The organism is Bordetella genomosp. 8, from assembly GCF_002119685.1.
Taxonomy (GTDB): Bacteria; Pseudomonadota; Gammaproteobacteria; order Burkholderiales; family Burkholderiaceae_B; genus Bordetella_C.
Window position 1 is genome coordinate 1 of the sequence record NZ_CP021108.1, and the last position, 457324, is coordinate 457324.

The window sequence follows — 457324 nt, forward strand, 5'->3', positions numbered from 1 at the left end:
ATGAAAGAATTCTGGCAGACCTGCGTCAGTCGTCTTGAGCAGGAGCTCCCCCCTCAGCAGATCAGTGCGTGGATTCGTCCGCTGGTGCCTCTCTCGTACGACGAGGCACAGGCGGTGCTGCGCATTTCCGCGCCCAATCGCTTCAAGCTCGACTGGGTGCGCAAGAACTTTGCCCACCAGATAGAGTCCCTGGCCGCCGAGTGGTTCGAACGGCCGGTGCAAGTCCAGTTCGAGCTGCCGGCTGGCGCCGCGGCGCCGCGCATGCCCGTCGCGCCGCGGCCGGGCGCGCCTGGCGCCGGCATGACCGGCACGGTGGCCGCCAACGGCGCCGGCGCACCCATGGCCGCGCCAGGTTCGGGCGCGGCGGCCCCGGGCCATGCCGCATCGGGTCCCGCCGCCGACATGCTGGCGCCGTCCGGCATGTCGGTGCCCCCGGCGACTACCGCTGCCGCCGCTGCCGCGGTGGCCGCGGCCGTCAACGCGGATGCCGCCAATGTCGTCTACGAACGCTCCCGGCTGAACACCGACCTGACGTTCGAAAACTTCGTCACCGGCAAGGCCAACCAGCTGGCGCGGGCGGCCGCGCTGCAGGTCGCGGAAAACCCCGGCATTTCGTACAACCCGCTGTTCCTTTATGGCGGGGTGGGCCTGGGCAAGACGCACCTGATACACGCCATCGGCAACGCCATGGTCGCGGCCGGCACCGGCGTGCGCGTGCGCTACGTGCACGCCGACCAGTACGTCTCGGACGTGGTCAAGGCCTACCAGCGCAAGGCGTTCGACGACTTCAAGCGCTACTACCATTCGCTGGACCTGCTGCTGATCGACGATATCCAGTTCTTCTCCGGCAAGAACCGCACGCAGGAAGAATTCTTCTACGCGTTCGAGGCGATGGTCGCGCAGCGCAAGCAGATCATCATCACCAGCGATACCTATCCCAAGGAACTGGCCGGCATCGACAGCCGGCTGATCTCCCGGTTCGATTCCGGCCTGACCGTGGCCATCGAGCCGCCCGAGCTGGAAATGCGCGTGGCCATCCTGCTGCGCAAGGCGGAATCGGAAGGCGTGCCCATGCCGGAAGAAGTCGCCTTCTTCATCGCCAAGCATCTGCGCAGCAATGTGCGCGAGCTGGAAGGCGCCCTGCGCAAGGTGCTGGCATATGCGCGCTTCCATGGCCGCGACGTCGTCACCGTGGACGTCTGCAAGGACGCCTTGAAGGATCTGCTGTCGGTGTCGAACGGGCAGATCACGGTGGAAAACATCCAGAAGACGGTGGCCGATTTCTACAAGATCAAGGTCGCCGACATGTATTCGAAACGGCGTCCCGCCAATATCGCCCTGCCTCGCCAAGTGGCCATGTACCTGGCCAAGGAGCTCACCCAAAAAAGCCTGCCTGAAATCGGCGATCTGTTCGGTGGCCGCGACCACACCACCGTACTTCATGCGGTTCGCAAGATTTCAGACGCGCGCGGCAAGCTCGCCGAGCTCAACCATACCCTGCACGTGTTGGAACAAACTCTAAAAGGATGAACATGCAACTCGTACAAACCACACGCGATGCATTGCTGAAACCGCTATCGACTGTGGCGGGCATCGTCGAAAGACGCCATACCCTGCCCATCCTGGCGAACATCCTGATGCGCAAAGAGGCCAACAAGGTGTCGTTCATCGCGACCGACCTCGAAGTGCAGATCACCACGCATGCGGATTTCGGCGTGGGTTCCGACAACGAATCGACCACCGTCGCCGCGCGCAAGCTGCTGGACATCCTGCGCGCCCTGCCGGATACCGGCGACGTCAAGATGGCGCTGGCCAGCAACAAGCTTTCCGTGCAGACGGGCAAGAGCCGTTTCGCGCTGCAGACGCTGGCGGCCAGCGAATTCCCCACCGTGGCCCAGCCCGAGCAATGGGACGTATCGCTGACGCTCACGCAGAAGAACCTGCGGCATCTGTTGAACATGGTGTATTTCGCCATGGCGCAGCAGGACATCCGTTATTACCTGAACGGCATGCTGATGGTGTTCGAACCGGGCCGCGTGCGCGCCGTGGCAACCGACGGCCACCGCCTGGCGCACTGCGCCACCGACGCCGAGGGCATCACCGAGAAGCATGAGGTCATCGTGCCGCGCAAGACGGTGCTGGAAATGCAGCGCCTGCTGGAAGATTCCGACCAGCCCGTGTCCGTGGACGTGGCGCCCGGCCAGATCCGTTTCCGCTTCGGCGACGTCGAGCTGGTCTCCAAGCTGGTGGAAGGCAAGTTCCCCGACTTCACGCGCGTGATCCCGACCAACTACACGCGCCATTTCGTCGTCAGCCGCGAAGCCCTGCAGGGCAGCCTGCAGCGCGCCGCGATCCTGACCACCGACAAGTTCAAGGGTGTGCGCCTGCAACTGGCGCAGAACGTGATGAAGATTTCTTCTTCCAACGCCGAGCAGGAAGAGGCGCAGGAAGAACTCGATATCGATTACGGCCATGAGCCGCTCGACGTCGGCTTCAACGTGAGCTATCTGCTGGACGTCCTTAGCAACGTCAAGGTGGACGAAATCAAATGGTCGGTGATGCCGGACCAGAACGCGTCCGCCCTGATCACCCTACCCGATGACGACAACTTCAAGTACGTCGTGATGCCGATGCGCATCTGACCCCACCTGTCCGTCATTCCTGGCCACGGCGTCCGGACGGGCAACCGATCCGGCGCGGCCAGGCCGCAAGCCGGCCGCTTTATACGTGCAATCACAGAGATTTATGTCCGACACTCCGAATACCAATCCCGAGAATACCGGCTATGGCGCCGATTCGATCAAGATGCTCAAGGGGCTGGAGGCCGTGCGCAAGCGCCCCGGCATGTACATCGGCGATACATCCGATGGCACGGGCCTGCATCACATGGTGTTCGAAGTGGTCGACAACGCCATCGACGAAGCGCTGGCGGGCTATTGCGACGACATCATCGTCACCATCCACACGGACAACTCCATTTCGGTATCGGATAACGGCCGCGGTATACCCACCGATATCCACAAGGACGACGAATTCGGCCGCAGCGCGGCGGAAATCGTCATGACCGAACTGCATGCGGGCGGCAAGTTCGACCAGAACTCGTACAAGGTGTCCGGCGGCCTGCACGGCGTGGGCGTGTCCTGCGTGAACGCGCTGTCCGAATGGCTGCGGCTGACCATCCGCCGCAACGGCGAAGTGCACGAAATGGAGTTCCGCCAGGGCCAGCGCGTGAACCCGCTGGCCGTGACCGGCAAGACCGAAAAGCGCGGCACCGAGGTGCGCTTCCTGGCCGACCCGCTGATCTTCAATCACATCGAATACCACTACGACATCCTGTCCAAGCGCCTGCGCGAGCTGTCGTTCCTGAACAATGGCGTGAAGATCCGCCTGATCGACCAGCGCCAGGGCAAGGAAGAAAACTTCGCCTTCTCCGGCGGGGTGAAGGGTTTCGTCGAATACATCAATCGCAGCAAGACGGTGCTGCATCCGAACGTGTTTTCGGTCAGCGCGGAATCCAGCGCGGGTGGCGTGCCGGTGACGGTGGACGTCGCCATGCAGTGGAACGACAGCTATTCGGAAAGCGTGCTGTGCTTCACCAATAACATCCCGCAGCGCGACGGCGGTACCCACATGACGGGCCTGCGCGCGGCGATGACGCGCGTCATCAACAAGTACATCGCCGACAACGAAATGGCCAAGAAGGCCAAGGTCGAAACGTCCGGCGACGATATGCGCGAAGGCCTGACCTGCGTGCTGTCGGTCAAGGTGCCCGAGCCCAAGTTCAGCAGCCAGACCAAGGACAAGCTGGTTTCCAGCGAAGTGCGCCCGGCGGTGGAAGACGCCGTGGCCCGCACGCTGGAAAGCTGGCTGCTGGAACATCCGGCCGACGCCAAGGCGCTGTGCGCCAAGATCGTCGAAGCCGCCCGCGCCCGTGAAGCCGCGCGCAAGGCGCGCGAGATGACGCGCCGCAAGAGCGTGCTGGAAGGCGCCGGCCTGCCCGGCAAGCTGGCGGACTGCCAGGAAAAGGATCCGGCGCTGTGCGAGCTGTACATCGTGGAAGGGGACTCGGCCGGCGGCTCCGCCAAGCAGGGCCGCGACCGCAAGTTCCAGGCCGTGCTGCCGCTGCGCGGCAAGGTGCTGAACGTCGAGAAGGCGCGCTTCGACCGCCTGATCGCCAGCGAACAGATCGCCACCCTGATCACCGCGCTGGGCACCAGCATCGGCCCTGATTTCAACGTCGACAAGCTGCGCTATCACCGCCTGATCATCATGACCGACGCCGACGTCGACGGCGCGCACATCCGCACGCTGTTGCTGACGCTGCTGTACCGCCAGATGCCGGAACTGGTGGCGCGCGGCTACGTCTACATCGCGCAGCCGCCGCTGTACAAGGTCAAGGTCGGCCGCGACGAACGCTATCTGAAGGACGACGCGGAAGAAGCGGTCTTCATGCTGCAGCTGGCCCTGAAGGAAGCCGTGCTGATCCCGGCCGAAGGCGCCGAGCCCATCACGGGCGATGCGCTGGCCGCGCTGGCGCGACAGTACACGCTGGCCGACGCCGTGATCGCGCGGGCCTCACGCATGATCGACGAAGCCGCGCTGTCGGCCATGGCCGAAGGCGTGGAGATCAACCTCGATACGGCGGAAGCCGCCGCCGCCTCGGCCGAACGGCTGGAAAAGGCGCTGTTCGATCCGCTGCATCCGCATGCGGTGAAGGCCTACGCCGAAGTGGATCCCGCCACCGAGAAGCAGCGCGTGGTGGTGCAGCGCATGCGCCATGGCAATGCCCGCATCAGCCTGATCGACGCCACCTTCATCGAAGGCGCCGACTACGGCGTGCTGTCGACGGCGGCCCGGACCTTCCTGGGCCTGATCGGCACGGGCGCGGTGATCGCGCGCGGCGAAGGTGAGAAGCGCAAGGAAGCCCCGGTTTCCGACTTCCGCGAAGCCATGCGCTGGCTGCGCAATGAAGCCGAACGCAGCGTCTCCAAGCAGCGCTACAAGGGCCTGGGCGAAATGAACCCCGAGCAGCTGTGGGAAACCACCATGGACCCCAAGGTGCGGCGCCTGCTGCGCGTGCAGATCGAGGACGCCATCGCGGCGGACGAAGTCTTCACGACCCTGATGGGCGACGAAGTCGAACCGCGCCGCGCGTTCATCGAGACGCACGCGTTGACGGCGAGCAATATCGATATCTGAGGCCGTCGATATCTGAAACCGGGGATACATCCCTGTCTTGGAGGCGGGTCGGCTTATCGGCAAGGCCGGTGCAAGGGTCGCGTTAATGCGACCCTTTTTTCAGCACTGTAGTTGCGTATCGCAACCTTTTGGGGTTATGTTGTAGCCGGCGCTGTGCCACGGACCGGAGGCTCCCCAAAATGGCGACGATTCCATCCTTGTACGAGCTCGCGGGGCCGGCTCCGGCTCCGCCATCCGGCCAGCGCCTGCAGGGCCGGATTTGCCTGGTCGTGGGGGGCACCAGCGGCATCGGGCGCGCTGCGGCCCTGCGCATGGCGGGCGAAGGCGCCACGGCGGTGATCGTGACGGGGCGGCGCGCGTTGCTCGGGCAGGATCTGGCCGAGGAAATCGGCCGCGCGGGAGCGGAAGCGCTGTTCATCGCGGCCGATGCGACGGTGGAGGCGGAACTCGCCGCCGCGATAGCGCAGGTGATACAGCGCTTCGGGCGCCTGGATGCGGTGTTCAACAATGCCGGCTATCAGGAACGGCGCGCGCCGTTGGCCGAGCAGACCGACGACGTCTACAGCCGGGTGTTCGACACGAACGTCCGCGGCGTCTTCAATGCCATGCGCTATGAGATCCCGGCGCTGCTGGCCTCGGGCGGAGGCAGCATCGTCAACAACACGAGCGTCAGCGGGATACGCAACCCCAATCCCGGCCTGTCGCTCTACGGCGCCTCCAAGGCCGCCGCGAACGCACTGACGCGCGCGGCGGCGATGGAGTATGCGCCGCAGGGTATACGCATCAACGGCGTGGCGCCCGGTCGCGTGGTGACGGACATGATGCTCGGGTCCGGCATTGCCGATATGAATGCCGTGAAGGCCGGGCTGCCATTGCGACGCATGGGCCATCCGGAAGAAGTCGCCGCCGCCGTGGTGTGGCTCATGTCGGCGGAGGCGGCTTATGTGGTTGGCCATATCCTGGCCGCGGATGGGGGATTCCTGGCCAGCTAGCCCTGCACGTGGGACGCCCAGGGCTGCGCATTCAGCCGTTCGGCAAGGAAATCCATGAGCGCCTGCACGCGCGCGGGGCGCCTGCGCCCTGGAGGCGTGACGATGTGCAGCGCGATGCTGTCCACCTGCCAGTCGTCCATGGCCGTTTCCAGTGCGCCGGACCGCAGGTCATCCCACACCAGGAACTCCGGTTGCAGTGCCAGTCCCAGGCCCGCGCGCAACGCAGGCGTGAGCGCCTCCGCGTTGTTCACGTTCAGGAGCACGGGCAGCGTCTGGGAGAATTCGCCGTGCTCGTCATGCCGGAAACGCCAGCTGGCGCCGTTGCGGGCGTACATGTATTGCAAGGCGGTGTGGCGCGCCAGGTCGCGCGGATGCGCGGGCCGCCCCGCGCGCTTGAAGTATGCCGGCGCGCCCACCAGCAAAATGCGCACGGAACACAGGCGCCGCGCCAACAGGCTGGAGTCCACCAGGTTGGAGATACGCAGCGCCAGGTCGAAGCGCTCGGAAACCAGATCCACCTGCTTGTCGTTGAACTCGATTTCCAGGCCGACATCGGGATGCGCCTGCATGAACGGCGGCAGCATGGGCGCCAGGTGCGTGATGCCGAAGGACATGGGGCAGGTGAAGCGGATCTTGCCGTGCAGGCTGCTGGATTTCTCCGTGACCTCGGCTTCCACCGATTCGCCTTCTTCCAGGATGCGCGCGGCACGTTCCAGTGCCGCATAGCCCGCGTCGGTCAGCGACATGCTGCGCGAGGTGCGGTGGAACAAGGTCGTCTTCATGCGCGTTTCCAGGCGCGTGATGGTCTTGGAAATCGTGGCCTGCGACAGCGAGAACTCCGCCGCCGCCTTGGCGAACGAACCTGTTTCGGCGACCTTGGCGAAGATCGCCCAGCCTTCCAGGTCTGGCAACTTATTCATCTGTTTTCCCCGCGGAATTTGCGATCGATGATAGCGGCCGTCCATGGCAGGGACAAGCAGGGTTCCGGCGATCATGCACAAAATGGAAAGGATGGAATTCGGTTCCTTGGATTCTCAGGGCAGGTGCCCTTCCCTAATATGCACATACCGACAGACGACGTGTACGGCGCAACGCAAACGCAGATGCGAACGCAGATGCAAATGCAGACGCAAACAGCGCTTCACGTACGACTGATCGGTGCAGGCCCGGACCGCCTGCCACCCGTGTCGAATTCATCTTCCAACGCACCATTCCAAAGAGAGCCTAGCCATGTCGAACAAATACCTCGAAGTCCTGACCCCGCAGAACAGCCAGATCATCTTCATCGACCAGCAACCGCAGATGGCCTTCGGCGTGCAGTCGATCGATCGCCAGACACTGAAGAACAACGTGGTGGGCCTGGCGAAGGCGGCGCGCACGTTCAATATTCCGGCCACCATCACGACGGTGGAGACCGATGGTTTTTCAGGGAACACCTATCCTGAACTGCTGGCGGTGTTTCCGGAGAACAAGATCCTGGAACGCACGTCGATGAACTCCTGGGACGACCAGAACGTGCGTGACGCGCTGGCCGCCAACGGCCGCAAGAAGATCGTCGTCGCGGGCCTGTGGACCGAGGTGTGCAACACGACTTTCGCGCTGTGCGCCATGCTGGAAGGCGACTACGAAATCTACATGGTGGCCGATGCTTCGGGCGGCACGTCGATGGATGCCCACAAGTACGCGATGGACCGCATGGTGCAGGCTGGCGTCGTGCCCGTGACCTGGCAGCAGGTGATGCTGGAATGGCAGCGCGATTGGGCGCGCCAGGAAACCTATGACGCCGTGACCTCCATCGCGAAGGAACATTCGGGCGCCTATGGCATGGGCATCGACTACGCGGTGACGCACGTTCACAAGCTGGCCGAGCGGGTCCAGCATGGCGAGCGTATCGGCCCCAATCCCGCCAAGTGATGACGGCGCATCGATAACGGGAACTGCCATGATCGAACGCCGAGCCCTTGCCAACCTGGATCCCGCGGCACGTGGGAAGCCCGGCGCGGGATATGGGTTGGCGCCGGCGGGGACTCGGTCCCGCGCCCGGCCGGGCTGGGGCGTGCTGCGCGGCTGGCGCGACGAGACGATCGCGCCGGGCGCGGGCTATCCCGCCGTCATGCACGCGGATGTGGAGATCATTACCTGCGTCCGCGAAGGCGTCCTGACGCACGAGGACGATCTTGGCAACCGCGACCGCGCCCGCGCCGGCGATGTACAGGTGATGAGCGCGGGCAGCGGCCTGACGTACGCCGAGTTCAACATGGAGCGCGAGCCGGCTCGGGTGCAGCAGATCTGGATCGAGCCGGATCGCCGGGGGGCCTTGCCCAGTTGGGGCAGGAAGTCCTTCGGATCCGGCACGGACACGGGGCGTTTCGTGACACTTGCCAGCGGCATGGAGGGCGACCGCGACGCCTTGCCGATACGCAGCGGCGTGCGCGTGGTCGCGCTCGCCTTGAAGGCCGGAGAGGCGGCGGAGTACCGATTTTCGCCGGGCGGGCGGCAGGGCTTCCTGGTGGCGTCCCGCGGGCGCTTGCAGGTCAACGAGTTGGCGATCGAACCCGGGACGGGCGCCGCCATCCGGGGCGAGTCCAGCGTGCGCATCGTATCCCCGGATGGCGCCGACGCCCTGTTGGTGGACATGCCCGCCTGAGGGGATGGGTCTCCATAGATTGCATTTATGGATTCCATAGGTAACGGCCTCCAATAAAGGAGGATTGCTCTTGAAAATGGAAAGGTGATTTTCGGGAATCAGGGTTTATCCCTAGGCCTTGGAAGCACAGAATACGTTTCATCGGGAACAGCAACGGACATCGCGAAGTTCTCACAGCAGATCGCGATGCACGGCCCGGATCACTTAACCAGGACTAGGAGTACTGCCATGAATGCCAAGACCATCGTTTCCGCTTTTGTTCTTTCCTTTGCCGCCATCGGCGCCGCGCAAGCCGCGACCCCCCGTGGCGATTCGGACAACACGCCGTTCCAGGGCGTCTACGGCCAGCAAGCCAGCAGCGCGAGCCGCGACCAGGTCGTCGCGCAACTGGAACAAGCGCGCGCCGCCGGCCTGACCGCCAACGCCGACAACGACAACGCGCCTTTCACCGCGCAAGCTGACACGCCGTCGATCCCGGCCGCGGTTGCGCAAAGCGGCGACTCGAATACCGACCTCGCCTTCGGCGACATCGACAACCAGCCCTTCGAAGGCTGACCGCCGAGGCTGATCGCCAACGTTGATCACGAACCAGCGGTGATCCGACTGAAGCCGGTCGGGTCACCAGGAAGTCCGGCCGTTCATGCCCGCACGGATGAACGGTTTCCCCGGCGAGAGGCGGGGATGCTGTAGTGGCAGTCCTCTCGGTGTGGTGCGTAGTACGGTCGGCCCCCTGCAGTTCAGGGGGCCGATTGCTTTGTGCGGACCGCCGTTGTGCCCGCCTCGTTTGCCTCGTTCGTGCCGATGTCGTTCAGCCGCCGGGGCGTTTCGCTATCCGCTCGCGTACCTCGGGCGGTGCCAGGCATGTCGCAACGGCTTCGTAGCCCGGCGCGCCGGGGTAAGGCGCTACGCGACTTGGGGGGCTGTGATTCGCGGGGCAAAGCAGGATGGCCTCGTCAGGTCCGACCGCCGCGAGATCGAGGATGGCTGAAGAGCGCGTCATCAGGAACAGTGAGCGTCCCCCTGGGACCTTCGCACGCTGACGAAGGTAGGACATCAAGGCTTGCTGTGAGGACTGGTCCAGGTTCTGCTCGACCATATCCACCACCAGGACCGCGGGGCCGTCCGCTTCCAGCGCGACGAGCAATGCGATCAGCGCGTCGGATCCTGTTGCCCCTTCTTCCACGAGCCATGCCAGCACCTGGGTGACGCGCGAATCGAGCGCATGGTTGTTTGCCAGCAGTGTCTTCGCCGCGGCGCATCCATTTTCGAGCCGATCCAGGCCAAGGAAACTCGCGCTTGGCAGCGTCTCGGCGAGACGACGGGCCAGTATGGTCTTCCCGCTGCCTAGCGAGCCGATGATGTAGTTCAAAGGACGAACATCGCGAACTTCGAACCACTCGCCGCCCCAAGGCCAGGGGAGCGCGAACGCCGTCTCGATGTTCGGCGATCGATCTAGCAGTCCCGTCAGTTCGCCATCGGACGGCATCCTTCCGCGAGCGAGGCCGGCAAGCACACGTCGAAGCTTGTCCAATTTATGAACGAGCGCATGAATGTCGTCGTCGAGTGCCTTTTCGTGGGCGGCTAGCGCGGTCTTGAGGCTTTCCGAGTCGCCATCCAATACGCGCGCAACCTGGGCCAGGCTGAGTCCCACCGTGCGGAGGGCAACGATCCTCGTTGCCCGAGCCATATCGTCAGGGCGATATGCACGGTATCCCGGCGCCGTGCGGCCAGGTTTCATCAGGCCATGTTGCTCGTATAGGCGCAGCGCCTTGATCGATACCCCGAGCCGTCTGGCTGCTTCCGAAGCGTTGAGTGACGCGTCAACAGAGCGCATAAGTTCACCATCTTTATGTTGAGCAGGTTCACCCAGCATGGGGCCGGCCCCGAGGGCCGGGTCAACACATTTTGCCGCTTCGAGGGCGGGGAACGTGCATGGATCGCGCGAACGAACGCAAAGGTGATTCTGGTGAATACGGGTTTATCCCTAGTCGCTTCCGCTCTGATTCTTTTCTGTCACCGCCATCGGTGCCGCGCAAGCCGACACGCCGTCGATACCGGCCGCTCTGCTTAACCCGCCCCTAACCCCGGCTTAAGCAAAAGCGACTTCGCGAAAGCGGCTGGCGGGCGCATAGTTGAGGGCATTGCCACGCGAGGAGCCCCGCGCATGCCCGACGATCATGCACCGCTTGAAGACTGGCTGGACAAGACCGAGACGGTCCAGGATCTGATCACGCCTTTCCCCTTGGCCGCGCTGGCCGCGACGCTGGGACGGGACGATCCCCGCGGCGTGGTGCCACCCTTGTGGCATTGGCTGTACTTCCTGCCGATTACGCCCATGGATGACGTCGGGCCCGATGGGCATGCGAAGCGTGGCGGCTTCCTGCCGCCGGTGCCCCTGCCGCGGCGGATGTGGGCGGGCGGCCGATTGACCTTCCGGGCGCCGCTGCGCGTGGGCGAGCGCGCGACACGTGAGTCCACGATCACGCACATCGAGGACAAGACGGGGCGCAGCGGCCGGTTGGTCTTCGTGACCGTGCAGCATCGTTATTCGGTGGACGATGAAATCCGTATCGATGAAGAACACGACATCGTCTATCGCGATGCGTCGCCTGCGGCCGGCGGGTCCGCCGGCGCGGCAATGCGCCCGGCCGGCAGCCAGACCGCCGCCGCGCCGGATGGCGAAGCGTGGTTTCGGACCTTGCGACCGGACCCTGTGCTGTTGTTCCGCTACTCCGCGTTGACCTTCAACAGCCACCGCATCCATTACGATCATCCGTATGTCACGGGTGAGGAAGGCTACCCCGGCCTGATCGTGCATGGTCCCTTGATCGCCACGCTGCTGGTCGACCTGCTGCATCGGGAGCTGCCGGACGCGAAGCTGCGCAGCTTCGCGTTCCGCGCCATGCGGCCGTGCTTCGCGGACAACGCCTTGACCGTATGCGGCAGGCCGCAGGGCAAGGGCGAAGTCGGCCTGTGGACCAAGGACCACGAAGGCAAGCTCGGCATGCAGGCTACCGCCACGATAGATTGATGGGGCCAACAAGGGGTCAACAAGAGCCAACAAGGGGCCGACGATGCCAGCCATGAATCCGCAGGAGTCTTTCCAGGACATACGCGAAGCGGTGCGCGACCTGTGCGCACAGTTTCCGCCCGAGTATTTTCGCGAGATCGACGAGGCGCGGGGCTATCCCGAGGCTTTCGTCGACGCGTTGACGAAAGCCGGATGGCTGGCGGCGCTGATCCCGCAGGCGTACGGGGGTTCCGGCCTGGGCCTGACCGAAGCGTCGGTCATCATGGAAGAGATCAACCGCTCGGGCGGCAATGCCGGCGTGTGCCATGGACAGATGTACAACATGGGCACGCTGCTGCGCCATGGCTCCGATGAGCAGAAGCGCGCCTATCTGCCGAGGATCGCCAGCGGCCAGCTGCGCCTGCAGTCGATGGGCGTGACCGAGCCCACGACCGGCACCGACACCACCAGGATCAAGACCACCGCGGAACGCCGTGGCGATCGCTACGTCGTGAATGGACAGAAGGTCTGGATCTCCCGCGTCCAGCATTCCGACCTGATGATCCTGCTGGCGCGCACCACGCCACTGGCCGACGTGGCGCGCAAGTCCGAAGGCATGTCCATCTTCCTGGTCGACCTGCGCGACGCGGTGGGCAAGGGGCTGACGGTGCGGCCCATACGCAATATGGTGAACCACGAAACCAACGAACTGTTCTTCGAGAACCTGGAGATCCCCGTCGAGAACCGCATCGGCGAAGAGGGCCAGGGCTTCAGGTACATCCTGGACGGATTGAACGCCGAGCGCACACTGATCGCGGCCGAGTGCATAGGCGACGGCCATTGGTTCGTCGACAAGGTCAGCGCCTATGCCAGGGAACGCGTGGTGTTCGGCCGGCCAATCGGACAGAACCAGGGCGTGCAGTTCCCGATCGCGCGTGCCTATGTCAATGTCGAGGCCGCCAGCCTGATGCGGTTCGATGCGGCGCGGCGCTTCGATGCGCACGAACCCTGCGGGGCGCAGGCGAACATGGCCAAGCTGCTGGCCGCCGATGCTTCCTGGGAAGCGGCCAATGCCTGCCTGCAATTCCACGGCGGCTTCGGTTTCGCCAGCGAGTACGACGTCGAGCGCAAGTTCCGCGAGACGCGCCTGTACCAGGTGGCGCCCATATCGACCAACCTGATCCTGTCGTACGTCGCCGAACACGTCCTGGGCTTGCCCAGGTCTTTCTAGCATCGTGAAGGAGCCGATCATCAGACCGCTGGATGGCATCAAGGTAATCGCGCTGGAGCATGCGATCGCGGCGCCTTTCTGCACGCGGCAACTGGCCGACCAGGGCGCGCGCGTCATCAAGATCGAGCGGCCTGGCGTGGGCGACTTCGCGCGCCGTTACGACGAGCGCGTGCACGGGCAGGCGTCCCATTTCGTCTGGACCAACCGTTCGAAGGAAAGCCTGACGCTGGACCTCAAGCAGGAGGAGGCGCGCCGCATCCTGCGCGCGCTGGTGGCCGATGCGGATGTGCTGGTGCAGAACCTCGCGCCAGGCGCGGCCGAACGCATGGGAATGAGCTACGACGCCTTGTCCGCGAGCCACCCGCGCCTGATCGTCTGCGACATCTCGGGCTATGGCGCGGACGGCCCTTACCGCGATCGCAAGGCCTACGACCTGCTGATACAGAGCGAATCGGGCTTCCTGTCCGTCACCGGCACCGCCGACGAACCGGCCAAGGCCGGTTGCTCCATCGCCGATATCGCGGCCGGCATGTATGCCTACAGCAATATCCTGAACGCGCTGCTGCTACGCGGCCGCACCGGCCAAGGTTGCCGCATCGATGTGTCCATGCTGGAGAGCATGGTGGAGTGGATGGGATACCCGCTGTACTACGCGATGGATGGCCAGCCCGCGCCACCGCGCGCGGGTGCGTCGCACGCGACCATCTATCCCTATGGGCCATTCCCCACGGGCGATGGCAAGGCCGTCATGCTCGGGTTGCAGAACGAGCGTGAGTGGAAGGTCTTCTGCGCGGAAGTGCTGCTGCGGCCCGCGCTGGCGGACGATGCGCGCTTCGGCACGAATTCCGCGCGATCGGCCGCCCGTGACGACTTGCGCGCGCTGATCGTCGAGGCCTTCGGCGCACTGACGGCGGAACAGGTCGTGCAGCGGTTGGACGGCGCCGGTATCGCGAACGCCAGGATGAACACCATGCACGATGTGTGGGCGCATCCGCAACTGCGCGCGCGCGACCGCTGGCGCCAGGTGGATGCGCCGGGCGGTGCCATCGCCGCCCTGCTGCCGCCGGGGATGCCGGCGCGCATGGACGCCGTGCCCGCGCTGGGCCAGCACACGGACGCCATCCTGGACGAGCTGGGCTATGACGCGGCAGCCATCGCGCGACTGCGAGCCGCGGACGTCATCTGACGCGCGGGCGATCCAGCCTTGCGCGTGGCCGGGCACCGGCGACCAGGCACGCGCGGCGACCTGCTCGGTTACCATGCGGGTATCCATACTGCCCGGCCGCGCGGATATGCATTTCGATTTCGTCGACCTGCGCCTACTCGTACACCTTGCCGATACCCACAACCTGGCGCGCGCGGCCGAACGATCGCATCTGTCGGCGCCCGCGGCCAGCGCGCGCATCCGCAACCTGGAGCGCGACCTGGGATTTCCCCTGCTGTATCGCAGCAGCCAGGGCATGACGCCCACGCCGGCGGGAGAGTCCTTCGTGCACCATGCCCGCCTGGTGCTGGAGCGTGTCCAGCATCTGGCCGGCGACATGCAGGAATACGGCGAGGGCATCAAGGGCCACGTGCGCATCTGGGCCAACACCACCGCCATCAGCGAATTCCTGCCCGACGGGCTGAGCACGTTCCTGCGCGACCATCCCGACATCAATGTGGACCTGCGGGAGGTGCTGAGCGCCGAGATCGTCAAGGGCGTGGCGGACGGCGCGACCGATATCGGCATCGTCGCGGGCAACGTGCATGCGGGCGCGCTGGAGATGCTGCCCTATCGCGACGACCGCCTGGTGCTGGCGACCGCCATGCAGCATCCGATGGCGCGGCTGGCTTCGGTGGATTTCGCGCAGACCCTGCGCGATGACTACGTCAGCCTGACCACGTCCAGCGCGATCCACATGTTCATCGACAACGCCGCACAGGCCCTGGGTAGCCGCATCAAGCTGCGCATCCAGGTCGGGAACTTCGAAGCGGTGTGCCGGATGATAGAGGCCGGGGTCGGCATCGGCGTGGTGCCGGAATCCGTGGCGCGGCGACATGCGCGCGCCATGAGCCTCGCCATCATTCCCTTGAACGATCCCTGGGCCGAGCGCAAGCTGAAGATCTGCGTGCGCGCGCTCGCCGATCTGCCGCCGTTCGCGCGCGCCCTGGTGGAAAGGCTGATGGCGGACGCGCCGGCGCAGGCCGCTGATCCTACTGCTTCCACTCCGCATCCTTGAACCAGCGCCGCAGGTGTTCGACGAACAACCTGACCTTGTAAGGCAGGTGCCGTTTGCTTTGCACGATGGCATAGATGTCCAGGCCTTCCGGCCGGTACTCCGGCATGACCACCTGCAGCGTGCCGGCCTTGAGCGCGCTTTCCACCATGTAGCGCGGGTGCATGGAAATGCCGTGACCCAGCTTGGCCAGGTGCATGATGGATTCGCCCAGGTTGGAATTGAAGGTGCCCGACACGTGCACCACCTGGGTGTTGTTGCCGGCATCGGTGAAGGTCCACATATTCGTCGGCGCCTTCAGGCTGTGCACCAGGCAGTTGTGCTGCTCAAGGTCCTTGGGCGTGCTTGGCGTGCCGTTCGTCTGCAGATAGGCGCGCGTGGCGACGATGACCTGTGGCACCACGGTGATCAGGTAGGCGATCTGGTTGGTGTCCTTGAGCCGCGGGGCGATGCGCACGGACAGGTCCATGTTTTCCGCGATCAGGTCGCTGCGGCCGTCATCCAGCAGCAGCGATAGCTTGATGGCGGGATAGCGGCGCAGGAATTCGTCGATGGCGGGCGCCAGATGCACCGCGCCGAAAGACGGCGGCGTGCCCAATCGGATGCGTCCGCTCGGGGTGCGCACCGGACCCTGCACCAGTTCCTTCAGGTTGCGCGTGGCCAGCGCCAGGGTATCGGCGTTTTCCAGCAGCAGCCGGCCGCTTTCGGTCAGGCTGACGTGCTTGGTGTTGCGGTTGAACAGCTGCACGCCGAAATAGCTTTCCAGCCACGCGATCTTCTTGGTGACCGACGAACGGCTGGATGCCCTGCTTTCGGCCGCCTTCGAAAAGCTGAGGCTCCTGCCGACCTCCTGGAAGACCTCCATGCATTCGATCAGGTCCATCGACTGTTTCCAATATGGAAAAAATGATTTCGTTCGCCGGCCCTTATGCGGGACCGGGGCGCTCACTAAACTGGCCCATCCCGACCCGAGAACCGTAACCGCACCGGCACGCATCGCATGATTCCAGGCGACTTCGACTACCACCTGTTCGGCACGCATGTACGCTTCGGCGACGGTGCCGCGCAAGCCTTGGGAGACGAGCTGCGCGCGCGAGGCCTGCAACGCCCTGTGGTGCTGACGCAGGACCGGATTGCCGGCACGCCGCGCTACGCGGCCTTGCTGCGCTCGCTTGACGGCATGGCCGTGCTGGCACGCGGCGGCATCCCGGCGCATTCCAGTGTCAGTTTAATAGAAACAATGGCGCCGGAAGTCGCGGCCTTCGGCGCCGATTGCCTGGTCGCCGTTGGCGGCGGCAGCGTGGCCGACACGGCGAAGGCCTTGGCCTTGCTGTTGGCGGAAGGTGGACGCCTGGCGGATCACGTGACGGTGTTCCAGCCGCCGTCGACCGTGCACATACCGCGCCGCATCGAAGCCAAGCTGCCCATCATCGCGGTCCCCACCACCGCGTCCGGCGCGGAGACGACGTCTTCCTTCGGCGTGCGGGACGATGGCCACGACAAGCTGATGTTCTGGAATCGCCAGGTATCGGCCGCGGCGATCCTGATCGACCCTTTGCTGAGCCAGGACGTGCCGCTCGCCACCATGCGCTACACGGCGATGAATGGCGTCGCGCATTGCCTGGAGAGCCTGTACTCGAAAGGCCGGTCGGTCGTGTCCGACGGCATGGCGATACAGGGTGTGGCGCTGTTCGCCCAGGCCCTGGGCTTGCCCTTGCCTGAAGAGACCGGCCAACGCCGCCTGATCCTGGCCGCTGCCCACGTCTCCGGCATGGCGTTGGCGATGGCGCGCAGCTGCCTGCATCACGCCATCTGCCACGTGGTGGGCGCGCGCCTCGATCTGCCGCACGGCCTGGTCAATACCGTCATCCTGCCGCATGCCCTGCGTTTCAACGAAGCCGTGGCCGGGCCGTTGCTGGCGCCCGCGCTGGACTGCGTCAATCGTAGCGCCGCGCGGTCCGCGCGCCGCTACGACAGCCTGTCGGATTGGCTGGCGCGGACGGCCGACGACCTGGACCTGCCGCGCCGCCTGCGCGACCTGGGTGTCCCGGCGGACGTGCTGCCGGATATTGCCGGGCATGTGATGACGGAGCGAGGCCTGGCGCTCAACCCCCGTCCTGTCGCCGCCGCGAGCGACGTGCTCGCGATCCTGCGGCAGGCATTCTAGACACAGCAGGAGACAACATGGAAATCGTCGAAAGCGGCGCCACGCTGGGCGTACGCATCGAAGGCCTGGACCTGGACCAGCCGCTGTCGCCAGAGGCGTACCGCGCGATAGAACAGGCGCTGGGCCGCTACGGGGTCGTGTGCTTTCCGCGCCAGCGGCTGGAGGCCGCGTCGCTGAAGCGGTTCGCGCAGAATTTCGGGACACTGGAGGTGAACGTCGCCAATCTGTACCACGAGCCGGATATTCCCGAGGTGATGATCCTGTCCAACATCGTCGAGAACGGCAAACCGATAGGCTTGAGCGACGCCGGCCAGGATTGGCATACGGATATGTCGTACAGCCGCACCATCGCGTTCAGCAATGTGCTGTACGGCATACGCATCCCCGTGCGCGACGGCAAGTCGCTCGGCAACACCGAATTCTGCAATATGCATGCGGCCTACGAAGGACTGCCGCAGGCCTTGAAGGACGAACTGGACGGCATGACCATCACCCATGACTTCAACAAGTTCTGGGAGATGATGCGGCGCGAAAAAGGCAGCACGCGGCCGCCGCTGACGGAGGCGCAGCGCCGGCGCAAGCCGCCGGTCTCCCATCCGGTATTCCTGACGCATCCCATCACCGGCCGCAAGGTGCTGTATGCGAACCCCGGCTATTCGATGCGCATCAACGAAATGACGGAAGCGCGCAGTGCCGAGGTCCTGGACTTCCTGTTTCGGCATCAGCTGCAGGAGAAGTACCGCTACCGCCACAACTGGTCGGAAGGCGACGTGCTGATGTGGGACAACATGGGCACCATCCACAACGCGGTGGCCGATTACCGGCCCGACGAGCCGCGGTTGATCAAGCGCTGCCAGGTCATGGCGGACAAGTACTTTCCGGAGGCGTTCGCAGGACAGACATGATCGCGTGCTCGGCACAACGAGCGGCGCCATATGAGCGGCCCATGCCGCCACAACGAGGAGACAGACATGAAGCTACGAGACATGGCCAGGCGGGCACTGGCAGGAGGCGGCGTGCCGAAGTTGGCCATCGCGGCCATCCTCGGCATCGCCGCGACGGCCGCGATGAGCACGGCCGCGCGCGCCGACGACTATCCATCGCGGCCGATACGCATGGTGGTGGGATATGCCGCCGGCGGCCCCACCGACGTGATCGCACGCGTCATGGCCAAGGAGATGACGGAAAGCCTGGGCGCTTCCGTCGTGGTGGAGAACAAGCCCGGGGCCAGCGCGTCCATCGCCGCCACCGACGTGATGCGCGCGCCGCCCGATGGCTACAAGCTGCTGGTCACGTCGCTGACGTTGAACGTGAATCCGCTGCTGTATCCCAAACGCTATGACTACGATCCGGTGAAGGCTTTCGAGCCCATCACCAACTTCGCCAACAACCCGATGTTGCTGGTCACCAACTACGACTCGCCGTACAAGGACCTGCCCAGCCTGATCGCCGATGCCAAGGCACATCCCGGCAAGCTGACCTTCGGCTCGTCCGGGGTGGGCGGCTCGGCCCACCTGGCCGCCGAAATGCTGGCGACCGAAGCTGGCATCAAGATGGTCCACGTTCCTTTCAAGGGCAACGGTCCGGCATTGCAGGAGATGGTGGCGGGGCGCATCAGCTTCATGTTCTACCCCAGCGTGGGCATCGCCAACTACGTTGCCGCCAAGCAGCTACGCGTCCTGGCCGTGGGCACGGACAAGCCGGAGAAGGACTTCCCCGGCGTGCCCACCATGGACAGCCTGGGCTACAAGGGCTTCGAGCAGGGCGCGCCCTGGGTGGGCATGCTGGCGCCCGCCGGTACGCCCAAGGCCATCGTCGACAAACTGAACAAGGCGGCGGTGGACGCGCTGGCCAAGCCTGCCGTGCGTGCGCAACTGGCGCAACTGGGCGCGGTGGTGGTCGCCGACAGCCCGGCGCGCTTCCGCCAGTTCCTGATCGAAGACAAGGCGCGTTGGGCCGACGTCATCAAGAAGGGCAACGTGACCGCCGACGATTCGGGGAATTGACGATGCGACCCGGGTCTCCTCGCCCCGAGGACGGCGCACCATGAGCGGCATCGCGCTGGACGATTGCTATTCCGTGGACCGGCTGCGGGCGGCCGCGCGGGCGCGCCTGCCCGCGCCCGTGTTCGATTTCTTCGAAGGCGGCGCCGAAGACGAGATCACCTTGCGCGACAACGTGGACGCGTTCCGCCGCGTGCGTCTGCTGCCGCGGGTGCTGCGCGACGTGTCCCGCGTCGACCTGGCCGCCACGCTGCTGGGCCGCGCCGCCCGGCTGCCGCTGGCCATCGGTCCCACCGGCGCCGTGGGCTTCGGCTGGCGCGGCGGCGATGTGGCGCTGGCACGCGCCGCCGCGCGGCTGGGGCTGCCTTATGCGCTATCGACCTCGGCGACGGCATCCATCGAAGAGATCGCCGAGCAGGCCCCGGGCCGGCTCTGGTTCCAGGCCTATATCCTGCAGGACAAGGCCAGGCTGGACGAACTGATAGGCCGCGCCCACGCGGCGGGCTATGAAGGCCTGGTCATCACCGTCGATCTGCCCGTGGGCGGTAAACGCGAACGCGACCTGGCCAACGGCCTGGGCTTTCCGATGAAGATCACGCCGCGCAATTTCTGGCAGTTCGCGTGCCGTCCCGCGTGGTCGCTGGACATGCTGATACGCCGGCCGCCTGTCATGCCCAGCCTGGCGGGCCTGAAGAAAGTCGAAAGCGACCGCAAGGCGATGCAGTCCGTGGCGGGGCGCAATTACGACCCTGCATTCGACCTGGCCGCGTTGGCGCGCATCCGCGATCGCTGGCCGCGCAAGCTCATCGTCAAGGGCGTGGTGCATCCCGCCGACGTCGACGCCATCGTCGCATTGGGCGCGGACGCCCTGGTGGTGTCCAACCATGGCGGACGCCAGCTCGATACCGGCATCGCCACGCTGGACGCCCTGCCCGCCATCGTGGCGGCGGCGCGCGGCCGGGTGCCGGTGCTGCTGGATGGCGGCGTGCGGCGCGGCAGCGACGTCTACAAGGCCCTGGCGCTGGGCGCGGCGGGCGTATTGACGGGACGCGCGACGCTGTATGGCGTGCTGGCCGGCGGCGAGGAGGGCGTACAGCGCGCGTTGCAGATCCTGGCCGACGAACTGGCGCGCACCATGCAGCTGTGCGGCACGCCCACGTTGGCGGATATTTCGAGCGATGTCCTGCGCATGCCCGACGCCCGGGCCATGCCCTGGGCCGAGTCCGTCCCGGCATGTGCCGAAGCACCGCGGCAGCCGCCGCACGCCGCGTACCGTTACGCAAAGGAGCTGGAATGAACGACACGATCAGCCTGTGCCGCAACCAGGTCATGGGCTTCTTCCGCGACCTGGACGACAAGTCCTACGACAGCCTGGTGGGCCGCATGACGCCGGATGGCATATGGCATCGCCAGGGAAAGGTGCTGAACGGCCGCGAGGACGTGATGCGTGCGATGTCGGCGCGATCGCCGACCATGCGTATCCATCACCTGATCAGCAACCTGTACGCCGACCGCGCGGACGAGCGGCGCTGCGTCATGCGCGGCTATATGCTGGTAGTGCGCCACGAGGCCGGCCGCCCGCTGCAAGGCCCCGCGCCGCTGGACGGAATCGAGAACATCCGCACGACGCATATCGAACTCGTCCGCGTCGACGGCGCCTGGCTGATTGCCGTCATGCGCAATGACGAGCCCAGTTTCGCCATCCAGGCATAGACCATCACGAGGAACACGCCATGAAATGGATACGCTATACGCAGGCGGGTCGCACCAGCTACGGCATCCTGGAGGGCGATCGCATTACCGCCGTGCGCGGCGATCCCTTTCGAGGACACGAGACAACCGGCGAGACGCTCCGCCTGGACGACGTGCGGCTGGAAGTGCCGGTCGTGCCTCCCACCTTCTATTGCGTGGGCCTGAACTACGTCACCCACATCGGCACCGAGGGCCTGAAGATACCCACGCAGCCGGACGTCGGGTATCGCGCCAACAACGCGTTGCAGGCGCATGGACAGGACGTGATGATGCCCGCCGATGCCACCAAGGTTCATTACGAAGGCGAGCTGGTGGTGGTGATCGGCAGGAAAACGCGCAACGTCAGCGAGGCGGAAGCACGAGGCTGCGTGCTCGGCTACACCATCGGCAATGACGTGAGCGAACGGGTCTGGCAGGGTTCGGACCGCACATTCTGGCGTGCCAAGAACAGCGATACCTTCAAGCCCATGGGGCCCTGGATAGAAACACAGGCCGATGTGGACACGATGGAAACCGTGGTGCGGCTGAACGGCGAGGAACGCACGCGGTTTCGCACCAACGACATGCTGTTCGGCATCGACCGCTTCATCAGCACGATGAGCCGCTACCTGACCTTGCATCCCGGCGACATCCTGTGGATGGGAACCGACGGGCATTCACCGGATCTGCGCGACGGCGACGTGGTCGATATCTCCATCACGGGACTGGGTACGTTGACGAATCGCTTCGTACGGGCAAAATAGAAAATTCCCTTTCCGGAGACCGCCATGCGCGCAGCCCTCTATTCCAGGAACGGACCCGCGCGGGACGTCCTGCAGGTGACCGATCTTCCGACGCCGGAGCCCGCACCGGGCGAAGTCCGCGTCAAGCTCGCCGTCTCCGGCGTGAATCCCTCGGATGTGAAATCCCGTGCCGGCAGCCGTCCGGTGACGCAAGGCTTTGTGGTGCCGCACAGCGATGGCGCGGGCGTGATAGACCGCGTGGGCAGCGGCGTGGCGCAGGGTCGGGTGGGCGAACGCGTGTGGATATGGAACGGGCAGTGGCAACGTCCCATGGGCACGGCCGCCGGGTACATCGTCCTGCCGGCGGCCCAGGCGGTGCCCTTGCCCGGGGGCGTGAGCTTCGAGGCCGGCGCATGCATGGGCATCCCGGGGCTGACCGCGATGCGTGGCGTGATGCTGCTGGGCGACCTGGCGGGAAAGACCGTGCTGGTGACCGGCGGCGCGTCGGGCGTGGGCTACTACGCGGCGCAGATGGCGCGGCTGCGTGGCGCCCGGGTCATCACCACGGTCGGGTCCGTGGAAAAGGCGGGCGTGCTGGAAAAGGCCGGTATCGCGGACAACATCCTGTACAAGCAGGAATCCGTGCCGGACCGTCTGCTGGAGATGACCGGCGGCCGGGGCGTGGACGCCATCGTCGATATGGATTTTTCCACCACCGCGGCCCTGGTGCCGGCGGGCGCGGTGGCGCCGCATGGCGTGATCGCGGTGTACGGATCGAATCAGCGCGGCGATATCCCCTTGAACTTCGGTGCGTGGCTGCCGCGCTCGCTGAGCCTGCATTTCTACCTGGTCTACGACCTGCTGCCGGAACAGCGCCGGCAGACGGTGGATGCGCTGGATGCGCTACTGCGTGGGAACGAGCTATCGCACCTGGTGGCGCCTGCGTATCCGCTGGACGACATCGCCGGCGCGCACGAAGCGGTGGAGTCCGGACGCATCGTTGGCAATGTGGTCGTGGCCCTGCCCGCGTAGCACCGGTTCAATCGTCATCCGGCCACATCAGCTTGCCGGCCAGTCCGGAGAACGTCGTGGCGGAGAACTTGGCCATCAGGCGCGAGCGGTACATCTCGACCGTGCGTGGGCTCAGGTTGAGTTGCCGTGCGACCATCTTGCTGGTCTTGCCCTCGGCGATCAGCAGCGCGATTTCGCGTTCGCGGTCGCTGAGGTCCGGCGTCACGGGATGCCGCGTGCTCAAGTCCTCGAAGGTCCAGATGCACAGCGCCAGGGGATCGGCCGGCGTCAACGACCGGCCGATCAGACGGCACCAGAACAGGTCGCCGTCCAGGCGTTTCATGATGCGCTCGCAGGCATAGATGCCGTGGGCGTTCATCGCCGTCCTGGCGCCGTCCGTGGCGCGCACCGCGTCGCGCCGGGCCGGATACAGCGCATCGAAGCTGGTCTCGTTCAGTGTCCCGGGGGGGTATCGGAAGATGGCCTCCAACCGCGAGTTGGCCTGCTGGATGATGCGCCAGCGCGCCACGCACAAGCCGGCCGGAGCCTGCATGAAGGCCTGTCGATAATCGAGCTGCGGCTGCACATCCATGCGGCCTCCCGGAATCGCGCCGGCGCGGCGCGTAAGCCGAAATCTACGCCACTAGTCGCCGGTCGTGATATGCGCCTTCTGTATGATTTCTCGCGCCGTATCGATCTCCCGGTCCAGGAATTTGGCGTAGTCGTCCGCCGTTCCGCCGGCGGGTTCGAAGCCCAGGTCGACGATATGGCGGGCGGCGTCGGGCGTCTTCAGGCGGGCGTCGAAGCCGGCGGCGAGTTTGCGCGCCACCGCGTCGGGCACCCCCTTGGGCGCGATCACGCCATAGGAGATCACGCCGGCGACCTCGGGCACGCCCGCTTCCGCGAAAGTCGGGACATCGGGCAGCGAGGCCAGGCGGTGCGCGCCGGTCACCGCCAGGGCGCGCAGGCGGCCGGATTGGATGTGCGGCAGCACGGTGGAAGGCGCGGAAAAATTGACCTGGGTCTCGCCGGCCACCACCGCCATGACCGAAGGCGCGCCGCCGCGGTAAGGCACGTGGACCAGGCCCGCGCCCGTCACCATGTTGAACTGTTCGCCCGCCAGGTGCAGCGCCGTGCCGTTGCCGGCGGAGCTGAAATTGAAGCGCCCGGGATGGGCCTTGGCCATCGCGACCAGCTCGGCGACGCTATGCGCCGGCACGTCCTTGTTCACCGACAGGACGATGGGGGACGTGGCCGCGAGGATCACCGCGCGAAAATCCTTGCGCGTGTCATAGGGCAGCTTGCTGCCCAGCAAGGTCGCGTTGATGGGAAATGCGCTGTCCACCACCCCCAGGGTGTAGCCGTTGGGCTGCGCCGTCGCCACGACGTTGGTACCGGCGACCGATGCGCCGCCGGCGCGGTTTTCCACGATGATGCGATCGCCCAGGCCGCCGCCCGGCGTGCTGGCCAGCAGGCGGGCGATGACGTCGGAAGCGCCACCCGGCGCATAGGGGACGACGATGCGTATCGGCTGGGCCGGGAAATCGTCGGTGGCATGCGCGGGCGCGCCGGCGGCGGATAGCGCCAGCGCGGCGCCGAGCAGAGCGGTACGCGGATTCATTGCGGGTCTCCAGGTGGGATGCGGGCTATTCCGTCGCCGCGTATTTGCGCAGGACTTCGGGGTCCGGTTCGAAGCCCAGGCCGGGCACGTCCGGCACCTGGACCATGCCGTCGCGCGGCAGCGTGATGCCGCCGGACAATTCGACCGGCATGTCGCAATAGAAGCGTTCGAGTATCGGTGAGGTCGGCAAGGTGGCCAGCACATGCATCGTCGCCAGCAGGCCGGGACCGAAGTACGCGCTGTGCGGCATCAGGCGGATGTCGCGCGCGGCGGCATCGCGCGCGATTTCCAGCATCGCGGTGATGCCGCCGGTCTTGATGGCGCTGGGCTGCGCGTAGGCGATGCCCGTACTGTCCAGCACGCGCCGGAACTCGACGGGATTGCCGACGTTTTCGCCCATCGCCAGCGGGATATCGATGCGGCGGGACAGCGCCGCCATGGCGCTGAAGTCGTCGACCGGGAACAGGGGCTCTTCCAGCCACATGGGCGCGAAGGCGGCGACCTCGCGCGCGAACCGTTCGGCCGTGGGCAGGTCGAACGGGCAGTTCAGGTCCACCATGAGGCCGACGTCCGCGCCGATCGCGGCGCGCGATTCGCGTACGGACGGGACGTCGCGTTCGTGCAGCTTCACGTACCGGTAGCCTTGGTCCACCGCACGGGCGGCGTGGCGCGCGGCCAGATTGGGGTCGCGGTAAGGCAACAGGCTGGCGTAGACGGGCATCCGCGCGTGGCGCAGGGGGCCGATCAGCCCATGCACCGGGCGTCGGGCGGCCTTGCCGGCGATGTCCCAGAGCGCGATGTCGATGGCGGATATCGCATATTGCAGCGGGCCGGCGCGGCCGAAGTGGTAAAGGGTGCGATCGAGCTTGTCGATGACGTCCTCGCGCCGCAGCGCGTCCTCTCCCACGCATAGCGGGGCGACCAGCCGATCGATCAGCAGGCGGGTGACGGGCCAGATGCGTACGCCGAACGCGTCGCCCCAGCCGACGATGCCGTCGTCGGTGGTGACCTTGACCAGCAGGCTTTCCATGCGGGTGCGCGGTTTGCCTCCCAGCGGCAGGGGCGCGGCGCCGCTGTCGTAAGGAATGGCGATCGGCAGCGTTTCTATGGATGCGATTTTCATGGCTACGCCTTCAGGACGTGACGACCGCATGGTGTCCGTCGTAGTTTTCCAATGCGTCGGGATTGGCGTCGATGCCGATGCCCGGCGTGTCGTCGAGCGCGATGCGGCCTTGCGCCGGCGCGGGAAAGCCGGGTGCGCCCAGGGTGCGCAAGGGATTCGGATTGGCGTCCAATTCCAGCACGCCGTCGCCACCGGCGGCGCACAGTACGTGGGCGGCCAGCGCCGCGCCGATATGCGTGCCGAACGCATGCGGGCAGTAGCGCTTGCCGCGCGCCAGCGTCTCGCGCGCCAGGGGCAACACCTGGCTGACGCCGCCCCATTTGCCCAGGTCGGGCTGGACTACGTCCAGCCATTCGAAGGCGGCGCGGAAGGCATCCACGCCCAGCAGGTTCTCGCCGCCTGCCAGAGGGTGCCCGGCGGCGTGCAGGGTGTGCCATTCATGCGCCGGCCGCTCGGGGCCGATGGGTTCTTCCACCCATTGCAGCGGCAAGTCGCGGATGCGCTCCAGCGCGCGGCTGGCGCTGTCGACGTTCCATCCGCAGTTCGCGTCGATCATGGCGCTTTCATCGGCGCACAGGCCCTGCACCGTCCGCCGCAGGTCGTCCAACGCGCCATCATCCTGGAAGCCCGCCTTGAACTTGAAAGCGCGAAAGCCGCGCTCGCGCAGATCGTCCAGCGCCTGCCGCGACAATGACGGCGACACGCCGCTGGCGTACACCGGCAGCGGGCGCGGCTGTCCGCCCAGCAGCCGATACAGCGGCACGCCGCGCATGCGCGCCGCCAGGTCCCACAGCGCGCAGTCCAGGCCCGCCAGCACATGCGCGATGGGTCCGGGCTCGCCGGCAAGCCGCAGCATGGGAATCATCGCGGCCTGGAGCTCGTCCTGCAGCGCGGGGATGTCGGCGATCTTCCTGCCGACGACGCGGGGCGCCACCAGCTTTTCCAGGATGGTGGCGCGGTGGTAGGCGCCGAAGGGCGGATGGCCGCTCCAGATCTCGCCCCAGCCATGGTGGCCGGATGCGTCCCGCACCCTGAGCAGCGCCGAGGTGCGCTGCGTCGACGTGCCGAAAGAGGATTTCACCGCGGGTGGCGCGTTGTCCTGGAAGACGTAGACGTCGATACGGTCGACCTGGAGAAAGTCGCCTTCCGGCAGAGCGGCGAGGGCGGCCGGAGCGGCCGCGGACATGGCGTGGGAACGGGAGTCGGAAGACATCTGTGATCCTGCGGTGCTATGTGATCCTGCGGTGCTAAGTGATGCTGTGCTGTGCGATGCCATGTGGTCCCATGTGGCGCCATGGCCGGCGCGGGCTCAGCGATTGGTCAGGCCCGGGGAGCGCGCCACCACATCGGCCCATAGTCGCGATTGCGCCTGCCATTCCTTCTGGAAGTCGGCACTGGAACCGCCGCCCGGTTGCAGGCCGCCGCCACGCAGCGCGGCCTGGATGTCGGGCATGGCCAGCGCGCGGTTCATCGCGGCATTCAGCCGGTCGACGCGATCGGCCGGCACGCCGACGCGGGTGAACATGCCGGCCCAGGACGATATTTCCATGCCGGGCACGCCGGCCTGCGCCATGGTCGGCACGTCGGGAAAGGCCGCCGAGCGCGCGCGCCCCGTGGTGGCCAGGCGCTTGACGCGCCCGGAACTGACGAAGGGTTCGGTGACCGCCTGGGTTTCGATCAGCATGTCGGCGTTGCCGGACGCCACGCCCAGCGCCGCCGCCGGGCTGCCGTTGAAGGGCACCTGGTAGATGTCCGCGCCGGTCTGCTGCTTCAGGACTTCGGTGGCCAGCTGCGCGGCGCTGCCCGGGCCGCTGTTGGCCGCGACCAGCGCACCGGGTTTCTGGCGTGCGCGGGCGATCAGGGCCGCCATGGAATCGATGCCGCTATCGCTGCGCACGACCAGGAAGAAGTCCGTCGAGTACATCTTGCCGACGGCCTTCAGGTCCTTGAGGACGTCGACGGCCTGGCGCGGATAGACATGGGGATTGATGGCCATGGTGCTGCCGGCCGCCACCAGCACGGTGTAGCCGTCGGCGGGATTCTTCAACACTTCCTGTGCCGCGATCTGGCCGTTGGCGCCCGGCCTGTTCTCGATCACGACGGGCTGGCCCAGGGCCTGGGCCATCGACTGGGCGATCGCGCGGGCGCCGGTGTCCGGGGTGGAACCGGCGGGCGAGGCGATCACGAGCGTGATCGGACGTGTGGGGAAGTCCTGTCCCGCGGCGTGGACGCTGGCCACGCACGCCGGCAGACAGGCCAGGACCAAAAGCAGTCGGCGCATGGTTGTCTCCTGTGCCGGGACGTCGCGTGCCTGGGATAAGCGCGTCGCGTTCCGGTCGACTATCGATCGATCGTAGGCCGACCGGGCATGGATGGTCTAATACCAAAATGATCCTGCGCGATACGTGCGGCGTTTCACCCCACCGGCACGCGGGACGGCATGCATTGCAATCTTGGAAGGATGATCGGAACGCCATGTCGACGCGCGCATCCAGCCTGGACCTGAGGATGGTCCGGCAATTCCTGGCGGTGGCCGAGACGCTGAGCTTTCGCAAGGCGGCGGAACAGATGCATATGGCGCAGCCGCCGTTGAGCCAGGCCATCATGCGCCTGGAATCCCTGGTCCAGGCCAGGTTGTTCGAGCGGTCGCCGCGCGGCGTGCGGCTGACGCCCGCCGGCGAGGTCTTCAAGCTGGAGGCCGCACGGTTGCTGAACCAGGCCGACCGCGCGCTGGATCGGACGCGGCGCGCGGGACGCGGCGAACTGGGTACGGTGCACGTGGGCTTCATCGGGCCGGCGATGATCGCGCTGCTGCCCAAGGTGATCCGCGCCTTCCGCGAACGCTACGCGGGGGTCGAGCTGGCGCTGCACGAAGGAAGCTCGATGCAGGTCGCCGGGATGATCCATTCGGATACCGTCGACATCGGATTCCTGGTGACGCCGGCGGAGCTGGAGCCGGACGTGATGACCGAGGTCATCGCCGTGGATACGTTGATGGCGATGCTGCCGGCCGGCCATCGCCTGGGCGGCGCGGCGAGCGTCAGGCTGGAGGACCTGGCGGACGATGCCTTCGTGATGTTCTCCGCGCAGGGCGTGCCGACCCTGTCCTCGCGCATTGCCGTCCTGTGCCGGCAGTCGGGCTTCGAGCCGCGCATCGTGCAGGAGGCCGTGCAGATATCGACGGTGCTGGGCCTGGTGGCGGGAGGCCTGGGCGTGGCTATCCTGCCCGGGTCGATAGGAGGCCTGGCCGCCACTGGCGCGGTGGTCTGCAAACCGCTGGCCGCGGATGCGGAGTCGCTGCGCGTGCAGATATGCGCCGCCTACCGCGCCGAACGGCTGAGCGAAGCCGCGCGGACGTTCCTGGTGACGGCGCGGTCCTGCGCGGGCAGCGCCTGAGCGGATCAGCGCGCCGCGGTTGCCGGCACCAGCACCAGCCGGCCCTGCGCCGTGCGTGATTCCAGCTGGCGCAGCGCGTCCTGCACCTGCGACAGCGGCATCACCGTCGCGCGTGGCGTGGCCAGTTGGCCCGCTTCGTACAGGCGGAAGATCTCCTGGATGCAGTGGCGCATCTCGTCGGGCGCCTTCTTGCGGTAGTCGCTGACCTGCACGCCGCTGACTTCCATGTTCTTCAGCATGACGTAGTTGATCTTCAGCGTCGGGATGCGGCCCGCGGCGAAGCCGATGACCACATAGCGGCCGCGCCATGCCACCGCGCGGATGGCGGCGTCGAAGATGTCGCCGCCCAGCGGGTCCAGTACGATGTCCGCGCCCGCGCCGCCGGTCGCGGCGTGGACCTGGGCGCGCAGGCCGTCGCGCAGGTCGGCAACCGAAAGGTCGATCACGGCGTCGGCGCCCGCGCGCAGCACGGTGTCGGCCTTGGCGGGGCTGCTGACGGCGGCCAGCACGCGCACTCCGTACGCCTTGGCCAACTGGACCGCGGCCATGCCGACGGCGCCGGTGGCGCCCAGTATCAGCGCGGTGTCGCCCCGCTTGGCGCGGCCGCGTTCGCACAGGGCAAACCACGCGGTGTCGAAACCCAGCGACATCGCCGCGGCGTCGATGAAGGACAAGCCATCCGGCAGGCGGAAGCAGCTGGTCGCCGCGACGGCGATTTTTTCCGCATAGCCACCATGTTCGGCCAGCGTCAGGACACGATCGCCGGGCCGCAGTCCCGTCACGCCGGCGCCGATGGCGCTGACGATGCCGGTGGGCAGCTTGCCCGGCGAAAACGGCCTGGGCGGCAGGAACTGGTATTTTCCGGCGACGACCAGCGTATCGACGAAGTTCGCCGCGATGGCCTGGATATCGACAACGACCTGGCCGGCCTGTGGAACGGGATCGGCGACGGTTTCCATGCGCAATTGATCGATCGCGCCGAATTCCCTGAGGATAGCTGCCTGCATGGTGCGGGTCCTTTAAGATGCGGCGCGCATTCAGGCGCCGCCGCGCGGGTCCAGGGTGCTGAAGGTGCCGCGCCCCACCGCGCAAGGCGCGGCGCCGGGCGCGTGCGCGACTTCGACGTCGGCGCGGGCGATGGCGCGTCCCAGCCGCAGGACTTTGGCGGTGGCGTACAGGTCGGCGCCGGGGGCCGGCTTCAGGTAGTCGATGCGCAGGTCCACCGTGGGCGCCATGCGGCTGATCTGCACCGCGACGGCGGCGTGCGCGGCCATGTCGATCAGGGCCGCGAGCACGCCGCCATGGATGTTGTCGGATCCCGCCGCGCGGCGCAGCGACGGGCTGTACGGCAGGCGGATCACGACCACACCGGTGTCGGCGTCGGCCGACACGGCTTCGGGATTGAGCAGCGCGTGGAAAGGCGGGTGCGCCAGTTCATGGCGCAGCCGCTCCAGGACGGTGTCGGCGTGCGCGTTCACGGCGTCGTTCATCGTCACACTCACTTGGCGGGCGCCGCGCTGGCGCCTTCCTTCGCCTGCCAGCGGACGGGGTTGGGCGCCAGCCGACCGGACTTGACGTCTTCCACCAGGTCGCGCTTGAAGATCTTGCCGCTGGCGGTCAGCGGGATTTCGGGCAGCTCCATGTAGTACTCGGGCATGTCGTAGCGCGACAGGCCGGACGCATCCAGATGCGCGAGCATGTCCTCGCCCGTCAGGCTGGCGCCCGGTTTCAGCATGACCGCCAGGCAGACCTTTTCTCCCAGTCGCGTGTCGGGTACCGGCAATACCGCGGCGCGCGCGACCGCGGCATGCTGCATGGCCAGGTTTTCGATACGCGCGGGATAGATGTTGTGGCCGCCGCGGATGATCAGGTCCTTCTTGCGGCCGGTGATGACCAGGTAGCCATCCGCGTCCAGCCGGCCGACGTCGCCGGTCATGAACCAGCCGTGCGAGTTGAAGGCGTTTTCCGTGGCTTTCTGGTTATCGAAGTAGCCGAGCATCAGGCTGGCGCCGCGGCCGCCGATCTGGCCGGTTTCGCCGATCGGGACCTCCTTGTCGGGGTCGTCGGTGGACCAGATCCTGATTTCGTAGCTGGCGCAGGCGCGGCCGGAAGTTTCGATGATGCGGCGCGGGTCGTCGTTCGGCAGCGTGTAGTGATGGGAGCACGCTTCCGTCATGCCGTAGCCGCTTTGCGGCATGACGCCGTAGCGCATCAGTTCGGCGACCACATCCTTCGGCGCGGAGGCGCCTGAAATGCGGAAGCCTTGCAGCGCGCCGACGCGCGACAGGCCGCGGGCCTTGAGTTCGGCGAGCAGGTCGACGGCATGGGTGGGCACGCCGAACAGGAAGGTGGCGCCGGTATCGAGCAGGCGATCGAGCACGCTGGCGCCGCGCGGCAGGTCGTGCACGACCAGTTCGCCGCCGGTGGCCAATGCGCTGATCAAGGCGCCCAGGCCCAGGTTGTGGCTGAGCGGGCTCATGGTGTAGATGACGGAGCGGGGGCCGAAGGACCAGTCCTTGGCGATCTCGCGGGCGTTGGCCAGCAGCGTGTTGTCGCTGTGCATCACGCCCTTGGGGGCGCCGGTCGTGCCGGAGGTGAAGGCCAGGTAGACCAGCCGGTTCGGTTCGGTGGACCAGGCGTCGGCCGATGTGGAATCGGCCGGTGCCTGGACGGCGCGCGTGGGGGCGCCCGGTGTGGCGTCGGCGAACGGCATGACGTCGGCCGGCCTGTCCTTGACCGGCGGCAGGCCGATCACATGGCGCAGCGTCGGCAGGCGCTCCAGCATGGCGAAGATGTCGTTGCGGCCGGCATCGGCGCCGTAGCCCTTTTCGCCAATGAAGGCGGCCGCGCTGACGCTTTCCATCAGGGCCAGGACGTCGGCGGCGGTATGGTCGCGATGCAGCGAGGGGCAGCAGGCGTAGGCGTTGCGCGAGCACGCCAGCAGCGCGATCGCGGTTTCGACGCGGCTGGACATCCAGACGCCGACGCGTTGGCCGGCGCGCACGCCGGCGGCCTGCAACGCGGCCGCCAGGCGGTCCGCCGCGGCGATCAGTTCGGCATAGGTCAGACGCAAGCCCTGATCGCGCACTGCGCAGGCATCCGGCGTGGACAAGGCGTGGCGCCTGGTTGCCATGTATATCGTCTCGTCCCGCCAGAAACCTGCTTCATAGAACGCCGCCATCCGCTCGGCGCTCAGCAGGGTCAGTACGGTGTTGATGGAAGGCTTGGTCAAGGATCGCTCCGTGCAACGCAGGCGCCGTGGACGGTTACGCATGCGCTACGTGAAAATCGGGAAAAGTTTCTTTTTTTGTATTGCCCGGACGCGGCATGCGGCCGGCTCGCGCCGGTCGTTGGCCGCGCCGGTCTCGTCAGCGCGAAGAGCCGCCGAACCACCCGCGGATCATGCTCCACAGGGACGACATGATCAGCGAGAAGCCGCTGATGGGTTTGGCGGGCTTGGCCGGCGGCCGGGGCGTGCGCGGGCCGGTCGCCGGCGCCTGGCCCGGCGGCATGCCGCCGATGCCGCCTGCTGGCGGCGTCGCCGCCGGGGCTTGTGCGCCACCGGCGATGGTGGTGGCACCGGCCGCACCGGCGGCCGCGATGCCGCCATCGGCGACGATGGGGCCATCGCCCAGGCCCGCGCTGGCGGCGCCCGCCGCGCCATGCAATTCACCGGCCTGGCGGCTTTGGGATATCTGCGCTTCCAGGTTCTTGGAGAACTGCGAAATGATCTGGTTGGCCACCGTCTGGATCATGCCCACGCCGCGGCCGTATTGCGCCACCGCGCCCGACAGCGTCAGGTCCGTATCGATGATCACCTTGGACCCCTTGGCGCTGGGCTGCAGCCCGAAGCGGATGGTGGTGTTGGCATTGCCGCGGCCCTTGGCGTCGGCGCCGCTGGCCTTGATGCGCGCCGTGTGCGCGGTGTTGTCGACTTCCTCGAACACCGCGTTGCACAGGAAGGACAGCGCCACGGGCCCCAGCTTGACGGCAACCTTGCCCTTGAAGGTTTTGTCGTCGATGATTTCCACCAGCTCGGCGCCGGGCATGCACGGCACGATGCTTTCGATGTCCATCAGGATCGGCCATGCCTGATCGGGAGGCAGCGACACTTCGAAGTTGTTGGTGAATTGCATGGCGGTTGTCCTCCCCGGGGCGCCGTGCGGCGCTGGTCAAATTTGAGCCAGTTTAGCAGGTCTATGCCAAATTAGGCACAAGTACCAAAAATAATACAAGGCGAATCAGGTCGGCGGATGCTCGGACTGCGCCATGCGTGCCGCGTCGCGCGCCGCGATATGACGGCGCACGTCCAGCGGCTTGATCGGCAGGCGCGTTACGAAGCCCGGCGCGCCCAGGGCGTCGTCCACCGCCGCGGCGATGGCGGCCCCGGCCGCGTTGGTGCCGCCTTCCCCCGCGCCCTTCAAGCCCATGGGATTGAGCGGGCTGGGCGCGTCTTCCGTGATCAGTACGTCGACCGGCGGCATTTCGTGCGCGGTGACCATGACGTAATCCGCGAAGGTGGTCGACAAGGGCTGGCCGTCCGCGTCATAAGTGAATTCCTCGAACAGCGCACCGCCTATGCCTTGCGCCAAGCCGCCGACGATCTGGCCTTCGATCAGCATGGGATTGACCGCGCGGCCCACGTCGTAGGCCACCAGGTATTTCTCCAGGCGCACCTGCCCGGTGTCGGCGTCGACGCACACCTGCGCGGCATGCACGCCGTAGGGATAGTTCATGTGGTCGCTGTAGAACCAGCCTTCGGCGGACAGGCCGGGCTCGTGGCCGTCGCTGGTGCGCGAGCCGGGATGCAGATAACGCGCGACTTCTTCCAGGCCGATGTCGCGGCCTTGCGCGTCGTCGGCGCGGCGGATGCGGCCATCGGCCATCGTCAGGTCGGCCGGCGTGGCGTCCAGCAGCTTGGCGGCGACATCCAGGGCCTTGGCGCGCACCTTGCGCGCGGCGATCTGCGTGGCCGAGCCGGACATCACGGTGACCCGGGACGCGTGCGCGCCGTTGCCGAACTCGATCAGGTCGGTGCGCCCATGGATCACGCGCACGCGGCGATAGTCCACGCCGAGTTCTTGCGCGCAGATCTGCGCCAGCGCGGTCTCCATGCCCTGGCCGACCGAACCAGCGCCGGTGACCAGCTCGATCGCGCCGCTGACGTCCACCGTCAAGCGCACCATGTCGGAAGGACCCAGGCCGGATTTCTCGACGAACATCGCCAGGCCGAGACCCACGCATTCGCCCTTCGCACGGCGACGCGCCAGGTCTTCGCGCAGGCGGGGCCAATCCAGCCGTGCCAGCGTCTTGTCAATCAGGCCGTCGTAGTCGCCGGAATCCAGCACGACATCCGTACCCAGCGCGTCCAGCGGCCGCGCGTAAGGCATTTCGTGGGTCTTGATCAGGTTGCGGCGGCGCGCTTCGATGGGATCGATGCCGGCGCGTTGCGCGATCGCGTCCATCAGGCGTTCGCGCACGAAGGTGGTTTCATAGCGGCCCGGCGAGCGGTAGGTGGCGGCGGGCGTCTTGTTGACCAGGCGATAGTGGCCCGCGACTTCATACGCGGGCACGCGGTAGGGGCCGAGCAGCAGGCCGGCCGACATATCGGCGACGCGCGCGCCGTGCGTGCGCGTGTAGGCGCCCTGCGCGTGGAAGAAGGTGTTGCGTATGCCGAGTATGCGGCCGTCCGCGTCGATGGCGGCCTCGACCTGGTGGCGCTGCTCGCGCGAGTGGTTGGTCGCCATCAGGTTTTCGCGGCGGTCCTCGATCCATTTCACCGGCCGGCGCAGGCGCAGCGCGGCCAGGCAGACCAGCACGTCTTCGGGATAGATTTCGCCACGCACGCCGAAGCCGCCGCCCACATGGCCTTCGTACAGATGGAAGCTGCTGGGGCTGCGGCCCAGCATCTTGGCCATTTCGTCGCGATTCCAGTGCGACTTCTTGGCGGCCCCGTACATTTCCAGGATGTCGCGCGCGGCATCGTAGCGCGCCACGGCGCCGCGGCATTCCAGCGGCACGCCGGAGTGCCGGCCCACGGAAAGATCCAGCGCCACGACCGCATGCGCGGCGGCGAAGGCGGCGGCGATGTCACCGTAGCCCTTGCGGATGACGGTGGGCTCCGTGTTCAGGCCCGGCAGGAATTCACCGGGTTCGTCATGCGCGGACAGGATGGGCGGCAGCGGATCGATCTGGACGTCCACCAGGTCGGCCGCGTCTTCCGCGACGTAAGGGCTGTCGGCGAAGACGACGGCCACGGGTTCGCCCACGTAGCGCACGCGTTGCTGCGCCAGGATGGGCTGGCAGTAGGGCTCCAGGCCGGTGACCTTGGTGGCGCGAAAGGGAATCGGCGGGATCTCCGCCACGTCGGCGCCCGTCCAGGCGGCGACCACGCCGCGCAACGCCAGGGCGGCCGTGGTGTCGACGGCGACGATGCGGCCATGCGCGGTCTGGGCGCGCACCACGCGCATATGCAGTTGGCGCGGAAAGTTGACGTCGGCCGCGAAGCAGGCTTCGCCGCGCACGAGCGGCGGGTCTTCCAGGCGCGAGACCGAACGGCCGACGATGCGTTCCCCGGTCACGGGCGCGTCGACGCGGGGTTCATCGTATACGTGGGCACTCATGGCTCAGTCTCCGGAGGACGCGCCGTGCGCCGCGATGGCGGTGCGCGCCGACTGCAGGTGCCTGGCGTCCCTGACGGCCCTGACGGCGGCCAGGATGTTCTGGTAGCCGGTGCAGCGGCACAAGTTCGACGACAGCACGTCCAACAGCTCCTCGTCGCTGATGTCGGGATTGCGCTCCAGCGCGCCCGTCGCCAGCATCAGGAAGCCGGGCGTGCAGAAACCGCACTGCAGCGCGTGATGATCCATGAAGGCCTGCTGCATGGGATGGAAATCCGTCGCCTGGGCCAGGCCTTCCACCGTCCGGATGCAGCTGCCTTGCGCCTGGACAGCGAACATCAGGCAGGAGCGCACGGGCTCGCCGTCGATCAGCACGGTACAGGCGCCGCATACGCCATGCTCGCAGCCGATGTGCGTGCCCGTCTGGCCGCAGTCCTCGCGGATGGCGTCCACCAGGGTCTTGCGGGACTCCACCCGCACAGGATATTCGGCGCCATTGATGTTCAGCACCACGTCGTGCCGAGAGTCGCCGGTCTCGTCCCATTCTTTCATCGATATCCCCTGCTATGCGTGCGATACGTGCGATGCGGGCGTTGCGTCGTGGGCTTGCGCCAGCGCGCGGCGCACGACCGCGCGCACCAGGTCGCGGCGATAGGCGCGTTCGTCGTCGCCGGCGTCGGTGGGCTCGCACTCCACCGCCGCTGCTTCGGCGGCGCGGGCGAAGGTGTCCTTGTCCGGTGCTTCGCCTTCCAGGCAGGCCTGCGCCGCCGGCATGCGCCGCGGCCGGTCTTCCACGCCGCCCAGGCCGATGCGCACATTGCGCATCACGCCATCACGGATTTCAAAGGCGGCCAGCGCCATGGCCTGCGCGAAGTCGCCGGCGCGCCGGCTGTATTCGTGGAAACCGAAACGCGTGTCCGCGGGCAGCACCGGCAGGCTGGCGCTGACGAGCAATTCGTCAGGCGCCAGCGCCGTCGCCATATAGCCATGGAAGAAGTCGACCGCGTCGATGTGCCGCGTGCCGCGCAGGCTGCGGGCTTCGAGCACCGCATCCAGCGTGGCCGCCACCAGGCACCATTCGGACGCGGGATCGGCATTGGCGATGCTGCCGCAGAACGTGCCGCGTGTGCGTATCGGCAGGTGGGCGATGTGGCGCACGACCGTGGCCAGCAAGCGGCCCAGCGGCCCGGGCTCCGGCGCGTGGTGGAAATCCGCATGCCGCACGCAGGCGCCGATGCGCAGCCGCCCATCGTCGATTTCCAGGCTGCGCAGTTCTTCTATGCGGTTGATGTCCACCAGATAGGCGGGACGCGCCAGGCGCAGCGCCATGGCGGGGACCAGGGTCTGGCCGCCGGCCAGCACCCGCCCGTCCTGCTCGCAGACGTCGGCCAGGATCATCACCGCCTGGTCCACGGAGGTCGGCTCGTAATGCACGAATCTGCTCGGTTTCATGGCCGGTTTACCCCTGTGGCTGGTGTCCGGTTGAGGACGCGCGGTGTTATATTTATGGAATTATAACTATTTTTGGTACGGTCGGCCGCGTGGCCGCCCCGGCGCGGGCGCGCGGGTCCGCATCCCCTGGCTACGGCCGCCCGAACAGAACCGGAGTAAACGCCATGCTGCTGCCTTCCCATGATCGCTATCCCTATCGCGCAATCGGCGCACGCAAAGACTACAGCTGGCCCGAAGGCAAGCGCATCGCGATGCACATCGGCCTGAACATCGAGATCTTCGCATTCGGCACCGGGCTCAGCCACAACCTGACCGTGCCGCTGCCCGCGCCCGACCAGCGCGCCTTTGCCTGGACCGATTATGGCAACCGTATCGGCGTGTGGCGCATCCTGGACATGCTGGACGAGCTGGGACTGCCCGCCTCGCACCTGTGCAATACCGAGATCTTCAAATACTGCCCGGAACTCATCGCGCCCATCAAGGCACGCGGCGACGAATTCATCGGTCATGGCCGCACCAACGCCGAACGCCACGGCACCATGTGGGAGCCGGATGAAGCCCGCTTCCTGGCCGAAGTCCGCGACGCGATCCTCGAGCATACCGGCCAGGAAGTGCGCGGCTGGATGGCGCCCTGGATGTCGCACAGCCGCCATACGCCCGATCTGCTGCAGGAAGCCGGCTATAAATTCCTGATGGACTGGCCGGCCGACGACCAGCCCATCTGGATGAAGACGCGCGGCGGCCGCATCATGTCGGTGCCCTATCCGCTGGAGCTCAACGACTCCCCGCAGATGCTGGTGCGGCATCACACGCCTGACCAGTTCAGCCAGATGATCATCGACCAGTTCGAAGAGATGCTGGACCAGAGCGCCAAGCAGCCGCTGGTCTTCGGCGTGGCGCTGCACACCATGGTCACCGGCCAGCCCTATCGCCTGCGCGCCATGCGGCGCGCGCTGAAGTACATCGCCGAGCATCCGCGCCGCAACGAGGTCTGGTTCACCCGGCCGGGCGCGATCTACGACCATTGCCTGAACCTGCCCGAAGGAACGATGTAGGCGGGAGCGGGCCATCGCTGCCCGCCCCGCGGACCTTTGTGGCGTCCCATGCGACGTCATGTGGCATGGGCGGGTAGCCTAGTCGAGAGACACGTTCGCCTTCTTCACGATCGCGTCGAAGTTGGCGAAGTTCTTCACGGTGCGATCGGTGAATTCGGCGGGCGTCGTGTACTGCACTTCCAGGCCCTGCGATTCCAGCATCGTCTTCAGGTCGGGACGTTGCAGCGCCGACTCGATCGCCTTGGAAAGCGTACTCACCACGTCCGGCGGCGTATTCTTCGGCGCGTAGAAGCCGAACAGGTTTTCCGCGCTGAAATTCTTCACGCCGGCCTCGGTGATGGTGGGCACGTCCGGCAGCATGGGCAGGCGATGATCGCCGGCCACCGCCAGCACGCGCACGGCGCCGCTCTTCATATGCGGCACCGCCGCCGGCGCGCTCAGGAACATCATGCTGGAGTTCCCGGAGATGAGGTCCATCAAGGCCTGCGAACCGCCGCGGTAGGGCACGTGCGTGATCTGCACACCGGTGGTGATCATCAGCAGTTCGCCTTCCAGGTGCGACAAGGTGCCGATGCCTATCGATGCGAAGTTGTGCTTGCCCGGCTCGCGCTTGAACAGCTCGATCAGCTGCTGCAGGTTCTGCGGCGCGGACTTGGCCGGCACCACCAGGATGTGCGGCGCCAGCGCCACGCCCGCCACGGCGGCGAAGTCGTCGCGCAGGTTCACCGATGGCGGCGCCTTGGACGCGGCCTTGAAGATGGCGGAATCGGTGGTGCAGCCGAACAGTATGGTGTAGCCGTCAGCCGGCGCGTGCGACACGACGGACATCCCGATGAGTCCGCTGCCGCCCGTGCGGTTCTCCACCACGACGGACTGCTTGAGCGTTTCCGAGATCCGCTGCCCGATGCTGCGCGCCAGGGTATCGGTCGCGCCGCCGACCGGATAGGGCACGACGATGGTGATCGGACGCTCCGGGAAGGCGGCATGCGCCGGCGCGGCCGGCGCCACGGCGGCGACCGCGCCAGCCAGGACCAATGAACTCAACGACAGCATGCGGCGGGCGCGGCCGGCAAGGCGTCGCGCTTTGGCGATGCTATTCGGAAGGGTGATGGCGCCGGCAGCGGGCCGGCGATGGGGCGTGGCGGACATGGGGTACCTGACGGGAGGAGGAGGCTATCGAAGCCCGGCCGCTCGGCGGTCGCCGAAACCGGTATCAGTTCAACTGTTGGAATTTTTCCCGATTTTGGTACGTTGCGGTACGTGGGAATACCCTAGCCGGGCCTGGGCCCGGCGATCGGGGTCAGCGTTCCAAGGCGTCGGCGTTCCGAGGGCGCATCGTTCTGACGGCGTCAGCGTCCTAGCGCGCTTCCAGGGCTTGCAGCAGGTCGACCGGCGATATCGGGACTCGCGTGATGTGCACGCCCGTGCCTTCCAGCGCGTTGTCGACGGCGGACGCCACGGCGGCCGTGATCGGCAACACCCCTGCTTCGCCGACTCCCTTGATGCCCAGCTCGTTCAGCGGCGTGGGGGATTCGAGATGCGCCAGCGAAATGGATGGCATCTCCGTGGCGGTCACCAGCAGGTATTCGGCGAGATTCGTCGTGACGGGTTGCGCGTTCTCGTCATAGCCCATCTGTTCGAACAGCGCATTGCCCACGCCGTGCGCGATCCCGCCTAGCAGCTGCCCTTCGACGATCTTCGGATGGATCACCCGGCCGCAGTCGTGCGCGAACACGATCTGGCGCAGCGTGACCTCGCCGGTCTCGACGTCGACGTCGACTTCGGCGACCGCGGTCGCGTTGCCATAGGCCATATCGTTGATGATCACCTGCTCGGTGGCTTCCAGGCCCGGCGTCGCCCCCGGCATCATGAAGCCCGGCAAGCCCGCCGCCGCGCGCGCCAGGTCGCCCAGGCTGGCGGTGGCGCCGGTATCCCGCGCCACGACCTGCCGGCCTTCGATGTCCAGGGCTTGCACTGGCAGCCGCATCACCGACGCGGCGACCTCGAGCACCTGCTGGCGCACCGCGAGCGCCGCCTTGTGCGCCGAACTGCCCGCCATCACCGCCTGCCGGCTGTTGAAGCCGCCGAAACCCTGCACGGATGTGCGGCTGTCTCCGGCCGTCACCCGCACATTGTCCATGTCGCCGCCCAGCTGTTCCGCGACGATCTGCGTGAGCATGGTGCGCGTGCTCTGGCCCATCGCCGCCGCCGCGGATTCGACCTGCACCGTGCCTTGCGTCGTGATCCTGACGCGGATCTGCTCGTATGGCCCGCGGCCTGTCCCTTCCACGGAATTGGCCAGGCCCATGCCCAGCCGCTTGCCCTGTCCTCGTGCGATGGCCTGGCGCGCCGGAAAGCCGTCCCAGTCGGCCCGCTCCAGCGCCATCGCCTGGCAGCGCGGAAAGTCGCCGCTATCCAAAACTACCTGCATGCCGCCGCGCGTTTTCATGGGCGTGGCATAAGGCATGAGCGCCGCCGGCACCAGGTTGCGGCGGCGCACTTCGGCGCGATCCAGGTTCAGCTCGCGCGCCACGCGGTCCAGCAAGCGTTCCATGGCGAACACGCCCTGGGGCTGGCCCGCGCCACGCACCGGCGTCACCGGCACGCGATTGGTCGCGACGCATTTGATGTCCAGCCTGTAGGCCGGCACGCGATACGCGAGCGTCATGGCCGCGCCCGCGCCGTACGGCACGTTGGTGCCGCGCACGTTGTAGGCGCCGTGGTCATGCAGCAGGGTGCCGCGCACGCCGAGTATGCGGGCTTCGTCGTCGACCGCGATTTCCACGTCCCAGACCTGGTCGCGTTCCTGCGTGGTCGAGATGAAGTGCTCGCGGCGGTCTTCGATCCATTTGACGGGACGCCGCAGCATCAGCGCCGCGACGGCGACGACGGCTTCCTCCGGATAGAACACCAGCTTGGGGCCGAATCCGCCACCCACCTCCGGCGTGATCACGCGCACCTGATCCGGGCCGCGGCCCAGCAGGTCGCACAGGATCTGCCTGGCGGGCAGGGGCGTCTGCGTGGAGCTCCACACCGTCAGGACGTCGTCCAGCGCGTCGTAACGCGCCACCACGCCGCGGCATTCGATGGAATGGCTGCCGCCGCGATGCTGCAGCAGCGATTCGCCGTAAATGTGCGGCGCGCTGGCGAAGACGGCGTCGACGTCGCCATAGGCGAGGTCGAATTCGGCAACCAGGTTGTGTGGCGCACTGGTGTGCACCGTAGGGGCGCCTTCCTGCAGCGCTGCGCGGCAATCGGCCACGGCGGGCAAGGGTTCGTAGTCGATCTCGACGAGCGCGGCGGCATCTTCCGCCAGATAGCGGTCTTCGGCGATGACGACGGCGATGGCTTCGCCGACATAGGCGGCTTCGGTCGACGCCAGCACCGGACGATGCAAATTCATGCGGAAGCTGGGGCTGGGCAGCGCCGTCACCAGCTCGGCGCTGGTCAGATAAGGCATCAGGTCGGCCAGCGTCAGCACGGCATGGACGCCGGGCGCCGCAGCGGCGGCCGCCGTGCCGATGGCGCGTATCGCCGCGTGCGCGTTGTCGCTGCGCACGAAGGCGGCGTGCAGCATGCCGGGCGCGCCGATGTCGTCGACGAAGCGCGCGGTGCCGGTCAGCAGCGCCTGGTCTTCCACGCGCGGCACGTTGACGCCGAAGGTCCTGCCGGCGGGCCGGGCGCCATGCGGGTCGGGCGTCGCGCCCGGGGCGGGTTGCGTGGCGGGCGTGACCGCCGGCGGTGTTTCGACGGGCGTTTCGACGGCCGCTTCAGCGGGCGCGGCAACCGGCGTATCGACGGGCGTATCGACGGCGCTGCTGTGGTCGCGTGGGCTCATGCCTGCGCTCCTTCGCCGCGCAGGCGGGCGGCGGCGGCCAGCGTTGCCTTGACGATGCCGTCGTAGCCGGTGCAGCGGCACAGGTTGCCGGAAATCGCCACGCGGATTTCGGCTTCCGTCGGGTGGGGATTGCTGTTCAGCAGTTCGGTCAGCGTGGTCAGCATGCCGGGCGTACAGAAGCCGCACTGCAAGCCGTGTTCGTCCTTGAAGGCCTGCTGGATGGGATGCAGGCTGCCTTCGCAAGCCAGGCCTTCGATGGTGGTGATGTCGTGCCCGTCCGCCTGCACGGCCAGCGTCAGACAGGAGCGGACGGACAGGCCGTCCATCAGCACCGTGCAGGCGCCGCACACGCCGTGCTCGCAGCCGACGTGGGTACCGGTCAGTCCCAGCTGGTGGCGCAGGAAATCCGCGAGCGTGAGGCGGACGCGTACATCTTCCGCGTATTCCTTGCCATTGACGCGCACGGCGATCTGGCGGATTTGTTCGTTGACGGCAGTAGTCATGGCGATACCTTGCTGCGACGGTGCGGCATGGCGCGCCCGGCGGGCGTCGCCGTGCCGGCGTTCATGCGGGAATGCGGGCTTCGGCGATGGGCGCGCCGGCACGCGTACAGGCGGTGAGGAGCGCGCGGCGCGCCATGACCACGGCCAGGCTCTGGCGGTAGGTGGCCGGCACCAGCGCGTCGTCCAGGGCCTCGACCGCGCGGCATTGCTCGGATGCCTGGCGCAGCAGTTCCAGGGATGGCACGTTGCCGGCCAGGACGTTTTCCACATCGGCCATGCGCAAGGGCACGGTGCCGACGCCGCCCAATACCAGCGCGCTGCGGGCGATGCGGCCATTGCCATCCAGCGCCACCAGCGCGGCGGCCGACACGATGGCGAAGTCGCCGTGCCGGCGCGAGAATTCGAAGAACGCGGCGCCGTGTCCGCGCGGCCACAGCGGAAAGCGCGCGCCGACGACGAGTTCGTCGGCTTCCACCGACGGCATCATGAAGCCCAGCGGGAAGGCATCGAAGGGAATATCGCGGCGGCCATTGGGCCCGGCCACTTCGACCACCGCGTCGCAGGCCGCGGCCACGGCGACCAGTTCGGCCGCCGGGTCCAGGTGGCACAGCGAGCCGCCCAGCGTGCCGCGGTTGCGCGTCTGCCGGTGCCCGACGTGCAGCAGCGCTTCGCTCATCAGCGGGATGCGCGCGCCGATCAGCGCGGAGAATTCAAGGTCGCGCTGGCGCGTCATGGCGCCGATGCGGATTTCGTCGGGAGATTCGTGGATGCCGGCCAGTTCGTCGACCTTGTTCAGGTCCACCAGATGGTCCGGCTGCACGAAACGCATATTGATCATCGCCATCAGCGACTGGCCGCCGGCCAGCGGCCGCGCATTATCCAGTCGCCCGAGCAGGCCGACAGCGTCGTCGACGGTGCGGGGATCGTGATAGGTGAAAACCGATGGCTTCATACCGCCTGCGACTGGGGAGGATGGCGGCGGGAAGCCACCATGCCCCCTGACCGCAATGTATTTTTATTGGAATGCTATACAAATTTTGGTACGACCGCAACGCGCGTCCCGGGCGGGTTGCGCCAGCGGGTGTGCATTCAGTCGACCTTGATATTGGCGTCCTTGACGACGGTCGCCCACATCTTGCTTTCCCCCTGGACGAAGTCCTGGCTTTGCGCCGAGGTCATCACGGGAGCGGGCGTTTCGCCTATCTTCTTCAAGGCTTCCTGCGCTTCCTCGCCCTGCCAGACCTTGGCGACGGCGGCGTTCAGTTTGGCCACGACGTCGGCAGGCGTCTGCGCGGGCACGAACAGGCCGGTCCAGAATAGCACCTTGAATCCAGGCACGGTTTCGGCCACCGTGGGCAGCTGCGGCCAGTCCGGGCTGCGCTTGTCGCCCGTGGTCGCCAGCGCGCGGATCTTGCCCGTGGTCACGAAGGGCGAAGCCGCCGCGATGGTGGAGAAGGAAAACTGCACCTGGCCGGAGATCAGGTCCGTCATGGCCGGGCCTGAACCTTTATAGGGCACGTGGATGAAGTTGCCCTGGGTCTTGAGCTTGAACAGTTCGCCCGCCATGTGCGGCGTGGTGCCGATGCCGGCGGACGCAAAGCTCAATCCCTGGCCACCCGATTTCGCCAGGCCTTGCAGGTCGGCGACGCTCTTGGCGGGCAGGCTGTTGGTGACCGACAGCATCAAGGGGGAGACCGTCAGCATGGACACCGCCTTGAAGTCCCGCAGGGGCTCGTAAGGCAGGTTGGGCATCAGGCTGGGATTGATGATCAGCGCGGGGTCGACCACCATGACCGTGTAGCCGTCGGCGGCGGCGCGCTTGACGTAGCCGGCGCCGACCGTGGCCCCCGCCCCAGGACGGTTTTCCACCACCACGGATTGGTTCAATTCCTTGGCCAGTCCACGGCTGAGGATGCGGCCGACGGAATCCACGCCGCCGCCGGGGGCGTACGGCACGACCAGCGTGATCTGGTGGTCGGGATAGGCGGCTGCCGCGGCGCCGGAGTCCAGTGCGAGGGCCGCGCAGAGCGCGGCGGCCAATACCGGTGCGGCGCGCCGGGAGGCGCGGATGTGGTGTCGTTGCATCATGGTGGAAATCCCCTTGTTCCCCCGGAACGCGGGGTTGTGCGCACAAGATACCATTTTTGGTTTGTGTACCATATTTGGGACTTACCCCTAGCGGTCTCCATGGGGGGGACGGCCGCCGGCGGCGGGTGCGGTTTTTGCGCCAGCGGGAGCATGGAATCGCGGCATTGGCGCCGCGCCATGGCGACTTGCGTGGGACCGTCATGACAACCCGAACGACCCGGACAACCCGAACGACTGCTTCCGACAACCAGGCGCGGCCGGACGAGCGCGGCGATGCTCCGTTGATCGTGCCCGACCAGCACCCCAGGACCCTGCGGGACTGCCGGCGCTGCGGCTTGTGGCACGACGCCACCCAGCCGGTGCCCGGCCAAGGGCCGCGCCGCGCTTCCATCCTGCTGGTGGGGGAGCAGCCCGGCGACCAGGAGGACAAGGCCGGCTTGCCCTTCGTCGGGCCGGCGGGCGGCTTGCTGGACCGCGCGCTGGCGGATGCCGGTGTGCGGCGCGACGACGTCTTCGTCACCAACGCCGTGAAGCACTTCAAGTGGTTCCCGCGCGGCAAGCGCCGCATGCACAAGACGCCGGCGCAGCGGGAAGTGATGGCCTGCCATTACTGGCTGGAAAAGGAGCTGGCGTCGGTACGCCCGTCAGTGGCCGTCAGCCTGGGCGCGACCGCCTTGCGTTCGCTGATGCAGCGCGCCGACGTGCGCCTGGGCGCCATGCTCGGGGAGCCGGTCAAGGTGGGCGATCTGGTGGTCGTCCCCACCTATCACCCTTCCTTCATATTGCGCGCGCCCGATCCGCAGGCCCGTGAGGCCGCTTACTCGGCCCTGGTGCAGGCACTGGGAACCGCGGGCAGGATCGCCGCGGGCGATGCGCAGACGGAAAAGACATCGGCCCCGTGAGGGCGGGGCCGATGGTACTGCACGAGAGGAGCACCGGAAGACGCCCCGCCTCTCTTCGGGGCTGCCGCGTGGCCTTGTGGGCTGGCGGCCGGTCTGGTCAACCGGCGTGTCCGCCGGCGCCTCGCCGTTCCGGGCCTTAGACGCCTTGGAACGGCTGGTTGTCGATGTCGCCGAAGGCGACGTCACCGTGCACGCCGCCGCTTTGCGCGATGGCGGGTGCCGAAGGGGCATCCGCCTGGGCGGTGAACGGCGCGTTGTCCACGTCGTCATTACCGGTCAGGCCGGCCGCGCGCGCTTGCTGCAGCTGGGCAACCACCTGGTCACGGCTGGTGGCGCCGTTGTCGACCTGGCCGTAGACGCCTTGGAACGGGACGTTGTCCGTATCGCCACGCGGCGTGCCGGCTTGGGCGCCAGCCACCAGGGCCAGGGACAGGGACAGGGCAACGGAGGAAACAATGGTTTGGATCTTCATGGCACTTCTCCAATAGTCGATTTGGGGAACAGGGGGCTGTTCTTCTGCTCTTGTTCCCGACACATGGATATTGTGCATCCGGGAATCATAGGGATAAACCCGTGCTCGACGAATACACTTTCCCAAATACCGGACTAATCCGTGATTTTTGACTCGTAAAAAAGTATAAATCGATAGTGTCGATCTATGTAGGCGGAGATGTCGTTCGTAGGACTTGTCCGGGGCCATCGTGCGGCACATCGTCGGGGCGCGCTCGGGTCACGGTCGCGCCATCCGGGCGGCTGAAAAGCAATCGGCCCCCTGGGCTACAGGGGGCCGACCGTACTACGCACCACACCGAGAGGACTGCCACTACAGCATCCCCGCCTCTCGCCGGGGAAACCGTTCATCCGTGCGGGCATGAACGGCCGGACTTCCTGGCGATCCGACCGGCGTCGGTCGGATCACCGATTGGCGCACCACACCGAGAGGACTGCCACTACAGCATCCCCGCCTCTCGCCGGGGAAACCGTTCATCCGTGCGGGCATGAACGGCCGGACTTCCTGGCGATCCGACCGGCGTCGGTCGGATCACCGATTGGTCTTGGATCAGCCTTCGAAGGGCTGGTTGTCGATGTCGCCGAAAGCGAGGTCGCCATGCACGCCGCCGCCTTGGGCAACCGCCGGGACCGAAGCCACGTCAGCTTGCGCGGTGAAAGGCGCGTTGTCGCTGTCGGCATTGGCGGTCAGGCCGGCGGCGCGCGCTTGTTCCAGTTGCGCGACGACCTGGTCGCGGCTGGTGCTGCTGGCTTGCTGGCCGTAGACGCCTTGGAACGGCGCGTTGTCCGAATCGCCACGGGGGGTCGCGGCTTGCGCGGCACCGATGGCGGCGAACGAAAGAACAAAAGCGGAAACGATGGTCTTGGCATTCATGGCAGTACTCCTAGTCCTGGTTAAGTGATCCGGGCCGTGCATCGCGATCTGCTGTGAGAACTTCGCGATGTCCGTTGCTGTTCCCGATGAAACGTATTCTGTGCTTCCAGGGACTAGGGATAAACCCGCATAAGCGGAAATCATCTTTCCATTTTGACAAGCAATTCCCGATCGGTGATCGTAGCGGTGGGTTTCGGGGTCGAGGTCCGCGGGTAAGAAAGCGTGAAGCGGATATGCCCGTCGGGCGACGATTCCGCCCATGCCTTGCCGCCATGCAAGGCCATGATCGCGCGCACGATGGCCAGGCCCAGGCCGCTGGCGTCCGAGCCGGCGCTGCGCGACAGGTCGGCACGATAGAAGCGATCGAAAAGCTTGTGCAGCCTGTCCGGGGGAATGGGCATGCCGCGATTGCCGACCTGGACCAGCACCGCATCGCCGTCGGCGCGCGCCGACAGGCTGATCTCGGTGTCCGCGTCCGCGTAGCGCACCGCATTGGCCACCAGATTGCCCAGCGCGCGACGGAACAGCATGGCGTCGGCCCGGACGACGCCGCTGCCGGCGCACCGCAGCCGCAAGCCGCGCTCTTCGGCCAGCCCTTCGAAATACTCCGCGATGCGGCGCAGTTCCGTATCCAGGTCCAGCTGGACGTAGTCCAGCGCCGATTGCGCGTTTTCGGCGCGCGCCAGGAACAGGATGTTTTCCACCAGCCGCGACAGGCGTTCCAGCTCTTCCAGGCTGGAGGCCAGCACGCTTTCATACTCCGCCGGGCTGCGGCGCTGGTACAAGGCGACCTGGCAGTTGCCCATCAAGGCGCCGATGGGCGTCCGGATCTCGTGCGCCAGGTCGGCGGAAAACTGCGTCAACCGTTCATAGCCGTCGGCGAGCCTGTCCAGCATGGCATTGAAGGACGCGGTCAGCTCGCGCAGTTCGTGCGGCGTGTCGGCCAGGTTCAGGCGCTGGTCCAGGCTGGCCGGCGTTATGCGCGCCGCCTGCCGCGCCATCGCTCGCAATGGCCGCAAGCCGCGCCTCAGCGCCACATAGCCCAGCACCGCGATGGAAAGGAAGGCCGCGGCGACGGCCAGCGCGATCTGGTCGCGATACAGCGCCAGCATGCGCGTTTCGTTCACCAGCAGATGCGCGGCCTGTACTTCCACCGGCATGCCGTCCATGGTGCGCGCCATGGCCGAGACCACCCGCATGCCGCCGCCCGCCGTGGTCGTGCCGTCGCGGATGTTTTCGCGGCTCAGCGGCTGGTCTTCCGCCACCGGGGCGACGGGAGGCAGCGTCTGGTGGCCGGGATTGACGTCCATGACCGGTTCGGCGCCGGGAATGCGGAATACCAGCACGTCCTGTTCGTTGCCCAGCATGTTTTCGAACAGGCCGGGCCGCGCGCGGATTTCATCCAGGGTGAGCGTGTCGCGCAGCAGCGCGCGGAAACGGTCGACGCGGCCGATCAGGCCGACGTCGCTGCGCGCCATCATGCTGGATTCCATCGCCTTGTACAGGTACATGCCGGCGATGCTGACGACCAGGGCCGAGAGCAGCGCGAACGACAGCGCCGTGCGCAGCGTCAGGGAGCGTCGCCATCGTCGGCGCATGCGCGCACCTCGCAGACGTAGCCTATGCCACGTACCGTGTGGATCAATTTGGGTTCGAAGGGCTTGTCGATCTTGGCGCGCAGGCGCTTGATGGCGACGTCGACCACATTGGTATCGCTGTCGAAATTCATGTCCCACACTTCCGACGCGATGATGGCGCGCGACAGGACTTCACCTTCGCGCCGCACCAGCAGGTGCAGCAGCGTGAATTCCTTGGTGGTGAGCGCGATGGCGGTGTGCATGCGCGTGACGCGCCTGCGCAGGACGTCGATGTGCATGTCGGCCAGGCGCAGGTGGTCGGCCTCGCGCACGACGCCACGGCGTAGCAGCGTGCGTACGCGCAGCACCAGCTCGGTAAAGGAAAACGGCTTGACCAGGTAGTCGTCGGCGCCCAGCTCGAGGCCGCGGATGCGGTCCTGCAGCTGATCGCGCGCGGTCAGGAACAGCACGGGCACGTCCTGCTGCTTGCGCAGCGCTTCCATGATCTGCCAGCCGTTCATACCGGGCAGCATGACGTCCAGCACGATCAGGTCGTAGCGCTGTTCGAGCGCCATGTGCAGGCCGTCGGCGCCGTGGCGCGCCAGATCCACCGCGTAGCCCGATTCGCCGAGGCCCTTCTTCAGGTATTCGCCGGTTTTGAGGTCGTCTTCGACCACCAGTATGCGCACGCAGCACCTCGCTTGCCAGCCGTCGATTTTATCGGGGTGTGCCGGACCGTTCATGACATTATTGTCATCCGCGCGTCATGCTGCCGTCCCCGCGCCGCCGTCACGATAGCGGCGCGAGCTTTCTTGAACGTATCGAGAACCGCGTCGCCGCGCTGCTCCCGCGGCCGGCGATGCCTGACGGAGAAACGGATGAACAAGCATTATCGGATCGGCGCGTGGTGCGCCGGCGTCCTGCTGGCGGCTGGCATGGCCGCCGCGCAGGCACAACAGGCCGGGCAGGCGCCGGCCAATCGCCTGGCGGTGCGCGGCACGATCGAGCAGATCACCGACACCACGCTGAAGGTCAAGGCGCGCAACGGCAAGGACGTCACCCTGGCGCTGCCCTCCAACGTGGCGGTGCGCGCGGTTTCGCTGGCCAAGCTCGGCGATATCAAGCCGGACAGCTTCATCGGCACGGCCGCCACGCCACAACCCGACGGCACGCTGAAGGCGCTGGAAGTGCACGTGTTCGCGGCGTCGCTGCGCGGTTCGGGTGAAGGCAACCGACCCTGGATGGGGTCGGACGGCAAGACCGGCCAGATGACCAACGGCACGGTCGGCAGCCTGGTCGGCACCAACGGCACGACCATGAAGGTGAAGTACAAGGACGGCGAGAAAACCGTGGTGGTGCCGCCCGACGTGCCCATCGTCTACATGGAACCGGGCGATCGCAGCCTGCTCAAGACCGGCGCGCCGGTGCTGGTGTTCCCGACCAAGAACGCCGACGGCGGCCTGACGGCCGCCACGGTCATCGCCGGCAAGGACGGCACGATCCCGCCGATGTAAGCCAGGCCTGTCGCAAAGCAGGCATCCGGCGCAGGAGACCAGTCTTGTCCTCATTTTCGGTAAACGACGATGGCACGGTCGCGCCGGTACGCCGCCGCCCCGTTCATCCGCGCTATGTACGCGTCACGCATTGGCTCAACGTCTATGCGATGGCCTGCATGTTCATGAGCGGATGGGGCATCTACAACGCCTCGCCCATCTTCCCCTTCAGCTTCCCGCAGTGGGCGACGCTGGGCGGCTGGCTGGGCGCGGCGACGATCTGGCATTTCGCCGTCATGTGGCTGCTGGTCGGCAACGGCCTGGTGTATCTGCTGGCGGGCATCGCGTCGGGGCATCTGCGCCGCGACCTGATGGACGTGACGCCGCGCGCCGTGCTGCGCGATGCCGCGGCCGCGTTGCGCCTGCGGCTGCGCCATGCGCCCGGCCGCTACAACGCGGTGCAGAAGGTGCTGTACCTGGGCGTCCTGCTGCTGGGGATACTGATCGTGCTGTCGGGCCTGGCGATATGGAAGCCGGTGCAACTGGATTGGCTGACCAATCTGTTCGGCGGCTTTGCCGCCGCGCGGGTGGTGCATTTCTGCGCCATGGCCGGCATCGGCCTGTTCGTCGTCGTCCACCTCCTGCTGGTCATCCTGGTGCCGCGCACCCTGCCGCCCATGATCACCGGCCGAACCCATGGAGCCCACGATGCCTGAGCGCAATGATCGTCCGCGCGGCCAGCGCCTGATCCTGGAGCCGGCGCAGCGCAGCCAGCTGCATCGCGCGCAACGCCGCCTGTTGCTGCGCGGCGGATTGTCGCTGGGCGCGCTGGCGATGATCAGCGGCTGCAACATGCAGGACGGCGATACTTTCGACAAGGTGCTGTGGGCAATGTCGCGCTGGAACGACCGCGTGCAGGGCTGGTTGTTCAATCAGAACAAGCTGGCGGCCACCTACCAGGCCAGCCAGATCACGGACCCCTTCCCCTTCAACGCGTACTACCCCGAGTACAGCGTGCCGGACATCGATCTTGCCGCCTGGAAGCTGGAAGTGTCCGGCATGGTGGCGGACAAGCGCGCCTGGACGCTCGAAGACCTGCGCGGCTTGCCGCAGGCCAGCCAGATCACGCGGCTGATCTGCATCGAAGGCTGGAGCGCGATCGGCCAGTGGAGCGGCATACCGCTGAAGACCTTCCTGCAGCGCATCGGCGCCGACCTGAGCGCGCGCTATGTCGGTTTCAAATGCGCCGACCGCTACTACGGCAGCATCGATATGCCCACGGCCCTGCATCCGCAAACCATTCTGGCGCTGGATTTCGGCGGCGCGGCTTTGCCGGCGGACTACGGGCAGCCGCTGCGGCTGCGCGTGCCGACCAAGCTGGGCTTCAAGAATCCCAAACATATCGTGGCGATGTTCGTCACGAACACCTATCCCGGCGGATATTGGGAGGACCAGGGCTACAACTGGTTCAGCGGAATATAGCGCCCACACTGAATTTCCAATGATTGATGCGAAAAATGGAAAGATGATTTCCGCTTATGCGGGTTTATCCCTAGTCCCTGGAAGCACAGAATACGTTTCATCGGGAACAGCAACGGACATCGCGAAGTTCTCACAGCAGATCGCGATGGACGGCCCGGATCACTTAACCAGGACTAGGAGTACTGCCATGAATGCCAAGACCATCGTTTCCGCTTTTGTTCTTTCCTTTGCCGCCATCGGCGCCGCGCAAGCCGCGACCCCCCGTGGCGATTCGGACAACACGCCGTTCCAAGGCGTCTACGGCCAACAAGCCAGCAGCGTGAGCCGCGACCAGGTCCTCGCGCAACTGGAACAAGCCCGCGCCGCCGGCCTGACCGCCAATGCCGACAACGACAACGCGCCGTTCACCGCGCAAGCTGACGTGGCTTCGGTCCCGGCGGTTGCCCAAGGCGGCGGCGTGCACGGCGACCTTGCCTTCGGCGACATCGACAACCAGCCCTTCCAAGGCTGATCTCCGCAAGTGCTGGATCGCGGGCCGGCCCCCAAATGGGGGCCGGCCTTTTTCATGCCGCCGGGAATCGCGCGGTATCCAAATTTGGAAAAGCGTCAAAAGTGGGGCAAACTCATCGGGCGCCCGCGAACGATGGACACGGGCGCGTCCGTTACTTCGCCGGCAGCGCCGGCAGGCCGACAGTCCCGTGTGCAGGGACTTTCAGGATGAACGCTCGATGAACTCCCTGGATATCGATGTACTGCAACATGCACGCGACTGGGTTGCCGAAGGCCATCGCGTCCATCTGATCACGGTGGTGCAGACCTGGGGCTCGGCCCCGCGGCAGGCGGGCGCGCTGGCGGCCTTGCGCGGCGACGGCCGGCTGGTCGGCTCGGTGTCCGGCGGGTGCGTCGAAGACGACCTGATGGCGCGCGCCGTGGCCGGTACGCTGCCGACGGCGGCCGACCGCGTCACCTATGGCATTACCAGCGAAGAGGCCGCCCGCTTCGGCCTGCCTTGCGGCGGCACGCTGCGGCTGGTGGTGGAGCCCTTGCGCGACACCGAGTGGCTGGATCCCGTACTGGCGGACGTGCGCGCGCATCGCCTCGTCATGCGCACGGTGGACCTGCAGACGGGCGGCTGCACGCTGGCGCCCGCCAGCCCTATCGACGGCCCTGACTTCGACGGCCGCACCTTCCGCTCGGTCTACGGTCCGCACTGGCGGCTGCTCATCATTGGTGCCAACCAGACGGCGCGCGTGTTGTGCGAAATCGCCACGGCGCTGGATTTCCACGTCATGGTGTGCGACCCGCGCGAAGAGTTCTTCGCCGATTGGAATATGCCCAACGTCACGCTGCTGACGTCCATGCCGGACGACACGGTGACCGAGATCGGCACCGACGAGCGCACCGCCATCGTGGCCGTGACGCACGATCCCAAGCTGGACGATATGGCTTTGCTGGAAGCGCTGAAATCACCGGCCTTCTACGTGGGCGCGCTGGGCTCCGCGCCCAACCAGGCCAAGCGGCGCGAGCGCCTGCGGATGTTCGACCTGACCGAAGAAGAAATCGGCCGCCTGCACGGGCCGGTGGGGCTGCGTATCGCCAGCCGTACGCCCGCCGAGATCGCCGTGGCGATCGCCGCCGAGCTGGTGTGGGTACGCAATACGCTGGGTGGCGCGGATGCCTGCGCGCCCAATCCTGCCGCCGCCTCGCGCGAAGATTCCTAGCGTTCCGCGGCCGGGCGGCGCGGTACGTACCGCTTTGGGGGGCCAGGGCTCGCCGAGCCTGGCCAGGGCTGACTTGGGCTGGCTCGGGCCGGCTACGGCCGGTCAAGCGCGATCGTGTCGCCGTTGCGCGGGGCTTCGATCACCCGTTCCGGTATTTCCCAGATCAACAGCTTCGGCGGCGTCTGCCTGAAGGCCGGGCTGCCGAAGTACGCGTTCGCGGCGCCGGCGAAATCGCCGCCATCGCGGGCGAAGTCGGGAATGCGTGCGTGCAGCGCGTTTTCCAGGAAAGGCACGAAGTTGCTGTTGCGCGAGAACGACGTGCCGATCAGCGCCGCATTGGGCAGATTGTCGTCGCCGAAGAGATCGTCGGCGCCGGACCCGGCGGCAGCCGCGGGCTTCTGCGTGAAGACGGAAACGGGGGTCGTGTCGGGCGGTGGCTGCAGGCGCGCGGGCAGCCAATCCAGGCCCGCGAGCCGGATCAGGTCGCCGGGCCGGCTCTCGGCCTGCGTGCGTACCGTCCAGTCGGTGCGCGGCGTCACCGTGATCCCGGCGCCGCGTATCGCCTGGGCCACCGCATCGGCGGCGGCCTGCGCGCCCGTTTCGTTCCAGTGCGTGTCGGTGCGCAGATAGGCGCCGGCGCCGCTAGGACCGCCGTCGCCGATGGCGGCCAGCACGGGCGCCAGGTCGACGGCGTCGACGCCTTCGGCGCGCAGCGTGGCGACCCAGTCGTCCAGGCGCCGCGCGGATGCGGCGGGCCGCTGCAAGCCGCACAAATGCGCGGCGGCGATGCGGCTCTTGTCCGGCACCACCGCCACCACCAGGGCGATATGCCGCCGCGCCAGCGCGTCCTTGATGCGCAGGACCTCGCGCGCGCGGGACTGCGCGTTATCCGCCGCATGCGGGTAGCGCATGAATTCATCGCTCAGGAACAGCCAGCCGGGGCAGCCCTCGCGCACGCGCGGGCCCAGGTCGCCCGCGGCCAGCCAGCTCAGGCCGCGTTCCAGCCTTGCGGATTCCGCCGGCAGGGGCGCGTTCGATAGCGCATGGGCCAGTTCGCGGGTGGTGTCGCCGTCCAGGAAGGCGCGCCAGCCCACGCCCTGCGGAAACAGGTCCAGGTCGCCACGCGCCACCTGGTATGCGGTCGTGGCCAGTCCGGCCATCAGGAACGCGATCAGCGCCACACCGGCCAGGCGGCTGGTCCAGCGGGCGATGCGGCCGGGATGGTCCACGGGCGGGATGGCGCTTCTCATGGCTCAGAACTGGAAATAGAGGAAAGGCACGGCGCCGCGGCTGGCGATCAGCGCGAAGGAAAACAGGAAACCCAAGACCGGCCACAGCGCGCCTGCCGCAAGGATCAGCGGATTGCGATGGCGTTCGGCCCAGGGCGCCAGGGCCGGTGCGAACGCGCAGCATACGCCCAGCACCAGGGTCATGACGTGTACCGGGCGCAGCGCCAACCGCATTTCATCGCCCAGCGCGACGCCATGCAGGCCGAACTGGCCGGCATACATGGTCAGGGCGCCATCGAAGGTGTGCGCGCGGAAGATGGTCCAGGCCAGCATCACGAAAAGCAGCGTCAGCACGCGCGCGGGCAGGCCCGGCAGCGGCGGCAGGCCGCTGTTCAGCCACAGGCGTTCCGCGCACAGGGCAAGGCCATGCGCGATGCCCCACAGCAGGAAGTTCCAGCTGTCGCCGCCGTGCCACAGGCCGGCGATGGCCATGGTGAGCAGCAGGTTGCGGTAGGTGCGCCACACGCCGCCGCGGTTGCCGCCCAGCGGGATATACAGGTAGTCGCGCAGCCAGGTGGAAAGCGAGATGTGCCAGCGCCGCCAGAAGTCCTGGATGCTGCGCGCCAGGTAGGGATGCAGGAAGTTTTCCGGAAAGTGGAAGCCCAGCATCAGCCCCAGGCCGATGGCCATGGCGCTATAGCCCGCGAAATCGAAGAACAGTTGCAGCGTATAGCCCAGGCAACCCAGCCAGGCATCGGCCAGCGTGGGGCGCGGCAGCGCGAAAGCCGTGTCCACCAGCGGCGCCAGCGTATCGGCGATCAGCACCTTCATGCTCATGCCTATCATGAAGCGCCGCGCGCCCAGCGCGAACTGCGGCCAGTCCACCGTGCGGGCGACCAGTTCGCGCTTGACCCAGTCATAGCGGATGATGGGTCCGGCGATCAGGTGCACGAACATGGCCTGGTAGGCGCCGAAGGTGATGAAGCTGTGGTCCGCCGGTACCGTGCGGCGGTACACGTCGATCAGGTACGAGATGGATTGCAGGACGATGAAGGACAGGCCGATGGGCAGGATCACCCGTTGCCAGCCGATGGGATGGCCGCCGGCGGCGCCGATGGCGGTATTGAGCGTGTCGACCAGGATATTGGCGTACTTGTACCAGCACAGCGTACCGAGCGCGATGGCGATCAGCACGGCCAGCGTCCAGCCGCGTCGCGCGCCGTCGCCGGCCCTGTCGATCAGGATGCCGCCCAGCCAGCCCAGCAGCGTGAGCGCGATGAACAGCAGCAGGAAGACAGGACTCCACCAGCCATAGAACACCCAGCTGCTGAAGAGCAGCACGGCGTTGCGGCGATGAACGGCCCGGCCGCCCCCCAGTCCCGCGAGGACATACAGGATCAGGAACGCCGGCAGGAACAGCGTCAGGAACTCCAGCGACGCGAAGACCATGGAAGCCGCTTACCTCGCCAGGGTGTCGTCGGCGCGGATCAGTCGCGGTCCGGCGGACGCCGTGGCGCCGCCTGCGTTGCCCGGCACCAGCAGCACGCTGTAGCGCTTGCCGGCCTGCAGCTGGCCCAGGTCCAGGGGCGCGCCGGCCGCTTGCCCACCGCATGCGCCCTGCACGGCCAGGGCGACGGCATTGATGTCGCGCCGCTTCAACGACCCCGGAGCGACGTCCTGCGCGATGGCCACGTTGCGTCCCGCCGCCATCAGGGATGCCTGCGTGCACGAGGGGTCCAGGTTGTAGAAGGCCAGCGATGCTTTCAGGCCGTTGAAGTCGTCCGGCTTTTCAGCGATGGTCACCGTCTTCAGGCCGCCCGCGGCGTCCGCGAGCACGACCACCGTGGCGAAGGCGCCGGCGTCCACGCGCACGGACACGGCCGCGCGCGCCGCGGCCTGCTCCACGGTGCCGGCGATGGCGGTGCGGGCCTTCACGGGCAGGAAGTCGGTGGCCGGTTTGGCGTTGTCCAGGACGATGCGCGCCTGCCGGTTCTCGGGGACGACCGTGACGGGCGCGCCGGTACCGTTGACGAACCGCAGGAACGAGGCGTCGTCGGATGGGCCGGTTTCGTAGAGCTGCGTCTCGGCCGCGTTGGCGGCATGCGGCGCGTAGCCGCACAGGACTAGGGCGGCGAGCGCCAGCGCCGCGCCGTGCGTCGCGATGGATTTCATTTCTTCTCCATGCCCTTGATCACGGGCAGGTCGAGTACGGCCTTGGTGATGGCGTCGCCCCACTGCTTGTAGCCGGGCGCGGTGAAATGCTGACCATCGACGGTGCCCCACTGGCCCGGCTTGGAGAAATTGAGCGAATCGACATACGCGCAAGGCGCGACGTTCGCCGCCAGGAAGCTGGACATGAGCTTGACGCGCGCGAAGGTCTTGCCGAACTTGCCGCCTTCGCTGCCCCATGCCGGTCCGATCCAGACGCAGGCGGTATTGGTGGACGCGATATCGCCGGTCAGCGCGGTGACCTGCTGCCATACCCAGGTCTTCGGAAAATCGGGCTTGTCGTAGGCCGCCATGGTGTCGCCCATGACGATCAGGACGACGTTCGGCTTGTCGGTGGCGATCAGTTGCTTGATCGGCGTGGTCTGCGGATTCGCGCCCAGCACCTTGATCGGGCCCTTGTCGACGCGCTCGGCGCCGCCGCAGGTGCCGGTGGTGACCTTGGTCCAGTCGCCGGCATTGGCGCCGCAGATGCCCAGGGAATGCACGCGTGCGCCCTGCTGCACGAGATCGTCGTGCAGCGTGGTGATCAGGTGCGTGGGAACGGTCATGTGGCTGTCGCCGATGATCAGGATGGACAGGCCGGCGAGTACGGCAGGTAGCATGTGTTTCTCTCTTCGGTAAACGATCGGGGACGCAGTGTCCAGGTTGGCGTGAGGCGCGTGGTGCTCACTGCGCGTAAGGCGATTTGAACGAGGTGGGGGGCAGGCTCACCCCGCCTGGCATGGGATCGAAGGTGTAGCGCGCGTACAGGCCGCCCACCCATTGGCGGTAGTCGCGCGAGTTGTCGATGGACGCCATGCCGCCCAGGAACAGCTGCGGACCCACCTGATATTCCGCGCTGGTCGCCAGGCTGTAGCCCACGCCGGTCTTGCTCTGGCCGTCGTAGCGTGCGTCCGGAGAACCGGTCAGCCCCTGGGCGTAGGCCTGGGCCGCCGCCGTGTTGGCGGCGTTCTGCAGGCTGCCGTTGTTGGGGAAGTAAGGCGAGGAGTCGGTGCGGAAGTACTGCAGGCCCAGGGAACCCTGCACCTGGTAGCTGAAGTTGCCGCGGCGCTGTGCCCAGTTCAGCGGCACGCTCAGCGCGTAGTACTCCTGCGGGCTGAAGTAGCCGCCCTGTCCGTAGGTGAAGAAACTGAGGTTCTTGTCATAGGACATGGCCGTCACGTTCACGCCGCTGGACAGCTGGTAGCTGGTGTCGCGCAGCAGATATTTGTAGAGGCCGACGCCGCCTTCCAGGCGCGTATTCGATTCGACGTTGCGGCCGTCCAGCGATTGCCAGGAGCCGTATCCGTAGACGCCGTAGTCGCCGTAGTCCTGCGTCAGCTGCAAGCGCACGCCGGTGGCCGCCACCGCGCCCCAGGACTGCCCGGTGCGCGCGTCGCGCGCGCCGGCGAAGGACAGCAGGCTGTCCGTTACCGGGCGGCGCGAAAGCTCGGCCGTGTAGGACAGGCCGCTGTCGTCCAGCGGACGGTTCAGTTTCACGCCGCCTATCACGTTGGTGTAGCGGAAGCCGATGGGCGTGCTGCCGAGGTCGGCGGAAAGCCCTTCCGTTTCGTAGGCCACGGATACGCCTACGCCATGATCGCTTTGCGATCCCGCCGAGCCGACCGTGCCGTTCTGCTGCGCCAGCGCCGCGGCGGGGCCGCCGCCGAAGCGGCTGCCCGAGCCGTAGCCCTTGCCCACCGAGCCGGCTTGCAGGGTCGTCGGCGTGACCTTCAGGAACAGGTTGCCGTCGCCGACGGGCAGGCGGGCCTGTGCCGGCGCTTCGATATCGCTGAGCTTGCCCATGCCGGATTCGCCGTTGCGGCTGCGTCCCAGCAGGCCGACCTGCGCGTAGGGCGTGCCGGTCCGCATCAGCTGGTCCAGCTCCTGCTGGATGGAAGGCGGCGCCGCGTCCTGTGCGGACGACGTGGGTGCGGGCGGTGCGGGCTGCGCATAGCCGTTGGCCGGCGCGTAGCCTGAAGGGGGCGGATAGCCGGCCTGGGCCGCATAGACGGGTGGCGCGGCATAGCCTGGCGCGGGAGCGTACCCCGGAGGCGCCGTGTAGCCGGGCGCGGGGGCGTATCCCGGGGGGGCCGGGTAGCCGGGTGCGGGGGCGTATCCCTGTGGCGCAGGGGTGTATCCCGGCGGTGGCGCCGCGTAGCCCGGCGCCGCGCCGCCCGCGTAGGCATACTGCACCGATCCCGCCGCGGCGGGATAGGGCTGCGGCGGACGCATCGTCGAAGCGGGCGCGGGGATGTACGCGCCGCCGCTGTCGCCACTGCCGCCGCCGGCGCTGGCCAGGGACTGCGGCAGCGGCAGGGGCGCCATGCCCAGCGTCGACTGGCTGCGCTGGCCCGGCATGCCGACGAAGGGATTGGCGGCCGTGGGCGTAGCGGCGGCGACCTGGGTGCCCGCGCCGCCGGACTGTTGCGCGGCGAGCGCCGCCTTCAGCAACTGCGCCGCCTTCGACGTCTTGCCCTGTTCACGATAGATGCGCGCGGCCGAAGCCAATACGTCGGCATTGTCGGGCGCGAGCGATATCGCCTTCTGCGCCGACTTGTCGGCGAAGTCGTAGTCCTTGACGCGATTGGCCATCTGCGCCGCGCCGAGCTGCACGTCGACGTTGTCGGGATCGGTGCGCTGCAGCCGCTTGTAGATATCCAGCGCCTTGGCGTATTCCTGCGCCGACGCATACATGCGGGCCAGTGTGCCGGCCACCAGCGGATCGTCGGGACGTTCCTGCAGCACGGGCGCCAGGATGTCGTAGGCCGCCACCAGGTCGTCGCGCTGGCGCAAGGCTTCGGCCTGGCGGACGATGTAGAGCACGCGCAGATTGTCGAAGCTGTCCTGGTCGGCCTGCGACAGGCGCTGGCGTTGCAGCGACCGCAATACATCGACCAGTTCGGCGTCGCGTCCGGTCTTCAGGAGCAGCGACGCGTATTGCAGCGATAGCGACGGCGGCGGCGGATTGCGTCCCGCCAGCGCGTCGCGCAGCATGGCCGTGCCGGTCGCCGGGTCGCCGGCGTCCACATAGGCCAGGGCCAGCGCGCCCAGCATGTCGGGATCCTGGCCGGCATAGGGCGTCGCTTGCGCAAGCAGGTTCAACGACTCCTTGCGCCGGCCGCTCTGGGCCATGCGCGTGGCCAGCGCCGCCTGCGATTGCACCCAGGTACGCCGCTCCAGCAGCGTCATGTCGGTGGTGCGCGCCGATTCGGGTATGCGGCGCAGCGTGGCCAGCGCGCCGGAATAGTCCTTGGCTTGCGAGGAAACCAGCGCGCTGGCGTACAGCGCTTCGTTGTCGCCGGGCCGCGCCGCGACCAGATCGTCCATCAGTTTCGATGCGCTGGCCTTGTCCCCGGCCTTCAGGTACAGGCGGGCCAGCGATACCCGCATCCATGGATCGCCGGGCGCTTCCTTCACGGCCTGCTGCCAGGCCGCCTGCGCCGCGGCCGTGTCGCCGCGCGCCAGCGCGGCCTGGGCCCGGCCGTCGTCCAGCGCGGCGCGCAGCGTATCCGCGCCGCCGACCGCGCTGCGTTGCGCCGGCGTCAGGCCGTCGACGATGCGTTTCGCCTCGGCGTCCCGGCCATTGCGCGCCAGCACGGAGACCAGGCCGCGCAGCGCATCCGCGTCGTTCGGCGTATTGGCGACCGCGCTGCGATACAGGCGCTCCGCGTCGTCCAGGCGCCCTTCGCCGGCGGCGATCGCGGCCAGCTGGTTGGCGGCCGCGGGATCGCGCGGAGACAGGCTCATGGCCTGGCGCAGCAGGCGGTCGGCGTCGGCGGTATCGCCGGCCTGGCGCGCCGCGTTGGCGCGCGTGACCAGTGCCCAGTACGAGGCGCTTTCCTGCGCGCTTTTCCAACGCGTACCGCCATTGCGGACCGCGCGATCCAGCAGATTCCTGGCATCGTCATAGCGTTGCTGGCGCAGGCGCACCACGCCCAGGCCGCCCAGCGCATCGGCGTAATCGGCGCGGGACTTGAGCACCGCGTTGAAGCCTGTTTCCGCCGCCGCCAGGTCGCCCTGCTCCAGCGCGCGCAGGCTGGCGTCCGTGCGGACGCGCAGCGGGTCCAGCGGCGCGGCGGCCGACGCCGCGGGCGCCTTGCCGATGTTGGCGTACTGCTGGCGGATTTCGTCGTCTTCCGGGTGCGCCTTCAGATAGGACTCGAACAGGGGGGCGTCGGCCTTGCGCGGCGGATTGCCTAGGAATCCCAGCGCCTCGCGCCAGCTTTCGGTGGCCGCGCCGCCCACGTCGGGCAGCGTCGACAGCTTTTCGAGGGCGCGTATGCCATCGGCGCGGGTGGTTTCGTCCAGCGCCGTGATCTGCGCGATGTTCAGCCGGATCTCGTTGTTGCCGGGCTCTTCGCGCGACAACCGCTGCAGGTTGCGCAGGGCCTCGGCGCGTCCGGCCGCCGTATAGCCCAGCCGGCTGTAGTACTCCAGCGCGATATCGCCGGTGGGCTGCGGCACGTTCTTGAAGGCGGCGCGGTAGTTGTCCAGCGCGCCGTTCAGGTCATTGGATTGCACGGCCAGGCGGGCCTGCTCCAGCCGCCGCTTGCCCTCGCCGCTGCCCAGCTCGATGGCCTGTGTCAGCCGGGCGACGCGCAGGCTGTTCGGATCCTGCGCGCGCAAGCGGTCGAGATATTTGCGCGCGTCGGCCGGCTTGCCGGCCTTGACCGCGTCGATGCCCAGGCCATACAGCGCGTCGGGCTGGTTGGGATCGATGCGCAGCAGCTTCTGCCAGGCTTCGTTGGACCGCTCCGCGTTGTTGCGCTGTTGCCAGTACTGGCCTTGTTTCACCAGTACGTCGATGGCGCTGTCCTGCGCCCAGGCCGCCAGGGGCAGGGACGCGGCGAGCAGACCGGCGGCTAGGGAGCTGAGGCGCGGCGGCATGATGTTTCCCAGGATGGTTGGACGGTACCGGTGGGGAGGAAGCGATAACGTCCTTCGCTCCAGCCCAGGCCGAACAGCGTCAGGACGTAGTCGTAGTAAGGCGCTTGCGTGTGCGTGGCGTCGGCGTGCGCGCGGGCTTGCTCGAGCAGGGCCTGGACACGTGCGCGTTGCGTTTCGAGCAGATCGGTGCGGTGGGTCGCCTGCAGGTAGGGCAGCAAGGCGGCGGAAAAGCCGAAGGGGCCGGTGCCGGTGGCGACACCCGTGGCCGTGCGCACGGATTCCGGCGGGTAGCCCAGCGTGGCGGTGGCGGCCGCCAGGCCGCGCGTCGCGGCACGCAGGGGCGTCGCCAGCGGATCGTCGTCGGGGGTCAAGCCGGCCCACATGTACGCGCGTATGGCGTCGTAGCTGCCGACGTCGCCCTTGACCGGGTCGGTGGCGAAGCGGCCGGCGGGCCTGGCGGCGTGCGCCGTGCTTGCCGTCGGCGCCGTCGGCGACACGTAGGCCGTCCAGTCGGCCACGTAGCCGGTGTCCACGCCGGCGGCGTAGACGGCCGGGGTGTTGCGCGCGATTTCCTGCCACAACGCGCGATTGCCGGCGCCGGCCAATCTGCGCAGCACCGGTGGCGGCAGATAGCTGGCGTTCAAGCGCCAGATGCCGCCAGGCAGCTCGAAGCCCATGGGGCCCGGCAGCAGCATGTGGCCCAGCCCCGGCAACTGTGCGGTTTCCTCGGCTTCGATGCGGCCCAGCAGGGCCTGGGCGCTGGTCGTGTAGTCCTTGCGGTTCCATAGCCTGCCGGCTTCCAGCAGGTCATAGGCCAGCCACAGGTCGGCATCGGCGGCGGCGTTGGCGTCCAGTACGCGCCACGTGCCATCCGGCGCCTGGCCCCAGAACCAGGCTGGCAGGCGCTTGCCGATATCGCCGCCGGCCAGGTTGGCCTCGGTCCATTTCCAGAGCCGGTCGAAGACGGTCTCATCGCCCGCCACCAGGGCGAAGAACATGCCGTATGACTGGCCTTCCGAAGAGGTGTGGCGCTGCGGGGTGCTGGCGTCCAGCACGCGGCCGTCCGGCTGGATGAAGCGGGCCTGGAAGTCCTGCCACAACGGCCAGGCCGGCGCGGCGCAGCTTGCCGGCGCCGCCATGGCGGCGGCGCATGGCAGGCACAGCGCCAGCAGCGCGAGCGCGCGCGGCCATGCGGCCGGCGCGCTCAGGCGGGATCGAAGCGCCGGCGCCATGCGCATTACTGCTTCAGGCGCCGCTGCGCTCGCGCATGCAGCGACCAGTACAGCACCGCGGCCAGCAGCAGGGCGCCCAGCAGGCAGCAGGCCAGGAACACGAACAGGTGGCGGCTGAAGAACCATTCCGCGTATTCCACCGGTCCCAGCTCGCCGACGTAGTAGTTTTCCTGCGCCAGCAGGCTTTCGACCTGCTTGCCGCGCACCATCGCCAGCGAGCCCTTGATGCCGTGGTCGCTGCTGCTGTCGTCCAGCAGGACGTCCAGCGCGTCGGCCAGCCCTTGCGGCTTGTTGCCTGAGACGACCACCACGCTGCGGCCCGCCGTAAGCGGCGATTCGAAACCCGCCAGCATCGCGTCGGCGCTATCGCTGCTGAATGCGACCAGGTCGCGCGGCTGTTCCGGCGTGCCCAGCCAGGCGGATGTTTTATAGACCAGGTCCGACAGGCTGAAGCGCTTGTCCTTGCCATCCACCGAAGCCGGCATGTATTGCGCCCACTGCTTCAGCAAGGGCTGGTTGTCGCCCGAAGCGATCACCAGCAGGTCCTTGTCGGCCAGCTTGCCCGACTGCCCGGGCTGGCTCACCGTCACGCCGGTGGCGGGATAGCCGGTCGATGCGCCCAGGCGCCCCAACAGCGTCAGATAGGCGCTGTAGTCGGACACGGCGGGCTGATCAGGCAGCACCACGGTGGTCTGCGACAGGTCGGCCATCCGGGTGAAGGGGAAGCCGGCCTTGTCGAAGGCGGCCAGGTCCGGCATGGCGATGAAATGCGGCAGCTGCGAGATATCGATCGTCGAATCCGGATCGATGGCGCCACGAACGTTGTCCAGCAGCGCGTCCTTGCAATCGCCCTGCTTCAGCACGTCATAGGAGTAATACAGCTGCAACTGCGAGCGCGGCGGCAGCAGGAACAGCGGCAGCTCCAGGCGCTTTTCCGCCGGCAGCGTGGTGTCGGAGACCAGCTTGTCCGCCAGCGACGGCGCCTTGGCGGCAGGCAGCGGAATGCCCTGCACGAACTGGTCGTTCAGGCTGACGCTGAGCACGGACTTGTCGCTCGTCGGCCGGGGCGTATAGCGGTACTTCAGGTCCACCGGCACGCGCTTGTCGCGCCACGCGAACAGGTCCGGCGGCAGCCGCAGGTTCACGCGTATCAGGTCCGGCCGATAGCCCGCCACGTTCAGCGCGCGGCCTTCGGCCAGTTCGCCGAACTTGACCGCACGGTCGCTGGGCAGCCAATTGGGCGCGTCGTAAGGCTTGCGCGGCTCCAGCGGTTGCAGCTTGGTAATGGTCGCCGTGGCGCCGGACATCGTCTGGCTGCCCAGGGCAAGCGCGTTCGCGGCGGTCTTCAGGTCGGCGCTGTCGCGTCCCTGGATCACCAGCAGCTTGCCGTTGGGATCGTTGGGATTGGTCACGACGGAGATCGTCGGTCCGTTGACGGCGGCCGGCGCGGCGCCGGCGGACTGCAGGCCCGGCACGGTCGTGCCGCCGGCGATCAACACCACCGCATTGCCTTCCTTGGGCAACTGGCCTATCGACGCCGGAAAACGCGCGCCGCGATAGTCCGCCAGCGCGCCGAACCACGACGACAAGGCCCCGGCGGCTTCCAGCGTGCCCGAGTCGGGATTGCCCGCGAACACCATGGGCAGCACCAGCCGGCGCACGTCACGGCGGTCGAAGAACGGCAGCGGCAGGGTCGACAGATCGTTGCGCATGCGCAGCGGCGCCACCGTCAGCTCCAGCACGCTCTGGTTGCCGATATTGGCCCACAGGCTCGAATGCAGCGGGTCTTCGCACTGCATGGTGTAGTGGCCGATCAACTGCAGGTTCAGGCGGTTGAAATCGGTGATCAGGCGGGGCGGTATGTCGACCGTGCGTTGCAGGCTCTTGCCGCCGTCTTCCTTGGGCACCGGAATGCTGTACGCCACTTCACCGTTGACCATGACGTTGATGTGCGACAGATCCGGCAGCAGCGCCGGCGAATACGCATAGTCCAGCTTCAGTTTTGCCCCGGTCACCACTTCGTCCGCGCGCACGCTGAAAGGCACGCCATTGCTGCCATCGATGCCGGTGATGTTCAGTGGATACTGCGCGCCCAGCTGGCGCAGCGTCAGCGCATAGGTCCGGGAACCGTCCGCCGCGGGGGCGGACGCGCCGCCGGCGGTGTTGCCGGGCTGCGCCCCGCTCGACGCGGCGCTCATCGCCGCGTCGGGTGGCGCGCCGACAGGCGCCGCGCCGGCGGTATGGAACGCGCTGGCCAGCAGCGTGCCGGCAAGCGTGCCGCACAGGCCGCGGCGTGCGCGGTGGATGCGATGGAGGAACACGGTCATCTATCTCTCGCAGTGCCGGTGGGACTTTGCGCCGCGGCCGCGGCGGCGCTCATGGCCGCCGGCGCACGGCGGCGCTGGCGGAAGGGTTCGTAGAACGTATGGCGCAGCAGCAGCGCGAAGCCGTGCATGCCTATCCGGGTGACCTCGCGCAGCGCCGCCAGCGGCGCGTCGGGTTTGCGGTTGCCCCAACCCGATGCCCAGGTGTCGGCGCGGGCGAAGGTCAGTTGGGAAAGCTGCACCTGCTGGGCGACGCTCAAGGCATCGAAGCGCACGCCCACCCGCTCGGCGTGGCTGAATACCGCGGTGGCGGGAAAAACGCCTTCCTCGTTGCCGCGAAAGATCGATACGCGCACTTTCTCGTGCAGTGGCACGTTGGTGCCGGTCGGCAGCACCAGGCCGAGTCCCGTCTGCGAAAAATCGCTGGTCTCGCAGACGATGGTCTTGCCGGTATCCAGCTTGATGGTCGCGGGCAGGCGTGCCGCCACGCGCGGGTCGTTGCGCAGCTGGCGGCTTTCGGCGGCCACCGCCACGCTGGCGCTGGTGATGATGATGTTGTAGACCGTCCAGGCCAGGTTGATGCACACGGTGGTCCTGACGTCGGCGTCGCCATGGCCCAGGGCCAGCACCGCCAGGCCGGCGATCATGCCGGCAATATTCAGGACGAGCAGCACGATGTAAGGCCGCGCCATCGTCCAGTCGAAATAGGATTGCTCGATGACGCCGCCCTTGGAGGTGACGTTGAACTTTCCCAGCTTGGGATTCACCAGCGCCAGCATCACGGGCCGCATGATGTACCAGGCCAGCACCGATTCGTAGACCTCGTTCCAGAAGGAATGGCGGAAGCGTCCCTGGATGCGCGAGTTGGTGATGCTGGCGTGCAGCAGGTGGGGCAGCGCATAGACGGTGATCATCAACGCCGAGGCCTGGAACACGTGGGCGCCGAAGAACAGGTAGGCCAGCGGCGCCGTCAGGAACACGATGCGCGGCAGCCCATAGAAGAAGTGCAGCATCGCGTTCAGGTAGCACAGCCGCTGGCCGAACTTCAGGCCCTTGCCCACCAGCGGGTTGTCCACGCGGAATATCTGCGCCATGCCGCGCGCCCAGCGTATGCGCTGGCCGATGTGCGCGGCCAGGCTTTCGGTGGCCAGCCCCGCCGCCTGCGGAATGCCCAGGAAGGCGGTGTTGTAGCCGGCGCGGCTCAGCTTGAGCGCGGTGTGCGCGTCTTCCGTGACGGTCTCCACCGCGACGCCGCCCACCTCTTCCAGCGGCGCGCGGCGCAGGATCGCGCAGGACCCGCAGAAGAACGCCGCGTTCCACAGATCGTTGCCGTCCTGCACCAGGCCGTAGAACAGCTCGCCTTCGTTGGGAACGGCGCGTCCCGTACGCAGGTTCTTTTCGAAGGGATCGGCCGAAAAGAAGAAGTGCGGCGTCTGGAGCATCGCCAGCTTGCGGTCCTTCAGGAACCAGCCCATGCAAAGCTGCAGGAAAGAACGCGTGGGCACGTGGTCGCAATCGAAGATCGCGACGAACTCGCCCTGGGTCTGCTTCAATGCCCAGTTCAGGTTGCCGGCCTTGGCGTGGCGATTGTCTTCGCGGGTGATGTAGCCCGCGCCGACTTCCTGGCAGAAATCGCGGAATTCGGCGCGGCGGCCGTCGTCCAGCACATAGACGCGCAGCTTGTCCGCGGGCCAGTCCATGGTGAGTGCCGTATAGACCGTCTGCCGCACTACGTTCAAAGGCTCGTTGTAGGTCGGGATGAAGATATCCACCGACGGCCACATTGCCATATCGGCTGGCAGCGGCGTGGGCTTGCGGCGCAGCGGCCAGGCGGTCTGCAGATAGCCCAGCAGCAGCACGGCCAGCGCATAGCATTCCGCCAGCACCAGGCCCCAGCCGAACAGCGTATCCGTCAGGTTGTCGAAGTCCAGCGTTGCCGTCACGCGCCAGTACATGTAGCGCAGGGAGGCCGTGCAGGACAGCACGATCAGCGTCAGCACAGCCATCTGTCCGCGTATGCGGCGCACGCATAGCGCGAACAGGAAGGTGACCACGCAGAACACCAGCTGCTGCTCCAGCGTCAACGGAATGATCACCGTCAACCAGACCAGCAGGACGGCCACGATGGCGATCGCCACGCGCAGCGGCAGGCTGGTCCAGACGCCGCGCTGCAGCAGCCGGTCCCCGGGCGCCGGTCCGGCCGGCGGATAGTGGAACGACTGCGCGTCGCGCTTCATGGCGTGGGTCTCCCCGCATCGCTCAGGCGCGCCAGCACGTGCCGCGCGCATTGCTGAAGATCGTGCGCGGCGCGGCCGTGCGGATCGTAGTCAAGCACGTTCATGTTGCAGGCCAGCGCCTCGCGTACCGATTCGTCGTCGTGGATGACGCCGACGGTGCGTTCGCCCAGGCTGTGCCGCATGACTTCGACGACGTCCTGTGCCAGGCGGCGCGAACGGTCCACCTGATTGATGGCATAGACGCAGGGCGTGTCGCCGCGCGGCTTGGCGCCGCCGTAGGCCTCCACCATCGACGCGGTGGCGGGCAGGGTCGCGTACGAAGCGGCGTCGGCCAGCGTGACCGCCACGACCAGGTCCGCGGCGGCGATCGCCTGCCGCGTATAGACCGACGGACCGGGCGGCGTGTCGATCAGTACGATGGCGTCGTCGGAGAGGTGCATGGCGCGCAGGCGCTCCGCCAGCAGGCCCGGCTCGTCGCGCAGGCGGCGCTCCAGTCGGTCGCGATCGCTTTCCGGCAGCTGGCCGTGCGGCACCACGTCAACGCCGTCCTTGCCGGTCAGGCGCGCATCGTCCCATGGCCGGTCGGACAGGGTCGCGCGCGCCAGTCCGTCCATGCCTCGCTGGCCGGCATCGGCGTGCAGGCGCAGCGCGTTCTGCGGGTCCAGGTCGACCGCTACCACGGCGCGCCCCATGCGGGCGAACGCCGCACCTATGTTGGCGCTGATCGTGGTTTTACCGACTCCGCCCTTGGCGGATATCACTGCGATGGTCTTCACGATGAAAGCAGCCGTTTGAACAGGTCGGGCAGGCCTGGCGAGGCCGGCCCGGAGGCGCTGTTCGCCACCAGGCGGCGCAAGGGATCCGGCTGCGCGCCGGTAGCCGGTGCCGGCATGGCGTCGCTCGCGGAAGGCAGCGGCGGCAGCGCCGCTGGCGCGGAGGCGGCCGCGGCGGCAGGCGCGGCCACATGCTCGTTGGCGGCCGGTTCGCCGGTGGACAGGCCGGCGGCAGGCTCGGGGGCCTGCGGGATCACGAAAGCGCGCGGTACTTCGCGGCTGAAGGGCTTGGGGCTGGGCGGTATGAACTGCGGCCGCGGCCTGACCGGTACTACTTCGGCGCCGTCGGCGGCTTCGGCCGCGGGCCGCGCGGCTTGCGCCAGCACCGCCGCGTCGTCCGCGCCCACCGCCGGCGCCGCGACGGGCCGCAGCGGGTCGATGGCCGTCAGCATGGGCCAGCGCGCCCGGGCCTGGCTGGCCGCTGCCAACGTGGCGATTTCCTGATAGCCCGCGGGCTCGCCGCCAAACTGCGCGTATAGCCGCGCGATATCGTTGTCTTCATCGGGATGCATGCGCCGGGCCCCTCATTTGGAAAATACGAAACGCAGGCTGCCCGTCGTGGGGTCGGCATGTTGCAGCCGTACCTGCAGCGTGTCGCCGGCCCCCGCGGCCGACATCCATCCCTGGTACACGCCTTCCAGGAAGGCGGGCGTCCAGTCCAGCTCGCCGGGGCCGAACGCGGCCGACAGCGGCGAGCAAAGGTGTTCGATCAGCAGGGCCGCATCGTCCTGGTCGGCCAGCTCGACCAGCCCCCAGTCCAGTGGTTTCCATGCCGCGTTCATGGCGTCGCGCAGCTCGGCAATGCTGCCGCAGGCGGGCAGGGGATACAGGGCGGCGAAGCGCGCGCCGATACGATGCATCAGGCCGCGCAGTTCGTCCGTCGACAGATGCGCGCGAAACTCCTCGGCCTGGGCCCGGAGGAAATCCCGCCACTGCGGGGTGCAAAGGCGGCCGTGCAAATACTCCAATTCGGCACCTTGCATACAAGATCCCTCAACCAGTTGCATTGCATGCGGATTAGGCCGTAATGCTGCAGGCGGGCGCATGTGCGACTGATTGTGAGTTAACGGACTTTCTTTAACAAGATGCCGCGCGCGGTAACTCCACAACTTCCTAGGTTTTATCGATTTATTTCTGGCGCCTAGGGGCATTGTTGCGTTGCGGCGCGGCGATTTTCACGGAAGATGCTATTCGTAGCCGGTTTATTGCTGAATATTGCAGATACAGTTTGTGGCGTCCGGCCAACGAAAAATCAAAAAAAGCCGCACCGGCATGAGCCGGCGCGGCGTCCCTCCCGCTACATCAAGCTGTCAAGGGCGGACCATCACGCCATCCTTCAGCCCCGCGCAGTGGTCGTAGATCTCCCCCGGACGGGTGAACCACACCTTGTCGCGCTGGGGATGTTCGACGATGTATTTCAAGGCCCGGCGCAGCGAGCGCAGGCGGTACGGCTGGCCGACGATCATGGTGTGCAGGGCGATGCCGCATACCAGCGGCTGCTTTTCCGACTGGGCCAGCATTTCCTCGAACTGCTCGATGATCATCTGCTCGAAGTCCTGCGCGGTGTGGCGGCGCACCAGCATCTGCGGCGAATCGTTGATTTCCAGCGGATACGGCACCGACATCAGCGGGCCGGAGCGGGTCTTCATCCACACCGGCTGGTCGTCGGCGGGCCAGTCCATCACGAACTTGTAGCCGGTATCCACCAGCAGTTCGGGCGTCTGCGCGCTTTGCGACATCCACGGCCCCATCCAGCCGCGCACGTCCTGCCCCGCGTGCTTCTTGATGGCGTCGCGCACTTCGGTCAGCAGGCGCGCTTCGTCGGCGGGCCACAGGTGGCCCTGCGCTTCGGCGTTGGTGCGGCCGTGGCCGATGAGCTCGTCGCCGCGCCTGAGGATGGGCTCGAGCACGTCGGGCGCGTATTCGAACAGCACTGTGTTCATCAGGTGCGCGGCCGGCAGGCCCAGTTCGTCGAACAGTTCCAGCAGGCGCCAGACGCCCACGCGGTTGCCGTAGTCGCGCCAGGCGAAGCCGCGCGCGTCGGGCTGCGGCAGCTCGGCGCCCAGGTTATGGCCTTTGCCGGTGCCGAAGGCGAAGTGCTCGATGTTCAGGCCCAGGTAGACGGCCAGCCGCTTGCCGCCTGGCCAGCTGTAGTCGGGGCGTTTGGTGATGGCGCTGTACGGATACCGGTCGTGGTAGGGAAGTAGCATGGGATCGATCCGAATGTGTGAGTCGACGTCAGAGTTGATGGTTGGAGCGCGGCGCGCATCGGACGGCCGCAGGATGCCGCAACGCGCACCCCGGCGTGCCATCCGCGGCTATACGCCCAGGAAAGCGGTCTGTACCTTGGGATCCTCCAGCAGCGCGGCGGATTCGTCGTCGAAAACCTTCTCGCCCAGTTGCAGGATGGCGGTGCGCTGCGCCACGCGCATCGCCCAGTTCGCATTCTGTTCCGCCAGCACGAAGGCCAGGCCTTCGCGCTGCTGGATGTCCAGCAGGATGTCGCCGATGCGTTCGACGATGATGGGCGCCAGCCCCAGCGAAGGTTCGTCCAGCAGGAACAGTTTGGGCCCGCTCATCAGTGCGCGGCCGATGGCCAGCATCTGCTGCTCGCCGCCGGACAGGCTGCCCGCCGCCTGCCGCGCCCGTTCCTTCAGGCGCGGAAAATAGCCGAACATCTGCTCCATGCGTTCCGCCAGGCGATCGCCGCCGCGGCCGAAGGCGCCCATCTTCAGGTTTTCCTGCACCGACAGCGACGGAAACACGCGGCGGCCTTCCGGCGAAAAGCCGATGCCCAGCTTCACCACTTCCGACGCGGCCATGCCCTTGATGCTCTTGCCTTGCCACAGGATGTCGCCGCCGTAGCCGTTGACGAGTCCCGTGATGGCTTTCAGCGTGCTGCTTTTGCCGGCGCCGTTGGAGCCGATCAGCGCCACGGTTTCGGCTTCGCCTATGCTCAGGTTCAGCGCGCGCGTGCCGGCCACGCGGCCGTAGCGCACGTCCAGGTTACGCAATTCCAGCAGTGACATTCCTAGTTCCCAAGTAAGCCTCGACGACGCGGCGGTCGCGCAGGACTTCATCCGGCTTGCCGCGCGTCAGTTCCTGGCCGGAGGCCACCACCAGCAGGCGGTCGCACAGGCCGGCGATGAAGCGCATGTTGTGGTCGATGACCATGACCGTGACGCCCGACTCGCGCACGCGCAGGATGGCGTCGCGCACCTGGTCGGTTTCCTCGGCGCTGAGGCCCGCCACGGGTTCGTCCAGCATCAGCAGCGTGGGCCGCGCGGCCAGCGCGATGGCGATGCCCAGGATCTTCTGCATGCCGTAGGGCAGGCTGCCGGCGGCATCGTCGGCCACCGCGGCCAGGCCCATGCGATGCAGCAGCTCTTCGACCTGGCCGTCCGATTCGGCGCGCTTGCGCCTGGCCCGCGGCGTATCGAACAGCGTCGCCAGGGCACCGGGATAGCGCGTCAGGTAGGAGCCGCGCACGATGTTCTCGCGCACGCTGCGCTGCGCATAGACCGCGGTCGATTGGAAGGTGCGCACCAGGCCGCGTTCGGTCAGGCGCGAAGGCGCCATGCCGGTGACGGTTTCATCGCGGAACACCACGGTGCCGCGCGACGGCTTGATGACGCCGCTGATCAGGTTGACCAGCGTGGTCTTGCCGGCCCCGTTGGGACCGATGACGCCCAGGATCTCGCCTTCGTAGACTTCGAAGGTGACGCCGTCGACGGCCTTCAGGCCGCCGAAGCTGATGCCGATGCCGTCCACATTGAGCAGCTTTTTCATGCGCGTGCCTCCTTGCGTCCGCGCCGCGCGCCGCGCAGCATGGCGGCCAGCCCGACCAGTCCGGACGAGAACGAGGCCATCACGAGGATCAGCGCTACGCCGAACAGGATGCGCTGGACTTCGACATAGCCGCGCAGCAGTTCGGGAAGCGCCACCAGGAAGACCGCGCCGACGATGGGGCCGACGACGTTGTACATCCCGCCCAGCACGTTCATCACGACCAGGTTCAGCGAATCGGTCATGCCGAAGGTGGTCGGATCGATGTAGTGCATGAAGAAGGCCAGCAGGCCGCCCTGCAGGCCGACCAGGCCGCAGCCCAGCACGAAGATGCCGACCTTCAGCCGGATGACTGGCACGCCGGCGCACTCGGTGACGCGTTCGGCTTCGCGCGCGGCGTCCATGGCGCGTCCGACCTCGGACATCAGCAGGCGGATGCACAGGGCGGCCACCAGCACGGCCGCGACCAGGGCGATGTAGTACTGCGCCAGCGGCGAGCTCCAGCCGGCATGCAGGTCCGGCAGGTTGGACAGGCCGTTGGAGCCGCCCGTGACGCTCTCCCATTCCACCAGCACCAGGCGGATGATCTCACCGAGCAGGAAAGTGACCAGCACGAAATACTTGCCGGTCAGGCGCAGCACGATGGGGCCGACCAGCAGGGCCAGCAACGCCGAGGCGCCGACGCCTATCGCCAGGCCGACGAAGGGAGACACGCCCAGCTTCAGCACCGACAGCGCGCAGGCATAGGCCCCCACGCCCATGAAGCCGGCATGCGAAAACGAGATGTGGCCGGTGCGGATGATCAGGTGCAGGCTGAGCGCGCCGATGACGTTCAGCAGGATCAGCGCGCCGATGGCCAGGATGAAGGCGTTGTCCGCCACGTGCGGCAGCACGGCCAGCACCACGACGGCCAGCACGCCCATCGCCAGCACTCTCGTGCCGCGCGGCGCGCCTTCGGTGTGGCGCGCGATGGGAGGATACAAGGAAGTATTCGACATGGCGGCCTCAGCGTTCCGGTTTTCCAAGCAGGCCCCACGGGCGCACCACCAGCAGCGCGATCACCACGCCGAAGGATACGAAGGTGGACGTGGCCGAGCCATAGAAGGTGGACAGGAAACTTTCGCCAAAGCCGAACAGCACGCCGCCCAGCGCCGCACCCGGGATGCTGCCCATGCCGCCCAGGATGACGACGATGAAGGCAACCATCAGCGGGCGTTCGCCCATGAATGGCGACAAGGCATAGGTCTGCGCATAGATGGCGCCGGCGATGGCGGTCATGAAGGCGGCCAGGAAAAACGCCAGCTGGTAGATGCGGCGCGTGTTCACGCCCTGCGCTTCGGCGATCTCGATGTCTTCGGAAGCGGCGCGCACGGCCAGGCCGTAGCGGCTCAGGCTCATGAAGCCCCAGAACGCCAGCAGCACCACCACGGCGATGCCGATGATCATCAGCTTGTCGGCCGGGATCGACACCGCGCCGATGGAGACCATGCTGTCCAGCGCGGCGGGAATCGAACGTTCGTAGACGTCGAAGATCAGCACGCAGCTGTAGACGATGGCGATATCCAGGCCCAGCAGGCCTATCATGCTCTGGAACATCTTCTGGTAGAAGCGGCGGTACACCAGCCATTCCAGAATCATGCTGCCGGCGGCGACGGTCAGCCCGGCCAGCAGGATGGCCACCACGTAGGGCAGCTTGAATTCGCCGAAGTAATAATGCAGCGCATAGCCGCCCAGCATGGCCAGGCTGCCGTGCGCGAAGTTGACCACTTTCATGATGCCGAACAACAGCGTGAACCCCAGGGCGATCAGGACGTAGATCGCGCTGAGGCTCAGGCCGTTTATCAGCACCTGGGTCAGGACCGGTGCGGAAAACATGCAATCCCCTGAAAGGCGGAACGTCCCGCGCGACGGCCGCGTACCGGCCGTCGCGCGGGACGGATAAGGCTTATTCCTTGACGGGCGTCAGGGAGGTGATCGTCTGCGGCTTGCCGTCCTTGATCTGCGTGATCCAGAACTTGTTCAGCAACTGGCGGTTCACGCCGTAGGCCTTCTGGCCGCCCCAGACCACCGGCCCGTAGATGCCGGCGTCGTAGCCGCTGATATTCTCCAGCGCGGTGCGGACCTTGTCCGTGTCGGTGACCGTGCCGGCATTTTCAAGCGCCTTGAAGAGGATCTTCGCGGAGTTGTACCAGCCCGGGGTCTGCGCGTTGATCACGCCGCTCCAGCGCTTCTTGTAGGCGTCGATGAACTTCTGCGCGCCGGGTTCGCGGAAGTCGAACACGTCATAGGACATGAAGCCTTCGGCGTTGGGGCCGGCGATGTCGTTGATCTCGTCGATGCCGGGGCCGCCGACCTGCCAGATCAGGCCCTTGTAGCCGATCTGCCGCGCCTGCTTGACCAGCAGGCCCGCTTCGCCGGGCGCGTTCAGGTTCAGGTCCAGGATGTCGACGCCCTGCGCCATCATGCGCGTGAGCAGCGGCGTGAATTCCTTGGAGCCGCGCTCATAGCTTTCCGACCATACGGTGTAGCCGTTGTCCTTGTAGGTCTGGCCCAGCGTGGGCAGCACGACCTGGCCGGTGGCGTCGTTGGGAACGATCAGCGCGACCTTCTTCACCTGGGGATGCGTTTCCTTCAGCCACTTGACCATCGCGGGGCCGAATTCGATGTTGCTGTTCATCGAACGGAAGTTGTAGCCGTTGGCGCCGCCCTGCTTCAGGATGTCCGGCGCGTAGCCGTTGGACAGCACGATGACCTTGCCCTGGTTGGTGATGGGTACCACCGCCATGGCGGACGGCGTGCCGATCGGCCCGATGACGAACTTGACCTTGTCGTAGTTCACCAGGCGCTCGGCCGCGGTGCGGCCGCCGGTGGCGGTGTACTTGTCGTCGTACATCACCAGTTCGGGCTTGTAGGTCTGGCCGCCGACCTTGAGTCCGCCCTGGGCGTTCACTTCGTCGATGGCCATCTGCACGCCGCGCTGCACGGCCAGGCCCCAGGCGGTGCCGCCGCCGGACAGCGGCCCGATGCCGCCGATCTTCAGTGCTTCCTGCGCGTGCGCGGACAGCGCGGCGCCGGTGCCCAGTGCGGCCAATATCAGGCTACCAAGCAGTTTCTTCGCATGCATGAGGCATTCCCCTTGTTCTGGAAACAGTGCGGTTGAAAACAGTCAGTTGACCGGCCTGGGCAGGGTGCCCAGTACCGATGTGGCGAAACGCGCGGCGGCCAGCAGGCGGTTGTCCTGGCCGTATGCGCCTATCAGTTGCGCGCCCAGCGGCAGGCCGCCGGGCCCGATTTCGAGCGGGAAGGACACGCAGGGCATGTGCAGCAGCGTCCAGATGGCGCCGTAGCGCGGCGATCCCGAATTGGCGTGGCCGGCTTCCGCTTCGCCGTCGGCGGCGGGATAGAGCAGCACGTCATGGTCGGCGAACAGCGTGCTGGCCCGCGCGCGCATCTGCGCCACGTGCTGCAGCAGCCCGGTGTACTCATCCAGGCCGATGTCCGCCCCGCCGCGCAGGCGGGCCTGCAGGCGCGGGCTGAGCTGGTTTTCGTTCCGCAGGCGTTCCTGCGCCAGCGTCTGGCGTGCCTCGAAGGCGAACAGGCGAAGCTGCATGGCTTCCAGCGCTTCGAATTCTGGCGGCAGCCAGAAGCGCGTGACCTGTGCGCCGGCCTTTTCCAGCGTGTCGGCGGCGCGCTCGATGGCGGCGATGGTGGACGGATGCGCGTAGTCCCATTGGCGCGACAGGCACAGGCCGATGCGCGGGCGCAGCACGCTGCCGGACATGACGTCGCGCGCGCCGTGCAGGCCCATCGTGAAGAAGGCGGCGTCGGCGACGTCGCGCGTGATCACGCCCACCGTGTCCTGCGAGGGGCTGAGCGGTTTCATGCCGCCGGTGGCGATCAGCCCGAAGCTGGGCTTGTAGCCGACCGCGCCGCAGTAGATGGCCGGCCGCACGATGGAGCCGGTGGTTTGCGTGCCGAAGGCCACGGGCACCATGTAGTCGCCGACGGCGGCGCCCGATCCGCTGGACGATCCGCCCGGCGTGTGGGTGACACGCAGCGGATTGACGGTCTTGCTGGGGGTCTGGGTGGCGAATTCGCCGGTCGCGACCTTGCCGATGAGCACGGCGCCGCGATGCTTGGCCAGGGCCACGCAGCCGGCGTCGGCGACCGGACGGTGGCCGCGGTAGATGGGCGAGCCGTACTCGGTGGGATAGTCGACGGTGTCGAAGATGTCCTTGGCGGCGAAGGGGATGCCGCGCAGCGGCCGGCCGCCCGGCGCATCCGCCGCCATGGCTTCGGCCTGCCGGGCGCCGGCCAGGGCGAGTTCCGGATCGCAGGCGACGAAGGCGCGGATCTCGTCATTGCGTTCGGCGATGCGTTCCAGGCAGGCCTGGACGACGGCGGTGGGCGTGGCCTCGCCGCGCTCGATGGCGGCGGCCGCTTGCCACGCGGTCAGCTGATTCAAAGGTTTCACTGCAACGTTCCGTGGAGTATTCGTGGCGACCCTGCTCGCGGTCGCCCGGTCGCGTCGATACAGCGGCGGCGGCTGGCGCGCGCGCTGTCGGCACAGGCCGGCTGTCTGGCTTGGGTACTTTATGGAGCGTCGATTGATATGTCTAATACAATCTACGGCCATCATTAAGATGGATTCGGACTTAATTATTCGGGAAAACGATGCCTCTGCTTTCGCGCGCGTTGCGGGCTTTCGTGGTGGTGGCCGAGGAGCTGCACTTCGGCCGGGCGGCGATACGGCTGAACATCAGCCAACCGCCGCTGAGCCAGCTGATACGCCAGTTCGAGGCCGAGGTCGGCACCGAGTTGTTCGTGCGTTCGACGCGTTCGGTGCGGCTGACCCAGGCGGGTGAAGTGCTGCTGGCGCGGGCGCGGCGGCTGGTCGACGAAAACGATACGATCCTGCGCGCGGTGCGGCGAGCCGGCAGCGGCGACGCCGGACGGCTGGCGGTGGGCTTCGTCAGCACCGCGGCCTATCGTGTGCTGCCGGGCGCCATCGCGCGCTACCGGGCCAAGTATCCGGACGTCGAGCTGATGCTGTTCGAAGAGTTGACCGGCACGATCACCGATCGTCTGCTGTCCGGTACGCTGGATATCGCGATCTTTCGCCGCCTGCCGCGCGCGACGGAGCCGGATCTGGTCTTCGAACGCGTGCATCGCGAGAAAATGGTGCTCGCCATGCCGGCGGATCACCCGTTCCGCGAACTCAACAGGGTGCCCATGCGCAAGCTGGACGGGCAGGCGATGGTGGGCTTCCAGCGCGAGGCATCCTCGTACTTCAATGCGGTGCAGACGCGCCTGTGCCGCGAACACAATGTGCGGCCGCGCATCGTCTACGAGAGCGTGCTGCCTACGCTGCTGGCGCTGGTGGAAGGCGGCATGGGAATGGCGCTGGTGCCGGAGTCGGCGGCGGGGCTGCGCAATTCGGTGGTGTATCGGCCCTTGTCGGGCTTGCCGGATGCGTTCGACGTCGACCTGTATTGCGCGCGGCGGCCGGATAACCTGAATCCCACGGCCCAGGCATTTGCGCGGATCCTGCAACAGGGCTAGTGTGTCGCCCATGACAATCAACACTACTCTTCCGCGCGTGGCGATCATCGGCTGCGGCGGCACGATCACGTCGCGCGGCACCGGTCCGCTGGACACGATGGATTACCCCGAGTTCGGCACGAAACTCAGCGTGGCGGACGTGCTGGAAGCGATTCCGGAGACAGGTTTCGTCGCGCGGACGGTGCTGGTGCCGTTCCGTGAAGTGAGCAGTTCGGCGATCACCACGCAGGATTGGTTCGCGCTGCGCGCGACGATACGGCGGATGGCGGCGGAACAGCCGGACCTGGCGGGTTTCGTCATCCTGCACGGTACGGCGTCGCTGGAAGAAACGGCCTTTTTCCTGGACCTGACCTTGTCGCTGGAGCAGCCGGTCGTCATGGTGGGCGCGCAGCGGCCGCTCAGCGCGGTCGGATCGGACGCGCCGATGAACGTGATCGCGGCCCTGCGCACGGCGGCGGCGCCGCAGTCGCGCGGGCGGGGCGTGCTGGTAGTCATGAACGACGAGATATGTTCCGCGCGCGATGTGGTGAAGACGCATACGCTGCGGGTGCAGACTTTCCGCTCTGCGGATTTCGGCGTGCTGGGGGTGGTGGATCCGGACGGGGTTTTCTACTACCGGCGCAACGATGACGCGCGTGCTGCCGCCGCGGATTTGCCGCTGCCTGATTTCACGGCATTGGCGGATGACGTTGCATTGCCTCGGGTGGATATTCTTTATTCACACATCGGCGCGGATGGCGCACTGGTGCAGGCCTGCGTGGCGGCGGGCGCGCGCGGGATCATCTGCGCGGGAATGGCGCCGGGGATGCCGGCGAAGGCCGAACGCGATGCCTATGAATCCGCGCGTCGTGGTGGCGTGGCATTGGTCCAGTGTTCACGGGCGGGCAGCGGGCGTGTCGCGAATCGGCGGGCGTTGCGGGAGAACGGCTGGATCGCCGGGAGTTCCCTGAGCCCGCAGAAGGCCAGGATACTGCTGGCCCTGACGCTTTCGTGTACGGATGATCTTGAGGTTATGCGAGGCGTGTTCGCGCGGTTCTAAAGGCGGGTTGCCGATTCGTTGATGGTATTACGGATGCCGCGACCGTCTGGGTGCTTGGCCCTTCGTGGCGTTGTCGGTTGAGTCAAGAAGGATCTGCCCTTGCCCGGCGCCGCGCGGCCGCCCAGCGCGGCCACGCAGCGCCTACGCAATGTGGAATGGCCTGGAGCGCCTTCCCGCGTTGATTTGAGATCGGAATGAGGTCAGTGATCCGCGGCGGTTCAGCCGTGGCCGTCCACCGTGTCCAGCCATGGCGAGGCCGGTACCCAGTTACTGCATCCACACTTAATGCATCCACAGACAGTTTCAACATACCCCCTTACCGCGTCCACAGACAGTTTGAACACACGGCCTGCGCAGTCAACCATTCCACTTGCGGTGACGACCACACGCGAAGGAGCATCCGACACAGACCAGAATCGCGTAGGCGCCGCGTGGCCGCGCAGGGCGGCCGCGTGGCGCCGGGCACCGCAAGATGTTTCTAGGCCAACCACCCTTGCCGACGAAGGGCCAAGCACACAGTCCCCCGCGGCATCCGTGAGTAAGGCACATCAGAGTCTGGTGGGGTGGTCACCCTGTCGGGGCCAGCCCGTTGAGGCCGCGCGAGGGCTGACGAAGGGAGGACGGCCGGGCAAAACAAACGCAAGAACGCCGACGACGTTCGGCCGCCGGACGAGGCAGACGAAGCGGGAGTCCGGCGCCCGCGCGCCGGACCGGCCGATCGGGATGGACACGATAGGGTGACCGCCCCGCCGGACGGCACCAGCACTCCGGCCGACACCCGCGCACCAGTACTCGCAAACAACACCAGCAGCCCAACGACGACCCACAACGCTCAGCGCAGAACCGTGGCGCCCTGCGTGTTGACGTACACCGAATACAGCGACTTGCCCGCCGCCATGAACAGGCGGTTTCTTTGCGGCCCGCCGAAGCACAGATTCGCGCAGCGTTCGGGCAGATGGATGTGCCCTATCCGTACCCCATCGGGCGCGAACACCGCCACGCCGTCGAGTTCTTCAGACCCCATCCCCCAGCCGCACCACAGACTGCCGTCCACATCGCACCGTATGCCGTCGGACGTCCCCGGCCCGCAGTCGATATGGACGCGCCCCGCGCCCACGCCGCGGCCGTCCGTGGAAACGTCGTGCGCCGTGATCAGCCGGTGTGGCGTGGCGCGTGACTGGACCAGGTACAGCACGCTTTCGTCCGGCGAGAAGCACAGCCCGTTGGGCCCGTCGGCGCCTTCGATCACCACGGTGAGCTCGCCCGTCTCCGCATCCCACCGGTACACCTGCGCCGGCAGTTCCTGCCTGCCCGGCAGCCCTTCGTACCAGCCGCCGATGCCGAACGGCGGGTCGGTGAACCAGACCGAGCCGTCCGACTTCACCACCACGTCATTGGGCGAGTTCAAGCGCTTGCCCTCGTAACGGTCGGCCAGCACCGTGATGGACCCGTCATGCTCGGTGCGCGTCACCCGGCGCCCTTCGTGTTCGCAGGTGATCAGCCGGCCCTGCAGGTCGCGCGTGTTGCCGTTGGCGTTGCGCGACGGTTGGCGGAATACGCTGAAGGCGCCTGTGGGTTCGTCCCATCGCATGATGCGATTGTTGGGAATATCGCTCACCAGCAGATAGCGGCCGTCGCCGAACCAGACCGGCCCTTCCGCCCAGCGCATGCCTGTACCCAGCTGTTCGACCGCGGCGGAGAAGATCACATAACGGGAGAAGCGCGGATCGATGACTTCGATGCGCGGATCGGGATAGCGTTCACTGGGTTGCCACACGGCCATGGTCTCCAAAATAGGCCCGCTCCAGGCGCGCGGCCAGGTCGGCTTCGCGCGTGCCGGCCTGCATGGCGATGCGGCCTTGCGCCAGGGCATATACGCGATCGGCCAGGGCCAGCGCCTTTTCCACCAGCTGTTCCACGAGCACGATGGCCGTGCCCTGCTTGCGCAGCTGTCCGGCAACGGTCAGGACGCGGTCGACCAGGACCGGCGACAAGCCCGCGGACGGTTCGTCGAGGATAAGCAGGCGGGGCCGCTTGACCAGGCCCTGCGCGACGACCAGCATCTGTTGCTGGCCCCCGCTCAGCGCGCCGGCGCGGTCGTGGCGCTTGGCCGCGATCTCCGGGAAATAGTCCAGGGCTTCTTCCACGCGCGTCCTGCGTTCCGTTCGCGGCGCGTCGTAGCCGGCCAGCATCAGGTTGTCGAGCACGCTCTGCTGCGTGAAGACGCGGTGGCCTTCGATGACGTGGACCAGCCCCACGCGCGCCGCTTCGCGCGGCGTGGCACGGCTCAGGTCGGCGCCGCCGAAGGATATGCTGCCGGCCGTGAGCGGCAGCAGGCCGGAGACGGCGCGCATCAGCGTGCTCTTGCCCGCGCCATTGGGCCCCAGGATGGCCACGATCTCGCCGGCGGCGACGTCCAGGTCTATGCCGCGCAGGATGCCGATCTTGCCGTAGCCGGCCGCCAGGCCGCGTACCGACAGTAGTGGCGTGTCGCCAGCGGGCGCGCCGTTTTCGGCGACCTGCCTATCCTCCGAGATATGCACTGACCACCTCCTTGTGTTCGCGCACCTGCGCCGGCGTGCCGTCGGCCAGCACGCGGCCCAGGTTCAGCACCGTGACGTGATCGCAGATATCGAAGATCAGGTCGGCGTGATGCTCCACCAGCAGCACGCCCGTGCCGTGCCGCGCGATGTGACGGATAAGCTCGCCCAGCCTGCGGATTTCCTCGGCGGCCAGCCCCGCGGCGGGCTCGTCGAGCAGCAGGAAGGACGGACGCAGCATCAGCGCGCGGGCGATTTCCAGGAAGCGCAGCTCGCTGTGTTGCAGGCGGTCCGCGCGTACCTCGGCCACCGCCCCCAGCCCGACGACGCGCAACGCGGTGCGCGCGGCGTCGTGCAGCACCCGTTCGTCGCGGCGATGGCGCGGCAGGTGCAGCATCGATTCGACGAAGGACGCATGGCCTTGCAGCGTGCCTCCTATCATCACGTTCTGCAGGACGGACGCCTCGCCGATGATGCGCGGCGTTTGGTAGGTCCGGGCGATCCCGCGCGGCGCGCGCAGCAGCGGCTGGCCGAGCGCCAGCGCCGCGCCGTTCAGGCTGAGCGTGCCGGCTTCCGGCGTGCAATAACCGGAGATGACATTCAGCGTGGTGGTCTTGCCGCTGCCGTTGGGACCGATAAGGCCGTGTATCTGCCCCGGCTCGATCTTCAGGCTCAGCCCGTCGATGGCCCGCACCCCGCCAAAGCTCAGCACGATATTCTGCAGCGCGATGCCACCGCTCGCGGGTGTCGTCGTCAGCAGCTGGGCCAGCGGCGCGGGTTCGGGCGCGATGCTGCGATTGGCCGGCAGCGGTCTCCTGTTGCGGAAGTCCAGCAGCGCCGCGATGCCCCCGGGGGCGACCAGCACGATCACCAGCAGCATCAGGGCATACAGGAAGTTCGACCACGCCGCCAGCGGCGCGGCGATCTCCGGCAATACCGTCAGGATCACCGTGCCCAGCAGCGGGCCCAGGATGGAGCCGCGTCCGCCGATCAGGATGGAAATAAAGAACAGCACCGACAGTTCGAAGGTGAAGGCATCGGGCGTGATGTAGGTCTGCAGCGAAGCGAACAGGCCCCCGGCCACCGCCGCCAGTACGCCGGCCAGGATGAAGACCAGCGCCAGCAACCTGACCTTGGAAATGCCGCTGGCTTCCGCCGCGACTTCGGCGTCGCGCACGGCGATCAGGCCGCGGCCGTAGCGGCTGCGCGCCACATTGGACGTCAGCAGCGTGCCGACGCCGGCGATCGCCAGGCACAGGTAGTACAAGCCCATCTCGCTGTCGAAGGGCGCCGGCAGCGCCGGTCCCGACAGCCCGATGCCGCCGCCGGTCACGTCCTGCCACGCCAGCGCGATCTGCGTGACGATGGTGGCGAAGCCCAGCGTGGTCATGGCGAAGTAGAAGGTGCGCAAGCGCAGCGCGGGCAATCCCACGATCAGCCCGAAGATGCCGCCGCCCACGCCGGCGCAGGCCAGCGCGACGAAGGGCGGCACGGCCGGCAGTACGTTGCCCGCAGCCAGGACGCTGGTGATGTAGGCGCCCAGCGTCAGCAGCGCCACGTAGCCGATGGCGAGCTGCCCGGCGAAACCCACCACCAGGTTCAGCCCGGACACCAGGATCCAATAGATGGCCGCGCGCGTGGCGATGACGGTCCAATACGTGTTGCCGCTGAAGGGCAGCAGCGCCGCGATCAGGAAGATCGCCAGGAAGGGCCACAGCGCATGCAGCCGGGCCGAGGCGTCGCGATGCCCTTGTCCCGCGCCGCCGTTGGCGGCCGGCGCGGGCTGGCTCGCCGGGTCATGGCCCGTGCCGCCGCGCCGTACGATGCTGTCGCCACCGCCCGCCGCCAGCCCCTGCAACCCGCTCTTCGCTCCCATCACACCCTCCGCGCCGTCGAGCTGCCGAACAGGCCCTGCGGCACTGCCAGCAGCACGACGATGAACAGCACGAACACCGCGATGGATGCGAAGACGCCGCCCACGGTGAAGTTGGCGGCCTGCTGGAACAGGCCCAATGCGAGGCCGCCGACCAGGGCGCCGCGGTTATTGCCCAAGCCACCCAGCGCCACCGGAACGAAACCATAGAAGTTCAGCAGCGTGCCATTGGCGAAGAAGGCCAACATCAGCTGGCCGCTGGCGAAGCCGGCGATGCCGCCGATGACCGCGGCCAGCACATAGCTCCATACGCGCAGTTGACGTTCCGGCAGGCCCAGCGCGCGTGCCGCGAAATTGTCTTCCGCCACGGCCAGGAAGGCCATGCCGACCAGCGTGCGGCGGTACAGGTATTCCAGTCCCAACACGACGAGCGCGCAGGCGACGACCGGCAACCAGAACTTTTCGTCGGCGACGCCCGAGCCCCAGCCGAACAGGCGCGGGAATGGCTGCGGCTCGGTGCCCCACTCGATGGCGGTCACCTGCTGGATCATCAGCGCCAGCGCCAGCGTGGACAGCACGTAAAGATGCTGGTCCAGGCTCTTCAGCACGGGCCGCACCGCCACCAGCTCCGTGGCCACGCCCATCAGCGCGCAACCGGCCAGCGTCGCGATGAATCCCAGCCAGGGCGGCAGCCCCAGCTTCAGGATGAACAGCGAGCCCAGCACGCCGCCCAGCATGCCCAGCTGCCCCGCGGTGAAGCTCATGACGCGCGAGGTCGCGAACATGGTGTTGTAGGTGATGCCGATGAGCGCGTAGACCGCGCCCATCGCCAGGCCGGATGCGATGATGGAGCCGAGCATGGTGCGTCCTCCGCGTCAGGCGTAGCCCGGCGCCAGCGCGAAGGTGCCATGCTTGGCGGAGTTGGCCGCCGACATGACGACGTCCGCCGTCGGGTAGCCATTGTGCTGTTCGGGCGTATAGGTGTAGTTGCCGAAATAGCCCTGATAGGGGTTCAGCGTATTCCAGTAGGCGATGATGTCCTTCGACGTCGCGCCGCTTTCCTGCACGGCCTTCGCCACCATCTGCACCGCGTCATAGCCTGCCGTGACCCACCAGAACAGGGTGTCGTCCAGGTTGACCTTGCCCTTCACCTTGTCGACGAATTCCTGCGAGCGCGGCGGTAGTTTGCCGCCGGCGTCGTAGCTGCAGCTGCGGTAGCCCACCGCATAGACCTTGTCCCAGTTCTGCGGCTTGCTGAGCAGGCCACGGATTTCCCCCGATGCCATGGAAGGATGGCCGGCGAAGACCACATCCCAGCCCATCTCGCCGCGCGCGTTGAACAGGCGCGCCTCCATGCCGGTGGAGACGCTCCAGATCACGATCACTTCCGCGCCGGCATTGCGCGCCCGCGTCATGTCGGGCGTCATGTCCGGCTGCGTGGCATCGATGTTGTTGCTGTAGACCACGTCGGCGCCATCGCGCTTGAAGTTCGCCACGCTGGCCTTCAGGGCGCTGACGCCGTAGCCGGTGGTGTCGCCGATCACGGCGATCTTCTTTACCTTCAGCACCTTCAGGCAGTAGTTGCGCGTGGCGTCGTCCCATTGCTCATTGGACGGCGCGATGCGAAAGGCATTGGGGAATTTCTTCGGATCGATCAGGCTGTCGATCACGCAGGGATGGATGTTCGGGATGCGGGCGCGCGCCATGATGGGTGTCACGGCCAGCGATTCGCCGGAATTGGTCGGCCCCCAGATGGCGTCCACCTTGACGGAGTTGATCATCTCCTGCGTGGCGTTAACCGCCTTGGTGGGATCGCCTTGCGTGTCGCGGGTGATGATCTCGATCTTGCGGCCCTTGACGCCACCCGCGGCATTCAGCGTTTCCGCCGCGAACTTCACGCCGCGGTCGAAGCCGACGCCCGGCGCGGAGCTGGGACCCGTCAGCGCGGCCAGCCAGCCTATGCGCAGCGGCTCGTCCGCCGCTCTGGCGAAACGCGGGGCACCGATGGCCGACGCTCCCAATATCCCGGTCGTGCCCAGGACGAAATTCCGACGCGATAGAGGCATGGTCTTTTCCTTGCAAAGAGAACCGGACAGCGAAAAGGGACGGCGTGGGGATGCGGTTGCCTGGCGCGCGGGCCGTTCAGCGTCGCGCGTTTTCCAGTTCGGCGATGCGCCGCGGGTCCAGCGTGAAGCCCCAGCCGGGACGTTCGGGTACCCGCGCGTCGCCGTCGACGAATTCCAGCCGCTCGCGATACAGCGTCGAAAACCACGGCATGTATTCGAGATAGATGGCGTTGTTCAGCGCGCACAGCACCTGGATGCTGGTCTCGGGAAACAGGTGGCTGGACACCGGCACGTCGTGGCTTTCCGCCATATGCCCCACCCGCATGAATTCGCTGACGCCGCCCACGCGTTGCAGGTCGGGCATCAGCACATCGGCGCTGCGCAGGGTCAACATGCCGCGAAAGCCGTAGCGCGTGTATTCGGTTTCGCCACTGGCGATGGGGGTGTCCAGCGCCGCGGCCACGCGGGCCACGCCTTCCAGGTCCCAGGCGGGCAGCGGTTCTTCGAACCACGTCAGGTCGTACGCTTCGAGCATGCGGCCCAGGCGTATGGCCTGGGCTTCGTTCAGGCCCTGGTTGGCGTCGGCCATCAGCCGCACGTCCGGGCCGATGGCCTCGCGCACGGCGCGCACGCGTTCGGCGTCCTGGCGCGGGTCCGGCATGCCCAGGCGCATCTTTACCGCCTTGAAGCCCTGGCGCACCATGTCCTGCGCTTCGCGTGCCAGCCCATCGATGTCCCGGTCCAGCCACAGGCCGCCGCTGTGATAGGCCGGCAGCCGGTCGCGCGCGCCGCCCAGCAGGCGGTAGAGCGGCATGCCGGCGGCCTTGCCGGCGATGTCCCACAGCGCGCCGTCGATGGCGGATATGCCCATCACCGGTATGCCCTTGTGGCCGAAGAAATTGATGTCCTTCCAGGCGCGCGCCCAGAAGCCGGCGATATGGCCCGCGTCGCGGCCCACCACCAGGTCGGCCAGTTCGTCCACCATCTGGCGCAGCACGCCGGTACGGCGGTCGTTCAGCGTGAAGACCAGGTTTTCGCCGACGATGCCGCTATCGGTATAGGCGTACACCAGCACCACGCCGCAACTGTCTATCGAACCCAGCGCGCTTTGGATGGGGCGGTCCAGCGGCAGCGACAACGCGCGCGTTTCCAGGCGTTCCAGCTTCATGTGTGCTTCTCCCGGATGACATGGCGTTCGCCGACGCGGTAACGCGCCAGGACGTCGGGGTCGGGGTCGCAGCCCAGGCCCGGGCCCTGCGGCACGGCGACGCGGCCGTCGCGCGCGCGCACCCAGGGATCGAAGGGATTGGCTTCCATGTCCAGCCACAGGACTTCGATCAGCGGCTTGTTGGGAAGCGCCGCCGCGATGTGCAACGTGGCGATGAAGCCCGGGCCGAAGTACGGCGAGTGCGGCACCGTCTGGACGCCATGCATCTGGCACAGCGTCGCCACGCGCATGGATTCGCCGATGCCGCCGATCTTGGTGACGCTGGGCTGCGCGATATCCAGCGCGCCCGCTTCCAGCAGGCGCAGGAAGCCATGCGGGCCGGCCACATTCTCGCCGGCGGCGATGGGGATGCCGCGCTGGCGCACGCGCGCCAGGCCCAGCGTGTCCTCGGGCGGCCAGACGGGCTCCTCGAGCCAGTACATGCCATCGTCGCGCAGTGTGTCGGCCATGGCGAGCGCGGTGGGCACGTCCCAGGCGCAATTGGTGTCCAGCATGATTGCGGCGGTGCCGCCGGCGGCTTGCGCGGCGCGCACCGAACTGGCGGTGACTTCATGCAGCTTGACGTGGCGATAGCCCTGCTCGACCGCCGCCGCGGTATTGCGCGCGACGAGTGCATCGTCGCTGTAGTTCAACAGGCTGGCGTAGGCGGGGAGGTCCGCGCAGGCGCCGCCGCCCAGCAGGCGATGCACGGGCAGGCCGCTGCGCTTGCCCAGCAGGTCCCACAGGGCGATCTCTACGCCCGACCAGGCGTAGACGTAGGCGCCGTTGCGGCCCAGCAGATGCGTGGCATGCAGCACCGCGCGCGTCATGCCGGCGATGTCGCCGGCATCGCGGCCGATGACCAGCGGCGCGACGATGGTGTCCAGCGCGGCGCGCGTGGCGGGGATGGCCGCGTGCCCGAAGGCCTCGCCCCATCCGACCAGGCCGTCTTCGGTTTCCACGCGCACCAGCAGGATGTCGAGCCGGTCCCACAGGGCGCCGGCGAAGCGTTGGTATGGCCCGCCCATGTCGAAGGGCACGGATACGACCTCGGAAGCGACGGACACGATGTTCATGTGCCGCTCCCGGTGGGCTGCACGCCGCCGTTGACGGTTGCCGCGCCAGGGCCTGCCGCCCCGGTGGTCCCTATGCGAATTGCCATGTTGTCTCCGTGGCGGCCGGCTCTTTTTTTACCGGCGCCTGGTTTTGCGGACCAGAATAGGGAGGCGGGTAGATAAAATCAATTGGGGCGAACTAATTTCCACATAAGCCCGCCTTATGCAGGAGGAGACACGATGTCGCTTACCGTCCGGCAGTTGGAGATCATTCGCGCCGTCAGTGTGCACGGGTCGGTTACCGAGGCGGCCGCCGCGCTCGGCATTTCGCAGCCGGCCATCAGCCTGATGCTGCGCGATTGCGCGACGCAGGCCGGTTTTCCTTTCTTCGTGCGCAAGCACGGACGCCTGCAGGCGACGCGGGAAACGCAGGTCATCCTGGCCGAACTGAACCGGATCTTCGACAGCATCGAACGGGTCAACCGTTTGATGGACGATATGCGCGAGATGACGGTGGGCACGGTGCAGGTGGCGTCGGTGCCGACGCTGGCGGACAACCTGCTGTCGCCCACCATCGCCGAATTCCAGAAATCCTGGCCACACATCCAGATTTCCGTCTTCACCGTCGACAACCTGGGTGTGTTCGAAAACGTGGTGCAGGAACGCGTCGATTTCGGCCTGGGGCTGTCGCCGTTGCATCATCGCGACGGCCGCATGGTGAAAGGCCGCATCACGGATGTGTGCGCCGCCGAACTGGTCTGCGTGGTGCACCCGGACAGCCCGCTGGCCGTGCGCGAGTCCGTGTCGCCGGCCGACCTGGCGGCCTATCCGCTGATTTCCTTCGGCAAGACGCAGCCGCTGGGGGCGCTGATCGAAGACAGTTTCCAGCGCGCGGGCGTGGCGCGGCGCATTTCCATGGAAGTCACGCTGACGTCCGTGGCGTGTTCCCTGGCGCGGTCGGGCGCGGGCGCGGCCATCGTCGACCCCTTCCATCTGTGGGCGCCGCGCGACCATGGCGTGGTGACCTTGCGCTACCGCCCGCGCACCGAGGTCAAGGCGCAGATGCTGCTGCCGAACAATACACCCTTGTCACGCTCGGCCCAGCTCTTCGTGTCGGCCTTGCGCCGCACGGTGCGCGACCGCGGCGCGGCCCTGCTGTCCTAGCCCTCCTACAGCTGCTGGAAGCTGCGGTAGCGCTTGTCGATGTATTCGCGCCGTGATTGCACGTCCCTGACCACCGCGCCGGGCGGGCCGCGGCCCAGCCATTCCAGCATCTGGTCGATCTGTTCAGGCGTGCCCTGCACCAGGGCTTCGACCGTACCGTCCTCGCGGTTCTGCACCCATCCGGTCGCGCCCACCATGTGCGCGCGCCGCACGGTGGCCATGCGGTAGCCCACGCCCTGGACCTTGCCATGGACTTGGACGAATAAGGTTTCGATGTGAGGGTCGACCATGATGAGCGGGGGATTGCGTAATGGATCCCTTATTTTTCCATACCCCGTGCGGGTGCGCGGGCGCGCATTAGTCGTGGGGGGTAACTTATTAAGTCAATCCGGCGTGGTTTATCCGGGCGTGGGCATTTCTTATGCTTGCATCATCCTCGAATACGCCCTGCCCGACGCAGGGCACCGGTTGATCGTCATGTCCTGTGATCCTGATATCGCTGCTGGCCGCCCAGGGCGCACGGCCGCCTCCTCCTCCAATGCGGGGTCGTCCAGTCCGGCATCCTCCGTGGCGCCACCCCATCCTGTGCGCTTCTACGGGCGCCGCGCCAGCGGGGCGGTGGCGCCCGTGGTCGTGCATTTCCACGGTGGCGCCTTCGTTTCCGGGTCGGTGGACGATTCCTCCACCGTGGCCCGGCTGCTGGCGGACGCCGGGGCCGTGGTCCTTTCGGTCGATTACCCGCTCGCGCCGCTGCATCCCTTCCCGTCCGCCGTGGAAGCGGCCTATGCCACGTTGCGTTGGGCCCATGAGCATCGACGGCAGCTCGGCGGCAAGGGCGCGGCGCTGTTCGTCGCCGGCGAGGAGGCCGGCGGTTGTATCGCCGCCGCCGTGGCGCTGATGGCGCGCGACCGCCTGGGACCGCCGGTGGATGGCCAGATCCTGTTTTCCCCGATGCTGGATGCCAGCATGGGGACGGCGTCCGTGCGTTGCGCGCAGGGCACCGACGAAGGCGCGGAATGGGCCGGGGGTTGGCGCGGCTATTTGCCATGCGCCTGCGACGCCAGCCATCCGTATGCATCTCCCCTGGCGGGAACGCGCCTGGCCGGCCTGCCCCCCCTGCTGCTGCTCAGCGGTTCGGACGATCCCTTGCGCGATGAGGGCCGCGCCTATGCCAGCCGCCTGCGGGCGGCCGGCGTGCCCGTGATCCGGGAGGCCCGCGAACGCGCGCACGCCTGGCAGGGCGCGGATGCCGGCGATGAGCCGCCGGACAGCGCCGAACTGGACGCGCTGCGGGCGCGCCTGTTCAGCTTCCTGCTGACGCACCCCGGTGGCGTTGCGCCAGCGGCTCCGCTTTAGCGTTTAGACCGAAAGCGCAAGGGTTGCGCCCGCGGTTGGCGGGCGCGGCCGCGGCTCATCGGCACTATGCATGAGGCGCCCGTCGTTTCCGTCCTAGGAAGGACGAGCGATAGTTGCTCCGCGTTTGAAAAGATACCTTACGCCGTACATAGCCGCTAACCACTTGAGTCCCCGGGCGGGGACGTGCGGCGAGGTGTCTGACCAGTGCGGAGCGCGATGTGAACCAGGAATACCTTCTTCCGGAAGAAACCACCACAGAATACAAATCGCGAGGCTACATCTCGCTGGAGGAGATCTGCCCGCCCGATGAAGTGGCCCAGATACGCCAGACCCTCATGCGCATGTTCGAGAACAAGGTTGGCTACGAAGAAGGCGCGCAATACGACTTCGCCAGCCGCGACGATCCCAACAAGCCGCAGACCTTCCCCAGCCTGCACGACCCTTCGCATTACGCCCCCGAACTGTTGAAGACCACATATCACCGTCGCGCGCTCGCCATCGCCCGCCAGCTGCTGGGGCCGGACGCCGCGCTGTACGGCGAGCATGCGCTCCTCAAGCCGGCGCGCGTCGGTCCGGAAACGCCCTGGCACCAGGATGAAGCCTTCCGCTCTCCCGATTTCGAGTATCGCGAACTGAGCATCTGGCTGGCCCTGCAACCGGTGGGCGAAGTGAACGGCTGCATGCAGTTCATTCCCGGATCGAACCTCTACGATGTGCTCCAACATCGTTCGCCCGGCAACGACAAGTCGCTGCATCCCCTGGAATGCTGCGACGATTTCAAGCGGACCGACGCGGTACCCGTGCCGCTGCCCGCCGGCGGCTGCACCGTGCACGACATGCGGACGCTGCACTACACAGGCCCTAATACTTCGGACGCCCCGCGTCTGGCCTACATCCTTATCTTCAATGTGCCGCCGGTGTACAAGCCGAACCAGCGCAAATTCGACTGGCTGGAAGGGCGCCGCACGGACAGCCAGGTGCGCAAGCGCGAATGGCATCGGCGCGGTGGCATCGCCGTGGAAGTCATGCGGCGGCTGCCGCGGGCGCGGCTGACCAACGGCAGGTGGGTAGCCTGGGCCGCCATCCGGGCCGTCAGCAAGGTGTTGCACCGGCCGCGCGGCTAGGGTCGGCTGGTGGGAGGCAGGGATATCGGGAGGGGCGGCGCGGGAACCATCGCGCTGCCCCTCGGTCTACTTCGTTCAGGAAAACGTAAGGAGATCGATATGAAATGCCCCAGCTGCAACGAGCCCGACCTGGTGATGTCTTCCCGGCAGAACATCGAGATCGACTATTGTCCGCAGTGCCGCGGTGTATGGCTGGACCGCGGCGAACTCGACAAGCTGATCGAACGCAGCATCCAGGAAAGCGGTGCCGTCGCCCAGGCCGCGCCGCCCCCGCAGCCCCAGGGCCGGCCCTACCGGGACGACGGCGGCGACCGGCATTATCGCGACCATGACTATGACCGCGATCGCGGCCGGGGCCATGACCGTGGCTACCGCAAGAAATCCTTCTGGCACGAGATCTTCGACTGAGCGCCATCCGTCCCGCGCGAGCGCATAATGCGGGCCTGGGCGGGCGCGCTTGGTCCCCGCCCCGGATGGAGAAAACGATGCGGATGTTGTTTCTGGGCGCGGGTGGCACCGGCGGCTATTTCGGCGGTCGTGCCGCGCAGGCGGGCGTGGACGTAACCTTCCTGGTGCGCGACGCGCGTGCCGCGGCCCTGCGCGAAAAAGGGCTGCGGCTGCGCAGCCCGCGCGGCGATGCGACGATCCATCCCGGGATAGTGACGGCCGGCGACCTGGGCGGCGATTACGACGTCGTCGTGCTCAGCTGCAAGGCCTACGACCTGGGCAGCGCCATCGCGGCCATCGCGCCGGCGGTCGGCCCCGGCACGGTCGTGCTGCCCATCATGAACGGCATGGCGCATTACGACGTGCTGGACGGCAAGTTCGGCGCGCAACGCGTGTTGGGCGGCCTGTGCCAGATCAGCGCCACGCTGGGGCCGGAAGGCGAAGTCGTCCATATGGGCGAGCATGCCAGCTTCGTGTTCGGCGAGCGCGCCGGCGAGCCGCGCAGCGAGCGCTGCGTGGCTCTGGAAGGCGCCCTGGCCCAGGCCGACTTTTCGTCCCGCCTCAGCACATCCATCCATCAGGATTGCTGGGAAAAGTACGTTTTCCTGTGCAGCCTGGCGGCCGGGACCTGCCTGATGCGCGGCTCGGTGGGAGAAATCGCGTCGACGGCGGACGGCCAGGGCGTCCTGCTCGGCCTGCTGGACGAAGCCCAGGCCGTGTCCGCGGCGGCCGGGTATCCCGTGCGGCCTCCGGCCGACGCGGCGGCGCGCAAGCTGTTCACCGATACCGGCTCGCCGGTGACGGCGTCGATGTTCCGCGACCTGCGCCAGGGCCTGCGTGTCGAAGGCGACCATATCGTCGGCGACATGATCGCCCGTGGCGCCGCCACCGGCGTCGCCACGCCCTATCTGCGTGTGGCGTATTCGCATCTGCAGGTCTATCAGAACCAGCGCGACGCCTGAAGGGTCTGAAGTTTTGTTTACACTGGCACGCCGCGGGCGCGCGTGCCGGCCAGCCCGTCTATCCATCAGTCCGGAATCCGCATGAAGCTCAAACCCCTAGCCGCCACCTTCCTGCTCTGTGCGGCCGCCAGCCTGTGCGCCGCCGCGCACGCAGCGCCGGCGGACAACAAGGCGGTGGTGACGGCATTCTTCCGCATGCTCTTCCAGGACAAGAACGTCGACAAGGCGCTGCAGACCTACGTCGCCAAGGACCTGATCCAGCACGATCCCTATCTGCCCGACGGGGCGTCGGCGATGGCGGACTTCTATGGGCCGTACCTGGAACAGCACCCCATGGCCAGCGCCGACATCAAGCGCATGATCGCCGAAGACGATCTGGTGGTCGTGCATACGCTGTGGAAGGAATCGCCCGAGGATACCGGGCAGGCCGTGGTGGACATCTTCCGGCTGCGCGACGGCAAGATCGTCGAGCACTGGGATGTCAGCCAGGACATTCCGGAAAACCCGGCGAACCGCAACACGATGTTCTAGCCCGCGCACGCGGATATCCGGACACGCAATGAACCAGCCCTTCACGGTCTATCTGGCGGGATTCGACGTCTTCCGGCCGGATGCCGTGGCGTACGGCGCCAGCCTGAAGGCGCTGTGCGAGCGGTATGGGCTGCGCGGCCTGTACCCGCTGGACCAGGCCGGCCCCGCCGGTTTGGACGGTCGCGAACTGGCGGACTTGATCTGCCGCGCCAACGTCGGGCTGATACGCCAGGCCGACGGCATCATCGCCAATCTGAATCCCTTTCGCGGACACGAGCCGGATTCCGGCACCGCCTTCGAAGTCGGCTACGCCGCCGCGTTGGGCAAACCGGTCTGGGCGTATACGTCCGTGGCGGGCACCATCGTGGAGCAGGTGGCGGTGGGCAAGTCGGCGCAGGGCGATGCGCACCTCGACGCGCAAGGCTACGTCGTCGAGGATTTCGGCATGAGCCTGAACCTGATGCTGGCCTGCAGCGCAACCGTCGTGGTCGGCGATGCGGAGGCATGTCTGGTCCGCGTGGCGCGCGACGTCGGCGCGGCCAGCCCGCGCCCCTGAGCGCACGGCCGGCCAGCGTCCCTGACGCGGTCAGGCTGCCTGCGATTCCAGTTCCGGCTCGGCCACGCCCTGGGGTGCCAGGCCGCGGCGATGGTCGGCCAGTTCCGCGATGGTCAGCGCCACCAGCCCATGCCTGGCGGCATAGCGGTCGATCGCGTCGCCGCGCGTCATGGTGCCGTCGTCGTTCATCAATTCGCACAGCACGGCGGCCGGGCGCAGGCCGGCCATGACGGCCAGATCGACCGAGCCTTCCGTGTGGCCGCGCCGCGTCAGTACGCCGCCCGGCTGCGCGCGCAAAGGGAACACATGGCCCGGGCTGACGACATCGCCGGCCTGGGCATTCGGCGCGATCGCGGCGCGGATGGTGGTGACGCGGTCCTTGGCGGAAACGCCGGTGCTGACGCCTTCGCGGGCTTCGATCGAGACGGTGAAGGCGGTGCCATGGCGGCTTTCGTTGCGCGCCGTCATGGGCGGCAGCGACAGGCGGTCCAGGGTGTCGTCCTCCAGGCACAGGCAGACGATGCCGCTGCAGTCGCGGATCAATTGGGCCATGACCGGCACCGTGATCTTGTCGGCGGCGACGATCAGGTCAGCCTCGTTTTCGCGGTCGTAGTCGTCCAGCAGGATGACGGGGCGGCCCAGGCGCATGTGATGCAGCGCGCGCGCCAGGCGCATGGGAAAAGGTTGCGCGAAAATCGCCGGCGTGCGGGACTCGGCACTGAAGGTATACGAAGTTGCTTGTGACATTGAAACGCTCTCGCGGAAAGTTGGGCGAAAAACGTTTCAGGGCTATAGGGACAGCCAAACGCAAAACCGCGGACGCGCCGGGAGGCGCGCGGGGTACGGATTGTGCCGGCACATCTTCTCTCATCCGGACTATGACCGTCGGCTCTGGAATCTGACCAGATCTGCTGACCCCGCCGTCCGTTGTCGGACCGCGGGCGCTCGCGGGCTTGCCACATTGCATGGCCTACCGCCGGTGGGGAATCTCACCCCGCCCTGAAGACGCACTGCATGCCGCTGGTTGGACGGCATGACGGGATTGTATGCCAGTCCGGGCGGGAGGCCGGGGATGCCCACTGGCGCTGTAGGGCCGCGCCGCGGAACTGAACCTCGACTTCAGTCCTTTTTCTTCTTTTTCTTCTTGGGCAAGGCCAGCATGGTGCCGCGGCAGTCCGCCGCGCCGCACAGGCATTTGTAGCCTTCCTTCAGGGCCTTGGTGATCTTGCCATCCAGCACCAGGCCGTAGTCGTAGAAGAGCTCTTCGCCGCGCTTGATGTCGCGCAGGGAATAGATATAGACGCGCTTGCCCGCGCTGCCTTCCTGCGATTCGCAGTTGGGCGCGCAGCTGTGGTTGATCCAGCGCGCGTCGTTGCCGCCGTCGCCGCCGTCGATGACCTTGCCGGACGACAACGAAAAGAAAAAGGTGTGGAAAGGGTCGTCCGGATTGGTGGGATGGCGCCGGTCCGCTTCCTTGGCGCTGATGCGCGCGCCGCCGTATTCCAGGATGCGCGTGCCCGCGGGGATTTTGCGCGCGGCGAAGACGCCGTTGCCGTGCAGCTTGGAGCGCCGCACGACGTGCCAGGGTTTGGAGCTTGCTTCGGTCATGACCAGCCAGGATCCACGCGCATCGCGCGGTAAGGGGACCACCGATCACGCCGGGCGCAATCGGACGAATTGACGGGGGATTATATCGGCGCGTTATGTCGGCGTGGGGGCGGGCGGCATCAGGGGCAGCATGGATTCCTTCAGCCGGCGCAACACGAAACTGGACTTGCTGTGCCTGATGCCCGGAATGCGGTACAGCTGCTCGCGCAGCAGGCGTTCGTAGTCGCGCGTATCGCGCACCGCGATACGGATGTAGTAGTCGTAATCGCCCGACACCAGGAAGGCTTCCAGTACCTCCGGGACCTGGGCCAGCGCGCGGCCGAACTCGTAGAGCGTTTCTTCGCTATGGCTTTCCAGGGTGACGTGCACGATGACCGTATCCATGAAGCCCAGCGCGGCCGGATCGATATTGACGGTGTACCCGCGGATCACCCCTTCGCTTTCCATGCGCTTGATCCGGTTCCAGCAGGGCGTGGACGACAGCCCTACCGCCGCGCCGATCTCGTTCAGGCTGGCGCGGGCGTTCTCCTGCAGCACGCCCAAAATGGCCAAATCGAATTTGTCGAGACGCATTTTCTGGATTCCCCGTGTTTTTCAGACAGATTTACCAATGTTATGCCGATTCGACAGAAAAACAGGATAAAAATTCCGGCGCGGGCGGCCTAAGATGACGTTTATGAACGATCGTCTTCACTCCCAGGCTTTGAATGGCGCCGACGCCGGCGGCGCGCCCCCTGCCCTCAACGGCGCCCGCATCCTGCTGGAAACGTTGATTTCCCATGGCGTGGATACCATCTTCGGCTATCCGGGAGGCGCCTTGCTGCCCCTGTACGACGCGCTCTACGCGGAACCGCGGCTGCGTCATGTCCTGGTGCGCCATGAGCAGGCCGCCGTCCACGCCGCGGAAGGCTATGCACGCACCACCGGCCGCACGGGCGTGGTGCTCGTCACGTCGGGTCCGGGGATGGCGAATACGACATCCGGCCTGCTGGACGCGATGTGCGACTCCATTCCGGTGCTGTGCATCAGCGGCCAGGTCGCCACCGCCGCCATCGGGACGGACGCCTTCCAGGAGTGCGATGCCATCGGCATCTCCCGGCCCGTCACGAAATGGAATACCCAGATCATGCGGGTGGACGCGGTCGCCGATACCGTGTCGCGCGCCTTGGCGCTGACGCGCAACGGCCGCCCCGGTCCGGTGCTGGTCGATTTTCCCAAGGATATACAGCTGGCCCTGCCGGCGGACCAGGACGACGCCCTGCCGGCGGCGGAACGCCATGGCGTGGCGGCGCTGCGGGCGCGGCGGCAGGCGGCCAAGTCCGCCTTCAAGGTGCCGCAGAGCGCGGTGCGGCGCGCGGCCGACCTGATCGCGCAGGCGCGCCGGCCGGTGTTCTACGGCGGCGGCGGGCTGATCAATGCCGGCCCCGCCGCCTGCGAGGCCTTCACCGATCTGGTCCGCCACGTCAATGCGCCCTGCACGCTGACGCTCATGGGCCTGGGCGCCTTTCCCGCTTCCGACCCGCGTTTCCTGGGGATGCTGGGCATGCATGGCACCCTGGAGGCCAACCTGGCCATGCACCATGCCGACCTGATCGTGTGCGTGGGCGCGCGGTTCGACGATCGCATCACCGGCCGGCTGGCGGACTTCTGCCCGCATGCGCGCAAGATCCATATCGACATCGATCCCGCATCGATCAACAAGGTGGTGCGAGTGGATGTCGCCATGGTGGGCGATTGCCAGCCCCTGGTCACCGCCCTGCGCCAGGCGGTGGGCGACCATGCGCCGCCGGCGGCGCAGCTGGAAACCTGGTGGCACCGCATCGAACGCTGGCGCGGCAAGGATTGCCTGGGCTTCGAGCCCCGCGCCGACGCCATCCTGCCGCAGCAGTTGATGAGCCGCCTGGACGCCGCGTTGGCGGGCCGCGACGCGATCGTGTCGACGGACGTCGGCCAGCACCAGATGTGGGCCGCGCAGTACCTGCGTTTCGACGGGCCCAACCGCTGGCTGACCTCGGGCGGCGCGGGCACGATGGGCTATGGCCTGCCGGCGGCCATCGGCGCGCAGATCGCCCACCCCGGCCGCACGGTGGTGTGCGTCAGCGGCGATGCATCGGTGCTGATGAACATCCAGGAGCTATCGACGGCTGTGCAGCACGGGGTGCCGGTCAAGGTGGTGTTGTGCAACAACGGCTACATGGGCATGGTGCGCCAGTGGCAGGAGCTGATCCACGGCGGGCGCTACAGCCACAGCTATAACGCGTCGCTGCCGGATTTCGTGGCGGTGGCGAAGGCCTTCGGCTGGAATGCCGGGCGGGTGACCGATCCGGCGGGGCTGGACGATGCGCTGGCCGAGTGCCTGGACAGCCCGGGGCCCTATTTCCTGGACGTCTGCGTGGCCGAACAGGAAAACTGCTATCCCATGATGCCCGCCGGCCATGGCCACCATCGCATGATGCTGGCCAATGGCGTGTGGTACGAAGAGGACGCCTGACTCAATCGTGCTTGATCGATATCGTCTTCAGCACGGTGAATCCGTACAGTGCTTCGAAGCCCTTTTCGCGGCCATGGCCGCTGGCCTTGACGCCGCCGAAGGGCAGTTCGATGCCGCCGCCCGCGCCGTAGTTGTTGATGAAGACCTGGCCCGCGCGCACCTTGCGGGCCATGCGCAGCTGTCGTCCGCCGTCGCGCGTCCAGACGCTGGCCACCAGGCCGTAGTCGGTGGCGTTGGCGATGCGCACGGCGTCCGCCTCGTCCTCGAAGGGCATCGCCGCCAGGACGGGACCGAAGACTTCGTCGCGGGCCAGCCTGTGCGCCAGCGGTACGTCGCGCAATAGCGTCGGCACCTGGTAGAAGCCCGCCGAAGGCGCGCTGTCGCTGAGCTTGCCCTGCGCGACGGTGGCGATGCCGTCGCCGCGCGCCTGCGCCAGGAAGTCGGCCACGCGGGCCTGCTGGGTCTTGCGGATCAGGGGCCCGCAATCCAGGTCCTGGTCGGCGGGGCCGGTGCGCAGGGCGGCGAAAGCCGCCCCGACTTTTTCCAGGACTTCTTCATAGGCGCTGCGCTGGATCAGCAGGCGGCTGCCGGCCGAGCAGGTCTGCCCGGCGTTCTGCACGATGGCATTGATGACCACTGGCAGCATGGCGTCGAAATCGGCGTCGGCGAAGACGATCTGCGGCGATTTGCCCCCCAGTTCGGTCGTGACGGGCGTGTGGTTCGCCGCGGCGGTCTGCGTGACCAGGATCCCGATGGCGGGCGAACCGGTGAACGAAATATGGTCGATGCCGGGATGGCGCGCCAGGGCGTCGCCGGCCTCGTGCCCGTAGCCGGTCACCACATTGATCGCGCCCGGCGGAAAGCCGGCTTCGGCCGCCAGTTCGGCGATGCGCAGCACCGACAGGCAGGCGTCTTCCGCGGGCTTGACCACGCAGGCGTTGCCGGCGGCCAGCGCGCCGCCGACGCTGCGGCCGAAGATCTGCAGCGGGTAGTTCCAGGGCACGATGTGGCCCGTGACGCCGTGCGGCTCGCGCAAGGTCAGGACGGTATAGCCGTTCTGGTAAGGCAGGGTTTCGCCGTGCAGTTTGTCGGCCGCGCCGCCGTAGAACTCGAAGTAGCGGGAAATGGCCGTGACGTCGGCGCGCGCCTGCCTGGTCGGCTTGCCGCAATCGCGCGATTCGAGGGCGGCCAGTTCGTCGAAGTGGTCCAGCACCAGCCGTGACAACTTGAGCATCAGGCGTCCGCGTTCCGCCGCGGTCAGCGCGCCCCAGGGGCCTTCGTAGGCCTTGCGCGCCGCGCTGACCGCCCGGTCGATGTCGGCCGCGTTGCCGCGCGGAATGGCGTCGAACTCCTGCCCCGTCGACGGATCGATCACCGGAATGAATTCGCCGGTGGACGAGGGCACGGGACGGTTGTCGATGAAATGCTGCTGCATGGCGGTAGTCTCCTTTGTGCCGCGCGGCCCGGCCGCCGGGTCAGGCCGCGGTCTTGGCCGGCGCTTTCCTGGCGGCCGCCTTCTTGGCGGGTGCTTTCTTCGCCGCGGTCTTCGCGGCAGTCTTGCCGGCGCTCTTCGTAGCTGTCTTGGTGGCTGTCTTCGTGGCTGTCTTCGTGGCTGTCTTCGTGGCTGTCTTCGTGGCCGTCTTGGCCGCCGTCTTCCCCGCGCCGCCCGCCGTCTTGCCGGCCGCCTTCTCCGCGCGCGGCTCGAACTCGAAGCCTATCTTGCCGTCGGGCTGGCGCACCAGGTAAGCCTTGAACTTGCGGTTGGTGCGGCTGGACACGAAGCCGTCCAGCAGATCCGTGCGGCCCTCGGTCAGCAGCTTTTCCATCTGCGCGCGCGAGATCTCCTGCTGCAGGATGACCTTGCCGGAACGGAAGGTGCAGGTCTTTTCGGGACCGACCGACTTTTCGCACACATAGCTCATGCCGTACTCGAATACCCGCGAGTGGCATTTCGGGCAGGGACCGACCGGCGTCTGGCCGGAAAAATCCACCGGCTCGTTGTCTTCGTCGTTGCTCTGGCCGAAGTCGAACTCCAGCTTGTATTCGTCGGTGATGCGCAGGATGGCGGCGAACGGCCGGCCCATCTTGCTGATGAAGCCCTGCAAGGGACCGATCTCGCGCTTGGCCAGCAATTCCTCGACTTCGGGCAGTTCGAAGGTACGGCCGCCCGGATGCTTGCCGATCGAGAAGTCGCAGTTGGTGCAGGCGTAGCGGCGGTAGTTTTCCTTGACCACGCCGCCGCATTTGGGACACGGCGTCTTCAGGGTCGCATAGTCGCCCGGCACGGTGTCGCGCTCGTACTCCTTGGCCCGCTTGACGATGATCTGCGTCATCTGCGCGATTTCGCGCATGAAGGCATCGCGCTGCAGCCCGCCCTGTTCGATCTGCTTGAGCTTGTGTTCCCATTCGCCCGTGAGTTCGGGCGACGTCAGTTCGGTCACGTCCAGGCCCGACAGCAGCGTCATGAGCTGGCGCGCCTTGGCGGTGGGGACCAGGTCGCGGCCTTCGCGGCGCAGATAGCCTTCGTTCAGCAGCCCTTCGATGATGGCGGCGCGCGTGGCCGGCGTGCCGAGCCCGCGTTCGGACATGGCTTCGCGCAGTTCTTCGTCCTCGACCAGCTTGCCGGCGCCTTCCATCGCGGAAAGCAGCGTGGCTTCGTTGTAGCGTGGCGGCGGCTTGGTGGCCAGGCCGACGGCTTCGACGTCTTCGGTGCGGACTTTTTCGCCATCCGCGACCGGCACTAGGTTGGCGTCCTCGTCCTGCGCTTCCTTGCCGTAGACGGCCAGCCAACCGGGGGCGACCAGCACCTTGCCGTCGGTGCGGAAGCGATGGCCTTGCACGTCCGTCATGCGCGTCGTGACGCGGTACTCGGCCGCGGGGAAGAACACCGCCAGGAAGCGCTTGAGTACCAGGTCGTACAGCTTGGCCTCGGCCTCGCTCAGGTCGCGCGGCACCTGCAGCGTCGGGATGATCGCGAAGTGATCCGAGACCTTCTTGTTGTCGAAGATGCGGCGATTCGGCTTGACCCAGTTTTCCGACACGATCTTTGCCGCATGGCGCGCGCTGGCACCGGCGGGACCGCCCTGGGCGTCGGACAGGGTGCGCATGGTGTCGCGCACCGTGTTGATGTAGTCCTCGGGCAGGTAGCGCGAATCGGTACGCGGATAGGTCAGCGCCTTGTGGCGTTCATACAGCGTCTGCGCCAGGGCCAGCGTGGTCTTGGCGGAAAAACCGAAGCGGCCGTTCGCTTCGCGCTGCAGGGACGTCAGGTCGTACAGGGCGGGCGACAGTTGCGTCGACGGCTTGGATTCTTCCGTGACCGTACCGCTTTGTTCGCGGCAGGCCGCGACGACGCTCTGCGCGGCCGCCAGCGACCACAGGCGCGATTCGCGCTTTTCCGGATCGCGGTCGTCCTTCTTGAAATCCGGATCGATCCAGCGTCCTTCGTACAGGCCGGCGGCGGCGACGAAGGTGGCGCGCACTTCCCAGTAATCGCGCGACACGAAGGCGCGGATGCGGTTCTCGCGTTCGTGCACGATGGCCAGCGTCGGCGTCTGCACGCGACCGACCGGGGTCTTGAAGAAGCCGCCGTCCTTGCTGTTGAAGGCGGTCATGGCGCGCGTGCCGTTGATCCCCACCAGCCAATCGGCTTCGGCGCGCGAACGCGCGGCGGCTTCCAGCGGCTTCATGATGCCGTCGTCGCGCAGGTTGGCGAAGGCGTCGCGGATGGCGGCCTGCGTCATGGACTGCAGCCAAAGCCGTTGGATCGGCTTGTTCACCCCGGCGTACTGGATGATGTAACGAAAGATCAGTTCACCTTCGCGGCCCGCGTCACAGGCGTTGATGATGCTGTCGACGTCCTTGCGCTTGGCCAGGCGCACCAGCAGCTTGAGGCGTTCGCTGGAACGTTTGTCGGTGGGATCCAGCTCGAACTTCGGCGGGATGACGGGCAGGTGCGTGAAGCTCCATTTACCCTTCACCGGATCGTTGGGGGCGACGAGGCTCAGCAGATGGCCGACACTGGACGCCAAGACGTAACGTTCGCTTTCAAAGTATTCCCCTTCACGCGCGAAGCCTCCCAGGGCGCGTGATATATCCAGGGCGACCGAGGGCTTCTCGGCAATAATCAACGTTTTGCTCATGAGTATCCAATGGCGGCTGGCCGCCGCAATAGCGCGGATGATAAGAGGGGAGAATCGCCAGATGCAAGTCGACGCCCGTATGCCGGCAGGATCGGAATTGCACGCTTGGCGCGCGTTTCTGGCGCGCGCGACGCTGGCGCTCGGGTTATTGCTGCTGGCCAGCGCGGCGGTTTGCTGGGTCGCCGCCAACTGGGCGGCGATGAGCAAGGTACAGCGTTTGGCCGGAACCCAGGCCCTGCTGGTAGCAAGCGCCTTGCTCGCCGCCGTCCTGTACGTGCGGCCCGCGCGCACCGCCATTGCCGCGCATGGACGGGCCTGCGTGGTCGGACTGGCCGGGGTACTGCTGGGCGCGCTCCTGGCCCTGGTCGGCCAGACCTACCAGACCGGTGCAGATACCTGGGAGCTGTTCGGGCTGTGGGCGGCCTTGATGCTGCCCTGGGCCCTGGCGGCGCGCAGCCAGGGAGTATGGCTGTTCTGGATCGTCCTGGCCAATATCGCGTTGGCCTTGTTGCTGGGCGAGCGGGTGCTGTCCTGGTGGGTGGTCTTCGGTGGTCCCGGTTTTGCCAGCCTGGTGGTCGCCGCCTTCAATATAGTGATGCTGGCGGCCTGGGAATTCTGCGCCTGGCGCGGCCACGCCCGTACCGGCGTCGGGCCGCGCGTGCTGGTGCTCCTGGCGGTCGGCGTGCTGGCGCTGGCGCTCATGTTCGGCGAGTCCATCGTCGAAGGGTTGGGGACCTATACGGGCGTGGCCTGGGTGGGCGTCACCCTGGTGCTGGGTTTCTTCTACACACGCGTCCGGCGCGACCTGGTCGTGCTGGCCTTGCTGGCGGCCGGCGTCATCTGCGTGTCCCTGCGCGTGGTCGGCGAATGGCTGTTGAGCATCGACCCGGGCGTTTGGGTGGCATTGCCGCTGGCGGCCCTGCTGATGGGCGAAGCCGTGATCGCCGCGCGCTGGTTGCGGCGCCTGGCCGCCAGCCAGCCCGAGGCGGCCGTGGCGCCCGATGCCGCGTACCTGCAGCCGGCGGACGCAGTCGAGGTCCCCGCCGCCGCGCCGGCCGGCCTGCCGGCGGCCGTGGCCGCGCACGTCCCGCCCGCGGCGGATCCGGCTGCCGGCGTTACGGCCCCGGCTGTCGCGGCCGCATCGACGCCGACCGCGCCCGAAGCCGTGCCCTCCGCCGGCGCGGATGTCGAGCCCGTTCCGGTGATCCAGCTGGGTCCGCAGACCACACACCGCACCCACACGCCGTGGTACGTGCAGGGCCTCCTGGCCCTGAGCGCCTGGTTCGCCACGACCCTGCTGCTGGTTTTCCTGCTCGCGTCCGGCATCGTCCCGTCCACGTCGGCCGCCCTGGTGCTGGGCCTGGTGCTTTGCGTGGCCGGGGTGGCGGTGGCGCGCAATGCCCAGCAGTTGTTCTGGCGCCAGTGCGCGACCGCGCTGGCGTTCTCGGGCCTGATCCTGGTGGCCGTGGGCCTGTCGATCACCAATTCGCCCACCGGCTCGGCCCTGCTCATCCTGGTGCTGGCCGCGGTGGTCTACGTGCTGGCGCCGGACGTCATCCTGCGTTTCCTGAGCGCGCTGATGATGGCCATGGCGCTGTTCATCCTGACCACGTTCTCGGCGGACACCCAGGACCTGTATGACCATGTGCTGACCTGGATGGGTTTCGACGTGGTGCGCGGGCTGACCATCTGGCTGCCCGCCTGCGTATGCGCCGCGTGGCTGGCGGCGGCGGCCTTCCTGACGCGCGAGCGCATGGCCGTGGCCCGTCGCGACCTGCTGCAGCCCTTGGCGTGGGCGTTTTCGCTGGCGGCGCAGGCAGGCGCCCTGCAGGCGGCCGGCGCGCCGGTATGGGAGCTGCCGGCCCTGTGGGCCTTGCATCCTCCCGCCGCCATCTTCCTGGTGCTGGCGGCCCTGCTGCCGGTCGCCGTGGGCTGGGCCTTGATCCGCCGCCGCCGCGCGGTACTGCCGCGCAGCCTGCGCATCGGCGTACCGGTGGGGCTTTTGATCCTGGGCATCTGCTGGCTGCCGGCCCCGGGTATCGCTTTCGCGCTGGCGTGGATCCTGCTGGGCTTCGGCCTGGGGCGGACGCGTTTGCTGCGCTGGGGCCAGATCGTGTTGCTGGCCTACCTGGTTCTCTATTATTACCAGCTGACGGTGCCGCTGCTGCAGAAGTCCGTGTGGCTGGCCGGCGCGGGCGTGCTGCTGTTGCTCATGCGGCTGGTCGCCTGGCGCCTGCCGCGCCTGCTGGAAGGCCGTCCGGCCGTGGCGGCCCTGGCGCCCGCTTCGCCGCGCCGTCCTCTCTGGGCAGCAGTCATGGTGGCCGGGCTGGCCGCGGTGCTGATCGTCGTCAACACGGGCATCTGGCAGCGCGAAAAACTGCTGGCCGGCGGCCATGTCGTACGGCTGGCCCTGGCGCCCGTCGATCCCCGCTCGCTGATGCAGGGCGACTACATGGCCCTGCGCTTCGCCGCCGCGCGCGACATCGTGCGCCTGGAGGACGGCCGCGATCCTGGCGTGGCCAGCCTGTGGGGCGGCCCGCGCACCGATGGATACGTCGTGCTGGCCCCCGATGGCCAGGGCGTGGCCCAGCCCGTGCGCGTGCAGCCGGCGCCGCAGCCCCACGACGGCGGCGAAGTCGTGCTGCGCTATCGCCTGCGCGCCGACGGCGTGCGCCTGGTCACCAATGCCTATTTCTTTCCGGAGGGCGAGGCGGAACGCTACCAGGATGCCCGCTATGGCGAGTTCCGGGTCGGCGACGACGGCACCGGCCTGCTGGTGCGCCTGTTGAACGCCGACCTTCAGCCCTTATAGCGGCGCGCCCACTGGCGGGTGGCCTCGGCCAGGAAGGACGCGGGCCGGTCGGCCGCGATGGGGCCGAAGCCCAGGGCGCGCCAGGCCAGCGCCAGGGCCTCCAGCGGCCGCGTAAGGTCCAGCGCCGGGGCGTGGTTCTGCTTGGACAGCTTCAGGCCCGTGGCGGGGTCGAGGACGAGCGGCACGTGCATCACCCGCGGGGGATGTGCGCCGAGCATCCGCGCCAGCACGCGCTGACGCGCGGTCGAACTGAGCAGGTCGGCGCCGCGCACCACGTCGGTCACGCCCTGCGCGGCGTCGTCGACCACCACCGCCAATTGATAGGCCCACATCCCGTCGGCCCGCTTCAGGACGAAGTCGCCCACCGCATGCGCGACGTCCTGCCGCTGCGGCCCCAGCCAGCGGTCGGCGAAAGTTTCTTCGCCGGGGGGTACGCGCAGGCGCCAGGCCCGCGCCAGCCTGCCTGGCGGCAGGCCGTCGCGGCAGGTGCCGGCATAGGGCCGTTCGCCGTCCAGCAGGGCCAGGGGAGCGCCGCGCGCGCGTTCCAGCGCCGCGTGGCTTTCCATGATCTCGCGCCGCGTGCAGGCGCAGCCGTAGACCAGGCCGCGCGCCGTCAGGTCGTCCAGCGCATGCCGGTAAGCCGCGTCGCGCTGCGATTGCCATATGACTTCGCCATCCCATTGCAGTCCCAGGCTGCGTAGCTGGCGCATGATGACGCGATCGGCGCCCGGTACCGTGCGCGGCGCGTCGATGTCTTCGATGCGCAGCAGCCAGGTGCCGCCGTGCGCGCGCGCATCCACGTAGCTGGCCAGGGCGGCCACCAGCGAACCCGCGTGCAGCGGACCGCTGGGGCTGGGAGCGAAACGGCCGATATAGGTCATGGGAAAGCACGGGCCCGAGGAGTGGGATGCGCCGTCGGTCGGGCCAAGGTCAACACGGAGTGGACACCAAAGCAAAACCGGCCCGAAGGCCGGCGGTGTGGCGGGAAGCCGACGGTTTCAGTGCAGGCAGCGCACGTCGCCTTCGTCGTCCAGCAATTCTTCCAGCACCAGATTGTCGATGTCCGCTTCCTGGCTCCACAGCACCATCAGCGCCGTGATCTTCAGCTTGGACAGGGGGACGGGCGATTCGGGCGCGGCCAGGGCGCGGTCGATGACGATCTCGCGCAGCGGCGCGGGCAGGACACCGGCGGATTCCAGGAAGGTGATGAAGCCGATGGCTTCGCTACCCAGCTGGCGGTATTCGCTATCGGTGTAGATGCGCGTGCCCGTGGCGGGCTGCTGTGCCAGGTCGACGCAGCGTTCGGTGGTCTCGGCCAGGCCATACAGCCAGCCTAGTGCGTCGTCGATGTCTTCGTGTTCGAAGCCCGCCGCTGCCAGGCGTTTAGCCAATACGTCAGCCGCGGGACAGGCTTGCGGCGTGTAGTAATTTTCAAAAAGATAGACCAGGATATCGAACATAGGGCGCAGCATTTAGGCCAGTTTGCCCAGTCGGCCCGCTTATCGGCAAACCAGCAAACATGAATTCACTTTACGCTTATTCAAGTCCCGGGGCAACCGGCCGGCGCCGGCGTTATGGACAGGCGGCGGACGTAGCGCGGGGATCGCGGGAATAGGCACGAAATTCAGTCAATATTCAGGTTTTATCGCCCACTGTCGCGGGGCTTGCCGGGCACCAACCGGGCGCCTGCGGGCATGCATGAGGAGAACCGTTTGGACAATACCGAGTTGGATATGAGCGGCGCGGCGACGCCCGTTCCGGAGCTGGCGCCGCCCGCGAGTATCGGCGATACGCTTGAGCAGGTGGACACCCCCAGCCTGGTGGTGGACCTGGATGCCTTCGAGCACAACCTGCGCGCCATGCAGGACTGGGCCGACCGCTGGAAGGTCACGCTTCGCCCGCATGCCAAGGCGCACAAATGCCCGGAAGTCGCCTTGCGCCAGGCCGCGCTGGGCGCGCGCGGCGTGTGCGTGCAGAAGGTCAGCGAAGCCCTGCCGTTCGTGGCCGCCGGCATCCGCGATATCCACGTCAGCAATGAAGTCGTCGGCGCCGCAAAGCTCGAGCTCCTGGCGACGCTGGCCAGGCAGGCAAGGATCAGCGTGTGCGTCGACAACGCCGGCAATGTCGCCGACCTGTCGCGCGCGGCGGCGCGCCACGATGCGCGTATCGACGTGCTGGTCGAACTGGACGTCGGCCAGGGCCGCTGCGGCGTGCCGTCGGCCACCGCCGCGCTGGAACTGGCGCGCCGGATCGAAAGCCTGCCGGGACTGCGTTTCGCCGGGCTGCAGGCCTATCACGGTACGCTGCAACATCGCCGCGGCCACGCCGAACGCGCGGCGGCCTGCCGCGAAGCCGCCGCCCGCGCCAAGGAATGCGCCCGCATCCTGGCCGAACACGATTACGCCTGCCCGATCATCACGGGCTCCGGGACCGGCACAGCGGAATTCGACGCGCCGGGCCGCGTTTACACGGAATTGCAGGCGGGAACCTATCCCTTCATGGACGTGGACTACGGCGACAACGAATGGGCGGGCGAGCTGCGCCTGCGCAACAGCCTGTTCCTGCTCACTACGGTGATGAGCACGCCCACCGCCGACCGCATCGTGCTGGATGCCGGGCTGAAATCGACCACCATCGAATGCGGGTTGCCGCGCCTGCATGAGCAGCCCGGGCTGACCTATGTGGCGGCCAACGACGAGCATGGCGTGGTGCGCGTGGCGGCCGGCGCCGTCGCGCCGGCGCTGGGCGCCAAGCTGTTGCTGGTGCCGTCGCATTGCGATCCCACTTTCAATCTGCACGACACGCTGGTGGCGACGCGCGGCGGCGTCGTGGAAGGCCTGTGGCCGATCGCGGCGCGCGGGCTCAGCCGTTGATATCGGCCGGGTGCCCGCGCCGTACGGGCCGCGCTAGCTTCCCAGCCCCAGGAAGTGGCGCAGCTCCGGCGTCTGGGGATTACCGAACACCGTTTCGGGGTCTCCGGTTTCATGCACGCGGCCTTCGTGCATGAAGACCACCCGGTCGCAGACTTCGCGCGCGAAGCGCATCTCGTGCGTCACCATGATGAGCGTCATGCCTTCGGCTGCCAGCGCGCGCACGACGGACAGCACCTCGTTCACCAGTTCGGGGTCCAGCGCGGAGGTGATCTCATCGCACAGCAGCGCGATCGGCTGCATGGCCAATGCGCGCGCGATGGCGACGCGCTGCTGCTGGCCGCCCGACAACTGGTCGGGCCAGGCGTCGAACTTGTGACCCAGCCCCACGCGCTCCAGCATCTGCCGCGCCAGCACGGCGGCCTCGGCTTCCGGCATTTTGCGCGTGACCATGGGCGAGAGCATGACGTTGCGGCCGGCGCTCAGGTGCGGGAACAGGTTGAACTGCTGGAAGATCATGCCGACCTTCAGGCGCAATGCGCGCAGGTGCAGGTCGTCGTTCACCAACTGCGCGTCGGCCACCATGATGGAGCCCTCATCGATCGTCTCCAGGCCGTTGATGCAGCGTAGCAGCGTGCTCTTGCCCGATCCGCTCTTGCCGATGATGGCGATGACTTCGCCCGGTTCCACGCGTAGCGTCACGCCCTTCAGGACTTCATTGGATCCGAAGCGCTTGCGTATTTCTTCAAGTGCGATGAGCGGCATGCAGCTTCCTTTCCAGCGCCTTGCTGGCGCGCGACAACGGCCAGCAGAGGACGAAATAAATGAGCGCGGCCACCGCATAGACCGTGAAGGGATTGAAGGTGGCGTTGGTGATGATGGTGCTGGCCTTGGACAGTTCCGTGAATCCGATGATGGAAGTCAGTGCCGTGCTCTTGACGATCTGCACGGTAAAGCCCACCGTCGGCGCCACCGCGATGCGCAGGGCTTGCGGCAGGATCACGTGGCGCATCTGCTGCGCGTACCCCATCGCCAGGCTGGATGAGGCTTCCCATTGCCCGCGCGGAATGGCGTCGACGCAGCCGCGCCAGATTTCCGCCAGGTAGGCGGCCGACCACAACACCAGGGCGGTGCCCGCTGCCAGCCAGGCCGGCACGTCCACGCCGGCCAGCGACAGGCCGAAGAAAGCCAGGAACAGCTGCATCAACAGCGGCGTGCCCTGGAACAGTTCGATGAAGGCCCATGCGGCCCGGCGCGGCCAGGGCGCGCGCGCCGTGCGCATCATCAACACGCACAGGCCCAGCACGGCGCCGCCGGCGAAGGCGACCGTCGCCAGCACCACGGTCCAGCGCGCCGCCAGCAGCAGATTGCGCACGATGTCCCACAGCGAAAACTCGATCATCGCGCGCTCCCGCCGAACATGCGCCTGCCCGCGTAGCGCAGCAACTGCCGCAACACGATCGCCAGTATCAGGTAGATCACCGTGGTCACGATGTAGACCTCGAACGGCCTGAAGTTGCGCGACTGGATGAAGTTCGCGGCGAAGGACAGGTCTTCCGCGGCGATCTGCGAGCACACGGCCGAACCCAGCATCACGATGACGATCTGCGACGACAGCGCGGGCCAGATGCGTGACAGCGCCGGCCGCAGCACGACGTGGCGGAAGACCTGGATACGGCTCATCGCCAGGCTGAACCCCGCCTCGTACTGGCCGCGCGGGGTGGCGTCGATGCCGGCACGTATGATTTCGGTGCTGTAGGCGCCCAGGTTGATCGCCATCGCCAGGCAGGCGGCCTGCATCTCGCCCATCTGCACGCCCAGCGAGGGCAGGCCGAAGAAGATGAAGAACAGCTGGATCAGGAAGGGCGTGTTGCGGATCAGTTCGACATAGGCCGTGACCGGCGGACGGGTCCAGCGCGGGCCCTGGGTGCTGGCCCATGCGCCGGCGATGCCGATGGCCACGCCCGCCACCGCGCCGACGGCGATCAATTCCACCGTCACGCCCAGGCCCTTCACCAGGACCGGGGTGTAATCGGCGATCGCCAGGAAATCGAAGCGGTAGGCCATGGGGTGCCTACAGTCCCGCCGGCAGGTCGGCGCCCAGCCACTTGCGCGAGATGGCGTTCAGCGAGCCGTCCTTCTTGGCTTCCACCAGTATCGCGTCGAGCTTGGCCTGCAGCGCCGGTTCGTTCTTGTTCAGGCCGATGAAGCACGGCGAGTTCTTGATCAGGAACTTGGTTTCGGGTTTCTTGGGCGGGTTCTTCGCCAGGATGGCGGCGGCGACGACGTTGCCCGTGGCGATCAGCTGCACCTGGCCCGACAGGAAGGCGGAGATGGTGCCGTTGTTGTCTTCGTAGCGCTTGATGGTCGCGCCTTCGGGTGCGATCTTGCTCAGCTCGATATCCTCCACCGCGCCGCGCGTGACGCCGACGGTCTTGCCGACCAGGTCTTCCGGCTTGCTGGCCTTGATATTGGCGGGGCCGAACACGCCGTTGAAGAAGGGCGCGTACGCGGCGGAGAAGTCGATCACTTTTTCGCGCTCGGCATTCTTGCCCATGCTGGAGATGACCAGGTCGACCTTGCCGGTCTGCAGGTAGGCGATGCGATTGGCGCTGGTGACGGGGACCAGTTCCACCGTGACATTCAGCCGGCTGGCGATCAGCTTGGCGGTGTCGATGTCGTAGCCCACGGGCTTGAGGTCCGGGCCGACCGAGCCGAAGGGCGGGAAGTCCTGAGGTACCGCGACGCGGATGGTTCCGGCCTTCTGGATATTCTGCAGGGCGTCGGCGCTGGCGGTGCCGGCGGCCAGGACGGTGGCGGCGGCACACGCTGCCAGCAGAAGGTGTCTACGGTTCATGGGCTTCTCCGGTATTCGTGCCGATGGGCACGGCTTGTTTGCACACTAAAACGGTATACAAAACCGAACGCAAAATGCGTGCCATCTGCTCGACTGGAGGGATCGCGGGGCACGGGCGCGCGTAGAATGCGCGGGCAGCCCGCGATGCGCACCCTTGTGGTGCGCGGACGCACCAGGACGATGCGCATCGGCCGCGTCCGGGCGTGCCGCGCGAGTGTTGGAAAATTGCGTCAGCGCTACGCCGGCTTGTCCACCACGACGCCGTGCCACCCCATGCCAGGGTAGGTTTCGTAGCCCGGCGTGCGCGCATAGCCGCACAGGGTCGCGCCATCCGCGTAGTAGCCGCTGGCCTCGTCCATGCCGGCGCGCAGTTCGAAGCGGTCGCTCAGCAGGCCCTTGCCGTCGGTGCTGGCGATGATGCGCTGGCGCGCATCGACGATCATGCAGCGTACCGCTCTGCCCGGTTCCGGCGCCAGCCGCACGTTGGCCAGTACGCCCGCCGCCTGTTTGCGCCAGTCGAAGAAAACGGCCAGTACGCCGACCGGGCCGTTGTTCGACTCGCCTTCGTAGACGCCGGCGGCATAGATCGCGGCCTGTGACCCGCCCAGCGCCGGTACGCACTCGATGTCGCAGCTGGCGTATTCCTCCGGCCCGCCGCTGGCCATGGCCTGCCGGAACCACTCCGTGGACGCGACGTTCCTGTTCGCGGCGTCCGGATAGACGTCGGGCCGTCCGTTGCACAGCACGCGGCCGGCGGGATCGACGATCCAAATGTCCAGGTAGACGGTATAGGTATCGAGGATGATGCCGAGTCGCTGGGCCGCATGGCGCGCGGTGTCGGCGCCCGGCTCGCACAGCGCCGCCGTGACGGCGGTGTCGGCGGCCCACCAGCGCACGTCGCAGGTGCGTTCGTACAGATTGCGGTCTATGGTTTCGATGGCGTTGAGCGCCAGGTCGGCCAGGCGCTGGCCGCGGCTGCGGCGCAGTTCGTTGTTGACGCTTTCGCCCAGCTGGCGCAATTCGGCCTGCAGCGAATTGGCCAGGGCCTCGACCCGCTCGGAAACCTCCCGCACGCGGCCCGCGACGATGGCGAAGCCGCGTCCCGCCTCACCCACGTGCGATGCCTCGATGGCCGCGTTCAATCCCAACAGGCGGGTTTCCAGCGTGATTTCCTTGATGTCGCGGATCTTGCCGCTGGTGATCTTGCCGATCCACTGCGACAGATCCGCGATGGTCTGGGCTTCTTCCATGATATTTCCGAGCGTGGTCAGGCCGGCGGCCGCCGGATATGTCGTTCGATGACTACGTTTGGAAATACTATGAAATATCGTTGTGACAGAACAGCTTTTTTTGCGATTCGAACGGTACAAACCCGGCTTTCGGCATAGGCAGGAGTGCAAACGCGTCGCGACGGTGCGTGGGGACGGGCTCAATGCACGAAACCGTGCGTCGATCGCGGCCGTTCAGGTGAGCAACGCAGCCACCAGGCCGCTGTCGCCGCTTGCGTCGGACTCGAAGTCCAGCCCTTGTTCCACGTGGTCCAAGTGCTCGATCATCAGCTGGCAGGCGCGCTCGACGTCGCCCTCGCGGGCGGCCTCCAGGAAGGCGTGGTGTTCGTCGGACGAGCAGGCGGCGTCCACCGTGGACTGGTACAGCACCGTGATGATGGCGCTGCGCGCGGAGAGTTCGCGCAGCATTTCGGTCAGCACGGCGTTGCCGGCGACCTCGGCCAGCAGGGTATGGAAATCGGCCAGGAGCCGGTTGCGCAGCTGGACGTCGCCGCCCGCCACCGCCTTGCGTTCCTGCTTCAGGTGCTGCTCGATGCGCTTGTAGTCCGCCGGCCTGGCGCGGGCGATGAACTCGCGGGCCATGGCGGTTTCCAGGATGCGGCGCACCGCGAAGATTTCCCGCGCCTCCGCCGCGCTGGGTTTGCTGACGAAGGCCCCCTTGTCCGGCACGGTGCGGATGAGCTTGTCCTTGGACAGCATCAGCAGCGCGGCGCGGATCTTGGTGCGGCTGACGCCATAGGCGCGCGCCAGCGCTTCTTCCCGCAGCCGGGTACCCGGGGGCAGGCGATGGGCGACGATGGCCGCCGCGATATCGCGGGCGATGTGCTCGGTGCTGGTGTCGGCGGCTGTCGATGCGGGCATGGGAATGTTGCGTAACGGACCGGCGCGTGCGCCGGCGATCGTCAAGTCTAACCAATTTCAGGCCACATAGATTGCATACAAAATTTACATGCATTAGAGTGGTCGGCATGACTTCCCACACCGCATCGCTGATTTCCTTCATCGACGGCCAGCACGAGCGCCAGACGGCCTTCCTGCGCGAGCTGGTTCGCGTGCCTTCCGACAATCCCCCCGGCGACTGCGCGCCCATCGCGCGCCGTGCCGCCGCCTTGCTGGGCGAGCTGGGCATGCAGGTCGAAGCCTACGAGGTGCCGCAGGAACTGGTGCAGGGCAATGGCATGAAGTCGGCGGTCAACCTGATCGTGCGTCATCGCTTCGGCCCGGGCGGTCCGGTGATCGCCTTGAACGCGCATGGCGACGTGGTGCCGCCGGGCGAGGGGTGGCAACGCGACCCTTATGGCGGGCAGATCGAACAGGATGCGCGGCATGGTCCGGTGATGTACGGCCGCGGCGTCGCGGTATCCAAGTCCGATTTCGCCACGTATACCTGGGCCCTGCTGGCGCTCAGGCACGCGCAGCAGGCGGGCGCCGCCCTGCGCGGCTCGGTCGAGTTGCATTTCACGTTCGACGAGGAAGTCGGCGGGGAGATCGGTCCGCGCTGGTTGCTCGACCAGGGATACAGCCGGCCGGACTATGCCTTGTCGGCGGGCTTCGGTTATGCGATCACGTCGGCGCATAACGGCTGCCTTCATGTGGAGGTTTCCATCCAGGGCCGCCAGGCGCATGCCGCCATGCCGGAGACCGGCGTCGATGCGCTGGAGGCCGCCACGCACGTGCTGCAGGCGCTGTACGCCTTTCGCGCCGAACTGGCTGGCCGGCGTTCCGCCACGCCGGGCATAGGCGCGCCCACCTTGAACGTCGGCCTGATACAAGGCGGCATCAATACCAACGTGGTGCCCGACCGCGTCAGCTTCCGCATCGACCGCCGCATGATTCCGGAGGAAGCGGGCCATGACGCGGAAGGCGAGCTGCGCCGCATCGTCGATGGCGCGATCGCGCAACGGCCCGGCTGTGCCGCGACCGTCCGGCGCATCATGCTGGCGCAGCCGCTGACGCGGCTGCCTGGGGCGGAACACCTGATCGAGCCGCTGCGGCGGCACGCCGAGGCCATCACGGGCGCGGAGATTCCCGTGCATGGGGTGCCGCTATACACCGACGCGCGGCACTACACGCAGCGCGGGATACCCACCGTGCTGTATGGCGCCGGGCCGCGCACCCTGGTCGAGGCGGGTGGCCATAACGCCGACGAGAACCTGCGGTTGGAAGACCTGCGCAAGGCGACGCAGGTGGTGGCGCTGACGCTGGCGGATCTGCTGGACGCCGGCAGCTAGTTTCCCGCCAGGGTCGCGTCCAGGCCCAGCAGGAAAGTCTCGGTCACCTGCGCGGCCAATTGCACATCCTGCTCCGTCACGGTCTCCAGCGGATTGTGGCTGATCCCGCCATTGCCGCAGCGCACGAACAGCATGCTCACCGGCGCCGCCTTGGCGACCATCATGGCGTCGTGCCCGGCGCCCGACGACAGCTCATGCACCGGCACGCCGTGGGCGGCGATCGCCGCCGACCATAGCGAACGCTGCGCGCCCTCGCAGGGCGTCGCCGGCACGCGCATGATCTCTTCCATCGCATGGCGCACACCCCGGCGCGCGCAGATGGCGGCGATCTCCGCGTCCAGGTCGGCCAGCGCGGCGTCGCGCGCGGCATCGTCGGGCGCGCGCACGTCCAGGGACAGCCGGCAGCAGCCGGGGATGACGTTGACCGAGCCGTCCGGTACCTCCAGCCGGCCCACGGTTCCCACCAGCCCGTCGCCCCGCCCGCAGCGCCGCTCCACGGCCAGGACGATTTCGGCGGCGGCGCAGGCAGCGTCGCGGCGCATATCCATGGGCGTGGTGCCCGCGTGGCCGGCCTGGCCTTCCAGCGTCAGCAGCCGCCGCACGCCACCCGCGATCGCACTGACCACGCCCACCGCGAGACCGCGTTGCAGCAGCACCGGGCCTTGCTCGATGTGTACCTCGAAGTAATGCGCCAGCGCGCCGGGTTCGCCCGCGGACGCGCCGGTCTCGCTGGCCTGGCTGGACGCGACCATCGACGGCGTATCCGCGCCGGCGCCGGCGTGATGCAGGGATCGATCGCGCAATGCATCCGGGTCGAAGCCGGCGTCGCGCATCGCGTCGCGCATCGCGATCCCCTGCGCATCGCGGCGGTCCAGCGCGGACAGATCGAAACGCCCGACGTAGGCGGACGAGCCCAGGAAGGTGCTGCCGAAGCGCAGGCCTTCTTCCTCGGCGAAACCGACGACCTCGAAATCGTAGGGCAGGCGGCGCCCCTGTGCGTGCAGGTCGGCCACGATGGCGATGGGCAGCAGGATGCCCAGGCGTCCGTCGTAGCGGCCCCCGTTGCGCACGGTGTCGTAATGGCTGCCGGTCGATACCAGCCGCGCCGGCTGCCGTTCAGGGGCGGCGCGATAGCGGCCGATCACATTGCCCACCGCGTCGTGCCGCACGTCGTCGAAGCCCGCCTCGCGCATCAAGGTCTCCAGCGCGGCGGCCACCGCGCGGTGCGCGGGGGTCATGTAGGCGCAGGTCAGGTGATCCGGGTGATCGGAATGCCGGGCCAGGGCGTCGGCCCAGCGCAGGATGCGTTCGCCGCGGGGGCGCAAGGCGGTGGAGGACATGGAGAATTCCGCGCTGTGGGGAGCCTGCATTTAACGCCAATACACAAACTTTGTATACAGGACTCGGGGCGGTCGGGTGGTGGACGCCGTCGTGTCCGCCCCATCGGTCCGGCGGCCGCCGCCCGCTACGCCGCGGCTTCGATCGCCTGCGGCGGCCTTCAATGATGCTTTTTTACCGCGCGCCGCAAATTCCTGGCGGCCCGACACCTGTCTCGCCGCATCAGGGTGATAAATTTAGCCTCTTGCCCGCCGATATCCACGGCGGCGCAGGGTTTCTTCTTCCTTCAACCAGGAACAGCCATGGAATTCAGCCAGTACAACGTCAACACCCTCATGGAGATCACTTCCCGCCCGGACCTCGTGTTCGTGCGAGGACAGGGATCCTGGCTGGAGGACAACGCGGGCAAGCGATACCTGGACTTCATCCAGGGCTGGGCGGTGAACTGCCTGGGCCATGGCGCGCCTGAAATGCTGCGGGCGCTGAACGAGCAGGGCGCCAAGCTGATCAACCCCTCGCCGGCGTACTTCAACGAACCCTCGCTGAATCTGGCCCAGCGCCTGACCCAGGCTTCGGTGTTCGATCGCGTCTTCTTCGCGAACAGCGGCGCCGAAGCCAACGAAGGCGCCATCAAGCTGGCGCGCAAGTGGGGCAAGGTCAACCGCAACGGCGCCTACAAGATCATCACCATGGACCACAGTTTCCATGGCCGGACGCTGGCGACCATGTCGGCGTCGGGCAAGCCGGGCTGGGGCACCATGTTCGCGCCGCAGGTGGACGGCTTCCCCAAGGCCAACCTGAACGACCTGGATTCGGTGCACAAGCTGATCGACGCGCAGACCGTCGCCATCATGCTGGAACCGGTGCAGGGCGAAGGCGGCGTGATCCCCGCCACGGCGGAATTCATGCAGGGCCTGCGCAAGCTGGCGGACGAGCACGGACTGCTGCTGATCGTCGACGAAGTGCAGACCGGCATGGGCCGCTGCGGCACCATGTTCGCCTATCAGCAGTTCGGCATCACGCCGGACATCATGACGCTGGGCAAGGGCATCGGCGGCGGCGTTCCGCTGGCCGCCTTGCTGGCGCGCCAGGACGTCAGCGTGTTTTCGCACGGCGAACAGGGCGGCACCTATAACGGCAACCCGCTGATGACGGCCGTGGGCGTGGCGGTGTTCGACGTGCTGAACGCGCCGGGCTTCATGGAAACCGTGCAGGCGCGTGGCCGCCAGTTGTCCGAAGGCCTGCTGAAGCTGTCGGCCAAGTGGGGCATGCACGGCGAACGCGGCGCCGGCCTGCTGCGCGCGCTGGTCATGGACCGCGACGATGGCCCGGCCATCGTCGACGCCGCGCGCAAGCTGGAGCCGCAGGGCATGCTGCTGAACGCCCCGCGCGCCAACCTGCTGCGCTTCATGCCGGCGCTGAACGTGACCGAGCAGGAGGTCGACCTGATGCTCGACACCCTGGACGGCATCATCGCCAGGATGCGCGGCTAGGCGCTCGCCCTTCGGGCGCGGTGCTTCACTTGAGTGATATGAGCACCGCGCCTTCGGGCACCTGGTCGCCGACCGCGTAGAACAGTTCCGCCACTTCGCCATCCGCGGCCGCGGCGATGGTGTGTTCCATCTTCATGGCTTCCATGACCAGCAAGGGCTGGCCCTTGCTGACGGTATCGCCGGCGCTGACGCCGATGGAAATGATCTTGCCCGGCATGGGCGCGCTCATGTCGCCGCCGTGTTCGCCGTGGTCCTGCCCCGCGCGTGCCAGCGGATCGTCCAGCAGCAGCTGGCGCGCCTCGCCGTCGTGGAAGACGTGCACGCCATCGCCCGACCACACCGCCGTGCCCCGGACTTCGCGCTCGCCCATGACGACGCGCAGCTCCCAGGCCTGGCCAAGGTCGTCGCCCGGCGTCGATTCGATATGCAAGCTTGCTTCGCCATCGATATCGATGGTCCAGGCGCCATGTCCGCGCTCGGGTTCGCGCTTGAGCAGGACCTTGCGCGGCCCGTCGGCGGTGCCGGCGGGCTGGTCCAGCCACTGCACGGTACGTTCGTAGCGGGCATCCACGCGCCAACCATCGCGGACGTCCCAGGGATCCGCCGCGCGGCCCGCGGCACCCGACATCGATGCCGTCGCGCATGCGGATGCCGACACGCCCTCGCGCGCTAGCAGCGCCGCCGTCGCCAGCGCCAGCATCTCGCGTGACGCGGGGTGAGCGGCAGGCAGCAGCGTTTCGTGCCGGCGCTCGATCAGCCCGGTGTCCAGGTCCGCCGCCGCGAAGGCGTCGTCCCGCATCAGGCGGCCGAGAAACGCCGTGTTGGTGTGCACGCCCACCACGCGCACCTGTTCCAGCGCCTGCGCCATGCGCACCCGCGCGACGTCGCGGTCTTCGCCGTGCACGATCAGCTTGGCGATCATGGGATCGTAGTAAGGCGTGATCGCATCGCCGGTGCGCACGCCGCCGTCCACCCGCACCGCACCGCGCGTGAAAGCGCTATGCGGCGGCAAGGCCAGGTACCGCAGCGTGCCGATCGAGGGCAGGAAGCCGGTATCCGGATTTTCCGCGTAGATCCGCGCTTCGATGGCGTGGCCGCGCAACCGCAGATCCTGCTGTCTGGCCGGCAAGGGTTCGCCGGCGGCCACGCGCAACTGCCACTCGACCAGGTCCACGCCCGTGATCATTTCCGTCACCGGATGCTCGACCTGCAGCCGCGTATTCATCTCCATGAAGTAGAAGCGGCCATCCGGCTCGGCAATGAATTCGACGGTACCGGCGCCCACGTAACCCACCGCGCGCGCGGCGGCCACCGCGGCTTCGCCCATGGCCTGGCGGCGCTCTTCCGTCATGCCGGGCGCGGGGGCTTCCTCGATCACCTTCTGATGGCGCCGTTGCACCGAGCAGTCGCGTTCGAACAGATAGATGCAGTTGCCCTGTGTGTCCGCGAACACCTGGATTTCGATGTGGCGCGGCTTCTGCAGATAGCGTTCGATCAGCACCCGGTCGTCGCCGAAGCTGGAGGCGGCCTCGCGCCGGCACGAAGCCAGCGCGTCGGCGAAATCCGCGCCGTCGCGCACGATGCGCATGCCCTTGCCGCCGCCGCCCGCGCTGGCCTTGATCAGCACCGGGTAGCCGATGGCGTCGGCCTGGCGCCGCAGGAAATCGGCATCCTGGTTGTCGCCGTGGTAGCCCGGCACCAGCGGCACGCCGGCTTTTTCCATGAGTTGCTTGGCGGCCGACTTGCTGCCCATGGCGGCGATGGCTTCGGCGGGCGGACCCACGAACACCAGCCCCGCCGTCGCGACGCTTTGCGCGAAGCCGGCGTTTTCCGACAGGAAACCATAGCCAGGATGGATGGCCTGCGCGCCCGTCGCCTGCGCGGCCGCCAGGATAAGGTCGCCGCGCAGATAGCTGGCCGCCGGCTCGGCGGGCCCCAGGCGCACGGCCGTGTCGCAAGCGGCCACGTGGGCGGCTCCCGCATCGGCGTCGGAATATACGGCTACCGTCCGTATGCCCAGGCGGCGCGCGGTCGCGGCGACCCGGCAGGCGATTTCACCGCGATTGGCGATAAGCAGAGTTGAAAACACGCGGGCTCCCGATCACAGACAACTACATGCGGAACACGCCGAAGCGGGTTTCCGGTATGGGCGCATTCAAGGCGGCCGACAGGCCCAGCGCCAGCACGCGCCGCGTATCCGCGGGCGCGATGATGCCGTCGTCCCAGAGCCGCGCCGTGGCATGGTAGGGATGGCCTTCGCGTTCGTACTGCTCGCGGATGGGCGCCTTGAAGGCTTCTTCCTGTTCGGCCGACCACGTGCCGCCCTTGGCCTGGACGCCATCGCGCCGCACCGTCGCCAGCACGCTGGCGGCCTGTTCGCCGCCCATGACGGAGATGCGCGCGTTGGGCCACATGAACAGCAGGCGCGGCGAATACGCGCGTCCGCACATGCCGTAATTGCCGGCGCCGAACGACCCGCCGATCAGCACGGTGAACTTGGGCACCGCGGCGGTTGCGACGGCGGTGACCATCTTCGCGCCATGGCGCGCGATGCCTTCGTTCTCGTACTTGCGGCCGACCATGAAGCCGGTGATGTTCTGCAGGAACACCAGCGGAATACGCCGTTGCGCGCATAGTTCGATGAAGTGCGCGCCCTTCTGCGCCGACTCGGAAAACAGGATGCCGTTGTTGGCGACGATGCCCACCGGCATGCCGTACACGTGCGCGAAGCCCGTGACCAGCGTCTGTCCGAAGCGCGCCTTGAATTCGTCGAAGGCGGAATCGTCGACGATGCGCGCGATGACCTCGCGCACGTCGTAGGGCTTGCGCGTATCCGCCGGGATGATGCCGTTCAATTCCTGCGGGTCGTAGCGCGGCTCGCGCACCGGCTGCAGCGCCAGCGGCCGCGGCTTGTTGAGGTTCAGCCGGGCCACCGCGTCGCGCGCCAGCCGCAGCGCGTGATGATCGTCCGCCGCCAGGTGGTCGGCCACGCCGGACAGCCGCGTATGCACGTCGCCGCCGCCCAGGTCTTCCGCGCTGACTTCTTCGCCGGTGGCGGCCTTCACCAGCGGCGGGCCGCCCAGGAAGATGGTCCCCTGGTCGCGCACGATGATGGACTCGTCGCTCATGGCGGGCACGTAGGCGCCGCCCGCCGTGCACGATCCCATCACCACCGCGATCTGCGCGATGCCGTCGGCCGACATGACGGCCTGGTTGTAGAAGATGCGGCCGAAATGGTCGCGATCGGGAAAGACGTCTTCCTGGCGCGGCAGGTTGGCGCCGCCCGAGTCCACCAGGTAGATGCAGGGCAAGCGGTTCTGCGCGGCGATCTCCTGCGCGCGCAGGTGCTTCTTGACGGTCATCGGGTAATAGGTGCCGCCCTTCACGGTCGCGTCATTGCACACGATGACGCATTCCGTGCCGGACACGCGGCCGATCCCGGTGATCAGGCCGGCCGCCGGCGCTTCGCCGTCGTACATGCCATGCGCGGCCAGCGGCGACAGCTCCAGGAACGGCGAGCCCGGGTCCAGCAGGTGTTCGACTCGCTGGCGCGGCAGCAGCTTGCCGCGAGAGACGTGCTTGGCGCGGGCGGCTTCGCCGCCGCCCTGCGCGGCGGCCGCCATCTGCGCGCGCAGATCTTCCAGCAAGCCTGTCATCACGCGGGCGTTGTCCTGAAAGTCCTGCCCGCGCGGGTTGATGCGCGATTCGATGATGGCCATCGCCGCGCGCGCCTTACAGCATCTCGATGGCCATGGCCACGGCTTCGCCGCCGCCGATGCACAGCGTGGCGACGCCGCGCTTGCGCTCGTTCTTGCGCAGCGCGCCGACCAGCGTGGCCATCAGCCGCGCGCCGGAGGCGCCGATGGGATGGCCCAGCGCGGTGGCGCCGCCGTGCACGTTCACCTTGCTGTGCGGGATATTGAATTCTTTCATCACGCCCATCGTGACCACCGCGAACGCCTCGTTCACTTCATAGAGGTCGACGTCTTCCGCGCGCCAGCCGGTCTTCTGGAACAGGTTCTTCAGCGCGCCGATGGGCGCCGTGGTGAACCATTGCGGTTCCTGGGAATGCTGGGCATGGCCGACGATGCGCGCCAGCGGCTTCACGCCGAGCTTGTCGGCGGTGGACTGGCGCATCAGCACCATGGCGGCGGCGCCGTCGGAAATCGACGCGGAGGTCGCGGCGGTCACCGTGCCGTCCTTCTTGAAGGCGGGCTTCAGGGTAGGGATTTTTTCCGGCATGGCCTTGGTCGGGGCTTCGTCGGTGTCGATGACGGTATCGCCCTTGCGCCCGGCCACCGTCACCGGCGTGATTTCCCATTTGAAGCTGCCGTCTTCCGTGGCCGTGCGGGCGCGCCGCAGCGATTCCGTGGAAAACGCATCCTGTTCTTCGCGCGTGAACTCGAAGCGCTTGGCGCAGTCCTCGGCGAACACGCCCATGGCGGTGCCGCGCTGGTAGGCGTCTTCGAGGCCGTCCAGGGCCATATGGTCATAGACGGTGGAATGGCCGTAGCGATAGCCCTGGCGGCCCTTCATCAGCAGATAGGGCGCATTGCTCATGCTTTCCTGGCCGCCGGCCACCACGACTTGCGCCGAACCGGCCGCCAGCAGGTCGTGGCCCAGCATGGCCGCCTTCAGGCCGGACCCGCAGACCTTGTGCACGGTGGTGCAGGCCACGCCTTGCGGCAGGCCCGCGCCCAGCGCGGCCTGGCGGGCCGGCGCCTGGCCCTGGCCGGCCTGCAGCACGTTGCCCATCAGGACTTCGTCCACCTGCTCGGGCTTGAGTCCGGCGCGCTCGACGGCGGCCTTGATGGCGACGGAACCCAGCTCGTGCGCGGCCAGGCCGGACAAGCTGCCCAGCATGCCGCCCATGGGGGTGCGCGCGACGGAAACGATGACGATGGGATCGGACATGATGGACTCCTGTTCAGCGGGGCGGCCTGGCCGCCGTCATGGATGCGCCCTGGCCTTGGCGGCAGTGGCGCGGGTTCGTTCGGGTGTAGGTTCTCAGGTTCGGTTCTGGCGGAATCGTGCGGGATCTGTCCGGCACGGCGTGCCGGCGTGGCCTTACGCGGTTTCGTTGAAGAGTTCGCGTCCGATCAGCATACGGCGGATTTCGCTGGTGCCGGCGCCGATCTCGTACAGCTTGGCGTCGCGCCACAGGCGGCCGGTGGGAAATTCGTTGATGTAGCCGTTCCCGCCCAGGATCTGCACGCCTTCGCCGGCCATCCAGGTGGCCTTTTCAGCGGTGTACAGGATGAGCGCCGCGCAATCCTTGCGGATCTGCCGCACGTGGCCCGCGCCCAGGCGGTCCAGGTTGCGGCCGACCGTGTAGCAGAAGGCCCGGCTGGCCTGCAGGCCGGCATACATATCGGCCACCTTGCCCTGGATCAGCTGGAATTCGCCGATGGCCTGGCCGAACTGCTTGCGGTCGTGGATATAGGGCACCACCACGTCCATCACGGCCTGCATGATGCCCAGCGGGCCTCCGGCCAGGACGGCGCGTTCGTAGTCCAGCCCGCTCATCAACACCTTGACGCCGCCGTTGATCTCGCCAAGGACGTTTTCCGCGGGGACTTCGCAGTCCTGGAACACGAGCTCGCCCGTATGGCTGCCGCGCATGCCCAGCTTGTCCAGCTTCTGCGCGACGGAAAAGCCGGCAAAGCCCTTTTCCACCAGGAAGGCGGTGATGCCGCGCTGCCTGGCTTCCGGATCGGTCTTGGCGTAGACGACCAGCGTGTCCGCGTCGGGACCGTTGGTGATCCACATCTTGCTGCCGTTCAATACGTAGCGGTCGCCTTTCCTGTCCGCGCGCAGGGTCATGCTGACGACGTCCGAGCCCGCGCCGGGCTCGCTCATCGCCAGCGCGCCCACGTGCTCGCCGGAGATCAGCTTGGGCAGGTAGCGCTGCTTTTGCGCCTCGGTGCCGTTGCGGTTGATCTGGTTGACGCACAGATTGGAGTGGGCGCCGTAGGACAGGCCCACCGAGGCGCTGGCGCGGGAGATTTCCTCCATGGCCACCATGTGCGCCAGGTAACCCATATCGGCGCCGCCGTAGGCTACGCTGGCGGTCATGCCCAGGACGCCCAGGTCGCCGAGCTTTTTCCACAAATCCATGGGGAACTGGTCGCTGCGGTCGATTTCCGCCGCCCGGGGAGCGATCTCCGCCTGGGCGAAACGGCGCACGCTGTCGCGCAGCAGGTCCAGGTCTTCGCCCAGATCGAAACTCAGGCCGGGAATTTCCATGCATGTCTCCTCAGAGGGTGCGTCGCACGCTTCGGCTGGAAGGCGCGCCGTGGCCGTGGGCCATCTTGCGCCAGCCGCCCGGCCGGATGCAATGCTGCGGCGCTTATATTACGTTTACGTAAACGTTAGATCAATACGGCATTTCTACGGGTCGTGGCTACGGTGTTCTGGCGGCGGTCCTTTCAGGGTCGCGGGGCGATGGGTTTACGGGTTATGGGGGTACGGGCCTAGGGTTACGGGCCAAGGATTACAGGCCGAGAGGCCTCAGCGCCCGCCGTCCAGCAGGCGGCGGCATTCGGCTTCCTGCGCCGCGATCTCGCCCAGGGTTTCCTCGATGTCCTGCCGCTGCCGCTCCAGCGCGTCCCGGTGGCGGGTCAGCACGGCCAGGTACTGGCGCAGCTGCTGCGCCTCGGTATCGCCCGGACCGTCATACATGTCGATCAGCGTACGGATTTCCGACAGCTGCAGGCCCAGCCGCTTGCCGCGCAGGGCCAGCTTGAGCCGGGTGCGGTCGCGCGCGTCGTAGACGCGGTTGCGGCCCTCCCGCGACGGGCTGACGATGCCCTGGTCCTCGTAGAACCGGATCGTGCGCGGCGTGATGTCGAACTCGCGGGCGAGTTCGGAGATGGTCCAGGAGGCGGGTGGCATGGCGTTGGCAGCTTACGTAAACGTCAATTATGATGGCCTGAACGCCACCGTCAAGCTGGGAGTAGCCGTTATGAACCCGAATGAGCACAAGCTGGAGTATCCCTGGGGCGACAGCCAGCCCGAAGCCGGCATTGCCCGCGAGCTGGCCCCGGGTGTCCGCTGGGTGCGCATGCCGCTGCCCTTTGCCCTGGACCACATCAACCTGTGGCTGCTGCGCGATGAAATCGACGGCCGCCAGGGCTGGACCGTGGTGGATACCGGCATCAGCCGGGATGAAGTGAAAACCCTGTGGGAAAGCATATTCGAGCACCAGTTGGATGGCCTGCCGGTGCTGCGGGTGCTGGTGACCCATATGCATCCGGACCACGTCGGCCTGGCCGACTGGATCTGCCGGCGCTGGAACGCGCCGCTGTGGATGACGAATACGGACTATGCCGTCGCCTGCCTGTTCTCGCGGGGCGGCACCGGCACCAGCGGCGGCGCGGGGGCGGGCGGCGATGACGCCGTCGCCCACTTCGCCCGCCACGGCCTGGTCGATCCGGACGCCCAGCAGCAGATACGCGAGCGCGCCGGCTACTACCCCAACCTGGTGCCCGGCATGCCGGCCCGCTTCACGCGCATCATGGACGGCGACCTGATACGCATCGGCGGCCATGAATGGCGCGTCATCGTCGGCTACGGCCATGCCCCCGAACACGCCTCGCTCTATTGCGCCGCCCTGAACGTGCTGATTTCCGGCGATATGGTGCTGCCGCGGATTTCGACCAATATCAGCGTCTTCAACTACGAGCCCGAATCCAACCCCTTGCCCCTGTACCTGCGGTCGCTGGACGGCTACGCCGGCCTGCCCGCCGATGCGCTGGTATTGCCTTCCCATGGGCGCCCTTTCAAGGGCCTGCACGAGCGCATCGCCCAGCAGCATGCCCACCACGCCGATCGTCTCGCCGAGGTCGTGGCCGCCTGTGCCGAACCCCGCAGCGCTTTCGATATCGTGCCCGTGCTGTTCAGGCGCAAGCTCGACCTGCATCAGATGACCTTCGCGATGGGCGAATCGCTGGCGCATCTGCACGCGCTGTATTTCGACGGCAGCCTGACGCGGCGGACGGGCGACGACGGCATCGTGCGCTTCACGGTCGCCCTGGGCGCCGCCCAGGCCTCGCCGGTGAAGATGGCATCATAGGCGGACTGGCAACCGTTTCATCCGTCTCATGGCTTCCGATTCCAAGCACCTCGACACCCTGCTGCAGCACACCGGCATCGCCGGATTCGATCCCGCCACCGGCGCCGCGCCGGTAGGGCTGCCGCCGGTGCGCACCAGCACCGTGCGGTTCCAGAGCCTGGCCGCCCTGGAAGAAGCGGAACGCCGCAAGGCGGCCGGCGAACGCGTGGTGGCCTACGGCCGCATGGGCCTGGATACCCACGTGGCGCTGGAAGACGTGTTCAAGCACCTGGAGCTAGGCACGCACTGCTACCTGGCGCCGTCCGGCCTGTCGGCCATCACCCTGGCGTTCATGTCGCTGCTGTCCGCCGGCGATCATGCGCTGGTCGCCGACAACGTCTACGGCCCGGTGCATTCCCTGGACCAGGCGGTGCTGAACCGGATGGGCATCACGCTCACGTATTTCGCGCCCAATTACGACGACATCGATGCCCTGGTGCGGCCGAACACGCGCCTGCTGTACGTGGAGTCGCCTGGATCGCTGTTGTTCGAAATGCTCGATATCCCGGCGCTGGCGGAAAAGGCGCGACGGCATGGCCTGGTGCTCGCCACCGACAATACCTGGGGCTCGGGCTATATCTACCAGCCGCTGGCGCTGGGCGCGCAGGTGTCGGTGGTCGCCGGCACCAAGTACGTCGGCGGCCATTCCGACCTGATGCTGGGCGCGGTGGTCACCAATGACGAAGCGCTGGCCCAGCGTATCAACAAGACCCAGTACGCCATGGGCTATTCGATCAGCGCCGACGACGCCTGGCTGGCCTTGCGCGGGGTGCGCACGCTGCCCTTGCGCCTGGCGCAGCATGCGCGCAATGCGCTGCAGGTATGCGATTTTTTGTCGACGCGGCCGGAGATTGCCCGGCTCTATCATCCGGCGCTGCCGTCCGACCCCGGGCATGGCTTGTGGCAGCGCGACTGCACCGGATCCAACGGGATGATGGCCGCGGCGCTGCGCCTGGCGCCGGCGCAGGCGCGCGTCTTCGTCGACAGCCTGAAGCTGTTCAGCATCGGCTATTCGTGGGGCGGCTTCGAAAGCCTGGTGCAGCTGGTGTCGCCTGACTATCTGGCCGGGCACCGGTACTGGCAAGGCGATGCTCCCGCCCTGGTGCGCCTGCATATCGGCCTGGAATCGCCGGCGGACCTGATCGATGACCTGGCCCAGGCGCTGGATCGCGCGTCGGCCTCGGCGGCATCGTAGGGAACGGTCAGCGCACCGACGTCGCCAGCCGCAGGGCCAGGCCGGCGAAGACCACGCCCGCGCAGATATCCAGCATGCGGCGGGCGCGTGGCGAACGCTGCAGCATCGCCCCCGCCGCCCCGGAAAATACCGCGATCGCGCCGAAGACCAGCAGGGTGGCCAGCATGAAGACCGCGCCCAGCACCACCACTTGCAGCCCGACAGGCCCGGCGGCCGGCGTGGTGAACTGCGGCAGGAAAGCCAGGAAGAACAGCAAGACCTTGGGGTTGGTCAGGTTCATGACGATGCCGCGCGCATACAGCGCGCCCGGACGCAGCCGGGGCGGCTCGGCGCCCGCGGCCGTCGTCGCCGGCGCGCGGAACGCCTGCCACGCCAGATAGGCCAGGTAGATCGCGCCGGCCCACTTCAACGCGGTGAAGGCCAGCGGCGAGGCTGCGAACACCGCCGCCAGGCCGGCCGCCACGGCGGCCGTGTGGCCCAGCAGTCCGGTGCACAGGCCCAGCACCACCATCAGTCCCGCCGAACGGCCCGAGCGCGCGGACTGCATCAGCACGAACAGATTGTCGGGGCCGGGCGCGAGCGCCAACAGCACCGCGATGCCGAAGAAGCTGCTCAGGGTATGGAGGTCCGGCATTGCCGATCCGATTTGATTCGCTGCGCCGCCTGCGGCGTGGCCTATGGGCACGCCGCCGCGTCCGCGTCGACGGCGTGCGCCATCGACTTACTTGCCGTCGCGCGCCATCGGGATCAGCTTGTTCACTTCATCCAGCGCGCCCTGGTAGCTGTTGCCCGCCATGACCGGCGAGGTCAGGAACTTGCCGCCGACCAGATAGGAAGGCGTGCCGTCGATGTTCGCCTGCTTGGACAGCTGCGTGGCGCGCTCGGTCTGGGTGTTGACGGAGAAGGAATCGAAGACCTCCTCGAACTTCTTGCGGTCGACGCCCTGCGCGGCGACCCAATCGGCCATGGCCGACTTGGTGAACAGCTGCTTGTGTTCCTGGTGGATGGCGACGAACACCTTGGTGTGCAGGTCCGGGCGATTCAGGGCCTGCAAGGTGTAGTACAGCTGCTGCAAGGGCTTCATGGCCGCGTTGAAGGCCACCGGCACCTGGACCAGCACCACATCCGCCGGTGCGGTCTTGGCCCAGCTTTCCACCATGGGTTCCATGGCGGCGCAGTGCGGGCAGGTGTAGGCGAAGAACTCCATGACCTCGATCTTGCCGTTGTGGTCGCTGGGGATCGGCGGATTCACCACCTGGTAGGGCTGGGCGCCGGCCTGCGGCGCCTGGGCATGGCTGGCGGGCGCGAACAAGGCCGTGGCGGCGAGGGCGGAAACCGCCAGCAGGCGGCTAAGCAATTTGGTCATGTCGGTGTGAATCCCGGGTTGAGGTCTGGAGAGTGTGCTGCCGGCGCGACGGCGCCTGCGGGGCAGGCGCGTGCGGCGGCAGGTCTGGACAGTAGAGACAGGCGCGCGGGAAACGAGTTCCGCCGCGCCTTATTGGCGGACCACCGCCACTTCGATTTTGTTTTCTCCCAGCCGGGTGCGGGCGCGGTTCATGTCGTCCAGCCTGGCGAAGGGTCCGACCCGTACGCGGTTGATCGGCTTGCCGTTGACTTCGGCGCGCTGCACGGCGACGGGCAGGCCCAGCAGCAGGATGCGCGCCTTGAGCGCCTCGGCGTCGTCGGCGCCGCGGTAGGCGCCGGCCTGCAGGAAATATTTCCCGCCGGCATCCTTGGCCGTGTCGCGCGCGGCCGGGCTGGCGCTGGCCACCGCGGGCGGCTTGGCCGCGGCCTTGTCCGCCGTTTTTTCCGCCGGCTTGTCGGCGGATTTTTCGGTCGCGCGCGCCGCCGGCTCGGGCGTCGACGGCAGCGTGGCGATCAGCGCGCCCAGGTCATCCGCGCCCTGCGGACCCGCCCCCGATTCGGGCGCGGACGGCGTGGCGGCCGTCGACGGCGGCTGCGCGGCCGTCGGGCCGGTGGGCGCGGTGCCGGCGGCGCCATCGCGGCCATACAGGCCGGCGTTGGGATCCGGCGCGTTGCGTACGTCGGGCAAGGGACTCTGGTCGGCGTTGCGCGAGGCGCGATCGACGAAGGGGACCGGTGCGCGGGTCACGTAGAAGGCGACGGCGGCGGCCACGATCAGGCCGATCAGCAGGCCGGTCAGTACGCCATACAGCGTGCTGCCGCGTTCGGACGATCGCTTGGCGGGCTTGCCGGTCTTGCGGGGTTTGCGTGCGGCGGCCATGTGCACCTACATGCGCTGGGGCGCGTTGACGCCCAGCAGTGCGAGCCCGTTGGCCAGCACCTGGCGGGTGGCCGACGCCAGGCGCAGGCGGGCGCGCTTCAGGGCGATGTCGTCGACCAGCACGCGTTCGGCGTTGTACCAGGCGTGGAAATCGGCGGCGCAGTCGCGCAGCCAGAAGGCGACGTGATGGGGCGCCAGTTCCTGAGCGGCGAGCTGGATGACGTTGGGGAATTCGGCCAGTCGCTGCATCAGGGCGAATTCGGTCGGCGCCGTCAATCGTTCGATGCCGGCGTCGGCGATGTCCTGCTCGCCTTCGCCCGACTGCCCGACCATCGAGCAGATACGCGCATGCGCGTACTGGATGTAATAGACGGGGTTTTCGTCGCTTTGCGACAGCGCCAGGTCGACGTCGAAGACGAACTCGGTATCGGCGCGGCGCTGGATCAGGAAGTAGCGCACGGCGTCGCGGCCGACCCAATCGATCAGGTCGCGCATGGTGACGTAGCTGCCGGCGCGCTTGGAGATCTTGACCTCCTCGCCGCCGCGCATCACCTTGACCATCTTGTGCAGCACGTAGGCGGGATAGTCCTTGGGTATGCCCAGGTCCAGCGCCTGCAGGCCGGCCCGCACGCGCGCCACCGTGCCGTGGTGATCGCTGCCCTGGATGTTCACCGCGCGGTGGTAGCCGCGTTCCCATTTGTTGACGTGATAGGCCACGTCCGGCACGAAATAGGTGTAGCCGCCTTCACGCTTGCGCATGACGCGGTCCTTGTCGTCGCCCGTGCCCAGTTCCGTGGTGCGCAGCCACAGCGCGCCGTCCTGTTCGTAGGTGTGGCCGCTGGCGACCAGCCTGCTCACCGTCTGTTCGACGCGGCCGCTGGTATACAGCGAGCTTTCCAGGAAGAAATTGTCGAAGGTCAGGTCGAAGGCCTGCAGGTCGCGGTCCTGCTCGCGGCGCAGATAGGCCACGGCAAAGCGGCGGATGGCGTCGAGGTCGTCGACGTTGCCGCTGGCGATGGTTTCCTCGCCGTCGGCCGCGCGGACGGCGGCGCCCGCCATGAAGTCCCTGGCGATATCGACGATGTATTCGCCCTTGTAGCCGTCTTCCGGCCAGCCTTCGGCGTCGGGGCCGATGCCCTTGGCGCGGGCCTGCACGCTGATGGCCAGGTTGTGGATCTGGTTGCCGGCGTCGTTGTAGTAGAACTCGCGCATGACGTCGTGGCCGGCGGCGTCGTACAGGCGGCAGATGGCGTCGCCCAGCGCGGCCTGGCGCGCATGGCCGACGTGCAGCGGTCCGGTGGGATTGGCCGAAACGAATTCCACCAGCACCTTTTCGCCGTGGCGCGCGGCGCGGCCGAAGGCGTCGCCCTGTTGCGCGATGGCGGCCAGCACGGCCTGCCGCGCGGCGGCGGTGATGCGGATGTTGATGAAACCGGGGCCGGCGATCTCCGCGGCGTCGACGATGTCGCGTGCACGCGGGTCGGCGGACAGCGCGTCGACAATCGCTTGCGCCAGTTCGCGCGGATTGCGTTTGGCGGCCTTGGCCACTTGCATGGCCACGTTGGTGGCCACGTCGCCGTGGGCCGCGACCTTGGGGCGTTCCAGCAGGATGGTGGGGCGCGCCTCGGGCAGCAGGGTGCCGACGGCGTCTTGCAGCAGGGAAACGAGAAGGTGCTGTTGCTCAGGGAGCATGGGGACTCGGAAAAGACGGGAAAACAGGCGGCGGACGCAAGGCCGCGAATTACGGGATGATACCGTGATTTAAGCCCGCGCCGCGCCGCGCGCCGGGTGCCGCGCCGGGGCGCGGGGGTGGTCCGGACGCGGCGGCGCTGGGGCCATCCGTGCCTTCAGTGCGCGATGTCCAGGTCCAGCGTGCGGCGCAGCCATGCGCGGTACGCCGCCATGTCCACGGTGCCGACCACGGGGTTGCCGCCGTGCGCCCAGCCGTCCACGCGGCGGATGACGGCTTCCACTTCGGCGCGCGCGGCGTCGCCGTACTGGGGATGCAGCCCCTGATACGGCACCACGCGATGGCCGTCGGCATTGCCGACGGCGCGGTCGTCGTTGTTGGCACGGGCGCGTCGGCCGCGTTCGTCATGCAGCAGGGGATTGTCGACCCGTTGAAACGCCGCGGGTGGCGGCAGGAACGCCGCGCCCGCCGATTCCGCCTGCTTGAGCATCCAGGCCAGCGCGACGTCGGACAGATCGCCGCCGGGACGCGCGGTATCCGCATCGGCGCCGCGCGGCAGGTAGCCCCCGCCGATGTCGCCATGGGCGCCGATGAAGGGCGCGGTGACCCGCATGCGGCCGTTGGTGCCGTTGGTGCGATCGGTACCATCGGCGCTGTTGGCATCATTGGCGCCATTGGTGTCATTGGTGCGACCGGTGCCCTCGGTGCCGGCCCGCTCGGCCTGGACGATCAGCGGAAAAACGGCGCGATGCTCATGCAGCGCGATCGCATGCGCGATCCACCGCCATTCGGCGGAAGCCGCGAAGTTGTAGTCCGCATCCCCCGATCCCAGGAAACCGAACTGCGCCACCGTGTCGAACAGGCCGATGAAGCGCAGATCCGCGCAGGCGGTCACCGTGCCCTGCACAGGGTCGCGCACCCAGAACCTTCCGTTCCGATAATGATCGGCGATCATGTTGCTGAAATGCAGGGCCAGGGCCGCCCCGCGCGAATAACCCAGCAGGTCGATCGCCACGCCCGCCTGCCCGTTCCATGCGACGTGCCGCAGCAATGCAGCCCATTGCGTTTCCAGGATGGCGGGCGCCGATCCCGCGGTGGCGGCATCCACCCACCGCGGTGACGTGAAGCCGGGCCCATGGTGATAGAAGATGGGACCGTCCCGGTACCAGTTTCTCATCAGCCCGACGTTGGTGCGCGCGGGGATATCGCGGTTGGTGCCGTCGAACGCGAACAGGAGCAGGCCGAACGGGTCGATGTGCCGGCGCGGCTGTTGGTCTGCGTAACCATAGGCCTGGGTGTCGGGCCGCGGGCCCGCGGGATCCGGTTCCAGATAATGCCCCATGCGTGGATCGTAGGTGCGCAGATAGTTGTCATGCAGGCCTGTCGCCGGATCGTGGAGATGGCCCGGCTGGCGCAGCGGCATGGCAAGGTCGCCGTCGGTCGCCAGCACGGCGCCGGTGGGCGACCACAAGGCGCGCCAACGCAGCCGGCGCGACGCATCGGTGACGGCGTGCGGCAGGCCGATGGCGTCCGCGTGGATGGCATGGAAGACCGGCGCGGCGGTCGCGCGGCCACGTGCGTTGACGCCGGCGCCGGCGCGGACCGTGCTGCTCAATGGACGCGGCTGTGGATAGACGATCATGGCGATCGGCACCCAGCCCGCGTACACGAAACGCCGCGTGACGCCGACACCGCCCGCCGGCAGCGGCTGCGCGATCGCCGCCAGCCGGTTCGATGCGTACAGGTATTCCTCCGTACGCCCGTCGGCACGGCGGCGTATGCGTTCGCCATAGGCGTTGTGCGTATAGCGCGCCAGCTCCCGTCCACGGACGCCCGCAACGGCCCCGGCCCCGGCATCGGCACCAGCACCAGCACCAGCACCGGCTCCGCCTTGGCCGCGTGTCACGCTGGCCAGCCTTCTGTCCGGACCATAGCGCAGGCGCAGATCGCCGTGCGCGGTCGGCAGGCCGCTGGCATCGCGCCGTGGATGATGCACCTGCGTGCCGGCGTCGTCCCCCACCGCGTACGCATCGCCCGTCCGGCGCCAGGCGATCCGCCACGCGTGATGCGCTTCGGCCTCGCCATCCTTGCGCAGCGTCGCCGTGGCGGCCAGCAACTGGCCCTGCGCATCGCGTCCATAGCCGTAGGCGCCCTGCCAGCCGGCCACCCGCAGCGTCTCGTCCACGATGCGTCCCGCCGCGTCGTAGCGCAGGCGTTGCAGCAATACGGGCGGCCGATCGGGCGCCGAGGGATCGTCCACCACCAGCGCCTCGAGCGCGCCGTCCCGCGCGACGCCGCGCGTGCGCAGGCCATTGCCATGCCGGTACCCTCCCGCCGGCAGCGCACGCAGCAGCTCTTGTTTGCGGTCGCCATCGTGCCAGGCGACGCGGCTGACGCGTCCGCTGGCGTCGTATGCGTAAGTCAGATACCCGCCTTCCGGGAGATCGTGCCGGACGACGCGGCCCGCGTCATCGCGCCGATAGCCTTCGCGATACGCATAGGCGATATCGCCCGCCTGCAGCGCGGGGCGATGCACGATGCGCGCGGTCAGCCTCCCCTGGCCGTCGTGGCGCCGCGTCTCGCGTTCGTGAGGATGGACGATGCTGGTGGGCGTCGCGCCATGCCAGGCAACGACCGTGCGCAGGGCGCCCGCCGCCGAATGCATGATGACTTCGACGGGGCGGCCGTCGTCGTCATACGCGTAGCGCCAGATGTCGCCGTTCGCGTAGCGGCGTTCCGTCACGCGGCCGTGGCTGTCGTGCCGGCGTGTTTCCTGGCCCGTGGCGTCGGAAGACCAGGCGGCCAGGGGCGCGCCCGGATGCGCCGCATCGAAGGTCAGCGACAGGCCCGCCCAACCCGAACGCGACGCGCGCAGGTGCAGCAGGCGGCCATCCGCGGCGCGTATGAAACGCAGCTCATTGACCCGGGTCGCATTCCCATGCGCGTCGTATTCCGCATGCAGGCCGGGCGCCGCGCATCCGGGACATCCCGCGCCTTCCACGCGAAGGAGCACCGGCCGCCCGCCACGGATGGCGGTGTGGAAGTCCGTCGCGCCGGACGGTCCGTGTACGCGGGTCAGGCCGATAGCTCCGCTGGCTGACGGCGCGGCCACATAGCTGATTTCCACGCGGTCGCGGGCCGACTCCGGCGTGCCGTGCGTCGACAGCACCGCGCGGCCCTGCGCGTCATAGGCCCAGCTGTGCGTGCGCAACGGTGGCCTGTCCGGCGCCGTGCGCCATGAAATACCGGTCAGCAGATAGGGATCGCCGCCGTGCAAGCCGGGTTCGTGCGCATATTCCCTGCGCCAGCCGGCGGGATGGTCGACCGCGACAAGGCGGTAGGCACGGCGGTAGGCACGGCGGTCAGCACGGCGTTCGGGTGGCACATCGTGGGTGTAGACGTAGGCGCCATAGCGGCTGTCGATGCGGGCCAGGCGGGCGCCCGCGCCGCCCGTTTCGTAGACGAAGCGCAATGCCTCGCCATGCTGATCGACGACCTCCGTGATGTAGGCGTCCTCGCCTTCGGCGCGTACGATGCGAACATGATCGCCGCCGCGATCGCCGATGCGCGTGAGCCGTCCGCGGCCATCGAAGTCCAGCACGCGTCCGTTCGCCCAGTGCCAGCGCCAATGCCAGGACGCTGGCGTTGGCAGCGGCATTGGCATCGGCGTCTGCGTGGGCATGGGCGTTGGCGTTCGCACGGACGCGGACGCAGCCACGGCCATGGCCGCGTCCCGCGCGCCGCCGGCGCGCTCCAGGCGCCCTGTTCCTGGCGCAAGCGGCCGACACGCCGTGGCGCAATCGAAATCGACGCGGCTGCCGTCGGCCTGCGCGATCTGCACCCGCGTGCCGCCATCGCGCGCATGCAGGCGCGTGTCGTAGGACAAGGTCCACCCGCGTCCCAGCGGGCCGCCGCGCGGGTCCATCGCGTTGTAGTGCCGCACGATCTCCAGGCCGATGCTGGCGCTCGCGCCGGGAAGGTCCACTTCACGCTGGTATTTGTTGCCGGACACCAGATGGATGGGATTGCCCGCGCCCAGGTTCAACGCCGGCGCCGCGCTGCCCTGCGTGGCCACGCCGCCCGCCGGGCACGGCTGGCCCAGGCGCGATGCGGAGCAAACACCTTCGGCGGCGTCCGTGGCCGAGGCGGACACCGCCATCGATGTGATCATCAACGTGGCGATCGCCACGGTCCTGCTTCTACCCATGCCGGCCTCCTGCTGTTTCGGCAGGCCCAAGCATGCGATTGGCAGTCTTCCCGCGTTGGGGTAGTGTATGGATTCGTCTCTCGTGTAAGACCCTGGAATCACATCATGCTCATCTCGTTCCGCTCGAAAGCCGGCTCGGAAGTGCTAATGCTTTCGGATCACGCCGCACCGCTGCTGAAGGCAGCGGGAAAGTCCCTGCCCGATGGGTTCCCGGAGCGCGGCGTGTTCACGCCCGACCAGCTGCAACAGGCGATCGCCGGCATCGAAAAGGCGGTGGCGCTGGCGCCGAAGAATCCGGAAGACCAGGACAAGGACAGCGATCCAGACGCGCCCGCCGCGCATCCGATGTCGCGGCCCGTGGGCCTGCAACAACGTGCCTATCCCTTGCTGGACCTGCTGAAGAAAGCGCTGGACAAGGGCGTGAACGTCACCTGGGAATCGGCCTCGTCCTGGTAAGCCACGGCGCCCCGCGGCACGGCACCAGTGGCACGGCACCGGTGGCACGACACAAGTGGCACGACACAAGTGGCACGACACAAGGAGCCCCCATGCGCGCAGACGTTTCGATCCTCTACGATGCCCGCCGAGCCGTCCATCTGGTCGCCCAGGTGGAGCCCACGCCCGACGCCGCGGCGCGCGCGCGTGAATGGTTCGACCATAATTGGGAAGCCCTGGGCTGCGAACCCTTGCGGCCCAGCGGCAAGGTGCTGCTGCTGGACAAGATACTGGGCGTGGCCGACGCGCTGGGCTACGACCTGCTGGCCGTGGATACCACGCGCGCCCAGGAATTCGCGCGCCATGCGGCGCTGGCGCTGGGCCGATCGCGCATCACCGTCGATCTGCCCGGGCAGGCCGTGGGTTATTGACCCGCCTCAGCCCTGCGGCCGCAGCTTGTCGTGCATCCACTTGGCGATGCTCAGCAGGCGGTGATCGTCGCCCTTGCGACCGACCGCCTGCAAGCCCACGGGCAGCCCGTGTGGCCCCGTGGCGAAAGGCAGGTGCACGCAGGGCAGGCCGAACATGGTCCAGACCCGGCCGAACAAGGGATCGCCCGTGCCCTGGTCGGCAAAGGGCGCTTCGCCCGGCGCGCTGGGCGTGAGCAGCACGTCGAATCGGTCGAACCACCCGCTTACACGGCCATAGAGATCCCGCGAACGCTGCAGGTTGGCCTGGTGGCGTGCCTCGTCTATCGTATCGCCGCCCTGCAGCAAGGCCAGCAGGCCGGGGCTGATCTGGCTGGCATGGCGTTCGCGTTCCAGGGCCAGCGAGCGCGAGGCCTCGTACGTCATGATGTCGGATTGCAGCTGCACCAGTGCGCAGCATTCCGGCGGCAGATCCACTTCCTGCACCACGGCGCGGGCGCGCGCCAGCGTTTCCGTGGCTTGCGCCATGGCGTCGCGGGTCTCGGGCAGCGTGTGGCGCCATTGCGGCGTGCGGTAGATGCCGATGCGCGGGGGGCCGTCGTAGTCCAGCCGGCGCAATTCCGGCTTGCTCATGAGCACGGAGGCCACCAGCGCCGCATCGCCCACCGTGCGCGTCAAACAGCCCACGGTATCCAGCGAAGGCGCCAGGCTCTTCACGCCGTCGCGCGGAATGCTGCCGAAGCTCGGCTTGAATCCCACCACGCCGCAATAGGCGGCCGGCCGCACGATGGATGCCGCCGTCTGGGTGCCCAGCGCGAAAGGAATCATGAAGTCGGCCACCGCGGCCGCCGACCCGCTGGATGAGCCGCCCGGCGTATAGGCGGTGTTGTGCGGGTTGCGCGTCAGCGGCGCCTGGAAGGTGGCGAATTCGGTGCTGACCGTTTTACCCGCCACCAGGGCGCCCGCCTGGCGGCAAAGCGTGACCGCGGCCGCATCGGCTTCGGGCCGGTGATCCTTGTAGATCGCCGATCCATAGGTGGTGGGAAATTCCTGCGTGTCGAAGACGTCCTTGACGCCGAACGGCAGGCCGTGCAGCGGACCCGTGATGGGGCCGTTATCCAGCGCCTGTGCATGCGCCAGGGCCGCATCCTTGTCCAGCGCAGCCCATGCATGCACGCTGTCGTCGCGTTGTTCGATGCGCGCGAAACAGGCGCGCAACAGTTGTACCGCGGACAATTCGCGCCGCTGCAACATACGGACGGCATCCAGCGCCGTCAATCGATTCAAAACCATAGCCATTCAATAACTTCCTCGGCGCATGCCGTCCTTGCAATGGCGCGGCTGCGCATCCTCGCCACAGCGCCACGCCGAGCGGCAGCTGTCCTCCGCCAGCAGCCATTGTGCCAGCCCCATGGGGCCAGACCATTCGTGTATTCCCGTGGCGGCGCGCCGGAAAGCGCGGTCGCGACGGGGGGGGCTTGCGGGAAGCTGAACAGTCGCCGCGAGGGCGGCATCGGCCGCGCATGCAACGCTGCGCTGCAATATGGCTGTCATGCGCGGCGCCTAAAGTGAAAACGATTTCAACAAGCAGAGATAGCCGCCCGTGGCCAGCAAACCCCTGCACCGGCCCTCGATTCTGGATATCGCGCGTGACGCCGGTGTGTCACCCGCGACGGTTTCGCGCGCCTTCAACCGCCCGGAGCTCCTGCGGCCGGATACCCTGCGGCGCATCGAAGCGGTGGCGCGGCAGTTCGGCTTCCGTCCCAACCGCGTGGGCAGCAGCCTGCGTTCGGGCAGCACGCGCACCATAGGCATGGCCTTGCCGACGCTGTGCAATCCGGTCTTCGCGGAATGCTTCGAAGGCGCCGAGGCCTGGGCGCACGACAACGGCTACAGCATCATGGTCACCACCACGGGCTATGACGCGGCACGCGAAGCGGCCGCCGTGCGCAGCCTGCTGGACCACCAGGTGGAAGGCGTGCTGCTGACCGTCACCAACGCCGCGCGCAGCGGCATCCTGCGCGAGCTGGCGGAAGACGGGCTGCCCTATGTCCTGGCGTACAACGAATCGCCGTCCCACCCCTGCGTATCGGTCGACAACATGGCGGCTGCGCGCGATATGGTGCGCTGGCTGGCGGACACGGGGCACCGCCGCATCGCGCTGGTGACCGGACCGCTTTCCGCGTCCGACCGCGCGCGGCGGCGTCTGCAGGGCGCGCGGGCGTGCGCCCGCGAGCTGAGGCTGCCGCAGCCCGTACATCTTTGCATGCCCCTGCATACGGCCGCCGATGCGGACCTGTTGCTGGAGGCCTTGCAGGCGCGTCCCGCGCCCACCGCGCTGTTCTGTTCCAACGACCTTCTGGCTGCCTCGGTCATCGCCGAACTGCGTGGCCTGGGGCTGCGGGTGCCGGAAGACCTTTCGGTATGCGGTTTCGACGGCATGCACTTCGCGGCGCTGATGGTGCCGCCGCTGACCACCGTCGAACAACCCAGCCGCGATATCGGCGCGCACGCCTGCGCGCAACTGCTGGCGCGCCTGCGCGGCGAATCCGCCGCGTCGCTGCGCCTGCCGCACCGCTTGATTACCGGCCGCACCGTGGCGGCCGCTTCTTCCCGTCCTCAGATCAAGGAATAGAGTCATGCCGCAACTGTTGAACAAGGCCTTGCGCGCCGCCGTCCTGGCCATGGGGCTGATGGCTGCCGCCGCGCATGCGCAGAACGCCGTCTGCTACAACTGCCCGCCCGAATGGGCGGACTGGGGCACGCAGCTCAAGGCCATCAAGGACAAGACAGGCATCCAGGTCCCCGGCGACAACAAGAACTCCGGCCAGGCGCTGGCGTCCCTGGCCGCCGAACGTGCCAATCCGGTGGCCGACGTGGTGTACCTTGGCGTGACCTTCGGCATCCAGGCCGTGCAGGACAAGCTCGTGCAGGCCTACAAGCCCGCGCATTGGGACGATATTCCCGCCGGCATGAAGGACCCAGACGGCAAATGGTTCGCCATCCATTCGGGCACGTTGGGCTTCATGGTCAATGTGGATGCCCTGCACGGCAAGCCGGTGCCGCAATCCTGGCAGGACCTGCTCAAGCCGGAGTACCGGGGCATGGTCGGTTACCTGGATCCGGCGTCGGCCTTCGTCGGCTACGTCGGCGCGGTCGCGGTCAACCAGGCCCTGGGCGGCAACCTGGACAACTTCGGGCCGGCCCTGGACTGGTTCAGGAAGATGCGCGCGAACGAACCCATCGTGCCCAAGCAGACCGCTTACGCGCGGGTGCTGTCGGGCGAGATTCCCATCCTGGTGGACTACGACTTCAACGCCTATCGCGCCAAATACAAGGACGGCGCCAACGTGCAGTTCGTCATCCCCAAGGAAGGCACCATCGCCGTGCCCTATGTGATGAGCCTGGTCTCCAATGCCCCGCACGCCGACAATGGCCGCAAGGTGCTGGACTTCACGCTGTCCGACCAGGGCCAGGCCATCTGGGCCTATGCCTATCTGCGTCCGGTCCGCGCCAGCGCGGTGTCGCCCGAAGCGCAGAAGAAATTCCTGCCCGCATCGGAATACGCGCGCGCCGGCACCGTGGACTACGGCAAGATGGCCGCGGTGCAGCGGGCGTTCTCCGAACGCTATGCCAAGGAAGTGAACTGACATGGCACGCCGCGGCTGGATGATGTTCGCCGCGCCGGCCGCGGCCTTGTTCCTGGCATTCTGGCTGCTGCCGATGGCGCGCCTGGCGGCCACCGGGTTCAGCGGGCGTGACGGCGCCAGCGCCTACTGGACCGTCATCACGCATGCGCAGTATTGGCGCAGCCTGTTCAACACCGCCGCGCTGTCGCTGGCGGCTTCGCTGGCCACGCTGGTGGTGGCCCTGCCGGTGGGTCGCTTCCTGGCGGCGCATCCGCGCTTCGCGGGCCGCGGCCTGCTGATGGGCATGCTGACCTTTCCGCTGGCCTTTCCGGGTGTGGTGGTGGGCTTCCTGATCATCCTGCTGGCGGGCCGGCAGGGCGTGGCCAGCACCGTGTCGCGCTGGCTCACCGGCGAGCCGCTGGTGTTTGCCTATGGCATGGCGGGCTTGTTCCTGGGATACCTGTATTTCTCCCTGCCGCGCACCATCGGCATGGTGACGGCGGCCGCGTCGCAGGTCGACCAGGCGATGCTCGAGGCGGCGGGCACGCTGGGCGCCGGGGCGTGGCGCCGATTCATGGACGTGGAGCTGCCCGCCTTGCGGCCCGCGCTGGCGGCCGCCGGCGCGATGTGCTTCGCCACCAGCATGGGGGCCTTCGGCACGGTCTTTACGCTGGGTACGCAGATCGATGTGCTGCCCGTCACCATCTACAACGAGTTCACCAACTACGCCAACATCCCTGTCGCCGCCGCCCTGTCCATCGTGCTGGGCGGCGTGACGTGGGCGATCCTGTACGTGGCGCATAGTCTGTCCGGCGAACGCGCCGGCGCGGGGGCATGATGCGGCCGTCCAAGCTCGAATCCCGCCTGGGACTGGGCACGACCCTGGTCGTCGCCGCGTTCCTGATCGGCCCTGTCGTCATGTCGGTCCTGGCCGGCCTGACCCGCAATGGCTTCGTCGGACTGTCCAGCGGCCTGACGCTGCGCTGGGTGGCCCAGGTCTGGGAGCTGTATGCCGACACCGTGTGGCGTTCGCTGGCGGTGGCCGTGACGACGTTGGCGGTCTGCCTGGTCGTCGGCGTGCCCGCCGCCTGGGCCCTGAGCGCGCATCGTGGCCGCCTCGCGGGTGCTTTCGAAGCCCTGCTGACGCTGCCCGTGGCGGTGCCGGGCCTGGCGACCGCGTTGGCGCTGATCGTCTCCTGGGGCACCTATGGCGGGCTGCGCGGCAGCGTCGCCTTCATCGTCATCGGCCACGTACTGTTCACGCTGCCTTTCATGGTGCGCGCCGCGCGCGCCAGCATGACGCTGGCCGGCCTGGCCGTGCTGGACGAGGCCGCCGCCACGCTGGGCGCCACGCGTGCGCAGCGATTCTTCCACATCGTCGTCCCGAACGCCATGCCCGGCATCCTGACGGGCGCGCTGACCGTGCTCACGCTGTCGGTGGGCGAATTCAACCTGACCTGGCTGCTGCACACGCCGCTGACCAAGACCTTGCCCGTCGGCCTGGCCGACAGCTATGCGTCCATGCGTCTGGAAGTGGGCTCCGCCTATACCCTGGTATTCCTGCTGATGATCATGCCTTTGCTGCTGGGCCTGCAATGGTTCGCCGGGCGCGCGGCGTCCGCCGACGGCGCGGCCGCGCGCCGCCACGCGCCACGCTTGTTTGCCGCAAGCACGACCAAGGAAGCGTCATGAGCGCGCCTGTCGCCATCACCCTGCGGCAATGCGCCAAGACCTGGCCCGACGGCACCCGCGCCCTGCATCCCGTCGATCTGGAAGTGGCTGGCGGCACCACGCTGGCGCTGCTCGGGCCGTCCGGCTGCGGCAAGACCACCCTGCTGCGCATGATGTGCGGGCTGGAGTCGCCCGATGCCGGCGGCAGCATCCGCTTCGACACTGAAGACGTCACCGCGCAGCCGCCGCAGGCGCGCGGCGTCGGCGTGGTTTTCCAGAACTATGCGCTGTTTCCCAACATGACGGTGGCCGATAACGTCGGCTACGGATTGCGCGTGCGCGGCATGAAGACGGCGGCGCGCGATGCCCGCGTGCGGCAGATGCTGGACCTGGTGCGCCTGGGTGAATACGCCGGACGCCGCATCGGCCAGTTGTCCGGCGGCCAGCGGCAGCGTGTCGCGCTGGCGCGCGCGCTGGCCATCCAGCCGCGCGTGCTCCTGCTTGACGAGCCCTTGACCGCGCTGGACGCCAAGCTGCGCGAACAGTTGCGCGTCGAACTGGCCCAGCTGCTGCGCGAACTGGCGATCACCACCGTCATCGTCACGCACGACCAGGAAGAAGCCATGATGCTGGGCGACCGCATCGCCGTGATGTCGGCTGGCCGCCTGGAACAGACCGGCACCGCCGAAGCGCTGTACCGCGCGCCCGCGACCGCTTTCGTCGGCGGTTTCCTGGGCACGCTGTGCCGCGTCCAGGCCGGCCTGGACGACGGCCTGCTGGTGCCCGGCAACGCGGATGTCGCCTTCCGCCCGCACGAAGCCGAACTGCATGCCGTGCCAGGCGGTTCGCCGGCTGGCGCTCTGCTCGGCGCCCTGGCCGGCACCGTCGTCGCGCGCTTCTTCCTGGGCGCGGCCGTGCGCCTGGAGATCCGCCTGGACGACGGCCAGACTTTTCCCGTCTCGGCACCCGCCGACAGCACGCATGCGATCGGCGATCGCGTCGCCGTGCGGCTGCCGCGCCCCATGCCGGCTTGATCCGCCGGCTTGATCCGCCGGCCTGACCTTTTCCATCCCCACGCTACCCAGGACTTGCGCCGTACCGACATGCTCATTGCCCAGCTCAGCGATCTACACATCCGCCTGCCCGGCCAGAAGGCCTACCGCGTGGTGGCGACCGATGCCTATCTGCCGCCCGCCGTCGCCGCCGTCAACGCGCAGCGCCCGCGGCCCGACATCGTCGTCATTTCCGGTGACCTGACCGATTTCGGCCGGCCGGCCGAATACGCCCATCTGAAGCACATGCTGGATGCGCTGGAAATGCCCTATCTGCTGCTGCCGGGCAACCACGACGACCGCGACGTGCTGGCCGAAGTCTTTGTCGAGCAGCCCTCGCTGCGCGGCTGCGATGGTTACGCGCAATATGTGGTCGACGACTATCCCGTGCGCATCATCGTGCTGGACACGGTGGTACCCGGCCAGAGCCATGGCGCGCTGTGCGCTCGCCGGCTGTCCTGGCTGGCGGGACGCCTGGCCGAACAGCCCGCGCGTCCCACGGTCGTGGCCATGCATCACCCGCCCTTCGCCACCGGCATCGGGCACATGGACGCCATCGGCTTGCTGCAGGGCGCGGACGAACTGGCGCGCATCGTCGGCCGGCACGGCAACATCGAACGCATCCTGTGCGGCCACCTGCATCGCAGCATCTACCGCCGTTTCGCCGGCACCATCGCATCGACCTGCCCCAGCCCCGCCCACCAGGTCGCCCTGGACCTGCGGCCGGATGCGCCGTCGGCCTTCGTCATGGAGCCGCCCGCCTTCATGCTGCACGAATGGCGCGAGGGTGGATTGGTCAGCCACCTGGCGTACATCGGCGACTACGCCGGACCCTACCCCTTCCATGAAGACGGCGGCCTGATCGACGAATGATGCGCGGGGACGGCGGCTGCAACCGTCCCGTCATGTTCGCACTGCACAATGAAAAGGATTTCATTCGCAGCCACATTTGCAGTCAAAATAGGCCGGTCGCAGACGAGGACCGAGGGGAAATGGCAGCCATCGTTCTGGAACAGCTGACGAAGCGGTATACCGACACCGCGGCGGTCCGCGACATCGACCTCAATGTGCCCGAAGGCAGCTTCACGGTATTGCTGGGTCCGTCGGGATGCGGCAAGTCCACGACGCTGCGCATGATCGCCGGCCTGGATACGCCCAGTTCCGGCCGCATCCTGATCGGTGGCCGCGACGTCACCCAGTTGCCGCCGGCGCAGCGCCGCATCGCCATGGTGTTCCAGTCGTATGCGCTGTTTCCGCACCTGAGCGTGCGCGACAACATCCTGTTCGGGCTGAAGGTGCGCAAGGAGCCGCGCGCCGACCATGCGCGCCGTCTGGCTCGCGTGGCCGAGCTGCTGGGCCTGGAAAAACTCCTGGACCGCAAGCCGGCGCAGTTGTCCGGCGGCCAGCAGCAGCGCGTCGCGCTGGGTCGCGCGGTGATTTCCGAAGCGCCCGTGTGCCTGATGGACGAGCCCTTGTCGAACCTGGATGCCCAGCTGCGCCACGACATGCGCCGCGAGATCCGTACGCTGCAGCGCCAGTTGGGCATCACCATGGTCTACGTCACGCACGACCAGACCGAGGCCATGAGCATGGCCGACCAGATCGTCCTGCTGCGCAACGGCGCGGTCGAACAGTGCGATACGCCCGATGGACTGTATGCGCGTCCCGCCACCGAATTCGCCGCGCGCTTCATCGGCACGCCGCCGATGAACCTGCTGACGCTGGATAGCGTCGGCGGCATGCATGTGGTGGCCGGCACCAACGAACCCGCGGTGGCCGGCGCGCCGGCCGATGCGGTACGCCTGGGCGTGCGGCCGGAACACATCCGCCTGGCGGCGCATGCATCGGATACGGTCGAGCGCGATCAGCGCGGCCATCCGGCCGTCGTGCAGGGCGTCGAGTATTTCGGCGCGGACTCCATCGTCACCTGCGCCGTCGGCGCCAACGCCGGCGTCGCCGTGCGCCTGACCGGCCATGCGACCGTCGCTGCCGGCGAGCGCGTGCAGCTGCGCTGGGCGCCGGAACGCCAGCATTTCTTCGGCCCCCAAGGCCTTGCCATTTCCTCCTGACCTTTACCCGGAAGCCACTATGCGACGCACCGTATTGAAAAGCCTTGCCGCCGTCATGGCCGGCGCGCTGTTTGCCTTGCCCGTCCACGCCCAGCAGCCCGTGGACGTGGAGTTCTACTATCCCGTCGCGGTCGGCGGTCCCATCACCAAGATCATCGACACCATGGTGGCGGACTTCCACAAGGAAAATCCGGACATCAACATCAAGCCCGTGTACGCGGGCACCTACCAGGATTCCATCGCCAAGGTGCTGACGGCGATGAAGGGCGGACAGCCGCCCCAGCTGGCGGTGCTGCTGTCCACCGATATGTACACGCTGATCGACGAAGACGCCGTGGTGCCCATCGACGGCCTTGCCGACGATGCCGCCGGCAAGGCCTGGCTGGGCGGCTTCTACGACGCCTTCATGCAGAACAGCCGCACCGGCGGCCACGTGTGGGGCGTGCCCTTCCAGCGGTCGACCATCGTCATGTACTACAACAAGGACCTGTTCAAGGCGGCCGGCCTGGATCCCGAGCATCCCCCCGCCACATGGCAGGAGCTGGTCGACGCTTCGGTCAAGCTGACCAAAAAGGATGCTTCCGGCAACGTCACGCAGTGGGGCCTGGAAATTCCGTCGGGCGGCGCCTTCGCGTACTGGCTGTTCCAGGCGCTGACCACGCCCAACGGCGCCATCCTGATGAACGAAGCCGGCAACCAGGTCATGCTGGACAAGCCCGCCGTGGTCGAAGCCGCGCAGTTCTGGCGCGACCTGTCGGCCAAGCATGGCGCGATGCCCACAGGCACCATCGACTGGGGCACCACGCCCAAGGATTTCCTGGAGAAGAAAGCCGCCATCGTGTGGACCACCACGGGCAACTTGACCAACATCCGCGCCAATGCGAGCTTCCCCTTCGGCGTCGCGATGATGCCGAAGAAGGTGCGCGGCGGCAGCCCCACCGGCGGCGGCAATTTCTATATCTTCAAGAGCGGCACGCCGGCCCAGCAGAAGGCCGCGCTGAAGTTCGCGCAGTGGGCCACGTCGCCCGAGCGCGCGGCCGACTGGAGCATTGCCACCGGCTATGTCGCGGTTACGCCCGCCGCTTGGGAAACCGCGAAGATGAAGCAGTACGCGCAGCAGGTGCCGGCCGCCGCCGTGGCCCGCGACCAGTTGGCGGTCAGCGTGGCGGAGTTTTCCACGCATGAGAACCAGCGCGTCACCAAGGTGCTGAACGATGCCCTGCAGGCCGTCCTGACGGGCGCCAAGCCGGCCCAGCAGGCGCTGAGCGACGCGCAGCGCGAGTCGGACCGCATCCTCAAGCCCTACCGGTGAAATCCGTCGCGCCCTCGATGAAGGCGGTCCACGCCTGGCTGCTGTTGCTGCCGGCGGTGGTGCTGCTGGCCGCCTTCACGCACTTCCCCGCGGTCGCCACCCTTTGGCACAGTTTCTTTTCCACGCCCAAGGGCCGGCGGCCGGCGGTATTCGTCGGGCTGGACAACTACCAGGCGATGCGCGACGACCCGGTGTTCTGGCAGGCCTTGTGGAACAACCTGTGGTATGCCCTGGGCACCGTCCCCGCCGCGATCGCGCTGGCGCTGGCGATGGCGCTGTGGGTGAATGGCAGGCTACCCGGGCGCGGCTTCCTGCGTTTGTCGTATTTCACGCCCACCGTCCTGCCCATGGTGGCGGTCGCCAACATCTGGCTGTTCTTCTACACCCCGCAATACGGGCTGATCGCGCAGGTCATGCAGGCCTTCGGCCTGCCCGGCGTGAACTGGCTGGGCTCGCGCGAAACCGCCTTGCCCGCGCTGATGCTGGTGTCGGTGTGGAAGGAAGCGGGCTTTTTCATGATCTTCTACCTGGCCGCGCTGCAAGGCGTGTCGCCGTCGCTGCGCGAAGCGGCCATGCTCGAAGGCGCGTCGCGCTGGCAGTACTTCTGGCGCGTGCTCTGGCCGCTGCTCATGCCGACCACCTTGTTCGTCGCCGTCAACGCCCTGATCAATGCGTTCCGCCTGGTCGACCATGTGCTGGTGATGACGCGCGGCGGCCCCGACAACGCCAGCACCCTGCTGCTTTTCTACATCTACCAGGTCGGCTTCAGTTTCTGGGACACCGCCTATGCGGCCACCTTGACGGTGGTGCTCCTGGGCGTGCTGGGGCTGGCGGCGCTGCTCAAGTTCCGCTGGCTGGACAAGAGGACGCATTACCAATGAAGCGACTGGACACGGCCGGCGCGTGGCTGCTGGGCATCCTGTGGATACTGCCGCTGCTGTACGCCGCGTGGGCGGCCTTCCATCCGCCGGCCTACGCCACCCGCTTCGACCTGTTCGCGCCGCTGACGTTGGAGAACTTCGCACGCGCCTGGGATGCCGCGCCCTTTCCGCGCTATTTCCTGAATACCTTCATGCTGGTGACCATGGTACTCGCCGCGCAACTGGTGCTGTCGACCCTGGCCGGCTATGCCTTCGCGCGCTTCCAGTTCCGCGGCCGCGACGCCTTGTTCCTGCTGGTGCTGCTGCAGCTGATGGTGATGCCCGACGTGCTGATCGTCGAAAACTACCGCACCATGAGCTGGCTGGGCATACGCGATACCGTCTTCGCCATCGGCCTGCCGTATTTCGCCTCGGCCTTCGGCATCTTTCTGTTGCGCCAGACCTTCAAGACCATCCCGCGCGAGCTGGAAGAAGCCGCCCGCGTGGAAGGCGCGAATGGCTGGCAGATATTGATGAAGGTGTACGTGCCGCTGGCGCGGCCCACGTATATCGCCTACGGCCTGGTGTCGGTCAGCTACCACTGGAACAACTTCCTGTGGCCGCTGATCATCACGAACTCCGTCAATACGCGTCCGCTGACGGTGGGCTTGCAGGTGTTTTCTTCCACCGACCAGGGCATAGACTGGTCGGTGATCACCGCGGCGACGCTGCTGTCCGCCGCGCCCCTGCTGATCGCCTTCCTGCTGTTCCAGCGGCAGTTCGTGCAGTCCTTCCTGCGCGCCGGCATTCGCTGAGCGGGGCCGGCTCGCAGGAAGGACTGCGGGTCAGGCGTCGGCCGTCTCGGTGACAGGCGCTTCCTGTTCGGTGCCCGCCTTGAGATGGCGGTTCACCGCGCACAGCACGGCCTTGAACGACGCGGTCACGATGTCCCGGTCCACGGCGACGCCGAAGCCGGTCGCAGATTCGCCCACGCGCACTTCGATATAGCTGGCGGCCCGGGTGTCCGACCCGGCGCCTATCGCGTGCTCGTGATAATCCATCACGCGCGCCGGCATGCCCAGCGCCGCCACGAAGGCGGAAATGGCGCCGTTGCCTTCGCCGGTGATCGTACGGCGCACGCCATCCACTTCGACGTCCGCCTCCACCCGGAAGTGCCGCGATTCGGCGGCCGACGGATCGCCGACGATGCGATGGCCGATCAGCTTCCACGGCGCGGTCTGTTCCAGGTACTCGCGCTTGAAGATGTCGTAGACATCCGTCGCGGTGACCTCGCGGCCGGTCTCGTCGGTGACGCGCTGGATCGCGCGGCTGAATTCGATCTGCAGGCGGCGCGGCAGCACCAGGCCGTGTTCCTGTTCGAGCAGATACGACACGCCGCCCTTGCCGGACTGGCTGTTGACGCGGATCACCGCATCGTAGCTGCGGCCCAGGTCGGCGGGGTCGATGGGCAGGTAGGGCACTTCCCACACGCCGTCGGACTGCTGTTGCGCCAGGCCCTTCTTGATGGCGTCCTGGTGCGAACCGGAGAACGCCGTGAACACCAGGTCGCCGGCGTAGGGATGGCGCGGATGCACGGGCAGCTGGTTGCAGTATTCCGCGCAGCGGCGCACTTCGTCGATATCGGAAAAATCCAGGCCGGGATGCACGCCCTGTGTGTACAGGTTCAAGGCCAAGGTGACCAGGTCGACGTTGCCGGTGCGTTCGCCGCTGCCGAACAGGCAGCCTTCGATGCGGTCCGCGCCCGCCATGACGGCGAACTCGGCGGCGGCCACGGCGGTGCCGCGGTCGTTATGCGGATGCACGCTCAGCACGATGCTATCGCGGCGCGCCAAGTTCCGGTGCATCCATTCGATCTGGTCGGCATACAGATTGGGCGTGGTCGCCTCGATCGTGGCCGGCAGGTTGACGATCATCTTGTTGGACGGCGTGGGCTGCCATACGGCGCTGACCGCGTCGACCACTTCCAGCGCGAACTCGGGTTCGGTCGTGCTGAAGACTTCGGGCGAGTATTCGTAGCCCCATTGCGTTTCCGGGTGGCGCGCCACCGCGGCCTTCACCAGCGCGGTGCCGGTGGTGGCGATCTTGCGGATCTCGTCCTTGCCCATATTGAAGACGATCTTGCGGAAGGCCGGGGCCACCGCGTTGTACAGGTGCACGATGGCGCGACGCGCGCCCGCGGCCGCTTCCGCCGTACGCTGGATCAGGTCTTCACGCGATTGCGTCAGCACGATGATGACCACGTCATCCGGGATGCGCTTCTCGTCGATCAGCTTGCGCACGAAGTCGAAATCCGTCTGCGACGCCGACGGAAAGCCCACTTCGATTTCCTTGAACCCGATCTTCACCAGTTGCTCGAAGAAGCGCAGCTTGCGTTCCACGCTCATCGGCTCGATCAGGGACTGGTTGCCGTCGCGCAGGTCGGTGCTCATCCAGATCGGCGGCTGCGTGATGCGGCGGCTGGGCCAGGTGCGTTCGGCGTAGTCTTTCGTGAAGGGCGCGAAGGGACGGTATTTCTGTGCGGGGTTGGCAAGCATCATCGGGTGACCTCTGGGCTGGTAGCGCGAATCCCGGCGCGCGGCATCGTGCGGCGATACCGCCGCGGTTCCTGCCGGCATCGCCCGCATCGGCGGCGACGCACTCGAACAGGCGGCCTGGACTGGCCAGCGGGATTCTTTATTTAAGGGGAAAGACGTTGTGGCGCAACGGCTGCCGAACTGCCACGGGACGCTAGGCCCGGCAACCGATCAGTAGTTGTAGCGATAGCGCCAGCGCGCCGACAGTCCCTAGCGTGGAATGCAAACCGCCCATCGGCGCGTCGAAGCGTCCGGTGGTCATCGCGAGAGGGATGCGGTTAGCGGCCATGGGATGTGATGATGGGCAAGCCGTAAGTCAACCACATTTCGGTGGAAGACGCAAATGTGGCGCCCCGGGCGGCGGGCGAATCGGCGCCCGAGATCAACGCTTATATATCGCGCGTATCTGTCGACGCTTATCTAGCGACGCTTATTTGATCGGCCCGATGCGCGGTTCGATAGGGCCGTCGGCATCGACGCCCGCCCGCACGGGGTGGCGGCGGTCGCCCAGCAGTTCCGTGCCCTGCGGCGCGGCGCGGTCGGGGCGGCCCAGGCCGGGACGGCCGTCACGGTCGGCGCGGGCAACGGCATCACCGCGGTCCAGGCGCCCGGGGACCACCTGTGGGATGCCCAGCAGCGCTTCCTGTTCGCGCACCATGGCGATCTTGGCGATGCGGCCATGGCGCACTTCCCACAGCGTGCGTTGCAAATCCCCAACAGTAAAGGGTTCATCACGGCTGCCCCAGCTCCAGCGCATGACGCCCAGGACTTCATCGCTGAGTTCGCCGGCCAGTTCCGTGAAGGTGTCCGCCGGCACCGTTCGCAGGCGGGCGGCGTCCATGTTGGCGCGCAGCCAGGCCCGCACCGCGAAGAACACGATCAGCGACCAGATCAGCGCTACCGCCCACCACAGATAGGGATTGATGCGGTTCAACAGCTCTATCGTGGAGGCCCCCAGGGGGTGCAGGAACTGGTAATCCAGCGTGGCGCCGAAGGCCAGGATGCGCTGGGCCACCAGCAGCCAGATCACCACCGCCACGGCGATGACGACCGCCCGCAGCACCAGTCTGGGGGACGACAGTTTCAGCAGCGTCTGGCGAATCAGGCGGCTGTCCTGGCGGATGCGTTCGGGCGAAGTCAGGTTCATCATGCAAAATATTGTACCTATGACTCGTCACGCCTTAGAACTCCGGCCCGGGCAACACCTTGCCCTGACTCCACAGCTGCAGCAGTCCATCCGGATGCTGCAGTTGTCGACGCTCGCCCTGGAAGCGGAGATTTCCCAGGCGCTGGACGAAAACCCGCTGCTGGAGCGCGACGAAGAGCCGGCGATCGAGGACATCGATCCCAATCGCGAGGAATCCGCGCATGACGACGACCCGGCGCCGGAGCGCGAGACCGGGGTGGATGAAATGCCGGGCGCCAAGGGCGTGCATTCGGACGACGACAGCGATATGCCGGAGGCCGCGCGCGGCGAAACCTTGCGCGAACACCTGCTGGCGCAGCTCGCGCTGACGCGGGCCAGCCGCCGCGACGCGGCGCTGGTCGCGCTGCTGATCGACGAACTGGACGACAACGGCTACCTGGGCTCGCCCCTGGAGGAAATCCTCAGCTGGCTGCCGGCGGAAATCGAAGCCGACGTCGACGAGCTGCGCGCCGCGCTGCGGCTGCTGCAATCCTTCGATCCGCCCGGCATCGGCGCCCGCGACATGGCGGAGTGCCTGGCCCTGCAGCTGCGCGATCCGGACCTCGCCGCCTTGCCCGAAGCCGCCGATCCCGCCGTGCTGGCCTGGGCGCGCACGATATGCGCGGAGCATCTGCAATTGCTGGCGGCCAGCAACCCGGCCCGGCTGCGCGAAGTCCTGCCTTGCGACGACGCCACCGTGCGGGCGGCCCGCGCCCTGATCCTGAAGCTGGATCCCCGGCCCGGCCGCCGCTGGACCATACCGGTCGCCGACTACGCCATCCCGGACGTCATCGTGCGCAAGACGCGCAAGGGCTGGCGGGTGGTATTGAACAGCGCCGCCATGCCGCGCCTGCGCATCAACGGCGTCTACGCGCAGATGCTGGGCAACCAGCGGGAAGCCAGCCACGCCGCCCTGCACGCGCAGTTGCAGCAGGCGCGATGGATGATCCGCAACGTCGAGCAGCGCTTCGACACCATCCTGCGGGTGGCGCAGGCCATCGTCGATCACCAGGCCGCCTTCTTCAGCCAGGGGCCGTCCGCCATGCGGCCCTTGATCCTGAAAGACATCGCGGGCGAGTTGGGCCTGCACGAATCCACGATTTCACGGGCCACGACGCAGAAGTACATGCTCACTCCGTTTGGCACCATGGAGCTCAAGGATTTCTTTGGCGCCGGGGTGGCCACCGAGAGCGGGGACGCCGCTTCCGCGACGGCCGTGCAGGCCCACATCAAGCGCCTGGTGGCGGAGGAAAACCGTGCCAAGCCGCTCTCCGACAACCAGCTCATGCTGAAACTGGCCGAACAGGGGATCGTCATCGCGCGCCGTACCGTGGCCAAATATCGTGAAGCCATGCGCATCGCGCCAGCGTCGGTACGCAAGGCCCAGGCATCACTACGCTAGCAAGGATGCAGCATCGCCGCGTCCCCGCTTTTTGCAGTTGCCGTAATGCGAATAATTTTCGATAATAATTCCATGTACGTTTGTGTCTGCAACGCCATCACCGAACGCCAGGTCCGCGCCGCCGTGGACGGGGGCGCCGCCACGCTCGACGATCTTCAGTTCGAGCTGGGTGTCGCCACGTGCTGCGGAACGTGTGCCGCGACCGCCGTGGAATACCTGCCCGGCGGCCGCTGCTCCAGCGTCTGCGAAGTGCGCACCCTGACCCATGCCGCGGCGGTCCCCATCGCCGATCAAAGCGGTGCGGCGGCCAATGGCTTTCCCATTCCGGTCGTAGCGGCTGCCTGAGCCGCGAGCAAGGCCGCCGCGCCCCGCTGCCTGTCGCAGAAGCGGCGCAGGATGGCGGCCATGTCATGCGCGCTGTCCGGCGCTTCATGATGGGCGATCAGGGCCAGCTCCGTAGGCTCAATGGGCGGAAAGGCGTCGTCCACTATCGGGCAGGGTGCCTCCCAGCCCTCCATCCCGTGTTCGTCCAGCACCGACACGCCCAATCCCCCGCGCAGCGCCGCCTGGATCCCGGGCAGGTTGGGGCTTTCGTACACGATGCGCCAGCGCCGCCCGGCGCGCTCCAGGGCGTGGATGGCCCGTTCCCGATAGAGGCAGCCCGCCGGCCGCATGACCAGCGGCACCGCGTCGTCGCCCACGGGCAAGGCGGTGGGCTCGCCCACCCAATGCAGCCGTTCCGGCCAGGCCGCGATGCCCGGGCCGCCATCCGGTTCCCGTTTCAGCAGTGCCAGATCCAGGTCGCCCTGGGCCAGGGCGGATCGCAGGCGGTAGCTCAGATCGCAGCACACCGATAGGCGGACGTCCGGACGCGAGCGCGCGAACGCGCCCACGATCTCGGTCAGTGCCGGCACCGCGAGGTCGTCGGGCAGGCCCAGGCGCACCGCTTCGGCGTGTGCCCCTTTGCCCACCGTGTCCGTCAGTTCGTTGGACAAGGCCAGGATACGGCGCGCATAGCCCAGCAAGCGTTCGCCGTCCTCGGTCAGCAGGGCTTTGCGGCCTTCACGGCGGAACAGCGCGCAGCCCAGTCTTTCCTCCAGCTTGCGGATCTGCTGGCTGACCGTGGATTGTGTGCGGTGCACGCGTTCGCTGGCCCGCGTGAAGCCGCCCGCGTCGACGACCGACACGAAACTGCGCAGAAGATCGATATCCGGCATAGCTTATTCCCATCGGTTTTTCGAATACTTTTGATGGGAATAAAGAATTTGTCAATGAATCCAGGGCGCAACACAATCCGGTCAACCGTTCCGTAGTCGGGTGACTGATTCGCCCTGGGTTCATGATGAAAACACTACAAGCTGTCTCCACCGCTCCGCCCGCCTCGGCATCGCCCGTGGCCTGGGGGCCGATCACCGTGTTCTGCCTGCTGTGGAGCTCCGCCTTCGCCGCCGCCAAGATCGCGCTGCGCGACTGTCCTCCGCTGACCTTGCTGACGGTGCGGTTCTTCATCGCGGCGGTGCTGATGATCGGGCTGGCCCGCATCACCGGCGGCATGCAGCGCCTGCCGTGGCGGCAGTGGGCCATGCTGTGCCTGCTGGGCGTCCTGAACAATGCGGTGTACCTGGGCTTGAGCTGGACCGGCATGATGACGGTGTCGTCCGCGTTCGCCGCCGTCATCGTCAGCACCAATCCCTTGCTGATCGGCGCGCTGGCGGGGCCGTTGCTGGGCGAGCGCGTGGGCTGGCGCAAGGTGGCCGGCTTGTGCCTGGGCCTGGCGGGCGTGGCGCTGGTACTGCGGTCGCGCCTGACCGGGGGCCATGAAGACGTGCACGGCACGCTGCTGGTGGTCGCGGCGCTGGGCGCCCTGGTGGCGGGCACGCTGCTCTATAAACGCCATACGCCCGACAGCAATATCTGGCTGGCCACCGGTGTGCAGTCGCTGGCGGGCGGACTTGCCTTGCTGCCCTTTGCCTGGATCTACGAAGCGCAACTGCCCATCAACTACACGGCATCGTTGTTCTGGAGCATGGCCTACATGGTGGTCGCCATTTCCATGGGCGGATTCGGCCTGTGGTTCCTTATCCTCTCGCGTTCCAGCGCCACCGCGGCCAGCGCCCTGCATTTCCTGATGCCGCCGCTGGGGCTGCTGTTCGGCTGGGCGATACTGGCCGAGCCGGTCGCGGTCATGGACCTCGTCGGGATCGTGCCCATCGCCCTTGGAATCTGGATGGCGACGCGGCCGGCGCGACCTGCCTGACCGCATCTCGATACCCCACGTACGCCGACTCATTCTCATTGCGTTGCTGCTTACGCTTACAGCTACCGCTTGCAGCGCGATTTACCACATGCGCCTCAGGGGTATGCTGGCGCGCCACTGGATGGTAGTCTGCCGGGATTCAGCAAGGAGTCCATCATGCAAGGCGACAAAACCGTCATCCAATTTTTGAACAAGCAATTGACCAATGAGTTGACGGCCATCAACCAGTACTTCCTTCATGCGCGCATGTTGCGCCACTGGGGGCTGAACAAGCTGGGCAAACATGAATACGAAGAGTCCATCGGCGAAATGAAGCACGCCGACCGGCTCATCGAACGCATCTTCATGCTGGATGGTCTGCCGAACCTGCAGGACCTGCACAAGCTGCTGATCGGCGAAGACGTGCCGGAACTCCTGGCCTGTGACCTGAAGCTGGAGCAGGCCGCCCAGGCGACCGTGAAGGAAGCCATCGCGCACTGCGAGTCCGTGCGCGACTACGTGTCCCGCGATCTATTCCAGGACATCCTGGACGACACCGAGGAACACATCGACTACCTGGAAACGCAGATCGGCCTGGTCGATCAGGTGGGCTTGCAGAACTATCTGCAAAGCCAGATGGAAGTATCGGAGTAAGCCGTCTACGGACGGTGCGGGCACTCGGGGATGTTTCCCCATGCCTGATTGGGCGCGCAGTACTTATTGCGCGCATTCCACGCGCAGGTCGGACGCTCGAAGAAACCGGCGTCCGCGCATTGCGCGAGTTCACGCCGCAGGGCATCCTGCCAACCCTTCTGGCCCGCGCCGGCTGACGCCTGTTGCTGCGGGGCCGGCATGTCCACCGATTGCACGATGGGCTGCTGGCTGACGTTGCGCGAGGCCTGGATCTGCGCGTATTGCTGCGCCGATTGCGCGGTCTGCGCCTGCTGGGTCGCCAGGTCCAGCGTCGTGACGTCGCTGCCGCCGGGCGGCAGGGCGGATTGGGTCGCGGCCGCGATCTGGCGCGCCTGGTCCATGGAAATGCTGTCGCGGGAAATCATGACCGACGGGTCTTTCACGGTGTCGAACAGCGACACCGTGGCGACCGTCCAGTTGGTGCCGGTCGGGCGATCAGGCACGCCCAGGGTACCGTCGATGCGGGGCTGCGGCGGCTGCGCCGTGTAGGGGCGGCCGTCCGCGTCCAGTATGGGTTCCTGATTCGAATCGGTTTCGTTGGGCGTACGCGTGGCGGTGGGCGCATGCGCCACCAACCAATCACCGAACTGGATGCCGCCCCACGCGGAGGCAGCCAGGGCCACCAGCAGTGTCGCGAACAATACTCGCCAAGACATTCTCAACCTCTTAAGCCTGGGCCTTGTCGCCGAACACCCGCCCGCCGTGCTCCCGCATCGCGTGGAACTTCACATCCGGATACAGTTCTTCCGCGACACGCAGCTGCGCGGGCGAGCCGATCAGAAACGCGGCCGCGTCCACCACATCATAGGCGATATGGGCTGCATTGGCATCCATGAACTTTCGCAGAGCGCGGGGGTCTTCCGACGTAATCCATCGTGCCATGGTGTAACGCGATTGCATGAGCCTGGCGTCGACGCCGTACTCCGTCTTCAGGCGATGCTGCACCACTTCGAACTGCAACTGGCCGACCGCGCCCAGCAGCATGGCGCCGCCCGCCGCGACCGGTCGGAACACCTGGATGGCGCCTTCTTCGCCCAGCTGCGCCAGCCCGGTGCGCAGTTGCTTGGTGCGCAGGGGATCCTTGACTTCGACGGCCTGGAACAGCTCCGGCGCGAAAAACGGCAGGCCCGTGAACTGCAGGATTTCGCCTTCCGTCAGCACATCGCCCAGTTGCAGCACGCCGTGGTTGGGGATGCCGATCACGTCGCCGGCATAGGCTTCGTCCAGCAATTCGCGGCGCTGGGACAGGAAGGACACGACGTTGTTGGGCCGCATTTCCTTGTTGGTGCGACAGACCTTCAGGCGCATGCCGCGTTCGAAGCGGCCTGAGCTGACGCGCACGAACGCCACGCGGTCGCGGTGCGCCGGGTCCATATTGGCCTGCACCTTGAACACGACGCCGGTAAAGCGCGGTTCGTCGGGCTGCACCACGCGTTGCAGAGCCGGGCGCGGCCCCGGCCGCGGCGCGAGCTCGACCAGCGCGTCCAGCACTTCCTGCACGCCGAAGTTGTTGATGGCCGAGCCGAAGAACACGGGCGTCTGCTTGCCGTCCAGAAAGGCTGGCGCGTCGAAGGCTGGCGACGCCTCGGTGATCAGGCCGATTTCCTCGTGCGCCTTGGCGAAGGCATCGCCGAAGCGTTCGGCGATCGCCGGATTGTCCAGGCCCTGGATGAATTCGTCGTCGTCGCCGCGCCGTTCCTGGCCGGCGCGGAAGATGCGCATGCGGTCCTGGCGGATATCGAAGACGCCGCCGAAGGTCTTGCCCATGCCGACGGGCCAGGAAAACGGCACCGCGTCCATGCCCAGATGCGACTCGATTTCAGCCAGCAATTCCAGGGGCTCGCGGACTTCGCGGTCCATCTTGTTGATGAAGGTGATGATGGGCGTGTTGCGCGCGCGGCAGACCTGCAGCAGCCGCTTGGTCTGCGGCTCCACGCCGTTGGCGGCATCGATCACCATCAACGCCGCGTCAACGGCCGTCAGCACGCGATAGGTATCTTCCGAAAAGTCCTGGTGGCCCGGGGTGTCCAGCAGATTGATGACGCTGTCGCGATACTCCATCTGCATGACCGACGACGCGACCGAAATGCCGCGCTGCTTTTCGATTTCCATCCAGTCCGAAGATGCGTGCCGGCTGGCTTTGCGAGCCTTGACGCTGCCGGCGATCTGGATCGCGCCCGCGAAAAGCAGCAGCTTTTCGGTCAGCGTGGTCTTGCCGGCGTCGGGGTGCGAGATGATGGCGAAGGTGCGTCGCCGCGCGACTTCTTTCTGGATATTCATATGCAGTGGATTTTACAGGCGCGCCTGGCGCGATGTTCGGTGTGCCCGGCTCTTACTGCGCCCGCCGGAAGCAGGCCAGCAGCAGCCCGGCCGCCATGAACAGGCTGCCGAAGGCGCGGTTCATCCATTTGATGTGCGAGGCGCTGCGCAACAGGCGCAGGACCTTGGCGGCCAGCAGCGTGTAGAAGGCCATGGCCACCGTGTCGGTCAGCGCCATGGTGGCGGCGATCGCCGTGTACTGCACGCCCATCGGCCGCGCGGCGTCGATGAACTGCGGCACGACCGCTAGCAGGAACACCGTGCCCTTGGGATTGCTCGCGTTGACCAGGAAACCGCGCACGATCAGCGCGCGCCGCGATTCCTGGACAGGCGGCACGCCGTCCAGCGTCACCGGCGCCACCTGTGCGCGGAACTGGCGCCAACCCAGGTAAATCAGATAGGCGACCCCCAGGTACTTGACCACGGCGAAAGCGGTTTCCGAGGTGGCCAGCAAGGTGCCCAGGCCGATGCCGACCACCGCCAGCTGGAACATGATGCCCAGGATCAGCCCGGCGGTATTCCAGTAGCCACGCGCGAACCCGTGGCGCAGCCCGGAGGTCATGGCCGAAAGCGCGCCGGCGCCGGGCGAAAAGGAAATCGCCAGCGAGGCCAGCAGGAAGGTCAACCAGGTGGATAGCAGCACGGATGTTCCTTGTCGGCGGCGGCGCGGTTGCGGGCCGCGCCGGAAACTCAGTCGCCCATCACTTCGACAGCAAGGCCGAGCGGCGGCCGCTGCCCTGGCCCAAGGCGGGGCGCGGCGCCGGCGCGCGAGCGGGCTGTCCGCCGGCGGAAGCGCCGGGACGGCCGTCACGCCGTCCGTTGCTGGCGGCCCGGCGATCGCCGGACGAGCCGTGGCCGCCGTTGGCGGCGTTGGCGCCACGCGCGCCACCCGCCGAGCGGTGTTCGCCGTTGCCGTTGCCATTGCCCCGGCCCGCGCCGCCGTTGCCATTGCTGGCGCGACGGTCGCCGTTGCCCGTCGGGCGTTGGCCGCTCGCGGCCCTGCCGCCGTCACGGCCACCGGCGTGCGCCAGACCCGCCGGGCCCGTCGCCGCGCGCCGCGCGCCGCCATTGGCATCGGCGCCGCGTCCGCCGCCGTTGCCCGGCCGCCCGCCGTTCCGGCCCCGGCCGCCGCCGCCGCGCGGACCGCGCGAATCGCGTTCGTCGTCGTCGTCCTCGGGTTCGCGCACGGCCGTGGGCGAAGGCTTCCAGCCCTGCACTTCAACGCGCTCGATCGGCTTGCGGATCAGCTTTTCGATGGCCTTCAGCAGCTTGATTTCGCTCGGGTCCACCAGCGAGATCGCGGCGCCGGTCGCGCCCGCGCGGCCGGTGCGGCCGATGCGGTGCACGTAGTCTTCCGGCACATTGGGGAGTTCGAAATTGACCACCTGCGGCAACTGGTCGATATCCAGGCCGCGCGCCGCGATGTCGGTGGCCACCAGCACGGCGACGGTGCCCGCCTTGAAGCCGGCCAGCGCGCGCGTGCGTGCCGCCTGGCTCTTGTTGCCATGGATGGCGGCGGCGCTCAGCCCGTCCTTGACCAGCTTTTCGGCCAGGCGGTTGGCGCCATGCTTGGTGCGCGTGAAGACCAGCACCTGGTGCCAGCCGCTTTCGCGGATGATATGGCTGATCAGGTCGCGCTTGTGGTGCTGCTCGACCAGATGCATGGTCTGGGTGACCAGTTCCGTGGCGGTATTGCGCGGCGTCACCGAGACTTCGCCCGGGTCGTTCAATACACCGCGCGCCAGCGTGCGGATTTCCTCCGAGAAGGTGGCGGAAAACAGCAGGTTCTGACGCTGCTTCGGCAGCAGGGCCAGCACCTTGCGGATATCGCGGATGAAGCCCATGTCCAGCATGCGGTCGGCTTCGTCCAGGACCAGGATTTCCACGCCCGATAGGTCGACGGTTTTCTGTCCCGCGTGATCCAGCAGGCGACCCGGCGTGGCGACCAGGATGTCGAGCGGCTTTTTCAGCGCGGAGATCTGCGGATTGATGTTGACGCCACCGAACATCACCATGGACGTCAGCGGTGTGTGCTTGCCGTAGGTCTGCACGGATTCCTCGACCTGCGCCGTCAGTTCGCGCGTGGGCGTCAGGATCAGGCAGCGCGGGCGGCCGGGCTTGCGCAGCGCCGGCTTGGTCAGCATCAGGCGGTGCAGGATGGGCAGGGTGAAGCCGGCGGTCTTGCCGGTGCCGGTCTGGGCGGCGGCCAGCAGATCACCGCCTTGCAATACCAGCGGAATGGCCTGGGCCTGGATGGGGGTGGGCGCGGTGTAGCCGGTCTCGGCGATCGCGCGCAACAGGGAATCAGCCAACCCGAGGTCGGCGAAAGAGGTGATGACAGTCAAGTACAACTCCAGCGGCAGCCTGTCGCTCAAGTTGAGTGACTCCAATCCAGGCGGACGACAAGGAGGAAAAGGAAGCGGCCCGTGGGACGGTCCCAGGGGCGCAGCACGTCGGCGAATGCCGCATGGCGCAGGTGTGCGGATTGGCACTGCACACGACGTGAATTGTACCGTACTCTCGAAATGGGGCCCGTATAGTCCTGTAACGCTTTTTCCAGCCGCGGGTTCGCGGGTCGCGGGGAAAGCCTGGGAGGCCTACCTATAATCCCGCCTTTGTCCAGCAGAAGAACCAGCATCATGAAAAAAGCAATCGGCGTGGTCGTGGGCGTAGTGGTCGTGGTCGGCGCCGCCTGGACCGCGGGAGCCTGGTACACCGGCAAGCGCCTGGAAGAGATCGCGCGCCAACAGGTTGCCGAAGGCAATGCCAAGCTGCAGACGATGTTCCCCGGCGGCAAGGTCGTGCTGACGCTGGAAAGCCTGGACCGGCACGTCTTTTCCACCGACACCATGGTGCGCGTGCGCGTCCACAGCGACGCGAGCGGCCAGACGCCTGCCCGCGAGGACCTGATCGACATCGCTTCCCATGTGGGGCATGGTCCTTTCCCTCTGCAACGGCTCAAGCGCCTGCAACTGGCGCCCGTCATGGCCGCTGGCGAATTCCATCTGCAGGACAACGACACCGTCCACGCCTGGTACGAGCTGACCAAGGGTGTCCCGCCGGTGTCCGGCGACACCGTGGTTTCCTACAACCAGGCGGTATCCGGCACCTTGCGGGTCGAGCCCGTCAAGATGGCGCGAGACGATGCCACGCTGGACTTCTCCGGGCTGTCCCTGAACTACAGCCAGGATGCCGGCAAGCATGTGCGCGCCGACGGCGCCATCGACAGCGTGACCTTCAAGGTGCTGAAGGGCGAGGCGCCCGGCCAGGTCGAGGTCACCGGCGTGACGCTGAATTCCGATATGCGACCGGGTCCCGCCCAGTTGCAGGTGGGCAATACCGCGCTGGGCGTCAAGCGCATCGCGCTGTCCCTGGCCGATGCGGTCCCCGTGGTACTCACCGGCTACAACCAGCGCACCGAGATCGCGGAAGACAAGGGCCTGCTGGGCGTGCATGCGGGCTATGACGTCGCCATGATCAATGTGGGCGGACGGGATATCGGCACTGCCCAGATATCGCTGGGCGCGAAGAACCTGGCGCCGGACGCCATCAAGTCGCTGGCCAATCTGTATGGCCGGCTGTGGTCGCGTGCGATGGACGAGGCGCAAGCCAAGGGCGGCGCCGCCGACGTGCCGCCGCAACCCGAGCTGAGCGCGGAGGAGCAGGCGCTGGCGCTGTCGGCGCGCGATGCGCTGCTGGCGGCCAATCCCAACATCTACATCGATCCCATCCTGCTGAAGGGCGCGCACGGCGAGGCCCGTTTCACCCTGAGTCTGGATCTGGCCAAGCCGGAGAAGGCCGACCTGCCCGTCGACGAACGCATCGCTCAGACCCTGCGCAAGCTGGACGCGCGGCTCTCCGTCGCGCAGCCCTTGATCGCCGATCTGCTGGCCGACAATATGCAGCGCGACGGCATGGATGCGGCCGCCGCCAGCGCGCAGGCGCAGGCCTTGACGGCCATCGTGGGCAAGGCGGCGGCTTCGTCCGGCTACGCGACCGTGCAGGGCTCGGATATCGTCTCGACCCTGCATTACGCCGACCGCATGGTGGACCTGAACGGCAACAAGATGCCGCTGGACCAGTTCGCGGGCATGGTGCTGCAGGGTGTGATGGGCATGATGGCGCAGCCGGGCGCCGAAGATCCGGACCAGGACGATCCCGACGCCGACGAGCCGGACGACGACGCGGCGCCCGGCGCGGCCATGCCGCGCTGACCTGGCGCACTGACCCGGCGTCGATCGCGCCACGATCGGCGCGTGGTCAGTCCAGGCGTTGCGCCAGCGCGCCCACCGCGGCAGCGCGGCGTGCGCTGTCCTGGAATCCCTTGGCGATGCCGCACCATTCGGGGCGGCTGCGTGCTTCCTTGATTTCGTCCGGCAGCGCCTCGTCGCGCCATGGGTCCTGTTCCGTGCCGGCCAGCCGCACGGGATCGCGCGCGGCGTGGCCGCGCCGTTCCAGGGCGCGCAGCAGCCCGCGCTGGCGCACGGCCAGCAGGCGCAGCACCGCATCGTCGACGCTGAGCTCGCGCTCGCCGCGCAGCCTGCCGCCCAGCCGCTTGCCGAAACGCTCGATGCCCTGCCACATCCCGCCGGCGGCGGCGCCGATCAGCGCCGCCGTGCCCAGGCTGAGCCCGGCCAGCATCAGGTCGACGGCCGCTCCCGCCATCGCGCCTGTCGCGATGCCGATGCCGACCTCGACGCCGGCATCCTGCAGCGCGCGTGGATGGAACAGGTCCATGCCCCAGCGCTGGCCTTCCAGCGGCAGGGGATCGCGCGCATAGTCGTCGGCGCGAAAGTTGTACAAGGCCAGCAGGGCATCGACGCAGGCCTGTTCGCGTTTCCGCGCGGTATCGCGCAGGCTGCGCGTGGCCGCTTCCACGGCTGCGTCGCCAGCCCCGCAGGTCAGGCGCAGCGATGCGATGTCGACCAGCAATTCGGCGATCAGGCGCAAGGCCGCGACGTGGCGCTCGCGGCGTTCGCGCGCCAGGGCATCGGACAGGCCGTGCAATATATCGGCATGCCGATCGAGCAGCACCGCCAGGCGATCGTAAAGCTGCTGTTCGCCATCCAGCGGCGGCGCGACGGTGTCGAACTCCAGCAAGGCGTGCAGGCCCAGGCGCGCCATGGCATCGCGCCATTGCGTCGCCCGATGCGAGGGCGCATGCACGAAGTTCAGCACCGGCAGCAAGGGCCGGCCGCAGGCGGCCAGCAGCGCCAGTTCATCGCGATGCTTGCCCAGTACCGGATCGCGGGCGTCGATGACGTACAGCGCGGCGTCACATTCCAGCATCTTTTCCAGCACGCGCGCTTCCTGCTCGAAACGGCGATGTGCCTCCGGCGAGTCCAGGAACAGCCGTATGCGGTCCGGGCCGTCCAGCCGGCGATCGCCGCAAAGGTGCTCGATGTATTCGAGCAGCGCGATGCTGTCTTCCATGCCGGGAGTATCGAACCACGCCAGGACCGCGCGCCCATCCAGCCGGAGCCGGGCACCCTGCACCTGCCGTGTCGTGCCGGGACTGTCGGCGACGTCGCCGAAACCCGGGTCGCGCGTCAGGGTACGCAGCAGCGAGGTCTTGCCGGTATTGGTGTGGCCGACGACGGCGATCTGCAACAGGTCAGCCATCCTCGCCTCCGAGCCAGTGCAGGGGGCGGTCGGCGTCGCGCATGATGGCGTCGGCGGGCATGCCCGCGTCCAGCAGGCGCGCGCGCCACGTGGCGCCGCGGTCCGCCAGGGCATCGGCGGCGTCGGGCGTCCCCGGGTGCGCCATCAGCCAGACGCGCGTTTCGCCGGCCTTGCCCGCAAGTTCCGCGATCAGGGCCAGCGTGCCGCGATCGGGCGTCTGCCGCGCGTCGCACGCCAGCAGCAGCCGGCGCGCCGGCGCCTGCGTCATGGCGTCCAGCAGCGCGTGCCGTTGCTCGCGGCTATCCAGGTTGCCTGCCACGCGCACCGGGTCCGGCAGGTCGGCTGGCGGCCACAGGCTGTCCTCCGGCAGCTCCAGCCCGGCCAGCACGTCGAGTCCGCCCGTGGCCGGCAAGGGCGCGGCGGCGACGCGGCGTGCGGGGATCGCAGCCTGGCCGGCCGTGGGCGGCGGGCCTTCCCGGTCCAGGGTCTCGGCGGGCGGTTGCAGCCGGCCACGCAGCGCGGCGTAGCCCGGCAGCGCCATATCGACGCGCAGGCCGCGCGCGGCGGCACGCAGGCGCAGCACGCTGACCAGCCAGGCGATGAGCCGCGGCAGGATGCCATAGACGACCAGCAAGCCGACCAGCCACCAGGCCCATTGCGCCTGCGCCGCCGCCGGCAGGACGTGGGTGCCATCGCTCAGGCGGACGATGTCGGCATCCGGCAAAGGGAATCCCAGATGTGCCGGCAGCCAGCCCAGGGCCTGGGTCAGGTCGACGAAGGTGTCCGGCGCCAGCAGCGTGGTGGCCCAGGCGAAGCGATAACGAGCGGTCGACAACACGGCCAGGGCCGTGGCCAGGGCCGCGACCAGGCCGGCCAGCCAGAGCAGGTGGCTGATCGCGCCGAACAGCCAGCGTGTCGCCCCGGCGCGCGTCATCAGGGCCATCAAGGCCTGTGGCGGCAAGGCCGCGTCCGGACCCCGTGCCAGTTTGCGGGTCAGCCAGAGCCAGGCGCGTCCCAGTCCGCCGCCGGGCATGGCATGCACGGCGAATGCGCCCAGCCACAGCAGGAAAGTGAGCGCATGCAAGCCCAGCAAGGCCGCCGCCGCCCAGATGATATTGACGACGCGGGTGCCATCGCCCAGTGCGCTCCATGCCGTGGCCGCGCCGGTCATCAATGCCAGTACGAGCAGCAGGACGGCGGCGATGCCCGCCCCGCGCCGCCATGCGGCAATGCGCGCGTCCAGCTGTTCGCGGCGGGCGATCAGGCGCCCGCGCAGCAGCACGCGTTGTTCGATGGTGCCGTCGGCGCGGCGCGCCTGGCGCACCGGATCCTGGTCTTCCAGCGGACCCCAATGCTCCTCGCGCAGGCGTACGGTTTCAGCCACCCACAGATCGGTGAACGTGCGCGCGGACTGCGTGGGCCGGGCTTGGCTCACTCGCGCGGCGCACCGCTCGCCGGGTCGGCGTGGCCGAACCATTGCCGCAGGCGGGCGTCCGCTTGCCGTTTGACGTCGTCGGTGATGTACACGGCGACCGTCGCCAGCGCCGCCGCCATGACGGCCAGGTCGTCCGTGTAGCCGGCCAGCGGCGCCAGGTCCGGGATGGCATCCAGCGGCAGGACGAAATAGCCCAGCGCGCCGTAGATCACCCGTTTTGCCCACTTGGGCGTGCCGGGGGCCTGCAGGGCATAGAACAGCCAAAGGGCTTTTTCCACGGCCTGGCGGCCGGCGCCCTTGGCATGGCGCGTCAGCTTGCGCCAGAAGCGGGGTGGCGTATAGGCGGATTCGTAAGCGGAATGCATGTCCACCATGATGTCCTCGGCAAGACGCCGCGGCGTTCCATGACGCCACGAGCGGGCCTTTGATTGTAGCCGCGCCGGCCTTCGTGGCCCTCGGCGAGGGCTCAGCCACAGGATTTACCGAAGATATTGCTTTTTGCCTGAAGATGGCGCATAATTCGAAAGTTGTCGCGAACCGCCGGACTAGATTCTCAACGAATCGAATCCTGGCAAACCGGCCGGGCAAACCAGAAATAGTAGAGCCCGGGCCTTCCGATAGACCTTCCGACAAACACCACCCTATCTCACCCCAGCTCGTGTCGTGGCAACACCGCCACGCCGGTTCGCGCGCCGGGCCCGCTTCTTGCTCTCGGCGACCGCCACGGTGCCCTCGGCCATAAGGCTGACGTCACCTGAACCAAACGCAGCAATGATTCGGTCATCACATTGGGCCACGATGTCGTTATTGCGAGATCGTACCCATGACAGGCTCAACGCTGCGTGCAGCTCATGCCATTCCAGGGCCGCAAGCCCGGGCGCTCCGTCCTTGGAGGCATGTTTTTAGTTTTGGAAAATAATCAAAATGACGATTTCTACTCAACCCACTCTTCTGCCTCGCGCCGATCGCGCGCTGGACGGCACTCCCATCCACGTTGGCGACATCGTGCACCTGCGCCTCGCCGACGGTCCCGTCGTGAAGGCGCGCGTCATCTATAACGCGCCCCTCAATGGCGACACGACGTACACCACCGACGTGGTCACGCGCCGGGCGGAAAACGGCCGCACGCTGAAGCTGCGTTTCCGTTTCCGCCACGAACATGTGCATGACGTCGAGCCCGTCTGCGGCAAGATCCGCGCGTCGGCCCCCCGGGCCGCGCTGCAAGCTTCCGCGCGATAACATGACGTCCTGCCGCTGCGCGCCGTACGCCCTCGCGCGCAGCGCCGCACTGCCTCCATCGGTGCGTCGATCGGTCCGTTGACCGGTCTGTCTGTCGGTCCGTTTGTTGGTCCGCCTGTTGGTCAGTCCGTTGGTCCGTCCGTTGGTCCGTTAATCCCCACCCCCAGGAACCGCCCCCACGGCGTCGAGACCGAAGGGACTTGCGCGCGTAGCCCAGGCTGCCGCCGTGCCCTGAATCGTCCGATTCCCCGTGGCGCCGCACGGATTCCGCCTTAGCACCGTGACGCCGCGTCCATCAAGACCAGGAGACGCGTACATGCTTCCCGGGCAGGCCCATAGACCTTCTTCACCATCGGTCGCACCTCCGGTGCCGGCCGCGGATCGCAATGTCGGGATCACGGAAGGCGGGCACACGTTCGTCGCCCAGCCCGCTCCCGCGCCGGATGGCTGCGCCGCCACGCAGCATCCCCGCGCCCGCGCGACGCTGGCACGTCGCGACGGCTGGAATCCCTTTGCGTTTGGCTGGCGCCTGCGCGGCCAGCAAGCCGCCCGAAGCGTGGTGCGCCACGCGGCTGGCGTCGGCGATACGGCGCTGACTGTATCGCATGGGGATGTCGCAGCCCCCGGATCGGGTGACGCGCCCGCGCCACCGCCCCGTATGCCGCGCAGGGAGACCTGCCGGGACGCTCAGAAGGAAACCGTATCGCTGCGCTTCGTTCCGCTGACGCAGGGCGCGCCGCTGCCGTCTTCGGCGTCCCCGCATGGGCGCGGCGGGCAGGGTCCGATGGTTGCGGCGGCGGCCCGCCACGATCCCCGCGCGGGCCCACCCGCGGCCTCGTGGCCGCGGCGCCTGCTGTCCACGGTGAAATACCGCATCCGCTACTGGGCCGCGCCGGGAGAGCATCGCAAGGCGCTGCGCATGACCTATACGCGCGAAAAGGTCGTCGGCGCCACGTATGTGTTTCTTAATGCCATGCTTTCCGACGAGCCGCTGGACCGCCATTTTCTTGAACTGGAAAGGCAGGTGCGGCGCCTGGACGGACGCATGGGCGTGCATCCCGACATCAGCGAGGAAAGTACGCGCGTGCTGCGCGATGCCGCCGAACGCATGGCCGCCACCCGCCGCAACGTTCGCGACCGGATGCTGTCGCTGCAGCGCGAAGCACTGCTACCCGCGGTGGCGGGATCGATCGAGTACCGCCGCGCCGATGCCATCCTGCTGGCGCTGGAATCGCGCATCGTGATCGCCATCGCCCTGTATGGCGACGCTCTGCGATGCATCGCGGCCATCGACGTCGACAACGACGCGGTCTGCGATGCCATCGGCGGCATCGTCGAAACTGTGCTCGCCAGGGAAGCCCAAACCGCCTGCATGCAACGCAGGCAATGGCTGCGCTCGGCCGTCGACCGGCTGCCCCAGCGCACGCTGGTGCGGCTGCAAACGGTGCTGTCCGGCCATGCCTGCGGCGGTGCCTACCAGGACTTCCGGGATGACCTGATGCGGTTCGTCGAAGCCAGGACGAGCGATCGTCGGCCAGTGGCTGGTGCCGGCTAGAGGAATCGAACCCCCGACCTTCGCATTACAAGTGCGCTGCTCTACCAACTGAGCTAAGCCGGCCCTGCGTCATGCCCTTGCGGTGCCGGGCATGGCGCGAAGACGTGCATTGTATACGTGGCGACGGGCGGCGTCAGAGTGCGCCGGCGCGGCACGCACGTGGAGCCTGCCGGCCGGTTGGTACGCCAACCCGCGCCGTCACGATGCCCGCTTATTTGACGATGGTCAGATGCGGCCGGGGCGGCGGGGTATCGTCGTCCTTGCCATCGGATTTGTCGCCCTGCGCGCCCTGCGCCGCGGCGCCATCGATGGCGTCGGGACTGCCGTCGCGGCCAGGGTGTGGCGTGGCCGTATCCTCGTCGTCCTGCACTTCGAACCCCATGCCGGCGCCGGTTTCGCGCGCATAGATGGCGCTCACAGCCCCCACCGGCACGGACACCATTTCGACCACGCCGTTGAACCGGGCCTGGAATTCGATGTACTCGTTGCCCAGCAACAGCTTGTTCGTCGCCAGGTTGCCGATGTTCAGCGTGATCTGCCCGTCCCGCACATGGGCGGGCGGCACCATGGTGCGGTCGTTGACCTGCACCACGACGTAGGGCGTGTAGCCGTTATCCGTGCACCACTCGTGCAGTGCGCGGATCAGATACGGTTTGGTCGATGATTCACCCATTGATGCCATCCTAGCGACGCATCACCTTCTCGGAAGGCGTGAGCGCTTCGATATAGGCCGGGCGCGAGAAGATGCGTTCCGCGTATTTCTGCAGCGGCGCGGCATTCTTCGGCAGCTCGATGCCGTAATGGTCCAGGCGCCACAGCAGGGGCGCCACGGCGACGTCCAGCATGGAGAACTCGTCGCCCAGCATGTATTTGTTCTTCAGCAGCATCGGCGCCAGTTGGGCCAGTCGATCGCGGATGTTCTGGCGGGCGCGGTCCAGGCGCTTTTCGTCGGGCTTGGCGTTGCGGTCTTCCAGCACCGACACGTGGACGAACAGTTCCTTTTCGAAGTTGTACAGGAACAGGCGGGTACGCGCGCGCATCACCGGGTCGGCGGGCATCAGCTGCGGATGCGGGAAGCGTTCGTCGATGTATTCGTTGATGATGTTCGACTCGTACAGCACCAGGTCGCGTTCGACCAGGATAGGCACCTGGCCGTAGGGGTTCATGACCGAAATGTCTTCCGGCTTGTTGTACAGGTCGATGTCCCGGATTTCAAAGTCCATGCCCTTTTCGAACAATACAAAACGGCAGCGCTGCGAAAACGGGCACGTGGTTCCGGAATAAAGCACCATCATGGTGGTAAGTCCTTGTATGAAAAGCGAAAGGCCAGCGCCGCCAATCTAGCAGGCGCTGGCCCCAATTGCCAGGGGGGGCGTCATGCCGGGGCATGCGCGGCCCGGCCCCTGTGGGGTTGTACCGATTACCTCACGTGTTTCCAATAGGAAGCGTTCAGCCGCAGCGCCACGACCAGGAACAGGCCCAGGAAGAGCAGGACCCAGACGCCGAGTTCCTTGCGGAACTGGGCCACGGGTTCCGACATCCAGCCCAGAAAGGCGGTCAGGTCGGCGACGTCGTTGTCGAACTGTGCGGATTGCGCCGCGTTCGCAGCCTTGAAGGTGGCCGTGAAGCTTTCACCGCCGTGATAGCTCGCGACCTCATCCTTCTTGACCGTCGCATAGCCCTGGGGGTCGTACACGGTGGTGACGCGTTCCCAGCCGCCTTCCTCGCCCTTGCCTTCGGCACGGTGCATGGCGACGGTGGTCAGCTCGCGCGCACCCTGGCGTTCCCAGAGGACGTGAGGCATGCCCACATTGGGAAATACCAGGTTGTTCCAGCCCGTGGGCCGGCTTGTGTCGCGGTAGAACGAACGCAGGTAGGTATAAATGTAGTCGATTCCGGGAGCGCCTGCAGTCTGGGACTTGGCGCGGGCGATCACGGACAGGTCCGGCGGCGCGACGCCGAACCATTTTTTGGCGTCCTTGGGCGACATGGCGATGGTCATCAGGTCGCCCACTTTCTGGCCGGTGAACAGCAGGTTCTTCTTGATCTGCTCATCGGTCAGGCCGATCTCGCTCAACTTGTTGTACCGCATCGACCCGGCGGCATGGCAGTTCAGGCAATAGTTGACGAACAGCTTGGCGCCGTTCTGCAGCGAAGCCACGTCGTTGACGCGGTTCGGCGCGGTTTCCAGGGGGTATCCGCCTTCCGAGGCCAAGGCGGTGGCGCACGTGAGCATCAACGCCACGGCACCCATCAGCTTCTTGATCATGGTCATTCCGTTATCTGTGCGGGGCTCAATGGGCGTGAAAGACGACGCGGTCGGGCACGGGCTTGAAACTGCCCAGCCGGCTCCACACGGGCATCAGGAAGAAGAACGCCAGGTAGTAGAGCGTACCGATCTGCGAGGTCAGGTTCAGCGCCGGCGTGGGTGCCTGCGTGCCGACATAGCCCAGGATCAGGAAGTCGACCATGAAGATGCCGTAGACCACCTTGTGCCAGCCCGGCCGGTAGCGGATGGACTTGACCGGAGACTGGTCCAGCCACGGCAGGAAGAACAGGATCACCACCGTGCCGCCCATGGTCACCACGCCCCAGAACTTGGCGTCCAGCACGCGCAGCAGCACGGCCACGACGACCAGGATGACCGGCAGCACGATGCGGGCGATGCCGCGGCCGCGGCCCTTCAGGAACAGCGCCAGGGCGCCCAGCACCGCGGCGCCGGACAGCACCCAGGTGAAGTCGTCGGTGGTGGCCCGCAGCATGGAGTAGAACGGCGTGAAGTACCAGACCGGCGCGATGTGCGGCGGCGTCTTCAGCGAATCCGCGGGGATGAAGTTGTTGTACTCCAGGAAGAACCCGCCCATCTCGGGGCCGAAGAACACGATGGCCGCGAAGACGATCAGGAAGCCCGCCACCCCGACGATGTCGTGCACCGTGTAGTACGGGTGGAAGGGCACGCCGTCCAGCGGGCGGCCGTAGCGGTCTTTCGGCCCTTTCTTGATCTCCACGCCGTCCGGGTTGTTGGAGCCGACTTCGTGCAGCGCCACCAGGTGCGCCGCGACCAGCCCGATCAGGACCAGCGGGATGGCGATCACGTGGAAGGCGAAGAACCGGTTCAGGGTGGCGTCGGAAACCACGTAGTCGCCGCGGATCCAGATCGCCAGGTCAGGCCCGATGAACGGAATGGCGGAGAACAGGTTCACGATGACCTGCGCGCCCCAGTACGACATCTGGCCCCAGGGCAGCAGGTAGCCGAAGAAGGCTTCGCCCATCAGACAGAGGAAGATGGCCACGCCGAAGATCCACACCAGTTCGCGCGGCTTGCGATAGGACCCGTAGAGCAGCCCCCGCAGCATGTGCAGATAGACCACCACGAAGAACATCGAGGCGCCGGTCGAGTGCATGTAGCGGATCAGCCAGCCGCCGGGCACTTCCCGCATGATGTACTCCACCGACTGGAACGCGCGTTCGGCGTCGGGCTTGTAGTGCATCACCAGGAAAATGCCGGTCAGGATCTGCAGCACGAGCACCAGCAGGGCCAGCGATCCGAAGAAATACCAGAAGTTGAAATTCTTGGGCGCGTAATACTCGGAGACGTGGGCTTTCCACGTTGCCGTAGCCGGAAAGCGCCGATCCACCCAACCCATGAAACCGGTCGATTCGACCGTCTTGTCGCCATCCATGAAGCAGCTCCTTTGCTAGTCGTGGCGTGTCTGTCTGATGCGTGCGCGCGGCGACGCCCTGTCAGGCCTTGTTGTCTTCATCAACCCCGACGATGATGCGGGTGTCAGATTGGTATTGGTATGGCGGCACTTCCAGGTTGTCGGGCGCGGGTACGTTCTTGAACACGCGGCCCGCCAGGTCGAAGCGGGAGCCATGGCACGGGCAGAGGAAGCCGTCCACGCCCGGGGCGACATTGTCCTGGCGATTGGGCGAGCAGCCCAGATGGGTGCAGATGCCGACGCAGACGAACAGGTCTTCCTTGCGGGACCGGTAGCCGTTTTCGGCGAACTTGGGGGTATAGCCGGGCCGTTTGGAGTCGGGGTCGGCGAGCAGGCCGGGATCTTTTTTGAGTTCTTCCAGTTGCTCGGGCGTGCGGCGCAGGATCCAGACAGGCTTGCCGCGCCATTCCACGGTCATCATCTGGCCGGGTTGCAGCTGGCTGATGTCCGCTTCGACCGGGGCGCCGGCGGCCCGGGCCTTGGCGGAGGGCGCGAAAGTCCCCACGAACGGTACGGCGGTTGCTACACCGGCCACGCCACCCAGGGCACAGGCCGTAGTCACCCAAAATCGACGCGATGGGTCAGGAGGCAGGTTGACCGGTGCTGCGCCTTCGTCATCGTGATACATCGTAGTCTGACTCATCTTCCATCCTTGTTATGCGGCTACTGCGGGTCATGCCTGGGCCGTGTAGCGTCCCCCTCCAGGGGATGTGGAATAAGCAGTGGCCCTGTACCTGGCCTTGTTGCTCCCCGGCGAGCCGGGGTGTCTTGCTACCTCCGGCGGACCGGAGTGGTGATACTTGATGATACGTAACGTCTTCGCAACCGCGTATTATAGCCTTAGCCCAATCGGGGGCACATTCACAGAGGAGCGTGTATGAGTTTTCTGAAAGATTTCCGTGCCTTCGCCGTCAAGGGCAACGCCGTCGATTTAGCGGTCGGCGTCATCATCGGGGCCGCCTTCGGAAGAATCGTGGATTCTCTCGTGAAGGACGTCGTCATGCCCCTGGTCAATTTCATCCTGGGCGGGGCGGTCGACTTCTCGAACAAGTTCATCGTGCTGTCGATGCCGCCGAACTACAACGGGCCGATGACCTATGCGGACCTGACCAAGGCCGGCGCCAACGTCTTCGCATGGGGCAACTTCGTCACCATCGTCATCAACTTCATCCTGCTGGCGTTCATCATCTTCTGGATGGTGAAGGCGGTGGCGCGCGCCCGCGCGAGCCTGGAAACCAAGCACGAACCCGCCGTGGCGGCCGCGGCGCCAGCCGACGTGCAGCTGCTGCAGGAAATACGCGACATCCTGAAACAGCAGCGCGGTCCGGTTGCCTGATCGCCGGCGGCCTGCCGGCCGGCGCCCGATGCCGCGACGCGGCCGGACGCCGGCGACGGTTTCAGACGGGATTGTCTATATCGACGAAGTCCACCCGGACGCCGAAGCGGTCGGCGATGGCCTGGCCCAGCGCCTGGACGCCGTAGCGCTCCGTGGCGTGGTGGCCGGCGGCAAGGAAGGCGACGCCCGTTTCTCGCGCAAGGTGCACCGTCGGTTCGGAAATCTCCCCTGTGATGTAGGCATCGACGCCGGCGTCGACGGCATCGGCCAGCATGCCCTGGGCCGCGCCCGTGCACCAGGCGACGCGGCGGATGGGGCGGTCCGGATCGCCGATGGCCTGAGGCTGGCGGCCCAGGCGTTCACCGACCTGCGCGGCCAGTTCGCCGAAGTCCGCGACGCCCGGCGCGCTGCCCACCCAGACCAGGTTGTCCGGCCCGCAGGTGCGCGGCAGGCCATTCGCGTCGGTGTCGGGCGCCAGTCCCAACACCCGCGCGAGCTGGGCGTTGTTGCCCAACTGCGGATGGGCGTCCAGCGGCAGATGGAAGGCGAACAGATTCAGGTCATGCGCCAGGGCCAATGCCAGCCGCGTGCGGCGCGGCCCGCGTACGCGCGGGTCTTCGTTCTTCCAGAACCATCCGTGATGGACCAGCACGGTATCGGCGCCGCGTTCGATGGCGGCGCGCAACAAGGCCTCGGAAGCCGTGACCCCGGCGATAATATGGCTGATCGACGCCTTGCCTTCCACTTGCAGCCCGTTGGGACTGTAGTCGCGGAACCGGCCCGGCTGCAGGGTCTGGTCCAGCCAGGCGGCCAGTTCGCGGGAATCGATACTGTTCATTGCTTTGCCCAAGAAAAATCATGCGTCGACTCTGGCTGATATTCGCCCAGGCCGTCACGGTCAGTCTTGCCATTCTATTCGTGGTCAGCACGCTGCGGCCCGACTGGCTGCGCCTGTCCGGACCGGACACGCGGCCATCTTCCGCGCAGCGTCCGCAAGCAGGCGGCGACCGCGATGCCGAACTGGCGGCCGCGCCGCGCGCCCGCGATCTGACCTTCGCGCCGGCGGTGGTGCGGGCGGCGCCGGCCGTGGTGAACGTCTATACCGCCAAGCACGTCGACGTGCCCTTGATCCCCTTGCCCGACGACCCGGTCATACGCGAGCTGCTGGGGCAACTGCCCGGGGTCAGCCGCCGCCACGAATCGACCAGCCTGGGGTCCGGCGTGATCGTGCAGGACCGCTACGTACTGACCAACTATCACGTGGTCGAAGCCGCGGACGCCATCGAGATCGCGCTGGCCGACGGCCGCGAAGCACGTGCCCAGGTGGTGGGCGCGGATCCCGAGACGGACCTGGCCGTGCTGAAGCTGCCCGACAGCATCGGTGCGGTGCCGGTGGCGACATTGGGCAGCGACGCGCCCTTGAAGGTGGGCGATGTGGTGCTGGCCATCGGCAATCCCTTCGGCGTGGGACAGACCACCACGCAAGGCATCGTGTCGGCGCTCGGGCGCAGCAGCCTGGGCCTGAATACCTATGAGAACTTCATCCAGACCGACGCCGCGATCAACCCGGGCAATTCGGGCGGCGCGCTGATCGACCAGCACGGCAATGTGGTGGGCATCAACACGGCCATCTATTCGCAGTCCGGCGGATCGCTGGGCATAGGTTTCGCCGTTCCCATCGATACGGCGCGCTCGGTCATGGAAGAAATCATCCGCACCGGCTATGTCCGGCGCGGCTGGCTGGGCGTCGAGCCGCAGGACCTGACGCCGGACCTGGCGCGCGCCTTCAAGCTGACCAGCCCGCGCGGCGTGATCATCGCCGGCGTCATGCGCGACGGTCCGGCAGGCAAGGGCGGATTGCGCGTAGGCGACATCGTCCTGAGCATAGACGGCAACGATGTGCGCAATACCTCGTCCATGCTGGCGATGATCGCCCTGTTGCCGCCGGGCCAGGAAGTCACCCTGGCGGTGCTGCGCGGCGGCCGGCAGATGGACCTCAAGGTAAAGATCGGCGTCCGTCCCCAGCGGCCCAGGTAGGCCGGTCCGCCAGCATGCGGACCAGGGCGACGACATGGCGCCGCTCGTTTTCCGAAAGCCTGGCCATCAGCATGTGGAGTTCGGCGGCGTCGCCGCCGCATTCGGGATGGTAATGGTGCATGCCGGCGCTGTCGCGAAGTCGCGGGGGACCGGCCGCCGGCGGAAAAGCCTGGGGCGCCTGATCGCCTTCGCCGAGCCAGACCACGGAGGTGTCCAGCGCGCGGGCCAGCCGCGCGAGCGTGCCCAGGGCGGGCATGTATCCGGCGTCGCGAGTCAGGATGCGATGGATGGAGGTTTGCGGAACGCCCGATAAGCGTGCCAGTTGCCGCTGGCTGCGGATCCCGCGCCAACGCATGAGGGTACGCAAGCGGTCAGCCATGGTCATCCGTGCAATGTACGATTGCAGTTCTGATGGCTCAAGGTGAATCGGTCGTATTCGCGGCTGCTGCTGCCGGCTGCCACCACCGGCTGCCATCGCCGGATGGCGGCGGCGCGGCTGGCGCCGCGCGGCACCGCCCGTCCCTACTGCCGGGTCGTGGGCTGGCCCGGGTTGCGCTCCGCGATCGCGTTTTCGCTTTCCGGGTCGGCGGGGCTGTTCTTGGTGACCAGGCGCGCGCAGATCAGGCCCAGCTCGAACAGCAGGCACAGGGGCACGGCCAGCATGAATTGGCTGACCACGTCCGGCGGCGTGACCACCGCGGCGATGATGAAGGCGGCGACCACCACATAGCCTCGCGCGCTGCTGAGCTTCTTGACGTCGACGATCCCCATCTTGACCAGCAGGACCACGGCGACGGGCACTTCGAACGTGACGCCGAAGGCCAGGAACATGGTCATCACGAAGCTGAGATAGGCTTCGATATCCGGCGCCGGCGTGATGGACTGCGGGGCGAAGGTGGTGATGAAGTGGAAGACCGTCCGGAACACGACGAAATAGCAGAACGCCATCCCGGCCAGGAACAGGAAGGTGCTGGAAAGGATCAGCGGCAGCGCCAGGCGCTTCTCGTGGCGGTACAGGCCGGGCGCGACGAAGGCCCACGCCTGCCATAGCACCACGGGCAGGGCCAGGACGAAAGCGGCCATCAGGGTGACCTTGACGGGCACCATGAAGGGCGTGATCACGCCGGTGGCGATCATGCGCGTGCCTTCGGGCAGGGCGCGCAACATGGGCTGGGCGAGCAGATCGTAGATCTTGGCGGCGCCGGGGAAAAAGAACAGGACGACGAAGATGACGCCGATGACGGCCACGGCACGCAGCAGCCGCGTGCGCAGCTCGACCAGGTGCGACATGAAGCTGTCTTCCTGCAGCTCTTCTTCTTGCGGTAGTTCCTGGCTCACGTTGTGCTACCGGTGGGCGATGTTGGGGACTTGGTCGCACCGCCGGCGGCGGGCGTGCCGGGTTCCTGCGGATGCGGCGTGGCGGCCGGTGGCGCGACGGCGGTTGGCGTGCCGACAGGCGCCGCCGGCGGGCTGGCCGGCGGTGGTGCATCGGGGTGCGTCGCGGCGCTTGCGTCGGGTGCCGTGGCGACAGTCGTCGCCGGTGTCGCGGGTGTCGGGACAGCCGGCGAGGCGGCAATGGGCGTCGTGCCGGCAGTGTCCGGCAATGCGGCCGGCGATTCGGGCGCGGCGGTCCCGGGTTGCGCGGACACGGCGCTGGTGGCGGCCTTGGCGGCTTCGTCCAGTTCCTGGCGCAGGGCCTGGGCCGGTTCGCGCAGCGACGATTCGGCATCGCGCAGCGAGGTGTGCACCGACTGCGCGGCGGTTTCCATGTCGGTCTTGAACTTGCGCAGCTCGTCCAGCTCGATCTCGCGCCGGATATCGCTTTTCACGTCGTTGACGTAGCGCTGCGCGCGGCCCAGCAGATGTCCCACCGTGCGTGCGACCTTGGGAAGGCGTTCCGGTCCGATGACGATCAGCGCGATCACGCCGATCACCATCAGTTCTGAGAAACTGACATCAAACATACGACGGCCATGAAAAAGAGATGAGGCCTCTTGCGTCCGCCAACGGCACGCTGGCGCAAGACGGGCGTCGGACGCGGCGGCGGATGTTCGAGCATCCTGGCGGCACCGCGCCGCCTTGCCGCCAGCCGGGATCAGGAATGGGTTTTTTCCTTGGCCTGCACGTCGATGGTTTCGCCGGAAACGCGCTGCTGGTGAGCGGGCTCGGCCGGGCTGCGGTCAGCCGGGTCGATCGGGTCGCCGTTGGCGTCCCGCATGCCTTCCTTGAAGCCCTTGACGGCGCCACCCAGGTCGCTGCCGAAGTTGCGCAGCTTCTTGGTACCGAATATCAAGGCCACGATGACCAGAACGATCAGCCAATGCCAGATGCTAAAACTGCCCATGACGGTTCTCCGTGTTCATGCGTTCGGGGCTACGCGGCCTTTCCAGGGACGCGAACCGCCAATGATATGGAAATGCAGGTGCGGGACTTCCTGGCCGCCTTCCGCGCCGGAATTGGCGAGCAGGCGGAACCCGCCTTGCGCGCCCGGGTTGCAGCCGTTTTCGAGTGCCAGCCGCGGGGCCAATGCCATCATTCTACCCAACCAGCCGGCATCGTCCGGCGAGACGTCCTGCATGGACTCGATATGGCGTCGAGTGATGAGCAGCAGATGCACCGGCGCGGCGGGATTGATGTCCTGGAAAGCCACGAATTCGTCGTCTTCGTAGACCTTTTTCGCCGGGATTTCCCCGCGGCTGATTTTGCAGAAGATGCAGTTATCGCTCATGTATCTCGCTCCGTATGCCGCGGGGCCGCTGTCAGTCGGCGGGCCGCGCGGCTTTTTCGGCCAGCCCCGACAGGCCTTCGCGGCGCGCGAGTTCCTGCAGGACATCCTCCGGCCGCAGATTGTAATGAGTCAACGCGACAAGGCAATGAAACCAGAGATCCGCGGTTTCGCTGACGATGCGGTCGGGTACCCCGTCCTTGGCAGCCATGACCAGTTCGGTGGCTTCTTCGCCGATCTTCTTCAGGAAGGCGTCGGGCCCCTTGGCCAGCAGCTTGGCGGCGTAGGAGGTCGACGGGTCGCCGCCGCGGTCCGGCCGGCGGGTTTCCAGGGTGTCGGCGATGCGCGCCAGGACGGCGCCGCCGCGCGGGTCGATGTCGCTCATTTGTAGATCAGCTCCGGGTCCTTCAGGACCGGATCGGTGGTTTCCCACCGGCGTTCGCCGCCTTGCTCGTCCAGGCGGCGGAAGAAGCAGCTGGCGCGGCCGGTGTGGCAGGCGATGCCGCCCCGCTGGTCGACCTTGAGCAGCACCACGTCGCCGTCGCAGTCCAGGCGCAGTTCCTTGACCTGCTGGGCGTGGCCGGATTCCTCGCCCTTGCGCCACAGGCGCTTGCGCGAGCGCGACCAGTACACGGCACGGCCCGTGGCCGCGGTTTCGGCCAGCGCGTCGCGGTTCATCCACGCCACCATCAGGATCTGGCCGGTTTCGGCGTCCTGCGCGATGGCGGGAATCAGGCCGTGCGCGTCGAAAGCGACGTCGCCCAGCCAGGCAGGTTCATTGTTCGTATCAGTCATGGACGGCACCGCGCTACGGGGGAAGTCACAACCTTACTTCAATCCCAAGGTCGGACATATATCGTTTGCATTCTCCCACGGTGTGCTCGCCGTAATGGAAGATGCTGGCGGCGAGGACGGCGCTGGCGCGGCCCACGGTGACGCCGTCGGCCAGGTGCTGCAGCGTGCCCACGCCCCCCGAGGCGATGACCGGCACCGGCACCGCATCCGATACCGCACGCGTGAGCGCCAGGTCGAAGCCGGATTTCGTGCCGTCCTTGTCCATGCTGGTGAGCAGGATTTCGCCGGCGCCGTAGGCGGCCATGCGGCGCGCCCATTCGATGGCGTCCAGGCCGGTGGCCTTGCGGCCGCCATGGGTGAAGACTTCCCAGCGTTCGCTGCCGTCGTCCGCCTTGACGCGGCGCGCGTCGATGGCGACCACGATGCACTGCGAGCCGTGGTAGTCCGCGGCCGCGCGGACCAGTTCAGGATTGGCCACCGCCGCGCTGTTGATGCTGATCTTGTCGGCGCCCGCGTTCAGCAGCCGCTGGATGTCGGCAACCTGCCGCACGCCGCCGCCGACAGTCAGCGGGATGAACACTTGCGAGGCTACCTGTTCGATGATGGGCAGTATCAGGTCGCGGCCATCGCTGGTGGCGGTGATGTCCAGGAAAGTCAGTTCGTCGGCGCCCTGGTCGTCATAGCGGCGGGCGATCTCCACGGGGTCGCCCGCGTCGATCAGGTTGACGAAATTGACGCCCTTGACCACGCGGCCCGCGGTGACGTCCAGGCAGGGGATGATGCGCCGCGTCAGCGCATTGGGCCCGGCGTCGCCGGTCGGGGTAATACCATTCATGACTTGGCCAATTCGTCCGCGCGGGTCTGCGCGGCCTGGAAATTCAGGGCGCCTTCGTAGATGCTGCGGCCCAGGATGGCGCCTTCCACGCCTTCTTCCTCGACGGCGCACAAGGCTTCGATATCCTGGATGCCGGCGATGCCGCCGGAAGCGAAAATCGGGATGCGCACATGCTGCGCCAGACGCACGGTGGCGTCGACGTTCACGCCCGACAGCATGCCGTCGCGGCCGATGTCGGTGTAGATGATGGCTTCGCAGCCGTAGTCCTCGAACTTGCTGGCCAGGTCCAGCACGTCGTGCCGGGTCAGCTTGCTCCAGCCGTCGGTCGCCACCTTGCCGTCGCGGGCGTCCAGGCCCACGATGATGCTGCCCGGAAAGGCGCCACAGGCATCGTGCAGGAAGCCCGGGTTCTTGACCGCGGCGGTGCCGATGATGACGTAGGAAATGCCGTTGTCCAGGTAACGCTCGATGGTGTCCAGGTCGCGGATGCCGCCACCGATCTGCACGGGGATTTCATCGCCGACCGCATCGACGATGGCGCGGATGCTGGCTTCGTTGCGGGGCTTGCCGGCCACCGCGCCGTTCAGGTCGACCAGATGCAGGCGCCGCGCGCCTTGCTCCAGCCAATGCGTGGCCATGGCCGCCGGGTCTTCGGAGAACACCGTTGCATCGTCCAGGTCACCCTGGCGCAGGCGGACGCAGCGTCCGTCTTTGAGGTCGATGGCGGGGATCAGCAGCATAGTGATAACGCGCGTAAATGAGTCGGTTGTTGGAAGGGCGAATCGGCGTGGGCGGGATCGCGCCGGCAGGCGGCGTCAGGGGCGCCAGTCGACGAAATTCCGGTACAGGCGCAGGCCGTGCTCGGCGCTTTTTTCTGGGTGGAACTGCACCGCGAAAATGTTAGCCGCCGCCACCGCGCAGGTAAAGGAACCGCCGTAATCGGTTTCCCCAACGGTCAGGGAGGGGTCCGCCGGTACGGCGTAATAACTATGAACGAAATAAAAATGGGTGCCGTCCGGAATACCTGCCCAGATTGGATGAGAGCGCGTTTGGCGCACTTTGTTCCAACCCATGTGCGGCACTTTCAGCCGTTCGTCGACGGTGGCGTCCTCCACCGGGTCTTCGTAGGCGCCGATGGGCGGCGCGTACTGCGGCCCGCTGAATCGATGCACCACGCCCGGAAAGATGCCCAGGCAGATGGTCGGGCCTTCCTCGCTGGTGTCGAACAGCATCTGTTCGCCGACGCATACGCCCAGCAGCGGCTTGCTGCGCGCCGCGCGCACGACGGCCTCGCGCAGCCCCGATTCGTTCAGGGTGCGCATGCAGTCCGCCATGGCGCCCTGGCCGGGGAAGACGACGCGGTCGGCCGCGTCGATGTCCGCCACGGTGTTGGAGATACGGATGTCGGCATCCGGGGCGGCGGCGGCGAGCGCCCGCGCCACGGAGTGGAAATTCCCCATGCCGTAGTCGACGATAGCGATGGAAGTCACGAGATTCTGCCTGCGGGTCGTAGTGATCGCGGGATTACAGCACGCCCTTGGTGGACGGGACGACGCCCTGGCTGCGCGGATCGCGCTCCATCGCCATGCGCAGGGCCCGGCCACAGGCCTTGAATACCGTTTCGCACTGGTGATGGGCGTTCTTGCCGCGCAGATTGTCGATGTGCAGCGTGATCAGGGCGTGGTTGACCAGGCCCTGGAAAAATTCGCGGGTCAGGTCGACGTCGAATTCGCCTATGCGGGCGCGGGTGAAGGGCACGTTGAATTCCAGGCCGGGCCGGCCGGAGAAGTCCACCACCACGCGCGAGAGCGCTTCGTCCAGCGGCACGTAGGCATGGCCGTAGCGCAGGATGCCCTTCTTGTCGCCGATCGCGGCGGCGATGGCCTGGCCCAGCGTGATGCCGACGTCTTCCACCGTGTGATGCGCATCGATGTGCAGATCGCCGTCGGCCTTGATGTCCAGGTCGATGAGGCCATGGCGGGCGATCTGGTCCAGCATGTGATCCAGGAAGGGAACGCCGGTATCGATGGTCTGGCGGCCGGTGCCGTCCAGGTTGACCGCCACACGGATGCGGGTTTCGTTGGTGTTGCGGGTAATGTCGGCGGTACGCATGGTGATCGGTTTTCGCGTCGTGCTTGGCGGGATGGCGGAGTGCGGCGCGGTAGCTGTGGATCTTGGAAAAGGCGGAAAATCGGGACGGGCGTCAGGCAAGTATGTCGCGCAGGGCTGCCATCAGCGCGGCGTGCTCGTCGGGCGTGCCCAGCGAGATGCGCAGGCAATCGGCCAATGCCGGATCGCCGCCGCTGAAATCGCGAACCCGTATTCTGCGCGTTTTCAGGGCTTGATGCACGGCGTTGGCGCCCATCTTGCCGGAAAAGCGCACCAGAAGGAAGTTGGCGGACGAGGGATACACGGTTATGCCCGGCAGGCTGGCCAGTTCCCGGGCCAGGTCGTCGCGCGACGCGCGCAGGCGGGCCGCCTGCTCATCCAGCACCGGCTTGTAGCGCAGGACCGCCAGCAGGACGGCTTCGGTCAGCACGTCGATATTGTAGGGCGGGCGCAGCTTGTCGATCTGCGCGATCCAGGGCGCCGGGCCCGCCAGGTAGCCGAAACGCAGGCCGGCCAGGCCGATCTTGGAGACGGTGCGCAGCACCACTGCGTTGGCCAGCGTGGCGGCGCGCGGCATCCAGGTGCCGTCGGCGTAGGGCTGGTAGGCCTCGTCGATCACCACCAGCCCCGGCGCGGCGGCCAGGATCGTCTCGATGGCCGCATCGGACCAGCGGCCGCCGGTGGGGTTGTTGGGGACCGCCAGGAAGACGACTTTCGGCTGTCGGGCCTGGATGGCCGCCAGCATGGCCGGCAGGTCCAGCTGGAAATCCGGCGTGAGCGGTACGCCGGCGAAGCGGGCGTGGTGAAAGCGCGCCGACAGTTCGAACATGACGAAGGACGGCACCGGCGACAGCACCACGTCGCCCGGCTCGCAGCAGGCCTGCACGATCAGGCTGATCAGCTCGTCGGACCCGTTGCCGAACAGCAGCGCGGCGTCGTCCGGCACGCCGAAGGCCGCGCGTACCGCGGCGTCCAGCGCATCGTGGCGCGCGGCCGGATAGCGGTTCAGGGCCGTGGCGCGGGCGGCGGCGGCGACCGCGTCGCGCACCTGGTCGGGCAAGCCGTACGGGTTCTCCATCGCGTCCAGCTTGATGGCATCTTCCGCGTGGCCCACGGCGTAGGCGGATAGCGCCTGGATATCGGGGCGGATGGTCGTGGCGGCCCGCCGGGCGGCATTCATGCCTTGTCGAGCCGGTACTCGGCGCTGGCGGCGTGCGCCTGCAGGCCTTCGCCGTAGGCCAGGTCGGCCGCGATCCGGCCCAGCGTCTGGGCGCCCTGCCGCGATACCTGGATCAGGCTGGAGCGCTTCTGGAAATCGTAGACGCCCAGCGGCGACGAAAAACGCGCCGTGCGCGAGGTCGGCAGCACGTGGTTGGGGCCCGCGCAGTAATCGCCCAGCGATTCCGACGCGTAGCGGCCCATGAAGATGGCGCCCGCGTGGCGGATCCGCGCCACCCACTTTTCCGGGTCGTCGGTGGAGATTTCCAGGTGCTCGGGGGCGATGTCGTTGGCGATGTCGCAGGCTTCTTCCAGGCTGCGCACGTGGATCAGCGCGCCGCGCTTGCCCAGGCTTTCGCGCAGGATGGCCGCGCGCGGCATGGCGGGCAGCTGGCGGTCGATGGACGCGGCGACTTCGTCCAGGTAGGCGGCGTCCGGGCACAGCAGGATGGCCTGGGCCAGTTCGTCGTGCTCGGCCTGCGAAAACAGGTCCATGGCGATCCAGTCGGCGGGCGTCTTGCCGTCGCAGATGACCAGGATTTCGCTGGGGCCGGCGATCATGTCGATGCCGACCGTGCCGAACACGCGGCGCTTGGCGGCGGCGACGTAGGCATTGCCCGGCCCGACGATCTTGTCCACGGCGGGGATGGTGGCGGTACCGTAGGCCAGCGCGCCCACGGCCTGCGCGCCGCCGATGGCGAAGGCGCGATCGACGCCCGCGATGGCGGCGGCCGCCAGCACCATGGGGTTGCGCAAGCCGTCGGGCGTGGGCGTGACCATGATCAGCTCCGGCACGCCGGCCACCTTGGCCGGGATGGCGTTCATCAGTACGGATGACGGATAGGCGGCCTTGCCGCCGGGGACGTAAAGCCCGACCCGGTCCAGCGACGTGATCTTCTGGCCCAGCATCGTGCCGTCGGCTTCGGTGTAGGTCCAGGTCTCGCCACGCTGTTTCTCGTGATAGGCACGCACGCGCCGCGCGGCGGCTTCCAGGCCCTCGCGCTGGGCGGCCGGCAGCGACTGCAGCGCGGCCTGCCAGCTGTCGCGGGGAATTTCCAGCGCGGCGACGCCGTCGGCCTGCACGCGGTCGAAACGGCGGGTGTATTCCAGCAGCGCCGCATCGCCACGCTGCCGTACGTCCGCCAGGATGTCGGCCGCGGCGCGGTCGATGGATTCGTCCTGCGAGGCTTCGAAGGCCAGCAGCGCGGACAGGGCGGCCGCGAAGCCGGGATCGCGGGAATCGAGGCGGTTGATGGTGCTCATGGCGTACCCCCTTCGAGGCGTATGGGTGCGGCGCTGGCGCGTTCGAAGGCGTCCAGCAGCGGCTGCAGGCGCGCGCCGCGCGTTTTCAAGGCGGCCTGGTTGACGACCAGCCGCGAGGAAATCGGCATGATGTCCTCCACGGCGACCAGGTTGTTGGCGCGCAGCGTGCCGCCGGACGAGACCAGGTCGACGATGGCGTCGGCCAGGCCGACCAGGGGCGCCAGCTCCATCGAGCCGTACAGCTTGATCAGGTCCACGTAGACGCCCTTGGCGGCGAAGTGTTCGCGCGCCGCCTGGACGTATTTGGTCGCCACACGCAGGCGGCCGCCCTGCCGTACCGCGCTCTGGTAGTCGAAGCCGGCGCGCACCGCCACGCACAACCGGCATTTGGCGATGTTCAGGTCGATCGGCTGGTAGATGCCGCCAGGATGGGCCGCGGCGTGCTCGATCAGCACGTCCTTGCCGGCGATGCCGAAGTCCGCCGCGCCGTACTGCACATAGGTCGGCACGTCGGAGGCGCGAACGATGATCAGGCGCAGCCCGGGGTCGCTGGTGGGAATGATCAGCTTGCGGGAGTGCTCGGGATTTTCCGCGACCTCGATGCCGGCTTCCGCCAGCAGGGGCAGGGTTTCCTCGAAAATGCGGCCCTTGGACAGCGCCAGCGTAAGCGGCGCGGAATCGGCGGACGGGCGGATGTCTGGCTGGTTCATTCGGAGGTCCTCAGGGCGCGGCGCGGCCCGGCACGCGTTCTATCTGGGCGCCCAGTTGCCGCAGCTTGCGTTCCATCTGCTGGTAGCCGCGGTCGAGATGATAAATGCGGTCGATCACGGTTTCGCCATCGGCCACCAGGCCGCCGATGACCAGGCTGGCGGAGGCACGCAGGTCGGTGGCCATGACGGCGGCGCCCGACAGGCGCGGCACGCCGCGCACCACGGCGGTGTGGCCGTCGATATCGATGTCCGCGCCCATGCGTATCAGTTCCTGCACGTGCATGTAGCGGTTTTCGAAGATGTTCTCGACGATGACGCCGGTGCCTTCGGCCACCGTGTCCAGCACCATGAACTGCGCCTGCATGTCCGTGGGAAAGCCGGGGTATTCATGCGTGCGCACGCTGACGGCCTTGGGGCGGCCCCGCGCCGTGGCGCGTATCCAGTCGGCGCCGCTTTCCATCGCCAGCCCGGCTTCCGCCAGTTTGTCCAGGATGGCGCCCATGTGGGATGCATCGGTGTGGCGCAGCGTGATCTCGCCGCCGGTGGCCGCGACGGCGCAGAGGAAGGTGCCGGCTTCGATGCGGTCCGGGATGACGCTGTGCGACGCGCCGTGCAGGCGTTCGACGCCGTCGATGACGATGCGGTCGGTGCCGTGTCCCTGTATGCGGGCGCCCATCTTGATCAGCAGCTCGGCCAGGTCCACGACTTCCGGCTCGCGGGCGGCGTTTTCCAGCACGGTGCGGCCTTCCGCCAGCGTGGCGGCCATCAGCAGGTTTTCGGTGCCGGTGACGGTGACCATGTCGGTGCGGACGGACGCGCCCTTCAGACGCTTGGCGCGGGCCACCACGAAGCCGTGTTCCAGCTTGATATCGGCGCCCAGCGCGGCCAGGCCCTTGATGTGCTGGTCGACCGGCCGCTGGCCGATGGAGCAGCCGCCCGGCAGGCTGACGCGTGCTTCGCCGAAGCGGGCCAGCAAGGGGCCCAGCACCAGGATGGATGCGCGCATGGTCTTGACCAGCTCGTAGGGCGCTTCCAGTTTGTCGACGTGGTCGGCCTGCAGGGTGACCACGCCGTCGGACTGGCGCTCGGCGCGCACGCCGACCTGTCCCAGCAGGCGCAGCATGGTGGAGATGTCGTTCAGTTCCGGCACGTTGCGCAGGGTCAGCGCGTCGGCCGTCAGCAGTCCGGCGCACAGGATGGGCAAGGCCGCGTTCTTGGCGCCGGAAACGTCGACTTCGCCGCGCAGGGCCGTGCCGCCGGTGATGCGTAGCTTGTCCATTACTGCGCCGCCTTGTATTCGGTGGGCGTGAGGGTGCGCATGGACAGCGCATGGATTTCGGCTTTCATGCGGTCGCCCAGGGCGGCGTAGACCAGCTGATGCCGGGCGATCGGCCGCTTGCCTTCGAAGGCCGCGCTGACGATGACCGCGTCGAAATGCGAACCGTCGCCCTGCACTTCGATGTGTTCACAGGGCAGTCCGTCGGCGATGTATTGGCGGACCTGCTCGGGTGTGGGCAACATGGGCTCAGTTCCTTAGTTTGTAGCCGCTGGCGAGCAGTCGGATTGCGTAGGTCGCCAGGGCCAGGAAGACGCAGCTGACCACCGCCAGGCTGCGCCAGGGCGACACGTCGGACACCGAGAAGAAGCCGTAGCGGAAGCCATCGATGGTATAGAAGATGGGATTCCAATGCGATACGCCCTGCCAGAAAGGCGGCAGCGTATGGATCGAATAGAAAACGCCGGACAGGAAGGTCGCCGGCATGATCAGGAAGTTCTGGAACGCCGCGAGCTGGTCGAATTTTTCCGAGAACAAGCCGGCGATCACTCCCAGGCTGCCCATGATGCCGCAGGCCAGCACCGCGAAAACCAGCACCCACAGGGGATGGGCCGGCATCAGCGGGATGAAGCACAGCGCCACCAGCCATACGCACAGCCCGACGGCGATGCCGCGCGCGATGGCCGCGATCACGTAGGCGCAATAGATGTCCCGGTGCGACAGCGGCGGCAGCAGGATGAATACCAGGTTGCCGGTGATGCGGCTCTGGATCAGCGAGGACGACGGGTTGGCGAAGCCGTTCTGCAGCATGCTCATCATCATCAGTCCCGGAATCAGGAAGGATGTGTAGGGCACGGTGCCGTACACGTGCACGCGGTCCTGCAGCACCTGGGCGAACACCAGCAGATACAGCAGCGCCGTGATGACGGGCGCGGCGATGGTCTGGAAGCTGACCTTCCAGAAGCGCATGAGCTCCTTGCGCAATAGCGTGGGGAAGCCGGAACCGGCCGGTACGCCGGCGTCCAGCATGGGCGAACCGATGGAACCCAGGGGGGCGGGCGCGTTCACGATACGACCTCCGTCAGCTGGGCGTCGTCTTCGCTGTGCATGATGCGCACGAAGGCGTCTTCCAGGTCCACGCCGCCCACGCGGGCCAGCAGCGCCGGCGTCGTGTCCAGAGCGACGATGCGGCCCGCTTTCAGCATGGCGATGCGGCCGCACAGGGCTTCGGCTTCTTCCAGGTAGTGGGTGGTCAGCATGATGGTGTGGCCGGCCTTGTTCAGGCGCGAGATGAATTCCCACAGCGTGCGGCGCAGGTCCACGTCGACGCCGGCGGTCGGTTCGTCCAGGACGATGACCGGCGGGCGGTGCACCAGGGCCTGCGCGACCAGCACGCGCCGCTTCATCCCGCCGGACAGGGCGCGCATGTTCGCGTCCGCCTTGTCCGCCAGACCGAGGTTGAAGAGGATCTCGTCTATCCAGTCGTCGTTGTTGCGCAGGCCGAAGTATCCCGACTGGATGCGCAAGGTTTCGCGGACGGTGAAGAACGGATCGTAGACCAGTTCCTGCGGGACCACGCCCAGGGCGCGCCGCGCCTGCCGGTAGTCGGTCTGCACGTCGTGGCCGCAGACGCTGGCGCTGCCTTCGTTGGGACGGGCGAGTCCGGCCAGGACGGAGATCAGCGTGGTCTTGCCCGCGCCGTTGGGCCCCAGCAGGCCGAAGAATTCACCGGGCTGGATGTCGAGGCTGACATTCCTCAGCGCCTGGAAGCCCGGGGCCGCGGGGCGGCCCAGCCATTTCTTCCAAGCCGGCTGGCGGGGGGCGTAGATTTTGGAGACGTTCTGGAGACGGACGGCGGACATGATGCGGGGAACAGCCCGGAAAAGAGCCAATCCGCCATTATATGACCGCGCCCGGGTTTTCCCGGGGCATGGCCCCGGCCCGCGCAGGGTCGTCCCGGGCGGTGCCGGCCGGGGCGGCCGGCCACCCCGGGCCTTTACTGCGTGTTGCGCTGGTTCAGCGCCTTGATCAGGCCGTCGATGCCGTTCTGGTTGATTTCCTGCGCGAACTGGTTGCGGTAGTTCTGGATCAGCCAGATGCCCTCGACGTTCAGATCATAGATCTTCCAGCCGCCGGGGGTCTGCTCCAGCCGGTAGTCCACGCCCACCGATTGGCCGTTCGACTGGTTGATCGTGCTGCGCACGACCGCGTCCGTGCCGTCGATATTCGAACCGGTCACCTTGATGTTGGTGCCGTTGTCCACGCGCGTCAGGGCGCCGCTGTAGGTGCGCACCAGCGTGCCCCGGAAGGCCTCGGCCAGCGCGGTGCGCTGCTGCGGCGTGGCCTGGCGCCAGTAGCGGCCGGCCGCCAGGCGCGTGGTCTTCTCGAAGTCCACGTAGGGCAGGATGTACTGGTTGACGACCTCGTTCACCCGGCCCAGGTTGCCGTTCCTGACGCCGCCGTCGGTCTTCAGCACCTGCAGGGTCTGGTTGGCGGCTTCCTGCACCAGCTTTTCGGGCGGATCCTTCGGATTCGGCGCGGACTGCGCCTGCCCGGCCAGGGCCAGGCCCAGCAGGCCGAACAGACCGGTCACGCAAAGGCGTTGCAACAGGGAAAGGGGGTAAAACCGCATGCTTGCTCCTTCAGAGTCCTTCAGAGTTCGGGAAAGAAAGGCGGGAACGCGCCGGGGGCGCGGGCCTGCCGGCCCTGCCCGTCCGTCGCAAGATCCGCGCCCTTCTTATTGGCGCTTGGGCGCCGGGGCCGGCGTGGTGCTGCCCGCACCCGCACCGCCTATGCCCGGGGCGGCGGGCGCCGGCGTGGCACCTGCCCCGGCGGGGGCGGCGCTGTCGTCCTCGTCATCATAATTGGGCAGGTTGCTGTCGCTGCCCGCCTTGCGGCCGAGTACCATCGCGGCGCGCCGCTGCAGGTAGGCATCGCGGACGAAGCTGTAGGGATCCAGGGCGACGCGGTCGACCGTGTCGGTCGCGTCCAGCAGGCTGGCGCGGCGGTCGACCACCCACAGGCCGTACAGCGAGTTGCGCACGGGGACGTTGTCAATGGCGCCGACGCTGGTCCATTGGTTGCCGACGAAGTCACCCGCCAGGCCGGCGGTGTCGCGGATGGTGCTGGAGCCCCAGAACGGCAGGACCATATAGGGTCCCTGGCTTATGCCCCAGACGCCCAGCGTGGTGCCGAAGTCGTTGGGAATGCGCTTGGCGCCGTTGGCCGTGGCGACGTCGAAGCAGCCGCCCACGCCCATGGTGGTGTTGAACAGGAAACGGCCGAAGGTGTTGATGGCGTCGGTGCCGCGGCCCTGCAGCATGCTGTTGGCCGCCGCCCAGATATCGGCGACGTTATTGAAGATGTTGTGGATGCAGCTTTGCACCGGCTGCGGCGTGACGGTCGTATAGCCCACGGCGATGGGACGCAGTACGGCACGGTCGACTTTGTCGTTGAAGGTATAGACGCCCCGGTTGAAGCCTTCCCACGGATCGCGCGGATCCGGGTTCTGCACGGTGGCGCAGCCTGCCAGGCCCGCGCCTGCGGCGGCGATGGCGAAAATGCGAGTCAGGGTGTTCTTTTTCATTTGATCGTCTTTTTGCTGGGACAGCCTGTCGGCCGATCGCGTCCGTTCGTGCCGCGCCTCCCCTCTTCCCCTGGGCGCAGGCCTTTACGTTCGCATCGGTGCAAGAAAAATTCGGGTCAATGGGATTGCGGTTGAGCCTGCGGTTGCGCCGGCGGCGAGGATCCCCCTCCAGCGGGCGCGGATCCCTGCTTTTCCGCCGTGCCGTAAAGGAACTGGCTGATCAGGTTTTCCAGAACGACCGCGCTCTGGGTATAACGGATTTTGTCGCCATTCGCAAAGTCCGCGTCGTCGCCGCCCGCGGTCAGCCCGATGTATTGCTCGCCCAGGAGGCCGGCCGTCAGGATGGCCGCCGATGAATCCTTCGGGAATTTGAAATCCGAATCCAGGCTCAGGGTGACCACCGCCTGGAAGCTCTTGTCGTCGAAACGGATGTGGCTGACGCGGCCGACCACGACGCCGGCGCTCTTGACCGCCGCGCGCTCCTTCAGGCCGCCGATATTGTCGAACTGCGCCGTCACATCGTAGGTGGGCGCGAAGGAAAAGGCGCTGAGGTTGCCGGCGCGCAACGCCAGGAAGACCAGGGCCGCGGCGCCGAGCAGCACGAACAGGCCTACCCAGAAATCGGTTTTTTGACGTGACATGAGAAATCCGTATCAGTTGCCGAACATCAAGGCGGTGAGGAGGAAGTCCAGCGCCAGCACCGCCAGCGAACCCACCACCACGGTGCGGGTGGTGGCGCGGGCCACGCCTTCCGGCGTCGGCCTTGCCTGCCACCCTTCGTAGAGCGCCACCAGCGTCACCGCTACGCCGAAGACGATGCTTTTCAGCACCCCGTTGGCGACATCGTTCCATACATCGACGCCGCCCTGCATCTGCGACCAGAACGCGCCGGCATCAACCCCTATCATGACGACGCCGACCAGCCAGCCGCCCATGATGCCCACCATCGAGAATACGGCGGCCAGGATGGGCATGGCGATGATGCCGCCCCACAGTCGCGGCACCAGCACGCGGCGCATGGGGTCGACGGCCATGACTTCCATGGCGGCCAGTTGTTCGCCGGCCTTCATCAGGCCGATTTCCGCCGTGAGCGAGGTGCCGGCGCGGCCGGCGAACAGCAGCGCCGTCACCACCGGCCCCAGTTCGCGGACCAGCGACAGGGCGACCAGCAGGCCGAGCGATTCTTCCGAGCCATAGCGCCGCAGGGTGTAGTAACCCTGCAGGCCCAGCACGAAGCCGACGAACATGCCGGACACCGCGATGATGACCAGAGAATAATTGCCGATGAAGTGCACCTGCTGCGACACCAGGCGCGGGCGGCGCAGCGCGATGCCGCTCTTGGCCAGCAGCGCGCCGAAGAACCGGGTGAAGTAGCCGATGCCGCCGATCAGGTCGATGACCCAGCCGCCCAGGCGGCTGACCGGATTGGCGGAGCCGGCGCTGGAATCGCTCATGGCTTGCGTCCTTCTTGTCGGGCGAGCCAGCGGTCGAAGGCCGGCGTGTCCGGATAGTGGAAAGCCACCGGGCCGTCCGGCTCGCCGCCCAGGAACTGCCGGACGTAGGGATCGGTGGATGCCGACAAGGCGTCGGGCGCGCCGGAGGCCACCAGGCGGCCCTGTCCGACCAGGTAGACCTGGTCGGCGATGGCGAAGGATTCCTGCACGTCGTGCGTGATCAGCACGGATGCGCATTTCAGGCGGTCGGACAGGTCGCGGATCAGCCGCGCCGTGATGCCCATGGAAATGGGGTCGAGTCCCGCGAAGGGCTCGTCATACAGGATCAGCTCGGGTTCCAGCACGACGGCGCGCGCCAGGGCGACGCGCCGCGCCATGCCGCCGGAGATTTCCGCGACCTTCAGATGCGCGGCGGCGCGCAGGCCGACGGCATGCAGCTTGTCCAGTACGCGTTCGAGGATTTCCGCTTCGCCATAGCGGGTGTGCTCGCGCAGCGGGAAGGCGACGTTTTCGAATACGTCCAGGTCGGTGAACAGCGCGCCCTGCTGGAACAGCACGCCCATGCGCTTGCGCAGGCCTTCCAGTTCCGCCGGGGAAACCTGGCTCATGTCCTGGCCGAACACGCGCACCGTGCCGGCGCGCGCCCGCAGCTGGCCGGTGGCGGCCCGCAACATGGTTGTCTTGCCCGACCCGGAGCCGCCCATGACCGCGACCACCTGCCCGGCGGTGACGGTCATGGAAATGCCCTGCAGTACCGTGAAGTCCCCATATCCCAGGGAAACGTCGGTGAACTGCAAGGCGGAGCCGCGGCGGGTATCTGAGTCGGTCGGCATACGGTGGCAGGCTGGGAGAGGGACGGTCCGTCCCCGCGAGCCGTGCATTGTAGCCTGCCGCTACTGGTGCTTTCCCTGGTACCGATATGGTCTTTCGCGGCCGTTCAACGTAGCGCGACCAGGAAGACCAGCGCGCCGCCCCCCAGCAGCAGGAACGGGCTGACGCGCGTGCGCAACAGCAGAAGGGTCGAAGCGATGGCGACGACCCAGGCCCAGGCGCCGCCCTCCGCCGCCCGCAGGATGGTGCAGGAGGCGGCCAGGATCATGCCGGCGGCCACGGGCGCCAGGCCGGTCTCGATGGCGCGGATCCAGACGCGGCCCTTGTAGCGCTGCCACACATGGGCCAGGGCATAGATGAGCACGGTACTGGGTACGAAGATGGCGAACGAGGCCACCAGCGCGCCCAGGATGCCCTGGACCTGCCATCCGACCAGGGTGACCAGGAGCGAGCCGGGCCCGGGCGTGATGCGCGACAGCGCGAACAGGTCCAGGAACTGGGCGTCGTTCATCCAGCCATAGGCCTGCACCGCCTGGCGGTGGATGTCGGCCACCACGCTCTGTCCGCCGCCCACGGTCAGGAAGGACAGCGGCGCGAACACGGTGAACAGGTCCCAGAGCGCGGCGCCGCCGGTCATGATCGCCCCCCGGCGCGGCGCAGCCTGAGATACGCCAGCAGGATGGACAGGGGCGCGGCCACGCCCACCACCCACAGCAGCGGCAGGCCGGCCAGGAATATCGCGCCGAACACGCCGGCCATGATCAGGATGGGCACGGCGCCCGTGGCGGCCCGGTAGGCCGCGCGCAGGCCCATCTGCAGCGACAGGCCGACCGCGGCGGCGGCGACGCCGGCCAGCACCAGGTGCACGGTCGAGGAACGGGAAAGCTCGGCGAACAGCGCGGCCAGGAGGATGGCCACGGCCATGGGCGGGACGATCATGCCCAGCGCCGCCACGAAGGCGCCGCGGCCGCCCCGCAGGCGAAAGCCTATCCATATGGAGAGGTTCACCACGTTGACGCCGGGGAAGGCCTGGGCCAGCGCCAGGCCGCTCAGGAATTCCGTTTCCGACAGCCAGCGGCGCGCCTGGACGAATTCCCGCAGCATCCAGCCGCTCAGCCCGCCGCCGAAGCTGGTCAGGCCGATCTTGGCGAAAGCCGTGAAAATCTGGGCCAGGGTCGGCGCCTGGGCCGGCACGGCGATGTCGGAGGTAGCGGCGGGCGGGCGCACGATGCGGCGGTCGGTGAAGATTGAGCCGCAATCTTACCCGCGGCCAGTTGTCTTCCTACTTAACGGCCGGTGCGGGCCCGAATAAACCCCCGAGTCGCCCCATCCGGCTCCTCAGGCGCCGTCCAGGCTAGAACCGATAGCCGACGCCGATCGTCGCAACCCAGGGATTGATGCGCGCGGTGCCGATGCGCTCGCCGTCCAGCTTCACCTTGGACGAGATATCGATGTAGCGGATGTCGGCGTTCATGAACCAGCGTTCGCTGATCTTCACGTCCATGCCCAGCTGGGCGGCCACGCCCCAGGAATCCTGCAGCTTCAGGTCCGAGCCGCTGATGGCGCCTTCGCTCTTGGTGTCGAAGAAGTGGGTGTAATTCACCCCGACGCCGACATAGGGCTGGATGGTGCTGTCAGGCAGGAAGTGCCATTGCAGGCTCAAGGTGGGCGGCAACTGCTTGGTGGAGCCGATCTTGCCCAGTCCGCCGCTGCCGCGGATGTCGTGCTCGAAGGGCCAGGCGCCCAGCAGTTCGACGCCGATGTTGCGCGTGGCCATATAGGTCAGCGTGAAGCTGGGGCGCACGCTATTGCTGACGTCCAGGTCGACACCGCCGTTCAGGACGCTGCCGTTGTCGGACTTGGGGCGTACCTGCGTCACGCCGACCTTGAACAGCACGTCGCCGGCTTCGTGCGCGTACGTGGGCAGGGCGCAGGCGGCGGCAAGCAGGGCGGCAAGGGCGGCGGCGCGCGGGTGCGCGATGAGGGGGGACATGACGATTCTCCATATGTGTCATTTGGTGAATCGTCAGGTTCGCCGAGCGCTACCCGCGCCCGCTTGATCTGGGTCAACCAGCGGATGAGCAGCGCGCCCGTTGACCCACGTCAAAACGTGGCGCCGGAAACCCGCCTGTGCTCCCCGTGGCCCGGCGGGACCGCGATAGTCCACGACCCCCGGGTATGGTTTCTTGCCACCTCGCGGCCAAGATGCGTCACCATAACGGTTCTCCACATCCTTGAATCGTCCCGAGCCTGGTCATGTCACAGAAATCGGCGGATAGCGAAGCCGAGAGGCAGTCCCCTCCCCTGGAAAACCCCGCGACGGCGCATCGCCTCGATACCGCGCTCCTGATGGCGATGGCGGTCGCCTGCGGCGTCTTCGTCGCGAACGTGTATTTCAACCAGCCGATACTCGAGCTGCTGCAGCGGGCCTTCCCGCAATCCGTCGGCCTGGTGAACCTGGTTCCGACCGCGACCCAGCTGGGTTTCGCGTGCGGCCTGTTTTTCCTGGTGCCCTTGGGAGACCGGGTCGATCGGCGGAAATTGATCCTCGGTCAGGCAGCCTTGCTGATCGTGGCCCTGGTCTGCGTGGCAACGGCGCCGAATGTCTGGGCGCTCGTCGCCGCGTCAGCGGTGGTGGGCCTGTCGGCATCGGTCGCCCAGCAGATCGTCCCGTTCGCGGCCGAACTGGCGACCCCCGGGCGCCGTGGCCAGGTCGTCGGGACGGTAATGAGCGGCGTGCTTTGCGGGATGCTCCTGGGCCGGGCCTTTGGCGGCTTTGCCGGCGACCATTGGGGCTGGCGCGCGACCTTCTGGCTGGGCGCGATCACGACCGCCCTGGCGTGGCTGATGCTGTTGGCCAGGCTTCCGCACAGCGAGCCCAAGACGGACCACGGCTACTTTCGCCTGATGAAGTCGCTCATCGTGCTGTGGCGGGAAGAGCCCCTGCTGCGCCGGGCGACGTGCATCCAGGCCGCCTTGTTCGGGTCCTTCATCGGGCTATGGACCATCCTGGCCTTGCGGCTGCACCAGGCCTTTGGCCTGGGCGCCGATGTGGCGGGCCTCATGGGCGTGGTGGGCGCGGCGGGTATCCTGATCGCCCCGCTCGCTGGCCGCGTCGCCGATCGCCGCGGACCCCATGCCGTGATCGGGCTCGGCTGCCTGATCATGCTGCTGTCGTACGCGGTGCTCGGCTTCTGGGGCAGCCTCGTCGGCCTGGTCGCCGGCATCGTCCTGCTGGATTTCGGTGAACAGGCAGCGCTCATCTCCAACCAGCACGTGATCTATGCCCTGCGTCCCGAAGCCAGGAGCCGGCTCAACACCTTGTTCATGAGCGGCATGTTCGTCGGGGGCGCCGCCGGCTCGTGGGGCGCGGGCGTCAGTTGGCGGCTGGGCGGCTGGCCCGCCGCCAGCCTGTTCGGCGGTGCCCTGGTCCTGCTGGCCTTCATCCTGCATTTTTCCGGCAGGCTGGCCGCGAGGAGAAAGGCAGGAGCCTGAAGCGGAGAAAGGCCGGGGCCTGAAGCGCCCGGCCGGTCCCCCGCCAGGTTCAGCGCGGCAGGTCGCTGTCGCCCATCAGGAAGGCATCGACCGCGCGCGCGCATTGGCGGCCTTCGCGGATCGCCCAGACGACCAGCGACTGGCCGCGCCGCATGTCGCCGGCGGCGAAGACTTTCTCCACGCTGGTGCGGTAGTCGTCGGTGTTCGCGCGCACGTTGCCGCGCGCGTCGCGATCGACGCCGAAGGATTCCAGCACCTGCTGGCGCGGCGCCACGAAGCCCATGGCCAGCAGCACCAGGTCGGCCTTGACCTCGAACTCCGAGCCTTCGACTTCGCGCATCTTCATCTGGCCGGTGGCTTCGTCCTTCACCCATTCCACCCGGGCCGCGATCAGCTTGCGCACCACGCCTTTTTCGCCCACCAGCGACTTGGTCGTCACGGCCCAGTCGCGGTCGCAGCCTTCTTCATGCGAAGAGGACGTACGCAGCTTGGCGGGCCAGTACGGCCAGGTCATCGGCTTGTTTTCCGATTCCGGGGGCTGCGGCATCAGTTCGAACTGGGTCACCGAAACGGCGCCATGCCGGTTGCTGGTGCCCACGCAATCGGAGCCCGTATCGCCGCCGCCGATCACCACCACGTGCTTGCCCTTGGCCAGCGTCTGGTCCGTCAGGCGATCGCCCGCCACGGCCTTGTTCTGCTGGCGCAGGAAGTCCATGGCGTAGTACACGCCCTGCAGTTCGCGGCCGGGCACCGGCAGGTCGCGCGGCGTTTCCGAACCGCCGGCCATCACCACCGCGTCGAATTCCTCGCGCAGCGATTCGGGCGTGCGCGCCGTCAGGCCGTCCGCCGCCGGGTCGGCGGGGTTGCCGATATAGGTCGACGGGCTGAACTCCACGCCTTCCGCTTCCATCTGCGAGATGCGGCGGTCGATCTGCGATTTTTCCAGCTTGAAGTCGGGGATGCCGTAGCGCAGCAGGCCACCGATGCGGTCGCTCTTTTCGAATACCGTCACGGCGTGGCCGGCGCGGGCCAACTGTTGCGCGCAGGCCAGGCCGGCCGGGCCGGAGCCCACCACCGCGACCTTCTTGCCCGTCTTGCGCGACGGCGGCTGCGGCACGACCCAGCCTTCTTCCCAGCCCTTGTCGATGATGGCGTGCTCGATCGACTTGATGCCCACCGCATCGTTGTTGATGTTGAGGGTACAGGCGGCCTCGCAGGGCGCCGGGCAGATGCGGCCGGTGAATTCCGGGAAGTTGTTGGTGGAGTGCAGCACGTCCAGCGCCTTGCGCCATTCCTGCCGGTACACCAGGTCGTTCCAGTCCGGGATGATGTTGTTGACCGGGCAGCCGTTGTTGCAGAACGGGATGCCGCAATCCATGCAGCGCGCCGCTTGCACCTTGGACGCTTCGTCGTCCAGACGCACGACGAATTCGCGCCAGGTCTTCAGGCGCGCGGACGGGGCTTCATGGGCCTCATGCAGGCGCTGGTATTCGAGAAATCCGGTGATTTTTCCCATGGTCTATCCTTAAGCGGCCATTTTCTGCGGGTTGGCCGCGCGCCACATTTCGCCCAATGCGCGGCGGTAATCGGTCGGCATGACCTTGACGAACTTGCCGCGCGCGGCTTCCCAGTTGCCCAGGATGTCCCGCGCCTGGAAGCTGCCGGTGTAGCGGAAGTGGTCTTCGATCAGGCGGCGCAGGATGGCTTCGTCGGTTTCCCGTTCGCCACCGCGCTGCGCGCTGTGCCAGACGTCGATGTTGTTCAGGCTTTGCTGCTCGGCGTGCGGCAGCACGGATTCCAGTTCCACCATGGACAGGTTGCAGCGGTTGCGGAAGCTGCCGTCCGGATCCCAGACGTAGGCCACGCCGCCCGACATGCCGGCGGCGAAGTTGCGCCCGGTGCCGCCCAGTACGACCACCGTGCCGCCCGTCATGTATTCGCAGCCATGGTCGCCCGTGCCTTCCACCACCGTGGCCGCGCCCGAGTTGCGTACCGCGAAGCGTTCGCCGGCGACGCCGTTGAAGTAAGCCTCGCCCGCCAGCGCGCCGTACATGACGGTGTTGCCGGCGATGATGTGATCCGGACCGAAGCCGCGGAAGTCGTTGGGCGAGCGCACCACGATGCGGCCGCCGGACAAGCCCTTGCCGACGTAGTCGTTGGCTTCGCCGACCAGGTCCAGGGTGATGCCGTGCGCCAGGAAGGCGCCGAAGCTCTGGCCGGCCGTGCCGTTGCACTGGATGTGGATGGTGTCGTCGGGCAGGCCTTCGTGACCGTAGCGCGTCGCCACCGCGCCGGACAGCATGGCGCCGATGGTGCGGTTGCGGTTGCGCACCGGTACGATGAACGACACCTTTTCGCCACGCTCCAGCGCCGGCTTGCTGCGTTCGATCAGTTGATGATCCAGCGCGCCGGCAAGGCCGTGGTCCTGCGTTTCGGTCTGGCGCACCGGGCCATCGGACGGCGCCTGGTAGAACACGCGGGTGAAGTCCAGGCCGCTGGCCTTCCAGTGTTCGATGCCGACACGGGTGTCCAGCAGGTCGCTGCGGCCGATCAGTTCGTCGAACTTGCGGATACCCAGCTGCGCCATGATTTCGCGCACTTCCTCGGCGACGAAGAAGAAGTAATTGACGACGTGCTCGGGCTTGCCCTGGAACTTCTTGCGCAGCACCGGATCCTGCGTGGCCACGCCCACCGGGCAGGTGTTCAGGTGGCACTTGCGCATCATGATGCAGCCCTCCACGACCAGCGGCGCGGTGGCGAAGCCGAATTCGTCGGCGCCCAGCAGCGCGCCGATCACGACGTCGCGGCCGGTCTTCATCTGGCCGTCGGCCTGCACGCGGATGCGGCTGCGCAGGCGGTTCAGCACCAGGGTCTGCTGGGTTTCGGCCAGGCCGAGTTCCCACGGCGTGCCGACCTGCTTGATCGACGATACCGGCGAAGCCCCCGTGCCGCCGTCATGGCCGGCGATCACGACGTGATCGGCCTTGGCCTTGGCGACGCCCGCGGCGACCGTGCCCACGCCGACTTCGGACACCAGCTTGACCGAGATCGACGAACGCGAGTTGACGTTCTTCAGGTCGTGGATCAGTTGCGCCAGGTCTTCGATGGAATAGATGTCGTGGTGCGGCGGCGGCGAGATCAGGCCCACGCCGGGCACCGAATAACGCAGCTTGGCGATGTATTCGGACACCTTGTGGCCGGGCAGCTGGCCGCCTTCGCCGGGCTTGGCGCCCTGCGCCATCTTGATCTGGATCTGGTCGGCGCTGCTCAGGTATTCGGCGCTGACGCCGAAGCGGCCCGAGGCCACCTGCTTGATCTTCGAGCGCAGCGAATCGCCGGCCTTCAGCGCCACGTCGGCTTCGACGCGGTCGCCGCCCAGCACGGATGCCAGCGTGTCGCCGTCCTTGACGCCGCTCTTGCCGTCGCGCAGTTCGGCGCGGTAGCGCAGTTCGTCCTCGCCGCCTTCGCCGGTGTTGGATTTGCCGCCGATGCGGTTCATGGCCACGGCCAGCACCGAGTGCGCTTCGGTGGAAATCGAACCCAGGGACATCGCGCCGGTGGCGAAGCGTTTGACGATGTCCTTGGCGGATTCGACCTCTTCCAGCGGAATCGCGCGCGTCGGATCGAAGCGGAACTCGAACAGGCCGCGCAGCGTCATGTGGCGGCGGCTCTGGTCGTTGATGATCTGCGCGTATTCCTTGTAGGTGCGGTAGTTGTTGGCGCGCGTGGCATGCTGCAGCTTGGCGATGGAGTCCGGCGTCCACATGTGTTCTTCACCGCGCACGCGATAGGCGTATTCGCCGCCCGCGTCCAGGTCGCCGGCCAGTACCGGATCCTGGCTGAAGGCCGCGCGATGCAGGCGCAGGGCTTCTTCCGCCACTTCGAAGATGCCGATGCCTTCCACCGTGCTGGCCGTGCCGGTGAAGTACTTCTCCACCAGCGTGCTCTGCAGGCCGACGGCTTCGAAGATCTGCGCGCCGGTGTAGGACATGTAGGTCGAGATGCCCATCTTGGACATGACCTTGTTCAGGCCCTTGCCGATGGCCTTGATGTAGTTCTTGACCGCCTTTTCCGGGTCGGCCATCTTTTCCAGCGATTCCAGCGCCAGGTAGGGATGGATGGCTTCGGCGCCGTACCCGCCCAGCAGGGCGAAATGGTGCACTTCGCGCGCGGAGCCGGTCTCGACGACCAGGCCGGTATTGGTGCGCAGGCCGGCGCGGATCAGGTGCTGGTGGATGGCGGACGTGGCCAGCAGCGCCGGAATGGCGACGCGCTCGCCGTCCACGCGGCGGTCCGACACGATCAGGATATTGAAGCCGCTGCGCACCGCGTCGACGGCGCGCGCGCACAGGGCCGCCACGCGGGCCTCGATGCCTTCGCGACCCCAGGCAGCGGGATAGGTGATGTCCAGTTCCAGGCTGCGGAACTTGAGGCCCGTCACCTGTTCAATGTCGCGGATCTGCGCCATGGCGGCGAAATCCAGCACCGGTTGCGCGACTTCCAGGCGCAAGGGCGGATTGACGTTGTTGATGTCCAGCAGATTGGGCTTGGGTCCGATGAAGGACACGAGCGACATCACCAGTTGTTCGCGGATCGGGTCGATCGGCGGGTTGGTGACCTGCGCGAACAGCTGGCGGAAGTAGTTGTAGAACGGCTTGGGTCGGTTCGACAGCACGGCCAGCGGCGCGTCGTTGCCCATGGAGCCGATGGCTTCCTCGCCGGTGGTGGCCATGGGCTCCAGGATGAACTTGTAGTCTTCCTGGGTCCAGCCGAAGGCCTGCTGGCGGTCCAGCAGCGACGCGGCGGGCGTCGGCAGGTCGGCGGGCTGCTTGGGCGCGGGCAGCGTTTCCAGCTTGACGCGCAGGCGCTCGATCCACTGGCGATAGGGACGCGAGTTGGCCAGTTGCGACTTGATCTCGACGTCGTCGATGATGCGGCCCTGTTCCAGGTCGATCAGGAACATCTTGCCCGGTTGCAGGCGCCATTTCTTGACGATGCGGTTTTCCGGGATGGGCAGGGTGCCGGCTTCCGACGCCATGATGACCATGTCGTCGTCGGTGACCAGGTAGCGCGCCGGACGCAGGCCGTTGCGGTCCAGCGTGGCACCGATCTGGCGGCCATCGGTGAACGCCACGGCGGCCGGGCCGTCCCACGGCTCCATCATGGCGGCGTGGTATTCATAGAAAGCACGGCGGCTTTCGTCCATCTGCGTGTGCTGTTCCCAGGCTTCCGGGATCATCATCATCATCGCGTGGGCCAGGGAATAGCCGGAATTCACCAGCAGTTCCAGGCAGTTGTCGAAGGTCGCGGTATCCGACTGGCCTTCGTACACGATGGGGTAGAGCTTGGGCAGGTCGTCGCCCAGCACGGCCGACTGCATCATGCCTTCGCGCGCGCGCAGCCAGTTGAAGTTGCCCTTGACCGTATTGATTTCGCCGTTGTGCGCGATCATGCGGTACGGGTGGGCCAGCGGCCAGGCCGGGAAGGTGTTGGTGGAGAAACGCTGGTGCACCAGGGCCAGGGCCGAGATCGTGCGCGTATCCGCCAGGTCGCGGTAATAGCGGCCGACCTGGTCGGCCAGCAGCAGGCCCTTGTAGACCACGGTGCGCACCGAGGCCGACGGCACGAAGTATTCCTTGCCATGCGCCAGGCGCATGTTCTGGATGGCGTGGCTGGCGGTCTTGCGGATGACGTACAGCTTGCGCTCGAGCGCGTCGGGCACCATCACGTCGGCGCCACGGCCGATGAACAGCTGGCGGATCACCGGTTCCAGTTCGCGCACGGCGGGCGACATGGGCATGTCGACGTCCACCGGCACGTCGCGCCAGCCCAGCACGACCTGGCCTTCGGCGCGGACCGCGCGCTCCAGTTCCTGCTCACAGGCGAGGCGGGAGGCGGTTTCCTTGGGCAGGAACACCATGGCGACGCCGTACTCGCCGGGCGGCGGCAGGGTCACGCCGGCCTGGGCCAGCTCTTCGCGATACAGGGCGTCCGGGATCTGGATGAGGATGCCGGCGCCGTCGCCCATCAGCTTGTCCGCGCCGACCGCGCCGCGGTGATCCAGGTTTTCCAGGATCTTCAGGCCTTGCTGGATGATGGCGTGGCTTTTCCGGCCCTTGATGTGGGCGACGAAGCCCACGCCGCAGGCGTCATGTTCGTTGCGCGGGTCGTAGAGACCCTGGGCGGCCGGCAAGCCGATGCGCGTGGCATCGATGGGACGCGCCGGCGCGGGGCGACAGGCGTCGGAAGGGGTCGGTACGGTCATGGTGCGCTCCAGGACGGGGGGCGGCTGAAAGAAAGGGGTCGCCACAATTTGTTGCGGCGCAAACCGCGACGATACTAGGGAAGAGGTTTGCGTCGCAAGCAGAACAAAAGGGGTTTGTCCCTAATTTATAGCAGACTTCATGCACCTTCATGTAAAACGGTGACGCATTAAAAACCGCCGGACGACCGCGATATCCGACGTCCCCCACCCTGCATTCAGGGTTCGGACGATTCGGCCTCGGCCGCCGGGGTCACCGGCTTCTTGCGAGGCCGCCCCCGCTGTCCCGGGGTGACCCGGCGGCTGGCGGTGTGGGCCAACATGGCGATGAACTCGCTGCCGCCCAGCGCCCATTGCCCCTGCACGGCCTGGTCGATGCGCTGGATCTGGTCGCGCGTCAGGCCTTCCTGCAGGCGCTTGCGGTAATTGGCCTGCCGGTCGAAGGGCGTATTGCCGCAGGACCAGTAATCGGCATGATCCGACATCCAGGCCGCCTGGGGCTGGCCCGAGCCGGTGTGCCCGGCCGCCGACGACCATGGCCACAGTTCGGGATCATGCGTGGCCCCGCTGCGCACAGGATAGGTTTCCAGCCATACCAGGGCGGGCAGGACCCAGGCCCCGGGCTCCACCAGCGCGGAGCGGTAGCGGCCCGCGAAGACGCGGCCGCCGCGCAGCCGGGCCGCCAGGTTGCGTCCCAGCGTCTGCATCAGCCGCGGCAGGCCTTCCCCATCCACGGGGGTGGCCAGCAACAGGATGCGATCCGTTGCCAGTACCCATCCGTGCAGCGCCACGCGATTGCGGGTCGCGGTTTCCCCCAGCCAGGCAGCCACCTGGTTCAGCGTATCGGCCGGCGCGGGTTGCGAAGGCGCCGCCAGGGGATTGATGAAGTTGGCCTGCACGAGTTGCGGCAGTCCGGGAGCGTACAGTCGGGGCAGGCGAGCCATAGGGATGTCAGGACCGAGACATGCAAGGGACGGGGCGTCCGCGCAGGAAAATAAATGGTACCGCGTAAACGCCCCCATGCAACAGTAAGGTTACCCCGGTAACCCGCCGCGTTAACATTCCGCATCCACCCTGTTCAGCCTGGAGCCACCTATGAAGACCAAAGCCGCCATCGCCTGGAAAGCCGGCGCCCCCCTGACCATCGAGGACGTCGACCTGGAAGGCCCCAAGGCGGGCGAGGTTCTGGTCGAGATCAAGGCCACGGGCATCTGCCATACCGATTACTACACCCTGTCCGGCGCCGATCCGGAAGGCCTGTTCCCCGCCATTCTCGGCCACGAGGGCGCGGGCGTGGTGCTGGAAACCGGCCCTGGCGTGACCAGCCTGAAGGCGGGCGACCACGTGATTCCCCTGTACACGCCGGAATGCCGGCAGTGCAAGTTCTGCCTGTCCCGCAAGACCAATCTGTGCCAGGCCATCCGGGCCACCCAGGGCAAGGGCCTGATGCCGGACGGCACGTCGCGCTTTTCGCTGGGCGGCAAGTCCATCCATCACTATATGGGCACGTCGACCTTCGCCAACCACATCGTGGTGCCGGAGATCGCGCTCGCCAAGATCCGTGACGACGCACCCTTCGACAAGGTCTGCTATATCGGCTGCGGCGTCACCACCGGCGTGGGCGCCGTGGTCTACACCGCCAAGGTGGAAGCCGGCGCGAACGTCGTGGTCTTCGGCCTGGGCGGGATCGGCCTGAACGTCATCCAGGGCGCGAAGATGGTGGGCGCGGACAAGATCATCGGTGTCGACCTCAACCCCCGCCGCGAAGCGCTGGCGCGCAAGTTCGGCATGACGCACTTCGTCAACCCGTCCGAAGTCGAAAACGTCGTCGATCACCTGATCCAGCTGACCGACGGTGGCGCCGACTATTCCTTCGAGTGCGTGGGCAACACCAAGCTGATGCGCCAGGCGCTGGAGTGCTGCCACAAGGGTTGGGGCAAATCCATCATCATCGGCGTCGCGGCGGCGGGCGAGGAAATCGCCACCCGGCCGTTCCAGCTGGTCACGGGCCGCGAATGGAAGGGCTCCGCCTTCGGCGGTGCCCGCGGCCGCACCGACGTGCCCAAGATCGTCGACTGGTACATGGAAGGCAAGCTCAATATCGACGACCTGATCACCCATACCCTGCCGCTGGACAAGATCAACGACGGCTTCGACCTGATGAAGCGCGGCGAGTCCATCCGCTCCGTGGTGCTCTACTGATGGCCGAACTCGAGCTCCTGACCCAGCAGCGCTGTTTCGACGGCTGGCAGCGCGTCTACCGGCACGCGTCCACCGCCATCGGCCTGCCGATGCGCTTTTCCGTCTACGCGCCGCCGCAGGCGGAACGCGGTCCGGTGCCCGCCCTGTTCTTCCTGGCCGGGCTGGAGTGCAACGAAGAAACCTTCATGGTCAAGGCGGGCGCCCAGCGCTGGGCCGCGCGGCACGGCGTCATGCTGATCGCGCCGGACACCAGCCCGCGCGGCGCCGGCGTGCCTGGCGAAGACCAGGATTGGGACCTGGGCACCGGCGCGGGCTTCTACCTGGACGCCACCCAGGCGCCCTGGCGCGAACGCTATCGGATGGAAAGCTACGTTACCCAGGAGCTTTATGGCCTGGCGACCGGGCAGCTCGGCGCGGCGCCCGGGCGCATCGGGATCTTCGGCCACTCCATGGGCGGCCATGGGGCGCTGGTGCTGGCCTTGCGCCATCCCGGCTTGTTCCGCTCGGTGTCGGCCTTCGCTCCCATCGCCGCGCCCAGCCGCTGTCCGTGGGGCGAGAAGGCGTTCTCCAATTATCTGGGGACAGATAAATCGGAATGGGCCCGCCACGACGCGACGGCGCTCATGGCGACGCTGCGCACGCCTTATCCCGGCGGCATCCTGGTCGACCAGGGCCTGGCCGACCGCTTCCTGGCGCAGCAGCTGTATCCGGAGGCCTTCGAAGCGGCTTGCGTCCAGGCTGCCCAGCCGCTGCGGCTGCGCCGCCACGAGCACTACGACCACGGGTATTACTTCATCCAGAGCTTCATGGAAGACCACATCCGCTTCCATGCCGAGCAATTCGAGCTATCGGCCGAAGGGGCTTGACGCCTTCTATATACTGGAACTGTGTCCGAGTTTCCCCGAGGATCGTTTTGATCGAAGGCGTCGCCCCGTCCGTCTGGATCGCCGTGGTCACCATCGCCGCGTTGCTGCTCGGCTTTGGCTTGTTCCTGGGCAAGGGCGGCCCGCGCGACGCGCGCGGCAGGCGCCAATTCCGGCTGAGGCCGGTGCGGCGGGTATTCGGCCTGCTATTGCTGGCCCTGGCCTGCGTGTCGGGGATATTGGCGGCCACGCTCTACCAGTTCCTGCGCCTGACGTCCGACGAGCCGGTGGCGGTGTTGACGCTGCGCGAACAGGCGCCGCGCCAGTTCGTGGCGACCGCGGAACTGCAGGGCAAGGCCGCCGAGGACTTCGTTTTGCGCGGCGATGAGTGGCAGATTGACGCGCGCATGGTGCGCTGGCGGCTGCCGGCCCTGCTGGCGGGCGTCCCGCCGCTGTACCGGCTGGAGCGCCTGTCGGGCCGCTATGCCGATCCGGCGGCGGAACAGTCCGAGCCGCGCACGGTTTATGCGCTCGGTCCCGCGGGCACGCCGGATCTGGCCAGGCTGAAGCAGCGGTTTCCGGACTGGCTGCCTTTCGTGGACGTGCAGTACGGCAGCGCTGCCTATATGCCCATGTTCGATGGCGCCCGCTTTCGGGTTTTCGTCGATCCCCGGGGCGCGCTGTTCATCCGTCCCGACAATCCTGCCACCGCGGATGCGCTGAAGCAGCGCGGGTGGTGATTGGATCGCCCGCGACGGGCGGGGTGTCCATGGACAAGGAATGACTGAACTTCCCAGGCCGTTGAAGGTCGAATTAGCACTCTCCTTTTCAGAGTGCTAAGATCACCCGATGCGTTCTACCCATAGCCGTTTCCTGGAGCAAAACACCATGAAACAACAGAATTCCTCGTTGGCCGTACCCGCCAACGCGCTTACGCTGGCCATCGCCAATCCGGGCGCGCTGGGGACGATCGACGCATATATCTCCGCCGTGAACCGCCTGCCGGTGCTGACGGCGGATCAGGAAAGCGCGCTCGGCCGTCGCCTGCGCGACGCCGGCGATCTGGATGCCGCGCGCGAGCTGGTGCTGTCGCACCTGCGCCTGGTCGTGTCCATCGCGCGCCAGTACCTGGGATACGGTCTGCCGCATGCGGACCTGATCCAGGAAGGCAACGTCGGACTGATGAAGGCCGTCAAGCGTTTCGATCCCGAGCGCGGGGTCCGGCTGGTTTCGTTCGCCGTGCACTGGATCAAGGCGGAAATCCATGAGTACATCGTGCGCAACTGGCGCCTGGTGAAGGTCGCCACCACCAAGGCGCAGCGCAAGCTGTTCTTCAATCTGCGCAGCATGCGTCCGGACGGCAAGACGCTGGATACGGAGCGGGTGGACGAAATCGCCCGCCAGCTCAACGTCCGGCCGGAAGACGTCAGCGAGATGGAAGTCCGCCTGTCCGGCCGCGACATGGCCCTGGAAGCCCAGGACGACGACGATGAAAGCTTCGCGCCCATCGCCTACCTGTCCGACGAAGGCCGCCAGGAACCGACGCGCGTGCTGGAGCGCAAGGCTCACGACGAGCTTCAGAGCACGGGCCTGCATGACGCGCTGGAAGCACTGGACCCCCGCTCCCGCCACATCGTGCAGGCGCGCTGGCTGCAGGATGACGGTGGCGCCACGCTGCACGAGCTGGCGCAGGAATACGGCATCTCCGCCGAGCGTGTCCGCCAGATCGAGGCCGCCGCGCTGAAGAAGATGCGCGGCAGCCTGCAGCCGGCCTGATTGATGCCCGAAACGGTGGCGCGCTGGCGACAGCGCGCCATTCTTTTATGCTTGGGCAGTTACTTTTAGATGCATGTCGCCGCGGGAAATCCCGAATGCGGGCGAAACTTTCTCATGTCGCCCCAGCCTAACCCCATGTAGACCACCTGCCTGGAGCCTTCCAGGCCTGTAGTCTTCTCACCTGTCTCGGCTTCTCCTCTTTCCCCTCCCCTATGAGACAGGTGTTTAGCGGGGCACCCCACGTGGTGCCCCGTTTTTTATTTGGTCTCGCGTCAGGCGCCGCCCGCGATGCCGGCTGGGGCGGCGGCCACGTCGGGGGCCGCCTCGCAGGGCATCGGCATGGGCGCTTCCTCGGGCTCGTTCCATTCCTGCAGGAGCGCGCGCCACAGTGCGGCGTCCAGCCGCCGCACGCCGGTCGCGATCGAGCCGTCGGGATACAGCTTCATCCACCGATAGCCGGCCGGCTGCGGATCCAGCCTGTGCCGGCCATCGCGGATGGTGAACTGGAAGCAGGTGGACGGCGTCGCCAGCATCCGCACGTTGCCGCGCCGGCGATCGAAGTCCTGGTGGACGTGCCCCCATAGCAGGATGCGGGCATTGCCCCAGCGCGTCAGGTGGCGGAACAGCTCGGCGGCGTTGTCCAGCATCATGGCATCGCGCCAGTCGGCGCTGATCTGCACCGCATTGTGATGCATGGCGACCAGCGCCGGGCGTCCCTGCGCCGTGCCCAGCGCGTGGTCTAGCAGCTCGAACTGATCCCTTTCGAGATGGCCGGCGTTGGAACCGGCGACATGCGAGTCCAGCGTGACGATGCGCCAGGGGCCGATGTCGGTGACCGGTTCGGTCCAGGCGCCCAATGCGCGCTTGAGCGCGGCCGGCGCGTCATGGTTGCCCGGCAGGCAGCGCACGGGCACGCCCAGCGGGGCGACCGCTTCGGCGAAACGGTGATAGGACATGTCGCTGCCGTCCTGCGACAGGTCGCCTGTCGCCAGCAGCAGGTCGGCGTCGCCGTGGTCGCGGCGGATGGCCGACACCACCGCCCGCAGGCTGGCGTCGGTGTTGACGCCCAGCATGACCGCGGGCGCGGCATAGAGATGGGGATCGGTGAGCTGCACCACCAGGGCGGGCGCGCCATCGGCGCGTTCCCCGTCGGCGGCCCTGGCGGTTTTCGGGGCTTTTGCGGCGCGCGCCGGCGACGCGGCGGAAAGCTTGGGAATAGTGTGCAACGGCGGCTCCGAGGTATGCGCATCCATATCGTGCCGGGCGCGGCAGTCGGCGTGCTGACGGCGGATGCGCGCCGCGACGGTGCGGACCTTCCCACGTTATCGAAAATACGCGACGCCGGGCATCCACCAAATCGTGCGGGCCGTAACGAAACGTGCGGCCGGATAAAACCAGCTATCCTTTCCGGTTCAAGACACACTCGCCCGGGGATAAAAATTAGATGGATGTAGGTCTGCTGGTTTTCGGCCTGGCCGCGCTGTTGACGCTGGTCTGTTTCATGCCACCGCTGGCCGGGCGGCTCAAGCTGCCTTACTCGGTGCTGCTGGCTATCGTCGGTTGCCTGCTCGGTATCGTCATCCACATCCATGGCTGGGCGCCGCCGGTATTGGCCGGCATGCTCGATTCCCTGGAAAAGTTCGAGATTTCCTCGGAAACTTTCCTTACCGTTTTCCTTCCTGTGCTGCTGTTCGAAACGGCGCTATCGATGAACGTCAGGCGCCTGATGGACGATATCGGGCCCATCCTGATGATGGCCATCGTCGCTGTCTTCCTGTCGACGATCGTGGTCGGCTTCACGCTGAACAGCCTGTCTTCGTATGGCCTGGTGGTGTGCCTGCTGCTGGGCGCCATCGTCGCGACCACGGATCCGGCCGCGGTCGTCGGCATCTTTCGCGAGGTGGGCGCGCCCAAGCGCCTGACCACCCTGGTGGAAGGCGAGAGCCTTTTCAACGACGCGGCGTCCATCGCGTTGTACGCCGTGCTGGTCGGGGTGCTGGCCGGCCATAGCGAGATGTCGGCGGGGCGGGTCCTGGTGGACTTCGTCATCAGCTTCCTGGGCGGCGGCCTGGCCGGCTACGCCATGGGACGGGTCGCCTGCATGCTGTTCGCCGCGCTGCGCGGTTTCCCCACGGCGGAAATCACCCTGACGCTGACGCTGGCCTACCTGACCTTCTTCGTCTCCGACCATTACCTGCACGTGTCCGGCGTGGTCGCCACCGTGATCGCCGGCCTGGTCGTCGGATCGACAGGCCGCACGCGCATGGCGCCGACCACCTTCGAACACCTGACCAGCGCCTGGGAACAGTTCGGCTTCTGGGCCAATTCGCTGATCTTCCTGTTCGCCGCCATGCTGATCCCCCGCCTGATGGCCGATGCCACGCTGGGGGATGTCGCCTTGATCCTGGTGCTGTTCGTCACGGCGCTGGGCGCCCGGGCGGTCGCGGTATTCGGCCTGCTGCCCCTGTTGCGCCTGACGCGCTTTGGCACGCGCGTGAATCGCGCCTACAAGACGGTGATGCTGTGGGGCGGCCTGCGCGGCGCGGTATCGCTGGCGCTGGCCCTGGCGGTGACCGAACGCAGCGACGTGCCCTACGATGCACGCCAGTTCGTGGCGGTGGCCACGACGGGTTTCGTGCTGATGACCTTGTTCATCAACGGCATCAGCCTGCGGCCGTTGATACGCATGCTGCGCCTGAACGAGCTGTCGCGCCACGAGGCGACGCTGCGCGACCAGGCGCTGGCCGTCGCGCTGGGCGACCTGCAGGAAAAAACCGACGAGGTCGCCACCACGGAACATATCGGGCCGGAGGTGCGCGAGCGCATCCACGCGGTGTTCGACCAAACACTGGAACATCTCAAGGGTGCCGAAGTCCGCCACATGACCGTGGCGGAGCGCGTGGACATCGGTCTGGCGACGATCGCCAGGCGCGAAGAGGAAATGTTCTTCGACATCCTGAAGGCGCAGATCGTCGATTGGCGCATGGCGGAGTCGCTGCTGGCGCGGGCCGAACGACTGGAAGACGCCGTGCGCGCCGGTGGTCTCAGCGGTTTCGAGAACGCCATCGCCGCCGACGTCCGCTATTCCCGCTCGTTCCGCGCAGCGTTGCGCCTGCATTATCTGTTCGGCTTCCAGCGCTGGCTGGCGAACGAGCTGGCGCAGCGGTTCGCGGCCCTCATGTGCAAGCGTTCCGTGGCGCAGCGGGTGATCCTGTTCGCCGGCCAGCAGTTGAAGGTGATGCTGGGCGAGGAAGCCACCCAGCGCATCGTCGTCGCGCACCAGCGGCGCCTGGACGCCATCGAAAACGCGCTGCAGGCGCTCAACCTGCAATATCCGTCCTATGCCTTGTGGCTGCAGGAAAGCTATCTCGGCAGGGTCGCGCGCCAGCTGGAACGCATGCGCTATCGCGACATGCTGGATCAGTTCCTGATCAGCGGCGAAGTCTATGCCGACCTGACGCGCCAGCTGGAACAGCGCTGGGCGCACATCGACAAGCATCCTCCGCTGGATATCGAATTGAGCGCCGCGGAACTGATCAAGCGGGTCCCCCTTTTCGAAAACCTGAGCGCGGATTCGCTGCGGGCGATCTCGCGGCTGCTGCGGCCGCGCCTGGCGCTGCCGGACCAGCACGTGCTGAAGGACCGCGCCGGCGAGGAAATGTGCTTCGTGGCCTCGGGCGCGGTGGCGGTGCATCTGCCGGACAACACGACGATCGAGCTGGGCAGCGGCGAGTTCTTCGGAGAACTGGCCCTGCTGGGCGAACAGGCCCTGGTGCCCGACGTGACCTCGCTGGGCTACAGCAAGCTGCTGATGATGTCGGCCCGGGATTTCCGCGCCCTGCTCGCGCACGACGCGGATCTGCGCGAGCGCATCGAAAAAGTGGCCAGGCAGCGCCTGCGTGCAATCGAGGTGTGGAAGCAGTTTTCCGCCACGCCGCCGCCGACCGCAACCTGAGCGCTGAGCCCTGGGCCGGGGTCCGAGCCCTGCCCAGGTCCAGGCCCTGGCCTGCCGGCCGCCTAGGTGGTTTCGCGCCGCACCAGGCGGAAGCCCAGATCCAGATGCCGCTGTGGGTTGGGCTTGCCTTCCAGCGCGTTCATCAGCAGGGTCGCCGCCGAACGGCCGATCTCATAGCGCGGCGTGGCGATCGTGGAAAGCGGTGGCGTGGTCCAGGCGGTGCCGGTCAGGTCGTGGAAGCCGATCAACCCCATGCGCCCCGGCACATCGATGCCCTGACGGCCGCATTGGAACACCGCCCCCTGCGCCAGGTCGTCGTTGCAGAAGAATATCCCGTCGCATTCCGGGTGTTCGCGCAGCATGGTTTCCAGCAGCTCGGCGCCCAGCGCCAATGAGGACTTGCTGGGCGTCATGATTTCCATCGCGGGATCGTAGAGGCCGGCATCGCGCAGCGCCTGCCGGCATCCTTCGCAGCGGCGCAGCGAGCGCGGATCGAGCTGCGCGCCGATGATTCCGATATGACGGTAGCCGCGCTCCACCAGGTGCCGTCCCGCCGCATATCCCGAATCGAACTGCGAAAACCCCACGCTGAGCCCGCGTTCGCCCTCCAGGGTCTCGATCGTGTGGACGGTGGGGATCTTCAGGGAGTCCAGCAGTTTCCACACCCCGGGCTTATGGTCGACCCCGGTCAGGATCAGGCCGTCGGGCGAATGCTGCAGATAGGTGCGCAGCAGCGTTTCTTCCGCTTCGGCCGAATAGCCGGTCAGGCCGATATGCATATGGTGGGCATGCGCGTCCAGGACTTCCTTGATGCCCACCAGGATGTCGACGAACACCACATTGCTCAGGGAAGGGATCAACACCACGACCGTGCGCGACCGCGCCGACGCCAGCGCGCTGGCGGCATGGTTGGGCACGTAGCCCAGCCGGTCGCAGGCCTCCTGGATCCGGGCGCGCAGCGCCGGCTGCACCTTGTCCGGCGTGCGCAGGGCGCGCGACACGGTGATCGCGCTGACGCCCGCGACGCGCGCGACGTCCGCCATGGTGACGCCGTGCTGGCGCGAGCTGCGGGACTTGCGGACCGTCATGGCTGGGCTGTCGCAAAAAGTCCGTAGTCTGACCCAAAGGCTGGCTCGGTACAAACCCGGACAGGGGTGGCAAAGGGTTGGCAGGCTGCTCATGATAGCGCTAACATTCACGTCCGCATCGATAGCAACGCCAAAAAATTCCAGGAGACAACGATGCAGACCGCCCCTCCGGCGGGGCGGGCGCGCAGCCCGCTCAACCGAGCCCTCGACCTCGTATTCCGCATCCAGCGCGCCCTCATGGTGGCGTGCCTGGTCGTCATGGTGGTGCTGCTGTTCGGCAACGTCGCCCTGCGCTACCTGTTCAATTCCGGCATCAACGTCTCCGACGAGTTGTCGCGCCTGGCCTTCGTCTGGCTGATCTTCATCGGCTCGGTGCTGGCGATGCGCGAACACACGCATATGGGCGTGACCATGCTGGTGGAACGCTTCGGCCGCGTCGCGCGCCGCGCCACCCACCTGTTCTGCCAGGTCCTGGTGCTGGCGGTGCTGTGCATGTTGATCAAGGGCAGCTGGGACCAGACCCTGATCGGCATGGCGACGCGGCTGCCCGTCACCGGCCTGCCGGCCGGCATTTTCAATGTGGCCTGCCTCTATGCGGCGGTCGCCATGGCCTTGCTGACGCTGGCCGACATCGTCCTGACGCTGGGCGGCGCCGAACCGGGGCTGGACGCCAGCGCCGTCGATCCGCTCAGCTGAGACATCCCGCCATGATACTTACCGTATTCCTGATCGTGCTGCTGGGCCTGCTCGCGCTGGGCATGCCTATCGCGTTCGCGCTGTTGATCAGTGCGGTGCCGATGATGTTCCAGCTGGATTTCGTCGATCCGCAGATCCTGGCGCAGAACATGCTCGGGGGCGCCAACAGCTTCACGCTGATGGCCGTGCCGCTGTTCATGCTGGCCGGCGAACTCATGAACGAAGGCGGCATATCGCGCCGTATCGTGAACCTGGCCACCATGTTCGTCGGGCATATCCGAGGCGGCCTGGGCTACGTCGCCATCTTCGCCAGCGTGCTGCTGGCGGCCTTGTCCGGATCGGCGGTGGCGGACGCCGCCGCGCTGGGTTCGCTGCTGATTCCCATGCTGCGGGAAAAGGGCTACGAAGCCGGCGATGCCGCGGGTCTGATTTCAGCGGGTGGCATCATCGCCCCGATCATCCCGCCGTCGATCTCCTTCATCATCTATGGCGTGGCGACCAATGTGTCGATCACCAAGCTGTTCTTCGCCGGCATCGCGCCCGGACTGTTGATGGCGCTGACGCTGGTGGCGGTGTGGTCCTGGACGGCGCGCCGCAGCGGCGCCAGGGTGCAGCCGACGCCGCGCCAGCCCTGGCGCGCACGCATGCGCGCGCTGCGCGAATCGATATGGGCGCTGTTCCTGCCCGTGATCATCATCGGCGGCCTGCGCGGCGGCATCTTCACACCCACCGAGGCGGCGGTGGTGGCGGCCGTCTACGCGTTGTTGATCAGCCTGTTCGTGTACCGCGAAATCCGCTTCAAGGATCTGGGTCCGCTGTTCGTGCGCGCCGCCAGCACCACCGCCATCGTCATGTTCCTGGTGGCCGCGGCAATGGTGTCCTCCTACATGATCACCCTGGCCGACATGCCGCAGGACCTGGTCGGGCTGCTGGAACCCCTGCTCGACCATCCCAAGTGGCTGATGTTCGCGATGCTCATAGTGCTGACGCTGGTCGGCACCGCGATGGACCTGACGCCCACCATCCTGATACTGGCCCCGGTGCTGATGCCCGTCATCACCAAGGCCGGCATCGATCCTGTCTATTTCGGCGTGATGTTCGTCATGGTCGGCTGCGTCGGCCTGTTGACCCCGCCGGTCGGCACTGTCCTGAACGTCGTGGCCGGCGTCGCCCGCATCCGCATGGAAACGATCATCCGTGGCGCATGGCGCTACGTGGTCGCCTATACCTTGCTGCTTCTGTTGATGGTGATCTTTCCGGAACTGATCACCGTGCCAGCGAAGTGGATTCATTAGAGGCCCGCCAATGCCGACGGGCCCGCAACCAGGAAGTGACAACCCTCGGGAGACAACCATGTTCACCACCATGAAAAAACTGGCCGTCGCGCTGGCCGCCGTCTCGCTGTGCGGCGCCGCGGGCGTCGCCCAGGCGCAGGAAGTGAAGACGCGCATCATCCGTTTCGGCTACGGCCTGAACGAGGAGAGCGTGCAGGGCCGCGCGGCGCGCTACCTGGCCGAGGAACTGGGCAAAATCAGCGGTGGCAAGCTGAAGATGCGCACCTACGGTTCGGCCAACCTGGGTTCGGACGAACAGATGCAGGCCGCGCTGGTGGGCGGCGCGCAGGAGATGATGGTCGGGTCGACCGCGCCGCTGGCCACCATGGTCAAGGAGTTCGGCGTCTACGACCTGCCCTTCCTGTTCAACGACGAAAAGGAGGCGGACGCGGTACTGGACGGCCCCTTCGGCGAAAAACTGCTGAAGATGCTGGACGCCAAGGGCCTGGTCGGCCTGGTGTACTGGGAAAACGGCTTCCGCAACGTGACGAACTCCAAGCATCCCATCGCCAAGGCGGAGGATATGCAGGGGATCAAGCTGCGCGTGATGCAGAACCAGATCGCGCTGGGCGTGTTCGGCGCGCTGGGCGCCAATGCGGTGCCCATGCCGTTCTCCGAGTTGTTCACCGCGCTGGAAACGAAAACCGTGGACGGGCAGGAAAACCCGGTCACCACCATCCAGAGCAGCAAGTTCTACGAGGTGCAGCCCTACCTAAGCATGACGCGGCACGTCTATACGCCGTGGGTGCTGATGGCATCCAAGAAGTGGTGGGACACGCTGTCGCCGGACGAGCAGAAGCTGATCCGCCAGGCTGCGGCGTCATCGCGCGACTTCGAACGCAAGGACAGCCGCGCCGATTCGAACAAGGCGATGACCGTGCTGAAGGACTCCGGCATGAAGATCAATACCGTTTCGCCGCAAGAACTGCAGCGGCTGCGTGAGAAAGCCCAGCCGGTGGTCGACAAGTACACCCAGGACCTGGGGCCCGATCTGGTCAAGCAGCTGCAGGACGAGATCAACAAGGTCCGCAAGGGCTGAAGCCTGGAGACAGGCCGGGTTCCATCCCCGGACCCGGCCGCCAGCATTACCGCCACGAGAAACATCATGTCCGACGCCCCCCGCCGCCTGCGCAGCCAGAAATGGTTCGACGATCCCACCCACGCCGACATGACGGCGATCTATGTGGAGCGTTACCTGAACTACGGGCTGACGCGCGCTGAACTGCAGTCCGGCCGTCCCATCATCGGTATCGCGCAGACCGGCAACGATCTGGCACCCTGCAACCGGCACCACCTGGAACTGTCACAGCGCACCAAGGCGGCGATCCGGGATGCCGGCGGCATTCCCATGGAGTTTCCCGTGCATCCACTGGCCGAGCAGGGCCGACGTCCGACGGCCGCGCTGGACCGCAACCTGGCCTATCTGGGCCTGGTGGAAATCCTGCACGGATATCCGCTGGATGGCGTGGTGCTGACCACGGGCTGCGACAAGACCACGCCGGCCTGCCTGATGGCCGCGGCGACGGTGGATATCCCCGCCATCGTGCTGTCCGGCGGCCCCATGCTCGATGGCTGGCACGAAGGCAAGCGCGTGGGCTCGGGCACCGTGATCTGGCATGCCCGCAACCTGATGGCCGCCGGCAAGATCGATTACGAAGGCTTCATGGCGCTGGCGACGGCCTCGTCGCCGTCGGTGGGCCACTGCAATACCATGGGTACCGCCCTGTCCATGAATTCGCTGGCCGAAGCCCTGGGCATGTCGCTGCCGACCTGCGCCAGCATCCCGGCGCCGTACCGGGAGCGTGGCCAGATGGCCTATGCCACCGGATTGCGCATCGTCGACATGGTGCGCGAAGACCTGCGGCCGTCGCGCATCCTGACCCGGCAGGCCTTCGAGAACGCCATCGTGGTGGCGTCCGCGCTGGGCGCATCGAGCAACTGCCCGCCGCACCTGATCGCCATCGCGCGCCATATGGGCGTCGAGCTGTCGCTGGACGATTGGCAGCGCCTGGGCGAAGACGTGCCGTTGCTGGTCAATTGCGTGCCGGCCGGAGAATATCTGGGCGAGAACTTCCATCGCGCGGGCGGCGTGCCGGCCGTGCAGCATGAACTGCTGGCGGCGGGCCGGCTGCATGGTGACTGCCTGACGGTTTCCGGCAAGACGGTGGCCCAGATCGCCGGCGCGGCCGCCACTGGCGATCGCGACGTCATCCGCGGCTGCGACGCGCCGCTCAAGCAGCGCGCGGGTTTCATCGTGCTGTCGGGCAATTTCTTCGACAGCGCCATCATGAAGATGTCGGTGGTCGGCGAGGACTTCCGCAAGGCCTACCTGTCCAAGCCCGGCGACGAAAACGCCTTCGAAACGCGCGCCATCGTCTTCGACGGTCCCGAGGATTACCACGCGCGCATCGACGATCCGGACCTGAAGATCGACGAGCACTGCATGCTGGTCATACGCGGGGCCGGCCCGATCGGCTATCCCGGCGGCGCGGAGGTCGTGAACATGGCGCCGCCCGCCAGCCTGATCCAGCAAGGTATCGAATCGCTGCCTTGCATGGGGGACGGCCGCCAGAGCGGTACGTCGGCCAGCCCGTCCATCCTGAACATGTCGCCCGAGGCCGCGGCCGGCGGCGGCCTGGCGCTGCTGCGCACTGGCGACCGCATCCGCGTCGACCTGAATGCCCGCACCGTCACCCTGCAGGTCGATGCCGCCGAACTGGAAGCGCGCCGCGCCGAGGAACCGGCCTTCCGGATCCCGCCGGCGCAGACGCCCTGGCAGGAGATCTTCCGCGGCATGACCGGGCAGTTGTCCACCGGCATGTGCCTGGAACCCGCTACCCTGTACCTGAAGGTGGTGGAGCAACGCGGCGATCCCCGCCATTCACACTAGGCATGGTTAGTGGGCCGGCGGACGCCGTGGCCGCGGGCATGGCCGGCATCCCGCCCCCCGGGTGGCTATCCCGCGCCTACGCGGCGGCCTGCCGGGCGATGTCGTCCACCACCACCAGGGCCGCTTCCAGGGTGAATTCGCCGTGGGCGGCCATGTCGAGCGCCTGCGCCGGCGTCACCGTGGCGAACTCCATGACTTCGCCGTCGCGGTTGGCCGGCGTGACGCCCGCGTCCAGGACACAGCGGCTGACCAGCAGTTCTTCCACTTGATACCCTTCCGGCAGGCGCCGATGCATGCGCAGGACGCTGCGCAGCGGCTCGCGGCCGCGAACCTCGTGCGGCGCCAGGCCGGCTTCTTCATGGCATTCGCGGATCAACGCGACATCGAGCGATTCGCCGCTGGCCACGAGGCCGCCGACCAGCGTGTCCCACATGCCGGGATCGGTGGCCTTGTTCAAGGCGCGGCGCGCGACCCAGAGCCTGCCGTCCGGCGTCCACGCATTCAGGTGCACGGCCTGCGTCAGTATGCCCAGGGGGCGTACCGCCGCGCGTTCGATGGCGCCCAGCCGCCGCCCTTCGACGTCGTGGACGTCCAGCAATTCGTCACGCCAGCCCCGCAGGCAATCAGCTTCGCGCAAGGTGCGCGCGACCTTGGCCAGCAGCGCGTCCAGGTCCGGGCCGCCCGCCATGCCGTCGGCCAGCCGCAGGCTGTCGGTATCGGCGCTGACGCCCGCCAGTCCGCGCAAGGCGTCGCAGGCCGCCAGGGTGGCATGGCCGCAGCGGCGACCGGCGATATACAGGACGCGCGACGACGGCGGCATGGGCTCCTGGGCGCGCGCGCGCAAGGCGGCGTACAGGTCGTCGGACGGCGATGGGCAAGGCGATGGCAGGGGGCTGTGCTGCATGGCGGGATTTTAGGGGCTTATTGGATCGCCCGGGTGGTTGCGGCCGGGGGTGCGGCCGAGGTCTCGGCCGAAGTCGCCGGGTGGGTCGCGGGCGCGCTGGGCAGGGCGCTTGCGCCGGCGCCGCGCGGCGCGCCGGAAAGCCGTTGCGCCATGTTCCGCCGGCCCGGTCCATACCAGGGGAGGCGGCCTCCGCTATAATCCGGCGGTTTCTTTGTGATTCGAGCAGAACCGATGTGCGTTGGCAGTGGTTTTATGCCCGTCTCGTAATCTGCCGTCCAACAATCGCGCGTTTCCGTGTAGGTATCGGCAGCACCCTGCCACATCGGCACGGCCCTGACGCGTCATGATAGAGGGTCAGCATGAAGAAGTGGAGAGGGATACTGGGTGCGTGCGCAATGCTGGCAAGCGGCATTGCCTGTGCTCAGGTCAAGGACATGCCTGGAGGCCCCAAGGTCGACCAGCTGAACCTGCACGAAGGCGTTACGCAGATCGCCCATGACGTGATGTGGCTGCACTGGATGATGCTCAGCATCTGCCTGGTGATCTTCCTCGGCGTCTTTGGCGTGATGTTCTATTCGATCTGGGCGCACCGCAAATCGCGCGGGCATCAGCCGGCCACTTTCCACGAGCACGTCGGCGTGGAAGTTGCCTGGACGGTCATCCCATTCTTCATCGTTATCGCCATGGCCCTGCCGGCCACCAAAGCGGTGGTCGCCATGAAGGACACTTCCAGTCCCGACCTGACCGTCAAGGTCACCGGGTACCAGTGGAAGTGGGGCTACGAATACATCGACGGTCCCGCCAGCGGCGTCAAGTTCCTGTCCACGCTCTCCACGCCGCGCGCGCAGATCGAAGGCAGGGAGCCCAAGGGCGAGTTCTACCTGATGGAAGTCGACAACCCGCTGGTCGTGCCTGTGGACCAGAAGGTGCGCATCGTGCTGACCGCCGGGGACGTCATCCATTCCTGGATGGTGCCGGATTTCGGCATCAAGCAGGACGCCATTCCGGGCTTCCTGCGCGATACCTGGTTCCGCGCCGAAAAGGTCGGCACCTACCGCGGCCAATGCGCGGAACTGTGCGGCAAGGACCACGCTTTCATGCCCATCGTGGTGGAAGTGAAGTCCAAGGATGACTACGCCAAGTGGGCGGACGAGCAGAAAAAGAAGCTCGCCTCGGCCGCCGACGACCCCAACAAGCAATGGACCGAAGCCGACCTGCTCGCACGCGGTGAAAAGGTCTACGGCGCCAACTGCGTGGTCTGCCACCAGGCCACCGGCAAGGGCGTACCGGGTTCCTTCCCGGCCCTGGACGGCGACAAGATCGTGCTGGGTCCGCAGGCGGAACAGATCAAGACCGTGCTGCACGGCCGCCCCGGCACGCCCATGCCGGCCTTCATGAACCAGCTCAACGACGTGGAAGTCGCCGCGGTCATCACCTACACCCGCCACGCCTGGAGCAACGCGGGCAAAGGCCAGGATCCGACCGTCCAGCCGTCCACCGTCAAGTCGTCGCCGCACTAGTGCGCCGCGTCCGGCCCCGGCCGGACCGCGTACGTTCGTCAGATACCGAATACCTCAGCCCGGCCTTGAAACGGCCGGGCAACATGCAGGAAGGAGTTGAGACTATGAGCAGCGTCACTGTAGACCACGTCGAGCCGGGCCATGGCCACGGCCACGGTCACGATGACCACCATCACGCCATCCCCACGGGATGGCGGCGCTGGCTGTTCGCCACCAACCACAAGGATATCGGGACGATGTATCTCATCTTCTCGTTCCTGATGTTGCTGGAAGGCGGCACGCTGGCCCTGCTGCTGCGCACGGAGCTGTTCGAGCCGGGCCTGCAGTTCTTCCGTCCCGAGCTGTTCAACCAGTTCACCACCATGCACGGCCTGGTCATGGTGTTCGGCGCGATCATGCCGGCCTTCGTGGGTTTCGCGAACTGGATGATCCCGATGCAGATCGGCGCGTCGGACATGGCGTTCGCCCGCATGAACAACTTCAGCTTCTGGATCCTGCCCATGGCGGCGATCCTGCTGACGGCGTCGTTCTTCGTGCCGGGCGGCGCCACCGCGGCCGGCTGGACGCTGTATGCGCCGCTGTCGCTGCAGATGGGTCCGGGCATGGACCTGGCCATCTTCGCCATGCACATCATGGGTGCGTCGTCCATCATGGGTGCGATCAACGTTATCGTGACCATCCTGAACATGCGCGCCCCCGGCATGACGCTGATGAAGATGCCGCTGTTCTGCTGGACCTGGCTGATCACCGCCTTCCTGCTGATCGCCGTGATGCCGGTGCTGGCCGCCGCCATCACCATGGTGCTGACGGACCGCCACTTCGGCACGGACTTCTTCAACGCGGCCGCCGGTGGCGACCCGGTGCTGTACCAGCACGTGTTCTGGTTCTTCGGGCACCCCGAGGTCTACATCATGATCCTGCCCGCCTTCGGCATCGTGTCCGCCGTCGTGCCGGCCTTCGCCCGCAAGCCGCTGTTCGGCTACGCCTCCATGGTGTATGCCACGGCGGCCATCGCGGTGCTGTCCTTCATCGTGTGGGCACACCATATGTTCACCACCGGGATGCCGGTCACGGGGCAGCTGTACTTCATGTACGCGACCATGCTGATCTCCATTCCCACCGGGGTGAAGGTGTTCAACTGGGTGGCCACGATGTGGCGCGGTTCGATGACCTTCGAAACGCCCATGCTGTTCGCCATCGGCTTCATTTTCGTGTTCACCATGGGCGGCTTCACCGGCCTGATCCTTTCGGTGGCGCCCATCGACATCCAGGTGCACGACACCTACTACGTGGTGGCGCACTTCCATTACGTGCTGGTGGCTGGCTCGCTGTTCGGGCTGTTCTCGGGCGCCTACTACTGGGTGCCGAAGTGGAGCGGCCGCATGTACAGCGAAAAGCTGGGCAAGCTGCACTTCTGGTCGTCGCTGATTTCCTTCAACGTGACCTTCTTCCCCATGCACTTCCTGGGGCTGGCCGGCATGCCGCGCCGCTATGCGGACTACGCGGCGCAGTTCACGACCTTCCACCAGATCGCCACCATCGGCGCGTTCTGGTTCGGCCTGTCGCAGCTGATCTTCCTGTACGCCATGCTCCGCTGCTATATGGGCAAGGGCGAACCGGCGCCGGCCAAGCCGTGGGACGGCGCCGAAGGCCTGGAATGGACGGTGCCTTCGCCGGCGCCCTTCCATACCTTCGAAACGCCGCCCGAAGTGAAATAAGCGCAACCCGCCCGCCGACAGGACCCGCCATGACGCCCGAACAACGCCGCCGCAACCGCATCGCCGGACTGGTGCTGCTGGTTTTCGTGGTGGCGATCTTCGCCTGGGCCATCTTCAAGGGCGGCCATCTGTTCGCCGGCGGCGTGGCATAAGGACGCAACCATGGCCAACACGCCGGACACCCCGCGACCCAGGTCCAGCTTTCTGCAGACGCTGAAAGCCGTAGCCTGGGGCATGCTGGGTATCCGCAAGGGTTCCGGCTACCAGGAAGACGCCCGGCTGAACCCGGTCCACCTGATCATCGCGGGCGTGCTGGCCGGCGTGATCTTCGTGGTGGTCCTGGTTTCCATCGTGCGCTGGGTCGTGGCCAGCCATGGCTGACTAAACATACTATTCGACGTATCAGTACCAGGGAGAAGACCATGAGTGCAGGACACTCGGTTCAAGCGAAAGAGGCGCCCTACTACTATGTGCCCGCCGACTCCGGCCACCCGGTGCGCAGCGCGATTTCGCTGCTGATCATCGCATCGGGCGCGGCGTGCTGGGTGAATGATGTCTGGGTGGGCAAGTGGCTGGTGCTGCTGGGCCTGCTGTGCCTGATAGCCGTGCTGTTCCGCTGGTTCGCCGACGCCATCGGCGAATCCGAGCGCGGCATGAACAGCAAGCGGGTGGACGTGTCCTACCGCTGGGGCATGAGCTGGTTCATCTTTTCCGAAGTCATGTTCTTCGGCGGCTTCTTCGGCGCGCTGTGGTACGTGCGCACCATCACCACGCCGTGGCTGGGCGACCTGGATCACAAGCTGCTGCTGTGGCCGGACTTCTCCGCCGTGTGGCCCAACTTCGGTCCGGCCGGCGTGGTGGAGCATTTCGCCACCGTCGGCCCGTTCTGGCTGCCCACGATCAACACCGCGCTGCTGCTGAGTTCCGGCGTCACGCTGACCATCTCGCACCACGCGCTGCGGGCAGATCATCGCGGCAAGGCCATTTTCTGGCTCGCGGCGACGGTGATACTGGGCGCCATCTTCGTGGCCTGCCAGGCCGCCGAATACCATCACGCGTATACCGAACTGAACCTGAAGTTCAGCTCCGGCGCCTATGGGTCGCTGTTCTTCATGTTGACGGGCTTCCACGGCTTTCACGTCATCATGGGCGCCACCATGCTGACCGTCATCCTGATCCGCCTGATGCGCGGCCATTTCACGCCCAGCCATCATTTCGGCTTCGAAGGCGCGGCCTGGTACTGGCACTTCGTGGACGTGGTCTGGCTGGGCCTTTACCTGTTCGTCTACTGGTTCTGAAGCCCTGGGCCGGCGGCGCTCGAAGCCGCCGGCCGTCCAGCCGCGGGGAACCCGCGGCTTGCGCCCTTATCTAATCCCGGTGCTTTCGATCCAGCCGAAGTGGTGGGCGATCAGCACGAACAGGAACAGGGCGACCGATAACCCGATGCGCACCGTCAGGGCGTTGACCGTCCTGTTGGTGGTTCCTTTATCCCTCATCAGGTAAACCAGGGCCGAGCCCAGGCTGGCCAGAATGCCGACGAAGGCCAGGACAACTAGGACGCGCATGGCGGTCTCCGGGTGTAAACCAGAATTATTGCAGACATGGCTCGCGCGCATCGAACTTTGATCGCCCTGGTGCTGCTGGCCGTCATGGCGGTGTTGCTGGCGTCGCTGGGACGCTGGCAACTGCGCCGCGCCGACGAACGGCGCGCCATCCTCGCCGCCATCGAGACCGGCCGGCGCCAGCCGCCGCTGCTTCTGACGCCGGCGACATCCACCGACGATCTGCGGCCCTGGCGGCCGGTGTCGGCGCAGGGGCGCTGGCGGGGCGCCATGACGGTGCTGCTGGACAATCGCAACCAGGATGGGCGGCCCGGCTATTGGGTCGCCACGCCCCTGATGCTGGAAGAAGGCTCGAACACCGCGGTGCTGGTGCTGCGCGGATGGCTGCCGCGCGCGCTGCCGGGCCAGCCGGCGGCGGTTCCGCCGTCCCTGCCGGATGGCACGCGCACGATCAGTGGAGAGCTCGTGCAGCGGGTGCCGCGCCTGTTCGAGCTATGGAACCCGGGCGGCGCGCCCAGCGATGCCTTGCCAAGCACCTGGCCGGCCGCCACGATGCCCACGGTGCAGAACCTGGACCTGGACACCTATGCCAAGGCCACCGGCCTGAGCCTGCTGCCCACGGTGGTCGAGCAGCTCGCGCCCTCCGGCGATGGCCTGGTGCGCGTATGGCCGCAGCCGTCGGTGGACTTCAACCAGAACATCGGCTATGCCATGCAGTGGTTCGGCTTCGCGAGCATCGCCGGCATCGCCTTCTTGGTGGTGGCGGTCCGCGCCGCGCGATCGGCGCGCGCCATGCGCCGCGGCCGCGGCCCCTGAAGGCCGGGCGCGCGGCGCCCGCCGCCTGTCGGGCATCGCCCGTCGGTCTTCGCTCACCGCTCACTGCCCGTCGCCCACCGCCATCCCGAACTACTATCGCTGGAACGCCCGATTTTGCCTACGCCCGCCATGACTTCCGCTCCCGAGCGACCGCGCGCCGCGCCGCGCCGCGGCCGGTCCGTCCTTATTACGATCTTCCTGATCACGCTCGCCCCCATCCTGGGCGCCGTGATCATGTACCTGAACCCGCAGTGGTGGCCCGAGGACAGCAGCAACTACGGCACGCTGGTCCAGCCGCAGCGCGATCTGCCCAAGCCGGCCGACCTGCCGCTGGCGACGCTGGACGGGCAGGCGTTCGACCTGACCAACCTGAAAGGCAAGTGGCTGCTGATGGCCGCCGACGGCGGCGCATGCCCCGAATCCTGCGCGCGCAAGCTGTTCATCATCCGCAATACCCACGCCAGCCAGGGCAAGAATGTCGACCGCGTCACGCGTGTGTGGTTCATCACGGACGACGCGCCCGTGCCGGACAAGGTGCTGGAGGCCTACCGCGGAACCGTGATGGTGCGCGGACGACCCGAGCAGCTGGCGCCCTTCCTCTTGGGTGGGGCGGCCGGCGCCGCCGCGCTGGCGGGGCCGATCTGGATGGTCGATCCGCTGGGCCATCTGATGCTGCAGTTTCCCGCCGACGCCGATCCGGTGAAGGTACGCAAGGACGTCAGCAAGCTGATCTACAACTCGCGCATTGGCTGACTCATGGACACCGTCATCCTCCGCTACCGCAAACTGGTTTTCTTCACCTGGTTCCTGACGCTGGACCTGATCATGTTCGGGGCCTTCGTGCGGCTGACCGATTCGGGCCTGGGCTGTCCTGACTGGCCGGGCTGCTACGGCAGCGTCACGCCGCTGGGTTCGCTGCAGGACATCCATGCCGCCAACAGCGCCATGCCCTTCGGCGCGGTGTCGCTGTCCAAGGCCTGGATCGAGATGGTGCACCGCTATGCCGGTTCCATCCTGGGCATGTTGATCATCGCCATCGTGTACATGGCCTGGCGTTATCGCGGCCGGCTGGGGCATACGCCGGCCCTGGCGACGGCGACGCTGGTCATCGTGTGCGTGCAGGGCGCGTTCGGGGCATGGACGGTCACCCATCAGCTGATGCCGGTGGTGGTCACGGCCCACCTGCTGTTCGGCATGCTGACGCTGGCGGTCATGACCTGGCTGGCCGCGCGCGAGCGGCCCTATACCCCCTTGAGCGCCGGCGCGGCGCGCTGGCGCGCCTGGATGGCGGGCGGCATCGCGCTGCTGGTGGTGCAGATCGCCCTGGGCGGCTGGGTCAGCACCAACTACGCGGCGCTGGCCTGCATGGATTTCCCCATGTGCCAGGGAAAGTGGTTGCCCCCGATGGATTTCGCGGGCGGCTATTCCATCATCCGCGCGCTGGGCGAACTGCCTTCAGGCGAAATGATCTCGCAGTACGCGTTGACCGCCATCCACTGGGTGCACCGCAATTTCGCCTTCGTGGTGTTCATCTACCTGGGGACGCTGGCGCTGCGGATGCGGGCGGAGCCCGGCCTGCGAGGGCCCGCCAGCCTGATGCTGGCCCTGCTGCTGGCGCAGCTGCTGACGGGCCTGACCACCATCTTTTTCGAATGGCCGCTGCTGATCGCCGTCCTGCACAACGGCGGAGCGGCGGGCCTGGTGCTGGCGGCGGTCACGCTGCAGGTGCGGCTGTCCACCGCCGGGCGCCCGGCGTTTCGGCCGTTGAATGGCGCCGCGCTCGCTGCTGACAGTCCCTGACGCCGCGGCGGGTTTAAAATACCGTCCATCATGACCAGTTTCGTCGCTTCGGATTCCGGATTGCTCCGCCAGTACCTGGTGCTCACCAAGCCTCGCGTGACCCAGCTCGCGGTGTTTTGCGCCGTCATCGGCATGTTCCTGGCGGCGCCCGGCATGCCGGATCTGAAGCGCGTGGCCTACGCCACGCTGGGCATCTGGCTGCTGGCGGCGGCCGCCTTCGCCATCAACTGCCTGATCGAACAGGAAGTGGACGCCCGCATGCTGCGCACGGCGCGGCGGCCGACGGCGCGCGGCAGCATCCTGCCGCAACAGGTCATCGCGCTGTCCGGCCTGCTGGGCGGCGCCGGCATGCTGGTGCTCTACAACCTGGTGAACCCGCTGACGATGTGGCTGACCTTCGCCACCTTCGTCGGTTACGCGGTCATCTATACCGTCATACTCAAGCCCCGCACGCCGCAGAATATCGTCATCGGCGGACTCTCCGGCGCCATGCCGCCGGCGCTGGGCTGGGCCGCCATCGCCAACGGCACGCCGGCGCAGGCCTGGGTGCTGGTACTGATCATCTTCATCTGGACGCCGCCGCATTTCTGGGCGCTGGCGCTGTACCGCATGAACGATTACGCCAAGTCCGGCCTGCCCATGCTGCCCGTCACGCACGGGCAGAAGTTCACCCGCCTGCACATCCTGCTTTACAGCATCGCGCTGTTCGCCACCACCCTGTTGCCCTACGCGATCCGCATGAGCGGGATGGTCTACCTGGCCAGCGCGGTGGTGCTGGGCGGCATCTTCGTCGCCTATGCGTGGCGCCTGTTCCGCAGCTACTCGGACGCCCTGGCCCGCAAGCTGTTCCGTTATTCCATCGTGTACCTGTCGTTGCTGTTCGGCGCCCTGCTGATCGATCACTGGGTCCAACTGCTCGCCTGATCCGCCGCGAGACCTTTCCCATGCCTGATGACATCGCCGTTCCGCGCCGCGCCCTGCTGCGGGTTTTTGCCGCCGCGCCCATCGCCAGCCTGCTGGCGGCCTGCGGCCAGGACGCGCCTTCGTTCAAGGGCAGCGACATCACCGGCACCCATCTGGGCAAGAACCTGTCCATGGTCGACCAGGACGGCCGCCCGCGCACCCTGGCCGACTATGCCGGCAAGGTGATGGTGGTTTTCTTCGGCTATACCCAGTGTCCGGACGTCTGCCCGACGGCGCTGGCCGAGCTGTCCCAGGTGATGCAGGCCCTGGGCGATTCGGCGCCGCGCGTCCAGGTCATCATGGTCACGGTGGACCCGGAGCGCGATACGCCCGAGGTGCTGAAACAGTACGTGCAGACCTTCAATCCGTCCTTCGTCGGCCTGACGGGCACGCCGGAACAGGTCAAGCAGGCCGCCTCGTCATTCAAGGTCTATTACGCCAAGGTGCCGGCCAAGAACGGCAAGGACTACAGCATGGACCATAGCGCGGCGTTCTATCTGCTCGACGCCAAGGGCGAAGCGCGCGTGCTGGCCGGGAACGGGTCGGACGTCGATTCCCTGGCGCACGACATCAAGGCCCTGCTGACCTGAGCTAGGGGCTGGCCTTGCCGGCCGCCGCCACCCAGGCGGCGTAGGCGTCCCGGGCGCGCTCGTCGAGCTCCGCCAGCAGGATATCCCGGCGTTCCGCCAATATCATCAATGCATAGGGCGTGGCCAGCGCGGACGCTTCGGCGCACAGGCGCGATTCCTCGCCGGTGGCGGGCACGCGGTTGCGCCAATAGTTGATCGCATCTTCGAGCCGGGTGATCGGAATGACGGTGTCCATCGGTCCATTGTCCCAGAACCCGGCGTGATGTCACGCCGCAACGCGGGCGGAAACCACGCTCTGTCCGTGTCCGTTTCAACGTTACGGGCGCAAGCCCGTGGCGGCCTTGCAAAACTTTCAAACGGTCACTTTGGCAATACGCTGAAAATAGGACCGGGTGCTATACATCGGGCCGTGTTTTCCCGAAGGAGACCCGTTATGAATGCTCCAGCACCTTTACATGGCATGGCCGCGCGTCGCGGCCTGCATCCCCTGGTCGCCATCGCGTCCGTTTGCGTGATCGCGCTCTGCGCGGTGGCCACCGCCGCCATCATGGGCTGGCTGCCCACGCCCAAGGCCCAACAGGAAGGCCGGGACCAGACCGCCAGCGTGGCGCAGGGCCCGGAAGACGCCAACCTGGCGCCCTTGCCGGCCGGGCAGGGCCAGCCGGCCGCCCAGGCCGCGGCCTCGGCGTCCGGACGCGCAGCGGCGGCGAGTACGCCCCAGCGCGTGGCCCAGGCGCCGGCCACGCAGCCGCCGTCTTCGCAGCAGCAGGCGGCCGCGGCATGCCCGCAATGCGGCGTGGTGGTGTCGATCAATACCGTCCAGGTGCCGGCCCAGAACAATGGCGAGCCCATCGTCGGCACGGTCGCCGGGGGCGTCGTCGGGGGCGTGGTCGGCAACCAGTTTGGTGGTGGCCACGGCAGGACCGCGTTGACGGTGCTGGGCGCCGTGGGTGGCGCTTTGGCAGGCCGTGAAATCGAGCGTAATATCAAGCAGCAACAGACCGTGACACGGTATCAGCTGGTGGCGCGCACCAACGACGGCCGCACCCACACTTTCCACAGCGCGACGCCCTTCCAGTATTCGCCCGGGCAAGCGATCCGCGTGGAAAACAATCAGCTGCTGCCGGGTTGAACCCCTGGGCGGGCGCGAGGACGAAATGACAGATCACAGCGGCAATCCCTTCGTTCTGCCCGGCATGGGTCAAGGCGCGGCCGACGCGTCCAGCAATCCGCTGCTGGCCAGCATGGAAATGATGCGGCAAGCCTGGGCCGGATTGACCGGCCCGGGCGGGCTGGCCCAGGTCATGCCCATGACCCCGCCCATGAATCTGCAGGACCTGGAGCGGCGCATCGCCGAACTGCGCACCGTCGAGAGCTGGCTGCGCATGAATCTTTCGATGTTGAGCAGCACCATCCAAGGCCTGGAGGTGCAGCGATCCACGATCGCCACCTTGCGTTCCTTCGTCGACAACCTGGGCGCGCACGGCCAGGATGCGGGTGGGGGCGATGGCCCTTCGCCGCTGGAGATTGTCCTGGGGCTGAAGCCGGCGCCCGCATCCGCGGGCGGCGCTGGCCCGCAGGCCTGGTCCGGTGATGCCGTGGGAAAAAAGGCCGCCCGTGCGGCGGCCGAGGTTCCCGCGCATGAGCGCGACGCGGACGCGGGGACAGCTGGAGCATCGACGGATTCGTCGACGGATCCGTCTACCGGCGCATCGACAGGCGCATCGACAGGTGCATCGGCCGGTCCGGCACAGTCGGTCAACCAGGCGGCGCAATCGGCGTCGGAAGCCTGGTGGGGCATGCTGCAGCAGCAGTTCAACCAACTGGCCGCCGCGACCGCCGCGAGCATGCCCGGCGCGATGCCGGGGGCGTCCACGCCGGGTGTCGCCAAAGCCGCTTCCCCCCGTCAAGGCGCGGCCGGCGCGAAACCGCAGGCGGGCGGCGCCCCGGCCGCGGCTCGCCGCGCCGCCGGCAAGACCGCGCAGCCCCGCCGTTCCGCGCCCCGTAAAACGGCGGCCAAAAAAAACAAAATACAATCGGATCCAGACCAATCGTAGTTTTCCTTCCAGCCATGCGCCGCCCACGAGGCGGCGCATTCTCATCGAAATCCCATGCTTAATGTCGTCATCCTCGCTGCCGGATTGGGCAAGCGCATGCAATCCGATCTGCCCAAGGTGCTGCACACGCTGGCCGGGCGGCCCATGCTGCGGCACGTCGTGGACAGCGCCCGCGCGCTGAATCCGGCGCGCATCGTGGTCGTGGTCGGACATGGCGCGGACCGTGTCCAGGCCGCGTTCAAGGACCAGCCGGATCTTTCCTTCGCGTTGCAGCAGCCGCAGCACGGCACCGGCCATGCGGTCGCGCAGGCCGTCCCGCAATTGGGCGAAGGCGATGCCGACGACGCCACGCTGGTGCTGTACGGCGACGTGCCGCTGGTGCAGCCCGACACGCTGCGGCGCCTGCTGGCGGCTCGCGGCAATGGCATGGCGGTGCTGACGGAAACCCTGTCCGATCCCACGGGTTACGGACGCATCGTGCGCGACGACAAAGGCGATATCCGCCGCATCGTCGAGCACAAGGACGCCTCGGACGCCGAGCGCGCCATTGCCGAGGTCAATACCGGCATCCTGGCCGCGCCGACCGCGCGCCTGAAAGACTGGTTGACGCGCATCGACAACCGCAATGCGCAGGGCGAGTACTACCTGACCGATGTGGTGGGCCTGGCGGTGCAGGACGGCGTCGCCGTCGGCAGCGCGCAGCCGGCCGCGCATTGGGAGACGCTGGGCGTCAACAGCCGCGTGCAGCAGGCGGAGCTGGAACGCACCTGGCAAGCCGAACAGGCGCGCCGCCTGCTCGAGGCCGGCGCATCCATCGCGGATCCCGCGCGCTTCGACCTGCGCGGCGCCATGCGGATCGGCCGCGACGTATTCATCGACGTCGGCTGCGTCTTCGAAGGCGATATCCAGCTGGGCGACGGTGTGCGCGTCGGCCCGCACTGCGTGCTGCGCGACGTTGAAGTGGGCGCCGGCACCATCGTCGAAGCCTATAGCCATCTGCAGGACGCGACCATAGGCCAGGACGCCCGCATCGGGCCTTATGCGCGCCTGCGGCCGGGGACGTCCCTGGCGGACCGCGCGCACATCGGCAACTTCGTGGAAGTGAAAAACAGCAAGGTCGGCGAGGACAGCAAGGCGAACCACCTGGCGTATATCGGCGATGCCGACGTGGGCGCGCGGGTCAACGTCGGCGCCGGCGCCATCACCTGCAATTACGATGGCGCGAACAAGCACCGCACCGTCATCGAGGACGATGCCTTCATCGGCTCCGATACCCAGCTGGTTGCGCCGGTGCGCGTCGGGCAGGGCGCCACGCTGGGCGCCGGCACAACGCTGACGCGCGATGCGCCGGCCGGCAAGCTGACGGTATCGCGCGCCCGGCAGGCCACTATCGAAGCCTGGCAACGCCCGGTCAAGAAATCGTGAAGGACCAGAGCAGCACGCCCGCCAACGAATCTTCCGGCGCTTCCCCGCAGGGACCGGACGCCGGCGGCGCCAAGCCCGTGTTCGAAGGCCTGCCCACGCCGCGCCGCTACTGGGCGGCCGGCGTCGTCATGCTGGGCATGACGCTGGCCGTACTCGACGCCACCATCGCCAACGTCGCCTTGCCGACGATATCGGCGGACCTGAACATCGCGCCCGCCAGCGCCGTGTGGATCGTCAACGCCTACAGCGTGTCGGTGGTGATCATGCTGCTGCCCCTGTCGGCGCTGGCCGAACGGGTGGGGTTCCGGCGCATGTTCGGGCTGGGGCTGGCCCTGTTCACCCTGGCGTCGCTGGGGTGCGCGATGGCCAGTTCGCTCACGACGCTGATCATGGCGCGGATGTTCCAGGGCGTGGGCGCGGCATCGCTGATGTGCATGTTCGGCGGCCTGGTGCGCAATATCTATCCGCTGGCCAAGCTGGGCCGTGGCATCAGCCTGAACGCCACGCTGGTGGCGGTGATGTCGGTGCTGGGGCCGACGCTGGGATCCCTCATCTTGTCCGTGGCCGACTGGCCGTGGATCTTCGCGGTCAACGTGCCCATCGGGATTTTCGGCCTGTTCCTGGTCCGCTTCCTGCCGGACCCGCCGCGCAACACGGCGCCCTTCGACGTGATCAGCGCCCTGCTTTGCATGGTCGTGCTGGGCGTGTTCATCACCGGGGTCGACAACCTGCATGAGGATCTGGTCCGCGGACTGGGGATGGTGGCGATTTCGGTGCTGGCCGGCATCCTGCTGGTCCGGCGGGCCAGCCGCCAGACGGCGCCGCTGGTGCCGGTGGATCTGCTGCGCATCCAGCCGGTCGCCTACGCGGTGGCCGCCTCGGGCTGCACCTTCGCCGCGCAGATGAGCGCCTATGTGTCGCTGCCCTTCTATTTCCAGTCGGTGCTGGGACGGCCGCACCTGGAAGTCGGCATGCTGCTGGCCGCCTGGCCGGTGGGTACCGCGGTGGTCGCGCCGCTGGCGGGACGCCTGTCCGACCGTTACTCGGTGGCCATGCTGAGCGGCGCCGGCGCCGGGTGCATGATGCTGGGCCTGATCTGGCTGGCGGTGCTGCCGCACAGCGCGTCCAATCCCTGGATCATCGCTGGCATGTTCATGTGCGGCCTGGGCTTCGGTTTCTTCCAGACGCCCAACAACCGTTCGATGATTTCCTCGGCGCCCCGGACGCGCAGCGGCGCGATCGGCGGGGTGCAGGCGACCACGCGGGTGTTCGGGCAAAGCTTCGGCACCGCGCTCGTGGCGACCGCCTTCGGTCTTTTCCCCAGCAAGGGGCCGCTGGTGGCCATCAGCCTGGGCGCGCTATGCGCTGGCATGGCGGTGCTGGTCAATACGGTGCGTTTCTCGCGCGTGCCGGCGCAGCAACGCAAAGCCTAGGTGACGCCGCGGTAACCGGCCCCCGCAATCGGCCTCCGCAATCGGCCCTCTTTTTGGGGGCCGGTTTATTTTCGGGGGCCGGCAGCCGTTAACCGGTTGCGGGCGGCGCTTCGCTGCCCCAGCATGGCCCGCTCCTATAATGCGGCCATGGCCGCGCGTTGCGCGCGGATGAATCGATGAAGGGCGTTTATCAATGAAGATCACCGTGGTGGGTACGGGATATGTCGGCCTGGTTTCCGGGGCGTGCCTGGCGGAAATGGGTAACGACGTCATGTGCCTGGACGTCGACGCCACGAAGGTCGAGCGCCTGAAGCGGAACGACATACCGATCTACGAGCCGGGCCTGGAAGAGCTCGTCCGCCGCAATGCGGCGGGCGGCCGCCTGCATTTCACCACTGACGTCGCCGAAAGCGTGCGCCATGGCGACGTCCAGTTCATCGCGGTGGGGACGCCGCCGGGCGAAGACGGCTCGGCCGACCTGCAATACGTGCTGGAAGCCGCGCGCAACATCGCCCGCCACATGAGCGGCCGCAAGATCATCGTCGACAAGTCCACCGTGCCGGTCGGCACCGCCGACAAGGTGCGCGAGGCCGTGGCGCAGGTGCTGGCGGAGCGCGGGGTCGATTTCCCCTTCAGCGTGGCCTCGAATCCCGAGTTCCTGAAGGAAGGCGCGGCGATCCAGGATTTCATGAGCCCGGACCGCGTGGTCGTGGGCGCCGACGACGAACACACCATCGGCGTGATGCGGCGTATCTACGAGCCGTTCCAGCGCACGCACGACCGGCTCATGGTCATGGACGTGCGCTCGGCCGAGCTGACCAAGTACGCCGCCAACGCCATGCTGGCCACCCGCATTTCGTTCATGAACGAAATGGCCAACCTGGCGGAGATCCTGGGCGCCGACATCGAGCAGGTCCGCCGCGGTATCGGCGCCGATCCGCGCATCGGCTACCAGTTCCTGTATCCGGGCGCCGGCTATGGCGGTTCGTGTTTTCCGAAGGATGTGCAGGCATTGGAGCGCACGGCGAAGCAGCACGGGCTGCAGATGCGCGTCATCCAGGCGGTGGAAGCCGCCAACGATGCGCAGAAGTTCCGCCTGTCCGAGAAAGTGACGCGGCGCTATGGCGAAAACCTGGCCGGCCGCACCTTCGCCCTCTGGGGGCTGGCCTTCAAGCCGAATACCGACGATATGCGCGAAGCGCCCAGCCTGACCGTGATCCAGGAGCTGGTGCAGCGCGGCGCGCGCATCCGCGCCTACGATCCTGTCGCCATGGACGAGGCGCGCAAGGTCGTCGCCCGCATGCCCGGCGTACAGGACAAGGTGGAGTTCGTGGCCGATATGTACCAGGCCCTGGACGGCGCCGACGGGCTGCTGCTGGTCACCGAATGGAAGGCATTCCGCGCGCCCGATTTCGAGCGCATCCTGGGCCTGCTGAAGTCGCCGCTGATCCTGGACGGCCGCAACCAGTACAACGCCGCCGAGCTCAAGGCCATGGGCTTCGACTACGAGGGCATCGGCCGCGCATGAAGATCCTGCAGCTCAACTTCGAGAAGGGCTGGCGTGGCGGGGAAAGGCAAACCCTGTACTGCATGATGGCCTTTCGCGATGCGGGGCACGAGGTCGAGCTGATGGCGCGCGCCGGCGGTCCGCTGGCGCAGCGCGCTGCGGAGCAGGGCTTCAAGGTGCACGGCGTCAAGCACGTGCCCGGGCAGATTGCATTCCTGGCCACGCGCGGACGGCGCTACGACATCATCCACGCCCAGACCGCCAACACGGTCACCTGGGCGGTGCTGACCAAGGCGCTGCATGGCCGGCCGGTGGTTTTCTCGCGGCGCACGTCCTTCGTGGTCGAACCGGGACAGGAATGGAAGACCGGCGGCAAATGGCGCCGGGTGGACCTGCTGGTGGCCATCAGCGACATGGCGGCCGCCGAGCCGCGCCGCCTGGGCATCGAGCCCGTCATCATCCGCAGCGCGGTGTTGCCGGCACCCATCGATACCGACAACCTGGCCAGGCTGTCTTCCGAATTCAAGCTGCCCGGCAAGAAAATCATCGCGACGTCGGCCGCGCTGATCCACGACAAGGATCCGCTGACGATGATCCGCGCGGTTGGCGAACTGGCCGAGACGCGGCTGGATTTCATCTTCGTCCACTTCGGCGCCGGCGGAAATAACGAGGCGCAGGCGCGCGTGCTGGTGGCCGAGCTCGGATTGCAGTCCGTCTACCTGTTCGCGGGGTTCCGCAAGGGCGTGGAGGACTTCTACGCCGCCATGGACGTCTTCGCCATGAGTTCGCGCGAAGAAGCGCTGGGCAGCAGCGTGTTCGACGCCTTCCTGCGCCGCGTGCCGGTGGTGTCGACCGATGCCGGCGGCTTGAAGGAAAGCCTGGCGGACGGGCGCGGCATCCTCTGCCCGGTGGAGGACTATCGCGCCCTGGCGGCGGGCATGGGCCGTCTGCTGGACGATGCGCCATTGCGCGAGCAGGTCGTGCAACGGGCCTATGACTACGTGCGCGCGGAGCACGACGTGCGCGGCATGGGCGATCGTTACCTGGCCCAGTTCGAACGCCTGCTGCGCGAGCGCGGCGAGGCGCGGCGGATCGAGGCGTCCTGAGCGGCGCGCTATACGACCAGGCGCGTGTCGAACTTCGCGCGATGGACCGAGAAGAACGTCCGCACGTTGCGTACGTTCGCCTGCGCGGTGAATGCGCGGTGCGCCAGCGCGTGATACGCCGGCATGTCCCTGACTTGCGCGATCAATAGAAAATCCGGCCCGGGCGAGACGCGGTAGCACTGCAGCACCGCCGGCTCGTCGCGCATGCGGGCTTCGAATTCGTCCATTCGTTCGGCCGCCTGGACGTCCAGGGTGACCTCCACCAGCGCCGTCAGGCTGCTGCCCAGCCGGGCGGGATCCAGGATGACGACCTGCTTTTCGATGATGCCCTGCTCGCGCAGGCGGCGGACGCGTCGCAGGCAGGTGGGCGGCGACGCGTGGACTTTTTCGGCGAGCTCCTGGTTGGTCAGGGCGGCGTCGGCTTGCAACTGATCCAGGATCCGGCGATCCAGATCGTCCAGTTCGGGTAGTGCGTCTGGCGTGTTCATGGCTGATGTTCGCGGATTTGGAAGAAGGTAAGTCGGGGCGGTTGGAATTTATAGATTTTATTTACTTAGGAAGTTTTCGTAAATTTCATCTCTGGCATGAGATTTCCGATAATTTCACATTCGCCGGAATTGAGAAATCCGATTTCTTTGGTGTCGCCGCACAATCCTCGCATTGCATCAATCACCCCTGGAGCTTTCCATGTGCGGAATCGTCGGCGCGGTCGCCCAACGCGACATCACCCCCATCCTGGTCGAGGGCCTGCGGCGCCTGGAGTACCGGGGCTATGACTCCTGCGGCGTGGCGGTCTACGCGGACGGCGAGCTGCGCCGCACACGCAGCACGGAACGCGTTTCCGAACTCAGCGAACAGATCGCCCGCAATCACCTGAGCGGCTACACGGGGATCTCGCACACCCGCTGGGCGACCCATGGCGCGCCGGCCACGCATAACGCCCACCCGCACTTTTCCAGCTTCGGCAAGGACGCCGCGCGTATCGCACTGGTCCACAACGGCATCATCGAAAACCATGACGAACTGCGCGCCGAGCTGCAGGCCGTCGGCTATGTCTTCGAAAGCCAGACCGACACCGAAGTCATCGCCCACCTGGTCAACCACCTGTATGCGGGCGACCTGTTCGAAGCCGTGCAGCAGGCCGTGCGCCGCCTGCATGGCGCCTACGCCATCGCCGTTTTCTGCCGCGACGAGCCGCACCGCGTCGTGGGCGCGCGCCAGGGCTCGCCTCTGGTGGTCGGCGTCGGCGAAAACGAGAACTTCCTGGCCTCCGACGCGCTGGCGCTGGCCGGCACCACCGATCGCATCATCTACCTGGAAGACGGCGACGTGGTGGACCTGCAATTGACGCGCGTATGGATCGTCGACGACCAGGGCCGGCCGGTCGAGCGCCAGGTGAATACCGTGCAGGTGCACACCGGCGCCGCGGAGCTGGGCCCCTACCGGCACTTCATGCAGAAGGAAATCTTCGAGCAGCCGCGCGCGGTGGGCGATACCTTGCAGGACATCGAGACCATCACGCCGGAGCTGTTCGGCGATGGCGCCTATCGCGTATTCAAGGACACGGATTCGGTATTGATCCTGGCGTGCGGCACGAGTTACTACGCGGGGCTGACCGCCAAGTACTGGATCGAATCCCTGGCCAAGCTGCCCGTGGCGGTGGAGATCGCCAGCGAGTACCGCTATCGCGACAGCGTGCCGAACCCGCGCGCGCTGGTGGTCACCATTTCGCAGTCGGGCGAGACCGCCGACACCCTGGCGGCGTTGAAGCACGCGCGCAGCCTGGGCATGGAAAACACGCTGACCATCTGCAACGTCGCCACCAGCGCGATGGTGCGCGAATGCAAGCTGAACTTCATCACGCGCGCCGGCGTCGAGATCGGCGTGGCGTCGACCAAGGCCTTCACCACGCAGCTGACCGCCTTGTTCATGCTGACGCTGGCCCTGGCGCAGACGCACGGCCGGCTGACGGATGAAGAGGAGGCCGAGCATATCAAGGCGCTGCGCCATCTGCCGGTGGCGATTGGCTCGGTGCTGGCGCTGGAGCCGCAGATCATCGGCTGGGCCGCGCGCTTCGCCACCAAGGAAAACGCGCTATTCCTGGGGCGGGGCCTGCACTATCCGATCGCCCTGGAAGGCGCCTTGAAGCTGAAGGAAATCAGCTACATCCATGCCGAAGCCTATCCCGCCGGCGAGCTGAAGCACGGCCCGCTGGCGCTGGTGACCGAGCAGATGCCCGTCGTCACCATCGCGCCCAACGACGCGCTGCTGGAGAAGCTGAAGTCCAATATGCAGGAGGTGCGTGCGCGCGGAGGTGAGCTGTACGTGTTCGCGGATGCGGATAGCCGGATTACCAGCGGCAACGGCACCCACGTCATTCGCATGCCGGAGCACTATGGCAAGCTGTCGCCTATCCTGCATACGATTCCGTTGCAGTTGCTGGCGTATCACACGGCCTGCGCGCGGGGGACGGATGTGGATAAGCCGAGGAATCTGGCGAAGAGTGTGACGGTGGAGTAGCGACCAGGACCAAGAGACACGGGTTTGCGATGTGCGAGAGCGATCTCCGAAACATCGCCTGTCGCAAGATGCTTTGTTTTTCTCGGGGCTACATAGGGGCTGTAGCGTCACTGCAGGCCGAGATGTATGACGCGGAGCCAGCAGCCATGTGGCTGTCGCACACCGTGTTTGCAGCGACCTAGTCTGCTATTACTTCGGCTTGGGGCGGGTTCCAGGTTGTCAACCGGTTTTCGCCGGAAGGCTGTCCCGAAGATGAACCTACATTCATCCTTTCGCGAAAGTTGTCCGTTCCTTCCAACTGCATTCGCGCTCGCTTCTCGCTAGACCAACTACGCACCGCTTCCTGGGCGCGTTCGATTTGCTCGTTTAGGGATAGTGGCTGAGTCATGATGGTCTCCCTCGAGAGTTGGCAGCGGTTTGATGGCTTGTTGTAGCAATGGAACCACGTCGGCTAACAGAGCAACTTCCAGCTCAAGATATGTATTGAGATACCGCTGAAACCGTACTTTGCCATCGGCCATTCGCCAAGGTCGGATTCTACCGTCATTCTGCTTCCGCATGTCGTCCGCCGAAAAGATACTTTGATATTGTCGAGGGGCGATGCCCTCGAACGGTTCAAAGTTGACATGCTTTGACGACGGCGCGATCGGATCTACTGCGATTGCGTCAGCGTGCAACTGACGAGCTCGACTTTTCGGATAGGGTTCCACGTACACCACACGTTTAATGCCGCTGGCAACGATATGTCGTGCGCACATGTGGCAAGGGAACGTAGTGCAGTACAGCGTCGCACCCTTCACTGACCGACCCAAACGAGCTGCGGACATCAATGCAGCCATCTCCGCATGGACACTTCTGCCAAACTCGAGCAGATTCATGAGTCCTATGCCCTTCAAGACGCGTTTCTTATCGCCATCTATCAGAGATGCGACCGTATGGTGTACGTCGCTGTTCGATAGCTTGTTTGTGTTGAGGTAGCCGTGTGAGGAGAGCCGCTCAAACAGCTCTTCGAACATCTGTGTCCTTTGCTCCGCGCTAGAGTCGATCTCTCGTCTAAAGTCGCGATCATCATCGGGATCTCCCTCCCAGTATTGGTCGCCGCCCGATTTAGGGACGTCATTGCATCCAACTGTGATGACATCGCTCCCGTCCTGCATAATTGCTGCCCCCACCTGCCTATTAAGATCCGCAGACCTCAAAGCAGCTGCGCGAGCGTGAAACATGCCATGCTCATCTTTAGTAGGAGTCCTGAATCGGTTGCCGAATGTCAGATGCAAGAATCGCTGGATCGCGGCTCTTAGACGTTCTGTATTGCGCGCGTCTACAAATAAGTCCGCTAGTGGAAAGGCATCTTGAACGTCCTGTCCCAGGTCTTTATCATCCTCGGATTCATCTCGGGCAATCAACGCTTCGGCGCGCGAGCGGGCGAGGCGTTTCGCGTTAGCGCCGGACCGTGACAGACGTTCCGCCAAAGCTGTTACGCGCACATCTCTTGGCGAATATACAGATATGAGAAGAAAGCCCTTCCCATATATAGTTCGTAGTCTCTCGACTTCGGCGGGATGTTTAAGGGAACGCAAGATGAACGCATTGCCCGCAGAGCTCGCGGGAAGTGGTGCATGGTTCTCTACATCTCTGATGCGGGCGATCTCGGCAATCGCTAGGATTGCAGCGGCGTCGCCTAGCTTGCTCTGTTCACGCAAGTGTGTGCCCAGAGTCATAAGGTTACCTATCCGTTCGTGTTCTGGACTTCCGCTGAAGTCGAGCTCTGCTAAGTTTTCTATGAGCTTACTTAGCCTCACCACGTAGCTCTTATAGCGAGCAACAGCCAAGCCATCACGGAGTGCAGTAATAATCGGCTCGAGATTCACTCCAACCGGTCCCACTAAGCCGATGACCAGTTCGGGATGTGGCTGCGGTTGAAGCAATCCTCCTGAGCGCGCCGCTATAGACGCATCGCTACTAGGATTTTCTGAAACGCGCTGTCGAACCTTCCCCCGTTGGGTCTTGCTCTTCGATGTGGAGGCCATCCTAAAGTCCCCGACTGGTATGGTCGCGCGGGCATCCAGCGCCGCATATGGTGTATAAATATATTACAAATTGGACACATGCGGTTATCGTGCGAGCGCCGATTGGCGAAGTTTGAAGCAGCCTCGTCCGGGTAGTTGGTTTCTTACGTCATTTCAGCAAGCCGAACTTCTCTAAGGTGAGAAGAATCTACATGTTGCTGATGTTAAAGGCGACCGGGCGCCTAATCTTGCTCCGATTCATTACGTTCCCGCTGGAACCGAATTCCGAACGGAACCGTGGGGCCGCGTACGCCGCTGCGTGCATTGGTCGGCACGTGTGCAGTTTGGCGTGGGGCAGGACGTTCGCCCGAGAGCTCGATCCTGTTGGCCTCTGCCTGCATCCTCACATAGCCACGAAGCATTTTGTCCGTGTAGGTGTACCAGCCCGGGCGACCATCGTAGTTTGTAAGTATGCCGCCGTATGAATCCTCACGTAGTTGACGCAATCGGTCCGCGAACTTTGCCTGGGTAAGGTCGGCCGCTATGCTCAGCTTGGAGCAAATGACCTGGTACGAGCCGTAGAAGTACTTAATGTTGTTTTGCTGATCGTCGCCATCTGCCGTAGACCAAACCACTAACTCAAGATCACGGGGACGGGAGAGCACAGCCTTTTTGTACGGCCGCTTGAGTTCCGGGGCGATCTCAGTTGTCGCGACCGTCAATCCAGCTAGATAGTGGTCCGCGCCAAGCTCGTGAACAACGGCATCTGCCGTGAAGGCCTCCCACAGCATCTTTTCCATGATCAGATGAACGTAATAGGGATAACCGTCGCTCACGATCGCGATGCGCCAAGCCACGTTCTCGTCTAAGTCGAGACCGAACGCGTGTGCTGCCTTCATGGCGATGTCTCGTCGGGCGTCCCAGCCGAGGCGGTCGAGCTCAACGGCGACAAGCTGACGGTATGAGGATTGATGCGAACCTAGCAGATCATCGAGAGACTGCCCGATACCGGTGAAGATGAATTTCACCTGGATTTCCTGATCTCCCATCATCTTCAGTAACGCGGCGAATTTATTGCGCTCGTCGCGGGAGGCGATCGTGTCGAATTCATCTACAACGATCACGGGCGCTGTCGAATGCAGCTTGCCGATTTCCGCCAGAAGGCCGGCGGCGTCGCCGATCGTAGCGATTTGGCTCGCGATGTCCACGGGCGACGTCTGTTGGACCTTGCCTAAGGTTAGCCCGCGCCAAGCAAACGATCCACTTCGGGTAGTGGAGACTTTCTCCAGCCGCGATATGTGGAGTGCCTGGTATGCGATGGTAGAGATCAAGGAAGTGAAGGTGTTTTCCGTCGAGCCAGACACGGTTATAGGCTTGGCGTCAGAAGATTGATGCATATGAGCCGCCGTGTGGGCGAGGGAGCTTTTCCCAACTCCGCGGTCACCGTACACGAAGGCATGCCGGCCAGGTGCGAGGAGGGCTCGACGGAGAGTTTCTAACTCGGACCCGCGGCCTTGGAGATGCTCCACTGAACGAATTGGAATTGCTGGATAAATAGTCTCGTGAAGGAGCTTTAGGAACTCCCCCTCGTTCCGAACCGTTGCTATGGCCATGCGGGTGTTCTCCAATATGTGCAGCGTGCCGTCGAACTAGCTAGCTTCTCGCAGCGTCAAGATTTCGCTTGCAGATCGCAAATACTGCGTCATGTACCTGCTTGGGTGACATTGTCTGAAGGTCGTCGCCCTCGTACACCTCCGCTACCACGCCGACCCGCCCGGAGTGAAGTTCGGCGTCGATATCCGTTGGCATCGAAGGGAAGGGCACTGCGTCTTCGGCATCCCGTTGCGGCACGCCCGCATCCCGTTTCTTTGTTGCCGCAGCGGCCTCGTTAGCCCAGAAGGCGCACGTCTTCAATGGACGGCCATTAGTTCCGATCACATGGATGCCGATGCGTTGAATGCCATCAGGCGCCTCCAGCGCGGCGCTTGCGGAGTTGAAGTTAAGAAGGGTCAGAGCCACGAAAATCAAATTCTTCATTTTCACCAAAGTCTCCAATTCCGCCGCTCGGCACGACGTAAGTTGTTCCGGGAACCGTTTCGCAGGTTTCTTCGAACGTGCGCCGCCCCGCGCTCGAACGGCCGCCCCAGCCTATAACAGCCATTCACGCTTATCTTTCAAATGGCGGCTTTTGGCCGAAAGCAGATGCTCGCCCACGCTGTTGCATGGAAAAACGTGCCCGTTTCTGCCCGTGTATTGTCAAATCAGTCGCCGCGTAGCGAGAGCTGAGCAATATATATCTGTCTTAGTGAGCTGAACTTATCAGACGGCTTGCGTCAGGTTGCCCTTCTTGGTTTCCGAGCCGTCGGCCGTTTGGCACGAGCAGGTTGTGTCACGTCAGCGCGTTGCGCTTGCGCCAGTTCATCTGCCGTGAGCATCAGGCCTGGAAATTCGTCGCGCATGGCGAGAAGGTCTGCATCGCCCGTCACCAAGATGTCAGCGTGGCCGGTCTGGGCCAACACCAAAAACACTTGGTCTTTCTCATCGCGACAGACTGGCAAATCGGGCCACGGCTTTGGCAGTTCCACCACGTCGGCATATGGGAGAAAATCAGCCAGCAGTTCTTTCTGCTCGTTGGCAGTGAGGTTGAACTTTGGGTAGGCCAACACGCGCAACAATTCGTTGACGGTTTCCCTGCACACCAGGGGTTGAAGTTGTTGCCCCTGCCAGGCATGGCGTATCCACGCGAGGCGCCCAGAGGTAAAGAGCAATGCCGACAGGACGATATTGGTGTCGAGTACGACTCGATGCATCATCGACGTGCCCACGCAACGGCGTCTTCAATGTCCTGTTCGGTAATTCCCAATTGTTCTAACTTTTCCCGCACGGCCTGAGCGCGCTGTACCCGTACCGGCGTCAGCACGATGCGGCCATTTTCGACGGACACGTCGAAATATTCGGCAGCATCGATCCCGGCCACGATCGCCTTCGGCAAGGTGATCTGGTTCTTCGAGGTAATTTTGGCAAGCATAGGAGTATCTCCTTGTTTGTATACAAGGAAATCTTACTTCCTTACCTTCCGTACTGCAAGCTGTGTAGCGCAAGGGGAGCTAGGCGAAACTGCCCGTGTTGGGTAGCGGGCCGAATCGGGCTTGTGCGCGCCGCCAGCACGGCTCGCACCGCGTCCGCCGTGAAGGGCGCTTCGTAAAAGCGCCTGCCGGTCGCGTCGAACAAGGCATTGGCGATGGCCGCGGGACCGGGTACCGACGCGGATTCCCCGGCCCCCATCGGCGGTTCATCCTGGCGGGGCATCAGCAGCACGTCGATGTCCGGCAAGTCCTTGAAACCGATGATCGGGTAGCCGCCCCATTCCCGGCTGGCCACGCCCGCCGCGTCAAAATCCACTTTCTCCAGCAGGCAGCGGCTGAGCGTCTGATTGACGTTGCCATGAATCTGATGGCGCACGCCGTCGGGGTTCACGATCATGCCCGTGTCCTGGCCCACCACGACGCGCGTCACGCGGATGCGGCCGGTGGCTGCCTCTACCCGTAGGTCGATGACCCAGGCCGCCCACGCCGCGCCAAAGCCCGGAAACTTGCTGTGGACATACCGGGCGTACGACACGCCGCGTCCGTGCAGCATACCGTCGGCATCGGGCTGGCCCCGTGACCCGACGGCGCCCGCCTGCCATCCCGCCCGCCTAGCGGTGGCGTCGATGAGGGCGCTGGCGCGCGGATCGTTCAGATGCCGCAGGCGGAACCGGACCGGGTCGTCGCCCGCGACATGCGCCAGTTCGTCGATCATGCAATCGTGCGCGAAGGAATTGGGCAAGGCCGACACGCCGCGCAGCCACGACGAGCGCACCAGCGGCGGCATGTCGTGGCAGACGACGCGGCGCCTGGCGTACCGGTAGGGCGGGACGGCGGTGCGGTCGCCCATCTCCAGGGTGCGAGGCTCGCCCGATACAGCCCCCGTCAGGAGCAGCGCCAGCAAGGGCGCGTCGTTGGACGGGTAGCGCACGGCGAAGTCATAGGCCAGCAGCTCGCCGTGCGCATCCATCGCCGCGCTGACGTCCATCAACTGGCCTGTGCCCTTGGGTTCCCATTGGTGTTCCTGTTCACGCGTGAGCTGCACGCGTACCGGCGCGCCCACGGCCATGGCGAGCAGCGCCGCGTCGGCGCAGACATCGTCGGCGCAATTGCGGCCGTAGCAGCCAGCTGCCTCCATGCGGATGAGGTCGATCTGGCCTTCACCCAGTTTCAGCAGGCGGTCCAGGTCGGTGCGCAGCATGTGCGGGTTCTGCGTGCCTGTCCATACCGTCAGCCTGCCATCGTGAAAATCCGCCACCGCGCAGGACGGGCCGATGGACGCGTGCATCTGATAAGGCCACACATAGCTGCGGCGCAGTTGCGTGGTGGCGGAAGCCGGCGCCAGCGCGGCATCGACATCGCCATCGTCGATCAGCATACGCGCGCGGGCGGGGTTGGTGCGTATGGCCGCGGCCAGGTCGCCCAGGCGAGGCGCGGGCGGCACCGGGCGCCAACGCACCTTCAGCGCGCGCATGGCGGCAATGGCCTGCTCTTCGCGGTCGGCCACGACGCCGATGAAGTCGCCTTGCGTCACTATCTGAACATTGCCGGGCAAGTGCGCCACGGAGTCCGCGTCCACGTCGATGAGGCAGCGGCCGATGAAGTAGCCCGCGTCGCGCCCCGGGTGGGGCGGCCGGATCACGCGGCCGTGGCGCATGCCAGGCACGCGCACGTCGTGCACGAAGCTGAGTTCACCGGTGGCCTTGGCGGGGATGTCCACGCGCGCCACACCGTGGCCGACGATGCGGTACTCGCTTGCGGGTTTGAGCCGAACCGGTTGATCCTGAGCGGCCAAGGTCAGCCGGACGTGTTGGCCGGCGATGAGGTCGCCGTAGTGTAGTTGGCGTGCGGGGCTGTTGCCGGCGGTGTCGTCGGCAGCAGTGGTGGCGGCGTTGGCATCAGCGGCCACGGACACCACGCCGTCACGCACGCACAGCGCGTCTCGGGGCACGTTCCATTGCCGCGCCGCGCGCTCCAGCAGGTATTCTCGCGCCTGCGCAGCCGCGCGGCGTAGCGGCACGGCAGAAATCTGGATGCTGGCGCTGGCGATGGTGGGCCCCTGGTTAGGGGTGGCGTTGGTGTGGCCCAGCACCATGTCCAACCGCGCCAGCGGTATGTCGAGTTCTTCGGCAACGATCTGCGCCAGCGCCGTGCGGATGCCGGTGCCCAGATCCACGTGTCCGTTGAACGCCAGCACGCGCCAATCCGACGCCGGCGCGCCACGGCTGTCCACCTCGTCATCGGGGGTGCCCACCACGGCAATGAATATCTCGGGCGTGGGCTGCACATAGTCCGACGCCGACCCCGGCTGCCCGGGTGCGGGGCGTGGCGGTGCGGACGGCTCGCGCACGACCAGCAATGCGTCGGTATGCGCAAGCAGCGCGGCGTAAAGATGCTGGGGCACGGGCAGGTTCATGGCGGGCAGGATAGTGCCGATGGACGATTATGCCGGCGTCAGCGCGTATCGGCCATCGCTTGCGCCAAGGGCATCACGGCGGCGTACTTCTGCGCCATGTCGAACAGGTTGGCGTCATGCGGCCCCAAGGCCCGGTCACCACAGCAATCGGCCACGACCAGCGGCCGAAAGCCCGCCTGCATCGCATCCACCACGCTGGCGCGGACGCAGCCGCTGGTGACGCAGCCGGCCACCAGCAAAGTCTGTACGCCGCGCTGCGCCAGCCACGGCGCCAGCATCGTGCCGAAGAACGCGGACGGCGTGCTCTTGCGCACCACGTATTCACCCGGCATGGGGGCGAGTTCCGGCACGATGGCGCTGTTGTGGCTGTGCTCTTTCAGCGCCAGCATCGCGGGCACCTTGATGCAGAAGATATTGCTGTCGGCGTCGTCGTCCGAAAACACGATGCGGCTGTGCGCCACGGGCCAGCCGCGTTCGCGGGCGTGGGCCAGCAGGTGGCGCGTCTGTGCGATGGCGGGCGCGATGTTGCCCCCGCCCAATACGTCCGGGTCCGCAAAGCCGTTGACGAAGTCCACGATCAATAGGCCATAGGGTGGCTTCAGCGGCAAGGGCGTGCCGAAGCCCTGGCGTGTATAGGCGGAGATGTCACCGGCGACGGGGGCTGCCGCATGGCGGGAAGATGTCATGGCGCGTCCTTGCGGCGGGCGGCGCGCGCCAGTCCGGGTTCGTCTTGCACCACGCCGTTGACGACGACGGGCGTGCCGTCCAGCGCCACGGTGCAATGGCGCATGGGAATATCGATGTGGCAGGCGGTGTTGCGGCTGCCGCCCGCTTCGTTGTTCGGGCCCATGGACCACAGGAAGTTGCCCTCGAAGGCGCGGGCATCCATGCCGATATGGGCTTCCTTGTTGTAATGCGCCAGCATGGACCACTGCGCGCGCGGTTGCAGTCCCCAGCCGATATGCGACACGGCATAGGCTTCCGGGTCCTCGTACGCGGCCATGTATTCCTTGAGGATGTCGGCCTGCACGCCGCCTTCGATGCGCGTGACGTAGCCGTTTTCGATGACGAGCTCGATGGGGTCGGTGACGTAGTCCTTCATGGGCAGCAGGATGTCGCCGCGGTCCAGCACCACGCGGCCATTGCTGTGGCCTTCGTTGGGCCAGGTCAGCACGAAGCCGCTGGGCCAGTGGTCCCAACGGCCGGGCTCGTCCACGAAGCCATATTCGGAGATGGCGGGAAACTCGCCCAGGGCGCAGCGCAGGTCGGTGCCCGCGTCGGACGTGATGTGCATCTGCCGCGCCGCTTCGATCCGGTGCGCGGCGGCCCGTACGCGTTCACGGTCGGCAGCGGTGGGCACCAGCCGGCAAAGCACCTCGGGCGGTTCGATGGCCAGCAGGATCTTGGTGCCGGTTTTCAGGATGTCGTGCTGTTCGTTCGAGAACAGCAGCGTCATCAGGTCCAGAACCAGATCACTGGCGTTCAGCGCGGCGATGGCGGCTGGGTTGCCGGTCAGCGGCGTCGTGCCCAGATACGCCAGCGCGTCGCGGCTGATGGACTTCTCGGCATTGACGGGCGGCAGGTCCAGCCGGTTGACGCGCGCGCCCATGTCGCTGGCGGCGGTGATGGCGCAGCGCAGGGTTTGCGGATGCGTGTCGGCGCCGGTCAGTACGGTGACGATCTGGCCCGCTTCCAGCCGGGACAGCGTCAGCACCTGTTTCCAGGCGTGGATCAAATCGATGTCGCTGACGGACATGTGGATCTCCTTGGCAGTTCGGAGGGACGCTTCAATGAAGCGCGCGGCCCAGGAAGTCGCCGAAGGCGGCGTAAAAGCCCGCCTCGTTGTCCCAGGGAATCATGTGTCCGGCAGCGGGCACGCGCACGTGCTGCGTCTGCGGCGCCAGGCCCTGCCATTCGGCAACGTCGTCGTCGCCCACGACGCCGCCTTTTTCCGCCGTCATCAGCAGCATCGGCACGTGGATGCGGGGCAGGTCGGCATGGATGTCGTCGCGGCCGAAGTCTTCGAAGCTCCGCACTATGGCCGGTTCATGGCACGTGTGCAGCCACTCTGCGCGCAGCTGGCGCTGCGCGTCGGTCCAGGTGGGGCAGAACGCGCGCATGTCCTCGGCCGACATGCCTTGGGTGGCCTGGCGGATGGAGTCGACGTACCACGCCAGATTCGCCGGGTAGGCGCGGCGGCCAGGCCCGGAGACCGGCGGGTCGACGATCGCCAGGCGCTCGAGACCGGCCGGTGCGCTGCGTGCGGCGCGCACGGCGATGCGTCCGCCCATGGAATGGCCGAGCAGCGTATACCGCGTCAACCCCAAGGCCTGGGCGAAGGCGACGACATCGGCCGCTTGCGCGTCCAGGCTGTAGTCCAGGCCGGGCCCGGATGACGACAGGCCGCGTCCGCGCACGTCGAGCACATAGGTGTCGAACTGGCGGCCGAGCCGGTCGCCGACAAAGCCCCAGGTCACGGCCGGGCTGGTGATGCCGGGAATGACGATGACGGCGGGGTGCTCGTCGCGTCCGTCCGACGCGCCGCCGTAGCGCAGATAGTGCTGGCGGATGCCGTTGGCGTGGACGTTGCCGCCGTAGAGGTAGGTGGAGCCGGGGTGGGTAGCGGTGGCGTGCGTCATTATGCGGCCTTCGAATAGGGGTATGCCCCCGACAGCAGCGCGCCGGCGCCGGGTACGACCGGGTCCAGGCCCAGTTCCTTCAGGATGGCGTAGGTGGTGGCGATGGACGCCGTCAGCACGGGCTTGCCGGTTTCAGCTTCGACTTGCGCCACGGCGGGCAGCGACGGCATTTGCACGCAGGCCGACAGCACGATGACGTCGGCATCGACCACGTTCATGCCGGCGACGATCGCGGGCAGCCTGGCCGGGTCGTGGCAGCCCACTTCCAGGTTGTCCGGAATTTCCAGCGCGCGCCAGTCCACGATCTCGAACCCTTCGGCGGCGATGTAATCCATGACGAGTTCGGTCAGCGGCACCATGTAGGGCGCCACCAGCGCGATCTTCCTGGCGCCCATCACGTGCAGCGCGTCCACGAGAGCCCCGGCGCTGGTGATGACGGGGGCCGATGCGCCGTTTTCAGCCGTGCGTTCGGTCAGCCGTTGTTGCGAGACGCGGTGGTAGCCACGCCCCATGGCCATGATGGCAACCAGGCAGGCGTAGCCCAGGACGTCGACCCGCGCGTCGCTCAGTTCCAGCGCGCAGCGGTCGCTTTCGGCGTCCATGGCGGCCAGTTCTTCCTTCTGCACCTTTTTCATGCGCATGCGGCTGGAATGGAAGGTGAAGCGGTCGCCCGGGCGCAACGAGGAATGTGCCTGCAGCATGGCGGGCACTTCGGTTTCCATCGTGGTGTTGGAACTGGGAACGATCTGGCCAATTCGGAATGTCTTCGCCATGCGGAGCGCCTTGTGAATAGAAGTCGGACCTAGGGTTTCCGATAAATTTAAAAAAGGTGTATACGCTCTATTCTTGCAAAGAGCGAAGCAGATAGCCAGTCCGATCTCCGTAGTGGTTTTCACCTAATTCAGTGAAATCCTGCATGATTCTGGTGATCTGTTTAAGTGCGTGCGCTTCGCCACCTAGTCGGTGCCGTCCAAAATAAAGCGTGTACACGCTAATTATTCGCCAGCAGAGTTCAGGTTCATCACCATCCAGCAAGGAGAAGTTCCGTGTCTACATCCCCTCGTATCGCCGTCGTCGGCGCGGGCCTGGGCGGCGCCGCCACCGCCGCGCTGCTGCTCAAGGACGGGCTGAATGTCCGCGTCTATGAGCAGGCGACCGGTTTTTCGCGACTGGGGGCGGGCATCCACGTCGGGCCCAACGTCATGAAGATCCTGCGCCGTATCGGCATTGAAGACGCGCTCAATGCGCAGGGTTCGCACCCTGATTACTGGTACAGCCGCCACTGGGAAACCGGCGACATCCTGGCGCGGATTCCACTGGGCGAGTACGCCATCAAGGAATATGGCGCGTCGTATCTGACCGTGCATCGTGGCGACTTCCACGCCTTGCTGATCGACGCGCTGCCCAAGAGCGCCGTGGTCTACGACAAGAGCCTGACACGGGTGGAAGACCGGGGCGACGTCGTCGTCATGCACTTTGCCGATGGCACGTCCGAAGAGGCCGACATCGTGATCGGCGCCGACGGCGTGAATTCCCGCATCCGCGAAGAATTGTTGGGGCCCGAGCCGCCCAAATACGCCGGCTACCTGGCGCATCGCGCCGTATTCCCCACGCCGCAGGTCAAGGCGGGCATGCTGCCCTTCGATGCCTGCGTGAAGTGGTGGAGCGACGACCGCCACCTGGTGACGTACTTCGTCACCAGCAAGGCCGACGAGCTCTACTACGTCACTGGCGTGCCCGTGGAACACTGGGACTTGAACGACCGTTGGCTGCCCAGCAGCAAGGCTGAAATGCGTGAGGCATTCAAAGGCTGGCATCCCACGGTGCAGGCGCTGATCGACGCCACGGTGGAAGTCACCAAGTGGTCGCTGCTGGAGCGCGACCCGCTGCCGCTGTGGAGCCGCGGCCGCCTGGTGCTGCTGGGCGATGCCTGCCACCCCATGAAGCCGCACATGGCGCAGGGCGCGGCCATGGCCATCGAGGACGGCGCCATGCTGGCGCGCTGCTTCAAGGAAGTTGGCGTGCACAATCACGAGCTCGCGTTCGCGCTGTACGAGGCCAACCGGGCCGAACGCGCCAGCAAGGTACAACGAATTTCGCACGACAATACCTGGCTGCGCACCAACGAAGACCCGTCGTGGTGCTTCGGGTATGACGTGTTCAGCGAACCGCTGGTAGACGCAAAACCCCGGGCTGCCGCTTGATGGGCGTCCGCTGAAGGGGTGTGCCCTTGCCCTTGCCCTTGCCCCTGCCCGCCTCGCGGCGCCCTTCATATCTTCCGAACCGTCCATTCGCGCCACGCCCATGGGATCGCCCGTCAACTCAAGCAATCGGCCGCCTTCGCTCAGGCTGAACGTCAACGCCGGCGCTGTCGATGTGTCCGCCGCGCCGGGCACGGCGTTGCTGCACGTCCTGCGCAACGATCTGGGGTTGAATGGCCCCAAGTTCGGCTGCGGCCTGGGCGAGTGCGGCGCGTGCACGGTGCTGATCGACGGCGTGGCGGCGCGTTCCTGCGTCATTCCGATCAAGGCGGTGCAAGGGCGCGAGGTCACCACCCTGGAAGGCCTGGGAACGCGCCAGCAGCCCGGCGCGACGCAGCAGGCGTTCATCGACTGCCAGGCGGCGCAATGCGGCTACTGCCTCAATGGCATGATCATGACGGTGGAAGCGCTGTTGCGGCGCAATCCCAACCCCTCTGACGACACGATCCGCCGCGAACTGCATCACAACCTGTGCCGCTGCGGCACGCATGTGGAAATCATGATGGCGGCGCATCGGGCGGTGGAGTTGCGGGCGCAACGCGAAACCGGCGTGCCGGCGGCGGCGCCCGAGTCCCCGCCCTGCCAGGCGGGCGAGTGCGCGCGATGAGCGGGTTCTCGGTGGATATGTCCACGGGGGCATCGGGTTCGCTGACCGAGTTGCCGGCCGACTTGTTGCATGGCGTCGCCTTGCGTCCACCCCAGGTCTTGTGGGACGGTGCGCGTTATCGGGGCAGTGCGCTGCTGGGCGTGCAGCAGGACGCGGTGCACGGCCAGCCGGGGGTGGTGGCCGCTGTGCGGCACAGGCATTTCGCGGGCGTGGTCGCCGTGACGCCGCTCTATGCGCGGCAGGCTGCGTTGGCGCTGGCGCCTGAATGGCAAGGGACGAAGCCGGAACCGGAACTTCATGGCGATGAATCGCCGAAGGTGGACGGGCGCTCGGACGCGTTCCTGGATACGCCGTCGGGTGTTTCCTCGGACACCGATCCCATTCTCTACACGCTGCGCGCCCCACCCGCCGCGGCCGCTGCTGGCACGCAGGTGATCGCGTGGTCGCTGAACGGTCGTACCCGCGCGTGGCTGCCGGCCTGCTCGCCCGATACGCAAGCGTTGATCCGGCAAGAACTGTCGGCATTGCTGCAGCAGCCGCTGGCCGCGATCACCGTCACGGTGGGCTCGCAAGGCCTTGCGAATGACGCTTCGCGGGATGGCGGCGCGAATTTCGCGAACGGCACGAACGGCGCGGCTGCCGACCGGCACGATGCTTGTCATCCCATGGACCTGATGGACGCCGCCGCCGATGCCGCGTTGTTGTCGCAGGCAGTGGGCAGGCCGGTGTCGGTGGCGTGTGTCGCGGGCGAGCCCGATGAGCGGATGCTGGGCGTCAGGTCGGGACTGCTTCCCGATGCGCCGCACATGGATGCGACATCGCTCCATGCACACATCCCGGACGAGAACATTCCCCATCCCGTCACCGGCGGCGCCGGCGCTGCGCTGACATCCCGGTCGCCGTGGGCGCTGCGGCCCAGCCTCGCGCGGCTGTTGAGCCAACCCACGCAGGCCAGCGCCGCCGCGCAGGCAACGCTGTGCGGCAGCATGCCGGTGGTCTCGGGCACGCATGCGTGCCTCCCGCTGCGCGCCAGCGTGCAAGAGCTGAACGCCGCGCAGGTGTTCGCCGAGGAAAGCTATTGGCACGAACAGGCGCAAGCCCAGGGCCATGACCCACAAGCGTGGCGGCTGTCTCATCTGCCGCCGGGCAGGGGGCGTGATATGGCGCTGCAGGTGGCTGCACGGGCGGCGCAGGTCGCGGGCAAAGCGGCGCCGGCCGCGCAGGCAGCGCAAAGCGAGCCGGATGGCCTGCTGCGAGGCACGGGCTTTGCCACCGCGCAGGTCCAATGCGTGGACGATACCGGCGCCGCGCGTACGGTCTGGACCGCTTGGGTGGCCGAGGTGGCCGTACAGCCCGACACGGGCCGTATCGACGTCACGCGGGTCGTGGCGGGGCATGACAGCCAGCACCTGCACTCGGCGCAAGAAGCAACCATCGATACGCGTATCGACGCGCCCGATCACCCTCGCATCGACCATCAAGCCCCGTGGATGCTGGACAGCGCCCGCCGCCTGCTTGCCGAGCCCGCCGCGTTCGATACCTGGGCGAGTCCTGCGCGGCCCTCGCCGAACGTCGCCGCCGGCGCGCTAGAAAAGCGGGACGAGCACCGCGACCTGAGCCGCGCGGACTCCGCCGCCATGCGCATCGCGCAAGGCAGTCTGGACGTTGACGGTGTGGTGACTTTGCCCGCCTCGGCGGCCATCGCCAACGCCATCCACGATGCAACCGGCGTGCGCCTGCGCCAAGTGCCATTCCAGGCCGAGTCCTTGCGACGCGCGTTGGCCGGCCAGGCCCGCGTGCGCAACCCCATGTCGCGCGGATGGAAATGGCTGGCGGCAGGCATGGCCGGATTGGCGGGCGTTGCCGTAGCCTTGTGGCCGATGAAGCCGGCCTTGCCGTTGACCCCCGGACCCGACGTTTCACTGTATTCGGCGAGCGCCATCGAGCGTGGCCGGCTTGTCGCCGCCGCGGGCGACTGCATGGCCTGCCACACGGCGCCCGGCGGCAAGACCAACGCCGGCGGACTTGCGCTGGACACCCCCTTCGGCGTCATCTACACCACCAACATCACGCCCGACAACGACACTGGCATCGGCCGCTGGTCCTACGCGGCCTTCGAACGCGCCATGCGCCAGGGCGTGCACCAGGACGGCCGCCAGCTCTACCCCGCGTTTCCGTACACGGCTTACGCCAAGCTCAGCGATGCGGACATGCAGGCACTGTATGGCTACCTGATGTCGCAACCGGCCGTGAAGGCCGAGCCGCCCAAGACGCAACTGGCGTTTCCATTCAACATGCGTCCACTGCTGGCCGGCTGGAACGCGCTGTTTCACGATGCCGCGCCCTTCACGCCCGACCCCACGCGCAGCGCCGCGTGGTTGCGTGGCGCGTATCTGGTGGAAGGCGCAGGCCATTGTTCCGCCTGCCATACGCCGCGCAATCGCCTGGGCGCGGAGAAGACCGGCGTGCACTATCTGGCGGGCGGAGAGGCCGAAGGCTGGACCGCACCCGCCTTGAACGCGCTTGCCAGCGGCCCGCGCGCGTGGAGCGGCGAAGAACTCTTCCAGTACCTGCGGACCGGCTACGCGCCAAGACATGGCGTGGCCGCGGGGCCGATGGCGCCGGTGATCCACGGCCTGGCTGAATTGCCGGATAGCGACCTGCGGGCCATCACGACGTATCTGATGGATTTGCCGAATCAAGATGGGGCGGCCGCGTCTGACGCACTCTCGGCGGCTCCCTCGTCCGCAACGGCATCGGTGCCCGCACAGGCGTCCACATCGGCACCCGCATCGGCACCCGCATCGGCACCGAATGCCACCACCCTTTACGTCCTGCAAGCCCGCCACGCCAACGGTGAACGGGTCTATCAGAACGCCTGCGCGGCCTGCCATGACGCGGGCAGCGGCCCGACCCTGTTCGGCGCGCGGCCCTTGCTGGGCACGAACACCAACGTCCACGCCGCCACGCCGGACAACCTGATCCAGGTCATCCTGCATGGCATCCAGGATCCGGCCGAGGACGCATTGGGCTACATGCCCGCCTTTCGCGACAGCCTGAACGATGCGCAGGTGGCGGACCTGGTGGGCTATCTGCGGCAACGTTTCGCGCCTGGGGAGCCGGCTTGGCCCGATCCCATGTCAACCATTGAACGGCTACGCGACTTCTCGGAGCAGCATTAGGAACCACGGACACAACACGTGCAACTTCAACGACGATCACATCAAGGGGTTTTATCTATGTCAGCTTCATTGGTTTCCGTGGACAAGGCGATACAGGCGGCGGGGGTCGGCACGTTCCAGTACCGGCTCTTCGTAATTTTCGGCCTGGTGTGGATGGCCGACGCGATGCAGGTGCTGTCCATCGGCTTTAGCGCGCCGTCCATTGCCAAGACCTTCGGCATCACCGTGCCGCAAGCGCTGCAAAGCGGCACGTTCTTTTTCATCGGCATGCTGATCGGCGCGTTTGCGTTCGGCCGTCTGGCCGACCGCATCGGACGCCGCCCCGTCCTGATGGCGGCCGTCATCATCGACGCCTGCGCGGGCGTGGCTTCGGCCTTCGCGCCCGAGTTCACGTGGCTGCTGTTCCTGCGCTTTCTGACCGGCATCGGCGTGGGCGGCACCCTGCCGGTGGACTACACGATGATGGCCGAATTCCTGCCCAGCGACCGCCGTGGCCGCTGGCTGGTGCTGCTGGAATCGTTCTGGGCCGTGGGCACCATCCTGTTGGCCGTGCTGGCGCTGGCCGCCGTGGCCTGGGGCGACGATGCCTGGCGGGTCATCTTCTTCGTGACGGGTCTGCCCGCGCTGATCGGCCTGGTGTTGCGCTTCTATATTCCCGAATCGCCGATGTTCCTGAACCGCAATGGCAAATCCGATCAAGCACGCAAGGTGCTGGAACGCGTCGCGCGCGTCAACCGCAGCAATGTCGACGTGCCGCATCTGCAACCGGAAACGCCCGTGCACGCGTCGATGTTCGCGCTGTTCTCGGCCAGCCACCGGCGCCGCAGCATCGGCCTGTTCCTGGCGTGGGCGCTGATCTCCATCGCGTACTACGGCGTTTTCGTCTACCTGCCGATCAAGCTCAGCACCGCGGGCTTCGCCTTCATGCGCGGCCAGGAATTCCTGGTGCTGCTGGCGCTGGTGCAACTGCCCGGCTTTGCGCTGTCCGCCTACGGGGTCGAACGCTGGGGCCGGAAACCCACGCTTGTCGGCTTCCTGATCCTGAGCGCGGTCGGCTGCATGCTCTATAGCCTGGGCACGTCGCCCGCCGTGGTGATCGGGTCCACCCTGTTGATGAGCTTCTCGCTCCTGGGCACCTGGGGCGCGCTGTACGCCTTCACGCCCGAGGTCTATCCGACCGACCTGCGCGCCAGCGGCATGGGCCTGGCCGGCGCGGTGGCGCGTTTTGGCGGGCTGTTCGCGCCGGCCATCATCGCGCCCATCATGACCAGCCACTTCACGCTGTCGCTGGTGGTGCTGTCCAGCATGCTGGTGGCGGGCGCCATCGCAATCTGGTCGGTGGACGTGGAATCGCGCAACCGCGCATTGGATTGACAGGGCAGCGGCGCGCGCCCTTGCTTTCACCGATGTTGACGGCGACGAACCGGCCTTATGCCGGTTCGTCGCCGTTCAGCATTTTGGTCAACAGAAAATCCAGCGCCAGCCGTTCGGCCGGGTTCAGGTTGCCATACGTGCTTTCGGTGATCTGCATGGCGAACGGCTCCATCTCTTGCACCAGCGCCTGGCCGGCAGGCGTCAGGTTGATGACGACCTTGCGTCGGTCGACGGGGTCGTGATCCACCTTCACCAACTCGCGCTGCTTCAGCCGGTCTACTACCCCACGCACGGTGGCCTGGTCGATCACCGTGGCCTTGACCAGATCCGCAAGCGAACTCGCGCCGTGATCCCGCACCGAACACAACACGACAAACTGCGCGGCTGTGAGCTGGGAGTCGGGTATGTAATGCTGGAACAAGGCGGTATGCCGCTGATAGACACGCCGCAGCAGGTGCCCTATCTGGTCAGAAAACAAATAGCGATCCTTGGTGAACGAGGATTTGCCTTTTACGTTGCGCATAAGCCTATCCGAAGCAATGCCGTGAATATGATGATTCTTGTCAACAGTACACGCTTTGTGCGGTAGCGGGAGATTCGACAAGCTGGGATGTCCAAGATCGCATCCCGTTCTGTTCGCGCTACACCTCAGGGGGTCTCTTGCGTACTCGCCGCGCGCGCCTTCATCAGCCGCCGGCGCGTCATGCTCAGGTGCAGCTGCATGATGTCATGGGCCAGGGCGCCGTCGCGGTCCTCGATGGCCAGGGTCAGGTCCTGGTGGTGGCTCAGGCTCTGCTGCATTTCATCGCGGCTGTACAGGTGAAACGAGCGGATGACGATAGGCATGTCTATCATCGTCGCCAGGATGGACTGCAGGCGGTGCGAGCCGCTGGCCTCCAGCAGGGTGTGATGGAAGACGCGATTCGCGGCCTGCGTCGCGTCAGCCACGCCTGCGCCGCCGGCCTTGATGGCCTTGGCCATTTGTTCGTTGCTTTGCTTGAGCGTGGCCAGCGCGTCGTCGCTGCGGCGCTCCGCGGCCAGTTGGGCGCAGAACGGTTCGAGCCGCAGCCTGAGCTGGAATACTTCCTCGATATCCCACTCGGTCCAGGCGGCCACGTGCACGCCTCTGCCCGATTCGGCCACGGCCAGGCCGTCTTCCACCAGGCGCCGCAGGGCGGCGCGTACCGGCGTGCGGCTGATGCCGAAGGTGTCGGCCAGGGGTTCTTCCTTCAACTGCGTGCCTGGCTTGTATTGGCCCGCCAGGATCCGGTGCTTGAGGGTTTCGTAGGCGAGATGCGAATCGCTGGCCATGGTGTGTAAAGCCGTGCGTGAAGAAAGGAAGGTTTGCGGACAAGTGGACGTGCCGGCGGGGCCCCGGGCGCGATGTCGCGCAGGCTAACACAGGATGCCGTTGCCGGCCGGTGGACCGAAGCGGCGCGGCTAAGGAAATTGTTTTTTAACTGTATTTTCTTGCCCGATGGCATTCAACGGGCATATAAGACGGACTGGCGCGATCAACGCTGTATTTTGTGCGGTTGCACAATTCCGTATCAGGGTTTACCAGCATTGGCGGGCATGCGTCCGTACACCCACAATGGCGCCTATTGTATTTTTTTTGTACATCATGGACATCACCATCATAGGTGGCGGGGAAGTGGGTCGGTGCTACGCCGACAGCTTGGGAGACGCGGGCCACCGCATCCTGGGCATCTGCGACACCCGCCCGTCGGAGACTTTGAAGCAATACTGCGAGGCCAGGGGCATCCCCCTGCACGACGACCTGGGGCCCTGGCTGGGCCAGGCGCAGGTCGTGATCAGCGCGGTATTCGGATCGGTGGCGCTGGAGACCTGCGCCCGCGCCTTGCCCTACATGGCCGACGGCGCGCTGTATGCCGATTTCACGACGGCCAGCCCGCAGGACATGCGCGCCGCGGCCGAACTGGCCGAAGGCGATAACGTCGTGTTCGCGGACGTCGCCATTACCGGTGCCATCAGCCTCGGGAAGGGCAAGACCCCGCTCCTGTGCGCGGGCCATGGCGCACCGGAGATCGAAACCCTGATGCGCGGCGCGGGCGCGCCTATCCAGCAGGTCGGCACGCAGGCGGGCGACGCCGCGACCTTGAAACTGCTGCGCAGCGTGTACACGAAAGGCTGCGAAGCGCTGGCGGTGGAATGCCTGGTCGCGGCCGAGGCCAAGGGCCTGCGGGAGGACCTGTATCGCGTGCTGCAGGACATCGAACAGCAATCGCTGCGGGTCTTCCTGGAAATGCTGGTGCGTACCCACGTCGTGCATGCCCGCCGCCGCCTGGCGGAAGTGCGGGAGGCCACACGGCAACTGGAACGCGATGGCTTGTCGCCGCGCGTCATGCCGGGCGTCGCCGCGCTGTTCGAGCGCACGGCGGACGCGCTGGACGGTACCGAGGATGCCAGCTCCGTGGCTTCCAGCCTGCGCTGGCTGGAGCAACTGGCGCGACGCGAATGATCGACTTGCCCTGATCCCTGACCGGGCTGGGCCGCAGTTCAAAGAACAAGCACACCGAGAGGACGACAACCATGAAATACCCCGCATATCTCGCGGCATGCGCCGCCCTGGCCTGCGCCGTCAACGTGGCCGGCGCCGCCGACCTGGGCTCATCGCCCATCACGCTGATTTCACCCTTCCCGCCAGGCGGCGGCACAGACACGCTGACGCGCATGCTCGGCGCGGCGGTGGCGGCCGACACGGGCTGGAACATCGTGGTCGAGAACAAGCCCGGCGCCGGCGGCAACCTGGCGCTCGATTCGGTCGCACGAGCGAAACCGGACGGCCATACCTTGGTCATGGCGCAGACCGACAACGTCGTGCTGAATCCGTGGCTGTACAAAAAGCTGACCTACGACACCTTCAAGGATTTCAAGCCGGTCGTCCTGGTGGCATCGTCGCCGAGCGTCTACGTGACCATGCCCAAGTCGCCGTACCACACGATTGACGACGTGGAGAAGTTCGCCAAGAAGAATCCCGGCCGTCTTTCCGTGGGCGTGCCCGGCGTCGGTTCGAGCGGCGACCTGATCAGCCAGCTGTGGCGCAAGGAGGCGGCCATCGACATCATGACCGTGCCGTATCGCGGCTGGGGCCAGGCCTTTCCCGACCTGTCCAGCGGCCGGATCGACATCTACAACGGTTCCGTCGCCACGCTGCTGTCGCAGATCAAGGGCGGCGCCGTGCATGCGATCGGCGTCGTGGCGGACCAGCGTTCGCAATCCCTGCCTGACGTGCCTACCTTTGTCGAGAAGGGGTACAAGAAGATCGACCAGACCATCTGGTGGGGATTGATGGCGCCTGGGCAGACGCCCGACGACGTGGTCCAGCAGCTGAATGCCGCGGTGAACAAGGCCATCGCCAAGCCTGATTTCGTGGCGAAACTGCGTGACGCCGGTTATCAGGCGCTGGGCGGCACGAGCGCCGATTTTGCCAAGCGCTACAAGCAGGACTATGACGCCTTCGGCGCGGTCATCACCGAGTCCGGCATCGAGAAGCAATAGGGCCGGGCCTTGTTCCCCTGCCGACCGTCCATCCAAGAAGGAATTGAAGCGATGATAGGTTTCGAGATCCATACCCGCCAGCGTGCGGTCAGCGCCCAGACCGTGGCGGATTTTCGCGGCCTGCCCGTGGCCAACGTGAGCGACGTGATGTCGCGCATGACGGCCGGCGGCCCGACGCTGCGCCCCATGCACGACGGCACCTATATGGCCGGTCCGGCCCTGACCGTGCGTTGCCGCCCCGGCGACAACCTGCTGGTGCACAAGGCCCTGGACTTGGCAAAGCCGGGCGACGTGGTCGTGGTCGATGCGGGCGGCGACCTGACCAACGCCATCATCGGCGAGATCATGGTGGCCTATGCCACCCGGCGGCAGCTGGCCGGCATCGTCATCCACGGCGCCATCCGCGATTCGGCCACGCTGCAGCGCGGCAGCTTTCCGGTGTTCGCCGCCGGCGTGACGCACCGCGGGCCCTACAAGGATGGTCCCGGCGTCATCAATGGACCCGTGTCCCTGGCCGGCATGGTGATAGAGCCCGGCGACCTGGTCATCGGCGACGAAGACGGCCTGCTGTGCGTGCCTTATGGACAGGTGGACGAGGTGCTGGCGGCCACGCGCGAGAAGCATCACGTCGAAGAGAAGATGATGGCGGACATCGCTGCGGACCGGCTGGACACGAGCTGGATCGATGCGCGGCTGAAGACCCTGGGGTGCATGGGCGTCTGATCGGGTCGGCGGCGGCCGGCCATCTGACCGGCTCACCGGCCCGGTGGCCGCGTAGCGGGCGTACATCTTCCGGTCATCCAAGGCCTCTACAATCGGCGCTTCCGCCCGATGACCCGTCCCATGACCGCCCACGTCACCGCCGTCAGCGCCAGTCCGGCGCATGCATTCTCCAAACAGGTCCTGCCTTCCATCACGCTGGTTGCCGGCTACGGCGTGCAGGACGACGCGCATTACGGGATCACGGTCCAGCACCGCTCGCGCGTGGCGCGGGATCCCACGCAGCCGAACCTGCGGCAGGTGCATCTGATCCACAGCGAGCTGTTCACCGAGCTGGCCGGCAAGGGGTTCGAGATCGAACCGGGCCAGCTGGGCGAGAACGTCACCACCGTCGGGATAGACCTGCTGGCCTTGCCGGTGGATACCGTCCTGCATATCGGCGAGCAGGTGAGCCTGCGCGTGACCGGCTTGCGCAATCCCTGCATCCAGCTGGATACCTATCGGCAAGGCCTGACGGCGGCGGTGCTGGATCGCGCCCCCGATGGCAGCCTGGTGCGCAAGGCCGGCGTGATGAGCGTGGTCCTGACCGGCGGGACGGTACGGGCGGGCGATGCGATACGCGTGGTCCTGCCGGCGGAGCCGCATCGGCCGCTGGAAAGGGTCTGAGCGTCCTATAACACCCGCGAATGCCGCTTAACGCCGCGTCGGCGTTCGTTTGGCTGCGGGCCGTCCGCGTGAAGGCGCCTGTTTGCCGATGCGATCCTCCAGGAACTCGATCAATGCCTGGACGCGGGCCGTGCGGCCGATGCGCGTAGGCACCAGCATCACGATGGGCGCGCTGTCGAACTCCCAATCGGCCAGCACGCGAACCAGCCTTCCGGCGGACACCGCTTCCGCGGCATCCCATTCGGATCGCAACACCAGTCCCAGCCCTTCTTCGGCCCACTGTCGCGCGACCACGCCATCGTTGGTGGAGTACGCCGGCGCGATACGCAGGGTTTCCTGTTCGGCGCGCCGCTGCCCGCGTCCGGCGCTGCGCGGGCGCACGTGCCACAAGGTGACGTCCTCATTGTTTTCGCGGATGCAGATGCAGCTGTGCCGGACCACGTCGCGCGGCGTGCGGGGCACGCCATGGGTGCGCAGGTAGGCGGGGCTTGCGCAGAGCCAGCGTTCGTTGGATGCCAGGGTACGCGCGATCCAGGACGAATCGCGTACCGCGCCGATATGGATGATGGCGTCCGCATCGTGCCTGTCGGGCCAGGGCGTTTCGCGCAGCTCGAGCTCCAGGCGCAGGGCAGGATGCGCCCTGGCGAACTCGGCGATCAAGGGCGCGATGTGCTGGCGTCCGTAGCCGAATGGCGCCGAGACGCGCAGCGTGCCGGTCAGCTGGCGGGCATCCTGCCGCAGGGAATCGCACAGGCTGTCCAGCTGCGCGAGCATCGCGCTGGCGTCGCGGGCGAAACGCTCGCCTTCGGCCGTCAGGCTCAGCCGTCTGGCGGTGCGCGAAGCCAGTGTCACGCCCAGCGTGGCCTCCAGTTTCCGCAGCCTGATCGACAGGGCCGGCGGCGTGACATCGAGCGCGCGCGCGGCGGCGGTCAGCGACGTTCCGTTCAGCAATGCCGCCGCCAGTTGCAGGTCATCGATCTGGATCATCATTAAATTTTTTTTAACGATTGATGTCGGAGCATTAAACCACGGCGGCAGTTCTGGCAGGTAGAGTGCGGCTCATGAACACGACCTCCACCCCTACCTATCCACGCGCGGTGCTGTTCGATCTGCTGACGGCGCTGCTGGACTCCTGGACCGTCTGGAACGCTGCCGCCGGCTCGGAGGAGCATGGCCGCGCATGGCGTGCCAGGTATCTGCAGCTGACCTACGGCTGCGGCGCCTACGAGCCCTACGAGGCGCTGGTCCGCCAGGCGGCGCGTGACACCGGCCTGCCCTTGTCGGCGCCCGCCGCGCTGGAGGCGCACTGGGACGAACTGCCGCCCTGGGATGGCGCGCGCGAGCTGCTGGCGGCGTTGCGGCCGCACTGCAAACTGGCCGTGGTGACGAACTGCTCCCGCGTGCTGGGGACGCGGGCCGCGGCGATCATGGGTATCGATTGGGATGTCGTGGTGACATCCGAAGAGGCCGGCTTCTACAAGCCCGATCCGCGTCCCTACCGGATGGCGCTCGATCGGTTGGGGATCGAGGCGTCGGACGCCGCTTTCGTCGCGGGGTCGGGCTACGACATGTTCGGCACCGCGGCGGTCGGGCTGAGGACGTTCTGGCACAACCGCGTCGGGCTGTCATTGCCGGCGGGCGCCAGGGCGCCGGACGCGCAGGCCGCGACCTTGGCGCCGGCCTTGGCCTGGCTGCAATCCCTGCATGCAAGTCCACCCGCGTCATCCTGACCTGGAGTCCGCCGTGATTCGTATCCCCCTGACTCGCACCCGCCTTGCGCGCGCCTCGATAGCCGTCGCCGCGCTCGCGTTCGTCGGCCTGCTCGCCGAACCGGCCCACGCCCAGGCGCCGGCGGCTGACTTTCCGCAGCGTGCCGTGACCCTGATCGTGCCGTTTCCTCCCGGCGGGCCCAGCGACGCGCTGGCGCGCGGTTTCGCGCAGCAGATGGGCAAGCGCCTGGGCCAGGCGGTGATCGTCGAGAACCTGGCAGGGGCCGGCGGCACCATCGGGCTGGCCAAGGTGGTCAGGTCGGCGCCCGATGGCTATACCCTAGGCTTCGGCACCATAGGCACGCATGTGGCGAACGTGGCGCTCTACAAAAAGCTGCCCTACGACCCGATCGCGGATTTCCAGCCGGTCGGCCTGGCCGGTTCCGCGCCCATGCTGCTGCTCGGCAAGGCCAACCTGCCGGCCAACAATCTGCGGGACTTCGTCGCCTGGCTGGGCACCAACAAGGACAGCGCTTCCTACGGCAGCGCCGGCGTGGGATCGATTTCGCACTACGGCTGCGTGCTCCTGCTGGCGTCGCTGAAGGTCAACGTGACCCACGTGCCGTACAAGGGCGTGGCGCCCGCGATGAATGACCTGATGGGCGGACAGACCGACTTCATGTGCGACCAGACCACGACGGCATTGCCGCAGGTCGCCGGGAGCAAGATCAAGGCCCTGGCGGTGCTGTCGTCGTCGCGGCTGCCGCAACTGCCGAACGTCGCCACGGCGAGCGAGGCGGGCTACGCGCTGAACGTGCAGGCCTGGAACGCCATCTTCGCGCCACGCGGCACGCCCGCGCCGGTCATGGCGCGCCTGACCGCGGCGTTGACGGCGTCTGCGGCGGACCCGGATTTTCGTAGACAGATGCAGGGCGTGGGTGTCGACCTGCCGTCCGGCGCCGGCGCGGCCCCGGACGTCGTGACCGGCCTGATCACGCGCGGTTTGCGCGACGACGTTCCCGCGCTCAAGGCCAAGGTCGATACGCTGGATTAATGCACTCATGAACGCCACTTTGAACACCATCGATACGCCCGCCGCCATCATCGACCTGCCGCGCGCCATGCGGAATATCCGGCGCATGCAGGACCGCATGGATACGTTGGGGGTCGCTTTCCGGCCCCATGTGAAGACCTCGAAATGCGAGAACGTCGTCCGCGCGCAGGTGGACGCGGGCGCGCGTGGCATTACCGTGTCCACGCTGAAAGAGGCGGAGCAGTTCTTTGCGGCCGGGATCGATGACATCCTCTATGCCGTGGGCATGGCGGCGCATCGGTTGCCGCTGGCCCTGGCGCTGCGCCGCCGTGGATGCGATCTGACCATCATCACCGACAGCGTGGTGTCCGCGCGCCAGATCGCCGAGTTCGGCCGTGAGCAGGACGAACGGTTTCCCGTGCTGATCGAAGTCGATACGGATGGCCACCGGTCGGGGCTGCATCCCGATAGCGACGAGCTGCTGGCGGTTGCGGCGGTGCTGCATGAGGCCGGCATGCAGGTCAAGGGCGTGATGACCCATGCGGGATCGAGCTATGAACTGAACACGCCGGAAGCCTTGGCGGCGCTGGCGGAGCAGGAGCGCGCGGGATGCGTGCGCGCGGCGGAACGCGTGCGCGCCGCCGGTATTCCGTGTCCGGTGGTCAGTGTAGGCTCCACGCCCACCGCGCTGAGCGCGACGGACCTGCACGGCGTGACGGAAGTCCGCGCCGGTGTGTACGTGTTCTTCGACCTGGTCATGCACAACGTCGGCGTATGCGCCATGGACGACATCGCCTTGAGCGTGCTGGCGACCGTGATCGGCCACCAGGCGGAAAAAGGCTGGGCCATCGTCGACGCCGGTTGGATGGCCATGAGCCGCGACGTCGGCACGTCGAAACAGCAGCGCGATTACAAGTACGGTCAGGTCTGCGGCATCGACGGGCAAGCGCTCGACGGCTATCTGCTGATCGGCGCCAACCAGGAACATGGCATCGTCGCGCGCGCCGGTGGCGCGGCGGACGGCATCGACGACATCGTCGCCCGCTTTCCCATCGGCACGCGCCTGCGCATCCTGCCTAACCACGCCTGCGCCACGGGGACGCAGTTCGAGCAATACCAGGCCTTGTCGGCGGACGGCAAGCTGGACGCGTGGGGACGCTTTCACGGGTGGTGATCGGCCCTTCTCTATAATCATCGTCCTGCTTTTCCGTGCTCAACGGCGTTGAGAATATTTGAGAGCCCTTAAGTAGCAAGGGATGAGTGGCAAGCGATGATTGTGAGTGGTGGCGCCAGCACGCATATCGTCATCGTCGGCGCCGGCATCGTGGGCGCGTCGGCGGCGTATTTCCTGCGGCAGGCGGGGTGCGACGTGACGGTGCTGGACGCGGCGACGCCGGCGGCCGGGGCGTCGGGGGCATCGGATGGATTGGTGTCGGTGGGCAGCAAGAAGCCCGGCTTCCTGATGAATATCGCCCGCCATGCGCGCGATTTCTACATCGAACTGGAAAGCCAGGGGCTGCTGCGGGGATTGTTCCAGCAACGACCGACCTTCCTGTTCGCGCGCAACGAGGCCGAGGCGGAGATCATGGCCTTGCACGGGCGAGACTTGCAGCATGCCGGAGTGCGCGTGGAAAGCCTGGATGGCGCGGGGTTCGCGCGGGCGGTGCCGGGCGTGTCGCACGCGATGGTGGCTGCCCTGGCGGTGCCCGACGATGGCCACGCGCTGGGCTACCAGATCGTCGATCGCATGCTGAAGCAATCCGGCGCGCGCGTGGTGCGGCAGGCGCCCGTGCGCCGCATCAAGGCCGAGCGCGGCCGGGCCTTGGGCGTGGCGACGGATGCCGGCGACTATGACGGCGACGCGGTGCTGATCGCCGCCGGCCTGGGGTCCACCGCGCTGGCGGGCCTGGGCGACATCCTCATTCCCCGCAAAGGCCAGATCATCATCACGGACCGGGCGAGCGACAATGTCGCCGCCTTCGCTGGGCCGCTGATGTCCGCCGCCTACCTGGCCGCGAAACGCAATGCCGATGCTTCCAGGCGCGACCCGGTCAGCCTGGTGATCGATCCCTTGAACACCGGGCAGCTATTGATCGGTGGCACGCGCGAGGACGGCCTGGCGGACCGCGAGACCACCGTGAACCACGTGTCGCGCATCCTGCGGGAAGCGCTGGCCGTCTATCCACCGCTGGAGAGGCGCCGCGTGATACGTACGTTTTCGGGTGTGCGCACCGCCAGCGTCGATGGCCTGCCTATCGTCGGCAGGCATCCCACGATCGAAGGGCTGACGATCGCCACCGGATTCGAAGGCGACGGCATCTGCCTGGGTCCGCTGATGGGCCGCCTGGCCGCCGAGATCGCGCTGGGCCGCGGCTGCGACCTGGATATCGACGCATTGTCTCCGGGGCGCTTCGCCACCACATCCACCATATCCGCCGCGTTCCCCGCATCCGCAGCGGCCGGAGCCCGACCATGAACCACTTCCACTGGAACGAAACGGCGATTCCATTCCGTCCCGGCGAAACGGTGGCCCTGGCCTTGCGGCGCGCCGGGGTCGAACACTTCGGGCCCGCCGCTGGCGGTCAACAGGCCCGCTACTTCTGCGGCATCGGGCAATGCCAGGCCTGCCTGGTGTCGATCGACGGCGGTGCCGCGGTCGAGGCCTGCCTGACACCGGCGCGGCCCGATGCGGTCGTCGCGCCGGGCGCGTTCCAGGGAGAGCGGCATGTCGGCCCATGACGACCGGCACGGCGCGGGCACCCCGGCCGGCATCGACGTACTCGTGGTGGGCGCCGGCCCCGCCGGCGTCAGCGCGGCGATCGAAGCGGCCAGGCGCGGTGCGCGGGTCTTGCTGGTGGAGCAGCGTCCCCATGCGGGCGGCGCCATCCACCGCGCAGCGCATGACGGCGGTCCCAGCGCCGTGCCCATGCCGGCACGGCACAAACGCAATTGGGCCAGGCTGCTGCGGCAAATGGCGGCGCTGTCCGATCGCATCCGACTGCTGACGTCGACGGTGTTCCTGGGTATCGACGGCGACGGCGTCTGCATGCTCGACAACCGCACCGCCGGCCAGGTGAAACTGGTCCGGGCGCGGGCCGTCATCTACGCCATCGGCGCCACCGAGCGCGCGCCGCACGTCCCCGGCTGGGAGTTGCCCGGCGTCGTCACGGCCGGTGGCCTGCAGGTGCAGATGAAGGAAAGCGGGCAGGCGCCGCAAGGCCGCATCCTGGTCGCCGGCAATGGCCCCCTGCCGCTGGCCCTGGGCGCGCAACTCGCCGCGCTGGGCAATGCGCCGGTGGCGGTGCTGGAGGCTGCCGACCCCTGGCGGAAGCTGTGGCGCCGGCCGCTCGCGATGGCTGGCCTGGCGACGGGTCCCTGGCAATTGCTGGAGGCCGCCGGCTACTTCCGGCGCCTGCGCGCGGCGCGGGTGCCTTACCTGACGGCTGTCTCCGTCAGCGCAATCAGCCGCGTGGATGGCCAGCTACGTGTCCGCACCCAGGCCTCGCGCGAAGCAGCGCGGGACTACCAGGTCGACGTGCTGGTGCTGCATGCGGGGCTGGCCTGCAACGATCGGGGCATTCCGCGTGGCGACCTGCACGGGATCGTCATCGGCAGGGCCGGCGACTGCCATCGCATCCTGGGGGCGGACGCCGCGTTGGACGAGGGCCGCCGCGTGGCGGCGGTGGTCATGGCCAGGCTCGCCGGCGCGCCGCCGCGCGCGCCGCGGCGCCTTGCCGCGGAGGTTTTCCAGGAATCGGTATGGCGCCTGTACGAAAACGCCCGGCCGCCCGTGGATGGCGATACGATACTGTGCCGCTGCGAAGGCGTGACCGCCCGCGATCTCGCGGTCCGGGACCTGCCTTCCGCGCGCGAGACCCGGCTGGTCGGCCGCATCGGCATGGGCCTGTGCCAGGGACGCTATTGCGCCCATGCCGCGACCAGGGCGGGCGACGACGCGAACGCCCTGACGCTGGCCGAGATCGACGGCGATGTCCCCCGCTGGCCCATCCGCCCCGTCTCCGTGAAGGCGTTGGCCGACGCCGGGGACCTATGAACGAACGACCGCGCCACGCCTGCCCACCCGACTCCACTCCATCCGGTTCGCCATGACCTCCAACCCGACTTCCCGTCCTGTCGTCCACGGCCTGACGCTGGGCGTGCTCATGCTCGATACACGTTTCGTGCGCTTCCCCGGCGAGATCGGCAACGGCGCAACGTGGTCCGTGCCGCTGCAGTACAGGATCGTGCGCGGCGCGACGCCGGAGCGCGTGATCCAGGATCGGGGCCGGGGCCTGCTGGATCCCTTCGTCGACGCCGCGCTCGAACTGGTCGACCTGGGCGTGCGCGGCATCACCACCAGTTGCGGTTTCCTGGCCCTGTTCCAGCGCGAACTGAGCGAGCGCCTGCCGGTGCCGGTGGCGACCAGCTCCCTGCTGCAGGTGCCCATGGTGGCGAGCATGCTGCCGGCCGGCCGGCGCGTGGGCATACTCACCATCGATCGCCAGTCCCTGACCGCGGCGCATCTTGCCGCCGTCGGCGTCGACCCCGCTACGCCCATCGTGGGCATGCCGGAAGAAAGCCTGTTCCGCCGCGTCTTCACCGATCGGGCGGCGCCCGACGAGGCGGACTACGCCGTCCTGGAAAAGGAGATGGTGGACGCCGCGCGTGCGCTCATGGCCCAGCACCCGGATGTGGGCGCGATCGTCTGCGAGTGCACCAATATGCCGCCCTTCGCCGCCGCCGTCCGCGCGGCGACCGGCGTGCCGGTATTCGACGTGGTCGGCATGCTGAAGTGGTTCATCGGCTCGCTGCGGTAGGCCGGCTTTTATTCAGGGTTTGCCCGCATTGCCGCCGGCATCCTGGCCGGCAGGGTGGGCAATTCGGCAACGTCCGGGCCATCGGATGCCAAAATCCCCGCGATTTCCGGGCCTTCGGGCCCTGGTGGACGGATGGGCGCGATTAGAATGCCTTCCGGTGGATATGTCCGGGCCTGACGCGCCGGACGTTCTTGACGCTTCCAGGCGCTTACGCCTTCAGGAGAATTCCTTGATCACACGTAGAAGTTTCGTATCGGCCACCTGCGCGTTCGGCCTGGGATCGATGATCTCGATGCCGGCGCTGGCGCAGACGGAATCGACCATGGCGCGCATCAAGCGCACCAAGGTCCTGCGCACCGGCTTCGTCGCGGGCGCCGCGCCTTACTTCGTCAAATCGGTCGCCACCGGGCAATGGCAGGGGTTCTGCGTGGACTTCGCCAATCAGCTGGCCGAATCCATGGGGGTGAAACTGCAGGCCATCGACACCACCTGGGGCAATGCGGTGCTGGACCTGCAATCGAACAAGATCGACTGCATGTTCGGCCTGGCGCCCACGGAGCAGCGCAAGAAGACCGTCGGCTTCACCGATCCGCTGTTCCAGAACACCTTCACGCTGGTCGCCAAGAAGGGCTTCGATCCCAAGACGTGGGACGATGTGAACAAGCCGGAAGTCCGCCTGTCCGTCGACCAGGGCTCCAACCAGGACACCTTCGCCACCCAATCGCTGCCCAAGGCGACGCTGAACCGCTTCGAGACCTCGGGCGACGCCACGCTGGCGCTGCAGACCGGACGCGTGGATGCGCAGGTCCTGGTCATCCTGCTGGCCGCCACCGTGTTGTCGAAGTCGCCCCAGCTGGGCCATCTGGTGATCCCCACGCCGGCCGCCACCGCGCCCACCGCGATCGGCGTGCAGAAGGAGCCCGACCAGGCCTTCACCGAGTACGTCAACCAGTGGCTGACTACCGAGCGCTCGAAGGGCCTGATCAAGCAGACCATCGTTGACAACATGCAGAAGCTGGCCGGCGTGGATCCCAAGCTGTTCCCCAAGGAAGCCACGTTCTGATCGGCGGGGATGGGCGCCACGGCGGCGCCCTCCCCGCGCACAGGCCGCGCCATGCCCGGGGCGCGGTCCACCATAGCGGCAATATCAAGGAGTTGTTGTGTACCACTGGGACTTTGGCGCGGTCTGGGTCTATCACAAGCTGTTGCTGAGCGGCCTGGCCTATACCATCGTGTACACGGTCATCGTCGTGGCGGCCGGCCTGGCCGTCGGGCTGGTCGTCGGCATCGGGCGGGTGCGCGCGCCGCGTTTCATCGCCGGCATCCTGCGCGCCTATGTGGAAGTGTTCCGCTGCACGCCGGTGCTGGTGCAGCTGATCTGGTTCTATTACGCCCTGCCCATCCTGACGAATATCGAGATGTCGCCCACCAGCGCGGCGGCGCTGTCGCTGACCCTGTACGGCGGCGCCTTCTATTCGGAGATCGTGCGCGCCGGCATACTGGGCGTGGACTGGGGGCAGACCGAAGCGGGACTGGCCATGGGCATGCGCAACAAGCAGGTCATGCGGCGCATCATCCTGCCGCAGGCCTTTCGCCACATGGTGCCGCCGCTGATGAGCCAATCCATCATGCAGTTGAAGAACACCTCGCTGCTGTCGGTGATCGCGGTGCCCGACCTGCTGTACCAGGCGCAATCCGCCGCGCACGATTCCTATCGTCCGCTGGAGATCTACACCATCGCCGCCGTCTGCTATTTCGTGGTGCTGTTCCCCGCGACGCTATGGTCCAAGCGCATCGAGAATCGCCTCGCCAAGCAGGACAGGAGCGCGGCATGAGCGACGCGATGATAGAGATCGGCAATCTCAGCAAGCGCTTCGGCGACCATGTGGTGCTGAAGGACATCTCGCTGCGGGTGCCCAAGGGCACGGCGGTGGCGATGATCGGGCCGTCGGGCTCGGGCAAGTCGACGCTGCTACGCTGCATCAACCTGCTGACCATGCCGGACGGCGGCACGATACGCGTGGGCGAACGCAGCATGGATTTCAACAGCGGCCAGGGCCGCCGCATGCATGAGAAGGAGCTGGCCAGCTACCGTGCCACCACGGGCATGGTGTTCCAGCACTTCAACCTGTTCCCGCACATGACGGTGGTGCAGAACGTCATGGAAGGGCCGGTCACGGTGAAGCGAGTATCCAAGCCCGAGGCTCGCGAGCAGGCCATGGACCTGCTGACGCGCGTGGGGCTTGCCGCCAAGGCGGATAGCTACCCGGACATGCTGTCGGGCGGCCAGAAGCAGCGCGTGGCGATCGCGCGGGCCCTGGCGCTGCGGCCTGAGGTCATGCTGTTCGACGAGGCGACGTCCGCCCTGGATCCCGAACTGGTCGGTGAAGTGCTGGCGGTCATCAAGGCGCTGGCGGAAGACGGCATGACCATGATCCTGGTCACGCACGAGATCGCTTTCGCGCGCGAGGTCGCGGACCAGGTGGTCTTCATGCGCGACGGCGTCGTGGTCGAAGCCGGGTCCGCGCGGCAGGTGATCGACAATCCCGCGCAGCCGGCCACGCAGTCATTCCTGGCGCGGTTCAACAGGTCCTGACGGCGGCTCAAAGTTGACGGCTAGGAGATGGCGTCCGCCAGTTCCAGGCGATTGCCGCCCAGCGACTTCGCGCGATACAGGGCGCGGTCGGCGGCGGCAAGTGCTTCCGCCAGTGCGGCAGCCTTGTTGCCGCCGACGCCGGCGTCGCCACGATGAGCATCCAATCGCGCCAGGCCTATGCTGACGGTGGCCGGCATGCCGAGGCCAGCGATGCGGTCGGAGATCGTTTCCGCGAAACGACGGGCGACGGCTTCGCCCAGCGCCTGCGCCCGCGGCGCGTCGCGGCCCGCCAGGAGGGCCGCGAATTCTTCGCCGCCGATGCGCGCGAGGACCACGTCCGGCCCTACCACGCCGCGCGCGATTTCAGCGAAGGACTTCAGTACTTCGTCGCCGGTCTGGTGGCCATGCAGGTCGTTGATCGCCTTGAAGTGGTCCAGGTCGAACGCGAGTATCGACAGCGGCTGGCGGCCGTCTTCGCCGCTCGCGATGCGTGCGCTTTCTTCAAAGAACCAGCGGCGGTTGCCCAGGCGCGTCAGGTAGTCCGTACGCGATTCGCGCAGCAGCTGGCCGTGGGATTCTTCACGCATGAGCTTGAGCAGGCTCATCGGCAGCAGGACCGAATACAGCACGCCTTCGTACATCGTGATCTTGCTGGCCACCAGCTGTATCGCGCCGCCGTAGTCGGTCACCAGCCAGGGCAGGACCAGTGCCCTGCCGGCATAGGCCAGGGCGTGCACGCTGGTCACCGCGGCCACGATGTAGCGCGACGGCAGGGACTTCATCGCGGGACACCGCAGCATCTCCCACGCCGTCATGCCGCTGACCGCGGCGATGGGGATCGCGCTCAGGTAGTTCCATATGACGTCCTGCCAGCGCGTGCCGCCGGCCAGCCACACCAGCGCCATGGCGATCAGCAGGCCGGCCGACGCGGCGCGGTGACGGCGACCGCTCAAGGACGCGACGCCTTCGAGCACGAGCAGGTATCCGCTCAGGATGACCAGGTTGCTGATGGCCGAGCCGGCGGCGCCTGGCAACTCGCGCCGGAACAATGCGGCGGCGCAGCCGACCGCGATCACCGCGAAGGCGGCGGCCAGGGTGCGGAGCGTGCCGCCGCGCGCGGGATTGCCGCGATGCTCCCAGAACATCATCCCGGCGCTGGCCAGGAGCGTGCCGATGGCGAGCAGATAAAGCGTCAACAGGTCCAAATGCATTCGGGGAGCGCCGGCCGATACGGCGATTGGTGCAAGGGGTGAGGGCGTACGTCGCCGGGACGGGCGGATCGCCGACGCGCCGCCATGACGCGGGCATAAATCGTCAATCGGAGAAATCTTATTATTGCCCGTAAATTATGTAATTAATTGCAGGGTTGCGATTTTATCGGGGTATGGTGCGTCCCCGGGCCCAGCCGCGCGACCAAGGATGAGCATCCAGCAAAGTCCGCGCGCTTATTGCAGTCCGTCCCCCTAACGGGTGCCCGCTCGCGCGATTAACCGTGCGAAACATCTGAAACGGCGGCGCGTCTAGGAATAGGACGAGCCGAAGGTACCCTTGGGGCGTTCATTACAAGGCGCACAACATGCCAAGCCCGCTGTCTCCTAACCTCTACACTCCTGCCGTCCCGATCCGTGGCTCGCGCGGCCCTGGCCGGGCCGCCGCCGCCCTCGCGCTCGGTTGCCTGGCCTTGGCAGGCTGCTCCAGTGGGACCAAGCCGGCCTATCCGGAAACCTTCCAGGATACGAGTACCTATTCGCGTGCGTATCCAGCCGGCGATTCGGCCACCTGCGAAGCGGCGCGTCGCGCGCTGCTCAGCCAGGGCTACACCATAGGCAAGGCGCAGAAGGACGGTGTGGAAGGCCAGAAGAACTTCCAGGTGAAGGACGACGACCAGCAGCACCAGGTGATTTCCTTCCATGTGGTCTGCACGTCCGACCAGCAGGCATCGCCTCACACCACCGTCTTCGTCAACGCGGTGCAGGACCGCTACATCATCAAGAAGACCAGCGCGTCGGCGGGTGTCGGGCTCAGCGTGCTGGGGTCGGTGTCGATGCCCTTCGGTTCCTATGAGGATTCGCTGTCCAAGGTGAGCAGCGAGACCATATCCGCGCCTGCGTTCTACGAGGGATTCTTCGACCTGGTGCAGCGCTATCTGCCCCAGGCCGAGGCTGGCGGCAAGCTTGCTCCGCCGCAAGGGGCCGCCGCCAATGGGACGGGGGCCACGCCGTCGCCGGCTCCTACGCCCGCATCCCCGCCCGCGCCCACGCCGGCGGCGAAGGGCGCGGATGCGCCGGCCGACAAGGCGGCGACTCCCGCCGCGCCCGCTGCCGCCGCACCGGCCGTCGGCGACACCGGCAATACGGGCCAGGATGCGGGCGCCGCCAAGCCGGCCCAGGACCCGGGCGTCAGCACGGACGCCGGCCAGGACGCCAGCAAGGACCCCGGCAAGGCCACGAATCCGTGACGCGCCGGGCCTGGCGCCGGCAGTCCGGCGCTCAGGTCCCGCCGGCCTGCTGCGTGTCCAGGTCGCGCACCTCGGCCACCGATGCCTGCGTGCCGGGGATTTCGGAGCCCCGTATCGAATGCCCGGCGGTTTCGACGACATGCCTTAGCGCCCAGGCGCCGACGACGCAGGCGGCCATCATGTAGTACGCCGGCACCATGCTGCTGCCCGTGCGCGCGATCAGCCATTCGTTGACCGCCGGCGCGGTGCCGCCGAACAGCGAGGTCGAGACGTTGTACGCGATGGCGAAGCCGGCAAAGCGCACGTGCGTCGGGAACATGGCCGGGAAGGTGGCCGAGATGGTCGCCAGCTGCGGCACATAGAACAGCCCCAGCACCGCGTAGCCGATGATGGCGCCCGCCAGGCCCGCCGCCATCAGGTGGAACATGGGGATCGCCAGGACGAACAGCCCGACCAGCGACACCCACCATACCGGCTTGCGGCCAACGCGGTCGGACAGCCGGCCGATGAAGGGCAGGCAGACCATCATGAACACCATGCCGATGATGGGCACGATCAACGCTTCCTGCGTGCTCAACCCCAGCTGGTTGGCGAAATAGGTGGGCGCGAAGCTGAGCAGCGTGTAGTTGACGACGTTCAGCGCCACCACCAGGCCCGCCATGGACAGCACCTGCCCTTTGTAGTCCGTGCATACTTCCTTGACGCCGCCCTTCTGCGGTTCGGCATTCTGGTTCAGGGCCTCTTCCGCTTCGCGGAACACCGGCGTTTCCTTCAGGCGCGAACGCAGGTACATGCCGACCATCCCCATGGGCAGCGCCATGAAGAACGGAATGCGCCAGCCCCATGCGTGCATGGCCGCATCGTCCAGCGCGACCGAAAAACCCAGCATCAGCAAGGCGCCCAGCGAAAAGCCGCCCAGCGTGCCCAGTTCCAGGAAGCTGCCGCAGAAGCCGCGCTTGCTGTCCGGCGCGTATTCCGCCATGAACGTCGCCGCGCCGCCGTACTCGCCGCCGGTCGAGAACCCCTGCACCATGCGCAACAGGATGAGCAGCGCCGGCGCCCACAGGCCTATGGTTTCGTGCGTGGGGATCAGGCCGATGCAGACCGTCGCGCCCGACATCAGCAGGATGGTCAGGGCCAGTACGGCCTTGCGTCCCAGGCGGTCGCCGAGCGGCCCCCAGAACAGGCCGCCGAAAGGACGCATCAGGAAGGATATGGCGAAGGTCGCCAGCGCGAACAGCGTGGCTTGCTGCACATCGCCGGGAAAGAAAGCCGCGGAGATGTACGACACGCCGTAGGCGTAGATGCCGTAGTCGAACCATTCCGTGGCGTTGCCGATCGCCGATGCGGCGATGGCGCGATTCAATACGTGTTTTGGGGCTTGCGGTATGGCTTTGGATATCGCCATCGATACTCCTGTTGTTGACGTGGATTTGCGGGAGGATGAAGCGCGGCGGGCTTACGATGGATGGGCTCGCATCGCCCGTCCATGCTTGTGGAAGCTCATGCACGCAGGACGACGGATGCTCCGACTCCATGCGCGCAGCGCAAAGGAAAGCCGCTATGAAACCGGTCAAGACGCCTGGTCCCGATCACCCGATCACTGTCGAGCACAATCCGAGACGCGTGGTCGTAACGCTGGCGGGGCGCGTGATCGCCGATACGCGCGAGGCGCTGACCCTGCGCGAGGCCAACTACCCAGCGGTGCAGTATATCCCCCGCAAGGACGCGGACATGGCGAGCCTGCAGCGCACGGATCACGCCACGTATTGCCCGTACAAGGGGGATTGCGCGTACTACAGCATTCCGCATGGCGGCGCGCGCGCGACGAATGCGGTGTGGACCTACGAAAACCCGCATCCCGCGGTGGCGGCGATCGCGGGGCACCTTGCCTTCTACCCCGATCGCGTCGACGCGATCGAGGAAAAGGACTGAGCTACTCGTACGTCTTGCCCAGCGCCAGCAATTCGGGCGTGCCGATCAGCGCGTTGAGCTGATCGAAGTCCAGCATGGCGTCGCGCCACGGCGCGGTGGTGCCGTGTTCGCGCAGGCTGCCGTAGTAGCGTTGCAGCATGTGCGATACGGCGCGCGCGGTGCCGCCCGGGAAGATGACGATGGAAAAGCCCTTGGCGGCCAGCTCGGCCGCGCTTTTCACCGGCGTCATACCGCCTTCCACCATATTGGCCAGCAGCGGCACGCGCTTGCCGAAGCGCTTGCAGGCGGCTTCCATCTGTTCGTCGGTGCGGAGCGCTTCGACGAAGATCGCGTCCACGCCGCACTCCAGGTACTGCTCGGCGCGTTCCAGCGCCGCGTCCAGGCCCTCGACGGCGACGGCATCGGTGCGCGCCAGGATCAGGGTGTCGGCGTGGTGGCGCGCGTCCAGCGCGGCGCGCAGCTTGCCGCGCATCTCCGCCACCGGGACGACGCTCTTGCCGTTCAGGTGGCCGCAACGCTTGGGAAAGCCCTGGTCTTCCAGCTGGATCATCGCGGCGCCGGCGCGTTCGAAGCCGCGTACCGTGCGCTGTACGTTCAGCGCATTGCCGAAGCCGGTATCGCCGTCGACGATGACCGGGCAGGCCACGCGTTCGGTGATGCGGGCCAGCGTCTGTTCCACTTCGGTATAGGTGGTCAGGCCCACGTCGGAGCGGCCCAGCCGCGTATAGGCGATGGATGCGCCAGACAGGTACAGCGCATCGAAGCCGGCCTGTTCGGCGATGAGGGCCGACAGCGCGTCGTAGATTCCAGGCGCCAGTACGGCTTGCCCGGCGGCGAGTTTCTGTTTCAGGTTTTGCGGCATCATGCTCTCATGGGATTGGGTTTCAGCGTGCCGTCGGCCAGGCGGCGTTTCAACAGGTTCAGCAGGCCGCCGGCCTGAACCATGTCCCGCAGGAAATCCGGGATGGGTTCGCAGGGCAGCGCGGTGCCGTCGGCGCGCACGACGCGGCAGGCATCCAGGTCGATGGCGATCGCTTCGCCTTCCTGGATGGCTTCGGCCTCGGGGCAGGTCAGCAACAGCAGGCCCACGTTGTAGGCGTTGCGGAAATACAGGCCGCTGAAGCTGGGCGCGATGACGGCGCGCAGGCCGAGCGCGACCAGCGCGGACGCGGCCTGCTCGCGCGAAGAACCGATGCCGAAGTTGGGGCCGGCGACGATGACGTCGCCCGGCCGGACTGCGGCCGCGAAGTCGGGGCGTACCCGCTCCAGGCAGTGGCGGGCGATTTCGTCGATGCCGAATTTCATGTAGGCGCCGGGCGCGAGCTGGTCGGTGTCGACGTCGGCGCCCAGGCGCCAGGCTCGGTGCGTGGTCATTGCAGCATCTCCCTGGGGTCGATGAGGTGGCCGGCCACGGCGGCCGCGGCGACGGTGTAGGGCGAGGCCAGGTACACCTGCGCGGTGCGCGCGCCCATGCGGCCCTGGAAATTGCGCGCCGTGCTGGCGATGACGTTGGCGCCTTCGGGAATCGACCCGCCGTAGCCGGAGCAGGCGCCGCACGAATTGGGCAGCAAGGTCGCCCCCGCGTCCACCAGCGCCGCCATTACGCCTTCGCTGTCGGCCTGGCGCTGGTCGCGCAGGCTGGCCGGGGCGACCATCAGCGACATGCCCGGCGCGATGCGCCGGCCGCGCAGCACGCTGGCGGCGGCGCGCAGGTCTTCCAGCTTCGCGCCCGTACAGGCACCGATGTAGGCGACCTGCATGGGCGTGGCTTCATAGTCGGCGATCGGGCGCGAGTTGGCGGGGCTGTGCGGCGCGGCGACGTGCGGCGCCAGCGTGCTGGCGTCGAAGCGGTAGCGTTCGGCCTGCGCGTCGGCGTCGGACTGCCAGCGTGCGACGTCGATGGGTTCGCCGACCCCCGCCTGCGCCAGATAGGCGGCCGTCGTGTCGTCCGGGGCCACCAGCCCGACCTGCGAGCCGATCTCCGCCGACATGTTGGACAGCGTCATGCGCTCCTGCATCGACAGCGCCCGCACGGCCTCGCCGCAAAATTCCACCGCCTGGTAGCGGCCGCCGTTCATGCCGAAGCGGCCGATCATGTGCAGCATCATGTCCTTGGCGGTGACGCCCGGCGCCAGCGCGCCGTCCCATTGCATCATCAGCGTTTGCGGCACCTGGATCCAGATCTCGCCGCTGGCCACCACGCCCAGCATTTCCGTACTACCCACGCCGAACATGTAGGCGCCGAACGCGCCGCCCGTGGGCGAGTGCGAGTCCCCGCCCACGCACAGCATGCCCGGCCGGATGTGCCCATGTTCGGGCACGACCACGTGGCAGATGCCGACGGAGTCGTACACGTGCGGCAGCGCCTGCTCCACCGCCCAGTCGCGGGCGATGCGGACGATCTTGCGCGATTCGTCGTCCGCCTCCGGCACGTAGTGATCCATGACCAGCACGACCTTGTCGCGGTCCCAGATGCCGGTGCCGAGCGATTCCAGCATGGGCTTGAGGCGGCGCGGACCGCTGGAATCGTGGAACATCGCCAGGTCGACGCGGCAGGTCACGATGTCACCCACGGCGACGGCGGCGCGGCCGCTGGCGGCAGCCAGCAGTTTCTGGGCCAATGTCTGGGAAGGCATGGAAGTCTCCGTTATGTCCTTATTTCATGGCGCGCGGCATTACGCACTAGGCCCGGCGGGGCCCGGCCCGGCGGGCAGCCACACCGGCGTGCCGGCGGTTTCGTGGGCGGCCATGTCCAGGCGATATTCGAAACGATCGGGACGGTAGCGGGCGTCCAGGTATTCCACCGGCCTGCCGGCGGCGTCGCGCACCAGGCGTCGGATGTTCAGCAGCGCGGAGGCCACCGGCACGCCCAGGGCTTCCGCTTCGGCCGGATCGGCCAGTACCGCGCTGATGGCCTGCTCCGCGCCCGAGACGCGGATGCCCAGTTCGCCGAAGATCTGCAGCAGCGGCTTGCTGCCCAGCGCCTTGCGCGAGATGCGGCGGCCGATGGCATCCGGCACGTAGGTGCGCAGATAGGAGAAAGGCTCGCCCTGGTGGCTGCGTACGCGTACGGAACGATGGACCATGGCGCCGGGTGGTACTTCCAGGCGCGCGGCGACGGCCGGCGGCGCGGCCTCGGTCGACAGATCCAGCAGCTTGACCTGGGTGCTCATGCCCATCCGGGCCAGATGCGCCATCAACGCGTCCACGGTGCCGCCCCGCTGCGGCGCCGATAGCTGGGACGGCGCCTGGGCGAACGTGCCGCGCCCCTGGCGCCGCGCGATCAGGCCGTCGCTGGCGAGCGCGTCCAGCGCGCGCCGCACCGTCAGGCGCGACACGCCGTATTCCTGGGCCAGCGCGTTCTCGCCGGGCAGCGGCTGGTCCGCCTGGTACACGCCGTCCAGCAGGCGCTGGCGCAGCAGCAGGTAGACCTTGTGATAGAGCGGCAGCGGGCTGTTCATGTGTCCTTCGTGAGTGCGGGCATGCGCGGCGCTCCGGGCCTGCCTTATTCCACCGTGGCGCCCGTGAACTTCACCACTTCCGCATAGCGGTCGATGTCCTCGTTGACGAATTTAACGAGTTCTTCTGGCGTGCTGCTGACGGCCGTGGCCGATTCCCGTTCCAACAGTCGGCGGAAATCCGGCGCCGCGACGGCCTTGCGCGCGGCGTCGTTCAGCTTGGCCAGAGTGTCGGCGGGCAGTTTGGCCGGTCCGAACAGTGCGAACCACGCGTTGGACTCGAAGCCCTTGATGGTGTCGCCGATGGGGGGCACGCCGGGCAGCGATTCCAGCGGCTTGGCGCTGCTGACGCCGAGCGCCTTCAGCGATCCGCTCTTGACGTGCGGGATGACGTTCAGGGTACTGCCGAACATCATGTCCACCTGGCCGCCCAGCAGGTCGGTCACGGCCGGCGTCGTACCCTTGTAGGGAACGTTGATGATGTCCAGGCCCGCCATCATCTTCATGCGTTCGCCCGCCATGTGCAGCGACGAGCCTATGCCGCCCAGGGCCATCGTGTACTTGCCGGGATGCGCCTTGGCCAGCGTTATCAGTTCCGCCATGTTGCTGGCGGGAAAGTCCTTGCGCGCTACCAGTACGCTGGGAACGCTGGCCAGCATGCTGATGGGCGTGAAGTCCTTGCGCGGGTCGAAGGGCAGGTTCTTGTACAGGCTGGCGTTGATGGAGAAGCTGTTGAAGCTCACCAGCAGGGTATTGCCGTCGGCCGCGCTCTTGGCGACGTAGTCCGCGGCGATATTGCCGCCGGCGCCAGGGCGGTTTTCGACGATCACGGTGCGCCCCAGTTCCTTGCCCATGGTGGTGCCTATGCTGCGCGCGACGGTGTCGGTGGTGCCCCCCGGTGGCGCGCCGACCACCAGCTTGATGGGCGGCGTCTGCTGGGCGTGGGCGGGGATGGTGGCGCTGGCGGCGGCCAGGGCCGCGATGGAAATGGCGAAGGCGCGGCGAGAGGCTCGCATGTTGTCTCCTGTATAGTTGTATTGATAAGAATACAAGTAGCATACAGCCGTTGGGGCGCGCGGAGCAACAGGCGGTTCCGGGTCAGGCGAAACCGGCTCGGGCGAAACCGGTTCAGGCCGTGGCGGCCAGGCCGGCGAGCGGTGCCGTGGACGCGCGGCGGCGCGCTTCCCGCTGCAGGTCGCGCGGTGGCCGGCCCAGGGTGCGCAGGAAGGCGCGCCGCATGCGTTCCTCGTCGCCGAAACCCGTCAGGGTCGCCACGCGCGCGATCGAGCTTTCGCCTTCCTCGATCAATGCCCGCGCCGCTTCCAGCCGCAGCTTTTCCACGGCCTTGGCGGGCGACAGTCCTGTCTGCGCCTGGAACGCCCGGCTGAAATGCCGCGGGCTCCAGTGGACCTGGTCCGCCAGCTGTTCAACGCTGAGCGGCTCGCGCAGGTTCTCCCGCGCATAGTCGAGCGCGGCGCGTATGCGGTCCGAATCCGGCTCCAGCTCGGCCAGCGTGGAGAATTGCGACTGCCCGCCGCTGCGGCGGTAATGGATGACCATCTTGCGCGCCACCGCGCGTGCCGCGTCCGGGCCCAGGTCGTCCGACAGCAGCGCCAGGGCCAGGTCGATGCACGCCGTCATGCCGGCCGATGTCCACAGCACGCCGTCGCTGACGAAGATCTTGTCTTCGTCCATGCGAATCGCGGGATAGCGGCGTTGCAGCTCGTGGGCCAGGGCCCAGTGCGTGGTGGCGCGGCGGCCGTCGAGCAGGCCGGCTTCCGCCAGCAGGAAGGCGCCCGTGCAGATGCTCGCGACCCGCCGCGTACGGCGCGCGACGCGGCGCAGGCTGGCGATCAGCGCCGGCGTGCTGGCGGGAATTTCCACGGCGCCGCCTATCATCAGCGTGTCGAAGTGCCTGCGGCCGATGGGCCGGGTCTGGATACCGACGCCGGACGATGAAGGCACCAGGCCGCCGTCCTGGGACACCACGTCCATGACGTAATGCGCGTCCTTGCCGCGGTCGGTCAGGTGCAGATTGGCCAGTTCGAAGACGGTCAGGGCGGACAGATCCAGGATCTGGAAGCCGGGAAATACCACCAGGGCGATGCGCGTGGTCATGATGTGTCGCGGGCGTTGGTCGATACGCCATTGTAGGACCGCCATGTCCTGGCGGCGCATTTTCCGGATGGCAGGAAAAGTGGGTTTTGCGTCATTTGAGACTTTGGCGCCGGCCCGCAGAATGGCGGCATCGAAAACCTTTCCGGATCACATCATGAACGCCAACTCCAACCACACCGCTTCCCGCCAGCGCACCGCCCTCGTCACCGGCGCGTCGTCCGGCATAGGCGCCATCTATGCCGACCGCCTGGCGCGGCGCGGCTATGACCTGATCCTGGTCGCGCGCGGCGAACAACGCCTGCAGGAACTTGCCGATCGGCTGCAGACTGCCCATGGCCGCAAGGCGGCCGTGGTGGTGGCCGACCTGGGCCAGCGCGACGGCCAGCGCCGCGTGGAAGCGCTGCTGCGCGATGACGCCAGCATCGACGTCCTGGTGAACAACGCTGGCTTCGGCCTGGTCGCGCCCTTCCTGCAGGCCGACCTCGACCGCATGGAAGCCATGATCGACCTGAACGTTACGGCGCTGACGCGCCTGGCCCACGCCGCCGCCGCGGCGTTCCTGGCGCGCGGCAAGGGCGACATCATCAATATTTCTTCCATCGCGGCCATCAATACCGATGTGCTGAACGGCGTCTACAGCGGCACCAAGGCCTACGTCCTGGCGCTGTCGCAAGCGATGCAATATGAACTGCGCGACAAGGGCGTGCGGGTGCAGGCCGTACTGCCTGGCCCCACGGCCACCGAGTTCTGGGGCGTGGCCGGCATGGACCACGCCAAGCTGCCCCAGGATTGGGTGATGAGCGCCGAAGACATGGTGGACGCGTCGCTGGCCGGCCTGGACCAGGGCGAAGCCGTGACCATCCCGTCGTTGCAGGACGGCGAGGACTGGCTGCGCTACGACGCCCAGCGCCAGGAACTGGCGCAACGCCTGGCGGTGGGCAAGCCGGGCCCGCGCTATGGCGTGGGGCGCTGAGCCCGCGGGGAGTTCGGCAAGGTTTGGCAGGAATTGAAGGTTTGTTGTCCCGCGCACGCGCCGTCGCATCGATAGCCTAGTTCGTCACGGGCGCCACGTCGGCGCCCGGTGCATGGACCGACACGACGATGTTCACGACGGCTGCCGCGGGCGGACGCAACGCCCGCGTCCTGGCGCTCTGCCAGGGCCTGTATACCTGCGCGATATCCATAGACCTGACCTTGACCGGGCTGACCGGCTACCAGCTGGCGCCCGACAAGTCGCTGGCGACGCTGCCATTCGCCCTGATCACGGTGGCCGGCGCGGTGACGACCTGGTTCGCGTCCTTCCTGCTGCAACGCTGGGGACGGCGCGCGGGCTTCGTGCTGGGCGCCATGACCTGCGGCGTGGGCGGCCTGGTGTCGGTGTGGGCGGTCTTCCATGCCAATTTCTGGATGTTCTGCGCCGGCACCGCCGCGGTGGGCGTCTTCCAGGCGTTTGCCCAGTACTACCGCCTGGCGGCCGCCGACGCCGTCCCGAATGCCGACAAGAGCCGCGCCATTTCGCTGGTGCTGGGCGGTGGCGTGGTGGCGGCGATATTGGGGCCCGCGCTGGCGAACTGGGCCAAGGATCTTTTCCCGGCCGTCCTGTTCGCGGGCGCCTACCTGATGGTGGCCCTGCTGGGCTTCGCCTCGGCGGCGATCCTGTGGGCTGGGTACCGCGACGGTCCGGATCCCCACGCCGTCCCCGCCCCCGCCGCCACGTCCGGCGTGGCAGGCGGTGTCGCGCCGGCGGAGGCTGCCAGCCCGCCGGAGCGGCCCCTGGCGCAGATCGCGCGCCAGCCGGTGTTCATCGCGGCCATCGCCAACAACGTCGTCGGATCGGTATCGATGATGGCGGTGATGACGGCCGCGCCGCTGGCTGCCGTTGCGTGCTCCCACACGATGGACCAGGGCGCCGGCATCATCCAATGGCACCTGGTGGGCATGTACGCGCCCTCTTTCTTCGCGGGCGCGCTGATCGCCCGCTTCGGGCTGCCGACGGTACTCTACGCGGGCATGGCGCTGAACGTGATCAGCGCGCTGGCGGCCATGGCGTCCACCAGCCTGGACGCGTTCTATGTCTCGCTGTTCGCGCTGGGCGTGGGCTGGAATTTCATGTTCGTGGGCGGCACCACCTTGCTGGCGCGCAGCTACCGTCCGGCCGAACGCGCGGCAACGCAGGGCTGCGCCGAGCTGCTGCGCTATGTCGCGACCGCGCTCGCCACCCTGGCGGCCGGCCCGGTGCTGGAGCGCTTCGGCTGGTTCACGCTGAACGCGGCTATGCTGCCGGTGGTAGCGCTCGCGGCCGCCATGACCCTGTGGTGGCACCTGAAAACACCGAGGATGGAATGACGCGCCCAAGCCCGGACGTACCCGAGGACACATTGCCCGCACAGCGGCGCCTGGTCGTGATGCTGAGCTATCGCGGCGCCAACCTGCTGGACATCAGCGGGCCCGTGCAGGCCTTCGAAACGGCGAACCGGCAGGCCGTGGCGTCGGGCGAACAGCGGTCCCCGCCCTACGACATCGTCGTCGCCTCGGAAAACGGCGGCCCGGTGCTGACCGGCGCCGGCGTGGCGGTCGCCACAGAAGCGCTGGATGCGCTGGCGGGCCGCACCATCGATACCCTGATCGCGCCGGGCGGCAGCACCGACGGCCAGGTGGTCGCCGAGCCGGCGCTGTCACGCTGGATCGCGCGGCAGGCCAGCCAGGCGCGGCGGCTGTGCTCCGTATGCACGGGCACCTTCCTGCTGGCGGAAGCCGGTTTGCTGCAGGGGCTGCGCGTGACGACGCACTGGCGCTGGGCCGGCCGCCTGCAGGCCATGTATCCCGGTTTGCGCGTCGATGCGGAACCCATCTTCATCCAGCAGGACAACATCTGGACCTCGGCCGGCGTGACCGCGGGCATCGATCTGGCGCTGGCCTTGGTCGAGGCCGACCTGGGCCATCGCATCGCGCTGGGAACGGCGCGCGACATGGTCATGTTCATCAAGCGGCCGGGCGGGCAGTCGCAATTCAGCGTACCGCTGCTCGCGCAGCAGGAATCCGGGCAGCCGCAGTTCGCCGAGCTGCATGCCTGGATGGCCGCTCACCTGCATGAGGACCTGCGCGTGGAGCGGCTGGCCGAACAGGCCGGCATGGCGCCGCGCACCTTCGCCCGCGCCTATGTGGCGGCGGTCGGCCGGACGCCGGCCAAGACGGTGGAATGCATGCGTTTCGAGGCGGCCTGCCGGGCATTGGAAGCCAGCGTCGCGCCGCTCAAGCGCATCGCCGCCGATACGGGGCACGGCAGCGAGCAGAACCTGCGCCGCCTGTTCCTGCGCCGGCTGCGCGTCACGCCGCAGCAGTATCGGGCGCGCTTCGCGCCGAACCATCCGCTGCACGCGTGAGCGCCGCGCGGCGCATAAGGGTATGCCTTCCGGCTATGTAGCGGCGTGATAAATTTCACGGCCGTCCGCGCGCCACCCCGTTCTGTTCCATAGGCGCCGGCTTGGAGACATCGCGTGTTCAGCTGGTTCAAGCAAGGCCTGGGCGCGTACGCGCCGGCCCCCGTCGGCGCCAGCAGGCGCGACAAAATCCTGGGCGCCGTGGGCGCGCTGTTCGGCCTGTTAAGCACGGAATGGATCGCCCGCCATGCGCTCGGCGAGGCCAGCCCGTGGTTCATCGCACCCATGGGCGCCTCGGCCGTGCTGGCGTTCGCCGCGCCGGCCAGTCCGCTGGCGCAGCCCTGGTCCTTGATGGCCGGCAATGTCAGCGCCGCGCTGGTCGGCGTGTTCTTCGCGCACCTGATTCCAGCGCCGGGCCTGGCGGCGGCCTGCAGCGTCGCCGCGGCCATCGCCGTCATGTTTGCCCTGCGTTGCCTGCATCCGCCCAGTGGCGCCGTCGCGCTGACCGCCGTGCTGGGCGGCCCTTCCATCGCGCAGCTGGGCTATGGCTATGCCCTGTACCCGGTGGCGATGAATTCCGCGGTGCTGCTGTGCATCGCGGTCGTCTTCAATGGCGTGCTCAAACGCAATTATCCGCACCGCCATGTCCAGGCCGCGCCGGCCGCGCTGAACCGCGCGCCCACGCCGCTGGGCTTCACCAGCGCCGATCTCGACGATGCCCTGCGTTCGCATGACCAGTTGCTGGACATCAGCCGGGAAGACCTGGCCGATATCGTGCTGGAGGCGGAACGCCGCGCCAGCCTGCGTCGCTTCGGCGGCCTGGCCTGCGGGCAGGTCATGCTGCGCGATGCGGTCGCGGTGCGCGATGACGAGCCGCTGGACGCCGCGATGCGGCTGCTGGACCGCCATCGGCTGGCGGCCCTGCCCGTCGTGGATGGCCAGGGCCGTCTGCTCGGTCTGCTGGCGCACGGCGACGCGTCCGCCCGCACGGTGCGGCTGGCGTCGGCGCCTGGACAGACTCCGCCGGCCTTGTCGGCGCGCGATTGCATGCGCTCCGAAGTGGCCTACGCCACGCCCGCCATGCCGGCGATCGAGCTGGCCCGACCGATGGCGTCCGGCATCGCCTGCGTGCCGGTCGTGGACGAGAGCCGCAGGCTGGTCGGCGTCATCCATGCGCCGCAACTGATCGACGCCCTGTATCAGCTGGCGCTGGCTTCCGGCGACTCCGTGGCGGGCAATCGCGCGGCGATACGCACCCTGGACGTCGCCGCCTGAGCTCGCCAACCGACACGCCGCGCCGGTGCGCGACGGCCGGCCTCGTGGCCTATTGCAGCACTTCGCCGTGCACGCCGGCGGCCAGCGTTTCGCTCTCCCAGCGCTTGCGCGGCACCACTTCCGCCACTGGGCCGCCCGGTGAGCGGAACTTGACCGGCAGGTGGCCGGGCTCGGTCAGGATCTCCCCGCCGTTCTTCCTGATCGCCGCGATGAACGCGTCCAGGTCGTCGACTTCCATGCCGATGTGATGGATGCACGGCGAAGGCCCGGCGAATTCCGCTTCGTCCGCATCCGCCGATTCGTATTGGATCAGCGTCAGGTCCATGTAGCCGTCGGTCATGTGGCGGGAGATATGGTCGCCGCGCTTGCCCTTGCGACGCACCGTATTCACGTGGGTATAGCCGAATACGTTCTCGTAGAACGCGCTTTCCCTGTCCAGGTCTTCGACCCGGAAGGCGATGTGCTTGATGGGATTGGGCATGTCTTCCTCCTGGTGGCGCCTGCCGGCCGGCAGGGCGTGCGCCGAGTGTAGGCGCCGGCCCCGGTCGTAGTCAAACGAATCATTCGAATGATTCGAATTGATACAATGATGGCCAGCCTTTCCCGGATCCCGCCATGCCCGCCAGCGCACCTTCGTTCGACCAGCCTCTCTATGAAATCGTCCGTGCCGGAATCGTCGAGCGCCTGCGCACCGGGGTCTGGGCCGCCGGCGACCGGCTGCCGCCGGAACCCGAACTGGCCAGGTTGTTCGGCGTAGGCATCGGGACGGTACGCAGGGCGGTCGAGGCGCTGGTGGCCGAGCGGCTGCTGACGCGCCGTGCCGGGCGCGGCACGGAAGTCGCGCGCTTTACCGACGACCATGCCTTCGACCTGTACTTCAACTACGTCGATCCGACGGGCGCGGCCATCAAGGTGACGGCCGAGTTGCTGTCCTTCGCCAGGGAGCGCGCCACCGCGCGTTTCGCCGCGCTGTTCGGTATCGAACGCAACGGCTCGCTCGCCCATGTGGAGAACCTGCGCAGGATGGACGGCGTACCGGTGATGCTGGACCGGCTGTGGATGCCCTTGAACGTGTTCCCCAACCTGTCCGGCCAGGATTTCGCGGCGCGGCGCGGTTCGATCTACGGCTACTACCAGGAACGCTACGGCGTGTCGGTCGTGCGCGTGCAGGAGGACGTCACCGCCGCGGATGCCGACGCCGGCGTGGCCGCGGCCTTCGGACTCAAACCAGGGACCTCGGTGTTGCAGGTCGAGCGTACGGCGTATACCTTCCAGGACAAGCCGGTGGAATTCCGGCGGCGCTACGTGGACACGCGGTATTGCGCGTATCGCAACGTGCGCGGCCTGCAGGATTGATCCGCCCGGCCCCCGCGGGCGGGAAGGTTCAGGACTGGTCGCGCCGCTGCGCGCGCCAGGCCTGGTAGCGTGCCTGGTTCTCGGCATTGGGCGGATACAGGCCCGGCAGCTGCGCGCCGCCTTCCACCTGTTCCATGATCCAGGCCTCCTGCTGTTCCTGTTCGACGGCGGCCTGCACGACTTCTTCCAGCAGGGCGGCGGGTATCAGCACGGCGCCGTCGGCGTCGAGCACGATGACGTCATTGGGAAACACCGCCACGCCGCCGCAGCTGATGGCTTCCTGCCAGCCGACGAAGGTCAGGCCGGCCACCGAGGGCGGCGCCGCCGCGCCGCGGCACCATACCGGCAGCTGCGTACCCAGCACGCCGGCCAGGTCCCGCACCACGCCGTCGGTCACCAGCGCCGCCACGCCACGCTTGCGCATGCGCGCGCACAGGATGTCGCCGAAGATGCCGGCGTCCGTCACGCCGAGCGCGTCGACGACGGCGATGCAGCCATCGGGCATCGCTTCGATCGCGGCCCGCGTGGATATCGGCGACGCCCATGACGCCGGCGTCGCCAGGTCTTCCCGTGCCGGGACGAAACGCAGGGTGAAGGCCCGCCCCACGATACGGGGGCTATCCGACCGCAATGGCGCCGCGCCGCGGATCCAGACATTGCGCAGGCCTTTCTTCAGCAGAACGGTGGTCAATGTCGCCGTGGTGATGTGCGTCAGGGCCTGGACGATGCTGCCATCCAGCGGTGCGGCTTGCGTGGTCATGTGGGTGTTCTCCTGGTCAACCCTTGAGGCAGGTGCTCATGAAGGTCTTGCGCTGGTCGCCCTTCAGCGCCTGCTTGCTGGCCTGGGCATTGCAGTCCTTCATCTTCTGTTGTTGCGGCGTCAGGGTGGCGGCGGGCTGTTCGCCTTTCAGACAGGCGCTCATGGCGGATTTGTAGGTGTCGCCGGTCTTGCCCTTGTTGGCGGCGCTGCATTTCGCCATCCGCTCCTGTTGCGGCGTGGGGGTCTTGGCCGGCGCGGTGGTCTGCGCCATCGATACCGAAGCGGCCAGGCTTGCCGCCATGGCGGCCATGATCAACGTGCGATGTCGAAAAAGCATGATGTCCTCTCGATAAGAGGGCCGGCCGCGTGTCGTCCTGCATGCTCGCGCGTACGCCTGCCGCCCCTGCACACGCCGGCGCGCTCCGCCGGTGCGGCGATCATGTTCCAAAGCCGGGCCGCTCGCAAGAGGGCAAACGCGGGATGTCCCTAGGTTGCCGCTGGCAGCCGCCCGCCGCTAGCATTGAAAATTCCAAGATCGTGAAAATTTCATTTCCATGGCCCTGTCGAGCGCCGCACGCAAGCCCACGCCGGCGCCGGACGCGCGAGCCGCGGTCCGGCCGCGCGCCGTGCGCCAGGGGCATTCGCTGGTTGACCTCTGGCTGGGCGAACAGCTGCGCCAGCTGCGCAAGGACCAGGGCCGATCGCTGGCCGACGTGGCCGGTGCCTGCGGCATGTCCCTGGGCCTGCTTAGCCAGATCGAGCGCGGGCTGAGTTCGATATCGGTGAAGACGCTGCGCTTGCTGGCGCGCGAACTGCGCGTGTCGGCCGACACGCTGCTGCGCAACGCCGAATGCGACGACACGGCCGCCGGCGACAACGTCGAGCGCGCCGGCACGCATCGCATGCTGCGCCTGGACGAAAAAGGCATCGCCAAGGAAGTAGTCACGCCGCCGGCCGCGCGCACCATGGACCTGTGCCGTATCTCCATCGCGCCCGGCGGTTCCACCGGCGACGAGCTGTTCATCACGGACAAGGGCGAACAGGTGGGCGTGGTCCTGAGCGGCCTGCTGGAATTGCGCATCGAAGACCGCGTCATGCTGCTGCGCGCGGGCGACAGCTTCTGCTATGCCAGCCGCACGCCGCGCCGCTGGCGCAATCCGGGCGATATCCGCACGGAAGTGATCTGGGCCATCAGCAACATCGCGGCTGATGCGGATGGCGATGCGACCGCATCGCCGCCCCGGCCTCGGGAAGGACGGCGCCGGCGAACCTAGCGCCCGTTGACCGGAGGACCTTACTTCAACGTCAACGGACTGTGGCTCGCCGCCGCCGGCATGTCAACGTCACGCGATTTCACTTCACGCATAAAAGGACGATCCATGAAGCTCAGATCCATCGCCGCATCCCTGTTCGCCGCGATTTCGCTGGCCGCGGCCGCCACGGCCGGCGCGCAGGCCGTCGTGAAGGTGGGCTCCACGCCCACCGGCAGTCCGTTCACCTTTCTGGATACCAAGACCAATTCCATCGAAGGCGTGATGGTGGACATCATGAAGGCGGTAGGCAAGGAGGCCGGCTTCCAGGTGCAGATCGAACCGATGGCGTTTTCCGCCTTGATCGGGTCGCTGCAGTCCAAGCGCATCGACGTGATTTCCGCCGCGATGTTCATCACGCCGGAACGGCAGAAAGTGGTGTCCTTTTCCGACCCCGTCTACACCTATGGTGAAGGCCTGATGGTGCCCAAGAGCGACACCAAGGAATACACCAGCTTCGCCGACATGAAAGGCATGACCGTGGGCGTGCAGGTCGGCACCGCCTTCGTCAAGCCCATCCAGGACAGCGGTGTGTTCAAGGAGGTCAAGCTCTATGACAATCCGCCCGACATGATGCGCGACGTCAACGCCGGCCGCATCCAAGGCGGCTTCATGGATTATCCGATCGCGGCCTACACCATCAACCAGAATGCCAGCGGCGCCTTCAGCAACCTGCGCATGGTCAAGAGCTACAAGCCCGCCGTGACCGGCAGCGTCGGTATCGCCACGCGCAAGGACGATCCCGAGTTGCTGAAGAAGATCGACACGGCGCTGAAGAAGCTGAAGGCCGACGGCACGGTCGACGCCATCCTGAAGAAGTGGGGCCTGGCCTGACCCTGACGCAGCCAGGCAACGGGGGATAAAACGATGATGGAATTTTTCCAGGATGCGCGGGAGTACCTGCCCATCCTGTTGCAGGGCGCCAAGCTGACCATACTGGTGACGGTGGGCTCGCTGGCCTTGTCGACGGTGCTGGGCCTGGTCTGGGCCTTGATGCGCGTGTCCGGCATCAAGGCCTTGGCCAGGTTCAGCGCCGGCCTGATCAATGTGCTGCGCGGCATCCCCATCATCGTGCTCCTGTTCTACATCTACTTCGTCATGCCGGATGCCGGCATCGCGCTGACCGCGGTGCAGGCCGCGATCATCGGCCTGGGCATCGCCTACTCGGCCTACCAGGCGGAGAACTTTCGCGCCGGCATCGAGGCGATCGACCGCGGGCAGGTGGAAGCGGCCATGGCGATGGGCATGAGCTGGAGCCTGACCATGCGCCGCGTGGTGCTGCCCCAGGCCGTGCGCATCGTGCTGCCGCCCTACGGCAACATCATGATCATGATGTTGAAGGATTCCTCGCAGGCCTCCACCATCACGGTGGCGGAGCTCGCGCTGCAGGGCAAGCTGATCGCCGTGTCGACCTTCAAGAACGCCACGGTATTCACGCTGGTCGCGCTGATGTACCTGGTGATGTGCGTGCCGCTCATCCTGCTGGTGCGCCACCTCGAGAAAAGGAGCGCCGCCAGATGATCGCGATGCGAGGCGTGCACAAGCGGTTCGGCAGCCTGGAGGTGTTGAAGGGCATCGATGCCGAAATCAGCAAGGGCGAGGTGGTGTGCATCATCGGCCCGTCGGGTTCGGGCAAGTCGACCATCCTGCGCTGTATCAACGGACTGGAGCGCTACAACCAGGGCGAGATCACCGTCGACGGACAGCGCGTGGATTGCGACGCCGCGTCCATCGTGTCGATCCGCACGCAGGTGTCCATGGTGTTCCAGCGCTTCAACCTGTTCCCGCATCGAACCGCGCTCGAGAACGTCATCGAAGGGCCGATCTACGTCAAGGGCGAGCCGCGCGCGCAGGCCACCGAGCGTGGACGGGAATTGCTGGCCAGCGTCGGCCTGGCCGACAAGGCCGATGCGCATCCGCCGCAGCTGTCCGGCGGCCAGCAGCAGCGCGTGGCGATCGCGCGCGCGCTGGCGATGCAACCCAAGGCCATCCTGTTCGACGAGCCGACGTCCGCGCTGGATCCCGAACTGGTGGGAGACGTGCTGGGCGTCATGCGCAAGCTGGCCGACGACGGCATGACCATGGTCGTGGTCACCCATGAAATCAGCTTCGCTCGTGAAGTGGCCGATCGCGTGCTGTTCTTCGACGGCGGCGTGGTGGTGGAACAGGGCGTCGCGCGCGAAGTGCTGAATCATCCCACTCATCCGCGCACGCAGGATTTCCTGCGCCGCGTGCTGCATCCCATGTAAGGACCACCTCATCATGCCGCAAGCTCAGAGCCGCAGCGCCGCCGACGGCGTGTTCGATGGCGACGGAAAGGGGCCTTTTCCCCTGTCGCCATCCCTGTGGGCGGCCACCGCCGGCACGGCGCCGCCCACCGAGGCCCTGGCGGGCGCGGCCAGCGCCGACGTGCTGGTGATCGGCGGCGGCTACGCCGGCCTGAGCACCGCGCTGCACCTGGCGGAGCGCGGCGTGAATGTCGTCGTGCTGGAGGCGCAGCAGATCGGCTTCGGCGGCTCGGGCCGCAATGGCGGCCAGGTCATCCCCGGCTTGAAGTACGACCCGGACGAGCTGCTGGCGCACTACGGACCGGAACGCGGCGAGCAGGTCATACACTTCGCCGGACGCACGGCCGATATCGTCTTCGACCTGATCGAGCGGCACGGCATGGATGTACCGCGCACGCGCGCCGGCTGGATCCAGGGCGCCCATACCCCACAGGCGCTGGCGCTCGCGCACAAGCGCGCGGCGCAGTGGGCGCGACGGGGCGTCGATACGCGCCCGCTGGACCGCGCACAGGTCGGCGCGCTGCTGGGCACGGACAAATACCTGGGCGGTTGGATGGACACCCGCGCCGGCGCCATACAGCCCCTGAGCTACGTGCGCGGACTGGCGCGCGCGGCGATGAATGCGGGGGCCCGTGTCCACACGGCCAGCCCGGTGACGGACCTGCGGCGCGACGGCGGCACATGGATCGCCACGACGGTCTCCGGCGCCACCGTCGCCGCCGACAGGGTGGTGATGTGCACCAATGCCTACGGCGCCGGCCTGTGGCCAGGACTGAAGCCGACCATCATCGACGCCAATACCTTCCAGGTGGCCACGCAGCCGCTGCCGGAGGATGTGCGGGCCGGCATCCTGCCGCAGGGTCAGGTGTGTTCGGATACCCGCAACCTGCTGCTTTACTTTCGCCAGGATCACCAGGGCCGTCTGCTGATGGGCGGGCGCGGGCCGTTCCGCGAGCCGCGCAGCGTGGCGGACTGGCGCCATCTCGAGCGGGTCATGGTGAAGATGTTCCCGCGCGTGGCCGGCGTGCCTTTCGAATTCCGCTGGTGCGGCCGGGTCGCCATCACGCGCGACTATCTGCCGCATCTGCATGAGCCCGAACCCGGCCTGCTGATCGACATCGGCTGCCAGGGACGTGGCGTCGGCTTGCAGACCGCCATGGGCAAGGCGATGGCGGACTACATCGTCACGGGCTCGGCCGCGTCGCTGCCCGTGCCGCTGTCGCCCATCAAGCCTTTTCCGCTGTACGGTCTGCGGCGTGTCTACGTGAATGCCGTCGTGACCTGGTATCGGCTGACGGACGGCGGCGTTTGACGCATCGCTTGAGCCGGATCACAGGGGGCGCCTTTCGCGGTGCGGCTGCCGGGAAGCGCCAGGCATGCGATGGGCAGCGGCCGGCGGTAGCGCCGCGTTTGTATTGAGGTTAACCATTATTCCAACCCGCGGCCCGGCTTCCTAAGATGCCGGTTCCACCATCGCGGCGGATGTCTTTCTAGCGGGGGTTTTCCCTGCCAACGGCGCGATACGTTCGGAGGACAAGTTTCTTGGCCAGTACAGCTCATCCCGCAGCGGGTGCGTCGCCCGCGGCGCGGCGCGGCACCCGTTTTCCCTGGGCCAGGTTCCTGCATCGCGCGTTCGTGGCATCGATGTACGGCTTCATGCTGTGCCCCCTGGTCGTGGTGGTGTGGCTCAGTTTCTTCAAGGACGCCATCCTGTATTTCCCGCCATCGGGTTATACCGTCCAGTGGTACGTCAAGGCCTGGGCCAACGACGCCTTCGCCAATGGCTTCGTTTTCAGCCTGCAGGTGGCCCTGCTGGCGGCGGCGTGCGGCGTCGTGCTGGGCGTCATGGCCGCGCTGGCGATCGTGCGCTACCGCTTTACGGGGGCGGCCTGGGTCAACACCATGCTGCTGTCGCCGCTGCTGGTGCCCGGCATCGTCGCCGGCATCGCCATCTACCTGTTCTATCTGCGCGCGGAAAACCTGCTGGACCGCGATATCGTCGGCACCTACGGCGGCCTGGTCGCGGCCCATGTGTGCCTGACCATTCCGTGGACCGTGCGCCTGGTGACGGCCAGCATGGCGGGCCTGGATCCTTCCATCGAGGAGGCGGCGCGCAATCTGGGCGCGAGCGGCCGCGTGGCGTTCATGCGCATCACGCTGCCCATGCTGCGTCCCGCCATCGTCGCGGCGGGCCTGTTCAGCTTCATCGTCTCGTTCGAGAACCTGGAATTGTCGCTGTCCCTGGTCGGACCGGGGCGGACCACCCTGCCCATCGCCATCATGCAGTACCTGGAATTCAATCTGGATCCGACCATCGCCGCCGTCTCGTCCGTGCAGATACTGCTGCTGGGACTGATCATGCTGGTGACCGATCGCTTCGTCAAACTCAGTCAGGTGGTATAGCCGATGGCCAAGGTCTCACTGGAACATCTGCACAAGCAGTTCGGCGCGTCGGTAGCCGTGGCCGACTTTTCGCTGGAGATCGCCGACGGCGAGCTGGTTGCCTTCCTGGGGCCCAGCGGCTGCGGCAAGACCACCACCCTGCGCATGATCGCCGGATTCCTGGCGCCATCCGCCGGCACCATCCGTATCGGCGGCAAGGACATCACGGACCTGCCCGTCCACAAGCGCGACACGGGCATGGTGTTCCAGCGTTATGCCCTGTTCCCGCACATGACGGTGGCGCAGAACGTCGCCTTCGGGCTGGAGATGCACAAGGTGCCCGCGGCCGAGCGCGATGGCCGCATCCGCGACGTGCTGGACATGGTGCGCATGACCGCGCTGCGCGACCGCTATCCGCGCCAGCTGTCGGGCGGGCAGCAGCAGCGCGTGGCCATCGCCCGCGCGCTGGCCATCCAGCCCAAGGTCTTCCTGCTGGACGAGCCGCTGTCCAACCTGGACGCCAAGCTGCGGCTGGAAGTGCGCGAAGAGATCCGCGCCTTGCAGCAGCGGCTGGGACTGACCACGATTTTCGTGACGCACGATCAGGAGGAAGCCCTGGCCGTGGCCGATCGCATGGCGATCATGCATGACGGCAAGGTACAGCAGGTGGGCTCCCCGGACGCCCTGTACGAGCGGCCCGCCAATCTGTTCGTGGCGGACTTCCTTGGCAAGATGAATTTCTTCCGTGGCGGGCTGGCCGACGGTGGCGTGTTCGGTACCGAGCAAGGCGCGCGCATCCACGTCGCCGGCGCGCTGGCCGGCGCGCGGCATGTGGGCGTGAGACCGGAACGCGTGCGCCTGTCGGCGCAGCCTGGCGGCGGCAATGCGTTGCCCGGCGTGGTGGAATCCACGGTCTACCTGGGGGCCCAGCTCGAAGTTCGCGTCAAGCTGGAAAACGGCGAGGCCATCGTCAGCCAGCTGCCCAACGATGCCGGCTGGAAGTCGGCCCTGCCCGCCGCCGGGACGGGCGCGGCGCCAGGCCCGGGCAGCCGTGTGTACGCCTGCTTCGACGCCGCCGATTGCGTCACGTTCGCGGACTGAGGCGCCCATGAGTGCATCGGCATCCGTTCCCGCGTCCACGGCGGCTTCCACCACCCGGCCCGTGCCGCTGGGCGCCGGCCTGGCCTTTCCGGCGTCGCTGGTGGTGCTGCTGATCATCATGGTGCCCCTGCTGCAGCTTGTCCGGTACAGCTTCAATCACTTCGATCCCAGCGAGATGATGCAGCAGGCGTTCACGCTGGAGAACTACGCCCGGTTCTTCGCCGATCCCTACTACCGCAACGTGTTCCTGACCACGATAGGCGTGGCCGCGCTGTGCACGGTGCTGGCCCTGGTGCTGGGGTTCCCGGTGGCCTACTTCCTGGCCAGGACGGAAAGCCGCTACAAGAGCCTGTTCGTCATCCTGCTGGTATTTCCATTGATGGTGGGCAGCGTGGTGCGCGCGGCCGGGTGGATGGTGATCCTGGGCAACGCCGGCATCGTCAATGCGGTGCTCAAGCGCCTGGGACTGATCGAGCATTCCCTGCAGCTGATGTACACGCCCACGGCGGTGGTGATCGGCACCACCGCCGTCGTCATGCCCTACCTGATCCTGACGCTGCAAAGCGTGCTGGAAGGCATGGATTTTTCGGTGGAGGAAGCCGCCCGCAACCTGGGCGCGGACTTCTTCACGACGTTTCGCCGCGTCGTTCTGCCGATCGCCGCGCCCGGTGTCGCGGCGGGCACCATGCTGGTCTTCATCCTTTGCATGAACGCCTACGCCACGCCGGTGCTGCTGGGCGGCACCGGCCTGACGATGATGGCGCCCGCGCTGTACGACCAGATCACCCGCGCGTCCAACTGGCCGTTCGGATCGGCCATGGCGCTGATACTGGTCTGCGCGACCCTGTTGATGGCATTGTTGTCCAACTGGCTGATCCATCGCCGCTATGTGAAAACCATGGCGTCCTGATCTCGATCGCCATCCACCCACCAAGACACGCGCCGGGAGGCCGAGTATGACCGCAGTCCTGTTCGAGAACGCCAATCTGCTGGACCCCGACTCGCCGGAGCTGCGCGAAGGCATGCACGTGCTGGTGGAAGACGGCGCGATCAAGGAAGTCTCCGACCGTCCGATAGGCGCGCGGTCGGCCCGCGCCATCGACGTGCGCGGGCGCACGCTGATGCCGGGGCTGATCGACCTGCATGCGCACGTCATGGCGACCCAGTTGAACCTGAGCACGCAAGGCATGCTCCCCGACGCGCTGGTCATGATGCGCGCGGTGCCGATCATGGCGGCCATGCTGCGCCGCGGATTCACCACCGTGCGCGACGCCGGCGGCGCCGGCTGGGGCCTGAAGTGCGCCGTGGAAGAAGGCACGCTGGTGGGGCCGCGCCTGTTCATCTCCGGCCGCGCCATCAGCCAGACCGGCGGGCATGGCGATCCGCGTCCGCGTTCCGATCACCTGCGGCCCATGAGCTTCTGCGGTTGCTGCTTTCGCGCGGGCGACATCGGCCGCGTGGCCGACGGTGTCGATGAGGTGCGCCGGGCCGTGCGGCAGGAACTGCAGATGGGCGCGGACCAGATCAAGATCATGGCGTCCGGGGGCGTGGCGTCGCCCACCGACCCGATTGCGTCCTTCGGTTATTCCGAAGACGAGATCCGCGCCATCGTCGCGGAGGCGCGCGGCCGCCAGACCTATGTGCTGGCCCATGCCTATACCGCTGAAGCGATCAGCCGCGCCGTCAAATGCGGCGTGCGCACCATCGAGCACGGCAACCTGATCGACGAGGACGCCGCCGCCGTCATGGCGACGCATGGCGCCTATGTGGTGCCGACGCTGGTCACCTACGAGGCCCTGGCCAACGAAGGCGCCGACTACGGCCTGCCGCCCGACAGCGTCGCCAAGATCGCCACGGTGCGTACCGCGGGCCTGAAGTCGCTGGAAATCTACAAGCGGGCGGGGGTCAAGATGGGCTACGGATCGGACCTGCTGGGGCCGTCGCAGCGGCTGCAGAGCGACGAGTTCCGCCTGCGGACCCAGGTGCTGACGCCGCACGAGGTCATACAGAGCGCCACCAGCGTGGCCGCCGAAGTGCTGCGCATGGAAGACCGCCTGGGCCGTATCGTCCCGGGCGCCATCGCCGACGTGCTGGTGGTCGACGGCAATCCCTACAAGGACGTGTCCTGCCTGCTGGGCCAGGGCGACCACATCGATCTGGTCATGAAGGACGGCAAGATCTTCCACGGTGCGGCGGAGGCCTGAGCGATGGCGATCGATAACCCCTATGCCAATGTCGATGTCGGCGAGGAATCGCGCGCGCTGAACGCGGCCAAGGGCTGGCATCCGCCGACGGCCGCCAGCGCGCGCGATCGCGGCGATGGTCCGTTCAAGCGGCTGGTCCTGCGCGGCGCGACCGTCATCGACGGTACCGGCGCGCCACCCTGGGGACCGGTGGACATCGTGGTGGAAAACGACCGCATCGCCGCGCTGGTGCTGGTGGGCACGCCGCACAAGCCCATCAACCCCGACCGCCGTCCGGCCGCCGGCGACCATGAAGTCGATTGCCACGGCAAGTTCGTGACGCCGGGCTTCGTCGATGCGCACGCGCATATCGGCACGCCATACCACACCATGAGCGGCGTGGCGCCGCCCGCCGACTACATCTACAAGCTCTGGCTCGCGCATGGCGTGACGACCGTGCGCGAAATGGGCTCCATGAACGGCCTGGGCTACAACCTGGACCAGAAGGAGAAATCCGAGCGCAACGAAATCGCCGCGCCGCGCATCCTGGCGCACGTGGTGTTTCCCGCGGTCAACGATCGCGTCAAGACCATCCATACCCCGGAGCAGGGGCGCGAGTGGGTGCGCAAGATCAAGGCGCGCGGCGCCGACGGCATCAAGTTCTTCGGCGCGCCGCCCGCCATCATGCAGGCCGCGCTGGACGAGGCCCGCAAGGTCGGCCTGCGATCCGGTTGCCACCATGCGCAGATGGCGGTCACGCGCGTCAACGCGCTGAAGTCCGCGCAATGGGGGCTGACGAGCTCCGAGCATTACTACGGCCTGCCCGAAGCCTTGTTCGAGAACCGCGTGGTGCAGGACTTCCCCACGGACTACAACTACGGCGACGAGTACTTCCGCTTTGCGCTGGCTGGCCAGACCTTCATGCAGGCGGCCCAGCCCGGCAGTGCCAAATGGCGCGAGGTCATGGATCGCTTCCTGGAGCTGGACCACACCTTCGTGCCCACCTTCAACATCTACGACGCCAACCGCGACCTGATGCGGGCGCGGCGCGCCGACTGGCACGACGACTACACCTGGAATGCCATCTGGAAGTACTTCCAGCCGCAGCGGGGCGGCCATGGCGCCTATTGGTACCGCTGGAGCACGACCAACGAGATCGAGTGGAAGCAGAACTACCGCCTGTGGATGCAGTTCATCAACGAATACAAGAACCTGGGTGGCCGGGTTTGCGCCGGCAGCGATTCCGGCTTCATCTTCCAGATCTACGGCTTCGGTTTCGTGCGCGAGCTGGAATTGCTGCAGGAAGCGGGCTTCCATCCCCTGGAGGTGCTGCGCGCGGCCACGTCGCTGGGCGCCGACCTGCTGGGCGTAGGCGACGACACCGGTTCGGTGGACGTGGGCAAGCGCGCGGACCTGCTGGTGCATGACCAGAACCCGCTGGAGGATTTCAAGCTGCTGTACGGCACCGGCGCCATGCGACTGAACGACGAGACCGGCAAGGTGGAGTGGAAGCGGTCGTTGCGGCATACGGTGAAAGGCGGCGTGGTGTACGACACCGAGCAGCTGCTTGCCGACGTGCGGGCCCTGGTCAAGGACAGCTGGGAAGGAGATCCGGATGGACCGCCCCACGCCCGTTGAGCTGATCGTCCTGTCGGGCTTCCTGGGGAGCGGCAAGACCAGCCTGCTGGTCGACTTCCTGCGCACGGACGACGCCGGCGATACCGGCGTGATCGTCAACGAGGTGGGCGAGATCGGCGTGGACGGCGCCATCGTGGCCGACGGCGGCGGTGGCGTGCCGATGACCCTGCTGGCCAACGGTTGCGTATGCTGCTCGCTGCGTAGCGGACTGGTCGATACCGTGCATGCGCTGTTGAACGCGCCGCGTCCCGATGGCAGACCGCTCGCCCGCATCATCCTGGAAACCAGCGGACTGTCGCGGCCCGGACCCATCATCGCGTCGCTGGCGGATCCCGAGCTGACGGGCCGTGGCCTGCGGCTCAGCGTGGTGACGACCTATGACTGCGCGCGCGGCCCGCTGGGCGACGAGCAGTTCGAAGAGGCCGCCGCGCAATTCGCCGCCGCGCAGCGGATCGTGCTGACCAAGACCGACCTGGCCCTGTCCGGCGCCGGCGACGACGGTGGGCTGGACCTGCATGCGGCGCGCGCGCGAGCCATGAACCCCCTGGCCCAGATCGTGGCGGAAGCGGATCGCGAGCGTGCCGTCCATGAGGCGTTCGCGCCGCTGGCGACCGCGCCGGCCGTGTCGGCCGCGGAAATGGCGCTGGCCGCCTTGAACGCCGTCGGCGCCGACGCCAGGGCGGGACGGGACGCCAGGACCGATCATCCGCGCATACGTGTGTGGCGCGGCACGGTGCGGCAGCCCGTGGCATGGTCGGCCGTTTCCACCTGGCTGGATGATCTGGCGGGACTGTGCGGCGATCGCCTGCTCCGCCTGAAGGCCTTGCTGCGCGTGAGCGATTGCGCCGAGCCGGTGTTGATACAGAGCGTGGGCACGACCTTCGGCATGCCGCGCCGCATGGCGACCTTGTCGCCCGATCAGGATGTGCTGATCGTCATCACCCGGGACCTGGATGGCGAGGCCTTGCGCGACCTGCCTTCCGATGCGCCCGTTTCCCTGCGGGCGGTCGCATGACCGTCCCGCTCTTCAATTCAATTCCTGGATGGGAGTCGTTCATGAACCACGAAAGCTCGCGGCGCCGCCGTTTCCTGAAGACCGCTGGCGGCCTGGCCCTGGCGCCGGCCTTGCCGCTGCTGCCCGGACAGGCCCTTGCGGCCGGCAAGGAAGTAATCGTCGGCACCTGGGGCGGCGATTACCAGAACCTGCTGCAGCAATATATTTCGCCGCTGGTGGCCAAGCAGGACATCAGCGTGGTGTTCGACACGGGCAATGCGGTGCCGCGCCTGACCAAGCTGCGGTCCGAACGCAATTCGCGACGCGGCAGCATGGACGTGGCGCTGCTGGGCGAAGTCGACATGTACGACGGGTCGCGGTCGGGGGCCTTGTCGCCCATCCAGGAACATCAGTCCGCGCTGCCCAACCTGGCGAATGTGTACGACCAGTTCAAGACGCCGTACTCCATTCCGCATATCTTCAGCGCGATGACGCTGGTCTACAACACGCAGCAGTTCTCGTCGCCGCCGGATTCGGTGCAGCTGATGCTGGACCCGAAGTACAAGGGCCGTGTCGGTTTTTCCGACATCCTGTACCTGTACAACGGCCTGTTCCTGGGCGCCGGCCAGAGCGGCGGGCGCTTCGAGAGCTTCGAGCCCGGCAAGAAATTCCTGGAGCAGCTGGCGAAGAACAAGCCGCGCGTCTATCCCTCCAACGAAGCGGTGGCGACCGCGTTCAAGTCCGGCGAGATTTGGATGGCCTGCATGTGGAAGGCGCGCGCGCTGCAATGGCGCGACGCGGGCCTGCCGCTGGGATTCGCCATTCCCAAGGAAGGCACCATACCGGTGACGTTCGAGGGCGCGGTGCCGAAGAATGCGCGCAATCCCGATGCGGCCTGGGTCTACCTGAATTCCCTGCTGGAGCCGGAAGGGCAGGTGCATTTCGCGCGCGCCATGGGCTACGCGCCCACCGTGCGCAACGCGCCGCTGCCGCCGGACCTGCAGCAACGCGTCGGCTTCACCGACGATGAGCTCAAGCGCATCTATCCCTACGATCTGGAAAAGCTGGTGGCGACCAAGGCCGAGTTCCTGGACTACTGGACCAAGTCGTTCAAGGGCGCGTTGTAGGGAAAGCTTGCTCGAGCCGCTACGTGGCGGAAGGCGCGGGATGCGGATGGCGAGCCGCTAGCGCGGCTTCGCCCTTTCCGCTTCCTGCAACTGACGCCATGCGATCTTTCCTGTCGCCAGCCTGGGAAGATCGGCGACGAATTCGACCAGCCTCGGATACTTGTAGGCCGCCATCCTGGCCTTGCACCAGTCGATGATGGCGGTCTCCGAGATGCGGCCCGCGGCGTCGTCCTTCAGGACGATGACGGCTTTCACGGTTTCGCCCCGATAAGGGTCCAGCGCGGCGATCACGCAGGCTTCGCGCACGTCCGGGTGCTCGTGCAGCAATGCCTCGATTTCCGTGGGCCATACCTTGTAGCCGGACGCATTGACCATGCGCTTCAGGCGGTCGACGATGAAGAAGTAGCCCTCGTCATCCGCGTAACCCAGGTCTCCGGTGCGGAAGAATCGTTGGCCGCCCAGCGTGACGAATGCGTCGTGCGTCGCCTGTTCGTTTTTCCAATAGCCGGCAAACAGCTTGTCGCTGCATATGACGATCTCACCCACTTCGTTCGTCGAAAGCTCGCGCAAGGTCGCCGGGTCGATGATGCGGGCGTCGGTGTCGAACAAGGGAATGCCCAGGCATTGGCGCTTGAAGTGGATGGCGGGGTTTCCCGTGAATGGCATGCCCTCGGACAGGCCATAGCCTTCCAGGAAATCAACGCCGAGCAGGGCCTTGATACGTTCGCCCACGGCCTGCGGCATGCCGGCGCCGCCGCCGCCCACGCGCTTGAGCGAACGTAGATCGTAGCTGGCCAGGTGCTCGCTCGCCAGGAAATCGATCATCACGGTGGGCATGGTGTTCCAGTGGGTGACTTTGTGGGTCGCGATAAGTTCGGCCGCCTTGTCCCGGTTCCACCGCTGCAGCAATACCAGCGTGCCCCCCACATAGATAGGCGTATTCATCATGTTCTGCATGCCGGTGATGTGAAAGAACGGCAGTGCCGCCAGGACCACGGTGTCGAAGCGCATGGCCATCCAGTGGGCAACCGAGTTGACGCTGGCCATCATCGATCGGTTCGTATGCATGCAGCCCTTGGGCTTGCCCGTGGTGCCGGAGCTATACAGAATGACCGCGAGCCGGTCGGGATCGTGGTCGCAAGGCGCGACCGGCGCAAGCCCGGCCGCGAGGGCGGTCTTGAACCCGTGCATTGCCATTCCCGCGCCGTCCGCCACGCCCGGCCTGTCCGTGCTCACGGCATCCGCATCGGTGATGATGACGCCAACGAGGGCGGAGACGCTGTCCATCGCCATCAATTCACCTGACATGGCGTTGTCGCAAAAAACGACGCGCGCCTGCGTGTCCGTTCGATAATGCTCCAGCTCGGCCCGCTTGTTCATCGGATTCACCGGAACCACCACGGCGTTGAGCCGCAGGATTGCATGGTAGGCAACGACGAATTCGCGCGAGTTCTGCATGTAGACCATGACAGGATCCGAGCCGCGTACTCCCAGCTCCCGTTCCAGAAACCCCGCCATGCGCTCCACGGCCGCCAGCAATTCGCGGTAGGTCAGCGCCCCGCGTTCGTCGATCAGTACGGCCTTGTCCGGGAAACGGGTGGCCGAGACGAACAGGTTGAAATAAAGATTGGTGGCCGGTGTCGTCAGCCCGTAGGGAAGATGCGTCGGCCAACGAGCGATGTCTTGCGGTGTCATGGGTGAGCCTGCTCAACTGGGCGGAGCCGTTAGTCCAGGGTGATATGGAGGTCCGATATCGCCTTCGCCCACGTCTGCCTGTCGCGCGCGACGCGCTGGCCGAAGGCCTCTTCGTCGGCGCCGGTCGGCTCCTGGCCGGTGACCAGGATGCGCTGGGCGATATCATCGCGGTGGACGATCTTCAGCAAGGCTTGCGACAACTTCGCGATGACGGCCTTCGGCGTACCGGCGGGCGCGAATACGCCACACCACCCGCTTGCATTCATTTCGGGGTAGCCCGCCTCGATGAAGGTTGGAATGTCCGGGAGTACCTTGGACCGCACGGGATTGGCCACCGCAAGTATGCGGATCTTGTGCGCATCGGCATATTGCTTATAGGTGCCCACCGCGCCCCAGGCGCTCGTGATACGGCCGGCGAGCATGTCCTGCAAGGCGGGGATTTCACCGCCGTAGGGAACATGGATCAGCTTGATCCCGGCGCGCTGCGAAAATTGCTCGGCCCATATATGCGCGGAGGTCCCTTTTCCATAGGAACCGTAGCTCAGTTGATCCGGTTGTTGCCTGGCCAGCGCGACGAAGGATGGCAGGTCCGTGACCGGAACCTGCATGCCGACGCCGAACACGACCGGCGTGTTGGCGATCTCCGCCACCGGTGCGAGCTCGCTCAGCCGATAAGACGAATTCTTGTGGAGCAGGTCGGCCTGCAGCACGCCGGTGTGGGTGATCAGCAGCGTGTAGCCGTCGGGCGTGGACTGCGCGACCGCGCCCGCGGCAATCATTCCGCTGGCGCCGGTCCTGTTCTCCACGATGACCGCTTGCTTGAACTGGTTTGCCAGTTCAACGCTCAGGATGCGCGCGATCGTGTCGATACTGCCGCCAGGATTGGTGGGCACGATCAGCTTGATGGGTTTTTCGGGAAAGCCGGAGACCGGCGGGGCGGCCACTGCGTGCGAAGCCAGGCTGGCGGCGATGCATGCGTTCCCGCACACCGAAAAGAAAACACGACGATTCATGATGACTCCAGCATCGGAAAAGGAACGGCATGGATATGGAACTGCGTGTGGGGGATGCGGGTGGCGCGCGGCCGCGCCGTGGTTCAAGCTGCTGTTGTCTCTTCCGATACGTGGGACAGCGCCGCGAAGCGTGCCAGGTGGTGGTCGGTGTCGCCCAGCGTCGACTCTATGATCGTCAGTCGCTTCACGTGGTGGGATACGGGAAGTTCATCCGACAACCCCATCCCGCCGTGCAGTTGCACGGCCTGTTGGGCGATGAACTTCATGGCCTGGCCGACCCGCGCCTTGGCCGCCGACGACATCCGGCTTCGCTCTTCCGGATCGGTTGCGCCGGACAGCCGTGCCGCCGCCAGCGTGGCCACGGCGCGCGCCTGCGCAAGATGGATGGCCATGTCGACCATACGATGCTGCAGTACCTGGAAACTGCCTATGGGCACGCCGAATTGCTCGCGTGTCTTCAGGTAGTCGAGCGTCGCGTCGTTCAGCGCCCCCATGGCGCCGAGCGCCTCGCCGCACAGCAGCACGATGCCGTAGTCAGCCACGGCTTCCAACAGCGCCAGTCCCTGGCCCTCGGGGCAAAGCAGCGAGTCCCGGCGCACGCGGACGTTCGAAAGCCGGACATCCGCCGCGCGCAGGCCGTCGATAGTCCTGTAGTCACGTACGGCCAGGCCCGCCGCATCGGCGGGGACGAGGAAGACCGAGATGCCCGCCTTATCCCGGCGTGCGCCTGAAGTCCGGGCGGACACGATAAGAAAGTCCGCCTGCGCGCCATGCTGCACCACCGTCTTGACGCCGTCCAGGACGTAGCCACCCTCATCCGGCCTGGCCGAGGCGGCGACGTCGAAGAGGTCGTATCTGGACTCCCGTTCGCCCAGCGCGCAAGCCATGGTCGACTGTCCTGCCGCGATTCCTTCGAGCCGTTCGGCATGATCGCCGGACAGGCGGAGAAACTGGGCGCCCATTGCCGTGGCGAGCACCGGTTCCACGATCAACCCGCGGCCCAGTTCCTCCATCACGATGAACATATCCATCAGGGAGCCATCCAGTCCGCCCACGGACTCCGGCAGCGGCAGCGCGGGAATCCCGAGCTCGGCGAGCGCCGCCCAGGCCTGCGCCGACACGCCTGTTTCCGCGTGGATGATGGCCCGGCGTGTTTCCATGCCGTAGTCTTTCTCGATCCAGCGACGCAGCGCATCGGCGAATTGTCGCTGGTCCTGCGTAATGTTGAAATCCATGATCCCGCTCCTTACATGCCCAGCACGAGTTTGGCGATGACGTTCTTCTGTATTTCGTTGGAGCCGCCATAGATCGCGATCTTTCTTGAATTCAGGTATAGCGAAGCGAGCGGCGCGGCGTCGTCATTGCCGGTGATCGCGTGCTCCCGTTCCCCGGCGATGAAAGCCGGGTCGAACGGCGCGCCATAGGGGCCTACGGCTTCGAGCATCAGTTCGGCGATGCCCAGCTGGATTTCGCTGCCCTTCACCTTGAGCATGGACGCTTCGGGTGCCGGAGACTTCTGGTGGCTTTCCTGCGAGATCGTCTTCTGGACCAGCATTTCGAGGCCGATCAATTCGATTTCCAGCGTGGCGACCTTCGCGGCGAATACCGGATCCCGCAGGAGTGGCTGGCCATTCTTGCCTTGCCGCAGGGCGAGGCGCTTGAGCGAGCGAAGTTCTCTTTTCGAGCGTCCGACGGCGGCAATGTTGGTGCGCTCGTGACCCAGCAGGTATTTGGCATAGGTCCAGCCCTGGTTCTCTTCGCCGATCAGGTTCTCCACGGGAACCTTGACGTTATCGAAGAACACCTCGTTGACCTCGTGTTCCTCGTCCAGCATGATGATCGGCCGCACGGTGATGCCGGGCGCGTTCATGTCCATCAGCAGGAAGGAAATTCCCGCCTGTTTGCGCGCCCCGGGATCGGTACGCACCAGGCAGAAGATCATGTTGGCGTACTGCGCCCAGGTGGTCCATGTTTTCTGGCCATTCACGACGTAGTGGTCGCCGACGCGTTCGGCGCGCGTCTTGACAGCCGCCAGGTCGGAACCGGCGCCAGGCTCCGAATAACCCTGGCACCACCAGTCGTCGCAGTTCAGGATGCGGGGCAGGTAATGCCGCTTCTGTGCTTCGCTGCCGAAAGCCATGATGACGGGCGCCACCATGTTGACGCCGAATGGCATGATGATGGGTGCGCCGGCGGCGGCGCACGCCTCGTCCCAGATGTGTCGCTGCACGGTGCTCCAGCCGGTTCCGCCGTGCTCGACCGGCCAGCTCGCGCCGACCCATCCCTGGGCGGCCACGATCTTGTGCCAGCGTACGAAATCTTCCTTGTCCAGGCGCTTGTGATTGAGAACCTTGGCGCGCAGGTCCTCAGGCAGGTTGTGCCGCAGCCAGGCGGTCACGGTATTGCGAAATTCCAGGTCCTGCGGACTGTAATTCAGATCCACGATATCTCCAGTGTGGCCAATGGCAGGCGTGACGGCGGACGGCGACGGGCGGCGTTCAGATGGGTGGCCAGTTGAAGACGTCCGCGGTTTCCTCCAGCGGCGTAAGCGCGGCACGCATCGCCGGCAGGGCGTAGTCCGCGATGCTTTCCGGTGTCCAGCCTTCGGACATGTGCACGGACTTCACCGGCCGCGGCTGGCTCATGAGCATGATTTCATTGCCACGTACGGCAAAGACCTGCCCGTTGATGTCGCGCGCCAGTTCGCTCGCCAGATAGACCGCCAGCGGCGCGACCTTGGCGGGCGTCATCAGGAGTTGTTTGCGCTCGGCTGCCAGCGCTTGTTCTTCCGTGGTGACCGGTACGGATGCAACCATGCGGCCCCAGGCGAAAGGCGCGATGCAGTTCGAACGTACGCCGGCCCGCTGCATGTCTATGGCGATGGTGCGGGACAGGCCGACGATGCCCATCTTGGCGGCGGCATAGTTGGCCTGCGCCCGGTTGCCGACCAGCCCCGAGGTCGAGGTCATGTGCACATAGGCGCCGCTGCCCTGTTCCTTGAAGTACGGCGCGGCGGCGCTGCTGGTGTAGAAGGAACCATACAAATGCACCTTGAGGACCGCGTCCCATTCTTCATCGCTCATCTTGTGGAAGAATCGGTCGCGCAGGATGCCGGCATTATTGACGACGCAATCTATCCGTCCATATGTGTCCACCGCCTGTTGCACGAGGCGTTGCGCGCCGGCGCGCGTCGCAATGGAGTCGGTGTTGGCCGTGGCTTCGCCGCCAGCCGTTCGTATTTCGCGCACGACAGCCGCCGCGGGGCCGTCGTCGCTTCCTTCGCCGCTCAACGACGCACCGATGTCGTTGACCACCACGCGCGCGCCGGCCTGGGCCAGCTGCAATGCGACGTCGCGGCCGATCCCACCCCCGGCACCTGTGACGATGGCGACCTTGCCTGACATGGACTGCTTCATGATCTGTCTCGCTATGGTTTGAAACGGGCTTGAACGTGGCTGATGACCACGGCGTCGCGGGAGGCGACATATCCTTGGAGCGCGACATGGCTGCCCTCGTCCCACATCCGGAACTCGATGTCGTCCGACGGGTAGACCGGAGCCGAGAACCGCGCGTCGAAGGCGGCCAGCCGCGTTGCGTCGCCCTGCGCGTAGGCTCGGATCACCCCCACGGCGGCGAAGCCATACGTCGCCAGGCCGTGCAGGATGGGGCGCGGAAAACCCGCTTGCCGGGCGGCGGCGGGGTCGATGTGCAATCGGTTGTTGTCACCGCAAAGCCGATAGAGCAGCGCGGCATCGTCGCGCACGCGACAAGTGGCGCATTCGTCGGGCGGTCGCGCCGGCGCGGGTGCCAGCGGTCCAGGGACTTCGTCCGCCAGCAGGACGTCGTCCGCACCGCTCGCCGAAAAGCCGCCGTCGCCGCGGCAATAGAACAGCTGCCACGCCCGTCCGTATGCTTCGCCATCTTCGGACTGCAAGGTCTTGCATACGGTGATGAGCGCGCCCTTGTCCTTGCCCTTGTCGGTCACGCGGCACACCCGCGAGATGCCGACGATGCGGCCCTGGGCGGGCAGGGGCCGTTCCAATGCGATGCGCTGCTCCCCCTGGATCAGTCGCGTCGCGTCTATTCCCATGGACTTGTCGTCGCGTGCCCAGAACCCTGGCGATGCGAGCACGGCCGCCATGGTGGGGACCGCGACCTGATCGGCTTCATCCACCAGTCGCAGCTGGCCAGGATCCAGCGGATCGGATACGGCGCCGATCGCCAGCGCATACAGGGCGGAGTCGCGCGCGGTGTAATCGTGGACGACGGTTCGGCTCCATGTCCTGATGGCGTCGAGATTCATGCGCCGCGCTCCGCCTCGTCCATGACAAAGACAGGCACCCGTACGGTCCCCGCGCGGCCGAAGGCGGCGCGCACCCTGGCGCCTACGACCAAATTCGCGGGCGACGCGCCGACGATGTTGCTGAGCATGCGCACGCCTTCGTCCAGCTCGATGAAGGCGAGAACCTGCCGGTCCGCTTCATTACCAGTGACGGTGTACGTATAGATATGGCCCCGCCCGCTTGCCTCCGCCCACTCCACCGCGGTCGAGAAGCAATGCGGGCAGCTTCGACGGGGGTAGTAATGGGCCCGCCCGCAGGAGACGCAATGGCCATAAAGCAGCTTGCCTTGCGCGGCGGCGGTGAAGAAAGCTTCGTTTTCGGGGTTGGTGGCAGGCGCGGGCCACTCCCGGTTGTCCACGAACATCAGGTCAACTCCTTCCCAGTATGAGGGTGGCGCTCCCATGGCGGGCGCCCAGATTGCCGCCCGTTCCCTGGGCCAGGGCGATTTCGCAGTGGGGCACCTGGACGGCGGGATGGGCTTCGCCGCGTAGTTGGCGCACCGCCTCGATCACCTTGGTAATGCCCCCGCGGTTGGCCGGATGGTTGTTGCACAAGCCGCCGCCATCGGTGTTGAAGGGCAGGCGGCCGATGCCGGAAATAAGATTGCCGTCCTGCACGAAGCGGCCGCCTTCGCCCTTGCGGCAAAAGCCCAGGTCCTCCAGCTGCAGCAGGACAGTGATGGTGAAGCTGTCGTAGATCGACGCGTACTGGATGTCTGCCGGCGTTACGCCGGCTTCCGCGTAGGCCTGCGCGCCTGATTGGGCTGCGCCGGTGACCAGCAGGTCGCCGTCCCCGCCGTAAACCCCACGCGCGCTTTCTCCAGCCCCCAGGACGGTGACGACTGGCCGTGCCAGGTCGCGGGCGATCTCAGGCCGCGTGACGATCAGGGCGCCGCCGCCGTCGCTGACCACGCAGCAGTCCAGGCGGTGAAGCGGATCCGCCACCAGCGGTGAATTGACGACCTCTTCCACCGTCACGGGCTTGCGGAGCATGGCGTGCGGGTTGTGCTGCGCGTGGGTGGCGGCCGCCACCTTGATCCAGGCCAATTGCTCGGCCGTCGTGCCGTATTCGTACATGTGCCGTCGCGCGACCATGGCGTAGCCCGCCAGCGTGTTCATGCCGAAGGGCAGTTCGAAAGCGGAGTCGGGCGACGTCGCCCCGTATTCGCGCGGCTTGGCTGTCGAGGGATCGGTGCGCGGTTTGCCCGCCAATGTGATCAGGGCAATGTTGCATTTGCCCGCCGCGATGGCCTGGGCCGCATGCGCCACATGGATGAGGTAGGACGAGCCCCCGGTTTCGGTGGTGTCGAGGTGCTTCACCCTGAGTCCGAGGTAATCGACCATGGACAGGGGACCGAGCCCGGGTGCGTCGCCGGCGCAGAAGTATGCGTCCACGTCGCGGGCCGTAAGTCCCGCGTCCGCCAAGGCGCCCCGCGCGCATTCCGCGTGCAGTTGGGCGACCGAATGCTGCTCGGCCTTGCGCAACGGGTGTTCAAAGACGCCCGCGATGCAGGCTCGTCCCTTGATGCTCATGAATACGTCCCTGCTGTTCGTTCTTGCTCGGGTGGGCCGGTGCCGGGGACGCGCATCGCCTTGCTCCCCTGCTTTTGCGTTCTGTTCAGAAGAATACCGTTCTGAATACAGGTCTGAATTCTGAGCGAAGTTCAGGGGCTTGGCAATAGGGTTAACATGTAGGCGCAAATCCCCAACAGCCCCGGCGCCCGCCGGTGACCGCGTCTTGGCTTGCTTGGCAGGCACGGCCCGCACACCGTTCGAACCACATGTCTACTGCTGACCAAATCGACCCCTCGACGCTGGCCGAGAACATCGCCGCGACGGTCTATACCGCCGTGCGGGCGAAGGCGGTGTCCCACGATTTCCTGCCCGGGGAGAGGCTGAACGAGGGAGAGCTCGCGCGGGAATTGAACGTTTCCCGGACGCCGTTGCGCGAAGCATTGCACCGCCTCGCGACCGAGGGCTTCCTGCGTTCGGTGCCGGGCAAAGGCTTCTTCTTCAGGAATCTGGATCCCAAGGAGCTGTTCGACCTGTATGAACTGCGGGCCTCGCTGGAAGTGGCGGCGGCGCAGTTGGCCGTGGAGCGCGCCAGCGACGAGCAGATCGCGGCGGTCGCGAGCCTGGTGAGAGAGGACGTTGCGGCGAGCGGCTGCTCGCAATTGGAGTTGATTGCGCAGGACGAGGCATTCCATCAGCGCTTCGTCGCGCTCGCCGGCAATCTCGAGATGTCGCGCGTCCTGGACAACATCAACGCGCGCATACAGTTCGTGCGTTGGATCGATGTCGGCGCGCCCACGCGACGGGCCACGCATCACGATCACAATGCCATCATCGACGCGCTGGCGCGCCGTGACCTGGACGCGTGCACGGCATTACTGAAGAAGCATATCGGGCGGCGCCAGGATGAGATCGTGGAAGCCGCGCATGCGCGGGTCGCCCAGCTCTTTACGCAAAGGGCGACCCGCGGGCGAGCTTGAGTCAGAGCGTCGCCGCGCTGCCCAGGATGACCGTGCTCTGGCTGGACAGGGTGCCACCGTTGCCATGGGCCAAGACGGTCTCGCAGCCGGCGACTTGGCGCTCGCCGCCATCGCCGCGCAGCTGCCGTACGGCTTCGATCAAAGCGAAGATCCCGAACATCCCGGGATGGCAATAGGACAGGCCACCGCCGCTGGTATTCACCGGCATCTCGCCGCCCGGCGCGATGCGGCCATCCTCGACGTAGCGTCCGCCTTCGCCCTTGGGGCAGAAGCCCAGGTCTTCCAGGAACAGCAGCGTGGTAATGGTGAAGGCGTCGTACAGCTGCGCCGCGTCCACGTCCGCGGGTCTCAGGCCGGCCATGCGATAGGCCTGGGCGCCGGATTGCACGGCCGCCGTCGTGGTCAGGTCGGGCATGGCGGAGATCGAGTAATGGCTGATGGCCTCGCCCACGCCCAGCACGTACGCCGGCGCGCGGCGCAGGTCGCGAGCGCGTTCGGCGCTGGTCACGATCAGCGCCCCGCCGCCGTCGGTGACCAGGCAGCAGTCGCGCAGCGTCAGGGGCTCGCTGATCATGGGCGACGCCAGCACGTCGTCAACGGTCAACGGCTTCTTTTCCCAGGCTGCCGGATTGCGCAAGGCCCACTGCCGCGCCGCCACCGCGATTTCCGCCAATTGGCGCCGCGTGGTGCCGTATTCGTGCATATGGCGCGATGCCGCCAGGGCATAGGAGCTGGCCGTGTATAGCGGGCGGTAGGGCGTTTCGTGCGGATTGGGATCCGGCGCCGCGACGTTGGCGCGGCCCAGGCTGCGTTGGGTGCTGCCGTAGGCAATCAGCGCGACCTCGCACAGCCCGGCTTCGATGGCGGCCTGGGCGTGGCCTATCATCGTCATGAAGGATGCGCCGCCCATGTTGGTGGCATCGTGATAGCGCGGCTGCAGGCCCAGGTATTCGCAGAACGCCAGGGTGGGCATCCGGCTTTGCGACGTGGTGGCGAGTACGCCGTCCACGTCGCGCAGCGACAGGCCGCAATCGTCCAGGGCGCGTCCCGCGGCCTGCGCCATGAGATCGATCGGACCCAGGCCCGGCGCGACCTTGCCCAGGTCGGATTCGGCGACGCCGACGATGGCGGTGGCGCCGCGACGCAATGGCGTGTTCATGCGGCCTCCTGCGTTCGGGCCGCGTCCAGGATGTCGAACACCGGATAGGGTTCGCCGCCGTCGGCGGGCACGCAGGCGCGCATGCGCACCCGCGCGCCGATGGCGGGCCGCGTATCGGCGCCTTCCACCCGGCTCATCAGGCGGAAGCCTTCGTCCATATCCACCAGCACCACGTTGTAGGCGTCCTGGTCGCGTGGATGCACGATGGTGACGGCGTGGATGGTGCCCAGGCCGGCGCTGATGCGCCACTCCAGATCCCGCATGCCCGAGCCGGAACCGGGGCCCAGCACGCGTGGCGGGAACACTGCGCGGGCGGTGGCCGGGTCGTACTGATAGGCGAGACGTCCCGCCGACAGATGGCGGCGGTAGGCCGCCAGTGGGGATTCCTGCATGGTGCGGAGTACTCCGTTCAAACGATGCGGCGCTCGCGCAGTTCGGCGATCTGCCGCGCGGTATAGCCGAGCAAGGTGCCGAGCACGGCTTCCGTGTTGTCGCCCAGGCGTGGTGGTGGCAGGTCGTAGCGTGGCGGCGTGTCGCGCAGCCGCAGCGGGCTGGCGATGGTGGACACCACGCCATCGATGTCGGCGTTCGCCGGCCTCGGGATGTCGACGCGCAAGCCGCGATGCACGACCTGCGGATCCTGGAACACCTGTTCGTAGTCGTTGATGCGGCCGCAGGGCACGCCGTGCGATTCCAGGCGTTGCAGCCAATCGCTCGCGCTCCGGTCCAGCATGGTGCGCGCCAGGGCGGGCACGAGCGTATCGCGGCCCTGGATGCGGCCGGTGACCTTGTGCCAGCGTGGGTCGGCGGCCAGGTCGGGGCGTTCGATGGCGGCGCAATAGCGCTGCCACTGGTCGTCGTTGCCGACGGCCACCACGATCTCGCCATCGGCGACGGTGAAGACCTGATAGGGCACCAGGCTGGCGTGCGCATTGCCGTAGCGGCGCGGCGCCTTGCCGGTGGCGAAGTAGCCCGTGACCTGGTTGCCGCCGAGTGCGACGATGCAATCCAGCAAGGCCATGTCGATGTACTGGCCCAGGCCCGATACGTCGCGATGATTGAGCGCGGCCAGGATGGCGATGGTGGCGTACATGCCAGTGATGACGTCGGCAATGGCAATGCCGGCTTTCTGGGGGCCGCCGCCGGGCAGGTCGTCGCGTTCGCCGGTGATGCTCATCAAGCCGCCGATGGCCTGGAAGACGAAGTCGTAGCCCGGCTTGCTGGCGCTCGGTCCATCCTGCCCGTAGCCGGTGATGGAGCAATACACCAGGCGGGGATTGATGGCGCGCAGGCTTTCGTAGTCCAGGCCGTAGCGCTTCAGGTCGCCGATCTTGTAGTTCTCGATGACTACGTCGCTTTGCACCGCCAGGTCGCGCGCGATGCGCTGGCCTTCGGGTGTGGAGATATCCAGCGTCAGCGATTTCTTGCCACGGTTGGCGGCCGCGTAATAGGTGGAGTCGCGTGTGTCCTGGCCTGCGCCGTCGCGGATCCAGGGCGGACCCCAGCCGCGCGTGTCGTCGCCGCTGCCGGGGCGTTCGACCTTGATGACGTCCGCGCCCAGGTCGGCCAGGTTCTGCGTGCACCAGGGGCCGGCCAGGATGCGCGACAGGTCCAGTACGCGGATGTGCGAAAGCGCCTTCCTGGCGGCCTGGCCCGCCGTATCCTGGTCGCGCGCCGGGGTGTTGCTCGTTGCCGTCATTGCACTGCCCTTATTGGATGGTGATGTGGGCGTCGTCGATGACCTTGGCCCACTTGTCCATTTCGGCGGCGACGAAGCGGGCGAATTCCGGCTGCTTCATCGTGCCGGGGACCGCGCCCTGCTGCGCGAACTGTTCCTTGATGGCCGGCGTGTTCAAGGCTGCCAGGACATCATGCGACAGCTTCGCGGTGAGCTTCGGGTCCATGTTGCCGGGCGCGTACAGGCCGAACCAGGCGGTGGCTTCGAAGCCCTTGATGCCGGCCTCGTCCAGCGTCGGGACGTCGGGCAGCGCGGCGGAGCGCGTCAGCGATGTGACGCCGAGCGCGCGCAGCTTGCCTGCCCTGATGTGCTGGAGCACGCCGGGAACCGAGTCGAACATGACGGGGATCTGCCCGCCCAGCAGGTCGTTCAGCGCCGGCGCGGCGCCCTTGTAGGGGATGTGGACCATGCTGACGCCGGTCATGGACTTGAACAGTTCGCCCGACAGGTGGTTGGCGCCGCCCGTGCCGGCCGAGCCGAAATTCACCTTGCCCGGATTGGCCTTGGCGTAGGCCACCAGATCGGCGGCGGTGTCGATGCGGTTGCGTTCGGCGAAGTCCGTGTTCACGACCAGCACGTTGGGTACGGCGGCCACCTGTGCGATTGGCGTGAAGTCGGCCTTGCTGTCGTAGCGCAGGTTCTTGTACAGCGCGGGGTTGATGACGTGATGCGTGGCCGTGACCATCAGCGTGTAGCCGTCGGCTGGCGTGCGTGCCAGTTGTTCCGAGAAGATGGTGCCGCTGGCGCCAGGCTTGTTCTCGATCACCACCGGCTGTTTCCATTCGGCGCCCAGCGCGTTGCCCAGCATGCGCGCCAGGATGTCGGTCGTGCCGCCCGGCGGGAACGGCACGACGATGCGTACCGCATGATCGGGGAAGGTTTGCGCGGCGGCCGCCAGCGGCCCCACGCACAACGCGCCCAGCGCCAGGGCGGCCACATTGCGCAGCCATGATTTCTTCATTTGTTGTCTCCTCGTTGGTCTTCGCCGGCGCGTTGCCGCGCCAGCTGCGTTCAGTGCGGGAATTCCACCATGGCTTCACCCACCGCAACGGTTTCGCCGCGCTGGTTCAGCACCTGTACGTCCAGGGTGGCCCAGCGGCTTTTGTCGGTCTTGCGGGTGGCGGTGACGACGGCGTGCGGCGTGATGGTGTCGCCCGGCTTCACGGGCGACTTCCAGCGCGTTTCGAGCCGGCGCTGCATGCCGCCGTGTTCGTACAGCCAGTCGGTCAGCATGCGCGTGATCACGCCGAAGTTGTTCATGCCGTGCATGATGATGCCGCCGAAATTGGTCTTGCCGAAATTGCCCTGCATGTAGTTGTCGTCCCAATGCAGGGGGTTGTAGTCCAGCGAAGCTTCGCAGAATGCGCGGATGGATTCGCGTGTAGGCGTGAAGGGCTGGCCCTCGATCTTGTGGCCGGCCGCGAGCGTGTCGAATGCATGGGTCATCGTTGTCTCCTTACATGGGGCGGATGGTCCAGCCGCGGCCGGAGCAGATCACTTCGTCGTTCTGGTTGAAGAAGACGTTGTCATGCACGACGAACAGGCGATCCTTGCGGATGAACTTGTCCAGCGCGCGGGCCTCCAGCCGGATGACGTCGCCCGGTCGCGCGGGCGTGTTGTAGCTCCAGGACTGGCCGGCGTTGACGGTCCCGGGGCTGCGCATCCAGTCGTCGGTGGGCGTGCAGGCGAACATCAGCAGGATGTGGATGGCGGGCGGCGCGATCAGGCCCTTGTAGGGCGACTTTTTCGCGTAGTTCTCGTCGAAGTACAGGGGGTGCATGTCGCCGACGACCTTGCAGTACTTCTGGATGGCTTCCAGCGTGAGCGTGTAGGGGATGGTCTTGCGGGGTTCGCCGGGAACGATGTCGTCCCAGATCTTTCGCGCCGCGGCGTCTTTCCAGAAATCTGTCTCGAATGTGGTTTGTGTCATGGCCTTTCCAGGGCGGTGTTGGGAGGGGGCCGCAACGCCCGGGCGTCGGCCGCCGCACGGACTTGCGCGATTGCGGTCGCGTTGCTTATAATGACCGCTAAGCGGATATATCCATCCGCTATACGGTCATTGTGGGGAGTCGAAGCACGGGTGTCAAGCACACCCGTGGCGTTCGTCGCGCCGCGATGTGGGAGCAAGCATGGCAACGCCGGAAAGCGAGTCCTTCGTCCGCACCTTTGCGCGCGGGCTCAAGATCATCGAGACGATGGGCCAAGGCGAGGCGCGGCAGACGCTCGCCGACGTGGCGGCGGCCGTCGACCTGCCGCGCACGGCGGTGCGGCGTTTCCTGTTGACGCTGATCGAGCTGTCCTTCGTCAAGACGGACGGCAAGCACTATTGGCTGACGCCCAAGGTGCTGCGCTTGGGGCTGTCGTACCTGTACACGCTGCCGTTCTGGCGGCAATCGCAGCTGGCGCTGGAAGAACTGGGCGCGCGGATCGGCCAGTCCTGCGCCGTGTCGGTGCTGGACGAGGAAGACATCGTCTACGTCCAACGCCTGCACACCAAGCGCATCCTGTCCATGAGCCCGTCACTGGGCAGCCGGCTGCCGGCGCATGCCGTGTCGATGGGACGGGTGCTGCTGTCCGGCTTGGAAGACGACGCGCTGGACGCGTATCTGCAAAGTGCGAAGCTGAAGAAGCTGACCACCATCACCGTGGTGGACCGCGACCGCCTGCGCGAGACGGTCATGCTGGCGCGCGAGCGCGGCTATGCCTGGGTGGATGGCGAACTGGACGACTCCATCGCCGGCCTGGCCGTGCCGGTGCGCGACCAGGACGGCACCATCGTCGCCGCCATCAACGTCAGCCTGCCGGCCGGCGCCTACCAGGAAGACGCCGCGGTGACGGAATTCCTGCAGCCCCTGCGCCAGACCGCGTCGCAGCTGCGGTCGACAATGGTGGGATTGCGGTAGCCGCCACGCAGGGCGCGGCGGCGTGCCGGTTCATCCCGGCTGCCCGATGCAGGCTGTCGGTTGCCGGCCGACGGTTCAGGCCGCGGCGTTCTCGTCGATCTCCGAGAAATTGCTTATCTTCACCGAGCCATCAGGAAAGCGCGCGATCACATCGAGTTCGCCCCCCATGGCCTCGATATGGCTGCGCAGCGTGGAGATGTACATGTCGGCGCGCTTCTCCAGTTTTGCGATGGACGGCTGCTGCACGTGAAGTAGTTCGGCAAGCATCTTCTGCGATAGGCCACGTGCCTGGCGAAGCTCTTGCAAGGGCATCTCGGCCATCGCTCGCGCCTTGACTTGGGCACGCGCTCGCGACTCGGGGGATAGCGTTGCGCGCAGTTCGGAATATTTCTTAGCCATCGATAAGCCCTTCTTTAGCTAGCTGCATGAGGTGATCATCGTATAGGCGGTCGGCGACGGGAACGTGGGTCGTGTACCAACGGTTGTCCCCGGTCTGTCGCCTCCGATAAGCAAAATCGCGCAGCGCCGCGTGTCGAAAGCATATAACGTCCGTAACGGACAGCCGCAATGCTGTGTCCTAAGTTCCCGCATCCGGCCGTGTCCAGATCCCTTGATGGAATATTCCGTCAAGGGAATATGGGTGCCGATAATCGGCGTCAGGTTCCCAGCCTGAGTTATCAGCTGGCTTGTGGAGAGGCGCCTATATATCGTTCGCGGCGGCGGATCGAACGCCTGGATGCGGCGTGTTCCAGCTCCGACGTCCCCGCTTCCGAGAAAAAAAAAGCCGGCCCCAAGGGCCGGCTTTTTGCCTAGGAAGCGCAGGAACCCGCGCTTCCGGCGTTACGCTTCCAACTGCTTCAACGCACTGTTCAGCGTGGCGCTGGGTCGCATGGCCTGGCTGGTCTTTTCCGCATTCGGGCGGTAGTAGCCACCGATATCCTGCGGCTTGCCTTGCGCCGCGGCCAGTTCCTGCACGATCTTGGCCTCGTTGTCCGTCAGCGTCTTGGCGATGCCGGCGAACTTCGATTGCAGGGCCTTGTCTTCCGTCTGCGCGGCCAGGGCCTGGGCCCAGTACAAGGCCAGGTAGAAGTGGCTGCCGCGGTTGTCCAGGCCGCCGACCTTGCGGGCGGGCGACTTGTCGTTGTCCAGGAACTTGCCGGTGGCCTCGTCCAGCGTCTTGGCCAGCACGCGCGCGGCGGTGTTGCCGTGGACGTCGGCCAGGTGTTCCAGCGACGCCGCCAGGGCCAGGAATTCACCCAGCGAGTCCCAGCGCAGGAAGCCTTCTTCCACGAACTGCTGCACGTGCTTGGGCGCCGAACCGCCCGCGCCGGTTTCGAACAGGCCGCCGCCGGCCATCAGCGGCACGATGGACAGCATCTTGGCGCTGGTGCCCAGTTCCATGATGGGGAACAGGTCGGTCAGGTAGTCGCGCAGCACGTTGCCGGTGACCGAGATGGTGTCCTGGCCCTTGCGAATGCGCTCGACGGAGAGCTTGCAGGCCTCGGAGGGCGTCATGATCCGCAGGTCCAGGCCCGTGGTGTCGTGGTCCTTCAGGTAGCGCTCGACCTTGGCGATGATCTGCGCGTCGTGGGCGCGGTTCTTGTCCAGCCAGAAGATGGCGGGCGTGCCGGTGGCGCGGGCGCGGTTCACGGCCAGCTTCACCCAATCCTGCACCGGCGCGTCCTTGGTCTGGCACATGCGCCAGATGTCGCCGGCTTCCACCGGCTGCTCCAGCAGCACCTTGCCCGACTCGTCGACCACGCGGACGGTGCCGTTGGCGGGGATCTGGAAGGTCTTGTCGTGCGAGCCGTATTCCTCGGCCGCCTGCGCCATCAGGCCGACGTTGGGCACGGTGCCCATGGTGACCGGATCGAAGGGACCGTTCTTCTTGCAGTCGTCGATCACCACCTGGTAGATGTCGGCATAGCTGCGGTCGGGAATGACCGCCTTGGCGTCGTAGGCCTTGCCGTCCGGGCCCCACATCTTGCCGCCTTCGCGGATCATGGCGGGCATGGAGGCGTCGACGATGACGTCGCTGGGCACGTGCAGGTTGGTGATGCCCTTGTCGGAGTTCACCATGGCCAGGCGCGGGCGCTTGGCGTATTCGGCCTGCATGTCGGCTTCGATTTCGGCGCGCTTGTCGGCGGGCAGCCCGGCGATCTTGGCATACAGGTCGCCGATGCCGTTGTTGGGGTCGAAGCCCACCTGCTTGAGCGTGTCGGCGTGCTTGGTCAGCACGTCCTTGTAGAACACCGAGACCACGTGGCCGAAGATGATGGGGTCGGAGACCTTCATCATCGTTGCCTTGACGTGGATGGAGAACAGCACGTCCTGCTTCTTGGCGTCTTCGACCTGGGCTTCCAGGAAGCTACGCAGCTTGTTCTTGCTGAGGACCGCGGCGTCGATGATTTCACCGGCCTTGACGTTGGTCTTTTCCTTCAGCACCTTGGTGGCGCCGTCGGCGGTGGCCAGTTCGATGCGCACCGCGCCGGCATTGGCGATCAGCGCGGATTTTTCGCTGCCGTAGAAGTCGCCGCTGTCCATGTGGGACACGTGGGTCTTCGAGTCGGCCGACCACGCGCCCATCTTGTGCGGATGCTTGCGGGCGTAGTTCTTGACGGACAGCGGCGCGCGGCGATCGGAGTTGCCTTCGCGCAGCACGGGGTTCACGGCGCTGCCCTTGATCTTGTCGTAGCGGGCCTTGGCGTCCTTTTCCTTGTCGTTGGCGGGCTCGTCCGGATAATCCGGCAGCCTGTAGCCCTGCTGCTGCAGTTCCTTGATCGCGGCCTTCAATTGCGGGATCGAGGCGCTGATGTTGGGCAGCTTGATGATGTTGGCTTCCGGCGTGGTCGCCAGGCGGCCGAGTTCCGCCAGGTCGTCGGAGATCTTCTGGGCGTCGGTGAGCAGCTCAGGGAAGGCGGCGATGATGCGGCCGGACAGGGAGATGTCACGGGTTTCGACGGCGACGCCCGACGAGCGGGTGTAGGCCTGGACGATGGGCAGCAGCGAATAGGTGGCCAGGGCCGGGGCTTCGTCGGTCAGCGTGTAGATGATCTTCGACGTGGTAGACATTTGCTCGTGAACCTCACTCAAACGGTGGAATGGCGGAAATGTTGTCCGGTCCCTGCGGCTAGTCCGGCGGGCCGGCGCGCGCGGGCATGCTGGCGGCGCGCCGTGGGCGCGGCGGGGCACCGTGGTCGCGGGCCGGGTCGCGCGCCGCGTCCATATACAGGGCGGGGGTCGTTACAGATTCTAGCACCGGCATCCGGCGCGCCGCCTGGGGCGGGGCCGGCGCGGTTACGGCTTGTCCCTCTTTCAGGAAAGTGTGGGGGACGGCGATGGAATAAACGCCATGGACTCCGTGTTAACTAGCGCGTTGGATGCGCGCCGGGCCGGCCTGGCCGGCGCGGTTTCGTTGTCGGAGTTGCCTTATGAATCTGCAGGACCTGTCCACGCCCGAGTTCTATCGGGATCCTTACCCGCTGTACGAGAAAATGCGCGCGCGCGGCAAGCTGTTCAATGTCGCGCCACATATCCTGATGACCGGTCATTACGACATGATCGACGCCATGCTGGTGGATCGCCGCATGGGCAAGGGCTATCTGGAAAGCATACGCGCCCGTTATGGCGAGGACGGACCGTCGCAGCCTGTCTTCCAGGGGCTGGCGCGCATGTTCCTGATGATGAACCCGCCGACGCACACCCGCCTGCGCGCCCTGCTGATGAAGGCCTTCGATGCCCGCCGGGTGGACGGCTTGCGCCAGGTCTGCCAGGACGTCGCCGACGAACTGATCGCCGCTTTCCCGCGCGGCCAGGCTTTCGACCTGGTGCCGGCCTACAGCCAGCCCCTGCCGGTGCGCATCATCTGCCGGCTGCTGGATATCCCTGTCGAAGACGCCGATGTGCTGGAACGCGACGTCGGGCAACTGGTGCAGGCCCTGGAGGCCGCGCCGCTGGGCGCCCCGGCGCTGGAGCAGGTCAACGCCGCCATGCTCAATGTGGAGGCCTATTTCCGCGGCGTCGTGGAGGCGAGGCGCCGACGGCCGGGCGACGACCTGGTGTCGGTGCTGCTATCGGTGCGCGAGGACGGCCAGGGCCTGACGGAAGAGGAAATCGTGTCCAACGTGATCCTGCTGTTCGTGGCGGGGCACGAGACGACGGCCAACATGATAGGCAATGCCCTGATCGCGTTGCACCAGCATCCGGACCAGCTGCGCCTGCTTGGGCAGCGGCCCGAGCTGCTGCCCAAGGCGATCAACGAATGCATGCGCTACGACAGTTCGGTGCAGTTCCTCACCCGCGTCGCGCTGGAGGACACCGAGGCCGGCGGCATCGCGCTACCCAAGGGATCCATTGTGTTCATGAGCCTGGGCTCGGCGAATCGCGATCCCGCACGGTTCGCCGAGCCCGACCGTCTGTTGCTCGAGCGCGAGGAAGCCGGCAACCGGCTGCTGTCGTTCGGCGGCGGTATCCACTACTGCCTGGGCGCCCGGCTGGCGGCCATGGAACTGCAGATCGGCCTGGGCAGCCTGCTGGCCCGCCTGCCGGAGATGCGCATCGTCGACCTGGATGATCTGCGGTGGCGCAAGCGCAATACGGTGCGCGGGGTCGAGGCGTTGGTGGTGGCGCACTGATGATGGGTGCGGCCTGAAGTCGGGCCAGCACCCCGTTTCTCGCAGTCTGGGCAATGGCTGGCCAAGGCAGCTGGCCGAGGCAACTTGGCGTCGAGGGCCGCGCATTGCCGCCCATGTCTCGCGTTGCATGTAACGTCAGGGAGAGCGCTACACTGTTACATGAAACAGGAGGCCGCCATGGCCGGAAATAACGTAAACGCCCGCGTCAATAAGCATCGTGCCGCTTTGCGCATGGCCGGATTGCGCCCAGTCCAGATTTGGGTACCTGACGCTCGTCTACCGAATTTCGCTGAAGAATGTCGCCGCCAATCGGCTTTGGTGACTCGCGCGGATGCCGGGGATGTCGGCATGGCGCAGTTGATGGAGCAGGCTGCGTCTGACCTGGACGGCTGGGACGTCTGATGCGGGGTGATCTGGTTACGGTCGCCGTGCAGGGCGATTTTGGAAAACCGCGTCCGCCGGCCCTTGTGATTCAAGCAGATTTATACAGTGAACACGGTAGCGTGACGGTGCTGCCAGTCACCACCACGCTCGTCGATGCGCCATTACTGCGGATAACAGCGCAGCCGAGCACCGGCAATGGCCTCCGGCAACCGTCTCAAATCATGGTGGATAAGGCCGTAACGGTGCGGCGCGACAAGATAGGGCGCCCTATCGGCCGCATCGAGGGCGAGACCTTGCAGGAGGTCGAACGCTGCCTGGCCGTTTTGCTGAGAATCGCGAAGTAGAAGCTCGCGCCGGCGGCATCACCACCCCACCGCGTACCCATCCTTGCGATGGTCCGACGCCGCCAGGTAGCCGCCGCTTTCCAGCCGCATCGCCATCTGCGCGCAGCCGAATTCCGTGTCGAAGCGCGGTGACTGCGTGATGTCGTGGCCCATGTCCTTCAAGCCCTGCAGCGTTTCCGCTGGCGTGTTCCATTCCATCGCCACGCCGCGGTTGTCGTCCTTGATGCGGAAGCGCGGCGCGTCGCTGGCGGCCTGCGGGTTCTGGCCGTAGTCGGCCAGGCGGCAGAGCACCTGCGTGTGGCCCTGCGCCTGCATGGAGCCGCCCATCAGGCCCAGGGTCATCAGCGGCTGGTCGCCGCGCATGACGAAGCCGGGGATGATGGTGTGGAAGGGCCGCTTGCCGGGTCCGACCTGGTTGGGGTGCCCGGCGCGCGTGCTGAAGCCCCAGCCGCGGTTGTGCAGGGCGATGCCCGTGCCGGGCACCACCACGCCGGAGCCGAAGCCCTTGAAATTCGATTGGATGAACGACACCATCATGCCGTTGCGGTCGGCGGCGGTCAGGTAGACGGTGCCGCCGCCGTGCGGATTGCCCTGGCCGGGATAGGAGGCGCGGCGCGGATCGATGGCGCGGGCGCGGCGCGCCAGGTAATCGCGGTCGAGCAGGTGCGCGGCGGTGATCTCCGTCATGGATGCGGGGTCGCCCACGTGGGCATACATATCCGCGAACGCCAGCTTGATGGCTTCCAGCTGCAAATGCACGCTGGCCGCGGAATCCACCGGCAGCGAACCCAGGTCCAGGGCGTCGAGCATGCCGAGCGCCATCAGCGCGCCTATGCCCTGGCCGTTGGGGCCGATTTCCACGAGTTCGACGTCGCGGTATTTCATGCGGATGGGTTCGACCCAATCGGCCCGGTGTGCGGCAAGATCGGCTTCGGTGATGCTGCCACCCGTGTTGCGGGCATGGGCCGCGATCGCGGCCGCCAGTTCACCGTGATAGAAGGCGTCGCCCTTGGTGCGGGCGATTTTCTCCAGCGTTTCGGCCTGGCCGGGGCACGAGAAGCGTTCGCCCGGCAGCGGCGCGCGGCCGTTCGGTGCGAAGGCGTCGGCGTAGCCGGGTTGCGAGACCAGTCCCGGCACCTGCGCCTGCCATTGCCGCTGCACCGTGGGCGAAACCAGGTAGCCGTCTCGCGCGAGGCGGATGGCGGGTTCGAACAGGTCTTCGAAAGGCAGCGAACCGAAGCGCTCGCTGGTGGCGCGCCAGGCCGACACCGCGCCCGGGACCGTCACGGCGTCCCAGCCGCGGAACGGCATGCTGTCCAGATGCGCGAAGCGGTCCGGCGTCCAGGCGGCGGGCGCGCGGCCGCTGGCATTCAGGCCGTGCAGTTCCTTGCCGTCCCAGATGATGGCGAAGGCGTCGCCGCCGATGCCGTTCATGCAGGGCTCCACCACCGTGAGCGCGATGGCGGTCGCCAGTGCGGCATCCATCGCGTTGCCGCCGCGCATCAGCATGCTCAGTCCGGCGCTGGCCGCCAGGGGCTGGGAGGTGCTGACGACGTTTTCCGCCAGGACCGGCATGCGCTGCGAGGTGTAGGGAAAGGACCAGAACTCGGGGCCGAACGTCGTCATCGGGAAGTGCCTGCTGTTTGGGGAGGAAGCCATGCTTATAGCGCTGATCCGCCCGCGCGCAAAGCCGCATCACTGGATGGAGATGTTCGCTTCCTTGACCACGTCCGACCAGGTCTTGTGCTCCTTGGCGACGGCGTCGGCGAACGGCGCGGCGGGCGTGTAGATCAGTTCGGCGCCCTGTGACACCATGGCGGCTTTCAGTTCCGGCATGGCCAGCACCTTCTGCAGCGCTTGCGCGATGGTGTCGATGGCGGCTTGCGGCGTGCCCTTGGGGGCCACGAATCCGAACAGGTTGTCGGCCTGCACGCCGGAGATGCCGGCTTCCTTCATGGTGGGTACGTCGGGCAGCAGGCCGACGCGCGAGCCGGACGCTACCGCGAGCACCTTCAGTTTCTTGGCCTGGACCAGCGCCATGGAGCCGGGAATGCTGTCGAACATGAAGCTGGACGAGCCGGTCACGAGCTCGGGCAAGGCCTGGCCGCTGCCCTTGTAGGGAATGTGCGTGACCTTGACGCCGGTCTTCAGGGCGAAGAGTTCGGCCTCCAGGTGCGACAGGGTGCCGGTGCCTTGCGATGCGAAGTTGTACTGGCCGGGCTTGGCCTTCAGATAGGACACCAGTTCGCCCACGTTGTTTACGGGCAAGGTTTCCGGCACGACCAGGATGTGCGGGACGATGCCGACCCCGGCGATGGGCTTGAAGTCCTTGTTCAGGTCGGCCGGCCAGTTCGGGTACAGCGCGGCGGCTACGGCCACATTGGTCACGGCGGCGAAGTACAGCGTGTAGCCGTCGGCGGGTGCCTTGGCGGCGGCCTGGATGCCGATGGCGCCGCCGGCGCCGGGCCGGTTCTCGACGATGACGGACTGCTTGAGCTCGGCGGACAGCTTCTGGCCGATGGCGCGGGCCAGCACATCCGTGGCGCCGGCCGGCGGGAAGGAGATGATCACCTGGATGGCGTGGTCGGGGTAGGCCGCGCGCGCGGCGCCGATGTGCGCGGCAAGCAGGCCCAGCGTCAGGGCCAGCATGCCCAGCAGGCGGTAGGCCAGTTGCCGGGGCGAGGGGGCGGATGTCGATTTATGCATGCGTGGTCTTTCCAGATAGGGCGCGTCCGCCGCCGGCGGACGCAATGGGGGCACGGCGACGTGCGAAAAAACGGCATCCAGGCATAAGCAATACCCATGCCATTTTTCGGGCGCGCGGCGGCGCCCGGGCGTGCCGCGCGTCGACGCGCGCCTACATCGTGGCGTTCTGCGTCGCCACGAACATGGCGCGCAGATGTTCGCCGGACGTCGTGGGCGGATACTTGGCCGGCACGTCGGCGCGCGCGCAGGTCGGCAGGCATTCGATGCGCGCGTCGTAATTCGGGTTATGGAAGAACACGATGGACTGGCGCCGGCTTTCCGCCTTGGCGTCCAGCGGCGGGTTCACCACGCGGTGCAGGGTCGAGACCCAGCGGTCGTTGGTCCAGCGCGCCATCAGGTCGCCGATATTGATGATGAAGCAATCCGGCACGATGGGCACATCCACCCATTGCCCTTCCGCATTGAACACCTGCAGGCCGCCGGGCCGGTCTTCGGTGGCCAGGATGGTCAGGCTGCCGTAGTCGGAATGCGCGCCGGCGCGGATCTGGCCGGGCTGCGGCGGCGTTTCCTGCGCGGGGTAGTTGCGTAGCCGCAGACGGCTGATGTGGCGGTCGACCTTGTCGTCGAAATAGTGTTCGTCCAGCTCGAGCGCCATCGCGAAGATCCGCATCAGCGTGCGCGCCAGATCGCCCATGGCGCGGTAGTACTCCGTCCAGGTCGCGCGCAGGTCGGCGGGTTCGTCGGGCCATATGTTGGGCGCGAAATGCTTGCCGGCGGCGGGCGCGTGCGCGTAGCCGGCGTCGGGCATGTCGACCGGGCCGATCATCAGGCTTTCGTTGAGATCGCCGGCCTTGGCACTGGCGTCGCGCGAACGGCCCACCGATTCGTCTTCCATGCCGATGTAGCCGCGCGCGACGTCCATGCCGGGACGCACAACCTCCATCTTGCGCGCCAGCGGCAGGTCGAAGAAGCGCCGCGACACGTCGCGCATGCGGTCCATCAAGCCGGCATCGATGCCGTGGCCGGAGATGATCAGGAAACCGATATCGCGGCAGGCCTGGTCGACCGACCGGGCGATGGCCTGCTTGTCGGCCTCGCTGCCCGACGAGAAACGGGAGATATCGATGACAGGGACGTGCAGAAGCTTGTTCATGGGAGACGGCTCCAGGGTATGTAGGGTCCGGGCGAGGATGGCGCGGGCGTCACGCGATGGCGTCGCCGCAATCCACCAGCAGCGTCGAGCCCGTGATGGCGGGATTGCCTGCCACCGCCAGGATGGCGCGCGCCACCGCGTCGGGCTGGGCCACGTGCCTGAGCGGGACGTGCGCGGCATAGGATTCGAACTTGCGCCGGCGCTGCGCGTCGTCGAGCTTGTTCCAGAGCGGCGTGTCGGTGACGCTGGGCGAGATCGCGTTGACGCGTATCGGTGCCATTTCCAGCGCCAGGCCACGCATCAGGCCTTCCAGCGCGGCGTTGATGGCGCCTTGCAGTACGGCATTGCGGTCGGGGCGCACGCTGAAGACGCCCGATACCAGGGTCAGCGAACCGCCGCGGCGGATGCGGCAGGCGCGCGCGGCATGGTAGGCGCTCCAGAATTTGCTGCGCATGGCGTCGTAGGCGTCGTCCAGCGGCAGGCCGCCCGCGCCACCCGTATCGCGAACAGGCCCGGTGCGGGTCTGCGATCCGCAGACCACCACGTGGTCCCAGTCGCCGTGGCTGGCGAAGAACCGCTCTACCGCCGCTGCATCGGTCAGGTCCAGCGCGTCGCTTTCCGCGATGGCCGGATGCCTGGCCCGCGCGTCCGCCAGCTTGCCGGCCGATCGGCCAGCGATCAGGACGTGGGCGTCCGCGGCCGCCGCCAGCATGGCGGTGGCCAGGCCGATGCCGGTGCTGCCGCCGAGTACGGCGATACGCTTGCCTCGCAGGTCATTCATGTGGCGTGGTCCTTGTGGTTCAGTTGGCGGCGGCGCCCAGGTAGGCGCGCGCGAGCATCTCGTTGGCCGCGATGTCGGCGGCGCTGCCCTGCGCGACGATGCGGCCGCCTTCCATCACATAGGCGCGGTCGGCCAGCGACAGCGCCAGGCCGGCCATCTGGTCCACCAGCAACAGCGTCATGCGTTCGCGGCGCAGCGCGTCCAGGGACTCGAATAGTTCGGCGATGATCTTGGGCGCCAGGCCCAGCGACGGCTCGTCCAGCAGCAGCAGGCGCGGTTGCGCCATCAGGCCGCGCGCCAGCGCCAGCATCTGCTGTTCGCCGCCGGACAGCAGGCCGGCGCGTTGTCCCAGCCGTTCGCGCAGGCGCGGGAAGCGGTCCAGCATTTCCTGCACGCGCGTCTCGCTGTCGCGCGGATGCAGGAAGGCGCCCAGCCGGATGTTGTCCAGCACGGACAGGTCCGGAAAGACCTGCCGCCCCTCCGGCACCAGCACGACGCCGAGCTTGACGATGGCTTCGGCGTCCAGCGTGTTCAGCGGTTGCCCCTCGAAATGCAGGCCGCCCGCGCTGGCGCGATGCAGGCCGGCCAGCGTGCGCATCAAGGTAGATTTGCCGGCGCCGTTGGCGCCCAGCAGCGCCACCATTTCGCCTTCGCGGACCTGCAGGTCGATGCCGTGCAGCACCGGATCCGCGCCATAGCCCGCGACGAGTTCGCCGATGCCCAAGACCTCATGGCCGCCGATGCGCGGCGGCGCGGCGGCCGTCGATGACGCGGCGCCGGCCTGCTGCGCCTGCTCGCCCAGGTAGGCCTGGCGCACCGCCGGGTCGGCCTGGATTTGCGCGGGCGTGCCCAGTGCCAGGCGGCGTCCGGCATCCAGCACGACGATGCGATCGGAAATGCCCATCACCAGCGCCATGTCGTGCTCGACCACCACGACGCTGGGGCCCGCGTCGGCGATGCGCCGCAGCAGCGCGGCCAGGTTTTCCTTGTCTTCGCGGCTGAGGCCGGCGGCGGGTTCGTCCAGCAGCAGCACGTCCGGATCCATCGCCAGGGCGCGGGCGATTTCCACCAGGCGCCGATCCACGTGTGCCAGGCCGGCGGCGGGCGCGTCCGGATCGCCGCGATAGCCGCAGAACGCCAGCAGCGCGCGGGCCTGGCGGCGCCGCGCGGCGTCGGCATGCGCGCCGCCGGACAGCAGGCCGCCCAGCCGGCCGCGCGACATCGCCAGCGTCACGTTGCGCAGCACGCTCAGGCTGCCGAACAGCTGCGACGTCTGGTACGTGCGGGATATGCCGCGGCGGGCGATGCGGAACGCGGGCAGGCCCTGGAGTTCGCCGCCGTCCAGCGTGATGCGGCCGGTGCTGGGCACGTAGAAGCCGCTCAGCATGTTCAGCGCGGTGGTCTTGCCGGCGCCGTTGGGGCCGATCAGCGAAGTCACCTGGGCGGGCGCCACGTCCACGTCCAGTCCGCTGACCGCCCGCACGCCGCCGAAGGTCATCCCCAGGGCCTGCGCGCGCAGGACACGGCGCGGGCGCGCCTGCAGCAGCGCCGCCCCATCCAGGGCGGCCCCTTCCAGGGCGGCCCCATCCACGTCGTCCCGGCTGTCTTCATCGGCATCGTGCAAGCGAGGGCGCGGGCGCAGCCAGCGGCCCGCCAGGCCGATGATGCCTTCGGGCGCCAGCCACAGCACCACCAGCAGCAAGGCGCCGAAGAACAGCAGGCGGTACGACTCCAGCGACGCCAGCACTTCCGGCAGGATGCCGACGATGATGGCCCCGGCGATGGGGCCGGCCACCGTGCCGGCGCCGCCGATGACGACCACCAGCACGAACAGGATGGATTGCATGAAGCTGAAGGTGTCCGGCGTGACGAAGCCGGACAGGGGGGCGAACAGGCCGCCCGCCAGCCCCGCCAGCGCGGCGGACACCGCGAATGCCACGGTCTTGATGACCAGCGGGTTCAGCCCGACCGATTCGGCGGCGGTCTCGCTGTCCATGATGGCCCGCATGGCGGCGCCCCAGCTGCCGCCCGACAAGGTCGCGTACGCGACCAGCAGCAGCAACACCGCGACGATGGCCACCATCGCCACCGACTGCTCCGGCGCGAAGCCGCCCAGCACCAGCGGCGGTATGCCCATGATGCCGTTCTGGCCGCCCGTCAACGCCGGCATTTCGACGATCGCGTGCTGCACGATGAAGCTGAAGGCGATGGTGATCATCGCCAGGTAAGGCCCCTTGACGCGCAGCGCCGGCAACGCCAGCAGCGCGCCCGCGGCCGCCGACAACAGCGCGCCGGCGATCCACGCGGGCCAGAAGCTCCAGCCGGCGTGCGTCGTCAGTACCGCGACGGTGTACGCGCCCAGCGCATAGAAACCGACGTGGCCGAAGGACACCTGGCCGGTCAGTCCCAGCAGCACGTTCAGGCCGATGCCGACGATGGCGATCAGCGCGACGTTGGCCAGGACGAACACGTAGTAGCTGTTCAGCGTGGCGGCAAGCACCAGGCAGAGCACCGTGAGCAGCACGGCGCTGGGAATGGCGGCGCGCTTCATACCTTGCGCACTCCCGCCTGCCCGAGCAGGCCGTCGGGCCGCATCGCCAGCAGCACGATGACCAGGCCGAAGGTGATGATCTGGGTGTAGCCGGACCCGATGTAGGTGACGATCAGCGCTTCGGCCACGCCGAACAGCAGGCCCGCCACCATGACGCCCCAGGCGCTGCCGATGCCGCCCAGTATGGCGACGGCGAAGGCCTTGATGCCGAACAGCGTGCCCATTTCCGCGCTGACGTTGAACAGCGGGGCGATCAGGATGCCGGCGATCCCGGCGAAACAGGTCGATAGCGCAAAGGACGCGGTGATCGTGCGGCGGATGGGAATGCCCATCAGGCGCGCGGCATCGCGGTTCTGCGCCACCGCCAGTAGCGCCTTGCCCCAGCGCGTGCGGCGCGACACCACGTGCAGCGCGGCCGCCATGGCCAGGCCGATGGCGGGAATGACCAGGTGCAGCGCATAGACCCCCAGCCCGACGCCGCCCAGCTCGATCTGCCGGCCCACCAGGGGCGAAGGCAGGCTGCGCGGTTCCTTGCCGAAGGTATGCATGACGAGGTTGTCGAGCACGATGCCCAGCGCCACCGTGGACATCAGCCAGGCGTTGGAACCCCTGCTGGCGAATGGCCGCACGGCCAGCGCTTCCACCGCCATGCCGTATGCGGCGCAGACCGCCAGCGCCAGCAGCACGGCCAGCCACATCGGCAGGCCGGCCGATTGCGAGAAGGCGAAGCACAGCACCGCCCCCAGCATCACCGAGCTGCCCTGCGCGAAATTGACCGTGCCGGACACCGCGTAGGTCATGGTAAAGCCCAGCGCCACCACGCCGTACATGCTGCCCAGGCTCAGGCCAGTGATGAGCGCCGATATCAGCTGCATCGCGGGTTCCGTGTCGGCGTCGTATCGATCAGGGCTTCATGCCGACCGGCACGATGCGGTTGTCGATGAACTGCGCCCAGACGTAGTCGGTTTCCGACAGGGCGTCGTGCTGCGTGGGGCTGAAGGGATGGGAGTAGGTCTTGATCAGGCCTTGATAGGTATCGATGGCGTAATAGCCCTTGCGTATCGCGTCGCCATCGGTCGAGCCGGCCTTGGCGATGGCCAGCGCGGTCAGGCGCATGCCGTCGTAGGCGTTGGCCACGCCGACCGCCGGCGTGATGTCGCCGGGTTGCTTGATGTCTGGATACTTGGCCTTCAACTCCTTGACGACCTGGTCGCCGACCGGCGACAGCTTGCCGTAGAAGCTGTAGGTCTGCACGAAATGGACGTTGCTCGCGTTGGGACCGCCCAATTCGGTGAAGCGGCCGCCCGCCACGCCCCAGTGCGAGACCACCGGCACTTTCCAGCCCATGCGGTCCATGGACTTGACCACCTGCGCGGCCGGACCGACGTTGGCGACCAGCACGATGGTGTCGGCGCCGGCGGCCTTCAGGCGCGTGAGCTGGGGCACGATGTCGACGTCGGTGGCCTCGAATTTCTCGCTGCCGACCGGCTCCATGCCTTTTGCCTTGAGCGCCGCGACCAGGCCCTTCTGGTTCGATTCGCCCCATGGATTGTTGATCATGAGCAGGCCGAACTTCGTGGTCTGGAAGGTCTTCTGCGCATAGGCCACCATGCCCTTGTCGACCAGTTCGTCCACCGCCGACACACGGAACACATAGTTGGGATCGGCACCGTTGCGGGTGATGGCGGTGCCCGCCGCCCACGGATTCATGAAGGGCACCTTGGCCTGGTTGGCCAGGGGCGCGATGGCCAGGGCAACGGGTGTATCGATACCGCCGAAGAACACGGCGACCTTCTCGCGATAGATCAGTTCACGCGCCGCGGTCACGCCCTTGGCGGGATTGGATTCGTCGTCGCGCCGCACCAGCACCAGCTGGCGGCCGCCCAGCAGGCCGCCCTGCGCATTGATCTCGTCGATGGCGGTCTGCAGGCCGCGGGTGATGGCTTCGCCCGACAACGCGGACTGGCCCGACAGCGCGGCGACCAGGCCGACCTTGATGGGCTCGGCGGCGCGGGTGGCGGACATCCATCCGAGGCCCAGCATGAGGGCGGCGGTGGCGGTGGTGAACGTACGGCGGGATGAGCGGATCATGGTTTCCCCTGTGGCTGCGTTGGCACGTGGCGTGGCTGGCGTGTGCAGGATCAATGCAACATCCATGCCAACATGGCCGCGATGTCGTCCCGTCGACACGTTTTAATTTTTGTTGGCGATCGCCATTAATTTTTGTCGGCAAAAAATCTGCGATTGGAGATAATGTCGCAGCGTGCCGCGACGCTGGCGCAGCCGGTTTTCCGGGGGTTTGGGCCAACGCGGTGCGTCAATCCGGTGCGAAAAATGACGCTTTTCGTGCATGGCGCACCGGCGTGTCGCATTGCCTGCGCGATGGCACACTCGCACGCGTACCCGCACCGCCCGCAAGCCAAAGGTTCCCACGATGACGACGGTTTCCCGCTTCGAAAAACTCGCCACGCATGACCGCTTCGATTACTCGCCCATCCACCAGCGGGCGGACTACGCCTGGCCGGGCGGGGCGCGCCTGGCGGTGTACCTGGGCTTCAATATCGAACATTTCGCGTTCGGCGAAGGCCTGGGCGCCCGCCTGGGCGCCGCGCTGGCCGAACCGGATGTGCTGAACTATTCGTGGCGCGAGTACGGCAATCGCGTGGGCGCCTGGCGCTGCCTGGAGCTGTTCGAGGAGCTCGGCTTTCCCGCCGGCATCATCGCCAACACGTCCGTCTTCGATCATTGCGGCGGACTGATAGAGGCCTGCGTGCGGCGCGGCGACGAGCTGATCGGCCACGGCCACACCAACTCGGACCACCAGAGCAAGCTGCCGGAAGCCGAAGAACGCGCGCTGCTGGAACATTGCCGCGATCGCATCGCCGCGCTGGGCGGCCGCGCGGACGGCTGGCTGTCGCCGTGGATCGCGGAATCGCGCGTCACCACCGATCTGCTGGCGGAAACGGGCTACCGCTATACCTTGAACTGGGCGCACGACGACCAGCCCGTGCGCATGCGCACGCGCGGCGGCCAGCCTTTCTGGTCCATCCCGTATCCGCAGGAATTGAACGATATACCGATGATCATCGCGCGGCAGATGGATGCCAAGGACTTCGCCCAGATCATCATCGACAATTTCGACGAGATGCGGCGACAGTCGCGCCGGCAGCCGCTGGTCATGGGCATCGCGCTGCATCCCTATCTGGTAGGCCAGCCTTATCGGCTGCTGCATCTGCGCAGGGCGCTGGCGCACATCGCCCGCGCGCGCGACGACGGCGATATCTGGATCACCACGCCGGGCGCGATCTGCCGCCACGTCGATGCGCTCTCATGACCACCGCGACCAGGAAAACCACCGCCACCACCCGGCCCAGGGGCCGGCCGAAAGTACGCCCCGGCCGCCTGGTCGCCGCGAAGTCCGCCGCCAGGCAGGCGGTGGCCGGCGGCGACGGCGAAGAGCGCATCTACCAGGCCGTGCTGCAAAGCGTGCTGGGGCAACGGCTGAAACCCGGCACCAAGCTGCCGGAAGCCGCCCTCTGCGAGCTGTTCGGCGTGGGACGTTCGCTGGTGCAGCGTGTGCTGCAGCGGCTGGCGCGGGACCACGTCGTTGAACTGCGGCCCAATCGCGGCGCGGTGGTGGCCTTGCCCACGCCGGAAGAAGTGGGCAAGCTGTTCGAAGCCCGGCGCGCGCTGGAGGCGGCCATCGTCCCGCTGGTCGCCCGCCATGCCACGCGTGCCGACTACGCGATGCTACGGCGCCATCTGCGGCAGGAACACCAGGCACTGCACCACAGCGGCCAGGCGCAGTGGGCGCTGCTGGCCAGCGCCTTTCACACCAAGCTGGCCGAGCTGTCGCGCAATCCCCTGCTGCAACGCTATCTGCTGGAAACGGTATCGCGCTGTGCGCTGGTGGTGGCCGTCTACCAGCCGCCCGGCAACGCCACCTGCGAGCATGACGAGCACGAGCACGTGGTGGACCTGATCGAAGGCGGCGAAGTCGCCGCCGCGGTGCGCGCGATGGACCAGCATCTGCGCGACCTGGAAGCGCACATCAACATCGTGCAGGAAACCGGGTCCAGCAGCCTGGCGGACATGCTCGGCCTGGGCTGATGCGCCGCGCCTAGAAGCGGATGCGCACGCCCGCGAGCAGGGCGCGGTCGGAACGGCTGTCGCCATCCGCTTGGGCGTAGCGCGCCGTGTCGCCGAACTTGCGGCCGAACGAGATGCCGATATAGGGCGCGACCTCGCGGGTGATTTCATAGCGCAGGCGCAGGGACACGGTGGCGTCCGACAGGCCGTTGCCGATATCGCGGCGGGCGTCGTTCCTGCCGTAGGCGTTGGCTTCCACTTCCGGCGTCAGGATCAGGCGCTGGGTCAGCAGCAGGTCGTACTGCGCCTTCAGCGCCAGCGCGGTCCGCCCGCTGGCGCCGACATAGGCGGTCAATTCCGTTTCGATGCCATAGGGGGCGGTGCCCTCCACGCCGACGCCCATCCAGGTACGCGCCGGGCCGCCGCCGAAATCGTGCCGCGCGCCCAGTTGCAGGTCCCAGAAGGGCGATACGGCGTGGCTCCAGTAGGCTTCGGCGCGGCCCGCGGTGTCGCCGCCTTCGTGCTCGCCTTCGCTTTTCAACCAGAGTTTGTCGCGGTCGGTGCCAGCCCAGAATTCGCCATCCCAACGCAGGCCGTTGCGGGCGTCGCGGTCGTGGGCGAATTCCAGTTTTTCCATGTCGAGATGCGTGGTGATCGCATCGTCCATCATGTGCGGGGCGATACCGTAGGACGTGTACGCGGCGTCCGTACCGCCGTCGCTCGACGGCAGCGAGCCGACCGGTGGCGCGGCCATCGCGGCCCCCGCGATGGCCATGGATGCCAGGACCAAAGCCAGGGCCCGCGCCGCGCCCTTTCGGCGCATGTGCGCGGTCATGCGACCACCACCGCGCGGAACATGCCCGCTTCCATGTGGTAAAGCAGATGGCAGTGGTAGGCCCAGTTGCCACGCGTATCCGCGCTGACGCGGTAGGTGATCCGCTGGGCCGGATTCAGGCTGATCGTGTGCTTGCGCACCTGGAACGCGCCGTCCGGGGATTCCAGGTCGCTCCACAGTCCGTGCAGGTGGATGGGGTGCGTCATCATGGTGTCGTTGACGAGGACGAAGCGCACCCGTTCGCCGTGTTTCAGCACGATGGGGCGGGCATCGGTGAACGCGACGCCATTGAAGGACCACATGTAGCGGTCCATGTTGCCGGTCAGGTGCAGTTCGATTTCGCGTGTCGGTGGGACGTCGCCGCCCGGTGCGGCGATCGACCGCAGGTTCGCGTAGGTCAGCACCACGCGGCCGTTGTCGCGCAGGCCGGGTCCGGGGTCGTCGAGCCGGGTGGAGACCATGTCCGGCAGCATGGCGTTGGACACGCCATGCTCGGTCGCGTAGGGGTGGCGCGCCTCGACCATGCCGCCGGTCGCGGCGCCGTGCCCCGCATGCGCGTCGGCCGGCATGTCCGCGTGTTGCCGGGGCATGTGCATCGCGCCGTGCGACATCTGCATGCCATCGTGCGACATCTGCATCCCGCCGTCCGACGCCTGGGTGTCGTCGTCCGACATGTCCATCTCGTCGCCGGACATGTCCATCCCGCCCATATCCCCGCCACTGGCGGCCGGCTGCATGCCGGCCATGTCGTGCCGCATGCCCATGTCCATCATGGTCAGGGGCTGCACCGGATCGACCGGGGGGATATTGGCCTGCATGCCATGCCGGGGCGCGAGCGTGGCGCGCGCATAGCCGGAGCGATCCATGGACTGCGCGAACACCGTGTAGGCGCGCTCCTCGCGCGGTTCGACGATGACGTCGTAGGTCTCGGCCACGCCGATGCGGAATTCGTCGACCGTCACCGGTTGAACCGCCTGGCCGTCGGCGCCGACCACCGTCAGCTTCAGGCCCGGGATGCGCACGTCGAAGTAGGTCATCGCCGACCCGTTGATGATGCGCAGCCGCACACGTTCGCCGGGCTGGAACAGCGCGGTCCAGTTGCCCGACGGCGTCGTGCCGTTGACCAGGTAGGTGTAGGTCGAACCGGACACGTCCGCCAGGTCGGTCGAACGCATGCGCATGCGCTGCCACATCATTTGGTCCGCCAGCGCGGGTCCCCAGCCTTCGCCGCGCGCCCGCCGCGCCAGCGACTGCAGCGTCGGCTGGTTGCGGTTGTAGTAGTCCGGCATGGACTTCAGCTTGTGGAAGATCCGCATCGGGTCCTCGTCCGTCCAATCGGACAGCAGGACCGTGTAGTCGCGATCGGCATGGATGGGATCCGGCTCGGCCGGATCGATGACCAGGGCGCCGTACAGGCCAGTCTGTTCCTGGAAGCCGGAATGGCTGTGATACCAGTAGGTGCCGCTCTGCCGCACCGGAAACCGGTAGGTGAACGTCGATCCTGGCGCGATTCCGGCGAAGCTGAGTCCGGGCACCCCGTCCATGGCCGATGGCAGCAGGATGCCATGCCAGTGGATGGAGGTGGCAACGCTCAGGCGGTTGCGCACGTGCAGGGTGACGGTGTCGCCTTCGCGCCAGCGCAGGACGGGGCCGGGCAGCAGGCCGTTGACCGTGGTGGCCATGCGTGCCGCGCCGGTGTAGTTCACCGCGGTTTCGGCGACGTCCAGCGCGAATTCCGTGCCGGTCAGCACGGGCGCGCCGGCCGCCTGGGCGGTGCCCGTCGCGGCGTGCGCCGGCTGCCAGCCCCCGGCCGTCGCGACGATTCCCCCTGCCGCCAGGCCGGTGACGAAGCGTCGCCGGCCGCGGGATACAGCCTCGGTCATGTTCATCCTCTCGCCGTCCAGGCGAAACTGCGCCATCATGGAATCGCGCCACCATAGAACATTCCCACGTTGGAAGGTCAATACCCGGCCTCGATACCCGGCCGGCCCGCCGCGCCCGAACCGGCTCCGTCCCCTGCCGATCCGAGTTATCGTTCCGGGTTGATCGATATAGCGAAGCTTCCGGTGCCTCCAGCGTCTTTCCCACCCCTGCCGCCCGGCCTGATCGTCATCCACAGCAATTTGTCCGAATCGCTGCGCGACGTGCTGGTCGGATGGATGCGCACCCACCCGCTGGGCCCGCTGGAACGCGAGGTGGTGCTGGTGCAAAGCAGCGGCATCGCGCAATGGCTGAAACTGGCGCTGGCCGCCGACCCGCGCGATGGCGCAGGGGGCGGCGCCGGCATTGCCGCGGCCTTCGAATTCCTGCTTCCATCGCGCTTCCTGTGGCGCGCCTATCGCGCCGTGCTGGGCGCGGCGGCGGTGCCCGAGGAATCGCCGTTCGACAAGCCGCGCCTGATGTGGCGCCTGCTGCGCCTGCTGCCGGAAGTGATGGACCAGCCGGTGTACGCGCCGCTGCGCCGCTTCCTGCGCGACGACGCGGATTGCCGCAAGCGTTATCAACTGGCCGAACGCCTGGCCGACGTGTTCGACCAGTACCAGGTCTACCGGGCCGATTGGCTGGCGGCATGGGCGGCGGGCCACGACAGCTTGCCACGCGACGGCGTGGCGGATCCAGCGCAGGCCGGTGCCCCGCTGCCGCCGTCGCAACGCTGGCAGGCGGCGTTGTGGCGCGCGGTGTTGGACGACGTCAAGGCCATGGACGCCCCCATGGGCGTGGCGCCTTCGTCGGATGGCCGCGCCGCCGTGCATGGCGCCTTCCTGCGCCGCGCCGCCGGCCTGCCCGACGACGCGGCCCTGCCGGGCCTGCCCCGGCGGCTGATCGTGTTCGGTATTTCGACCCTGCCGCGCCAGTCGCTGGAAGTGCTGGCCGTGCTGTCGCGCTGGACGCAGGTGCTGATGTGCGTGAACAACCCCTGCGAACACTACTGGGCCGACATCATCGAGGGCAAGGACCTGTTGCGCGCCGCCCATGCGCGCCAGCAGCGCCGTCCCGGCCTGCCCGCGCGCATGGGTGAAGACGAACTGCATCTGCACGCGCATCCCCTGCTGGCCGCATGGGGCAAGCAAGGGCGCGACTTCATCGGCCTGCTGGACGAGCACGACAGCGCCGACGCGCGCGCCCGGATCAGCGCGGCCCTGGGCGGGACGGCGCAACGCCTGGACCTGTTCGAGTCCGCCGGCGACGACACGCTGTTGCGACAGCTGCAGGACGACATCCGCGATCTACGGCCCCTGCGCGAAACGCGCGAGCGCTGGCCGGCGGTGGATCCGCGGCGCGACGCATCGATCCGTTTCCATGTCGCGCACAGCCGCCAGCGCGAAGTCGAGATCCTGCACGACCAGCTGCTGGCGGCGTTCGATCGGGACGCTACCCTGCGGCCGCGCGACGTCATCGTCATGGTGCCGGATATCGAGGCCTACGCGCCGCATATCCAGGCGGTGTTCGGCCTGCACGACCGCGACGACCCGCGCGCCATTCCCTATACCATCGCCGATCGCGTGAAACGGCACGCCGATCCCTTGCTGCACGCGCTGGAGCAATTGCTGCAACTGCCGCAGGCGCGGTTTTCGGTCAGCGACTTCATGGATCTGCTGGAAGTGCCCGCCGTGCGCGACCGCTTCCAGATCGCCGAGGACCAGCTGCCGCTGCTGCATGCGTGGATACGCGGCGCCAACATCCGCTGGGGACTGCACGATGCGCAGCGACAGGCGTTGGGACTGCCCTCCAGCGGCACGGCGGCGGCGCAGAACAGCTGGCTGTTCGGCTTGCGCCGCATGCTGCTGGGCTATGCGGTCGGCGCGCGCGCCGATGACTGGCGCGGCATCGAACCCTACGACGACATCGGCGGCCTGGACGCGGCGCTGCTCGGACCCTTGACCGACCTGGTGGACAGCCTGGAACAGACCTGGCTGCAACTGGCGGAACCCGCGCCGCCGCAAGTATGGGGCGAGCGGCTGGCCGCGCTGCTCGAACGCTTCTTCCACCCGGATGAAGGCATGGACGCCTACACGCTCCAGCAGCTGAACGCGGCCCTGCGCGCGTGGCTGGACATCTGCGCGGAGGCTCGCGTCACCGAGACCCTGCCGCTGTCGGTGGTCGCGGAGCATTGGCTGTCGCGGCTGGACGAAGGCGGCTTGTCGCAGCGCTTCTTCGGCGGCGCGGTGACGTTCGCGACGTTGATGCCCATGCGCGCGATTCCATTCCGCATCGTCTGTCTGCTGGGCATGAACGATGGCGAGTATCCGCGCATCCGCATGCCCATGGACTTCGACCTGATGGCCTACGACTATCGTCCCGGCGACCGGTCGCGCCGCGAGGACGACCGCTACCTGTTCCTGGAAGCGCTGCTGTCGGCGCGCGATCGGCTGCTGGTGTCCTGGGTGGGTCGCAGCGTGCGCGACAACACGCCGCGGCCGCCTTCGGTGTTGGTGGGCCAGCTGCGCGACCATCTGGCGACAGGTTGGCGGCTGGCTGGCGACCTGGCGCGGGATGTCGACGCGGCGTCGCCCACCAAGTCCGCCGCGACCGCCGAGTCCACCAAGTCCACCAAGTCCGCCGAGCCCGAACAGGCGCTGCTGGCCGCCCTGACCACGGAGCACCGCCTGCAGCCCTTCAGCCCGGCTTATTTCGCCGTGCCGGCCGCCGGCGATCTGTTCACGTACGCCCGTGAATGGCGCGACCCCGCCGGCCATCGCGCGGATACGCGGCAGCCGCTGCCACCCCTGTCGCGCGAAGAGCCGCTGACGCTGCGCGAGCTGGCGGATTTCGTGCGTGCACCGGTGGATGCGTTCTTCAAGCAGCGCCTGCAGGTCAGCTTCGCGCTGCAGGACGCGGCGACGGAGGACGTCGAACCCTTCGTTCCCGATGCCCTGGAGCAATGGCAGCTCCAGGATGCCCTGATCCGCGCGCAATGCCGCGCGCTGGAAGCCGGAGAAGACTACGTGGCCAGCCGCGAAGCCGAAGTGGCTCGCATCGGCCGCGCGGGTATGTTGCCGGACGGCGCGTTCGGCGCCCTTACCGCGGAAGACCTGCTGGCGCCGCTGGACGACATGGCGGAGCGCTACGCCAAGGCGTTGGCGCGCTGGCCTGATGGCCTGCGTGAGGAGTTTCCCATACTGCTGCCCGCCATCGACGGCGCGCCCGCGCTGGAAGACAGCCTGTCCGGGTTTCGCCAGGATGACGAGGGCCAGCGCTGCCGCCTGCTGGTGGATAGCAGCAGCCTGATTCCCAAGGGCAGGTACCGGGCGGCGCGGGTGGTGCCGCACTGGGTCGCGCACGTCGCGGCACAGTTGACCGGCGTGGCCGTGACCACCGTGGTGGTCAGCAAGGCCGGCGACGTGGTCTTTCCGCCCATGCCGCGGCGCGCGGCGATGCGTTTGCTGCGGGTCTGGCTGCGCGGCTGGCAGGCCGGGATGACGCGACCCTTGCCCCTGGCGCCCGCCACGGCGTTCGAATGGCTGACCCGGCATCCGGCGGCGCCTGAGCTGCCCGTATCGGCCGACGGCACTGAAGGCGCCGATGACAATGACACTGGCGACGCGGCGGACGACTGGGACGCCGATCGCGAAGGCGGCATTCCGGCGCTGCTGGCCGCGCCCGCCGGCCAGGCTGCCCGCAAGATCTACGAAGGCGTCGCCGAGCAGCGCGGCGAAGTCGACGACAGCCCCTATCTGCAGGCGGTATATCCCGATTTCGCCGCCTTGGCGCATGGCGGGGAATTCTTCGCGCTGGCGCAGTCCTGGCTGCGCGCCATGCGCGCGTCCCTGTATGCGGACCGCAACCGCGCCAAGGCGGCCACGGATGGACAGGAGGCCGCGCATGGTTGAGTCCCGGCACATCCACGGCAAGTCCCGATCCGAGCCGGGCACGGCCACGTCGCGCGATGCGGCGCCCACGCCGCTGGACGTCCTGCGCTTTCCATTGCATGGCAGCCGCCTGATCGAGGCCAGCGCCGGCACCGGCAAGACCTACACCATCGCCACCTTGTATGTACGCCTGGTGCTGGGGCATGGGGGCGATGACGGCTTCGACCGGCCCCTGATGCCGCCGCAGATCCTGGTGGTGACTTTTACCGAAGCCGCCACGCAGGAACTGCGCGACCGCATCCGCGCGCGGCTGGCCCAGGCGGCCGCGTATTTCCTGGCCGATCCAGCCGAAGCCGAAGCCGCGGGCGACGGCGATCCCCTGCACGACCTGCGCGCCGAGTATCCGCCGGAAACCTGGGCAGCCTGCGCGCGCAAGCTGCAACTGGCCGTGGAGTGGATGGATGAAGCCGCCGTGTCGACCATCCACGGGTGGTGCAACCGCATGCTGCGCGAGCATGCCTTCGACAGCAACAGCCTGTTCCAGCAGACGCTGGAACAGAACACGGCGCCGCTGATGGCGGAGGTCGTGCGCGACTACTGGCGCGCGCACATCGCGCCGCTGGACGCGGTGTCGGCGGCGGAAGTGCGGGCCTGGTGGCCGGGGCCCGATGCGCTCCAGGCGCAATTGCTGCCCGTACTGCGCTTCGCGCCGGAATTGAAGGCGCCTGGCAAGACCGCCATGGCGGATGGCCTCGATGCCGCGGATATCACGGCCCCACGGCACGCCAGCCAAAACAGCGGCAGCGGCGGCGGTACCGCCGCCCGGCGGCATGCCAACGATGCTGATGCTGATGCCGGTACACCCTGCGACCTGCTGCGCACTGTGCGCGAGCGTCGCCAGGGCGTATTGCGCGAACTGAAGCAGCCCTGGCAGGCATGGCTGCCCGAACTGCGCCAGCTGTTCGATGAAGGGGTGGCGGCCAAGCGCGTGAACGGACGCCAGGTCCAGGCCCGCTACTACCAGGCCTGGCTGGAGAATCTGCGGGCATGGTGCGAGGACGCCGATGCCCGCATGCCGCAATTGACCGACACCGCCTGGCTGCGCCTGGGCCCGGGCCTGAGCGAAGCGTGGAAGGGCGATCCCCCGGATCATCCGGCCTTTGTCGCCCTAGCCGAGCTGCGCGAAAAAACCCAGGCGCTGCCCGAAGCGCGCCATGACGTGCTGCGCCACGCCGCCGAGTGGGTGAGCCGGCGCTTCGCGTCCGAACAGGCGCAGCGCGCGCAGATGAGCTTCGACGCCCTGCTGGACCAGCTGGACGCCGCGTTGGCGGGGCCATCCGGCGCGACCCTGGCCGACACGCTGCGCAAACAGTTTCCCGTCGCGCTGATCGACGAATTCCAGGATACCGATCCGGTCCAGTACCGCATCTTCGACGCCGTCTACCGCGTGGCCGCCAACGACAGGGGCAGCGCGCTGATCCTGATCGGCGATCCCAAGCAGGCCATCTACGGCTTTCGCGGCGCCGACATCCATACCTATCTGCGCGCGCGCGCCGCGGTGGACGGTCGCCTGTACGTGCTCGGCACGAATTTCCGGTCCACGCAGCCCATGGTGGATGCGGTGAATCATTGCTTCATGGCAGCGGAACGGCGGGAAGCGGGCGATGGGGCATTCCTGTTCCGCCGCGGCGATGGCAACCCGGTGCCTTTCATCCCCGTGCGCGCGAACGATCGCCCCGATCGCCTGGTGCTGGACGGCGCGGCCACGCCGGCCTTGACGATGTGGTGGCTGCCGGCGTCCGAGGATGGCAAGGCCATGGGCGCGGGTGTGTACCTGGACACCATGGCCGACGCCTGCGCCGGCGAGGTCGCGCGGCTGCTGGCCTTGAGCCAGGCGGGCGGCGCGGGCTTCGTCCCGCGCGACCAGGCCGTGCCGCCTCCGGAGGGTGACGCACTTGGCGCGCGGCCGCTGCGTCCCGCCGACATCGCCGTGCTGGTCGATACCGGCCGGCAGGCGCGCGCCGTGCGCCGCGCCCTGTCGCGCCGAGGTGTGCGCAGCGTATACCTGTCCGAGCGGCAATCCGTGTATGCCAGTGCCCAGGCCGGCGAAATCGAATTCTGGCTGCGCGCCTGCGCCGAGCCCGACGATGCCCGCGCGCTGCGCGCGGCGCTGGCCACACCCACCCTGGGCGTGGCATGGCAGGACCTGGACCGCATCGGCCAGGACGAACTGGAATGGGACGCGCGCGTGCAGCAATTCCGCGCCTACGCACGCTGCTGGCGCGACAAGGGCGTGCTGCCGATGCTGCGGCGGCTGCTGGACGATTTCGGCGTGCCCGCGAGGCTGCTGGCGCCGGTCGCCGCTACCGGCGACGGCGAACGCGCGATGACCGACATCCTGCACATCGCCGAGCTGCTGCAACAGGCGAGCGTGCGGCTGGACGGCGAACACGCGCTGCTGCGGCATCTTGCGGAAATGCGCCATGCGGCCAGCGTGGGCGAAGAAAACGACGCCTTGACCATCCGCCTGGAAAGCGACGCCGACCTGGTGCGCGTGATCACCGTCCACAAATCCAAGGGCCTGGAATATCCCCTGGTCTTCCTGCCTTACGCGGCCGCGTTCCGCGCAGTCAGGCCGGATGCCGTTCCCTTGTCCTGGCACGACGACCACGGCCGGCTGCAGGTGTCGCTGGTCCCCGACGCGCACGGCCACGCCCGCGCGGATCGCGAACGCCTGGGCGAGGACCTGCGCAAACTGTATGTCGCGCTGACCCGTGCCCGCTATGCCACCTGGGTCGGCGTCGCGCCCATCGCCAACCTGGAATCCAGCGCCATCGGCTATCTGGTGGGGCGCGGCCTGGCGCCCGCCGACCAGCCCCTGCCGGAGGTGCTGGACACCTGGCGCGCCGGCCACGCTGATATCGCCGTGCGCGAAGCGCCGCCGCCCGCGGACATCCGCTACCGGCCGGAGAGCGAAAGGACCGGCCCGACGCAGGCCGCGGCTGCCGCGCCTGGCGTGGCCATGGAACACGCCGCGCGCCACGTCACGGCCTCGCCAGGCGGCGCGCGCATCATGCGCCGCGGCGTGCGCGATCCGTGGTGGATCGCCAGCTACTCCTCGCTGCGTACCGCCACGGGCGACCGCGTCAAGGAAGCCGAGCCGGAGACCGCGCGCGAAGACGTGTTCCTGGAGGCCACCGGCACGGACACCGACGTCGATGGCGCGGGTGACGCGGACACGATGCCGGCCTGGCCCGCCAACCGCCTGCCGCCGGCGATCCCATTGCCGCGCGACGCCGGCGGCGCCCTGCACGCGTTCCCCGCCGGCGCGCAGGCCGGCACCTTCTTCCACGAGCTGCTCGAATGGGCCGCCGACCAGGGCTTCGCCGCCATCGCCGACCAGCCGGAAGCGGTGCGCCAGGCGGTGGCGCGCCGCTGCGAAGAGCACAACTGGGCCGCCTGGACCGAGCCCTTGACAGCCTGGTTGCTGGACACGGTGGCCAGACCCATGGCGCTGCCCGACATGCCGGGCGGCCCGGTTCCCCCGGTGGCGCTCGCGGGCATCGGCGACTACCTTGCCGAAATGGAATTCTGGCTGGGCGCCGACGACGTCGACGTCACGCGCCTGGACCACGTCGTGCGCGCACACACGCTGCGGCAGGCGCCGCGGCAGGCGCTCGAACCGGCGCGCATGAACGGCATGCTGAAGGGCTTCATCGACCTGGTGTTCGAGCACCAGGGCCGCTATTACGTGCTGGACTACAAATCCAACCGCCTTGGCGAGGACGACGCGGCGTACACGCAGGCCGCCATGCGCGACGCCATACTGGAACACCGCTACGAGCTGCAGTACGCGCTATATCTGTTCGCCCTGCATCGGCTGCTGCGCGCGCGGCTTCCCGACTACGACTATGACCGGCACGTCGGCGGCGCCGCCTATGTATTCCTGCGCGGCACGCACGCGGCGCAGGGCGGCGTCTTCGTGGAGCGTCCGCCCGCCGCGCTGATGCATGCGCTGGACCGGCTGTTCGCCCCGCATGTGCGCGAGGAGGCGGCCTGATGTTCCTGTCCGACATCCATGCATCCGCCACGTCCGCGTCCTCCCGCGGCGACGCGCCGGCCGGCCGCGGCGAGCTGCTGGCATCCATGGACGAATGGGTCGCCCATCGCTGGATACGTCCCCTGGACGCCGTGTTCGCGCGTTTCCTGTGGAACGAAGTGCCCGACGCGCCCGCCCTGGCGATACTGGGCGCGCTGCTGGCCAGCCACCAGCTGGCGCACGGCCATGCCTGCCTGGACCTGGGCGCCGTGCTGGAAGACCCTGAATTGACGCTGGCGCTGCCGCCCGAGGGCGCCGGGCAGCCGGCCTCCGGCGTGCCCTTGCGCTCGCCCGCCGCGCTGCTGGCCCAGGTATCCCTGCCGCGCTGGCAGGCGGCGCTGGACGTTCCGGGACTGGTTGGCGACGGGCCGGGCGGCACGCCGCTGGTGCTGGTCGACCAGCGCCTGTACTTGCGCCGCTGCTGGCAGTACGAGCAGGACATCAATGCCGGCATCGCCGCGCGGCTGGCGCGCAATCCGGAATTGCAGGCGGCGCTGCCGTCCGCCGGTTTGCGCGCGATGCTGGACGTCCTGTTTCCCGCCGAAGGGGCCACCGCCGGCGCCGACTGGCAGAAGATCGCCTGCGCAGCCGCCGCGCGCAGCGCATTCACCATCATCACCGGCGGTCCGGGTACCGGCAAGACCACCACCGTCGTCAAGCTGCTGGCCGTCCTGCAGGCGCTGGCGCTGCAGGGGGTGGAAACCGGCGCCGCCACCGCGGCCGCCGCCGTGGCGAGGCCGTTGCGTATCCGGCTGGCGGCGCCCACCGGCAAGGCGGCGGCGCGGCTGAGCGAATCCATCGCCGGCGCGGTGTCGCGGCTGCCCTTGGCGGAGCTACCGGCCGGCGCCGCGCTGCGCCAGGCCATTCCGACCGGGGTATCGACGCTGCACCGGCTGCTGGGCAGCCGCCCCGGCTCGCGCAAATTCCGCCATGACGCCGACCATCCGCTGCCGCTGGACGTGCTGGTGGTCGACGAGGCGTCGATGATCGACCTCGAGACCATGGCGGCGCTGCTGCAGGCGCTGCCGCCGCGCGGCCGGCTGGTCCTGCTGGGCGACAAGGACCAGCTGGCGTCGGTCGAGGCAGGCGCGGTGCTGGCCGATCTGTGCCGCGACGCGCAAGGCGGTCGCTACACGCCCGCCACGCGCGATTGGCTGGAGCAGGTCAGCGGCCAGCGCGTCGCCGACGACTTGATCGATGCCCGGGGGACCGCCCTGGACCAGGCCATCGTCATGCTGCGGCACAGCCATCGTTTTGCCTCGGACAGCGGCATCGGCCGCCTGGCCGCCGCCATCAATGCGGGCAATCGCCAGCAGGTGGCGCGTTTCTGGCGCCAGCCCCATGCCGGCGTGACGCGGCTGGCGGGGGGCGAGTGCGATCGGGATTTCGCCGCCCTGGTCCTGGATGGCCAGGCGCTGACCGAACTGGAGCTGGCCCTGGACGCCGGCACCGGCGCCGACGCGCTGGATCGGCATGGGCCGCATGGTTATGCCCGCTACCTGCGCCTGATGCGCGCGCGGCGCCCGGCGCCGGGCGCCGGCCAGGAAGACCTCGACGACTGGGCGCGGCAGGTCCTGGCGGCCCACGGCGCCTTCCAGCTGCTGACGACGCTGCGCCATGGCAATTGGGGCGTGGAAGGCTTGAACCGCCGCGTGGCGCGGCTGCTGCGCGACCGCGGACTGATCGACGCGACGGAGGGCTGGTACGCCGGCCGTCCCGTGCTGGTCACGCGCAACGATTACGCCCTGGGCTTGATGAATGGGGACATCGGCATCACCCTGGCGCTGCCGGCGGCGCCCGACAGCGCGCCGGTGCTGCGCGTGGCCTTTCCCATGACCGACGGCAGCGGCCGTATCAAGTGGGTGCTGCCCAGCCGCCTGCAGGCGGTGGAGACGGTGTACGCGCTGACGGTGCACAAGTCCCAGGGCTCGGAATTCGACCATGCGGCCGTGGTGCTGCCGGAGCGGCTCAGTCCCATCTTGACCCGCGAATTGCTCTACACCGGCATCACCCGGGCGCGGGCCTTCCTGACCCTGCTCAGTCCCGGTGGCGACCACGTGCTGGAACAGGGCATCGCCCGGCAGGTGCGGCGCGCCAGCGGCCTGCTGGCGTAAGCGCGGGCCGGCTTAATCCTGGGGCGGCGCGCTGTCCGGACCTGGGCCGGATGGACCCGCGCTGGATAGGCCCGGCCTATCGCGGCCCGGCCTATCGAGGCCCGGCCTGGACTGCACGTCCAGGCCCAGCATCTTGACCAGCGATTCCGCCGAATACGGCTTGGGCAGGAATTCGAAGTCGTGCGTCCCTTGTTCCGCGAGGACATGGCTGTAGCCGCTGGTCAGCACGACACGCAGTTCGGGCCAGCGGCGGCGCACCGCGGCGGCAAGCTCGATGCCGCTCATGCCGGGCATGACGACGTCCGAGAACAGCAGGTCGAATCGGCCGTTGCGCGCACCGAGCAGGGACAGCGCCGATTGCGCATCGGTGGCCCAATGCGCCGTCAATCCCAGTTCATGCAGCAGGCCCAGCGCGAAGCGCCCCACGGTCTCGTTGTCTTCGACCAGCAGGACCGACATCGTCGCGTCGCCGGTTGCGAGGGCGACGGGCTTTTCATCGCCTTCTGCTGGCACCGCGCCCGCTTTCGCGCAGGGCAGGTACAGGGTGAAAGTGGTGCCCGCGCCCATCTTGGTGTCCACGCCGATTTCGCCGCCCGATTGCTTGGCGAAACCATAGGCCTGGCTCAAGCCCAGGCCGGTACCCTTGTTGACGGCCTTGGTGGTGAAGAAGGGTTCGAAGATCCGTTGCAGCGTGGCGGGTTCGATCCCGGTGCCGGTGTCGGCGACCGACACGGCGACGAAATCGCCGCTGGCGCCGGCATGGCTGCGAACCGGCGGTATGTGATCGACCTGGCGAGCCGTGATGGTCAGCCCGCCGCCGCGCGGCATGGCGTCGCGGGCATTGATCACCATGTTCAGGATGGCGGTCTCGAACTGGTTCGGGTCCGCCTCGATGGGTCGTATGTTCGCCGGCAGGTCCATCTTCAGCTTGACCGGCGACCCGATCGACGTCTGGATCATGTGCTCCATGCCGCGAAGCCGGTCCGCCACCTGGAAGACTTCCGGCATGAGCGGCTGCTTGCGGGCGAAGGCCAGCAGCTGGCGCGTCAGCAGGGCGGCCTTGTTGGCCGTGTCGGATATCGCGTTGATGTAGCGCAGGCGTTTTTCTTCCGGCAGCGACGGCCGGCGCAGCAGTTCGGCGGACGACCGGATGATGGTCAGCAGATTGTTGAAATCGTGCGCCACGCCGCCGGTGATGCGGCCGATGGCTTCCATCTTCTGCGCCTGGTTCAAGGCGTCGCGGCTGCGATCCAGCGCCAACTGGGCTTCGCGCCGTTCGGTCACGTCGCGGGTGATCTTGGCGAAGCCGATGAAGGTGCCGTTTTCGTCGCGTATCGGATCCAACACCACGCTGGCCCAGAACCGCGTACCGTCCTTGCGCATGCGCCAGCCTTCTCCCAGGAAGCGGCCGTCGCGCAAGGCCGTGGCGATGGCGCGCTGCGGTTCCCCGCGTTCGCGGTCTTCCGGCGTGTAGAAGCGCGAGAAATGCTGGCCGATGATTTCGTGCGCCGTGTAGCCCTTGATCGCTTGCGCGCCCGCGTTCCAGTTGGTGACCCGGCCTTCTTCGTCGAGCATGAAGATGGCGTAATCGCGCACGCCCTGCACCAGCAGGCGGAAGCGCTGTTCGGCCGCGAACAAGGCTTCCTGCGCCCGCTTCTTGTCGCTGATGTCGCGCGTGACCTTGGCGTAGCCGACCAGTTCGCCGTTGTCGTCGTAGACCGGGTCGATCACGATGCTGGTCCAGAAGCGCGTGCCGTCCTTGCGCACGCGCCAGCCTTCGGACTCGTAGACGCCGGATTCCGCGGCGATCCGCAGCGCCCGCTGCGGCAGGCCGTCGCGGCGGTCTTCTTCGGTGTAGAAGCGGGAAAAATGCTGGCCGATGATCTCGGCGGCGGCATAACCCTTGAAGCGTTCGGCGCCGGTGTTCCAGTTGACGATGTAGCCATCCTTGTCGAGCAGATAGATGGCGTAGTCGCGGATGGCGCGAAGCATCAGCTCGATACGGCGGTCGGCGGACAGGGCCTGCAGGGGTGAGCTGGACGGATTCGGGGAACTCGGGTGATTCATGGCGCTCTCGTGGGCCTGGGCCCGCACGGCGTCCCGTGCAGGCCTGGGCCGGGGCCCGTGGGCCATGCCGACCGGGCAGGTCAACATGGCGACACGGAAACAAAATCTGGTTGTGGAGTCTAGCCTCAAAGCACGTAAAAATCAGCGGCCAGGTAGAGCAGCAATTGTCACGCCCGAATGGTTCCCGATTCCAACCCCTCCGAAGTCATGGCTGTGTGGCCCGCTCCGCGATGTATTGCCGCAGCCAGCCATGGCCGGGGTCCTCCTGGTGGCGCTCGTGCCAGTACAGCGATACGGACAGCGTGGGCAGCTTCAGGGGAACGTCCAGCAGCACCAGGCGCGTCGAACGCTCCACGGCCTTGGCCACGCTGCGCGGCACCGTGCAGATCAGGTCCGAACCGGCCACCACATAGGGGCCGACCAGATAGCTGGACAGCGTCGCGGCGACGGTGCGCTGGCGCCCCATGGCCCGCAGCATGCGATCGATGGTGCTGCTGAAAAAGCCGGTGTGCGCGGACAGGTCGATGTGCGGGTAGCGTAGATAGGCGTCCAGGTTCCAGCGCCGCCGCAGGCAGGGGTGATCTTCGCGAACGATGCAGACGGCGGGTTCGTCGTACAGGAAGCGTGCGCGCAGGTCCTGCGCCGGTTCGGGAAAATAGCCGGCCAGCAGTTCGACGTGATTGGTGTCCAGCATGCTCAGGCCATGCTGCAGGCGGGCCGGGATCACCCGCAGTTGCAGGTGGGGGGCGTCGCGCGCCAGGTCGGGCAGCACGCGCGGCATCAGCGTGAACTGCATGTAATCCGTCGCGTAGAGCGAAAAGGTGCGTGCGGTGAGTCGCGGGTCGAAGACTTCGCGCGGGCCGGTGGCGCGCTGCCAGCGGGCCAGCAGGGGCTGGAATTCCAGATGCAGGGCCAGCGCCTGCGGCGTGGCCTGCCAATGGCTGGATTCGCGCACCAGCAGGGGGTCGTTGAACAGCTTGCGCAGGCGACTCAGCGCCGCGCTCATGGCCGGCTGGGTGACGCCGACCTGTTCGGCCGCCCGGGATATCGAGCGGCAGGTCATCAGCGCGTCGAAATGGATGAGCAGGTTGAGGTCCGGGTATTTCATCGGGAGCATCATCAACAGCATTGATGCCACTATAAATGGAAATGACTGCCGCCCGCGCGCCGGCGGGCCTAGGATTTCCCTTGCATCACATACGACCCGGAGTTCAGCGGACAGCGATCCGCGCCCGGGTATCCATGGATCAAGGGGAATTGCATATGAACGCACGAACGCTACGCCGCTGCCGCGGCATGCTGGCCGGCATGGCCATGGCGCTGTCCAGCGCCGCCGCCCTGGCCGCCTGGCCCACCGACAAGGTGGTCCGCATGGTGGTGCCCTTCGCGGCCGGCGGCTCCACCGACCTGATCGCCCGCAAGCTGGCGGAGGGCCTCAGCAAGAACCTGGGCGCCAACGTGATCGTCGAAAACCGTCCGGGCGCGGGCGGCACCGTGGGTACGGACTACGTCGCCCGCCAGCCCGCCGACGGCTACACCATCCTGATGGGCTCGGTCAGCACGCACGGCAGCGCGCCCTGCATCTACCCCAGCCTGCCTTACAACGCGGCCAAGGACTTCACGCCGCTGGCGGTGGTGGCGACCATCCCCAACGTGATCGTCGTCAACAACAGCAAGGTGCCGGCGCAGGACCTGCAATCCTTTGTCGCCCTGGCCAAGAAGGACCCCGGCCGCTACACCTACGCATCCAACGGTCCGGGAACGTCGAACCACCTGGCATCGGCTTTCTTCACCAGCGCGGCCGGCATTTCGATGACGCACGTGCCGTATCGCGGTTCGGGCCCCGCGCTGATCGATCTGCTGGGCGGCCAGGTGGACATGATGATGGACGTCATCATGACGTCCTACCCCTACATCAAGGAAGGCAAGCTGCGCCCGCTGGCGGTGACGTCGGCGCAGCGCAGTCCCATGCTGCCTGACGTGCCCACCGTGGCCGAGTCCGGCTACCCCGGCTTCGAGGCCATCGTGTGGTTCGGCATGTTCGCGCCGGCCCATCTGCCCGCCGACATCGCCACGCGCCTGAGCCAGGCCATCGTCAAGGTGCAGAACGGCCCGGAGATGAAGCAGTACCTGGAGAGCACGGGCTCGCAGGTTTCTTCCATCACCGGCGATGCCTTCGCCGTCATGATCAAGGACGACAACGCCAAGTGGTGCAAGGTCGTGCAGCAGGCCAAGATCAAGCTCGACTAGTTCCAGCCATGCGTGGCGCGGACGCCATCCGGCGGCGGCGCCACGCCAGATAGACTCTTTTCAGGAAGACAACGATATGTACCGTATCGGCATAGACGTCGGCGGGACGTTTACCGACTTCACCATGATCGACGAGACCGCCGGGGTGGTGCATTTCCACAAGGTGCCGTCCACCCCTGACGATCCCTCGCGCGCCATCGCCACCGGCATCGCCGGCATGCTGGAGATGCACGGCGTCGAGCCCGCGCAGGTCTCGCACGTGGGCCACGGCACGACGGTCGCGACCAACCTGATCATCGAGCGCAAGGGCGCGCGGGTCGGCCTGATCACGACGCGCGGCTTTCGCGACGTGCTGGAAATCGGCCGCCAGACCCGCCCGCACCTGTACGACTACGGCGTGGGCAAGCCGCCCGTGGCCGTGCCGCGCCAGTTCCGTATCGAAGTCGCCGAGCGCGTGCAGGCCACAGGTGAGGTGCGCGAGCCGCTGGACGAGGCCGCGGTGCGCGACGCGGCGCGCTATTTCAAGGAACAGGGCATCGGCGCCGTCACCATCTGCTTCCTGCACGCCTATCGCAATCCGGTGCACGAACAGCGTGCGCGAGAGATCGTCGCGCAGGAAATGCCGGACGCCTATATCAGCCTGTCCAGCGAAGTGCTGCCCGAGTTCCGCGAATACGAGCGCCTGTCGACCACGGTGCTGAACGCCGCCGTCGGCCCGCGCATGGCGGGTTATCTCGAACGCTTCCTGCAGCGCGTGCGCGAACTGGGTATTCCGCACGAGCCGCATACGGTGCATTCCAATGGCGGGCTGATGTCCATCGCCAGCGTGCGCCAGTTCCCCGTGCGCACCTGCCTGTCCGGCCCGGCGGCCGGCGTGGTGGGCGCCGCCGCGGTGGGCCGGGTGATCGGCAGCCCCAACCTGGTCACTTTCGACGTCGGCGGCACCAGCACCGACGTGTCCCTGATCGTCGACGGCAAGCCCCTGTTCACGTCGCATCGCCACGTCGCGGGCTATCCCGTCAAGACGCCCATGGTCGACATCCACGTCATTGGCGCGGGCGGCGGCAGCATCGCCTGGATGGACGATGCGGGCGCGCTCAAGGTCGGCCCGCACAGCGCCGGCGCGGTGCCCGGCCCCGTGGGCTACGGCCGCGGCGGCGTCGAACCCACCATCACCGACGCCGAGATCGTGCTGCAGCGCCTTAACCCGGTGTCGCTGCTGAACGGCCGCATGCCGGTCCATGCGGAGGCCGCGCGCCAGGTCATCCAGGAAAAGGTGGCGCTGCCGCTGGGACTGGGCATCGAGGACGCCGCCGAAGGCATCCTGCGCATCGCCACGGCCAACATGAGCCGTGCCATCCGCGCCGTATCCACAGAACGCGGCTACGACCTGTCGCGCTTCGCACTGTTCGCCTTCGGCGGCGCGGGACCGCTGCACGCGGTGGAAGTCGCGGAAGAATGCGGCATCCCGCGCGTCATCGTGCCGCAGGAACCGGGCACCATGTGCGCGCGCGGCATCCTGCTCAGCGACATTTCCTTCGATTTCGTGCGCAGCGAGATCGCGCTGGCCAATCCGGCGAACTGGACCCGCGTGGCGGCCATCTTCGAGTCGCTGCGCCAACAGGCCGACGAATGGCTGGCCGCGGAAGGCGTGGCGCCGGACCTGCGCGCCGCGCATTGCGCCATCGACGCCCGCTACGAAGGGCAGAACTTCGAAGTGCAGGTGCCGCTGGACGACATCGCGGAAAGCGGCTTCCAGGAATTCCTCTCGCGCTTCGCCCAGGCGCATATGCGCGAATACGGTTACGACGTCGACGACCGCGCCATCCAGATCATCAACTGCCGCGTGCAGGCCACCGGGCAGGTCATCAAGGCCCCGCTGTCGCCGCGCACCGTGCGCGGCACGGTGGCCGAAGCGCGCATCGGCGCGCGCGACACCTGGTTCGGCGCCGCCCACGGCTGGCTGGAGGCGCCCGTCTACGACCGCGGCCGCCTGCCCACCGGCGTGTCCTTCCAGGGCCCCGCCCTGGTCGAGGAAATGAGCTCCACCACCGTGATCGGCGTCGACCACCATGCGGTGGTGGACGATTACGGCAACCTCATCATTACCCTGCAAGGCAACGCAAATGGCTGAACCTACCCGCACGGACGATGTGCTGGCCGATCCCATCGGCATGGAAGTCTTCTGCAACCGGCTGCTGTCGATCACGGAAGACATGAACAACACGCTGGTGCGCGCGTCGTTCTCCACCAACATCAAGGAGCGCAAGGACTGCTCGGTGGCGCTCTTTGACGCACTGGGCCGGCTGGTGGCCCAGGGCACGCAGATTCCCCTGCACCTGGGGTCGCTGAACGGCGCCATGCAGGCCATCCTGGAACGCCATCCCGTCGACACCATCCAGGAAGGCGACATCTTCATCTGCAACGATCCCTACCTGGCCAACGGCAGCCACCTGCCCGACATCAACATCGTCACGCCGGTGTTCTGGGAAGGGACCTTGCGCTTCTTCGCGGCCAACATCGCCCACCATTCCGACGTCGGCGGGCCGGTGCCCGGCTCCATCGCCGGCGGCTTGAATTCCATCTTCGCCGAAGGCATCCGCATCCCGGTCACCCGCATCGCGCGCGCCGGCCAGATGGACGAGGACCTGCTCAACCTGATCTGCGCCAACACGCGCGACCCGGAAGAACGCCTGCTGGACCTGCGCGTGCAGATGGCCACCAACCGGCGCGGCGCCGCGGCCATGCAGGGCCTGATCCGGCAGATGGGGCTGCAAGCCGTGCTGGACTCCGTGGACGACGTGATCCGCTACACCCGCCGCCGCCTGCTGAACCGCATCGCCGAGCTCAAGCAGGGCAGCTATACCTTCCAGTCCGACCTGGACGACGATGGGCTGGGCGGCGATCCCGTACGCATCCAGGTGACGCTGACGGTGCATCCGGACCGCCTGCATTTCGATTTCACCGGTTCGGGGCGGCAGGCGCGCGGCGCCATGAACCTGCCCGTGAATGCGCTGCGCGCCTCGGTGTACTACGCGGTCAAGGCGCTGCTGGATCCGGAGATCGCCCCCAACGCGGGGCTGTTCGAACCGATCGACATCCATGCGCCGCTGGGCACCATCACCAATCCGGAGCATCCCGCGGCCGTGGGTGCGCGGTCGATTACTGCGCAGAAGGTCGCCGGCGCGATATTCGGCGCCTTCCGCGGCCTGCTGCCGCCGGAGAAAATCATGGCCTCGGGCAACGACTGCTGCCCGGCCATCGTGTTTTCCGGCAAGTGGTCGACGCGGCCCGGCCAGTTCGTCTACCTGGAAACGCTGGGCGGCGGCGCGGGCGCGCGCCACGATAGCGATGGCATGGATGCCGTGCACGTGCACATGACCAACACGTCCAACCTGCCGGTGGAGGCCCTGGAAAACGAGTATCCGCTGCTGATGGACGAGTACGCGATGATCGCCGATTCGGGCGGCGCGGGCCGTACGCGCGGCGGGCTGGCCATCGCCAAGCAGATCAGCGCGCTGGTGCCGGGGATCGTATTCTCCGCGCGGTCGGACAGCCATACGGTCGGCGTGGCGACCGGGGTGGACGGCGGCCTGGAAGGGCGCCGCGCGCGGCTGGTGCGCAATCACGGCACCGACAGGCAGGAAGAGCTGTTTTCCAAGACGGCGAACATCGTGCTGGACGCTGGCGAAAGCGTGCGCATCGAAACGCCCGGGGGCGGTGGCTATGGCGCTCCCGGGCTGCGCACGCCCGAGCGCCTGCGGCGGGACCTGCTGGACGGCAAGATCAGCGAGTCCGCGGCGCGCGATGTCTATGGGGCCGGCAAGCTCGCTTGAGCGTGCCTTCCATGGGGCGGGCGTCGGCGCCCGGGACAGGCGTACCCATGGTCGCCGCGCGGCGGTTGCGACGGGAGCGGCGCGTGCGCTAGCCTAGGCCGATTGGCCGCCGCCAGCGCGGCCTCCGTCTGGAGATCGCCTCATGTCGACTGCTACGCACGCTTCCCCCGTCTGGTTCATCACCGGCTGCTCCACCGGCTTCGGCCGCGCCCTGGCACAGGCCGTCATCGCGCGCGGCTGGCCGGTGGTGGCGACCGCCCGCGATGCGGCGCGCCTTGACGATCTGGTGCGGCAGGCGCCTGATCGCGTCCTGGCCGTCGCGCTGGATGTGACCGACAGCGCCGCCATCGACGCGGCGGTGCGCGCGGCGCTGGAACGTTTCGGCCGCATCGACGTGCTGGTCAATAACGCGGGCTACGGCTATCAATCCACGGTCGAAGAGGGCGTGGAGGCCGAGATCCGCGCTCAGTTCGACGCCAATGTCTTCGGCCTGTTCGCCATGACCCGCGCGGTGCTGCCAGGCATGCGCGAGCGGCGGCGCGGACACGTGATCAATATCACCTCCGTCGCGGGCCTCGTGGGCTTCCCGAGCTCGGGCTACTACGCCGCATCCAAGCATGCGGTGGAAGGCTTTTCCGACGCGCTGGCGGCGGAGGTCGCCCACCTGGGCATACAGGTCACCTGCGTGGAGCCAGGCCCCTTCCGCACCGATTGGGCCGGGCGGTCGCTGCGGCAGACGCCGACGCGGATCGCGGACTACGCCGACAGCGCGGCCAAACGGATGGAGAGCACGCGGCAGAACAGCGGCAAGCAGATCGGCGACCCGGACCGCGCCGCGCAGGCCATGATCCATATCACCGAAATCGACACCGCGCCGCGCCATCTGGTCCTGGGCGCATTCGGGGTGAAGGCCGTGACGGACAAGCTCAGGGAACGGCTGGCGCAGATCGAGCAGTGGCGGGATGCGGCGCTGGCCGCGGATTTCCCCGAGTAGGGCCAGGCCGGCCGGGCCTCAGTCCACGATGAACAAGGTGGCGCCCGCCGCCGTCGAAGACCGGTGCGCTTCGGCGCCATCCGCCACCTGATAGCTCATGCCCGGCCGAAGGGTGAAGGTCCGCCCATCTTCGAGTTCGGTATGCAGTTCGCCGGACAGGCACAACAGGATGTGTCCCTTGCTGCACCAATGATCGGCCAGGTATCCCGCCGTGTATTCGACCATCCTGACCCGGATGTCGTCGAACTGCCGCGTGCGCCACAGCGCCTTGCCGGTCACGCCGGCATGCTCGGTCGTTTCGACGGTCGACCAATCGGTCGTGCCAAAGGGGATGTCGGAAAGCTGCATGGTGGAATGTCGCCAAGGTCCGCGCACGGCGCGCGTGTCTGCGTGACATTGTAGAGCTGCCAGCCGCGGGCCTTATCGCGGCGGCTGGCGCTTGACCAGCCTGTAGCGCAGGTCCACCGTTTCCCGCAGCCCGTGCATGCGGCCTTGCGCGTCCATGGCCAGCACGAAACACGCCGTGATGAAGCTGCGCGACGGATCCAGGGCGCTCTCGTCCGGTCGCGGCAGGCTCGCGCTTCCGCGCCAGGTCAGGAATACGTCCACGCTGTACTCGCCGTTCGCCTCGCGCCGCACGCGATATTCCGTGGCGGCGGGCGGAGACGACGGAAACTGGGCGCGCGTACCGTCCGGCAAGTGCAAGGGCAGGCGTTCCGGCGCCGCCGCCATCGCGGCCATGTAAGCGTCCGCGACGCCACCATGCAGGCAGCGCAGCAGCGCCCCCATGGCGCTGCCGGCCAGCTCCCGCAAGGCATGCAGGGCCGCGCCCATCGCGGCCAGCCTGGCATCCTTGTCCAGGCGTACGGCAAAGCCGGGGCTGCATATCGTTTCGCCTCGCGCATTCACGCCTTCCACCGCCAGGGCCATGCCGGGACCGTCCAGTATGTCGCGCGCGAAACGATCGTCCACCAGGAACCAGGTGGACGTGCCGTCGCCGGCGTATAGCTGAATCGAACGGGTGTCATGCCTACCGCCACCGTCGCTGCGTTCGACGCGCTGGCCATGTGCCGCGTGCCCGCCATCGCCGGCCTGCCCAAACGCCGCCTGCAACCGCGCTTCCAGCGCCGCATGCATCGCGCGGCTGACGCAGGGCCGGGCGATGCGGCCCTGCGCGTCCCACTCCACGCCATACTCGCCCGCCAGCACCGCGCGCAGGGCACGTGCGTCGATGCCCACGGCGGCGTGGGGTCCATGACCGCCCGCTTCGTCCGTGCGGCCACCTCCCGTCTCGTCCCTGCCCTGGACGGCGTCATGCAGATGATTGCCCAGCCTGGCCGCGATGGTCAGCCGCGCGGCGCACCGGTCCAGCCGTACCGCCTCGTCGCGCGGCTGGCGGGAGATCCAGTCCGCCAGTGCGAACAGGGGTTCGAGCAAGGTTTCGCCCGCGAGCCCGGATCGTGCCACCGCCTCGCGTACGGCCGCGCCAGGCCAGGCGGGATGCGTGCGCGCAATCCGTGCCACCGCCCGTTGCACGATGCCAGCGGTCATCGCATCGTTCGCGTCCGCGGAAGTCTCCGCCCCCATGGCCAGCAGGCGCTCGTTCAACCGCACCAGGATGTCGCCAAGGTCGCGCAATCTGGCGCAGGTATCGCCGGCGCCGCCGTCCGCATCCGCCAGCGTCGCCAGCAGCGCGTCCATCGCGCGATCCGCGCGCGCAGGGATTCCGGACCGCAGCGTGATGGCCGCCTTCAACGCATTCTTGCCCGGCAGCGTGCCGTAGCCCGACAGGATGGGCAAGGCCTGGCGCAGTTGGCCCAGTTCCGCGTCCGACAGCCCGCGCAGTGCGCCGGCGTCGTCCTGATGGCGCCCGTCCGGCAGCATGGCGCACACGCCGGCCAGCACGTGGCGCAGCGAGTCTTCCAGCGACGCGGGCATCGCGATGTTGAAGGCCTCCAGCGTCGCGCCGAGTTCGCGCAGGGCGCCAGCCAGCGCGCCCAGGCGGTGGATCGCCACGGGCCGGTCGCGCAAGGCGATGGCCTCGTGCAGCGCGGCCAGCGCGGCATGCGCGGATCGCATGTCGGCGGCGAGCATATCGGCCTGCACGGAATCGATCAGCGCGGTGACGGACGCATCCGTGGCGGCTGCGCCGCTGGCGACGGCCAGCGACGACTTGATGGACGACAGCTCGCGCGCCGGCAATGCCCGCAAACCCTGGCCGCGCCAGCTTTCGGGCAAGTGGCGCAGTACCTGCAGCAGGACGTCGGTGCGGACGCTGGCGCGCAGCAGGTTGGCGTTGTGCAGCTTGCCGGTCAGCACGATGGCGGCATTGTCCAGCTGCGTGTACACGGACCGCATGGCGTCGCCCAGGCGGCCGGGATCGACGACGTGTTCGACCATGCGCGCGGTGCGCGCTGCCACCATGCGCTTGCGGCCGTCGAGCTGCAATTGCAGGGCCTCGCGCCAGCTCGTGAGCGCACTGCCTTCGCATGCCTGGATGAAGGCGAGCGCCGCGCGCATGCAAGGCGCCTCGGCGCCGTGGCGCTCGTCCCGCGCCGACAGGTCGGGCCAGGCCTGCGCGGCGAGCTGTCCCAGTTCGTCATCCGACAGCAGGTCCAGCGTGTACGACAGGATACGCGCGGGAGGCCGCGAGGCCGAAGACAGCCAAAGCCCTATCCCATGCAACTGTTCCAAGGTGGCGCGTACCCTGTCGGCGGCGTCGGCGGTCTGTTCCTGTATGACCAGCAGTCGTCCGATCAGGGGCGTGGCCATGCGTTCGGCCAGCGTGTCGGCCACCGCCTGTTCCAGCGCATCCAGCAGGTGGTTGGCGATGCCGCGCAGCTTGCCGTTCTGGCGTTCTGCCAGCTCGCGCGTCACCGGTCGCGGCGCGGTCAGGTCGTTGTACAGCTGGGACAGTTCTTCGGGCTGTTCGATCGTGGAAAGACAGCGCCGCAATATCGCCATCACCACGGCTTGCGCGAGCTCATGGCCTTGCGGCCGGGCGGCCACGCAGGCCGCGCCCAGCAGCCGGGCGCCGTGCGTGGGCCGCAGCTCGTCGATCTCGCGCCGCTTCCACTCGTCGATGAAGCGGTGCATGGATGCGGCGAGCCGCACTTGCGCGCGCTCCGCCTGCATGGCGGCGCGATGCTTCTTGCTGGCCAGGAAGTACCGTATGGTGTATGTCAGCGCGTTGCCGCCGGCGTGCCGGGGCGGGCCGGCGTGGCACGCATGCGATGCGCGCCGCTGTCCGTTCGCACGGACGCGAGCTGGCAGGGTCGCGGCATGGCGGGCGGTGTCGATTGGCGCGGGTGGCGTGGGGCGTTCGGGCAGCGTGTGGCTGCAACCGGGCAAGGACATGGGTGCGGCTCCGCATGCTTGGGCGACGTGGATAGGTGTCGCCGCGCTGGCGGGTGTTCCGGCACGTTTTCCAGTGATGTTCCCCCCGCATGCACCCCCACACGCCTGAGGTTCATGCAGGCGTCGTGACGGCTCAATGCGCGTCGGCCGACGGCGCCTTGGGCGGCTGCACCTTGCGCATCAAGGGCACCAGGGCGGTGGCGAAGATGAAGCACACCATGATCGCCAGGAACGCGTCCGAATAGGCCAGCGTCTGCGCCTCCCGGTACGCCAGGGACCACAGGCGGCTCAGCCCCGCGGTCGCCGGATCGATCGCCCAGTCGGTGGCCTGCGCCGTCATGCGGGCCAAGGCGTCGTTCATGGCTTCGTTGGTGATGTTGAGGTGCTCGGCCATGCGGTAGAAATGCAGATTGGTGCGGTCGTTCAATATCGTCGCGCACACGGCGATGCCGATGGCGCCGCCCAGGTTGCGCATCAGGTTGAACAGGCCCGATGCCAGCTTCAGCCGCGCGGGCGGCAGGCTGCCCAGCGTCAAGGTAACGGTGGGCGCCACCGCGAACTGCTGCGCCGCGCCGCGGAAGGCCTGCGGCAGCAGCAGTTCGGCGGAGCCCCAGTCATGCGTGATGGGCATGAAATTCCACATGGAAAACGCAAAGCAGGCCAGTCCCGCCATCAGCAGCCAGCGCAGGTCGACGCGGTTGGCCAGCATCGTGTAGAGCGGGATCGACAGGATCTGGAAAACCCCGGTCGAAAAGATGGCCGTGCCGATCTGCAGCGCGCTGTAGCCCCGCACATGGCCCAGGAACAGCGGCGTCAGGTAGATGGTGGCGAAGATGCCCACGCCGGTGGTGAACGAGAACACGCAGCCCAGGGCGAAATTGCGGTCCTTCAAGGCCCGCAGGTCGACGATGGGCTGCGCATAGGTCAGCGAACGCCAGATGAAGGCGACGCCGGCCAGGCCCGATATCCATGCCGTGGTCAGGATGGTCGTATCGTCCAGCCAGTCCCAGCGCGGGCCTTCTTCCAGCGTGTATTCCAGGCAGCCCAGGGATAAGGCCAGCAGGACGATGCCGGGATAGTCCGCGCCGCGCAGCAGCGACGGCTCCGGCCGGTCGATGCGCACGAACAGCGGCACCATGACGGTCACGAAGATGCCCGGCACCAGGTTCACGAAGAACAGCCAATGCCACGAGTAATTGTCCGTGATCCAGCCGCCCACGGTCGGTCCCAGCGTGGGCGCGAGCGAGGCGAGCCCGCCCACCGTCGCGGCGGCCAGCACGCGTTGCGGCCCGGCGAAGAATGCGAATGCCGTGGTGAATACCAGCGGGATCATCGATCCGCCCAGGAAGCCCTGCAGCGCCCGGAACGCGATCATGCTCTGGATGTTCCAGGCCCAGCCGCACAGCAGGCTGGCCACGGTGAACCCGGCGGCCGACGCCGCGAACAGCCAGCGCGTCGACATGACGCGCGCCAGCCAGCCGGACAGCGGGATGACGATGATCTCGGCGATCAGGTAGGCGGTCTGCACCCATACCGTTTCGTCGACGCCCGCCGACAGTCCGCCGCCGATGTCCTTCAGCGATGCCGATACGATCTGGATGTCGAGCAGCGCGATGAACATGCCCACGCACATGGTCGAAAAGGCGAAGACCTTTTCGACGACCGACATATCCGCGGGCGAGCGCAGCGCGCCGGCGGTGCTCACGGCTGCGTCCGTTCGTCGACTTCCGCCCGCACCGACAGCCCGGGCCGCAGCAGGCCGAGCCGCGCGTCCGCGTCGTCCAGCACGATGCGCACGGGCACGCGCTGCACGATCTTGGTGAAGTTGCCCGTGGCGTTCTCCGGTGGCAGCACGCTGAACTGTGCGCCCGTGGCCGGCGCCAGGCTGGCCACCTTGCCATGGAAGACGCGGTCGGGCACGACGTCCGCCACGATGGAGACGCGCTGTCCGGGCGCCATCCGGGCCAGCTGGCTTTCCTTGAAGTTCGCGTCCACCCACAGCCCGGCAGCCGGCACCAGCGACAGCAACTGCATGCCGGCCGGCGCGTAGGCGCCCTGGCGGGCCCGGCGATTCCCCACCGTCCCGTCCACCGGCGCACGCACCTCGGTATAGCCCAGGTTCAGCCGGGCCTGCTCCCGATCCGCGACCGCTTGCGCCAGCGCGGCGCGTGCCTGGCCTTTGCGCGTATCGATGACGTCCAGTTCGCGCTCCGCCGCGACCAGCGCGGCCTCGGCTTTCTGCTGATTGGCCGCCGCCTGCTTGTAGTCGGCATCCGCCTTCTGCCAACTCTGCACCGAGGCGGCCGCGCTGGTCGACAGGGTTTTGTAGCGGGCCTGGTCCTGGCGCGCGCGCACGGTTTCGGCCGCGGCGGCGGCGACGCTGGCGCGCGCCTGCAGGATCATGGCTTCCTGCAGGCGGCGGTTGGCATCCAGGTTGGCCAGCAGCGCCTGCTCGGCCGCCACGTTGCCGTCGGCTTTTTCCAGGGCCGCCCGATAGTCCCGGTCGTCCAGCCGGACCAGCAGGTCGCCGGCGCGCACGGATTGGTTGTCGCCCGCCGCGACCTGGGCGATGTATCCCGGCACCTTGGCGCCCAGTACCGTGATGTCACCGCCCACGTAGGCGTCGTCGGTTTCCTGGATATAGCGGCCTTCGGTCCACCAGTGGTATCCGTACCAGGCGGCGCCCACCACCGCCAGCACGGCCACGGTCAGGTAGAACCCCCGCCGGCCGCCCTTGCGAGCGGCGGGCAGGGTGGAAACGGGGGCAACAGGAGGCGCGGCCGCGCCGGCGGTGGGGGTGGACATGACGATCTCTGCGTGACTTGCGATGTGGCGCGACGCGGTTGCGATGCGGTTGCGACGTGGTTGTGATGGGGTGCGATGGGTTCGGGCGGCTCTTCTCAGGTGGCGATCCGGTCGACGAACTCGTCCGGATCGAAACGTTCGTCCGGCGCCTGGCCCTGGCGCTTGCGCGCCGCGAATTCCATCCGGTACCGCGCCCGTGGCGTGGCGGCTGGCCCGGGCACCACGACGTAGTCGTCCGGACCCAGGATGCGGCCGTTGGAGCTGTCGACCAGGCGTTGTTCCACCGGCGCGCCGGTTTCGCGCGCCACCAGCATCATCGCCGGCCCTTCCGGCGAAAAATGCCGAGTGCCCCAGGCCACCATGGCCACCATCACCGGCCGGAAGTCGTACGCGATCGCGGTCGGCAGGTATTCGTAGCGGGCCGGGTGCTGGCTGTACATGCGCTTTTCCAGCAGGCCGGCGTCGACCAGCTCTTCCAGGCGCCGCGTCAGGATGTTGGGCGCGATGTCCAGGCTCTTGCGGAATTCGTCGAAACGCGTCATGCCCTGGAAGGCGTCGCGCAGGATCAGCATGGTCCACCGCTCGCCGACACGCGCCAGGCTGCGGGCGATCGGACAGGGCATGGCGGCGAAGTCGGTCGGCTGCATAAGGGACTCACTTTCAAAGTGAAAGTGATAGTAGGCCTGTAACTTGCAATATGCAAGTTACTCCGGCGCTTTCGTCCCGGCGGCGCGGCACGGCAACAACAAAATGGCCCGCTTGCGCGGGCCAGGATCAGGTTCCGGGAGAGGCGGGACCGCCTAATCGCGGAAATTCTGGAATTGCAGGGGCAGGTCGACGTCCGTCTTGCGCAGCAGCGCGATCACCGTCTGCAGGTCATCCCGCTTCTTGCCCGTGACCCGCAGCTTGTCGCCGTTGATCTGCGTTTCCACCTTCAGCTTGGCGTCCTTGATGGCGGCGATCAGTTTTTTGGCGATGGGCTGCTCTATGCCCTGCTTGATGGTGACTTTCTGGCGCGCCCCGCCCAGGTTCACCAGCGGATCGGCGGCGTCCATGCTGCGCGGATCGATGCCGCGCGAGGTCAGGCGGCCGCGCAGGATATCCAGCATCTGCTTGAGCTGGAAGGCCGACGGCGCCGTCTGGGTGACGACGTACTCTTCCAGCTCGAATTTGGCATCGGTGCCCTTGAAGTCGAAGCGCGTGGCCAGTTCCCGGTTGGCCTGGTCGACGGCATTGCTCAACTCGTGCTTGTCCACTTCGGAAACGACGTCGAAAGAAGGCATGATGGGGGTCCTCTGTAGATAATCGGGGCGATTTTCCCACGGCCGACGGGGGTGCGGAAAGCCGCTATGCTATGGGAGCCCTCCACGAGCCCCAAGCCAAATCGCCATGAGCGCAAGCGAGCACGCCGCCATTGCCAGTCCCGCCAGCCATGTCTCGGCGCGCCAGCGCACGCAGCGCGCGATCGCCATGGTGGAGGCCGCCAAGGGCGTGGGTGCGCTCGCCGCCAGCATCGGCCTGTTGAGCCTGCTGCACCATGACCTGCGCCATATCGTCATCGTGCTGATCGGGCATTTCAACCTCAATCCCGACGCGCGCTATCCCAGCGAGCTGCTGCACTACGCCTCGATCCTGCAGGACACCAGCCTGCGCACGCTGGTGGGGCTGGCCGGGGCCTACGTCACCCTGCGCCTGATAGAAGCCTATGGATTATGGCGCGATCGCGCCTGGGGCGAGTGGCTGGGCGCGCTGTCCGGCGCCATCTACGTTCCCTTCGAGGTCCGCCACCTGCTGCACCGGCCCAGCGTGCTGGCGGCCGGCGTGCTGCTGTTCAACGTCGCCATCGTCGCTTTCCTGGCGTGGCAGCTGTGGCACCGGCGCCAGGCCGGGCGCGCCGCGCATGCCTGAGGTCGCGTATCAGTGCGCCGGGCCGCGCACCGTCACGCGCTGGCCCCATTCCATGGCCGTCTTCACCACCATGGTCAGCAACGCCATGCAGGCCAGCAGCGCCGCCGCCGTGAACGCGCCCACCGTCTTGTAGTCATCGTTCAGTTGCTCGATGAGCAGGGGCAGCGTCACCGTCTTGCCGCGGATCGCACCCGACACCACCGACACCGCGCCGAACTCGCCCACCGCGCGTGCGTTGGTGATGATGGTGCCGTACAGCAACGCCCATTTGATGTTGGGCAGCGTGATGCGCCGGAATATCTGCCAACCGCTGGCGCCCAGCGTCAGGGCGGCGTATTCCTCGTCCGAGCCCTGCGCCTGCATCAGCGGAATCAGGATGCGCGCCACGAAGGGCGAGGTGACGAATATCGTGACCATCACGATGCCGGGCCAGGCGAACATCAGCTGGATATCGTGCTGGCCCAGCCATCCCCCCACTACGCTTTCCATGCCGTAGACCACCAGATAGCAGAGCCCCGCCACCACTGGCGACGTCGCGTACGGTATGTCCACCAGGGTCGTCAATATCTGCTTGCCGCGAAAATCGTAGCGGGTCACGCACCAGGCCAACAGGATGCCGAAGACCACATTGATCGGCACGGTCAGCACGGCCGCCAGCAGCGTCAACCCGATCGCGTGGCGCATTTCCTCGTCGCGCAGGTTGTCGAACAGCGCATGCCAGCCGGCCGATAGCGCCTGCTGGAAAATCAGCGCGAGCGGCAGCACCAGCAGCATGGTGGCGCCGGCCACGCCGATGGCGATCAGCGCCCACTGGCGCCAGTTGCTTGGTGTCTTACGCATGGGATGCCCTGCGCCTCCTTATCCTCTACCCGGCCGCTGCCAGGGCAGCAGACGGCCCTGCAGCACGTGCAGGCCGAACAGCATCAACAGCGACGCGGCCAGCACCACGGTGGCGATCGCCGAAGCCGCCGGATAGTCGAATTCCGACACCCGGACGAAGATCATCAGCGAGGTGATTTCGGTCTTGAAGGGGATGTTGCCCGCGATCATCACCACCGCCCCGAACTCGCCCAGGCTGCGGATGAACGCCTGCGACGCGCCGGTGAACAGCGCCGGGGTCAGGGCGGGCAGCAGGACGCGCCACAGCGTCTGCCGGTCGTTGGCGCCCAGGGTGTGCGCGGCCTCTTCGTATTCCGGGCCGATTTCTTCCAGCACCGGCTGCACGGAGCGCACCACGAAGGGCAGGCTGGTGAAAATCATCGCCGACACCAGGCCCGGAAAGGCATATGAAATCTTGACCCCCGCCTGGGCGAACCAGCTACCTATCCAGCCGTTCGGTCCCAGCAGCACCGATAGCGTCAGCCCCGCCACGGCGGTCGGCAGCGCGAAGGGCAGGTCCACCAGGGAATCCAGGAACAGGCGGCCGGGAAACCGGTAGCGCACCAGGATCCAGGCCAGCAGCAGGCCGAACAGCACCACGATGACGGTCGACAGCAGCGCGCCGAGCAAGGTGACGCGATAACTGGCCAGCACGCGCGGATCCGTGATGGCCTGCCAATACTGGGACGCCGTCATCTCGCTGGTATAGGCCAGCAGCGCTGCGATGGGAAACAGGATCACCAGCGAGATGAACAGGCTGCTGACGCCGAAGCTCAGTCCGAAGCCTGGCAGCGTGGGATGTTGTTTGAAGAAGCTCGCCATACCTGCCTGAGGAAAGCCGAACGGTCGCGTCGGCCGGGCCCGCCAGCGCAAAGGCCCGCGCGGCGGCGGGCCAGTCTACACCATGTCCGCGGCCGGCCGGGGTGGCGGCCCGCCGCGGGGCGGCGATCAGGATTTGCCGGCCAGCAACTGGTCCAGCACGCCGCCATTCTTGAAATGCTTGTCCTGGATTTCGTCCCAGCTGCCCAGCTTCTGCGGATCCAGCAGTTCCACCTTGGGATAGCGGCTGGCGTTGGCCTTGACCACTTCGGGATCGCGGACGCGATAGTTGAAGCTGGCCAGCAGGTTCTGGATCTCCGGCGAATACTGGTATTGCAGGTAGGCTTCGGCCAGCTTGCGCGTGTCCTTGGCATCGACCACCTTGTCGACCACCGCCACCGGGAACTCGGCCAGCACGCTGACCGGCGGAACCACCACTTCCAGGCCCAGCGGCTTGAACTCGTCGCTGGCGGCGATATTCCGCACTTCGGATTCGAAGGTCAACACCGCATCGCCCTGGTTGTTCTGGGCGAAGGCCACCGTGGCGCCGCGGCCGCCGGTGGGGAAGCTTTCCACGTTGTGCAGCAGCTTGCCGACGAAGGCGCGCGTCTTGGCCTCGTCGCCGTTGAACTTCTGCTGCGCGTACAGCCACGCCGCCAGGTAGGTGTAGCGGGCATTGCCCGAGGTCTTGGGATTGGGGAACACCACCTTGACGTCGTCGCGCACCAGATCGTCCCAGCTCTGGATGTGCTTGGGGTTGCCCTTGCGGACCAGGAAGGCGATGGTGCTGTAGTAAGGCGAGCTGTTGCCCGGATATTTTTTCTGCCAGTCCTTGGCGACCAGGCCGCGCTTGGCCAGGATGTCCACGTCCGGCACCTGGTTGAAGGTCACCGTGTCGGCCTTCAGTCCCTGCAGGATGGCCTGCGCCTGGCGCGACGTGCCGCCGAAGGATTGTTCCACCGTGACGGTGTCGCCGGTCTTTTCCTTCCAGTACGCGATGAACTTGGGATTGATCGCGGTGAAGAGTTCCCGCGCAACGTCGTACGAGGAATTCAGCAGGGTCTGGGCCGAAGCGGCGCTCGCACCCAGCAGCAGGGCGGCGGCGATCGACGTGGCGAATAGGCGCTTGATCAAGTAAGGCTCCACGGGGAAACGGTGGCGTTCGAGATGAACGGCCGACGCATCATGCCAAGGGCGCTTATTTACTCAAACGACTTAATTCTGTTTTATATATTCTTATTGGTTATAAAGAGGCCGCTTGTACCCCAGGGGCATCGGGCGGCGTCGTGGTGGTCGTCCATGGACGCCAGGGGACGCCCGGCCGCGTCAGGGCGCGTCGTGAGGGATCGCGCCGGGCGGCAGGTGCGCCCGGATCAGCGAACCCGCCACCGAGTCGGTGGGCGGGATATCGGGCAAACGTTCGCCCGGGCCATACCACTGGGCGTCGACGATTTCCTTGCCGTCCACGCGTATGTCGCCACCGTCGTACTCGGCCGTGAACGCCAGCATCAGCGAATGGGGAAAGGGCCAGGACTGGCTCTTGAAGTATTTCAGGTCGCGTACGCGCAGGCCGACTTCTTCCTCGACTTCCCGGTGCACCGTGGCTTCCAGCGATTCGCCGGCTTCGACGAAGCCCGCCAGCGCGCTGTAGCGGCCGGCCACGAAATTGGCGTTGCGCGCCAGCAGGATGCTGTCGCCCTTGCGGATCAGCACCATCATGGCGGGCGAGATCCGCGGGTAGGCCGACAGGCCGCAGTTCGGGCAGCGCATGCAGAACTCATGGGCCACGCGCACCGTCGGCGTGCCGCAGTGGCCGCAAAAGCGGTGGGTCCGCGCCCATTCAGCGATCTGGAACGCCCGCCCGGCCACCGCCGCGACGTTCTCGCCCAGGACCGGGAACATCTCGCGCAGCCGCTTGAAGACATAGCCGGCCGGCGCCGTGGCGTCGCGCGCCAGGGCTGCGCTCACGCAGGCCTGGCCCAGGTGCTCGCCCATGGCCTGCCACTGGATGTCAGCCGCCCAGTCGTGGCCGTGCAGATCGTCGCCCGGCAGCGCCAGGTCGTCGGCGCGCACCAGGAGCTCGCTGCCGCGGAAGACGAAGACCCGTCCGGCGGGCGTGACGACCGTGGCGGCGATGTCGGAAGGAGAGACTGCGGTGTGATCGTCCATGGCGGTTGCCGGGGTTCAGCCCGCGGCCAGGGCCTTTTCGATCTCGGCGTGGAATTCCTTGGGATCGTACTCGCCCAGATAGCGCTTGATGATCCTGCCCTGCTTGTCGATCAGGAAGGCGGTCGGGGTCAGCCGCACGTCGCCGAAGGCCTGCGCCGTCTTGCCTTGCGCGTCCAGCGCCACCGTGAACGGCAGCTTGCGGGTCTGGGTGTAGTTCAGCACGTAGTTGGGCGGATCGTATTGCATGGCGACCGCGACCGTCTGGAAGCCCTTGGGCGCATAGCGGTTGTAGTCGGCGATCGTGTCGGGCATCTGCTTGATACAGGTGACGCAGTCGGTCGCCCAGAACTTGACCAGCACGACCTTGCCGCGCAGATCCTGCATCGACACCTTGCGGCCGTCGATGGACGCGAAGGTGACGTCCGGCGCGGCCTGCGCCGGACGCAGCACGAACCAGCCCGCGATGCCCGCAAGCACCACCACCATGACCGCGACAACGAGCTTTTTCATCCGAATTTCCCTCGAACCAAGATCCATCCCCGCAGTGCGTCGCCCCACGGGGGCGCCGCCTAGCGGATCGGCATTGCCTGGGCGCCGCCGCCGGCCGGGGCGGAAGAGGTCTCCGCCGCGCCGTTGCCCGTCTCGATCGGCGCACGCTGCGCGCCGCTATCCGCCGGGGCCGGCGTATTGCCGCTGGAACCGCCCGACAACCGCACCGCGTCCTCGCGGCTGATGGTGTCGAACAGTTTAACCACCTTGGCCACCCCGCTGACCCCGGCCGCGGCGTTGGCCGCATATTCTCCTTCGGCCTGGGTTACTTTCCCCTGAAGATAGACCACGCCCTTGTCGACCGTGATCGAAATCGACCCCGACGGCACGTACTTGGTATTGATCAACTCCGTGCGGACCTTGGACGCCAGCCAGGTGTCGTTGGACCGGACGCTGAAGCTGGCGGCCGGACCGACCGTCAGTTGGTTCACCACTTTCCTGACTTTTTCCACCCGGGCCAGCTGGGTGGCTTCCGCCTTGATCGCATCGTTGGGCACTTCGCCGGTCAGCAGCACCACGCCTTCGTAGGTACTGGCGTTCACCCGCGCGGCATCCCCGGCTTTCTCGGAAATATTGTGTTCCGCCTTCAGGCTGATGCTTTGGTCGTCCAACTGCGTACCCGAGGTGCGGCGGTCCGTCGCCACCACGGCACCGCCGGCCGCCGCCGCGCCCACCACGACCGGCGCGCAGGCCGACAGGGTCAGGACGGACGCGGTCAGCGCCGCCGCCAGGGCGATGGCGGGGAATCGGGGCTTGAATGTCATTCGGTGTCTCCCAGCAGTAAGGCATCGATACCGTCGCACAGGGCATGCAGCAGCACGATGTGCGCTTCCTGGATACGCATGGTGCGATCGTTCGGCACGCACAGATGGACGTCGTGCGCCGTCATGAGTTCCCCGGTGACGCCGCCTTCCTTGCCGGTCAGCGCGATCACGTGCATGTCGCGTTGCTGCGCGGCCTGGACAGCCTTCACCACGTTGGGCGAATTGCCGCTCGTGGTGATCGCCAGCAGGACGTCGCCCGGCTGGCCCAGCGCGTTGACCTGGCGTTCGAAAACGTCGTCGAAGCCGTAGTCGTTGCCCACGGCGGTCAGGATGGATGTGTCGGTATTCAGCGCCAGGGCCGCCAGTGGCAGCCGCTCGCGCTCGAAGCGGCCGACCAGTTCGGCGACGAAGTGCTGCGCGTCGGCGGCCGAGCCGCCATTGCCGCAGGCCAGCACCTTGCCGTTGTTCGTCAGGGCGTGGAACAGCACGTCCACGGCCACGCCCAGCGTATCGGCCAGCACGTCGCGGCTGGCCTGGAGTGTGGCGATCGCATTATTGAAGTGCGACACCATGCGAGTCGTCATATCGATCATGGCGCGGATTATCTCATGGCGACATCGAAGGCGTGACGCAGCCAGCGCGGCGTTTCGCCATCGAACGCGACCACGTCGAAACGCACCGCCGGCGGGCGGCCGCCCCAGTGGCGGGCCGCCAGCGCCGGCAACAGGCAGCAGGCCGCGCGGATCAGCCGCGCCTGCTTGTCCGGCCCCACGCTGGCGGCCGCGCCGCCGTAGCCGCCATCGCCGCGCGCCCGCACTTCCACCAGCACCAGGGTGTCGCGGTCGCGCAGCGCCAGGTCGATCTCGCCGGCACGGCAACGCATATTGCGCGCCAGCGGGCGCAGGCCGGCCTGCCTGAGCAATGCCAGCGCCTGGTCTTCATAACGGCTGCCGATCCGCTGCGTCGGCGATAGCCGCCGGGACGCGCCGCCGGGTGGGTCGGATGCGCCTCCCGAATCGGGGGCGTCCGGTACGCCCGCTGCCGCTGCCGCCGCCGCCGACAATGCGTCTTCGTCCAGCCAGGTCACTTCAATGGCCGCGGCGTTGCGGCCAGTGCTCTTCGTCTTCTCCCGCCGGCGCCGGCGCAGCCGCAGGGCCTGGGCACGGCGGGCCGATTCGAACAGCGGGTCGGGGATGTCCTGGGCCATAAGCCACTACACTGGCAGCGTCAGCCAGGTATTTTTCCCGTAATGAACGAAACCGTCACTCAGCCGGCAGGCGCCGACGCCTGGCGCCGCGTCGCCGAACGTGTCGCCGGCCAGCAATGGCCCGCCGCCACCCTGTACGTCGTGGCCACGCCCATCGGCAATCTCGGCGATCTCGGCCTGCGGGCCTGGGAAGCGCTGGTCCGCGCCGACGTCATCGCGGCCGAGGACACCCGCGAAAGCCGTACATTGATGGATGCCTGGGGTATCGGCACCCCGCTGATGGCCGCCCATCGCCACAATGAGGCGGCGGCCGCGCAGGCCATCTGCGACCGCCTGGCGCAGGGCCAGCGCGTGGCCCTGGTGTCGGATGCCGGGGCGCCCGCCGTCAGCGACCCGGGCGCGCGCATCGTGCGCGCCGTGCGGCAGGCCGGCCATGCCGTCGTGCCTATCCCCGGCCCCAGCGCCGTCATCGCGGCCCTGATGGCCAGCGGCGTGACCTCCGACGAAAATCCCGCCTTCGTGTTCGCCGGCTTTCCTCCCGCCAAATCGGCCGCGCGCCAGCGTTGGCTCGCGCAATGGGGCGGCGTGCCGGCGCCGGTGGTGATGTTCGAATCGCCGCACCGCGTGGCCGCCACGCTGGCCGATATGCTCGCCACCCTGGGTCCGGAGCGGGAAGTCACGGTCGCTCGCGAACTGACCAAGCGCTTCGAGGAAATCGCCACCATGGCGCTGGATCAGGCCGGCGACTGGCTGCGGGCGGAGCCACACCGGGGCCAGGGGGAATTCGTGCTGATCGCGCATGCCGCGCCGCCGCCGGATGCCGACGCGGCCCTGGTCGATCCCGCCACCGACACGCTGCTGGACGCACTGCTGGAATCCGTTTCGGTGCGCGATGCGGCACGGATCGCCGCGCGCGTCAGCGGTTTGCCGCGCGATGTCCTCTACGCCCGGGCGCTGGCGCGCAAGCCGGCCTGACAACGGCAGGAGCTTGCCCTGAAGACGCCATGACCACGGCCGACACGCGCATCGTCGATACACCCTTGGGGCCGATGCTGTTGCAGGCGGGAGGCGGTGCGCTGACCGGCGCCTGGTTTGTCGGCCAGCGCGACTGTCCCCCCGATCCCGCCGGGATGACCGATGGGATGCCTAATGGTGCGTCCGCGGCGCATGACCGGACGGTCTGCCAGGGGCATGGCCTGGCGCCCGGCCGCGAAAGCGCCGCGTCTCTCGTCCTGCATCAGGCTGAGCAGGAACTTGCCGACTATTTCGCCGGCCGCGGGCGCGCGTTTTCGCTGCCGCTCGCGCCACGCGGCACGCCCTTCCAGCGCCGCGTCTGGGATGCGCTGCGGGATATCGCTTTCGGCGAATTGGAGAGCTATGGCGACCTGTCGATGCGCTGCGCGCAGTCCGCCGCCGTGCGCGCGGTCGCGCAGGCCGTCGGCCGCAATCCGATCTCCATCTTCATTCCCTGCCATCGGGTCATCGGCGGCAACGGCGCGTTGACCGGCTTCGGTGGCGGCCTGCCCCGCAAGCAGGCCTTGCTGAAGCTGGAAGGCCATGTCTACGCCAGCGCCACGCCGGACGCGAAACGCCTCACCGTGGATCCACGCCAGGGTTTGCTCTGGTAGTTGAGCCGGCCGATCCGCGACCCGACTGTTGTTGACGGCCCTTGACGGCTGACCCAGGCCGGCCGTACCTGGCCGGCCGCACCTAGCCGGCCGCACCTGACCGGCCGTACGCTATCGCGTGGCGATCGTCGGTGAAATGCCCGTGCTGCTGGACACCGTCGGCACCGCCGACATGGCCGCATTGCGGTCGGCGTACGGGCCGACCCGCACGCGGTACAGCTGGCCGGCCTGTTCCACCGTCGCCGGCGGCAGGCCCGCGGCCGTGAGCGGTCCGTTCACGCGCGCCGCCAGCGACTGCGCGTTCGCGGGCTGGCTGAACGCCCCCAGCTGCAGATAAACCGAGCCCGAGCCCGCCGGCGCCTGCGCGGCGGCAGGCGAGGCGATAACCGGCGCCGCCGCCGTGGCCGCCGGCGGCAAGGCCGTGGGGCCGCCGGCCACGCCGCCACGACCCTGCGGCAGGCTGTTCATCGCCGTACCGCCCACCGGCGCGGAGGGCGCCGACGGCAATGGCATCGCTGTCGGCGTTTCGCCAGCCGACAGCACCACCGGGACGGGAATGGAAACGTCGGCGCCCGCCAGGGTGCCGGACCCCGCGCTTGCGCTCCCCGCCGCGGCATCGGCGCCCACAGCGCTATCCGCGCCGGCGCCACCCACCGCCACGGCGGCCGCCGCGCCCGCGCGCCGGCCGCTTTCGCGCTCCGCCACCATGCGCCGCACTTCGTCCGGCAGTATCCGTTGCACCGTGACCTCGCCGCTGCCCGGCCCGATGATCCCCAGCTTGTAGGCCGCGACATAGGAAAGATCCATGATGCGGTTGTCATGGAACGGTCCCCGATCGTTGACGCGCACGATGATGGTCTTGCCATTGATCGCGCTGGTCACGCGTGCATAGCTGGGTATCGGCAGCGTGGGGTGGGCGGCCGTCATGGCGTACATATCGTAGGGCTCGCCTATCGACGTCGAATTGCCGTGGAACTTCTTGCCATACCAGGACGCGATGCCACGCTGCGTGTACGGCTGATCGCCCGTCATGGGCACATAACGCTTGCCGAACACCACATAAGGCCGGTTGGCGCCGCTGGCCAGCGGTTCGATGCGCGGCTCGGCGTCCGGGACCGCGGCCAGATTGCCCGGCGGATTGGCGTCGGGACCATCGTCCTGGTAGTAGCCGCCGCGCTTGCGGCCCCCGGTACTGGAACAACCCGCCACCACCGCGACCAGCAACGCGATGACAAGTAGATTGCGCAGGTGCCGGAACGTCATGCGTGTTCTTCGGGGAGTTGGGTGCGGTGTCGAACCAGCAAGGGGCGGTGGTCGGCGAAGCGCTGCGCCAGCTGTTCGACGACGTAGACGGAACGGTGCTGCCCGCCGGTGCAGCCGATCGCGACGGTCAGATAGCTGCGCGTGTCTTCCATGTAGCGCGGCAGCCATTTGCGGATGAAGTCCGTGATGTCGTCCGTCATCTGCCGCACCGTATCGAAACTGGCCAGGTAAGCGGCCACCGGGGCGTCGCGTCCCGTCAGCGGGCGCAGCGCGGGATCGTAATAGGGGTTGGGCAGGCAGCGCACGTCGAACACCAGGTCGGCGTCGCGCGGCACGCCGCGCTTGAACGCGAAGGATTCGAAGGTCAGCACCACCGCCTGGCGGTCGGCCTGCACCAGGTCGCGGATCCAGGCACGCAACTGCCCCGGCGTCAGCTCCGAGGTGTCGATGACGTGTTCCTGGTCGCGCAGCGGCGCCAGCATCTCGCGTTCGACGCGGATGCAGTCGAGCAGCGAAGCCGCCTTGCCGCTGCGTTGCAGCCTGTCCGTCAAAGGATGGCGGCGGCGAGATTCCGAATAGCGTTGCACCAGCGTGGTGGTGTCGGCATCCAGGAACACGACGCGGATGCGCGTGCCCACGGCGCGCAGCGCGGCGATGGTGGTCGGCAGTTCCGCCAGTTCGCCAGGCGAGCGCACGTCGATCGCGACGGCGACGCGCGCCATATCGTCATCGCGCGCGCTGGCGATGAAGTCGGACAGAAACCGTACGGGCAGGTTATCGACGCAGGTATACCCAGAGTCCTCCAGCAGGCGCAGGGCGACCGATTTGCCGGAGCCGGATATCCCGGTGATGAGGACGACGCTGAACATGAGCATGATTGTGGCACGATTTGTGTGGCGAAATCCGCGTCACGGGGCGCATCTGTAACTGATATGCCCGTAAACTGCCCGACTTGCCCCTGTTCCGTTTTTTCGCATCCCGGCCTAATTCGATATCCGTACAAAAAGGCGCGATCGATGGGAGTCTCCAGGCTTTGCCGTGCCGCCACGGCGGTTTTATTCGCGACCGTGCCGGGGATCCGGACCACGGTCCGGCCCGTCCCCCGGTCCGCGATGCAAGGCGCGCTCGCGCGCGTCATCGCCATCGTCCTGGGCGCGCTCGCCGTCGTGGCGGGATCCGCTGCTCACGCTCAGGCATCGGATCAGGCGCCGCTGGAGCCGGGCAGCATGCGTGCCCGCGTGGCGGCCTGTACCGCCTGCCATGGCGAACAGGGCCGCGCCGGCCCCGATGGCTATTACCCGCGCCTGGCCGGCAAGCCGCGCGATTACCTTTATCACCAGCTGCGGAATTTCCGCGATGGCCGTCGCCAGTACGCCCCGATGACGCATCTGCTGCGCAATCTGCCCGACGATTACCTGCGTGACATCGCCGCCTATTTCGCCGATCAGCACGTGGCTTATCCCGCCCCCGTACCTGCCGACGTCGGCGCGGCCATGCTGGAGCGCGGCCGCCTGCTGACCACGGCCGGCGACAAGGGACGCGACGTGCCCGCCTGCGCGGCGTGCCATGGCGCCAGCCTGGGCGGCGCGGCACCGGCCATTCCCGGCCTGCTCGGCCTGCCGCGCGATTATCTGTTGGCGCAGATCGGCAGCTGGCGCAGCGGCACCCGCCGCGCCGCCGAGCCGGATTGCATGGCGCATGTGGCCCGCCAGATGACGCCGGAAGACATCGCCGCCGTCGCGGCCTGGCTGTCGTCGCAGCCCGTGCCCGCCGCGTACCAGCCCGAGCCGCCTGGCTCCATCGCCCTGCCGGTGTCGTGCGGCAGCCAGGAATAGCGTTTACGCCATGACCACACCCCAGCCCGATCCCGTGCGTGCCGGCGACGGCCACGCGAAGCGTACTTCCAGTCACCGCGGCGCCCGTGCCGGCGCCCGTGCCGGCGCCCGCATCGCCGCCGCGTTGCTGCTGCTCGCGGCCGTGGGCGTGGCCGCGCTCGCATGGCGCGGTTATCGCGAGGATGCGTCCACCGGCCCCACCCACGCCATCGCGGATCCCGCGCAGCGCGTCGCCTATGGCGCCTACCTGGCCAGGGTGGGGGACTGCATGGCCTGCCACACCGTGCCGGGTGGCCAGCCGTACGCGGGCGGCGCCGCCATCCCGACGGCGTTCGGCACCTTCTACGGGCCCAACATCACGCCGGACGCCACGCATGGAATCGGCAACTGGTCGGCGGACGATTTCTGGCGCGCCCTGCATCAGGGCAAGTCGCCGTCAGGCAGCCTGCTGTACCCGGCGTTTCCCTATACCGAGTACACACGCGTCAACCGGGCGGATGCCGATGCGATCTATGCCTACCTGCGTACCGTGGCGCCGGCGGCGCGGCCCAGCCGGCCGCATGAGCTGGATTTTCCCTATGGCTGGCGGCCCGTGCTCGCGCTATGGCGAGGCCTGTACTTCCGGCCGGGCGTGCATGCCGACGCCGATGCCGGCGCGGCCGTGGGCGCCACCGCCAGCAGCGGCAGCACGATCACCAACGCCAGCACCGGCACCGGTACGGACACGGGCGCACCCGGCGCCGTGCTGGCGCGCGGCCGCTACCTGGTGGATGGACTGGGACACTGCATCGCCTGCCATGCGCCGCGCAATGCCTTGGGCGCCACGCCCGGCAAGGCCGGGCTGTCGGGCGGCGTCATCGAAGGCCTGGGTTGGTATGCGCCGCCGCTGGACGGGGATCCCGACCATGGCATGGGCCGCTGGTCCGAAAACGATATCGCGGCCTTGCTGCAGACCGGCACCAGCCCCCACGGCACCGCGTCGGGCCCCATGGGCGAGGTCGTCAGCGGCAGCACGCAGTTCCTGACCGACCCCGACGCCCGCGCGATCGCGGCCTACCTGAAGTCCTTGCCGGCTGCTCCCGCTTCCACGCAAGCCAGCGTCCGCGAAGCCACGAACCTGCGGCGCGGCGGCGCGCTCTACGAACAGCATTGCGTCCAATGCCACGCCGCCGACGGCCGCGGCAAGGGCAGCGCCTGGCCGGCGCTGGCGGGCAACATCAGCGTCACCGCGCCCTATCCCGGCAACGTCATCCACATGGTGCTGGAAGGCGGCTTCGCGCCCGCGACCCGCGGCAATTCGCAGCCGCACGGCATGCCGCCCTTCGGCCAGACGCTCAGCGACGACGACGTCGCCGCCGTGGTGACCTATGTGCGCAATAGCTGGGGGAATGCGGCGGGTGGCGTCAGCTCGCTGCAAGTGAAGCAGGCCCGCGCCGCGGGAGGCTGAAGCGTCGGCGCCCCGGCTCGCGGGCGGGGCGTCCGGCTTACTTGCTGTTCTGCAGGATCGCCATGGCCTGGCGTTCCATGAACTCGCCCAGCGTATCGATGCCGCGCAGTTTCAGGATGGTATTGCGCACGGCGGCCTCGACCAGCACGGCCAGGTTGCGCCCCGCCGCCACCTGCAGCATGACCTTGCGGATCGGCAGGCCCAACATGTCCTGCGTGATGTCCTGCAAGGGCAGCCGTTCGAACTTGTCCTGCGCCGTCGCGCGCACCAGATGCACGATCAGCTTAAGCCGCATCTTGCGGCGCACCGACGTCTCGCCGAAGATCGTGCGAATATCCAGCAGGCCCAGCCCGCGGACTTCCAGCAGGTTCTGCAGCAGGGACGGGCAGTGCCCTTCGATCATGTTCGGCGCGGTGCGGGACAATTCCACCGCGTCGTCGGCCACCAGCCCGTGGCCGCGTGAAATCAGCTCCAGCGCCAGCTCGCTCTTGCCCAGGCCCGATTCGCCGGTAATCAGCACGCCGAGCCCCAGCACGTCCAGGAACACGCCGTGTACCGTGGTGGTGGGCGCCAGTTTCTTGCCCAGATAGATGCGCAACAGATCGATCAGCTGCGCCGCGGGCACCGGCGTGCTCAGCAGCGGCACCTGGTGTTGTTCGCATTGATCGATGAGGTCCTGCGGCGCGGTCAACCCGTCGGCCAGCAGGATCGCCGGCACGCCGCCGATCAGCAGCTCATCCATGTGGTGCATGCGGCGGCGCAGGTCGAAACGCGTGTAATACGCCAGTTCTTCCTGCCCGAACACCTGTATGCGCGACGGGTGGATCAGGTTGAGGTGGCCGACCAGATCGGCGGCGGCCATGCCGTCGTCCGGAACGACCCGGTCCGCCGCGCCCTGTCCCGCGATCCAGTTGAAGGGGATGTTGTCGGCGTTGTCGTCGACCAGTTCCTGGACGGTAAGCATGGCGATGGAGAGATCAAAGAGTGCCGGTCGTCAGCATGCGATGGACGGCCACGGGATCGGTCTCCGTGGCCAGGGCTTCGCGCAGGGGCTTGTTGGACATCAACTGTGCGAGCTCCGCGAGTATATCCAGGTGCTGCTGCGTGGCGTTTTCCGGGACCAGCAGGAACAGCAGCATGCTGACCGGCTGGTTGTCCGGCGCGTCGAAGGGTACGGGACGGGACAGGCGGAAAAAGGCCGCGACGGCCTCGCTCAGGCTCTTGACGCGGCCATGGGGAACCGCCACGCCCTGGCCCAATCCTGTGGAGCCCAGGCGCTCCCGGGCGAAGAGACTGTCGAACACGGTGGAACGCGCCAGGCCGTGATGGTTTTCAAAAAGCAGACCAGCCTGTTCGAATGCCCGCTTCTTACTGGTGGCCAGCAGGTCAAGCACGACATTCCCTGCGGGCAGGATGCGGGGCAGATGATTCATGATTCGATTATATGTTCATACGCCGCAACGCAAAAAAACAGCTGTGGCGGCAAGGTGACGCTTCATGCCGGGACAGTCGGCTGCGTACCTGTAACAGGGCGGATGGGGCGGTCGGGGGGATTTGATGCGGGAGGGGCGCGGGGCGGCAGTAGCGAAAGTCGATGAATTCAGCTGCTGCGGTATTCGGCAAGGCCGATGCCCCGGAACATTTGCGCTCTGCGGGACATCGGTGCTTTGGAGGTACGTTGCGCGTGTGGCGCGAACTTGGCGCTCGTCAACGAGCGTTCGTGAGCGCGGTGCGGCGTCAGGCGGCCGCTACGGGTAGTCGCTTCACGGACTCGGTGGCGTGGCTCTGGACCTTATCCTTGTGCTTGATGACCTGACGGTCGATCTTGTCGGCAAGCAAGTCGATGGCGGCGTATAGGTTTTCATCCTGCGCTTCGCAATGGATGTCCTTGCCTCGTAGCCTCATGGTGACCTCGGCCGTATGCCGCAGCGGTTCCACGGAGAGCATGACTTGCACATCGATGATGTGATCAAAATGCCGTAACGCTCGGGCCAATTTGTTCACTACGTACTCCCGGATCGCCGGGGTGACGTCGAGATGACGACCGCAGATGCTTAGATTCATAGTGCAATCTCCTTCTGCCAAGAAAAGGTTGGTGCGCACAGCGCGCGGGAATTGACGTTATCGATCTCCTTTTTGCGTTGAAGGCGGGCTGATCGCCCACCCGGGAAAGTCCCGTTTCGTTCCGCTCCGCGGCTTCGGCGGACCGGGTCGAAACGCAGCCTGTAATCCTAGTGTAAAGACTCCAACGGGCTTTTCAATCCGTCCCCGAAAGAACTTCGGATGTGGATCAAATGCCGAGGCCACGGTTACATGCGGAAGTGCTCGCCCAGGTAGACGCGGCGCACGGCGGGGTTGCCGACGATGTCCTCCGGGTGCCCATCGGTGAGCACCTTGCCTTCGCTGATGATGTAGGCGCGGTCGCAGATGCCCAGCGTTTCGCGCACGTTGTGGTCGGTGATCAACACCCCGATGCCGCGGCTTTTCAGGAAGCGCACGATGCGCTGGATTTCGATCACCGCGATGGGATCCACGCCGGCGAAGGGTTCATCCAGCAGGATGAAGCGCGGGCTGGTGGCCAGCGCGCGGGCGATTTCCACGCGACGCCGCTCGCCGCCGGACAGCGAGATGGCGGTATTGCCGCGTATATGGCCGATCTGCAGCTCTTCGAGCAGCAGCTCCAGGTTTTCGTTGATCGCCGCCGCCGAGATCTGCCGGCCGCGCTCATCCTGCTGCAGTTCCAGCACGGCGCGGATGTTCTGCTCCACCGTCAGGCGGCGGAACACCGAGGCGTCCTGCGGCAGGTAGGAAACCCCCAGCCGGGCCCGCTTGTGGATGGGCAGGCCGGTGATGTTCTGGTCGTCGATTTCGATACGGCCGGCTTCGGCCGGCACCAGGCCCACGATCATGTAGAAGCTGGTGGTCTTGCCCGCGCCGTTCGGCCCCAGCAGGCCCACGACTTCTCCGCTGTCGACCGAAAGCGACACGTCCTGCACGACGGTGCGGCCGTGGTAAGTCTTGCGCAGGCCGATCGCCCGCAGGCTGCTGGTGCGCGCGGTGGACGGGGTTTGGGTTTGTGGTGTGGCTTGCGTGATCATTGGGGGTCGATTCGGATAACTGGATGACGGCGGCGCGCGCCGACCGCGCCAGTGGCCCCTCGGGGCGCCGCTGGCGGCCGTGAAGATCAGGGCTTGACGGCGGATTTGCCGGAGGACGCGTTGCCGCTGGACGGGCCATTGCGTCCGGCTCCCGACGTGGCGGCGGGCGTGGACGGCGTGCCGCCCTTGCCGGCGGCAGGCTTGCCGCCCTGCTGCGCCCGGCATTCCGCGATGGCGGCGTCGGTGCGCGCGCGCGGCTCCATCACCGACCGGACCCGGCCGGCCGGCGCCGCCGACTCGGGACCGCCTATGGCTTCGTAGGTGCCGGCCTTGTCGTTGTAGCGGACTTTCTGGCCGCGTATGGTATCGAAGGGCTTGCCGCAGATGTAGCGAGTGACCACCGCCTGGCCGATCAGGTCGAAGATGCTCTTGGTGCCGTCGTATTCCGCGCGGCGGCCGACGCCTTCGATGACTTCGAAGTTTTCAGGCCGCTCCTGCCGCACCGTGACCATCTTGCCCGGATTGGCCAGGGCGGTACCGTATTGGTTGCCCTGGGCGTCTTCGCGCATCTGCAACTCGTCGGAATGCAGGGTCATCAGGCCGCGCGTCATGATCACGTTGCCGGTGAACACGCTGGTCTTCTTGACGTCGTCGTAATGCAGCTGTTCCGACAGGATGACCGTGTTGGGCTCTTCCGCCGGCGTCTGGGCGTTGCCCTTGCCGGACGCGCCGGAGGTCTTGCCCGCCGGCGCCGATGCGGCGGGCGTGGCGGGCGCGGCGGGGGTGGCCTGCGCATGGGCACCCGCGCTGGCGACGGCGCCGGCCACGGCCAGCATGGCACCCGTCAGCCAGGCGGACGGCAGGCATTTGCGAAGTTCGATCATCATTGTTTTTTTACGGAGGCGTGAGCGGGGGCCTGCGCGCGCGCGGCGGCGCCGGCAGGCGGTTGTGAATCGGAGCGCGGCGCGGGCGAGCCATCCGCGGGTGGGGATTGAGTGTCGTTCTGTCCCTTGGGCCGGCTCTTGGCGTCATCCTTGCCGCCGGAGCGCTGGGTGTCCGCGGGCGCGATTTCCACATTGGTGGACGAGAATACTTCCAACTGTCGGGTCTTGTTGTTGTACTTCATCCCCGTGCCATTCATGCGCGACTGGCCGCGCGTGACCAGGGCCGGCAGCGTGGTGCTGATGGTGTCTTCGTCGGGCAGGATGACCAGCTGTTCGCTGCGGACGTCCAGCGGCGGGGTGTCCGCGTCCGGTTGCCGGTGCATGTGCGCGTCCTTGTCCATGACGATGCGCTTGCCGCCCTGGTACATGGTGGCGGTCTGCGACGTGGCGACGGTAATGGGCGTGTTGGGCCGCAGGCCCACCGCGCGCGGATTCGTCACGACGTAGGAGTCGTCGTCCGGATAGTGTTCGCCGTAATCGCCTTCCATGCGGTTGATGGGCTTGCCGTCTTCGCCGGTGCGCACCATGACGAAATTGCGCGACCATGCGTCCATTTCGTGCGTCAGGCGGCGCGGCGGATCGATGGGCACGGCGCGTTGGGTATAGTCGGCGGCCCACCAGGTCCCGACGACCAGGACGAGCAGCAGGAACAGGGCGATGAGCGACGGGAAGCGTTCTTTCATTCGATACGGAAGGTTCGGTGCCCCGCGGTGTCGTGGCCGGTGATCGAGGGTGACGGGCGGCGTGGCTGCATGGCGGCGGGGTTCACTGGATGGCCCCCGGGCCCAGCAGGCCGGGTGAAGCCAGCAGCGCGCCCAGGCGACCCTGGCAGGCCAGCAGTACGTCGCAGCATTCGCGCACCGCGCCGCTGCCACCGGGATGGCTGGCCACCCAGTGCGCGCCCTGCGCGACATAGGCCGGCGCGTTGGGCACGGACGCCGCGAAGCCGGCGCGCTGCATGGCCGGCAGGTCGATGATGTCGTCGCCCATGTAGCCGGTCTGGTCCAGGGTAACGCCAACGCGCTGCGCCAGCGTCGCCAGCGCGGCGCCTTTGTCGCGCACGCCCTGCATGACTTCCGCGATGCCCAGCTCCGCCGCGCGCCGGTCCACGATGGGACCGGATCGGCCGGTGATCAGCGCGACGTTCACGCCGCCTTCGGCCAGCAATCGCAAACCGTGGCCATCCAGTGCGTTGAATCGTTTGAACAGTTCCCCATGCTCGCCGTAGTACAGGCTGCCATCGGTCAGTACCCCATCGACGTCGAAAACCATCAGGCGCACGGCCGCCGCCCGTTCCTTGACGATGGGCTGGAGGCGGGCCAGGATCAGGGCTTCTGCCGGATGCGTGGCGGAATGGGCGGGTGCTATCATGTTCATACTACCTTGGCGGCCATCAGGTCGTGCATGTGCAGGGCGCCGATCAGCGCGCCCTGTTGATCCAGGACGAGCATCTGGCTGACGCGCAGTTCGTCCATCTGCTGCGCGGCGACCACGGCCAGCGCATCGGCCGGCACGGTATGCGGGGAACGCGTCATGCCGTCGATGATCTTCAGACCGCGGATATCCCCGTGGCGTTCAATCAGGCGGCGCAGGTCGCCGTCGGTGAAGATGCCCAACGGGTGCCGCCGGGCGTCGACGATCACGGTCATGCCCATGCGCTTGGCGGACATTTCTTCCAGGGCGCGGGACAGCGGCGCGTCGGCGGGCACCATGGGCAGCTCGTCGCCCTGGCGCATGACGTCGCGCACGTGCGTCAGCAGCCGGCGTCCCAGCGTCCCGCCGGGGTGCGAGCGGGCGAAATCCTCCGGCCCGAAGCCGCGGGCTTCCAGGCAGGCCACCGCCAGCGCGTCGCCCAGCGCCAGCGCCGCGGTGGTGCTGGCGGTCGGCGCCAGGTTCATGGGACACGCTTCCTGGGCCACGCTGACGTCCAGGTGGATATCCGCCTGCCGCGCGAGCTCCGACGTTGGATTGCCCGTCATCGCAACCACCCTGGTGCCCAGGCGGCGCACCGCCGGCAGGATGGTGAGCAGTTCGCCGCCCGATCCGGAATAGGAAATGGCGATCAGCACATCGTCCGGCGTGATCATGCCGAGATCGCCGTGCACGGCTTCCGCCGCATGCAGGAAAAACGAGGGCGTGCCGGTGGACGCGAGCGTCGCGGCCACCTTGCGGGCGATGTGTCCCGTCTTGCCGATACCGCTGACCACCACGCGGCCGCGGCAGTTCAGCAGCAGGTCGACCACGCGGGCAAAGGTATCGTCCAGGCGGGCTTCCAATTCAAGCAGGGCTTGCGATTCGATGCGCAGCGTGCGCCGGGCCGAGGCCAGCGCCGCGTCCGGAGTGATGGCGGGAAGGGCATTCATGGCGCGATTTTAATCGCAGCGCGGGATTTGCCGCCGTCCGATGGTGATCCCGTGGTCATCTCGTCGTGATCTTTCAGTCACGGCATGGCCGGTTGCCGCCCCCCCGGGGCCTATGGCATGCTGGCGGGCTCTTCCCGCACGGGCCGCGGCCCGGATTTTCGAACAGGCTTACCCATGTCCACCACGTCCACGATCGCCGCTCCCCGCTTCGGCACGCCGCTCACACCCGCCGCCACCCGCGTCATGCTGCTGGGGGCCGGGGAACTGGGCAAGGAAGTCGTCATCGCGCTGCAGCGGCTGGGCGTGGAAGTGATCGCGGTGGACCGTTACGCCGATGCGCCCGGGCAGCAGGTCGCCCATCGCGCCCACGTGGTGTCCATGACGGATGCCGACGCGCTGCGCGCCATCATCGAGCGGGAGCGGCCGCACGTGGTCGTCCCCGAAATCGAGGCCATCGCCACGGATCTGCTGGTGGACCTGGAAGCGGCCGGCACCGTGCGCGTCACGCCGACGGCGCGGGCCGCGCGCCTGACTATGAATCGGGAAGGCATCCGCCGACTGGCCGCCGAAACGCTGGGCCTGCAGACTTCGCCCTATCGGTTCGTCGATACCGAAGCCGAGTTGCGCGAGGCCATCGATGGCGGCATCGGTTATCCCTGCGTCATCAAGCCGGTGATGTCCTCGTCCGGCAAGGGCCAGTCCGTCATCAAGGGGCCGGATGACGTGGCCGCCGCCTGGCGCTACGCCCAGGAAGGCGGCCGCACCGGCGCCGGCCGCGCCATCGTGGAAGGCTTCATCCGCTTCGATTACGAGATCACGCTGCTGACGGTGCGCGCCCGCGCCGCCTCCGGCGAGATCGAAACCCGTTTCTGCGCGCCCATCGGGCACAAGCAGGTGGACGGCGATTATGTCGAAAGCTGGCAGCCGCATCCCATGTCCGCCACCGCCTTGCAGCGCGCCCGCGATATCGCCCTGGCCGTCACCGGCAACCTGGGCGGCCTGGGCCTGTTCGGCGTGGAATTGTTCGTGGCCGGCGACCAGGTATGGTTTTCCGAAGTCAGCCCGCGTCCCCACGACACGGGCATGGTGACCATGATCACCCAGGTGCAGAACGAGTTCGAACTGCACGCCCGGGCCCTCCTGGGGCTGCCGGTGGACGTCACCCTGCGCCAGCCCGGGGCCAGCGCGGTGATCTACGGCGGCGTGGACGCTGGCGCCGTCACCTTCGATGGTGTCGCGCAGGCGCTGGCCGAGCCCGGCACCGATATCCGCCTGTTCGGCAAGCCGGAGTCCTTCGTCAAGCGGCGGATGGGCGTTGGGCTGGCGACCGCCGATACCGTGGAAGCCGCCCGCGAAAAGGCGTTGCGCGTCGCCGGCGCCGTTACCGTCAAGGCCGCGGCGGGCGCGTGATGCGAAAACGCCCCCGGACGGCATTGCCGCCCGGGGGCGCCCGGCCGCCGCGAGGCGGCGTCCCGCGGTTTTTTACTTGCCGGTGCCGTTGTCCGGCTTGGTCGACATCGCCAGCGTGTACTGGTCGCGCCGTCCTTCGTAGCTGATGCCCTTCCGGTAGGCCCACAGGGTGCTTTCGAAGTGCAGGGGGATCAGCGGCACGTCGGCCAGCGCGATTTTGGTCGATTCCTCCAGCAGCTTGCGGCGCTGGTCGGCGTCCACCGTGACCGCCGCCTGGCGATACACCTTGTCGAAGGCCGGGTTGGAGTAGCCGCCGTAGTTGCTGGTGCCCAGCGAGTTGGCGGCGTCCAAGGACGTTACCCACAGCTGGAACAGCGCCGACGCCTCGCCCACTTCCGAAGGCCAGCCGCCCATCGAGAAACTGAACTCCTTCTTGGCGCGCTTGGGGAAATAGATGGACGCCGTCATGGCATCCACATTCGTCTTGATACCGATGCGCGACAGATACTGCGCCACCGCCTGGGCAACCTGGCCGTCATTGATATAGCGGTCGTTGGTCGACGAAATGGTCAGCTCGAAGCCATCGGGATACCCGGCGTCCGCCAGCAGTTTCTTGGCCGCCGCGGGGTCGTACTTGATCTCGGGCGCATGCGCCAGGCCGCCGAACATGCCGTCCGGCATGTACTGGTAGGCCGGGGTCGCCATGCCGTCCATGATGCGTTGCGTGATCGCCTTGCGGTCGATCGCCATATTGATGGCCTGGCGCACGCGCAGGTCCTGCAGCGGGTTCTTGCCGTTGGCGGCCTTCACGAACGGGCTGGGATTGCGCCCCACGTCGGGCTGGAAGAACACCAGCCGGGTGGAGGGCGTGGCCACGTAGGCGAATTTGGGATTTTCCTTCAAGCGCTGGATGTCGCGGGCGGCCGGGTTTTCGATCAGGTCGAAATCGCCGGACAGCAGGCCCGTCATGCGCGGGCCGGCGTTCGGCACCGGCACCATTTTCACTTCCTTCCAGTACGGCTTCTGGCCCCAGTAGTGTTCGTTGCGCACGAGCTCGATGCCCGTGCCCTTTACGTAGGACTTCAACACATAGGGGCCGGTGCCGATGGCGTCCTTGCCGTTATTGAAGTCGACCACGGTAGGCCAGGGGCCCGTCACGCCGCAGCCTTCCTTGGGCGCGAAGGTCAGCTTGCCGTGCGGCACGATGCCGTTCCAGATGATGGGCAGCGAGCGCGCGACTTCGGCCGGCATGACCGGCAGCGGCTGGCGGGTCTTGATGATGACGGTGTAGTCGTCCGGCGTCTGCACGTCGGTGAACATCTGCGTCAGCGTGGCGTACGAGCTGGAGATGTTCGTCTCGTTATTCAGCGTGCGGCAGATCGTGAACAGCACGTCCTGCGACGTGAAGGGCTTGCCGTTGGAGAACGTGACGCCATGGCGCAGCTTGAATTCCCAGGTCAGGTCGTCCAGGTTCTTCCAGGACGTCGCCAGGGACGGCACCAGGTTCATGTCGGCGTCGCGCGAGATCAGTGAACTGTAGACGTGGGCGGAGAAAGCATCGTTCGCCGTCATCTTGTGATAGTGGGGATCGGCGGATGTGGGCTCTGCCGACAGGGCGATTTTCAGGGTCTGCGCCTGGGCCGGGATGGCGGTGGCGATACCGGCGCTGGCGCAAAGCAGCGCCAGGGCGTGACGGGTGGACAGCATGGATGTACTCCGCGAAGAGGCGAGCGATAACGGCGGGCTCGCCGGTAGGGCCGCCTTGCGTGGCTCGGGCCGCGGTCCCCGCGACGGGGCGGCCCGAGATGCAAAAGCAACCAACTCATTATCAGACTATCGCCGAAGCGGGCGATTATCGTGACGGGGTGGAAACGCTGTCAATGCGCGTTAGCCAGAAGACGCGGGAAGCGGGCGATTTGGCGCGCCTGAAAAGGCAATGGCCGGCATCGCGCATGCAACAGTTGCCCGATGCGCGATGCCGGCCATTGCGGCGCGGCGGTACTGCTTGCACTGCTTTACTGACGATTGCTCTACTGCTCGATGCTGCACTGCGTACTGCCACAGTGCGTACGGCTGCACTGCGTACTGCTCACTGCGTGGCCGGTGTAGCGGTGCCTGCCGGGGCGGCTTCCGCATCCCGCATTTCATCGACCGGATTGCTCGACGGCAGATGCTTATCGTGGATGCAGGCGCTTCCTGCGGTGGGCTTTCCGGACAGCGGGCGAGCGATGCGGCTGCTCTGCCGATGCCGGTCACTTCACCGGCCGTGGCCGATTACCACTGCATGCCGGTGTAGCGGCCGGTCTGCTGTTGCGCACGGCTCATCGTGTCTTGCACTTCTTCGATGAAGTTGAAGAAGGCACCAACACCATGGGCCACGGCGCGGGCGGCGCGCTTGACGGCGTTGACGGGATGGGCGGCGGGTTGCGTGTTCAAGGTGTTCTCCAGGATGTCGCGTTCGAGGGCGTCGGTAAGACGAAGATTCTGGTTCAGGGCGATATTGGTCATGGCGTTCTCCGGACTGCTGTCTACTGCTGTTTGCCTGCTTGGTGAAAACCATTATAGGGAAAACCCGTAGTGCAACGCAACAAATATTAGGGGTTTACCCTAGGGTTGTTGTAATAAGACACGACATGAACCCGGATTTCTAGCGAATCCTTTTGTCTTTCAATGACTTACCAGTGTGCGCCGGCGACCCGGGCGTGTGGCGCGGAGGCCGGCGGGCGGGCCGCGGCGCTCCGGAATGCGGTTGTCCGGCCCGCCGCCTTCCCACGTCCATCCTATGGAATACGCCCCCGCCCCGGCCGGGGATCCCGGCGGGATGTAGGGCACAATAGCCAATTCCTCCAACCCCTCCGCCACGCTCAGCCTGGCCCTCTCCATAAGACCCGGCGTCCATGTCCACTCGTCCTGCTCCGCTCACCGGCATCCGCGTTCTAGACCTGACGCGCGTCCTTGCCGGACCCTGGTGTACCCAGAACCTCGCCGACCTGGGCGCCGAAGTCATCAAGATCGAACGGCCGGGCAACGGCGACGACACGCGCGGCTGGGGGCCTCCCTATCTGCGGGACGCGGACGGCAATGACACGACGGAGGCGGCGTATTACCTGTCCGCCAACCGCAACAAGCTGTCGGTGGCGCTGGACATCGCGTCCCAGCGCGGTGCGGAGCTGGTGCGCCAGCTGGCATTGCAGAGCGATATCCTGGTCGAGAACTTCAAGGTGGGTGGGCTGCGCAAATACGGCCTGGACTACGAAAGCCTGAGCCAGGCCAATCCGCGCCTGATCTATTGCTCGATCACCGGCTTCGGCCAGACCGGCCCCTACGCCAGCCGCCCCGGCTACGACTTCATGATCCAGGGCATGGGTGGGCTGATGAGCATCACCGGCGAACGCGACGACCTGCCCGGCGGCGGTCCGCAGAAAGCCGGCGTGGCGGTGGCCGACCTGATGACGGGGATGTATTCCGCCACGGGCATCCTGGCGGCGCTGTTCGAGCGCGAGCGCAGCGGCCTGGGCCAGCATCTGGACATGGCCCTGCTGGACTGCCAGGTCGCCATGCTGGCCAACCAGAATCTGAACTACATGACGTCCGGCACGGCGCCGCGCCGCGCGGGCAATGCGCACCAGAATCTCGTGCCCTACCAGGTCTTCGCCGTCAGCGACGGGCACATGATCGTGGCGGTGGGCAACGATAGCCAGTTCCGCGCCTATTGCGGCGTCATCGGCCTGCCCGAACTGGCCGACGACCCCCGCTTTGCCACCAATCCCAAGCGGGTCGTGAATCGGGACGTGCTGGTTCCCATCCTGGTCGAGCGCATGGCCCTGGGCGAGCGCGACCGCTGGCTGGCGGAATTGGAATCCGTTGGCGTCCCGGCGGGGCCGATCAATACGCTGGAGCAGGTCTATGAAGATCCCCAGGTGCGGTTCCGGCAGATGCGCCGTGAATTGCCCCATCCGGTGGCCGGCACCGTACCGATAGGCGCGAGTCCCCTGCGCTTTTCCGGCAGCCCGGTGGAGTACCGCCGGCCGCCGCCCATGCTGGGCGAGCATACCGAGCAGGTGCTGCGCGACCGGCTGGGCCTGACGGACAGCGACATCCAGGCGCTGGCGGGCGGCGGCCGGTAGGCCGTTCCCCACCTCCGAACGACGACAAGACTCGCACAAGACTCGCGGTCGCCGCGCGCCCGGTCCGCCGGGCCGCGCGATGGCTCACCAATCACATGCAGGAGACCAACATCATGGCAGGGACCATCAACATCATCGGCATCGTGGGCGCGGGCGCCATGGGGCGCGGCATCGCACAGATCGCGGCCCAGGCGGGCCTGACCGTGCGCCTGTACGACACCAGCGCGGACGCGGTGGCGGCGGCGCGGACCAGCCTGCAGCAGACCTGGGCCAAGCTGGCCGAAAAAGGCAAGCTGACGCCCGATGCCGCACGGCAGGCCCTGGACCGCATCGTGCCCTGCGCGGCGCTGGCGGGCCTGAAGGACTGCCAGTTGATCGTCGAAGCCATCATCGAGCGGCTGGACATCAAGCGCGACGTCTTCAAGCAGCTGGAAGAGATCGTGGCGGACGATTGCATCCTGGCATCCAATACGTCTTCGCTACTGATCACGGCGATCGCGGCGGCCTGCCGCGTGCCGGCGCGCGTGGTCGGCTATCACTTCTTCAATCCCGTGCCCTTGATGAAGGTGGTTGAAGTCATCGATGGCCTGCGCAGCGATCCCGCGGCCGGGGACGCCCTGATGGAGCTGTCCCGCCGCATGGGCCACACGCCGGTGCGCGCGCGCGACATGCCCGGCTTCATCGTCAACAACGCGGGCCGCGCCATGAGCACCGAAGGCCTGCGGGTGGCGCAGGAATCGGTCGCCAGCTTCGCCCAGGTGGACGCCATCATGCGCGAGCAGGCCGGCTTCCGCATGGGGCCTTTCGAGTTGCTGGACCTGACGGCGCTGGACGTCTCGCATCCGGCGATGGAGTCCATCTATCGCCAGTTTTTCGACGAGCCACGCTTCCGGCCGTCGCCCATCACGTCGGTGCGGCTGGCGGGCGGCCTGCTCGGACGCAAAGTGGGCGAAGGCTTCTATCGCTACCCTGATGGGCAGAAGCAGGTGCCGGCCGAAGCGGCGGCGCCGGCGCTGCCCGCCGGCTTGAAGGTATGGGTGAGCGGGGTGCATCCGCAGGGGCATGACGCCGTGGCGGGCTTGCTGGATCAGATGGGCGTGCCGCGTGCTTCGGACAGCCGCGCCCCGGATGACGCGCTGATCGTCGTGACGCCTTACGGCGAGGACGTCTCCACCGCGGCGTTCACGCAGGATCTGGATCCCGCCCGCACCGTGGGCGTGGACGCCTTGCATGGCTTCGACCCCAAGCGCCGCCGTACGGTGATGGCCTCGCCGGCCACGCAGCCGCGCTGGCGCGAGGCGGCGCATGCGCTGTTCGCGTCCGATGGCGCGCCGGTCAGCGTGATCGAGGACTCGCCGGGCTTCGTCGCGCAACGCATCGTCGCCACCATTGTCAACACCGCTTGCGAGATCGCGCAACAGCGCATCGCTACGCCGCAGGATATCGACAAGGCGGTGACCCTGGGACTGGGCTACCCGGCGGGGCCTTTGGCCATGGGCGATATGCTGGGCGCCGGGCGCATCCTGGAAATCCTGCGCAATATGCAGCGCGTGACGGGTGACCCGCGCTACCGTCCCAGCCTGTGGCTGCAGCGGCGCGTGCAGCTGAAGATGTCCTTGCTGGAAGGGTAGGCAGGGGACGCGCAGGGCACCGCGCCCGGAACGGATCGGTGGCCGCGGCAGCCCTGGCGCACGTGCATTGCGCCAACTCGCGGCCGAAGATCCGCCACGGCAGGCGCATCCCGACCTTAGAGCACGACCAGGTTGTCCCGGTGCACCAGTTCCGGCTCGGTCATGCTGCCCAGCAGCGCTTCGATGCGCGACGAAGGCTGGCGCATGATGCGCCGGGCGTCGGCCGACGAATAGTTCACCAGGCCGCGCGCGCATTCGCGGCCGTCCGCATCCACGCAGGCCACGACGTCGCCGCGTTCGAAATCGCCTTGCACGTCGACCACGCCTATCGGCAGCAGGCTCTTGCCTTCCTGCCGCAGCGCGCGCACCGCGCCGTCGTCCAGGACGACGCGGCCACGCAGGCGCAGATGGTCCGCCAGCCATTGCTTGCGGGCCGACCACACCGGCAGCACGGCGCGCAACTCGCTGCCTATGCATTCGCCTTGCGACAGGCGCACCAGCACGTCGCGCTCGCGGCCCGATGCGATGACGGTGTGCGCGCCGCTGTGCGCGGCACGCTTGGCCGCCAGCACCTTGGTCAGCATGCCGCCGGTGCCGATGCCGCTGCCGGCGCCGCCTGCCATGGCTTCCAATGCCAGGTCGCCAGCCTGCGCATGCGACACGAAGCGGGCATCGGGATGCTTGCGCGGGTCCGCTTCGTACAGGCCGCGCTGGTCGGTCAGGATGATCAGCGCGTCTGCCTCGATTAGGTTGGTCACCAGCGCGCCCAGCGTATCGTTGTCGCCGAAACGGATTTCGTCGGTGACCACGGTGTCGTTTTCGTTGACGATGGGCACCACGCCCAGGCGCAGCAGGGCGAACAGGGTGGAGCGCGCATTCAGGTAGCGGCGACGATCGGCCAGGTCTTCGTGCGTGAGCAGGATCTGCGCCGTGCGCAGGCCATGTTCGGCGAAGGCCGCTTCATAGGCTTGCGCCAATCCCATCTGGCCGACCGCGGCGGCGGCCTGCAGTTCATGCATCACCGACGGGCGCTTGCGCCAGCCCAGCCGCGCCATGCCTTCCGCGATGGCGCCGCTGGATACCAGCACCAGCTGCCGGCCCTGCTTGCGCAGCGCGGCGATCTGCTGGGCCCAGTGGGCGACGGCGGCGCGGTCCAGGCCGCGGCCCTCGTTGGTGACCAGGGTGGATCCTACTTTGGCGACCAGCCGGTTGGCGGCGGCGATGACGGATACGGCGTTGGTGTCGGCGGACATGACGAAAGCCGGAACGTAAGCGGGTGGGCGATTGCCCGTTCGGTTGCCCGTCCGCGCCAGCCGGCGCGGCGGAGGAGTGCGATTATGGCTTATTCGTTACCGCCGCGCGGCTCGGCGTCCGTGCGTGTATCGTCGAAGCGCGGATCCTCGGCCACATAGGTGCCGTCCGCCTGGTCCTGCGCGATCTGGTCCTTGCGGTTTTCCGCATCCAGATAATCCTGCAGCGCCCAGATCAGGTCCTGGGTGCCGTCACCCGTCAGCGCGGACACGGTGTAGACCGGACCGGTCCAGTCGAATTCCTGGCAGAAGCGGGCCTTGAGCGCTTCGGCGTCTTCCGTCGCGACCATGTCGAGCTTGTTCAGCACCAGCCAACGCGGCTTGGCCGCCAGGTCGGCGTCATAGCGGCGCAGCTCCTCGACGATGGCGCGGGCGTTGGCCACCGCCTGCGGAACCGGATCGACATCCGGGTCCGGCGAAGAAACGTCCACCAGATGCAGCAGCACGCGCGTGCGCGCCAGGTGGCGCAGGAACAGGTGGCCCAGGCCGGCGCCTTCCGAGGCGCCTTCGATCAGGCCGGGAATGTCCGCCACGACAAAGCTGCGCGCCGCCGACGTGCGCACCACGCCCAGATTGGGATGCAGCGTGGTGAAAGGGTAATCGGCGATCTTCGGCCGGGCGTTCGAAATCTTGCTGATCAGCGTCGACTTGCCGGCGTTGGGCATGCCCAGCAGGCCGACGTCGGCCAGTACCTTCAGTTCCAACCGCAGCCGGCGTTGTTCGCCTTCCTTGCCCGGCGTCCACTGGCGGGGCGCGCGATTGGTGCTGGATTTGAAATGCAGATTGCCCATGCCGCCCTGGCCGCCGGCGGCCAGCACGACTTCCTGCCCGTGGCGGCTCAGGTCGAACAGCTGTTCGCCCGTATCGGCGTCGTGAATGATGGTGCCGACGGGTACGCGCAGGACGATGTCGGCCGCCGCGGCGCCGTATTGGTCCGAACCGCGGCCGTTTTCGCCATTGCGGGCGCGATGCAGGCGCGCATAGCGGAAGTCGATCAGCGTGTTGATGTTGCGATCGGCGACGGCCAGGATGCTGCCGCCGCGGCCGCCGTCACCGCCATCGGGACCGCCCTTGGGAATGAATTTTTCGCGGCGAAAGCTCGCCACGCCGTTGCCGCCTTTGCCGGCAATGACTTCAATGGTGGCTTCGTCGACGAATTTCATGATGGTGGTCTGCGCGATGCCGCGCGTTTTCTGTTTTCTGATTGCTGGGTTGGACTGCTAACAAAAAAGCCCTGCCGCACGCGACAGGGCTTTCTCGTGGTGCGGATCGGAATGCGCGCGCTTATTCGGCGGCGACGATCGATACCGTCTTCTTGTTCAGCGAGCCTTTGGTGCCGAACTGAACCTTGCCGTCGACCAGCGCATACAGCGTGTGGTCCTTGCCCATGCCGACGTTCACGCCGGCGTGGACACGGGTACCGCGCTGGCGCACGATGATCGAGCCGGCCGGGATCTGTTGACCGCCGTAGGCCTTGACGCCCAGTCGCTTCGATTCCGAATCGCGACCGTTCCGCGTAGAGCCGCCGCCCTTTTTCTGTGCCATTTTTTAGCTCCTGCTATGGATACCGACGCGCGTCAGGCCGTAATGGCCTCGATGCGGATTTCGGTGTAGTTCTGACGGTGGCCCTGATGCTTCTGATAGTGCTTGCGACGGCGCATCTTGAAGATCGTGACCTTGTCGTGCCTGCCATGCGCAAGAACGGTCGCCTTGACCACGGCGCCGGAGACGATGGGCGTACCAACCTTCAGCTGGTCGCCTTCGCCCACGGACAGAACCTGGTCCAGGGTGATTTCTTGCCCAATGTCAGCAGGTATCTGTTCTACCTTGAGTTTTTCGCCGGCTGCGACACGATACTGCTTGCCGCCGGTTTTTATGACCGCGTACATGGGTAAATTCCTATAGGGGTAATTTCAGCGCAAAACGCCGAACTCAGGATTCTAGCCCGGCAGGTCGGGATTGTCAAAAAGTCTCGCCGGGGCAATGAGTTACGTGTTGCAGGCGGCCCCCTACCCGGTGCGGCGCGCGACTGGCGCGCCGGGCGTCATCTCCTGGGATGAAGCCGTCTCCCGCGGCGCGGCGGCATCCGACCGACACCGTATAATTCGCACGACCCCGGCCGGCTTGCATGGCGGGCGCGGGCCCGCGACATGAGCGTTGGCGCTCGTCTTTTTCCATCCGGACACGTCTTGAATCTCCCCGAGCTTATAGCCCCCGTTGCCGACGACATGAAGGCGGTGGATGCCGTCATCCGCGACCGGCTGAATTCCGAGGTCGTGCTCATCCGTACCATCGGCGACTACATCGTCGGGGCCGGCGGCAAACGCATGCGTCCGGCGCTGCTCCTCATGATGGCGCGCGCCCTGGGGTATGCCGGCACGTCCCACCACACCCTGGCCGCGGTGGTGGAATTCATCCATACCGCCACGCTGCTCCATGACGACGTGGTCGACGAATCCGACCTGCGCCGTGGCCGGCAGACGGCCAACGCGGTGTTCGGCAATGCGGCCAGCGTGCTGGTCGGCGACTACCTGTATTCGCGTTCCTTCGAAATGATGGTCGACGTCGACTCGATGCGTGTGATGGCCATCCTGTCGCAGGCCACCACCGTCATCGCGGAAGGCGAAGTCCTGCAACTGCTGAACGTGCACGATCCCGACGTGTCGCAGGAGCGCTATCTGCAGGTGGTGCGCTACAAGACCGCCAAGCTGTTCGAGGCCGCCGCGCAGGTGGGCGCCGTGCTGGCGGGCGCGACACCGGAACAGGAACAGGCCGCGGCGGCGTACGGACGCCACATCGGCACCGCGTTCCAGCTGGTGGACGACGTGCTGGATTACGGCGGCGATGCCGCCGCCCTGGGCAAGAACGTGGGTGACGACCTGCGCGAAGGCAAGCCGACCTTGCCCTTGATCCGCGTCATGGAAGTCGGCACGCCCGCGCAGCAGGCGCTGGTGCGCGCCGCCATCGAAACCGGCCACGCGGACTTCGAAGGCGTCGCCGCCGCCATCCATGCCACCGACGCCTTGCAGCACGCCATGGAAGCCGCTAACGCCGAAGCGGACTTGGCCCGCCAGGCACTCGCCGGCTTCCCGATTTCCGTTTATCAGCAAACCCTGCTAGAATTTTGCGCTTTCGCGGTTAACCGCGATCGTTAGTGCCTCGGTTGCGGTAATTGATCGGAGTTTCGATCATGTCCTCGCAGTCGATAACGCTAAGAACGGGGCGTAGCTCAGCCTGGTAGAGTACTGCGTTCGGGACGCAGGAGTCGGAGGTTCGAATCCTCTCGCCCCGACCACTCAAGTGGTCGAATTCCGGAGCCAGATCAGTCATACGCTGATCTGGCTCTTTTCATTTGCGCAGCGCCTTCAGCCGCGCGGGTTTTCGGCAACGCGCTCGACGCGCTGCGTGCCCACCGCCTTCGGCGGTATGCGCACCGACAATATCATCGCGGCGGCCAGGGTGAACACCGTGAATCCCAGCGACCAGGAAATCGGTATCTTGTAGAGGTCGATGAGCAGCATCTTCGCGCCGATGAACACCAGGATGACGGCCAGCCCATACGAGAGCAGATGGAAGCGCTCGTGCATGCCCGCCAGCAGGAAGTACATCGCCCGCAGGCCCAGGATCGCGAATACGTTGGACGTGAGCACGATGAACGGGTCGGTCGTGATGGCGAAGATCGCCGGGATCGAATCCACGGCAAACACGACGTCGACCACGCCGATGATCAGGATCACCACGAGCAGCGGCGTTGCGGCCTTGACGCCATTGACCATCGTGAAGAACTTCTCGCCGTCGTAATCGGGCGCGATCTTCATGTGCCTCTTGATCCAGCGCAGCGCCGGATTATCCGAGAGGTCGGACTCCTCGCCCGCGGCGCGCCACATCTTGATCCCGGTGAACAGCAGGAAGGCGCCGAACACGTACATCAGCCAGTGGAATCGAACGATGAGCCATGCGCCGATCAGGATCATGATGGCGCGCAGGACCAATGCGGCAAGTATGCCGATCATCAGCGCCCGTTTCTGGAACACCGCCGGCACGGCGAAGTAGCTGAAGATCATCAGGAAGACAAAAATATTGTCCACCGCGAGCGCCTTCTCGACCAGGTAGCCGGTGACGAACTGCAGCGCCTTGGCATTGGCGAGCTCCCGCGCGACGGGGTCGGCGCCGGCGCCGCCGAGATACCACCACAGCCAGCCGACGAACAGGAAGGATACGGCCACCCATATGAGCGACCAGATGGTGGCTTCACGCATGCTGACGGCATGCGAGCCCTGGCGGTTGAGTGCGAAGAAATCGATCGCGAGCGCGACGAGTACGAAGGCCGTGAACAGCGTCCACAGCAAGGGGGTTCCGATGGAGATCATCGTAACGAGCCTCTCAGCCCAACCGGCAACGTATGGGCGACAAATTGTCTGGGATCCTCGCCAGTCTTGCCGCCCGGAACACCTGGATTCCGAGTCACGGCACCGAACACTGGTGGCTGCCAGCCCACCAGTGCCGTAATGACGGCACCGTGTCACAACGCACATGGGCGTCGTGTCAGCTACTCCCTTTGAGAGGCGATTGCATTTAATCAAACATCGAACATGTCGTCAACGCATGGAGCGTGGGCTGCTGGAGGACCATACGTCCGTATGGACGCATGCATCGGGAGGGGATCGTGGCCGAGTCAAGCGCCTGCAAGCAAGCCGGCGGTATCATCGGAATCCTTCCGGCAACCCGTGGAGCAGGCGCGATGGCACAGGACAAATGGTCTTCCCGGCAGTACCTGATGTTCGAGAACGAACGAACCCGGCCAGTGCGCGATCTGTTGTCCGCCGTGCCGTCCGACGATGCGCGTGAAGTCATCGACCTGGGGTGCGGTCCCGGCAACTCCACCGAAGTCCTGGCGCGGCGGTTTCCGTCGGCCAAGGTTTCCGGCCTGGATAGTTCGGCGGACATGATCGCCGCCGCGCGCAAGCGCATGCCGGACGTGCAGTTCGAGGTGGCCGACATACACACCTGGCAGCCGGACGTGGCCTATGACGTCATCCTTGCGAACGCGGTATTCCAATGGGTGCCGGGCCATGAAACCGTGTTTCCCGCGCTGGTCTCCCGGCTGGCGGAAGGCGGCAGCCTGGCCATCCAGATGCCGGATACGATGGACGAGCGTCCTCATCGGATGATGCGCGAGCTGGCCGAGGACGGTCCCTGGGCGGACAAGCTGAAGGACGTCAGCCAGGCGCGCACCGCCTTGCGTTCGGCCGAGTGGTACTACGAGCTGCTGCAAAAGCACTGCGGCGCCGTGAACATCTGGCGCACCACCTACTACCACGTATTGAAGGACGGCCCGGACGCCATCGTCGAATGGTTCAAGGGCAGCGCCCTGCGGCCCTTCCTGGACCCGCTGGACGAAGAAGGCAAGCGCTCGTATCTGGAGCGCTACACCGACCTGGTCAGGCAGACGCATCCGCCGCTGGCGGACGGATCGGTGCTGCTGCCTTTCCCGCGCCTGTTCATGGTGGCGACGCGCTGACACCGGCGCGTCGCCACGGTGCTACACCGTGCATGCCTGCATGGCGCGCTCCTTGATCGCGGGCGCCAGCCGTTCGAAGGCGATCAGGTAGATCGCCCCTTCCGCCGACGCCGTGGACCCGTGCACCGTGCCGGCGGGCAGGTCGATGACATCTCCCTTCCCGCACACGTAGTCGACGCCGTCGGCGTACACCGTCAGGGCGCCGTCGACGATGATCAGGGTTTCATCCGTGGGATGGCTGTGCGTGCGATGCTCCTTGCCGGGCGCATCGCGCTGCACTTCGATGCATCCCTGCGTGGGCAGCAGGACGCGCAGGCTATCCGCCAGCTCGATGCCGCCGAGCAAACCCTTGATGATTTCCATGATGTTTCCTTGGTCTCAGATTTCGGCTTCGGAAGCCAGGTCCGCCGCGCGCATGGCGTGGAAGGGGCAACCGGTGGTCGGGCGATTGTCGTCGCCCAGGAAGTATTGCTTGTATTCGCGGTTCGACGAGTCGCCGTAGGAGCCGAGTTCTTCGGATGGCGGGATCATGTCATAGGTCGCCAGCCGCTTGCGTACCTTCGATATGCTGGCTTCGCGCGCGCGCGGGCTGCCCAGGATGTTGTCGAACACCCAGCGAGGCTGGAACGTGATCATGAACGAGCTCGAACGGCGGCTTTGCCGCTGCACATGGGCCGGCGTATTGCAGACCACGAAAATCGGCTCGCCCGCGAAGCAGAATTCCCAATGGGGCGTGTCCAGTTCGGCGGGCACCTCGGCCGGCCATTCGCTGTCGTCCAGCGAGGCCAGGCGGCCCAGCGTGGCCCAGAATTTGGCGCGGTAGGCTTCCAGCGGCAACAGCGGACGCGGACGGAAGAACACCAATAGCGAGGTGTTCGGCCCGCAGGATCGCGACTCGGCGACATACGCGCGCAGATTGCGCGCCAGTCCTTCCACATCGTCGTCTTCCAGGAAAAGATAGCGCAGCTGGTCGGCGCGGTATCCCGCGACGCCGAAGATGCACGGGAATGCGCGGGTGTCGCTGTTGAGCGTGCTGGCGAGCTCCTGGAACAGGATCGCCTGCCATGTGCCAGGTGCATGGCGTTGCTCGACTTGAGTACGGCTCAGATAGTCTTTCACGGCTTTGTCTACCCATCAGGTGGAGGGAAAAATCGACTTGCCATGACGTGCGCGCGGCGTGAGGCCGCATCGGCACGATGAAGATAGCTAAGCTTGATGTGCGAAGCGCATCGCCGCCGCGCCGATACAGCCCAGGGCCGAGACGGCCGCCATGAGGAGAATGAATCCGGTATAGCCCTGGGCGGTATACGACAAGTGGCCGGGGCTGCCCGTGGCCGAGGCGGCCAGCAGGGATCCGATAAGCGGCTGCACCACGGCGGCCGTAATGCCGGCCAGCGTGGTGTTGAACGAGGCTCCGATACCGATCATCTCGGTGGAGTACAGCTTTCGTACCGCTTTCAATACCAGCGGTACGGTGCCGCCGGCCACGAAGCCCAGAACGCAAAAGCAAGCGATGGCGTATGCATACCCCATCGATGCCAGCAATGCCGGAAGCAAGGTGAGCAGGATAGCGGCGCGCAGCAGGCAATTCCATAGCAGCGCGCGTCTCACGTTCATTACGCGATCCGACAAATGGCCCAGCAGGATGGAGCCGGCCACATTGCTTACCAGGAATGCCAGGATGCAGGTGCTCGCCTGGTCCTTGCTGATCGACAGCGTATCCCGGACCATGGGCAAGCCCCATACGCCAGATAGTGTAGTGACTGAGGCGAAGTGCGACGCGAAGACGATGGCGCAGCCCCAGCTGCCGGCGTTGCGCAGCCTGCCGCGGAACATGCGCAGGGTGTTGCCCAACTTCGGCATTAGTTCTTTCAGGGCCATCGGAGATTGGTCCGCACGGCCGAAGATCAGTATTGCGCCCACGAGATTCATGGCGATCAGGCCAGCCACCAAGGCAAAGCATTCGCGCCAGCCGAGCTCCGACACTGCGTAGGCCAAAGGAGTGGTGGCCATCACCCCTCCGATGTAGCCCGACACCTGCGACAGGCCGGACATCAGGCCGAAGCGGCTTTGCCTGAACTTCAGCGCGACCAGTTTCAGCATCGACGTGAAGACCAGCGCATCGCCGCAGGCGATCACCAGGCGCGCCGCGAACGCAGCCGGGACGCTATGCGCCATGGCGAAGCATGCGGTGCCGGTCAGCGATACCAGCAGGCTGCCGATCAGGACCCGGCGCACGCCCAGCGTGTCGACCAGGATGCCCGCGGGGATCTGCATGGCCAGGTAGCCGTAGAAGTAGCCCGATGCCAGCACGCCCAGGCCCGCGGCCTCGATGGAAAACGACGCGGACAGCTCGTTGAGCATCGACTGCGGCGCCAGGCGCTGCATGAAGGCCACGGCATAGGCCAGCGCGATCAGGATCCACGAGGCGTATGCCCGCGCCCCCGGCCGGTCGGCTTCGAGGGCGATAGGCGGCGGCAGCGAGGCAGCCTTGCTCATGACATGGTGGGTCGGCGGACGATGCCCAGCGAGAACAGCGCGTCGGTGGAACTGGGCGCCAGGGAAGAGATACGCTTGCCGACGTGTACCGCGGCGCCGCGATAGGAAGGCTTGCGGTGCTTGATGTGACCGTAGGCGTCGCGCATGACCAGTGCCGGCAGTTCCAGCGCGCGGTCGGGGTAGATTCGCTTGGCCGCGAGCACGGCCAATGCCAGCAAGCCGGCCCGCCCGCCATTTTCCTTGGGCGGGTCGGCTTGCAGGTCGGGCACGACCTCGGCGCAGCGACGCGCGTTGGCCAATGCCACGATGGCGTTACGAGTCCGCCAGCAATACAGCAGCCGCGCTTGATGCGGCCGCTGGCGGAAGGCCTCAGCGAATATCAGGTCAGTGACATCGCTGTATACCCCTAGGCCCTGATAGGGGGGCGCCAGTTCCGTACCGGATCGGTACAGGCAAAGGTCGCCGTTCATATCAAAGTACTGGTAGATCGAAAACCCGACGAGCTCCTTGTCGGCATAAATCAGAACCAGACCGTAACCGCTTCGGAATGGACTATGGGTCGGGGTCCAATGCGGTTCGGCGACATCCCAATTCATGCCGATAAGGCGATTGAAGGCATCCATGGTGGAGGCGCGCTCGTCGACCGGAAAATCTTCGGCCCGAGGAAACGACCTGAGGGAGATGGTCTTTCCGTTCGAGAGAAGCTTGATCGGCATCGCGCAGCCCTGCCTTCTATATATCTTTTATAAGTACTCTAATAACCGTTCCGTTCTCCTGACGCGATACGCATATGGGTCACGGGCGGCTAATTCCCCATGGCAAGGGAATTCTCCGGCAGGCGCATCAAACGGTTCGCCGGTTTTCGGTCAAATTTCGCTAGAATTGGGCCAATACGCAGCATCCCGGGCATCCTCGCCGTGTCTATCCCTGTGCCAGTAGTGGCCGTCATCGCTTTCGACAGGATCAGCGCCTTCCACCTGTCGGTGCCCTGCGCCGTGTTCGGCGGCTATGGGGGGGTGGCCGGCGCGCCCAGATTTTCGCTGAAAGTGTGCTCAGCGGAAGGCAGCACGCTGGCGACCACGACCGCCGGTTTCTCGGTCGTGGCGACTCCGTCCCTGGAAATCACCAAGACGGCCGACGTGATCGTCATTCCCAGCTGGCGCGATGTCAAGGAAACCCCGCCCGCCGCCATGCTGGAGGCAGTGGCCGCCGCCCACGCCCGGGGCGCCCGCATCGTCGGGCTCTGCCTGGGCGCCTACGTGCTGGCGGCCGCCGGCATCCTGGACGGGCGCCGCGCCACCACGCATTTCGCCTGGGTCGACCACTTTGCCACCCGGTTTCCCCGCGTCAAGGTGGAGCCCTCGGTGCTCTACGTGGACGACGGCAATATCACGACGTCCGCCGGCACGGCCTCCGGCATAGACTGCTGCCTGCATATCGTACGGGCCTTATATGGGGCCAAAGTGGCGGACTTTGCCGCCCGCCGGCTGGTGGTGCCGCCGCATCGCCATGGGGCCCAGGCGCAGCTGCCGCCGCAGGCGGCGTCTTCGGAAGGCGCGGGTTTCCGCCTGGCCGAGTTGCTGGACTGGCTGCGCGGCACCATCGTCGAAAAGCATACGGCCGACAGCCTGGCCGAGCGCCTGGCCATGAGCCGCCGCACGTTCAACCGCCGGTTCCTGTCCCTGACCGGGTGCAGCCTGAGCGAATGGCTGCTGGCCGAACGGCTGCGACTCGCCCAGAAAATGCTGGAAACCACCGAGCTGCCGCTGGAGATCATCGCCGCGCGCGCCGGCCTGGGCAGCGCGTCGTCCCTGCGGCAGCATTTTTCCCGCATGTTGCAGACGTCTCCCTCCGCCTATCGCAAGCAGTTCAAGCGCCGGGCGTAATGGGGTTCGGGGGGCGGCGGCGGGAGGCGCGCTACTCCAGGCGGTGACGGATCGTGTTGAACCAGGGGGGCATGCCCTCCCACTCGATGTCCCGATGTAGCCGCAGGCTGTGCAGGCCCACGAATTCCCGCACCATGGTCTTGCCGATCATGACCTCGATGTCCTTGCTGACGGCGCTGCAGGCGGGCGTCAGCACGTCGGGCATGTCGCGGCGCAGCTTGCGCTGCGCCAGGTACTCCTGGACTCTCCTTTCATAGGGTGTCCAGAACATGCGGGGCCTGACATTGAATATTGCCATGTTCGATTTGCGGGGCGCGGCGAACACGCGCTCGGCGTCCATGATGCGATCGAGGAAGGCAAAGATGCGGCCACGGTCGTTGTAGATGAGATCGCGCCATTTTTCGGTGCGCTCGATCAGTTCCGGCGAGACGCGGCGGATGACGGTCTGCAAAGGCGTCCACGTCGCCAGGAAATCGAAGAACCGGGCATTCCTGCCGGCGACGAGTTTCACCCTCGCCACCTCGATATCCGACGGCTCCACCACCGACATGTGTTCGAAGTGCATCTTGAACTGCATGGCTGGCAGATAGGTCCTGCCCTGCAGCCGCGTCAGCAGGCTCAGCCATTGTTCTACTTCGTCGAATTCGATGTTCCGCAGCCTGGCCCGCGCCTGCAGTTCGGGCCGCAGATCCGCGAAGTGCTGGATCAGCGTATCCATGTTCAGCATGTCTTCGCCCTGGTCCAGCAACTCGAACAGTTTGTCGTCGTACTTGCCTTCTTCGATGTCGCTGTTCAAGGACGCGATGTGCAGGCTGTTCATCGTATGCAGGATCTGGTCCTGGCAGGAGCCCGAGCCGTAGCGCGCGATGGACAGGCATTCGTCCAGGAATTTTTCCTTGCCGGGTTGCCGCATCTTGGTCAGCAAGGCGACGATGCGGTTGTGGAAGGCGCGATCGGGCTGCTTGAGCCATACCTCATGCAGGCGGTTCAGCAGTCCGCTCAAGGCGGCGACGGCATTCGCGTCGACGTCCTGCGCCTGTTGCCACGCTGCGCTGGCGGGGGGCAGGTCGGAGGCCGTGCCCATGGCGGGCGCCGGCGTCAGCCATTTGCGCGCGGCGCTGTCGAGCGAGCCCGGCGGATAGATCGGCGCCATGAGCTCGCTGGTATAGCCCTGGAGCTCCATTTCTTCCACCGGGATGACGTTAGCCATGATCTCGGGGAAGTCCAGCAGGACGCGCGTCGCGATATGCAGGTTGTTCGCGTATTCCGCGCTCGTTTCGATGAGCTCGACTTCCGCCGGCAATCTGTCGCGCAAGCCCAGCCGGGCGCACATGGCGGCGTCCGCGGTGACGTGCCGCAACTGCGGGCCGTAGCCGCGGGCGGGCGTTTCGATAGGATTTCCCGCCACGTCGAGCATCGTCAGCGTCGCCGGCAGCATCCCGGGCGCGGGGAACTCGGCCAGCCTGTTGCCGGCCACGACCAGCCACTGCAGGGACTCCAGGTTGCGCAGCGGCGGCATGTCCCGCAACCCCAGTGCAACCAGGCGCAGGGGCTGGGTGGAGTCGCCGGCGTAGCTCCACATGTTGACGAGTTCCCACGCCAGGTCACGCCGTTCGTCGGCGCCGGCGGCCGCGCTGACATAGGCCGCCATGTCGCGTTGCCATTGCGGGACCGGATCGCCCAATTGATCGCGGAAGGTCAAGGTCGAAAACTCGCCGTAGCCCAGCTCGGGCGCCGTGCGGCGTTGCCCCATGCGCGTGGCGTAGTACGCGGCCAGGTCGTCGAACAGGTCGATGGCCTGCTGCCGTTGCCATTCGGCGTCCTGCCGATGGGGCCGCGCGGCGTCCGCGGGATCCGTCGCGGCGTGGATGAAAGGCTGCGGCTCGAAACGGATGATGTGATCGCCTTCCGCGTCCGTGGCGCCATCATGGTCGGAAACCTCGGACAGATCGTCTTCCGTGGCTTCGAAGACGAAGGCGGGCGTGTCGTTGGCGGGCACGTCGCAGGCACGGATGGCGCGCAACAGGGCGGCGCCGATTTCCGTGCCGGCGATGAGGCGCAGGGCGGTCTCCACCTGCGCCATTTCCTGCTCATCGCAATGGTCGGGTTCCTGTACGGTAAGCAGGCCGGAAAGATCGCGCAGCGCAGGTGTCTCCGCCATGGAGTAGGTGCCCAGCGGCGGAACGGTGCTGGGGCTGCCGCATGGTCCGGTGCTGGTCATGCGCGGCCGGCCTCCGGTCTGCGCGTGGCGGCGTGGCCGGCGCGCGGGCGCGCCGGGTGGCGGCGTAGAGCTTGCGTCATGGTGGTGTTCTCCCTTCGAGGCGCGTTGAGTGCCGGTCCGCCGCGCGCCTGTTCCCATCGCGCGGTGGACGGGTCATGGGTCGGCTGTTAAAACAGGACGCATGCAATCGAACAACAGAAAGCGCCGTTGGGGGCGCGTGCTGGTGCTGCTCTGCACGGGCGTGCTGGCGCTTGCCGTCGTAGGCGGCGCGGCGGCCTGGCTGGCCATGCGCGCCAGCCTGCCGCGGCTGGACGGCAAACTGCGCGCCGACGGCTTGTCGGCGCAGGCCACCATCGAGCGCGACGCACAGGGCAACGTCACCGTGACGGCCGCCAATCGCCTGGATCTGGCCTACGCCACGGGTTATGCGCACGGACAGGACCGCTACTTCCAGATGGACCTGCTGCGCCGCGTCGCCGCCGGCGAAGTGGCCGCCCTGGTGGGGGCCGACGCCATCCCGCTGGACCAGCGCAATCGCATGCACCGCTTCCGCGCCCGCGCCCAGGCCGCGTATGCCGCGCTGCCGCCCGACCAGCGCGAACTGCTGCAACGGTATGCGGCCGGGGTCAACGCCGCCCAGGCCGCGCTGCCGGTGTGGCCTTTCGAATACGGCGTGCTGGGCGTCCGTCCGCAGCTCTGGCTGCCGGAAGATACGCTGTTGGCCGTCTACGCCATGTACCTGGACCTGCAGTCGGGCGAGTTGAACCGCGTACTGTCGCGCGGATTCCTGCGCGACGCGGTGCCGGCCGAGATGCTGGCCTTCCTGACGCCGCGCGGCAGCGCGATGGACGCGCCGCTGGACGGCGTCGACGTCGCCGCGCCGCCCTTGCGCGTGCCGCGGGCGCGTCCCGATTGGCTGGATGGCCCTGGGCAGGACGGCGCCGGGCAGGCCAGCCCTGGCCGTCGATCGGAGTCCGACGCGGCCGGCGCCGCAATCGGCAGCAACGCCTTCGCCGTGGCCGGCGTGCATACGGCCGACGGCGTGGCGCGCGTGGCCAACGACATGCACCTGGGACTGCGGCTGCCCAACATCTGGTACCGGCTGACGCTGGTGCTGCAAGGGCCGGAGCCGCGCCGCATCAGCGGCGTCAGCCTGCCCGGCGCGCCGGTGGTGGTCGCCGGCAGCAATGGCGACGTCGCCTGGGCCTTTACCAACAGCTATGGCCATTACATCGATCTGATACGGCTGGAACGCGATCCCAAGGATGCCCGGCGCTACCGCGGGCCTTCGGGAGACTGGGAGACCGCCACGGAGCACGACGAATCGATACAGGTGAAGGGTGGCGCGCCGGTGCGCCATCCCGTGCTGGAGACGCGCTGGGGCCCGGAACTGACCGTGGGCGACCAGGCCTATGCCGTGGAATGGGTCGCCCACCAGCCTTACGCCGCCGACCTGGGCCTGATGGGCATGGAGACCGCGCGCAACGTGGACCAGGCCCTGGCGGTGGCGCAGGCTGCCGGGGTGCCCACCCAGAACATCCTGGTGGCCGATCGCGGCGGTCATATCGGTTGGACGCTGGCCGGCCCCTTGCCCAGGGCCACGCGCGATCCCGGCGGCTACCCGGTCGACGCGGCGAAGGCGGGGGCACCCGCCGGCCGGCTGCCGCCGGCGCAGTATCCACGCGTGGTGGACCCGCCTTCGGGGCGCCTATGGACGGGCAACAGCACCCAACTGGGGGATGCCAGCCGCCAGCGCGTGATCGGCGACGGCGGCGCAGACGTCGGCCTGCGCGCCACGCAGATCCGCGACGGCCTGCTCGCGCGCGATCAATACGATGAGCAGGCGCTGCTGGCCATCCAGCTGGACGACCGCGGCCTGTGGCTGGCGTTCTGGCGCCAGCTGGCGCTCGATATCCTGGACACGCCGGCGCTGGCCGGGCACGCGAACCGTGCCGAGTTCCGGCGCATCCTGGTGCAATGGAATGGGCGCGCGGACGTCGACCAGGCGGGCTACACCCTGATCCGCGATTTCCGCGAAACCCTGTATGGCGCCTGGTTCGCGGGGCTGGACGAGCGGCTATCCGCCCGCGCACCGGAATTCGCGCCGGCGGTATCGGTGGGCCGGGCATCTTCCCGCCTGGAGCCGGTCATGCGCGCCCTGGTACGCGAACAAGCCTGGGTCCCGGCGCGCTATGCCAACTGGCGTGCGTTCATGCTGGACGCCATCGACGAAACCATCGTGCGCAATCGGCCACGCGGGGCATCGCTGGACCAGGCGCGGTGGGGCGAGCGCAATATCCTGGCGATCGGCCATCCCTTCGCCGGCCTGCTGCCGGAAGCGCTGCGCGGATGGTTCGCGGCGCCCGCGCAGCCGGTGCCCGGCGACACGAATATGCCGCGCGTGCAGCGTCCGGCTTTCGGCGCGTCCGAGCGTTTCGTGGTCGCGCCCGGCAAGGAAGCGCGGGGCATACTGGAAATGCCGGGCGGCGCGTCGGGGCATCCCATGTCGCCGTTCTTCCTGGCCGGGCATCAGGACTGGGTGGATGGGGCGCCATCGCCCTTCATGCCGGGGACGGCCGTGCACACGCTGGTGCTGCGGCCCTGAACCCCGGGCAGGCCGCTATTCCGCCTTGATCTCGTAGGCCGTGAAGCGCGCGAACGGCAGGGGAGTAGTCGCCGTCAGGTTCCAGGTTTGCTTGTCCGGCAGATTGAAGGTCTGCGCGGAGGTCGTGCCGATCACGTTGCCCTGGGCATCCTGCAGCTGGAACGTCACCGAAACCCGGTTCAGTTCCTTGCCCGTGGCGTTATGCACCGTGCCGCGGATCACGGTGGATCCCGATGCGGTGTCCTTGACGGCTTGCAGGCTATCGATCGTGACGCCCTGCGTCATCGATTGCGCCCCCGCGTTCAGGGCGGCGGCGGCCAGGATGGCGGCGGCAAGCAGGCGTTTCATGGTTGTTCTCCCGCGATGGAGGTCGCCGCCGGGGATCAGCGGGCGACCGGTATCTCGAATCGTAGCGGAAGTCCGGTGACACGTTCGAGCGTGGCCGGGTCGGTATCGCCGAAGGTGTCGATGACGTAGACGCCGTCCGCGCGGATGTCGAACACCGCCACGTCGGTATATACGCGCGACACGCAGCGCACGCCCGTCAGCGGATAGGTGCACCGCGGCACCAGCTTGCTGAGGCCTTCGCGCGTGGTCAATTCCATCATGACGAATACCTGCTTGGCCCCGCTGGCCAGGTCCATGGCGCCGCCGACCGCCGGGATGGCGTCGGCGCCGCCGGTGTGCCAGTTCGCCAGGTCGCCATCCACGGAGACCTGGAAGGCGCCCAGCACGCAGATATCGAGATGGCCGCCGCGCATCATGGCGAAGGAATCGGCATGATGGAAGAACGATGTGCCGGGCACTTGCGTGACGGGCTGCTTGCCGGCGTTGATCAGGTCGTAGTCTTCCTGGCCCTTGGCGGGCGCCGGGCCCATGCCCAGCATGCCGTTTTCGGTGTGCAGGACGATTTCGCGATCGGCCGGCAGGTGGTTGGCCACCAGGGTGGGCAGGCCGATGCCCAGGTTCACATAGGCGCCTTCCGGAATGTCGCGGGCGACACGGGCGGCCATTTGGTCGCGGCTCAGTTTCGAACTCATGCTTGCTCCTTGGTGCCGACGCGGACGACGCGCTTGACGAAGATGCCCGGGGTGACGATGGCTTCGGGCTCCAGTTCGCCGAGTTCGACGATTTCACGCACCTGGGCCACCGCGACCTGGGCGGCGCTGGCCATGATGGGACCGAAGTTGCGAGCGGTCTTGCGATAGGTCAGGTTGCCCCAGCGATCGGCGCGCTCCGCCTTGATCAGCGCGTAGTCGGCATGCAGCGGCAATTCGAACACATAGTGCTTGCCGTTCAGCTCGCGGGTTTCCTTGCCTTCGGCCAGCGGGGTGCCATAGGCCGTGGGCGTGTAGAAGCCGCCGATGCCCGCGCCGGCGGCGCGGATGCGTTCGGCCAGCGTGCCCTGCGGCACGAGTTCCAGTTCGATCTTGCCGGAGCGGTACAGGCCGTCGAAGATCTGCGAATCGGCCTGGCGCGGAAAAGAGCAGATGATCTTGCGCACGCGCCCGGCGCCCAGCAGCGCGGCCAGGCCGGTGGTGCCGTTGCCGGCATTGTTGTTGACAATCACCAGGTCTTTCGCACCCTGGGCCAGCAGGCCATCGATCAGTTCCACCGGCTGGCCGGCGGGCCCGAAGCCGCCGATCAGGATGGTGGCGCCGTCGGGTATGTCGGCCAGCGCCTGCGCGGTGCTTTCTACGAGTTTTGAGATCATCGGCGGTCCGGAAGCATGGGAGGTTCTACAATCCTCGATGCTTTCACGGCGCGCCGGCCACCGTCAAGGCAAGCTGTCCTCAGCGTGAACACTTCCATGACAAGAAAACCCTACGACTCCAATCTGCTGCTGGGCGACGTCGCGTACGAGTCAGTGCGTGAAGCCATACTGGCCAATGATCTCAAGCCCGGCGACCGCGTATCCGAATACAAGGTGGCGGAATGGCTGGGCATCAGCCGTACGCCGGCTCGCGAAGGCTTGCGGCGCCTGGAAAACGAAGGCCTGCTGACGCAGCATCCGCGTCGCGGCCTGGTGGTCGCGTCCATCGACGACGAAGCGGTGCAGGAGCTGTACGCAGTGCGCGAGTTGCTGGAAGGCGCGGCTGCCGCCTCGGCCGCCAGGCGGGCGACGGAGGCGGAAATCGCCACGCTCAAACATCTGGTCGAGCACGAGGCCGGGATACGCGACGACCCCGAGCAGATGTACGAGCACAACCGTACCTTCCACGACGTGGTCTATCGTGCGGCGCACAATCAGTTCCTGTTGAAGTTCCTGCTGATCACCGCCGATACGCTGTCGGCCTACCGGAATGTATCGACGCTGGTGATCGAGGAGCGGCGCGCCCAGGTCGTCGCGGAACATCGCGAGCTGTATGAAGCCATCGCGGCGCGCGACGAAGCCGGCGCGCGCGCTGTTGCGGCGCGGCATGTGCAGAACGCGCTGCATGCCCGCACGCGCGTGCAGCACAGCAAGCTGGTGGGCGAGGTACGCCGGCCGGAATGGCCCGATGCCATGAAGAAGCGCGGCTAGGGCCGCGGGATGGGAAAGGCCGGCAGCGCCGGCAGTCGCATCAGGCCGTCGTACCACTCGGCCGCTGCGCGTTCGCCCAAGGTCTCCGTCGTCAGCAACAGGAAGCGGCGCCGTATGTCCGCCGCCGGCATCGGCGTCTGCGGCATGCCCAGGTAGTCGCGCGCCAGCGCATCGAAGCGCCGGCCGTCGCGCAGGGTGAGCGTGATGCGCGCGCTCCAGGCGGTAGGCGGATCCGGATCCGTGGCCAGCGCGATCCGGCGGCACAGACTTGCGATCGCGTCGTCTTCCAGCGCGGACCGATCGAAGACACGCGGGTCTTCGGGGTCGCGGTACAGGGACAGCGCGACGCAGAAAGGCACGCTGTACTGCGCCGTCATGATGTCGCCGGGGGCGCGGATGTCGTGGTGGCTGGCGACTTTTTCCGACATGCGCAGCGCCAGTTCGGCGACGTCGCCACCGTCGAAGCCATGCGTGGCCATCAGGCCGCGTAGCGTCTGCATGGCGGCTTGCGGGGTGACGTGGCAGGCATAGCGCTTCAGGCAGATGCGCAGGGTTTCCCAGTCGCTGCCCAGGTCCGCGGTGAGACGGCCGGCGTCGGCGTCGCGGCAATAGGTGTCGAGGAAGCCGAAGCGGCCTTCCAGGATGGTTTCCGGCCCGCTGTAGCCGTCCGCGGCCAGGCGCGCGGCCAGGATGCCGGCTTCGCAGGCGCGGCCCATGTGCAGGCGCTTGACCATGGCGCCTTCGCGCGATTTGGTGAAGGCCAGCAGTCCGCCGGACAGGGAGCCGGCGATGCCCAGCGCCCGCGCGATGCGGGCGCCGTCCAGGCCGAGCAGCACGCCGGCGACCACGGCCGCGCCGTAGGGACCCGTCAGGCCCGGTGCGTGGAAGCCCAGCTTTTCGCTGCTGTGGCGCGATGCGGCGCCGATGCGAAAAAGCACTTCACAGCCGGCCACGAAGGCGGTCAGGGCCTGCCGGCCGGTGGCGCCGGTTTCCTGGGCCATGGCCACCAGTACGGGGACCAGGGTGGCGCCCGGATGCACGCCGGCACCGGGATATCGCAGGCTGTCCTGTTCGAAGGCATGCGCCGCCGCCCCGTTGGCCAGGGCGGCGAACGGGGCGCCGATGCCCTGGTCGTTGGCTGTCCCTGAGCCGGGCGCCCCTGAGCCGGGCGCCCCTCTGCCGGGCGCCCCAAATACCGTGCAGGGACCTTGGCCGCCGTAGCGGCGCGCATAGGCCTCCGTGGCGGTGCTCCAGGGGAAGCGGCTGCCATGGACGATGCAGCCCAGCGTATCGGCGATGCAGGCCATGGCCCGTTCCCGAACCGCCTCGGGAACGTCCTCGAACCGCATGCCGGCGGCGAACCGGGCCAGCGCCTGGGCCGCGGTCGCGCTGGAAAACGCCGTTTCAGCCATGTCCCCATCCGTCCCAAGACCGGTGTCTGAAAATAGTATACCGTGGTATTCTAAAACCCAAATGATCCCGACCGGATGAGCGATATGGACGAATCCGCGCAGGCCGGCCCTCACCACGCCGCCGTGGCTGCCCCGGTCCCCGGGCTGGCCCGCGAACTCGGACGCCGTGTGGCGGCGCTGAACTTTGGCGACCTGCCCGCCGAGGCCATCCGCTGGGCTCGCGTGGGGCTGCTGGACACCGTTGGGGTCACCCTGGCGGGCGCGCATGAAGATGCGCCGCGCCTGGCCGCGCGGGCGCTGGACGCGCAGCAGGGGCCCGCCCTGGTGCTCGGCACGCGCCGCCAGGTCGGCGTGCTGGACGCTGCATTGATCAACGGCACCGCGTCGCACGCGCTGGACTTCGACGACTGCAACAACACCATGGGCGGCCATCCTTCCGCGCCGGTACTGTCGGCGCTGCTGCCCCTGGCCCAGCAGTTGAACAGCAGCGGACGCGACTTCGTGCTGGCCTACGTGGCGGGCTTCGAGGCCGAATGCAAGCTGGGGCGGGCGGTCAACCTCCATCACTACACCAAGGGTTGGCATCCCACCGCCACCCTGGGCACCTTCGGTGCCGCCGCGGCCTGCGCCAGGCTGCTGGGGCTGGACGGCGAGGCCACGGCGACCGCGCTGGCCCTGGCGGCCTCCTTCGCGTCCGGCATCAAGGCGAACTTCGGCACCATGGCCAAGCCGCTGCACGTCGGCCATTGCGCGCGCAATGGCCTGTATGCGGCGCGCCTGGCCCATCTGGGCTTCACCGCCAACGGCGCCGACGTGTTCGAGCACAAGCAGGGTTTCCTGGACGTGTTCAACGGTCCCGGCACCTACGATACGCAGCGCGCGCTGGACGCCTGGGCGCGGCCCCTGGATATCGTCGAACCCGGCATCGCCATCAAGCAGTATCCCTGTTGCGGCAGCACCCACCCGGCCCTGGATGCCATGCTGGCGCTTGCGCGCCGCCATCGTCCGCGGCCGGAGGACGTGACGCGCATCGACGCGTGGATCCATGGCCGTCGGCTGGCGCATACCAACCGGCCCCGGCCGGACAGCCCGCTGGACGCCAAGTTCAGCCTGCAGTACGTGTTGGCCCGCGCGCTGCTGGACGGCCAGGTCGGCGTGGCGGACTTCGAGACGGATTCCTATACGCAACCGGCCGTGCGCGCCTTGCTGGACCGCATACACGTGGCCGCCTACGACTCGCTCGAACCGGCGGTCTTTCCTGCCGCCAACCATTTCGGCGGCCAGGTGCGCATCACGCTGCGCGACGGCACGGTGCTGGAGTCGCGCGTCGACCAGCCCCTGGGCCGCACCTCCGCCTATCCGCTGCCGGACGAACTGCTGCGCGCCAAGTTCGCGCTATGCGCCGGGCGCGCGCTGCGCAAGGACGCGGTGGACGCCATCGCCGACACCATCGAACGCATCGAAACCCTGCCTCGCATGGAGGCGCTGATGGCGCTGCTCGCCGGCGCTGCCCAAGACTGAGGACCGAGAAGTGGAAGAGCACATTCATCGTTATGACGTGGTGGTGGTCGGCAAGGGCAATGCGGCGCTGTGCGCCGCCCTGTCCGCTCGCGAACAGGGCGTGAGCGTCGCCATGCTGGAAGCGGCTTCGGAGGACGAGTCGGGCGGCAACAGCCGCTTCGCCGGCGGCGTGATGCGCTTTGCCTACGATTCGGTGGAAGACCTGAAGAAGGTCACCGACCTGACGGAAGAAGAAATCGCCACCAGCGATTACTTCACCAATACCACCGATGAATACTTCGACGATCTGTTCCGCCTGACCAGCTATCGCACCGACCCGGCGCTGTCGGAGATCCTGGTCACGCAAAGCCTGGACGTCATGGTGTGGCTGCGTTCCAAGGGCGCGAAGTTCGTGCCCAACTACGGCAGGCAATCGTCGCTGGTGAACGGCCGCCGCAAATTCTTCGGCCGCCTGCCGATCGAGGTCTCCGGCGGCGGTGCGGGCCTGGTGCAGTTCCTGGACAAGGCCGCCCGGAATGCCGGGATCGACGTGCACTACGACACGCGCGCCCAATCCCTGGTCGCCGATGGCGATCGCATCACCGGCATCCGCGCGGTACGGGAAGGCCGTGCCGTGGTCTTCGAGGCCGGCGCCGTGGTCCTGGCCTGCGGCGGCTTCGAAGGCAATCCGGAAATGCGCGCGCGTTACCTGGGGCCCGGTTGGGAACTGGCCAAGGTGCGCGGATCGCGCTTCAACCAGGGCGACGGCCTGCGCATGGCGCTGGATGCCGGCGCCGCGCCCTACGGCAACTGGTCCGGCTGCCATGCCACCGGGTGGGACCTGAACGCGCCGGAGTTCGGCGACGTCAACGTCGGCGATCAATTCCAGAAGCACAGCTATATCTTCGGCCTGCTGGTCAACGCCCAGGGCAAGCGCTTCGTCGACGAGGGGCTGGATTTCCATTCCTTCACCTACGCCAAGTACGGCGGCGAGGTGCTGAAGCAGCCTGGCCAGTTCGCCTGGCAGGTCTTCGATTCCAAGGTCACCTCGCTGCTGCGCTCCGAATACCGGATCAAGATGATGACCAAGGCCACGGGCGACACGCTGGAAGAACTGGCGCAGAAGCTGGAAGGCGTGGATCCCGCCGCGTTCCTGGAGACGGTGCGCACGTACAACGCCTCCATCCGCAAGGACGTGGCCTTCGATCCTACCGTCAAGGACGGCCTGTGCACGCAGGGCATCGAACCGCCCAAGTCGAACTGGGCGCAAGCGCTGGACACGCCGCCTTACCATGCCTATGCGACGACCTGTGGCATCACCTTCACCTTCGGGGGCCTGCGCGTGGATCCGGAAAGCGGCCAGGTGTTGAACGTGCATCTGCAGCCGATGCCAGGCCTGTATTGCGCCGGCGAAATGGTGGGCGGCCTGTTTTACTTCAACTATCCCAGCGGCACCGGCCTGGTGTCGGGGGCCATCTTCGGCCGCATCGCGGGACGTGGGGCCGCCCAGGCGGCCGCGGGCTGAACCGCGCATGGCGGACACCGGGAGGCGGCGGTTATCCTAGCGGTCTTGACCTGGAGTCCCCATGCAAAACCACGACCGCCGCGCCCTGGTGCTGTTTTCCGGCGGGCAGGATTCGACCACCTGCCTGGCCTGGGCATTGGAACGCTATGCCCATGTCGAAACGGTGGGCTTCGACTACGGCCAGCGCCACCGGATCGAATTGGACGCGCGGCAGAACGTGCTGCGCGAACTGCGCGCCCGCCGGCCCGGCTGGGCGCCCCGCCTGGGCGACGATCACATGCTCGACCTGTCCGTCCTGGGACAGGTGGGCGATACCGCCCTGACCAGCGACCGGCGGATCGAAATGCAGGCCAACGGCCTGCCCAACACCTTCGTCCCAGGCCGCAACCTGCTATTCCTGACGCTGGCCGCCGCCCTGGGCTACCGCCGCCAGTTGGACGTCCTGGTCGGCGGCATGTGCGAAACCGATTTCTCCGGCTACCCGGACTGCCGCGATGACACGATGAAAGCGCAGCAGGTCGCCCTGGCCCTGGGCCTGGGCACGCGCGTCACCATCGAAACGCCGCTGATGTGGCTGGACAAGGCCCAGACCTGGGCGCTGGCCGAGCGGCTGGGCGGGCAGGAACTGGTGGACATCATCCTGGAAGACAGCCACACCTGCTATCTGGGCGAGCGCGGCGCGCGCCACGCGTGGGGCTATGGCTGCGGCACCTGCCCGGCCTGCGCGCTGCGCAAGACCGGCTGGGAACGCTGGACCAGCGGCCAGGCGGCGCCTTTGCCCGCGGCCTGACGCAGATGCCCTGACGTACACGCCGGCGTGCGGGCGTGCGGGCGCCCTAGCGCGATTCCGGCGCCGTCGTATCGCCTTCGCCCAGCGTACGCTGCATCAGCACGGTATCGCGCCATTCGCCGAACTTGTGGCCCACCGACCGCAGCGTGCCGACGGGATGGAAGCCGCAGCGCGCGTGCAGCGCCAGCGACGCGGCATTGCCGCTGTCGCCCACGATGGCCAGCATCTGGCGCCAGCCGGTCGCGGTGCAGCGATCGACCAGTTCCCGCAGCAGGCGCCCGCCGATACCGTGGCCCGCCATGCCGGGCTTGACGTATACCGAGTCCTCGCAGGTGAACCGATAGGCGGGGCGAGGCCGATACAGCGTGGCATACGCATAGCCGGCCACCTGGCCGTGCAGCTCGGCGGCCAGGTAGGGCAGCTTGTGCGCCAGCACCGCGGCGCGCCGCTGGCGCATTTCCTCCAGGTCCGGGGGCGACAGTTCGAAGGACGCCGTGCCATGCAGCACGTGGTGGCTGTAGATCGCCTGGATGGCCACCATGTCGTCGGCGGTGGCGTCGCGTATGAGCAGCTTGGAGTCGGGCGTGACGGACATGGTGCTTCGCTGTGAGTGGAAGGTGGTGTTGCGGCCGGGGGGGCTGGCGATCGGCTGGCGATCGAATGGCGATTTGTCCAGCGACCGACCGGCGATGGGCCGGCGCGGTTCGGCATTATGCTGCGCGCGGGGTGTATTTTCGCCGAAGGGGTGGCATCGGCGCCATCCCCGCTCAGGTGGCTGTGTCCTGCCAGGCGTTATGATGGGGTCCTTTTGCCCCGGTCCGCCCCGGCAAGCCGCGCCATGGACGCGGCGCGGGCCGTCCCGATAAAACCCCCGCGCTTCCGAGACAACGCCATGCCGCAATACCGTTCCCGCACATCCACCCACGGCCGCAACATGGCCGGCGCCCGCGCCCTGTGGCGCGCCACCGGCATGAAGGACGGCGATTTCGGCAAACCCATCGTCGCGGTGGTGAATTCCTTCACGCAGTTCGTGCCCGGCCACGTGCATCTGCGCGACCTGGGCGCCCTGGTCGCCAGCCAGATCGAGGCCGCCGGTGCGATCGCCAAGGAATTCAACACCATCGCGGTGGACGACGGCATCGCGATGGGCCACGACGGCATGCTGTATTCGCTGCCTTCGCGCGAACTGATCGCCGACTCGGTGGAATACATGGTCAACGCGCATTGCGCGGACGCCATGGTGTGCATTTCGAACTGCGACAAGATCACCCCGGGAATGCTGATGGCCGCCATGCGCCTGAACATCCCCGTCGTTTTCGTGTCGGGCGGTCCGATGGAAGCGGGCAAGATCACGTCACCCACCGACGGCAAGGTCATCGCCAAGATCGACCTGATCGACGCCATGGTCAAGGCGGCCGATCCCAAGATGTCCGATGCCGACGTGGCCGAATACGAACGCAGCGCCTGCCCGACCTGCGGCTCCTGTTCCGGCATGTTCACCGCCAATTCGATGAACTGCCTGACCGAGGCGCTGGGCCTGTCGCTGCCGGGCAACGGCACCATCGTCGCCACGCACGCCTGGCGCAAGGGGCTGTTCGAGGAAGCCGGCCGCCTGGTCGTCGACCTGTGCCGCCGCTACTACGAGCAGGACGACGCCTCCGTCCTGCCGCGCAATATCGCCACCCGCGCCGCCTTTGAAAACGCCATGACGCTGGACGTCGCCATGGGCGGATCGACCAACACCGTGCTGCACCTGCTGGCGGCGGTGCAGGAAGCCGGCGTGGATTTCACGATGGAAGACATCGACCGCATTTCCCGCCGCACGCCCTGCCTGTGCAAGGCCGCGCCCGCGACCGACAAATACCACATCGAAGACGTGCATCGCGCCGGCGGCGTGATCGGCATCCTGGGCGAACTGGCGCGCGCCAACCTGCTGGACCTGTCGGTGGGCAACGTCCACAGCGGCACGCTGGGCAAGGCGCTGGAAAAATGGGACGTCGCGGGCGGCGCCGGCGAAGAGGCGCGGAAGTTCTACCGTGCCGCCCCCGGCGGCGTGCCCACCCAGGTCGCCTTCAGCCAGGACGCCACCTATCTGACGCTGGACCTGGATCGCAGCAACGGGGGCATCCGCGACCTGGCCCACGCCTACTCCAAGGACGGCGGGCTGGCGGTGCTGTACGGCAACCTGGCGGAAAAGGGCTGCATCGTGAAGACGGCCGGCGTCGATGAGAGCCAACTGGTATTCCAGGGCCGCGCGCGCGTGTTCGAAAGCCAGGACGCGGCGGTCGAAGCCATCCTGGGCGACAAGGTCGTGGCCGGCGACGTCGTGGTGATCCGCTACGAAGGCCCCAAGGGCGGTCCGGGCATGCAGGAAATGCTGTACCCCACTTCCTACCTGAAATCCAAGGGCCTGGGCAAGACTTGCGCGCTGTTCACCGATGGCCGTTTCTCCGGCGGATCGTCGGGGCTGGTGATCGGCCACGCATCGCCGGAAGCCGCGGAAGGCGGCACGATCGGCCTGGTGCGCGATGGCGATGCGATCCAGATCGACATCCCCAATCGCCGCATCCACCTGGAAGTCGGCGCCGCCGAGCTGGCCGCGCGCCGCCAGGAAATGGATGCCCGCGGCGACAAGGCATGGCAGCCGGGCGAACGCCAGCGCGTCGTCTCGACCGCGCTGCAAGCCTATGCCGCGCTGGCCACTTCCGCCGATCGCGGCGCGGTGCGTGACCTGAGCCAGCTGAAACGGCGTTGATGGCGGGGCGTCAGCCCGCCGCCATCACGCGCATTCCGAGGCCGGCCTGGCGGCGGGCCGCGCTTCGCGGCGATCCAGCCGCCAGCTGAACAATGCCACCAGCAAGCCGGCCGCCGTCATCAGGCTGGCGACCCAGGGCAGGGCCGCCAGGCCCGGCCCGTGGTCTATCGTCAGGCCGCCCACCCACGCGCCGGCGGCATTGCCCAGGTTGAACGCCGCGATGTTGAAGGCCGATGCCAGGTTGGGCGCGGTGGCGGCTTTTTCCAGCACTCGCATCTGCAGAGGCGGCACGGTCGCGAAGCCAGCGGCGCCCAGCAATCCCACCGTGATCGCCGCCGCCACCTGGGCGTGGGCGGTGAAGGTGAAGACCGCCTGCAGCACCGCCAGGATCAGCAGCGTGCCGACCAGCGTGGGCATGAGCCGCCGATCGGCGAACTTCCCGCCCAGGGTATTGCCGATGACCAGCCCGATGCCGAACAGCAGCAGGATGGGGGACACGGCCTTGTCGGAAAAGCCCGCCAGCTGCGTCAGGATGGGCGCGATGTACGTGAACGCCGCGAACACGCCGCCGAATCCCAGGACCGTCATCAGGAATCCCAGCAGCACCTGGGGTTGCACCAGCGTGCGCAGCTCCTGCCCGAAATGGGCCTGGTGGTCGTCGCGGCTGCGCGGCACCAGCAGCGCGATGGCGGCCATGGCCAGGATGCCCACGGCGGTCACCGCCCAGAAGGTGCTGCGCCAGCCGAAATGCTGTCCCAGCCAGGTGCCCAGCGGCACGCCCATGACGTTGGCCAGCGTCAGGCCGGTGAACATCAAGGCGATCGCCGATGCCTTCTTGTCCGCCGGCACCAGCCCGGTGGCCACCACCGATCCGATGCCGAAGAAAGCGCCGTGCGCGAACGACGTCAGCACGCGCGCCGCCATCAGCATGCCGTAGTTCGGCGCCAGCGCACAGGCCAGGTTGCCCACGGTGAAAAGCAGCATCAGGCCCAGCAGCACGGTCTTGCGCTGCAGCCGAGACATCAGCGGCGTCACGATGGGCGCGCCGACGAACACGCCCAGCGCATAGCCGGTCACCAGCAGCCCGGCCGTCGACAGGCCGACATGCAGGTCGGCCGACAGTTCGGGCAGCAGCCCCATGATGACGAATTCGGTGGTCCCGATGCCAAAGGCACCGGCGGCCAGCGCCCACAAAGCGATAGGCATGACAGCATCCGCACGTAGATGGAAAGTGCGTATTCTGCGCGTTCGCCCCCCGTGGATACACCCCGCGCGCAACAAAGGACTTGTACGCGCCAGGCAAAAATCCCCAAGGGGATTCAGAGATAACCCTGCTCCATTTCGCGGCGGAACTGCAGGGCGTCGTAGCCGTCGCCGTATTCGACGTCCGACCATTTCAGTGCCTGGGTGGCCCGCACGGCGTTCTTCAGCTTGACGTTGTGCGCCAGTCCCAGGGGCAGGTAGCCGCCTTCCACGGAGTCGCGCGCCGGCATCAGCCGACCGTAGACCGTATAGCCGCCTTCGCCGTCCAGCACCTGGCCGGGCTTCATCTCGCGCTTGGCCGTGGCCACGACGTCGCCGTGCCAGCCGGTCGGCGCGCCCGTGGGTTCGCGCCGCAGCGCCACGTTGGCCACGCTGATGCCCAATTCCATGCCCATCAGGTGATAGGGCTTGTACATCGCCGAATAGTTGCCGGTGGGGTCGGTCACCACGCCATATTCCTTGAAGCATCGGCGCACGTAATCGCTGTCGGCGGCGATCACCACGTAGACGCCCCAGCGCAGGTCGCGGTAGACCGGGCGGCCATCGCGTTCCAGGGAAGAAACGACCTCCACCTGGCCCCGGTGATGCAGGGTGCCGCCGTCGTCGCGGGGCCGCAGCACGCGGGCCAGATCGTCGACGCCGCAGGGCGGGAAATGCAGGCCGGACGGCGCCGGCAGCAGCCCGGTGGAGTTCGACACCGCGGCCATTTCGATGGCGCTCTTGGTGCCGTCCAGGAAACTGTTGAACATCTGCGCGTTGAAGTCGCCGGCGGCCACCATTTCCGGCGTGAAGCCGTAATACGGCCACACCGTGTCCGGCGTGGATGTGTGGAAGGCCGGCAGATACTTGGTGCCTTTGCCGGCGGCAATCACTTCGAAGCCGCTGGCACGCGCCCAGTCGACCATTTCGCAGATCAGCGCCGGCTGGTCCCCATAGGCCAGCGAATACACGATGCCCGCCTCGCGCGCGCGGCGCGCCAGCAGCGGGCCGGCCAGGGCGTCGGCTTCCACATTGACCATGACGATGTGCTTGCCGTGCTCGCAGCAGGCCAGTGCATGGCGGATGCCGGCCGCCGCGCTGCCGCAGGCGTCGATGACGACATCGATCTCGGGATGCGCGATGATGGCCAGCGCGTCTTCGGCGCAATACACGCTGCCGCCGCGGCAGGCTTCGCCGATGGACGCGGCCTGCAGGGCGGCGGCCGGCCAGCCCACCTTGGTCAGCGCGGCGCGGGCGGACGCCGGCTTCAGGTCGGCGACCGCGACCAGCCGCATGCCCGGGGTGCGAAGCGCCTGGCTCAGGAACATGGAGCCGAACTTGCCCGCGCCGATCAAGGCGATGCGTATGGGCTTGCCGTCGGCTTCCCGTTGCTTGAGCATGCGGTACAGGTTCATCGCGGTCTCCTGTCGCCCCCGTTGGCGATCCGCTCAGCTTACCCCAGCCGGCCTTGCTTCGTTGCGGTCGCCGCTGCCGGTGCAGGTCGCAAGCATGACGCTAGCCGTCTGCCCGATACAGTTCGCCGCCCAGCACATTGCGCCAGTCGGCCCAGGTCACCCGCGGCTTGTCGGTGACGTGGCGGTTGTACGGGGCGTCATAGAGGATATGGCGCCAGCGGGGACGCACGGCGCCTTCGATGGCCGGGCGATCGTCGATCAGGATGTCGCCCTGCACCAGGGTCTTGTCGCGCGTCAGGATCAGCCTTTCGGTCCAGGGCCGGCCTAAGTGGCGTTCGATCCACTGGTACTTCTCGGCGACGCAGTTTTCGTACTGGCGCAGGGGCGAACTGCATATGCGCACGTCCATGCCCAGCTCGCTCAGTTCGCGGACCGCTTCCAGCGCGCCCGGGACGGGCGGCAGGTCGCGGATGAAACCCGGCGCGGTGTAGAGGGCCTCGGCCAGGGGCCGCAGCTCAGGCGGATAGTCCTCCAGGATGTGGAAGGACCGGCGATCCTGGAATTCCACCGGCGGGATGTCGGGATGGGCCTGGCGCCAGGCATCGACGAAGGCGTTCTCGAAATCGGCGAGCACGCCGTCTTGATCGATCAGGATGAGCATGGTTGGAGCCGGCACGGCGCCTGGCGCCGCAGGGTGTAGGGAAGTCGGATATTGTGCCCCATGGGCTGCCTAGGCCCGCGTCGATGCCACCACGCGGTACCTGGCCGCGCCGTCCTGCACGGACGCCACCAGGACGTAGCGGTCATAGCGCCATTCGAGGGGCGGCGGCGTCACGTCCGGCAGCACGCTCGTATCGGCATTGCGCAGCAGCGTGACATGCGGCCGAAAGCGGGTCTCGGGGCGCGCCGGATGCAATGGCGCCACCCACTCCCACAAGCGACGATGTTCCAGCGCGAGCCGCGCCGCGCCATCGTCGGCGGCAGCGTCGTCGCTGTTGCCGGGGCCGGCCCAGACGATGCGGGGCCGCGGAAACGCGCCGAAGCGGTCCAGCACGACCGCGCCCGGCTCGATGCGGCGCGTCTCGGTTTCGCGGGCCAGTCGCGGCAGCAGTTCCGGGGTGGTCTCACCCAGGAAGCCGAGCGTCAGATGCAGCGTATCCGGCCGCATGATGCGCCCGCCGCAGCGAGCGTGGGCGTGCGCCGCCCAGTCGGTCAGCGCGCGCACCGTCGCCGGGTCGGGCCACAACGCGAAGAAAAGCCGCACCGACCGGCGTCGTTCAAGCCCATCGGGCCGCGGCCCGGCCTGGGTCGGCGGTCCCGATTCCGGCTGGGCTGAAGATGAAGTGGGCGACATGGCAAACCAGGAGCATGGGAATGCCCCAGTTTGCCATCCGCATCAACGCTGCGCCACGGGCTGGCCGGCCGGGGCGCGCGGCGCCGGATTCGCATCCGCCGTCGCGTTGGCCGCCGAATTGGCCGCCTGTTGCGCCTGCTCGGTGTCCAGTCCCCAGCCGCCGCCCAGCGCGCGGATCAGGTTGACCGTCGAGCGTGCGCGTTCGCCGTCCAGCTGCACCGACACGCGCTGCTGCGTCAGCACCGTGCGGTCGGAGTCGATCACGTCCAGATAGCTGATCGACCCTTCCTTGTACTGCGTGTGCGACAGCTGCGCGGCACGTGCCGAAGACTGCACCGCGCGATCCTGCGCCTGGGTCTGCTCGCCCAGGATGCGCAGGTTCGCCAGGTTGTCCTCGACTTCGCGGAAGGCGCCCAGCACCGTCTGCCGGTAGTTGGCGACGTCCTCCTCATAGACCGCGCGGGCGCGGTCCAGGCCGGCTTGCCGGCGCCCGGCGTCGAAGATGGGCAGGCTCAGCATCGCGCCCGTCAGCGGACCCAGCAGGAAGGTGCGGCTCGACCATTCGAACAGGTTGCCCAGTTCCGACGATTCGTAGCCGGCGTAGCCGGTGATGTTCAACTGCGGGAAGAAGGCCGCGCGTGCCGCGCCGATGCGATCGTTGGCGGCGGCCATGGCGCGTTCGGCCGCGGTGATGTCGGGACGGCGCTCCAGCAGCGACGACGGCAGGCCAGCCGGCACGTCGATGGCGATGCGCGACAGCGGGTTGGCCGGCAGTGCGAATTCCGCCGGCGCCTTGCCCAGCAGCACGGCGAGCGCATGTTCGGACTGCGCACGGCGGCGATCGATGCCCAGCGCCTCGGATTGCGCGGAAGCCAGTTCCGAACGGGCGCGCGCCACGTCCAGTTCGCTGATGTCACCCGCGTTGTAGCGGCGTTCCACCAGGTCCAGCGTCTGCTGGCGCAGTTCCAGCGTGCGGTCGTAGATCTTCCGTTCCGCATCCAGCTCGCGGACGATGAAATAGTTTTCCGCGACGTCGGCCTGCAGGGCCAGGTGCACGGAGCGCAGCAAGGCTTCGCTTTGCTGCGCGTCGGCCGTGGCCGCATCGACGGTCGACGAGACGCGGCCGAACAGGTCCGCCTCGTACGACACGCCCAGTTGGCCGCGCCACAGGGTCGTGCTGGTCGCGGGACCGCCGTCAGGCAGGCCTTGCGAGGCCGGCGATGCACGCTGGCGCGTGGGGCCGAAATTGGCGGTGACCTCGGGGAACAGGCCGGAACGCGTCTGCCGTTGCAGCGCGCGCGCCTGCGTCAGCCGCGCGGCGGCGGCCTTCAGGTTCTGGTTGGCGTCGGCGGCCTGGCTTTCCAGGGCATTCAGCGTCTCATCGTTGAACACTTTCCACCATTCGCCGCGCAGCACGGCCTCGGACGGCTGCGCGGTTTTCCATTGCCCGGCCTGGTCGGCCGGCAGCGCTTCCTTGAAGGCCGCCGTCACGGGCGCCGTGGGACGCTGGTAGTCCGGCGTCAGCGAGCAGCCCGCCAGTATCGTCGCCGTCAGTATCGACAGGGCGAAGCGGTTCAGGGTTTTTGTGCGGGACTTCATGTCTGTCATCCAGTTCGATTTATTCGGCGCCCGGCACCGGTTGATGGCCGTGGGCCGGGGCGGATGCATGCGGTGCGGTCGCCGGCGCTTCATGCTTGCCGGCCGAGTGCAGCGGCGCCGGGAAGAGCTTGCGCAGCGTCACGTAGAAGACCGGCGTCAGGAACAGGCCGAACAGCGTCACCCCCAGCATGCCGAAGAACACCGCGATACCCATGGCATGGCGCATTTCGGAACCCGCGCCGGACGAGAACACCAGCGGCACCACGCCCATGATGAAGGCGATGGACGTCATCAGGATGGGGCGCAGACGCAGACGGCAGGCTTCCACCGCCGCATCGAAGGCGTTGCGGCCCTGCATCTCCAGCTCGCGGGCGAATTCCACGATAAGGATGGCGTTCTTGCATGCCAGCCCCACCAGCACCATCAGGCCGATCTGCGTGAAGATGTTGTTGTCGCCGCGTGTCAGCCACACGCCCGCCAAGGCCGCCAGGATGCTCATGGGCACGATCAGGATGACCGCCAGCGGCAGGGTCAGGCTTTCGTACATGGCGGCCAGCACCAGGAACACCAGCAGCACGCTGATGGGGAACACCCAGATACCCGCATTGCCGGCCAGGATCTGCTGGTAGGTCAGGTCGGTCCATTCGAACTTGATGCCGCGTGGCAGGGTTTCCGCCGCGATGCGTTCCGCCGCTTCCTTGGCCTGGTCGGACGAGTAGCCCGGCGCCGGACCGCCGTTGATGTCGGCGGCCGTGTAGCCGTTGTAGCGAACCACCATCTCGGGCCCGTAGGTCTGCGTCACGCGCACCAGCGACGACAGCGGCACCATATCCCCCGCGGCGTTGCGGGTCTTCAGCAGGCCGATGTCCTCGGCGCGGGCGCGGAACGGCGCATCCGCCTGGGCGCGCACCTGGAATACGCGGCCGAACCGGTTGAAGTCGTTCACGTACAGCGAGCCCAGGTAGATCTGCATGGTGTCGAACACGTCCGTCACCCGCACGCCCAATTGCTTGGCCTTGACGCGGTCCAGGTCGACGTCCAGCTGCGGCACGTTGATCTGGTAGTTCGAGAACGACGGTCCCAGCTCGGGCGCCTTGGCGGCGGCCGCGACGAAGGCCTGCGTGGCGCGATCCAGTGCCTCGTAGCCCAGCGCGCCGCGGTCCTCGATCTGCAGCTTGAAGCCACCCAGCGTGCCCAGGCCCATCACGGGCGGGGGCGGGAATACCGCGATGAAGGCGTCCTTCACCCCGCCGAACTTCTGGTTCAGCGACGCGGCGATCTTGTCGGCCGGCAGGCCGGCGGCAACGCGCTCCTCGAACGGCTTCAGCGTCACGAACACGATGCCGGCGCTGGAGCTGTTGGTGAAGCCGTTGATCGACAGGCCGGGGAAGGACACGGCGTGGTCGACGCCCGGTTCCTTCATGGCGATGTCGCCCATGCGGCGGATCACGTCTTCCGTGCGGTCCAGCGACGCGCCGGTCGGCAACTGGGCGAAGCCCACCAGGTATTGCTTGTCCTGCGCGGGCACGAAACCGCCGGGCACGATGTACGAGATGCCTACGGTGCCGGCCAGCAGGATGGCGTACACCACCAGGCTGACGGACTTGCGCTTCATGACGCCGCCGACATTGCTGGAATAGCCTTCCGACGCGCGATTGAACACGCGGTTGAACCAGGCGAAGAAGCGGCCCAGCACCTTGTTCATCGCCCGCGTCAGCCAATCGGGCTCGGCGTCATGGCCTTTCAGCAGCAGGGCGGCCAGGGCCGGCGACAGCGTCAGCGAGTTGAAGGCCGAGATCACGGTGGAAATCGTGATCGTCATGGCGAACTGCTTGTAGAACTGCCCGGTCAGGCCGGTCATGAAGGCCAGCGGCACGAACACCGCGGCCAGCGTCGCGGCGATGGCGATGATGGGTCCGCTGACCTCGCGCATGGCCCGATAGGTCGCGTCCCGCGGCGACAGCCCGGCGGCGATGTTCCGCTCGACGTTTTCCACCACCACGATGGCGTCGTCCACCACGATACCGATGGCCAGCACCATGCCGAACAGCGACAAGGCGTTGATCGAATAGCCGAAGGCCAGCAGCAGCGAGAATGTCCCGATGATGGAAACCGGCACGGCCAGCAGCGGGATCAGCGACGCGCGCCAGGTCTGCAGGAACACGATCACCACGATCACGACCAGCGCGATGGCTTCGAGCAGGGTATGCACCACCGCTTCGATACTGGCCCGCACGAACTGCGTGGGGTCGTACACCACGTCGTACTTCACCGACGGCGGGAAGTCGGCCGACAGTTCCTTCATGGCGGCGCGCACCTGGGCGGACACGTCCAGCGCGTTGGCGCCCGGCGCCTGCATGATGCCCAGCGCGACGGCGGGCTTGTTGTCCAGCAGGGACCGCAGGCCGTATTCGGCGGCGTCCAGCTCGACGCGCGCCACGTCCGACAGGCGTACCACGCCGCCATCGGGCGAGGTCTTCAGGATGATGTTCTTGAATTCCTCTTCGCTGGCCAGCCGGCCCTGCGTGTTGACGTTCAGCTGCAGGGGGACGTTGGACATCGTGGGCGACTGGCCGATCACGCCGGCCGCCACCTGGACGTTCTGCTCGCGGATCGCATTGACCACGTCGGTGGCCGTCATGCCCAGCTGCGCCACCTTCTGCGGATCCAGCCAGATGCGCATGGAATAGTCGCCCGAGCCCCACAGCTGCACGTCGCCCACGCCGGTGATGCGCGACAGCCGGTCCTTGACGTTCAGCACCGCGTAGTTGCGCAGGTACGTCATGTCATAGCGGTTGTCCGGCGAGATCAGGTGCACCACCAGGGTCAGCGTGGGCGAGCTCTTGGCGGTGGTCACGCCCAGGCGCTGCACGTCGTCGGGCAGGCGCGGCAGCGCCTGCGACACGCGGTTCTGCACCAGCTGCTGCGCCTTGTCCGGGTCCACGCCCAGCTTGAAATAGACCGTCAGCGTCATATTGCCGTCGCTGTTGGCCTGCGCCTGCATGTACAGCATGTTTTCGACGCCGTTGATCTGCTCTTCCAGCGGCGCGGCCACGGTTTCGGCGATCACCTTGGGGTTGGCGCCGGGATATTGCGCATGCACCACCACGGATGGCGGCACGACTTCGGGGTACTCGGATATCGGCAGCTGGAACATGGCCAGTATCCCGGCCAGCAGTATCAGCACCGACAACACGCCCGCGAAGATCGGGCGGTCGATGAAGAATTTGGATATGTTCATGACGCTCTCGGAGGCGGATCAGGTCAGGCGGGGTCGGCGGGCGTCTTGGTCTGGCTGGTACGCATCGCGGACTCCAGTCCCGCCATCGGCACGACGGTGGGCGCGACGGCATCGCCCGGACGCACGCGCTGCAACCCGTTGACGACGATGTGCTCGCCCGGCTTCAGGCCGGCGGTGATGACGCGCAGGCCGTCCTGCGACGCACCCAGCTGCACCTCGCGGTACTGCACGTGGTTCTGGCCGTCCACCACCATGACGAAGCGCTTGCTCTGGTCGGTGCCCAGCGCGCGTTCGTCGATCAGGATGGCGTTGTGCGGGTTGCCGCCGCCCAGGCGGATGCGGGCATACAGCCCGGGCACCAGGGTGCCGTCGCCATTTTCGAAGGTGGCGCGCACGCGGATGGTGCCGGAGCCGGTGTCCAGCCGGTTGTCGACGTACTGGACGTTGCCGCGGCGCGAATAGCCGTCTTCATTGGCCAGGCCCATGAACACCGGCACCGGCGCGCCCTTGCCGGTGCGTGCCGGGTTGACGTACTTCAGGAAGCTCTGTTCGTCGACGTCGAAGGAGGCGTACATGGGATCCACGGACACCAGCGTCGTCAGCGGCGTGGACGCCGCGCCGGCGGCGACCAGGTTGCCCACCGTCACTTCGGCGCGCGAGACGCGGCCCGACACGGGCGCCACGATGTGCGTGTAGCCCAGGTTCAGGCGGGCGATTTCCAGCGCGGCCTGGGCCGCCTTCAGGTTGGCGGCCGCTTCGCGCGCATCGTTCTGCTTCTGTTCGAAGTCGCGGCGGGCGATCGCGTTGTCGGCGATCAGCCGCTGAGCCCGGGCCTGCTCGGACGACGTATAGGCCACGCGGGCCTTGGCGCCGGCCAGGTTGGCTTCCGCGCGGTCGACCTCGGCCTGGTAGGGCAGGGGGTCGATGGTGAAGAGCTCATCGCCCTTGCGCACCAGGCTGCCGTCCTTGAAGTGCACGGCCACCAGGGTGCCGGACACGCGCGGGCGGATTTCCACGCGGTCAACGGCTTCCAGGCGTCCGGAATAGCTCTGCCAGTCCGTGATGGAGCGTTCCACGACCTCGGCGACGTCCACGGGCGCCGCGGGCGGGGCGCCGGCCGCCGTGGCGGTGTTGGTCCCATGGCCCCGGACCAGGACGATACCGCCGGCGATGGCGATGACAACGGCGAAGGTGGCCGCCAATGCGTAGCGACTGCGCAACACAGACATGAGGATCCTCTTTCTTAGGGATACGGCGGACGTGGCGAACGAATCCCCGGTGCGCGACGGCGGCGCGGATCACGGAAACCGGGCTGGCGATGCCCGGTTGGCGGCGGGTGCCGCCCTGACGCTGGTTTTTATCGTTGTCCACGCCTGGGCGTGGCTTGCCGGCCGGCCGGTCCTTGGCGAAAACCGGTCTGGCGCGGCGCGCGTCCGTGACGGAGGGCTGGGGAAGCGGGCCGCCGGGGAGCCGGCGGCCGGTCTGGCCAATTCCACCGAATTAATCGGAATGACGGCATTCTGGCTGTTTTGTCTGGCCGAATAAATATCTATACTCGAACAACTCTATTCGGCGAGTTCGAACAATTATTTGTTCATAATGCCGTCACACCAGATTCCCTCGAGGCCATCCATGGATCGTTTTCAGGCCATGCAGGTATTCGTCAGGGTCGTCGACGCGAACAGCTTCACCCGCGCCGCGGATCACTTGGCACTGCCGCGCACCACCGTCACCACGATTATCCAGAATCTTGAAAAACTGCTGAACGTGCGGTTGTTGAACCGCACCACGCGGCGGCTCAGCCTGACCCCCGACGGGGCGGCCTATTATGAACGCTGCGTCCGCATCCTGGCCGACGTCGAAGAAGCCGAAGCGGCGTTCATGGATGCATCCAGGCGTCCACGCGGCAAGCTGCGCATCGATACGCCCGCGGCGATCGGCCGGCTGATCCTGATACCGTCGCTCTGCGAATTCCACGAGCGCTATCCCGACATCGAGCTGGTGATCGGCATGGGCGACCGCCCTGTGGACCTGGTGCAGGAGGCCGTCGACTGCGTGATCCGCGTGGGCGAACTCCAGGATTCCAGCATGGTCGCGCGCCGCATCGGCATGTTCGAAGGCATCACCTGCGGCGCGCCGGACTACATCGCGTCGCACGGCGAGCCGCAGACGCTGGAAGACCTGGTGGACCACGTCGCCGTGCATTATTTCTCCAGCCGCACGGGCCGCGTCATCGACTGGGATTTCATGGTCGACAACGAAGCCGTGGAAGTCAAGATGCGCGGCGTCGTCTCGGTGAACGACGCCGATGCCTACATGGCCTGCGGGCTGCAGGGCTTCGGCCTGATCCAGCCGCCGCGCTATATGGCCTTGCCCTATCTGCAGAGCGGCGCGCTGAAGGAAGTCCTGCCGGCCTGGAAACCCAAGCCCATGCCCATTTCGGTGGTCTATCCGCACAATCGGCACCTGTCGCCCAAGGTGCGCGCTTTCACGGACTGGGCGGCCGAGATCTTCGGCCGCTGCCCGCTGCTCAGCGGCCGCGGCGACGCCATCGACAGCGAATGCACGTGGGCGGGCCAGAAGCCCGCGCTCGCGGATGCGGCCGCCATGGTGGCCGAACGCGCCCCGCACGCGCCGCGTGTCGCGGCCAGGCCGTCGGCGTCCGTCTCGGCGGCGTAGCCGGCGGGTAGCGGGTGAAAGGATCGCGCCTGTCCCTGGCGTCGCTGCGGATCTTCCTGGCCGCGGCGCGCCACCTGAACTTCAGCCGCGCCGCCGAACAGCTGCACCTGACGCAAAGCGCGGTCAGCAAGCATATCCAGGCGCTGGAAACACGCCTGGGGGCCAGCCTGTTCAAGCGCACCGCCACGGGCTTGCGGCTGACCCACGCCGGCGCGCTGTACCTGGAGCGCGTCAGCGCCGCCGTGCGCTTGCTGGACGAGGCCGACGCCGTGGTGGCCCGTCCGGACGCCCGGGTCGCCCTGAACATCGCCGTCTCCCCCTCCTTCGCCCAGTTCTGCCTGATTCCGGGACTGCGCGAGTTCTTCGACGCGCACCCTGAAGTCCGCATCAATCTGCGACCCCGCCTGCTCTACGGGCGCGACAAGGCGGAACGCTTCGACGCCGAAATCCAGCTGCATACCGGCCACATGGCCGGCATGACCACGGAATACCTGTGCGGGCGCGAAATGGCCCTGGTCGGCGCACCCTCGCTGTTCGCGCGCAACCCCGTGCGCAGCGTGGAGGACCTGGCCGCCGTGCCGCTGCTGAAGCGGGCGCAGCGCGGCTACGGCTGGGACGAGTGGAAGGCAGACATGGCCCCGGGCTGGCCGGGGCCTGCCGCCACGGCGCCCGAGTACGAAGGCTTTTCGATACTGATGCCCGCGGTGCTCAATGGCCTGGGCGTGGCCATCGCCCCGCTTTGCATGGTGGCCGAGGCCCTGCGCGCCGGCCAGTTGCAACGGCCATTCGGCGAGTCGGTGGAAGGCCGCTACGCGTATTACCTGATGCGGCCGCGGCCGGATGTGGGCGGTCCTTACCTGGACGCCTGGTGCGAGTGGATCAGCGCCCGCACCGCTTCCTTGAACGACAGCCTGGCAAGCCTGCGCTGAAGGGCGGCGCCGGTCCCCAGGAAGCAGACCAGCAGAGCAGACCGGTAGCGCCGACGCTACCAGAGCCGCCGCAGCAAGCCCAGCATTGAGAGGGCCATTCCAGTTTGGAATACCTCATGCTCATACTTCCCTTGCCGGATGGGCCCGTGTCTTTCAGAATGCCCGAAAAGTAACGTTTCTTTGCCGCGGGGCATCAATATGAAATTCTTGCAATCCACCTGCGCCGCCGCCGTCCTGGCCGCGGCGACCGTCGCGCCGGCCGGCGCCGCGTATCCCGAACAGCCTATCAAGGTCATCGTCCCCTACACGGCGGGCGGCAGCTCCGACGTCATCGCACGCGCGATCAGCGACGAGCTCAGCGCCGAACTCGGCCAGTCTGTCATCGTCGAAAATCGCGCCGGCGCCGGTTCGATGATAGGCACCGCCTACGTAGCCAACGAAAAGCCCGACGGCTACACCCTGCTGCTGGCGGACGTGCCCTTCACCATCGTGCCTGCCCTCTACGGCGACCGCATCAAGTACAACGCCAAGACCGACTTCGTGCCGGTGTCGCTGCTGGGCCTCTCGCCCATGTACCTGTTCGTCAACCCGTCCTTCCCCGTCAAGACCGTGAAGGACCTGGTGGACGCGGCGCGCGCCAAGCCGGGCACGATCTCCATCGGTTCCGGCGGCAACGGTTCGCTGACCCACCTGATGGCCGCGCTGTTCATGCTGAACACCGACACCAAGCTGGTCCACATTCCCTACAAGGGCGCATCGGCGTCGGTGAACGACCTGGCCGGCGGCCAGATCGATACCAGCTTCACCACGATGCCCACCGCCACCGCGCTGTACCAGGGCGGCAAGATCCGGCCCATCGCCGTGTCGGCGCCGCAGCGGCAAAAGGAAGCTCCCGACGTACCCACCTTCGACGAGGCCGGCGTTCCCAACATGACCGTGCAGAGCTGGTGGGGCCTGGTCGCGCCGTCGCGCACGCCGGCGCCGGTCCTGGAGAAGCTCAGCGCCGCCATGACCAAGGTCATGCAGTCTCCCAAGGTGCAATCCCGCCTGAACAGCGTGGGCGTCAACCTGCCGCCGGACACCAGCGCCGCGGCCCTGAAGAACCTGCTCACCGCCGATTTCACGCGCTGGCAGGACGTCGTCAAGCGCGCCAACATCACGTTCGAATAAGGAATGGCCAGCATGAATTCCTGGTTGGACGATGCCGCGGCGGATGCCGCGTTGATGGAAGATTTCCACGCGATTTGCGCCTTCGGCGGCCGGCTGTCCGGCACCGGGGAGGACACGGCGGCGATCGGCTGGGCGCTGAGCCGCATGCGACAGACCGGTGGCACCGCGCAACGCGTGCAAGTGCCGTATGACGGCTGGCGCGCCGGCGGCGTCAGCCTCGCGCTTGCGGGCCATGACGGTCCGCTCACCTGCCGCGCGCTGTTGCGGTCCGTCTCCACGCCGCCTGGCGGCGTGGAAGGCGAGTTGATCGATCTCGGCCAGGGCCGCCGGGAAGATTTCGACCGCGCGGGCGATGCGGTGCGCGGCAAGGTCGCGCTGGTGCGCCATGAATATCCCTTCACCACGGACCACATGCATCGCCGGCGCAAGTACGACCTGGCGGTGGAGCGGGGCGCGTTGGCCTTCCTGATCGCCAACCCCTTGCCCGGCGGCGGCGTGCTGTCGGGGTCTTCCGGGCGGCCTCGCGGCGCCCCGGGGATTCCCGCCGCCTACCTGGACAACGCCACCTGCCAGGTGCTCGCCCGCGCGGCGGCGGGCGCCCAGCCCGCGCGCGTCCGCCTGCACGTCGAAGGCCAGGAAGACGAAGCCTCGATGGCGGATCTCGCCATCCTGGACATTCCCGGCGGCACGGGCAGCTATATTGTCATCAGCGCGCACATGGACGGCCATGACCTGGGCACCAGCGCCCTGGACAATGCTTCCGGCGTCGCGGTGGCGCTGGCCACCGCCCGTGCGCTGGCGCCCTGCGTTTCGGCGCACACCCACGGCCTGCGCGTCTGCCTGTTCACCGCCGAGGAATGGGCCCTGGCAGGCTCCAAGCGCTATCTGGACGACATGGACCCCGCCGAGCGCCGGTCGATGAAGCTCAATATCAACCTGGATACCGTGGGTGGGGACAGCAAGCTGACGGCCCTGATCAGCGAGTTCCCCGCGCTGGACCGGTTCGTCGCTGACGCGGGTGCCGATGCCGGCGTGCCCGTGGCGACCTATCTGCCGTTCATGTCGAATTCGGACCATGCCAACTTCGCGGCGCATGGCATTCCCGCCATGCGGCTGGTGGCCGGTTTCGACCGCCCCGACTCCGCCGTCAACAATATCCTGTCTCCTGGCGATACGCAGGCGGTGGTCCAGGAAAGCGAGTTGCGCGCGGCGCTGCGTGTCACCTGCGCGATGGCCAGTCGTGGCTTGACGTTGACGCACGAGGCCTTGGACGCGCTGGCGCGCCGGTAAGCTTCCCCTGGCCGACCTGCCACGGTTAATCCGTCCGACAATCCGCGCGCCTGGTCGGCGCGCGGGAAACTCCTACATAGACTTGCGCCCTTTCGCCATTCCGGTGGCACAAGGAGAAGTCGGATGACGGTTATCACGCCCGCCCCGTTCGCAGGGTCTTGCACCAGCTTCAAGTTCGCGGATCACGCCGAAGACGCCCAGGATCCAAGCTGCGACCGTGGTTCCGCCCACATCGATATGGCGACGGCCTTCGCGGACGTTCCCGGTCTCCGCCGCAAGCGCAGCGGCTCGGACGACAGCGACATCCAGTTCGATTGCGTGGACGCCACCGACACCGAAAATGAACCGGCGACCGTGGTGCAGCGCATCCCGGTTTGAACCGGTCCGCGCTGGCACCGACGGCCGCCGTTTTCTGGCTTGCTGTCCGGCGCGTGCCTTACAGGTCCAGCTTCGTCACCTTCGTGCCCTGGATCGACAGATCAGCCATCAGGCCGGCGTTCGTCAGGAAGAAAGCCACCACGGACTGCTTGGCGGTATTGGTGTCCACCGCGCCATTCGCGCCGATCTTGGCCACTGCCACGGAGGCATCCGCGCCCGCGCTCCAGCCCTTGCTGTCGCGGAACTTGTTCAGTTCTTCCTGCGTCATGAACATGATGACGATGGCGCGCGATTGGGCGCCGGCTTGCCAGCCGATCGAACCGGACGTCATGCTGTAGTAGCCGTTGGTGGCATTGCCGACGCGCAGCGCGCCTTCGCCGTACTGGGCGCCGACGACGAAGCCGGCTTGCAGCACGCTCGGGAAGACCAGGATGCCCTTGGCATTGTTGGCCATTTCGCGCGAACCCTTCACCGTGCTGTAGAGACGGCTCAGCGTGGCGTCCACGCCACTATTGATTTCCTGGCGTTTGGCGCTCGGCGTCGAGGACGAATTGGGGCCGGTGGTGCTGCATGCCGCCAGCGCCGAAGCCAGCATCAGTGCGGCCGGCAGAGTGACGAATTTTCTACGGTTCATTGCTTTATCTCCCAGCGTGGTATGAAGAGCGCGGGCGCGGCCCGCTTGGACAGGGAAGCGGCGCGGCTGCTCTGCCGCCCACAACGAACCCATTATTCGCCACAACAATTCAAACAACGGCGACATTCCCCTACCGATTGCAACTCAGCGCGCATACATCCTCTCCACCGGCACCGCGTGCGCCTTCCAGATGCGCTCGCAATACTCGCGGATGGCACGGTCCGACGAGAACTTGCCGGTCCGGGAGGTATTCAGCACCGACATGCGGGTCCAGGCCTGGGTATCCCGGTAGGCGTCGTCCACTCGGGTCTGGCAGGCGGCATAGGAGCTGTAGTCCGCCAGCAGCATATACGGGTCGTGATGCAGCAGGTCATCCACCAAGGGGGCGAACAGCTCGCTGTCGCCGCGCGAAAAGAAGCCAGACCGGATAAGCTCCAGCACCGCCCCCAGCTCCGGATCGCGCGCCAGGTAGTCCTGGGGGTAGTAGCCTTCGCGCCGCAGCGTGTAGACCTCTTCGGCCGTCAGGCCGAACAGGAAGAACTCGTCTTCGCCGACTTCCTCGCGGATTTCGATATTGGCGCCGTCCATGGTGCCTATGGTCAGCGCGCCGTTCATCGCGAATTTCATATTCCCGGTGCCGGAGGCCTCCTTGCCGGCCAGCGAAATCTGCTCCGACAGCTCCGCGGCCGGATACACCTTCTGACCCAGCGTCACGCTGTAGTTCGGCAGGAAGACCACCTTCAGACGGTCGCGCACGTCGGGGTCGTTGTTGACGACGTCGCCGATCGCCGTGATCAGCTTGATCATCAGCTTGGCGCGCACGTACCCGGGCGCCGCCTTGCCGCCGAAGATGAAGGTGCGTGGCACGATGTCCAGATTGCGTTGCGACTTCAGCCGGTGGTAGAGCGCCGCGATATGGAGCGCCGACAGGTGCTGCCTTTTATATTCGTGTATCCGCTTGACCTGCACGTCGAACATCGAGTCCGGGTCGACGCGTATGCCCGTCTTGCGCAGGATCACGGCGGCCAGGTCGACCTTGTTGGCGCGCTTGATGGCCCGCCACTCGCTGCCGAAGGACGGGTCGTCCGCATAAGGTTCGATATTGGAAATCAGCGACCAGTCCTTGACCCATTCGTCGCCGATGCAACGCGTGATCAGTTTGGTGAGCCGGGGATTGCTCAATGCGACCCAGCGCCGCGGCGTGACGCCGTTGGTCATGCTCTGGAACTTCTCCGGCCACATGGCGTAGAAGTCCTTGAGCAGATCCCGTTTCAGCAGCTCCGAATGCAGGTTGGCAACACCATTGATCGCATGGCTGCCCACGCAGGCCAGATGCGCCATGCGGACGTAGCGCTCGCCCGACTCGTCGATCAGCGACAGGCGCGCGATGCGGGTTTCATCGCCGAAGAAGTGAATACGCGCTTCGTTCAGGAACCGCGCATTGATCTCATAGATAATTTCCAGGTGGCGCGGCAGCACCCGGCGGAACAGCTCCAGCGGCCACCGTTCCAGGGCCTCGGGCAGCAGGGTATGGTTGGTATAGGAGAAGGTCTGGCGGGTGATGTCCCAGGCGCGTTCCCAGGGCACCAGATGTTCGTCCACCAGCAGGCGCATCAGCTCGGCCACGCCGATGGCGGGGTGGGTGTCGTTCAACTGGATGGCGAACGACTTGTGGAAGGACGTCACGGATTGCCCGCGATGCTGCTGCAGCCGCAACATATCCTGCAGCGAGCAGGATACGAAGAAATACTGCTGCTCCAGCCGCAATTCCTTGCCCTGCCGGCTCTCGTCGTTCGGGTACAGCACCTTGCTCAGGTTTTCCGACGTGACCTTCTTGCTGACCGCCCCAAGGTAGTCGCCGCGGTTGAATACATGGAAATCGAAGGATTCCGTGGCTTCCGCGCGCCATAGTCGCAGCGTGTTGGTCGTGCCCACGCGATAGCCCGGGATAGGGGTGTCGAAGGGCACCCCGGCCACGGTCTTTTCGGGTACCCAGCGCACGCGGAAACGGCCGCTGTCGTCCGTGTACTGCTCCGTATGTCCGCCCAGCTTGACCTGCACCGCCCATTCGGCGTGCTGGATTTCCCACGGATTCCCGTAGCGCAGCCAGGCATCGGTGTTCTCCACCTGCCAGCCGTCCATGATGGTCTGGTAGAAGATCCCGTACTCATAGCGGATGCCGTAGCCGATGGCCGGCACTTCCAGCGTGGCCAGCGACTCGATGAAACAGGCGGCCAGGCGCCCCAGGCCGCCGTTGCCCAGGCCGGGTTCTTCTTCCTGCCGCAGCAATTCGTCCAGATCGAGACCGAGTTCGCTCATGGCCAGGCGGATTTCGTGCGAAATGCCCAGACTGAGCAGATTGTTCCCTAAATAGGGACCCATGAGGAACTCGGCCGACAGATACGCCACTGTACGGGCGTTGCGTTTCTGATAAGTAGCGGCAGTATCGAACCATGACGGAACCAGGCGATCCCGCACGGTGTGGGCAAGCGACTGATACAGGTCGTTCTTTGACGCGATATCCAGCGATTTGCCCTGGGTATACAGCAGGTGATCCAGGAAGGCCCTTTTCAGGGCCTCCCGGGTCAGCGACGAACGGTCCTGCTCCGGGTTCGGGTAGGCGGAACCGGCTGCGTTTTCCCGGGCGGCGATGGTGGCATTGGCGTGATCGTTCAAGATGGCTTCCTTGGGGTCGATCTGGATCAACAAAAATCCTAATCCAAAAGATTTGCCTTTTGAAGGTTATGGCCTGAACAATCGGCAACAAGTTTCAAGCATCGATCCTCCCCCGAGTCCAGCGCTGCGGGCCGTGCCGTCTCCTTAGGCAGGCCACCCCGCCGTCGCGCTCGCGCCCTTCACTATGCGTTCTCGTTCGCTCGACGGGGCGCCAACCCCATACAGGCAGACTAGCGATGGCCGGCATCCACGGCACCCCCGTTCCAGTAACACTCCCTAGCCAGATTGCCCAGGACAGTCCGCGCGGCCAGGAATTCACCGCGCGGCCCAACCTGAAGCGCGCGGGCACCCGTAAACGCCTGGGCGCCGTCCTGCAAGCCGCGCGTGACAGCATGATGCTGTCCTTCCACGGCATCCCGGACCAGGCGGCGCGCAAGGCGGACACGAACCGCAAGGCGCTGAAGCTGAGCCGGGTGATCTACACCCTGCTGGATACGCTGGCGGCGGGGCGGGACAAGAACCTTCCCCTGCCCAAGGACGCCCTGCACCAGCTCATGGGCATCGTGGTCACGCAGAAGCTGGGCGCCACGCTGGAACGCATCGCGCAGCCCTTCGTCGACGCGTACGTCAACCGGGCGCCGCGCGAGGACGTGCTGGTGATCTTCAACCGGCTGAACGAGCTGGCGGGCGCCGTGTCGCTGTTTGCCGCGATGAACGAAACCAATCGCCAGGACGGCCAGGGCATCATCGAGGTCCTCAAGCGCGCCTGCCTGACGGCGCTGGCGCGCGACAGCGTCGGCGCATCGCTGGGCATGCTGGCCGGTTCCCTCGACCAGCCGCAGCCGGACCCGCGCGTCATCGCCAAGGCCTGGTTTTCGCTGGACCATGGCGTGCGGGAAGCCGCATGCAAGGAACGTCTTCCGCCCGTCGAACACATGCAGGCCGGCCTGGAATCCCTGTCCCACGCCTCTACCCGGGTCCTTTGCACCGTGCTGGCGCCGCAGGTGCCGCCGCATGCGCGCACGGCGCGGTACCTGCTCGAAACGGCGATCCATGACACGCTGCGCGACGTGCCGGCCGAGGATTACGCGGATCACCTGGATACCGGCCTGGTGCGGGAAGCCGTGCGCACGCACGTCGTCGCGACCATAGAGCGCAGGATCGCGCAAACCATCCACAGGCTGGAGAACGCCACGCGGCCCGGCATTCGCACGGCCGAAGTCGCGAATCGTGAATGGCATGACATCCGTGGCCTGCTGCTGTCGCTGGGCTGGGTGTACATGGCTCCGGACTACCAGGACGGCCTGGACGAACAGGCCCAGGCGGAGCGCGCCACGGAAAGACACTACGCCCGCGCGGTCATGATGGTGCCGCCACGCACCGCGGCGGCCTTCCTGGAGCGCCTGGACACGGAACGGCTGCTGGCCATGTACGGGCATCTGGATCTATGGTCCGGCGATGAACATGCGCACCTGTCCTCGCTGCTGCAACGTGCCTGCGGGGCCAGGCTGCACGAACTGCGCGATGCCGTCCTGGTCGCCCGGTCCGCCTTGGACGCGGCCGTGCACCAGGACAGGCGCATCGCCACCGCCCACGCACTGCTGATGCTCAGCGACGCCTTGGCGCAGTGGGAAAGGTTCGCGCTGGGCACGTCGGCCGCGCAGGATGGGCGCCAGGACCCCGGCGTCGATGCGGCCATTCGGCGGGCCGCGGGCAGCCTGCGCATGCCGGGCGAGCCCGGCATCGCGATGGGCCAGTCCACCCTGGGCGTGCTGGACGACGCCGCATTCGCCGATCTCTTGCGCAGCGACCATCCGCGTGTCGCCATGGCTCTGTCGCTGGATCCTTCCGCACGGGCAAATGAAGCGCGGCGGCGGCTGGCGCTTGCTGATGCCGCCGTCGCCGTCCGTCTGGCGCGGCTGTCCGATTTGTTGCGCGACCCCCTGCTCGCGCCGCGCTCCTTCACCAGCGCGATCGTGGGGATCTCGCTCGCCGACATGGCGCGGCGCGACATCAAATGGGCGTTCGGCGGTGGCCGCGCCCAAGACGCCACGCCTGCGGCGTCGCCGACGGACCGCGAAATCGGCACGATGCTGTACCGCGACGAGGACGCCGCGCCGTTGCCATGGGCGGAAATCCGCCGCCACGTCCGCGGCCTGCTCGGTGCCTTGCGGCACGTGCGCCAGGCCGCGACCCATGGGGAAGGGGGGCGACAGGGCGCGGATATGGATGCGCGGGCAACCGTCGACACGGCGATATCGGTCCTGCGGCGCCTGGAAGGGCACTCAGGGCTGCGTGCCGACGATCCCGGGGCGGGCCATCCCGGGGCGGTATTCTCGGACGCGGGCGACCCTTACTGGAACCCGCGGTGCCTGGCCGACATCGCGCCTTTCTTCGGCCTCAGGTACGAGCCGGCGTTCGGCATGGCCCTGCCCTTGTGCGGATCGATGCACCGCGCGCGCCTGCTGGCCGCCTTGGGGATGCGGATGGCGCTGCCGCCACCGGGCGGGCTGCACACGCTTGCGGCGCAAGTCCAGGGGGAGCTTCGCGACATCGCGGTGGACAAGCACTTCCATGACGCGGCGTACCGGCGCGGCGAGCTCTCCCTGAGGGTGAACGGTCATGCGGCGGATCCGTCCGCCGACCCCCGCATGGCCGCGCTGGGCGACGAAGTGCGGCGACAGTCCGCGCCATCCCTGGACCGCGCGTTGGTGAAACTGGCTGGCCTGGGCAACGGGATGGACATCGCCCTGACCCGTCTGATGTCCGCGCTGTCACAGGGGCTGGTGGATTTTGTGCAAAGCGCGCGCGATATGCCGGAAACATGGCGTTGGTCGCGCATCCCGGAACCGGAGGCGGTGCGCCATATCCATTTCGACATCAGCGAAATGGCGCAAGGCGGGTACCGGCTGGACATCGTGGCCTGCCTGGAAACCCCCCGCCCCGATATGGAAGTTCATCTGACTTTCACCGTACGTGCCAACGAAACCGGCGGCCGGGTTACCAGCCTGATCGTGCCACCAACGGCTCGCCTGATGAACTCCCTTTTCCACATACACACCGCGAGGCCCATCCATGACGCAGGTAAATAACATAAGCAGCGGCGGCGCCCATCCCGGCCTGCTCGGCGATTTTTCCGCTATCGCCCGGGACAACACGCCTTATTCGACACAACCGGGACGACGCAAGGCGTCGCAGCGGCGCTTCGCGCCCGCCCTGCGCGGCGGCGAGGGCCGCAAGCTGGTGGATGGCAAGCATCAAGAGGGTCGCGTGGACGCGCGGCGCGGCGCGGCGGCCATCGGGGTGCCGGGGTCGGGCCAGGCGCCGATGGCCTCAACGAACGCGACACCGGGGGTGGCGCCTCGCACGCAATCCGCGCCGGCCGGCTTGTTCTCCATGGACGACGGTGGCCAGTCAGGCGATGTGCTGCCGGACCGCGCGGTGATGCGGAAGATCTCCGCGGCGTCGTCAGCCAGCACCGGTGCGGCGCCCTTGCGACGGGTGTTGGCGTGCGTGCTGGATGCGCTGGGCAGCGCCTGCGACAAGGTATACGCGGGCGTGAATCAAACGGGACGCGAGCTGCAGCGGGGTTATCTTGCGGTCCATGGGGCATGGGCCTCGCTGGGACGCCATGCCGCGGATGCCCGCGGTGGCGCGCCATCCGCGACGGGCAGGAGGCCCTATGTACCGCTGCCCCCGATCGACCGGTCGAATGTCGCGATGATGGCTGGCGTGGAAGCGGACCTTATCGAAAGAGCGCTGCGGCGCTCCGCGACGGGGCTGGAGTTCTCGGGCGAGAACCTCACTTATCGCAACCTGTTCTACCTGATCAGGGACAAGACGTATCGCCTGCAGCAGGACGAAGCGGGGCGTGGCCTGCGCGCGCAGGCGGCGGACGACGGCGATTGCCTGATGCGCCGCGTGGCAACCGCGATCAACAATGCCCGCGATCCCTTCGGCATGCTTTCCAACGGCATCGAAGGCGCCGCGGACCCGCGCGTCTTCAAGCCGCTCGATGGCACCGGCGTATCGAAATTCGCCACGGCGCGCGCGCAGTACCTCGACTACCGCGACGCGCACTATCCGGATTTCGCGCCGACATACCAGCGGCTGGCGCAGTTTGGCGACGGCTTGACCAACCGCATCGTCGAGCAAACCATTGAAGCCCGGCGCGCGGCTTGCCAGGCCCAGGGCATCGAGTTCGACGAGGACGCGCTGATCGACGACGCCATGGTCCTGAACCCGGGCGACCGCCATCCCGTGACGGCCAGGCAGTTCAGCGACGACCTGCGGCGCATGCGGGTCTGCGCGGCCGAACTGGCGGCGACGCTGGCGCAGCGCACGTCTTTCCAGGCCTAGCTTGCCGGTCGCCGGCAAGGCCTGTCGGCGGTGGGGCGGCTGCTACACTCCCTGCAGTTTCCCCATGAGTGCGCCTTGGTTCGACTACTACACACCTCAGATTGGCAGATCGGCAAGCTGTTCGGCCAGTTCGATGCGGATGACGCCGCGATACTCGCGGATGCCCGCTTCCAGGTCGTCGAACGCCTTGCCGAGGCTGCCACCACGCGTGGTGTCGACCTGGTGCTGGTGGCCGGCGACGTCTTCGATGCGCAGACGGTCACCGACCGCACGCTGCATCGGCTGTTCAACGCCTTGAACGGCTACGCCGGTCCGTGGGTGTTCATCCCCGGCAATCACGATGCCGCGCTCAGCGAATCGGTCTGGACGCGCGCTGCACGGCTGAACGCCATCCCGCCGCACGCGCACGTGTGCCTGACGCCGCAGCCACTGGTGCTCAAGGATCAGGGCGTGGCGATCCTGCCCGCGCCGCTGACGCAGCGCAACACCTATAACGACCTGACCGAATGGTTCGACGGTGCGGATACCGCGCCCGGCCTGGTGCGCATCGGCATGGCGCATGGCAGCGTGCAGGGCATCCTGGCCGACGATATCGATTCACCCAATCCCATCGGCGCCGGCCGGGCCGCCCGCGCCCGCCTGGACTATCTGGCGCTGGGCGACTGGCACGGCTGCCGCCAGATCGACGATAGAACGTGGTACAGCGGCACGCCGGAAACAGACCGGTTCCGGGCCAATGATTCGGGCCAGGCCCTGGTGGTCGAAGTCGACGGCCCGGGCGCCGTGCCTACGGTGACCGCGCTGGCCACCGGGACATTCCGCTGGCGGATGGCAACATTGCAGTTGCGGGTGCCCAGCGATGTGGACGCCGCCATCCTTGAACTGGAGTCCCTGGGCCCGCGCGACGTGTTGCAGCTGGCCTGCGCCGGCCAGGTCGATCTCGATGGCTACCGCCGCTTGCAGCGGAGCATCGCCCAGGCGCGCGGCGTGACGCGCGCGCTGCTGGCCGATCTGTCGGCGCTCACCCTGCTGCCCACCGAGCAGGATATGGAAGGCCTGCGCGCTGACGGCTACCTGGGCGAGGTCATCGCCGACCTGCGCGCCCAGCAGGATGGCCCGGATAGCCAGGTCGCTCGCGATGCCCTGGCATTGCTGGCGGGGATCCTGGACCGCCGCGCGGGCAATGCCGACGTGACGCCGGCCAGGGACGCGCCGTGAAGCTCACCCGCATACGCATCGAACAGTTCAGGCAGTTCCGCGAGGCGATCGAGATCGATGGCCTGCAGGACGGCATCAATTTGTTCTCCGGTCCCAACGAAGCTGGCAAAAGCACGGTGGTTGCCGCGATCCGCGCGGCTTTCTTCGAACGCTTTCGCTCCAGCGCCGCGGAAGATTTCCGCCCCTGGGACGATCCGTCGGCGTCGCCGGCCGTCACGGTGGTTTTCGAACACGATGGCCAGGAATACCAGCTGATGAAGCGCTTCCTGGGACGCAAGCGCTGCGAGTTGCGTATCGGCTCGCGCGTGCTGGATGGCGCGGAGGCGGAAGAAGCGCTGGCGGTGCTGATGGGATTCCAGCATGCCAGCAAGGGCGCCAGCAAGGCGGAACACTGGGGCATCCCCGGCCTGCTGTGGATACAGCAGGGGAGCGGCCAGGACATACGCGATCCGGTGGCGCATGCGACAGGCCATCTGCGCACGGCGCTCGATGCGTCCGTCGGCGAAGTCGCCAGCACCCAGGGCGACGAAGTCATCGCCGAAGTCCAGGGCTTGCGCGATGCCTTGCTGACGTCCGCCACGGGCAAACCCAGGGGCGCCTACGCCGCCGCGCTGGAAAAATCCGTCGAACTCGAAGCGCTGCTGGCGGAATTGCAGCGCGAGGCGCTGGAATATCGGCACAAGGTCGATCAACTCGCGTCCTTGCGCCGCGAACACCAGGACGACGCGGCGACCCAGCCCTGGGCGGCCTTCCGGCAACAGGAAAAGGCCGCGGCGGCGGCGCTGGACCAGATCCAGAGCCTGCAGGACGCGCTCGCACTGGAAAGAACACAGGCCGCACGTTGGGACAGCCGGGCGGAACTGGCGCGCAATCGCCTGGAAGCCTACGCCGCGCAGCAGCGCGCCGTGGCCGCCCGACGGGAAATGCTGGCGCGGGCCGCCGACGCCCACGCGCAGGCCGCGGCGTCGGTCGACCCGTGGCGCGGCGAACTGGAAAAAGCGGAAGCCGCCCTGGCCGAGGCGCGCCAGCAACAACAGCGCGCCCGCCAGTTCGACGCCCGGCGCCAGCGTGATCGCGAACGCGCCGCCCTGCAGGCCCGTTGCGATGCGGCAACCGGTGCCGTGACGCAGGCCGAAGCGGAGCAGGCCCGGTTGATCGAGCACCGCCGCCAGGCGGCCGCGTTGCGCATCGACGAAGCCGTCGTCCAGCGCCTGCGCGAGGCCCAATTGGCCTTGCGCGAGCTGGAACTGCGCCGCGCTGGCGTGGCGACCAGGCTGCGTTACCGCCTGGAAGCGCCCGAAGGCATCGAAGCCGGCGGCGAAGTGCTGCGCGGCGACGGCGAACGGCAGCTGATCGCGCCGACCGTGCTGCGCGTGGCCGGCGTCGGCGAGCTGGAAATCATCCCCGGTGGCGCGGACCTCGCCGTACTCCGGCGCGAGCAGGAGGAATGGCTCGCGCGGCGCCAGGATCTGCTGGAAAGCGCCGGGGCGGCCAGCCTGGAGGACGCCGAGTCCCGCCTGCGCGCGCACGCGGCGCATCTGACCGAAATGCGTCACGCCGAAGCCACCTTGAAGGGGCTGACACCGCGCGGCATCGAAGCGCTGCGCGCCGAACTGGCTGATGCCCGGGCGCGCATCGCCGAGCTCGATGCGGCGCAGGCTCAGGCCCAGACGGCACCCACCGAAACCTCCGCCGAAGGCATCCCGGTGGCCGACGCCGAGGCGGTCGCCGCCGCCGCGGAAGCCGCGGTCCGCCAGGCGACGGAAGGCTGGCATGCGGCGCGGCTGGCCGAAAGCAATGCCCGCGCACGCGTCGAAGCCGCGCAACGCGAGTGCGATGCCGCCCACGCCGAACTGGAATCACAGGGCCGCGACGGCAGGCTGGCCGAGGCGGAGCGCGAACTTGCCCTGGCCGGCGCCGAGGCGCAAGCCGCCCTGGCGCGGGCGCAGGTCCTGGAGCGCCAGATCGCCCAGTCGCGGCCCGACATCCTGCGGCAGGACATCGAGCGCTTTCGCCGCAGCGCCGAACAACACGAAAAGCGCCACGCCGAGCGGCGCGACATGTTGTTCCGTCTGGAAGCCGAGCTGCAGGTCGCCGGTGCGCAGGGCCTGGACGAACGCGTGGCCGAAACCGCGCGCGACCTGGCACAGGCGCAACGGCAGGCCGCCGAGCTCGGGCAGCAGGCGCGCGCCCTGGACCATCTTCTGCGTCTGCTTCGCGGCAAGCGCGACATCCTGACCCGCCAGTTGCAGGCGCCGCTGCGCCGCGGGCTGCAGCACTATGTCGACCTGCTCTATCCGCAGGCGCATATCGAGATCAATGAAGACCTGATGCTGGGACCGCTGACCCGCGTCGGGCAGCGAGGTCCGGAAAGCAGTCTTTTCGAGGCGCTGAGTTTCGGCGCGCGCGAACAACTGGGCGTGATAGCGCGGCTGGCCTACGCGGATCTGTTGCGCGCGGCGGGGCGGCCCACGCTGATCATCCTGGATGACGCCCTGGTCCATAGCGACGACGCGCGCCTTGGCCAGATGAAACGCGCCTTGTTCGACGCCGGCACGCGCCACCAGCTGCTGCTCTTTACGTGCCACCCGTCCAATTGGCGCGATATCGGCGTCGTCCCGCGCCCGTTGGGCGAGGCACGCGGCGCCTGATTGCGCGGTGCTCATGCCCGCAGCGGCCCGACGGCTTGTCCGACGGGCCAGGCCAGGCAAATGTCCCTTGTTTGTAGGAAGTTACGTATGTGGGGCCTGGCGTTACCGGTGGCCCGGTGCGTTCGCGGTACACTGGTCGGGACGCAGATATATTGGGGTCGAACCGGCGCAACCTGTCGATCTCCGGGTTATTACTAGGTCTTTTACGAGCGGATTATCCGTCCGGCTCGTGTAATGTTCTCTATGTCAAAGTGTGGCAGCTAAATTCGTTTTAATTTGTCGCAGATAGTTACAGTCTTCCAGGCAAACTCCTAAATCGTTCATGATGGAACCGCGGCTCCTTTTGGAATTGTAGGACTATGCCCACACCTTCCGGCGTCATGCCCCCGTACGACAAGCCCCGAGCGCTGAGCGGCTTGCGCGGTGCCGGTCGCGTCGCGCTGCTGATGGCGCCACGGCTAGGCGACACCCTGCTGATGATGACCCTGGCGCAGAACCTGGCGCTCCATGGTCGTCAGGTGACCGTGTTCGGCGACTACGTCCATGCGCTCAAGGACTGGTTTCCCACCATGGACGTCCAGCCGTCGCTGCCGCAGGCCCGGGCGCGGGAAACCCTGGCGCAATTCGACTGCGTGGGTCAGATGCACATAGGCTGGCCCTATACGCTGCACGACTGCCATGACAAGTATTTCTATTACGACGCCCACGTGGTCGTGACCGGCCGTGGCTTCGTCAAGCTTTTCCAGATCCGCGATTTCTGCCGCGACGAGCTCGCCATGCCGGGCGCCACGACGCACAACGCCCTGCAGCCGCTTAACCGGCTGGACCACCGATCCTGTCCCGGCCGTATCGTGCTGCATCCCACCTCCACGGAGGCATTGCGCTGCTGGGCTCCCCATCATTTCGAAGCCTTGGGCGTGCGCCTGCTCAAGGACGGGTACGAACCCAATTTCCTGGTCGCGCCCCATGAGCGCAAGGACTGGATCTTCCTGAGAGACGCCGGCCTTAAGGTTCCCGAACTGCCCTCGTTGTCGGAAGTGGCCTCGCTGATACACGCCTCGGGCTGGTTCATCGGCAATGAGTCGGGGCTGGGACATCTGGCGTCCAACCTGGGCGTCCCCACGCTGTCGGTGACCGGCCGTCCCACCCGCACCAAGGCATGGCGTCCGGCCTGGGCCACGTCGCGCATCGTCTATCCCGCCTACATACCGGGCGGGCGTTGGCGTGACCGCCTGTGGCGCGACTGGCTGTCGCCCCGCAGTGTCATGTGGGCGTTCCGCCGCCTGCAGCAGGACGATCGCCGCAATCCCGTCGCGCCGCCCTGGAATGCGGCGTGATGGGCGGCTCCCCTGTTTTTGATCGACTTTCCCGCAAGTGGCAAGCTTGCCCCGCACGACCGAAGCAGCCCAAATCATGCATGGGGTGATGGATCGGTATTGCCCCATACAGTGATTTGAGTCCATGCCATCGCTATATCCCCGTCTGGCGGCAATACTCGCCCTACTCGTGCCCGCGTGCGCGCTGACCAGCGCTTCGGCCGGGCCCACCCTGCTATACGTTGCGGGGTTGCTGGCCATCATCGCGATCGTCCACGACCGGCTGCGCGGCCGTGGTGCGACCGGAACCGCCACCGACACGGCCGGCGACACCGCCACCCTATGGCCGGCGGCGATCGCGCTTTGCGCGCCCTTGGTGTCCGTGCTGTTGACGTTCATGCTGGTGGATGGCGCATGGAGCTCGTCGGAGTTCGAGAAGTTCTTCCGCTTCGCGCTGGCCTGTCCGATCGGCTGGCTGCTGCTGCGGGCGCCGACGCGCTGGCTGCAGCAGGTGCAGTGGAGCATATTGTTCAGCGCCTTCGCCGGCTCGATCATGCTGATCGTCATCATGCACACAGCCGATCTGGGCCGGGGAACGGTCAGCGATTTCGGCGGGCGATACAACGCCGTGGCCTTCGCCGACCTGACGCTGTTCTTCGGCTTCGCCGGTCTGTTGATGCTCCCATGGACCCTGAGCCGCTGGCCGCGCGTCGAAAAGGCCCTGAAGATCCTGGCCGCGGTGTTGAGCCTGTACGCGACCTGGCTGTCGCAGACGCGCAGCAGCTGGATGCTGCTGCCCATTTTCGGCGTGGTCGTCCTGTTGTCGCGCGCGCATTGGTCCCGCCGGGCCAAGGCCGTCTTCGTGGCCGGCCTGCTCGTCGTACTGGCGGGCGCCTCAACCCTGTTGTGGCAGATTCAGGACAGTCGCATGCGGGAAGTCGCATCGGACGTCGAAAACTACGTGGACCACGCCGACCGCGACACCTCGGTCGGCATACGCATGCAGCTCTGGCATGCATCGTGGCTGATGTTCCTGGACCATCCCGTGATCGGCACCGGCGCACGCAACTTCCGGACGAATCTCGCCGAGCTGCGCGATCGTGGCATCGTCACGCCCCTGGTCGCCAGCGACTACGGCGAACCGCATAACGACCTGATCGCGGCCATGGCCGGCTACGGTGCGGTCGGCCTGCTGGCCATGCTCACCTTGTACCTGTTGCCGGCGGTTATTTTCTATCGGCGGATGTTCCATCCCGATCCGCGCGTGCATATCGGCGCGCAGGTCGGCCTGCTGTTCTGCCTGAGCTATACGGCGTTCAGCCTGACGGAAATGATGTTCCGCAACATGCGGAGCGTGCCGATCTATGCGGTCACGATGGTGGTGCTGTACGCGTTGACGGCGCCGCGGCGCCCCGTCGCGGTTGCACACGCCGACGGCCTGTCCGCCGGGACGCGTTAGACAGACCCGGGCATCGTCCGATCCAACGTCCAGCTTGGTCTGATTCTGCCAGGCAACGGGAACAATACCGTAACGTTTCTGCAAACTTGCCGCAGGTTTTCCGCAGGCAAGCTGCAACGTGCCTAACGCCGCACATCCCTTCCATGCTTGCCCTCGGTACCGATAGGCGCGCGTTCTGCGCGCCTTACCTGTCGGAGACGCTATGGGCAAGTTCACTGAACAACAGCTGCAGCTCGCGGGTTCGCTCGCGCTCGAACGCAGTTTCGTGCTTGGAAATACGTACCTTACGGATAAGGACGCCGCCTTCGCCGGCGGTGGGTTCGTCGAAGGATTGGGAAGCGATGGCGCCGATGTGGATATCTATGCCATCCGTGAATCGCACCTGACCATGACGCAGGTGGATGCCACACGCTATGAACGCATCGTGGGCCGTGGCGGCATCCGCCTGACCGCGCGTGACCGGCAAGCGGAAATCTGCCGCATCCATACATTGGTTCCGGGCACCTCGATCAAGGTCGGCGTGCATTACCGGACCTGGGATGAACTGAATGGCCTGACCATCGCGGTTCATCTTCTGCACGAGGCCGGCCACCGCAACCCGCTGGTCCCGGCCGAGCCGCTGCCCCTGCGCGACCTGGTATTCCTGCACCGTCTGTATACCTCGCACGATATCCAGGGCGCCGACCGCTTGACCCGCGTGCGGCAGGAGATCGGCCGGCATCGCTTCCTGTACCTGCTTTATCGTCGCAAGGTATGCAGCCCATCCCTGCTGGGCAATCTGCTGCATGCGTGGGGGTCAGGGGCCTGGCGACAATGCGCCACGCTGGCGCATGAGATGGCCGTGGCGCATTTCCAGGCCTACACGCATTTGTTGGGCAACACCCACTATCACCCCGTCTGGATATTGCCATACGCGCGATATCGCGGTGTGCCGGAATCCATGGTGGCCAAGCTGGTGCGCATCATGGTGGACAAGGACCCCTCCAGCGACGAGGAGAGCCGCCGTTTCGTGAACGGCTGCCTGGATTTCATCGACGAAGTCATGACAGCCGCCGTGCATCCGCTAAGCCGGGTCAGCGGGCATGCCTGCCGCGAAGCCGCCTGCGCCGCATTGGAAATCCAGCTGGCGCGCCAGCCGCACGCCTGCCCGGAATGGGAAGCCGTGTATCACCGCAAGGTCCATGGTATGAACGACATCATGATGCGGGAATGGCTGGAGCGCTACGGAGATGCCGTTCGAGTGCAGTAGTAGTCGGATCTCAAGCCCTGCCTATGCACGGAGCATGCGTGAAATCGATGGTCGTGGCGACCATCGCGCGCATGCTGCCCAACAGGCCGCGGCTGTCGCCGCGGCGCCACTGGAACGCGTACTGCAGTGGCCGCAACGGCGACCTCGCGCCGATGCGATGCAGCTTGAGCCGTTCCGCCCAGCCAGCCGGCAGGAAGCCCACCCCCACGCCGGCGCCTATCATTCCCGCCACCGCCGCCCAACTGTTGCAGACGATGCGCTGTTCCACGCTGGCCTTGTGCGCCAGCACCCAGTCGTCCAGCAGCCGCGTCGTGCCGGCGTCTCCCGGTAGCGTCACCAGCGGGTGGCGGCGCAGCAGCTCCTGCACGCCTGGCTTGGTTGTTCCGCCGGACACCGAGCGTTTGCGCGGCGCCGCCATCAATGCCGGCGCCGCGACCCATTCGAAACGCGCCTGGCCTATGGCTTGCGACACCAGTTCGCTGCGCGGCGACAGGCCGGCGATGACGGCGAAATCGAGTTCGCCGTCGGCCAGGCGCCGTTCCAGTACTCCGCCGACATTCACATAAGGCTCCAGGACCAAGCCTGGATGCGTCCCACGCGCAAGGGCGACCAGGGCCGGCAACCATGTCAGGGCCGACAGATCGCCGACGCCGAACCGGCAATGGCCGCGCAATGCGACGGCGTCGGCCGTCTGGCGTTCGAACGCCGCGGCCGCGTCCAGCACTTGCAGCGCCACGGGAAGCAGCCGGCGCCCCGTGTCGGTCAACACCGCCTTCTGCCCGCTGCGATCGAACAGCGGCTGGCCGATGGCCGACTCCAGTTCCGACAGGCGCTTGGAGAGCGCGGAAATCGACAGGTGGATGCGTTCGGCCGCGGTGGCGAAATTGGCGCATTGCGCTGCCCACCAGAAGGCTTCCAACTGCTTGACGGAAGGCAGCGCCATATCAATGTCCGGGAAGTATGTTCGAAAAAAGCGAATGAATCTGTCGAATATATATCGCTTTTCCGCGCGCAGCCAGGCGCCTAAAGTGGATGCCGATCTTCCTGGAGCGGCAATCCATGCATGCGAACAGCACGAACGAAACAGTCATGTCGCCATCCGGCACGGCCGCCACGAGCGCGGATCGCAAGCCGCCAGCCGTGCTTGCCAGGATGCTTTCCCTGCATGATTTCGAAGCAGCCGCGCGGGCTCGGCTGCCACGGCCGATCTTCGGGTACATCGCGGGCGCCGCGGAAGACAATGCTTCGCGCGACGACAACCGGGAGGTGTTCGACGAGTACGCATTCGTGACGCGCGTGCTGCGCGACGTATCGCGGCGGACCCAGGCGGTGGAGCTTTTCGGCGCTCGGTATGCGTCGCCGTTCGGCATCGCGCCCATGGGCATCGCGGCGCTGTCCGTCTACCGGGGCGATCTCGTGCTGGCGCGCGCGGCGCGCGATGCCGGCGTACCGGCCATCATGAGCGCGACATCCCTGATTCCCATGGAGGATGTGGTCAGCGAGTGCCCCGGGACCTGGTTTCAGGCCTATCTGCCTGGCGACCAAGCGCGCATCGATGCCCTGGTCGATCGCGTACGACGCGCCGGTTTCCAGGTCCTGGTGGTCACCGTAGACATTCCCGTCTCCGCCAACCGCGAGAACAACGTGCGCAGCGGATTCTCCACGCCTCTGCGGCCCAGCCTGCGCCTGGCCTGGGACGGCATGCTGCGGCCGCGCTGGCTGGTGGAAACCTTGCTGCGGACATGGGCGCGGCATGGCATGCCGCATTTCGAGAATTCCTTCGCCACGCGCGGCGCGCCCATCGTGTCGTCGAGCGTCATGCGCGATTTCTCTGCGCGCGACAATCTCGGCTGGGAACATATGTCGGCCATCCGCCGGCGCTGGCCGGGCCCCTTGGTCATCAAGGGCCTGATCGGCGTCGACGACGCGCGCATGGCCAAACGTATCGGCGCCGACGGCGTGATCCTGTCCAACCACGGCGGCCGCCAGCTGGACGGCGCGGCGTCGCCGATGCGCACGCTGGAGCGGGTGGTGCAGGCCCTGGGCCCTGCCTATCCCGTCATGATCGATGGCGGGTTTCGCAGGGGCTCCGACGTGCTGAAGGCGCTGGCGCTGGGTGCGCGGATGGCCTTCGTCGGCAGGCCCTTCAACTACGCCGCGGCGGTGGCCGGGGAGTCCGGTGTGCGGCACGCCATCGGACTGCTGCGCGCCGAGATCGATCGCAATATGGCCATGCTCGGCGTGGATCGTTGCGAGGCGCTGGGCCCCGACGCGCTCATACGCAAGGCTTGATGCCGTCGCAACCGATCGCCACGGCCGCCTTGCACGTCGGCGGCCGTGGGCAGGCATTGCTGTGGGCCTAGAGGTGGTACCTGACCGTCAGCATCGCGTTGCGGCGGTCGCCGAACACGCTGTAGAAATAGCCCGGCGGGCGGATGTAGTAATCGCGGTCGAAGATGTTGTTCAGGGCGATCGACACGTCGACGTTCTGGTTCACCTGGTATCCCACCGTCGCGTTGAAGATGGCGTACCCGCCCTGGGTCACACCGCGGGTGATGGCGGTCTGCGCGAGCATGCCGCCGCCCACGCTCACTTTCTGCAACGGGCCGTCGGTGAACTTGTACTTGGTCCACAGCTTGAACAGATGCTTGGGGTCGGTGCCGTCGGTCAGGTCGGCGTCGTCATTGGCGAACTTCACGTTCAGATAGGTGTAGCCGGCATAGACGTTCCAGTTCGGCGTGGGCTGGCCGTTGACCTCGAATTCCACGCCCTGGTCGCGCGCCTTGCCGCCCGGGATGCTGCCGGTGGGATGATCGGGATCGGTGACCGCGCGATCCTTGTCGTTGATGCGGAACAGCGCCACCGTCGTGTTCAGGCGGTTGTCCAGGAAGCTGTTCTTCAGGCCGATTTCGTATTGCTCGCCCGTGCGCGGCGGCAGCAGCGCGCCGGTAAAGCTCGTCGCCGTCTGCGCCGTCATGAAGCGCGAGAAATTGGCATAGGCGGTCGTCGATGGCGTGATGTCCCATACCAGGCCCGCGGACGGCAGGAAACGGTGCTTGACGTCGGCGATCGTGCCCCAGCTTGGGTCCGCGGACAGGACGCTCTTGCTGCGTTCCTGCAGATAGGCCTCGCGCGCGCCCAGTACCAGCGTGACGGGATCCGCCAGTTTCACGCGACCCTGGGTATAGAAGCTGTACTGCTCCAGGCGGCTTTTCGCGTCGTAGGTGAAAGGCACGCTGACTTCGGGCACGTCGTCGGCGTCGTAGAGGCTGAACAGGCCGCCCGGATTGGGCCCGGCCAGGGGAACGAACCCGGATTTGGCGCGCTGGTTCATCTGGGCATAGTTGAAGCCGGCCATCAGCGTGTGCGTCAGGCCGAAGGCCTGCACGGGGCCGGATGCGTGGGTGTCGAAGCCCGCCCAGTCCACGTCCGTCAGCTGCCGCTGGTCGCCGAAGCGCGCCTGGCCGTCCGCGGTGGCGGCGGGACCGGAGTAGGCGTACTTGGCGCTGAGCCTGGTCTCGCGGTAGAAGGCCGTGGAGTCCCAGGTCCAGCCGTTGTCGAAGCGGTGCGTGAGGTTGGCGTTGGCTTCCTTCAGCGCCGTATAGGAGCGGTTCCAGTCCGGGCTGTAGTTGTCGTGGTAGGACCCCGGCACGCGGCCGACCAGTGCCGTCCGCGTATCGTTGATGACGCCGCCCGCGCCGTAGTCCAGGCCGGTGATCTTGGTGACCTGGTAGCCTCCGGAGAAGGACAAGGTCGTGCGTGGGGAAAAGTCGTAGTCCAGGGCGACGTAGCCCATCGCGTTGCGGTTGCGCGTGACGTCCACGGACTGCTGCCAGTTGTTGCCCGCGATCACCGCGCGGCCGCGCAGGGTGCCCGCTTCGTTCAGCGGGCCGCCGACGTCGAACACCTGGCGCGCGCCGCCGAAGGTGCTGATCTGCGTTTCGCTGGACAGATGGAACTCGTCCTGCGGGCGTTTGCGCACCAGGTTGACGGTGCCGCCCGGCTGGCCGAGCGAGTCGTCCGTCACGCCCGCCGGTCCGCGCAGGACTTCCACGCGGTCGTACATGGCCATGTCGAACTGCTGCTGGTATTGCAGGCCGTTCATGATGGACACGCCGTCGAATTCGATGCCCATCTGGTTGCCGCGCGCGCGGTAGTAGCCGGTGCCGTCGCCGTAGTCCACCGAGCCCACGCCCGTGACGTAGCGCAGGCCCTGCTGGATGGTGGCGACGTTCTGGTCGTCCATGCGTTCGCGTGTCAGGACGGAAACCGAGGCGGGGATCTCCTTGATCGGCACGGGGATCTTGCCGATGGTGGCGGTGTTCGCCGCATAGGATCCGCTGCCTTCCGTGGCGGCGTCGGAAACGGCGCTGCCCGTGACCTTGACTTCGGGCAGCGTCGTGCTGGTATCCGGCGCGGGGCGCAGCAGATAGCCGCCGTTGTCCTGCTGTACGGCTTCCAGGCCGGTCCCGGCGAGCAGCGAAGCGAGCGCCGCGCGCGGGGTATAGCGGCCGCTTATGCCGGCGGTGCGCTTGCCCGCGGCCTGGTCTTCCGTGAAGGTCAGCAGGACGTTCGCCGAGCTGGCCAGGCTGCGCAGCGCCGGCGCCAGCGCGCCGGCGGGAATGTCGAACTGCCGCGCCGTGGCCAGCGCCTGCGGGGGCTGGCCGGCTGCCGCGCCCGCGGGCTGCGCGGCGGATCCAGGCGCGGACCGGGGCGCGGATTGCGCCCATGCGTGATCCGGCACAGCCCCATACAGCGCCGTGCCGCAGCCGACGGCGGCCAGCAGCCGGATGATGGCGCGCGGCTGGAATGCCCGCCGCGTATCGGCCTTGGTTGATCGATCTGGCGTATCTGGATGCGCGCGACGGCGGCCGGCAATCAGCATGGGTTCCCCTAGGCTTATAGGTGTGCGATGAAGTCCTCAGGGGATATGTGCCGCGAGCAGGCCGATCGGGCAGTCGTCGCGCGAAATTTTTTTTTCGACTTCAGGCGATTGCTTCGATGGTCACCCAGTAGCGGGTGTGCCGTTGCACCCGCACGGGCAGCACCTTCGCCAGCATGTCCAGGATGCGGTCCGTGTCCGCCAGGGGAAACACCCCCGACACCCGCAGATCGGCCGCGCGTGCGTCGCAGCGCAGAAAGCCGGGACGGTAGCGGCCCAGTTTCGTCAGGAAGTCGTCGAGCCGCATGTCTTCCGCGACGATCTGGCCACGCGTCCAGGCGATGTCGGCGTCGCGCAGCGCGGATACGCCGTCGATGGCATCCCGGCTGAAGGTGGCGCGCTCGCCCGCGCGCACGGTGCGTGGCGCGGCGGCCGCCGCGTCGGGCCTGATTTCGACCGCGCTTTCGATGACGGCGACCAGGGTGGTCCCCTCATCCTGCCGCGCCAGGAAGCGCGTGCCGAGCGCGCGCAGGCGGCCTTCCGCGGTCTGTACGATGAAAGGCCGGCTGTCCGGGACGCCGTTCACCGGTACGTGGCCGGTAACGATCATGGCCTCGCCGGCGACCAGGCGCACCAGGCGGTGCCGCGCATCGAAGCGCACGTCGATGGCGCTATCGGTATTGAGCAGGATGCGCGTGTCGTCGCTCAGCACGACCTCGCGCTGTTCGCCGACGCCGCTGCGATAGTCGGCGGTTGCCTGCCGCCATGCCTGTGTCCGCGAAGCGAGCAGGGTGCCCGTTCCCAGTGCGCCGCCCCACAGCAGCATGCGCATGGCCTTGCGGCGCCCGGGCGCCGCAAGGCCCGCATAGGAAGACAGCGCCCGATAGGCCGCGTCCGGCTGCATGACACCCAGCCGGCGGGTGACCGCCTCGATATGCTGCCAGGCCAGTTCGTGTTCGGGATCGGACTGGCGCCATTGCTGCCAGCGCTGGCGCTCGCTTTCCGTCGCCTCGCCCGACATCATGACCGTCAGCCATTCGGCGGCGGCGTCCGCGGTAGCTTCGCTGATCGCCTGGCCGCAGGCCATGGGTGCGGCGTGGACAGCGGCGCGGCCCGGCGGGGCGCGTCTGTCGTCCGGTAGCGAGGATTCGGCGGGCGTACAGGAAAAGGGCATGACGTGGACGTCAGAACGCCAGCGCGAACAGGCATTGCCGGTTGGCGCGTGTCAGGTACTGCTTGACGGAGCTGGCCGATACGCCCAGCCGCCGCGCGATGTCGGCATAGCTCAGTTCCTCGAAATGGGCCAGCAGGAAAGCCTCCCGCACCTTGGGCGGGAGGCCGTCGAGCACGGCGTCCATCTGCTGCAGGGCCTCCAGCGCCAGCAGCCTTGCTTCAGGCGAGGGCGCAAGTTCCTCCGGCATGGCGGCCAGCATTTGCAGATAGCTGGTTTCCAGCAGCTGGCGCCGGTGGCGATGCGCCACGAGGCGGCGCGCGACGGTCACCAGGAAAGGGCGAGGCTCCCGTATCGTTCGTGCCGCGCCCGCGGCCATGACGCTGACGAAGGTGTCCTGCGCCAGGTCGGCCGCGTCGAAGCTGTTGCCGACCTTTTTGCGCAGCCAGCCGAACAGCCACCCATGGTGGTCGCTGTATAGCGTGTGCAGGTCGTCACGGGGGGAGGCTTCGGCGGTCGACATGAGGCGAGCGGTCTGGCGGTCTGGGTGGAATACGTGCGAATAGTAATTGTTATCATTTATAACGCATCAAGCGCCCGTCGGGCAATGCCAGTCTTGATATCCCCATGTCACGGCGATACAGTGGCACCCCCCAACGCCCGACCCTCGGAAAAAGACGTGACGCAAATCAACCCCAAGCTGGTGCGGTTCAGCGCCGGTCCCATGACCAACCCCGACATCGGCAAGCCGCGCCGTCCGATGGAAGGCGACACGGTCTTCCGTACCATCACCGGGTTCGAGGGCAACAACGGCCGGGCGTCGTCCGGCATCTGGGAAAGCACCGCCGGCAAGTTCCGCTCCGACACCACGGGATATATCGAGTTCGGCTACATCCTGGAAGGCGAGTGCCGTGTGGTCGATCCCGACGGCACGGTGCACCATTTGAAGGTGGGCGATCCCTTCGTGATGCCGGAAGGCTACAAAGGGCACTGGGAAGTGGACCGTTTCGTGAAGAAGGTCTGGTTCGTCACCCTGACGAGCTGACGCGCCGGCGATGGCGCCCGTCGCCCGGGCGTCGGGCCTCGGCCCCATCGCCCCGGGCTACTTCCAGAAGATGTAGCGTTTTTCCAGCAGATTGACGAAGCCGAAGAACAACAGGCTCGCCGCGGACGCGACGAAGATCGCCGACCAGACCTGGACGAAGTCGATCTGCAATACGGCCTGGAATATGGTCCATCCCAGACCGCCGGTCGCCCCCAGCATTTCCGTGACGATGGCCACGATCATGGCGCGCACGGTGGACACCCGCATGCCGGCCGCGGTCAATGGGATGGCCGCGGGCAGCCTCAGCCGCCAAAGGATCGCGGCCCGATCCGCGCCGAAGCTGCGCATCAGGTCGACGGCGCGCTGGTCCACGCGATCGAGCCCTGCCAGGGCATGCAGGAACACCGTGAATCCCACCGCCAGGGCCACCATGACGATCTTGGATTCCGGGCCCATGCCGAACCACAGCAGGATGAGCGGGGCATACGCCACGACCGGCACAGAATTCAACGCGGTGGCCACGGGCAGCATGACGCCGCGGGCCCGTGGCAGCATGGTCAGGATGATCGCCAACAGGATGCCCGCGCCGGCACCGAGCAGGAAGCCGGAGACGGCTTCCATCACGGTCATGCGAGCCGCGGCCAGCAATAGCGCGTGCTGGTCCACGATGGCGGCGAGTATGCGGGTGAAGCGCGGCAGGACGTAGTCCGGAAGCGCGAATGCGCGTGCGCACAGCTCCCACAGCACAGCCACGCCCAGCAGCCCCAGCGCGGCGCGGCGGGCCGCGCGAGGGTTGCCGGGCCTGGGCAATGTGACCTTCATAGCTCGGCTCTCCAGAAAACGACTTTGCGCTCCGCCCAGGCGACCAGCCCATAGAAGGACGTGCCCAGCAGGCCGGCCATCAGGATGGCCGCCCACAAGGCGACGAACTGCTCGTTGTACATGGCTTGCAGCAGCAGCACGCCCAGGCCCGTCGTATCGCCGAACCATTCGCCCGCGATGGCGCCGAGCAGGCTGAGCGTGCAGGCCAGCCGCAGCGCGACGAAAATCTGCGGCAGCGCGGCCGGCAGCTGCAGGCGCATCAGCAACTGGAGCGGCGTGGCGCCGAAGCTGCGCAGCAGGTCCACCTGGCGCCGGTCGACGGCCTCGAGGCCTTGCAGCGTGTTCACCGTGACGGGAAAGAACGTCAGGTAGAAGGCGATCAGGGCCTTGGCCAGGATGGTGTTGCCGAACCACAGCACGACCACCGCGCCGAAAGCGATCACCGGTATGGTCTGCGAGATGATGAAGAGCGGAAATACCAGTTCGCGCAGCAGCCGCATGCGATGGAACAGTACGCCGTTGACCACGCCGACGACGGCGCCGGCGGCGTAGCCCAGCACGGTCTCGCACAAGGTGCGCAGGAAGCTCGCCGCATAGGTCTCGGGCAGGGCGGCGATGGCCTGCAGGATGGATGACAGGCTGGGCAGGTAGTAGGGCTTGATGCCGCCCGCGCGCACGGCGGCCTCCCACAGCACGCCGACGACGACGATGGCGGCCACGCCGCGCAGCAGCACGGCAGCCGCCGAGCCGGCACGCGGCTGGCCCGCCTTCATGGCCGACGCTCCGCCACCGGGATGGCCTGCAGGAAGCGGCTGTCGAAGGCCTTGGAGACGTCGACCGGCTTGCTGATCACCTTGTTGGTGAGCAGGAATTCCTCTGCCTTTTGCATCGCCGCCGGATCGATCCAGAACAGGCCTTCGGACTTTGCGTTGCCCGCCGTCATCAGGCGGTAGGCCTCGGTCAGCATGAATTCCTGGTGTGCCCGGTCCAGCGTGGGCGCGACCTTCATGACGATATCGACCGCGTCCTTCGGATGGGCCATGGCCTCGCGCCAGCCGCGGATGGAGGCGCGCAGGAAGGCCTTGACCAGTTCGGGCTGCTCCTGCGCCGTCTTGGTGGACACGATCAGCGTGTCGCGAGGAAAGGTGATGCCGTAGTCTTCGGCCTTGAACATGCGCAGGTTCTGCTCGCCCACGCGCTGGCGTATGGTGTAGAGCTCGTTGTACCAGGTGGCGGTCACCACATCGACATCGCCATTGACGAAGGGCGTCACGCTGACCTGCTGCGGCTGGATATCGACTTTGCTGCGATCGACGCCCTGGTTGGCCAGCATCCCGAACAGTACGTACTGGGCGCCGGTGAACCAGGCGGTGACCTTCTTGCCCTCGAACTCTTTCAATGTCTTCGGGCCGTCTTTTTTCGTCACGAACACGAAGGGTGTGATCTGGTGCGACACGCCCACCGAAACGATGGGCATGCCCTTGTCGATCGCGGCCATGACGCTGTCGGTGCCGCCGGACAGGCCGAAGGTGTCGGCGCCGGTGGCCACCAGGTTCTCGGTCAGCAGGTTGGGGCCGCCCGGGTTGATGGTCAGGTCGATGCCTTCTTCCTTGTAGTAGCCCTTGGCGAGCGCATAGTAGAAGCCGGCGAACTGCGTCTGCGGCAGCCACTTCAGCCGCAGCGAGGCCTTGACCGGCTCCTTGGCGGCGGGCGCGGCCAGGGCGGGCGCGGCGAGTCCGAACGTGGCTGCCCACGCCAGCAGGGTAAACAAGCGCTTGGTCTTCATCGTTCTATCCCCTATTGTTCAAAAAGGCCGCGTGCCGGCGACCGTCGTCCGGTGCATGATGCGTCGGTACCGGGTGTCTTCGTAAGGCGTGGCGCAATGCATGGTGCAGCGGTTGTCCCAGATGATCAGGTCGCCCTGTTGCCACTTGTGCCGATACGTGAATTCGTCAGAGATGGCATGCCGGTTGAGCGCCGCGAGCAAGGTCTCCGCTTCGTCGGCGGGCAGGTCGTTGATCTGCTTGACGATGTCCTGGCCGACGTACAGCGACAGGCGGCCCGTCACCGGATGGGTGCGCACCACCGGGTGCACGACGTCGGGCGTGCGCGCCTTCTGCTCCTCGGTCAAGGGCGCGCGGTCGGCGAAAGCCTTGCCGTAGTAGCCGGCGTAGGAGTGCGTGGCGGTCAGGTTGCGGATGCGCGCCTGTGTCTCGGCGGGCAGCGACTCGTAGGCCAGGTGCATGCTGGCGAACAGGGTGTCCGCGCCTTCCGGCGGGACCTCCACCGCATAGAGCAGCGAGCCCATGCTCGGTTCGGCCACATACGAGAGATCGGAATGCCAGTTCCAGCCTTCCTTGTGATTGCCGATGGGCTTGCCGTCCTCGGTCACGTTGGACAGCACATAGATCTCGGGCAGTCCCGTGGTCAGGAATTGCTTCAGGACGTGGGTCATCAGGTCGCCGAAGCGGCGGCTGATATCGACGTGGCGCTGGTTGCTCAGCGCCTGCCCGCGCACGAGGATCAGGGAATGGCGGTCGACTTGCCGCACCAGTTCGTCCACGGCGGCGTCGCTGTCCGGCGCGGACAGGTCCAGTCCGAGCACTTCGATGCCGAATCCCGCATGCAGTGGGCGCGTCTGTAGCATTGGTGGTTCTCCAGTAGCGGCCGGGGCGTCCTGGCCGGATCAGAAAAGAATTGCTATTGCTTGTATGAGGCATCGGTGCGATCCAGCTGCCGCACCAGCGCCGGCCATTCGCGTTCGCCGGCTACGAGGATGTCGCCTTCGTTGTGCCAGAACTGGCGCGCGGCTTTTTGGCACACGTCGGCGTCCGGCACGACGATGGGCCCGGCGCCGCCCGCCACGGCGGCCTGCATGGCGAGCTGGATACGTGCGGCACGCTCGAAGTAGTACAGCAGCATGAAGGCTTCGCCGGGCGTGCGTCCCAGGGTCAGCAGCCCATGGTTGCGCATCAGCATGACCGGATGCTGGCCCAGGTCCGCCACCAGCCGCTGCTGTTCGTCCAGGTCGATGGCCACGCCTTCATAGTCGTGGAAGGCCTGGTGGCCGTAGAAGCGCATGGCGAACTGCGACAGGGGCAGCAGGCCGTCGCGTTGGGCCGATACCGCCACGCTGGCGTCGGAATGGGTATGCAGCACGCACACCGCGTCGTGGCGGGCCTGGTGGATCGCGCCGTGGATCACGAAGGCGGCCACGTTGACTTCGTAGGGCGTGTCGCGAAGCTTGCGGCCCTGCGTGTCGATCAGCACCAGGCTGGACGCGGTGATTTCCTCGAACAACATGCCGTAGGGATTGATCAGGAAACGGTCGTCCGCACCGGGCAACCGCAGGCTGATGTGGTTGTAGATCAGGTCGTCGATCTTCAATGCCGCGACCAGCCTGTAGCACGCGGCCAGCGCCACGCGGGCTTCCCATTCCGCGGCGGGCATGCCGGCGGGGCAGGGCGGCAGGGACGGCATCGAGGCACCGGTGCGGGTTGCCTGGCCGCCGCTCATGATTGCCCCTGGGCCGTGCCGGCCGCGGTGAATGACTTCAGGCTTTCTTCCTCGATGGCGGCGAGCAGGGTGCGCTTGAGCTCGATGAACTCGGGCGACGTGACGATATCGGGCAGGCGCGGGCGTGGCAGGGTAACTTTCTGCTCCAGCTTCACGCGGCCGGGCCGCGCCGTCATGACGAGCACGCGATCGCCCAGGAACAGCGCTTCGTCCACGTCATGCGTGATGAACAGGATGGTGCGCCGATGCTTCTGCCAGACGTCCAGCAGCCAGCGCTGCATCATGCTGCGGGTCAGCGCGTCCAGCGCGCCGAAGGGTTCGTCCAGCAGCATCAGGTCGCGATTGAACATGAAGGTGCGCATCAGCGCGACACGTTGGCGCATGCCGCCGGACAGTTCGTGCGGATACTGCTTCTCGAAACCGGCCAGGCCGAATTCCGGCAGCATTTCCAGCGCGGCGCGGCGGGCATCGCTGCGCCGCACGCCTTCCATCTCCACGGCCAGGATGGCATTGTCGATGACGCTGCGCCAGGGCAGCAGCAGGTCGCGCTGCGGCATGAAGGACACCTTGCCCAGCAGGTCGCGTGCGCGGCATGGCTTGCCCAGGAATTCGATGCGGCCGCCGGCATCCGGCTCTTCCAGTCCCGCGACGATGTTGAACAGGGTGCTCTTGCCGCATCCGCTGGGACCCACGACGGTCACGAACTCGCCTGGGGCGATATCCACTTCCAACTCGCGCAGTGCCTGTACCGTGCCGAAGGTCTTGGAAATCCCCGACAGGGCCAGCAGGGGCTGCGCGGCGGTCGTGCGCGCGGATGCCGCGGTCCGCTGCGTCGCATCGGTCTGCGCATGGGGCGTGGGGGGAGACGCCGGCAAGGCGGATCGGATGGCGATGTTCATGGCGCTTCCTCTGTCGCTAGGTCCGCGAGTACGTGGGCCAGCACCCGGGCACCAGCGTAGAGATGCTCGGGCTCGGCGTACTCGGCCTCGTTATGGGTGATGCCGTCGCGGCACGGCACGAAAATCATGGCCGACGGGCAGATGGCGTGCAGGTAGCGGGCATCGTGGCCGGCGGCCGAAATCAGGTCCCGGTGCGGCAGCGCCAGCGCGTCCGCCGCGGCGCGTATCCGCGCGCGCATGCTTTCCGGAAAGACCAGTGAATCCGCGGCGGACAACCGTCGCACCTGCACGTCGCAGGGGCCCGCGTGCGCCTGGCAGGCCGGCTCGACCAGCGCCGACAGGCGCGTGAGTTCGTCGCTGTCGGGATGGCGCAGGTCTATGGAGAACACGACCTCGCTGGCCACCACCGACGGCGCACTGGGCCGGACATCGAAGCGGCCCACCGTGAACCTCACGATGTCCTCTTCATCGTGCAATGCCGCCGCCAGCGCCTGCACCATGGCGGTCGCCGCCAGCAGCGCGTCCTTGCGTTCCGCGCGAGTCGAGGTGCCGGCGTGCGCGGCTTCGCCGCGCACGTGGACACGGAACGTATGCTTGCCCTGGATGCCGCTGACCACGCCGATGGGCAGGCCTTCGCGTTCCAGGACGGGTCCCTGTTCGATATGCGCTTCGATGTAGGCATGCACCGCGCCACCCATGGGGCGCCGCGGCAGGTGGCGCAGCGTTTCGGCCGTGGCGTCCAGGGCGTCACCGACCGAGATTCCGCCGGCGTCGCGCACCGCGCGGGTCTCTTCCAGGCCGCGCTCGCCCGCGAAAACGGCCGAGCCCATCATGCCGGGCGCGAAGCGCGAGCCTTCTTCGTTCATCCAGGCCACCACGTCGATGGCGCGGCGCGGCCGCACGCCTGCCGCCTGCAGCGCCTGCACCGCTTCCAGCGCGGCCACGACGCCATAGACGCCGTCGTAGCGGCCGCCGGTGGGTTGGCTGTCCAGGTGGGATCCCGCGAGCAGCGGGGGCAGGCCCGCCACGCTGCCTGGCCAACGCAGGAAGAAATTGCCCACGGCATCGCGGCTGGCCTGCAAGCCCAGGGCCGCGCCCCACTCGGCCATCAGCGACTGGGCCTGCGCGTCTTCGGCCGACAGCGCCTGCCGGTCGACGCCGCCCGCGGCGGTCGCCCCGATGCGCGCCAACGCATCGAGGCGGTTCATCAGCCGGTCCTGATCGACCCAGGCGGACGGTGCTTGCATGCCGACCGTCATGTCAGGACGTCTTCATGATCTGCGCGGGCGCGGAGCGCGGATCGCGAGGCATCCAGCGGCCCTGCTCGGCCGTGGCGAGGAATTCCGAGACGAACTGGTTGAACAGCGCCGGCTCTTCCAGATTCAGCGTATGGCCCGTCTTGGGCAGCACCAGCAGCCCGCTGGCCGGTATCGTCTTCTTCATGAAGATGCCGGGCTGCAGGCAGTGGTCGTCTTCGTCGCCCACGATCACCAGGGTGGGCAGCGTCATTTCCTTGAGTTCGGCTTCCAGGTCGTAGATCGACGGGCGGCGCGCCTGCACGCCGCGCATGGTGTTGGCCGAGCCCGTTGCGTCGTGTTCGGCCAGTTGCCGCGCGAATTCCTGCCATCCGCGTGGATCCTTGAGCTGGAAGATGATGCGCGACGCGGCCTGGGCATAGGTCCCGGCGAATACGGCCGACCCCAACTGCTCGAACTTGTCGGCGACGTCGCAGGACACCTGGCGGAAATAGTCTTCATACTGTTTTTCCGCCCCGTAGCCGGCCCCGGCGACCACCAGCGACAGGGCGCGCCCGGGATGGCGCAGGCCGAAGTGCAGGACCGCGAAGCCGCCCATGGACAGCCCCACGGCATGCACCTTCCCCAGGCCCAGGCCATCCATGACGTCCACCATGTCGTTGACGGCGATTTCCTGGGAATAGCTGTCCACCGACGTCGGGACGTCCGAAGGCGCGTAGCCGCGGGCGCTGTAGGTGATGCAGCGATAGCGGCGCGAGAAATAACGCATCTGCGGCTCCCAGCTGCGCCAGTCGCCGCCGAACTCATGGACGAACAGGATGGGCGTGCCGCTGCCCGCTTCTTCGTAGTGCAGCGTGTGGCCGTCGCGCGTGGTGATGGTGGGCATGCCTGGATTCCTAGAAAAGGTCGTTGGCGGTGGGCTGGCGACGGGCCTGTTCGACCATCTCCGGCAAGAGCTCGCAGAAGCGGTCGGCCCAGGCTTCCGGCACGGTCAGGCTGATCTTGACGAAGCGGTCGCCGAAGCGCTTGGTGTGGTACGTGCCCTGGCGGATCATGACGCCCTGCGTCTGGTAGGCGGCCACCAGCGCTTCGGGCCGGATGCCGGCATCCACCGTCTCCATCACCACCAGGTTGGCCTGCGAGGGATAGACGGGCAGATGCAGGCCGGGAACGGCGGCCGCGGCCCGGGCGACGGCCGCCTGGTTGCGGCGCTGCCGGCGTTGCACGTCCGGGAACCATTCGGCCTTCGTCTCCAGGCCCGCGATCGCCGCACGCTGCGACAGCACGTTGCTGCCCAGGTTGTTGGGCGGCGCATTCGCCAGCTCTTCGATGATGTCGGGATTGGAAATCACCGCGCCCAGCCGCATGCCCGCCAGGCCCAGCCACTTCGAGAAGCTGTAGGTCATGATGGTCTTCTCGGGATAGAAGCGGTACGCCGGCGTATGCGCGTCGGCGAAGTGGAAATACGTCGCGTCGTGGATCAGGTAGGCGCCGACCGAACGCGCGATCTCGGCGATCTCACGGATCTCGTCCTCGGTGTGGCAGGTGCCCAGCGGATTGTTGGGATCGACCAGGTAGATGACGGCGGTGTCCGGGCCGACCGCCGCG

412 protein-coding genes, 2 tRNA genes, 2 pseudogenes and 1 riboswitch (1 of these 417 cut by a window edge) are annotated in these 457324 nt (G+C 67.1%); of the genes and pseudogenes, 174 read left to right on the top strand and 242 right to left on the bottom strand.

Features of this window, described 5'->3' with window-relative positions; translation table 11 throughout:
• The 4 genes from dnaA to CAL12_RS00020 all read left to right on the top strand — a co-directional run bounded on the left by dnaA (position 1) and on the right by CAL12_RS00020 (position 6191).
• Positions 1 to 1530, top strand: coding sequence for a chromosomal replication initiator protein DnaA (dnaA, locus tag CAL12_RS00005; protein WP_086062599.1), 1530 nt, complete (start codon positions 1 to 3; stop codon positions 1528 to 1530).
• Between the two features lie 2 nt (positions 1531 to 1532).
• Positions 1533 to 2642, top strand: a complete 1110-nt coding sequence (gene dnaN / locus CAL12_RS00010) for a DNA polymerase III subunit beta (protein WP_179283492.1) — start codon at positions 1533 to 1535, stop codon at positions 2640 to 2642.
• A 103-nt stretch (positions 2643 to 2745) separates the two neighbouring features.
• Positions 2746 to 5199: a DNA topoisomerase (ATP-hydrolyzing) subunit B gene (gyrB, locus tag CAL12_RS00015; RefSeq protein ID WP_086062601.1), complete on the top strand. Its 2454-nt coding sequence runs from the start codon at positions 2746 to 2748 to the stop codon at positions 5197 to 5199.
• Positions 5200 to 5378: 179 nt separating this feature from the next.
• On the top strand, positions 5379 to 6191 hold the full coding sequence (locus CAL12_RS00020) for an SDR family NAD(P)-dependent oxidoreductase (protein ID WP_086062602.1): 813 nt from the start codon (positions 5379 to 5381) through the stop codon (positions 6189 to 6191).
• Here the strand turns inward: CAL12_RS00020 and CAL12_RS00025 are convergent.
• A complete protein-coding gene (locus CAL12_RS00025) occupies positions 6188 to 7111 on the bottom strand; it encodes a LysR family transcriptional regulator (protein ID WP_086062603.1) in 924 nt (307 codons plus the stop codon). The genes CAL12_RS00020 and CAL12_RS00025 overlap by 4 nt on opposite strands.
• A 310-nt stretch (positions 7112 to 7421) precedes the next feature.
• Between CAL12_RS00025 and CAL12_RS00030 the strand changes: the two genes are divergently transcribed.
• The 3 genes from CAL12_RS00030 (at position 7422) to CAL12_RS00040 (ending at position 9393) form a co-directional block, all read left to right on the top strand.
• Positions 7422 to 8105 carry a hydrolase gene (locus tag CAL12_RS00030; protein ID WP_086062604.1) on the top strand — a complete coding sequence of 228 codons (684 nt, stop codon included), beginning with the start codon at positions 7422 to 7424 and terminating at the stop codon, positions 8103 to 8105.
• Positions 8106 to 8133: 28 nt separating this feature from the next.
• The gene (locus tag CAL12_RS00035; RefSeq protein ID WP_086062605.1) at positions 8134 to 8838 is read left to right on the top strand and encodes a pirin family protein; all 705 of its coding nucleotides are present in this window, start codon (positions 8134 to 8136) and stop codon (positions 8836 to 8838) included.
• Positions 8839 to 9066: 228 nt separating this feature from the next.
• Positions 9067 to 9393: a DUF4148 domain-containing protein gene (locus CAL12_RS00040; protein WP_157792847.1), complete on the top strand. Its 327-nt coding sequence runs from the start codon at positions 9067 to 9069 to the stop codon at positions 9391 to 9393.
• 253 nt (positions 9394 to 9646) lie between these two features.
• Here CAL12_RS00040 and CAL12_RS00045 read toward each other — a convergent pair whose 3' ends face one another.
• Complete coding sequence (locus CAL12_RS00045; RefSeq protein WP_420042805.1) at positions 9647 to 10672, bottom strand: MerR family transcriptional regulator; 1026 nt, start codon at positions 10670 to 10672, stop codon at positions 9647 to 9649.
• A 330-nt stretch (positions 10673 to 11002) separates the two neighbouring features.
• Here CAL12_RS00045 and CAL12_RS00050 point away from each other — a divergent pair, with 330 nt between their 5' ends.
• The 4 genes from CAL12_RS00050 to CAL12_RS00065 all read left to right on the top strand — a co-directional run bounded on the left by CAL12_RS00050 (position 11003) and on the right by CAL12_RS00065 (position 15301).
• Positions 11003 to 11869, top strand: coding sequence for an FAS1-like dehydratase domain-containing protein (locus tag CAL12_RS00050; protein ID WP_086062608.1), 867 nt, complete (start codon positions 11003 to 11005; stop codon positions 11867 to 11869).
• Positions 11870 to 11921: 52 nt separating this feature from the next.
• Positions 11922 to 13079 carry an acyl-CoA dehydrogenase family protein gene (locus CAL12_RS00055; RefSeq protein ID WP_086062609.1) on the top strand — a complete coding sequence of 386 codons (1158 nt, stop codon included), beginning with the start codon at positions 11922 to 11924 and terminating at the stop codon, positions 13077 to 13079.
• Between the two features lie 19 nt (positions 13080 to 13098).
• Positions 13099 to 14265: a CaiB/BaiF CoA transferase family protein gene (locus CAL12_RS00060; protein ID WP_086067582.1), complete on the top strand. Its 1167-nt coding sequence runs from the start codon at positions 13099 to 13101 to the stop codon at positions 14263 to 14265.
• A 106-nt stretch (positions 14266 to 14371) separates the two neighbouring features.
• Positions 14372 to 15301 (top strand): LysR family transcriptional regulator, encoded by a 930-nt coding sequence (locus tag CAL12_RS00065; protein ID WP_086067583.1) that lies wholly within the window; start codon positions 14372 to 14374, stop codon positions 15299 to 15301.
• Here the strand turns inward: CAL12_RS00065 and CAL12_RS00070 are convergent.
• Positions 15276 to 16181 carry a LysR substrate-binding domain-containing protein gene (locus CAL12_RS00070; protein ID WP_086062610.1) on the bottom strand — a complete coding sequence of 302 codons (906 nt, stop codon included), beginning with the start codon at positions 16179 to 16181 and terminating at the stop codon, positions 15276 to 15278. The two genes, CAL12_RS00065 and CAL12_RS00070, sit on opposite strands and share 26 nt — an antisense overlap.
• 117 nt (positions 16182 to 16298) lie before the next feature.
• Between CAL12_RS00070 and CAL12_RS00075 the strand changes: the two genes are divergently transcribed.
• The 7 genes from CAL12_RS00075 (at position 16299) to CAL12_RS00105 (ending at position 22974) form a co-directional block, all read left to right on the top strand.
• Positions 16299 to 17465, top strand: a complete 1167-nt coding sequence (locus tag CAL12_RS00075) for an iron-containing alcohol dehydrogenase family protein (protein ID WP_086062611.1) — start codon at positions 16299 to 16301, stop codon at positions 17463 to 17465.
• Positions 17466 to 17482: 17 nt separating this feature from the next.
• Complete coding sequence (locus CAL12_RS00080; protein WP_086062612.1) at positions 17483 to 18370, top strand: TauD/TfdA dioxygenase family protein; 888 nt, start codon at positions 17483 to 17485, stop codon at positions 18368 to 18370.
• A gap of 66 nt (positions 18371 to 18436) precedes the next feature.
• A complete protein-coding gene (locus tag CAL12_RS00085) occupies positions 18437 to 19471 on the top strand; it encodes a Bug family tripartite tricarboxylate transporter substrate binding protein (protein WP_232464653.1) in 1035 nt (344 codons plus the stop codon).
• Positions 19472 to 19511: 40 nt separating this feature from the next.
• Positions 19512 to 20765 (top strand): alpha-hydroxy acid oxidase, encoded by a 1254-nt coding sequence (locus tag CAL12_RS00090; protein ID WP_086062613.1) that lies wholly within the window; start codon positions 19512 to 19514, stop codon positions 20763 to 20765.
• Positions 20762 to 21181 carry a nuclear transport factor 2 family protein gene (locus CAL12_RS00095; protein ID WP_086062614.1) on the top strand — a complete coding sequence of 140 codons (420 nt, stop codon included), beginning with the start codon at positions 20762 to 20764 and terminating at the stop codon, positions 21179 to 21181. The genes CAL12_RS00090 and CAL12_RS00095 overlap by 4 nt, the downstream gene beginning before the upstream one ends.
• A gap of 20 nt (positions 21182 to 21201) precedes the next feature.
• Complete coding sequence (locus CAL12_RS00100) at positions 21202 to 21963, top strand: fumarylacetoacetate hydrolase family protein (RefSeq protein WP_086062615.1); 762 nt, start codon at positions 21202 to 21204, stop codon at positions 21961 to 21963.
• 24 nt (positions 21964 to 21987) lie between these two features.
• Positions 21988 to 22974 carry an NADPH:quinone reductase gene (locus CAL12_RS00105; protein ID WP_086062616.1) on the top strand — a complete coding sequence of 329 codons (987 nt, stop codon included), beginning with the start codon at positions 21988 to 21990 and terminating at the stop codon, positions 22972 to 22974.
• Between the two features lie 7 nt (positions 22975 to 22981).
• Here CAL12_RS00105 and CAL12_RS00110 read toward each other — a convergent pair whose 3' ends face one another.
• From CAL12_RS00110 to CAL12_RS00130, 5 genes are all read right to left on the bottom strand, one after another.
• The gene (locus CAL12_RS00110; protein WP_086062617.1) at positions 22982 to 23545 is read right to left on the bottom strand and encodes a helix-turn-helix domain-containing protein; all 564 of its coding nucleotides are present in this window, start codon (positions 23543 to 23545) and stop codon (positions 22982 to 22984) included.
• 51 nt (positions 23546 to 23596) lie between these two features.
• Positions 23597 to 24574, bottom strand: coding sequence for a Bug family tripartite tricarboxylate transporter substrate binding protein (locus tag CAL12_RS00115; protein ID WP_086062618.1), 978 nt, complete (start codon positions 24572 to 24574; stop codon positions 23597 to 23599).
• Positions 24575 to 24599: 25 nt separating this feature from the next.
• A complete protein-coding gene (locus CAL12_RS00120; protein WP_198298340.1) occupies positions 24600 to 25697 on the bottom strand; it encodes a mandelate racemase/muconate lactonizing enzyme family protein in 1098 nt (365 codons plus the stop codon).
• A gap of 10 nt (positions 25698 to 25707) precedes the next feature.
• Entirely contained in the window at positions 25708 to 26910 is a 1203-nt protein-coding gene (locus tag CAL12_RS00125; RefSeq protein ID WP_198298341.1) for a mandelate racemase/muconate lactonizing enzyme family protein, read from the bottom strand.
• Between the two features lie 96 nt (positions 26911 to 27006).
• Complete coding sequence (locus tag CAL12_RS00130; RefSeq protein ID WP_086062621.1) at positions 27007 to 27978, bottom strand: Bug family tripartite tricarboxylate transporter substrate binding protein; 972 nt, start codon at positions 27976 to 27978, stop codon at positions 27007 to 27009.
• A 194-nt stretch (positions 27979 to 28172) separates the two neighbouring features.
• On the opposite strand from CAL12_RS00130, the gene CAL12_RS00135 reads away from it, so the two are divergent.
• Positions 28173 to 29093: a LysR substrate-binding domain-containing protein gene (locus CAL12_RS00135; protein WP_198298342.1), complete on the top strand. Its 921-nt coding sequence runs from the start codon at positions 28173 to 28175 to the stop codon at positions 29091 to 29093.
• 5 nt (positions 29094 to 29098) lie between these two features.
• Here CAL12_RS00135 and CAL12_RS00140 read toward each other — a convergent pair whose 3' ends face one another.
• The 7 genes from CAL12_RS00140 to CAL12_RS00170 form a co-directional block, all read right to left on the bottom strand.
• Positions 29099 to 30100 (bottom strand): NADPH:quinone oxidoreductase family protein, encoded by a 1002-nt coding sequence (locus tag CAL12_RS00140; RefSeq protein ID WP_086062623.1) that lies wholly within the window; start codon positions 30098 to 30100, stop codon positions 29099 to 29101.
• Positions 30101 to 30130: 30 nt separating this feature from the next.
• Positions 30131 to 30583, bottom strand: coding sequence for a PaaI family thioesterase (locus tag CAL12_RS00145; RefSeq protein ID WP_086062624.1), 453 nt, complete (start codon positions 30581 to 30583; stop codon positions 30131 to 30133).
• A gap of 8 nt (positions 30584 to 30591) precedes the next feature.
• Positions 30592 to 32325, bottom strand: coding sequence for a class I adenylate-forming enzyme family protein (locus CAL12_RS00150; RefSeq protein WP_232464654.1), 1734 nt, complete (start codon positions 32323 to 32325; stop codon positions 30592 to 30594).
• A gap of 136 nt (positions 32326 to 32461) precedes the next feature.
• The gene (locus CAL12_RS00155; RefSeq protein WP_086062625.1) at positions 32462 to 33229 is read right to left on the bottom strand and encodes an SRPBCC family protein; all 768 of its coding nucleotides are present in this window, start codon (positions 33227 to 33229) and stop codon (positions 32462 to 32464) included.
• Positions 33230 to 33334: 105 nt separating this feature from the next.
• Complete coding sequence (locus tag CAL12_RS00160; protein WP_086062626.1) at positions 33335 to 35716, bottom strand: xanthine dehydrogenase family protein molybdopterin-binding subunit; 2382 nt, start codon at positions 35714 to 35716, stop codon at positions 33335 to 33337.
• A 3-nt stretch (positions 35717 to 35719) separates the two neighbouring features.
• The gene (locus CAL12_RS00165; RefSeq protein ID WP_086062627.1) at positions 35720 to 36265 is read right to left on the bottom strand and encodes a (2Fe-2S)-binding protein; all 546 of its coding nucleotides are present in this window, start codon (positions 36263 to 36265) and stop codon (positions 35720 to 35722) included.
• 12 nt (positions 36266 to 36277) lie between these two features.
• Entirely contained in the window at positions 36278 to 37165 is an 888-nt protein-coding gene (locus CAL12_RS00170; RefSeq protein ID WP_086062628.1) for an FAD binding domain-containing protein, read from the bottom strand.
• A 164-nt stretch (positions 37166 to 37329) separates the two neighbouring features.
• On the opposite strand from CAL12_RS00170, the gene CAL12_RS00175 reads away from it, so the two are divergent.
• Complete coding sequence (locus CAL12_RS00175; RefSeq protein ID WP_086062629.1) at positions 37330 to 38220, top strand: polysaccharide deacetylase family protein; 891 nt, start codon at positions 37330 to 37332, stop codon at positions 38218 to 38220.
• A 78-nt stretch (positions 38221 to 38298) separates the two neighbouring features.
• Here the strand turns inward: CAL12_RS00175 and CAL12_RS00180 are convergent, their stop codons facing one another.
• The 5 genes from CAL12_RS00180 to CAL12_RS00200 all read right to left on the bottom strand — a co-directional run bounded on the left by CAL12_RS00180 (position 38299) and on the right by CAL12_RS00200 (position 44649).
• Entirely contained in the window at positions 38299 to 39369 is a 1071-nt protein-coding gene (locus CAL12_RS00180; RefSeq protein ID WP_086062630.1) for a Bug family tripartite tricarboxylate transporter substrate binding protein, read from the bottom strand.
• Between the two features lie 208 nt (positions 39370 to 39577).
• Complete coding sequence (locus CAL12_RS00185; RefSeq protein ID WP_086062631.1) at positions 39578 to 42058, bottom strand: xanthine dehydrogenase family protein molybdopterin-binding subunit; 2481 nt, start codon at positions 42056 to 42058, stop codon at positions 39578 to 39580.
• A complete protein-coding gene (locus tag CAL12_RS00190; protein ID WP_086067586.1) occupies positions 42055 to 42561 on the bottom strand; it encodes a (2Fe-2S)-binding protein in 507 nt (168 codons plus the stop codon). Before CAL12_RS00190 ends, CAL12_RS00185 begins: the two co-directional genes overlap by 4 nt.
• A gap of 61 nt (positions 42562 to 42622) precedes the next feature.
• Entirely contained in the window at positions 42623 to 43513 is an 891-nt protein-coding gene (locus CAL12_RS00195; RefSeq protein ID WP_086062632.1) for an FAD binding domain-containing protein, read from the bottom strand.
• A gap of 137 nt (positions 43514 to 43650) precedes the next feature.
• The gene (locus tag CAL12_RS00200) at positions 43651 to 44649 is read right to left on the bottom strand and encodes a tripartite tricarboxylate transporter substrate binding protein (RefSeq protein ID WP_157792848.1); all 999 of its coding nucleotides are present in this window, start codon (positions 44647 to 44649) and stop codon (positions 43651 to 43653) included.
• A 200-nt stretch (positions 44650 to 44849) separates the two neighbouring features.
• Between CAL12_RS00200 and CAL12_RS00205 the strand changes: the two genes are divergently transcribed.
• Positions 44850 to 45551 (top strand): UdgX family uracil-DNA binding protein, encoded by a 702-nt coding sequence (locus CAL12_RS00205; protein ID WP_086067587.1) that lies wholly within the window; start codon positions 44850 to 44852, stop codon positions 45549 to 45551.
• A gap of 136 nt (positions 45552 to 45687) precedes the next feature.
• Here CAL12_RS00205 and CAL12_RS27990 read toward each other — a convergent pair whose 3' ends face one another.
• The 4 genes from CAL12_RS27990 to CAL12_RS00225 all read right to left on the bottom strand — a co-directional run bounded on the left by CAL12_RS27990 (position 45688) and on the right by CAL12_RS00225 (position 49201).
• Positions 45688 to 46023, bottom strand: coding sequence for a DUF4148 domain-containing protein (locus CAL12_RS27990; protein ID WP_157792849.1), 336 nt, complete (start codon positions 46021 to 46023; stop codon positions 45688 to 45690).
• Between the two features lie 588 nt (positions 46024 to 46611).
• On the bottom strand, positions 46612 to 46935 hold the full coding sequence (locus CAL12_RS27995) for a DUF4148 domain-containing protein (protein WP_157792850.1): 324 nt from the start codon (positions 46933 to 46935) through the stop codon (positions 46612 to 46614).
• A gap of 140 nt (positions 46936 to 47075) precedes the next feature.
• A complete protein-coding gene (locus CAL12_RS00220; RefSeq protein ID WP_086062636.1) occupies positions 47076 to 48533 on the bottom strand; it encodes a heavy metal sensor histidine kinase in 1458 nt (485 codons plus the stop codon).
• Positions 48506 to 49201, bottom strand: coding sequence for a heavy metal response regulator transcription factor (locus tag CAL12_RS00225; protein WP_086062637.1), 696 nt, complete (start codon positions 49199 to 49201; stop codon positions 48506 to 48508). The genes CAL12_RS00220 and CAL12_RS00225 overlap by 28 nt, the downstream gene beginning before the upstream one ends.
• A gap of 189 nt (positions 49202 to 49390) precedes the next feature.
• Here CAL12_RS00225 and CAL12_RS00230 point away from each other — a divergent pair, with 189 nt between their 5' ends.
• From CAL12_RS00230 to CAL12_RS00250, 5 genes are all read left to right on the top strand, one after another.
• On the top strand, positions 49391 to 50026 hold the full coding sequence (locus tag CAL12_RS00230; RefSeq protein WP_086062638.1) for a hypothetical protein: 636 nt from the start codon (positions 49391 to 49393) through the stop codon (positions 50024 to 50026).
• Positions 50027 to 50070: 44 nt separating this feature from the next.
• Entirely contained in the window at positions 50071 to 50721 is a 651-nt protein-coding gene (locus CAL12_RS00235; RefSeq protein ID WP_086062639.1) for a cytochrome b/b6 domain-containing protein, read from the top strand.
• Positions 50714 to 51487 (top strand): molybdopterin-dependent oxidoreductase, encoded by a 774-nt coding sequence (locus CAL12_RS00240; RefSeq protein ID WP_086062640.1) that lies wholly within the window; start codon positions 50714 to 50716, stop codon positions 51485 to 51487. The genes CAL12_RS00235 and CAL12_RS00240 overlap by 8 nt, the downstream gene beginning before the upstream one ends.
• 19 nt (positions 51488 to 51506) lie before the next feature.
• Positions 51507 to 51998: a DUF4148 domain-containing protein gene (locus CAL12_RS00245; RefSeq protein WP_086062641.1), complete on the top strand. Its 492-nt coding sequence runs from the start codon at positions 51507 to 51509 to the stop codon at positions 51996 to 51998.
• 217 nt (positions 51999 to 52215) lie between these two features.
• Positions 52216 to 53208 (top strand): XdhC family protein, encoded by a 993-nt coding sequence (locus CAL12_RS00250; protein WP_086062642.1) that lies wholly within the window; start codon positions 52216 to 52218, stop codon positions 53206 to 53208.
• A gap of 92 nt (positions 53209 to 53300) precedes the next feature.
• Here the strand turns inward: CAL12_RS00250 and CAL12_RS00255 are convergent, their stop codons facing one another.
• The 18 genes from CAL12_RS00255 to CAL12_RS00340 form a co-directional block, all read right to left on the bottom strand.
• The gene (locus CAL12_RS00255; protein ID WP_232464655.1) at positions 53301 to 54458 is read right to left on the bottom strand and encodes an alginate O-acetyltransferase AlgX-related protein; all 1158 of its coding nucleotides are present in this window, start codon (positions 54456 to 54458) and stop codon (positions 53301 to 53303) included.
• Positions 54459 to 54461: 3 nt separating this feature from the next.
• Complete coding sequence (locus tag CAL12_RS00260; RefSeq protein WP_086062643.1) at positions 54462 to 55886, bottom strand: MBOAT family O-acyltransferase; 1425 nt, start codon at positions 55884 to 55886, stop codon at positions 54462 to 54464.
• 9 nt (positions 55887 to 55895) lie between these two features.
• A complete protein-coding gene (locus tag CAL12_RS00265) occupies positions 55896 to 56609 on the bottom strand; it encodes an alginate O-acetyltransferase AlgF (RefSeq protein WP_086062644.1) in 714 nt (237 codons plus the stop codon).
• On the bottom strand, positions 56606 to 57268 hold the full coding sequence (locus CAL12_RS00270; RefSeq protein ID WP_086062645.1) for a cell division protein FtsQ: 663 nt from the start codon (positions 57266 to 57268) through the stop codon (positions 56606 to 56608). Before CAL12_RS00270 ends, CAL12_RS00265 begins: the two co-directional genes overlap by 4 nt.
• Before the next feature lie 64 nt (positions 57269 to 57332).
• Positions 57333 to 61535 carry a cellulose biosynthesis protein BcsC gene (locus CAL12_RS00275; RefSeq protein WP_086062646.1) on the bottom strand — a complete coding sequence of 1401 codons (4203 nt, stop codon included), beginning with the start codon at positions 61533 to 61535 and terminating at the stop codon, positions 57333 to 57335.
• On the bottom strand, positions 61511 to 62767 hold the full coding sequence (gene bcsZ / locus CAL12_RS00280; protein WP_086067589.1) for a cellulose synthase complex periplasmic endoglucanase BcsZ: 1257 nt from the start codon (positions 62765 to 62767) through the stop codon (positions 61511 to 61513). The genes CAL12_RS00275 and bcsZ overlap by 25 nt, the downstream gene beginning before the upstream one ends.
• A 5-nt stretch (positions 62768 to 62772) precedes the next feature.
• Positions 62773 to 65094 carry a cellulose biosynthesis cyclic di-GMP-binding regulatory protein BcsB gene (gene bcsB, locus CAL12_RS00285; protein ID WP_086062647.1) on the bottom strand — a complete coding sequence of 774 codons (2322 nt, stop codon included), beginning with the start codon at positions 65092 to 65094 and terminating at the stop codon, positions 62773 to 62775.
• Positions 65091 to 67328 (bottom strand): UDP-forming cellulose synthase catalytic subunit, encoded by a 2238-nt coding sequence (gene bcsA, locus CAL12_RS00290; protein WP_086062648.1) that lies wholly within the window; start codon positions 67326 to 67328, stop codon positions 65091 to 65093. The genes bcsB and bcsA overlap by 4 nt, the downstream gene beginning before the upstream one ends.
• Positions 67325 to 68104, bottom strand: a complete 780-nt coding sequence (gene bcsQ, locus CAL12_RS00295; RefSeq protein ID WP_086062649.1) for a cellulose biosynthesis protein BcsQ — start codon at positions 68102 to 68104, stop codon at positions 67325 to 67327. Before bcsQ ends, bcsA begins: the two co-directional genes overlap by 4 nt.
• Positions 68101 to 68673 carry a cellulose biosynthesis protein BcsP gene (gene bcsP / locus CAL12_RS00300; protein ID WP_086062650.1) on the bottom strand — a complete coding sequence of 191 codons (573 nt, stop codon included), beginning with the start codon at positions 68671 to 68673 and terminating at the stop codon, positions 68101 to 68103. The genes bcsQ and bcsP overlap by 4 nt, the downstream gene beginning before the upstream one ends.
• Before the next feature lie 12 nt (positions 68674 to 68685).
• Positions 68686 to 69144, bottom strand: a complete 459-nt coding sequence (gene bcsD, locus CAL12_RS00305) for a cellulose biosynthesis protein BcsD (protein ID WP_086062651.1) — start codon at positions 69142 to 69144, stop codon at positions 68686 to 68688.
• A gap of 327 nt (positions 69145 to 69471) precedes the next feature.
• Positions 69472 to 70371: a polysaccharide deacetylase family protein gene (locus CAL12_RS00310; RefSeq protein WP_086062652.1), complete on the bottom strand. Its 900-nt coding sequence runs from the start codon at positions 70369 to 70371 to the stop codon at positions 69472 to 69474.
• A gap of 108 nt (positions 70372 to 70479) precedes the next feature.
• Positions 70480 to 71190 carry an ABC transporter ATP-binding protein gene (locus CAL12_RS00315; RefSeq protein WP_086062653.1) on the bottom strand — a complete coding sequence of 237 codons (711 nt, stop codon included), beginning with the start codon at positions 71188 to 71190 and terminating at the stop codon, positions 70480 to 70482.
• Positions 71168 to 71950, bottom strand: a complete 783-nt coding sequence (locus CAL12_RS00320) for an ABC transporter ATP-binding protein (RefSeq protein ID WP_086062654.1) — start codon at positions 71948 to 71950, stop codon at positions 71168 to 71170. The genes CAL12_RS00315 and CAL12_RS00320 overlap by 23 nt, the downstream gene beginning before the upstream one ends.
• Positions 71947 to 72945, bottom strand: coding sequence for a branched-chain amino acid ABC transporter permease (locus tag CAL12_RS00325; RefSeq protein WP_086062655.1), 999 nt, complete (start codon positions 72943 to 72945; stop codon positions 71947 to 71949). Before CAL12_RS00325 ends, CAL12_RS00320 begins: the two co-directional genes overlap by 4 nt.
• 7 nt (positions 72946 to 72952) lie before the next feature.
• Positions 72953 to 73822: a branched-chain amino acid ABC transporter permease gene (locus CAL12_RS00330; RefSeq protein WP_086062656.1), complete on the bottom strand. Its 870-nt coding sequence runs from the start codon at positions 73820 to 73822 to the stop codon at positions 72953 to 72955.
• A gap of 70 nt (positions 73823 to 73892) precedes the next feature.
• Positions 73893 to 75071: an ABC transporter substrate-binding protein gene (locus tag CAL12_RS00335; protein ID WP_086062657.1), complete on the bottom strand. Its 1179-nt coding sequence runs from the start codon at positions 75069 to 75071 to the stop codon at positions 73893 to 73895.
• A gap of 42 nt (positions 75072 to 75113) precedes the next feature.
• Positions 75114 to 76421 carry an amidase gene (locus CAL12_RS00340; protein ID WP_086062658.1) on the bottom strand — a complete coding sequence of 436 codons (1308 nt, stop codon included), beginning with the start codon at positions 76419 to 76421 and terminating at the stop codon, positions 75114 to 75116.
• Positions 76422 to 76621: 200 nt separating this feature from the next.
• Here CAL12_RS00340 and CAL12_RS00345 point away from each other — a divergent pair, with 200 nt between their 5' ends.
• Together CAL12_RS00345 and CAL12_RS00350 are read left to right on the top strand one after the other, a co-directional pair.
• On the top strand, positions 76622 to 77509 hold the full coding sequence (locus CAL12_RS00345) for a LysR substrate-binding domain-containing protein (RefSeq protein WP_086062659.1): 888 nt from the start codon (positions 76622 to 76624) through the stop codon (positions 77507 to 77509).
• A gap of 10 nt (positions 77510 to 77519) precedes the next feature.
• Positions 77520 to 78548: an asparaginase gene (locus tag CAL12_RS00350; protein ID WP_086062660.1), complete on the top strand. Its 1029-nt coding sequence runs from the start codon at positions 77520 to 77522 to the stop codon at positions 78546 to 78548.
• A gap of 832 nt (positions 78549 to 79380) precedes the next feature.
• Here CAL12_RS00350 and CAL12_RS00355 read toward each other — a convergent pair.
• From CAL12_RS00355 to CAL12_RS00385, 7 genes are all read right to left on the bottom strand, one after another.
• Complete coding sequence (locus CAL12_RS00355) at positions 79381 to 80325, bottom strand: SMP-30/gluconolactonase/LRE family protein (RefSeq protein WP_232464656.1); 945 nt, start codon at positions 80323 to 80325, stop codon at positions 79381 to 79383.
• Positions 80309 to 81091, bottom strand: coding sequence for an ABC transporter ATP-binding protein (locus CAL12_RS00360; protein WP_086062662.1), 783 nt, complete (start codon positions 81089 to 81091; stop codon positions 80309 to 80311). Before CAL12_RS00360 ends, CAL12_RS00355 begins: the two co-directional genes overlap by 17 nt.
• A complete protein-coding gene (locus tag CAL12_RS00365; RefSeq protein ID WP_086062663.1) occupies positions 81072 to 82964 on the bottom strand; it encodes a branched-chain amino acid ABC transporter ATP-binding protein/permease in 1893 nt (630 codons plus the stop codon). The genes CAL12_RS00360 and CAL12_RS00365 overlap by 20 nt, the downstream gene beginning before the upstream one ends.
• A complete protein-coding gene (locus CAL12_RS00370; protein ID WP_086062664.1) occupies positions 82964 to 83821 on the bottom strand; it encodes a branched-chain amino acid ABC transporter permease in 858 nt (285 codons plus the stop codon). Before CAL12_RS00370 ends, CAL12_RS00365 begins: the two co-directional genes overlap by 1 nt.
• A gap of 15 nt (positions 83822 to 83836) precedes the next feature.
• Entirely contained in the window at positions 83837 to 85027 is a 1191-nt protein-coding gene (locus CAL12_RS00375; protein ID WP_198298343.1) for an ABC transporter substrate-binding protein, read from the bottom strand.
• A gap of 76 nt (positions 85028 to 85103) precedes the next feature.
• Complete coding sequence (locus CAL12_RS00380; RefSeq protein ID WP_086062665.1) at positions 85104 to 86195, bottom strand: mandelate racemase/muconate lactonizing enzyme family protein; 1092 nt, start codon at positions 86193 to 86195, stop codon at positions 85104 to 85106.
• Positions 86192 to 87310, bottom strand: a complete 1119-nt coding sequence (locus tag CAL12_RS00385) for a mandelate racemase/muconate lactonizing enzyme family protein (protein ID WP_086062666.1) — start codon at positions 87308 to 87310, stop codon at positions 86192 to 86194. Before CAL12_RS00385 ends, CAL12_RS00380 begins: the two co-directional genes overlap by 4 nt.
• Positions 87311 to 87529: 219 nt before the next feature.
• Here CAL12_RS00385 and CAL12_RS00390 point away from each other — a divergent pair, with 219 nt between their 5' ends.
• Positions 87530 to 88453 (top strand): LysR family transcriptional regulator, encoded by a 924-nt coding sequence (locus CAL12_RS00390; RefSeq protein WP_086062667.1) that lies wholly within the window; start codon positions 87530 to 87532, stop codon positions 88451 to 88453.
• A 5-nt stretch (positions 88454 to 88458) separates the two neighbouring features.
• On the opposite strand, the gene CAL12_RS00395 is transcribed toward CAL12_RS00390, so the two are convergent.
• The gene (locus tag CAL12_RS00395) at positions 88459 to 88743 is read right to left on the bottom strand and encodes an acylphosphatase (RefSeq protein ID WP_086062668.1); all 285 of its coding nucleotides are present in this window, start codon (positions 88741 to 88743) and stop codon (positions 88459 to 88461) included.
• Positions 88744 to 89020: 277 nt separating this feature from the next.
• Here CAL12_RS00395 and CAL12_RS00400 point away from each other — a divergent pair, with 277 nt between their 5' ends.
• The 6 genes from CAL12_RS00400 (at position 89021) to CAL12_RS00425 (ending at position 93429) form a co-directional block, all read left to right on the top strand.
• A complete protein-coding gene (locus tag CAL12_RS00400; protein WP_232464657.1) occupies positions 89021 to 89809 on the top strand; it encodes an alpha/beta hydrolase in 789 nt (262 codons plus the stop codon).
• 218 nt (positions 89810 to 90027) lie between these two features.
• Positions 90028 to 90933 carry a phytanoyl-CoA dioxygenase family protein gene (locus CAL12_RS00405; RefSeq protein WP_086062669.1) on the top strand — a complete coding sequence of 302 codons (906 nt, stop codon included), beginning with the start codon at positions 90028 to 90030 and terminating at the stop codon, positions 90931 to 90933.
• 99 nt (positions 90934 to 91032) lie between these two features.
• Positions 91033 to 91341: a TFIIB-type zinc ribbon-containing protein gene (locus CAL12_RS00410; RefSeq protein ID WP_086062670.1), complete on the top strand. Its 309-nt coding sequence runs from the start codon at positions 91033 to 91035 to the stop codon at positions 91339 to 91341.
• A 77-nt stretch (positions 91342 to 91418) separates the two neighbouring features.
• Complete coding sequence (gene panE, locus CAL12_RS00415) at positions 91419 to 92342, top strand: 2-dehydropantoate 2-reductase (RefSeq protein ID WP_086062671.1); 924 nt, start codon at positions 91419 to 91421, stop codon at positions 92340 to 92342.
• An 81-nt stretch (positions 92343 to 92423) separates the two neighbouring features.
• Entirely contained in the window at positions 92424 to 92873 is a 450-nt protein-coding gene (locus CAL12_RS00420) for a nuclear transport factor 2 family protein (RefSeq protein WP_086062672.1), read from the top strand.
• Between the two features lie 28 nt (positions 92874 to 92901).
• Complete coding sequence (locus CAL12_RS00425; RefSeq protein ID WP_086062673.1) at positions 92902 to 93429, top strand: nucleoside 2-deoxyribosyltransferase; 528 nt, start codon at positions 92902 to 92904, stop codon at positions 93427 to 93429.
• A 30-nt stretch (positions 93430 to 93459) separates the two neighbouring features.
• On the opposite strand, the gene ribB is transcribed toward CAL12_RS00425, so the two are convergent.
• The 3 genes from ribB to CAL12_RS00440 form a co-directional block, all read right to left on the bottom strand.
• The gene (gene ribB / locus CAL12_RS00430; protein ID WP_086062674.1) at positions 93460 to 94176 is read right to left on the bottom strand and encodes a 3,4-dihydroxy-2-butanone-4-phosphate synthase; all 717 of its coding nucleotides are present in this window, start codon (positions 94174 to 94176) and stop codon (positions 93460 to 93462) included.
• A gap of 108 nt (positions 94177 to 94284) precedes the next feature.
• Positions 94285 to 94440, bottom strand: a riboswitch (FMN riboswitch).
• A gap of 108 nt (positions 94441 to 94548) precedes the next feature.
• Positions 94549 to 95037 (bottom strand): SET domain-containing protein, encoded by a 489-nt coding sequence (locus CAL12_RS00435; protein ID WP_086062675.1) that lies wholly within the window; start codon positions 95035 to 95037, stop codon positions 94549 to 94551.
• Positions 95038 to 95130: 93 nt separating this feature from the next.
• On the bottom strand, positions 95131 to 95610 hold the full coding sequence (locus tag CAL12_RS00440; protein WP_086062676.1) for an Lrp/AsnC family transcriptional regulator: 480 nt from the start codon (positions 95608 to 95610) through the stop codon (positions 95131 to 95133).
• A 94-nt stretch (positions 95611 to 95704) separates the two neighbouring features.
• Here CAL12_RS00440 and ilvB point away from each other — a divergent pair, with 94 nt between their 5' ends.
• Positions 95705 to 97528, top strand: coding sequence for a biosynthetic-type acetolactate synthase large subunit (ilvB, locus tag CAL12_RS00445; protein ID WP_086062677.1), 1824 nt, complete (start codon positions 95705 to 95707; stop codon positions 97526 to 97528).
• A gap of 1 nt (position 97529) precedes the next feature.
• Here ilvB and CAL12_RS00450 read toward each other — a convergent pair whose 3' ends face one another.
• Both CAL12_RS00450 and CAL12_RS00455 read right to left on the bottom strand, forming a co-directional pair.
• Positions 97530 to 98963, bottom strand: a complete 1434-nt coding sequence (locus CAL12_RS00450; protein WP_086062678.1) for an aldehyde dehydrogenase family protein — start codon at positions 98961 to 98963, stop codon at positions 97530 to 97532.
• Positions 98964 to 99003: 40 nt separating this feature from the next.
• Positions 99004 to 101670, bottom strand: a complete 2667-nt coding sequence (locus CAL12_RS00455; protein ID WP_086062679.1) for a DNA topoisomerase III — start codon at positions 101668 to 101670, stop codon at positions 99004 to 99006.
• Between the two features lie 61 nt (positions 101671 to 101731).
• Here CAL12_RS00455 and CAL12_RS00460 point away from each other — a divergent pair, with 61 nt between their 5' ends.
• Positions 101732 to 104482 carry a GDYXXLXY domain-containing protein gene (locus CAL12_RS00460; protein WP_086062680.1) on the top strand — a complete coding sequence of 917 codons (2751 nt, stop codon included), beginning with the start codon at positions 101732 to 101734 and terminating at the stop codon, positions 104480 to 104482.
• On the opposite strand, the gene gluQRS is transcribed toward CAL12_RS00460, so the two are convergent.
• Together gluQRS and CAL12_RS00470 are read right to left on the bottom strand one after the other, a co-directional pair.
• Positions 104470 to 105363, bottom strand: a complete 894-nt coding sequence (gluQRS, locus tag CAL12_RS00465; RefSeq protein WP_086062681.1) for a tRNA glutamyl-Q(34) synthetase GluQRS — start codon at positions 105361 to 105363, stop codon at positions 104470 to 104472. The genes CAL12_RS00460 and gluQRS overlap by 13 nt on opposite strands.
• A gap of 117 nt (positions 105364 to 105480) precedes the next feature.
• Entirely contained in the window at positions 105481 to 105942 is a 462-nt protein-coding gene (locus CAL12_RS00470; RefSeq protein ID WP_086062682.1) for a DUF494 family protein, read from the bottom strand.
• A gap of 273 nt (positions 105943 to 106215) precedes the next feature.
• Here CAL12_RS00470 and CAL12_RS00475 point away from each other — a divergent pair, with 273 nt between their 5' ends.
• The gene (locus CAL12_RS00475) at positions 106216 to 107355 is read left to right on the top strand and encodes a DSD1 family PLP-dependent enzyme (RefSeq protein WP_086067592.1); all 1140 of its coding nucleotides are present in this window, start codon (positions 106216 to 106218) and stop codon (positions 107353 to 107355) included.
• Between the two features lie 33 nt (positions 107356 to 107388).
• Here CAL12_RS00475 and CAL12_RS00480 read toward each other — a convergent pair whose 3' ends face one another.
• The 6 genes from CAL12_RS00480 to CAL12_RS00505 form a co-directional block, all read right to left on the bottom strand.
• Positions 107389 to 108117, bottom strand: a complete 729-nt coding sequence (locus CAL12_RS00480; protein WP_086062683.1) for an amino acid ABC transporter ATP-binding protein — start codon at positions 108115 to 108117, stop codon at positions 107389 to 107391.
• Positions 108098 to 108754 carry an amino acid ABC transporter permease gene (locus CAL12_RS00485; RefSeq protein ID WP_086062684.1) on the bottom strand — a complete coding sequence of 219 codons (657 nt, stop codon included), beginning with the start codon at positions 108752 to 108754 and terminating at the stop codon, positions 108098 to 108100. The genes CAL12_RS00480 and CAL12_RS00485 overlap by 20 nt, the downstream gene beginning before the upstream one ends.
• Positions 108751 to 109419, bottom strand: a complete 669-nt coding sequence (locus CAL12_RS00490) for an amino acid ABC transporter permease (protein WP_086062685.1) — start codon at positions 109417 to 109419, stop codon at positions 108751 to 108753. Before CAL12_RS00490 ends, CAL12_RS00485 begins: the two co-directional genes overlap by 4 nt.
• A 7-nt stretch (positions 109420 to 109426) precedes the next feature.
• Positions 109427 to 110209, bottom strand: coding sequence for a transporter substrate-binding domain-containing protein (locus CAL12_RS00495; protein ID WP_086062686.1), 783 nt, complete (start codon positions 110207 to 110209; stop codon positions 109427 to 109429).
• A 236-nt stretch (positions 110210 to 110445) separates the two neighbouring features.
• Positions 110446 to 111642, bottom strand: a complete 1197-nt coding sequence (locus tag CAL12_RS00500; protein ID WP_332458859.1) for a methyl-accepting chemotaxis protein — start codon at positions 111640 to 111642, stop codon at positions 110446 to 110448.
• 30 nt (positions 111643 to 111672) lie between these two features.
• On the bottom strand, positions 111673 to 112359 hold the full coding sequence (locus tag CAL12_RS00505; RefSeq protein WP_086067593.1) for a GntR family transcriptional regulator: 687 nt from the start codon (positions 112357 to 112359) through the stop codon (positions 111673 to 111675).
• A 107-nt stretch (positions 112360 to 112466) separates the two neighbouring features.
• On the opposite strand from CAL12_RS00505, the gene CAL12_RS00510 reads away from it, so the two are divergent.
• Positions 112467 to 113729 (top strand): M20/M25/M40 family metallo-hydrolase, encoded by a 1263-nt coding sequence (locus CAL12_RS00510; RefSeq protein WP_086067594.1) that lies wholly within the window; start codon positions 112467 to 112469, stop codon positions 113727 to 113729.
• Here CAL12_RS00510 and CAL12_RS00515 read toward each other — a convergent pair.
• On the bottom strand, positions 113726 to 115069 hold the full coding sequence (locus CAL12_RS00515; RefSeq protein WP_086062688.1) for a hydantoinase/carbamoylase family amidase: 1344 nt from the start codon (positions 115067 to 115069) through the stop codon (positions 113726 to 113728). The genes CAL12_RS00510 and CAL12_RS00515 overlap by 4 nt on opposite strands.
• Positions 115070 to 115369: 300 nt before the next feature.
• On the opposite strand from CAL12_RS00515, the gene CAL12_RS00520 reads away from it, so the two are divergent.
• Positions 115370 to 116560, top strand: a complete 1191-nt coding sequence (locus tag CAL12_RS00520) for an acetylornithine transaminase (RefSeq protein WP_086062689.1) — start codon at positions 115370 to 115372, stop codon at positions 116558 to 116560.
• Between the two features lie 25 nt (positions 116561 to 116585).
• Here CAL12_RS00520 and CAL12_RS00525 read toward each other — a convergent pair whose 3' ends face one another.
• From CAL12_RS00525 to CAL12_RS00545, 5 genes are all read right to left on the bottom strand, one after another.
• Complete coding sequence (locus tag CAL12_RS00525) at positions 116586 to 118649, bottom strand: acetyl/propionyl/methylcrotonyl-CoA carboxylase subunit alpha (RefSeq protein ID WP_086062690.1); 2064 nt, start codon at positions 118647 to 118649, stop codon at positions 116586 to 116588.
• 22 nt (positions 118650 to 118671) lie between these two features.
• Positions 118672 to 120279 (bottom strand): carboxyl transferase domain-containing protein, encoded by a 1608-nt coding sequence (locus CAL12_RS00530; protein WP_086062691.1) that lies wholly within the window; start codon positions 120277 to 120279, stop codon positions 118672 to 118674.
• A gap of 13 nt (positions 120280 to 120292) precedes the next feature.
• On the bottom strand, positions 120293 to 121474 hold the full coding sequence (locus tag CAL12_RS00535; protein WP_086062692.1) for an acetyl-CoA C-acyltransferase: 1182 nt from the start codon (positions 121472 to 121474) through the stop codon (positions 120293 to 120295).
• 153 nt (positions 121475 to 121627) lie between these two features.
• A complete protein-coding gene (locus tag CAL12_RS00540; protein ID WP_086062693.1) occupies positions 121628 to 122806 on the bottom strand; it encodes an isovaleryl-CoA dehydrogenase in 1179 nt (392 codons plus the stop codon).
• Positions 122807 to 123070: 264 nt separating this feature from the next.
• The gene (locus CAL12_RS00545) at positions 123071 to 123454 is read right to left on the bottom strand and encodes a MerR family transcriptional regulator (RefSeq protein WP_086062694.1); all 384 of its coding nucleotides are present in this window, start codon (positions 123452 to 123454) and stop codon (positions 123071 to 123073) included.
• 70 nt (positions 123455 to 123524) lie between these two features.
• Between CAL12_RS00545 and CAL12_RS00550 the strand changes: the two genes are divergently transcribed.
• The gene (locus tag CAL12_RS00550; RefSeq protein ID WP_086067595.1) at positions 123525 to 124634 is read left to right on the top strand and encodes an MBL fold metallo-hydrolase; all 1110 of its coding nucleotides are present in this window, start codon (positions 123525 to 123527) and stop codon (positions 124632 to 124634) included.
• Positions 124635 to 124662: 28 nt separating this feature from the next.
• Positions 124663 to 125868: a cystathionine beta-lyase gene (gene metC / locus CAL12_RS00555; protein WP_086062695.1), complete on the top strand. Its 1206-nt coding sequence runs from the start codon at positions 124663 to 124665 to the stop codon at positions 125866 to 125868.
• Between the two features lie 7 nt (positions 125869 to 125875).
• Here metC and CAL12_RS00560 read toward each other — a convergent pair whose 3' ends face one another.
• The 5 genes from CAL12_RS00560 to CAL12_RS00580 all read right to left on the bottom strand — a co-directional run bounded on the left by CAL12_RS00560 (position 125876) and on the right by CAL12_RS00580 (position 134010).
• On the bottom strand, positions 125876 to 126502 hold the full coding sequence (locus CAL12_RS00560) for a LysE family translocator (protein WP_086062696.1): 627 nt from the start codon (positions 126500 to 126502) through the stop codon (positions 125876 to 125878).
• Positions 126503 to 126589: 87 nt separating this feature from the next.
• Positions 126590 to 127234: a thiol:disulfide interchange protein DsbA/DsbL gene (locus tag CAL12_RS00565; RefSeq protein WP_086062697.1), complete on the bottom strand. Its 645-nt coding sequence runs from the start codon at positions 127232 to 127234 to the stop codon at positions 126590 to 126592.
• A gap of 129 nt (positions 127235 to 127363) precedes the next feature.
• The gene (locus CAL12_RS00570; RefSeq protein WP_086062698.1) at positions 127364 to 128113 is read right to left on the bottom strand and encodes an SPOR domain-containing protein; all 750 of its coding nucleotides are present in this window, start codon (positions 128111 to 128113) and stop codon (positions 127364 to 127366) included.
• A 6-nt stretch (positions 128114 to 128119) separates the two neighbouring features.
• Complete coding sequence (gene argS / locus CAL12_RS00575) at positions 128120 to 129805, bottom strand: arginine--tRNA ligase (protein ID WP_086062699.1); 1686 nt, start codon at positions 129803 to 129805, stop codon at positions 128120 to 128122.
• A 155-nt stretch (positions 129806 to 129960) separates the two neighbouring features.
• Positions 129961 to 134010: a DUF6531 domain-containing protein gene (locus CAL12_RS00580; protein ID WP_086062700.1), complete on the bottom strand. Its 4050-nt coding sequence runs from the start codon at positions 134008 to 134010 to the stop codon at positions 129961 to 129963.
• A gap of 105 nt (positions 134011 to 134115) precedes the next feature.
• Between CAL12_RS00580 and CAL12_RS00585 the strand changes: the two genes are divergently transcribed.
• Positions 134116 to 134466, top strand: a complete 351-nt coding sequence (locus tag CAL12_RS00585; protein ID WP_086062701.1) for a DUF1840 domain-containing protein — start codon at positions 134116 to 134118, stop codon at positions 134464 to 134466.
• A gap of 92 nt (positions 134467 to 134558) precedes the next feature.
• Entirely contained in the window at positions 134559 to 134876 is a 318-nt protein-coding gene (locus tag CAL12_RS00590) for a hypothetical protein (RefSeq protein ID WP_086062702.1), read from the top strand.
• Positions 134877 to 134882: 6 nt separating this feature from the next.
• On the opposite strand, the gene CAL12_RS00595 is transcribed toward CAL12_RS00590, so the two are convergent.
• Positions 134883 to 136166: an amidase gene (locus CAL12_RS00595; RefSeq protein ID WP_086062703.1), complete on the bottom strand. Its 1284-nt coding sequence runs from the start codon at positions 136164 to 136166 to the stop codon at positions 134883 to 134885.
• A 310-nt stretch (positions 136167 to 136476) separates the two neighbouring features.
• Between CAL12_RS00595 and CAL12_RS00600 the strand changes: the two genes are divergently transcribed.
• The 10 genes from CAL12_RS00600 to CAL12_RS00645 all read left to right on the top strand — a co-directional run bounded on the left by CAL12_RS00600 (position 136477) and on the right by CAL12_RS00645 (position 146281).
• Positions 136477 to 137508, top strand: a complete 1032-nt coding sequence (locus tag CAL12_RS00600) for a LacI family DNA-binding transcriptional regulator (protein WP_086062704.1) — start codon at positions 136477 to 136479, stop codon at positions 137506 to 137508.
• Positions 137509 to 137557: 49 nt separating this feature from the next.
• The gene (locus tag CAL12_RS00605) at positions 137558 to 138523 is read left to right on the top strand and encodes an ABC transporter substrate-binding protein (protein ID WP_420042777.1); all 966 of its coding nucleotides are present in this window, start codon (positions 137558 to 137560) and stop codon (positions 138521 to 138523) included.
• Between the two features lies 1 nt (position 138524).
• Positions 138525 to 139340, top strand: a complete 816-nt coding sequence (locus CAL12_RS00610; protein WP_086062706.1) for an ABC transporter permease — start codon at positions 138525 to 138527, stop codon at positions 139338 to 139340.
• Positions 139340 to 140194 carry an ABC transporter permease gene (locus CAL12_RS00615; protein WP_198298447.1) on the top strand — a complete coding sequence of 285 codons (855 nt, stop codon included), beginning with the start codon at positions 139340 to 139342 and terminating at the stop codon, positions 140192 to 140194. Before CAL12_RS00610 ends, CAL12_RS00615 begins: the two co-directional genes overlap by 1 nt.
• Complete coding sequence (locus CAL12_RS00620; RefSeq protein WP_086062708.1) at positions 140191 to 141207, top strand: ABC transporter ATP-binding protein; 1017 nt, start codon at positions 140191 to 140193, stop codon at positions 141205 to 141207. Before CAL12_RS00615 ends, CAL12_RS00620 begins: the two co-directional genes overlap by 4 nt.
• Positions 141208 to 141276: 69 nt before the next feature.
• Complete coding sequence (locus CAL12_RS00625; RefSeq protein ID WP_086062709.1) at positions 141277 to 142098, top strand: phosphodiesterase; 822 nt, start codon at positions 141277 to 141279, stop codon at positions 142096 to 142098.
• Positions 142099 to 142217: 119 nt separating this feature from the next.
• Positions 142218 to 143294, top strand: coding sequence for an ABC transporter ATP-binding protein (locus CAL12_RS00630; RefSeq protein ID WP_086067596.1), 1077 nt, complete (start codon positions 142218 to 142220; stop codon positions 143292 to 143294).
• Positions 143295 to 143313: 19 nt separating this feature from the next.
• Complete coding sequence (locus CAL12_RS00635) at positions 143314 to 144606, top strand: ABC transporter substrate-binding protein (protein ID WP_086062710.1); 1293 nt, start codon at positions 143314 to 143316, stop codon at positions 144604 to 144606.
• A gap of 17 nt (positions 144607 to 144623) precedes the next feature.
• Positions 144624 to 145487, top strand: coding sequence for a carbohydrate ABC transporter permease (locus tag CAL12_RS00640; RefSeq protein ID WP_086062711.1), 864 nt, complete (start codon positions 144624 to 144626; stop codon positions 145485 to 145487).
• Positions 145484 to 146281, top strand: coding sequence for a carbohydrate ABC transporter permease (locus CAL12_RS00645; protein ID WP_086062712.1), 798 nt, complete (start codon positions 145484 to 145486; stop codon positions 146279 to 146281). The genes CAL12_RS00640 and CAL12_RS00645 overlap by 4 nt, the downstream gene beginning before the upstream one ends.
• A gap of 30 nt (positions 146282 to 146311) precedes the next feature.
• Here CAL12_RS00645 and leuA read toward each other — a convergent pair whose 3' ends face one another.
• Both leuA and CAL12_RS00655 read right to left on the bottom strand, forming a co-directional pair.
• Positions 146312 to 148024 carry a 2-isopropylmalate synthase gene (gene leuA / locus CAL12_RS00650; RefSeq protein WP_086062713.1) on the bottom strand — a complete coding sequence of 571 codons (1713 nt, stop codon included), beginning with the start codon at positions 148022 to 148024 and terminating at the stop codon, positions 146312 to 146314.
• A 466-nt stretch (positions 148025 to 148490) separates the two neighbouring features.
• Positions 148491 to 149210 (bottom strand): hypothetical protein, encoded by a 720-nt coding sequence (locus tag CAL12_RS00655; RefSeq protein ID WP_198298345.1) that lies wholly within the window; start codon positions 149208 to 149210, stop codon positions 148491 to 148493.
• Between the two features lie 16 nt (positions 149211 to 149226).
• On the opposite strand from CAL12_RS00655, the gene rpoN reads away from it, so the two are divergent.
• Both rpoN and CAL12_RS00665 read left to right on the top strand, forming a co-directional pair.
• A complete protein-coding gene (gene rpoN / locus CAL12_RS00660) occupies positions 149227 to 150648 on the top strand; it encodes an RNA polymerase factor sigma-54 (protein WP_442857328.1) in 1422 nt (473 codons plus the stop codon).
• Between the two features lie 72 nt (positions 150649 to 150720).
• Complete coding sequence (locus CAL12_RS00665) at positions 150721 to 150993, top strand: (2Fe-2S)-binding protein (RefSeq protein ID WP_086062715.1); 273 nt, start codon at positions 150721 to 150723, stop codon at positions 150991 to 150993.
• On the opposite strand, the gene CAL12_RS00670 is transcribed toward CAL12_RS00665, so the two are convergent.
• Positions 150939 to 151865 carry a LysR substrate-binding domain-containing protein gene (locus CAL12_RS00670; RefSeq protein WP_086062716.1) on the bottom strand — a complete coding sequence of 309 codons (927 nt, stop codon included), beginning with the start codon at positions 151863 to 151865 and terminating at the stop codon, positions 150939 to 150941. The genes CAL12_RS00665 and CAL12_RS00670 overlap by 55 nt on opposite strands.
• Before the next feature lie 125 nt (positions 151866 to 151990).
• Here CAL12_RS00670 and CAL12_RS00675 point away from each other — a divergent pair, with 125 nt between their 5' ends.
• Entirely contained in the window at positions 151991 to 152905 is a 915-nt protein-coding gene (locus CAL12_RS00675; RefSeq protein WP_086067597.1) for a DMT family transporter, read from the top strand.
• Between the two features lie 156 nt (positions 152906 to 153061).
• Complete coding sequence (gene bfr, locus CAL12_RS00680) at positions 153062 to 153538, top strand: bacterioferritin (RefSeq protein ID WP_086062717.1); 477 nt, start codon at positions 153062 to 153064, stop codon at positions 153536 to 153538.
• A 5-nt stretch (positions 153539 to 153543) separates the two neighbouring features.
• Here the strand turns inward: bfr and CAL12_RS00685 are convergent, their stop codons facing one another.
• Genes CAL12_RS00685 through CAL12_RS00700 form a run of 4 tightly spaced genes read right to left on the bottom strand, consistent with a single transcriptional unit; the run spans position 153544 to position 158193 of the window.
• Complete coding sequence (locus CAL12_RS00685) at positions 153544 to 154233, bottom strand: hypothetical protein (protein WP_086062718.1); 690 nt, start codon at positions 154231 to 154233, stop codon at positions 153544 to 153546.
• A 10-nt stretch (positions 154234 to 154243) separates the two neighbouring features.
• Positions 154244 to 155857 (bottom strand): peptide chain release factor 3, encoded by a 1614-nt coding sequence (locus tag CAL12_RS00690; protein ID WP_086062719.1) that lies wholly within the window; start codon positions 155855 to 155857, stop codon positions 154244 to 154246.
• Between the two features lie 52 nt (positions 155858 to 155909).
• Positions 155910 to 156539 carry a LysE family transporter gene (locus CAL12_RS00695; protein WP_086062720.1) on the bottom strand — a complete coding sequence of 210 codons (630 nt, stop codon included), beginning with the start codon at positions 156537 to 156539 and terminating at the stop codon, positions 155910 to 155912.
• Between the two features lie 58 nt (positions 156540 to 156597).
• Positions 156598 to 158193 (bottom strand): DEAD/DEAH box helicase, encoded by a 1596-nt coding sequence (locus CAL12_RS00700; protein WP_420042778.1) that lies wholly within the window; start codon positions 158191 to 158193, stop codon positions 156598 to 156600.
• A 342-nt stretch (positions 158194 to 158535) separates the two neighbouring features.
• Between CAL12_RS00700 and CAL12_RS00705 the strand changes: the two genes are divergently transcribed.
• Positions 158536 to 160110, top strand: a complete 1575-nt coding sequence (locus CAL12_RS00705; protein WP_086062721.1) for a YdgA family protein — start codon at positions 158536 to 158538, stop codon at positions 160108 to 160110.
• Positions 160111 to 160156: 46 nt separating this feature from the next.
• Here the strand turns inward: CAL12_RS00705 and CAL12_RS00710 are convergent, their stop codons facing one another.
• From CAL12_RS00710 to CAL12_RS00720, 3 genes are read right to left on the bottom strand one after another with little or no spacing between them, the layout of a single operon-like run.
• Positions 160157 to 161518, bottom strand: coding sequence for a GTPase/DUF3482 domain-containing protein (locus CAL12_RS00710; protein WP_086062722.1), 1362 nt, complete (start codon positions 161516 to 161518; stop codon positions 160157 to 160159).
• Entirely contained in the window at positions 161511 to 162995 is a 1485-nt protein-coding gene (locus CAL12_RS00715; RefSeq protein ID WP_086062723.1) for a DUF2868 domain-containing protein, read from the bottom strand. Before CAL12_RS00715 ends, CAL12_RS00710 begins: the two co-directional genes overlap by 8 nt.
• Entirely contained in the window at positions 162950 to 163318 is a 369-nt protein-coding gene (locus CAL12_RS00720; RefSeq protein WP_086067598.1) for a YkvA family protein, read from the bottom strand. Before CAL12_RS00720 ends, CAL12_RS00715 begins: the two co-directional genes overlap by 46 nt.
• A gap of 559 nt (positions 163319 to 163877) precedes the next feature.
• Here CAL12_RS00720 and CAL12_RS00725 point away from each other — a divergent pair.
• Together CAL12_RS00725 and CAL12_RS00730 are read left to right on the top strand one after the other, a co-directional pair.
• A complete protein-coding gene (locus CAL12_RS00725) occupies positions 163878 to 164192 on the top strand; it encodes a hypothetical protein (RefSeq protein WP_086062724.1) in 315 nt (104 codons plus the stop codon).
• 316 nt (positions 164193 to 164508) lie between these two features.
• On the top strand, positions 164509 to 165747 hold the full coding sequence (locus CAL12_RS00730) for a hypothetical protein (RefSeq protein WP_198298347.1): 1239 nt from the start codon (positions 164509 to 164511) through the stop codon (positions 165745 to 165747).
• Here the strand turns inward: CAL12_RS00730 and CAL12_RS00735 are convergent.
• From CAL12_RS00735 to petA, 6 genes are all read right to left on the bottom strand, one after another.
• A tRNA-Thr gene (locus CAL12_RS00735) sits at positions 165735 to 165810 on the bottom strand. The genes CAL12_RS00730 and CAL12_RS00735 overlap by 13 nt on opposite strands.
• 148 nt (positions 165811 to 165958) lie before the next feature.
• Complete coding sequence (locus tag CAL12_RS00740; protein ID WP_086062726.1) at positions 165959 to 166420, bottom strand: ClpXP protease specificity-enhancing factor; 462 nt, start codon at positions 166418 to 166420, stop codon at positions 165959 to 165961.
• A gap of 10 nt (positions 166421 to 166430) precedes the next feature.
• Complete coding sequence (locus tag CAL12_RS00745; protein WP_066342981.1) at positions 166431 to 167042, bottom strand: glutathione S-transferase N-terminal domain-containing protein; 612 nt, start codon at positions 167040 to 167042, stop codon at positions 166431 to 166433.
• A gap of 125 nt (positions 167043 to 167167) precedes the next feature.
• Positions 167168 to 168022 carry a cytochrome c1 gene (locus tag CAL12_RS00750; RefSeq protein ID WP_198298348.1) on the bottom strand — a complete coding sequence of 285 codons (855 nt, stop codon included), beginning with the start codon at positions 168020 to 168022 and terminating at the stop codon, positions 167168 to 167170.
• A 19-nt stretch (positions 168023 to 168041) separates the two neighbouring features.
• Positions 168042 to 169430: a cytochrome b gene (locus CAL12_RS00755; protein ID WP_086062728.1), complete on the bottom strand. Its 1389-nt coding sequence runs from the start codon at positions 169428 to 169430 to the stop codon at positions 168042 to 168044.
• A gap of 61 nt (positions 169431 to 169491) precedes the next feature.
• The gene (gene petA, locus CAL12_RS00760; protein ID WP_086062729.1) at positions 169492 to 170112 is read right to left on the bottom strand and encodes a ubiquinol-cytochrome c reductase iron-sulfur subunit; all 621 of its coding nucleotides are present in this window, start codon (positions 170110 to 170112) and stop codon (positions 169492 to 169494) included.
• A 234-nt stretch (positions 170113 to 170346) separates the two neighbouring features.
• On the opposite strand from petA, the gene mscL reads away from it, so the two are divergent.
• A complete protein-coding gene (mscL, locus tag CAL12_RS00765; protein ID WP_086062730.1) occupies positions 170347 to 170805 on the top strand; it encodes a large conductance mechanosensitive channel protein MscL in 459 nt (152 codons plus the stop codon).
• A gap of 61 nt (positions 170806 to 170866) precedes the next feature.
• Here the strand turns inward: mscL and CAL12_RS00770 are convergent, their stop codons facing one another.
• On the bottom strand, positions 170867 to 171643 hold the full coding sequence (locus CAL12_RS00770) for a Nif3-like dinuclear metal center hexameric protein (protein ID WP_086062731.1): 777 nt from the start codon (positions 171641 to 171643) through the stop codon (positions 170867 to 170869).
• 20 nt (positions 171644 to 171663) lie between these two features.
• On the opposite strand from CAL12_RS00770, the gene CAL12_RS00775 reads away from it, so the two are divergent.
• Positions 171664 to 172842, top strand: a complete 1179-nt coding sequence (locus CAL12_RS00775) for a S1C family serine protease (protein WP_086062732.1) — start codon at positions 171664 to 171666, stop codon at positions 172840 to 172842.
• On the opposite strand, the gene CAL12_RS00780 is transcribed toward CAL12_RS00775, so the two are convergent.
• From CAL12_RS00780 to CAL12_RS00905, 26 genes are all read right to left on the bottom strand, one after another.
• Positions 172802 to 173227, bottom strand: coding sequence for a helix-turn-helix domain-containing protein (locus CAL12_RS00780; protein WP_086062733.1), 426 nt, complete (start codon positions 173225 to 173227; stop codon positions 172802 to 172804). The two genes, CAL12_RS00775 and CAL12_RS00780, sit on opposite strands and share 41 nt — an antisense overlap.
• A 137-nt stretch (positions 173228 to 173364) precedes the next feature.
• Positions 173365 to 174132, bottom strand: coding sequence for a twin-arginine translocase subunit TatC (gene tatC / locus CAL12_RS00785; RefSeq protein WP_420042779.1), 768 nt, complete (start codon positions 174130 to 174132; stop codon positions 173365 to 173367).
• Positions 174133 to 174176: 44 nt separating this feature from the next.
• A complete protein-coding gene (gene tatB, locus CAL12_RS00790) occupies positions 174177 to 174806 on the bottom strand; it encodes a Sec-independent protein translocase protein TatB (protein ID WP_086062735.1) in 630 nt (209 codons plus the stop codon).
• A gap of 131 nt (positions 174807 to 174937) precedes the next feature.
• Positions 174938 to 175186: a Sec-independent protein translocase subunit TatA gene (tatA, locus tag CAL12_RS00795; protein ID WP_086062736.1), complete on the bottom strand. Its 249-nt coding sequence runs from the start codon at positions 175184 to 175186 to the stop codon at positions 174938 to 174940.
• Between the two features lie 15 nt (positions 175187 to 175201).
• Positions 175202 to 175570 (bottom strand): histidine triad nucleotide-binding protein, encoded by a 369-nt coding sequence (locus CAL12_RS00800; RefSeq protein ID WP_086062737.1) that lies wholly within the window; start codon positions 175568 to 175570, stop codon positions 175202 to 175204.
• A 31-nt stretch (positions 175571 to 175601) separates the two neighbouring features.
• On the bottom strand, positions 175602 to 175952 hold the full coding sequence (locus CAL12_RS00805; RefSeq protein WP_086062738.1) for a phosphoribosyl-ATP diphosphatase: 351 nt from the start codon (positions 175950 to 175952) through the stop codon (positions 175602 to 175604).
• Positions 175949 to 176362, bottom strand: coding sequence for a phosphoribosyl-AMP cyclohydrolase (hisI, locus tag CAL12_RS00810; RefSeq protein ID WP_086062739.1), 414 nt, complete (start codon positions 176360 to 176362; stop codon positions 175949 to 175951). Before hisI ends, CAL12_RS00805 begins: the two co-directional genes overlap by 4 nt.
• A 25-nt stretch (positions 176363 to 176387) precedes the next feature.
• A complete protein-coding gene (hisF, locus tag CAL12_RS00815; protein ID WP_086062740.1) occupies positions 176388 to 177197 on the bottom strand; it encodes an imidazole glycerol phosphate synthase subunit HisF in 810 nt (269 codons plus the stop codon).
• Positions 177194 to 177937 carry a 1-(5-phosphoribosyl)-5-[(5-phosphoribosylamino)methylideneamino]imidazole-4-carboxamide isomerase gene (gene hisA, locus CAL12_RS00820; RefSeq protein WP_086062741.1) on the bottom strand — a complete coding sequence of 248 codons (744 nt, stop codon included), beginning with the start codon at positions 177935 to 177937 and terminating at the stop codon, positions 177194 to 177196. Before hisA ends, hisF begins: the two co-directional genes overlap by 4 nt.
• A 75-nt stretch (positions 177938 to 178012) precedes the next feature.
• The gene (hisH, locus tag CAL12_RS00825; RefSeq protein ID WP_086062742.1) at positions 178013 to 178687 is read right to left on the bottom strand and encodes an imidazole glycerol phosphate synthase subunit HisH; all 675 of its coding nucleotides are present in this window, start codon (positions 178685 to 178687) and stop codon (positions 178013 to 178015) included.
• Between the two features lie 34 nt (positions 178688 to 178721).
• Positions 178722 to 179309, bottom strand: a complete 588-nt coding sequence (hisB, locus tag CAL12_RS00830; RefSeq protein WP_086062743.1) for an imidazoleglycerol-phosphate dehydratase HisB — start codon at positions 179307 to 179309, stop codon at positions 178722 to 178724.
• Positions 179310 to 179400: 91 nt separating this feature from the next.
• Positions 179401 to 180486, bottom strand: coding sequence for a histidinol-phosphate transaminase (hisC, locus tag CAL12_RS00835; protein WP_086062744.1), 1086 nt, complete (start codon positions 180484 to 180486; stop codon positions 179401 to 179403).
• Positions 180483 to 181787, bottom strand: a complete 1305-nt coding sequence (gene hisD / locus CAL12_RS00840) for a histidinol dehydrogenase (protein ID WP_086062745.1) — start codon at positions 181785 to 181787, stop codon at positions 180483 to 180485. Before hisD ends, hisC begins: the two co-directional genes overlap by 4 nt.
• A complete protein-coding gene (gene hisG / locus CAL12_RS00845; RefSeq protein WP_086062746.1) occupies positions 181784 to 182497 on the bottom strand; it encodes an ATP phosphoribosyltransferase in 714 nt (237 codons plus the stop codon). Before hisG ends, hisD begins: the two co-directional genes overlap by 4 nt.
• A gap of 10 nt (positions 182498 to 182507) precedes the next feature.
• A complete protein-coding gene (murA, locus tag CAL12_RS00850; RefSeq protein WP_086062747.1) occupies positions 182508 to 183776 on the bottom strand; it encodes a UDP-N-acetylglucosamine 1-carboxyvinyltransferase in 1269 nt (422 codons plus the stop codon).
• Complete coding sequence (locus tag CAL12_RS00855; protein WP_086062748.1) at positions 183776 to 184018, bottom strand: BolA family protein; 243 nt, start codon at positions 184016 to 184018, stop codon at positions 183776 to 183778. Before CAL12_RS00855 ends, murA begins: the two co-directional genes overlap by 1 nt.
• 4 nt (positions 184019 to 184022) lie before the next feature.
• A complete protein-coding gene (locus tag CAL12_RS00860; RefSeq protein WP_086067599.1) occupies positions 184023 to 184802 on the bottom strand; it encodes an ABC transporter permease in 780 nt (259 codons plus the stop codon).
• A 35-nt stretch (positions 184803 to 184837) separates the two neighbouring features.
• Positions 184838 to 185635, bottom strand: a complete 798-nt coding sequence (locus CAL12_RS00865) for an ABC transporter ATP-binding protein (RefSeq protein ID WP_086062749.1) — start codon at positions 185633 to 185635, stop codon at positions 184838 to 184840.
• 134 nt (positions 185636 to 185769) lie between these two features.
• Complete coding sequence (locus tag CAL12_RS00870; RefSeq protein WP_086062750.1) at positions 185770 to 186405, bottom strand: MlaC/ttg2D family ABC transporter substrate-binding protein; 636 nt, start codon at positions 186403 to 186405, stop codon at positions 185770 to 185772.
• 105 nt (positions 186406 to 186510) lie between these two features.
• Complete coding sequence (locus CAL12_RS00875) at positions 186511 to 187359, bottom strand: MlaA family lipoprotein (protein ID WP_086062751.1); 849 nt, start codon at positions 187357 to 187359, stop codon at positions 186511 to 186513.
• A gap of 116 nt (positions 187360 to 187475) precedes the next feature.
• On the bottom strand, positions 187476 to 188000 hold the full coding sequence (mlaD, locus tag CAL12_RS00880) for an outer membrane lipid asymmetry maintenance protein MlaD (protein WP_086062752.1): 525 nt from the start codon (positions 187998 to 188000) through the stop codon (positions 187476 to 187478).
• 12 nt (positions 188001 to 188012) lie between these two features.
• A complete protein-coding gene (mlaE, locus tag CAL12_RS00885) occupies positions 188013 to 188813 on the bottom strand; it encodes a lipid asymmetry maintenance ABC transporter permease subunit MlaE (RefSeq protein ID WP_086062753.1) in 801 nt (266 codons plus the stop codon).
• Complete coding sequence (locus tag CAL12_RS00890; RefSeq protein WP_086062754.1) at positions 188810 to 189646, bottom strand: ABC transporter ATP-binding protein; 837 nt, start codon at positions 189644 to 189646, stop codon at positions 188810 to 188812. Before CAL12_RS00890 ends, mlaE begins: the two co-directional genes overlap by 4 nt.
• A 104-nt stretch (positions 189647 to 189750) precedes the next feature.
• A complete protein-coding gene (locus CAL12_RS00895) occupies positions 189751 to 190281 on the bottom strand; it encodes a chromate transporter (RefSeq protein ID WP_086062755.1) in 531 nt (176 codons plus the stop codon).
• Positions 190278 to 190871: a chromate transporter gene (locus CAL12_RS00900; RefSeq protein WP_232464660.1), complete on the bottom strand. Its 594-nt coding sequence runs from the start codon at positions 190869 to 190871 to the stop codon at positions 190278 to 190280. The genes CAL12_RS00895 and CAL12_RS00900 overlap by 4 nt, the downstream gene beginning before the upstream one ends.
• Positions 190872 to 190998: 127 nt before the next feature.
• Positions 190999 to 191637, bottom strand: a complete 639-nt coding sequence (locus CAL12_RS00905; RefSeq protein WP_086062756.1) for an OmpW/AlkL family protein — start codon at positions 191635 to 191637, stop codon at positions 190999 to 191001.
• Between the two features lie 263 nt (positions 191638 to 191900).
• Between CAL12_RS00905 and CAL12_RS00910 the strand changes: the two genes are divergently transcribed.
• On the top strand, positions 191901 to 193139 hold the full coding sequence (locus tag CAL12_RS00910) for an MFS transporter (RefSeq protein ID WP_086062757.1): 1239 nt from the start codon (positions 191901 to 191903) through the stop codon (positions 193137 to 193139).
• A 49-nt stretch (positions 193140 to 193188) separates the two neighbouring features.
• Here the strand turns inward: CAL12_RS00910 and CAL12_RS00915 are convergent, their stop codons facing one another.
• The 3 genes from CAL12_RS00915 to CAL12_RS00925 all read right to left on the bottom strand — a co-directional run bounded on the left by CAL12_RS00915 (position 193189) and on the right by CAL12_RS00925 (position 200345).
• Positions 193189 to 194655 carry a glutamate synthase subunit beta gene (locus CAL12_RS00915; RefSeq protein WP_086062758.1) on the bottom strand — a complete coding sequence of 489 codons (1467 nt, stop codon included), beginning with the start codon at positions 194653 to 194655 and terminating at the stop codon, positions 193189 to 193191.
• Positions 194656 to 194664: 9 nt separating this feature from the next.
• Positions 194665 to 199404 (bottom strand): glutamate synthase-related protein, encoded by a 4740-nt coding sequence (locus tag CAL12_RS00920; protein WP_086062759.1) that lies wholly within the window; start codon positions 199402 to 199404, stop codon positions 194665 to 194667.
• Between the two features lie 215 nt (positions 199405 to 199619).
• Positions 199620 to 200345 carry a hypothetical protein gene (locus CAL12_RS00925; RefSeq protein ID WP_086062760.1) on the bottom strand — a complete coding sequence of 242 codons (726 nt, stop codon included), beginning with the start codon at positions 200343 to 200345 and terminating at the stop codon, positions 199620 to 199622.
• Between the two features lie 151 nt (positions 200346 to 200496).
• On the opposite strand from CAL12_RS00925, the gene CAL12_RS00930 reads away from it, so the two are divergent.
• The 4 genes from CAL12_RS00930 (at position 200497) to rpoH (ending at position 204242) form a co-directional block, all read left to right on the top strand.
• Positions 200497 to 201603: an S-(hydroxymethyl)glutathione dehydrogenase/class III alcohol dehydrogenase gene (locus CAL12_RS00930; protein ID WP_086062761.1), complete on the top strand. Its 1107-nt coding sequence runs from the start codon at positions 200497 to 200499 to the stop codon at positions 201601 to 201603.
• Complete coding sequence (gene fghA, locus CAL12_RS00935; protein WP_086062762.1) at positions 201603 to 202469, top strand: S-formylglutathione hydrolase; 867 nt, start codon at positions 201603 to 201605, stop codon at positions 202467 to 202469. Before CAL12_RS00930 ends, fghA begins: the two co-directional genes overlap by 1 nt.
• Positions 202470 to 202516: 47 nt before the next feature.
• The gene (locus tag CAL12_RS00940) at positions 202517 to 203206 is read left to right on the top strand and encodes a hypothetical protein (RefSeq protein WP_086062763.1); all 690 of its coding nucleotides are present in this window, start codon (positions 202517 to 202519) and stop codon (positions 203204 to 203206) included.
• A gap of 148 nt (positions 203207 to 203354) precedes the next feature.
• Complete coding sequence (rpoH, locus tag CAL12_RS00945; protein ID WP_086062764.1) at positions 203355 to 204242, top strand: RNA polymerase sigma factor RpoH; 888 nt, start codon at positions 203355 to 203357, stop codon at positions 204240 to 204242.
• A gap of 272 nt (positions 204243 to 204514) precedes the next feature.
• Here the strand turns inward: rpoH and CAL12_RS00950 are convergent, their stop codons facing one another.
• The gene (locus CAL12_RS00950) at positions 204515 to 205363 is read right to left on the bottom strand and encodes a phosphodiesterase (protein ID WP_232464806.1); all 849 of its coding nucleotides are present in this window, start codon (positions 205361 to 205363) and stop codon (positions 204515 to 204517) included.
• Positions 205364 to 205686: 323 nt separating this feature from the next.
• Here CAL12_RS00950 and CAL12_RS00955 point away from each other — a divergent pair, with 323 nt between their 5' ends.
• Positions 205687 to 208197: a cation:proton antiporter gene (locus CAL12_RS00955; RefSeq protein ID WP_086062766.1), complete on the top strand. Its 2511-nt coding sequence runs from the start codon at positions 205687 to 205689 to the stop codon at positions 208195 to 208197.
• A 62-nt stretch (positions 208198 to 208259) separates the two neighbouring features.
• Here the strand turns inward: CAL12_RS00955 and CAL12_RS00960 are convergent, their stop codons facing one another.
• Positions 208260 to 209285: a LacI family DNA-binding transcriptional regulator gene (locus CAL12_RS00960; RefSeq protein ID WP_086062767.1), complete on the bottom strand. Its 1026-nt coding sequence runs from the start codon at positions 209283 to 209285 to the stop codon at positions 208260 to 208262.
• A gap of 153 nt (positions 209286 to 209438) precedes the next feature.
• Between CAL12_RS00960 and CAL12_RS00965 the strand changes: the two genes are divergently transcribed.
• The 4 genes from CAL12_RS00965 to CAL12_RS00980 all read left to right on the top strand — a co-directional run bounded on the left by CAL12_RS00965 (position 209439) and on the right by CAL12_RS00980 (position 214205).
• The gene (locus CAL12_RS00965; RefSeq protein ID WP_232464661.1) at positions 209439 to 209981 is read left to right on the top strand and encodes a TRAP transporter small permease; all 543 of its coding nucleotides are present in this window, start codon (positions 209439 to 209441) and stop codon (positions 209979 to 209981) included.
• A gap of 11 nt (positions 209982 to 209992) precedes the next feature.
• Positions 209993 to 211276: a TRAP transporter large permease gene (locus CAL12_RS00970; RefSeq protein WP_086062768.1), complete on the top strand. Its 1284-nt coding sequence runs from the start codon at positions 209993 to 209995 to the stop codon at positions 211274 to 211276.
• Between the two features lie 58 nt (positions 211277 to 211334).
• Positions 211335 to 212354, top strand: a complete 1020-nt coding sequence (locus CAL12_RS00975) for a TRAP transporter substrate-binding protein (RefSeq protein ID WP_086062769.1) — start codon at positions 211335 to 211337, stop codon at positions 212352 to 212354.
• A gap of 66 nt (positions 212355 to 212420) precedes the next feature.
• Positions 212421 to 214205, top strand: a complete 1785-nt coding sequence (locus CAL12_RS00980) for an IlvD/Edd family dehydratase (RefSeq protein ID WP_086062770.1) — start codon at positions 212421 to 212423, stop codon at positions 214203 to 214205.
• Between the two features lie 76 nt (positions 214206 to 214281).
• On the opposite strand, the gene CAL12_RS00985 is transcribed toward CAL12_RS00980, so the two are convergent.
• A complete protein-coding gene (locus tag CAL12_RS00985; RefSeq protein WP_086062771.1) occupies positions 214282 to 215109 on the bottom strand; it encodes an NUDIX domain-containing protein in 828 nt (275 codons plus the stop codon).
• Positions 215110 to 215468: 359 nt separating this feature from the next.
• Here CAL12_RS00985 and coxB point away from each other — a divergent pair, with 359 nt between their 5' ends.
• From coxB to CAL12_RS01005, 5 genes are all read left to right on the top strand, one after another.
• Positions 215469 to 216629, top strand: a complete 1161-nt coding sequence (gene coxB, locus CAL12_RS00990; RefSeq protein WP_086062772.1) for a cytochrome c oxidase subunit II — start codon at positions 215469 to 215471, stop codon at positions 216627 to 216629.
• Between the two features lie 104 nt (positions 216630 to 216733).
• A complete protein-coding gene (gene ctaD / locus CAL12_RS00995) occupies positions 216734 to 218347 on the top strand; it encodes a cytochrome c oxidase subunit I (RefSeq protein ID WP_086062773.1) in 1614 nt (537 codons plus the stop codon).
• A 29-nt stretch (positions 218348 to 218376) separates the two neighbouring features.
• A complete protein-coding gene (locus tag CAL12_RS28365; protein ID WP_232464662.1) occupies positions 218377 to 218499 on the top strand; it encodes a cytochrome oxidase small assembly protein in 123 nt (40 codons plus the stop codon).
• Positions 218500 to 218509: 10 nt separating this feature from the next.
• Positions 218510 to 218728, top strand: a complete 219-nt coding sequence (locus CAL12_RS01000) for a DUF2970 domain-containing protein (protein WP_086062774.1) — start codon at positions 218510 to 218512, stop codon at positions 218726 to 218728.
• 41 nt (positions 218729 to 218769) lie between these two features.
• On the top strand, positions 218770 to 219645 hold the full coding sequence (locus tag CAL12_RS01005) for a cytochrome c oxidase subunit 3 (RefSeq protein WP_086062775.1): 876 nt from the start codon (positions 218770 to 218772) through the stop codon (positions 219643 to 219645).
• Positions 219646 to 219711: 66 nt separating this feature from the next.
• On the opposite strand, the gene CAL12_RS01010 is transcribed toward CAL12_RS01005, so the two are convergent.
• Positions 219712 to 219912, bottom strand: coding sequence for a twin transmembrane helix small protein (locus tag CAL12_RS01010; protein ID WP_086062776.1), 201 nt, complete (start codon positions 219910 to 219912; stop codon positions 219712 to 219714).
• Positions 219913 to 219948: 36 nt separating this feature from the next.
• Between CAL12_RS01010 and CAL12_RS01015 the strand changes: the two genes are divergently transcribed.
• The 5 genes from CAL12_RS01015 to CAL12_RS01035 all read left to right on the top strand — a co-directional run bounded on the left by CAL12_RS01015 (position 219949) and on the right by CAL12_RS01035 (position 224078).
• A complete protein-coding gene (locus CAL12_RS01015) occupies positions 219949 to 220725 on the top strand; it encodes an SURF1 family protein (protein ID WP_086062777.1) in 777 nt (258 codons plus the stop codon).
• A 129-nt stretch (positions 220726 to 220854) separates the two neighbouring features.
• Entirely contained in the window at positions 220855 to 221478 is a 624-nt protein-coding gene (locus CAL12_RS01020) for an SCO family protein (RefSeq protein WP_086062778.1), read from the top strand.
• Positions 221479 to 221481: 3 nt separating this feature from the next.
• A complete protein-coding gene (locus CAL12_RS01025) occupies positions 221482 to 222525 on the top strand; it encodes a COX15/CtaA family protein (RefSeq protein ID WP_086062779.1) in 1044 nt (347 codons plus the stop codon).
• Positions 222526 to 222555: 30 nt separating this feature from the next.
• Entirely contained in the window at positions 222556 to 223449 is an 894-nt protein-coding gene (cyoE, locus tag CAL12_RS01030) for a heme o synthase (protein ID WP_086062780.1), read from the top strand.
• 20 nt (positions 223450 to 223469) lie between these two features.
• On the top strand, positions 223470 to 224078 hold the full coding sequence (locus tag CAL12_RS01035; protein ID WP_086062781.1) for an SCO family protein: 609 nt from the start codon (positions 223470 to 223472) through the stop codon (positions 224076 to 224078).
• 1 nt (position 224079) lies between these two features.
• Here the strand turns inward: CAL12_RS01035 and CAL12_RS01040 are convergent, their stop codons facing one another.
• The gene (locus tag CAL12_RS01040; RefSeq protein WP_086062782.1) at positions 224080 to 224313 is read right to left on the bottom strand and encodes a DUF3717 domain-containing protein; all 234 of its coding nucleotides are present in this window, start codon (positions 224311 to 224313) and stop codon (positions 224080 to 224082) included.
• A gap of 198 nt (positions 224314 to 224511) precedes the next feature.
• On the opposite strand from CAL12_RS01040, the gene CAL12_RS01045 reads away from it, so the two are divergent.
• From CAL12_RS01045 to CAL12_RS01070, 6 genes are all read left to right on the top strand, one after another.
• The gene (locus CAL12_RS01045; RefSeq protein WP_086062783.1) at positions 224512 to 225210 is read left to right on the top strand and encodes a glycine zipper 2TM domain-containing protein; all 699 of its coding nucleotides are present in this window, start codon (positions 224512 to 224514) and stop codon (positions 225208 to 225210) included.
• Positions 225211 to 225235: 25 nt separating this feature from the next.
• Entirely contained in the window at positions 225236 to 226135 is a 900-nt protein-coding gene (locus CAL12_RS01050) for a PhaM family polyhydroxyalkanoate granule multifunctional regulatory protein (RefSeq protein ID WP_086062784.1), read from the top strand.
• Between the two features lie 54 nt (positions 226136 to 226189).
• Positions 226190 to 227560: a bifunctional UDP-N-acetylglucosamine diphosphorylase/glucosamine-1-phosphate N-acetyltransferase GlmU gene (gene glmU / locus CAL12_RS01055; RefSeq protein ID WP_086062785.1), complete on the top strand. Its 1371-nt coding sequence runs from the start codon at positions 226190 to 226192 to the stop codon at positions 227558 to 227560.
• A 77-nt stretch (positions 227561 to 227637) separates the two neighbouring features.
• Positions 227638 to 228993, top strand: a complete 1356-nt coding sequence (locus tag CAL12_RS01060; RefSeq protein ID WP_232464807.1) for an MFS transporter — start codon at positions 227638 to 227640, stop codon at positions 228991 to 228993.
• A gap of 193 nt (positions 228994 to 229186) precedes the next feature.
• Positions 229187 to 230521 carry a UDP-glucose dehydrogenase family protein gene (locus CAL12_RS01065; RefSeq protein ID WP_086062786.1) on the top strand — a complete coding sequence of 445 codons (1335 nt, stop codon included), beginning with the start codon at positions 229187 to 229189 and terminating at the stop codon, positions 230519 to 230521.
• Positions 230518 to 231606 (top strand): glycosyltransferase family 4 protein, encoded by a 1089-nt coding sequence (locus CAL12_RS01070; RefSeq protein ID WP_086062787.1) that lies wholly within the window; start codon positions 230518 to 230520, stop codon positions 231604 to 231606. Before CAL12_RS01065 ends, CAL12_RS01070 begins: the two co-directional genes overlap by 4 nt.
• Positions 231607 to 231614: 8 nt before the next feature.
• Here the strand turns inward: CAL12_RS01070 and CAL12_RS01075 are convergent, their stop codons facing one another.
• A complete protein-coding gene (locus CAL12_RS01075; protein WP_086062788.1) occupies positions 231615 to 232094 on the bottom strand; it encodes an Lrp/AsnC family transcriptional regulator in 480 nt (159 codons plus the stop codon).
• 199 nt (positions 232095 to 232293) lie between these two features.
• Here CAL12_RS01075 and glmS point away from each other — a divergent pair, with 199 nt between their 5' ends.
• Positions 232294 to 234126 carry a glutamine--fructose-6-phosphate transaminase (isomerizing) gene (gene glmS, locus CAL12_RS01080; RefSeq protein ID WP_086062789.1) on the top strand — a complete coding sequence of 611 codons (1833 nt, stop codon included), beginning with the start codon at positions 232294 to 232296 and terminating at the stop codon, positions 234124 to 234126.
• 329 nt (positions 234127 to 234455) lie between these two features.
• Here glmS and CAL12_RS01085 read toward each other — a convergent pair whose 3' ends face one another.
• From CAL12_RS01085 to CAL12_RS01130, 10 genes and pseudogenes are all read right to left on the bottom strand, one after another.
• Entirely contained in the window at positions 234456 to 236054 is a 1599-nt protein-coding gene (locus CAL12_RS01085; protein ID WP_157792851.1) for an anti-phage dCTP deaminase, read from the bottom strand.
• Between the two features lie 323 nt (positions 236055 to 236377).
• Positions 236378 to 237748 carry an ATP-binding protein gene (locus CAL12_RS01090; RefSeq protein WP_086062791.1) on the bottom strand — a complete coding sequence of 457 codons (1371 nt, stop codon included), beginning with the start codon at positions 237746 to 237748 and terminating at the stop codon, positions 236378 to 236380.
• Positions 237749 to 237788: 40 nt separating this feature from the next.
• Complete coding sequence (locus tag CAL12_RS01095) at positions 237789 to 238178, bottom strand: hypothetical protein (RefSeq protein ID WP_157792852.1); 390 nt, start codon at positions 238176 to 238178, stop codon at positions 237789 to 237791.
• A 359-nt stretch (positions 238179 to 238537) separates the two neighbouring features.
• A pseudogene (locus tag CAL12_RS01100) lies at positions 238538 to 238945 on the bottom strand (putative toxin-antitoxin system toxin component, PIN family); the annotation flags it as partial.
• The gene (locus tag CAL12_RS01105; RefSeq protein WP_086062793.1) at positions 238945 to 239163 is read right to left on the bottom strand and encodes an AbrB/MazE/SpoVT family DNA-binding domain-containing protein; all 219 of its coding nucleotides are present in this window, start codon (positions 239161 to 239163) and stop codon (positions 238945 to 238947) included. The pseudogene CAL12_RS01100 and the gene CAL12_RS01105, both read right to left, overlap by 1 nt.
• Before the next feature lie 41 nt (positions 239164 to 239204).
• On the bottom strand, positions 239205 to 241637 hold the full coding sequence (locus tag CAL12_RS01110) for a xanthine dehydrogenase family protein molybdopterin-binding subunit (RefSeq protein ID WP_086062794.1): 2433 nt from the start codon (positions 241635 to 241637) through the stop codon (positions 239205 to 239207).
• A 38-nt stretch (positions 241638 to 241675) separates the two neighbouring features.
• A complete protein-coding gene (locus tag CAL12_RS01115) occupies positions 241676 to 242323 on the bottom strand; it encodes an isochorismatase family protein (RefSeq protein WP_086062795.1) in 648 nt (215 codons plus the stop codon).
• Positions 242320 to 243393 carry a 2,5-dihydroxypyridine 5,6-dioxygenase gene (locus CAL12_RS01120; RefSeq protein WP_086062796.1) on the bottom strand — a complete coding sequence of 358 codons (1074 nt, stop codon included), beginning with the start codon at positions 243391 to 243393 and terminating at the stop codon, positions 242320 to 242322. Before CAL12_RS01120 ends, CAL12_RS01115 begins: the two co-directional genes overlap by 4 nt.
• A gap of 31 nt (positions 243394 to 243424) precedes the next feature.
• On the bottom strand, positions 243425 to 244276 hold the full coding sequence (locus CAL12_RS01125; RefSeq protein WP_086062797.1) for an alpha/beta fold hydrolase: 852 nt from the start codon (positions 244274 to 244276) through the stop codon (positions 243425 to 243427).
• Positions 244276 to 245049, bottom strand: a complete 774-nt coding sequence (locus CAL12_RS01130; protein WP_086062798.1) for a maleate cis-trans isomerase family protein — start codon at positions 245047 to 245049, stop codon at positions 244276 to 244278. Before CAL12_RS01130 ends, CAL12_RS01125 begins: the two co-directional genes overlap by 1 nt.
• A gap of 273 nt (positions 245050 to 245322) precedes the next feature.
• Between CAL12_RS01130 and CAL12_RS01135 the strand changes: the two genes are divergently transcribed.
• From CAL12_RS01135 to CAL12_RS01150, 4 genes are all read left to right on the top strand, one after another.
• Entirely contained in the window at positions 245323 to 246480 is a 1158-nt protein-coding gene (locus CAL12_RS01135) for an FAD-dependent monooxygenase (RefSeq protein WP_086062799.1), read from the top strand.
• A gap of 100 nt (positions 246481 to 246580) precedes the next feature.
• Positions 246581 to 247144: a (2Fe-2S)-binding protein gene (locus tag CAL12_RS01140; RefSeq protein ID WP_086062800.1), complete on the top strand. Its 564-nt coding sequence runs from the start codon at positions 246581 to 246583 to the stop codon at positions 247142 to 247144.
• The gene (locus CAL12_RS01145) at positions 247141 to 250326 is read left to right on the top strand and encodes a cytochrome c (protein WP_086067604.1); all 3186 of its coding nucleotides are present in this window, start codon (positions 247141 to 247143) and stop codon (positions 250324 to 250326) included. The genes CAL12_RS01140 and CAL12_RS01145 overlap by 4 nt, the downstream gene beginning before the upstream one ends.
• 57 nt (positions 250327 to 250383) lie before the next feature.
• Positions 250384 to 251700, top strand: coding sequence for an MFS transporter (locus CAL12_RS01150; protein ID WP_086062801.1), 1317 nt, complete (start codon positions 250384 to 250386; stop codon positions 251698 to 251700).
• 55 nt (positions 251701 to 251755) lie between these two features.
• Here CAL12_RS01150 and CAL12_RS01155 read toward each other — a convergent pair whose 3' ends face one another.
• A complete protein-coding gene (locus CAL12_RS01155) occupies positions 251756 to 252223 on the bottom strand; it encodes a MarR family winged helix-turn-helix transcriptional regulator (RefSeq protein ID WP_086062802.1) in 468 nt (155 codons plus the stop codon).
• 125 nt (positions 252224 to 252348) lie between these two features.
• Positions 252349 to 253011 (bottom strand): GntR family transcriptional regulator, encoded by a 663-nt coding sequence (locus CAL12_RS01160; protein WP_086062803.1) that lies wholly within the window; start codon positions 253009 to 253011, stop codon positions 252349 to 252351.
• A 313-nt stretch (positions 253012 to 253324) separates the two neighbouring features.
• On the opposite strand from CAL12_RS01160, the gene CAL12_RS01165 reads away from it, so the two are divergent.
• The 4 genes from CAL12_RS01165 to CAL12_RS01180 all read left to right on the top strand — a co-directional run bounded on the left by CAL12_RS01165 (position 253325) and on the right by CAL12_RS01180 (position 256608).
• Positions 253325 to 254182, top strand: a complete 858-nt coding sequence (locus tag CAL12_RS01165) for a DUF1932 domain-containing protein (protein ID WP_086067605.1) — start codon at positions 253325 to 253327, stop codon at positions 254180 to 254182.
• A gap of 71 nt (positions 254183 to 254253) precedes the next feature.
• Positions 254254 to 255222, top strand: a complete 969-nt coding sequence (locus CAL12_RS01170) for a Bug family tripartite tricarboxylate transporter substrate binding protein (RefSeq protein WP_086062804.1) — start codon at positions 254254 to 254256, stop codon at positions 255220 to 255222.
• A gap of 51 nt (positions 255223 to 255273) precedes the next feature.
• Positions 255274 to 255945, top strand: a complete 672-nt coding sequence (locus CAL12_RS01175; protein ID WP_086062805.1) for an RraA family protein — start codon at positions 255274 to 255276, stop codon at positions 255943 to 255945.
• A 120-nt stretch (positions 255946 to 256065) separates the two neighbouring features.
• Complete coding sequence (locus CAL12_RS01180; RefSeq protein ID WP_086067606.1) at positions 256066 to 256608, top strand: MOSC domain-containing protein; 543 nt, start codon at positions 256066 to 256068, stop codon at positions 256606 to 256608.
• Between the two features lie 27 nt (positions 256609 to 256635).
• Here the strand turns inward: CAL12_RS01180 and CAL12_RS01185 are convergent, their stop codons facing one another.
• A complete protein-coding gene (locus CAL12_RS01185) occupies positions 256636 to 257595 on the bottom strand; it encodes a LysR family transcriptional regulator (RefSeq protein ID WP_086067607.1) in 960 nt (319 codons plus the stop codon).
• Between the two features lie 74 nt (positions 257596 to 257669).
• Here CAL12_RS01185 and CAL12_RS01190 point away from each other — a divergent pair, with 74 nt between their 5' ends.
• The 10 genes from CAL12_RS01190 (at position 257670) to CAL12_RS01235 (ending at position 266763) form a co-directional block, all read left to right on the top strand.
• Positions 257670 to 258338: an HAD family hydrolase gene (locus tag CAL12_RS01190; RefSeq protein WP_086062806.1), complete on the top strand. Its 669-nt coding sequence runs from the start codon at positions 257670 to 257672 to the stop codon at positions 258336 to 258338.
• Between the two features lie 13 nt (positions 258339 to 258351).
• Positions 258352 to 259371: a tripartite tricarboxylate transporter substrate-binding protein gene (locus CAL12_RS01195; RefSeq protein WP_232464664.1), complete on the top strand. Its 1020-nt coding sequence runs from the start codon at positions 258352 to 258354 to the stop codon at positions 259369 to 259371.
• A 7-nt stretch (positions 259372 to 259378) separates the two neighbouring features.
• A complete protein-coding gene (locus tag CAL12_RS01200; protein ID WP_086062808.1) occupies positions 259379 to 260524 on the top strand; it encodes a DSD1 family PLP-dependent enzyme in 1146 nt (381 codons plus the stop codon).
• 96 nt (positions 260525 to 260620) lie between these two features.
• Positions 260621 to 261826 (top strand): NAD(P)/FAD-dependent oxidoreductase, encoded by a 1206-nt coding sequence (locus CAL12_RS01205; RefSeq protein ID WP_086062809.1) that lies wholly within the window; start codon positions 260621 to 260623, stop codon positions 261824 to 261826.
• Positions 261823 to 262089 (top strand): 2Fe-2S iron-sulfur cluster-binding protein, encoded by a 267-nt coding sequence (locus tag CAL12_RS01210; protein ID WP_086062810.1) that lies wholly within the window; start codon positions 261823 to 261825, stop codon positions 262087 to 262089. The genes CAL12_RS01205 and CAL12_RS01210 overlap by 4 nt, the downstream gene beginning before the upstream one ends.
• Positions 262076 to 263404, top strand: coding sequence for an FAD-dependent oxidoreductase (locus CAL12_RS01215; RefSeq protein WP_157792853.1), 1329 nt, complete (start codon positions 262076 to 262078; stop codon positions 263402 to 263404). Before CAL12_RS01210 ends, CAL12_RS01215 begins: the two co-directional genes overlap by 14 nt.
• 52 nt (positions 263405 to 263456) lie before the next feature.
• The gene (locus tag CAL12_RS01220; protein ID WP_086062812.1) at positions 263457 to 264167 is read left to right on the top strand and encodes an aspartate/glutamate racemase family protein; all 711 of its coding nucleotides are present in this window, start codon (positions 263457 to 263459) and stop codon (positions 264165 to 264167) included.
• 229 nt (positions 264168 to 264396) lie between these two features.
• On the top strand, positions 264397 to 265230 hold the full coding sequence (locus CAL12_RS01225) for a transporter substrate-binding domain-containing protein (RefSeq protein ID WP_232464665.1): 834 nt from the start codon (positions 264397 to 264399) through the stop codon (positions 265228 to 265230).
• Positions 265231 to 265327: 97 nt separating this feature from the next.
• Positions 265328 to 266002, top strand: coding sequence for an amino acid ABC transporter permease (locus tag CAL12_RS01230; protein ID WP_086062814.1), 675 nt, complete (start codon positions 265328 to 265330; stop codon positions 266000 to 266002).
• Positions 265999 to 266763: an amino acid ABC transporter ATP-binding protein gene (locus CAL12_RS01235; protein WP_086062815.1), complete on the top strand. Its 765-nt coding sequence runs from the start codon at positions 265999 to 266001 to the stop codon at positions 266761 to 266763. The genes CAL12_RS01230 and CAL12_RS01235 overlap by 4 nt, the downstream gene beginning before the upstream one ends.
• A 20-nt stretch (positions 266764 to 266783) precedes the next feature.
• Here the strand turns inward: CAL12_RS01235 and CAL12_RS01240 are convergent, their stop codons facing one another.
• Entirely contained in the window at positions 266784 to 267974 is a 1191-nt protein-coding gene (locus CAL12_RS01240; RefSeq protein ID WP_086062816.1) for a GGDEF domain-containing protein, read from the bottom strand.
• 365 nt (positions 267975 to 268339) lie between these two features.
• On the opposite strand from CAL12_RS01240, the gene CAL12_RS01245 reads away from it, so the two are divergent.
• Positions 268340 to 269221: a DUF2242 domain-containing protein gene (locus CAL12_RS01245; protein ID WP_086062817.1), complete on the top strand. Its 882-nt coding sequence runs from the start codon at positions 268340 to 268342 to the stop codon at positions 269219 to 269221.
• Between the two features lie 31 nt (positions 269222 to 269252).
• Here the strand turns inward: CAL12_RS01245 and CAL12_RS01250 are convergent, their stop codons facing one another.
• Positions 269253 to 270629 (bottom strand): MFS transporter, encoded by a 1377-nt coding sequence (locus CAL12_RS01250; protein WP_086062818.1) that lies wholly within the window; start codon positions 270627 to 270629, stop codon positions 269253 to 269255.
• 155 nt (positions 270630 to 270784) lie between these two features.
• Here CAL12_RS01250 and CAL12_RS01255 point away from each other — a divergent pair, with 155 nt between their 5' ends.
• The gene (locus CAL12_RS01255; RefSeq protein ID WP_086062819.1) at positions 270785 to 271156 is read left to right on the top strand and encodes a DUF427 domain-containing protein; all 372 of its coding nucleotides are present in this window, start codon (positions 270785 to 270787) and stop codon (positions 271154 to 271156) included.
• Between the two features lies 1 nt (position 271157).
• On the opposite strand, the gene CAL12_RS01260 is transcribed toward CAL12_RS01255, so the two are convergent.
• The 6 genes from CAL12_RS01260 to CAL12_RS01285 form a co-directional block, all read right to left on the bottom strand.
• On the bottom strand, positions 271158 to 272021 hold the full coding sequence (locus tag CAL12_RS01260; protein ID WP_086062820.1) for an isocitrate lyase/PEP mutase family protein: 864 nt from the start codon (positions 272019 to 272021) through the stop codon (positions 271158 to 271160).
• The gene (locus CAL12_RS01265) at positions 272018 to 272530 is read right to left on the bottom strand and encodes a LeuD/DmdB family oxidoreductase small subunit (protein WP_086062821.1); all 513 of its coding nucleotides are present in this window, start codon (positions 272528 to 272530) and stop codon (positions 272018 to 272020) included. Before CAL12_RS01265 ends, CAL12_RS01260 begins: the two co-directional genes overlap by 4 nt.
• On the bottom strand, positions 272527 to 273792 hold the full coding sequence (locus CAL12_RS01270) for a 3-isopropylmalate dehydratase large subunit (protein ID WP_086062822.1): 1266 nt from the start codon (positions 273790 to 273792) through the stop codon (positions 272527 to 272529). Before CAL12_RS01270 ends, CAL12_RS01265 begins: the two co-directional genes overlap by 4 nt.
• A 39-nt stretch (positions 273793 to 273831) precedes the next feature.
• The gene (locus tag CAL12_RS01275) at positions 273832 to 274617 is read right to left on the bottom strand and encodes a GntR family transcriptional regulator (RefSeq protein ID WP_086062823.1); all 786 of its coding nucleotides are present in this window, start codon (positions 274615 to 274617) and stop codon (positions 273832 to 273834) included.
• 44 nt (positions 274618 to 274661) lie between these two features.
• Positions 274662 to 275630, bottom strand: a complete 969-nt coding sequence (locus CAL12_RS01280; RefSeq protein ID WP_086062824.1) for a tripartite tricarboxylate transporter substrate binding protein — start codon at positions 275628 to 275630, stop codon at positions 274662 to 274664.
• 112 nt (positions 275631 to 275742) lie between these two features.
• Positions 275743 to 276732: a GlxA family transcriptional regulator gene (locus tag CAL12_RS01285; protein WP_086067608.1), complete on the bottom strand. Its 990-nt coding sequence runs from the start codon at positions 276730 to 276732 to the stop codon at positions 275743 to 275745.
• A 154-nt stretch (positions 276733 to 276886) separates the two neighbouring features.
• On the opposite strand from CAL12_RS01285, the gene CAL12_RS01290 reads away from it, so the two are divergent.
• The 4 genes from CAL12_RS01290 (at position 276887) to CAL12_RS01305 (ending at position 281387) form a co-directional block, all read left to right on the top strand.
• The gene (locus tag CAL12_RS01290) at positions 276887 to 277705 is read left to right on the top strand and encodes an SDR family NAD(P)-dependent oxidoreductase (RefSeq protein ID WP_086067609.1); all 819 of its coding nucleotides are present in this window, start codon (positions 276887 to 276889) and stop codon (positions 277703 to 277705) included.
• Positions 277706 to 277833: 128 nt separating this feature from the next.
• Positions 277834 to 279078, top strand: a complete 1245-nt coding sequence (locus CAL12_RS01295) for an MFS transporter (RefSeq protein WP_086062825.1) — start codon at positions 277834 to 277836, stop codon at positions 279076 to 279078.
• Complete coding sequence (locus CAL12_RS01300; RefSeq protein WP_086062826.1) at positions 279075 to 280115, top strand: GlxA family transcriptional regulator; 1041 nt, start codon at positions 279075 to 279077, stop codon at positions 280113 to 280115. The genes CAL12_RS01295 and CAL12_RS01300 overlap by 4 nt, the downstream gene beginning before the upstream one ends.
• A gap of 114 nt (positions 280116 to 280229) precedes the next feature.
• Positions 280230 to 281387, top strand: coding sequence for an HPP family protein (locus CAL12_RS01305; RefSeq protein ID WP_086062827.1), 1158 nt, complete (start codon positions 280230 to 280232; stop codon positions 281385 to 281387).
• Between the two features lie 49 nt (positions 281388 to 281436).
• Here CAL12_RS01305 and CAL12_RS01310 read toward each other — a convergent pair whose 3' ends face one another.
• Complete coding sequence (locus CAL12_RS01310) at positions 281437 to 281868, bottom strand: VOC family protein (protein ID WP_086062828.1); 432 nt, start codon at positions 281866 to 281868, stop codon at positions 281437 to 281439.
• A gap of 134 nt (positions 281869 to 282002) precedes the next feature.
• Here CAL12_RS01310 and CAL12_RS01315 point away from each other — a divergent pair, with 134 nt between their 5' ends.
• Positions 282003 to 282743 (top strand): GntR family transcriptional regulator, encoded by a 741-nt coding sequence (locus tag CAL12_RS01315; protein ID WP_086062829.1) that lies wholly within the window; start codon positions 282003 to 282005, stop codon positions 282741 to 282743.
• Between the two features lie 28 nt (positions 282744 to 282771).
• Here the strand turns inward: CAL12_RS01315 and CAL12_RS01320 are convergent, their stop codons facing one another.
• Complete coding sequence (locus CAL12_RS01320) at positions 282772 to 283503, bottom strand: ribonuclease activity regulator RraA (protein WP_086062830.1); 732 nt, start codon at positions 283501 to 283503, stop codon at positions 282772 to 282774.
• Positions 283504 to 283519: 16 nt separating this feature from the next.
• Positions 283520 to 283840 carry a PsiF family protein gene (locus tag CAL12_RS01325; protein ID WP_086062831.1) on the bottom strand — a complete coding sequence of 107 codons (321 nt, stop codon included), beginning with the start codon at positions 283838 to 283840 and terminating at the stop codon, positions 283520 to 283522.
• Between the two features lie 217 nt (positions 283841 to 284057).
• Here CAL12_RS01325 and CAL12_RS01330 point away from each other — a divergent pair, with 217 nt between their 5' ends.
• The 12 genes from CAL12_RS01330 (at position 284058) to CAL12_RS01385 (ending at position 296526) form a co-directional block, all read left to right on the top strand.
• Positions 284058 to 284777: a helix-turn-helix domain-containing protein gene (locus CAL12_RS01330; protein ID WP_086062832.1), complete on the top strand. Its 720-nt coding sequence runs from the start codon at positions 284058 to 284060 to the stop codon at positions 284775 to 284777.
• Positions 284778 to 284882: 105 nt separating this feature from the next.
• Positions 284883 to 285647, top strand: coding sequence for an ABC transporter substrate-binding protein (locus CAL12_RS01335; RefSeq protein WP_086062833.1), 765 nt, complete (start codon positions 284883 to 284885; stop codon positions 285645 to 285647).
• A gap of 33 nt (positions 285648 to 285680) precedes the next feature.
• A complete protein-coding gene (locus tag CAL12_RS01340; RefSeq protein WP_086062834.1) occupies positions 285681 to 286334 on the top strand; it encodes an amino acid ABC transporter permease in 654 nt (217 codons plus the stop codon).
• Entirely contained in the window at positions 286331 to 287062 is a 732-nt protein-coding gene (locus CAL12_RS01345; RefSeq protein WP_086062835.1) for an amino acid ABC transporter ATP-binding protein, read from the top strand. The genes CAL12_RS01340 and CAL12_RS01345 overlap by 4 nt, the downstream gene beginning before the upstream one ends.
• A 13-nt stretch (positions 287063 to 287075) precedes the next feature.
• Positions 287076 to 288413, top strand: a complete 1338-nt coding sequence (locus CAL12_RS01350) for an NAD(P)/FAD-dependent oxidoreductase (RefSeq protein ID WP_086062836.1) — start codon at positions 287076 to 287078, stop codon at positions 288411 to 288413.
• Between the two features lie 332 nt (positions 288414 to 288745).
• Complete coding sequence (locus CAL12_RS01355; RefSeq protein ID WP_086062837.1) at positions 288746 to 289504, top strand: ABC transporter permease; 759 nt, start codon at positions 288746 to 288748, stop codon at positions 289502 to 289504.
• A gap of 3 nt (positions 289505 to 289507) precedes the next feature.
• On the top strand, positions 289508 to 290584 hold the full coding sequence (locus CAL12_RS01360) for an ABC transporter ATP-binding protein (protein WP_086062838.1): 1077 nt from the start codon (positions 289508 to 289510) through the stop codon (positions 290582 to 290584).
• 7 nt (positions 290585 to 290591) lie between these two features.
• Positions 290592 to 291494: an ABC transporter permease gene (locus CAL12_RS01365; RefSeq protein WP_086062839.1), complete on the top strand. Its 903-nt coding sequence runs from the start codon at positions 290592 to 290594 to the stop codon at positions 291492 to 291494.
• A gap of 46 nt (positions 291495 to 291540) precedes the next feature.
• Positions 291541 to 292788 carry a metal-dependent hydrolase family protein gene (locus tag CAL12_RS01370; protein ID WP_086062840.1) on the top strand — a complete coding sequence of 416 codons (1248 nt, stop codon included), beginning with the start codon at positions 291541 to 291543 and terminating at the stop codon, positions 292786 to 292788.
• 3 nt (positions 292789 to 292791) lie between these two features.
• Positions 292792 to 294405, top strand: a complete 1614-nt coding sequence (locus CAL12_RS01375; protein ID WP_086062841.1) for an amidohydrolase family protein — start codon at positions 292792 to 292794, stop codon at positions 294403 to 294405.
• Positions 294383 to 295420, top strand: coding sequence for a CobW family GTP-binding protein (locus CAL12_RS01380; protein ID WP_086062842.1), 1038 nt, complete (start codon positions 294383 to 294385; stop codon positions 295418 to 295420). Before CAL12_RS01375 ends, CAL12_RS01380 begins: the two co-directional genes overlap by 23 nt.
• A 41-nt stretch (positions 295421 to 295461) precedes the next feature.
• A complete protein-coding gene (locus CAL12_RS01385; protein ID WP_086062843.1) occupies positions 295462 to 296526 on the top strand; it encodes an ABC transporter substrate-binding protein in 1065 nt (354 codons plus the stop codon).
• A 57-nt stretch (positions 296527 to 296583) separates the two neighbouring features.
• On the opposite strand, the gene CAL12_RS01390 is transcribed toward CAL12_RS01385, so the two are convergent.
• From CAL12_RS01390 to CAL12_RS01425, 8 genes are all read right to left on the bottom strand, one after another.
• Positions 296584 to 298221, bottom strand: coding sequence for a long-chain-fatty-acid--CoA ligase (locus CAL12_RS01390; protein WP_086062844.1), 1638 nt, complete (start codon positions 298219 to 298221; stop codon positions 296584 to 296586).
• A 29-nt stretch (positions 298222 to 298250) separates the two neighbouring features.
• The gene (locus CAL12_RS01395; RefSeq protein ID WP_086062845.1) at positions 298251 to 299234 is read right to left on the bottom strand and encodes a Bug family tripartite tricarboxylate transporter substrate binding protein; all 984 of its coding nucleotides are present in this window, start codon (positions 299232 to 299234) and stop codon (positions 298251 to 298253) included.
• 83 nt (positions 299235 to 299317) lie between these two features.
• Positions 299318 to 300469, bottom strand: a complete 1152-nt coding sequence (locus CAL12_RS01400) for an acyl-CoA dehydrogenase family protein (RefSeq protein WP_086062846.1) — start codon at positions 300467 to 300469, stop codon at positions 299318 to 299320.
• Positions 300470 to 300480: 11 nt separating this feature from the next.
• A complete protein-coding gene (locus tag CAL12_RS01405) occupies positions 300481 to 301677 on the bottom strand; it encodes an acyl-CoA dehydrogenase family protein (protein WP_086062847.1) in 1197 nt (398 codons plus the stop codon).
• 55 nt (positions 301678 to 301732) lie between these two features.
• Entirely contained in the window at positions 301733 to 302650 is a 918-nt protein-coding gene (locus CAL12_RS01410) for an SDR family NAD(P)-dependent oxidoreductase (protein ID WP_086062848.1), read from the bottom strand.
• A gap of 11 nt (positions 302651 to 302661) precedes the next feature.
• Positions 302662 to 303537, bottom strand: a complete 876-nt coding sequence (locus CAL12_RS01415; RefSeq protein ID WP_086062849.1) for a MaoC/PaaZ C-terminal domain-containing protein — start codon at positions 303535 to 303537, stop codon at positions 302662 to 302664.
• The gene (locus tag CAL12_RS01420; RefSeq protein WP_198298349.1) at positions 303534 to 303941 is read right to left on the bottom strand and encodes a Zn-ribbon domain-containing OB-fold protein; all 408 of its coding nucleotides are present in this window, start codon (positions 303939 to 303941) and stop codon (positions 303534 to 303536) included. Before CAL12_RS01420 ends, CAL12_RS01415 begins: the two co-directional genes overlap by 4 nt.
• 4 nt (positions 303942 to 303945) lie before the next feature.
• Positions 303946 to 305109, bottom strand: coding sequence for a thiolase domain-containing protein (locus tag CAL12_RS01425; RefSeq protein WP_086062851.1), 1164 nt, complete (start codon positions 305107 to 305109; stop codon positions 303946 to 303948).
• A 194-nt stretch (positions 305110 to 305303) separates the two neighbouring features.
• Between CAL12_RS01425 and CAL12_RS01430 the strand changes: the two genes are divergently transcribed.
• Complete coding sequence (locus CAL12_RS01430; RefSeq protein WP_232464666.1) at positions 305304 to 306068, top strand: GntR family transcriptional regulator; 765 nt, start codon at positions 305304 to 305306, stop codon at positions 306066 to 306068.
• A 1-nt stretch (position 306069) separates the two neighbouring features.
• On the opposite strand, the gene CAL12_RS01435 is transcribed toward CAL12_RS01430, so the two are convergent.
• Genes CAL12_RS01435 through CAL12_RS01460 form a run of 6 tightly spaced genes read right to left on the bottom strand, consistent with a single transcriptional unit; the run spans position 306070 to position 310895 of the window.
• The gene (locus CAL12_RS01435; protein WP_086062853.1) at positions 306070 to 307227 is read right to left on the bottom strand and encodes an acetyl-CoA acetyltransferase; all 1158 of its coding nucleotides are present in this window, start codon (positions 307225 to 307227) and stop codon (positions 306070 to 306072) included.
• Positions 307224 to 307619, bottom strand: coding sequence for a Zn-ribbon domain-containing OB-fold protein (locus CAL12_RS01440; RefSeq protein ID WP_086062854.1), 396 nt, complete (start codon positions 307617 to 307619; stop codon positions 307224 to 307226). Before CAL12_RS01440 ends, CAL12_RS01435 begins: the two co-directional genes overlap by 4 nt.
• A 17-nt stretch (positions 307620 to 307636) precedes the next feature.
• Positions 307637 to 308926 (bottom strand): CaiB/BaiF CoA transferase family protein, encoded by a 1290-nt coding sequence (locus CAL12_RS01445; protein ID WP_086062855.1) that lies wholly within the window; start codon positions 308924 to 308926, stop codon positions 307637 to 307639.
• Positions 308927 to 308936: 10 nt separating this feature from the next.
• Positions 308937 to 309926 (bottom strand): Bug family tripartite tricarboxylate transporter substrate binding protein, encoded by a 990-nt coding sequence (locus CAL12_RS01450; protein ID WP_086062856.1) that lies wholly within the window; start codon positions 309924 to 309926, stop codon positions 308937 to 308939.
• A gap of 50 nt (positions 309927 to 309976) precedes the next feature.
• Positions 309977 to 310411: a MaoC family dehydratase gene (locus CAL12_RS01455; RefSeq protein ID WP_086062857.1), complete on the bottom strand. Its 435-nt coding sequence runs from the start codon at positions 310409 to 310411 to the stop codon at positions 309977 to 309979.
• Positions 310412 to 310421: 10 nt separating this feature from the next.
• Positions 310422 to 310895, bottom strand: a complete 474-nt coding sequence (locus tag CAL12_RS01460) for a MaoC family dehydratase (RefSeq protein WP_086062858.1) — start codon at positions 310893 to 310895, stop codon at positions 310422 to 310424.
• Positions 310896 to 311094: 199 nt separating this feature from the next.
• Between CAL12_RS01460 and CAL12_RS01465 the strand changes: the two genes are divergently transcribed.
• Positions 311095 to 311868, top strand: coding sequence for an IclR family transcriptional regulator domain-containing protein (locus tag CAL12_RS01465; RefSeq protein ID WP_086062859.1), 774 nt, complete (start codon positions 311095 to 311097; stop codon positions 311866 to 311868).
• A 75-nt stretch (positions 311869 to 311943) separates the two neighbouring features.
• Here the strand turns inward: CAL12_RS01465 and CAL12_RS01470 are convergent, their stop codons facing one another.
• The 3 genes from CAL12_RS01470 to CAL12_RS01480 form a co-directional block, all read right to left on the bottom strand.
• Complete coding sequence (locus CAL12_RS01470; protein WP_086062860.1) at positions 311944 to 312267, bottom strand: XRE family transcriptional regulator; 324 nt, start codon at positions 312265 to 312267, stop codon at positions 311944 to 311946.
• Between the two features lie 18 nt (positions 312268 to 312285).
• Positions 312286 to 312459, bottom strand: a complete 174-nt coding sequence (locus CAL12_RS01475; RefSeq protein ID WP_420042780.1) for a hypothetical protein — start codon at positions 312457 to 312459, stop codon at positions 312286 to 312288.
• Positions 312460 to 312708: 249 nt separating this feature from the next.
• Entirely contained in the window at positions 312709 to 314940 is a 2232-nt protein-coding gene (locus CAL12_RS01480; RefSeq protein ID WP_086062861.1) for an NADP-dependent isocitrate dehydrogenase, read from the bottom strand.
• 359 nt (positions 314941 to 315299) lie between these two features.
• Between CAL12_RS01480 and CAL12_RS01485 the strand changes: the two genes are divergently transcribed.
• The 3 genes from CAL12_RS01485 to CAL12_RS01495 all read left to right on the top strand — a co-directional run bounded on the left by CAL12_RS01485 (position 315300) and on the right by CAL12_RS01495 (position 317230).
• Positions 315300 to 316502 (top strand): cytochrome P450, encoded by a 1203-nt coding sequence (locus CAL12_RS01485; RefSeq protein WP_086062862.1) that lies wholly within the window; start codon positions 315300 to 315302, stop codon positions 316500 to 316502.
• Between the two features lie 177 nt (positions 316503 to 316679).
• The gene (locus tag CAL12_RS01490; RefSeq protein ID WP_086067610.1) at positions 316680 to 316904 is read left to right on the top strand and encodes an antitoxin MazE family protein; all 225 of its coding nucleotides are present in this window, start codon (positions 316680 to 316682) and stop codon (positions 316902 to 316904) included.
• A complete protein-coding gene (locus CAL12_RS01495; protein ID WP_086062863.1) occupies positions 316904 to 317230 on the top strand; it encodes a type II toxin-antitoxin system PemK/MazF family toxin in 327 nt (108 codons plus the stop codon). Before CAL12_RS01490 ends, CAL12_RS01495 begins: the two co-directional genes overlap by 1 nt.
• Before the next feature lie 18 nt (positions 317231 to 317248).
• On the opposite strand, the gene CAL12_RS01500 is transcribed toward CAL12_RS01495, so the two are convergent.
• The 7 genes from CAL12_RS01500 to CAL12_RS01530 form a co-directional block, all read right to left on the bottom strand.
• Positions 317249 to 318856 carry a gamma-glutamyltransferase family protein gene (locus CAL12_RS01500; protein WP_086062864.1) on the bottom strand — a complete coding sequence of 536 codons (1608 nt, stop codon included), beginning with the start codon at positions 318854 to 318856 and terminating at the stop codon, positions 317249 to 317251.
• 69 nt (positions 318857 to 318925) lie between these two features.
• Positions 318926 to 319936, bottom strand: a complete 1011-nt coding sequence (locus CAL12_RS01505; protein ID WP_232464667.1) for a Bug family tripartite tricarboxylate transporter substrate binding protein — start codon at positions 319934 to 319936, stop codon at positions 318926 to 318928.
• Positions 319937 to 320087: 151 nt separating this feature from the next.
• Positions 320088 to 321089, bottom strand: a complete 1002-nt coding sequence (locus tag CAL12_RS01510) for an isopenicillin N synthase family dioxygenase (protein ID WP_086062865.1) — start codon at positions 321087 to 321089, stop codon at positions 320088 to 320090.
• A 49-nt stretch (positions 321090 to 321138) separates the two neighbouring features.
• Positions 321139 to 321870: an SDR family oxidoreductase gene (locus CAL12_RS01515; protein ID WP_086062866.1), complete on the bottom strand. Its 732-nt coding sequence runs from the start codon at positions 321868 to 321870 to the stop codon at positions 321139 to 321141.
• Between the two features lie 19 nt (positions 321871 to 321889).
• Complete coding sequence (locus CAL12_RS01520) at positions 321890 to 324421, bottom strand: branched-chain amino acid ABC transporter ATP-binding protein/permease (RefSeq protein ID WP_086062867.1); 2532 nt, start codon at positions 324419 to 324421, stop codon at positions 321890 to 321892.
• Positions 324418 to 325296: a branched-chain amino acid ABC transporter permease gene (locus CAL12_RS01525; RefSeq protein WP_086062868.1), complete on the bottom strand. Its 879-nt coding sequence runs from the start codon at positions 325294 to 325296 to the stop codon at positions 324418 to 324420. The genes CAL12_RS01520 and CAL12_RS01525 overlap by 4 nt, the downstream gene beginning before the upstream one ends.
• Positions 325297 to 325324: 28 nt before the next feature.
• Positions 325325 to 326512, bottom strand: a complete 1188-nt coding sequence (locus CAL12_RS01530; RefSeq protein ID WP_086062869.1) for an ABC transporter substrate-binding protein — start codon at positions 326510 to 326512, stop codon at positions 325325 to 325327.
• Positions 326513 to 326855: 343 nt separating this feature from the next.
• On the opposite strand from CAL12_RS01530, the gene CAL12_RS01535 reads away from it, so the two are divergent.
• Positions 326856 to 327755, top strand: coding sequence for a polysaccharide deacetylase family protein (locus CAL12_RS01535; protein ID WP_086062870.1), 900 nt, complete (start codon positions 326856 to 326858; stop codon positions 327753 to 327755).
• Complete coding sequence (locus tag CAL12_RS01540; protein ID WP_086062871.1) at positions 327752 to 328531, top strand: GntR family transcriptional regulator; 780 nt, start codon at positions 327752 to 327754, stop codon at positions 328529 to 328531. The genes CAL12_RS01535 and CAL12_RS01540 overlap by 4 nt, the downstream gene beginning before the upstream one ends.
• A gap of 10 nt (positions 328532 to 328541) precedes the next feature.
• Here the strand turns inward: CAL12_RS01540 and CAL12_RS01545 are convergent, their stop codons facing one another.
• Positions 328542 to 329345 carry a copper resistance protein B gene (locus CAL12_RS01545; RefSeq protein ID WP_086062872.1) on the bottom strand — a complete coding sequence of 268 codons (804 nt, stop codon included), beginning with the start codon at positions 329343 to 329345 and terminating at the stop codon, positions 328542 to 328544.
• Positions 329342 to 331228, bottom strand: coding sequence for a copper resistance system multicopper oxidase (locus tag CAL12_RS01550; RefSeq protein WP_086067612.1), 1887 nt, complete (start codon positions 331226 to 331228; stop codon positions 329342 to 329344). The genes CAL12_RS01545 and CAL12_RS01550 overlap by 4 nt, the downstream gene beginning before the upstream one ends.
• 183 nt (positions 331229 to 331411) lie before the next feature.
• On the opposite strand from CAL12_RS01550, the gene recC reads away from it, so the two are divergent.
• The 3 genes from recC to recD are packed head-to-tail and all read left to right on the top strand — an operon-like array spanning position 331412 to position 341368.
• A complete protein-coding gene (gene recC / locus CAL12_RS01555) occupies positions 331412 to 335176 on the top strand; it encodes an exodeoxyribonuclease V subunit gamma (RefSeq protein WP_232464668.1) in 3765 nt (1254 codons plus the stop codon).
• A complete protein-coding gene (gene recB / locus CAL12_RS01560; RefSeq protein ID WP_157792854.1) occupies positions 335169 to 339215 on the top strand; it encodes an exodeoxyribonuclease V subunit beta in 4047 nt (1348 codons plus the stop codon). The genes recC and recB overlap by 8 nt, the downstream gene beginning before the upstream one ends.
• A complete protein-coding gene (gene recD / locus CAL12_RS01565) occupies positions 339215 to 341368 on the top strand; it encodes an exodeoxyribonuclease V subunit alpha (RefSeq protein WP_086062874.1) in 2154 nt (717 codons plus the stop codon). The genes recB and recD overlap by 1 nt, the downstream gene beginning before the upstream one ends.
• Before the next feature lie 12 nt (positions 341369 to 341380).
• Here the strand turns inward: recD and CAL12_RS01570 are convergent, their stop codons facing one another.
• Together CAL12_RS01570 and CAL12_RS01575 are read right to left on the bottom strand one after the other, a co-directional pair.
• Positions 341381 to 343435 carry a hybrid sensor histidine kinase/response regulator gene (locus CAL12_RS01570; RefSeq protein ID WP_198298350.1) on the bottom strand — a complete coding sequence of 685 codons (2055 nt, stop codon included), beginning with the start codon at positions 343433 to 343435 and terminating at the stop codon, positions 341381 to 341383.
• A gap of 205 nt (positions 343436 to 343640) precedes the next feature.
• Positions 343641 to 344543 (bottom strand): LysR family transcriptional regulator, encoded by a 903-nt coding sequence (locus CAL12_RS01575; RefSeq protein WP_086067614.1) that lies wholly within the window; start codon positions 344541 to 344543, stop codon positions 343641 to 343643.
• A 155-nt stretch (positions 344544 to 344698) separates the two neighbouring features.
• Here CAL12_RS01575 and CAL12_RS01580 point away from each other — a divergent pair, with 155 nt between their 5' ends.
• The 4 genes from CAL12_RS01580 (at position 344699) to CAL12_RS01595 (ending at position 350515) form a co-directional block, all read left to right on the top strand.
• A complete protein-coding gene (locus CAL12_RS01580) occupies positions 344699 to 345685 on the top strand; it encodes a Bug family tripartite tricarboxylate transporter substrate binding protein (RefSeq protein WP_086062876.1) in 987 nt (328 codons plus the stop codon).
• A gap of 76 nt (positions 345686 to 345761) precedes the next feature.
• On the top strand, positions 345762 to 347819 hold the full coding sequence (locus CAL12_RS01585; RefSeq protein WP_086062877.1) for a hydantoinase/oxoprolinase family protein: 2058 nt from the start codon (positions 345762 to 345764) through the stop codon (positions 347817 to 347819).
• Complete coding sequence (locus CAL12_RS01590; RefSeq protein WP_086062878.1) at positions 347812 to 349521, top strand: hydantoinase B/oxoprolinase family protein; 1710 nt, start codon at positions 347812 to 347814, stop codon at positions 349519 to 349521. Before CAL12_RS01585 ends, CAL12_RS01590 begins: the two co-directional genes overlap by 8 nt.
• Before the next feature lie 142 nt (positions 349522 to 349663).
• Positions 349664 to 350515 carry an oxidoreductase gene (locus CAL12_RS01595; protein WP_086062879.1) on the top strand — a complete coding sequence of 284 codons (852 nt, stop codon included), beginning with the start codon at positions 349664 to 349666 and terminating at the stop codon, positions 350513 to 350515.
• Between the two features lie 18 nt (positions 350516 to 350533).
• Here the strand turns inward: CAL12_RS01595 and CAL12_RS01600 are convergent, their stop codons facing one another.
• The 6 genes from CAL12_RS01600 to CAL12_RS01625 all read right to left on the bottom strand — a co-directional run bounded on the left by CAL12_RS01600 (position 350534) and on the right by CAL12_RS01625 (position 357960).
• Positions 350534 to 350863, bottom strand: coding sequence for a DHCW motif cupin fold protein (locus CAL12_RS01600; protein ID WP_086062880.1), 330 nt, complete (start codon positions 350861 to 350863; stop codon positions 350534 to 350536).
• A gap of 72 nt (positions 350864 to 350935) precedes the next feature.
• Complete coding sequence (locus CAL12_RS01605) at positions 350936 to 353872, bottom strand: hypothetical protein (protein WP_086062881.1); 2937 nt, start codon at positions 353870 to 353872, stop codon at positions 350936 to 350938.
• Positions 353873 to 354005: 133 nt separating this feature from the next.
• The gene (locus CAL12_RS01610; protein WP_086067615.1) at positions 354006 to 355541 is read right to left on the bottom strand and encodes a DHA2 family efflux MFS transporter permease subunit; all 1536 of its coding nucleotides are present in this window, start codon (positions 355539 to 355541) and stop codon (positions 354006 to 354008) included.
• Positions 355542 to 355573: 32 nt separating this feature from the next.
• Positions 355574 to 356677, bottom strand: coding sequence for an HlyD family secretion protein (locus CAL12_RS01615; RefSeq protein WP_086062882.1), 1104 nt, complete (start codon positions 356675 to 356677; stop codon positions 355574 to 355576).
• Between the two features lie 95 nt (positions 356678 to 356772).
• Positions 356773 to 357324: a winged helix-turn-helix transcriptional regulator gene (locus CAL12_RS01620; protein ID WP_086062883.1), complete on the bottom strand. Its 552-nt coding sequence runs from the start codon at positions 357322 to 357324 to the stop codon at positions 356773 to 356775.
• Between the two features lie 153 nt (positions 357325 to 357477).
• Entirely contained in the window at positions 357478 to 357960 is a 483-nt protein-coding gene (locus CAL12_RS01625) for a YajQ family cyclic di-GMP-binding protein (protein ID WP_086062884.1), read from the bottom strand.
• A 106-nt stretch (positions 357961 to 358066) separates the two neighbouring features.
• On the opposite strand from CAL12_RS01625, the gene CAL12_RS01630 reads away from it, so the two are divergent.
• Positions 358067 to 358585 (top strand): DUF2127 domain-containing protein, encoded by a 519-nt coding sequence (locus CAL12_RS01630; protein ID WP_086062885.1) that lies wholly within the window; start codon positions 358067 to 358069, stop codon positions 358583 to 358585.
• A gap of 9 nt (positions 358586 to 358594) precedes the next feature.
• On the opposite strand, the gene cysW is transcribed toward CAL12_RS01630, so the two are convergent.
• The 8 genes from cysW to CAL12_RS28665 form a co-directional block, all read right to left on the bottom strand.
• On the bottom strand, positions 358595 to 359425 hold the full coding sequence (gene cysW, locus CAL12_RS01635) for a sulfate ABC transporter permease subunit CysW (protein WP_086062886.1): 831 nt from the start codon (positions 359423 to 359425) through the stop codon (positions 358595 to 358597).
• An 18-nt stretch (positions 359426 to 359443) separates the two neighbouring features.
• Positions 359444 to 360286, bottom strand: a complete 843-nt coding sequence (cysT, locus tag CAL12_RS01640) for a sulfate ABC transporter permease subunit CysT (RefSeq protein WP_086062887.1) — start codon at positions 360284 to 360286, stop codon at positions 359444 to 359446.
• 126 nt (positions 360287 to 360412) lie between these two features.
• Positions 360413 to 361417: a thiosulfate ABC transporter substrate-binding protein CysP gene (gene cysP, locus CAL12_RS01645; protein ID WP_086062888.1), complete on the bottom strand. Its 1005-nt coding sequence runs from the start codon at positions 361415 to 361417 to the stop codon at positions 360413 to 360415.
• A 192-nt stretch (positions 361418 to 361609) separates the two neighbouring features.
• Positions 361610 to 362452, bottom strand: coding sequence for an NAD(+) diphosphatase (gene nudC, locus CAL12_RS01650; RefSeq protein ID WP_086062889.1), 843 nt, complete (start codon positions 362450 to 362452; stop codon positions 361610 to 361612).
• 15 nt (positions 362453 to 362467) lie between these two features.
• Complete coding sequence (locus CAL12_RS01655) at positions 362468 to 362962, bottom strand: peroxiredoxin family protein (protein WP_086062890.1); 495 nt, start codon at positions 362960 to 362962, stop codon at positions 362468 to 362470.
• 59 nt (positions 362963 to 363021) lie between these two features.
• Positions 363022 to 363765 (bottom strand): BON domain-containing protein, encoded by a 744-nt coding sequence (locus CAL12_RS01660; protein ID WP_086062891.1) that lies wholly within the window; start codon positions 363763 to 363765, stop codon positions 363022 to 363024.
• Positions 363762 to 364355 (bottom strand): phosphoheptose isomerase, encoded by a 594-nt coding sequence (locus CAL12_RS01665; RefSeq protein ID WP_198298452.1) that lies wholly within the window; start codon positions 364353 to 364355, stop codon positions 363762 to 363764. The genes CAL12_RS01660 and CAL12_RS01665 overlap by 4 nt, the downstream gene beginning before the upstream one ends.
• An 11-nt stretch (positions 364356 to 364366) precedes the next feature.
• On the bottom strand, positions 364367 to 364972 hold the full coding sequence (locus CAL12_RS28665; protein ID WP_086062892.1) for a YraN family protein: 606 nt from the start codon (positions 364970 to 364972) through the stop codon (positions 364367 to 364369).
• Positions 364973 to 365014: 42 nt separating this feature from the next.
• Between CAL12_RS28665 and rsmI the strand changes: the two genes are divergently transcribed.
• The gene (gene rsmI, locus CAL12_RS01675; RefSeq protein ID WP_086062893.1) at positions 365015 to 365947 is read left to right on the top strand and encodes a 16S rRNA (cytidine(1402)-2'-O)-methyltransferase; all 933 of its coding nucleotides are present in this window, start codon (positions 365015 to 365017) and stop codon (positions 365945 to 365947) included.
• 29 nt (positions 365948 to 365976) lie between these two features.
• Complete coding sequence (locus CAL12_RS01680) at positions 365977 to 366600, top strand: methylated-DNA--[protein]-cysteine S-methyltransferase (RefSeq protein ID WP_086062894.1); 624 nt, start codon at positions 365977 to 365979, stop codon at positions 366598 to 366600.
• Between the two features lie 111 nt (positions 366601 to 366711).
• Here the strand turns inward: CAL12_RS01680 and CAL12_RS01685 are convergent, their stop codons facing one another.
• Both CAL12_RS01685 and rapZ read right to left on the bottom strand, forming a co-directional pair.
• Positions 366712 to 367863: a septal ring lytic transglycosylase RlpA family protein gene (locus CAL12_RS01685; protein WP_086062895.1), complete on the bottom strand. Its 1152-nt coding sequence runs from the start codon at positions 367861 to 367863 to the stop codon at positions 366712 to 366714.
• Positions 367860 to 368732 (bottom strand): RNase adapter RapZ, encoded by an 873-nt coding sequence (gene rapZ, locus CAL12_RS01690; RefSeq protein WP_086067617.1) that lies wholly within the window; start codon positions 368730 to 368732, stop codon positions 367860 to 367862. Before rapZ ends, CAL12_RS01685 begins: the two co-directional genes overlap by 4 nt.
• Before the next feature lie 243 nt (positions 368733 to 368975).
• Between rapZ and CAL12_RS01695 the strand changes: the two genes are divergently transcribed.
• Positions 368976 to 369698 carry a c-type cytochrome gene (locus CAL12_RS01695; protein ID WP_086062896.1) on the top strand — a complete coding sequence of 241 codons (723 nt, stop codon included), beginning with the start codon at positions 368976 to 368978 and terminating at the stop codon, positions 369696 to 369698.
• Between the two features lie 10 nt (positions 369699 to 369708).
• Positions 369709 to 371145, top strand: coding sequence for a c-type cytochrome (locus CAL12_RS01700; RefSeq protein ID WP_086062897.1), 1437 nt, complete (start codon positions 369709 to 369711; stop codon positions 371143 to 371145).
• Positions 371146 to 371182: 37 nt separating this feature from the next.
• Here the strand turns inward: CAL12_RS01700 and hprK are convergent, their stop codons facing one another.
• The 8 genes and pseudogenes from hprK to CAL12_RS01740 all read right to left on the bottom strand — a co-directional run bounded on the left by hprK (position 371183) and on the right by CAL12_RS01740 (position 377550).
• Entirely contained in the window at positions 371183 to 372109 is a 927-nt protein-coding gene (gene hprK, locus CAL12_RS01705) for an HPr(Ser) kinase/phosphatase (RefSeq protein WP_086062898.1), read from the bottom strand.
• Positions 372110 to 372122: 13 nt separating this feature from the next.
• Positions 372123 to 372578, bottom strand: a complete 456-nt coding sequence (locus CAL12_RS01710; RefSeq protein WP_086062899.1) for a PTS sugar transporter subunit IIA — start codon at positions 372576 to 372578, stop codon at positions 372123 to 372125.
• A gap of 304 nt (positions 372579 to 372882) precedes the next feature.
• Positions 372883 to 373209 (bottom strand): ribosome hibernation-promoting factor, HPF/YfiA family, encoded by a 327-nt coding sequence (gene hpf / locus CAL12_RS01715; protein WP_086062900.1) that lies wholly within the window; start codon positions 373207 to 373209, stop codon positions 372883 to 372885.
• Between the two features lie 245 nt (positions 373210 to 373454).
• Positions 373455 to 374243, bottom strand: a complete 789-nt coding sequence (gene lptB, locus CAL12_RS01720) for an LPS export ABC transporter ATP-binding protein (RefSeq protein ID WP_086062901.1) — start codon at positions 374241 to 374243, stop codon at positions 373455 to 373457.
• An 86-nt stretch (positions 374244 to 374329) separates the two neighbouring features.
• On the bottom strand, positions 374330 to 375127 hold the full coding sequence (gene lptA / locus CAL12_RS01725; RefSeq protein WP_086067618.1) for a lipopolysaccharide transport periplasmic protein LptA: 798 nt from the start codon (positions 375125 to 375127) through the stop codon (positions 374330 to 374332).
• Positions 375128 to 375243: 116 nt separating this feature from the next.
• Positions 375244 to 375870, bottom strand: a pseudogene (lptC, locus tag CAL12_RS01730) (LPS export ABC transporter periplasmic protein LptC); the annotation flags it as partial.
• A gap of 82 nt (positions 375871 to 375952) precedes the next feature.
• On the bottom strand, positions 375953 to 376564 hold the full coding sequence (locus CAL12_RS01735; RefSeq protein ID WP_198298351.1) for a KdsC family phosphatase: 612 nt from the start codon (positions 376562 to 376564) through the stop codon (positions 375953 to 375955).
• A complete protein-coding gene (locus CAL12_RS01740) occupies positions 376561 to 377550 on the bottom strand; it encodes a KpsF/GutQ family sugar-phosphate isomerase (protein WP_086062903.1) in 990 nt (329 codons plus the stop codon). Before CAL12_RS01740 ends, CAL12_RS01735 begins: the two co-directional genes overlap by 4 nt.
• 174 nt (positions 377551 to 377724) lie before the next feature.
• Between CAL12_RS01740 and purT the strand changes: the two genes are divergently transcribed.
• Complete coding sequence (gene purT / locus CAL12_RS01745; RefSeq protein WP_086062904.1) at positions 377725 to 378960, top strand: formate-dependent phosphoribosylglycinamide formyltransferase; 1236 nt, start codon at positions 377725 to 377727, stop codon at positions 378958 to 378960.
• Positions 378961 to 379032: 72 nt separating this feature from the next.
• Here purT and CAL12_RS01750 read toward each other — a convergent pair whose 3' ends face one another.
• Positions 379033 to 380667 carry an ABC transporter substrate-binding protein gene (locus CAL12_RS01750; RefSeq protein WP_086062905.1) on the bottom strand — a complete coding sequence of 545 codons (1635 nt, stop codon included), beginning with the start codon at positions 380665 to 380667 and terminating at the stop codon, positions 379033 to 379035.
• A 567-nt stretch (positions 380668 to 381234) separates the two neighbouring features.
• Positions 381235 to 381468 (bottom strand): hypothetical protein, encoded by a 234-nt coding sequence (locus CAL12_RS01755; protein WP_086062906.1) that lies wholly within the window; start codon positions 381466 to 381468, stop codon positions 381235 to 381237.
• A 389-nt stretch (positions 381469 to 381857) separates the two neighbouring features.
• Here CAL12_RS01755 and CAL12_RS01760 point away from each other — a divergent pair, with 389 nt between their 5' ends.
• On the top strand, positions 381858 to 383087 hold the full coding sequence (locus CAL12_RS01760) for a CaiB/BaiF CoA transferase family protein (protein WP_086062907.1): 1230 nt from the start codon (positions 381858 to 381860) through the stop codon (positions 383085 to 383087).
• Positions 383088 to 383200: 113 nt separating this feature from the next.
• Complete coding sequence (locus CAL12_RS01765; protein WP_086067620.1) at positions 383201 to 384718, top strand: 3-hydroxyacyl-CoA dehydrogenase; 1518 nt, start codon at positions 383201 to 383203, stop codon at positions 384716 to 384718.
• A gap of 116 nt (positions 384719 to 384834) precedes the next feature.
• Here CAL12_RS01765 and proB read toward each other — a convergent pair whose 3' ends face one another.
• From proB to rplU, 4 genes are all read right to left on the bottom strand, one after another.
• Positions 384835 to 385971: a glutamate 5-kinase gene (proB, locus tag CAL12_RS01770; RefSeq protein ID WP_086062908.1), complete on the bottom strand. Its 1137-nt coding sequence runs from the start codon at positions 385969 to 385971 to the stop codon at positions 384835 to 384837.
• 89 nt (positions 385972 to 386060) lie between these two features.
• The gene (gene obgE, locus CAL12_RS01775) at positions 386061 to 387191 is read right to left on the bottom strand and encodes a GTPase ObgE (protein WP_086062909.1); all 1131 of its coding nucleotides are present in this window, start codon (positions 387189 to 387191) and stop codon (positions 386061 to 386063) included.
• Between the two features lie 121 nt (positions 387192 to 387312).
• On the bottom strand, positions 387313 to 387573 hold the full coding sequence (gene rpmA, locus CAL12_RS01780) for a 50S ribosomal protein L27 (RefSeq protein ID WP_086062910.1): 261 nt from the start codon (positions 387571 to 387573) through the stop codon (positions 387313 to 387315).
• Between the two features lie 32 nt (positions 387574 to 387605).
• Positions 387606 to 387917 carry a 50S ribosomal protein L21 gene (gene rplU, locus CAL12_RS01785; protein WP_086062911.1) on the bottom strand — a complete coding sequence of 104 codons (312 nt, stop codon included), beginning with the start codon at positions 387915 to 387917 and terminating at the stop codon, positions 387606 to 387608.
• 300 nt (positions 387918 to 388217) lie between these two features.
• Here rplU and ispB point away from each other — a divergent pair, with 300 nt between their 5' ends.
• Together ispB and CAL12_RS01795 are read left to right on the top strand one after the other, a co-directional pair.
• On the top strand, positions 388218 to 389183 hold the full coding sequence (gene ispB, locus CAL12_RS01790) for an octaprenyl diphosphate synthase (RefSeq protein WP_086062912.1): 966 nt from the start codon (positions 388218 to 388220) through the stop codon (positions 389181 to 389183).
• Between the two features lie 63 nt (positions 389184 to 389246).
• Positions 389247 to 389323 (top strand) — tRNA-Pro (locus CAL12_RS01795).
• 70 nt (positions 389324 to 389393) lie between these two features.
• Here the strand turns inward: CAL12_RS01795 and CAL12_RS01800 are convergent.
• Positions 389394 to 390398, bottom strand: coding sequence for a TerC family protein (locus tag CAL12_RS01800; protein ID WP_086062913.1), 1005 nt, complete (start codon positions 390396 to 390398; stop codon positions 389394 to 389396).
• 371 nt (positions 390399 to 390769) lie between these two features.
• Here CAL12_RS01800 and tam point away from each other — a divergent pair, with 371 nt between their 5' ends.
• Positions 390770 to 391549 (top strand): trans-aconitate 2-methyltransferase, encoded by a 780-nt coding sequence (tam, locus tag CAL12_RS01805; protein WP_086062914.1) that lies wholly within the window; start codon positions 390770 to 390772, stop codon positions 391547 to 391549.
• A gap of 21 nt (positions 391550 to 391570) precedes the next feature.
• Here tam and CAL12_RS01810 read toward each other — a convergent pair whose 3' ends face one another.
• From CAL12_RS01810 to CAL12_RS01825, 4 genes are all read right to left on the bottom strand, one after another.
• Complete coding sequence (locus CAL12_RS01810; RefSeq protein WP_086062915.1) at positions 391571 to 391912, bottom strand: cupin domain-containing protein; 342 nt, start codon at positions 391910 to 391912, stop codon at positions 391571 to 391573.
• Between the two features lie 15 nt (positions 391913 to 391927).
• On the bottom strand, positions 391928 to 392668 hold the full coding sequence (locus CAL12_RS01815) for a YqcI/YcgG family protein (protein WP_198298352.1): 741 nt from the start codon (positions 392666 to 392668) through the stop codon (positions 391928 to 391930).
• Positions 392669 to 392755: 87 nt separating this feature from the next.
• Complete coding sequence (locus CAL12_RS01820) at positions 392756 to 394048, bottom strand: MFS transporter (RefSeq protein WP_086062916.1); 1293 nt, start codon at positions 394046 to 394048, stop codon at positions 392756 to 392758.
• The gene (locus CAL12_RS01825; protein ID WP_086062917.1) at positions 394045 to 394764 is read right to left on the bottom strand and encodes a hypothetical protein; all 720 of its coding nucleotides are present in this window, start codon (positions 394762 to 394764) and stop codon (positions 394045 to 394047) included. Before CAL12_RS01825 ends, CAL12_RS01820 begins: the two co-directional genes overlap by 4 nt.
• 201 nt (positions 394765 to 394965) lie before the next feature.
• Between CAL12_RS01825 and CAL12_RS01830 the strand changes: the two genes are divergently transcribed.
• Positions 394966 to 395934: a helix-turn-helix domain-containing protein gene (locus CAL12_RS01830; RefSeq protein ID WP_232464669.1), complete on the top strand. Its 969-nt coding sequence runs from the start codon at positions 394966 to 394968 to the stop codon at positions 395932 to 395934.
• Between the two features lie 31 nt (positions 395935 to 395965).
• On the opposite strand, the gene CAL12_RS01835 is transcribed toward CAL12_RS01830, so the two are convergent.
• Positions 395966 to 398155, bottom strand: a complete 2190-nt coding sequence (locus CAL12_RS01835) for an NEL-type E3 ubiquitin ligase domain-containing protein (protein WP_157792855.1) — start codon at positions 398153 to 398155, stop codon at positions 395966 to 395968.
• 181 nt (positions 398156 to 398336) lie between these two features.
• On the opposite strand from CAL12_RS01835, the gene CAL12_RS01840 reads away from it, so the two are divergent.
• The gene (locus tag CAL12_RS01840) at positions 398337 to 400760 is read left to right on the top strand and encodes a penicillin acylase family protein (protein ID WP_086062920.1); all 2424 of its coding nucleotides are present in this window, start codon (positions 398337 to 398339) and stop codon (positions 400758 to 400760) included.
• Between the two features lie 15 nt (positions 400761 to 400775).
• On the opposite strand, the gene CAL12_RS01845 is transcribed toward CAL12_RS01840, so the two are convergent.
• Genes CAL12_RS01845 through CAL12_RS01855 form a run of 3 tightly spaced genes read right to left on the bottom strand, consistent with a single transcriptional unit; the run spans position 400776 to position 402474 of the window.
• Entirely contained in the window at positions 400776 to 401108 is a 333-nt protein-coding gene (locus tag CAL12_RS01845) for an FxLYD domain-containing protein (RefSeq protein WP_086062921.1), read from the bottom strand.
• Positions 401109 to 401143: 35 nt separating this feature from the next.
• Complete coding sequence (locus CAL12_RS01850; protein ID WP_086062922.1) at positions 401144 to 401800, bottom strand: 3-oxoacid CoA-transferase subunit B; 657 nt, start codon at positions 401798 to 401800, stop codon at positions 401144 to 401146.
• A complete protein-coding gene (locus CAL12_RS01855) occupies positions 401797 to 402474 on the bottom strand; it encodes a 3-oxoacid CoA-transferase subunit A (protein ID WP_086062923.1) in 678 nt (225 codons plus the stop codon). The genes CAL12_RS01850 and CAL12_RS01855 overlap by 4 nt, the downstream gene beginning before the upstream one ends.
• A gap of 96 nt (positions 402475 to 402570) precedes the next feature.
• On the opposite strand from CAL12_RS01855, the gene CAL12_RS01860 reads away from it, so the two are divergent.
• Positions 402571 to 403284 (top strand): GntR family transcriptional regulator, encoded by a 714-nt coding sequence (locus CAL12_RS01860; RefSeq protein WP_198298353.1) that lies wholly within the window; start codon positions 402571 to 402573, stop codon positions 403282 to 403284.
• Here CAL12_RS01860 and CAL12_RS01865 read toward each other — a convergent pair.
• The gene (locus tag CAL12_RS01865; protein WP_086062925.1) at positions 403281 to 404696 is read right to left on the bottom strand and encodes an MmgE/PrpD family protein; all 1416 of its coding nucleotides are present in this window, start codon (positions 404694 to 404696) and stop codon (positions 403281 to 403283) included. The genes CAL12_RS01860 and CAL12_RS01865 overlap by 4 nt on opposite strands.
• Before the next feature lie 84 nt (positions 404697 to 404780).
• On the opposite strand from CAL12_RS01865, the gene CAL12_RS01870 reads away from it, so the two are divergent.
• From CAL12_RS01870 to queC, 3 genes are all read left to right on the top strand, one after another.
• Positions 404781 to 406217 carry an MmgE/PrpD family protein gene (locus CAL12_RS01870; RefSeq protein WP_157792856.1) on the top strand — a complete coding sequence of 479 codons (1437 nt, stop codon included), beginning with the start codon at positions 404781 to 404783 and terminating at the stop codon, positions 406215 to 406217.
• Positions 406218 to 406227: 10 nt separating this feature from the next.
• Complete coding sequence (tcuA, locus tag CAL12_RS01875; RefSeq protein ID WP_198298354.1) at positions 406228 to 407721, top strand: FAD-dependent tricarballylate dehydrogenase TcuA; 1494 nt, start codon at positions 406228 to 406230, stop codon at positions 407719 to 407721.
• A gap of 61 nt (positions 407722 to 407782) precedes the next feature.
• Positions 407783 to 408511, top strand: coding sequence for a 7-cyano-7-deazaguanine synthase QueC (gene queC, locus CAL12_RS01880; RefSeq protein WP_086062927.1), 729 nt, complete (start codon positions 407783 to 407785; stop codon positions 408509 to 408511).
• A 46-nt stretch (positions 408512 to 408557) separates the two neighbouring features.
• Here queC and CAL12_RS01885 read toward each other — a convergent pair whose 3' ends face one another.
• On the bottom strand, positions 408558 to 409106 hold the full coding sequence (locus CAL12_RS01885; RefSeq protein ID WP_086062928.1) for a GNAT family N-acetyltransferase: 549 nt from the start codon (positions 409104 to 409106) through the stop codon (positions 408558 to 408560).
• Positions 409107 to 409403: 297 nt separating this feature from the next.
• Between CAL12_RS01885 and ilvD the strand changes: the two genes are divergently transcribed.
• Positions 409404 to 411266, top strand: coding sequence for a dihydroxy-acid dehydratase (gene ilvD, locus CAL12_RS01890; RefSeq protein ID WP_086062929.1), 1863 nt, complete (start codon positions 409404 to 409406; stop codon positions 411264 to 411266).
• Between the two features lie 24 nt (positions 411267 to 411290).
• Here ilvD and CAL12_RS01895 read toward each other — a convergent pair whose 3' ends face one another.
• The 7 genes from CAL12_RS01895 to CAL12_RS01925 all read right to left on the bottom strand — a co-directional run bounded on the left by CAL12_RS01895 (position 411291) and on the right by CAL12_RS01925 (position 421346).
• The gene (locus CAL12_RS01895; protein ID WP_086062930.1) at positions 411291 to 412472 is read right to left on the bottom strand and encodes an MFS transporter; all 1182 of its coding nucleotides are present in this window, start codon (positions 412470 to 412472) and stop codon (positions 411291 to 411293) included.
• Positions 412473 to 412585: 113 nt separating this feature from the next.
• A complete protein-coding gene (locus CAL12_RS01900) occupies positions 412586 to 413923 on the bottom strand; it encodes an NAD(P)H-dependent oxidoreductase (RefSeq protein WP_086062931.1) in 1338 nt (445 codons plus the stop codon).
• A 100-nt stretch (positions 413924 to 414023) separates the two neighbouring features.
• Positions 414024 to 414584 (bottom strand): 5'-3'-deoxyribonucleotidase, encoded by a 561-nt coding sequence (locus CAL12_RS01905; protein WP_086062932.1) that lies wholly within the window; start codon positions 414582 to 414584, stop codon positions 414024 to 414026.
• A gap of 69 nt (positions 414585 to 414653) precedes the next feature.
• Positions 414654 to 415187, bottom strand: coding sequence for an RNA 2',3'-cyclic phosphodiesterase (thpR, locus tag CAL12_RS01910; RefSeq protein WP_232464670.1), 534 nt, complete (start codon positions 415185 to 415187; stop codon positions 414654 to 414656).
• A gap of 132 nt (positions 415188 to 415319) precedes the next feature.
• On the bottom strand, positions 415320 to 416876 hold the full coding sequence (locus CAL12_RS01915) for an efflux transporter outer membrane subunit (protein WP_232464671.1): 1557 nt from the start codon (positions 416874 to 416876) through the stop codon (positions 415320 to 415322).
• A 19-nt stretch (positions 416877 to 416895) separates the two neighbouring features.
• The gene (locus CAL12_RS01920) at positions 416896 to 420117 is read right to left on the bottom strand and encodes an efflux RND transporter permease subunit (protein WP_086062934.1); all 3222 of its coding nucleotides are present in this window, start codon (positions 420115 to 420117) and stop codon (positions 416896 to 416898) included.
• Between the two features lie 23 nt (positions 420118 to 420140).
• Positions 420141 to 421346, bottom strand: a complete 1206-nt coding sequence (locus CAL12_RS01925) for an efflux RND transporter periplasmic adaptor subunit (protein ID WP_086062935.1) — start codon at positions 421344 to 421346, stop codon at positions 420141 to 420143.
• Between CAL12_RS01925 and CAL12_RS01930 the strand changes: the two genes are divergently transcribed.
• From CAL12_RS01930 to CAL12_RS01955, 6 genes are all read left to right on the top strand, one after another.
• Positions 421345 to 421662: a hypothetical protein gene (locus CAL12_RS01930; protein ID WP_086062936.1), complete on the top strand. Its 318-nt coding sequence runs from the start codon at positions 421345 to 421347 to the stop codon at positions 421660 to 421662. The genes CAL12_RS01925 and CAL12_RS01930 overlap by 2 nt on opposite strands.
• 87 nt (positions 421663 to 421749) lie before the next feature.
• The gene (locus CAL12_RS01935) at positions 421750 to 422796 is read left to right on the top strand and encodes a LysR family transcriptional regulator (protein WP_086062937.1); all 1047 of its coding nucleotides are present in this window, start codon (positions 421750 to 421752) and stop codon (positions 422794 to 422796) included.
• Positions 422797 to 422810: 14 nt separating this feature from the next.
• On the top strand, positions 422811 to 423725 hold the full coding sequence (locus tag CAL12_RS01940) for a LysR substrate-binding domain-containing protein (protein WP_086062938.1): 915 nt from the start codon (positions 422811 to 422813) through the stop codon (positions 423723 to 423725).
• A gap of 198 nt (positions 423726 to 423923) precedes the next feature.
• Complete coding sequence (locus CAL12_RS01945) at positions 423924 to 424895, top strand: Bug family tripartite tricarboxylate transporter substrate binding protein (RefSeq protein WP_157792857.1); 972 nt, start codon at positions 423924 to 423926, stop codon at positions 424893 to 424895.
• Between the two features lie 12 nt (positions 424896 to 424907).
• Entirely contained in the window at positions 424908 to 426185 is a 1278-nt protein-coding gene (locus tag CAL12_RS01950; RefSeq protein ID WP_198298355.1) for a M28 family peptidase, read from the top strand.
• 123 nt (positions 426186 to 426308) lie between these two features.
• Positions 426309 to 426563, top strand: a complete 255-nt coding sequence (locus CAL12_RS01955) for a hypothetical protein (protein ID WP_086062941.1) — start codon at positions 426309 to 426311, stop codon at positions 426561 to 426563.
• Between the two features lie 58 nt (positions 426564 to 426621).
• On the opposite strand, the gene CAL12_RS01960 is transcribed toward CAL12_RS01955, so the two are convergent.
• The gene (locus CAL12_RS01960) at positions 426622 to 427197 is read right to left on the bottom strand and encodes a BPSL1445 family SYLF domain-containing lipoprotein (protein WP_086062942.1); all 576 of its coding nucleotides are present in this window, start codon (positions 427195 to 427197) and stop codon (positions 426622 to 426624) included.
• Positions 427198 to 427341: 144 nt separating this feature from the next.
• Positions 427342 to 429786: a glycogen/starch/alpha-glucan phosphorylase gene (locus CAL12_RS01965; RefSeq protein WP_086067624.1), complete on the bottom strand. Its 2445-nt coding sequence runs from the start codon at positions 429784 to 429786 to the stop codon at positions 427342 to 427344.
• Positions 429787 to 430109: 323 nt separating this feature from the next.
• Here CAL12_RS01965 and CAL12_RS01970 point away from each other — a divergent pair, with 323 nt between their 5' ends.
• The 7 genes from CAL12_RS01970 to CAL12_RS02000 all read left to right on the top strand — a co-directional run bounded on the left by CAL12_RS01970 (position 430110) and on the right by CAL12_RS02000 (position 442125).
• Positions 430110 to 432965, top strand: a complete 2856-nt coding sequence (locus CAL12_RS01970) for a hypothetical protein (protein ID WP_086062943.1) — start codon at positions 430110 to 430112, stop codon at positions 432963 to 432965.
• Positions 432949 to 434232, top strand: a complete 1284-nt coding sequence (locus CAL12_RS01975; protein WP_086062944.1) for a hypothetical protein — start codon at positions 432949 to 432951, stop codon at positions 434230 to 434232. The genes CAL12_RS01970 and CAL12_RS01975 overlap by 17 nt, the downstream gene beginning before the upstream one ends.
• Before the next feature lie 75 nt (positions 434233 to 434307).
• Positions 434308 to 435450, top strand: coding sequence for a metallophosphoesterase family protein (locus tag CAL12_RS01980; protein ID WP_086062945.1), 1143 nt, complete (start codon positions 434308 to 434310; stop codon positions 435448 to 435450).
• On the top strand, positions 435447 to 438101 hold the full coding sequence (locus tag CAL12_RS01985) for an AAA family ATPase (RefSeq protein ID WP_086062946.1): 2655 nt from the start codon (positions 435447 to 435449) through the stop codon (positions 438099 to 438101). The genes CAL12_RS01980 and CAL12_RS01985 overlap by 4 nt, the downstream gene beginning before the upstream one ends.
• Positions 438102 to 438460: 359 nt before the next feature.
• Positions 438461 to 439438, top strand: coding sequence for a glycosyltransferase family 9 protein (locus tag CAL12_RS01990; RefSeq protein WP_086062947.1), 978 nt, complete (start codon positions 438461 to 438463; stop codon positions 439436 to 439438).
• Between the two features lie 124 nt (positions 439439 to 439562).
• Complete coding sequence (locus tag CAL12_RS01995) at positions 439563 to 440876, top strand: O-antigen ligase family protein (RefSeq protein ID WP_086062948.1); 1314 nt, start codon at positions 439563 to 439565, stop codon at positions 440874 to 440876.
• Positions 440877 to 441078: 202 nt separating this feature from the next.
• The gene (locus CAL12_RS02000) at positions 441079 to 442125 is read left to right on the top strand and encodes a hypothetical protein (protein ID WP_086062949.1); all 1047 of its coding nucleotides are present in this window, start codon (positions 441079 to 441081) and stop codon (positions 442123 to 442125) included.
• 10 nt (positions 442126 to 442135) lie between these two features.
• Here the strand turns inward: CAL12_RS02000 and CAL12_RS02005 are convergent, their stop codons facing one another.
• Positions 442136 to 443068 carry a LysR family transcriptional regulator gene (locus CAL12_RS02005; protein WP_086062950.1) on the bottom strand — a complete coding sequence of 311 codons (933 nt, stop codon included), beginning with the start codon at positions 443066 to 443068 and terminating at the stop codon, positions 442136 to 442138.
• 146 nt (positions 443069 to 443214) lie between these two features.
• Between CAL12_RS02005 and CAL12_RS02010 the strand changes: the two genes are divergently transcribed.
• Positions 443215 to 444417, top strand: coding sequence for an alpha-hydroxy acid oxidase (locus CAL12_RS02010; RefSeq protein WP_157793151.1), 1203 nt, complete (start codon positions 443215 to 443217; stop codon positions 444415 to 444417).
• 67 nt (positions 444418 to 444484) lie between these two features.
• Here the strand turns inward: CAL12_RS02010 and CAL12_RS02015 are convergent, their stop codons facing one another.
• The 3 genes from CAL12_RS02015 to CAL12_RS02025 all read right to left on the bottom strand — a co-directional run bounded on the left by CAL12_RS02015 (position 444485) and on the right by CAL12_RS02025 (position 448701).
• Positions 444485 to 447010, bottom strand: a complete 2526-nt coding sequence (locus CAL12_RS02015; RefSeq protein WP_086062951.1) for a TonB-dependent siderophore receptor — start codon at positions 447008 to 447010, stop codon at positions 444485 to 444487.
• Positions 447011 to 447110: 100 nt separating this feature from the next.
• Positions 447111 to 448181, bottom strand: a complete 1071-nt coding sequence (locus tag CAL12_RS02020) for a FecR domain-containing protein (RefSeq protein ID WP_232464672.1) — start codon at positions 448179 to 448181, stop codon at positions 447111 to 447113.
• 10 nt (positions 448182 to 448191) lie between these two features.
• Positions 448192 to 448701: a sigma-70 family RNA polymerase sigma factor gene (locus tag CAL12_RS02025; RefSeq protein ID WP_086062953.1), complete on the bottom strand. Its 510-nt coding sequence runs from the start codon at positions 448699 to 448701 to the stop codon at positions 448192 to 448194.
• Positions 448702 to 448902: 201 nt separating this feature from the next.
• Between CAL12_RS02025 and CAL12_RS02030 the strand changes: the two genes are divergently transcribed.
• A complete protein-coding gene (locus tag CAL12_RS02030; RefSeq protein WP_232464812.1) occupies positions 448903 to 449223 on the top strand; it encodes a cupin domain-containing protein in 321 nt (106 codons plus the stop codon).
• Positions 449224 to 449280: 57 nt separating this feature from the next.
• Here CAL12_RS02030 and CAL12_RS02035 read toward each other — a convergent pair whose 3' ends face one another.
• The 9 genes in view from CAL12_RS02035 to CAL12_RS02075 are tightly spaced (at most 53 nt apart) and all read right to left on the bottom strand, a layout consistent with a single transcriptional unit that may run on beyond the window.
• On the bottom strand, positions 449281 to 450045 hold the full coding sequence (locus tag CAL12_RS02035; RefSeq protein ID WP_086062955.1) for an ABC transporter permease: 765 nt from the start codon (positions 450043 to 450045) through the stop codon (positions 449281 to 449283).
• The gene (locus CAL12_RS02040; RefSeq protein WP_086062956.1) at positions 450042 to 450818 is read right to left on the bottom strand and encodes an ABC transporter permease; all 777 of its coding nucleotides are present in this window, start codon (positions 450816 to 450818) and stop codon (positions 450042 to 450044) included. The genes CAL12_RS02035 and CAL12_RS02040 overlap by 4 nt, the downstream gene beginning before the upstream one ends.
• Positions 450815 to 451831 (bottom strand): ABC transporter substrate-binding protein, encoded by a 1017-nt coding sequence (locus CAL12_RS02045; protein ID WP_086062957.1) that lies wholly within the window; start codon positions 451829 to 451831, stop codon positions 450815 to 450817. Before CAL12_RS02045 ends, CAL12_RS02040 begins: the two co-directional genes overlap by 4 nt.
• Before the next feature lie 18 nt (positions 451832 to 451849).
• Entirely contained in the window at positions 451850 to 452692 is an 843-nt protein-coding gene (locus CAL12_RS02050; RefSeq protein ID WP_086062958.1) for a TauD/TfdA dioxygenase family protein, read from the bottom strand.
• A 53-nt stretch (positions 452693 to 452745) separates the two neighbouring features.
• A complete protein-coding gene (locus tag CAL12_RS02055) occupies positions 452746 to 453525 on the bottom strand; it encodes a class II aldolase/adducin family protein (RefSeq protein WP_198298453.1) in 780 nt (259 codons plus the stop codon).
• 32 nt (positions 453526 to 453557) lie between these two features.
• Positions 453558 to 454460: an ABC transporter ATP-binding protein gene (locus CAL12_RS02060; RefSeq protein WP_086062959.1), complete on the bottom strand. Its 903-nt coding sequence runs from the start codon at positions 454458 to 454460 to the stop codon at positions 453558 to 453560.
• Positions 454457 to 455668, bottom strand: coding sequence for a M20 family metallo-hydrolase (locus tag CAL12_RS02065; RefSeq protein WP_232464674.1), 1212 nt, complete (start codon positions 455666 to 455668; stop codon positions 454457 to 454459). Before CAL12_RS02065 ends, CAL12_RS02060 begins: the two co-directional genes overlap by 4 nt.
• Positions 455669 to 455720: 52 nt before the next feature.
• Positions 455721 to 456602, bottom strand: coding sequence for an alpha/beta fold hydrolase (locus tag CAL12_RS02070; protein ID WP_086062961.1), 882 nt, complete (start codon positions 456600 to 456602; stop codon positions 455721 to 455723).
• Between the two features lie 10 nt (positions 456603 to 456612).
• Positions 456613 to 457324, bottom strand: the 3' portion of a protein-coding gene (locus tag CAL12_RS02075; protein ID WP_086062962.1) for a pyridoxal phosphate-dependent aminotransferase. It continues 422 nt past the right edge of the window; 712 of the gene's 1134 nt are visible here — the last part of the coding sequence; the start codon falls outside the window, past its right edge; the stop codon is at positions 456613 to 456615.

Coding starts and splice junctions, on each gene's coding strand:
- CAL12_RS01270 (WP_086062822.1), bottom strand. CDS start 273,792: ATGCCTTCCCAGACATTGGCCCAGAAACTGCTGGCTGCCGCCAGCGGC.
- CAL12_RS00470 (WP_086062682.1), bottom strand. CDS start 105,942: ATGTTCGATATCCTGGTCTATCTTTTTGAAAATTACTACACGCCGCAA.
- CAL12_RS00585 (WP_086062701.1), top strand. CDS start 134,116: ATGCTCATCTCGTTCCGCTCGAAAGCCGGCTCGGAAGTGCTAATGCTT.
- CAL12_RS00675 (WP_086067597.1), top strand. CDS start 151,991: ATGAAAACACTACAAGCTGTCTCCACCGCTCCGCCCGCCTCGGCATCG.
- CAL12_RS00705 (WP_086062721.1), top strand. CDS start 158,536: ATGAAAAAAGCAATCGGCGTGGTCGTGGGCGTAGTGGTCGTGGTCGGC.
- CAL12_RS00565 (WP_086062697.1), bottom strand. CDS start 127,234: ATGACCAAATTGCTTAGCCGCCTGCTGGCGGTTTCCGCCCTCGCCGCC.
- purT (WP_086062904.1), top strand. CDS start 377,725: ATGTCCACCACGTCCACGATCGCCGCTCCCCGCTTCGGCACGCCGCTC.
- CAL12_RS00220 (WP_086062636.1), bottom strand. CDS start 48,533: ATGCGCCGACGATGGCGACGCTCCCTGACGCTGCGCACGGCGCTGTCG.
- CAL12_RS00625 (WP_086062709.1), top strand. CDS start 141,277: ATGCTCATTGCCCAGCTCAGCGATCTACACATCCGCCTGCCCGGCCAG.
- mlaE (WP_086062753.1), bottom strand. CDS start 188,813: ATGAGCGATTCCAGCGCCGGCTCCGCCAATCCGGTCAGCCGCCTGGGC.
- CAL12_RS01250 (WP_086062818.1), bottom strand. CDS start 270,629: ATGGCGATATCCAAAGCCATACCGCAAGCCCCAAAACACGTATTGAAT.
- CAL12_RS01810 (WP_086062915.1), bottom strand. CDS start 391,912: ATGGAAATCATCAAGGGTTTGCTCGGCGGCATCGAGCTGGCGGATAGC.
- CAL12_RS00605 (WP_420042777.1), top strand. CDS start 137,558: ATGGGGCTGATGGCTGCCGCCGCGCATGCGCAGAACGCCGTCTGCTAC.
- CAL12_RS01930 (WP_086062936.1), top strand. CDS start 421,345: ATGAGGATCCTCTTTCTTAGGGATACGGCGGACGTGGCGAACGAATCC.
- CAL12_RS01855 (WP_086062923.1), bottom strand. CDS start 402,474: ATGATCTCAAAACTCGTAGAAAGCACCGCGCAGGCGCTGGCCGACATA.
- CAL12_RS00545 (WP_086062694.1), bottom strand. CDS start 123,454: ATGCCACCCGCCTCCTGGACCATCTCCGAACTCGCCCGCGAGTTCGAC.
- CAL12_RS01235 (WP_086062815.1), top strand. CDS start 265,999: ATGAGCGACGCGATGATAGAGATCGGCAATCTCAGCAAGCGCTTCGGC.
- tatB (WP_086062735.1), bottom strand. CDS start 174,806: ATGTTTGATGTCAGTTTCTCAGAACTGATGGTGATCGGCGTGATCGCG.
- CAL12_RS01400 (WP_086062846.1), bottom strand. CDS start 300,469: ATGGATTTCAACATTACGCAGGACCAGCGACAATTCGCCGATGCGCTG.
- CAL12_RS00200 (WP_157792848.1), bottom strand. CDS start 44,649: ATGATGCAACGACACCACATCCGCGCCTCCCGGCGCGCCGCACCGGTA.
- CAL12_RS00960 (WP_086062767.1), bottom strand. CDS start 209,285: ATGACGGTCCGCAAGTCCCGCAGCTCGCGCCAGCACGGCGTCACCATG.
- bcsD (WP_086062651.1), bottom strand. CDS start 69,144: ATGCAAGGTGCCGAATTGGAGTATTTGCACGGCCGCCTTTGCACCCCG.
- CAL12_RS01240 (WP_086062816.1), bottom strand. CDS start 267,974: ATGCATTTGGACCTGTTGACGCTTTATCTGCTCGCCATCGGCACGCTC.
- CAL12_RS01175 (WP_086062805.1), top strand. CDS start 255,274: ATGATAGGTTTCGAGATCCATACCCGCCAGCGTGCGGTCAGCGCCCAG.
- CAL12_RS00330 (WP_086062656.1), bottom strand. CDS start 73,822: ATGTTTTCCGCACCGGTCCTGACCCAGGTGCTGATAAACGGCCTGAGC.
- CAL12_RS00910 (WP_086062757.1), top strand. CDS start 191,901: ATGTCACAGAAATCGGCGGATAGCGAAGCCGAGAGGCAGTCCCCTCCC.
- CAL12_RS01750 (WP_086062905.1), bottom strand. CDS start 380,667: ATGCTGTCCACCCGTCACGCCCTGGCGCTGCTTTGCGCCAGCGCCGGT.
- CAL12_RS02000 (WP_086062949.1), top strand. CDS start 441,079: ATGGGCAAGTTCACTGAACAACAGCTGCAGCTCGCGGGTTCGCTCGCG.
- murA (WP_086062747.1), bottom strand. CDS start 183,776: ATGGACAAGCTACGCATCACCGGCGGCACGGCCCTGCGCGGCGAAGTC.
- CAL12_RS00860 (WP_086067599.1), bottom strand. CDS start 184,802: ATGCTGGACGCCGGCGTACCGGCCGGTTCCGGCTTCCCCACGCTATTG.
- hisC (WP_086062744.1), bottom strand. CDS start 180,486: ATGAATGCCGCCCGGCGGGCCGCCACGACCATCCGCCCCGATATCCAG.
- CAL12_RS01105 (WP_086062793.1), bottom strand. CDS start 239,163: ATGCTTGCCAAAATTACCTCGAAGAACCAGATCACCTTGCCGAAGGCG.
- CAL12_RS01045 (WP_086062783.1), top strand. CDS start 224,512: ATGAATGCTCCAGCACCTTTACATGGCATGGCCGCGCGTCGCGGCCTG.
- CAL12_RS01995 (WP_086062948.1), top strand. CDS start 439,563: ATGCCATCGCTATATCCCCGTCTGGCGGCAATACTCGCCCTACTCGTG.
- CAL12_RS00770 (WP_086062731.1), bottom strand. CDS start 171,643: ATGAACAGTATCGATTCCCGCGAACTGGCCGCCTGGCTGGACCAGACC.
- CAL12_RS02010 (WP_157793151.1), top strand. CDS start 443,215: ATGTCGCCATCCGGCACGGCCGCCACGAGCGCGGATCGCAAGCCGCCA.
- ribB (WP_086062674.1), bottom strand. CDS start 94,176: ATGTCACAAGCAACTTCGTATACCTTCAGTGCCGAGTCCCGCACGCCG.
- rsmI (WP_086062893.1), top strand. CDS start 365,015: ATGAACGAAACCGTCACTCAGCCGGCAGGCGCCGACGCCTGGCGCCGC.
- CAL12_RS01575 (WP_086067614.1), bottom strand. CDS start 344,543: ATGAAATACCCGGACCTCAACCTGCTCATCCATTTCGACGCGCTGATG.
- CAL12_RS00095 (WP_086062614.1), top strand. CDS start 20,762: ATGAACGACACGATCAGCCTGTGCCGCAACCAGGTCATGGGCTTCTTC.
- CAL12_RS00245 (WP_086062641.1), top strand. CDS start 51,507: ATGATTGATGCGAAAAATGGAAAGATGATTTCCGCTTATGCGGGTTTA.
- CAL12_RS00645 (WP_086062712.1), top strand. CDS start 145,484: ATGAAGCGACTGGACACGGCCGGCGCGTGGCTGCTGGGCATCCTGTGG.
- CAL12_RS00690 (WP_086062719.1), bottom strand. CDS start 155,857: ATGAATATCCAGAAAGAAGTCGCGCGGCGACGCACCTTCGCCATCATC.
- CAL12_RS00855 (WP_086062748.1), bottom strand. CDS start 184,018: ATGTTGCCCACACCCGAGCAGGTCCGCCAATACATCGCCGACGGACTG.
- hisA (WP_086062741.1), bottom strand. CDS start 177,937: ATGCTGCTGATCCCCGCCATCGACCTCAAAGACGGACGCTGCGTCCGC.
- CAL12_RS01245 (WP_086062817.1), top strand. CDS start 268,340: ATGCCAAGCCCGCTGTCTCCTAACCTCTACACTCCTGCCGTCCCGATC.
- coxB (WP_086062772.1), top strand. CDS start 215,469: ATGAAGAAGTGGAGAGGGATACTGGGTGCGTGCGCAATGCTGGCAAGC.
- CAL12_RS01975 (WP_086062944.1), top strand. CDS start 432,949: ATGACGCAGGTAAATAACATAAGCAGCGGCGGCGCCCATCCCGGCCTG.
- CAL12_RS00980 (WP_086062770.1), top strand. CDS start 212,421: ATGTCCGACGCCCCCCGCCGCCTGCGCAGCCAGAAATGGTTCGACGAT.
- CAL12_RS00345 (WP_086062659.1), top strand. CDS start 76,622: ATGCCTCTGCTTTCGCGCGCGTTGCGGGCTTTCGTGGTGGTGGCCGAG.
- CAL12_RS01570 (WP_198298350.1), bottom strand. CDS start 343,435: ATGAATCACCCGAGTTCCCCGAATCCGTCCAGCTCACCCCTGCAGGCC.
- CAL12_RS01615 (WP_086062882.1), bottom strand. CDS start 356,677: ATGTCCACCCCCACCGCCGGCGCGGCCGCGCCTCCTGTTGCCCCCGTT.
- CAL12_RS01500 (WP_086062864.1), bottom strand. CDS start 318,856: ATGACGACGTTCGGCCCCGAGTTCTGGTCCTTTCCCTACACCTCGCAG.
- CAL12_RS01850 (WP_086062922.1), bottom strand. CDS start 401,800: ATGAGTTCGAAACTGAGCCGCGACCAAATGGCCGCCCGTGTCGCCCGC.
- CAL12_RS00270 (WP_086062645.1), bottom strand. CDS start 57,268: ATGCTACCTGCCGTACTCGCCGGCCTGTCCATCCTGATCATCGGCGAC.
- CAL12_RS02025 (WP_086062953.1), bottom strand. CDS start 448,701: ATGTCGACCGCCGAAGCCTCCCCCCGTGACGACCTGCACACGCTATAC.
- CAL12_RS01315 (WP_086062829.1), top strand. CDS start 282,003: ATGCCCGCCAGCGCACCTTCGTTCGACCAGCCTCTCTATGAAATCGTC.
- CAL12_RS00070 (WP_086062610.1), bottom strand. CDS start 16,181: ATGGACCTGATCGAATGCATGGAGGTCTTCCAGGAGGTCGGCAGGAGC.
- CAL12_RS01735 (WP_198298351.1), bottom strand. CDS start 376,564: ATGAACATGATAGCACCCGCCCATTCCGCCACGCATCCGGCAGAAGCC.
- CAL12_RS00030 (WP_086062604.1), top strand. CDS start 7,422: ATGTCGAACAAATACCTCGAAGTCCTGACCCCGCAGAACAGCCAGATC.
- hprK (WP_086062898.1), bottom strand. CDS start 372,109: ATGCTTACCGTCCAGGAACTGGTCGACGACAACGCCGACAACATCCCC.
- gyrB (WP_086062601.1), top strand. CDS start 2,746: ATGTCCGACACTCCGAATACCAATCCCGAGAATACCGGCTATGGCGCC.
- CAL12_RS01410 (WP_086062848.1), bottom strand. CDS start 302,650: ATGAAGCAGTCCATGTCAGGCAAGGTCGCCATCGTCACAGGTGCCGGG.
- CAL12_RS01515 (WP_086062866.1), bottom strand. CDS start 321,870: ATGAATGACCTGCGAGGCAAGCGTATCGCCGTACTCGGCGGCAGCACC.
- CAL12_RS00670 (WP_086062716.1), bottom strand. CDS start 151,865: ATGCCGGATATCGATCTTCTGCGCAGTTTCGTGTCGGTCGTCGACGCG.
- CAL12_RS00975 (WP_086062769.1), top strand. CDS start 211,335: ATGTTCACCACCATGAAAAAACTGGCCGTCGCGCTGGCCGCCGTCTCG.
- bfr (WP_086062717.1), top strand. CDS start 153,062: ATGCAAGGCGACAAAACCGTCATCCAATTTTTGAACAAGCAATTGACC.
- CAL12_RS00125 (WP_198298341.1), bottom strand. CDS start 26,910: ATGTCTTCCGACTCCCGTTCCCACGCCATGTCCGCGGCCGCTCCGGCC.
- CAL12_RS01210 (WP_086062810.1), top strand. CDS start 261,823: ATGAACCACTTCCACTGGAACGAAACGGCGATTCCATTCCGTCCCGGC.
- CAL12_RS00195 (WP_086062632.1), bottom strand. CDS start 43,513: ATGAAGCCATCGGTTTTCACCTATCACGATCCCCGCACCGTCGACGAC.
- CAL12_RS01535 (WP_086062870.1), top strand. CDS start 326,856: ATGACGACGGTTTCCCGCTTCGAAAAACTCGCCACGCATGACCGCTTC.
- CAL12_RS00185 (WP_086062631.1), bottom strand. CDS start 42,058: ATGAGCCCACGCGACCACAGCAGCGCCGTCGATACGCCCGTCGATACG.
- CAL12_RS00155 (WP_086062625.1), bottom strand. CDS start 33,229: ATGCAATTCACCAACAACTTCGAAGTGTCGCTGCCTCCCGATCAGGCA.
- dnaA (WP_086062599.1), top strand. CDS start 1: ATGAAAGAATTCTGGCAGACCTGCGTCAGTCGTCTTGAGCAGGAGCTC.
- hisG (WP_086062746.1), bottom strand. CDS start 182,497: ATGAACCAGCCAGACATCCGCCCGTCCGCCGATTCCGCGCCGCTTACG.
- CAL12_RS01490 (WP_086067610.1), top strand. CDS start 316,680: ATGGCCGGAAATAACGTAAACGCCCGCGTCAATAAGCATCGTGCCGCT.
- CAL12_RS00105 (WP_086062616.1), top strand. CDS start 21,988: ATGCGCGCAGCCCTCTATTCCAGGAACGGACCCGCGCGGGACGTCCTG.
- CAL12_RS00480 (WP_086062683.1), bottom strand. CDS start 108,117: ATGCCGCTCATCGCACTTGAAGAAATACGCAAGCGCTTCGGATCCAAT.
- CAL12_RS01915 (WP_232464671.1), bottom strand. CDS start 416,876: ATGAAGTCCCGCACAAAAACCCTGAACCGCTTCGCCCTGTCGATACTG.
- CAL12_RS01190 (WP_086062806.1), top strand. CDS start 257,670: ATGAACACGACCTCCACCCCTACCTATCCACGCGCGGTGCTGTTCGAT.
- CAL12_RS01200 (WP_086062808.1), top strand. CDS start 259,379: ATGAACGCCACTTTGAACACCATCGATACGCCCGCCGCCATCATCGAC.
- CAL12_RS00985 (WP_086062771.1), bottom strand. CDS start 215,109: ATGCAGCACAGCCCCCTGCCATCGCCTTGCCCATCGCCGTCCGACGAC.
- CAL12_RS01160 (WP_086062803.1), bottom strand. CDS start 253,011: ATGGCCAGCGATTCGCATCTCGCCTACGAAACCCTCAAGCACCGGATC.
- CAL12_RS01925 (WP_086062935.1), bottom strand. CDS start 421,346: ATGTCTGTGTTGCGCAGTCGCTACGCATTGGCGGCCACCTTCGCCGTT.
- CAL12_RS01455 (WP_086062857.1), bottom strand. CDS start 310,411: ATGACCCATGCATTCGACACGCTCGCGGCCGGCCACAAGATCGAGGGC.
- CAL12_RS01255 (WP_086062819.1), top strand. CDS start 270,785: ATGAAACCGGTCAAGACGCCTGGTCCCGATCACCCGATCACTGTCGAG.
- CAL12_RS01600 (WP_086062880.1), bottom strand. CDS start 350,863: ATGCAGCTTTCCGACATCCCCTTTGGCACGACCGATTGGTCGACCGTC.
- CAL12_RS00440 (WP_086062676.1), bottom strand. CDS start 95,610: ATGCGTCTCGACAAATTCGATTTGGCCATTTTGGGCGTGCTGCAGGAG.
- CAL12_RS01445 (WP_086062855.1), bottom strand. CDS start 308,926: ATGACGGCAACGAGCAACACCCCGGCGCGCGACCAGGATACGGCGGGC.
- CAL12_RS00180 (WP_086062630.1), bottom strand. CDS start 39,369: ATGTCCGCCACGCCCCATCGCCGGCCCGCTGCCGGCGCCATCACCCTT.
- CAL12_RS01050 (WP_086062784.1), top strand. CDS start 225,236: ATGACAGATCACAGCGGCAATCCCTTCGTTCTGCCCGGCATGGGTCAA.
- CAL12_RS00380 (WP_086062665.1), bottom strand. CDS start 86,195: ATGAAGCTGGAACGCCTGGAAACGCGCGCGTTGTCGCTGCCGCTGGAC.
- bcsZ (WP_086067589.1), bottom strand. CDS start 62,767: ATGGCGCCGGCGCTTCGATCCCGCCTGAGCGCGCCGGCCGCATGGCCG.
- CAL12_RS01620 (WP_086062883.1), bottom strand. CDS start 357,324: ATGCAGCCGACCGACTTCGCCGCCATGCCCTGTCCGATCGCCCGCAGC.
- CAL12_RS02055 (WP_198298453.1), bottom strand. CDS start 453,525: ATGCCGTCCCTGCCGCCCTGCCCCGCCGGCATGCCCGCCGCGGAATGG.
- CAL12_RS00955 (WP_086062766.1), top strand. CDS start 205,687: ATGGATGTAGGTCTGCTGGTTTTCGGCCTGGCCGCGCTGTTGACGCTG.
- CAL12_RS01280 (WP_086062824.1), bottom strand. CDS start 275,630: ATGCGAGCCTCTCGCCGCGCCTTCGCCATTTCCATCGCGGCCCTGGCC.
- CAL12_RS00135 (WP_198298342.1), top strand. CDS start 28,173: ATGTCGACGCGCGCATCCAGCCTGGACCTGAGGATGGTCCGGCAATTC.
- CAL12_RS01590 (WP_086062878.1), top strand. CDS start 347,812: ATGGCTGAACCTACCCGCACGGACGATGTGCTGGCCGATCCCATCGGC.
- CAL12_RS01040 (WP_086062782.1), bottom strand. CDS start 224,313: ATGGACACCGTCATTCCGATCACCCGGCTCGAAGATGCGATCAACTAT.
- cyoE (WP_086062780.1), top strand. CDS start 222,556: ATGACCAGTTTCGTCGCTTCGGATTCCGGATTGCTCCGCCAGTACCTG.
- hisD (WP_086062745.1), bottom strand. CDS start 181,787: ATGAGCACCATCAACCGCCTCGATTCCCGCGATCCCGGCTTCGCGGCC.
- CAL12_RS00485 (WP_086062684.1), bottom strand. CDS start 108,754: ATGATCGAGTTTTCGCTGTGGGACATCGTGCGCAATCTGCTGCTGGCG.
- CAL12_RS27995 (WP_157792850.1), bottom strand. CDS start 46,935: ATGAATGCCAAGACCATCGTTTCCGCTTTTGTTCTTTCGTTCGCCGCC.
- hisB (WP_086062743.1), bottom strand. CDS start 179,309: ATGCGTACCGCCGACATTACCCGCAACACCAACGAAACCCGCATCCGT.
- CAL12_RS00665 (WP_086062715.1), top strand. CDS start 150,721: ATGTACGTTTGTGTCTGCAACGCCATCACCGAACGCCAGGTCCGCGCC.
- CAL12_RS02030 (WP_232464812.1), top strand. CDS start 448,903: ATGACCAACCCCGACATCGGCAAGCCGCGCCGTCCGATGGAAGGCGAC.
- CAL12_RS01700 (WP_086062897.1), top strand. CDS start 369,709: ATGACCACACCCCAGCCCGATCCCGTGCGTGCCGGCGACGGCCACGCG.
- CAL12_RS00035 (WP_086062605.1), top strand. CDS start 8,134: ATGATCGAACGCCGAGCCCTTGCCAACCTGGATCCCGCGGCACGTGGG.
- metC (WP_086062695.1), top strand. CDS start 124,663: ATGGCTTCCGATTCCAAGCACCTCGACACCCTGCTGCAGCACACCGGC.
- CAL12_RS01935 (WP_086062937.1), top strand. CDS start 421,750: ATGGATCGTTTTCAGGCCATGCAGGTATTCGTCAGGGTCGTCGACGCG.
- CAL12_RS01460 (WP_086062858.1), bottom strand. CDS start 310,895: ATGACACAAACCACATTCGAGACAGATTTCTGGAAAGACGCCGCGGCG.
- cysW (WP_086062886.1), bottom strand. CDS start 359,425: ATGCGTAAGACACCAAGCAACTGGCGCCAGTGGGCGCTGATCGCCATC.
- CAL12_RS00385 (WP_086062666.1), bottom strand. CDS start 87,310: ATGAACATCGTGTCCGTCGCTTCCGAGGTCGTATCCGTGCCCTTCGAC.
- queC (WP_086062927.1), top strand. CDS start 407,783: ATGCAAAACCACGACCGCCGCGCCCTGGTGCTGTTTTCCGGCGGGCAG.
- CAL12_RS00170 (WP_086062628.1), bottom strand. CDS start 37,165: ATGAAACCGAGCAGATTCGTGCATTACGAGCCGACCTCCGTGGACCAG.
- CAL12_RS00510 (WP_086067594.1), top strand. CDS start 112,467: ATGACTTCCCACACCGCATCGCTGATTTCCTTCATCGACGGCCAGCAC.
- nudC (WP_086062889.1), bottom strand. CDS start 362,452: ATGGACGATCACACCGCAGTCTCTCCTTCCGACATCGCCGCCACGGTC.
- CAL12_RS00720 (WP_086067598.1), bottom strand. CDS start 163,318: ATGCATTCCGCTTACGAATCCGCCTATACGCCACCCCGCTTCTGGCGC.
- CAL12_RS00040 (WP_157792847.1), top strand. CDS start 9,067: ATGAATGCCAAGACCATCGTTTCCGCTTTTGTTCTTTCCTTTGCCGCC.
- argS (WP_086062699.1), bottom strand. CDS start 129,805: ATGCTCCCTGAGCAACAGCACCTTCTCGTTTCCCTGCTGCAAGACGCC.
- CAL12_RS00715 (WP_086062723.1), bottom strand. CDS start 162,995: ATGGTTCGGCCACGCCGACCCGGCGAGCGGTGCGCCGCGCGAGTGAGC.
- rpoH (WP_086062764.1), top strand. CDS start 203,355: ATGAAACAACAGAATTCCTCGTTGGCCGTACCCGCCAACGCGCTTACG.
- CAL12_RS00640 (WP_086062711.1), top strand. CDS start 144,624: ATGAAGGCGGTCCACGCCTGGCTGCTGTTGCTGCCGGCGGTGGTGCTG.
- rapZ (WP_086067617.1), bottom strand. CDS start 368,732: ATGTTCAGCGTCGTCCTCATCACCGGGATATCCGGCTCCGGCAAATCG.
- CAL12_RS01005 (WP_086062775.1), top strand. CDS start 218,770: ATGAGTGCAGGACACTCGGTTCAAGCGAAAGAGGCGCCCTACTACTAT.
- CAL12_RS01290 (WP_086067609.1), top strand. CDS start 276,887: ATGAACGCCAACTCCAACCACACCGCTTCCCGCCAGCGCACCGCCCTC.
- CAL12_RS01630 (WP_086062885.1), top strand. CDS start 358,067: ATGAGCGCAAGCGAGCACGCCGCCATTGCCAGTCCCGCCAGCCATGTC.
- CAL12_RS00325 (WP_086062655.1), bottom strand. CDS start 72,945: ATGTCGAATACTTCCTTGTATCCTCCCATCGCGCGCCACACCGAAGGC.
- CAL12_RS01340 (WP_086062834.1), top strand. CDS start 285,681: ATGATGGAATTTTTCCAGGATGCGCGGGAGTACCTGCCCATCCTGTTG.
- CAL12_RS01470 (WP_086062860.1), bottom strand. CDS start 312,267: ATGGCTAAGAAATATTCCGAACTGCGCGCAACGCTATCCCCCGAGTCG.
- CAL12_RS00560 (WP_086062696.1), bottom strand. CDS start 126,502: ATGCCGGACCTCCATACCCTGAGCAGCTTCTTCGGCATCGCGGTGCTG.
- CAL12_RS01345 (WP_086062835.1), top strand. CDS start 286,331: ATGATCGCGATGCGAGGCGTGCACAAGCGGTTCGGCAGCCTGGAGGTG.
- CAL12_RS01545 (WP_086062872.1), bottom strand. CDS start 329,345: ATGACCGCGCACATGCGCCGAAAGGGCGCGGCGCGGGCCCTGGCTTTG.
- CAL12_RS00475 (WP_086067592.1), top strand. CDS start 106,216: ATGAGCGGCGCGGCGACGCCCGTTCCGGAGCTGGCGCCGCCCGCGAGT.
- CAL12_RS01145 (WP_086067604.1), top strand. CDS start 247,141: ATGAGCGGGTTCTCGGTGGATATGTCCACGGGGGCATCGGGTTCGCTG.
- CAL12_RS01010 (WP_086062776.1), bottom strand. CDS start 219,912: ATGCGCGTCCTAGTTGTCCTGGCCTTCGTCGGCATTCTGGCCAGCCTG.
- recD (WP_086062874.1), top strand. CDS start 339,215: ATGTTCCTGTCCGACATCCATGCATCCGCCACGTCCGCGTCCTCCCGC.
- CAL12_RS01360 (WP_086062838.1), top strand. CDS start 289,508: ATGGCCAAGGTCTCACTGGAACATCTGCACAAGCAGTTCGGCGCGTCG.
- CAL12_RS01475 (WP_420042780.1), bottom strand. CDS start 312,459: ATGCGGGAACTTAGGACACAGCATTGCGGCTGTCCGTTACGGACGTTA.
- CAL12_RS00190 (WP_086067586.1), bottom strand. CDS start 42,561: ATGACTACTGCCGTCAACGAACAAATCCGCCAGATCGCCGTGCGCGTC.
- CAL12_RS00260 (WP_086062643.1), bottom strand. CDS start 55,886: ATGGTCTTCGCGTCGCTGGAGTTCCTGACGCTGTTCCTGCCGGCGTTC.
- CAL12_RS00620 (WP_086062708.1), top strand. CDS start 140,191: ATGAGCGCGCCTGTCGCCATCACCCTGCGGCAATGCGCCAAGACCTGG.
- CAL12_RS01845 (WP_086062921.1), bottom strand. CDS start 401,108: ATGAAACGCCTGCTTGCCGCCGCCATCCTGGCCGCCGCCGCCCTGAAC.
- CAL12_RS00490 (WP_086062685.1), bottom strand. CDS start 109,419: ATGGCCTACCGCTTCGATTTCCTGGCGATCGCCGATTACACCCCGGTC.
- CAL12_RS01885 (WP_086062928.1), bottom strand. CDS start 409,106: ATGTCCGTCACGCCCGACTCCAAGCTGCTCATACGCGACGCCACCGCC.
- CAL12_RS00745 (WP_066342981.1), bottom strand. CDS start 167,042: ATGATGGTGCTTTATTCCGGAACCACGTGCCCGTTTTCGCAGCGCTGC.
- CAL12_RS01260 (WP_086062820.1), bottom strand. CDS start 272,021: ATGATGCCGCAAAACCTGAAACAGAAACTCGCCGCCGGGCAAGCCGTA.
- CAL12_RS01495 (WP_086062863.1), top strand. CDS start 316,904: ATGCGGGGTGATCTGGTTACGGTCGCCGTGCAGGGCGATTTTGGAAAA.
- CAL12_RS28365 (WP_232464662.1), top strand. CDS start 218,377: ATGACGCCCGAACAACGCCGCCGCAACCGCATCGCCGGACTGGTGCTG.
- rpmA (WP_086062910.1), bottom strand. CDS start 387,573: ATGGCACAGAAAAAGGGCGGCGGCTCTACGCGGAACGGTCGCGATTCG.
- CAL12_RS00390 (WP_086062667.1), top strand. CDS start 87,530: ATGTCGCTTACCGTCCGGCAGTTGGAGATCATTCGCGCCGTCAGTGTG.
- CAL12_RS01435 (WP_086062853.1), bottom strand. CDS start 307,227: ATGAACACGCCATTGCGTCGCGGCGCCACCGCCATCGTCGGCGTCGCC.
- CAL12_RS00875 (WP_086062751.1), bottom strand. CDS start 187,359: ATGAAAAAGAACACCCTGACTCGCATTTTCGCCATCGCCGCCGCAGGC.
- CAL12_RS01420 (WP_198298349.1), bottom strand. CDS start 303,941: ATGTTCGTGGACAACCGGGAGTGGCCCGCGCCTGCCACCAACCCCGAA.
- panE (WP_086062671.1), top strand. CDS start 91,419: ATGCGGATGTTGTTTCTGGGCGCGGGTGGCACCGGCGGCTATTTCGGC.
- petA (WP_086062729.1), bottom strand. CDS start 170,112: ATGAGTCAGACTACGATGTATCACGATGACGAAGGCGCAGCACCGGTC.
- proB (WP_086062908.1), bottom strand. CDS start 385,971: ATGTCCGCCGACACCAACGCCGTATCCGTCATCGCCGCCGCCAACCGG.
- CAL12_RS00120 (WP_198298340.1), bottom strand. CDS start 25,697: ATGAAAATCGCATCCATAGAAACGCTGCCGATCGCCATTCCTTACGAC.
- CAL12_RS00110 (WP_086062617.1), bottom strand. CDS start 23,545: ATGGATGTGCAGCCGCAGCTCGATTATCGACAGGCCTTCATGCAGGCT.
- CAL12_RS00055 (WP_086062609.1), top strand. CDS start 11,922: ATGAATCCGCAGGAGTCTTTCCAGGACATACGCGAAGCGGTGCGCGAC.
- CAL12_RS01025 (WP_086062779.1), top strand. CDS start 221,482: ATGGACACCGTCATCCTCCGCTACCGCAAACTGGTTTTCTTCACCTGG.
- CAL12_RS00165 (WP_086062627.1), bottom strand. CDS start 36,265: ATGAAAGAATGGGACGAGACCGGCGACTCTCGGCACGACGTGGTGCTG.
- CAL12_RS01150 (WP_086062801.1), top strand. CDS start 250,384: ATGTCAGCTTCATTGGTTTCCGTGGACAAGGCGATACAGGCGGCGGGG.
- ilvB (WP_086062677.1), top strand. CDS start 95,705: ATGACGTTTATGAACGATCGTCTTCACTCCCAGGCTTTGAATGGCGCC.
- CAL12_RS01585 (WP_086062877.1), top strand. CDS start 345,762: ATGTACCGTATCGGCATAGACGTCGGCGGGACGTTTACCGACTTCACC.
- bcsA (WP_086062648.1), bottom strand. CDS start 67,328: ATGAAGCGCGACGCGCAGTCGTTCCACTATCCGCCGGCCGGACCGGCG.
- CAL12_RS00750 (WP_198298348.1), bottom strand. CDS start 168,022: ATGACCATGATCAAGAAGCTGATGGGTGCCGTGGCGTTGATGCTCACG.
- CAL12_RS01485 (WP_086062862.1), top strand. CDS start 315,300: ATGAATCTGCAGGACCTGTCCACGCCCGAGTTCTATCGGGATCCTTAC.
- leuA (WP_086062713.1), bottom strand. CDS start 148,024: ATGATGCTTGCCAACCCCGCACAGAAATACCGTCCCTTCGCGCCCTTC.
- CAL12_RS00595 (WP_086062703.1), bottom strand. CDS start 136,166: ATGGTTTTGAATCGATTGACGGCGCTGGATGCCGTCCGTATGTTGCAG.
- CAL12_RS02045 (WP_086062957.1), bottom strand. CDS start 451,831: ATGAAGACCAAGCGCTTGTTTACCCTGCTGGCGTGGGCAGCCACGTTC.
- CAL12_RS00450 (WP_086062678.1), bottom strand. CDS start 98,963: ATGCAGCAGCATTTCATCGACAACCGTCCCGTGCCCTCGTCCACCGGC.
- CAL12_RS00755 (WP_086062728.1), bottom strand. CDS start 169,430: ATGGATGGCGACAAGACGGTCGAATCGACCGGTTTCATGGGTTGGGTG.
- CAL12_RS27990 (WP_157792849.1), bottom strand. CDS start 46,023: ATGAAGATCCAAACCATTGTTTCCTCCGTTGCCCTGTCCCTGTCCCTG.
- tatC (WP_420042779.1), bottom strand. CDS start 174,132: ATGTCGCACCTGGTCGAGCTGCGCACGCGGCTGCTGCGTGCCGTGGCC.
- CAL12_RS01325 (WP_086062831.1), bottom strand. CDS start 283,840: ATGCTTTTTCGACATCGCACGTTGATCATGGCCGCCATGGCGGCAAGC.
- CAL12_RS01215 (WP_157792853.1), top strand. CDS start 262,076: ATGTCGGCCCATGACGACCGGCACGGCGCGGGCACCCCGGCCGGCATC.
- CAL12_RS01185 (WP_086067607.1), bottom strand. CDS start 257,595: ATGATCCAGATCGATGACCTGCAACTGGCGGCGGCATTGCTGAACGGA.
- CAL12_RS00320 (WP_086062654.1), bottom strand. CDS start 71,950: ATGAAAAAGCTGCTCAATGTGGACGGCATCGGCATCAGCTTCGGCGGC.
- CAL12_RS00335 (WP_086062657.1), bottom strand. CDS start 75,071: ATGCATGCGAAGAAACTGCTTGGTAGCCTGATATTGGCCGCACTGGGC.
- CAL12_RS01380 (WP_086062842.1), top strand. CDS start 294,383: ATGGACCGCCCCACGCCCGTTGAGCTGATCGTCCTGTCGGGCTTCCTG.
- CAL12_RS00730 (WP_198298347.1), top strand. CDS start 164,509: ATGCTTCCCGGGCAGGCCCATAGACCTTCTTCACCATCGGTCGCACCT.
- CAL12_RS01170 (WP_086062804.1), top strand. CDS start 254,254: ATGAAATACCCCGCATATCTCGCGGCATGCGCCGCCCTGGCCTGCGCC.
- recB (WP_157792854.1), top strand. CDS start 335,169: ATGGTTGAGTCCCGGCACATCCACGGCAAGTCCCGATCCGAGCCGGGC.
- CAL12_RS01370 (WP_086062840.1), top strand. CDS start 291,541: ATGACCGCAGTCCTGTTCGAGAACGCCAATCTGCTGGACCCCGACTCG.
- CAL12_RS00020 (WP_086062602.1), top strand. CDS start 5,379: ATGGCGACGATTCCATCCTTGTACGAGCTCGCGGGGCCGGCTCCGGCT.
- CAL12_RS01480 (WP_086062861.1), bottom strand. CDS start 314,940: ATGTCTACCACGTCGAAGATCATCTACACGCTGACCGACGAAGCCCCG.
- CAL12_RS00080 (WP_086062612.1), top strand. CDS start 17,483: ATGGAAATCGTCGAAAGCGGCGCCACGCTGGGCGTACGCATCGAAGGC.
- CAL12_RS00895 (WP_086062755.1), bottom strand. CDS start 190,281: ATGACCGGCGGCGCCGCGCTCTGGGACCTGTTCACCGTGTTCGCGCCG.
- CAL12_RS00025 (WP_086062603.1), bottom strand. CDS start 7,111: ATGAATAAGTTGCCAGACCTGGAAGGCTGGGCGATCTTCGCCAAGGTC.
- CAL12_RS01595 (WP_086062879.1), top strand. CDS start 349,664: ATGTCGACTGCTACGCACGCTTCCCCCGTCTGGTTCATCACCGGCTGC.
- CAL12_RS00890 (WP_086062754.1), bottom strand. CDS start 189,646: ATGCCGACCGACTCAGATACCCGCCGCGGCTCCGCCTTGCAGTTCACC.
- CAL12_RS01835 (WP_157792855.1), bottom strand. CDS start 398,155: ATGACCAGCACCGGACCATGCGGCAGCCCCAGCACCGTTCCGCCGCTG.
- CAL12_RS01960 (WP_086062942.1), bottom strand. CDS start 427,197: ATGAACCGTAGAAAATTCGTCACTCTGCCGGCCGCACTGATGCTGGCT.
- CAL12_RS00915 (WP_086062758.1), bottom strand. CDS start 194,655: ATGGGAAAAATCACCGGATTTCTCGAATACCAGCGCCTGCATGAGGCC.
- CAL12_RS00505 (WP_086067593.1), bottom strand. CDS start 112,359: ATGCCCGCATCGACAGCCGCCGACACCAGCACCGAGCACATCGCCCGC.
- CAL12_RS01295 (WP_086062825.1), top strand. CDS start 277,834: ATGTTCACGACGGCTGCCGCGGGCGGACGCAACGCCCGCGTCCTGGCG.
- CAL12_RS00420 (WP_086062672.1), top strand. CDS start 92,424: ATGAAGCTCAAACCCCTAGCCGCCACCTTCCTGCTCTGTGCGGCCGCC.
- CAL12_RS00370 (WP_086062664.1), bottom strand. CDS start 83,821: ATGCTCGGCTCCATCATCGCATCCGGCCTGGCGATGGGCGCGGTCTAC.
- CAL12_RS01090 (WP_086062791.1), bottom strand. CDS start 237,748: ATGGCCATAGCAACGGTTCGGAACGAGGGGGAGTTCCTAAAGCTCCTT.
- CAL12_RS01945 (WP_157792857.1), top strand. CDS start 423,924: ATGAAATTCTTGCAATCCACCTGCGCCGCCGCCGTCCTGGCCGCGGCG.
- mlaD (WP_086062752.1), bottom strand. CDS start 188,000: ATGTCACGTCAAAAAACCGATTTCTGGGTAGGCCTGTTCGTGCTGCTC.
- CAL12_RS01220 (WP_086062812.1), top strand. CDS start 263,457: ATGACCTCCAACCCGACTTCCCGTCCTGTCGTCCACGGCCTGACGCTG.
- CAL12_RS00710 (WP_086062722.1), bottom strand. CDS start 161,518: ATGGCTGACCTGTTGCAGATCGCCGTCGTCGGCCACACCAATACCGGC.
- hisI (WP_086062739.1), bottom strand. CDS start 176,362: ATGACTGATACGAACAATGAACCTGCCTGGCTGGGCGACGTCGCTTTC.
- CAL12_RS01390 (WP_086062844.1), bottom strand. CDS start 298,221: ATGACACCGCAAGACATCGCTCGTTGGCCGACGCATCTTCCCTACGGG.
- CAL12_RS00610 (WP_086062706.1), top strand. CDS start 138,525: ATGGCACGCCGCGGCTGGATGATGTTCGCCGCGCCGGCCGCGGCCTTG.
- CAL12_RS01355 (WP_086062837.1), top strand. CDS start 288,746: ATGTACGGCTTCATGCTGTGCCCCCTGGTCGTGGTGGTGTGGCTCAGT.
- dnaN (WP_179283492.1), top strand. CDS start 1,533: ATGCAACTCGTACAAACCACACGCGATGCATTGCTGAAACCGCTATCG.
- CAL12_RS00805 (WP_086062738.1), bottom strand. CDS start 175,952: ATGAGCGACATCGACCCGCGCGGCGGCGCCGTCCTGGCGCGCATCGCC.
- lptB (WP_086062901.1), bottom strand. CDS start 374,243: ATGATCACGCAAGCCACACCACAAACCCAAACCCCGTCCACCGCGCGC.
- CAL12_RS00090 (WP_086062613.1), top strand. CDS start 19,512: ATGAGCGGCATCGCGCTGGACGATTGCTATTCCGTGGACCGGCTGCGG.
- CAL12_RS01955 (WP_086062941.1), top strand. CDS start 426,309: ATGACGGTTATCACGCCCGCCCCGTTCGCAGGGTCTTGCACCAGCTTC.
- CAL12_RS00540 (WP_086062693.1), bottom strand. CDS start 122,806: ATGGAAATTCCCGGCCTGAGTTTCGATCTGGGCGAAGACCTGGACCTG.
- CAL12_RS00965 (WP_232464661.1), top strand. CDS start 209,439: ATGCAGACCGCCCCTCCGGCGGGGCGGGCGCGCAGCCCGCTCAACCGA.
- CAL12_RS00455 (WP_086062679.1), bottom strand. CDS start 101,670: ATGAGCAAAACGTTGATTATTGCCGAGAAGCCCTCGGTCGCCCTGGAT.
- CAL12_RS01550 (WP_086067612.1), bottom strand. CDS start 331,228: ATGACCGAGGCTGTATCCCGCGGCCGGCGACGCTTCGTCACCGGCCTG.
- CAL12_RS01140 (WP_086062800.1), top strand. CDS start 246,581: ATGGGATCGCCCGTCAACTCAAGCAATCGGCCGCCTTCGCTCAGGCTG.
- bcsB (WP_086062647.1), bottom strand. CDS start 65,094: ATGACCGTGTTCCTCCATCGCATCCACCGCGCACGCCGCGGCCTGTGC.
- CAL12_RS01760 (WP_086062907.1), top strand. CDS start 381,858: ATGTCCACTCGTCCTGCTCCGCTCACCGGCATCCGCGTTCTAGACCTG.
- CAL12_RS01540 (WP_086062871.1), top strand. CDS start 327,752: ATGACCACCGCGACCAGGAAAACCACCGCCACCACCCGGCCCAGGGGC.
- CAL12_RS01505 (WP_232464667.1), bottom strand. CDS start 319,936: ATGCATAAATCGACATCCGCCCCCTCGCCCCGGCAACTGGCCTACCGC.
- hpf (WP_086062900.1), bottom strand. CDS start 373,209: ATGAATCTAAGCATCTGCGGTCGTCATCTCGACGTCACCCCGGCGATC.
- CAL12_RS01605 (WP_086062881.1), bottom strand. CDS start 353,872: ATGTCCTTGCCCGGTTGCAGCCACACGCTGCCCGAACGCCCCACGCCA.
- CAL12_RS01115 (WP_086062795.1), bottom strand. CDS start 242,323: ATGACATCTTCCCGCCATGCGGCAGCCCCCGTCGCCGGTGACATCTCC.
- CAL12_RS01285 (WP_086067608.1), bottom strand. CDS start 276,732: ATGACCACGCGCATCGCCCTGGTGGTATTTCCCGGCTTCCAGATCCTG.
- CAL12_RS01660 (WP_086062891.1), bottom strand. CDS start 363,765: ATGACATTCAAGCCCCGATTCCCCGCCATCGCCCTGGCGGCGGCGCTG.
- CAL12_RS00365 (WP_086062663.1), bottom strand. CDS start 82,964: ATGGGAGCGAAGAGCGGGTTGCAGGGGCTGGCGGCGGGCGGTGGCGAC.
- CAL12_RS00570 (WP_086062698.1), bottom strand. CDS start 128,113: ATGGCCGCCGCACGCAAACCCCGCAAGACCGGCAAGCCCGCCAAGCGA.
- CAL12_RS00530 (WP_086062691.1), bottom strand. CDS start 120,279: ATGGCCATCATCGAATCGCGCATCAACCCGCGCGGGCAGGACTTTCAG.
- CAL12_RS01695 (WP_086062896.1), top strand. CDS start 368,976: ATGCAAGGCGCGCTCGCGCGCGTCATCGCCATCGTCCTGGGCGCGCTC.
- CAL12_RS01300 (WP_086062826.1), top strand. CDS start 279,075: ATGACGCGCCCAAGCCCGGACGTACCCGAGGACACATTGCCCGCACAG.
- CAL12_RS01125 (WP_086062797.1), bottom strand. CDS start 244,276: ATGACGCACGCCACCGCTACCCACCCCGGCTCCACCTACCTCTACGGC.
- glmU (WP_086062785.1), top strand. CDS start 226,190: ATGCTTAATGTCGTCATCCTCGCTGCCGGATTGGGCAAGCGCATGCAA.
- CAL12_RS01155 (WP_086062802.1), bottom strand. CDS start 252,223: ATGCGCAACGTAAAAGGCAAATCCTCGTTCACCAAGGATCGCTATTTG.
- CAL12_RS00970 (WP_086062768.1), top strand. CDS start 209,993: ATGATACTTACCGTATTCCTGATCGTGCTGCTGGGCCTGCTCGCGCTG.
- CAL12_RS01385 (WP_086062843.1), top strand. CDS start 295,462: ATGAACCACGAAAGCTCGCGGCGCCGCCGTTTCCTGAAGACCGCTGGC.
- CAL12_RS00865 (WP_086062749.1), bottom strand. CDS start 185,635: ATGTCCGCCGTCCGTCTCCAGAACGTCTCCAAAATCTACGCCCCCCGC.
- CAL12_RS01265 (WP_086062821.1), bottom strand. CDS start 272,530: ATGACCACGCACCGAGCCTGGCGCCTGGGCGCCGACGTCGACACCGAC.
- ilvD (WP_086062929.1), top strand. CDS start 409,404: ATGCCGCAATACCGTTCCCGCACATCCACCCACGGCCGCAACATGGCC.
- CAL12_RS01465 (WP_086062859.1), top strand. CDS start 311,095: ATGGCAACGCCGGAAAGCGAGTCCTTCGTCCGCACCTTTGCGCGCGGG.
- CAL12_RS00265 (WP_086062644.1), bottom strand. CDS start 56,609: ATGAAATCCATCGCGACGCACGGCGCGGCGCTGGCGCTCGCCGCCCTA.
- CAL12_RS01900 (WP_086062931.1), bottom strand. CDS start 413,923: ATGAACCTGTACCGCATGCTCAAGCAACGGGAAGCCGACGGCAAGCCC.
- CAL12_RS00275 (WP_086062646.1), bottom strand. CDS start 61,535: ATGCCGCCGCGCCTCAGCTCCCTAGCCGCCGGTCTGCTCGCCGCGTCC.
- CAL12_RS01800 (WP_086062913.1), bottom strand. CDS start 390,398: ATGATCTCCATCGGAACCCCCTTGCTGTGGACGCTGTTCACGGCCTTC.
- CAL12_RS00310 (WP_086062652.1), bottom strand. CDS start 70,371: ATGCTACTTCCCTACCACGACCGGTATCCGTACAGCGCCATCACCAAA.
- fghA (WP_086062762.1), top strand. CDS start 201,603: ATGGCCGAACTCGAGCTCCTGACCCAGCAGCGCTGTTTCGACGGCTGG.
- rplU (WP_086062911.1), bottom strand. CDS start 387,917: ATGTACGCGGTCATAAAAACCGGCGGCAAGCAGTATCGTGTCGCAGCC.
- CAL12_RS01335 (WP_086062833.1), top strand. CDS start 284,883: ATGAAGCTCAGATCCATCGCCGCATCCCTGTTCGCCGCGATTTCGCTG.
- CAL12_RS01525 (WP_086062868.1), bottom strand. CDS start 325,296: ATGCAGCTGATATCGGCGCTCATCACTGGCCTGAGCCTGGGCAGCATG.
- CAL12_RS01310 (WP_086062828.1), bottom strand. CDS start 281,868: ATGCCCAATCCCATCAAGCACATCGCCTTCCGGGTCGAAGACCTGGAC.
- CAL12_RS01765 (WP_086067620.1), top strand. CDS start 383,201: ATGGCAGGGACCATCAACATCATCGGCATCGTGGGCGCGGGCGCCATG.
- CAL12_RS00065 (WP_086067583.1), top strand. CDS start 14,372: ATGCATTTCGATTTCGTCGACCTGCGCCTACTCGTACACCTTGCCGAT.
- CAL12_RS02020 (WP_232464672.1), bottom strand. CDS start 448,181: ATGCCCTTTTCCTGTACGCCCGCCGAATCCTCGCTACCGGACGACAGA.
- CAL12_RS01625 (WP_086062884.1), bottom strand. CDS start 357,960: ATGCCTTCTTTCGACGTCGTTTCCGAAGTGGACAAGCACGAGTTGAGC.
- CAL12_RS00075 (WP_086062611.1), top strand. CDS start 16,299: ATGATTCCAGGCGACTTCGACTACCACCTGTTCGGCACGCATGTACGC.
- CAL12_RS00920 (WP_086062759.1), bottom strand. CDS start 199,404: ATGACCGTACCGACCCCTTCCGACGCCTGTCGCCCCGCGCCGGCGCGT.
- CAL12_RS00725 (WP_086062724.1), top strand. CDS start 163,878: ATGACGATTTCTACTCAACCCACTCTTCTGCCTCGCGCCGATCGCGCG.
- CAL12_RS01350 (WP_086062836.1), top strand. CDS start 287,076: ATGCCGCAAGCTCAGAGCCGCAGCGCCGCCGACGGCGTGTTCGATGGC.
- CAL12_RS01870 (WP_157792856.1), top strand. CDS start 404,781: ATGGACGAATCCGCGCAGGCCGGCCCTCACCACGCCGCCGTGGCTGCC.
- CAL12_RS00635 (WP_086062710.1), top strand. CDS start 143,314: ATGCGACGCACCGTATTGAAAAGCCTTGCCGCCGTCATGGCCGGCGCG.
- CAL12_RS00905 (WP_086062756.1), bottom strand. CDS start 191,637: ATGTCCCCCCTCATCGCGCACCCGCGCGCCGCCGCCCTTGCCGCCCTG.
- CAL12_RS00425 (WP_086062673.1), top strand. CDS start 92,902: ATGAACCAGCCCTTCACGGTCTATCTGGCGGGATTCGACGTCTTCCGG.
- CAL12_RS02060 (WP_086062959.1), bottom strand. CDS start 454,460: ATGAACATCGCCATCCGATCCGCCTTGCCGGCGTCTCCCCCCACGCCC.
- glmS (WP_086062789.1), top strand. CDS start 232,294: ATGTGCGGAATCGTCGGCGCGGTCGCCCAACGCGACATCACCCCCATC.
- CAL12_RS01610 (WP_086067615.1), bottom strand. CDS start 355,541: ATGTCGGTCGTCGAAAAGGTCTTCGCCTTTTCGACCATGTGCGTGGGC.
- CAL12_RS02065 (WP_232464674.1), bottom strand. CDS start 455,668: ATGAACCGCCTCGATGCGTTGGCGCGCATCGGGGCGACCGCCGCGGGC.
- CAL12_RS00130 (WP_086062621.1), bottom strand. CDS start 27,978: ATGCGCCGACTGCTTTTGGTCCTGGCCTGTCTGCCGGCGTGCGTGGCC.
- CAL12_RS01710 (WP_086062899.1), bottom strand. CDS start 372,578: ATGAATCATCTGCCCCGCATCCTGCCCGCAGGGAATGTCGTGCTTGAC.
- CAL12_RS01520 (WP_086062867.1), bottom strand. CDS start 324,421: ATGAAGCGCGCCGCCATTCCCAGCGCCGTGCTGCTCACGGTGCTCTGC.
- CAL12_RS01680 (WP_086062894.1), top strand. CDS start 365,977: ATGACCACGGCCGACACGCGCATCGTCGATACACCCTTGGGGCCGATG.
- ctaD (WP_086062773.1), top strand. CDS start 216,734: ATGAGCAGCGTCACTGTAGACCACGTCGAGCCGGGCCATGGCCACGGC.
- CAL12_RS01860 (WP_198298353.1), top strand. CDS start 402,571: ATGACAAGAAAACCCTACGACTCCAATCTGCTGCTGGGCGACGTCGCG.
- CAL12_RS01020 (WP_086062778.1), top strand. CDS start 220,855: ATGACTTCCGCTCCCGAGCGACCGCGCGCCGCGCCGCGCCGCGGCCGG.
- tatA (WP_086062736.1), bottom strand. CDS start 175,186: ATGGGCAGTTTTAGCATCTGGCATTGGCTGATCGTTCTGGTCATCGTG.
- CAL12_RS00240 (WP_086062640.1), top strand. CDS start 50,714: ATGCCTGAGCGCAATGATCGTCCGCGCGGCCAGCGCCTGATCCTGGAG.
- CAL12_RS00800 (WP_086062737.1), bottom strand. CDS start 175,570: ATGAGCGATAACTGCATCTTCTGCAAAATCAGCCGCGGGGAAATCCCG.
- CAL12_RS01895 (WP_086062930.1), bottom strand. CDS start 412,472: ATGCCTATCGCTTTGTGGGCGCTGGCCGCCGGTGCCTTTGGCATCGGG.
- CAL12_RS01820 (WP_086062916.1), bottom strand. CDS start 394,048: ATGAGCAAGGCTGCCTCGCTGCCGCCGCCTATCGCCCTCGAAGCCGAC.
- CAL12_RS00255 (WP_232464655.1), bottom strand. CDS start 54,458: ATGAGAAGCGCCATCCCGCCCGTGGACCATCCCGGCCGCATCGCCCGC.
- CAL12_RS01530 (WP_086062869.1), bottom strand. CDS start 326,512: ATGATCCGCTCATCCCGCCGTACGTTCACCACCGCCACCGCCGCCCTC.
- CAL12_RS01365 (WP_086062839.1), top strand. CDS start 290,592: ATGAGTGCATCGGCATCCGTTCCCGCGTCCACGGCGGCTTCCACCACC.
- CAL12_RS01950 (WP_198298355.1), top strand. CDS start 424,908: ATGAATTCCTGGTTGGACGATGCCGCGGCGGATGCCGCGTTGATGGAA.
- CAL12_RS00160 (WP_086062626.1), bottom strand. CDS start 35,716: ATGAGTGCCCACGTATACGATGAACCCCGCGTCGACGCGCCCGTGACC.
- CAL12_RS00515 (WP_086062688.1), bottom strand. CDS start 115,069: ATGTCCTCCACCGCCTTGCGCCCCCGCGGCGAACGCATCCTGCGCTGG.
- CAL12_RS00520 (WP_086062689.1), top strand. CDS start 115,370: ATGGAATTCAGCCAGTACAACGTCAACACCCTCATGGAGATCACTTCC.
- CAL12_RS01015 (WP_086062777.1), top strand. CDS start 219,949: ATGGCTCGCGCGCATCGAACTTTGATCGCCCTGGTGCTGCTGGCCGTC.
- CAL12_RS01165 (WP_086067605.1), top strand. CDS start 253,325: ATGGACATCACCATCATAGGTGGCGGGGAAGTGGGTCGGTGCTACGCC.
- CAL12_RS02050 (WP_086062958.1), bottom strand. CDS start 452,692: ATGCTACAGACGCGCCCACTGCATGCGGGATTCGGCATCGAAGTGCTC.
- CAL12_RS01110 (WP_086062794.1), bottom strand. CDS start 241,637: ATGAACCTGCCCGTGCCCCAGCATCTTTACGCCGCGCTGCTTGCGCAT.
- CAL12_RS00250 (WP_086062642.1), top strand. CDS start 52,216: ATGAACTCCCTGGATATCGATGTACTGCAACATGCACGCGACTGGGTT.
- CAL12_RS01075 (WP_086062788.1), bottom strand. CDS start 232,094: ATGAACACGCCAGACGCACTACCCGAACTGGACGATCTGGATCGCCGG.
- CAL12_RS01580 (WP_086062876.1), top strand. CDS start 344,699: ATGAACGCACGAACGCTACGCCGCTGCCGCGGCATGCTGGCCGGCATG.
- CAL12_RS01425 (WP_086062851.1), bottom strand. CDS start 305,109: ATGAGCATCAAGGGACGAGCCTGCATCGCGGGCGTCTTTGAACACCCG.
- CAL12_RS28665 (WP_086062892.1), bottom strand. CDS start 364,972: ATGGCCCAGGACATCCCCGACCCGCTGTTCGAATCGGCCCGCCGTGCC.
- CAL12_RS00175 (WP_086062629.1), top strand. CDS start 37,330: ATGCTGCTGCCTTCCCATGATCGCTATCCCTATCGCGCAATCGGCGCA.
- CAL12_RS02005 (WP_086062950.1), bottom strand. CDS start 443,068: ATGGCGCTGCCTTCCGTCAAGCAGTTGGAAGCCTTCTGGTGGGCAGCG.
- CAL12_RS00375 (WP_198298343.1), bottom strand. CDS start 85,027: ATGCCTCTATCGCGTCGGAATTTCGTCCTGGGCACGACCGGGATATTG.
- CAL12_RS01375 (WP_086062841.1), top strand. CDS start 292,792: ATGGCGATCGATAACCCCTATGCCAATGTCGATGTCGGCGAGGAATCG.
- mscL (WP_086062730.1), top strand. CDS start 170,347: ATGAGTTTTCTGAAAGATTTCCGTGCCTTCGCCGTCAAGGGCAACGCC.
- CAL12_RS01415 (WP_086062849.1), bottom strand. CDS start 303,537: ATGAATCTCGACGCCATCAGGACATGGAGCCGAACCGTCGTCCACGAT.
- CAL12_RS01655 (WP_086062890.1), bottom strand. CDS start 362,962: ATGAAAAAGCTCGTTGTCGCGGTCATGGTGGTGGTGCTTGCGGGCATC.
- CAL12_RS00050 (WP_086062608.1), top strand. CDS start 11,003: ATGCCCGACGATCATGCACCGCTTGAAGACTGGCTGGACAAGACCGAG.
- CAL12_RS00115 (WP_086062618.1), bottom strand. CDS start 24,574: ATGAATCCGCGTACCGCTCTGCTCGGCGCCGCGCTGGCGCTATCCGCC.
- CAL12_RS00740 (WP_086062726.1), bottom strand. CDS start 166,420: ATGGGTGAATCATCGACCAAACCGTATCTGATCCGCGCACTGCACGAG.
- CAL12_RS00550 (WP_086067595.1), top strand. CDS start 123,525: ATGAACCCGAATGAGCACAAGCTGGAGTATCCCTGGGGCGACAGCCAG.
- CAL12_RS01990 (WP_086062947.1), top strand. CDS start 438,461: ATGCCCACACCTTCCGGCGTCATGCCCCCGTACGACAAGCCCCGAGCG.
- CAL12_RS01120 (WP_086062796.1), bottom strand. CDS start 243,393: ATGTCCGTCAGCGACATCGATTTGATCCACGCCTGGAAACAGGTGCTG.
- CAL12_RS00045 (WP_420042805.1), bottom strand. CDS start 10,672: ATGCGCTCTGTTGACGCGTCACTCAACGCTTCGGAAGCAGCCAGACGG.
- CAL12_RS00435 (WP_086062675.1), bottom strand. CDS start 95,037: ATGACCGAAGCAAGCTCCAAACCCTGGCACGTCGTGCGGCGCTCCAAG.
- CAL12_RS00410 (WP_086062670.1), top strand. CDS start 91,033: ATGAAATGCCCCAGCTGCAACGAGCCCGACCTGGTGATGTCTTCCCGG.
- CAL12_RS00780 (WP_086062733.1), bottom strand. CDS start 173,227: ATGACCATGGCTGACCGCTTGCGTACCCTCATGCGTTGGCGCGGGATC.
- bcsP (WP_086062650.1), bottom strand. CDS start 68,673: ATGCATCCCGATGAAGACAACGATATCGCGCGGCTATACGCGCAGTTT.
- CAL12_RS01065 (WP_086062786.1), top strand. CDS start 229,187: ATGAAGATCACCGTGGTGGGTACGGGATATGTCGGCCTGGTTTCCGGG.
- CAL12_RS01755 (WP_086062906.1), bottom strand. CDS start 381,468: ATGACCAATATCGCCCTGAACCAGAATCTTCGTCTTACCGACGCCCTC.
- CAL12_RS00870 (WP_086062750.1), bottom strand. CDS start 186,405: ATGCGGTTTTACCCCCTTTCCCTGTTGCAACGCCTTTGCGTGACCGGT.
- CAL12_RS00230 (WP_086062638.1), top strand. CDS start 49,391: ATGAACAAGCATTATCGGATCGGCGCGTGGTGCGCCGGCGTCCTGCTG.
- lptA (WP_086067618.1), bottom strand. CDS start 375,127: ATGATCGAACTTCGCAAATGCCTGCCGTCCGCCTGGCTGACGGGTGCC.
- gluQRS (WP_086062681.1), bottom strand. CDS start 105,363: ATGACCTATATCGGCCGTTTCGCTCCCAGCCCCAGCGGTCCGCTGCAC.
- CAL12_RS01685 (WP_086062895.1), bottom strand. CDS start 367,863: ATGACGTTCCGGCACCTGCGCAATCTACTTGTCATCGCGTTGCTGGTC.
- CAL12_RS01840 (WP_086062920.1), top strand. CDS start 398,337: ATGCAATCGAACAACAGAAAGCGCCGTTGGGGGCGCGTGCTGGTGCTG.
- CAL12_RS01740 (WP_086062903.1), bottom strand. CDS start 377,550: ATGAATGCCCTTCCCGCCATCACTCCGGACGCGGCGCTGGCCTCGGCC.
- CAL12_RS01825 (WP_086062917.1), bottom strand. CDS start 394,764: ATGCCGATCAAGCTTCTCTCGAACGGAAAGACCATCTCCCTCAGGTCG.
- CAL12_RS01320 (WP_086062830.1), bottom strand. CDS start 283,503: ATGACCACGCAAGCCGCACCGCTGGATGGCAGCATCGTCCAGGCCCTG.
- rpoN (WP_442857328.1), top strand. CDS start 149,227: ATGACTCGTCACGCCTTAGAACTCCGGCCCGGGCAACACCTTGCCCTG.
- cysT (WP_086062887.1), bottom strand. CDS start 360,286: ATGGCGAGCTTCTTCAAACAACATCCCACGCTGCCAGGCTTCGGACTG.
- CAL12_RS00775 (WP_086062732.1), top strand. CDS start 171,664: ATGCGTCGACTCTGGCTGATATTCGCCCAGGCCGTCACGGTCAGTCTT.
- CAL12_RS01035 (WP_086062781.1), top strand. CDS start 223,470: ATGCCTGATGACATCGCCGTTCCGCGCCGCGCCCTGCTGCGGGTTTTT.
- obgE (WP_086062909.1), bottom strand. CDS start 387,191: ATGAAATTCGTCGACGAAGCCACCATTGAAGTCATTGCCGGCAAAGGC.
- CAL12_RS01180 (WP_086067606.1), top strand. CDS start 256,066: ATGACCGCCCACGTCACCGCCGTCAGCGCCAGTCCGGCGCATGCATTC.
- CAL12_RS01205 (WP_086062809.1), top strand. CDS start 260,621: ATGATTGTGAGTGGTGGCGCCAGCACGCATATCGTCATCGTCGGCGCC.
- CAL12_RS00685 (WP_086062718.1), bottom strand. CDS start 154,233: ATGTCTTGGCGAGTATTGTTCGCGACACTGCTGGTGGCCCTGGCTGCC.
- CAL12_RS01920 (WP_086062934.1), bottom strand. CDS start 420,117: ATGAACATATCCAAATTCTTCATCGACCGCCCGATCTTCGCGGGCGTG.
- CAL12_RS01330 (WP_086062832.1), top strand. CDS start 284,058: ATGGCCCTGTCGAGCGCCGCACGCAAGCCCACGCCGGCGCCGGACGCG.
- CAL12_RS01450 (WP_086062856.1), bottom strand. CDS start 309,926: ATGAAGAAATCATGGCTGCGCAATGTGGCCGCCCTGGCGCTGGGCGCG.
- CAL12_RS00350 (WP_086062660.1), top strand. CDS start 77,520: ATGACAATCAACACTACTCTTCCGCGCGTGGCGATCATCGGCTGCGGC.
- CAL12_RS02070 (WP_086062961.1), bottom strand. CDS start 456,602: ATGCCCACCATCACCACGCGCGACGGCCACACGCTGCACTACGAAGAA.
- CAL12_RS01000 (WP_086062774.1), top strand. CDS start 218,510: ATGGCCAACACGCCGGACACCCCGCGACCCAGGTCCAGCTTTCTGCAG.
- CAL12_RS00615 (WP_198298447.1), top strand. CDS start 139,340: ATGCGGCCGTCCAAGCTCGAATCCCGCCTGGGACTGGGCACGACCCTG.
- CAL12_RS02035 (WP_086062955.1), bottom strand. CDS start 450,045: ATGAAGGTCACATTGCCCAGGCCCGGCAACCCTCGCGCGGCCCGCCGC.
- CAL12_RS01395 (WP_086062845.1), bottom strand. CDS start 299,234: ATGAATCGTCGTGTTTTCTTTTCGGTGTGCGGGAACGCATGCATCGCC.
- CAL12_RS01070 (WP_086062787.1), top strand. CDS start 230,518: ATGAAGATCCTGCAGCTCAACTTCGAGAAGGGCTGGCGTGGCGGGGAA.
- CAL12_RS00925 (WP_086062760.1), bottom strand. CDS start 200,345: ATGGCTCGCCTGCCCCGACTGTACGCTCCCGGACTGCCGCAACTCGTG.
- CAL12_RS00395 (WP_086062668.1), bottom strand. CDS start 88,743: ATGGTCGACCCTCACATCGAAACCTTATTCGTCCAAGTCCATGGCAAG.
- CAL12_RS01510 (WP_086062865.1), bottom strand. CDS start 321,089: ATGAACAAGCTTCTGCACGTCCCTGTCATCGATATCTCCCGTTTCTCG.
- CAL12_RS01865 (WP_086062925.1), bottom strand. CDS start 404,696: ATGGCTGAAACGGCGTTTTCCAGCGCGACCGCGGCCCAGGCGCTGGCC.
- CAL12_RS01130 (WP_086062798.1), bottom strand. CDS start 245,049: ATGGCGAAGACATTCCGAATTGGCCAGATCGTTCCCAGTTCCAACACC.
- CAL12_RS00100 (WP_086062615.1), top strand. CDS start 21,202: ATGAAATGGATACGCTATACGCAGGCGGGTCGCACCAGCTACGGCATC.
- CAL12_RS00460 (WP_086062680.1), top strand. CDS start 101,732: ATGCAAGTCGACGCCCGTATGCCGGCAGGATCGGAATTGCACGCTTGG.
- hisF (WP_086062740.1), bottom strand. CDS start 177,197: ATGAATGGTATTACCCCGACCGGCGACGCCGGGCCCAATGCGCTGACG.
- CAL12_RS01905 (WP_086062932.1), bottom strand. CDS start 414,584: ATGCTCATCCTGATCGATCAAGACGGCGTGCTCGCCGATTTCGAGAAC.
- CAL12_RS00580 (WP_086062700.1), bottom strand. CDS start 134,010: ATGGGTAGAAGCAGGACCGTGGCGATCGCCACGTTGATGATCACATCG.
- CAL12_RS00085 (WP_232464653.1), top strand. CDS start 18,437: ATGAAGCTACGAGACATGGCCAGGCGGGCACTGGCAGGAGGCGGCGTG.
- tam (WP_086062914.1), top strand. CDS start 390,770: ATGGCACAGGACAAATGGTCTTCCCGGCAGTACCTGATGTTCGAGAAC.
- CAL12_RS00140 (WP_086062623.1), bottom strand. CDS start 30,100: ATGCAGGCAGCTATCCTCAGGGAATTCGGCGCGATCGATCAATTGCGC.
- CAL12_RS00495 (WP_086062686.1), bottom strand. CDS start 110,209: ATGAACCGTAGACACCTTCTGCTGGCAGCGTGTGCCGCCGCCACCGTC.
- CAL12_RS01970 (WP_086062943.1), top strand. CDS start 430,110: ATGGCCGGCATCCACGGCACCCCCGTTCCAGTAACACTCCCTAGCCAG.
- CAL12_RS00315 (WP_086062653.1), bottom strand. CDS start 71,190: ATGTCACTGCTGGAATTGCGTAACCTGGACGTGCGCTACGGCCGCGTG.
- CAL12_RS01440 (WP_086062854.1), bottom strand. CDS start 307,619: ATGCAGGAATCCCCACTGGCGGCCTACCGCCGCCATCTGTCGGCGGGA.
- CAL12_RS02040 (WP_086062956.1), bottom strand. CDS start 450,818: ATGAAGGCGGGCCAGCCGCGTGCCGGCTCGGCGGCTGCCGTGCTGCTG.
- CAL12_RS01275 (WP_086062823.1), bottom strand. CDS start 274,617: ATGAACAGCCCGCTGCCGCTCTATCACAAGGTCTACCTGCTGCTGCGC.
- CAL12_RS00655 (WP_198298345.1), bottom strand. CDS start 149,210: ATGATGAACCTGACTTCGCCCGAACGCATCCGCCAGGACAGCCGCCTG.
- CAL12_RS00930 (WP_086062761.1), top strand. CDS start 200,497: ATGAAGACCAAAGCCGCCATCGCCTGGAAAGCCGGCGCCCCCCTGACC.
- CAL12_RS00590 (WP_086062702.1), top strand. CDS start 134,559: ATGCGCGCAGACGTTTCGATCCTCTACGATGCCCGCCGAGCCGTCCAT.
- CAL12_RS00535 (WP_086062692.1), bottom strand. CDS start 121,474: ATGTCCGATCCCATCGTCATCGTTTCCGTCGCGCGCACCCCCATGGGC.
- CAL12_RS02015 (WP_086062951.1), bottom strand. CDS start 447,010: ATGCTGATTGCCGGCCGCCGTCGCGCGCATCCAGATACGCCAGATCGA.
- CAL12_RS00205 (WP_086067587.1), top strand. CDS start 44,850: ATGACAACCCGAACGACCCGGACAACCCGAACGACTGCTTCCGACAAC.
- CAL12_RS00145 (WP_086062624.1), bottom strand. CDS start 30,583: ATGAACGACGCCGTGAACGCGCACGCCGACACCGTCCTGGAGCGGCTG.
- CAL12_RS00630 (WP_086067596.1), top strand. CDS start 142,218: ATGGCAGCCATCGTTCTGGAACAGCTGACGAAGCGGTATACCGACACC.